Here is a 451,365-nt window from a genome sequence, read left to right on the forward strand (position 1 = left end):
TCATGAACAGCATCGGGGTTCTCGACCCGAACGTGGACGTGGCCAAGTCCGCCGACACCTCGCTGCTCAAGTGACCACGGACACCTCCCCTGCTCAAGTGGCCTTCCCGTCCTAGGAGTTCGCTCATGCCCGTCGAGTTCATCAGCGCCGTCCACACCGACTCCGGGGCTTCTGGTCCCGCCGCGTCGAGCCGTACCGGCTTCGACGTCGACCATCTGCGCAAGTACGCCCGCGCGTTGGACGACGGCGGCTTCGACCACACCCTGGTCGCCTACCACTCGGCCTCGCCCGACGCCTTCCAGGTCGCCCAGTTCGTCGCCACCCACACCGAGCGCGTCCGCCCGATCCTCGCGCACCGCCCCGGCGTCATCTTCCCCACGCACGCGGCCCGCGCCCTGGCGACGCTGGATCAGATCAGCAACGGCCGGCTGACGCTGCACATCATCTCCGGCGGCAGCGACGAGGAGCAGCGCCGGGAGGGCGACTACCTCAACAAGGCCGAGCGGTACGAGCGTTCGGACGAGTACATCCAGATCCTGCGCAAGGTGTGGGAGGCCGAGGGGCCCGTCTCGCACGAGGGCAAGTACTTCACGTTCGAGGGCTACCACTCCGACGTGAAGCCGGTGAACGGCCTCGTCCCGATCTCGGTCGGCGGCTCCTCGCAGGACGCGTACCGGGTGGGTGGTCAGCAGGGCGACATCTTCGGGCTGTGGGGCGAGCCGTTGAAGGAGACGGCCGAGCAGATCGCCGCCGTCAACGCGGTCGCGGATGCCGCCGGGCGCCCGCATCCCCGTATCTGGGTGTCGTTCCGCCCGATCATCGCGCCCACCGAGGAACTCGCCTGGGAGAAGGCCCACCGCACCCTCGGCGTCCTCAAGGACCAGGCGAGGAACACCGAGTTGCTCCGCCACTACCGCACCACCGGCCGCCCCGCGAACGTCGGCTCGCAGCGCCTGCTCGACATCGCCGAGCGCGGCGAGGTCCAGGACCGCTGCCTGTGGACCGCGCCCGCCGTCGCCACGAATGCCGCAGGCGCGTCAACTGCCCTTGTGGGTACGCCCGAGACGGTCGCGCAGGCACTGCTCGACTACGTCGACATCGGCTGCGACCTGCTGTCGATCCGCGGCTACGACCCGCTCAACGACGCGATCGACTACGCCCGGCACGTCCTGCCGCTGGTCCGCCAGGAACTCGCCCACCGCGCGACGACCTCGCAAGCCGCCTGACCCGTCCCCCTCCCTGATTGCGAACTCCCCCATGGAGACCCCGTGTTGTTCCGCCGTTCCCTGCGCGCGTCCGCCGCCGCCCTCGCCCTGCTGCTCCCCTTCGCCGCCGCCTGCGGAGGCAGCGCGAAGGCCGAGTCCTCGTCCGACGTCTCCTCCGTGACCCTGCGGGTCGGCGACACCGGCTGGAAGGTCGGCCAGGCCGTCCTCAAGTACGCCCACCTCGACGACACCCCGTACAAGGTGAAGTGGAGCCTGTTCCAGGGCGGCGACCAGCAACTCCAGGCCGTCCGCGCCGGAGCACTGGACCTGGCCTCCTCCAGCGAGATCCCGCCCCTCTTCTCGGCGGCCGACGGCAACCCCAACTTCAAGGTCGTCGCCGTCCAGCGCGGCACCACCCTGAACCAGGAAGTCATCGTCCCCAAGGGCTCCAAGGTCACCGACATCGCCGGCCTGAAGGGCAAGAAGGTCGGCTACGTCCAGAACACCACCGCCCACTACTTCCTCTACGAGCTGCTGAAGCGGGCCGGGTTGACCTGGTCGGACATCGACGCCAAGCCGCTGCTCCCCAACGACGGCCTCGCGGCCCTGAACGGCGGCTCCATCGACGCCTTCGCCTCCTACGGCACGTCGGTCATCACCGCCCACCAGCAGGGCGCGACGACGGTCGGCTCCGGCGCGGACATCCTCTCCGGCAACTTCCTCTGGTCCGCCCGCGACAGCGTCCTCAAGAGCCCCGCCCAACGGGCCGCCGCCGCCGACCTGATCGCCCGGATCTCCAAGGCCTACGCCTACGTCCGCGACGGCCACGAGGACGGCTTCGCGAAGGTCACCGCCGACGCCACCCACCAGCCCGTGGCCCAGGCCAAGTCGGACCTGCTCGCCGCGCAGAAGCAACGGCCCACGCAGGCCCGCACGGTCGGCGCCGACACGATCGCCTCCCAGCAGAAGGTGGCCGACGCCTTCACCGAACTCGGCGCGCTCAAGAAGCACTTGGACGTGAAGTCCTTCTGGACCACCGCACTCAACTCCGACCTGAAGAAGGCCCTGTGACCGCCCGCATCGCCGAACTGGCCGCCGGCTACGACCAGTCGGGCGCCTTCCCCGCCGAGTCCCTCCGCATCGTCCACGAGACAGGCCTCCTCACCGCGACCATCGGCGAGTCCTACGGCGGCCGGGGCGCCCGGGTCGAGGAGAGCGCGCGCATCCTCCACCGGATCGGACAGGGCGACCCGTCGGTGGCCCTGATCGCGGCGATGACCCTCAACACGCATGCCCGGCAGGCCGTACAGCCGCACTGGCCCGAGGAGTTGTACGCGCGGATCGTCAAGGAGTCCTTCGAACGCCCAGTACTCGTCAACCACGCTCGCGTGGAACCCGAGTTGGGCTCCCCCGCCCGCGGCGGACTCCCCTCCACCCTCGCCCGGCGCACCCCGGACGGCTGGTCGCTGAGCGGCACCAAGCGCTTCGTGACCGGCGCGGAGGGCCTGGACTGGTTCCTGGTGTGGGCCACCACCGACGAACCGGAGCCGCGCGTCGGCACGTTCCTGGTGCCGGGCGGCTCCGCCGGGATCGACATCACCGGCCGCTGGGACCAGTTGGGGCTGCGGGCCAGCGGCAGCCACGACGTGACGTTCCGGGACGTGGAGATCCCGTACGAGCACGTCATCGGCATCGGCCCGTACGGCGCGTCCGCCGAGCAGGACAACCGGGCGGGCGCCTCCCTTCATCTCCCCCTCGCCGCCCTCTACTTGGGGGTGGCCCGGGCGGCCCAGTCCTTCTTCCACACGTTCGCCCACGCACGCGTGCCCGCCAACCTCGGTCATCCGGTGGCCCGTACGGAACGCTTCCGCAGGACCGCCGGGGAGATCGAGGTGCTGCTGACCGCCGCCGAGCAACTGGTGTTCGGCGGGGCCGCCCGGGTGGACTCCGCCGACTCCTCGTACACCCCCGAACAGGCCCTGGGGGCAAGGGTGTTGGCCGACCGGCACGGCGTACGGGCCGTAGAGCTCGCCGTACGGCTGCTCGGCAATCCCGGGCTCGCGCGCGGGAATCCGCTGGAGCGGCACTTCCGGGACATCCAGTGCGCGCCCGTGCACGCACCCCAGGAGGACATCTCCCTGCTCGCGATCGGAACGAAGGCGTTGAATCCGTGAAGGCACGCACAGTGAAGGTACGGAACCCGTGACCACAGCTCCCCCCACCACGCCCACCGCCGCCGCCCGGCTGCTCGGTCTGCTCGCCCGGGATCTGCCGCCCGACCAACTGGCCACGGATCCGCGCACGTTGGGCGGGTACACCACGGACCGTTCGGGCACTCGCCCTGACGGTGTCCCGCTCGCTGTCGTGCACGCGCGGCGTACCGAGGACGTGACCGTCACGCTCCGGCACGCGAACGCGCTGCGCGTTCCGGTGGTGCCGCGCGGCGCGGGCACCGGCCTGTCGGGCGGGGCGTCGGCCGGTGAGGGCGTGCTCGTGCTGGACCTGTCCGGGATGAACCGCATTCTCGAACTGTCGGCCGACGACCAGCTCGCGGTGGTCGAACCGGGCGTGATCACCGCCGAGTTGGACCGGGCCGCGGCTGAGCACGGGCTGCGGTACGCGCCCGATCCGGCGAGTGCGGCGATCTCCACGATCGGCGGGAACATCGCGACCAACGCGGGCGGGCTGCGGTGCGCTAAGTACGGGGTGACGCGGGACAGCGTGCTCGGTCTGGAGGCCGTCCTCGCCGACGGGACGGTGGTCACGACCGGCCGCCGTACCGTCAAAGGGGTCACCGGTTACGACCTCACCGCGCTGCTGACCGGCTCCGAGGGCACCCTCGCCGTGATCACCTCGGCGACGTTGCGGCTGCGTCCGGTGCCGGTCGCGACCGCGACGCTGGCCGCCTACTTCGACTCGTTCGAGGCCGCGGCCGAGGCGTCGTACGCGATCGGGCGGGCCGGGGTCGTGCCGGCGCTCGCGGAGCTGCTCGACGGGCCGGTGCTGCGGGCCGTCGACCCGGTGTTGGGCGAGCGCGGGTCGGCGTTGCTGCTGGTGCAGTGCGACGGGGCGGGGGCGGCCATCGAGGCGGATCAGGTCGCGCGGGTGCTGGCGCCGACGGCCACGAGCGTGGAGGCCACCGCGGACCCGGTCGAGGCGGAGGCCCTGCTCGCGGCCCGCCGGCTCGCCCTGCCCGCGCTGGAGCGGCTGGGCCGGCCGCTGATCGAGGACATCGCCGTGCCGCGATCCCGGCTCGCGGAGGCGGTCCGCGAGATCCGCGCCATCTCGGACCGCCACGACGTGCCGGTCTACACGCTCGCGCATGCCGCCGACGGCAACCTCCATCCGATCATCGTGGTCGATCCGGTCCTGGACCGGCTGCCGGACGCGGCCTGGGAGGCGGCCGGCGAGATCTTCGCCCTGGCGCTGCGACTGGGCGGAACGCTGACCGGCGAACACGGCGTGGGCGTGCTGAAGCGGCAGTGGGTGGCGGACGAACTCGGGCCCACCGCCCACGCGTTGCAGCGCCGGCTGAAGGAGGCGTTCGATCCGCGGGGCATCCTCAACCCCGGCAAGACCCTCTGAGGCACCACCGATCGCATACCGCCGAACGGGTGAGGCCGAGTGATCCGGGGGTGGTGCGGGAGCACGTGCGGTTGGCATGTGCCTCGACCGCCGTCCGAAGTCATCACTCGTCGTGACCGACAACGGGTAGCTCTACGCACGGAATGTGACGGACGCAGCCGTCCCGTCAACGGACGCAGGCGTCCCGTCACCCGTGCGACAGGAGAGAAGGCACCATGTCGGTCGACACCGGTACCGCGCCCGAGGCGGGCGCCGAGGAGCGGGAACAGCAGAGCCTCGGTACCGCCGCGGCACGCACTCTGGCGACCACGACCAAGTCCGAACCCCAGATGCAGGGCATCAGTTCACGCTGGCTGACCCGCTTGCTGCCGTGGGTGAACGTGCCCGGCGGCACCTACCGCGTCAACCGCCGGCTGTCCTACACGCGGGGCGACGGACGGGTGACGTTCGTGCAGACCGGCGCACAAGTGCGGGTCGTTCCCGCCGAGTTGAGCGAACTCCCGCTGCTGCGCGGCTTCGCGGACGCCGACGCGCTCGGCGCGCTGGCCGAGCGTTTCGAGCAACGGGAGTTCGCACCGGGCCAGTTGCTCGTGGAGGCGGGCCGCCCCGCCGACCAGGTGTTCCTCATCGCGCACGGCAAGGTGGAGCAGCTCGGGGAGGGTCCCTACGGCGACGAGGCGGTCACCGGTCTACTCGCCGACGGCGACACCTTCGGCGGCCAGGTGCTCGCCGACCCCGACGGCAGCTGGGAGTTCACGGCCCGCGCGGCGACGGCCACGACTGTGCTGGCGCTGCCGCACTCGGCGTACCAGGCCGTCGCGGAACGGCACCCGGAGCTGAGTGCGCACGTCGCGTCGGTCGGCTCGGACGAGCACGGCCCGGTCAACCCGTTCGGCGAGGCGGCGATCGCCCTCAGCGCCGGACATGTCGGCGAGCCGGATCTGCCGGGCACGTTCGTGGACTACGACCTCGCCCCGCGCGAGTACGAACTCAGCGTCGCCCAGACCGTGTTGAAGGTGCACAGCCGCGTCACCGACCTCTACAACCAGCCGATGAACCAGACGCAGCAGCAACTCCGGCTCACCGTCGAGGCGTTGCGCGAGCGGCAGGAGAACGAGCTGGTCAACAACCGGGACTTCGGCCTGCTGCACAACGCCGACTACGACCAGCGGATCTCCACCCACTCCGGACCGCCGACCCCCGACGACCTCGACGAACTCCTCAGCATGCGGCGCGACACCCGCTACCTGTTCGCCCATCCGCGGGCGATCGCCGCGTTCGGCCGCGAGTGCAACAAGCGGGGCGTCTACTTCAGCGGCATCGACGTCGGCGGCCACGCTCTGCCCGCCTGGCGCGGAGTGCCGCTGCTGCCGTGCGGCAAGATCCCGGTCAGCGCGTCCCGTACGTCGTCGATCATCGCGATGCGCACCGGCGAGGACGACCAGGGCGTGATCGGGCTCCACCAGACGGGCATCCCGGACGAGATCGAACCGGGCCTCAACGTACGGTTCATGGGCATCAACGAGCAGGCGATCATCTCCTACCTGGTGAGCACCTACTTCTCGGCTGCCGTCCTGGTGCCGGACGCGATCGGCATCCTGGAGAACGTCGAGGTCTCCCGCCGGGACGGCAACTGATCGAGGTGCAGGGCTAGTTCAGGAACGCGTCCAGCCCTGCCGCGTCCGGCGCCGTAGCCGGGCCCGACACGGTGACGGCCAGAGCGGCGCCCGCATTGGCCCGGTGAGCGGCGGCCACCGGGTCAACGCCCTGCGCGAGGGCCGCCATGAACACCCCGGTGTGTGCGTCGCCGGCGCCGTTGAGATCGACGGCGTCGACGGCGAACCCGGGGACGGCGACGAGGCGTTCACCCTGGCGCAGGAGACATCCGTCGGGGCCGGTACGGACGAGCACCGAGCCGCGCCCCAAGCGGGATTGGAGCACGCGGGCGGCCCCGGCCGGATCGTCGACCCCCGTGAGCAGCGCGGCCTCGCGAGCATTGCAGCTCCACCAGTCGGAGCGGGCGAGCAGCAACTCCACAGCCTCAGCGGGGATTTCATGGACCAGCGGCCCCGGGTCGGTGACCAGCGTGACCGCCGGGTCCAGTCGGGGCAGGAGGTCGAGCAGGGCGGTGCGGTTGCTGTCGTAGAGCAGGCTGTATCCGGTGACGTACACCAAGTCGCCTGCGCTGGGCCGGAGTTCAACCAGGTCGGCGGGGGTGAGCGTGGCCTCGGCGCCGGGGCTGGTGACGAAGGTGCGCTCACCGTCCGCGTCCACCAGGCAGACCACGAAGCCGGTATCCGGTTGCGGGCGCGGCGCGAGCAGGATGTCGATGCCCTCGGCGTTCAGCGCGGCGCGGGCCCGGTCGCCGAAGGGGCCGGTGCCGTGCGCTCCCGCGTAGGTCACCGCGAGTCCCTGGCGCGCGGCGGCTGTCATGACGTTGAAGCCGCCGCCCGGGGTGTGCTCGGTGCGGGTGGCGAGGACGTCGCCGCCGCGCTCGGGGAGGGCGGGGACATCGAGGACCAGGTCGACGACGACATTGCCGAGGTGCCACAGCCTGGCGCTCACGGCCGGGCCCGGAGTCCGAGCAACGCGGCGGCCGTGGCGTCCAGTTGGAGCTTCGGGTTGACGCGTACGAGCGTTTCCCGCGCGTCGGCCGGGAAGGCGTCCACCCCGTGGCAGGCGCCGCCGACGGCACCCGCGATCGCGGCGATGGTGTCGCAGTCACCGCCGACGGACGCGGCAAGCAGCGCGGCCCGCCAGGGGTCGTCGGGGAAGGCGGCGAGTACGGCGAAGGCGGCGGGCACGGATTCCTGTGTGGCGAGACTCGTCCCGACCAACGCGTAGACCCGCTCGCAGAGTTGGGTCTCGGTCAGACCACGCGCCAGCCCGCTCGCCCAGACGATCCGTTCGGCGACGTCGGCGGCGGCCACCCAGTGTCCGCGCCCTGCCGCCAACCGGGCCGCCGACACGGCCACTTCGACCGCCTCGGGAACCGACGCCCCGTCAACTCCCGCGCTCACAGCGGCGGCCACGGCCGCGGCACCGGCGAGGGCGACCCCGGTGTTGTGGGTCAGGCTGCTGGCCTCGACCACCCGGTCCACCAGCGCGGCCGGGTCGGCGACCGACACCGCGATGCCCACGGGGGCGATCCGCATCGCCGCGCCGTTGGTGGTGCCGTAGCGCCCTACTTCGTCGACCGGAGTGCCCGCGAGGACCAGCTCCACCGCGCGTTTCGTGGACGGCCCGAGGAGGTCGAGCGAGCCGCGGGCCCGCATGTCGTCCTCCCAGGCGACCAGGCGCCGGGCGAGTTCAGCCGGGTCGACGCGGCCCTTGCCGTCGAGGAGCAACTGGGCGAGGAGCAGGGCCTGTTCGCTGTCGTCGGTGACGGCACCGGCCGGCATCCCGGCGGCGAGGGGATGGTCGGAGGCGGCCGGTTGGAAGCCGGTCAGGAACGGGCCGTAGCGAGAGGTGATGTCCGGGCGGGAGAGCATCTGGGTGGGCATGCCGAGGGCGTCTCCGAGGGCGAGCCCGTAGAGGGCTCCGGTGGCGCGGCTCTGGAGGGTCATGGGTGCTTTCCGGGGCAGGGGGCGGCTACTGCTGGGGTGCGGGTCAGCCGAATTCGAGGGTCAGTTGGAAGTGGTCGGGGTCGAGGAGGCTCACGACATGTTCGACGAAGGAGCCGTCGGCCGCCCGGCTGGTCCGCCGCGTGTCGAGGAACCAGTCACCCGGTTCGCGGCGCAGCAGCTCCGCCTCCCGCCCGTCGATCCGCCGCCCGCTCACCCGCTGCTCACCGTGGTCGGCCCGCAGTCCGGCCCGCAGCATGACGTCGGTCAGCGAATCCTGACCGAGCCCGCGGGAGGGCAGCTCGCGCACCCCGGGCACAGGCGGCAGAAAGCTGCGTTCGTACGACACGACGACCGCGTCGGCGGCCAGTTCCCGTATCCGTTCCACACATACGAACTCGGCTGTGTTCAGGGTGAGTTGACGGGCGAGGCGCTCGTCCCGCCGGGCATCCACGGTGAGGGTCCGGACCCGGGTGTCGATGCCCTGGGTGGCCAGTGCGTGGGCCCAGCCGAGGCGGTCGTCGAGGGGGCGGCCGTCGAAGAGGACGTAGGAGCCCTTGCCGGTGCGGGTGGCGATCAGGCCGGCCTCGCTGAGTTCGGCGAGGGCCGCGCGGACGGTCGTACGGCTGACGCCGAAGCGTTGGGCCAGGGCGTGTTCGCCGGGGAGTTGCTCACCGGCGGGGCGGTGGCCGCTGCGGATCTCCTTGGCGAGGACGTCGGTGATGCGCTGGTGTTTGAGCCGGACGCCGGTCATGACGTCTCCCCGACCGCCTCGGCGACGGTGACCACCCGGATCAGGGGCCGGTAGAGGTCCATGACGTGCAGCGCTTTGGCGTGGGAGTCGTCGTCCACACCGGCGCAGGCGTCGGCGACGACCAGTACCTCGACTCCGGCATCGGCTGCGGCGAGTGCCGTGGACAGGACGCAGCAGTCGGTGCTGACGCCGGCGAGGACGAGACGGCCGGTGGGGCCGACGCGTTCGGCGAGTTCCGGGGTCCACTTGCCGAAGGTGGGCGCGTCCACCAAGTGCCTTGCCCGGGCGGCGAATTCGTCGGTCAGTTCCCAGAGCGGGGCGTCCGGGGGCTGGAGGGCGAAGGGCCACTGGTCGTAGTAGGCACGCCAGGCGCCCCCGGGTTTCTCGGGGGCCAGGAAGCGGGTGAACGTGACGCGTTCACCGAAGGACGGCAGCAGTCGTCGTACCCCTGCCGCCGCCTCGGCGAAGCGGGGCGTGGCCCAGGGGCTGTCGGGTTCGGCGAAGACGCGTTGCATGTCGATGACGGCGAGGTGGCCGGGTGCGGTGGTCATACGGCGGGCACCGCCTCCGGGCTCGGGGCCTCGGCTTCCTGCCGCTGGATGCGGGTGCGGCCCAGCGCGAGCGTGCCGAGGAAGCCGAGGGCGAGGGCGACCAGGACGCCGAGGTTGGCGTAGGCCCAGGAGCCGGACTTGCCGCCGAGGCCGAACGGGTCGAGCAGATAGCCCTGCCAGGTCAGCCAGCTGGCGGCCGTGTTGGTGACCAGGCCCCAGCCGATCGCGGTGGCGGCGAGGGTGAGGAGGAGCGGGATGAGTGCCACGTCGCCGTAGCGGCCGGTCGGGCGGAAGAGGTCGCCCTCGTCGTAGTCGCGGCGGCGCAGGGCGAGGTCGGCGAGCATGATGCCGCACCATGCGGCGATGGGGACGCCGAGGGTGGTGAGGAAGCCCATGAACTGGCTGAGGAAGTCGTCGGCGAAGAACACGATGTAGACGGAGCCCGCGATCATCAGGACGCCGTCGACGAGCGCGGCGAGGTAGCGCGGCACCCGGAGACCGGCCGACAGCAGGGCCAGTCCGGAGGAGTAGATGTCGAGGACCGCGCCGCCGACCAGGCCGAGGACGGCCACCACGGCGAACGGGACCAGGAACCACGTGGGCAGGATCGTCGTCAGCGCGCCGATCGGGTCGGCCGCGACCGCCTTGTTGAGCGTGCTGGAGGACCCGGCGAGCAGCAGGCCGAAGACCAGCAGGAGCAGCGGGGCGACGGAGGCGCCGAAGGTGGTCCAGCCGATCACGCCTCTGCCGGACGAACTCCGGGGCAGATAACGGGAGTAGTCGGCGGCGGCGTTGACCCAGCCGAGGCCGAAGCCGGTCATCATGAACACCAGCGCGCCGATGAACTCCTGCGCGGAGCCCGCCGGTACGGCGCTGACCGTGCTCCAGTGGATGTGGTCGGCGACGAGCGCGATGTAGACGATCGTGAGCACGCCGGTGACCACGGTGATGACCGTCTGGAGCCGCATGATCAGGTCGAAGCCCATGACTCCGCCGATGACGGTCAGCGCGCCGACGATGATCAGTGCGACCACCTTGGTCTCGGTGCCGCCGCCCCAGCTGAGCCTGCCGAATACGGTCGCGGTGGCCATGGTCGCGAGCGCGGTGAGCACGGTCTCCCAGCCGACGGTGAGGACCCAGGAGATCACCGACGGCAGCCGGTTGCCGCGCACGCCGTAGGCGGCGCGGCTCAGCACCATCGTCGGCGCGGAGCCGCGCTTGCCCGCGACCGCGATGAAGCCGCACAGCAGGAACGAGAAGACGATCCCGATCACACCGGCGACGAGCGCCTGCCAGAACGAGATCCCGAAGCCGAGCGCGAAGGCGCCGTAGCTCAGTCCGAGGATGGAGACATTCGACCTGTCTTACTAAAGGGGCACTATCAAGCCATGGGAAACGACAGTGCCCCCAGCCCGGGCTGGGGGCACCTCGACCCTGCCCCGTCCGCCTGCCAGCTGGACCTGGGGAAGGGCCGTCTCAGTCGAGTGGCTGCCCCCGTCGGGGGAGCGGGAGCAGCCACTCACCCGCTGTCGGCGCCGTCGGTGAGGCAGCCAGCAGCGGGGGCTTCGGGCCTACTCCGGCCGGAGCACATCGGAGGGGGCAGCCGGGGCGGCCTCGCGTCCGTGGCAGGCGCCGGTGTGGCTGTAGCGCAGGGCGAACATGGTCTCGACGTACGGTCGGAGCCTGCGCGACGTGCGCGAGAGACGACACCCGCATGCGCAGACGACGCCCCCTGATTTGCCGGTGGCCTCGTAGGCGATTTTGTGGGTGAGGGCCAGGCTCCAGCCGTCGTGGCACCACGTGGTGCGGCACGACTCGCAGTCCAGGACGTGCCGCCTCCAGTCCGCGTAGGCGCGCACGTACGTGAGTCGCACCGTCCTGCACTCGGCGCACCCGTAGGGTCGCCAGCCGCCGGCACCGCCGAGCGGCGCGAGGGCGGCCCCCTCGCTGTCGACCTTGCTGCACCACACGCACGCGTCGCCGTGATTCTGCGCTCGGGTCAGATAGGCGGCGCCCGGGATCTCTTGGAGCATCAGCCGCGCCACCTCGCGGTCATACGGCTCGCCGCTGATAAGCAGGACGTCGGCACCCGTCACGACTGTGTCTCCTCGTCGAGCTGGTCCGGGGTGGTGGCGATCAGCCGGTCTACGTGCCCGGGGTCGCACAGGTCACCGGGGAGCGACACGGGCACCGACCAGTAGGGCTCCAGCGTGCGCGGGTCGTGAGCCGTCGAGTCCGGGGGCGGGACGCTGATGTAACTCCCGACGCCGAGACCCACGATCCCCGCCGCGCGCCAGGCCTCGCTTTGGCGCAGCCACAACGCTGCGTTCGGGGGAACCAAGGCGTACCAGCGGGCGGGGCGGCACGGGTCGCAGATGACCGGGCCGCCCTCGAACACCTTGGACATGACCTCGTCGATCGCGCTGAACTCCTGCTGCTCGCCGGCGTGGGCGAGGGCAAGCGCGTGAGGCAGCCGCACGGCGCTGAAAAGGCTCCCGGTCGGCATCACGGCGGACCGACCCGCCTGCCACTGCTGGCGGGTGCCCTCGCGGAGCGCGGGATCGAGGGCGGCCAACAGCCAGTGTTCCGCGCTGCCGGCGACGGCCTGACGGTCGCTCGTGTCGTCGGGGTGTGTAGTCACAACTCACCACCGACGGGGAGCCGCTGCAGGGCCGCCGCGATCAGGCGGGCCACGTTCAGGGGTGTGCACAGCATCGCGGGCGACTGCATGGGTACCGACCAGTACGAGACGCACGCCTCCTTGTCGAACTCCACGAGGTGGACGGGCGGCACGCCGAGGTACGTGCCGCGACCGAGGATCTCCACGCCGAGCGGGCGCCAGTCCTCGGCCGCCTGCTTGTACGACTCGGGCATGCTGGCGGGAACGAGCGCGTAGCAGCGCCGCCCCTGGGGGTCGCAGATGACCGGGCCGCCGTCGAGGACCTCGTCGAGGAAGGCGTCAACCTGCGCCAGGTCGGGCGTTCCCCTCAGGAATGCCGCAGCGCCCACCAGGGCCACCGGCAGCCGGACAGCGGCGAACAGGGTGCCCAACGGCAGCATCGCCAGGGACTGTTCCTGCCACTCCATCCGGGCCCGGTCACGTCGTGGCCCAGGGACCGTCGACAGAAGCCACTGCCCCGTAGAGAGTTGCCGTTCCGTCGCGGGTCGCACGGGCGAGGCCTCGGCGATGTGTGGCGCACCATCCGGTGTCCCCACTTCGGGGACTTCTGTCGCATTCTGTGCACGTTGCCTCTTCACACGGCGATGATGGGCGGGCACGGAGAAGCGGAACTAGGTCGAGCGGTGGCCATGCGTGGCCACGTTGCGGCCATGGCCGGGGACGGGCGCGATGACACTCCAGACTGGACGCATGGGCCGCAACGATGCCTTGAGAGCCGCGCGGCTCCGGGCTGGCTGGCGCACCATTGAACAGGCCGCGGCCAGGCTGACCGAGCACGGGCAACGCCTCCTCGACGATCGCCAGTTCACCGTGTCCGCACGCACCTGGCGACGGTGGGAGGGCGACCGCCCCGGGTGGCCGGCGGAAGAGACCGCGATCGTCATCCATGACGCGCTCGGACGGTGGCCTGAAGATCTCGGATTCACCACCCCGCCCGGCTGGATCCGCCCCGAGCACCACGAAGAGGCTGATGTGAAGCGCCGAGCGTTCGTCTCCGTCACTGCTGCCGCGCTCGTCGCCGGCCCTGTCGCACCGCAGCAGGTCGACCCTGCCTTGATCGACTACTTCCAGAAGCAGTTGGAAGGCCACTACCTGGCTGATATGTACCTCGGCCCTCACGACCTGATCGGCACGGTGTCGGCGCAGTACCAGCTGATCGACAAACTCGTGCGGTCCGCGAAAGGCGAGACGAGGCGGGGCCTGCTCCGTGTCGGTGCCGCGTATGCCGCCCTCGTTGGCTGGCTCTACCAGGACGCCGGCGACATGGACGGGGCCAGCTTCTGGCGGGGCGTCACGCAAGAGATCGCAATGCGATCCCGGGACCCGCACCTGATCGGCTACTCGCTGGTCAACCAGGCGCAGGTGCGCACCGACTTGGGCGACGGCCACGCGGTCATCGACCTGTGTGAGGCGGCCCTCGACGATGCCGGGCGCCTGGTGCCGAAGGTGCGGATCATGGCCATGCAGCAGCAGGCCCACGGCGCGAGCCTCACCGGCGATCGCCATGCGGTCGACCAGCTCATAGACCAGGCCGATGGACTCCTCACCCGGGTCGACGACGACCTGCCGTGGGGCAACGCCTGCCGACGAACACCCGGATATCTCGAAGTCCAGCGCGCCACCTGCTACGGGCGCCTCGGCCTCGGCTCCGAAGCTGTGTCCCTTTGGGAGCAGGTCCTCGACATCGTCCCAACGACTGCCCGCCGGGACCGCGGCGTCTACATGGCCCGGCACGCCACAGCGGCGGCAGGGGCGGGCGAGCCGGATCAAGCCCTGGAGATTGCCCGGCAGGTCGCCGACATCGCGGTAGAGACCCGCTCAGCGCGCATGCGGCGGGAGTTGATGAGTCTTCAGCGTGCGATGCGGCCGTGGCAGGATGCCCCGGTCGGCCAGGACCTCGTCGGAGTCCTGGCGCCCGTGACCGAGGAGAGCTGACGCGTGGCAAACGCACCGGTGCCGCTGACCGAGGACGAGATCGTGATCGCGCTGGATGGCGTGCCGGGGTGGCGCCGCGAGGGGGACGAGATCACCCGCGCGTACGGCATCCGGTATCACGGCGGTGTGGCGATGATCGTGCACGTCGCCGACATCGAGCGGCTCATCGGCCACCATGCGGACATCGATCTGCGGTGGGGGAAGGTTCGGTTCGGGATCACCACCCACGACGCCGGACACAAGCTAACCGCTGCTGACTTCGATCTGGCCCAGCGCATCGACGGCATCGCCCGGGCCCACGGCGCGGAGCCGCTCGACAGCTGACCCGGGCACACGACGATGCCCCCTGCACGGCCCGGTGTGGGCCGTGCAGGGGGCATCGTCGTGTCAGCGGATGAACAGGGCGAGGAGTCCGGCGACGGATCCAGCGATTCCGGTGAGTGCGCCGATCGCGGCGAGGGGCCATCGGTTCCGTTTCAAGGCCTCGACGTCGGTGCGGAGGTCACCAAGGTCTTTCTCGGTGTCCTGGCGCAGCTGCTGCAGGTCTCTCTCGTTGCGGTCGGACCGCTCGACGAGGACGGACAGCGACCCTTTGACCTCGGCGAATCCGGTCGAAACCGTACCGCGGAGCCGCTCCAACTCGACGGCGACCGTGGCCGAGGCCTCCGGGACGGTCACTCCCTGCTCGCCGAGTCGCTGCGGTTGGGCACGGCCCAGGTGAGACCGAGGCCGCCGAGGAACGCACCGACGATGAGCCAGATCTCACCGCCGGTGATCACGCCGTCGGCGGCCGCGGTCGCGACCGTGCCGCCGGCCGCGACGACGCCGGCGGTGACGGCCTTCGCGTACTTGGTGATCTTCATGTGTCAGTCCTTCACTGTGAAGCCGTGGGCCTTGCCCAGGCGGGTCAGGGAGGCCTCGCCCGGGATGCCGTTGGCGTCCGCGCCGCTGTACCCGTAGCGGCGCTGCAGGGCCGCGTACGCGGCCACGGTGAGGCTGCCGAAGTGGCCGTCGGCGTACTTCTTGGCAAGGAGGCCCTCGGCGACGAGAGCGTCCTCGACGGTCTTGACGCCGGCGTACGACACGGGCGTGCCGGCCTTGGCCGGGTCGTACCGCGCGGCCGCGATCACCTTCGACAGGCTGATCGAGGGCTTCGCCGGCGTCGTCGTCTGCCCACTGCCCGCCCAGGCCCGCAGCGCGGTCTCGGACAGGTACGCGATGGACTGGTCGACGCGGGCGGCGCCCGCCGGGTCGGACGTGAACTGCCAGATCAGCGGCGCCCGCCCGCTGGGCTTGGGCTGTGCGGCTGCCTCGGCCTCGGCGTAGGTGTCCACGCGCGCGCCGGGGTAGGCCGGGTACCACAGCGGGACGTCGGCGGGCACGTGCCCGGCGGACAGGTCGGATGCGCTGGTGTAGACGCCGACGCGCTGCCCGGGGAAGGCCTTCTCGACGGCGGCGATCCACGCGGCGGCGTAGGCCTTGATCTGCGCAGCCGTACTCCCGGCGTAGTTGCGGCCGTCGGAGTACCGCTCGAGGTCGAGCCAGTGAGTGAACCCGCTCCCGGCCTTGGCGTACGGCTTGACGGCCGCGACGTAGTTGGCGGCCTCGACGGCCGCGGACTGGTTGGGCCACGCGAAGTGATACGCGCCCGGCACCAGGCCCGCCTTGATGATGCCGCCGATGTGCTTGTCGAACGAGGCATCGCGGGAATGCTGGCCCTCGGACGCTTTGGCGAACGCGAAGGCCAGGCCCGCCTTTTTGAGGGCCGCCCAGTCCTGGGTGCCCTGGTAGGCGGACACGTCCATGCCGCGGCTGGTCGCCATGTCAGTTCCCCTCTCCGGGCCAGGTCCACACCGCTGCGCCCGGCTGCGCGTCGTCGAGGCTCTCGGCGTAGACCAGGGAGGTGCGCCACGCGATGGCGTTCCCGTCGCCCAGGACGCGGGCGTTGATCGTGGTGGCACTCCAGACGCGGGTGATGAGCGCCGGCGCCACGGTGGAGCCGTTGTTGTCCTCCGGGGCGACCGGGACCAGGACGACGTCGCCGACGTCCGGGCCGCCGCTGCCCGTGGGCCGGCCGGTCAGCCCGGCAACGGCAGCCAGGGCGACCGTTCCGGCGGCGTGCGTCCATGCGTGGCGGGTGCGGTCGGCGAGGTCCTCCCAGCTGGGCATGGGGCCGCCGTCGTGGGTGCGTAGGCCGGTGGCCTGGCCGTAGGCGGTGTAGGCGGTCTCGGCGAACTCCTGAGCGTTGGGCATGGCCATAGAGACTCCAGACGTGACAGAGCCCCGGGCCAGGCGGCGCGGGGCGGGCGAGGCGGGGGGCGGGGTCAGGCGGGGGTGACGTCCTTCTGGACCACGTCGACACGGGTGACCAGGGCGCCGGTGAACTCCGGGCGCGCGGCGATCGCCCCGTGGATGGCCTTGACGATTTCGGCGGTGAGACCGGGCGCGAGGGTGTCGATGCTGTCGTCGATGTTGAGGCCGATGATCACGCCCTCGAAAGCGCCGGTGCTGGTGGCGAGGTAGCGCGGGTAGGGCAGTTGGTCGGTCACGGTCACGAGTGGTTTCTCCTCAGACGATGGCGCGGGCGCCTGCGAAGTCGCCGGCGTCGCCGATGTCCTCGACCTCGACGTAACAGACGTGGGTGGTGGTCGCGGCGAGCACGGTGTTGCCCGTGCCGCTGAGGCGGACGTAGGTGCCGACGAGCACCGCGGTGACGTCCGACGTACCGGTGTTGGCGCAGATGTTGGCCAGGTAGAACGGGAAGTTCCCGCCCGCGGTGGGGATCGGGATGCGGAACGAGTCGACGTACACGTCCCCGGACGTGTTGGTCTTGCGGACGCGCACCGTGACTTGGTCGTTGGCCACAGAGGACTGCGCCAGCCCCTTGAAAGTGATCCGGTAGGCGCGGCCGGCGCGGAACGTGATCGATGCGGTGGTCAGCGCCACGGCCTCGGTGCCCGTGTTGTTGGGCGTGTTCGCGGTGATCGAGGTGTAGTTGACGGTGTGGGGGGTGTTGTCGTTGAGCCGGTCGGCGGTTACCCGCATTCCGGAAAGCCAGGTCCCCATCGTCATCTCCTACGGTGCGTAGATGGGCAGGGCCAGGCGGACGTCGTCGCCTGTGGTGTGGGCTTTGGTGATGCCGTTGATGCTGCGGATCACGGTGAACGTCTGGTCAAGCGTCGTGCCGGTGCAGTAGATGACCCGCATGACCTCGCCTCCGACCTCGACGTCGAAGGGGAAGTCGGTGGGGTAGGTCGCGAAGTCGACCCACCGGCGCGCGCCGGTGGTGGTGACCTCGACGTCGGTGTCCGTGGCGTTCAGGTCGGCCCGCAGCTCGCAGCCCTCGGTGCCCCCGCGGGCCTCCCCATCGAGGGCGGCCGCGAGCAGGAAGGTCAGGTCGTCGATGTTGACGACGTCCTCGCCGGAGGCCGACGAGTTGTCCTTCGTGTACGTGAAGGCGACGGACGTCTTGCCGGTGACGTCGACGGTGAGGGGCGTCCAGTCGGTCTCGCCCTGGGCGAGGAGGACCTGTGTGCCGTCGACGGTGACGGTGAGTCGGTCGCCGAGGAATCCGGGGCCCGCGGCCTCGGATGAGGTCCGGTACCAGAACGTGAGCGACACGGCGCCGGCCGGAACGGTGATGGTCGCCACCGAGGTCTGGTTGTTGCTGATCGCCCCGGACCGCAGCGACCAGGCGCCCGAGTTGAAGTGGGCGTTCGTCCGCAGCCACGGCAGCGTGCCGCCGTTGGTGATGGTGACCGCGTAGGTGGTGTCCTCGAAGTTCTCGTAGACGACCGGGAGCGCGGCCGCGCTCGACGCGTTGCGGGTCGTCCAGGGCTCGCCCGGGACGCACACGAACCCGCGTGTCCACTCCTTGGGTCCGCCGGCGTCCTTGATGCCGATGACGATCAGGTCGACGGACCCGGCGCCGTAGTCGTCAGGGATGTTGTCGAGGCGGATGCGGTCGCCGACGTCGACGGCATAGATCTGGTCGATCATCGCGTAGACGCGGGGGTTGGCCAGGTTCAGGACGATCAGGGGCCAGCGCAGCTCGTCGACGGTGGCGAGCTGCACGCGCCGGTACGCCTGCGAGGGCAGCCCGTCGTCGGAGTCCAGCGACAGCTGTGCCGAGGTGTCGACTAGGCCGATCTCCTCGACGGAGTTGGGGCCGGTCTCCAGGGCGTAGATGTACTGGGCCCCGTTGATCCGCTGGACGGTGATCGAGTTGAAGGCGGCCCGGGTGTCGTCCTTGGGGGTGATGTCGTCGATGAGGCCGGCCGCCCAGTCGATGACGAGTGCGGGCTGCTGTCCCCACATGGTGGACACGCCCCGGTAGGCGAGGCCGAGGCCGTCGGGCCGCTCGCCGAGGATTCCCCCGTCCGTGGTCTCGACCTGCCGCAGCAGGTCGAGGAACGCGCCCGCCTTCTGGGCGCCCATGCGCGGCTCATAGGTCAGGTCGAGGGCCGCCGCTCCGGGCACGCCCTGCTCGCGGCACAGACGGTTGAAGCGGGCCCGGGCCCCTTCACTGCCCCAGCCGACCGCGGCCCGGGCGGTGACCGAGTACGCGGCCAGGGAGCTGGCCAGCGTGATGTGGCCCACGGCGGTCTGGCCCAGGCCTGCGCCGGCGGCGACTTGAATGCCGGTGACGCGCCCGAACGTGTTCGCGCTGATGGTGCCGGACGCGGACGAGGCCGGGATGCTGGTGTCGATGCTGGTGATGCCGGTGTAGTTCTCGACGACCAGGCGCCAGTCGACGTCTGCGCCGTCCTGGGTGGCCTCGAGCACGACCGATGCCAGCTGGTTGTTCGTGTTGAAGTCCACCCGGGTCCCCAGCAGTGAGGTACCGGCGGAGTCGGTGACGCGGATGGTGAGGTCGCCGTCCGTCTCCAGCAACAGCTCCCACGTCTGGGCGCTGCCCGTGGTCGTGAGCCGGATCAGCGAGGCCTGCGCGCCGACACCGCCTGAGGGGACGGCGATCCACAGGCGCAGCGACGTCTGCCCGGTGACGGTGTACCGGGCGACGGCCGCGGTGAACGTGGCGCTGGACATGGTCGGCAGCGCGTCCGAACCTGGCAGCGCGGTGTAGCTGCCGAAGGAGGGCGCCCCGGTGATCGTCATCGGTGCCTGGCCCAGGCCGGAGGAGACGACGGTCGAGCCGTTGCTCTCCTCGCACGGCCAGTACGCCACGATCCCTGTGCGGCCGGGGTTGGTCATCTCGCGGAACAGCGGGGAGCGCAGGGCCTTGATGCCCGTGCTGAGCCGCTGCATGATGCCGGCCGGCGCGGTGGCCATGCGCCGCTCGTTACCGGACTTGTCCCGCGAGGGGTTCCAGGCGGGCACCTCGCCCTGGAACAGCCGCTGCCGGTTGGTCAGCGACGAGGCGCCCTGCAGCGTCCATGTCTGCCCCAGCGAGCCGCTCGCCGTCGACGCCCCGACGGTGGCCGTCGACGTGTCCAGGTCGGCGATGCGCGTCCCCGCGTTGTAGAGCCGGAACTTGAACAGGCGGCCGCTGAAACAGGTCAGCCCCGCGACGTTGGCGGCGCCCGCCCACAGCGGCTGAGTGGGGTTGAAGACAGACGTCGTACCCGAGTTGGTGACCGGGGTCCCGACCATGTACCAGTACGCGTCGGGGGCGTCGATCGACTTGGCCATGTAGAAGGTGGTGGTGTTCCCGCCGGCGCCGTTGTTGACGTCCAGGACGATGCGCAGCGCGAACCGCTGCCCGGGCATGGCCGGGATGGGCACGGTGCTGATGGCGTTCTTCGTCGCGGTGCCGTCCTCGGACCACAGGATGAACGGGAAGGAATTGCCGGACAGGCCCACCCGCCACGAGAAGCTGCCCGAGGAGCCGAACCGGCCGGCGAGGCTCTGCCCGCTCGCCGGGTCGTCGAACGCCAGCTCCATCCGCACCTCAAGGTCCCCGCTGATGTTCAGCGAGGTAGCCGAGGGTGTCGAGACGTAGGAGCCGGTGTTGGTCGTCCCCTCCATGAGCAGCCACGGCGATCCGGCCACCACCCCGTAGCGGATGGGGGTGTTGAGTCCCACCTTCCCGTACAGCGCGCTGTTGGGGTTGCGGCGGCTGTACTTGGCGTCGCGGTTGATGAGCGGCACGTTGCCCTGTGCGGGGCCCGCGGAGTCCCGTTCACCGCTGCGGCCGCGGGTGACGGTGACGGCGGCCTCGGTGGACACGTCGCCGATGATCGACGTCCAGGCGCCGTCGACGTAGAGATCGGCCCACAGCGACGGAGGCAGAGAGGGCATCGGGTCACCTCACATTCCTGCGTTGAGGCCTGCGACGTCCCCGCCGAACTCGACGCGGATGCGCTCTTTGAGCCAGTCCAGGAACGGGTCGGAGCCGCCCGCGAGGGTCACGACGACCTGGCCGCTGCCCCCGGCACTGGACCGCATGTTGAGCAGGCCTTGGAGCTTGCTCAGGGGGAGCACGGTTTCCTGTTCGGCGCCTTCACCGATCATGGCCAGGGTCGGCCCGGTGGTGATGCCGCCCTCGGCGAGGTACGGGATCGAGGGCAGCATGCTGATGCTGACACCGGGCAGCCGGTTGGCGCCGCCGATCAGCCGGTTGACGCTGTGGATACCGCCGTTGAGGACGCCGATGAGGCCGTTGAGCGCCGATCGCAGACCGCCCACGATGCCGTCCCACATGCCGGAGAAGAACCCGCGAATCCGGCTGACCCAGCCGCCGATCGTGGACGCGATGCCCTTCCACTGACTGGAGATCCAGCCGGTGATCGCACCCCAGTTCTTGATGATGATCCCCAGCGGCGTGAAGTTGAAGAAGATCGCTTTCACCACGCCGACAGCCCAGTTGAACAGGGCGACGATGTCGTCCCACAGGCCCTTCAGCCAGCCCCACACCGCGGTGAAGATGATGATCGTCCACTTTTTGATCGTGTCCCAGTTGGCGATGATGAGCGCCGCCAGGGCGACGACGGCCACGATGATCAGGGCGATGGGCCAGATGGAGACGAGCCAGGCGGCCGCCATGGTGATGGCGCTGAGGGTCGCGGATGCGGCCATGGCGATCCAGGAGCCGACCCAGGCCGCGGCCGTGGCGATGGCCGAACCAACCGCCGTCGCGGCCGAGGCGACAGTCTCGGCCCCGAACAGGGCGAACGTGCCGATCAGTCCGAACAGCGCGGTCCCGACCTGGGAGACGACGCCGAGCCAGGACCCCATGACGCCGGCGCCGACCTGGGCGCGTTGGGCCTCATTCAGGTCGAGCTGCGCGTTGCTGGCGTCGATCACTGCTTGCTTGCCGTCGGTCTGCGCCTGGGAGTAGTCCGTCGTCGCCTGCTTGCCGTCGATCTTGGCCTGGGTGGCGTCCGCGTCGGCCTGCTGCATGTCGATCTGAGCCTGTTGCGCCTCGAGGGAGTTGGGCCCGAACTCCTTGACGGCGTCGTTGTAGTCCTGCTGGGCCTGCTTCTGGTCGAGCAGGGCCTGCTTGAGGTCGATGCCCGCCTGGGTCCCGTCCAACTGGGCCTGGTTGGCATCGATCTGCGACTGGCGCATGTCGATGTTGGCCTGCTTCACGTCCAACGCCGCCTGGGCAACGTCGTTCTGCGCCCGGGCGAGGTCGTCGGCGCGGCGGGCTCCGGTGTTCCACAGATCGACCGCGCCGTCAACGATGTCGCCCATGCCGGCGAACGCGCCCGCGGCCCCGAGCGCCCCGGCACCGAGCTTGCCCATGCCGCCCGCCAGGCCGCCGGCCTCGCCGTCGGCCTCGCTGAGGTCGCTGCTGGCGTTCCCGGCGGAGTCGCCGAGCTGGTCGATGCTGTCGGCGGCATCGTCGATCGTCGACGACGTGTTGCCCATGTCGGCGGCGATCTCAATCGTCACGTCGGGCATGCTCTTCGCCCCCCATCGACTTGTTGATGCCGCGGATGGTCGCGAGCATGTCCATGGGGCCCTGGCGGTTAATGCCGTAGGCCGGCAGGAAGTCCCGCACCTCGAACTTCCGGCCCTTGCCCCGGTTGGCGTTGGCGATGGTGGACGAGATGGTCGCCGCCTGAATGTCGTGGCGGCGCCTGCCGAGCGGCCCGGTCATCTTCTCGTAGGCCATCCACTCGGTCAGCTCAGCACTGGCCAGCCGCGCGTCGAGATCGGCCACCGTCATCCCGAGGTGTTCCGCTAGTCGGAATCTGAAGAGCCGCTCGGGTCGGCTGCGGAGTTTCCCTCCGCTTCCTTCACGGCGAACCGGCCCATCTTCGACAGCTCTTGGACCTTGGCCGCCAGCCGCTCGATGACCGCGCCCGACTTCTTGCCGAGCTCGCCCGCGAGAATCTCCTTGTTGGAGTACAGCCGCTCGAAGGTGGCGTCGACCATCGACATGCCCACCAGCTTCTCGCGGTACGTCTTGAGCGACTCGACCTTGATCGCCGGATTCTGCCCGTTGGCGACGACGCTCCCAGCCTCGATGTAGCCGCGGTCGGCGGCGGTCAGCTCCATCAGCCGCACCTCCGCGCCCTCGCCCCACTCGGGCACGGGCACGTCCTCCCACTTGCGGTCGACGGCCGAGTTGATCTGAGCCTTTGTCAGCAGTGCCATGATGTGCCCTCCCCTGTTCTCGTCAGCCGGTCGCGGTCAGCGTGGGCTTGCCGGAGACCTTGAAAGTGACCTTGCGTTCCATCTTGTCGTCGTAGGGGAACTCGTCCCCGATGTCGGTGATCAGCCCGGTGAACTCCCACGTGTGCTCGTCGTCCTTGCCCGGCAGGATGACGACCTGGTAGGCCCGCAGGTCGTCCTCCTCGAAGTCGGCGTCGAGGGCCTGGTGCGTGACGTCGCCCGGGTCGTAGTTGATCGTGATCTCAACCTCGCCGCCGTCCTTGAGGCCCTTGACGAACTCGCGGTAGTTGTCCGGCGAGTCGTGGGCGGTGACCTCGATCGCGTCGCGCGACCGGGACGGCCCGGACACGTCCGAGATGTTGGCGACGGCCACGAAGGTGCCGGCACCGTTCGAGTCGCGCTTGAGCTGGGTGCCTTTTGCGTCAAGACCAGCCATGGTCTCCATCCTTCTGTGGATCCGGCCCGCGGGCCGGTCGTTGATCGGGCGCCTACGGGGCGACCTCGGTCCCGATGCGGAACGTCATGGGCACGTGCCGGAGGTCGCCCGGGGGCTCGGGGTCCCGAAGCGTCTGCTGGGACACGAACCGCGTCCACCGGTGGACGTGGCCCACGATGGTCAGCGGTGTGTGGTCCAGGGCCTGGATCACCCGGGCGGCGATCGTCAGACTCTGTGCGAAACCGCGGCTCTGGTCCCAGATATGCAGGGTCTCCAGGACCTCGGAGCCGTACCGGTCGTGAGAGTTGGCGGGGGTCTCCATCGCCTCACCCACGACGATGTACGGGTAGGGCTGCTTCTCCTCGACCCAGTCGAATACACCGGTGATCAGGTCCATGAGCGGGACGTCGGCGAGCAGCGCATCGCGGATGGCGGCCTGGGTGGGCAGTGCGGCCAGGCCCGGGACGGGGGCGCTCACCGCAGCACCTGCCGTACCTCGTCGGTCAGCCGGCCCGCGTAGCGGCCCTTCTCCCGCTGCAGCGCCGGGCCCAGAGTCGGCTGAGGGGGCTGGCTGCGGGTGCCGTGCTCGACGAACAGGGCGTAGTAGTCCTTCTGGTCGAACCAGCCGATCTCGGCGATCAGGCCGTCCTCGCGGTACTTGATGTCGACGTTGTCCTTGAGGTGGTGGGTGTCGCGGCCGCTGGTGTCGACGGGCACGTTGCGCTCGACGTCCTCGGCGATGGCCTCAGCCGACTTCCGTACCCCCTCGGCGAGGGCCTGCGTGATCTCGTCGGGCAGGTCCTCGAGGCGCTTCTTGAGACGCGCTATGCCGTTGACGGTGACGCGCGCCCCTGACTGCCGTGCCATGCCCTCACCTCGACTTCCCCAGGTCGCGGCGGATCACGGCCAGTTCGCCGGCGATGGCGAGCAGGGTGTGCACGACTGCCAGATCGGGCCGCCGCTCGAGGAGCCGTTCGGCTTCGCGCCGGTGCTCGAGGGGATCGCGCGGGAGCGGGGGCATCGGCTGGTCGTCGGCCATCAGGCGGGCAGCTCGAACGGGCGCACGGTGACGGTGGTCACCGCGCTGTAGGTGATGGCCGCGCGGCCGGTCGTCCCCCGGAAGATGCTGGCGAGCGGGATCAGCCCCATCTTGCCCGCGGCGATGGCGTAGGTGGGGTCGGCCACCGCGAGGCCGGACACGGTGCCCGGAGTGGCGAGGGTCACGGTGATGCTGCTGCCGCTGCCGTTGTTGACGTACAGGAACCGGCGGGGGCCGACCTCCGCGGTGTCGCCTCCCGCCCCGGCGGCAGTCGCCTGGGCCGCGAGGTCGAGGATGCCCGTAGCAACCGTGATCTTGGTAGTCGTGAGGTCAGCCATCGGGCTCCCCTTCTCCTTGGATGAGCTGGGCTTGGGCCTTGCGGTAGACGGGTGTGGACGGGGCGACGACGGCCAGGACGCGCCACGTGTCGCCGGTGCCGGCATCCCGCAGCTCGTCGCCGCGGCGTACGTCGGCGGACGGCTGCAGGTAGATGTCGTGGCTGTGGTCGCTGCGCATCTGCTCGGCCACCAGCCGTTCGGAGGCGGACGGCTGGTCGACCTTCGCGGCGACCGGGACGGGCTGCAGGGCGAGCGCGGTCGTCTGGCCGCCGTACCCGTCCGGCGAGGCCACCAGCCGCCACACCTCAAGCGTGCGGTTCAGCAGGTGCGTGATCGGCCCGGTCATCCCTGCGTCCTCGCGCTGTAGGCGCCGACCAGCTTGCGGTCGGAGTTCGACAGCTCCATCCCGATGTCCGTGGCCGTGTTGTAGGTGCGCGACAGGTCGCCCAGGCTCTCCGCGGAGAGGCTGTTCGGGTTGCTCCACGGAGCCACGCACAGCCGCAGCGCGACGCGCATGAGGCTCTTCGGGATCTGGGCGAGGCCGGCGCTGTAGACGACCTCGATGTTGCGGTCGCCCTCGGGCCAGCACGCGCACCGGCGGGTGAGGCGGCCGGACGCGGACCACGTGAAGTCGTGGTCCGCGCCCTCGGCCAGGACCTCGTCGTCGGTGGTGTCGTGCAGCACCGTGACCGAGGCGACCGCGGTCACCGGCCACCGGGGCAGCACCAGCTTGCGCGTGCCGGTGCCGTCGAGGGTGACCGTGTCCGTCGACAGCTCCAGCGACTGGCCGGTCTCCTCCTCGATACAGGCACCGGCCAGGTCGATCAGGAACTCGGCCTGTGCGGTCTCCTCGTCGGTGAACGGCCCCGCATGCCGGACGAAGAGGCGGAACTGCTCGGCCGTGGCGTACGCCATCAGTCGTCGCTCTCCGCCTCACGCCGCGCGAGCTCGGTCGTGATCGCGTCGAGGATCTCGGCCTTCTTGGACGCGTCCCCGAGGTCGATCCCTCGATCGACCGCGTAGGCCTTCAGCTCGTCGACCTTCAGCTTGTCGAGCACGGCACCGGCCTCCGGCTCGCCGGGGTCAGCCGCGCCCGGGTCGGAGTGGTCGGCGTCCGCCAGGTCCTCGTCGGCGAGGACCGCGTAGCCGCCGTCGAGGAGCTCGGCGGCCCGGTCCTCGCTGCACTGCCCGGGCACCTCGTAGGTACGGCCGTTCTCCAGCGTGCCGTCGGGGTGGGCGGACAGGGCTTTCATGGTGATCCGCATGGCGTCCTCTCAGGTGGGGAGCTTGCGCGGCTTGCCGCGCACGACGGTGGCCGAGCACAGCAGCGTCGGCGTGGTGCCGGTCGCCGCGGTGATCGAGACGCGCAGGTAGCGCTTGATGCCGCGGTAGCCGATCTCGACGACCGCGGCCCCGGCGGTCACCGCGGCGGGCTGCCCGCCGTCGAGGTCGCCGGCCGCCACGGCGGTGAAGCTGCTGTTGTCGCTCGACTCCTGCACCTCGAACGTGAAGCTGGGCGTGGTGCCGCCGGCGGCGCCGAGGTCCAGGACGACGGTGGCCGCGTCGAAGCCGGTGAGGTCGACACCGGTGCCGTTCACGGTCGTCGTCCTGGACGCGGGCGCGAGGGACTGCGCCACGTTGATGTGACTCTTCAGATCGGTCCTGCTCATGGAGTTCCTTCCGGAGGTCGTTTCCGTCGGAGAGTGCGGCCGCGGCCGCGGGTCAGGAGGTGGCGGCCTTGAGGCGGATGAACGCTTCGGCCATGACGGGCATGCCGTCGCTCTCCAGCCGGCCGATGAACCCGACCTGGTTGCTCTCGGCGTACAGCTCGACCAGGCGCTGGACCTCCATGGCGAGCGCGTCGACGATCCAGTAGAAGGAGAAGTCCCCGAACATCCCGACGTAGTTGCCGTTGGTGAAGGTGTTCGGGACGAACTCGTTGATCTCGAACGGCGCGTCAAGGATGGTGTCGGGGCGGTCCGCGGCCAGGCCCGGCTGCCACACGTACTGGCCGTTGTCGTCCTTGATCTTGCGGACGATGCGGATCGCGTCGCGGTGGAACAGCCACCGGGCGTTCGCCCAGTACTGCGACTTGAGCGAGTACTTGGCATCGATCAGGCCGTCCCCGGTGAAGCCGGTCGCGCTGCCGGTGGCGACGTCCCGCGAAGTGGGGATGCCGTCGGAGGAGGCGGTGAAAAGACCCAGGGGTTTCTTGTTGCCGTCGCCGGTCATGAACGCCTTCTCCTGCGTCACGCCGAACTTGTACTCCATCCGCTGGCGCACGATCGTCTCGGGGCTGATCGCCGCGCGCCGCAGCAGCGTGCGGGACACCTTGACCCGCTTGGCCACCGGGTTCGGGCGCAGCTCGCGCTTGCCGAACCGCAGGCTGTCGTCCTGGCTGCCGGTCGACAGCTCGGCCGTCCATTCGGCGTCGTTGAGGTCGGTGTCCAGGGTCGGCACGCCGAGAGACTCGGCGGTCGTGATCTGCTGCACCGTGGCCAGCCGGCGGATAGCGACCATGTCATCGACGGCCTGCAGCAGCTGCTGCACGAACTGCTGCGGCGCCATGAGGAAGCCGCCCTCGGGGTCGCTGCCCATGTTCAGGGCGCGGGCCTGCTGCTCGGTCAGCTGGGCGCGGCCGTTGAGGAGGTAGGCGCGGAAGGCCTTGACCTCGGCGTCGTCCTTGCCCTTGCCGCGCTGGTCGTCGGGCAGGTCGTCGACCTTGTCCCGCTCGTCGTCGAGGAGCTTCTCCATACGCTCGATCGTGCTGTCGACCTGGTCGCGCTCGTCCATCAGGGCGTCGAAGGAGGTGTTCTCCTCGCCGGTCATGGCGCGGCCGGCGCCGGTCGCCCCCTCCATGATCGCCCGGGCCTTGGCGCCGAGATCGGTCCGCTTCTGCTTCATCTCGCGGATCTTGAGAGTGGTCATGCTTCCGTCCCCTCGTGGGTGTGGGTGGTGCCGCCCGGGTGCCGGGGGCGGGAGTGGTGGATCAGATGCCTGCGAGACGCAGCAGGCGGGCCGTGTGGGCGTCGGCGGCCGCGCGGGCGTCGTCGTCCCCCTCGTCGGTACCGGCGGCGTCGAGGAGCTCGCTGAGGGCGTCGACGGCGTTCTGCACCAGCGTCTTGTTCTTCTTGGACAGGACCGCGCCCGCGCGCAGCTCGTCGATGCCGAAGGTGCCGAGCTTGTCCATGACGGCCTGGGCGAAGGCGTCGGCGGCGGGGCCTCGCTGGTCGAGGCCGAGCGCGCGCATGACGGCCAGCTGTCCGTCGCGGCCGTCGGAGACGAGGGCGTTGGGGTCCATGGGCAGCGGGACCGCGGAGACCTCGTACAGCTCCCAGGCCTTGACGGTGCCTTCGTCGTCGATGTCGTGAACGTCGAAGCCGATCGAGAACGCGTTGAGGAACTTGTTGCGGTACTTGCGCTCGATCGTGGTGGCGAACTCGTCCTCCTGGTCGAACAGGACGTTCATCAGGAGCTGGTCGCCGTCGACGCGCGTGTCCTCGGCGCGGCCCTTGGGCAGGCCCTCGACGCCCCAGTAGCTATGGCCGTAGCCGATCACGGGGTTCGACTGGAAGCGCTCGAGGTCGACCCCGTCCATGAGCAGGTTGAGGCCGTCGCCCTTGCGGCCCGCCGTGGCGGCGACGATCGGCAGCGGACTGCCCATGGCCTTGTCGGTGTCGCCGGCGTCGTCGGCGGCCCGCTGGACGAAGCCTCTCGTGTAGTGGCGGCCGCGCCGGTCCCTGACCTTCATCGGTTCCTCCCTGGGTCTCGTATCTGCCGGTCACGCGGCGACTGCTGCTGACGGCCGGCGCCCTCGTCGGGGGTGGGGCTCTCGTCGGGGGCGGGGCCGAGGACGAACCGCGCGGGCCCGCGGCCGCAGGGGGTGCCCGTGTGCCACCAGACGCCGGACCGGCCCCGCTCGAGGGGCCCGAGGCATGCCGAGCAGTGGCCGGATTCGATCTGGGGTTTCATGGGACGGGCACCACCTGACAGTCACAGCCCACGTGCACGGGCGGATGGAACGTGTCCCGCTTCGCGGTGAGCTTCTCGCCGTCGGCGTCGCCGTCGATCTCGTCGCCCTTGCCGATGAACGGGTCCTCGATCGGCGTCGTCCGGCCGTCGAGCTTCTTGCAGTACGGGCACGTCTTGGACCCCTGGGTGACCCACTTCAGCGAGCGGACCCCGGCGTCCTTCCAGGTCTCGCGCGAGGCGGCGTTGGACAGCTGGGTTCCCTCCCAGCGGGCGACCTCCTGCGGCCGCTCGTCCTGCCACTTCGTGAACCGGTCGACGATGTCGGCGGCGACCTGGTCGTACTCGGACTCATCCGCGATCTTCCGCAGCTGGCCGAAGCTGGACGAGAGCCGGTAGCCGACGTGCGACTTCACGTAGGCGCGCGTCCACGTGGACAGGTCGACGGCTTCCTCATGCCCGACCTCGTCGGCCGCCTCGGTGGAGACGTCCGCGGCGAACGACGTGAAGAGCGGCAGCCACAGGCCCGTCATCCGCTCCGCGATCGGGCCGTCCTCCGCGTACAGGGTGCGGAGCGCGGCCAGGAACGCGAGGACCGAGCGGCGGCCGCGGCCGCCGTCGGTGTCGTCGTCCTTGGGCGCGGGAAGGTGCTCGTCGACCAGGGCGCCGACCTTCTCCGCTTCCAGGTCGGCGACCTCCTGGTCCGCGTCGGCGATCTTCGACTCCCAGGCGTCGGTGACGTTGGCCCGGGCCTGCCAGGAGCGGCGGCCGCGCAGGGCCCGGGCGAGCCGTGCGACGGCCCGCCCGCGGCCGCCGTCGCTTACGCTGCCGCTGCTGCCGGCGGGGATCATGTTGAGCGGGACGAGGTAGTCGTCACCGCCGTCGATGGCGTTCATGTTCTCCCGCTCGCGGACGTCGTTCGCGGAGAGCCAGCCCCACTGGCGGCCGATCGCGTACGCCGCGTACCGGGCCGCGGTGTCGCCGCGCAGCAGCGCGTCGACGAGGTGCTCGGGGAAGTAGCGGGCCCGCTCCTCGGGCAGCAGCAGCTGCGTGACGATCGCCTGTTCCCAGCGGGTGAGCCAGGACGCCAGCGCCATCGACACGTAGTCGAGCTGCTGGGACTCGATGTTGGAGAACGTCGCCCGGTCGAGGTCGCCGATCATGTGCGGGGGCAGCCGCAGCCACCTCGACATGTCGGTCACCTGCAGCTTGCGGGTCTCCAGGAACTGGTTCGCGTCGTTGGGCAGTCCCACCGACGTCCAGGTGACGCCCTCTTCCATGATCGCCATGAGGCCGGCGCGGTTGATGCCGCGGTGCAAGTTCTCCCAGTCGGCGCGCATGCGTTTGCGGGCCTCGTCCGACACGGTGTCCGGGTGGGTGAGGATGCCGCCCGGGGCGCTGTTGTTGTCGAACGTCTTGGCGCCGTAGTGCTCGGTGGCCAGGCCCAGGCCGATGGAGTTCGCGGCGAGTTCGACGATGGAGTGCCCGCCCAGGCCGTTGTCGCCCACCCCGCCCACGAAAAGCACCTCGCCGGGGGCGAGGTTGGCGTAGATGCCGTTGACGTCGTCGAGGTACTGGTACCAGCGCTCGAAGCGCCCGTTGCCCATGCGGCGGCACTTGACGTGCAGCCGGTCGGGGCGCAGCGGCCACAGCTCCTCGATGACGCCGGTGCGCGGGTGGGTGATGACGTAGGCGGCGCCCCGGCCCCAGTTCATGCAGTGCCCGGTGAGGTTCTCGCGGAACGCGAGGGCGCCCATCATCGGGTTGGGGGCGTCGTGCAGCAGCGGGTACAGGGGGTGGGTGGTGGCGCGGTCCTTGCCCCGGGCGAGGCGCTCGTACATGAGCAGCGGCAGGCCGCCGACGTCCTCGGAGATCACGCGCACGCCGGCGAAGTACGGGGCGTACATCATCGCCGTCTCCTGATCGACGCGGACGCCGGCGCTGTTCTGGATGCCGCCTGTCCACCACTCCTCGACCCACTTCTCGGGGGTGGCGATCCCGGACAGCGGGCCGGAGGTGGCGCGCTCGACGGCCTGCACGGCGGTGCGCAGGATGCCCATCAGCTCTCACCGCCCTTCGCTTTGACGGCCTTGGCGAGCTGCTCGCGCGCGGCCGCGCCCTGTGCGGCGAGCGCTCCGCCGACGGCGACGGTGAGGAGCACCAGGCCCGCCGCGGCGATGCCCAGCCATGGGGCCAGCAGGCCCAGGCCGCTCCCGAGGAGCAGCACTCCGGCCAGGCCGATCACATCCCAGCGGTCCACCGGGCCCCCTTTCAGCCGAGCATTCCGCGGCTCTCGTAGACGCTCTTCTTGGGCAGGCCGCGCATGGAGCCGTCGATCCCGAAGAGCAGGGCGGGGATGCCGTCGATGCGAGTGCCGGTCTTGTCGCGGTCGGGCTTGACCGGCCGCAGCCGGTCGGGGTCGTCCCGCGGACTCTTCTTCTCGACGGTGTCGGCCATCCACCGGGCGACGGGGTTGCCGAAGTGGCGCAGCTCGTCGTCCTTCGACTTCAGCCGGCGCATCAGCTCGGCCATGGGCGGTGTCATCCGCAGGTAGGTGGTGTCCGACTCGACCATGGTCAGCCGGGTCCGCTTGACGATCTCCTGGCGTACGGGCTCGCCGGACCACTTGTCGTAGGTGAGGTCGACGATCCGGAAGAACTTGTGGTCGGTCTCGACGTCGTCGTAGATCGTGTCGTAGTCGATCGTGTCGCCGTCGGTCGCGGTGATCCATCCGTCGCGCACCCACTCGCCGAACTTCCCGCCGGTGTGCTCGTCCAGCGTCGGCACGACCGACTCGGGGACCCAGAAGCGCCACAGCACCTCGCCCCCGGGGAACACCAGCGCGTAGGCGGTGAGGTCGAGCTTGCTCGAGAGGTCCAGCCCGCCCCAGCAGCGTTGCCCCTTGAGCCGGTCGCGGATCCAGTCCGGGGTGGGGGCGATCTCGCCGGCGCGCGCGTTCCACAGGTCCATGGAGATCCACCGCGTCACCTGCGAGACGCGCTGGTTCAGCCGGAACTGGCGGAACCCGTTCTCCTTGGACAGGTCCGTGCGGGCCTCGAGCGCGTCCTCGCGCAGGGCCTGCACGGACAGGAAGCTGCCGAGCGCCGGGTTGGGCCAGAGCCAGTTCGCCTCGTCCCACGGGTCGAGACTGACGGGCAGCTCGGGCCGCGCCGGGAACAGCCGCGCGAGCCGCTCGAGCTCGTCGCCGGTCCTCGGCATCTTCCGCACGAACACGAAGTGGTGCGGGGCCCTGCTCGGATCCTCCATGACCCGGTCGGCCTCGTCGATGAACTCCGCACCGAAGCTGACCTGGTCGGTGGTCTCGGTGGTGATTGCCAGCATGAGCGGCTGGGTGCGCGCACCGGCGCCGGTGACCATCGCTTTCCACAGCGTGTCGTCAGGCTGGCTGAGGACCTCGTCGAGGATGAAACAGTGCGGGCTGTGGCCGAGCTCGTTGTCGGCGTCGGAGGGGATCGCCTCGTAGTGGCTGCCGGTCTTCTCGTCGACCAGGCGCCGGATGTTCTTGATGTGCGTGAGCCGCTTCGCCAGGATCGGCGACTTCCGGACCATCTTGGTCGCGGGCTCGAACACCTTCCCGGCCTGGCGCGTGTTGGCGGCCGCACAGTAGACCTCGGCGGACTCCTCGCCGTCCCCGCACAGCATGTACAACGCGATCCCGGACAGCAGCGCGCTCTTGCCGTTCTTGCGGGCCATGACGACGGTGGCCCGGGTGTAGCGGCGGACGTAGCGGCCCCACTGCACCGACCAGACGACCTCGCCGAACAGCGGCCGGATGATCTCGTGCTCTTGCCAGGGCGCGAGCACGAAGCGGGTGTTGGCCAGCGCGCCGGCGGGGTGGATGAGCAGCTCGGCGAAGAACTTGACGACCTTGTCGGCGCGCGGCTCGCAGTAGTGCGCGCCGCGCTTGGCGCAGGCCTTGCCGTCGAGGGTGTACCCGCACACCCCGCCGCGGCGGGAGGCCGGCCGCCACCGCTTGTGGTGGTCGACCTTGAGGACGCGCCGCCTGGTCGTGCGGCCCGGGCGGGCGGCGGCCTTGCTGCGGGCGGGGCGCCGTGTCGTGGTGGCCGGGGACATGGCACCCTCCCGCAGTTCAGGACAGCAGCCGCTCGGCCCCCATGCCGTCCCCCTCGTTGGGGATCTTGAGGGACGCCCGGTCGCTGGGGGTCAGGCCGAAGCGGGCGCCGTACCGCTGCACCTGGGCGTCCGCTGCGTCGAGGGCGAGGAGCCACGGGTTCTTCGCGCGGCGGCTGCCGGTCAGCTCGCCGTTCTTGTTGAAGACGTCGAGCTCGACGACGGCGCCCTCGTCCTCGACGTGCTCGGCGGCGTCGCGCCGGCGGGCCACCGCGTCGCACCAGGCGGCGAACGCCTCGACGTCCCAGCTCGTCAGCACGCGCTTGGCTTCGAGGTCGGGGGCGTAGGCGTCCCATACCTCGAGGGCCCGGTCGCCGAGCCAGTCGGGCGCGGTCACCTCGCCGGCGGACGGCTGCGGCTCGTCGGTGTTGACGCGGTCCTTGCGGTCGCCGTGCAGCACGCGCAGCGCGGTCGGCTTGCCTGCGGGTCCACGCTTCCCCATGATCACCTCCGGGCCAGATTGCAGTGACGTTCTGTTACGGCGGGCGCCCGGATACGGCGGTTCCCGATACCTGTCAGCGCGAGGGGGGGCTCCCCCCCGCGTTCCGAGGGGCCCCCTCCCCAGAAATCCGGGGCCCCCTCCCCTCACTCTCCGTCAGAACGGTGGGACGTCGTTCCATCCCGCAGGTTGATGCCGACCTGTCTCCTTCGAGTGGCACGGGTGGCACAGGCCTCGGCCGTGACGCGGGTCGTGGTCGTCCCAGCCCCGGTCGACCAGCTCGCGCTTGGACAGCGGCCAGTGGTCGGCGTGCTCGCTCGGCGCACCGCACGGTGAGCCGTGCCCGTGTGTCTCGTCGCCGCACACGCACGCCGGATCGCGGGCGAGGACGCCGGCACGGAAGCGGTCGCGGTGCTCGGCGCCGTAGCCCTGTGCCGTCGAGGAGGGACGTGCACGGCGTGAACGGCCCAGGCACTGGGCGCACTTGGCCGAGCCGCGCACGGGCGTGCCCGGGCATGAGCCGGTCGAGCATGGGCGCGGTGCGCGGGTGGGCATGGCTACTCCCTCGTCCTGCACGTATGCCCAGGTCAGAGCGCTGTGACTGTTGCACATAGGCAACGGTTTGGTGGGCGCACCCGCATGTACCCAGGCGGTCAGCAAATGTCGCACACCGCACGGGAGTGGCAACGCTCTGACCTGCACGTTTACGCAGTGCGCTGCATCGTTGCAGGTCAGCGGCGTTCGGTGCCGATGATGCGGGGGTCGGCGAGCAGATCGGTCAGGCTGGGGCTGCACCCCTGCTCTGACACCCCATCGGGAGTTGCACGTTTGTGCAGGTCAGGGGGTTGCGTCTCGTGTGCGGTGTGCGTGATTTGGCCTCGCGTCCACCATGTACGGACCAGGCGGGCAAACCGTGCAGGGTCACGCGCCATCGGGGTGTGCGGTTCCTTCCCGGGCCGGGCGGCCGCCGCGGTGTTCAGGTCCTCGCGGCGGCCGCCGGTGCCGCCCGGCGCACCTCGGGCGGGTATGGGTGCGGCCCTCGTACCTGGCGGGTACGAGGGCCGCGTGTGGGTGGGTGTGAAGCGTCAGCGCTGGTGCATGTTCATGTCGTCGAGGTGCCAGCTGGTTCTGTTCTTGGTCGACACGGTGCAGACGTAGTTGGAGCGGACCAGGGCGCCGAACCCGTTCTGGCTGTCGACGACCCCGGTGACTGCGAACTTCCAGGGCTTGGCGTTGCTGAGCACCTTGGTCTTGGCGTAGTCGGAGTCCGTGACGCCGGGGAACTGCGCGCTGCCGGGGCTCTTGAGGCGGTTCTTGACGAACTTCTCGCACATGACTTCGGCGTCCGTGTGGGACGGGGTCTTGCTGCCGTTGCCGCCGCATGCGGTGAGGCCGGCGGTGAGCAGCAGTAAGCCGAGAGCGGTGGCGGTGGTGGTGCGCATGGTCCCCCCTGGGATGTGGTTGCTGAGGGGTCATCATGTGCGGCCGGGGCGGTGGCCCGGGCGGGTGTGACGAGACTGTGACGGCCGTGCGGCTACTGGGCGCCGACGAGGCGCAGGGCGCGGCGGCGTGTGGCTTTCTCGGCGCGGGCGATGTCGGGCAGGGCGTAGAGGGGGTGGCCCTGGTCGTCGAGGCCTGCGGGGTCGAGGTGGCCGCGGCTGGCCCATTTGCGTACGGCGGCCGGGGTGACGGTGGCGGGGGTGCCGGTGCCGAACTGGCGCCACTCGGTGGCGTGACGGGCCGCCTGGGCGGTGGTGTAGAGCACGGTCGGCCTCCCCCCGGGATGTGCCGCAGCCCCGGGCCTGGGTGGTCCGGGGCTGCGGTGCGGGCGGGTGGTTTCGGCCCGCGGTTGCCGGGGCGCGAGTCCGGCTGTTCCTGCGCTCGGCGGTTGCCCGCGTCCGTAAATTCCAGGTGGGCACACGTGTGCCACTGGCAGGAGTGTGACGCTGTGTAGGGATCTTTGTCCAGCGGAAACGCGCAGGCCCGCCGCATCGGGGGGACGTGCGGCGGGCCTGTTCGGTGAAGCGCCGACTCGGGCGGCGTGGGTCCAGTGTGGCAGCGGTGGCGCGGTCAGGCGGTGGGCCGGCCGGATTCGGCAGTGTGTTCGAGCAGGTAGGCGGCGGCGTGCTGGTCGTACTCGTCGGGGGTGAGCTGGTGGCCGCAGCCCAGGCAGTGGATGTGCCAGCGGCCGTCGGTGCGGACGAGGGTGCACAGGTCGCAGGCGGGGCAGGGCGCGGCGCGGGGGTGCTGCTGGGGCTGGCTGTGGGTGAGGTGGCGCAGGCGGCGGACGAGGGTGTCGAGGGCGTCGTAGAGGCCTGCGGCGAGGGGCAGGGTGAGGGCGTAGGGGAGGTACGCGGTGAGCCATGCGCACCAGCCGGTGATGCTCTCGCCGTGCCGGGGCCGGGCTTGTTCGCAGGGGCGGGTGTGGGCGGTGCCGTGGGGGTCGCGGTGGGCGGCGGGGTGGTGGTAGGCGATGTGTCCGGCCCAGGCGCCGAGGACGGCGGTGATGGGGGCGGTGCCGTCGTCGTCGGGGCCGTCGGGGTCGTAGCGGCCGGGGCCGAGGAGCGCCAGGACGCGGAGGTCGACGGGCACGGGAGCGACGGCCTGGCCGGTGCCGCCGACGCGTCCTTGAGCGGGCCGTGCCGAGCGGGCGACGAACTCGGAGGCGAGCAGCAGTGCCTGCTCGGGGATCTCGGTGAGCCAGCCGCGCAGCTCGCCGGCGTGCAGCTGGCACAGGTGCTGGCCGTCCGGTGCGGTCCGGGGGCACAGGGGGCACGCGCTCATCGCTGCAAGGCCCGAACGCGAGCGAAGATCTGTTCGATATCGGCGTCGGTGATGCCGGGGTGCTCGCCGAGGGCGTAGCGGAGGCGGACGTCGATCTGCGCGGCGGAGGCGGCCTCAGTCCAGTGGCCGGCCATCTCGCGGGCGCCGTCCGGGTCCAGCTGCGCCTTCAGGGAGCCGCGGGCGACGTTGACGAACGGCTTGCCGGTGTCCGCTCCGGCGACGGCCTCGATGCGCAGGGCGCTGCGTCCGGTCGGCGCGGGCCTGTTCTTGCGGATGTCGAGGACCATGCGCCCGGCGGTGATGGCGTCGATCTTGAGGGAGCGGCGGCACCAGTCGAGGGTCGCGACGTCGGTCTCGGCGTAGGCCGCAGCGGTCATCAGGTCGCGGGCGGTGGTGAGAGTCACCTCGGGAGTGAGGAGTGCTTCGACCTGGCCCCAGCGCAGGAGGCAGGCCGCTTTGCGGGTGGTGGGGTCGATGGTGGAGCGGATCCAGGCAATGTCGTCGGTCATGGGGTGGGGGCTCCGGTGTAGGTGTGGCAGTGGCCGCAGTAGCCGTAGCGCTTGTCCTCGGGGTGGCGGGAGGAGCGGCGGCAGCGGGGGCACAGGAAGGGCAACGGGCCGTAGTGCTCTTCGAGTTGCTCGACGATGTGGGCCTCGGTGCGCCCGCCGACGAGGGCGATCTGCAGGGGTGGCAGGCCGAGTTCGGAGAGGTTGATCTTGATTGGCTCGTCGGCCATGAGGCGGGTCACGTTCTCGCCGGATAGGCCCAGAAGGATGACGGGCCGGCCGAGTGAGTCGCGGAGTGCGGCCTTGATCATGATCGTTCTTTCCGGCCGGGGATGTCCGGCCATGGCTACTGGTTAGTAATACCTGCATGGTCCCGCGTGCCTGCGTTCGCGCGCGCGGAACGCAGGCGCGTGCGCGCGCGAGGCTCAGTCCTTCCGGGGGCGGTAGTGGTCGTAGAGGGCGTTGAGGACGCCGACGAGGGCGAGGAGGAGCACGGTGAGGGTGGCGACGAGGGCGATGGCCCAGGCCCAGTAGGCGTGGACGAGGACGGCGAGGGTGGCGATCGCCTCGACGAGGAGGGTTCCGTTGCTGCTCATCTGCGGGCTCGGCGGGTGCGGAGTTCGGAGGCGGTCTCGCGGGCGAGTGCGCCGGCGCCTATGAGGGCGGTGAGTGCCCAGCCCAGGCCGCCGTGTGTGAGGCAGGCGAGGCCTGCGAGGAGGCAGGTGAGGGCGAGGAGGGCGGTGAAGGCGATCGATGCGCGGCTGGGGGGTGGGCAGGTGCAGCGGCGGGCGGCGGCCGCGGCGAGGGTGGTGACGGTGTAGCCGTAGCTGGTGAGGCTGGCCTCGACGTGTGCGGCGGCCTCGGTGGTGTGGAAGGTGGCGGCGGGGTCGCTGTTGATCCAGTAGTCGTCGAGGGCGGCGGCCATGGCGTCCTGGGGTGTGACGGGCAGGATCGGTTGGTGGGTCACTGGGGTGGCTCCGGGGTGGAAGGTCGCGTATGGGGCGTGGTGCTGCTCGCGTCGGGTCATCGGGGCCGCCAGGGGGTGGGGCGTACGCCGGTGAGGGCGCGGCCGGCGGTGCGTCGTGCTGCTGCTGCGCGTCTGCGCACCCGGGCCCGGGCGACGGGGCAGGAGGCGAAGTGCGGTTTGCGCAGTACCTCGCGCTCCTCGGCGGCGGGCCGGTCGCTGCTGAGCTGGCGCGTCCAGTAGATCGACTCCCGGACGCTCACGGCCTGGTTGCCGGCGGGGTCCTCGGCCGGGTCTATGGCGATGATCCGGCGGTGCTTGGTGGTGAGGGCGTAGAGGACGCTGCGGCCGCAGTCGTCGCAGGTGCCGAAGCCTGTTTTGGTCCGGCGGGTGGGGCTCTCGTACATGGCAGGTCGGGTCTCCGTTCGGGTCAGGCGGTGGCTCTGCAGGTGGCGCAGCGTCCGGTGGGCAGGGGTGTGCGGGCGGGGCGCTGGCACTCGGTGCACTCGTGGCGTGCGCCGGTATGGGGCGGGTGGGCGGCGCGCTGGCGCTCGAGGGCCCGGGCCTGGTCGATCTCGGCGCAGGTCTTGCAGGGCGTGCCGGTGTGGGCGAGGAAGCCCCAGTGGCAGCCGGTCATGCCGCAGCGGGAGCGGACGGGAAGGACGGCGCCCAGCAGCCAGCGGCCTGGGTCGGTGATCGTCTCGGTGGGTGTCCAGGCGCGGAGGCGGGCGACCTGGTCGCGGATCTCGTCGGGCCAGATGCCGGAGTCGAGCTGGGCACCGATCTCGCGGGCGATGCGTCGGGCGGTGTAGGGCGTGCACTGGGCGAGGAGGTCGCGCACGGGCTCCAGGACGGCCCAGACGCGGGGGCTGAGGGTCAGCTCAGGTCCGGCGTACGCGGGGCGCTCCAGGGGGCGCACAGGGGGCGCGGGCCGGAACGTCGCAGCGACCGAAGCGACCGGGCGGCCGGAGTTGTCCACAGGTCCCGCGACCCACTTACGGTCATCTCGCCTACGGCGGAAAGCCCCACCGACCTGCGTGGTTCTCTCGTCAGTCAGTTCTGGGTCTTCCTTAGACGCGAGGGATCCGCCATTCGTGTCCGCACCCGATCCGCCATCTGTGTCCGGTGGGAGGGGCTCGTCGGTGACGAGGTGGAGCGGGTGATCGTGGGTCTCGTACTCGTGGCGGCCGTGGTCCCCGGTGCGCCGGTGGACGGTGATCCAGCCGAGGTCCTCGAGCTCGTCGGTCATACGGCGGGCCGAGCGCTCGCTGACGTCCAGGAGGCCGGCGAGCTCGGCGGCCGTGACGGGCGTCCTGGTCGCCACGGCGTACGCGAGGGCGCAGTACAGGACGAACAGGGGATGCCTCAGCGCCTTGGCTGCGAGGACGGACACGAACGCGAAGCGCTCGCCACGCGCGAGGCCTCGGGTGTGGCGCTCGGCGGTCTCGCCGTCGCCTGCGCCGTCGGTGTGCCGGACGGTCGTCAGCTCGGGGATGCCGTCCGGGCCGGGCGCGGACAGCTCGGCGAGGAACCTCTCTGCGGTGCGCTTGGAGTCGCCCATGTACCCGGCGAGGGTGAGCACGCCGGCGCGGCAGCCGTCCGCACGCTGGGCGAGCGCGGTCACCTGGGCGTGGTACGCGACCGCGCCGGCGGAGTAACGGCCGGTCCCCCACACCCGCTTGGGCACCTTCACCTTCTGCCGGTACCAGGGCGGCTCGGCCTGCCCGCGGACAGCACTACCGGCCCCGCCGCTGCTGCGGCGGGGCTCGGCGGGGCGCGCGGGCTGGTGCACGGTGTCCTAGCTGGTGTCGTCGGGCGGTCCGTCGCCCGAGGGGACGGTGTAGGTGGCGCCACACGGGGCCTGGCGGATGCCGGGGAAGATGTGGCGGTGCATCGAGCCGCAGCCGGTCGGGCCGTCGCAGTGCACGGCGTACTCGGTGCGGCCCTGGGTGCGGATGGGCTCGACCTCGGCGGCCGCGGGGCCGCCGTAGGAGGGCGGGTCGTCGGGCAGCAGCGCTAACTGCGCCTGGTCGCCGCTCACTTGGGCAACTCGCCGGTATGCGGGGGCTCCGTACGGGCGGCCGCGGTCGGCAGGGTGAGGGTGATCGGCCGCGCCATCTGGGTCTGGTGGCCCGGGGCGAGCGGCGGACGGTGGATGTAGCCCTGCCGCTGCAGGTCCCGCAGCGAGAGCTTCACCAGGCGCGGCGTGACGTCGGTCAGACGGGCCAGGGGCTTCAGGTACTGCACGCCGTCCTCGGGCAGGTAGCCCGAGGCGCCGGCGTAGTGGGCCAGGACGAGTGCGACCAGGCGCGCGTCGCGGTAGAGGTCGCCGGACAAGACAGCCTCCTCCCAGCGGTGGCGGTCGTACGGCGCTTCCGGCTCAGGTGCCGCCTCGGGTGCCGGGACGGGGTCCGCGGGCGGGCGGTGGGCGGCGGCGAGGTCGCCGGGGGTGGGTGCCGATCTGGTCTGCATGTGGGTCCTTACGCAAGGGTCAGGAGGAGGGCGGGCAGCGCGGCCGGGCTGTGCCGGTCGCAGCGCCAACCGCACGGATACAGGCGGGCGTAGGTCAGGTCGTGCGGCAGCCGGGGCACATCGCACGCGCCCGGGCGCCGACGTCGACGGCGTCGACGGACAGGGGTGGGCGGCCCGCCCCGACGGGGGCTCAGGGCGGGCCGCCCGGTCATCGGCCAGCCCCGGTGGGCGCGGCGGCCGGGCTCGGCGTCGGCGCTGTGGCGGACGGGGTGCAGCCGAGCACCGCGCACAGCAGCGCCACGGAGAGCAGGAACCACGAGCGGTACACAGCAGCCCACTTTCGGTCGAGTGTTCGATACGGGGGATGGGTCCGGCCGCCCCTTGCTGGGGGTGAGCGGCCGGGCGGCCGGACCCGGCTTTCAGGTGCCGGCCGTCGACGGCTCGGCGGCCGCCGTACGGTCGGCCCGGTACAGGTCCATCGAGCGGATGAGGAACCGCTGCCCGGGCTTCAGGTGTCCGGCCGCCAGGTCCTGCCGGTACTGGTGCGCCAGCGTGACGACCGCCTGGTGCACCAGCGTCTCGGCGGACATGCCGCTCTGCGTCAGCACCGCGAGGTCGCGGCGCAGCGCGCGCCACTGGCTCATGTCCATACCGGCCAGCGGATCGGCCACCCGGCGCGGCAGCTGCGCCACCGGCGCGTCCTGCGGCGCACCGCCCGGCGCGGCCTCCTCAACCTCGACCGAACTGACCTGCGGCGCAGCCGCCGTGTCCGGCTCACCGGGCGGTGCATCGTCCGGCGCGGCCGCGGGCTCGTCCCGCAGGTCGCGGCGCACGGTGTCCTTGCCCACCCCGAGCCGCCTCGCAATGGCGCGCTGGCTCAGGCCCTCGGTTCGCAGCTGGCGCACCAGGGTGCGCCGGTCCGTGCGCGTCACTGCGCACCGCCCGTGGCCGGGGTGACGAGCGTGTAGGTGGGGTTCTCATCGGCGGGCACACAGCCGGGCGGCGGTCCGCACACGCAGTGGCCGTCGATGGCGCCCTGGCCGATCGCGCAGGCGCAGTAGATCGGGCCCAGCGGTCCGTCGATGGTCTCGCCGTAGCAGTTGTCGCACTCGCCGGGCTGCCACTCGTCCTGGTCGCCCGGGCACTCGCAGCCGCACACGCAAGCACCACCGCACGAGCAGCGGCACATGCCCTCGCCGCACGGCTCGTCGACGCCCAGCTCGGCGTCGTCGCCGTAGGTGTCCGCGCTCACCGGGCACCGCCGATGTGGACGGGGCGGCCGTCGCGGACGATGGTCAGCCGCTGCGGTCCGGCCTCGAACCAGGGGGTGTAGAGCGGGTCGTCGGAGTCTTCCGACGCGAAGGCGCCGGTCATGCCATCGGCCACATCGTCGTCGACGGTGGCGGGCAGGTTGTGCGTCAGCAGCGCCATGCCCATCAGCCCGTGCCCGGCGTCGTACACGTGGTACGTCTCGCCGAACGCGACCATCTCGCCGGCGGCCTCGTAGTGGACGTGGACCAGGTCGCCGTGGCGTGCCGGGTACCAGGCCGCGCAGGTGAGCTGGGTGTCGCTCTCCTGCAGCGTGAGAATCTCGCCGACGAAGTCGCGGCGGCGCTTGGCCTCCTCGGCCTGGGCGCGCGGGCTCAACTCCTCCACGGCGTCACCCCACACGGCGCCGGCGATCATCTCGGCCAGGCCCTGGGGCGTACCGGACCAGGTGTTTTTGATGGCGGCCGAGTCGGGGTAGCACTCGGCGACCTGCACGGTCATACAGGCGTGGTCGGCGCCCGGGATGAGGTCGTAGAGCGCGCTCGCGATCAGCGCGGTCCTGCCTGCGGTGCTCCGCATGCTGTGTTCCTTCGGTGTTGGTGACCGGGCCGGGCACGGCGGTTGTCAGGGCACGCCGTGCCAGGCCCGGAGACAGAGGGGTCAGGCGCCGGGGCGGCGCGAGGTGACGGTGAGGTGCTTGGGCGCGGGCCGCGGCCGGCCCAGCTGGACATCACGGGCCTGGGCGCGCGCCGCGCGGATGTGGCGGGCGCGGTGCAGCGCGAACTGCACCTCTCCCGGCTGCCAGTCACGCGTCGGGGGCAGCAGCGGCACGGCCTTCCGCCGGGGCTGCACGACGCGGGCGGGCGGCTGCCGGTCGGCGAGCGTCTCGATGCACCCCGCGACCACGAACAGGACCAGCAACGCCAGCAGCGCACTGATGATCAGGATTACGCCGCTCGTCATCGGCCGTTCTCCTCACGCTCGTCGTAGGCGGTCAGGGCGGCATTCAGGGCGGCGGCCCGCTCCCACCGGCTGGCGGGCTGCTTGTCGCAGTCGCACTCCAGACCGCACAGCACGGCGTGCATGCACCGATCGGCGATCGTGTCGGGGTCGGCCAGGTCGTCGACGGCCAGCTCGGCCAGCTCGTCGCCGCTGCACACCGACCAGCCGGTCAGGTGCGACCACTGCACGGTGAGCCCTGCCGTCCGCACCGCGTCGGGGACCAGGTCGTCGTGACCGGGCATCCACTCCACCCGGACGAACAGGTCCTCCTGGCCGTCGAGCGTCTCCACCCGCACGCCGGTCTCGACCGTGTCGGGCAGGACCTCGATCGCGCACAGCGCGCGGTGCACCGCATCCGCGTACGGCAGCTGCGGCAGGGTGGACTCGCCAGCTGAAGCTGACAGCTGGGCGCCGTCGCTGGTGTCCTTCCCGACCGTGGCGGCCGTACGGGTCTCCTCGATGGCGCTCACGCCGCCGCACCCGCTTCCGGCTGCTCGGCCAGACGCTCGCCGATCCACCGCGCGGCCGCGACCACCGTGCGCAGGGGACTCCCGCCGCGGCCGCGGCCGTCGTTCGCGTGCTGGAAGCGCATCGGGCCGCCGTACCCGTACTCGAACCGAGCACCCGTACCTGCCACCGCGAGCGCCGTCCACACCACACCGCGCCGCTCGCCCGTGCCCTTGGTGATCTGCCCGACCACGACGTCCTTGGTGACGGCCTTGACTCCGAGGCGCGTGACCACGAAGTCGTGGGGCTCCGCCTCGGCGGCACGTCCCAGGTTCAGCCACGGCTCCGCCGGCCACAGCAGCAACCCGCGCGCCTTGCGTGGGGGCAGCCCGTAGCCGAGGTGCTGGGTACTGGTGATCGTCTCGCCGGTGTCCCGGGTGTTCTCACCGCTGACCACCTGGGCCGCGCCGCACGAGAGGCACACGATCCGCACGACCGTGGCGTCGTACGTGGGGCCGTGGTCGCAGTACTCCTTGTCAGCGCACGCGTGCTGCACCACCGGCTCGCCGTGGAAGCCGTGACCGCGGCGGTACTCCCTCTCGATGACGCGCACGGACACGTCCCACGCGGGCCTCTTGCAGCCCCGCCGATGCTCGGGCTTCTCCCAGCCCACATAGGTGTCGAGCGGCCCCCTCACGCCGCACCCCCCGCGAGCTCGTCGACGTCGCCGCGCTCGTCCTCGACGTCGGCCGCGTGCGCTGCGGCCAGCTGCTCGGCGTGAGCGTCGGACGCACCGACCCCGTAGCGCGCGTCGAGGTAGGAGGCCTCGTCGTACGCCTGCTCGCCGGGGTCGACGGCGGCGGCCCGGTCGGCGTCCGCGATCTCGTGTCCGGCCCGCGCGAGGGCGTTGACCACGCACACGTCGCAGCAGTACCAGCGCGGGCCGTCGCCCAGGCTGGCGATCTCCAGACGCAACCAACCGACCAGGTCGGACGCCTCGGCCTCGGCCGCCTCACCGCAGCCCGGCGTCGGGCACGTCGCTCGGATGTCGCGGGCCGGGGCGTCGACCAGGCTCGCGAGGGCGGCCCGGTCGTTGCCGCCCACGACGAGGTCGGCGTGGCCGCCGTACGACGACGTGCACTCGATGACCGCGTCCTGGTTGGCGGCGTGCGCGTCCGGCACAGTGACGCGGCGGGTCCAGGTCAGCGTCATCGGGGGGCTGCCGTCGTGCGGAGTCGTGCCGTACTCGAGGGCCGCCGCGACCTCGGCGACGGGCAGCAGGTGCCACCCCGGGCGGCCCTCGATCAGACGGCTCAGCGCCTTCACCTTCCGGTGAGTATCGGCCATCTCGGCGAGCTGGCGGCCGCGCTCGGCCATCTCCGCCTCGTCCTCGGCGTGCGCCTGCTCGGCGGATGCGTCGGCGATGTCTTGGGCCAGCTGCGGATGGAAGAGCAGGCCAGCGTCGGCCTCGGCCTGCGCCAACTCACGCGGGGTCGTCGCACCGCGGGTCATCGCCGCGGTCATGACGCCGGCAGCGGCCTGGACGGGGTCGGCGTACGAGGCACCAGCCGGTACGGGCTGGACCTGGCCGTACGCGGCGAACGCCACGGCGGCCTGGTCCGGTGTCGCAGCGGGCACGCGCTCGGGGGGCATGGGCCCCGGGGTCTGGGATGCTGTGGTCACGGTCGAGCCACTCCTTCAGTAGGTGCGGGGGTGGGTTGTGCCGAGGGGTCGTGCCGGGGTCCAGCCCGGGGCGGCCCCGATCTCATGTGGTCAGGCGGCCATCGGGCGGGCCGACTGCGGCTGCCCGGGCGACCAGCTGGCCGCGGCCCGGGTGTCCAGCCGCAGCAGCGCCCGCAGGCGGTCGATGTCCTCCGGGGACGGGAGCGGCGCGGAATCGACGACGTCACGGATGTGCGCCTCGCGCTCCTCGCTCGTCACGCCGCGCTCCCTGAGCGCTCGTCGACGAGTTCGGTGTCCTCGACCTGAAGGGCGGTTTTCAGCGCCGCGTAGACCACAGCCGAGGGCTGCGCCTTGCCCTGTTCGATCTTGTAAATGTTGGAGGACGACCGGTCCACGGCGCCCGCGAGAGCCGCGACCGTCAGGCCGCGCGTTTCGCGGATGTGGCGCAGCTTCGCCCCGTTGATCTTCCGACTGAGCATGGCTCCAATCTATTCCACGCTTGTCCAAGCACAAGACCTACTCGTGGGTAAGTTGGAGATAAGTGGAATCTCGTGGAGTCCAGGAGGGCAGACTTGGCAAAGGACGGCTCTGCGTAACCCCAATGACGTGCACCTTTGGAACAGATTGGAACGCGGCCGATGTACTCTCAGCCCATGACGGCTGATGGAGACGCACTCGTGCGCTTGGGCACCTGCGTGGAACGGCGTATTGCCGAGCTCGGGCTTGAGTACGCCGTCGTCTGCAGAGCCGGCGGCTTCTCAGATGAGACGCTGAGCAAAATCCGTAAGGGCGCGATCCGGGCACGCCCGTCCACGTATCGCAAGCTGGAACGTGCTCTGCGATGGGGGCAGGGATCAGTCGAAGAGATCCTCGCGGGCCGCGATCCCGTTCCCCTAGTCGCGGACGAAGGACTGCAGACCGAGGAACTCGAGCTGCCCCAGTCGTCGACGGACTCGGGCTTCTCGCCGAGCGAGGCCCTGCGCCGCGTTGTGCGCGCCTCAGCACGGGAACTCGGCGTGACCGCGGCTGGCGTCGAGGAGGCACTACGCCTCGTGCGCCAAGATCTCGCGGGCGAGCGCGGCTTCTCCGACCTCGTACGCGAGACACGCCTATCAGCCGGGCTGAGCCTTGCCCAGGTAGCCGCCCGCGCAGTCGACCCCGAGAGCCGGGACCACGTCATCGACGCCGGCTGGCTCGACCGCCTGGAGCGGAATGCGCTCGACCCGGCCGAGCATCCGGAGTACCCGCAACTCGACGCTCTCGCCGATGTGTTGAACCTGGACCTCGGCGAAGTCCAGGAGCGGGCAGGCCGCCAGTTCACCGGCGTGCACACGCTCTGGAGTGATGACGGTCAAGTACGCGGCCTGTCCGGCAAGGAGCTGACGGACCCCGAGGACATCGCAAAGGCTCAGCAGCTGATGCGCCTCTACCGCAAGGCCCCCCGGCGGGATGGCTGAAAAAAAGTCGAACGCTCAACTGGCTTGTGAATCAACGCAGTTGGAAGGCCCTTGACAACGCTGCGTGAGTAAAGTGTGGCCAAAAGTGATTGCCCTGTGCATGATGGTGACCCGCCTGCCAGCGGAGTAGATCACCAGATCCGCGCTGCCCCGCCCCCACGCAGCGGCAGCCACGGTCCACAGGGGGAACTCGTGTCCTACACACCGCACATAGAGGTGCGCTACCGGCTCGCGGAGCGGGGCGAGATTCAAAACGGGCGCACCGCCGACGTGAAAGATCTGCCAGGCGGCCAGGCAGAAATCCTCTTCGATCCGGACCACAGCGGGCCGCTCCTGCCCCTGGCGTTCACACAGCTGTGCACTCACCAAATCGTGCACGGGCAGTGGCGGCAGCGCTGGGCCGGCGGCGACCGCGTGAACGGCACCGCGCAGGGGCTCAGGCTGGCAGTGTCGCGATGGGAACGCGTGCCGGGTCACCAGCTGCCATCCGGGCTGGTCCTCTACGCGGTCGAGGAAGCGGGCAGCTGCCTCTGGCTCATCGACGAGGACGAGTGCACGATGCAGCTCCAGAACGACATGAACGATCTTCTCCTGAGGCTGGCAGGCGACGGGCTCTGGATCCAGATCTGGTTCAGGCATCACGGCGCAGCCCTCGACGCCGGAGCCGCTGTGCTCCTGCCGTCCGCCGCGGTGCCAGCACTCGCATAACCTCGGCGCGCTGATGCGCTAGCCGGTGCGGCGATACTCCAGGCGCTCCAGGATGGGCTGGTAACGGCCCCTCCTGGGGCTGGGGTGGACGTACAGCCGACCGAGCAGACCGGGCTGGAGAACGATGCGGGCCACGTCCCGACGCGCGGTGACAGGCGCCTCGTGCCAGGACTCCCAGACGTTCACGCCGGGCCGGATCATGTTCAGGACCGCCGGAGGCAGGCTCAGGCTCCGTTCCCGCGACTCCAGTTGCTGGACCTCCGCCTCTTTCTCTTCCAGCGAGTTGGCAAAAATAAGCGCCTGCGCAACGGTCGCGGCCTTGGCCTGCCGGAACATGTCGCGTTCCGTGCGGGCCTGCGCCAACTGGTTCTGCACGGACCGCAGTTCCTCGTCGTCGCCATCGGACCTCGCCAGCAGCTTGTAGAGGTCCTTGCGCGCGAGGTAGCGCAGGAGCGTGCCGGGCCTGGGCGTCACCGTCTTGTCCTCATTGACCACCTCGCCACCGATGACGAGGTCGTCCACCGGCGCCTTCTGGATACGCAGCCAGCATCCGGTGCACTGGTAGGCGACGTCGTGCTTCACCTTCGTGATTGGGCCGTCGCAGCGGCCGCACCACATGTTCCCGGTCAGCACGTGGGTGGCGCGCCCCGTGCGCGTGGTGCGCCGGTCGGGTGCGTTGAGGATCTGCTGCACAGCCCAGAACCGTGCCACGGGCACAAACCCCGTCCAGATGCCGTCGTAGACCTGGCCGCGGTACAGGCGCAGTCCCGCGTACGCGTGCCGAGTCGCCGACTGCCTCAGGTGCTCACGGGAGAACGGCCGCCCCGACAGGTTGAGATAGCCGGCCTTCTCGAAGCGTCGCTCGATGTCGGTCACGCTGTGCCCCTTCTCCAGGAGCCGGAACAGCTCGCGAAACGGCTCGCTGCGCTCGGGGTTCTCCACCCAGTCCACCAGGTCGCCCGTCGTGGCGTCGTAGACGGGCATGAGGCCGTCCGGGGGAGCCGCATGGGGGTGGCCGATGGTGGCCTGATAGGCAGCAGTGCCGTACGTACGCACGTGGGTTTTGTACGACTCGTACTCCGAGTCCACGGCGTCCTCGAGCAGCGACTTACGGTCGCGCCCGTTGCTGGGGTCGTACATCCGCTCATGGGTGGTGACCCAGATCAGGACCTGTTTCTCTTCCAGCAGGTCGATGAAAGAGGCCCACTCGCCGACCTTCCTGGAGCCGCGGGAGGACTCCCAGAGCATCAGGACGTTGGCACCGAAGCGGCTCTCAAGCCCGGTGGGGCCCGAGGCTATGTCACCCACGAGCTTCTCAAAATCATCGCGACGCTTCTTCGCGTAGCGGGACGCGCTGAGCCCGTCGTCGATGTACGGCTCGCCCTGCAGGCTGATGTCGTTCTCCGCGGCCGCTCTCGCGTTATCGGCTCCCTGCCGTGCGAGGCTGGTGCCTCCCTTGGCGTTGGACAGCCGGCGGTACTCACGGCCGATCAAGGGCCCCGTCTTTTTCATGCCCCCCAGTAAGCCTGCCCTTGTGGCCCTTTAGCAAGACGCTTCGTTCGCTCCAAACCATGGCCAGAACAAGGTTCTTGGGGTGCCTTTGCGTTCGGCGTCGCCGATCACATCGAGGCCGTGTGTCTCGACCTGGAGCTGCCGGGACTGGGAAGTCTGGGAGGAGTCCGTCATCGTCGACCTACCTGTCTAGACGTGTTCAGTCGAGGCTAGGTGCGGGGGTGACGGGCGTCAAGGGGAGGCGTGGGCGTGTCAGTGGCAGTCGCCGTGTCGGCCGAGGGTCTCCACGGGGGTCGCGCCGGGGCGGATCCACTGCGGGACGGGACGGCTGGTCCCGCCCCAGGTGGCGTTCCCGTCGGCGTCCGAGCGCCAGTACCAGCAGGCGTCGCGGCCGGGCGGGTAGCCCTCGGGGTTGTCCTGCCAGGCCTCGCCGCGGCCGTAGGGCGTCATGTCGAGCAGGGCGAGGGAGCCGTTCACGGGCTCGTTGCCGCGGCCCGTCGTGGAGTAGGTGAGGAACACGCGGTCGCCGTCGCGCAGGAAGGCGAGGATGTGCCCCATTCCGCCGCCGATCGGCGCGTCCAGGCCCCGCACCGAGTACCAGGGCTCGGTGTAGCCCATGAACTCGACGTACGGAGCCACCTCGTCCCACGCGCCCGTGGTCAGGACGGCGTACGAGACGCCCCGGGCGTTGAGGTAGACGGCGTCCTTCATGTGCCAGGCCGTGGTGGTGCAGCCCTCGCACTGACCCTGGTGCGGAGCGTGGTCGTGCCACATGTGCTGGTACACCACCAGTTCGTCGCGCCCCTGGAACAGGTCGAGGAACGGGACCGGTCCGTCGGCGCCGACGACCTCGGCCTTCCCGTCGAGCTCGACCATCGGCAGCCGCCGCCGGGCCGCGGCGATCGCGTCCCCCTCACGGGTGTGCGCCTTCTCCCGGATCAGCAGCTCGTCGCGCGCCGCGTTCCAGGTGGCGATGTCCACGACGGGCGGCTTGCCGGGGAGGTCGCTGCTCGCGGTGCCGGGTGTGGTCGTCATGGGGTCCTCCGTGGTGTGTCGTTTCGAAGTTGTCTCGGGCAGCGTCCTACGACGCGCTACGACGCTCACCGGATCAGACTCCCGGGCCGACCGAAACTCATCGCGGCATCTTGCCCTGTCCGGCTGTTCCGCTCACCGGCACAGCACGCGACACGGCACCGGCCCGTCAGCAGGCTGTTCCCATCGGTCGGGGCGTCACGCGTACCGCACCACGGGTGCCGCGCTTCCGCGATCTCGAAGGGGGCCGCCATGGAGTCGTCCGGGACGCGTCAGGGGTACGGCGAGGCCGCTCGCACTCCGCGCGGAGTCCGTCCCCGCGCCCGCGACACGCTGGCCCTGCTGAGCGCGGAGTTCGACGCGGGGCACGACGTGTGGCGCTCGGCCATGGGCACGGTGTGCGTGGCCGGGCCGGAGTCCGCTCGTGCGGTGCTCGGCAACCGGGACGCCGTAGTCGTCGAGGCGTCCGACTTCTACCGGACCCGGCACGGGGACTTCGGACCCCGTGCGGCGCAGATCCGGATCGGGCGCTCGGCCCGTTCCCTGATACGCCGTCATCTGGACGCGCAGCGCGTGGAGTTGCCCGGTCTGGTCGCCGAACTCCTCGCCCCCAGCGCCCGCTGGCCCGACGCCGGGAACCTGCTCGTCCTCCGCCATCTCCGAGACGTCCTGCTGCACCAGAGCGCTCCGCCCCAACTGCACGTCACCGTCGAGCAGATCGTGCGCCGAGCGGTCCTGGCGGGCGCGCGGCGCCGGCACTCGCCGCCGTCCCGACTGCTTTTCCGGCGGCGGGCGTTGAGCGTGCTGCACGCCGACATACGCGCCCGGCAGCGGGAGTTGGCCCGCTCCCCCGATCCACGTGACCTGCTCGACGTCGTCGTGGACGAGAGCGAACCCGGGGCGGATCCGAGGGACCTCGCCGAGGTCTATCTCTCCTTCCTGTTCGCCACCGTCGGCTCGGTCGGCTTCGCGCTCGGCTGGTCGGTGTATCTGCTCGGCACGCATCCCGACTCCCATACGGCGGAGCCGAGTTGGACGGTTCGGGAGGCGCTTCGGCTGTGGCCGGTGGCGTGGTTGTTCGCGCGGACGCCGAGCCATGCGCAGACGCTCGGCGGGGCGGAGGTGACCCCGCGCGACCTCCTCGCCGTCTGCACCTATCTGGTGCACCGGCATCCTGGGTACTGGGAGCGGCCGGACGAGTTCGTGCCGGAGCGCTGGGCGGCGGCGGTGCCGGACGCGGCGTATCTGCCGTTCGGGTACGGGCCGCACACCTGTGCCGGGGCGACCGTCACCATGCGGCTCCTCGAAGATCTCATCGAACTGATCACCCGTGACTGGCAGTTGTCGGTCACCCAGGACGGCGCCGGTCCCCAGGTGGGCCCGGCGCTCGCTCCACCGCGTTTCACCGCGGTGCTGAGCGCCCGCACCGACTGTCCCGGGAGGAGGTGAACGCGCATGCACGCCCTGTACCTCAAGGCGAAGTCCGTCCTCAACATCCGAGGCTCGTACGGACAGTTCTGGTACCTGTACCACCACATCTGACCGGCCCGGCGCGGGGAACCACCGAGCGGCCGGCTCCCCGCGCCCCACGAGGGGACGCTCATCATGACCACCCCGCAGCACCCCGAGGACTTCCTGCACTCCATCCGTACGCGCAGCGCCGCCGAGGACGGGATCTTCTGGGTCGACGACACCCGGCTCGGTGTGTTCGAGCCGGAGGCGGCGCGCCGGGTCAGTGCCACGAACTGGCGCCGGTTCGTCCTGCACGACCGGCTGATCGACATGCTGCTGCGGCGGCGCAGTCCCGAGGTGCGGTGGAGCCGGATCCGTTCCGCCTGGCTCACCCAACTGCACACGCTGGCCACGGCGGAGCAGCACGGCGCCCTGATCGACCGCATGGAGCGGATCATCGACGAGCGGCTCGGCGAGGACGTGGACCTGGTGATGCTCACCCAGGACGTGGCGCTGCGGTCCATGCTGCCGGTCGCGCTGTCCGGTCTCACCTCCGGCGAGGCCGAACTGGTCCGCCGTGACCTGGAGATGAAGCTGCTGCGGCTCGTCTCGCCCGAGCCGGCCGGGACTTGGCATCATCTGCGGTTCATCGTCGTACAGCTGCGATCCGGGCTCGTGGTGCGCCGGGTGCTGCGGCAGCGCGCGCACGGGAAGCGGAAGCGCGAGCTGGATCTCGCCGATCCGTTCGTCGACCTGTTGCCCCAACTCGGCATGGACCGCGCGCTGGACGTCGTCACCACTGTCCTCACCGCGATCGGCGGGCCGCCGGGCACCGCCGCCGCGAGTCTGCTGTACGAGTTCGTCCGGCATCCCGAGTGGCAGGAGCAACTCGCCGGGGAACTGGGTGCCGTGGACCCGGTGGAGTTCCGTACGGCTCCGACGCACGCGGCCCCGGTGACGCACCGGTTCGTGAAGGAGGTGCTGCGGCTGTGGAGCCCGCCGCTGCTGCTGGTCCGGCGCAACCAGTTCCCCTTCGACTTCGGCAAGACCCGGCTGGAGCCCGGTGATTGGTATCTGCTGAGCCCGCATCTCATCCACCGTGACGAGCGGGTGTGGAAACGGCCGGACGTCTTCGACCCGGACCGTTTCCTGCCGGGCGCGCCGCACGGGCCGGCGGACCGTACCTGTTATGTGCCGTTCGGCTGGGCGCCCAAGAAGTGCGTCGGCGCCAATATCGGGACCGTCCAACTGATGGGCCTGTGCCATCTGTTGTGCACCCGGTACCGGCTGACCGTCGACCACCCCGAGAAGCTCACGATGGCGCTGCGCTTCGCGCCGGTCCCGGAGGACTTCCGCGGGCGTCTCGCGCTGCGGTAGCGAAACCTCTGCGGTGTCCGCTCGTTGAGCGTGCGTCTCGGAACTCCCGCGAAATTGTCCGTGATCCGTAACAGGCGGATCCTCCCCCGCCTTTACGCCGTCCTGACGAGTGCACGGAGTCGATCAAACAGGGCAAGGGCAGGGCTGACATGGCACGGCACGGTGGGCGGGGTTGGTACGGGCGGGTACTCGCGGCGGCGGTCGGGGTGACCGCGGTGGCGGCGGCAACGTCGGTGTGGACCGCGCAGGCCGGTGTCGTCGACAGGCAGGGTGCCGGGGCCTCGCGTCCCTCCGCCGGGAGTTCGGGTCCCGCCCGGATCACCACCGTCTCGGAGGAGATCGTGCACGCCTCCGACAAGGGCGCCCACGCCGTCAACATCACCATCGACGACGGCCCGGACCCGACCTGGACACCGCAGGTGCTCCAAGTACTCAAGGAGTACGGGGTGAAGGCCACCTTCTGCATGATCGGACCCGAGGCCGAGGCCCACCCCGACCTGGTCAAGGCGGTCGTGGCGGCCGGGCACCGGCTGTGCGACCACACGGTCTCGCACGACACCACGATGGACAAGAAGTCCGAGGCCTACCAGTCGCAGGAGATCCTGAACGCCGCGAGCATGATCACCAAGGCGTCGGGGGGCGTACGACCGGAGTACTACCGTGCGCCGGGCGGCGCCTTCACGCCGTACAGTCGGCACCTCGCCGCTTCGCAGGGGATGCGCCCGCTGGGCTGGAACGTCGACTCCAAGGACTTCGAACTCCCGGGCACGGACGCCATCATCGCCACCGTCAAGTCCGAACTGCCCAACGGGCCGACCATCCTGTTCCACGACGCCGGCGGCGACCGCTCGGAGACCGTGGCCGCGCTGCGCGAGATCCTGCCGTGGCTGAAGCAGCAGGGTTATTCGTTCGGATTCCCGGTGCGCTGAACAGTGCCGTGCCGAACAGTGCGCCGAATTGGCAAGCGCTGTTTTTCAGGTGACGAGTATGTGTGGGAAATGTGGTAACGGCTCGCGAGGTGGCGGTATTTAACCGTGTCAGTGCCGATTCGCGCTATCGGGGCCTCACCGCGAAGGCTTGCGGCGATTTCAGGCGTGCAGTAACTACGTGACACATGAACCTGTTCAACCGCGCTGCGCCCCTCCGCCGCTCGGCACCCCCCGCCGCCCCGAGACGCCCCGCCGCCCCACCGGCGTACACCTCCTCCGGCCTGCCCGATCCCGATCTCGCGGAACTGACCGGCGAGTGGATGATCGACCCCGCGCACAGCAGGATCGGCTTCTCCGTCCGGCACGCGATGGTGACGACCGTGCGCGGGTCTTTCGCCGAATACAAAAGCCGGCTCTACTTCGACGGCCGCAATCCCGCCCGTTCGCAGGCGGAGATCGTGGTGTCCACCGGAAGCGTCGACACCGGCGTGGAACAACGCGACGCCCACCTGGTCGGCCGTGACTTTCTGGACTCCGCGACCTTCCCGCGGATGCGGTTCGCCAGTACCGCGGTGCAAATGCCGGGCAACGATCTCTACCGCATGCTCGGCGATCTCACCATCAAGGACGTCACCCGTCCCGTGGTCCTCGAACTCACCTACATCGGCCATGTCACCGACCCCTTCGCCGTCGAGCGCGTCGGCTTCGACGGCACCACCACCATCGACCGTTCCGACTGGGGTCTGACCTACAACTCCCGGCTGGCCGAGGGCGGTGCGATGGTGAGCGAGAAAGTGCGGCTCCAGTTCGACATCGCGGCGATCCGCACGATGCCGACCGCCTGACAAAACGTTTGCTCGCCCGGACGCCGTGTCACTGCGTGCCGGGCGAGTCGTGTGTCCGCAGTCGTTCCTGGTCGTTTCCAGTCGTCTCTTGTCGTTTCCGATCGTGCGGTCTCCCTACCGGGTGACGAGACGGCCGCCGACGATCGTGTGCAGCGGGTTCAGGTCGCGCAGGGCGTCGCTCGGGCAGTCGGCGGGATCCCGGTCCCAGACGGTGAGGTCGGCGAGGCGGCCCGGAGCGAGCGTGCCGCGCAGGTCCTGATCGCCGCACAGGCGGGCCGCGTTGACGGTGTGCAGGGTGAGCGCCTCGTCGTAGGAGATGGCGTGTTCGGGGCCCTTGACGCCGATGACGGTCTGGCGGGTGGTCATGCCGTAGACGGAGCGCATCGCGCCGAACTGGCCGACGGGGAAGTCCGATCCGGCGCTGACCTCGGCGCCCAGGTCGATCCAGCCGCGGGCGGGGAAGAGCCGGGCGACGCGTTCCGGGCCCCAGAAGCCCTCCTCCACCTCGGCGGTGTCGTGCAGCAGGGGCTGCTGGATGGTGACGGGGATGCCCAACTCGACGGCACGCGCCTGCTGTTCGGGACCGGCGAGACCGCCGTGCTCCATCACCAGCGTGCCGGCGGGCAGGCCGGGGTTGCGGGCGAGGACGCGCTCGTAGACGTCCAGGAGGGTGCGGACCGCGCGGTCGCCGTAGGCGTGGGTGCCGACTCGCCAGCCGCGCCGGACCACGGCCTCGACGGCCTCGACCAGTGCGTCGGGCTCCCAGATCAGCGTCCCGGAGAAGGAGTGGTCGCAGGCGTACGGCTCCTCGGTGGCGCCGGCTTCGAGGCCGCCGTCGAGCCCGAACTTCACGCCCCACACCCGCAGCCACGGGTCGGAGCCGTCACGCCAGTCCTCCATGACGTCGAGCAGGTCCTCCACCTGGGCCGCGCTGGTCATGCCGAGCGCTGAAATCAGGGCGCGGACACGGGTGTTGAGGGCGCCGGCCTCGCGGGCGGCCAGGAGGACGGCGTAGTCCTCGGGGGCGACCGCGCAGTCGCGGACGGTGCCGATGCCGGTGGCGGCGTACTGCGCGGACGCCAGGCGCAGTCCGTCGATGCGCTGGGCGCGGTCCGGCGCCGGGACCAGGCGCTCCACCAGGCCCAGCGCGTTGTCCACCAGCCGCCCGTTGAGCCGGCCGTCGGCGTCGCGGCCGATGACACCGCCCGGCGGTACGGGGGTGTCCTCGGTGATGCCCGCCAGGCGCAGCGCGTAGCTGTTGACGATGTCGTTGTGGCCGCCGCGCTTGACCAGGACGGGGTGCCGGTCGGTGGCCTGGTCGAGTTCGGCCGCGGTAGGCATCCGGCGCTCGGCGAGGTTGAGTTCCTGCCAGTTGGTGGTGGTGCGGATCCACTCGCCCTCGGGGGTCACCTTGGCCCGCTGCCGGATCAGGTCCAGGAACTCGGGGATGTCGTGCGCCTGGTGGACGGGCACGTCGTGCGCGCCGAGTGCCGCGTAGATCAGGTGGGTGTGGGTGTCGTCGAACGCGGGCAGCACGGTGGCGCCGGGCAGGTCGTGGACCGTCGTGCGCCCGCCCAGGAGGTGGTCGAACCCGTTCGGGTCGGGCGAGAGGGCCACGATGCGGTCGCCCCGCACGGCCAGCGCCCGCTGCGGCGCCTGGCCGGGCACCCGTGTGTGGATCGCGTTCGCCCGGATCACCAGATCTGCTCCGTGATCAGTCATCGTTCTCTCCCACTTCTTCGCGCCATCCGCTGACCAGGTTTTTGTACGGCCGGACTACCGGTTTGCACACATTTGGCAACTGCAAACGCAGGAAGTACGTCACTGTTGAGGATCTGTACGGAGATTGCACGCCAAACGATCAGTGAAGCGAACTACCGGATCACGGCCGCGGCTCCTTCGCCGACCGGCGACACACCGACCCTCATTGACAAGCCGATTCCGTACCGGTTGTCATGAACACATGCCGAAATATCCGGGGCCCCGACCCGACCCATCCCTGGACTCACCGTGGAAGTACGGTCATTGACCGGGCGCCGCGAGCTGCTCGACACCGCCCGGGCCGAGTTGACGAACCGTCACGGAATGCTCCTCTACGGCCCAGCGGGCATCGGCAAGTCCGTGCTGGTGGCCGCCCTCGTGGCGTCCTCGGCCGCTCAAGTCCGGCCGCCCGGAACGGTGTTGCACTGCTCCCCCGCCCAGGAGGACGCCCGACTCCCGTTCGCCGGTCTCGTCGACCTGTTCGCACGGGTGCCGGAGAGCTGCCTGGCGGCCTTGGCAGCTGAGCCCCAAGGGGCTTTGCGGGCAGCCCTGTTGCGCGGCGAGACACCGGACGGCGACCGGGACCGGCTCGCGATCCGCGTCGCCGTTCTCGACGTACTGCGCGCCCTCGCGGCCACCGGCCCCGTACTGCTGGTCCTCGACGGTCTCCAGTGGCTCGACGCGCCGACCGTCGAGGTGCTCGCCTTCGCGGTACGACGTGTCGAGGGCCTCGGCGTACAGGTGATCGCCGCCGAGCGGGTGGCCGAGGGCGAGCAGCCCGAGCGGACGCACTGCTGCCCGCCCGGCACCGCCGAACTGCCCGTGCCACCCCTGACGGACGACGAGGTGACGCAACTCCTCCCCACCGACCTGCCACCGGCGGTGCTGCGGGCCGTGCAGGACACCGCCGCCGGAAACCCTTGGTACGCACGGGAGTTGGGGCGGGCGGCCCCGCGCGACGGAGCGGCCGTCGGTCTCGGCCGGACGCTTCCCGTACCCCGACGCCTGCGCACCCTGCTCCTGGAACAGGTGCGCACACTGCCCGAACCCGCGCGCCGCACCCTCCTCGTCGCGAGCACCGCCGCCCACCCCACGCTCACGCTGCTGCGTGCCGCCGGGCTGCATGACCCCGCCGCCGACCTCGCGCAGGCGGAGCGGCTCGGGGTCGCGACCGCCGACGCCGAGGGGACCGTGCGCTTCCGGCATCCGCTGATCCGGGCCGCCGTGTACGCCGACGCTCCGGAGCACGACCGCCGGGAGGCGCACGCGCTGCTGGCTCGCCCGGTCACCGAACCCGTGGAGCAGGCACGGCACTTGGCGCTCGCCCACCCGTACGAGGACGAGGCCACCGCCCGCACGCTGATGAACGCGGCCGAGTACGCCCGTCGCGACGGCGCGCCCGACGCCGCCTTCGAGTTGGCCGGGCTCGCGGCCCTGCGTACACCCGACGACCGTCCGATGGAGCGTGCCGACCGGCTGTTGGCGGCGGCCGAATACGCCTGTGACGCCGGGCAGTTGGAGGAGGCGGGGCAGGCGGCCGAGACGGTGCTCGCCGGGTCGGGCTCCGCACGGCAGCGGGTGCGGGCGCGGCTGGTCCTGCTGCGCAACGCCGGGCAGGCGTTGAAGGGTGCGCATGCCCTGATCGAGGAGGGGCTCCGGGACGCCGACGGTGATCCTGAGGCCGAGGCGTGGCTGCACCACTGGGCCGCCGTACGGGGCCTGCTGTGCGGGGAGTTGGAGGACGCGGCCCGGCATGCCCGGCGCGCCGCCCGGCAGGCGGCCCTGGTCGGTGACACGGAGACCCGGATCGGGGCGCTCGCCACGCTCGCCAGGGTGCGTTCCCTGGGCGGCGAACCGGTCGCCGCCGACGTCGCGTTGGAGGAGGCGATCGCGCTCGCCGGTGGCGCCGGTGCCGGGCCGGAGAGCTGGGGGCTGATCCGGATGCGGGCGATCCTCGCCCTGGACTCCGACAAGGTCACCGAGGCCCGGGAGCGGGTCACCGAACTCCTCGCGGAGATAGGGGAGTTCGCCGGGGTCGAGGAGGTCATGGCGACCCTGGTCGCGCTCACCCGGATCCAAGTACGCGCCGGGCACTGCCGGGAGGCCCTGGACACCGCCGCGCGCTGCACACGTGCCGTGGCCGAGACCGGCGTACAGGCTGCTCCGGCGCTGTACGCGGCGGCGCTCGCGGCGACCGCTGGCGGGACCGCCGACGAGGCGCGGCGGCTCGCCGAGCAGGCGGTGCGGGCCTCGGAGGCGGACGGCGACCGGCTGTTCCTGCTCCGCGCGTTGGCGGTGCTGGGGCAGGCCGAGTTGCTCGCCGGTGACCCGCGTGGGGCCGCCGCCGCGGTCGAGGCGCTACAACGCGTCAAGGAACTCGGCGCGGCCATGTCCGCCGCCGATCCGCCCCTGCTGCACTGGTACAGCGACCTGGCCGAGGCCCTGGTCGTGCTGGGCGAGACGGACGCGGCCGGTGCCGTGATCGACGAGGCCCGGAAGCGGGTGTCCGCCGACGCGCCCGGCAGCGTTCTGGCGGCGCTGGAACGGGCGGAGGGGCTGCGCGAGGCGGGCCTCGGCCGGGCGAAGGAAGGGGCGGTACGGCTGCGGGCCGCCGTGGACCTGTTGCGTCAACTCCCTTTGCCCGTGGACCTGGTGCGCACGCTGATCGCACTCGGTGCGGTCGAGCGCCGGGCCCGGCACCGGAACGCCGCACGCACCGCGCTCGGCGAGGCATGGGAGACGGCGACGCGCATCGGCGCCGTTCCGCTGGCGGCGCGGGCCGGGGACGAACTGGCTCGGCTGGAGGCCGGTGACCGGGACGGTGAGGGGCGGCCCGAACTCACGCCCACGGAGGCGCGGGTGGCCGAACTGGTCGGCGGCGGAGCGACCAACAGGGAGGTAGCCGCCGAGCTGTTCATCAGCGTCAAGACGGTCGAGGGCACCCTGTCGCGGGTCTACCGCAAGGTCGGCGTCCGCTCGCGCACCGCGCTCGCCCACGCCATGGCGGTCGCCGTCATCGCGTCCGGCGCGGCGACCGTGAGCGTCGGCGACGACGACCAACAGCAGCTCACGACACCGGCGGTGACGATCAGTCAGCCCGGCCGGGTCCGTACCTCCCGGACGCTCGACAACCGCCGCTGACCTGTCATCCGCGGTTCACGTGACATCCGCAGTTAACACGCAACGCAAGGGTTCCCCCGCTTATGCGGGTGGGGTCGATGTTCCTACGGTGAAGCCGTTCCGCTTCCGGGACAGCAACCCCCCACTCCTCGGAGGACCTCAGTGACGTCACGACTGAAACTGGTCGGTCTGGTCGCCGTACCGGCTCTGCTCGCCGCCGCCGTCCCCAGCGCCTACGCCGCCGCCCAGCCGCACACAACTCGCGCCGCCATCGCGGGAGATGTCCTCAAGGGCCTGAACCACGACGCGGCCCGCACCGGCGCCGTCACCGCCGCCAAACACATATCCGTGGCCATCAGCCTCACTCCGAGAAACAACAAGGGCCTCGACACGTTCATCGCCAACGTCAGTAATCCGCGGTCGAGTTCGTACGGCCACTATCTGACGAAGGCCCAGTTCGCGGCCCGGTTCGGCCGGACCGACGCCGAGGTGAAGCAGGTCAAGGAGTACCTGCGCGCCCAGGGTCTCACCGTCGGCAAGATCCACTCGGGGAACCTGCTGGTCGACGCCAGCGGCACCGCCGCGCAGCTGGAGAAGGCGTTCGGCACCAAGCTGTCGACGTGGAAGGACGCCAAGTCGGGCCGCGCGTTCTACGCCAACGAGACCGCGCCGACCCTGCCGACCGGCATCGCCGGCCTGGTCAGCGACGTCACCGGCCTCAACAACCGCGCCCAGCTGCACCACCAGGCCACCAACACCGTCGCCCCGCGCAACGGTCCCGGCGGCGGCTACACCCCGGCGCAGCTCAAGGGCGGCTACAACGTCTCCGGTACGTACACCGGCAGCGGACAGAAGATCGCGCTGCTGGAGTTCGACGGCTTCGCGCAGTCCAACATCACCAAGTACGACACCAACTACAGCCTGGGCTCCCCCACTCCGACCGTGTCGAAGGTGGACGGCGGTTCCGGCGCGCTCGGCGACGGTCAGGTCGAGGTCGAGCTGGACATCGAGGTCCTGCACGCGATCGCCCCCAAGGCGAACGTCACCGTCTTCGAGGGCCCCAACTCCGACGCCGGCGAGGTCGACACCTACCAGGCCATCGTCGACAGCGGCATCCCGACCACCTCGATCAGCTGGGGCGCGTCCGAGAGCCAGCGCACCACCTCCAACATCAACGCCGTGGACGCCGTCTTCAAGGCGGGCGCGGCCGAGGGCCTCGGCTTCTACGCCGCCTCGGGCGACGACGGTTCGGACGACGCGGGCGACGGTACGACCACGGTCGACTACCCGGCCTCCGACCCGTACGTCACCGGCGTCGGCGGCACCAAGCTGACCGTCACCTCCGCCAACGCGTTCAGCAAGGAAGTGGCCTGGTCCGGCGGTGGCGGCGGCAAGTCCTCCGTCTTCAAGATCCCGAGCTGGCAGACCGCCGTCCAGAAGAGCGCCGGTGGCGGCTACCGCCAGGTCCCGGACGTCTCGGCGCACGCCAACCCCAGCCCCGGTGTCTCGATCTACTCGCAGGGCACCTGGACCTCGGTCGGCGGCACCAGCGCCGCCGCGCCCGAGTGGGCCGCGTTCGGCGCGCTCTACAACCAGCAGGCCGCGGCGGCCGGCAAGGCCAACCTCGGCTTCGCCAACCCCGCGCTCTACACGGCGAGCGGCACCGGCTTCCACGACATCACCAGTGGCAGCAACGGCGCGTACTCCGCCGCCACGGGCTGGGACTTCACCACCGGTTGGGGGTCGTACAACGCGGCGACCCTGGCGACGAAGCTGCTCGGCTGATCTACGAAGACTGACGGGCGAAGGCTGACTCACGAAGGCTGACGCACGACTGATGTGAAGCGCGGGCCGGGAATCACTCCCGGCCCGCGCTTCGTCTCACCTGACCTTCGTCTCACCTGAACTTGGCTTTGCCGGGGCCCTCTTCGACGAAGCTCCGCATCCCGCGCTCACGGTCCTCGGTCGCGAACAGCCCCGCGAACCACGTGCGTTCGACGGCGAGCCCGGTCTCGATGTCCGTCTCCAACCCGGTGTCGATCGCTTCCTTCGCGGCGCGGAGTGCGATCGCCGGTCCTTGCGCGAGCTTCGCCGCCCACGCATGCGCCTCGCTGTACACGTCGGCGGCGGGGGCGAGTCGATCGACGAGCCCCAGCGCGAGCGCCTCGTCCGCCTTGACCATCCGACCCGTGAAGATCAGGTCCTTCGCCTTCGAGGGACCGATCAGCCGCGCCAACCGCTGCGTGCCACCAGCCCCCGGAATCAACCCCAGCAGAATCTCCGGCTGACCGAGCTTCGCGTTGTCCGCCGCGATCCGGAAGTCCGCGCACAACGCCAACTCACAACCCCCACCCAGCGCATAACCCGTGATCGCAGCCACCACCGGCTTCGGAATGCGAGCCACCGCCGTGAACGACTCCTGCAACGCCCGCGACCGCACGACCATCCCCGCATGGTCCATCCGCTGCATCTCCTTGATGTCCGCGCCCGCCGCGAACACCTTCTCCCCGCCGTAGACCACCACGGCCCGCACATCGTCGCGACGCGAGGCCTCCTCGGCGAGTGCGCGCAGGCCGTCCTGTGTCTCCGAGTCCAGGGCGTTCATCGGCGGCCGGTCGAGCCGGATCGTGCCGACTCCGTCAGCGACTTCGAAGTGAAGTGTCATGGCCGGCCTCAGCTGTCGTAGTCGACGGCGAGGGTGTCGGACACAGGGAAGGTCTGGCAGGTCAGGACGTAACCGGCGTCGACCTCGGCGGGTTCGAGGGCGTAGTTGCGCCGCATGTCCGCCGTGCCGTCCGTGACCAGCGCGCGGCAGGTGCCGCAGACGCCGCCCTTGCAGGCGAAGGGCAGGTCGGGGCGGGTCTTCTGGGCGCCGTCGAGGATCGAAATGTCCTTGTGCAGGGCGGAGTTGGTGGTGCGGCCGTCGAGCGTAATGCTCACCTGGCTGACGGGGCCGTCGTAGGCCTTGTCGATGTGTTCGTTGGTCCGTACGGGCTCGTCGTCGGCGTAGAACAGCTCCTGGTGGACGCGTTCGACGGGGACGCCGAGCCCGGCGAGGACCTGCTGGGCGTCGCGGACCATGCCGTGCGGGCCGCACAGCCACCAGTGGTCGGCGGTCTCCACGTCGACCAGGGCATCGACGAGGGCGCTGAGCCGGGCGGCGTCCAGGCGGCCGGAGAGGATCTCCGCCTCGCGCGGTTCGCGGGACAGGATGTGCGCCAGCTGGAAACGGCCGGGGTACAGGTCCTTCAGGTCGGCGAGGTCGTCCGCGAACATCACGGTGCCGCTGCGCCGGTTGCCGTAGAAGAGCGTGACGCGAGAGCGGGTGTCGGCGGCGAGGACGGATTCCGCGATGGACAGCATCGGGGTGATTCCGGAGCCCGCGGCGATCAGGACGTGGTGGCCGGGGCTGGTCAGGTCGGGGGTGAAGGCGCCGGTGGGGGCCATCACCTCGACGGTGTCGCCGGGGCGTACGTCGTTGACCAGCCAGGAGGAGAACAGGCCGCCGGGGACGACCCGTACGCCGATGCGCGGGCGCGCTCCCGCCGGGGAGCAGATCGAGTACGAGCGGCGCTCGTCGCGTCCCTCGACCTCGCGGCGGAGCGTGAGCGACTGGCCGGGCCGGTACGCGAACTCCTCGGTAAGGTCCTCGGGAATCTCGAAGCTGATGGCGGCGGCGTCCTCGCACAGCGCCTCGACGGCGGCGACCCGCAGGGCATGAAAGGCCGGGCGCCGACGCGCCGGGCGGGCGGGGGTGGTGGGGGCCGGGGCGGTCACTGGTCCACCGTCCTTTCCGTGAGCGGGTGTTGGGGGCTCGCCATCAGATCTCCTTGACGTACTCGAACGGCTCGCGGCAGGTGCGGCATCGCCACAGGGCTTTGCAGGAGGTCGCGGCGAAGTGTGAGGTCTCCTCGGTGTCCGTCGCCCCGCAGCGGGGGCAGGGCACCGTGCGGCGGGTCGGTGACAGGGTGAGCGTGAGCGGGCCGCGGGGGGCTGCGCCCGGTGGGGCGATGCCGTGTTCGGCGAGCTTGGCGCGGCCGGCCGGGGTGATCCAGTCGGTGGTCCAGGGTGGGTTGAGGACGGTGCGGATCTCCACGCGCGCGTACCCGGCGTCCCGCAGCCGTGCGGCCACCTCGGCGCGCATCTCGGCCATCGCCGGGCAGCCGGAGTAGGTGGGTGTCAGGCTCGCGACGACCGTGCCGTCCTCGGTCACCTCGACCTCGCGCAGGACGCCGAGGTCGGCCAGCGTGAGCATGGGCATCTCGGGGTCGGTCACCTGCGCGGCGACGTTCCGGGCGCGCCGCGCGTCGAGCAGGGTGGTCACCATGTCGCCTCCGGGTGGGCGCGGGCCACGCTCTGGAGTTCGGCCAGCAGCGGGGCCAGGTGGTCGGTGTGGTCGCCGTCGCGGCCGTGGCCGGGGACCGGTGCGGCGTCGGGGAGGGCCAGTCCGGCGGCCTCGGTGACCTGGCGGAGTACCGCCAGGACCTCGGTCCTCAACTCGCCGTCCCCCGCGAAGAGTTCGTCCATGTACGGGGCGATGCCGGCGAACGCGTCGCGCATCCGCCGCTGCGACTCCTCCGTGCCGTCGCCCAGCCGGACGACCCACTCGGCGGAGTACTGGCGGTGGTACGCGAGTTCCTTGACGCCCTTGGCGGCGATGGCGGCGAGCACCGGGTCCGAGGTCGTGGTGGCGAGCCGCTCGAAGAGGGCGAGTCGCCAGGAGGACAGCACCAGCAGCCGGGTGATGGAGAACGCGAAGTCTCCGTTGGGGAGTTCGGCCAGCCGTACGTTGCGGAAGGCGTCGGCGTCGCGGAAGTAGGCGTAGGCGTCCTCGTCGCGCCCGGTGCCGTCGACCTGGCCGGCACGCGCGTAGAGCAGGCGGGTCTGGCCGAGCAGGTCGAGCCCGATGTTGGCCAGTGCCACCTCCTCCTCCAACTCGGGGGCGGCGGTGCACCATTGGGCCAGTCGCTGCGCACTCACCAGCGCGTCGTCGCCAAGTGCCAGGCAGAACGCGGCCAGTTGAGCGGAGTCCGTCCCCTCCGGCACGGTCTGGTCGATGCCGTGCAGCGGGTCCTCGAAGCCGGTGCCGAAGGCCCAGCGGGCGTCGCTGTCGTCGTGCCCCTCGGCCAGGGACAGATAGACGTGGTCGTCACTCATTCCCTGCTCCTAGATGTGGGGGACGTCTTCGGGGATGTCGTAGAACGTCGGGTGGCGGTAGACCTTGTCGGCGCTCGGCGCGAAGAACGGGTCCTTCTCGTCGCGGGTCGAGGCGGCGATGTGCTCCGAGCGCACGACCCAGATCGACACGCCCTCGTTGCGCCGCGTGTAGAGGTCGCGGGCGTGGGTGAGCGCCATGGCGTCGTCGGCGGCGTGCAGCGAGCCGACGTGGACGTGGTTCAGGCCGCGCTTGCCACGGACGAACACCTCGTACAGGGGCCAGTCCTGCGTCATGCCGCCGCTCCTTCGGTTTTCTGCGTACGGGCGGTTTCCTGTGTGCGAGCGGCCTGCTTGGCCGCGTGGGCGGTGGCCGCCTCCCGGACCCAGGCGCCCTCCTCGTGGGCGGCCCGGCGGCGGGAGACCCGCTCGGCGTTGCACGGTCCGTCGCCGCTGATCACGCGCTGCAACTCGGACCAGTCCGGGGTGCCGAAGTCATGGCGACCGCGGTCCTCGTTCCAGCTCAACTCCGGGTCGGGCAGGGTGACTCCGAGCTTCTCCGCCTGCGGCACCGTCATGTCGACGAAGCGCTGACGCAGTTCGTCGTTGCTGTGCCGCTTGATCTTCCAGGCCATGGAACGCGCCGAGTTGGGCGAGTCGTCGTCGGGCGGCCCGAACATCATCAGCGACGGCCACCACCAACGGTCCACCGCGTCCTGGACCATGGCCCGCTGGCCGTCCGTGCCGCGCATCATCGTGAGCAGCAACTCGAAGCCCTGGCGCTGGTGGAAGGACTCCTCCTTGCACACCCGCACCATGGCCCGCGCGTACGGCCCGTACGAACAGCGGCACAGCGGCACCTGGTTGCAGATCGCCGCGCCGTCCACGAACCAGCCGATCACGCCGACGTCGGCGAAGGTCGGCGTCGGGTAGTTGAAGATCGACGAGTACTTCTGCCGGCCCTCGATCAGCGCCTCGGTCAGCTCCGCGCGGTCCGCGCCCAGGGTCTCGGCGGCCGAGTAGAGATACAGTCCGTGTCCGGCCTCGTCCTGCACCTTCGCGAAGAGGATCGCCTTGCGGCGCAGGGAGGGCGCGCGGGTGATCCAGTCGCCCTCCGGCTGCATCCCGATGATCTCGGAGTGCGCGTGCTGCGCGATCTGCCGGATCAGGGTCTTGCGATAGCCGTCGGGCATCCAGTCGCGGGGCTCGATCCGCTGGTCCTTCGCGATCGTGGCATCGAACTGCTCGCCGAGCCGCGTTTCGTCCCAGCCGGCGGCTGACGCCTCCGTGCCTGTGCTGGTCATCGACACACCACCTTCCCTACCGACCATTCGTTCGGTACCTAGTCTGATGGGTTTCCCCCGGCGAGGCAAGACCTGCCGACTGAATGCCTGGTCACCAGCCCTCTCACCGGCCCTCGAACGACGGCTCCGCCCGCGCCAGAAACGCCTCTACGGCGGCCCGGTGGTCCCGCGTCGCCCCCAGCCGCTCCTGCGCCGCCGCCTCCCGCTCCAGCACGCCGACGAGGCTCGCGCCGGGCGCGTCACGCAGCAGCGCCTTGACCTCCGCGTACGCGGCGGTGGGCCCGGCGGCCAGCCGCGTGGCCAGGGCCAGCCCCTCCGCCGTAGCGTCACCGTCCGGTACGACCCGGTGCACCAGCCCCCACCGCAGCGCGTCCTCCGCGCCGAACCGGTCCCCGAGCAGCATCAGCGCGGCGGCCCGCGACGGACCCACCGCCCGCGCCAGCGCACCGCTCAGCCCGCTGTCGGCGGCCAGCCCGATCCCGGTGAACGCGGTGGCGAACCTCGCCCCCTCCGCCGCGACCCGCACATCCGCGCAGAGCGCCAGCCCGAGCCCGGCCCCGACACACGCGCCCTCGACGGCCACGACGACCGGCTGGGTCAGCGCGTGCAGCGCCTCCACGAGCAGGTTGTACTCGTTCCGTACGCAGGCGAAGGCTGCATCGGGCCCGTTCTCCAACGCCCGGGCGTGCTCCCTGAGGTCCTGCCCCACGCAGAAGTGCTTGCCCCGCGCGGTGAGCAGCACGGCACGGACGGCGTCCCCGTCATCGCGCACCTGGCGTACGGCGGCCAACAGCCCACTCCGCAGGGCGACATCGAGCGCGGGCCCGCGCAACTCGATGGTGGCGACACCGGCGTCCAGGCCGTAGCCGACGCCGACGCCGTCCGAACCCTCGCTCACTCCCACGCGTAGAACCCCTGTCCCGTCTTGCGTCCCAGTTCACCGCGGGCAACCTTGTCGCGGAGCAACTGCGGCGGGGCGAAGCGCTCGCCGAGGGTGGAGTGCAGGTACTCGGCGATGGCCAGACGTACGTCGAGACCGACCAGGTCGGTGAGCCGCAACGGTCCCATGGGGTGCTTGTAGCCGAGGCTCATCGCGTCGTCGATCGCCTCCGGCTCGGCGACGCCCTCCTCGACCATCCGGATCGCCTCCAGGCCCAGCGCCAGTCCGAGGCGGCTGCTGGCGAAGCCGGGCGAGTCCTTGACGGTCACGTCCTTCTTGCCGAGGGCGTGCGTCCAGTCGAGAGCGGCGCTGAGGGCGGCGGGCTCGGTGTGCGGAGCGACGACGATCTCTACGAGCGCCGAGGCAGGCACGGGGTTGAAGAAGTGCATGCCCAGGAAACGGCCGGGCCGGGTGAGCACGGAGGCGAGTTCGGTGACCGAGAGGGAGCTGGTGTTGGTGGCCAGGACGGTCGTCGCGCCCACCGCCCGCTCGGCCGCCGCGAGCACGCGGGCCTTGAGCCCGGCGTCCTCGGGGACGGCCTCTACGACAAGGTCGGCGTCGGCAGGCAGCCCGTCGACCGAGTCCGCCATGCTGACGCGGGCGAGCACCTGCTCGGCGGGCTCGCTGAGCAGGCCGCGCTCGGCAGCTCGTTTCAACCCGGTGGCGACCCGGTCCAGCGCGGCGGCCGAGGCAGCCTCGCCGCTCTCCACGACGGTCACGGACGAACCGGCGGCCGCGAAGGACTGCGCGATCCCCGCGCCCATCCGGCCACCGCCGATCACGCCGACAACGGCCGGTGCGGAAACGGGTGTTGGGCTCATACTCGGTTCCTCTTCTCCAAGAAGCGTGTCATCCGGTCCCGCTTGTCCTGCCCCTCGAAGAGCACGGCCTGCGCGAGATCGTCGGCGACCGGGTGGGCACCGGGCGAGTCGACGACGAGCTTGGTGAGCCTCAGGGCCGTAGCCGACGAACGGGCCGTGCGGTCCAGCAGCGCGTGTGCCTCGTCCAGCAGCTTCTCCGCCGGTACGACGTCGATGACCAGCCCGGTCGCCAGGGCCGCCGCCGCGTCGAGGTTCCGCCCGGCGAGCAGCACCTGCTTGGCGACGGACTCGCCGACCAGTTCGGGCAGCCGCCAGCAGGCACCGGCCGCGGCGAGGATGCCGAGTCCGGGCTCCGGGTTGCCGAAGACGGCGTCCGGTCCGGCGATACGGAGGTCGCAGGCGTACGACAGTTCCGCACCGCCGCCCAGCGCCCAGCCGTCCACCGCGGCGAGGGTCGGCATCGGCAGCCGCCGTACCCGCTCGAAGAGCCGGCTGTTGATGCCCTGGAGGGCTTCGTCCCGGCCGCGTGCCAGCAACTCGGCGATGTCGGCGCCGCCCGCGAAGACCCCGCCGTGCCCGGTGAGCAGGAGCAGCTTGGGGTCCTGCTCCAACTGGTCGCAGACTGCGTGCAGTTCGCGGATCATCTGGCCGCTGATGGCGTTGCGGGATTCGGGGCGGTTGAGGGTGACCATGACGCGGTCCTCGCGCTCCTCGACGAGGAGGGTGTCGTAGTCACCGGCGCTCATCTCAGTACTGGGCGCGCTCATACCCGCTCCACGAGCATCGCCACGCCCTGTCCGACCCCGACGCACAGCGTGGCCAGGCCCCGGCTGCCGTTCTCGCGCTCCAGCCTGCCCAGCAGGGTGAGCAGGATGCGGGCGCCGGAGCACCCGAGGGGATGGCCGAGGGCGATGGCGCCACCGTCGGCGTTGACCTTCTCCTCGTCGAGCTTCAGTCGGCGCGTGACCGCGAGAGCCTGCGCGGCGAAGGCCTCGTTCAGTTCTACGGCGTCCAGGTCGCCGATCTCCCAACCGGCGCGGTCAAGGGCCTTCTCGGTGGCGGGCACCGGGCCGAGCCCCATGATGTGCGGCTGCACCCCGGCCGAGGCCGACGTGACGATCCGCGCCCGGGGAGTGAGCCCGTGGCGTCGGACCGCCGCCCCGCTCGCGACCACCAGCGCGGCGGCGCCGTCGGACAGCGGCGAGGAGGAACCGGCGGTGACGATGCCGCCCTCGCGGAAGATGGTGCGCAGGGAGCCGAGCTTCTCCAGCGTGGTGCCGGGGCGCGGGCCCTCGTCCCGTGTCACCTCTCCGCCCTTGACCGCGACCGGCACGATCTCCCGGTCGAAATGGCCCGACTCCTGGGCGGCGACGGCCCGTTGATGGCTGCGCAGCGCGAACGCGTCGGACTCGGCGCGGGTGATGCCGTCGAGCGCGGCGACCTCCTCGGCCGTCTCTCCCATCGTCAGGGTCTGCTGGACGGCGAAGCGCGGGTTGGTGAAGCGCCAGCCGAGCGAGGTGTCGTGCACCTCTCCCGGCTTGGCCCACGGGGTGCCGGGCTTGGCCATCACCCAGGGGGCGCGGGTCATGGACTCCACGCCGCCCGCGACGACCAGGTCCGCCTCTCCGGCGCGGATCGCCTGGGCGGCGGAGGCCACGGCGGTCAGGCCGGAGGCGCAGAGCCGGTTGACGGTGTAACCGGGCACGGTGTGCGGCAGCCCGGCCAGCAGGACGGCCATGCGGGCCACGTCCCGGTTGTCCTCGCCGGCCTGGTTGGCGGCGCCGAGGATCACCTCGTCGACCTCGTGCGCGGGTATTCCGGCGCGCCGGACCGCCTCGCCGACGACCAGTGCGGCGAGGTCGTCGGGTCGTACGGAGGCGAGGGCGCCGCCGTAGCGGCCCTGCGGGGTGCGGGCCCCGTCGATCAGGTAGACCTCGTCGGAGGACAGCTCAGGCATCGGGGGTCTCCTCGGCGGGGGCGGGCCGGCGTGACTGGAGGGTCGCGAAGCGGCCGGTGACGAACGCGGGGTCGGACAGGGTGGCGCCGGCGGCCGGGTTGGCGGCGCTGCCGTGGAAGTCGCTGAACGCGGCGGACTGGTTGACGAAGACGCCGCCGGTGAGGTTCTCGGAGAGGTGCACGCCCGCGTCGAGGGCGGCCAACTCGGCCGCGTCCAGCACCAGTTCGCTGGTGGAGTGGACGGCTGCGGTCAGCGCGCCGTGCGCCCGCACCGTCTCGCGCAGGATCCGCAGGCTGTGCTCGGTGGAGTCGGTGCCGATGACGAACGACACCGGCCCGAACCATTCCCGGGTGTACGTCTCCCGGTCGTCCTCGGCGTCGAGGCGTGCGATCAGCGGCGTACGGACGACGGCCTTCGGGTGCGCGGGGTCTTCGACGGCCGCCGAGGCGCGCACCGTACGGCCGACCGTCGCGGCCTGCTCCAAGCGCTCGCGCACGCCGTCGTTGACGATCGCGCCGAGGGTGCCGGCGGCGCGGGCGGGGTCGCCGAGCAGTCTGTCGAGGGCCGCGCCGAGGTCGGCGGCGAACTCGTCGGCGCTGCGCGGTCCTTGGTCGGTGGTGATGCCGTCGCGCGGGATCAGGAGGTTCTGCGGGGTGGTGCACATCTGGCCGCTGTAGAGGGCCAGCGAGAAGGCGAGGTTGTCGAGCAGGCCGCGGTAGTCGTCGGTGGAGTCGAGGACGACGGTGTTGAGGCCGGCCTTCTCCGTGTGGACGAGGGCCTGGCGGGCGTTGGTCTCCAGCCAGTCGCCGAACTCGGTCGAGCCGGTGAAGTCGATGATCCGGACGTCGGGGTGCAGCGCGAGGACGGCGGCGCTACGGCCCCCGGGCTCCTCGGCGGCGAGGATCACGAGGTTCGGGTCGAAGCCCGCCTCGGCCAGCACCTCGCGGGCGATCCGCACGGTGATCGCAAGGGGGAGGACGGCGCCCGGGTGCGGCTTGACCACGACCGGGTTGCCGGTGACCAGGCTGGCGAACAGGCCCGGGTAGCCGTTCCAGGTCGGGAAGGTGTTGCAGGCGATCAGCAGCGAGACCCCGCGGCCGACCGGGGTGAACTTCTTGTCCAGGACCTGCGGGCCGCCCTTGCGCTGCGGCTTGGTCCAGCGGGCCGTGCCCGGGTGCCGCTTCTGCTCGGCCCAGGCGTACGCGACGGCCTCCAGACCGCGGTCCTGGGCGTGCGGGCCGCCCGCCTGGAACGCCATGACGAAGGCCTGCCCGGTGGTGTGCTGCACGGCGTGCGCGATCTCGAAGCTCGCCGCGTTCAGCCGGGCCAGGATCTCGGCGGCGACTCCGGCCCGGGTGTCGGGGCCCGCGGCGCGCCAGGGCCCGGTGGCGGCCAGGGCGGCGGCCACCGCCGCGTCCGGCGTGACGCGGGGGTAGGAGATGCCCAGCTCGAAGCCGTACGGGGAGGTCTCGCCGGCCGACACGTACCCGTCGCCGGGATGCCCCGCCAGCTCGAAATGGCCGTCGAGCCGCTCCTCGAAGGCGGCTTCGCCGATCTTGGCCGCGTCCTCGCCGTAGACCGACTTGCTGGGCGACTCCGGGTACGGCGTCCAGTGGTCGCGGGTGGCGGTCGCGGTGACCGCCTGTTCCAGCAGGGCGCGGTGGCGGGAGAAGAAGTCGGGCAGCTCGGAGCTGGTCTGGGGCATGCGTTCCACCTCTTGACAGGCAGTGGTGTTGCTGGATTACTTGGCCGTGACGCACGCTAACCGAATGTTCGGTCGGTCCACAAGGTGGTGGAAAATGACGCAGGCCGCTGACACGGCCTCCGGTCCGACGGCGAGGATGTTCGCCGCGGACGAGGCGTCCCGGGCTCTCGGGATGGAGCTCGTCGAGCACGGCGAAGGGACCGCCGTGCTCCGCATGACCGTGACCCCGGCCATGGTCAACGGACACGAGATCGCCCACGGCGGTTATCTGTTCCTGTTCGCGGACTCGGCCTTCGCCTGTGCCTGCAACAGCCACGGCCCGGTGACCGTGGCCGCCGCGGCCGACATCGACTTCGTCGCCCCGGCGCACGAGGGCGACGTCCTGGTGGCGACGGCGACGGAGCGCACCCGGTTCGGCCGCAGCGGCATCTACGACGTGAGCGTGCTGCGCGGCGACCAGGTGATCGCGGAGTTCCGCGGCCGTAGCCGCACGATCAACAGCGCGAAGACGAAGGAGTCTCCATGAGCAGCGACCTGACAGCCCCGGCGGCCCCACCGGCTTCGCCGCCCGTGAGTCCGCGCCTCGGGGAGCCGCTCCCCGACGGGTTGCTGGACGCCGCCGAACGTCTGAGCCGCGAGGAGCTGCGCGAGCACCAACTCGGGCTGCTCCAGGCCACGTTGAGGCACGCCTACGACAACGTGGAGCTGTACCGCCGCAAGTTCGACGAGGCCGGCGTCAAACCCGACGACTGCCGCACCCTCGACGACCTGGCCCGGTTCCCCTTCACCACCAAGGCCGACCTGCGGGACACGTACCCCTTCGGCATGTTCGCCGTCCCCATGGACCAGGTCCGCCGCGTCCACGCCTCCAGCGGCACCACCGGCCGCCCCACGGTCGTCGGCTACACGGAGAACGACCTCTCCATGTGGGCCGACGTCGTCGCCCGCTCGATCCGCGCGGCCGGCGGCCGCCCCGGCCACAAGATCCATGTGTCGTACGGCTACGGGTTGTTCACCGGTGGTCTGGGCGCGCACTACGGCGCCGAGCGCGCGGGCTGCACCGTGATCCCCGCCTCCGGCGGCATGACCGCCCGCCAGGTGCAGATCATCCAGGACTTCAAGCCCGAGATCATCATGGTCACCCCGTCCTACATGCTCACCCTCCTCGACGAGTTCGAGCGCCAGGGCGTCGACCCGCGCACCAGCTCCCTCAAGGTGGGCATCTTCGGCGCCGAGCCGTGGACGGAGGAGATGCGCCGCGAGATCGAGGAGCGCATGGACATCCACGCGGTCGACATCTACGGCCTGTCGGAGGTGATCGGCCCCGGGGTCGCGCAGGAGTGCGTGGAGACCAAGGACGGCCTGCACGTGTGGGAGGACCACTTCTACCCGGAGATCGTCGACCCGGTCTCCGACGAGGTGCTGCCCGACGGCGACAGCGGCGAGCTGGTCTTCACCTCCCTCACCAAGGAGGCGCTGCCGATCATCCGCTACCGCACCCGCGACCTGACCCGGCTCCTCCCCGGCACGGCCCGCCCGGCCTTCCGGCGCATCGAGAAGATCACCGGCCGCTGCGACGACATGATCATCCTGCGCGGGGTGAACGTCTTCCCCAGCCAGATCGAGGAGATCCTGCTCCGCACCCCGGCCGTCGCCCCGCACTTCACGATCCAGCTCAGCCGGCGCGGCCGCATGGACCACATGACGGTCCGCGCCGAGGCCCGCCCCGGTGCCACTCCCGAGCAGCGGGAGGCCGCGGCGGCGGCGATCGGCAAGGGCGTCAAGGACGGCGTGGGCGTGAGCGTGGCGGTGGAGATCGTCGATCCGGAGACCCTGGAGCGCTCGGTGGGCAAGATCCGCCGGGTCAAGGACCTGCGGGACCAGTGACCTCCGGGGCCGTTCCGCCCGGCGCGGTCGCCGACCTTGTCACAATGGCCCGGTGACCAGGACACCTGTGCAGAACCCGGCCGGCCGCCACGGCCGGCCCGCCTACGACCGCGACTCCCTGCTGGAGGTCGCCGTCGTGGTCTTCAACGAACGCGGCTACGACGGCACCGGCATGGAGGAACTGGCCAGACGCCTGGGCCTCAGCAAGTCGAGCATCTACCACCACGTGTCCGGCAAGGAGGAACTCCTCGAACTCGCGGTCAACCGCGCGCTGGACGCGCTGTTCGCCGTGCTGGACGAGGAGGCCGGGGACCGGGAGGGGGCCGGCGGAGCCCCGGACACGACCGTGACCGCCACGGCTCGGATGAAGCGCATCATCCACCGCAGCGTGGAGGTGCTGGCCGCCGAACTGCCGTACGTCACCTTGCTGTTGCGGTTGCACGGCAACAGCGAGGTGGAGCAGCGGGCGCTGGCCCGGCGCCGTGAATTCGACCACCGGGTGGCCGAGTTGATGACCCGGGCGGCGGCCGAGGGCGGCATACGGGCGGACATCGACCCGCACCTCGCCGGCCGGCTGCTGTTCGGCACCGTCAACTCCCTCGTGGAGTGGTACCGGCCCGACCGCGACCTGACCGTGGAGACACTGGCCGACGCCCTGACGACGATCCTCTTCGACGGCCTGCACGGACGAACTGCGAGTTGACGGGACCGAAGGCCCCAACTCCCCTCCCCCACACGCCACATGAAGCACCCCGAGTACGATGATCGGAAGCTTGCCCCGCCCCTCTCTTCCACCCTTCTCACCTGCCGCGATGGAGTTGCCATGACGACCGACCCCAAGCCGTCACCGCAGATCGACACCGGCAAGGCACACCCCGCGCGGGTCTACGACTGGCTGCTGGGCGGCAAGGACAACTACCCGGTCGACGAGGCCGTAGGAGAGAAGCTGCCGCCCGAGGCGAAGGACGCGGCGCGGCAGAACCGTGAGTTCATGCACCGCGCGGCGACCTGGCTCGCCGGGCAGGGCATCGACCAGTTCCTGGACATCGGCACGGGCATCCCGACCGCGCCCAACCTGCACCAGATCGTCCAGCGGACCGTGCCGACGGCGAAGGTCGTCTACACCGACTACGACCCGATCGTCCTGCGGCACGCCGAGGCGCTGCTGATCAGCCACGCCGACGGGGTCACCGATTACATCCAGGCCGACGTGCGCGAGCCCGAGCTCATCGTCGAACACGCCCGCCACGTCCTGGACTTCACCCGCCCGATCGCCCTCTCGCTGATCGCGCTGATGCACTTCATCCCGGACGAGCAGGACGCCCACGGCATCGTCCGCAACCTCGTCGCGACCCTGCCGTCCGGCAGCTACCTGGTCCTGTCGCACGCGGCGTCCGACCTCTACCCCGAACTCTCCGCCCAGGTCACCGCCGAGTACGCCAAGGGCGGCATCAAGCTCGGCTTCCGCACCCGCCCGGAGGTCGCCCGCTTCTTCGACGACCTCGACCTGGTGCCGCCCGGCCTGGTGACGGCGACGGAGTGGAACCCGCCGGCGTCGGAGGAGACTCCGGAAGGCAGCGGGATCTACGCGGCGGTGGCGCGGGTCCGCTAGCGGCGACGGCTCGCAGCCTGCACCGGAGCTTGGTCCGGCCACGCGAACGCGTAGCGCGGATCGCCTCCTCGGCCGAGCCGTACGAAGCGCAGGAGTTCGCGGACGATGCCCGCGTTGCCCATCGCCCAGCCCGTGAACGGTTCGAGGTCGCTCGGGGTGGCCCGGTGTTCGACGTTCGACCAGCGGGCGCCGTCACCGTCCCGGATCGCGCGGGCGGCCAGGTCCGCGACGAGGACGCGGGCGAAGTCGTACGGCTCCTGCGGTTGCTGCTGTTCCTTCTGTTCTAGCTGTTCCTTCTGTTCTAGCTGTTCTCGCTGTTCTCGCTGTTCGGCGATTCGGTCGGAGGCCAGGGCGAGGACGCCCGCGGTGCCGCAGCAGCGGCCGTTGTTGTCCCAGAAACGGGGGCGCAGCCGCTGGGGCAGGCCGGAGTGGGTGACCGTGTGCCAGCAGCGGTCGGCGAGGGCGGACCAGGCGGGGTCGGCCGTGATGTCCCGCAGGAGCCGGAAGGCCTGGGCGTCACCTGCCGGGCCGTGGCACCAGCCGTAGCTGACGGGCTCGACCGCGTCGGGGCGGAACTGCGGGGTGGAGTGCCGGACCAGGAAGCCTTCCGGGCCCGCCTCGTCGCGTGACACGACGTCCGCGGCACCGGCCAGCGCGAGTTCGACCAGGTCCGGGCGGGCGGTGGCTTCGCCGACCCGGGCGAGTCCCACGACGATGCCGAGTGTGCCGTGCGAGATGTGGTGCAGACGCGCCTCGATGCCCGTGCGGTGGGGCCAGTGGACGCCCGCCGGAGTCTGCTCCGCCGTCCGCAGGTACGGCTCCACGGCGAGGACGGCCAGTTCGGGGTCGCCGGTCAGGAGTGCGCCGAGGCCGATCCCCGCGTTGCCGCCCATCAGCTCGAACAGCTCGCCCCAGCGGGTCCCGTCGAAGCGTGACCGTACGAGGTTCAGCGCGCGGTCGGCTGCGGCACCGGCGGCGGCGTCCCCGAGTTCCTCGTGCAGGGTCCGCAGGACGAGGGCCATTCCGGTGCGGCCGAAGTAGAGGGAGTCGTCTTCGACACCGTCGACGGAGTCCGCGAGACCGAGGCCCGCGCGCAGGGCCGCGTCGGCGTAGGAGTCGTCGCCGAAGTGCCGCCACGCTTCCAGGAGCACGGGGACGTTCCCGGCGGTACCGCTGTAGAGGGACGGGTTCGGCTCGTCGTCCGAGGGCTTGCTCGACCAGGCGAGGCCTCCTCCGGAGGTCTCTCGCGCCGCTTCGATCAGCCAGCGCAGCCCGTCCACCGCGAGTTCCTCGACCTCGTCGACCGCCACGACCGTGGCTTCTGGTGCCGTCATGCGCCCACTCTCGCATGATCTTCCGGACCCGCCCAGAGGGCGCCGACTCAGCTGATCCGTCGGCCGAGTTCGCTTCGCCGGCCCCGCGCCCCCGCCCTCAACTCGCGGTATTGGTCTGCCAGGCGACCGCGGCGTCCGTCGCGATGACCATGTTGCCGTCCTCCAGCACCTTGAGCACGGCCCCGGTGGCGCCCTGCGTTTTGCTGCTCCACAGCGCCTGGTGCTGAGCGTCGTAGACCACGAGGTTGCCGTCCGCCTGGAACGCGGCCGTGTTTCCCGCGCCCTGGGTCTGGCTCGCCCAATGCGCCGTTCCGGACGCGTCGTAGAGCACGAGGTTGCCGTCCGTCTGCATGATCAGTTTCGAGCGCACGGTCTGGATGAACTTCCCGACCTCGAACGTGAAGGGAGCCTTCACCACCACGGCGTCGGCCAGGTTCCCCTCACCTGTGCCGGAAGCGGAGGCGGAAGGAGACGCCGTCGCTCCGCTTGCGGACGGGGAGGCCGACACGTGGGCGGCGCGGCCGGCGCTTGCGGACGGTGTGACATGGGCGGACGCCGAGTCCTTGCTCTTCCTGTTGCTGTTGCCCTTGTCGTCAAGGGTGTTGAACAGGAGCAGCCCGGAGCCGGCGACGACGACCAGCGCGGCCACGCCGATGGCGGTCCAGAGCGTGCGACGCCCCAGTTCGCCTCGGGTGCCTGCGCCGTCCGGGGGCGGAGTCGGGCCGGTTCCCATCGGATAGGGGCCGTAGATGTCCGCCACGTGCGGCTGCGTGGGGGTGTCCAGGCCCGGGTTCGGCGCGAGGAGCGTGGCCGCGTGGGCTTCCCGCGCGCCGCCGTCCATGGCGGCCGCCGTCCGCGGGGCTACGGCCGTCATCGCGTCCGAGGCGGTGGTCGACCCACGGCTCCCGTTGTCGCCGACGGTCGCGGCACGTTCCCGATCCGTCAACGAGCCCACGGCGAGCGCCTGTTGGTAGGCGGGGTGGTGGACCAGATCGGCCTCGGCCCGGCAGAGTTCGACGATCTGGTGCGGGGTGGGGCGCAGGGCGGGATCACTCTGCGCGCAGGCCACGATCAGCTCGGCGACGCCCGCGTCCACACCCCGCACATCGATCTCGCCGTGCACCGAACGGTAGGACACGGCCGCGAACGGCCCGTCCCCGTAAGGCGGTCGGCCGGTGACGGCGAAGGCCAACGTGGCCCCGAGGGCGAACACGTCCGCGCCCGGACCGGTCTCGCCGCCGGTGATCGTCTCCGGTGCGATGAACCCGGGGCTGCCCATCGCTCCGCCGACCTGGGTCAGGTTGGAGGTGCCGGTGGTCCTGGCGATACCGAAGTCGATCAGCTGAGGGCCGGTGGCGGAGAGGATGACGTTGTGCGGCTTGAGGTCCCGATGCCAGACACCGCGTACGTGGATGGCGTCCAGCCCCTCGGCGAGGGCGGCCAGCATGACCCGGGCCAGGTCGGCGGGGAGCGGCCCGTTGGCGACGACCGCGGCGTGCAGCGTGGGCCCCGGCACGTACTCGGTGGCCAGCCAGTACGGCGGCGTGTCCAGCTCCGCGTCGATGAGCGACGCCGTGTACGCGCTGCGGACCGTGCCCAGGGTCTCCACCTCGCGGCGGAACCGGCTGAGGGCGTGTTCGTCATGGCGCAGGTGGTCGTTGATCACCTTCACGGCGGTGGGACGGCCACCCGGCGAACGCGCGAGATACACCCTCCCCATCCCGCCCTCGCCGAGTCTGCCGACCAGACGGTAACGACCTATGTGCGACGGGTCGGAGCCATCGAGCGAAAGCACGGGACATGTCCTCCTTGGGTGGAACCGACAGTCACCAGATCCACCGTGAGGTCAACTCGGCTGGGCTCCAACCCCGTTGCCCAGCCGGGGTGCGTGGGTGCGGGGGTGCGACACCAGTCCTCGGACGACACGCCCGGACCGGACCCCGACATAGTAGAGGGAACAGACCCCTGCGCCTCACCCGTCCCACTATTCCCAACTCGACGTCAGTGACCCAGAGTTGCCGTGGTCGCACTGTCGGGATCCGCCCCCTGCCCCGGAACGCTCTGGATGTCCTCGTGCAGATGCACGACGAGCCAGTGGCCGTCGGGGTGCGCGCGTCGCAGGACCGCGGTGTTGCGGGCCAACTCCGAGGGGGCCGCGCGGAAGTCGACCCGTAGCCAGTAGCGGGCCACGGCCAAGTCCCCGAAGACGTCGACGACTTGGTCGTACGCCGTGAGGCCGGTCTCGGCGGGACCGTCGTCCGGCGTGGGGCGGGCGTCCCGGACGCGGTTCAACTCCGTTCTGCCGCTGATGAGTCCGGGGGTCGCCGAGTCCCAGATGGTGGCCTTCGGGTCGAGGAAGGCGTCGATGCGGTCGCGGTCGCCGGCCGTGTAGCCCGCGTACATGCCCGTGATCACCGTCCACACGTCGGCCAGGTCGGCGGGCGCGCCACCCGGGCGGGCACCGCGGTCGGCGGCGGGACGGGCGGAAGGGGGCGGTGGAGCGGGCATGGCGGATCCTTGGGTGAGTGACTGGTGGGATGGGGTGCGGTGTCGAACGGGGAGGCCAGCGGGGTCCAGTGCGCGATCTCGGGGTCGTCGAACAACTCCGTCATCGCGGGGAGGTCGTTCTCGGTCCACTCACGGAGGACCAAGTCCTCGCCGGTCAGCCGCAGTTGTGCGGGGAGGGTTGCGGGGGCGGGGTTCTTGCCGTGGATCATCGCGTCGCTTCCTGTCTCTCACGCCTGTGCCTCCCGCGCCTCCTGCGTCTCCCGTCCCTCCTGTTCGTTCCGGTTCACGGGAGGACGACCAGGTCCCGGGGGGTGCGGTTGAGGCGCTCGCCGCCCGCCTCCGTGCAGATCACGATGTCCTCGATCCGGGCTCCGTACCGGCCGGGCAGGTAGATGCCGGGTTCGACGGAGAAGGCCATGCCCGGGGCGAGCGGGAGCGGGTTGCCAGTCACGATGTAGGGCTCTTCGTGGCTCTCCAGGCCGATGCCGTGTCCGGTGCGGTGGATGAAGTGCGGGCCGTATCCGGCGTCGGTGATGATGTCCCGTCCCACGGCGTCGAGTTGACCGGCCGTGATGCCTGGGCGTACGGCGTCGGTCTGGGCGCGCTGGGCGCCGAGCAGTACGTCGTGCAGCCGACGGAACTCGGCGGGCGGCTCGCCCACCGCGTACACCCGGGTGGAGTCGGAGCAGTAGCCGTCCAGGGTCGTACCGCCGATGTCGACCACCACCGGGTCGCCGGGGCGGATCGTCCGGTCGGAGAGTTCGTGGTGCGGGCTGGCGCTGTTCGGGCCGGAGCCGACGATGACGAAGTCGACGCGGATGTGCCCCTCGGCGATGATCGCGTCCGCGATGTCCCGGCCGACCTCGCGTTCGGTACGTCCGGCTCGCAGCCACTCCCCCATGCGGGCATGCACCCGGTCGATGGCCGCACCGGCCCGGCTCAGCGCGGCCGCCTCCTGCGGGGTCTTGCGCATCCGCAGCTCGTTCAGCACGGCTCCGGCCAACTCCTGGCTGGCGCCTGGAAGTTGGGTGCGGAAGGCGATGGTCTTCTCCGCCCACATCCGGTTGTCGACGCCGACACGGGCGGTACGGGCGGGCAGCCGGGCCGCGACGAGGGCGTAGGGGTCGTCGGTCTCGCCCCAGCCGGTGATCTCGATGCCCAGGTCACCGGCCGGGGATGCCTTGGCGGCGAGTTCCTCCAGGGCCGGCACGAGAAGGAAGGGGTCACTGTCGGCGGGCAGCACCAGACAGGTCAGCCGCTCCAACGGCTTGGCGTCGTAGCCGGTCAGGTAACGCAGGTCCGCGCCGGGCGAGATCAGCAGGGCGTCGAGACCGGCCCGGGCCGTGGCTTGCTGGGCGCGGTGGAGGCGGTCGGCCGGGTACAGGCTCGCGGGCGGTTCGGTGGGGTGGTGGGGGTGGTCGTCGTCGGGCGGCGGGGTGGCGGGCATGGGCTCTCCGTGGGGTTCGGTACGGGGTTCTGTCTGGCGTTCTGTGGGTGAGGTTCCGTGTGTGCGGGAGTGCGGGTCGCCGGTGACACGGGGGTTCTGCGCACGCTGGTGGCAGGCAGGGCGCGGTGATCAAGCGCTGCCGGCGTTGCCGGGGTGGGTCGGTGCCGGGTGCGGGCCATCGCTACAGGCGCGACTCGGTACCACGCCTGAGCCCGCACCGGCCCGGATCGGCATCACCCACCGACCAGCACCAGCCCGGATCATCGCCGTATTCGTATCCGTATCCGGATCAGCCCCGCCCGCGACCCGCCACCGCCCGCACAGCCACCCCACCCCCGCTCACGCCGCGTACAACCGGCACGCGACACCCCCCGCGATCAACTCCGGCTCTTCCCGGTCGCACCCGTCGAAGGCCAGCGGGCAGCGCGGATGGAAGCGGCAGCCGCTCGGCGGGTCGGCGGGGTCGGGGACATCGCCGGGGAGTTCGGCCGGCAGGATTCCCGCCCCGTCCGGCTTCGGTACGGCGGCCAACAGCGCCCGGGTGTAAGGGTGTCGCGGGTCCGCCCACACCTCGGCCGTGGGGCCGGTCTCCACGATCCGGCCCAGGTACATCACGGCGATCCGGTCCGCGATCAGCCGTACGACGGACAGGTCGTGGCTGATGAACAGCAGTCCGGCACCCGACTCGACGGCCAACGACCGCATCAGCGTGGCCACTTGGAGCTGAGCGGAAGCGTCCAGCGCGGAGATCGGTTCGTCGCCGACGAGCAGCCGGGGGCGGGCGGCGAGGGCGCGGGCGATGGCGATGCGCTGGCGTTGGCCGCCGGAGAACTCCTGGGGGTAGCGGTCGGCGGCGCTCGTCGGCAGGCCGACCCGGGTCAACAGGTCCTCCGGGGTGACGAGTTCGGCCGCCGCTTCACCCCGCCCGGCGGCCGTGCGGATGCCGTCGGCGATCTGCGAACCCACCCGGCGCCGGGGGTTGAGGGAGCCGTACGGGTCCTGGAAGACCATCTGAATGCCGGTCAGGGCCAGTTCGCGGCGGCGCACCCGCAACGGGCGTACCGGGGTGCCGTCGTAGGTGATCCGGCCTTCCGCGGGTGCGGTGAGGCCGCAGACCGCGCGGGCCAGCGTCGACTTGCCGCAGCCCGACTCCCCTACCAGGCCCACGACTTCACCGGCCCGCACCTGGAGGCTGACCCCGGCGACGGCCCGGGTGGGGGGTGCGCCCGGCCGGTGGTACTGGACCACGAGGTCGTCGACCGAGAGGAGAGGGGCCGTCGAGCGGGGGGTCGCAAGGGGCGGCGGGCTGGTCGTCATACGGTGCTCCTTCCGGGGAGCGCATCCAAGAGCGTGCGGGTGTAGTCGTGTTGCGGGTCGGTGAGGACCCGGCCGCGTGGACCCGTCTCGACGACCAGGCCGTGGCGCATCACGCTCACCTCGTCGGCGATCGCGGACATCACACCCAGGTCGTGGGTGACCAGCAGGACGGCGAGCCCGAGGTCGTCGCAGAGACCGCGCAGCAGCCTCAACACCCCTGCCTGCACGGTGACATCGAGGGCGGTGGTCGGCTCGTCGGCGATCAGGACCTTCGGTTCGCAGGCCAGCGCGATGGCGATCGCGATGCGCTGGCGCATGCCGCCGGAGAACTGGTGCGGGTAACGGCCCAGCGCCTCTCGGGGGTTGGGGATGCGGACCTGTGTCAGCAGTTCGGCGGCCCGTTCCTTCGCCGCCTTCCGGTTCAGCTTCAGGTGGTGGCGCAGGTGGTCGGTGAGCTGGTGGCCGATGCTGAGCATGGGGTGCAGGCTGGTGGACGGGTCCTGGAACACCATGCTCACCGACTGCCCGCGCAGCGCGGCCAGTTGGCGGGCCGGCAGGGTCAGCAGGTCGGTGCCCTCGAACTCGATCCGCCCGCCGGTGCGCGCTCCCGGCGGCAGCAGGCCGAGCACAGCCAGCCCGGTCATGGTCTTGCCCGAACCACTCTCCCCCGCGAGCCCGTGGATACGGCCGGGTTGGAGCGCGAGGTCGACACCGCCGAGGATGCGGGCGCCGCCCAGGTCGAGGGTCAGACCACTGATCTTCAGTACGTCGACCGTGTCGCCGTCGGTCATGCCACACGCTCCTTCTCCGCGCCGATGGTGCGGGCGGTGCCCGGGTCGAGGGCGTCCCGCAGTGTGTCGCCGAGGAAGTTGAAGGCGAGGACGACGGTGAGGATCGCCAGGCCGGGGAAGACCCCGATCCACCACTTGTCGAACTGCTGGGTCCCGTCCGCCACCATCGCGCCCCACTCGGCGGTCGGCGGTTTCGCGCCGAGCCCCAGGAAGGACAGCCCCGACAGCAGCAGCGTCGCGGTTCCGATGTCGAGGGTGGCCAGGACGAGGAGCGGCCCGAGCACGTTGGGCAGGATGTCGACGCGCATCGAGCGCCAGGCGGAGAAGCCCAACAGCCGTCCGCTGAGCACGAATTCACGGTTTCGCAGGCCCATGACCAGGCCCCGGGTGACGCGTGCGTACGACGGCCAGGAGACGACCAGCACGGCCAGTACCGCGTTCTGCAGGCTGGCGCCGAGCGCGGCGGCGACCACCATCGCCAGGATGACGGTGGGGAAGGCGAACACCAGGTCCGCGATCCGCATCACGGTCTCGTCCACCCACCGTCCGAAGAACCCGGCGCAGGCCCCGAGCACTCCGCCGACCAGCAGCGACATGGTCACCAGCAGCAGAGCGAGCGGGATGGAGACCCGGGCGCCGTACAGCACCCGGCTCAGCACGTCCCGGCCCAGTTCGTCCGTGCCGAACCAGTGTCCGGCTCCGGGGGCGGCCAGCCGGGGCAGGTTCTGCGCGAGCGGGTCGTGCGGGGCGAGCAGCGGGGCGGCGAGGACGATGACCAGCCAGAACAGCGCGACCAGACCGCCCGTCACCGCGAGCGGTCTGCGCCAGGCGGGCGGCAGCCGTCGTAGCAGACCGCGTTTCACCGCACCCTCATGACTGCGTTTCACTGGACCCTCACCCTCGGGTCGATCACGCCGTAGAGGACGTCCACGGCGAGGTTGACGGTCAGGTAGACCAGGCCGACGACCAGGCCGACGCCCATCACGGCAGGGAGGTCGAGGGTGGTCGCGCTGCGGTAGGCGTAGGCGCCGAGGCCTGGCCAGGCGAAGATCGACTCGACCAGGACGGTGCCGGAGAGGAGGGCGCCGAAGGCCAGTCCGGCGACGGTGATGACGGGGACGAGGGCCGCGCGGAGGATGTACTGGAAGAGGACCGTGCGGGCGGGCAGGCCCTTGGCGCGGGCCGCACGGACGTAGTCCTGGTTGAGTACTTCGAGGACGGCCGAGCGGGTGAAGCGGGTGAGGAGGCCGACCGTGTAGGCCGTCAACACCAGTGCGGGGAGGGCGAGATGACCCACCGCGCTCCAGAACACCGGCCATTGTCCTGCCAGTGCCGCGTCGACCGTGTACAGGCCGGTGACGTGCGGCGGGGCTGTCATGCCGGGGTCGAGGCGACCGCTGCCCGGGGCCCAGCCGAGGCGGTAGAAGAAGACGTAGAAGGCGAGCAGGGCCAGCCAGAAGGTCGGTACCGAGACTCCCAACAGGCTTACCACGCGCAGGAGTTGGTCGGCGAGGCGGTCCCGGCGCAGTGCCGCGACGACGCCGAAGGCCACGCCCACGATCAGGGAGATCACGATCGCGGCGCCGGCGAGTTCGAGGGTGGCGGGGACGGCTGTCGACAGGTCGGTGAGGACGGACTGGTGGCTCTGCTGGGACTCACCGAGGTCGCCGTGGAGGAGGTTGCCGAGGTAGGTGACGTACTGGACCGGCAGTGGCTTGTCGAGGCCGTAGTGGTGGCGGAACTGGGCGACGATCGCCGGGTCGCCGATCGCCCGCTGGCCGAGGTTCGCCGCCGCCGGGTCGCCCGGGACCAGGTTGGTGAGGATGAACGTCACCAGGGTCACGCCGAGGGCGAGCAGCGCGGCGGTGGCGGTACGGCGGAGGAGGAAGCGGGCGAGGGGGTGGCGGGCGAGGAGACGGCGGGGGCCGAGGGCCGTCGGACGGCCGGTGCGAAGGCGGTCGCCGCCGCCCGAGCCGCCGCCGGTGCGAAGGCGGTCGCCCGCGACCACGCCGTCGGCGTCCTCGGCGCCCACCCCTTCGTCCCCCGTCCCCTTACTTCGCGCCCAGCGCGGCGACATCGATCGTCCACACGGGGTTGTAGGCGACGCCGGTCACGGACGCGGCGGAGACGGTGTTCCGGCTGGGCTGCATCAGCGGGATGAAGGGGCCGGAGGCGTTCATGCGGGTCTGGATCTGCTCGTAGAGGGTCTTGCGGGTGTCGTCGCCGATCGTCGTCGCCGCCTTGTCGCCGAGTGCGGTGAGGGTGGGGTCGGCGCCGGCCTTCCAGCCCGCGCGCAGGCCGACGAGGTCGCCGGGGAGGAAGGTCAGGTAGTCGCTGGGGTCCGGGTAGTCCGGGCCCCAGTACCAGAGGCCCAACTGCTCCTTTCCGTTGCGGTAGTTGTCGAGTTCGGTGGTGGTCGGCGCGGGGGCGAGCGTGACGGTGATGCCGACCTCCTTCAGCTGGGCCTGGACCCGTTCGGCGAGGGTCTGCAGGGACAGGCCGTCGACGGTCAGGTCACTGGCGTAGCCGAGGGTGACGGAGGGCTTGGCGATACCGCTCGCCTTGAGCGCGGCCTTCGCCCCGGCCAGGTCGCGGCCGACGGCCTCGGAGGCGGGCAGCGCGCCGAGGAAGGTCGACGGGATGATCCCGGCGGGCTGGACGGAGCCGGTGCCGGCCAGCGAGAGCAGGCTCTTGTAGTCGATGCCCTTGCGCACCGCCTCCGCGAACTTCGCGTTGGCCGTCGTACTGCTGACCTTGGTGTTCCGGTTGAGCAGCAGGAAGATCACGTCCGAGGACGCGCCGCTGTCCACCTTGAGTCCGCCGCCGAGCCCGCTGACCTGGTCGGAGGTGAGGTCGAGGGCGATCTGGCTGTCGCCGCGCTGGACGTTCAGCTTCTGGGTGGGGGCCTGGACGTTCCGGATGACGATCTTGTCGTAGGTCGGCTTGTCGGAGCCGGTGTACTTGGGGTTCTTGGTCAGGACGACCTGGGTGTTCGTGTTGAACGAGGTGAGGGTGTACGGCCCGGAGCCCGCCGACGCCGTGTTGAGGTACTTCTCCGCCGCGTCCGTCGCGGTCGCCGAGCCGCCGTGGGCCTGGACCGTCTTCGCGCTGAGGATGCCGAGCGCGGGGTTGGGGAGGATGAAGGGCAGCGCCGGGTTCGCCTTCTTCGAGGTCAGGGTGACCGTGGAGGCGTCCGTCTTGGTGACCGTGACGCCGTCGAGCAGGAACGACGGGTTGCCCTTGAGCGCGATCACCCGGTTCAGCGAGAAGACGACGTCGTCGGCGGTGACCGCACTGCCGTCCGCGAACTTCGCGCCCGTCCGCAGGTGCAGGGTGAGCGTCTTGCCGTCCTTGGACTGCTCGTACGAGGAGGCGAGGCCCGGCACCGGCTTGGTGACGTCGGAGCCCTTGAAGGACAGCAGCGTCTCGTACAGCGCCTTGTCCACGATCTGCCCGGTCGGCTCGAACTCGCGGCCCGGGTCGGCGGTCTTCAGGTTGAACGACGTGTCGACGACCAGGGTCTTGCCGGCCGAGGAACCGGAGGCGCTCGTACCGCCGGAGCAGGCGCTCAGGGCGAGCGCCGCGACCGCGACGAGAGGAAGTGCCACCGGGTAGGACCCGGCACTGAATCTGGGCATGCGTGCCTCCGTGGGCAAGACAGAGCAGGGCGGAGCGGAAGAAGGCCGTGCGGGTGCGGGCGGATGCCGGGAGGGGACCTGGACGATTCGCCGTTAGGGTTGGCTGAAACTAACCAGGACTCTCGGCGGACGGGACCAGCGCGAGACGTAATGCAACGGAGAGGCGCGAACATGGAAGATCTGTCGGCCCCGGAGACCCCGGGCGAGCGCCGCTCTGGACGGATCGGCATCGGTCTTGCCCTGGATTCGGTGCATTTCAAGATCCTCGACGTACTGCGCACCCAGGGCCGTATTTCCGTCGCGGCCCTCGCGGAGCGTGTCGGCGTCTCCCGCGCGAACGCCTACACCCGCCTCGAAGCCCTCCGCGCCGACGGCGTGATCAGCGGCTTCAGCGCCCGCGTCGACCACAACCGGGTCGGGCTGGAGATCTGCGCCCTGATCTTCGTCACGGTCCGCCAGGAGCTGTGGAAACAGTTCCGCACGGCGCTCGCCCAGATGCCGGAGGTGGAGTACTGCGCCGTCACCACCGGCGAGCACGACGCCATGATCCAGATCCGGGTGGCCGACGTCACCGCCGTCCACCGCCTGGTCACCGACCGCCTCTCCACCATCCCCGCGGTCCGCGCGACCGAGACCGTGATCATCCTCGACGAGGTGCTCCGCCGCCCGTACGTCCTGCCTGCCACGTCCCGCTCCACCGAATCGGCTCCCGGCAACCCCCAAGACGCCGCCGGAACAAGCCAGTTCGGGATGACCCGCTTCATCCGGACCGCGGAGGGGCGGGCTGATCTGCAGCGCACGTCCGAGCCGGAGGACTGACGGGGGGCGCGCGCAATTTCCCGTCGGGGATGCGGGGGGCACGGCACTTTCCGTGAGGGGATAGGTGCGGCGCGGCGCTTTCCGTGAGGGATAGGTGCCGCGCGGTGCGGCGCGAGCGGGCGATCGGGCGGGGGCGATCTCCAGGGCCCGAGCCTGCCCCACCGGACTCCGAAGCCCGCCCCGCGCCATGAGACAACGGTGCCCGCCCTACGACCAGACAACGGTGCCCGCCCTGCGACCAGACGCCGACGCCTGCCCTACGACCGGACACCCCAAGGCCCCATTGACATGCCCACGCCCTCCTGCTGGACTAGACCAAATCTGCCGGACGGCCTGATCACGGGCGCCGCCATCGCACGGACACCGACACCGGTGGCACCACTGGCACCACCGGCACCACCACCGGCCCCCACCCGATCAGGCCCTGCCCAGAGCGCTCCTGACCAGAACGCTCGAAACAGGACCGCCGGACCGCCGACCGCGGTCCCGCGGAGGGGAGACCGCATGCGCGCGGGCGCACATCACCACCGCTTAGCCAGCATCCTGACCGTCACACTGCTCAGCGCGACCATGTCCGTCGCCGGTTCACCGGCACACGCGGATCAGCACACCGAGCACAGCCGACCCGACCGGATCGCCCAACAGATCACCGAAGGGCTCCAGTTGGCGCAGAAGGGCGCGGCCGGCCCGGGCGGCCTGAACTTCGATCCATCGCTGGCCCTGCTGCCGACCGAGGCCCAGGGGAAGGTCAACTTCCTTCAGGCAGACGTCGATCGGGGCGCCCGCGGCAAACTCCGGGCAGCACAGCGGAAGTTGGCCGGGCTCGTGGCGGCGACGCCGTACGCCGAGAAGGAAGCCGTCGGCACGCTCGGCGCCAACGACACACTGCCGACCGCCGAGCGCATCGCAGGTTTCGGCACCGGCGACCGTCACAACTCCGCGGTCGCCATCGCAGGGGATCTCGCCGACGACCCCAACATCCCTACGCTGCCTGCCGGTTCGGAGGACAACGGGTCCATCCCGCTGGCCATCGACACCGGTGTGGCCGGGGCGCGACAGGCCGTTAGGACCAGCGGCGTCATCGGCGACGGGCCGCACGGCAGTGCCGGTGACGGTCACGGGGACTTCGACTTCTACAAGGTCTCCGGAGTGCCGAGCGGCGTACCGCTCACCGTGGACGTGGGCGCCCAGGGCGACTTCAACGCGATCGCGCGGCTCTACGACGCAAACGGCAACACGGTGTTCTGGGCCGACGACCCGTCGAGTGGAAACGTTTCCGTGAGCGTGGCGTTGCCCACCACCGGGGTCTACTACCTGATGGTGGCCGGGTCTGGGCCCAACTTCGGTTCGCCCACCGACCCGAGCGACCCCGCCAGCGGCACCGGCGTGGGTTCCGAGGGCGCGTACAGCCTCAAGTTCTCCACCCAGCAGGGCGGGGACCAGGACGTCTACGACGTCGATCTGAAGGCCGGCGACGTCGTCGGGGCCACGGTCACCGGCAGCGGACACCACCTGTCCTTCTACGACGCCGCCGGTACGGAGCTGATGGGCTCGACCCTTGACGCGAGCGGGAGTTACTCCCCGGCGTCACCGCTGCCCGGCGGCGGCAACGCCACGGTCGACCTCGTGGCGCCGCGCGCCGGCCGGTACTACCTGGCCGTGAGCAACGGCGTCGGCGCCTACCGCGCCGAGTTGGAGGCCTACCGGCCGGGAACCGAGGTGGCGCGCAAGGGCACGGTCCAGACGCTGTTCCTCGACTTCGACGGCGCTCGTGTCAACACGTCGATCTTCGGCGCCGGCGGGGCGCAGCACGACCTGTCACCGATGTCGGCGTTCCTGCCCGGCTGGGGGCTCAGCCCAGCCGACGGGAACAAGGTCATCGACGCCGTCGTAGCCTCCGTGAAGGAGAACATCGCCACCGACCTGGCCAAGAAGGGCACCGACCCGCACTTCGCCGTTCGGGTCCTCAACAGCCGTGACAATCCTGACCCGTTCGGCCAACCCAATGTGAGCCGGGTCGTCGTCGGCGGCACCATCGCCGAGTCCGGCATCCCGACCATCGGCATCTCGTCCTCGATCGACCCCGGCAACTACGGCCACGAGGACACCGCCCTCGTCCTGCTCGACCTGCTGAGCGCGGCGGCGCCGAACCCGAACTCGCTCAACACCTACCTGGGACCGCAGAGCGACAAGATCGGCTTCATCGGCCGGGGGCTCGGCAACATCATCACGCACGAGATCGGGCACTTCTCGGGCAACTGGCACACCGACCAGTACGACGACACCACGAACCTGATGGACCAGGGCGGCAACATCGCCCAGATGCTCGGTATCGGGGCGGACGGGATCGGCGGTACGGCGGACGACGTGGACGTCGACTTCACCACCGACTCGTACACCCCGCAGGAGCCGTTCACCGGTTTCGAGGACACCCTGAACACGACCGCCTGGGCGTACAGCCGCGGGCTCGGCTGAGCACCCGTACAAAGGCCTCCTCGCCCGCCCTCCCGTGGGCGGGCGAGGAGGCCGCGCCGCGTTCGGCCCGGGGCATTGTCAGTGGTGGGAGGCAGGATGGCAGTCATGACAACTCCTGCAGCTGTGATCGTGGACGCCGCCGCCTACGCGCAGGCGGTCGAGGACGCGGTGAAGGCGTCGGCCGCCTATTACGCCGCCGGTACCTCCGCGCTGGACGACGACTCCTACGACCGGCTGGTGCGTGGCATCGCCGCGTGGGAGGCCGGGAATCCCGACCAGGTGCTGCCCGACTCGCCCACCGGGAAGGTGGCCGGCGGCGCGGTCGAGGGCGATGTCCCGCACACGGTGGCGATGCTGAGCCTGGACAACGTGTTCTCCCCGGAGGAGTTCACCACCTGGACCGCGTCGGTGGCCCGAAGAATCGACCGCGAGGTCACGCGGTTCAGCGTGGAGCCGAAGCTCGACGGCCTGGCGATCGCCGCCCGCTACACGCGCGGACGCCTCACCCGGCTCATCACCCGCGGCGACGGCACGGCCGGCGAGGACGTCTCCCACGCGATCGGCACCATCGAGGGCCTGCCGCAGGAGCTGGCCGAGCCGGTCACCGTCGAGGTGCGCGGCGAAGTCCTCATGACCACCGCCCAGTTCGAGCACGGAAACGAGGTCCGCACCGCGCACGGCGGCCAGCCCTTCGCCAACCCGCGCGGCGCCTCGGCGGGCACCCTGCGCGCGAAGGAGCGCGCCTATACGGTGCCGATGACGTTCTTCGGCTACGGCCTGCTGCCCCTCCCGGACACCGGGACCGACCTCGCGGCACGGCTGCCCGGGCTCGCGCACAGCGAGCTGATGACCCAGGCCGCGGCCTACGGGGTCAACACCACGGCCACCACCGCCGTGCCCGGCATCACCGCCGGCACCGTGGAGGAGGTGCTGGCCCGGGTCCAGGAGATCGCCGCGCTGCGCGCCCAACTCCCGTTCGGGATCGACGGGATCGTCATCAAGGCCGACCTCGCCGCCGACCAGCAGGCCGCCGGGTCGGGGACGCGGGCCCCGCGCTGGGCGATCGCCTACAAGCTGCCCGCCGTGGAGAAGATCACCCGGCTGCTGGAGGTGGAGTGGAACGTGGGCCGCACCGGCATCATCGCCCCGCGCGCGGTCCTGGAGCCGGTCGAGATCGACGGCGCCACGATCACCTACGCCACCCTCCACAACCCGGGCGACATCACCCGCCGCGACCTGCGGCTGGGCGACCACGTCATGGTGCACCGCGCCGGTGACGTGATCCCCCGCATCGAGGCCCCGGTCGCGCATCTGCGCACCGGCGAGGAACAGCCGATCGTGTTCCCCGAGGTGTGCCCGCGCTGCGGCTCCGGCATCGACACCAGCGAACTGCGCTGGCGCTGCGAACAGGGCCGCAACTGCCATCTGGTCGCCGCCCTCTCCTACGCCACGGGCCGCGACCAGCTCGACATCGAGGGCCTGGGCCACACCCGCGTCGTCCAGCTCGTCGACGCCGGTCTGGTCGCCGATCTCGCCGACCTGTTCGCCCTCACCCGGGAGCAGCTCCTGGGCCTGGAGCGGATGGGCGAGACCAGCACCGACAACCTCCTCGCCGCGATCACCACGGCCAAGGGGCAGCCGCTGTCCCGCGTGCTGTGCGCGCTCGGGGTGCGGGGCACCGGCCGCTCCATGTCCCGCCGTATCGCGCGCTACTTCGCGACCATGGACGAGATCCGGGCCGCCGACGCGGAATCGATGCAGCGGGTCGACGGCATCGGCACGGAGAAGGCCCCCTCGATCGTCGCCGAACTCGTCGAACTCGCCCCGCTCATCGACAGACTGGTCGCCGCCGGGGTCAACATGACGGAGCCCGGCGCGACCCCGCCGGCGCCCATGACGGATGACGCGGGCGCCGACGGCACCGAGGCTGCGGCCACGGCCGACGACGGGCCGCTGGCCGGGATGACGGTGGTCGTCACCGGCGCGATGACCGGCCCCCTGGAGAAGCTCAGCCGCAACCAGATGAACGAACTCGTCGAGCGCGCCGGTGGCCGTTCCTCCTCCAGCGTCTCCAAGAAGACCACCCTGGTCGTGGCCGGCGAGAACGCGGGATCCAAGCGGGCCAAGGCCGAAACCCTCGGCATCCGCCTCGCCACGCCCGACGAGTTCGCGACCCTGATCGCCGACTACCTCAACTGAAGCCTGCCGCACGGAGTGTTCCGCAGTTCACAGTCCCCGACGGGGCATGAGCGGGAACAACTGGGCCGGGTCGCCCGTTCATATGTACGTGGCTGCGGAGGGGACAGTGTCCCCGGGCCTCACCTATAGCCCATGGGGACGATCGTTCGGCTGAAGCCCCATGGAGCCCCTCGCCGAGAGGCGACCGCCCTCCGCACGCCACCATGTACGGCCCCGGCTGGTCTCCCCCGTCCAGCCGGGGCCTTCTTTTCACTCCCAGGTGCGGCCTCGCGCACTCCGCGACCGGGGCAGAATGGACGCCACACAGCCGCTGCGGATGGGGAGTTCATGGACACGCGTACGTTCGACGCGCTGACCGAGTCGATGAAGAGCGCGTACGTCGCGGGTCTCAGCGAGGGCGCCGTGCCCCGCCCGGTCATCATGCCGCTGGTGCGCGGCGAGTTGGTCGGCCTGATCTGGCTGCGCCCGGTCAAGTCCGGCGAGGACGCGCTCACGGCGATCGCGTCGCTGTCGAACATCGCCGCGGCGGCGAACGCCGACGAGATCGTGCTCGCCTGGGAGACCCAGGACGTGGCCACCACCTGTGAACTCCCCGCCGACGGCCCGTCCCCCTGCCTCAACATGGTGCACGCCACGAAGGACGGCCACACGCTCCACCAGTTCCCCTACACCGAGGACCCGTCCGCCGCCGAACCCCGGTGGCGGCCCGCCCCGGCTCCCCAGCCCGACGCCGAACTGGTACCGCCCGTCCAGGCAGCGGTCGACTACGCCTTCACCCCCCTCGAACTGGACCATCCGTCCCCGTTCGGCGTCACGGTCGTCCTGATGGAGGAGGACGGCTACAACCTGCGCCTGACCGAGGCGTTCACCTTCTGAGTCGGCTGCTTCCCCGCCCCCGACCTTCGGCTAATCACCGATTGCCGTTAAAGAAACGACACAGTTCACGGAACAGAGGCTCCGCACGGCCGCCCCGGGCCTACGCTGTGCCCGTGACCAGTGTTGACGTCGCCCCCGGACCCGCCGCCGAGAGCGGACCCGAGCCGCGCACCCAGTCCCTGATGCTGACCTTCTTCGGTGTTCATGTGCTGGGGCGGCCCGTCGCCGTGTCGTCGGGCAGCGTGATCGCCGCTCTCGGGCGGGTGGGGAACACCGAGGAGGCCGTGCGGACCACCCTGAACCGGATGGTCAAGCGCGATCTGCTGGAGCGGCGCCGCCAGGGCCGGAAGACGTACTTCGCGCTGACACCGCACGCCGTGCAGGTGCTGACGGACGGCAGGGACCGTATCTGGCAGACCGGCGCGGTGAACCGGGACTGGGACGGGCGCTGGACGATGGTGGGCTTCTCGCTGCCCGAGGCATGGAGCCGTGAACGGCACGATCTGCGGTCCCGGCTGATCTGGGCGGGCTTCGGCCTGCTGCAGAACGGCCTGTGGGTGGCCCCGGCGCCGGTCGACGTCCGCGAGATGGTCGCGGGGCTCGGCCTGGAGCCGTATCTGCGGGTGTTCCGGGCGGAGGTGGAGTCGCCGACCGACGTCCGCGAGGTGCTGGAGCAGGCCTTCGACGTGCCGGCCATCGGCGCCCGGTACCGCGCGTTCCTGGACCGCTGGGACCGCACCGACCCGCTGCCCGCGGCGACCTCCGGCGACGATCTCGCCGGTCAACTCCTGCTGCACACCGACTGGTTGGATCTCGTACGACGGGATCCGCATCTGCCCGCCGAGCACCTCCCCGGAGACTGGCCCGCCGCGCGGGCGGAGACCGTCTTCCGCGGCCTGGCCAGCCGCTGGGAGCGCCCGGCGGCGCGCGCGGCCGTCCGGCTGCTCGACACCATGACCCTGGACTGATCCACACCCGCGGACCCGCTCGCGTCCGCACCCGGCTCCCGTGCGCCCACGCGCGGATTCACCTGCCTCATTATTGGTCACTCTCTTGACGGCCATGAAAAAAGAGCCCTACATTCGCACCGCTCTCCCCATGCGAACGTCCCGCACGCTCCCCCATCGGTCCGACTCGACTCGCGGAGCCGCCGTCATGTCCCGACCCCGTTTCTCGACCCTCGCCGCCACCTGCGCGACCGCCCTCGCGACCGCCCTGATCGGTCCGGCGACCGGCGCCCAGGCCGCCACCGCCGGGCACTACTCCGGCACGCTGACCGACGGCGCCGCCTGGATCGCGGACACGCCCGAGCAGTGGAACGGCACCCTGCTGCTGTTCAGCCACGGCTTCGGCCCGACCACCGCCGCCGACGCGCCCTCGCCCGCCGCGAGCCAGGCCCTGCTGGACGCCGGTTACGCCCTCGCCGGGTCCTCCTACGACCCCGGCGGCTCCATGTGGGCGCTCGATTCGGCCGAGCGTGACCAGTTCGCCACGCTCACCGCCTTCCGCCGGCAGGTCGGCACACCGACCCGGGTCATCTCGGTGGGCGAGTCGATGGGCGGGCTCATCAACGCGCAGATCGCCCGGGACGGCGCGGGCCGCGTCGACGGTGCGCTCGGCCTGTGCGGCCTGGTCGCGGGCGGTGTCGATCTGGACAACTACCAGCTGGACGCCGAGTACACCCTGGCCACGTTCTTCGACCCCGCCGACGCCGATGACCTGGTGAACCTCGACAGCCTGGCCGACGGTGCCGCCCTCGCCGCCCGGCTCACGACGGCCGTGGAGACGGCGCAGCAGACCCCGGCGGGCCGGGCCCGGATCGCGCTGGCCGCCGCCTATCTCAATCTGGCCGACTGGGCTCCCGGCCAACTGCCGCCCGCGCGCGGCGACTTCGCGGGCCAGGAGCAGCAGCAGTACGCGTGGCTGGCTCAGGGCCTGCTGTCGTTCATCGTCCCGGCGCGCTGGTCGGTGGAGCAGTCCGCCGGCGGCAACACGTCCTGGAACAAGGGCGTCGACTACGCCGGTCTGCTGCGCGGGTCCGCCCACGTCAAGCAGGTCGAGGCGCTCTACCGTGACGCGGGCCTCGACCTGCGTACCGACCTGAACCGGCTCACCCGCGGCGCGGACATCACCGCCGACCCGGCCGCGGTCGCCCACCTGAAGCGGACCTCGACCGCCGGACAGGGACTGGCCGTTCCGCTGCTGGACCTCCACACCACCGCCGACCAACTGGTGCCCGTGGAACAGGAGTCGGCCTTCGCCGGGCGGGTGCGCGCGGCCGGCGACTCCCCACTCCTGCGCCAGGCCTACGTGTCCCGCCAGAGCCACTGCAACTTCACCACCGCCGAAGTGGTCGCCGGTCTGCACGCCGTGGAACACCGGCTGGACACCCGGCACTGGGGCGACGCCACCACGGCCGCCCAACTCCAGCGCAGCGCCGACGAGTTGGGTCTCGACGGCGCCGCCTTCACCGACTACCGGCCGAGCCGGCTGACCGGTACCCGCTGATCCCGCAGCGTTCTCACCCCAGCTCTTCCCGACCCTCCCCGGCCCTCTCCCCGTCCCCAGCCCGCGCGCCCCCAGGAGCCCTCCGTGTCAATGACGACCGAACCCTCCACCAGGACCGCCGCCACCGGTCCCGGTCTGACCACCGGCACCCTGGTCGCCGGTCTCCTCGCCGTCTGCCTCGCCCAGATCGGCCTGGCCATACCGGCCACGCTCAACGGACTGTTCCAGTCCGACCTGCACCCGGTCGGCTCCCAACTCACCTGGATCTCCGACGCGTTCCTGCTCCCGGTCGCCGTACTGGAGCTGACCTTCGGCCTGCTCGGCGACCTCTTCGGCCGCAAGCGGCTGCTGGTCGGCGGCGCCGCGCTGCTGGCCGTGGGCGAGTTGACCAGCGCCACCGCCTCCGGTGTCCACCAACTCTGGGCCGGGCAGGCCCTGGCGGGCCTCGGCGCCGCCGCCCTGTTCCCGACCTCGCTGGCCATCCTGGCCGCCGGCACCACCTCACCCGCGCAGCGCGCCCGGGTCATCGCGATGTGGGCGGCCCTGCTCTCCACCGGCGGATTCCTCGCCCCGCTGCTCGGCGGCGTCACCGCCACCTACGGCTCCTGGCGCTGGTCGTTCGTCGTGGTCACCGCCATCGCCGCGGCGAGCGCCGCCGTCAGCGCCCTGTTCGTGGTCAACTCCAGTGCGCCCGAGGGCCGTTCACTCGACATAGCGGGCCAGGTCACCATCGGTCTGGGCCTGTTCTCTCTGCTCTACGCCATCATCCAGGGCCCGACGGACGGGTGGGCCTCGCCCTCGATCGTCATCGCCTTCGTCCTGGCGGCCGTGTTCCTCGCCGCCTTCGTCCTGGCCGAGAAGCGCGCCAAGTCCCCGCTCCTGCGCCTCGACCTGTTCAGCAACCGTGCCTTCGCGGTGGCCTCGATCGTGGCCGTGGTGGGCATGTTCGCCTTCCTGGGCACCGCCTACTCCGTCAGCATCCGGCTCGGCCCGGTACAGGACCAGGCCCCGATGCGCACGGGCCTGGCGTTCGTCCTCCTCAACGGCATCACGCTGGTGATGCTGCCCCTCACGGAACGGCTGCTGCGTACGGTCGCACCGGGTCTACTGCTGGGCTCGGGGCTGCTGTTGATCGCGGCGGGCGACTACTTGGCGGCCACGCTGCCGATCACCGACACCGCCTTCACCTCGCTGATCGTGCCGCTCGGTCTGGTCGGCCTGGGCTTCTCGGTCACCGTCACCTCGATCACCGCGACGGCCGTCAACACCGTGCCGACCCACCTGGCCGGCATGGCGAGCGCCACCACCAACCTGCTCCGGGACTTCGGCTTCACCCTCGGCCCTGCCGTCATCGGCGCCGTCGCCCTCAGCCGCGCGGCCAGCAGTTTCTCCGACTCCCTGCACGGCTCCGCGCTCCCGGAGGCGCTGAAGGGCGCGGGCACGGCCGTACTGGAAGAAGGCGGTCCGCTCGCGGTGAACGGTGCCTCGGCGGCCTCGCCGAAGCTGGCCGACCTGCATCCGCTCGCCCTGGACGCGCTCGGCCACGGCTACTCGATCGGCTTCGTGGTCTGCGGTACGGCCGCGCTGTGCTCGGCGGTGCTGGCTCTGGTCACGCTGCGCGGCCGGGCTACCTCAGAAGGCGATGCGGGCTCACAGGTCGATGCCGCTTCACGTGACGCTTCCGCGCAGCCGGAGTAGTCCCGAAAGAGCGAACTCCCCACGGATCAGCGGCTCTTGCGGACCCTCGCCGCCGCGCGGGCCTCCGCCGCCTTGCGGGCCTCGGCGGTCTTCCGGGTCTCCTTGCCGGCCCGGCCCGGGCGGGTGCCCATGCCGCGGAAGGGGGCGTTGCCGGTGCTGGTCTTCGTCTCGGTCGGCGGGCGTCTGGCACCGGTGATGGCGGTCAGCTTCTCCTCACCGGAGCGGACCTGGGTGACGGTCGGGCGGATACCGGCGTCGGACATCATCCGGTTCACGTCGCGCCGCTGGTTGGGGGTGACCAGGGTGACCACGCTCCCGGACTCGCCGGCGCGCGCCGTACGCCCGCTGCGGTGCAGGTAGTCCTTGGCGTCGGCGGGCGGGTCGACGTTGACGACGAGGTCGAGGGCCTCGATGTGGATGCCCCGAGCGGCGACGTTGGTGGCCACCAGCACGGTGATCTCGCCGTCCTTGAACTGGCCGAGCGTGTGCGTGCGTTGGGGCTGCGACTTGCCGCTGTGCAGGGCGGACGCGCGGACGCCGCTGGCCCGCAGGTGCCGGGTGAACTGGTCGACGGCGGCCTTGGTGTCGAGGAACATCAGCACCCGGCCGTCCCGCGCGGCGATCTCGGTCGCCGTCGCGTACTTGTCGGCGGCGTGGATGTTCAGCACATGGTGTTCCATCGTCGTGACCGAGCCCGACGCCCGGTCGACCGACGCGTGCACCGGGTCGTGAAGGTGGTCCTTGACCAGCTGGTCGACGTCGCGGTCGAGCGTGGCCGAGAACAGCAGCCGCTGTCCGTCGGCGGGGATCTGCCCCAGGAGTTCCGAGACCTGCGGCAGGAACCCCAGGTCGCACATCTGGTCCGCCTCGTCCAGCACGGTGATCCGCACGTGGTTCAGGAGGCAGTCCCGGCGCGACACCAGGTCGGTCAGCCGCCCCGGCGTCGCGACGACGACCTCGACACCGGTCCGCAGCATTGCCTGCTGCCGGTTGATCGACAGCCCGCCGACCACTGTCCCCAGCCGCACGCCCATCGTCCGCGCGTACGGCTCCAGCGCCTCGCCGACCTGCTGCGCGAGCTCCCGGGTCGGTACCAGGACCAGGGCGAGCGGCCGCTTCGACTCGGCCCGGCGGCCCGCGAGCCGTACGAGCAGTGCGAGCCCGAAGGCCAGCGTCTTGCCGGAACCGGTCCGCGCCCGGCCGAGCACATCGCGCCCGGCCAGCGCGTCGGGCAGGGTCGCCGCCTGGATCGGGAACGGCTCCGTCACCCCGAGGCCGGTCAGCGTCCCGACCAGTTCGGGCGGCAGTCCGAGCGCGCCGAAGGAAGCGGCCGGCGGCTTCGCGTTCATGGGGAACCTTCCTCAGTCCTGTGCCCGCAACGGCACCGGGGCCCGTACCCCTCGGTACGGGCCCCGGCGGCGTCGAAGCGTGTCCCCATTTTACCAGCGCGCCTGCGGCCCGCCCGCCGTAGCGGAGCATGTGCGGGATCGCGGTCGGTGACCGCCTGTCCGCCAGTAGGCTGTGACAGCTGCGCCACCCCACCAACACCCCTTCCCTCAAAGGGACATGGCTTGCAGCAGTCGAGTCGTTCCACTGCGTGAGGATGAAGCAACAGGTGCTGATAGCGGGCCGGTACCGGCTGAACACCACCATCGGACGCGGCGCGATGGGCGAGGTCTGGCAGGCGTACGACGAGATGGGCGGCCGTCCGGTGGCCGTCAAGCTCCTGCACTCCCAGAACTCCGAGCCCACCGCCACCGCCCGCTTCCGTCTGGAGGCCCAGACCGCGGGCCGGCTCAGCCACCCCCATGTGGTCGGCGTCCTCGACTTCGGCGAGCAGGAGGGCCGGCTGTACCTGGTGATGGAGCTGGTCGACGGAGACAGCCTCTCCCACGTGCTCGCCCAGGCGGGCTCCCTGCCGGCCGAGCACGTGGCCCACATCGCCGCCCAGTCGGCCGCGGGGCTCAGCGCGGCGCACGACCAGGGCATCGTGCACCGGGACATCAAGCCCGGCAATCTCCTCCTCGGCGCCGACGGGTCCGTGAAGATCGCCGACTTCGGCATCGCGCACTTCATGAACGACCCGAACGGCGCGCTCACCGCGACCGGCCAGATCGTCGGGACCAGCCTGTACATCGCACCCGAGCGCGCCCTGGGCCAGCCTGCCGGGCCGCCGTCCGACGTCTACTCGCTCGGCTGCGTGCTCTACCAACTCCTCACCGGACAACCGCCGTTCCGCGCCGGCAGCGCCATCGCCGTCCTCCACCACCACCTCGACACGCCCCCCGTACCGCCTCGGGAACTCGGCGTCGGCCTCCCGCCCGCCTTCGAGAACTATCTGCTCGGCCTCCTGGCCAAGCGCCCCGAGGACCGTCCTACGGCGCGCCAGGTGGCCGAGTGGTTCGCGTCCGGCGCATGGAGGGGGCACCCCGAGCCTCTTCCGGCGGCCGCACCGCGCCCCGAGCCGAAACCGAACGTGACCGCCTGGGACGCCCCCGCGAAGCCCCGGCCGAACGCGGCTCCCGGCTCCGGCCCTGGCTCCGTGACCACGTACGCCTTCCCGTCCGCCACCGTCGGCAGCACCGCTCCGGCCCACCGGACCCGGCGCCGGCAGCGCACGGGCGGTCGCGGTGTCGCCGTACGCCGGTCGAAGACGGTGGGCACGGTCGCCGCCGTGCTGGTCTTCCTCGGGGCGCTGCTGATCGGGTTGGCCTGGTTCTCCCCCGACCACAGCTCGGCGGACACGTCGCCGACGGACCCGCCCAGCAGCACGAGCCCCGCCACGCCGTAGGCTCACGCCCCGCGCAGGCGGGCCTCCCAACGGGCGTGCGAGCGGCGGCCGGTCAGGCGCCACAGGACGCGGGCGGGCAGTGGCGCCTTGGTGAGGATCGCCCGCTGTTCTTCGGGGGTGGCCACCGCCATCAACGCGCTGAAGGCGCGCAGCAGATGCTTCTTCTCCAGTTTCGCCAGGCTGATCTCGCCGAGTTCCTCCCACTCGGCGACGGTCAGATATTCGGCGGCAAGCGGGAGGATGATGTTCTCCTCCTCGTCCATGTGCGCGGTCAACACCGTTCCCAGTTCGGCGAGTCGAGCCGCGACCTGCTCGCACAGGGCCGGCCGGGGATCGGCGGCCAGTCCGTCCAGCGTGCCCCGCACCCGCGTGACCAACTCTTCGAGCCGGTGGTGCTGTTCCTCCATACGCGCGATCGCCTCGGCCTGCACGTCCGTCCGCGCCGCGAGCCGGGGCCAGAGGAATTCGTCCTCGCTCACATGGTGGGCTTCCAGGCCCATCAGCATGAACTGCACTGCTTCTACGACCAGTTGGGCCCGAGCGGTGTCGCCGGGCCGCAGTCCGCGCACCAACTCCGGAAGTTCCGCGCAGGATTGGCGGAAGGTGCGATGCACCACCACCATGTCGTGGACATCCGGCTTCGAGGTGACTACGTCAGACATGGTGCTCCCTAGCCCTTGCTCAGCTGGTCGTGGAAACGGTGTGCCAGGTCCGTCAGCTCGTCCGCGTTCCGCGCGGTCTGCTGGAGGTCGATGAGGACCTCGTCGGCGCCGGCCGCGTGGGCCGCGAGCAGGTAGTCCGAGACCTGTACGACCGTTCCGCGGTGCGGGACGGCGTCGCTCGGTGCGGCCTCGGCGGTCACCACGGGGTTCACCCGGACCACGGTGCGCAGGGCGTCGGGGTCACGTCCGTTGGCCTCCGCGGCCTGGCGGATCTGGCTGACGACGTAGGCGAGTTGGGGCACCGGAAGTGCCACGCCGGCCCAGCCGTCCGCGCGCCGGCCGATGCGTTCCAGCGTGGCCGGGGTGAAGCCGCCCAGCAGGACCGGCGGGCGGGGGCGCTGTACGGGGAGCGTCCCGAGGTGCGCGCTCGGGATCGTCCACAGGGCGCCCTTGTGCTCGGCCGACGAACCGGACCAGACGTGGTCGAGGACGTCCAGGATTTCTTCCAGGCGGGCCCCGCGCCCCCGCCACGGGACGCCGATGGCCTCGTACTCGTCGGAGGACCAGCCGAGCCCGAACCCGATGTCGAGCCGTCCCCCGCTGAGGATGTCGACGGATGTCAGTGAACGGGCCAGCAGGAGCGGGGAGTAGAAGGGCGCGTTCAGGGTGCTGGTGCCCAGGCGCAGCCGTCGGGTGGCGTGCGCCAGGAAGGACAGGGTGGCGATGGGGTCCAGGAAGGTGCGGTACTCCTCCGGTACGGGACCGCCGCCGGGGTAGGGGTCGCGGGGCTGTGTCGGGACCAGGGCCCGGTCGCCCACCCACAGGCTGTCGTAGCCGATCGCTTCGACCGCGGCGGCGAATCCGGAGATCGTGGCGGGGTCGGTGAACGATCCGTACTGGGGAGAGCCCAGGCCGATCTTGAGCATGTCTGTCACCTGTTCGAGGAGTTCTGCGGTCCGTTCTCGGCTCACCGTGCGGGACACGGATCGACGCTCGATCAACGGCGCGTGAACGCGGGACCGGCTCGGCGAGCGGACAGCCTCAGCGCTTCGCCGCTTCCCGCCGCAGGCGGTCGCTCACCTCGTACACATGCCGGGCCGCGGCGATGTTCACCTCGGCCCGGTCCGAGCTCAGTGCGGTGAACAGGCGGGCCACTTCCTGGAGGAAGTAGGCGGGGCTGTTCGGGTCGTCCTCCGCGCCGGCGACGGTCTCCGACTCGGCGAAGAACGTGACGGCCTCCGAGATCCGCCCCCGGTCCACCAGGACGACCGACAGCAGCCGGGCCGCCATGAAGAACGTCACCGGGTCCTCGCCGTCGCGCAGCCGCCGGATCGCCTCGCGCAGATCGGTCTCCGCCGCTGTGAGATCACCGCGGATGAAGGCGAGCCAGGCCCGAATGTGCCGGATCTGCGCCTTCAGCGCCGGGTCGTCGCACCGTTCGACCGTCGCCACCGCCTGGTCCGTGATGTGTTCCAGCTCCCGCTGATGCGCGGGCCCGGCGAAGAGCCCGCTCGACGCGATCACCGACAGCGCGGCGACGACGATCGTCGAGGCATCGGGGATGTCGCGCAGCACCCGGGCGAACACCGAGACCAGCAGCGTGTGTTCGGCCAGCAACCAGGTGTGTGCCTCCTCGGCGTCGGCGAACCGCAGTCCGGGCAGCGGCACCGAGAAGAGATGGATGCTGAGCGAACCGGCCCGCTCGGTCGCGCTCATGGCCTGGAGCAGGGTGGCGTGCAGGAACATCGTCAGCCGCACCAGCGCCGCCTCGCGGTCCGCGACGGGGTCCTCGCGATCGGCGCGCCGGGCGGCGAACGCCCGTACCAGATCGTGGAATCGGTAGCGGTCGGCCGAATGCGGTTCGAGCAGCCCGGCCTCCACCAGGTGCTCCAGTTGCTCCTCGGTTTCGTGTTCCGGCTGGTCCAGCAGGACCGCGGCGACGGCGACCGGGAAGTCGGCGGCGTCGAGCAGGGCGCACAGGCGCATCGCGCGGGCCCGGTCGGGGGCGAGTGCCCGGTAGCCGACCTGGAAGGTGGCCTCCACCGACATGTCTCCGGCCCGCAGTTCGTCTAGCCGGCGTTCCTCGGCGCGCAGGCGCTGCAGCTGAGCACCGAGCCCGCGTCCGGGGCGAGCCGCCGTGCGGGCACCGATGATGCGCAGCGCCAACGGCAACTGCCCGCAGGCGTGCACCAGTTCCAGCGCGAGGTCCGGGGCGGCGGCGATCTCGGCGTCGCCGGTGAACCGGCCCAGCATGGCCACCGCCTCCCGCTGATCGGGCACCGGTACCTCGAAACGCGTCGCGCCCGGCGGTACGAGCGACCGGTGCCGGGTCGTGATCAGCGCGGCGTTGCCGGGTGTGCCCGGGAGCAGCGGGGTCACCTGGGCGGTGTCGGACGCGTTGTCCAGCAGCACCAGGATCCGGCGGTCGGCGGTCAGGGTGCGATAGGCGCCGGCGCGGACGGTGGGCGTCGCGGGGATCCCGGCGGCGGGCATGCCGAGCGCGAGGAGGAAGTCGACCAACACGTCCGCGGGGTCGGTGGGTTGGCCGCCGTCGCCCCGCAGGTCCACGTAGAGCTGCCCGTCCGGATAGTCGCCGCGGATGCCGTGGGCGACGCGGAGCGCGAGCGCGGTCTTCCCCACGCCGCCGATCCCGCTGAGCACCGCCAGCGCGACGGCTTCCCCGCTGGGCCGCAACGCGAGCCGGAGCCGCTCCCGCAGCCGCTCCCGACCGACGAAGTCGCCGGGTGCCGGGGGGAGTTGCTGTGGGCGGACGCGGGCCGGGGCCTCCTCGACCCGTGTGGTCGCCGACGGGTCGGCTTCGGGGGCGGCGGCGGAGGCTGTGGCATCGGTCGATGCCGTAGGCGCCGTAGGACCGGTCGGGGCGGTGGCACCGAACGACGGCGCGGTACCGGCGAGTTGCCCCTCGGGACGCGGCTCGACGACGTCGGGCTCGGTGCCGCTGAGGATGCGGGTCTGCAGCTCACGCAGCTCCGGCCCCGGATCCATGCCCAGTTCGGCCACCAGGGTCTCGCGGGCCGAGGCGTAGACCGCCAGGGCCTCCGCCGTCCGCCCGGCGCGGTACAGCGCACGCATCCGCAGCGCGTACAGGTCCTCGCGGAGCGGATGGTCGGCGATCAGGGAGATCAGTTCGGTCGCGACGCGCGCGTGGTCGCCCAGTTCGTCGGCGCAACTCAGCTGCGCCACCTGGGCGTTGAGCCGTAGATCGACGAAGCGTCCGCGGTGTCTGCGGGCGTAGGGGCCGGGTACGCCGGACAGCGGCTCCCCCGACCACAGGGCGAGCGCGGCGTCGAACGCCCGCAGGGCGGGGGCGGTTTGCCGCGCGGCACGCAGTTCCTCGCCGTCGCGGACGAGCCGTTCGAAGCGCAGGGCGTCAACGGCCTGTTCCGGAATGCCGAGTTGGTATCCGCCCTGGGTGGTCTCCAGTCGGGAACGCTCCTCGCCCAGCGAGAGGCGGATACGGTAGACGTACGTCTGCACCGAGCGCACCGCGTTGCCGGGCGGCTCTTCCCACAGGGCGTCGATGAGGTGGTCGAGGCCGCACTGGCGTCCTTCGCCGAGCAGCAGCCGGACCAGAACCGCGCGCTGCAACGGGCTGCCGAGATCCAGCACCTGCCCGCCGCGTCGACCGCTCAATGGCCCCAGCAGCCCGAATTCGTACCCGCCCAACGCCATTGCCACTCGACGGATTCTAGTGGCCGAACAAAACGGAAGGCGTACCGGCGCCGATCGTGACCATGCCCGCCCGGGGATCCGGAAAGCCGAATCCAGGGCGGGCTGTGGTTATGGCCGGCCGTGCTGCTCGTGCTGTACGAGGGGCACGGGTCAGCCGCGGCGCAGCATCATGACGACAGCGACGATGACAATGATGACGACGACGGTACCGAGACCTATGTACACGGCTTTCTCTTTCTCTCGGGGAGCGGCACCCCTGGGTGCCGCAGAAAGCCGAGTACCCCCGACAAGGCCTTTCAGCCCGCTGCGGCACCATGATGGGGAAAGCCCTCGGAAAACGAGCCGGTGCCCCCCGTTCCCCTCAGGTCGTCGGCTCAGGTCATCGGCGGTGCGCGGCGCAGTGGAGGGCGCGCTCCACCGTGGCGGCCATGGCCTGCTGGCCCTGGGCGTTGGGGTGGGCGGGCGCGGCCGGGGCCGGGGCGACCAGGGGCTCGATCCAGCGCTCGCCGACTGGCTTGCACATGTCGTGTCCGACCGTCGGGGTGTAGGTGTCGACGAAGCGCGCGCCGTTCGCCGCCGCCTGGTCCGCGATCATCGCGTTGAGCTTCTTCTCGGTGTCCCGCAGATAGGCGAAGTCACCGGCGGCGAGCGGTACGGCGGAGCTGGTGCAGCCGACCCCGTCGTCCGGGAACAGGTCGGGATAGCCGACCACCAGGACCTTGGCGTACGGAGCCCGCTGCCGTACGGCGTCCAGCGCGGCGGCGATCTTGGGGGCGATGTCGTCGACGCGCTGGGCCAGCCGGTCGGTGCCGTCGCTCGTGAAGAAGGTCTGGCACGGGTTGCCCGTCGGGTCCTTGGCGGCCAGTCCGGCGCAGGTGGCCAGGTTGCTGGAGAAGCCGAGGTCGTTGCCGCCGATGGTCAGGGTGACGACGTCCGTGTCCGCGCCGAGTGCGTCCAGTTGCGGCGCTTGCGAACCCTGGGTTCCGGCCAGGGCGGTTGTCGTCGCACCCGAGCAACTTACGTCGGTCACCTGCCAGCTGTTCGCTGCCGCGAGGAGGGACGGATAGTTCTCGTCGGACCGGGCGCACGTGGCGTCGACCTGGTTCGGGATGCCGGGGCCGGAGGCGTAGGAGTCGCCCAGCGCGACGTAGTTGACGGTGGTGTCCGCGCTGGGTATCTGGGCGGCGCTCGCCGCTGTCGCTCCCGCGGCGGCGAGGGCCATCGCGCAACACGCCACCGTGACGCCTCGCAACACGCTTCGCCGGCCCGGAGTTCCCTTGGTCTGTTCGCTGTTCAAGTCCATCCATTCGTCGGACCCCCGGAGCACTCGTCGAGTCGCTCGGCCAACAGGCGTCAGGCGCGGGGGCGTTGTGCAGGCGTGACGTCAAACGGCCGGCGCGCCAAGGAGGTTCGCTGCTGGGGGTAGTGCCGTATTGGTTGTGGCTGCGCCGGAGGTGGGACTCGGCGTAGGCGTGGGCCCGGAAGGCGAGGGCGGGGTCGTCGGAGAGCTGGATGCCGGTGGTGACACGGGTGGGGTTGAACGCCTGCGTGTTCCAGGCGGCTGGTGCAGTTCGTCGGTGAGGTGGTGGGCGGTACGGGTGGCCGCGTCCGCGGCGGTGAGGTCGGCGCGTCCGGCCTCCGGTTCCCAGCGGTACCGCACGGGCCGCCCGGCGCGACGAGGTCGGTGTCACCGCCGTCGTGCAGGTGGAAGCGGACGGCCATCCCGCGGGTCACCGGGGCGGTGTCGGGCGGGTGCGGATCGCCCGGTCCTCCCACAGTTCGTCGATGAGGGTGTCGCGGTGGACGACCGCTCCCCCGGCGAGCAGCAGCCGGGCGACGATCGCGCGGGAGAGGGCGCCCGGAAGAGCGACGGCACCGCTCGCGTCGGCCAGCTCCAGACGGCCGAGCAGTCGGAGGTGCAGGGCGTCGTCGTTCATGTGTCAGCCTTCATCGGCGGTTCCGATGCCCGAAACCTGGATTCCCCATCTGGATTCCGAGCATGCCCATGACCGTACGAGGCAGGCGGTGGTTACCCGCAAGGGATACTAGTACCCATTGGGTACTGTTGGCGTATGACCAAGACATCGGGCCTCTGCGAAGACCCCAAGAGCGTCTACTCCGCGGCCTGCCCCTGCCGCGACATGCTGGACCTGCTCGCCAACAAGTGGAGCGCCCTCGCGCTGGGCGCCCTGGAGGACGGCCCCCAGCGCTTCGGCGCACTGCGCGCCCGGCTGCAGGGCGTGAGCCCCAAGGTCCTCACCCAGACACTGCGCCGCCTGGAGGACTACGGCCTGGTCGACCGCGAGATCTACGCGGAGGTCCCGCCCCGCGTCGAGTACAGCCTGACCCCGCTCGGCAAGGACGCCTGCGCCCCGCTCTCCCATCTGCGCAGCTGGGTGGAGCAGAACATCGACCGGTTCCCGGAGTCCGCCTGACCTGACGACGCCTGCCCTGACGACACGCGGGGCTCCTCACAGCCGCTCTACCTGGATGGTTTCTTTTGGGAAGCAAGATCCCTTGATGGTTACTACCTCCCGATAGGTACCTTGCGGGTCGTGGCCGCCGGTCCTCGTCGGCCCACCGCACGAGTCGAGGAGATCCATGATGAGCGAGACCCGGAAGCCTGCGACGATGCCCGCCGTCGCGTACCGCAAGAGCCTGCCGATCGACGACGCCGAGAGCCTGGTGGACGTCGAACTGCCCGTGCCCGAGCCGGGTCCGCACGATCTGCTGGTCCAGGTGGAGGCCGTCGCGGTCAATCCCGTGGACTACAAGGTCCGGCAGAGCAACGACCCGGGCGGTGAGCTCAAGGTGCTCGGCTGGGACGCGGCCGGTACGGTCGTCGCGGTCGGTGAGCAGGTGGAGTTGTTCGAGGTCGGCGACGAGGTCTTCTACGCCGGTGCGATCGACCGGCCGGGCGCCAACTCCCGTTTCCACACGGTCGACGAGCGCATCGTCGGCCGTAAGCCCGGCACGCTCTCCTTCGCCGAGGCGGCGGCGCTGCCGCTGACCTCCCTCACCGCCTGGGAGGGGTTGTTCGAACGCCTCGGTCTGCGCGAGGGCGCCGCGGAGGAGACCGGCACGCTGCTGGTGACCGCGGCGGCAGGCGGTGTGGGAGCCATGGTGGCTCAACTGGCCCGGGCCCTCACCGGCTTGACCGTGATCGGCACCGCGTCCCGGCCGGAGACCGTCGCGTTCGCGCGTCGCATGGGCGTGACACATGTCGTCGACCACCATCGTCCGCTGCCGGCGCAGGTGGCCGAGGTGGCGCCCGGCGGGGTCGACCACATCTTCGGCACCGCGGGTACGGACCGGAACCTCGCCGCGTACGCCGACATGCTCAAGCCGTTCGGCGGGCTGGTGGCGATCGACGACTTCGGTTCCGTGGAGATCGGCCTGCTGAAGGCGAAGAGCATCTCCTTCCACTGGGAACTCATGTTCACTCGCTCGCTGTTCAGGACCCCGGACCAGGTGACGCAGCACCACATCCTCGACCGGATCGCCCACCTCGTGGACGAGGGCGCCCTGCAGAGCACGGCCACGCAGGATCTCGGCACGATCAACGCCGCGAACCTCCGCGAGGCGCATCGCATCCTGGAGTCCGGCAGCGCCATCGGCAAGGTGACGCTCACCGGATTCTGAGTCGGCTGTGAACCTCCTTCTTCCCCGCCGCGTTCACAGAGCGGATCCCCGCTTACCGGGCGGATGGAGAACAGGCCTTCTCGTAACCATTGAAAGGTGACGGGCATGCAATTGACGAGGTTCACGCAGGAGCAGAGAATCGGCCATCTGCTCAGCTGGGCACATGAATGGAACGGAACCGGGCGAGGGCGAAGTATGTGGGCGTACTCCCTGAGCCTGGGGGGTTCTCACGCCCTTCTGAACGATTGGGTCAACAACGAACGGCTCATGAATCGCCTTACTCCGGAGGAGAGGAGCGCGGTGGAGGCGGCACGCCGGCGGGCGACTCAACGCGAGACCGCCGCGGAACGGGTGGCTCAGTAGCCAGGGATACTCGTACGTCATTCACCGCATGAGAAAGGGAGCGCCGAGGCTGTCGGCGCTCCCTCTCCGCATTCCGGGCAGGCGTCGCGCTCTTTCAGCGCCGCCGACCGCTCACGAGGTGTACCCCCGCTCGGCCAACGCGGCCCGGAGAGCCCTGAGGGCAAGGTGCGTCCGGGACTTGACCGTGCCCGGCGGTATGCCCAGCGTCTCCGCCGTACGGGCCACCGACTGGTCCAGGAACTCGACGTGGACGAGGATCTCGCGGTGCTGCAACGTCAGGTCCGCCAAGGCCTCGCGCACGATCTTCCTGGTGAGGGCCGGGTCCATGGATTCCGGGCCGGGCATGTCGTTCAGGGCGGTGTCGATCGTCTCCGGCGGCCGGGCCTTGCGGGCGCGGTAGCCGTCGATGACGAGGTTGCGGACGACGGTGACGAGCCACGGCCGTATGCCCTCCGCCGCTGGATCGAGGATGTCGGCGTTCTGCCAGGCGCGCAGGACGGCTTCCTGGACCAGGTCCTGGGCCTGATGGCTGTCGCCCCAGAGCAGTCCGGTGGTCACCCTCAGCAGGAACACACCGTGTTTGTCGTAGACGGCGCGGATGAACGCCTCGTCGCGTGCCCGGTCACGGGTTCCGCCGGTCCGGCCGGGCCGTGCGTCCCGGATTCCTGTGTCGTACCTCATCGCCACGTTCCCCCGATGCGCCGTGGGTCGATGCACGGCGCGCCAATTCGTTGAAAGCTGAACGGGGCAACCTTCGGGGGGACCTCTTGCCGGCGGCTTGATGTGCGCTTGCCCGGCCCGCGTGCGCGAGGACAGGCTCAGGAAAGGTGCGGGAAAGGGCGGCGGCGCCGAGCACGCGGACACGCTCTACGGGCGGGCGCCGGTGAGCCGGGATGCTCAGGAGCCGGCCACCCCCGGGATCTCCGCCAAGGCCGCGCGGACCGCGGCTTCCCGCAGTTCGGGGAGCTTGCCGGACCAGTTGCCCAGCATCTCCTCGGCGGGCAGTGTCCGGGCGGCGGCGAGAGTGGTGCGGAGCCCGTCCACGTCGGCCGCGCACGCCGGGCACTCCCGTACATGGCCGTCGACGCGTACCGCGTCCGCGGGATCGAGGGCCGCCATGGCGTACGCGGCCAGTTCGGGCATGTCCTTCTCGCAGTTCACGTCAGGTCACCGCTGTTCCGGAGTGACGTTGTGGTTGTTGACCCGGAACAGGTTGCGCGGGTCGTAGTGCCTCTTCAGAACCCGCAGCCGCTCCAGGTCGTCGGCGGTGAACACGTCCTCCGCCCGGTCGTCACGGCCCGCGAAGTTCGTGTACGCGAGCCCCGTGGACCAGGGGCTCAGTCGCTCGACCAGCCCGCCGAGCATGGCCATTCCGGCGTCGACGATCTCCGGTGGTCCGACGGTCGCTCCCCACACGTTGAACTCGGCGTCCCGGGCGGCGATGGGGCTCGCCGCGACCGGCCGATCCGTCAGCGCTCCGCCGAGATGCCTGATCTCCAGGGCCGTGAGGAGTCCGCCGGCCGCCAACTGGGCGCTCTCCACCAGGGAGTTGACCGCCTCGGCCGGCAACTCGGTGAGAAGGGTGCCCAGTTCCTCGTACGGGAAGGGATCGGCCGGGTCGGTGTGCACGAGGGCGAAGGCACCGTAGGGATGACGGCCGATCGTGTCGATGACGCCCTCGCCGATGGCCCGGAAGGGAGCGATGAGTTTCTCTGCCTCCTCGTCGGAGCCGAGGTGGGTGACCCGGACGTGGGCGAGGAAGCGGCCGCGCAGCGGTTCGGGAATCGCCGGTACCGACGGGAGGTTGAGCAGCGCCACCGAGCAGGTGAAGGCGTCGGGCGCGTCGCGGACCACCTCGGGGAAGGCGCGGAGCACGGCCTCGGCGTCGTCGGCGGGGAAGTAGATTCCGCCGCCGTAGAAGGAAGTCACGGGGAAGAGCCGGATCTCCAGCGCGGTCACGATCCCGAAGTTGCTGCGTCCGCCGCGCAGGCCCCAGAACAGTTCCGGTTCCAACTCCGGTGTGACGCGGCGCAGTTCACCGTCCGGTGTGACGACCTCGATCGCCACGACGTGGTCGGCGGCCCAGCCGTAGGACCGGCCCAGGAACGGGCTGAGGCCGCCGCCGATGGTGAAGCCCACGACTCCCACCAGCGGGCTGGACCCGTTCAGCGGTGCCAGCCCCTCCGCCTGGGCGGGCTCCACGACGTCCGACCAGATCGCGCCCGCACCCACCCGGGCCATGCCACGCTCGGTGTCGATCTCGACCGTACGCATCGCCCGCGTCGTGACGAGCAGGAAGTCGTCCGCGGCGGGGAACGGCTGATGCCCGGTGGCCATGACCCCGACGGGCAGGTCACGCGCGGCGGCGAACCTCACCGCGGCCCGCACATCGTCGGCGCCGGCCGCGGCGACGACCAGGCAAGGCCCTTGCTGGTAGCGCAAGTTGAAGCCCGCCACCGCTCCCGCGTAGCCCGCGTCGTCCGGGGCGAACACGAATCCCTCGATCCGGTCGGCCAGTTCGGCGACGGTGTCCTCTCCGGGAACGGTCCGCCCCTGGTACTCGGTCATGGTGCTGTGCCTTTCGTCGGAGAACCGGCCCTGTCCGACGGTCACTTGGCACAGCGGGGGACACGGCTCCACGACGCGACGCGAGGCGACACGGCGGCGGCCGCGTCCCGGTGACCAGGTGCCGTCTGGTCGCTGCTACGGCGCGCACCTCGAAGAGGTTCACTGTCCGCGTACGGTCCGTCGCCGGGCCGCTCGCCAAGGTCAGGGGCTCAGCTGAAGGCGGCCAGCACGGAGGGGCTGTCCGCGAGCCAGTCGCACTCCTGGTCCGCCCCACCCGGCCCGTTCGCCCCGTAATGGGCGTCCAGCCTGTCCAGCAGCACGCCCACCGCGTGTCGGGCGAGCGGTTCCAGGAGCCCGGCGTGCGTCTGGCGCCCCCGGTCGATCCAGGCCCGCGCGTCGTCCGCGGCGGTGGGACTCGGCGGACCGAACGTCGCGAGGACAGCCAGACCGACGGCCGCGACCGCTCTGCGGTCGGGCGGGGCTCCCGGACAGCACCAGACACCGTGGAGAATCCGCTCCGCGTCCGCGAAACGGCCGCCCCGGACCGCCAGCACTCCGCGCAGGTTGGCCACGGCCGCCTGGAGGTCGTCCGCGCCCAGTTCGTCCGCGAGCCGGCTCACGTCCGTCAGCCGCTCGTCGGCCGCCGCGAACTCCCGCTCGGTGATGTCCAGGCAGACCAGCCTGAGCAGTACGTACGCCCAGCGGGTACGCGCCCCCACGGCACGCAGGATCCGGGCCGCTTCGGTCCACTGCTCACGAGCCCGGGTCCGCAGGCCGTCACTCTCGTCCGCGTCGCCGCAGAGGGTGAGGGAGAAGACCCGGGCGAAGTCGTCGTCGGCCGCGCGCGACGCCGCCACCGCGATCAGCCCGTGCCGACGGGCCCCCTCGGTGTCCCCGTGCTGCAGGCAGTAGGTCGACCAGTTCGTCTGCAGGACCGCCCGGTCCCAGTGGAACTCCGTGTCCACCACGGCGGCCTCCGCCACGGCGAAGCGCTCCTCCACGTCGTCGTGCCCGTTGAGCAACGCGTGGAGCGTGTCGTAGCAGAGGCCCAGGACGGCGAGGTCGGGGTTCTTCGCGTACTGCCACGCCTCCTTGTGCCTGTCCACATAGGAACTGGCTTCCGTGTGGTGTCCGGCAACGTGATGGAGCCAGGTGAGCCAGGCGATGGTGTAGAAGAGCGCCCACTCGTCCTCCTCCGTGGGCTCCGCGGTCCGCTGTCCGGCTGTCGCGTCGTAGGCCTGCAGACTGCGTTGGAGGCGGTCGATCCCCTCTTCCTCCCGGCCGTTGATGAACCAGAAGTAGCCCAGCCGCGCCTCCAGCAGCAGGGCCTCGGCCTCCCGGGACCTGGCCGTCATCAGGTCCGATGCCGCCCTGATGTTGGCGGACTCCTCGGTGAGGCGCCTGGCCCACTCCCGCTGGTCACGGGAGGAGAGTCCCGCGCTGCCGTCGCGGACGAAGCGCGCGGCCCATGTCATGAGGCGTTCCTCGGCTTCCGGCGCGCGGCCCTCCTCCCGGAGCCGGGTGAGCGCGTACTCGCGGACCGTCTCCAGCATCCGCAGCCGGTTCCCGTCGGGCGTGGAGACCGGGACGAGCAGGGACTTGTCGACCAACTGCCCCAGGACGTGGAGCAGTTCGGCGCTGTCCGCCCCGGGCAGGGGAGTTGCGGCTTCCACGATGTCGAGGGTGCAGCCGCCCACGTACAGGGCGAGTTCCGTGAGCAGCCGCTGTTCGGTGGTGTCGAGGAGGGCGTAGCTCCAGTCGAGGACTGCGCGCAGGGTGCGGTGTCTGGCGGGCGCGGTGCGCTCCCCCTTGATCAGCAGGGTGAAGCGGTTGTCGAGGCGGGCCTCGATCTCACGGACGGTCAGGAGCCGGACGTGCGCGGCGGCGAGTTCCACCGCGAGCGGCAGTCCGTCGAGCCTGCGGCAGAGGCGGCGGATGTCGTGCAGCGCCGCCGCGTCCGGGGCGAAGGACGGGTCGATCATCGCGGCCCGGGTGCCGAACAGGTCCGCGGCCTCCTCGTCCGGCATCGGCGCGAGCGGGTACAGCACCTCGGCCGCGACCTCCAGCGGTGCCCTGCTGGTGGTCAGGACGGTCAGTCCGGGACACCGGCCCAGCAGCGTCGCCACGAGCGGGGCCACGGCGTCGAGCAGGTGCTCGCAGTTGTCGAGGGCGAGGACGGCCGACCGTCCGGCCAGGAACGAGGTGAGCCGCTGGACGTAGTCGTGCGGTGGCTGGTCGGGCCGGACGGAGGTGTCGGACAGGCCGAGCGCGGAGGCGACCACCGCGAGCACGTTCGCCTCGTCGGCCGGGGCCAGATCGACCCACCAGACGCTGCCGCGGGACGGCTGGACCAGCGCGCACATCTCCAGCGCCAGACGGGTCTTGCCGACGCCGCCCGGCCCCAGCACGGTCACCAGCCGCTCCCGGCCGACGACTTCGCACAGCGCGGCCAGCTCCTTGCGCCGGCCGACGAACGGGCCCAGCGGGCGGATCGGGCCGCCTTCGCCGGACACGGGTGCCGGGCGGACGTCCGTGCGCGGGGAGGACGGCCGGTCGGGCAGGGAACCCGGACCCTGGAGAGTCGACTCGTGCCCTTGCGGCGCCGGTTCGCGCCCTTGAAGAGACGGATCGTGCGCTCGACGCGACGGATCGCGCCCCTGGAGGGACGGATCGTGGCGGAGTATCGCGGCGTGCAGGGAGCGCAGTTCCTGCGAGGGAGCGACGCCGAGTTCGGACTTCAGCAGGCGACGTCCCGTGTTGTAGACCTCCAGGGCCTCCGCGAACCGCCCGCAGCGGTAGAGCGCGAGCATGAGACGGGCCCGGGACCGCTCGCGCAGCGGTGCGAGGGACAACTGGGCCTGCAGTTCGGGGACCAGCTCCTTCGCGCGGCCGAGTTCGAGGCCCGCGGTGGCCGCGTCCTCCAGAGCGCCGAGCCGCAGATCCTCAAGGCGGGTCCGCTCGGTCTCGAAGACCCGTCCCTCCAGGCCGTCCAGGGCGCGACCACGCCACATCGACAGCCCCCGCCGTAGCTCGCTCTCGGCCTTCTCGTACTCCGCCGCCGCGAGATGCTCACGCCCGTCCCGGACGGCGGCCTCGAAGTCGGGTACGTCGACCTCGTCCTCCGGTCCCAGGACGATCCGATAGCCGCCGTGGTCGAACAGCAGGCGGGTGTCCTCGCCCCGCGCCGCGAAGGCCGCGCGCAGCTTGGCCATCTGGACCTGGAGCGCGCCGACCGGGTTCTTGGTCGTGCGCTCCTCCCACAGTTCTTCGACGAGGCTGTCGCGCTGTACGACGGCCCCGTGGGCGAGCAGCAGCCGTCCCACGATCGCCCGGGACACGGCGCCGGGCGGGACGACCGCGCCGTCGGCGGTCACCAGCTCCAGGCGGCCGAGCAGTCGAAAGCGCATGCCCGCCATCCTGCCGTGGCCGGCCGAATGCCCCGAAGGGCTCGTCGGCGCGTCGCGGAGCGAGCGTTCCGGGTCGATGTCCCGCGCGGTCCCTCGTCGTGAACCAAGTCGTCGGACGCCCCGTAGCCGTCAACGTCCACCGAACGCCGCGCGGGACCAGGAGCTGAAATGATCCGGAACATCGTCCTCTTCAAGCTCGACGAAGGCCTCACGCGCGAATCCCCCGAAGTCACGGAGGGGTTCGAACTCGTGAAGAGGCTCGACCGGGAGATCCCCGAGATCCGCCAGTGGGCGGTCGGCTGGCACGTCTTCGACGAGACACCCGCCTCCTACGACTTCGCGCTGAACAGCCTCTTCGACGACACCGCCGCCTTCCAGCGCTATTTCAACCACCCCGCGCACCTGGCCGCGATCGCCCACTGGATGCATCACGCTTCGTGGGTGGTCGTCGACATCCACGTCTGAGGCTTGTGACGGTCGTGGCCCGGTGTCGCCGTCAGGTGGCGACGGCCTGGAGCCTCGCGTTGCGCGCGTCGATCGCTTCCTGCGTGGAGGGCACGATGAGTTCGCCGCCGTCCGTGACGCTGTTCTGGGCGAACTCGGCGTAGGGGCGCTGGCGTTGCTCGTACCGCGCGAACGCCACCGTGTGGTCGCCGCCCGCGTCTTCGAGTTCCTCGGCGAGGAAGTGCGCGCCGCTGATGGCCAGTGAGGTGCCGCGGCCGGAGAGCAGCGCCGCGCAGTGCGCGGCGTCGCCGACCAGGACGATACGGCCGCGGTGCCAGGTGGGCAGGTGGATCTGGCTGACCGAGTCGAAGTAGAACTCGGGATCGGCGCGGACCGCGTCGAGCAGCTCCGGGACCTTCCACTCGGTGTGTCCCGCGAAGGCGTCCAGGAGGATCGTCTTCTGGGCATCGAGGTCGCGGTGGTCGTAGTCGAGGAGCCCGGAGCGGAAGAGGAACACCCCGAACGCCTTGTTCCTGTAGCGGGCGACGCTCGCGAGGTGGCCGGGGTAGTTGTACAGCGGGCTGGTCCGGTCGTCGGCCCGGGCTTCGGCGGGCAGGTCGGTGAGGGCGACGTAGAGGCCCAGGTGGCGCAGGTAGTCACGTTCGGGCCCGAAGGTCAGCCTGCGGGTGACCGAGTGCAGGCCGTCGGCGCCCACGACGAGGTCGAAGCGTTCGGCGCGGCCGGAGACGAAGTGGGCGTCGACGCCGTCGCCGTCGCCGGTGAGTGCGTCGACGGAGTCGCCGAAGACGATGTCCGTCGACGCCGGCAGTGCGGCGGCGAGCGTACGTACGAGGTCTTCGCGCGCGATCTCGATGTCGTCCCCGGAATCGCTCATCTCCTCGACCGGCAGACGGGCGGCCACGGAACCGTCGGCATGGACGAACATGCCGTGCTCCGCCATCCGGATGCGCTGCTCACGGAGTTCGGGCAGCACCCCCATCCGGTCGGCGCACTCGATGGCGTCGCCGCGGACGTCGATCGGAGCGCCGGTGACGCGCAGGTGTGCGGCGCGTTCGACGAGGGTCACCCGGTGGTCGCGGTTGCCGAGTTCCAGTGCCGTGGCCAGACCGGCGATGCCGCCGCCGGAGACGAGGATGTTCACGGGGAGTCCTGTCCTGTTCGGTCGATTGCGGGGTACTGCGCGCACGGCTCGCCGCGCAGCTAAAAGCGTCAACCTGTCGCATTAAAGCTAACACGTCAATCTGTTGCGTTAGGCCTTAAGGTGAGGGGGTGACGGCGACCCGAGAGCAGGACACGGACACGGACGACGCGGCCGAGCCGGTGACCACGCGGCGGCCGGGGGGCCGCACGGCCCGTACCCGGGCCCGGATCCTGGAGGCCACGTTGCGTCTCGTCGCCCGGGACGGCATCGCCGCCCTGCGCTACGAGGAGGTCGCCGAGCTGGCCGGCGTGCACAGGACGAGCGTCTACCGCAACTGGCCCGACCGCGAGGAACTCGTGACCGCGGCACTGCTCCAGTACTCGGGCACGGTGGAGCTGGAGGACACCGGGGACCTGCGCCACGACCTGGTCGACTACCTGGTGGCGCTGGCCGGCCTGTTGTCCACGACGACCGGCCGTGCCATGCAGCGCGCCATCCAGGACGCGGGGGAGAACCCCGAGGTCGCCCTGCCCGTCGATCGGATCTTCGAGCAGCGTCTGGCCCGACTCCAGCAGGTCGTGGACCGCGCCGTGGCACGCGGTGAACTGCCGCCGGTCGACGGCTACTTCCTCGCCGAGATGCTGACCGGCCCGGTCCACCTGTACGTCAGCCGGGGCCTGCGTCCCTTCACCCGCGCCGAGGCGGAAAGGATCACGGATGTGGTCCTGGCGGGGCTGCGGCACACGGCCGGATAACCGTCGGGAACAGGGTTCACCTGCCGACGTGTCAGGTCGTGTCACGTCGTGTCAGGTCGTGTCACCTGAGGGAACGCGAAGGGTGCCCGGCAGACAGAGAACCCGCCGGGCACCCACCCTTCCCTGATGACTGCCGCCTACCGCCTCATCGCGACGTCAGACCGGAGATCCGCCACAGCCCGTCACCGGCGCCACCGGCCATGTACGCGTCCCCGGACGCCACCAGCGAGAAGCTGAAGCCGTTGATCCCGACGAGGTTGGTGACGTGGGACTGCACCCCGGTGGCGGCGTTCACCCGCTTCACCTCGTCGCCGACCATGAAGTAGACCAGACCGTCGCCGCCGACCGAGATCGACGTGGGTTCGTAGGTCTCACTGGCCAGCACCCGCGTCGCACCCGTGGCCACGTTCGTCTGCAGAATGCGGCCTTGGCCCATGTCCGCGGTGTAGGCGAGTCCCGCCTTGTCGAACGCGAGGCCGTAGGAGAAGCCGAGCCCCGTGGCCACCACGCGCGACGTCCCGCCGTCCGGGACGGCGACGATCTCTCCGTTGCCGTCGGTGACATAGGTCGTGGTGCCGAAGCGGGCCACGCCGAAGAGCGAGGGCAGGCCGGCGGCCAGGGTACGGCGAGCACCCGTGGCGAGGGTGACCTGCTGGAGCGTGCCGTCGAAGGCGGTGATGTACGCGCTGCCGTCGGCGACGGCCACCCCGCGGAGGTTGCCAAGACCCGTGGTGACCGTGTCGAGCGCTCCGGTGGCCAGGTCGAGCTTGAGCAGATCGCCTCCCGAGTACGCCAGGTACAGCGCGCCCGCGTTGTCGGAGGCGATGGCGACCGGTGAACCGGCCGTCGGCGCGATCCGTACACAGTCCGTGGACGGGCACTTGACGTCACCCGTCGCGGCAACTGCCGGAGCGGCGAGGGTCATTGTGGCCCCCGACGCCAGCAACGCGCCGAGTGCCAGCGCCACGCCGAGCGCTCGCCCACGGCTGGTGAGCGAGCGGGCAGGGTGGTCGAGCGGGAGTCGCGTCGCGGTCCTAGATCTCATCATTGAGTCCATCCGTTCCTGTCCGTCGACGATGGGTACGCGCCCACGGGATCGCCGCGGGCACCGCATTGGCTACGCGCGGGGGTACGGGGAGGTTCACCAAGGGGGTCGGATTCAGGTCCGGACTTCAAAAGACGGGCGGTACCCGGCCCCGAGCAGCACCGCGCCCGCCCGCATCGACCGAAGTGGCGGCCCGATCACCCTGCCGCCAGGCTGACAGCAGACGTGCCATCACGCGCAGACACGCAAACGGACACACAAGGGGACTGGTTCCACATGCAGATCGATCTGACCGGACGCACCGCCCTGGTGACGGGCTCGACGCAGGGCATCGGCGCGGCGATCGCCGCGGGACTCGCGCGCTCCGGCGCCCGGGTCGGGGTGAACGGCCGGGACGAGCAGCGGGTCGCGGAGGGCGTCGCGCGGCTCGCGGCGGAGGTCCCCGGCGCGGACTTCGTCCCCGTGGCCGCCGACGTCGCGAACGCGGAGGGCGCCCAGCGCGTCCTGGAGTCGCTGCCCGAGGTGGACATCCTCGTCAACAACCTGGGCATCTTCGGCTCCGCCGACCCGCTGGAGATCAGCGACGAGGAGTGGCGCCGCTATTTCGAGGTGAACGTGCTGGCCGCGGTACGGCTGACCCGCATGTACCTGCCGGGCATGACGGCGCGCGGCTGGGGCCGGATCCAGTACATCGCGAGCGACTCGGCGGTCGTCATCCCGGCCGAGATGATCCACTACGGCATGTCCAAGACCGCGCTCCTCGCCGTCGGCCGCGGCTTCGCGAAGCAGGCGGCGGGCACGGGGGTGACGGTCAACTCGGTCATCGCCGGCCCCACCCACACCGGCGGCGTCGAGGACTTCGTCTACGAACTCGTCGACCGCGACCTGCCCTGGGACGAGGCCCAGCGCGAGTTCATGCGGAAGCACCGGCCGCAGTCCCTCCTGCAACGGCTCATCGAGCCCGAGGAGATCGCCCACATGGTCGTCTACCTCAGCTCCGACCAGGCCTCGGCCACCACGGGCGGAGCCCTGCGCGTCGACGGCGGATACATCGACTCGATCCTGCCCTAACGCCCTCAACTCATAGTCGCCGCACGCACTTCGTCCCCCAGAACTACGGTGTCCCACCATATGTGCCGCTGACGTGCCCCTTCCTATCCTGAGCCTGCTGCTGATGGGCGGGGCGACCTTCGCGATCGGGCTGCTGCCGACCCACGCGACCGTCGGAGCGGCGGCCCACGACCCCGCCTGCGAAGGACACGGCGAGTGCGACGGACGCCGCGGACGCTCGCACCGCCTGATCCCCACGCGCGGTACCGGCCCTCGTACGCCCCGCGCCGACGAGGGGCACCGGCACACCGGAACCGCCAACCTCCTTAGTCTCAGGGCGAGTTGGATCTCCAGGACGCGTCCCGGTCGATGGCGGCCGCGGCGAGCGCGGCGAAGGAGCCGAGCAGCGCGATCTGCTCCCGCTCGAAGACCCGCGCCCGCCGGTCCGCCGCGAACAGCACCCCGATGACCCGGTGCCCGAGCATCAACGGCACCCCGAGGATCGCCACCAGGCCCTCGTCCCGCACCCCGGAGTCGATGGTCAGGGTGTGCTGCAAGCGGTCGTCCTTGAAGTAGTCGTCGGTGACGTACGGCCGTGCCGTCTGGGCCACGAGTCCGCCGAGTCCCTCCCCCATGCCCAGCCGCAGCTGCTGGAAGCGGGCCGCGACCGATCCCTCGGTCACCCGCAGGTAGGTGTCGCCCCTGGCCGGGTCGTTGAGGCTGAGGTAGGCGATGTCGGTGCCGAGCAGCGACCGGGCACGCTGGACGATCGCCCGCAGTACGGCGTCCAGGTCGCGCAGTCCGGCGAGGTCGTGGGCCGTCTCGAAGAGCGCGGACAGCTCGGCCTCGCGTCGTCGGCGTCCCTCCAGCTCCGAACGCACGCGCAGCGCGAGGGTCTTGGCGTGTTCGAGCCCCGCGATCAGCTCGGCCGCTCTTCCCTCGGCGCGGGCGAGCAGTACGGGCTGCTCGTAGGCGTCGGCGGAGGCGCCCCGGGCCAGCAGTTCGAGGAACGGTGCCTCGGCACTGCTCGGTCGCGCTGCGGCACCGGTGGCGGTGGCGGAGCGCTCGGCGGACTGCACGTGATCGCTGGACATGCTCACAGGATTCCCCATCGCCGGGCCGGCCGGTCAGGCCTGTGGACAACTCGAAAATCGCCTGTGCACGAGGTGCTTCAGTGCGCGGTCCATCCGCCGTCCAGCACCAGCGAGGTTCCGGTGACGAAGAACGCGTGCGGGCCGCACAGATGGGCGACGGCCTCGGCGACCTCCTCCGGCTCGATGAGCCGTTTGACCGCGCTGTCCCGCAGGAGCACCTCGGTCAGGACCCGTTCCTCGGGGATGCCGTGCGCCTGTGCCTGGTCGGTGAGCTGTCGCTCGGCCAAGGAGGTGCGCACATAGGCGGGGTTCACACAGTTCGAGGTGACGCGATGGGGTGCGCCTTCGAGCGCGGCGGTCTTGGAGAGTCCTTCCAGACCGTGCTTGGCGGCCACATACGCGGACTTGAAGGCGGAGGCGCGCAGCCCATGGACGGAGGACACATTGACGATCCGCCCCCAGCCCTGCCCGTACATGTGGGGCAGGGCGCCGCGGATGAGCCGGAAGGGCGCCTCCAGCATCACGGTGAGCACCGTGTGGAAGACGCCGGGCGGGAACTCCTCGATGGGGCGCACCAGTTGCAGCCCCGCGTTGTTCACCAGGACATCCGTACCGACGGCGGCGCGCTCGGCGGCGTCCAGGTCGGTGAGGTCGAGGAGGCTCGCGTGGGTCCCGGGGAGAGCGTTGGGCACGGTCATGGGGCGAGCCCAGACAGCGCCCCCACCCCGCCACATATGGGCCGAGCACAGACTTCAGTCGGAACTCGTAGTGTCAAACCATGTGGGTGCGTCGGCCAGGGTCTGCTTGATCCGGAACAGCTGGTGATCACTGAGCTCGGGCAGCGCGTCCAGCTCGAACCAGCCGACCTCCAGCGACTCGTCGTCGTTCACGGCCGCCTCACCACCGACGGCCCTGCACCGCAGCGTGATGTCCATGAACTGACACGCGTCACCGTTGGGATAGCTGATCGGTCCCCCGGCCTTCACCATGACGACCCGTTCCGCGACGCACTCGACGGCCGTCTCCTCGAACACCTCGCGCACCGCGCAGACCGCGGGCTGCTCACCGGGCTCGGGAATGCCGGAGGGCAGCGCCCACTCGTGGTTGTCCGCCCGCTTGCCCAGCAGGACGCGACCCGCGTCGTCGAAGACAACGGCGCTGACCCCGGGAAGCCACAGCAGTTGATGCCCCGCGGAGGCCCGGATCGTACGGATGAAATCAGGAGTAGCCATGCTCCGACCCTAACGGGACGATCCATGGCCACTCCACGAACTGCCGTGCGCGCGGCGGGCGTACAGCAGGCGTACGGCTACACGTCGCCCGCGCGCCGCCCGCGCACACCGGCGGCGACCGCCCAGCCGAGGCCGGCCGCGGCGATGAGCACCAGGGCCATCTCGGGCAGGATGCCGAGCTTCGTGGCCGGGGTCTCCGAGGAGCGCAGCGGCACCTTCTGGACCAGGGAGTCGGCCACGAACATGCCGGTCTTCTGGGTGATCTTCCCGTCCGGCATGATGATCGCGCTGACGCCGCTGGTCACCGGGACGGTGACGGTCCGGCTGTGCTCGACCGCGCGGACCCGGGACATGGCGAGCTGCTGGTAGGTCATCTCGCTGCGGTCGAAGGTCGCGTTGTTGCTGGGCACGGAGATCAGCTGGGCGCCGTCGGTGACCTCGGAGCGCACGGCCCAGTCGAAGGCGGCCTCGTAGCAGGTGACCAGGCCGATCTTGGCGCCGTTCATGGTGAAGACGCCCGGCTTGGTGCCCCGGCTGAAGTCCTGGCGGACCATGCTGGTCCAGTTCTTGTTGATCGCCCCGAGCAGCGAGCGCATCGGGAGGTACTCGCCGAACGGCTGGATCTGCCGCTTGTCGTAGGTGTCGGTCGGGCCCTTCACCGGGTCCCAGAGGATCTGCTCGTTGTAGAGCTTGCCGCCCCGTTCGACGACACCGCCGACCGAGATGGGCGCGCCGATCGCCTTGGCCGCCGCGTCGATGTCGGTGTACGCCTGGGCGTCGGCGAAGGGGTCGACGTCGGAGGAGTTCTCCGGCCACAGGACGACATCGGGCTTGGCGACCTTGCCCGCCTTGACCTTCGCGGCCAGCCGCAGGGTCTCCTTGACGTGGTAGTCGAGCACGGCCCGCCGCTGGGCGTTGAACTCCAGCCCCGCGCGCGGGACGTTGCCCTGGATGACCGCGACCGTCGTGGTGCCGTCCTCGGCCTTGTCGCTCACCAGGGACCGCGCGGCCACCGCGCCGACCACCGGTACGGCCACGCTCAGCAGGGCCACGGCCGCGGCGGACCGCCGTACGACACGGGTGTTCCGGCTCTCCAGGGCCAGGCGGACGATCTCGTAGAGGCCGAAGCCGCACAGGACGACCGCGAAGCCGAGGACCGGGGTGCCGCCCACCGCGGCGAGCGGCAGGAAGACGCCGTCCGCCTGTCCGAACGCGATCTTGCCCCAGGGGAAGCCGTGGAAGGGGACACGCGCGCGTGCCGCCTCACCGGCGATCCACAGTGCCGCCGCCCACAGCGGCCAGGCGGGCAGCTTCGCGACCGCGGTGATGGCCGCGCCGACCAGCGCGACGAAGATCGCCTCGACCACGACCAGGGCGATCCAGGGTCCGGGGCCGACCTCCACGCCGGTCCACACCAGCAGCGGCAGCAGGAACCCGAGGCCGAAGAGGTAGCCCAGTCCGAGGCCCGCCTTCCAGCTGCGGCCCCGCAGCACCCACCCGAAACAGGCGAACGCGGGCAGCGCCAGCCACCACAGGGTGCGCGGCGGGAAACTGACGTAGAGCAGCACTCCGGAGAGCGCGGCTACGGCGGCCGGGACCAGACGGACGAGGCGGGCGAGTCGCGATCTGGGCGCGGCCTGCGGCTTCAGCTGGTCCGACTCGTCCACGGAAGTTGCGGTGACGGTCACTCCGGGAGTGTACGGCGGTCGGCCTCGGCGTTCACAGCACGGTCCGGATGGCAGCCCGGGGCACTGAGCAGGGCCGCAGCAGCATCGTTCCTGCGCAACTCGTCCACAAATCGGTCATCAGCCGTTACGGTGTGCCGGAGCCCCTGTCGTGCGGTCGGTCCAGGCCAGGACGGCCGGGGCCGGTCACGGGTCGGGGGCGGCCCGGTTCAGGGGGCGCGGGGTGGGTTCCACGGGGACGGCGTCGGCGACCGGTCCGGACGCCGACAGTGAAAGACGAAACGTTTCGGATGCGGCGGGCATCGCGGTGCTCGGTTCGTGTGCCGCGTGGTCGCTGATCACCGCCGCCATGCACGACGGCCGTCCCGAGGGCGTGCTGCTGGCGGTCCTGGCGGTCGCCGCCGGTTACGCGTCGGGGCGGATCTCCGGAGCGCTCGTACCGGTCGCCGCGCCCTGTGTGGGGGCGCTGGCCGGGCTCGGCATGGCGCTGGCCGAACCGCGTCTCACCCCGGGCCCCCAGTTCGCCGTTCCGCTCGGTCACGCCGGTGCGACCGCGGCCCTGCTGACCCTGGCCGTGGGTTCCGCGTGCTGCTCCGCCTGGGCCGCCTCGGCACCGGCCCTGCGGCTCGCGCTGTGGCTGCTGGCGGCCGGGATCACCGTCAGCGCGGCCGTCCTGGGCTCGCTCTCGGGATTCGTCCTGTGCACGGCGGTGCTGCTGTGCTCGCTCGCCGCCGGCCGAATGCGGCGCCGAGGTCTGGGCATCGCGGGCCTGGCTCTGGCCACGGCGCTGGTGACCGGCGTGACCTGGGCCGTCGCCGGAAACGTGCTCCCGGACGGACTGACCGCTTCCCTGGAGGGCCAGTTGACCCCGCACCGGGTCCAGCTGTGGCAGGACGCCCTGCACATGGCCCACCAGGATTCCGCAATCGGGGTGGGCCCCGAACGCTTCGGAGAGCTGAGCGGCGCGGCGGCCGAGGCCCTGCTCCCGGACGGCAAACCGCACTCCGCGCCGCTTCAGCTGGCGGCCGAGCAGGGAATCGTCGGCGTGCTCCTGCTGGCGGCGACCTACGGCTGGGTGCTCCACGCGCTGTGGCGCACCACGCGCTCCACGCCGATCGCGCTCACCGCGGGTGCCGCGCTGACGGGGCTCGCGATCGTCGCCTCGGTCGGCAACGCGCTGAGCTTCACCTCGGTGTCGGTCGGCGCCGGTTTCCTGGCCGGGCTGGCCACGGCCCACCCGCTCGCCGAGGACACCTCACGCACCGCGCCGGACGCACACGCGCGTGGCGACCAGTTGGCCCCGTGACGGACGAGGAACGCGTCAGAGCACCGCGCCGGACTTGGGCGGTGCCAGCCGGTCCGTGATGATCCGTACGGCCGCCTCCGCGTTGTCCACGGTGATCGTGAACGTGTGCCCGTCCCACAGCCGCAGGACGATGCCCTCACCACGCCGTACGACGACGGCGGTGCCCTTCTCGGGCCGCCAGCGGTAGCCCCAGCCGCCCCACTGGCGCGGGGTGACGTGCGGGGCGAACTCGGCGCCCGCGACGCTCGCGAGGGGGATGCGGCGGCGCGGCAGACCGATGTGGCCGCAGCGCACTTCGAGGGACTCCGTGTCCACCTTCAGGCCGACGTGCACGAAGGCGAGCGTGCCGAACAGCATGAGCAGTCCGGCCGCGATGCACCCGACGACGGACATGACGAGCGGGGCGATGCCGGACGTCCAGGTGGAGTCCACGGCCAGCTCGATGCCGAGCGCCATGCAGGCGGCACCGGCGAGCGCCAGCAGCCACTGGAACCGGTTCGTCGCGCGTCCGGTCCAGATCTCGGTCTGCGGGAAGGTTTCGTCGCGGGGATGGTCCCTCATGCCTACGAGACTACTCAGGTTTCGCTGCGCGGGTACGCCGTTGCGGAGGGTGACCGTTTTGTGCGGCGCCACGGTGGACACACAGGGTCCGGTCCGTCGCCGGTGCTCAGTGGGCGGGCGTGACGGCCCGCAGAAGTCGGCCCTCGGCGTAGACCGACGCGGCGGCGGGCAGCGCACCCTCACGGCCGTTCAGGAGCACCGTCACGGTGCCGTCGGGCAGCGCCTCGGGGGCAGGCTTTTCACCGATCCGGCGCAGTGCCTGGGCGGCCACCGCGTCGGCGGAGCCGTGCAGGACGAGCGGCGGGCGGTCGGTGCGCTGCACGGCGGCGCGGATGCGTTCGGCGACCAACTCGTAATGGGTGCAGCCCAGGACGACGGTCGTTACATCGTCGGGGGTCAGCTCGGCGGCAGCGGCGACGGCGGCGTCGATGGCCGCCTCGTCCCCGTGCTCCACGGCCTCGGCCAGTCCCCAGCACGGGATCTCGGTCACCGGTACACCGTCGGCGAAGTCCTTGATGAGGCCGCGCTGGTAAGGGCTGCCGGTGGTGGCGGGCGTCGCCCAGATCGCGAAGGGCGTGCCACCGGCGGCGGCCGGCTTGATCGCCGGGACAGTGCCGATGACCGGGATGCCGGGCTCCAGGTGGTCGCGCAGGACCGTCAGGGCGTGGACGGTCGCGGTGTTGCAGCCGATGATCAGGGCGTCGGGCCGGTGCGCTGCGGCGGCCTCGGCGACGGCCAGCGCGCGCTGGGCGACGTCTTCCGGTGTCCGCGGTCCGTAGGGCATGCCCTCGGGGTCCAGGGAGAGCACGAGATCCGCGTCGGGGCGCACCCGGCGTACCGCCGCGGTGGCCGCCAGAAGGCCGATTCCGGAGTCCATCAGCGCGATCTTCACCCGGCCACGATAGACGATGGCCTCTGTGGATCCGCTGCCGTGGGGCAGACTGCGCCCGTGAGCGCCATCGTGTGGATCGCCGCAGGATCCTTCGCCGCCTGGCTGTGGCTGCTGTTCTGTCAGGGCTTCTTCTGGCGCACCGACATCAGGCTCCCGACCCGTACCGACCCCGACGACTGGCCGTCGGTGTGCGTGGTGGTCCCGGCCCGCGACGAGGCCGCCGTACTGCCCGAGAGTCTGCCGTCGCTCCTCGCCCAGGACTATCCCGGACGGGCGGAGGTCTTCCTTGTCGACGACGGCAGTTCGGACGGCACCGGGGAACTGGCCCGCGAGCTGTCCTCACGGCACGGCGGGCTGCCGCTGACCGTGGACTCCCCCGGCGAACCGCCTGCCGGTTGGACGGGCAAGCTGTGGGCCGTACGGCACGGCATCGGTCTGGCACGCGCGCGTGGCCCCGAGTACCTGCTGCTGACGGACGCGGACATCGCGCACGCCCCGGACAGCCTGCGGGAGTTGGTGGCGGCGGCCCGCAGCGGCGGCTTCGACGCCGTGTCGCTGATGGCCCGGCTGCGCGTGGAGAGCCTGTGGGAGCGGCTCGTGGTGCCGGCGTTCGTCTACTTCTTCGCGCAGCTGTATCCGTTCCGCCGGATCGGCAAGCGGTCGGCGCGGACGGCGGCCGCTGCGGGCGGTTGTGTCCTGCTGCGCGCCGACGCCGCCGAGCGGGCGCGGATCCCGGACGCGATCCGGCAGGCGGTGATCGACGACGTGGCGCTCGCGCGGGCCGTCAAGGGCGGCGGGGGCCACATCTGGCTGGGGCTCGCCGAGCGGGTGGACAGCGTGCGCCCGTATCCGCGGCTGCACGACCTGTGGCGGATGGTCTCGCGCAGCGCGTACGCGCAACTGCGGCACAACCCGCTGCTCCTCCTGGGCACCGTCCTCGGGCTGGCGCTGGTGTATCTCGTGCCCCCGGTGGCCCTGTTCACCGGTCTGGCCGTCGGGAGTACGGCGACCGCGGTCCTCGGGGGTCTCGCGTGGCTGGTGATGACGGGGACGTACGTCCCGATGCTCCGCTACTACGGGCAGCCGCTGTGGCTCGCTCCCCTGCTGCCGTTCACCGCGTTTCTGTACCTCCTGATGACCGTCGATTCCGCGGTGCAGCACTACAGGGGACGCGGTGCGGCCTGGAAGGGCCGCACCTACGCGCGTCCTGACGCCGTCGTCGGCGACGAGAGCTGAAGGCTCACTTGCGACCTGGGGTCCAGTTCATGCCCCACCCGTAGACGCGGTCCACGGTCCGCTGCGGGCTCACCCCGCGGTCGGGGACGAGATAGCGGACCTCGCGCTGGACGACGAGATCGCCCCCGGTGTTGGTGATCAGGGCGAGCGCGCACACCGTGGAGGGCACCGTGCACTCGTCGAGCGAGAAGTCGATCGCGGCGCCGTGCTGCGGCTGCAGGGTGACCGTGGCGTGCAGGTCGGCGAAGGAACGGGCGCCTTCGTAGATGGTCACGAAGACCAGGATGCGCCGGAAGTCCTTGATGTGGTCGAGGTTCACGGTGAGGTTCTCGCCGCTCGCCGACGCGCCGGTGCGGTCGTCGCCGTCGAGGTGGATGTACGGGGGCCGCTGCAGGGAGCCGTACGCGTTGCCGAGGGCCTGGACGACGCCCTTGCGGCCGTCGGCGAGTTCGTACAGGGCGCACAGGTCGAGGTCGAGGTCCGCGTGCATCGCGACCGCCCGGCCGCGCTTGCTGCCCCAGCCCGAGAACTGCTTGCGCACCTCCCAGTTGAGGTTCACGCGCATGGCGCCCGAGGTGCCGCCCTGCTTGGTCAGGGAGACCGAGGGGGCCGCCTTGGTGAGCGTCACCTTGGTGAGCCGCACCGGGGCCGTCGAAGGGGGCGGGCTCACCGGAGGCGCGACCGGAGGAGGAGGCATGGTGACGGGCGGCTGGACCGGCGGCGGCAGGTTCACGGGCGGGCCGGAGGGCGGCGGCATGTGCACCGCCGGTCCGGCCGGCGACGGCATGGTCGCGGCCGGTGCCGTCTGCTGCGGCTCGTCCACGGTGATGCCGAAGTCGGTCGCCAGGCCTCCGAGTCCGCTGTCGTAGCCCTGGCCGACGGCCCGGAACTTCCAGGCGCCCTGGCGGCGGTAGAACTCGCCGAGCACGAAGGCGGTCTCGACCGTCGCGCCCGTGCTGTCGAAGCGGGCGACCGCGGAGTTCTGTACGGCGTCCCGGACCTCGATGTACAGGTCGGGGACCCGGCCGAACGTTCCGCCGTCGGCGGAGGCGGCGAGGACGATGCGGTCGACGGCGGGCTCCACGCGCGCGAGGTCGACGACCAGGCTGTCGGTCACCTTCCCGCCGGCGTTGCCCTTGCCCTCGTGGCGGACCGCGCCGGAGGAGTGCGCCGGCTGGTTGTAGAACACGAAGTCGCCGTCGGAACGGACCTTCCCGTCGACCAGCAGCAGCGCCGAGGCGTCCGCGTCCGGGACGCCGGGTCCGGACCGCCAGCCCAATTCGACGCGCAGTGCCGTCGTCGGCACCGGAACATTCGATCCCTTCGGCATCGACATGTCTGCCCCCATATCACGTGTCACCGTGCCAGGACACGCCCCGGCAGCCCATCGGGTGTCTACCCGCACAACCTATTCCCCGGGGCGGCGAACGCCCATGAGGGGCGCGTCAACATCGTCGGCCAACCGCTGGTAACCGGCCGGGAACTTGGCTTTTACCCGATCCGAACACGGGTCGGTGCCCTTTTTTGGCAAGTTCGCTCGCATTGGGGATCCCGTGCCACCCCCGACACGGAAAACAACCCTCTAATCAGTCTCCCCAACCAGCACATCGTGGGCTTAACTTATGTGCCATGACCTCCCCCCGCTCCACTTATGGCGGCGGCTACTACTCCGCCTCCTTCCCGGACACCCCGATCTACGACTCCCTCGTGGCCGAGCGGGGTACCCCGCAGATCGCCCCGATCCGGGTCCCCGCCGCCTACGACATGCCGGGGAGCAACCTGCCGGCGTTGCCGTCGGCGCTGCCGGCTCTGCCGCCGGGTCCCTCGCAGAACTACGGCTATCCGCAGGCTCAGCAGCCCGCCCCGCTGCAGCAGGCGCCCGCCGCCTACATCCCGCAGCAGGCCCCGCCGCGCGGTTACCCCGGGCAGCAGCAACAGCAGCCGCGCCCGATGGCGGCTCCGGCCGGCTACGAGGCGATGCGTCCGGCGGCTCCCCGCCCGGCCCCGGCTCCGTACCAGCAGGACCCGTACAACAACCAGCAGCAGTACCGCGGTTACTGATCCGCACCCTGCGTTGTCGGTGCCACCTGGCACGATGGAGCGATGGGGAATGCGGAGCTGCGGTCGATCCATATTCACCCGGTCAAGGCGCTCCGGGGCTTCTCGCCCCGGGAGGCTCTCGTGGAGCCTTGGGGGCTGGCCGGGGACCGACGCTGGGTGCTGATCGACGACGGGGGAAAGGTCGTCACGCAACGCGAGCACCCGCGTCTCGCACTGGCCGCCGCCGAGCTTCTGCCCGGCGGCGGTGTTCGTCTGTCCGCGCCCGGCCGTGACCCGCTGACCGTGCCCGTTCCGGAGCCGGTCACCACGGTGGCGATGGAGATCTTCGGTACCAAGGTCGACGCGGTGCCGGGGCCGGACGCCGCGCACATCTGGTGCGGCGACTATCTGGGCTTCCGCGTACGCCTGGTGCACATGGACGATCCCGCGACGCGCAGACCCGTCGACCCGGACTACGCGCTTCCCGGCGAGACGGTCGGTTTCGCCGACGGCTATCCGCTGCTGCTGACCTCCGAGGCCTCCCTCGACGCCCTCAACTCCCTTGTCGCGCAAGGGGATCACCCGGCCGAGGGGCCGCTGCCCATGAACCGGTTCCGGCCCAATGTGGTCGTCGCGGGCACCGCCGCCTGGGCCGAGGACGACTGGTCGGGCGTCACGATCGGCGAGGTCGCCTTCCGGGTCGCGAAGAAGTGCGGGCGCTGCGTCGTGACCACCACCGACCAGGGCACCGCCGAGCGCGGCAAGGAACCGCTGCGCGCCCTGGCCCGGCACCGCCGTATCGGCGGCAAGCTCGTCTTCGGGCAGAACCTGGTGCCCCGCTCGACCGGCACGATCCGCGTCGGTGATCCGGTCCGGATTCTCGCGTAGACGGAGTTCCGCCCAGAGCGCACGAGGTTCCGCCGAAGAGCGCGCGAGGCGGGAACCCTCCCCGTGGGCCCGGTCGTTGAGATCCCGTGAGAAGTTCATGAGAGGCCCGGGGAGAGAGGTGATTTCGCTCTCTCTTTGCCGGGGCTCTTGGGTGAACGGCCACGCCTGGAGTTATCACGGAGCGGGAAGGGGGTGCGGGACGGTGGGAGCAATCAGGGGTGTGTGGCGCTGGCGGCGCAATCCGCTGCGTCGCGCGACCGATCTGGTCGAGGCCTGGCTGGCCCTCGTGGTCCTGCTGCTGGTCCTGGTCGCCGCACCCGTGATCGGTTCGCTCGTCGGTGCGGTCGCGCAGGACAGCCTGCAGCGGTCGGTGCGGGAGCAGCGCGCGGACCGGCACGTCGTGACGGCGACGGTGGTCAAGAAGCTGAAGGGGGCCGAGCTGGACCCCGATCCCGACTCGTCCACCGCGCGGGACATCCGCAGCAAGGTCCTCGCCGACTGGACCGCCCCGGACGGCACCGCCCACCACGGCGCGGTCATGGCGAGCCTCAACACCCCGCACGCGGGCGACCACTTCAGGCTCTGGACGGACCAGCGGGGACACATAGTGGCCCGCCCGCTGGACTCGGCCACGGCGACGACGCACGCCGTGCTCGCCGGGCTCGGCGCGGCACTGCTGACCGCCGGGCTCGTCGACAGCGGCAGACGGTTCGTGCTGTGGCGCATGGTCCGCCGCAGGTACGCCCGTTGGGACCGGGCGTGGGAGCGGGCGGGCCCGGACTGGGGCCGGACCGGCACCGGCAGCTGACAGCCTTCCGGCTCTGGTCAACCCACCGCCCGCCCGCACGCTACGGTGGACCGGCGAAGGCTTCGGCATCAACCCGCGTACCACGAGGTGGGGGCACAGCAGCGCCATGGCACAGGGCACGGTCCAGGTGACGCACACCGGTACATCGAGGTGGCGGCGCCGCACAGGTGAGTACGCGTCGCTCGCCGCCGCCCTGGAGGCCGCGGCCGAGGGCGACGTACTGACCGTCGCTCCCGGCACCTACCGGGAGAACCTCGTCGTCCAGCGGTCGGTGACCCTGCGCGGCCCCGAGGGTTCGCCCGGCTCGGTGCGCATCGCGCCTCTGGACGGCGTGCCGTTGACCGTCCGTGCCTCGGCGATCGTCCAGGACCTGCATGTCGAGGGCCAGGACTCGGCCGCGCCCGCGCTCCTTGTCGAGGACGGCGCACCGGAGTTGACGGACCTTCGGATCGTCACGCGCTCCGCGTCCGGCATCGAGGTCCGCGGCGGTGCCCGCCCCACCGTGCGGCGCTGCACGGTCGACAACCCGGCCGGCATCGGGATCGCCGTACTCGACGGCGGTGGCGGGGTGTTCGAGGAGTGCGAGGTCGTCTCGGCCGGGCAGGCGGGCGTCGCGGTCCGCGGCGGCGGTCACCCGCGTCTGGAGCGCTGCCGTATCCACCACGCGTCGGGGGTGGGTCTGTCGGCGACGGGCGAGAACTCCTCGCTGGAGGCGGTGGGTTGTGAGGTCTACGAGACGCGGGGCAGCGGCGTCCAGATCACCGGCCGGGCCACCGCGCACCTCACCGACTGCGATGTGCACCGTACGGCCGCGGACGGCGTCACGCTCGACACCGACGCGGTGCTGACGCTGGCCGACTGCCGCATCCACGACATCCCTGAGAACGCGGTCGACCTGCGCTCGCGTTCGGTACTGACGCTGACCCGGACGACGGTGCGTCAGTTCGGGCGCAACGGACTGTCGGTGTGGGACCCGGGCACGCGCGTGGACGCCAACCAGTGCGAGATCTTCGACAGCACCGGCGACTATCCGGCGGTGTGGGTCAGCGACGGCGCGACCGCGGTCCTCGACTCCTGCCGCGTGCACGACGTACCGGACGCCCTCTTCGTGCTCGACCGCGGCTCGCGCGCGGACGTCGTCGACAGCGACATCTCCCAAGTGCGCAACACGGCCGTGTCGGTGAGCGACGGCGCCACCGCGCAGCTCGACGACTGCCGGATCCGGGACGCGGCCACGGGCGCGTGGTTCCGTGACCACGGCAGCGGCGGCACTCTCAACAACTGCACCGTGGACGCCACTCAGACCGGCGTGATCGTCACCAAGGGCGCCGACCCCACCATCGAGCGCTGCACGGTCGACTCCCCCGCCGAGGCGGGCTTCTACGTCTCCGCGGGCGGCCGGGGCACCTTCCTGGGCTGCCGCGTGACGGGCAGCGGCGGCTACGGCTTCCATGTGATCGACGGCTGCCGCACGACGCTGAAGAAGTGCCGTACGGAGCGGTGCGCGCGCGGCGGTTACGAGTTCGCGGACGCCGGTCCGGACGCGGGACCCGGCACGGGACCCGTCGTCGAGGACTGCACCAGCGACGAGAGCGGTCTGAAGCCGCCCACCACGCACGAGACGGCCGTGGAGACGGCGAGCCAGTCGACCAGCGTGCTGGGCGCGATCCCCACCCAGCGCGCGGCCGAGCAGGACCCGCTGATCACCGCGACGGACCCGGAGAAGGAGTCCCGCTCCTCCAAGGACGTCCTCGGTGAACTCGACGCGCTGGTCGGCCTGGACAGCGTCAAGCGCGAGGTGCGCGCCCTCACCGACATGATCGAGGTGGGCCGCCGCCGCCAGCAGGCCGGCCTCAAGGCGGCTTCCGTCAAACGGCACTTGGTCTTCACCGGCTCCCCCGGCACCGGCAAGACGACGGTCGCCCGGCTCTACGGCGAGATCCTCGCCTCCCTCGGAGTCCTGGAGAAGGGGCACCTCGTCGAGGTGTCCCGCGTCGACCTGGTCGGCGAGCACATCGGCTCGACCGCGATCCGCACCCAGGAGTCCTTCGACAAGGCGCGCGGCGGAGTCCTGTTCATCGACGAGGCGTACGCCCTCTCTCCGGAGGACTCGGGACGCGACTTCGGTAAAGAAGCCATCGACACGCTCGTGAAGCTGATGGAGGACCACCGGGACGCGGTCGTGGTGATCGTCGCGGGCTACACGGCGGAGATGGAGCGGTTCCTGTCCATCAACCCCGGTGTGGCGTCCCGTTTCTCACGGACCATCACCTTCAGCGACTACAACGCCGAGGAGCTGCTCAGGATCGTCGAGCAGCAGGCCGAGGAGCACGAGTACCGGCTGGCGGAGGGCGCGTCCGAGGGGCTGACGAAGTACTTCACGGCGATCCCCAAGGGCGCCGCGTTCGGCAACGGCCGTACCGCGCGGCAGACCTTCGAGGCGATGGTGGAGCGGCACGCGAGCCGGGTCGCCCAGTTCGAGGAGCCGAGCACGGACGACCTGACCCTGCTCTACGCGGAAGACCTGCCCGAGCTGCCCTGAGGCGGCACCTCGGGCCGCAGCCGGGCCAACAGCCGCTCGCGTTCCTCCGCGAACGCCGGGTCGGCCTGGTAGTCGGAGTGGCCGAGGATCGGCGCGGGCAGCGGATGCCGCGCCGAACGGCCGTACTCCAGTGGGTCCTTGAGGGGTGGTTCGTGGTCCACCTCGGGGCCGCAGTCGCCGGACACGTGCACCGGGCCGCCGATAGGGTCGGTGAGCCGGTACAGATTGCGCCAGCAGTCGACCTCGCGGTGCAGTCGGGTCAGCGCGGCCGGTCCGAAGTGGGCCGGGAACCAGCGGCCGTAGAGGCGCTCCAGGGGTGAGCCGTAGGTCAGGAGGGCTACGCGTTTGCGCTGGGCGGGCTTGAGTTGCCAGGCCGCGGCGGCGGCGAGGACGCTGCCCTGGGAGTGGCCGGAGATGACGAGGCGGCCGCCGGTGGCGCGGGTCCAGGTGGCCATCCGCCAGGTCAGGTCGGGGACCGCGCGCTCGGCGTAGCAGGGCGGGGCGAAGGGGTGGGCGGCGCGCGGCCAGAAGGTGCCGACGTCCCACAGGATGCCGATCGTGCGCCGCGCGGAGGCGTCCTTGTACGCGCGCCTGCCCCAGGTGACGAACAGTATGAAGCCGAGCCCGATCAGCCAGGAGCCGAGGCCCTGCGAGGTCTGGGCGGCACCGTGCACGAAGGCGTGGCCCTCCTCCCCGGCCCGTACCGGTGTCCTGTCGGTGGTGAACGCGCCCACGAGCGCTCCGGCGCCCAGGAGCAGCGTCGCGGTGGAGATGACGGCGACAAGGAGCGGGCCACGGTCGGTGAGCGCGGCCATCGCGCGCGTGCTCGCGATCCGGGCGGTGCGCGCCCGGTCCTGCCGCACGTCCGGGTAGTCGCGCGCCACCGCGGCCAGTTCGCTACGGCGCAGCCGCCAGGTCCGGTGGCCGATTCCGGCGCAGAGGACGAGGACGACTACGAGGAGCGTCGGGATCACGGAGGCCTGCCAGGTGAGCAGGACGGGCGGGCCCGCGATGGACGTCCCGGTGCCGTCCAGCCAGTCGGAGACCCGCTGGGAGACCCCGCCGGACATCACGCCGCCCAGGGCGCAGGCCAGCATCGCGACGGCCGGTCCGCCCAGGCCCCGCATCGCGGAGCGCGGATCGGGACGGGTGCGGTGCAGGAGGTGGGCGACGACGGCGAGGGCGATCACCAACAGGCCCTGGACCAGGGCGATCCCGCCGAAGGCGGTGTCTCCGGGCAGCCGCCCGGACGACTGCCACCCCGGGCGCGACCAGCCGGCGTAGAGGAGGCAGAGGGCGAGCAGCAGGAGTGCGCCCAGCGGCAGGCGGCGTACGAGACGGCGGTCGAGGGCCTGGTCGAGGCGGTTCTCGCTGCGGCCCCGGCGGCACACTACGTAGACCACGACGAACGCGAGGCCGGCGAGTGCGGTCTCCAGGAGTACGCCGAGGCGGGCCAGTGGGTCGGAACCGTCGGGTCCCCGGTCGAAGCGGGCCGCCGAGACGGTGACGGCCGCGGCGACCGTGAGGAGGCCGGCCGCCGTGTGGGCGGCGCGCAGCCGGGCGACCAGGCGGCGGCCGTACCAGAAGCCGGGGCGGCTCAGGGAGCTGCGGTCGGTCTCGTCGTCGGGCTCGGGGCGGCGGTTCATCGGCTGCTGGGACTCGTACTCGCTCCAGGTGCGGCGGGAGAGGTACCAGAGGAGGACGGTGAGCGCGGTCGGTACAAGGGCGGCGAGCGCGAGGCGGCGGCCGGGGCGGCTCCACCAGCTGTCGTGGGACATCGCGGGCGACAGGAAGCCCAGCCAGGTGTGCCCTTCGGCGCACGCGCGCGTGCCGGCGCACTGCCAGGCGGCGAGGTCGAGGGCGACCTCGCAGGCGGCCGCGACGAGCAGCACGGTCAGCGTCAGTCCCGCGAGCCGCACGAGGAGGCCGTAGAAACGGACCGTCCGTTTCCGGTCGCGGGCGGTGGGGCGCATCCAGTGCGCGAGGTTGACGACCATGAACGGCAGCAGCAACAGCCACAACGCGCGCGTGCCGTTGCCGGAGGTGAGGTTGCACCAGACGTAGGCCTCGCGGATCGGTCCGGTGCGCTGGTCGGCGGGCCGGGACTCGGCGTCCACGTCGGCGGCGCGCCGGAAGACGGCGGCCGTGTCGTCGCCGGTGATCCGTACCGTGCGCGGATCGCCGAGCATCTCCTCGGGTGTGGTGCCGCCGACTCCGTGGACCAGGAGTTCCAGGGCGGGTTCGGTCTGATCGGACCGTCCGGCGAGGCTCTTCGGCTCGCTCGTGACGGCGTGTTCCTGTACACGCTCCACTGTTCGCACATCCCCCGTGACGCACTGTCCGTCTGTGTCCGTGTGCACTCCAGGATCGTCCTTTCCGGCGCGTCGCACACGCCCCGTCACCGAATCTCCCCCGATCGATGTGAGACGCGAGGGACGGAGGATGACCGAATGACATGTGCGCGTCGGGACAGGCGGTGGCGCGGTGCTTGCGGGGGCGTGCGAGGATTGGGGCGTCCGCGCACCGCCGCCGGGAAGAATCTCCTGGTCGGGGCGGGCGCGCGGGCAGTCTGACGGGTTGCGGCGAAAGGACCGGAGCGTACGTGAGTGAGAATCAGAACCTCCTCGCGGAGCAGCGGCGCGCCCTGATCCTCGACGAGGTCCGGCGCCGCGGTGGCGTCCGCGTCAACGAACTGACCCGCAAGCTCGGCGTGTCGGACATGACCGTCCGCCGCGATCTCGACGCGCTGGCCCGCCAGGGCGTCCTGGAGAAGGTGCACGGCGGAGCGGTCCCGGTCGTCGAGGCGAGCACGCACGAGCCGGGCTTCGAGGCGAAGTCGGGGCTGGAGCTGACCGCCAAGGAGGACATCGCGCGGGCCGCGGCGGAGTTGGTGGCGCCGGGTACGGCGATCGCGCTCTCGGGCGGTACGACGACGTACGCGCTCGCGCACCATCTCCTTGAGGTCCCCGACCTCACCGTGGTCACCAACTCGGTGCGGGTGGCGGACGTGTTCCACGCGGCGCAGCGGACCTCGGGGCAGCGGCAGGGCGCGGCGACGGTCGTGCTGACCGGTGGAGTGCGCACCCCCTCCGACTCGTTGGTGGGCCCGGTGGCCGACCAGGCGATCGCGGCGCTCCACTTCGACATGCTGTTCCTCGGTGTGCACGGCATATCGATCGAGGCCGGCCTGTCGACGCCGAACCTCGCGGAGGCCGAGACCAACCGGCGGCTCGTGCAGTCCGCGCGGCGGGTCGTGGTCGTCGCCGACCACACCAAGTGGGGGACGGTGGGGCTGAGTTCGTTCGCCGCGCTGGAACAGGTCGACACGTTGGTGACGGACGCGGGGTTGCCGGCCGAGGCGCGCGCCGACATCTCTGAGCATCTGCGGCTCGTGGTCGCGGGCGAAGTCGGTGACGGGGCAGACATCTGATGCCCCGTCAGCTAGGGTGACCCCTTCTCTGACCCCAACTGCCGTTGCGTAGCGGAGGTTTGACCATGGCTCACCGTCTACGTCCGGTGGGGATCGACTTCGTCGAGACCGCGCCCGTACGACTGGTCTTCGCGCGGGAGGTTGCCGCGCCGCCCGACGCCGTGTTCAGTGCGCTCGCCGAGGATGTGGCCGGCTGGAGTGAGTGGTTCTCGGCGGTGACGGCCGCACGGCCGACCGGGGACGGGGCGGGGCGAGAGATTCGGCTGCGAGGTGGGACGCGGTTCGACGAGACCGTGTTGGTGGCCAAGTCGCCGGAGACGTACGCGTATCGGGTCGATGTGACCAATGCGCCGGGGATTCGCGCGTTGGTCGAGGAGTGGCGGTTGACTCCTGTCGAGGGTGGGACTCGGGTTCAGTGGACGTTCGCCGCGGATGGGGCTGCGGTGTTTCGGGGGGTGTTGCGGTTGACGCGGCCCGGGTTGGGGAGGGCGTTCAGGGATGCGGTGACGGCGCTGGATCGGCGGCTGGCCGGCTAGGGGTCCACGGAAGCTGGAAGTTGCCCAACCGGCTTTCATCCAGCTCAGGTTGGCCATACTCCCGTTGCCAGAAGCGAGGTGATCGCCTTGCTGTACGGGGTGATGTCCAAGCCCTGTTCCGTCAGCCACGTGTCCGAGTAGTACTTGTCCAGGTAGCGGTCGCCCGGGTCGCACAACAGGGTTACCACGCTGCCCTGTTGGCCGGTCGCGACCATCTCGGCGATGATTTTGAGGGCGCTCCAGAGGCCGGTGCCGGTGGAGCCGCCCGCCTTGCGGCCGATGGCTTGTTCCAGGGCTCTCACGGCGGCGACGCTGGCCGCGTCGGGGACCTTCATCATGCGGTCGATGGCGCCGGGGACGAAGCTCGGTTCCATACGGGGGCGGCCGATGCCCTCGATGCGGGAGCCGCAGTCGCGGGTGACGTCCGGATCGCCGGTGCTCCAGCCCTCGAAGAAACAGGAGTTCTCCGGGTCGGCGACACAGACCCGGGTGTCGTGCTGCATGTAGTGGACGTAGCGCGCGAGGGTGGCCGAGGTGCCGCCGGTGCCGGCCGTCGCGACGATCCACGTGGGCTCCGGAAAACGCTCCAACTCCAGCTGGCGGAAGATGGATTCGGCGATGTTGTTGTTGCCGCGCCAGTCCGTGGCCCGCTCCGCGTAGGTGAACTGGTCCATGTAGTGGCCGCCGGTCTCCACCGCGAGGGTGGCCGACTCCTCGTACATCTTGCGCGGGTCGTCCACGAAGTGGCACTGCCCGCCGTGGAATTCGATCAGGCGGATCTTCTCCGCGCTGGTCGTGCGCGGCATGACCGCGATGAAGGGCACCCCGATCAGTTTGGCGAAGTACGCCTCGGAGACCGCCGTCGAACCGCTGGACGCCTCGATCACCGGGCGGGCGGGCCGGATCCAGCCATTGCAGAGGCCGTAGAGGAAGAGGGAGCGGGCGAGGCGGTGTTTGAGGCTGCCTGTGGGGTGGGTCGACTCGTCCTTCAGGTACAGGTCGATGCCCCAGCTCTCCGGGAGCGGGAAGCGGAGGAGGTGGGTGTCCGCCGAGCGGTTGGCGTCGGCCTGGACCTTGCGGACGGCTTCTTTCAGCCAGCTCCGGTAGGCGGCGTCGCTGCGGTCGACGTCGAGGGTGGCACCGGTCAGGGCCTGTGGGGTGGTGCTCACGGCGGGGCTCCTTACGCATTGCGCCGACGGCGCCTCGCGCGGCCGACACCTCGATCATAAGCACCTTCCGCACGCTTCTCACCTGCATAAACATGCCTTTGGGCGGCTCAAAGGCGGCCCTGGGGGCAAGGCTTCGGCAGGCTTGCGACACGCTGGCGACGGGTTTGCCACGGCTTTGCGATGCGTCGGCGACGGGGCCCGGGGGCGCACTCACGCGAGTGCTCCGGATACTTACCGTGACCGGGTGGTACGTACTGGTGCTCGACGGCCCAGGCGGGCAGACTGCACCGGAGCGGGACGAACGTCCTGAACGGGGGCGCACACTGGATCACCAGATGTCCTGGACCAAGGGGGCGGGGAAGCATGGCGGAGCCGGAGTTCACGGCCACGGGCGTGCGGATCGGGAAGCGGCTGCGTTCGCTGACCCGGGCCGGACAGGTCCGGATCAACGACGGCAGGCTTGAGTTGCTCACCAGTTACGGCAGCGAGATCGACAGCGCGCCGGTGCAGGCGGTGCGGGCGTCGAAACCCTGGTTCGCTCCTGAGGACCGGGCGCTGGCCGACCTCAACGGCAACAGGTATCTGTTGACCCTCGGCGAACACGACCCCGCGCCCGGACAGCCGGGCCCTCCCGCCGCACGTCGGTTCATCGAGGCCGTGCGCAAGGCGGCGGGGCGGGGCGGCTGAGCCTCACGGCGTGTTCTCCGTGCGGCGGAGTGGCCGTACGGCCCAATGGCCGTGCGGTCGAGCGGTCGAGCGGTCATGCGGTGGAGTGGCCGGTCCGTGCCGTGGCGTGGTTCATCCAGGCCGCGCGACGACTGTTCCGCGCCATTGCCGTGCAGCGGCTGTTCCGCGCCATTGAAGAGCAGTTGCCGGCCGCGAGTTGCGGGACCGCGGCCCCTGAGCCACTCTGGTCTCACGTCACTCTGGGTTTACCGGCGATAACGCTGCGAACCAGCCCGCCGGACACAACAGCAGGCGGCCGTTCTCCGACCACCTCGCTGGATCCGAACTCCGTGTTCTTCCGGACCTCAGTCGGGGAGTCGCAGCCGTGATCCGTCACCCAAGCAGGCACTGCGCGGTGGAGCTCCAAGCTCTGCCGTCGCGGATCGGCCAGGTCCGCAGAATCGTATCTGCGCAATTGCGCTACTGGCATCTGGATCCCCTGATAGACCGGGCCGCGCTCGGTGTCACAGAGCTCCTCACCAACGTCCACCGGCACGCCCAGCCCGACAAGACGTGCATCGTCGAGATCGAGCTGCTGCTGGACCAGCTCATGGTCTCGGTGCGCGACCACGATCCCCGGCTTCCGGTGGTCGGGGACATCGACGAGGTCTCTCCTACGGCCACTTGCGGGCGTGGGCTCGCGATGGTCGCCGCGGTGAGCGAGAACTGGGGTGTGCGACCGGACGGCGAGTCCGGGAAGGTCGTGTGGTTCACGCTGACCGCACCCTCGCCCGCCGCGGCCACGCCGGCTCGTCCGCCGCGCCGTACGGCCGCGGAGAAGCCCGCGCACCGGTTCGTCACCGAGGTCGAGCACCCGGTCGACGCCCACCGGCCCCAACACGCTCCCGCCCGGTCCGCCGTTGCCGGTTGATCGGGCGGTGATTCGTTACGGGTTGCGGGGGGGGCGTTGTTTGGGCGGTTGGGGCGGGGCCGGAGTGGTTGTTCCAGGCACCTCGCCCAGGCCGGTCTTGTACGGCACGACACCCAAAGCCGGCTTCAGACAACGACACACCTGGACCGGTCTCGACAACTCGCCTCACCTGAACCGGTGTTGAGAACGCACCCACACGCGCACCTCCTTTTGGTTCGGTCGCCTACGGGGCGCTGGAAGCCGGTGTTGAGAGCCCCACCGTGCTCGGCGCTGCGCGCCTCCGCGCGCTGGGGCTCTCAACACCGGCGCGCCCCTACGGCTCCCTCTCGGCCGTCGACGTGGGGACAGTGGGACTTGGTGGGCCCGCACCGCTGGCTTGTCTGACGCCGTTCGCTTCTCTACCGGTGTTCGATCACTCGGTGGCGATCGCCCGAAGTACGTCCAGTCGTGCTGCCCGGCGTGCCGGGCGCAGGCCCGCGAGGGCGCCCGCGGCTACGCCCACCAGGGCCACCACCACGAGTTGGACCGGTGGGAGCGCGAAGGCGAAGGCGCTGTCGCTCGCGCCGTCCGAGGCCTTGACCAGGACCCAGCCCAGGAAGGCGCCTAGGGCGAGGCCGCCGAGCGTGCCGAAGGCGGCGACCAGGACCGACTCCCAGCGGACCATCGCCCGGAGTTGGGAACGGGTCTGGCCCACTGCCCTCAACAGGCCCAGTTCGCGGGTGCGTTCGTGGATCGCCAGGGTGAGGGTGTTGGCGATGCCGAGCAGGGCGATCAGGACCGCCAGGGCGAGCAGTGCGTAGACGAGGGTCAGCATCATGTCGATGCCGCCGGCCGAGGACTGCGCGTATTCGTGGCGGGTCTGGACCTGTGGGTTGCCGTAGTGGGTCGCGACCTTCTCGACCGCCGCCTTGCCCTCGGCCGTGCTCACGCCGTTCTTGAAGGAGACGGCGACCAGTGTGTCGGCGTCCTGGGTGCGGTGTGGGGCCCAGGCGGCGCGGGTGATGACGTAGTCGCCGGCGAGTTCGGACTCGCCGTAGACCGCGCGGACGGTGAAGGTCTCCTTCTTGCCGTCGGTGAAGGCGAGTTGGGCTTTGCTGCCGGTGGTGAGGTGTTGGCGGTCGGCCTCTGTTTTGGTGATGGCGATGCCGTCGGTGCCGAGGGTGTTCAGGGAGCCGTGGACCGTGCCCAGGTCGAAGGTGCGGGACAGGGCGGTGGGGTCCGTCACCGTCAACGCCCGTCCCTTGCCGTCCACTTCGGCCACTCCTCGGCCGAGTCCCACTGCCGTGTCCACCTCGGGCAACTTGCCGACGGCTCCGGCGAGTCGGGGGCTCAGGCCGCTGCCGCCCGCGCCGAAGGAGGGGGTGCTGACGGCCACGTCACCGGCGAAGGAGCGGGACACCGTCTGGTCCATCGTCGCTTTCAACGAGGCGCCGAACACGGTGAACAGGGACACCACGGCCACCCCGATCATCAGCGCGCTCGCGGTGGCGGCCGTACGGCGGGGGCTGCGCAGGGCGTTGCGTCGGGCGAGTCCGCCGGTGACGCCGCGCAGGCGGTCGAGGGGGCTGCCCAGGACGCGGACCGCCGTGGAGGAGGCGACCGGGCCCAGGACCACGAAGGCGACCAGGGCCAGTACCGCCCCAAGTCCCGCCAGCAGCAGGGACGGTGAGATCAGCACGCCGGTGAGGGTGGCCCCCATCGCGAAGGCGGCGAGGGCCATTCCGGTCACCGCTCGGACGCGGGACGCGCCTGACTGGTCCACGGCCGTTTCGCGCAGCGCCGCGAGGGGTGCGGTGCGGCCCGCTCGTACCGCCGGCATGAGTGCCGAGCCGAGGCAGACGATGATGCCGACCGCGAGTGGCAGGACCATGGAGAGCGTTTTGATCACCAAGTCGCCCTCGGGGAACGGAAATCCGATGGCCGGGAACAGTGCCTTCAGTCCGGCCGCGATGCCGATGCCGCCCGCGAGGCCGGCGGCCGACGCGGTCACCGCGACGACGCTCGCCTCGGTGACCGTGGCCGCGGTGACCTGGCGGCGCGAGGCACCCAGTGCCCTCAACAGGGCGTTCTCGCGGGTGCGTTGGGCGATGACGATCGCGAAGGTGTTGTGGATGGAGAAGGTCGCGACCAGAAGGGCGATGCCGGAGAACACCAGGAGGAACGTGGTGAAGATGGTGAGGAACTGGGACGAGACCATGTCCGTGTTCTCCTGCGCCGACTTCTGACCCGTGATCGCCTCAACTCCCCTGGGGAGTACGGGAGTCAGGCGGTCGACCAGTGCCTGCTGGCTGACGCCTGGGCCTGCCCGTACCTGGATGGTCGCTGCCTCGCCCGGCTTCGCGGTGAGGTACTTCTCGGCGTCCGCCTGGGTCATGCCGGTGAACGTCACCTGTGCCATGCCGTCCTCGCCGCCGAAGGTCGCGAGGCCTACGATCGTCACCTTGACGGGGTCGGGCGTGCGCAGGGTCGTCGTGTCGCCGATCTTCAGGTGGCCCTTGTCGGCGGCACCCCGGTTGATGACAACCTCGCCCGACCTGGCCGGAGTTCGGCCTTCCGCGAGGCGGTACGGGTTGAGTTCCGGGTCGGTGATCCAGTTGCCGGCGAGGGTGGGCGGGCCCTTGCCGCCGATGTCCTCGCCGTTGGCGCCCACGAGTTGGCCCGCGCCCTGGATGCTGGGGGCGGCGGCCACGACGCCGGGGACCTGCTCGACGGTCTTCACCAGGGCCGTGCTCACCGGTTGCCGAACGCCCTGGCTCTCGCCGGGTGTTGTGATGGCGTCGGCGCTGCGGACCACCACGTCCGTACCGCTCGTCGCGTCGCCGAACATGGTGTCGAAGTCGGCGCGCAGGGTGTCGCCCATGACGAGGGTCCCGGCGAGGAAGGCGACCCCGAGGAACACGGCGAGGAACGTACCGGCGAAGCGCCTTTTGTGCGCCCGCAGGGAGGACATGCTCAGGCGTACGGAGGCGTTCATGACCTCACGTCCTCGAAGGCCTTCAGGCGGTCCAGGACCTTCTCCGCCGTGGGGTCCTGCATCCGGTCCACGAGGCGGCCGTCCGCGAGGAAGACGACCTCGTCGGCGTGGGCGGCGGCGACCGGGTCGTGGGTCACCATCACGACCGTGCGGTCCGTCTGCCGTACGGCACGGCGGAGCAGGCCGAGGACCTCGCCACCGGAGCGGGAGTCGAGGTTGCCGGTCGGCTCGTCGGCGAAGACGACCTCCGGCCGGCCCGCGAACGCCCGTGCCACGGCGACGCGTTGCTGCTGGCCGCCGGAGAGTTCCGAGGGGCGGTGATGGAGGCGGTCGCGCAGGCCGACGACATCGACGAGCGCGTCGATCCACTCCTGGTCACCCCTGGCCCCGGAGAGATCGAGGGGCAGGGTGATGTTCTCCGCGACGGTCAGCGTGGGGATCAGGTTGAACGCCTGGAAGACGAAGCCGACGCGGTCGCGGCGGAGGAGGGTGAGGCGTCGGTCGTCGAGCGAGCCGAGTTCCGTGTCGCCGATGTACGCGGCGCCCGAGCTGAGCGTGTCGAGTCCGGCCGCGCAGTGCATCAGGGTGGATTTCCCGGAGCCCGAGGGGCCCATGATCGCGGTGAAGCGGCCGACGGGGAAGTCGACGCTCACCCCGTCCAGGGCGCGTACGGCGGTGTCGCCGACGCCGTACACCTTGACGGCGTCGACGACCCGCGCGGCCGTGCGGGTGGTGGTCGCGGTGCTCATGCCGCGCCGCCGCCCTTGCCTGCGGTGCGGCCGAACTGCTCGTCCAGGACGGACAGGCGGCGCCAGTACTCGTCCTCGTCGATCTCGCCGGAGGCGAAGCGGCGGCCGAGGACGGCGAGCGGGGAGTCGCCGGTGGGGCGGGTGTCGGCCATCGCGCGCCACGGTCCGCCGCGCCCGATGCCGCGACCGCGCCAGACGGTGCGGCGCAGGACGGTCATCACGCCGACCACCACGGCCGCCCAGATCAGCGGGAAGAACAGGATCCACGGGCCGGGGCCGCCGCCGTTCCAGTTCGCCAGAGTCTGCATGTCGATTCATCTCCAAGAGGTCCGGAGCCCCGGAGGGGGCTTCCTGTGAATCCGGTGATGTCCGGTGATGTACCGAGACTCGCTCCGGGGAGGGGTCCGGGTCGTCGTACGGCCAGCGGCAGTGTGCGTACCTCCCGGGGAGTACGCGGGGTCGTTCCGGCTGCTCCCGCCGTCCGTCGACAACCTCTCGACTTCTGTACCTACTAGTATGTACAGTCCTGCCATGAGCACCCCGGAGCGACTGATCGAGTCCACCCGCGAGCTGCTGTGGGAGCGCGGCTACGTCGGCACCAGCCCCAAGGCGATCCTGGAGCGCGCGGGCGCCGGGCAGGGCAGCATGTACCACCACTTCAAGGGCAAGCCGGAGCTGGCGCTGGCCGCGATCCGGCGGACGGCCGAGGAGTTGCTGGCCACCGCCGAGGGAGTACTCGATGGGCCCGGCACGCCGTACGAGCGGATCGAGGCGTATCTGCGGCGCGAGCGGGATGTGTTGCGCGGGTGTCCGGTCGGGCGGCTGACGATGGATCCGGACGTGATCGCCAGCGCCGAGCTGCGCGAGCCGGTCGACGCGACGCTGGACGCGATCCGTGAGCGGCTCGCCGGGATCGTCGAAGAGGGCAAGGAACAGGGGCAGTTCGGGCCGGAGCTGGACGGCGAGGAGATCGCCGCCACCATCCTCGCGACCGTGCAGGGCGGATATGTGCTGGCTCGCGCGTCCGGGTCGCCGGCCGCCTTCGACGCCGGTGTCCGGGGGCTGCTCTCCCTTCTCTCGCCCATGTCTTCCCGATAGGAGTCCAGGTACGTGCAGATCACGAGGAAGCACCCCGACACGCGGCAGGGCCCGGCCGAGAACTTCACCGGCACGGTGTGGCTCGACGAGATCGCCGCACCCCAACCGCCGTCCCGGATACGGATGTTCAGCGTGCACTTCACGCCGGGCGCGCACACGGCGTGGCACACCCACCCGCACGGCCAGGTGCTGCACGTGACGGAGGGCGAGGGTCTCGTGCAGCGCAAGGGCGGTGCCGTCGAGCCGATCCGCGCGGGCGACACCGTGTGGATCGAACCGGGCGAGTGGCACTGGCACGGCCCCGCACCGCGCACGTTCATGACGCATCTCGCGGTCGTCGAGGCCGCCGAGGACGGCACCACCGCCTGCTGGTACGAGCACGTCGACCCGGCCGACTACCCGGCCTGAGGGGGCACTTGATGCACGCGATGCAGTACGGACTCACCCTTCCCGGCGACTACGACATGGGCATCATCCGGAGCCGGGTCGCCCGGGTCGGGCATCTGCTCGACGACTGGGACGGGCTCGGCTTCAAGGCATATCTCCTGCGTGAGCGCGGGGTGCACGGTTCGCCGGTCAACGAGTACGCGCCGTTCTATCTGTGGAACACGGTCGAGGGCATGAACCGCTTCCTCTGGGGCGGCGCCTTCCAGGGCCTCGTCAACGACTTCGGGCGACCGGAGGTGTCGCAGTGGACCGGCCTCGCCTACGAGGAGGGCGGCGCGGCGGGATCACCGGCGGCCGTCGCGGTGCGGCGGCGCCAACGGATAGCGGAGGGCGAGGAGTTGGCCGCGGTCATGGAGGGCGCGGTGAGTGAGACCCGGCGGCTGGCCGGGGAGGGCGGCGCGGTGCTCGCGGCGGCGGCCGTCGACCCGCACAGCTGGGAGCTGGTCCACTTCTCGCTCTGGGACCACGAGTCGCCGAAGGCGGAGGGGGACGTGTTCCAGGTGCTGCATCTTTCGGCGCCGGGGCGGGACGGGTTGCCTCGGGGGCGGCAGTGGTAAGTGCCCTCGTCCGTACGGTACTTGGGGATGTGGACCCGCGGCTGTTGGGCCTGTGCGACGCGCACGACCATCTCTTCATCCGCAGCCCGCGACTCCCCGGCCAGGAGCTGGGCGACGCCTCGGCCGCGCGGGCCGAGTTGAACGCGTTCCGTTCCGTCGGCGGGGGCAGCGTCGTGCAGTGGACGCCGTACGGGATGGGGCGGCGGGTCGCCGATCTGCCGCTGCTGTCGCGGTCGACGGGGGTGCACGTGGTCTGCGCGACCGGGTTGCACCAAGCGGCGCACTACAGCCCGGAGTTGCTGGAGAGCCTGCGCGGCGGGCTGGCCGAGATCTTCGTCTCCGAGCTGACGGAAGGTGTCGGTCCGTCCGGTGTCCGCGCCGGGCTCATCAAGGTCGCGGGCGGCTTCCACGGCCTCGACGCGCACGCCCGCTGGACGATGACCGCCGCGGCCGAGGCCCACCGCGCGACGGACGCGCCGATCGCCGTCCACCTGGAGCTGGGCACGGGCGCCCTCGACGTACTCGACCTGCTGTGCGGCGAGTTGGGGGTCGAGCCGCACCGGGTGATCCTCGGCCACCTCAACCGCTCCCCCGACCTGGTGGTCCAACGCCAGGCCGCCGACACGGGCGCCTACCTGGCGTTCGACGGCCCGTCCCGCGCCCACCACGCCACGGACTGGCGGATGCCGGACGCGGTCCGGGCCCTGGCCGAGGCCGGGTTCGGCGACCGGCTGCTGCTCGGCGGCGACACGGTGGTCGCCGGGGCGCGCTCGGTGGACGGCGGTCCGGGGATGCCGTATCTGCTGCGGCGGGTGGGGCCGCGGCTCGCGGTGGAACTGGGCGAGGAGTTGGTGGAGCGCGTTTTCAGGGAGAACCCCGCGCGTGCGTTTGCCATGAACTGCCCCTGAGGGAACGGGAGTACGGCCGACCTGCCCTTCGTCCGTATCGACGCCCTGCACGCCGACCCCGCACGCCTCGGACGCGCCACCGTGACCGAGAACGAGTCGGTCGACTGGTCGCTCGGTGACGGTGTCGCGCAGTACGGATGACGCGGCGACCGGGTGGCCCCGGTCCTGGCCGCTCACGCTGCTCGGGGCGGCCGTCGTTCCGGGGCCGCTGCTGTTCGTCGTCGGGCGGTGGCCGGACGCGCCGGCCGTGCAGGCCTGGCGGACCGTACGTCTCGCCATCACCACACCCTGCGCGGCCGACGCCCAGTCCATCAAGGTGCGGGTCTACGGCATCCCGGCCCTGTCCGCCAACACCTGGGGGACGATCACCGCGACCTGGCACGCGAGCCGAACCCTGGGGACGAGTTCCGCCGTGGCCGCGCTCGACGGAGTCACCGCCCAGAAGGTCGCCAAGCCGGTGAACGCCTACCAGGACGCCCTGCCCCTCCCGACCTCGCGCTGAGCCAGGCCGTTGAGCCAGACCGCTGAGCTAGGCGACCGAGATGTCCACGGAGGGACGCAGTTTCGCCGCCGCGGCCAGCGCCTCGTGCATGGGGTGGGTGTCGAAGGCCTCCAACAAAGGCTCATCCGCCGGGAGTTCGGACGCCGGATACGCGATCTGCTCGTAGGCCGCCTGGAAGCGCGGGCCCCAACGGCGGGCGCCGAGGCGGGCGGTGCGGGAGCAGTTGTCGACCATGTAGGCCACGTCCCGTGCGTGCATGTACGGCAGCAGGGAGTCGACCGCCTCGATGACGGACTCGTTGACGATCTCCGACCAGGGGTGGCCGCGCTCGGCGAACTCGTCGACCTGGGCGGTCATCGTCGCCACGAACACCCCGGCCGTGAACGGCTCGACGGGCAGGGCGCGTTCGGCCCGGCGCGCCCGCACCTCCGCCCCCGCCGCCCACATAGGGGAACCGCCGATCCCGCTCATCTCCCGCGCCCCGAGCCGCTGTTCGGCCAGGACGACGCTGCGCAGCTCGGTGCCGTCGGCGACCTCGTCGTAGATCTCGGCGACGATCTCGCGGGCGGGGCCGTAGGTCGCCGAGTACGCGCGGTCGAAGACCTCCCGCCCGGCCGGGTCCAACTCCTCGCGGACGGCACGCAGTCCGGCCTGCGAGATGGTGCGGGCGATCGGGCCGGTGACGTTCTCGCAGGAACGCTCGTACGCGGTCACCGCGTCGTCGCCGGTCAGACGGTAGCGCGTGAAGAGGCTCTCGACGATGCCGTGGACAGCGCCGAGGAGAATGGCGCGTTCGCCGACGATGTCCGAGCGGTACTCGCTCTCCAGGGTGGTGCGGAAGGTGTACGGCGAGCCGAGCGCGACCGACCAGCCGAGCGCGTGGTCGGCGGCCTTGCCGTCGGGGTCGGCGTGGACGGCGTAACTGCTGTTGATTCCCGCGCCGTTGATCTCGGCACCCTGCTCGTAGAGCCGGCGCACGGAGTCGCCCATGCCCTTGGGGCAGACGGCGATGACTCCGTGTCCGGGCGGGAACTCCCCACCGGTGGCCCGGAGATGACCGAGCAGGAAGCCGTGCGAGAGACCGACGGTGGCGCCGGGCTTGAGGGCGGCGAAGATCTCCTCGTGGTGGGCGGCGAGGGCCGCGTCCGCGATCAGCAGGATCACCAGGTCGCTCTCGGCCGTCACCGCGAGCCAGTCGCCGAGCGTGCCGTCCTCCTCGGTGAAACCGTGGGCACGCGCGTCGGCCGCGGAGGCCGAGCCGGGGCGCAGGCCGACGCTCACCCGGATGTCCGTACCGGCGAGGGAGTCGCGCAGGTTGCGGGCCTGGGCGCGCCCCTGCGGGCCCCAGCCGATGACGCCGATGCGGCGGACGCCGGCGAAGGCCCGCGGGAGCAGCGGGAAGAGGTGCCGGCCACCGCGCAGGATGGTCTCCGTGCCGCCGGGCACGTCCATCGTTTCGAGGGCGAAGACGGCGGAGGTGTACGTGGTCGAGGTCATGGTGGAGTTGTAGGCTCCGGGCGAGCGTTGCGGCAAGCGCAACTTACGCACCGGGCTGTTGCGCAAAGCGAAAGGGCCAGTTCACGGCATGCGGGACGACCATCGGGAGCTACGACTTTTCCTGCATCTGGCGCAGACCCTGAACTTCGGGCGGACGAGTCTCGACTGCCATGTCAGTCCGGCGACGCTGACGCGGACCGTTCAGCGGCTGGAGTCCGACCTCGGACACCGGCTCCTCGACCGCGGGCCGCGCGGGGTCTCCCTGACCGCGGAGGGACACCGCTTCCGCGAATACGCCGTCCAGTCACTGGAGTTGTGGCGCGCCTACCGCGAGGAGCACCCCGACCCGGCCGAACTCACCGGCAGACTCGCCCTGTTCGCCACGGTGACCGCCTGCCAGGCCCTGCTGCCCGACCTGTTGGCGCCCTTCCGGGCCGCGCATCCCCAGGTACGGCTCGATCTGCGCACCGGCGACGCGGCGGCGGCGCTGGCCCGTCTCGACGAGGGCGAGGTGGACGTGGCGGTCGCGGGCATCCCGGCACGGCTGCCGGAGCCGCTGGTGAGCCGCACGGTCGCGGTGACCGAACTGGTCCTCGTCACCGCCCGCGACCGCCCCGACCCGGATCTCGACGGCCCGTTCGTCCTCCCGCACCGGGGCCTGGTCCGCGAGGCGGCCGACCGCTGGTTCCGCACCCGGGGCACGACACCCGACGTGGCCTGCGAACCGGACGGCCACGAAGGCCTGTTGACCCTGGTCGCCCTCGGCTGCGGAACGGGCGTGGTACCCCGCATCGTCCTGGAGAACAGCGCCGTACGGGAACGGCTGGCGGTGATCCCTGCGGACCCACCCCCGGAACCGTTCCCGATCGGGCTCTGCGTACGAAGGGCGGACCTGCGCCGCCCCCTGGTGGCAGCCTTGTGGAGCCTAACGGCGCCATAGGGCAAACGCCCTGTGCTGGAGCGCCCCAAAGGGGCGCGGGGAACTGCGCGACCAGCCACAACGGCGCCGCAGCCAACCGACAACGCACGCCGCCTCGATACTCCCAGCGGAGCGCCTAGTCCAGATCAACCGGCCCGTCGTTCTTCTTCTCGTCCTTCTTCGCCTGCAACTGGAGCAGGTTCTTGACCTCGTCGCCGGGCCGACGCCCGTCCGGGTCCGACCCGCTCAGGTTCCCCCGGACCGAGTCCAGGATCGTCAGCCCCTGCGAGACCAGGCCCGCGGCGATCTCGCCGAGGCCGTCCGCGCCATTGAGGACGTTGACGTTGGCCCCCGCGAGACCCCCCGCCGCTTCCTTCACGATCTGCGGAAGCTGGTCGATCAGCATCCGGTCGAGCGCGACGCGGTCGTACGACGCCGCCGCCTCGGCCTGGATCTTCATCCGCTCCGCCTCGGCGATGGCGAGCAGTTTGATCCGCTGGGCCTCGGCCTCGGCCGGCTTGACGATCTCGGCGACCAGCTGCTGCTGCCGCAACTCGGCCTGGCGCTGGGCGAGTTCGGTCTGCGCGGCGAGCACTTCCTGCTGGGCGTGTGCCTGCGCGAGCGGTCCGGCCTGCGCGGCCTGCGCCTGGGCGCGGTCGACCTCGGCCGAATACTCGGCCTTGACGACCGCGGTCTGCCGGGCGTACTCGGCCTGGTTGCGGGCCGCGACCTGCTCCGCCTCGACGGAGGCCTGGGTGGCCTGGGCCTGGGCGATCTGGGCCTGCCGCTGGATGGCCGCCTTGTGCGGTGCGGACATGGCCTCGATGTAGCCGACCTCGCCGTCGTCGATCGACTGGATCTGCAGCGAGTCCACGATCAGGCCGATCTTCGCCATCTCGACCTTTGACGTGTCCAGCACCTCGGCGGCGAGCTTCTGCCGCTCCGTGACGATCTCCTCGACCGTCATCGAGCCGATGATGGACCGCAGGTGACCTGCGAAGATCCGGCCGGTCAGCACCGACATCTGGTCCTGGTCGGAGAGGAACCGCTGGCCCGCGTTGATGATGCTCTCGGTGTCGTTGCCGACCTTGAACGCGATCACGGCGCGGACGTGCAGCGCGATGCCCTGCCGGGTCACACAGGTCTCGGTGACCTCGGCCTCGCACATCGACAGCGTGAGAAAACGGGTCTTGCGGAAAACCGGCAGCACGAACTTTCCGTGCCCCGTCACCACTCGGAACGGCGCGCCCCCCAGTCCCCGCCTGCCACCCGAGATCAGCATCGCCTCATCGGGGGCGGGAACGCGGTAACCGAACATGTCTTGCTCCTCACTCTGCGCCGGCGGGTTCGCCGTCCAGCGCGTCCAATGGATCCGCCCACTCGATGACGTGCACGGCACGTCGTCCACGGGACTCGATCACGAGCACCCTGGCCCCCGTGGGCAGGGGATCATCCGACCAGGCCAGGAATGTCTCGGAGCCGCCCCGGACCCGCACGAGGATCTCGCCGGGGCCCGCGCTTCCCCGGGTCTCGATGATCACCTCTCCCGTGCATCCGATCACGGGCTCGTCCTGCGGCATCACCGGCCGCCTCCATCCTCTGGCCTTAGGTTTCCGACGATAGACCCACTCGGGTCACGGACCCAACGGGCCCACCACACACCTTTTGTACGACGTCTTCCGGGCGACCGCCGGGCGGCACCGGCCGCGGTCAGGACAGGGCGGCCAGCGGGTCGTCGAGGACCGGCTGCCACGCCAACTCGGCCGCCCCGACCAGGCTGTTGTGATCCAGGGTGCAGGCGAGGATCGGCACGCCCCCGCTCTGCCCCCACAGGCTCCTTTCGGCGACGACCGCGCGCAGCCGGTCCGGGTCGGCGTCGAGGAGGGTGCGGTGCAGTCCGCCGAGGATGATCCGGTCGGGGTTGAGGATGTTCACCAGGCCGGCGAGCCCCAGTCCGAGCCGGTCGATCAGGGTCTCGGCGGCCTTCCGGACGGACGGATCGTCGTAGTGGCGACGGATCAGTTCGTTGGACTCCTGAAGCAGGGACACCTCGGGGCCGGGTTCGCGGCCGGCGGCCGTGAGGAAGGCGAGCGGGTCGGCCTCGACGTCGAGGCAGCCGCGGCTGCCGCAGTGACAGGGGCGGCCCTCGGGGTTCACGGTGAGGTGCCCGACCTCCAGCGCGAGACCCGAACTCCCGGTGTGCAGACGCCCGTCGAGCACCAGCGCGCCGCCGACACCCCGGTGTCCGGTCGCCACGCACAGCAGGTCGCGGGCGCCGCGGCCAGCGCCGTGCCGGTGCTCGGCGAGCGCGGCGAGGTTGACGTCGTTGCCCGCGAACGCGGGTCCGGTGAGGCCGGCCGCGCGCACGCACTCGGCGAAGATCCGCCGCACGGGCGCGCCCGCGGGCCAGGCGAGGTGGAGGGGGTTGAGCGCCAGCCCTTCGGGCTCGGCCACGGCGGACGGCACGGCGAGCCCGGCGCCGACGCACCGCCGCCCGGTCTCGCGCAGCAGATCGGCACCGGCCTCGACGACTGACCCCAGTACCTTCGCGGGGTCGGCGTCCACGGCCTCGCAGCCGGGCGCGGTCGCCACGATCTGGCCGCCTAGGCCGACCAGCGCGGCGCGGAAGCCGTCGGCGTGGACCTGGGCGGCGAGGACGACGGGGCCGTCCTCCGCGAGCGCGAGGCGGTGCGAGGGGCGGCCCTGCGAACCGGCCGCCGCGCCGGGCCTGGCGTCGACCCTGATCAGGCCCAGGGCCTCCAGCTCGGCGGCTACCGCGCCGGCCGTCGCCCGGGTCACCCCCAGTTCGGCGGTGAGTACGGCTCGGGTGGGGGCGCGGCCGGTGTGCACGAGCTCCAGCGCGGGGCCGAGCGCTCCGCGGCCCCGGTCCAGTCGCGCCCGTGAGGTGGTCCCATCCCCCGCCGGCCGGGGGTCCGCCTTGCCGCTCATGAGGGCGAGTCTCCCATGATCCGTACAGAGAACCGTTGGGGGTCCCGTTCACAGTGGCGGCCGGTGGGGGCTTGTCGCGCAGTTCCCCGCGCCCCTTCAGGGCGCGTCCCACTCCCCGCGTTCAAAAACCACTCACTCGCAGCGTCACGTTCAGTCTCCCCCTCAGTCCCAACTCCCCCGGCCCCGTACCCTCGTACACCCGTGGCACCCCGTGATGGGCGAGCCTCGACGCACCCCCGAACACAAACAGGTCGCCGCTCCTCAACTCGACATCCGTGTACGGCTTCGTGCGGGTCTCGGTGTTGCCGAAGCGGAACACGCAGGTGTCGCCCAGGCTCAGCGAGACGACCGGCGCCTGCGACTTCTCGTCGCTGTCGCGGTGCATGCCCATGCGGGCGTCGCCGTCGTAGAAATTGATCAGGGCGATGTCGTACGACGCCGTCGGCGTCCCCAGTGTGTCGGTGACCGCCTGCCGGCCCAGGTCGTCGAGCCAGGTCGGGAAGGGTTTCACCGGGGTGCCGTCGCCGTCGGTCGTCGTGCGGGAGTAGGCGTACGGGTACCAGTGCCAGCCGAGGCACACCTGCCGGGCGGTCATGGTGCCGCCGCCGGGGGTGCGGACCGTGCGCAGGCCGGCCGGAGGGCGGGCCCACTCGCGGCAGGCTGTCAGGAGGTCGCGCTGGCGGTCCGGGGAGAGCCAGTCGGGCACGTGCACCGCGCCCGGCGCGATCTCCGCACGAACTCTCGGAAACAGCTCGGCGTCCATGGCCCCATCCTGCCCCGACCGGCCATGAGCCGGCACTCGGTTAGCCTTGGCGCACGATGGACGACCATATCGACCGAATGACGACTCCGTGGGGCGACCGCGCCCTGGCCCGCTTCCCCGAGGACCCGCGCGACCGGCTGCGCGCCTGGGACGCCTCCGACGAATACCTTCTGCGGCAGCTCGCGGAACAGGACACACCGCTGTCCGGCACGGTCGTGATCGTGGGCGACCGCTGGGGCGCCCTCGTCACGGCGCTCGCGGAGCACGGTCCGGTGCAGATCACGGACTCGTTCCTCACCCAGGAGGCGACCAGGGCGAACCTCGCGCGCAACGAGGTCGACCGGGATTCCGTACGACTGCTCACCACCCAGGATCCGCCGCCCGAGCGCGTCGACGTGCTGCTCGTGAGGGTGCCCAAGAGCCTTGCGCTGCTGGAGGACCAGTTGCTGCGGCTGGCGCCCGCGGTGCACGCCGAGACGGTCGTCGTGGGCACGGGCATGGTGAAGGAGATCCACACCTCGACGCTGAAGCTGTTCGAGCGGATCCTCGGCCCGACCCGGACCTCGCTGGCCGAGAAGAAGGCCCGGCTGATCCACTGCACGCCCCGGTCGTCGGCGGCACGTGGCACCAACCCGTGGCCGCACAGTTACGCCCTCCCCGACGGCATCGGTGTTGTCTCGGGGCGGACCGTGGTCAATCACGCGGGTGTGTTCTGCGCCGAGCGCCTCGACATCGGTACGCGTTTCCTCCTCCAGCATCTGCCCTCAAGTCCCGGACTCGGCAAGGTCGTTGACCTCGGGTGCGGCAACGGTGTCGTCGGTACGGCGGTGTCACTGGCCGATCCGGAGGCCGAAGTCCTGTTCGTGGACGAGTCGTTCCAGGCCGTGGCCTCGGCGGAGGCGACGTACAAGGCCAACGGCGCACCCGGACATGCCGAGTTCAGGGTCGGGGACGGGCTGGTCGGGGTCCCGGCCGACAGCGTGGACCTCGTGCTGAACAATCCCCCGTTCCACTCCCACCAGGCGACGACCGACGCGACGGCCTGGCGGATGTTCTCCGGTGCGCGGCGCGCGCTGCGGCCGGGCGGCGAGCTGTGGGTGATCGGCAATCGTCATCTCGCCTACCACGTGAAGCTGAAGCGGCTCTTCGGCAACAGCCAACTGGTGGCCAGCGACGCGAAGTTCGTGGTGCTGAAGGCCGTCAAGCGGTAGCCCCACCGCGTCCGGCGAGCACGCCGATGATCCGGGCCACCGCCTCCACCATCGCCTCCCGTCCCACGCTCAGGTACTTGCGGGAGTCGACCGCCTCGGGGTGTGCGGCGAGGAACGCGCGGATCGCTCCGGTCATCGCCTGGTTGAGGGCCGTGCCCACGTTGACCTTGGTGATACCGCCGGCGACGGCCGCGGTGAGTTCGTCGTCGGGGACTCCTGAGGAGCCGTGCAGGACGAGGGGGACGTCCAGGGTCGCGGTGAGCCGCTTGAGGAGGTCGTGGTCGAGGGTGGCCGTACGGGTGGTCATGGCGTGCGAGCTGCCGACGGCCACGGCGAGTGCGTCCACGCCGGAGTCGGCGACGAAGGCGCGGGCCTGGGCGGGGTCGGTGCGTGCGCCGGGTGCGTGGGCGTCGAGGGGCGGCTCGCCGTTCTTGCCGCCGACCTCTCCCAACTCGGCCTCGATCCACAGCCCTTGCGCGTGTGCCCAGTCGGCGGCGGCGCGGGTCGCGGCGAGGTTCTCGGCGTAGGGCAGGCGGGCCGCGTCGTACATGACGGAGCTGAAACCGGCGGCCTGCGCCTGTCGCAGAAGGCCGTCGCTCTGGACGTGGTCGAGGTGCAACGCCACTGGTACGGCGGCCCGTTCGGCGGCGGCGACGGCCGCGCGGGCGAGCGGGAGGAGGCGGCCGTAGCGGAACTTGACGGCGTTCTCGCTGACTTGGAGGACGACGGGGGCGCCGGTGGACTCGGCGCCGGCGATGACGGCCTCGACGTGTTCCAGCGTGATGATGTTGAAGGCGGCGACCGCGGAGCGGGCGGTGGCGGCGCGGGTGACGAGCTCGCCGGTGGTGACGAGGGGCACGGTCTTTCCTTTCCTGGCCTGGAGTTCCGGGCTTCAGGGGGCGAGGATCACCGAGCGGGTGAGATGGCGCGGGCGGTCGGGGTCCAGGTCGCGGTACGCGGCGACGGCGACCGCGAGGCGCTGGGCGCGGACGAGTTCGGCGAGCGGGTCGAGGCCGCCCTCGATCCACAACCCGCCGGTGGCGCCCACCTGTTGGGCGAGTCCCTCGGGTGCCTCGCCGAGCATCCAGGTGGCGGTGCCGTGGGTGGTGATGCTGATCGGGCCGTGTCGGTACTCCATCGCCGGGTAGGCCTCGGTCCAGGACAGTGAGGCCTCGCGCATCTTCAGCCCGGCCTCGTTGGCGAGCCCGACGGTCCAGCCGCGACCGAGGAAGGTGAACTGCGTGCAGGCGACGAGCTGTTGGGGCAGTCCGGCGGCGAGCGCGGTGCGGGCGTCGGCGACCACCTCGTCGGTGTGCAGGCCCAGGTGGGCGCGGAGCAGGGTGACGGCGGTGGTCGCGAACCGGGTCTGCACGACGGACCGTTCGTCGGCGAAGTCGAGCACGACCAGCTCGTCGGCGGCCGTCATGACCGGCGTGTGCGGGTCGGCGGTGATCGCGGTGGTGCGGGTGCGCCCTCTCAACTCCCGCAGGAGTTCCAGCACTTCGGTGGTGGTGCCGGAGCGGGTGAGGGCGAGGACCCGGTCGTACGTCCGCCCGTGCGGGAACTCCGAGGCGGCGAAGGCGTCGGTCTCACCCTGGCCCGCCTCCTCGCGCAGGGCGGCGATCGCCTGGGCCATGAAGTACGAGGTGCCGCAGCCGACGATCGCGACCCGCTCCCCCGGCGCCGGCAGCGCGTCCCGGTACCGGGACGCCTCCGCCGCGGCGCGTATCCAGCACTCGGGCTGACTGTTCAGCTCGTCCTCGACGTAGGTCATGCCGTACCTCTCCCCGTTGATGCTTGTTCCTGCAAGATATAGCGAGCTTTCGAGCACAATCAAGCATGAGGACCAAGGGAACGTGCGCTAGGGTCGCGGAGAATCGAGGAACGGAGAGTGAGTGCGGATGTCGCGCGACGCCCGCTGGAAGGTGCTGCTGGAGCTGCTCGTCGAGCGCGGCCGGCTGGACGTCGAGGAGGCCGCGGCCGACCTCGCGGTGTCGGCCGCCACGATCCGCCGTGACTTCGACCAGCTGGCCGAGCAGCAGATGCTGGTGCGCACCCGGGGCGGCGCCGTCGTGCACGGGGTGTCGTACGAACTGCCGTTGCGCTACAAGACCGCCCGGCACGCCTCCGAGAAGCAGCGCATCGCGAAGGCGGTCGCCGAACTCGTCGCGCCCGGTGAGGCGGTGGGCCTGACCGGCGGTACGACGACCACGGAGGTGGCCCGCGCCCTGGCCGTGCGCAGCGACCTCACCTCCGGAACGCCCGCGCTGACCATCGTGACCAACGCGCTCAACATCGCCAACGAGCTTGCCGTACGGCCCCAGTTCAAGATCGTGCTGACCGGCGGGGTCGCGCGACCGCAGTCGTACGAACTCGTCGGACCGCTCGCCGACGGGGTGCTCTCGCAGATCACCGTCGATGTGGCGGTGCTCGGCGTGGTCGCCTTCGACGTGACGCACGGTGCGGCGGCCCACGACGAGGCGGAGGCCGCGATCAACCGGCTGCTGTGCGAGCGCGCCGAGCGTGTGATCGTCGCGGCCGACTCCAGCAAGCTCGGGCAGCGGGCGTTCGCCCGGATCTGCTCGGCGCAGGCGGTGAACACGCTGGTGACGGACGCGGGGGTCGGGGCGGACATGGTGCGGCGGTTCGAGGAGGCGGGCGTCGAGGTCGTCGCCGTGTGACGGCGGAGCCGCGCCGGGCCGCCCCGGACACCCGGTCAGTGCTTGGTCAGGACCTCGAAGCGCAGGTGGGTGATGTCCGGCGACTCGCGCGTCCAGAGCCGGCGGAGTTCGACGGGACCGCCGAGGTGGTCGAAGAGCCGCTTGCCCGCGCCCAGCAGCACGGGCACGAGCATGATGTGCACCTCGTCCAACAGGCCGACGTTCAGGGCCTGTTGGGCGGCGGTCGCACCGTGGACGCCGACGTCCCCCTCGCCGGCGATCTCCTTGGCGCGGGCCACCGCGGACTCGATGCCGTCGGTGACGAAGGTGAACACGTCGGGGGCGACGACGTCCGCCGGGTCGGGGGCGCGGTGGGTGAGCACCACACAGGGAACCTTCCCCACCGGCCCTCCGTCGCCCCAGCCGCCCTCGCCTTCGCACACGTCGTAGGAGTGCCGGCCCATGAGGACGGAGCCGACGCCGTCGGCCATCTCGGCGAGGACCCGGGCGTCGGCGTCGTCCATTTCCTGGACCCATCGGTGCAGGCGTTCGCCGCCGACGCCGAGGGGGTTGGCGCGGGTGTCGTCCGGGGCGGTGATGAAGCCGTCCAGGGACATGGACATTCCTGAGATCACTTTGTCAGTCATGTCAGGTAGACCTCCCGCGCCGCCCGAACTCATCGACTGAGCGGTCCGCGGTCCGTCAGCCGAAGACCTTCACAGCCTGGTAGTACGTCCACGCCGTGCTGTCGCAGGTGGTCGCGACGGCGCTGCTGTAGCCGGCACAGACGCGCTTGAGATCGTCGTAGAGGGCGCTGTCGAGCCGCGACTTGTTGGCGCTGAAAGCGTTCGCGGCCTTGTAGTTGCGGTAGCCGAAGTCGTGGCGGGCGCAGGAGGTGGCGAAGGGGAAGCCGAAGGGGTTGTCGGGCGAGGCGGAGCAGTAGTCGGTGGACCAGTCGAACCCGTAGGCGGACCAGGCGGTTCGGTTGGCGCGGGCCGCGGCCCAGAGCTTGTAGCTCGACGCGCTGGTCTGGGTCCAGCCGGAGAGGACCTGGGGCTTGTCGGCGGGGGCCGCGGTGGCGGCTGTCGCGGTGGCGACGACGGCTGCCAGAGCCAGAGTTGAGGCGGCGAGACCGGTGGCGAGTCTGCGGTGCATCCAACACCTCCATGAGACCGCGATCCGCCCGTCGGATCACAGGTTCATGACAAGATGATTTACACGTCGACCACGCCTTCACACCGCATGTGTCCCAATGACCCGTCAACTCTCGGACATGCCGGGAGTTCGGGACATGAACCCCATGCGGGAATCCGGCAGAGGGGGACAGTCAACACCCCTGCTGCCGACCGGAGTTCAGGTTCTCGGGGCAGTCTCAGGACGACGGCGTCAGGGGCAGGTCGTCCGTGAAGGCGTTGACCGGTTGGGCGATGTTCCGGGTGCCGTGGACGTCGAGGGCCGCCGCCGCGGTGCGTGTGCCGAGCGTGCCCTGTGTGTGCCAGGTTCCGGTGACGGCCAGCCAGGTGTTCGCGGGCGGCGCGGGGGTGCCGTGCATGTGGACCTTGACCGTCTGGGCGTCCGCCGCGCAGCAGGTGAAGATGATCCGGGTCAGGTCCCAGCCGCCGCCCGGGACCGGCGTCGCGAAGCCGGTCATCTCGACGCTGCGTCCCTTGATGGCCAGTTCCCTGTCCTGCTGGACCCGGGTGGTGAAGTCCGTGAGGGTCATCGGCAGGGGTGAGGTCGCGGGCAGGGCGGCGAACCCCTTCTGCTTCTTGACGGCCTCACTGCCCGCGTGGGAGGCGGTGTAGGCGCCGAGGGCGGGTGGGGCGTAGAAGAGGAGGCTGAGCGCGGGGAGGAAGAGCAGCCAGGCGATGCGGGGGGCGGTGGAGTGGTCGTGTCCATGGCCGTGCTCGTGGTCGTGGTCGTGGGTCTCCGCGTCGCCCGCGCCGCGGTCGAACATCGCGTGTGCCAGGCCCAGGAGCAGCAGGAGGGCGCCGGAGATGATCAGGAGCGGGCGGAGGCCCTCCTTGACGTAGCGCAGGTAGAGGTCGGTGAAGAGGGCGGTGTGCAGGAGGCCCAGGCCGGTCAGGACCAGGAGCGGTACTTGGGCGGTGCGCTTCACAGCAGGGCGCCTCCGATCAGGACGCTGGCGGCCACGGCCACGACGGTGGTCGCGGTGGAGAAACGCACCGCGAACGCCCGGCCGAAGGTGCCCGCCTGAAGGGCGATCAGCTTGAGGTCGACCATCGGGCCTACGACCATGAAGGCAAGGCGCGCGGTGGGCGAGAAGCCGGTGAGCGAGGCGGCGACGAACGCGTCCGCCTCGGAGCAGACCGCGAGGACCACGGCGAGCCCGGCGAGGAACAGCACGGACAGCCAGGGCGAGCCCGAGAAGGTGTCGAGGACCGAGCGCGGCACGGTCACGTTGAAGGTGGCCGCGGCCATGGCGCCCAGCACGAGGAAGCCGCCCGCGTGCAGGAAGTCGTGCTGGAAGCCGAGCCGGAACTCCGTGAAGCGGCTGTGCCCCGACCGGTGTCCGGTGTGCCGCACGACCGGGCGCAGCCACTCCTCACGCCCCAGCCAGAGCCATAGCCAGCCCATGACGGCGGCGGTGGCGAGCGAGGCGAGGAGCCGGGCCAGCACCATGGCGGGGCTGCCCGGGAAGGCGACGGCGGTGGCGGTCAGCACGATCGGGTTGATCGCGGGCGCCGAGAGCAGGAACGCGAAGGCGGCGGCCGGGGTGACACCCCGGCGGATCAGGCTGTTGGCGACCGGCACGGACGCGCACTCGCAGCCCGGCAGGACCACGCCCGCGATGCCCGCGACGGGCACGGCGAGCGCGGCCCGTTTGGGCAGCACCTTGGTGAACAGGTCAGCCGGGACAAAGGCGTTGATGGCCCCGGACAGGGCGGTGCCCAGGAGGAGGAAGGGCAGTGCCTGCACGGTGATGGCCAGGCAGACGGTCCGCCAGGCGGCCACGGCGGGGTCGTTCAGCCATGGCGTGCCCGACAGCACGAGGACGGCCACCGCGAGGCCGAGCGCGATGACGGCCGCGGGCGGGGGTCTGCGAAAGGTGCGGCGCCGGCGCTCGGGTGGGTGGGTGGCGGCCGGGATCGCCACCTCCGTCACATCAAGCAGCTCATCCGTTTTTGGCATGTTTGCTCCGAATGTCTGATGTTGCGACAGAACATAGTACGGTTCTCGCGTGATCAGCCGACTGTCCGTCAGCATCGTCCGCGCGTGTCTGCGGGACGGGCGGGGCGGAAGTCCGACGGCGGTGCTGGACGAGGCGCCGTTGAGCGACGAGGAGCGGTGCCGGATACCGGTTCTCGCCGGGACGTCGCACGCCGTATTCGTCGCGGTGCGCGGGTCGGCCGTGTCCCTGCGCTTCTTCACCGCCGAAGGCGAACTGCCCGCGTGCGGCCACGGTACGGTCGCCGCCCTGGCCTTCCTCGCGGAGCGTGCCGGAGGTACGGAGTACCGGGGCAGGCTGCGTGCGGCGGGGCGTTCCTTCGCCGGGTGGGCCGTACGGGAGGGGGCGCGGGTGCGTGCCGCCTTCGAGCCCGGTCCCGTCGAGTTGCGTGAGCCGACCGCGGCCGAGTGCGGGCTCGCCCTGCCGGCGCTGGGTGTCGGCAGCGACACGCTCGCGCCCGGTGCCCGGGTCGCCTCGGTCGGGCGGGAGCGGCTGCTGGTACCCGTCGCCTCGCGGTCCGTGCTCGCCGCGCTCGCCCCCGACTTCGGTCAACTCCGGTCGGCCTGCGACCGGTTCGGACTCCTCGGCTGCTACGTCTACTCGGTGCCGACGCGCTCGGGCCGGATCGCGGCGCGCATGTTCGCGCCGTCGATCGGCGTCCCGGAGCACATCGCGAACGCCAACAGCACCGCCTGCCTCGCCGCCGACCTCGCGGAGCGGGGTGTCACCGGGATCGCCGTCGACATGGGCGACTCGCTCGGCAGCCCCGCCACGATCACCGCGACGGCCCGGCCCGGGGCAGCCGTACAGGTGGGCGGCACCGCCGAGGTCGTGGGCGCGGTCTTGCCGTCGTAGCCGACCGGTGTCGGTCTAGCTTGCCCGGACCCTGGCCAGCACCTCGCGGATCAGGTCCGCGCTGATCGTGAAGTGGCCCCGGGCGATCTCCTCGGCGCGCTCGGGTTCGCCCGCGGCGATGGCCTCGTACAGGGCCTTGTGGTCCTCGCCGCCCTGGTGGAAGTGGGTCTCTTCGCCCTTGCCCCAGGGCTCGACGGGGAAGCCGAGGCTGATGCGGGCCAGCAGGTCCTGACTGAGCATGACGATCTGCGGGTTGCCGGTGGCGGCGCGGACGGCCTGGTGGAAGGCGCTGTCCGCGGTGTGCGCGTCGCGCTGGGTGTTCGCGGAGAGGTAGGCGGACAGGGCGTCCCGCATGGGTTCGAGGTCCTTCGCACTGCGGCGTCGGGCCGCCGTCGCCGCGACCATGCCCTCGACCAGGCCGCGCAGGTCGAAGAGTTGCTCGAACTCCTCCCAGCGGGGCAGCAGCGTGTGCCGGACGGCGGCGGCCGTCGACTCGGTCCAGCTGTCGCGGACGTAGGTCCCGCCGTTGCGGCCGCGCCGGATCTCGACGACGCCCACGGCCTGGAGGCGGGCGACCGCCTCGCGGACGGTGGGGCGGCTGACCCGCAGCAGGCCGGTGAGTTCGCGCTCGGCGGGCAGCCGTTCGCCGGGCAGGAAGTCGCCGACGGCGATCGCGGTGAGCAGTCGGTCGGACACCTCGTCGACCGCCGAGGCGACCCGGACCGGGCGCAGCGCGGAGGTCGGGGAGCCGCCGAGGAGGACGCGGTCGAGGACGCGCGAGAACTCGTCCCCCGCTTCGGATGCCTCAGGTACGGATGTCAGCTGTCCTCCCCCTTCGGTGCCGCTTCTGTAAACGCGGGCGGGCCACGTGAACTCGCCGTTACGTCTTGCCCAGCCCCCGCTAAAAGGTCTTGTGCGCTGACCTTTTACCCAATCACCATCACAGCCATCCGTCACTTCCTTTTCCGTTTCCACCCGAGGCCGGTTCGCGTCCGGCCCGTCTGGGAGGCCCTCGCGTGGCGATTCCCGCACCGAATCACACCGGCACCGTCGACTTCAACGGCCATTCGACCTGGTACCGGATCACCGGCGAACCCGGCAGGACCCCCCTGGTCGTCCTGCACGGCGGACCCGGCGCCGGTCACAACTACACCCTCAGCATCGCGGGCATCGCCGAACAGGGCCGCCAAGTGGTGCACTACGACCAGCTCGGCATCGGGCTGTCCACCCATCTGCCCGACGAGGGCGCCGACTTCTGGACCGTCCAGCTCTTCCTCGACGAACTCGACAACCTGCTCAAGGAGTTGGGCATCGCCGATGCTTACCATCTCCTCGGCCAGTCCTGGGGCGGCATGCTCGCCGCCGAGCACGCGGTACGCCGGCCGGCCGGGCTGCGCGGGCTGGTCATCGCCAACTCCCCCGCGTCCATGGAGCTGTGGCTCGCGGCGGCGGCCGAACTGCGCGCCCAACTCCCGCCCGAGGTCCAGCGCACCCTGCTCGCCCACGAGGCGGCCGGTACCACCGACCACCCCGACTACCTCGCCGCCGAGCAGGTCTTCAACGAACGCCATGTGTGCCGACTGGACCCCAACCCGCCCGAGGTGCAGGCGACTTGGGAGAACATCGCGGCCGATCCGACCGTGTACCACACGATGAACGGGCCGAACGAGTTCCATGTCGTCGGCACCATGAAGGACTGGTCCGTGATCGACCGGCTGCATCTGGTCGAGGCACCGACCCTGCTGGTGTCCGGCCGCTACGACGAAGCGACTCCCGAGACCCTGCGCCCGTTCGCCGACCACATCCCCGACGTGCGCTGGCACATGTTCGAGCACTCCAGCCACATGCCGCACGTCGAGGAGGAGGAGCTCTACCTCCGGGTCGTGGGCACCTTCCTCGACTCCACCGACTGAGCCCCTTCGGCCCATCCCCCGGCCCGCCCAACCGCCGTTCCCCCGACGGGAGTTCCCTGGATGTCCCGCAGCACGAGACGAGGCGCGTTCGCCGCCGCCACCGTCGCCCTCGCCCTGACCACCGCCGCCTGTTCGTCCTCCGACAGCGGCTCCTCCGATCCGACCACGTCGACGTCGTCGGCGACGGCCGGCTCCGCCGCGTTCCAGCCGCAGCACAAGGGCGGGACGTTGAAGCTCGTCGCCCACGCGGCCGGCGGCAGCTTCGATCCGCAGGTCAACTACACGCTCCAGTACTGGCAGTTGTACCAGTCGATGTACGACGGGCTGCTGTCGTTCAAGAAGGTCGGCGGCCAGGAGTCATTCACGGTCGTCCCGGACCTGGCCGCAGCGATGCCCAAGGTCACCAACGGCGGCAAGACGTACACCTTCACGCTCCGCAAGGGCATCAGCTTCTCCAACGGCAAGGCACTGACCACGGACGACGTGGTGGCGTCGTTCCAGCGCATCTTCAAGGTCTCCAGCCCCACCGCCGGCACCTTCTACAACGGCATCGTCGGCGCCACCGCCTGCCTGAAGACGCCCGCGTCCTGCACCCTCAAGGGCGGGGTGACCGGCGACGCGAAGGCGAACACGGTCACGATCAACCTGACGGCGGCGGACTCGGAGTTCCCGTACAAGCTGGCCGTCCCGCACGCCAGCATCCTGCCCAAGGACTCGCCGACGAAGGACGCGGGCACGAAGCCGCTGCCGACGACCGGCCCGTACATGGCGGCCTCCTACGACCCGAACCGTGCGCTGGAACTGGTGCGCAACCCGCACTTCAAGGAGTGGTCGCGGGCGGCCGAGCCGCAGGGCTACCCGGACCGGATCGACTACACCTTCGGGCAGACCGTCGAGTCCGAGGTGACCGCCGTCGAGAACGGCCAGGCGGACTGGATGTTCGACCCGCCACCCGCTGACCGGCTGAACGAGATCGGCACCAAGTACGCGTCCCAGGCGCACGTGAACCCGCTGACCGCGTTCTGGTACGCGACGCTGAACGTCAACTCGGCCCCGTTCAACAACAAGTTGGCGCGCCAGGCCATCAACTACGCCGTGGACAGATCGGCCGTGGTGCGGCTCTACGGCGGCACCAACCTCGCCTCCCCCGCGTGCACGATCCTGCCGCCGGGCTTCCCCGGGCACGTCGACTCGTGCGACTACACCAAGGGCGGCGGAAAGACCTGGACGGCCGCCGATCTCGCCAAGGCCAAGGCGCTGGTGAAGAAGTCCGGTACGGCGGGGCAGGAGGTCGGCATCGTCGTGCAGGACGACGACGTCAACAAGTCGATCGGGCAGTACCTGCAGAGCCTGCTCACCCAGCTCGGCTACAAGGCGACGCTCAAGCCGCTGTCCGCGAACATCCAGTTCACCTACATCCAGAACACGAAGAACAAGGTCCAACTCGCCCTGACGTCCTGGTACCAGGACTATCCGGCCGCCTCGGACTTCCTGAACGTGCTGCTGTCCTGCGCCGCGTTCCACCCGGGAAGCGACTCCAGCATCAACATCTCGGGCTTCTGCGACAAGGGCATCGACGCGAAGATGCGGACCGCGCTGAAGACCGCGCAGACCGACCCGACGGCGGCGAACAAGCAGTGGGGCGCCATCGACCAGTCGGTCATGCGGCAGTCGCCGGTCGTCCCCCTCATCAACCCGAAGATCATCGACTTCACGTCGAAGCGGCTGGGCAACTACCAGTTCAGCAAGCAGTTCTACATGCTCGTCGGCCAGACATGGGTCAAGTGAGCACCGCCGCAACCGAGTTGGCCACCGTCGAGGCCCGGCGCCCGCCGGGCCCCTGGCGGACGGCCAGCGCCGACCTGCTGCACAACAGGTCGGCGCTCGCCGCGGCCGTCGTCCTCTTCCTCGTCGTCCTGGCGACCCTCTGCGCACCGCTGTACGCGCACCACATCGCCCACACCGACCCCTTCCAGTCCCATGTCTCCGGCACCACGGTCGTCGACGGGAGGACCGTGCCGGTACTCACCCCGAGCAGCACCGGCCTCGGCCTCGGCGTCACCCCGATCGGCCCGACCTGGGACCCCGCCCACTACTTCCTCGGCGCCGACAACCAGGGCCGCGACGTCATGGCCCGCCTGCTCTACGGCGGCCGGACGAGCCTGTTCATCGGGTTCACGGCGGCGCTGCTCACCTGCGCCCTCGGCACGGTCGTCGGAGTCGTCGCCGGGTACGCGGGCGGTGTCGTCGACGCGGTCATCTCCCGTGTCCTGGACGTCATTTGGGCGTTCCCGGTGTACCTGCTCGCGATCTGCCTCTCGGTCGTCCTGCTCACCGACGGGCTGCACCTCGGACCGCTCACCGTCGACGCCGGGAGTCTCTGGCTGCCCGTCGCGATCATCGCGGCGATCTATGTGCCGTACATCGCGAGGCCGTTGCGCGGTCAGGTGCTGGTGCTGCGGAACAAGGAGTACATCCAGGCGGCCATCGGCTCCGGGGCGCCGACCGTGCGCATCCTGCGCCGCGAGGTACTGCCCAACGTGCTGCCGACGGCGATCGTCTTCGTTCCCCTGATGACCGCACTCGCGATGCTCACCGAGTCCGCGCTGTCCTTCCTGTCCGTCGGGGTCCAGCCACCGGACGCCAGTTGGGGCACGATCATCGAGGACGGACTCGGGCTGCTCTACACCCGGCCCGCCGTGACGATCGCCCCCGGCCTGCTCATCGCGCTGACCACGGCGGCGCTCAACGTCCTCGGCGACGGGGTGCGCGACGCGCTCGACCCGGGCGCCCGGCTGCGCGGAGGGGTGTGAGAGTCATGCTCCGGTTCATCGTCAAACGCTTCGCGTCCGCCCTGCTGGTGATGTTCGCGATCAGCGTGCTGGTCTTCCTGATCTTCTTCGCCACACCGGGAGTTGATCCCGCAGCGCGCATCGCCGGCCGCAACGCCGACCCCGCCACGCTCGCCCAGGTCCGGCACTCCTTCGGCCTCGACCGCCCGATGCCCATCCGCTACTTGCTGATGATGCGGCACCTTCTCATCGACCGTGACCTGGAGTCGTTCGTCAACCGCGGCTCCCGTGTCATACCGCAGATCGTGCAGGCCACTCCGGTGACCCTGTCGCTCGTCATCGGCGCCGCGCTGATCTGGATGACGGCCGGCATCATCATGGGCACGGCAGCGGCGGCCCTGCGCGGCAAGGCGGCCGACCCGGTCATCATGCTCGTCGGCGTGGTCGGGGTCTCGCTGCCGGCCTACTGGCTCGGCGAGGTCGTCAACCTCATCACCCAGAAGCAGCTGCACAGTTCGGTCTTCTCCTGGGTACCGCCACCGGGCTACGTCGACCTCAGCCACGACCCCGGCCAGTGGGCCCTGCACCTCCTCTTCCCCTGGCTCACCCTCGCGCTGCTGTACGCCGGGATCTACGCCCGGCTGCTGCGCGGCGAGGTCGTCAGCGCCCTGAACGAGGACTACGTCCGTACCGCGCGCGCCAAGGGCCTCTCCGAGCGGCGCATCCTGATCCGCCACGCCCTGCGCTGCTCCCTCATCCCGATCGTGTCGCTGTTCGGCCTGGACTTCGGCGCGCTCGTGGGCGGGGCGGCGCTGCTCACCGAGGTCGTCTTCGGCCTCCCCGGCATCGGCAAGCTCACCTTCGACGCCCTGCAGAACCTGGACCTGCCCGTGATCATGGGGACCGTCCTGTACGCGGCGTTCTTCGTGGTCCTCGCCAACGCGCTGGTGGACATCCTGTACGCCCGACTCGACCCGAGGGCCCGCCATGCCTGACCAACCCCTGCTGGACGTACGCGACTTGAGGGTGTCCTTCCGCACCCGCCGGGGCTCCGTCACCGTCGTCGACGGCCTGTCCTTCTCGGTGTCGCCCGGTGAAATCCTGGGCGTGGTGGGCGAGTCGGGCTCCGGCAAGAGTGTTTCGATGCTGGCCGTACTGCGCCTGCTGACCAGTCCGAACGTGACCGTCGAGGGCGAAGTCCGCTTCCGTGGCCGGGACTTGCTCACCCTGCCCGACAAGGAGATGCGGGCGGTACGGGGCCGGGAGATCGCCATGGTCTTCCAGGACCCGATGACCGCGCTGACCCCCGTGTACACCGTGGGCTGGCAGATCGCCGAGCAGATCCGGGCGCACGAGAAGGTGTCCCGCAAAGAGGCGCACGCCCGTGCCGTCAGGCTCCTCTCCGACGTCGGCATCCCCGACGCGGCCTCCCGCGCGAACGCCTACCCGCACGAGTTCTCCGGCGGCATGCGCCAGCGCGCGGTCATCGCGATGGCCCTCTCCTGCGGCCCGGCCCTGCTGATCGCCGACGAGCCGACCACGGCACTGGACGTGACCGTCCAAGCCCAAATCCTCGACCTGATGCGGGAGTTGAACACCCAGGGCTCGGCGGTGGTCCTCATCACGCACGACATGGGCGTCATCTCCCAGATCGCCGACCGGGTCCTGGTCATGTACGGCGGCCGAGCGGCCGAGGAGGGTCCGCGCCTGGCGGTGTTCCACGGACCGCGGCACCCGTACACGTGGGGGCTGCTGGATTCCGTGCCCCGGGTGGGCGGTCCCCGGCTGCGGCGGCTGCCCACCATCGCGGGGATGCCTGTGGCGCCGGGGAGTCTGCCGGAGGGGTGCGCCTTCGCGCCCCGGTGCCGGTTGCGGCACGAACGGTGCGAGGAGCGGCCGGTGTTGAGAGCGGGCCCGGTCCTCGACTCCGGCGCCGACCTCGGTGACACCGCGCACCGCGACGCCTGCTGGCTGCCCGACGACGACCGCGCTTCCCTGCGCCTGACCTCGCGCGCGGCGGCGACGGACGTACCGGACCTGGAACGAGAGGCGACACCGTGAGCGCGTCAACACCGTCGACCGAGGTACTGCTGCGCGCCTCGGAGGTCACCAAGCACTATCCCCTGCGTTCCGACGGGTTCTCCCGGCACCGCGAAGTACTCCGTGCCGTGGACGGTGTGTCGTTGGAGGTGCGGGCCGGTGAGACGCTCGGCATCGTCGGCGAGTCGGGCTGCGGCAAGTCCACGCTGGGGCGCTGTCTGGTCCGGCTCACCGAACTCACCGGCGGCCGGGTCGAGTTCGACGGCCGGGACATCAGCACGCTCTCCACGCGCCGGCTGCGTCCCGTACGACCGGGCATGCAACTGGTCTTCCAGGACCCGCAGGCCTCCCTCAACCCCCGTCGTCGTGCCGGGGACATCGTGGCGGAGCCGCTGCTCGTGCACCGGTACGGCGACGGGGCCGCCGTGCGCCGTCGGGTCGCCGAGCTCTTCGACGTCGTAGGGCTGGCGGCGGCTCATCTGGACCGGTATCCGCACGAGTTCTCGGGCGGGCAGCGGCAACGCATCGGGATCGCGCGGGCGTTGGCGACGAACCCGAAGCTGATCGTCGCCGACGAGCCGGTATCGGCGCTCGATGTGTCCATCCAGGCGCAGGTGTTGAACCTGTTCGCCGATCTGCAGAAGGAGTTCGCGCTCACCTACGTGTTCATCGCGCACGACCTCGGGGTGGTCCGGCATGTGTCGGACCGGATCGCGGTCATGTATCTCGGGGAGATCGTCGAACTCGCCGAGACGGAGGCCCTGTACAAGGAGCCCGCGCATCCGTACACACAGGCGCTGTTGTCTGCCGTACCGGACATCGACGACGGGACGTTCACCGATGAGGCCCCGCGGGAGCGGATCGTGCTCACCGGTGAGGTGCCCAATCCGGTGGACAAGCCGACGGGGTGTCCGTTCCGGACCCGGTGCCCGTACGCGCGTGAGCGCTGTGCGGTGGAGCGGCCCCGGCTGACGACGACGGCCTCCGGGCGCCGGACCGCCTGCCACTTCCCCTTGATCGACTGAGGGTGCGGAGGGCGGACCCGGCATGATGGCCCGTATGCGCATTCGTATCGACGCCGTCGAGCTGCCCGGCCGCACCTTCCCCGCCCCCGCCGACAAGCCCGTCCAGGCGTACGACAACGTCCATGTCGCCGTGCAGCGCCGGGACCGGCCGGCCGAGCTGCTCGATCCGCAGCCGGGCGACGCCGTGTCCGCGAGCTGGAACCTGGAGTGCGCGGCGGAGGTCTCGCCGGACGGCATCGTGGTCACGGGCCCCTATGTGCAGCACCGGATGGGTCTGCGGTTCGTCTATCTGTCATGGGGGACGGTCGACGCGGCCGGTCTCTTCACCATGTTCCGGCGTGCCAAGCTCATGCTCGACTCCGTGCCCGACGACGTCCTGGCCGCCGCCGCGCCCGACGGTCTGCTGGTCGGGCGGCTCGGTCTGACCGACGCGAACGGCGGCCCGCTGTGCGCGCGGGTGGACCCCCCGCGCATCACCTGGACCGCCGCCGCCCGCTAGCTCTCGTAGCTCTCGGTCAGGACGCCGAATCCTTCTTGTTCGTCGCCAGCCGGTACGCCTGGGTCGGGGTCATCGCGACGCCGTTCAGGCTGACCGTCTTGAAGGTGCTGACCTTGGCGCAGGACTTCGACTGGTCGGCGGTCGAGGCCTGGGCGTTGGAGGTGGCCGCCTTGGTGTCGGCGGGGGCCGGCGACGAGCCGGCGCCGGGGTACGTCGTGCCGCTCGGCCAGTCCGTGCCGATCACCAGGGTCAGGCCGGTGCCGGTGCCCTGCTTGAGGTGCGAGGAGGAGAGGCCGATCGCGCTCGCCACCGTCTGGGCCTCGGCCTTCTGGTCGGTGCCGTAGGTGAGCGTGGTCGTGGTCGCGCTGACGGAGGCGTTGCCCGTGGTGGTGTCGGAGCTGAAGCCGCCGTCTATCAAGGACGTGGCGACCGCCGAGGCACGCCCGCTGATGCTGGTGCCGTTCTCCACCGTCACGGCGATCTGCGCGGCGGGTACGGCCACCGCCGTGGCGGTCGCGGTGGCCGCCGAGGACTTCTTCCCGGAGGAGGTGGTCAGCGACTGGTCGTTGGCGATGGTCGCGAACAGGCTCTTCGCCGCCGTCGCGGGCACGACCCGGTCGGCGTTGTTCGGGTCGGCGCCGGTCTGCATCGTGGTGAACGTCATGCGCTTCGTGGGAACCTTGTCCAGGTCCGCGGCGAGCCCGATGAGCTTCTTGACGGTGCCGAGGCCGGTGTCCACGGTGAGCGCCTTGGTGGCGGCGTCGGCCAGGTTGTAGACCGCCGTGGGGTCGGTGAGCGTGCCGGCGCTCTTGAACTTGCGGATCATCGCGCTCAGGAACAGGTGCTGGGAGACGGTACGGCCCAGGTCGCTGCCGTCGCCGAAGCCGTGCCGGGAGCGGACGAACTCCAGCGCCGCGTTGCCCTTGAGCGTGTGGGTGCCCTTGGCGAGCTTCAGGTGCGAGTAGGTGTCGTAGACGTCGGCGTCGACGCACACCGAGACACCGCCGACCGCGTCGGACATCTTCACCACACCGGAGAAGTCCATCTGCACGAAGTGGTCGATGGTGATGCCGGTGAGCGCGTGCACGGTCTTGACCTGGCACTCCTGGCCGTACTGCAGCGCGCTGTTGATCTGGCCGTAGTAACCGGCCGTCGACTGGCTGCTGTCCGGGTCCTTGCAGGCGGGGACCTGGGTCATGGTGTCGCGCGGGATGCTCATCACGGTGGCGTTCGAGCGGTCGGCGGAGATGTGCACCACCATCTCGACGTCCGCGTTGCCGTTCCCCGTCTGCACGCCGGTCGACGAGCAGCCGCCGCCGAGCTTGCAGTCGGTCGCGCTGCTCCGGGCGTCGCTGCCCATCACGAGGAGGTTGATCGGCGTACGGCCGAAGGCGTCGGCCTTCTCCTTGCCGCCCGCGCCGTCGTCGATCGCGATGCTGTTGATGTTGCCGTTCAGGTGCTCGTAGAACCACCAGCCGGCACCCGCGGTCACCATGATCAGCACCGACAGGGATATCGCGCTGATCTTCAACACCCGCTTGCCGCCCGGGCCCTGCTTGACGCGGCGGCGCGAGGCGGCGCGGCCACGTGCGCGGGATCCGCCGCGCGGGGCCTGCCGGGCCGCGGCGCGGGCGGCGGCCCGGCCGCCGGTGGGCAGCGGTTCGTCGGCCTCGCTCGCACGCGGCCTGGGCACGCCTCGTGTGCGGCTGCGCGTGGCGTGTCCCACGGGGCCGTCCCCGAGGTCGGTCATCTGGCACTCCCACGTACGGTCGGGCCGTTCAGGCCGTTCGATGCTGCGGCCAGGGGCGCGCGGCCGTGTCGGGTCGGGCGAGGCAGAGGGTCCGCCTCTCTTGCGTGGTTGCGCAATATAACAATCTCAGATGAGAACCCTGTAGGGCCTTTCTCATTTACGGGATATCCTTTTACGTCAAACTCGGTCAACTGATCGGAATCCGTGCGCTGGTGATGGTCATCGGGGTACCGGTCACGGCGATGAGGTAGAAGCGCGGATGCGACCCGCCCGGCACCCGCCGGACACCGCCGGGCGGCTTCACGTCGTACGTCGCGGAGGCGTGCGGGGCGAGGGTCACGGGCCCGCCGGAGGCGGTCCACCAGTCGGAGGCGCCCTGTCCGAGGCGGCTGGCGAAGTGGGGGGTGAGCCGGGTGCCGGTGATGTTGACGACCCGGACCGCGAGACCGGTGATGTCCAGGTGGCCGGCCCGCTCCGCGAAACTCGGTGTGACGTTCATCCGCAGCGGCGGCGCGCTGACCGCGGCGACCGCCGCGCACACCACGGCGGGCGTGACGAGCGCCACCGCGAGGACGGCCTTGGCCCGGTGGCCGGTGAGATGCGGGATGCGGGGCTGCCACGCCGAGGCGAACGCGGAGGCCGGGACGGTGGCCGCCGCCGCGAGCCACAGCGGGGTCATCATCAGGAAGTAGCCGTCCTGGGACCGGGTGGCCAGGTAGAAGCTCAGCCAGGGCAGCACGGTGATCGCCGGGCCGAGCCGCCGTACGAAGAGCAGCGTGGCGGCGAGCAGGCCGAACAGGAGCAGCTGGCTGCCGTAGGAGTAGTAGTCGAGGTGCCTGCTGCCCGCGGTGAAGTAGTACGAGATCCCCATCAGGCCCTGGCCGTGCAGGATCGCCTTCTGGGTGAGCGGGAGCAGCAGGCCGTGCAGCCAGGTGTGGACGTCCTGGGTGGCGAAGTAGGCGTTGATCGCGGCCCACGTGAGGGCGGCGGTGCCGGTGTAGCGGGCGACCACGCCGAGGGCGGGACGGGCGCCGAGGTCGCCGCGGCGGACGGAGTAGAGGCCGATGAGGAGGAACGGCGTGAGGAACCAGGCGAGTTGCTGGGAGGCGCAGGCCGCGCCGAGGCAGAGGGCCCGGGCCACTCCGGGCAGTCCCAGCCGGCCGCCGGCTCCGGTGTCGGGCCAGCGGACCACCACCGGGATGAGGAGGACCAGGGCGAGGACGGCGGGGTAGCCGGCGTAGGCGTAGGCGGGCAGGAGGCCGAAGCCGAGGCACACGGCGGTGGCGCCGGACCGCCAGGGGGCCGGGAGCAGCCACCAGAGCAGGACGGCGCCCGCGAGCAGCGCGCCGGTGGTGACGAGGGTGGCGGCTGCGGTCGAGTGGACCACGGCGTGGACGGGGGCGGCGAGCAGCGCGGTCAGGGGCGGATAGCCGTAGGTGTAGTCGGCGCCGCCCGACATGGTCTTCGTGATGCCGACCGACGAACGGTCGAACAGCCACGGCCAGGGCTGCCCGTAGATGGGGTGTCCGTGCAGGATCTCGTGGGCGGCCTGCGCGGTGAGCACGCCCTCGTCGGTGCCGGCGTGGTTGAGCCAGTACCCGCACAGCACCAGCACGACGGCGAGTGCCAGGACGCCCGCGTCCACCCGGGTCAGGGCGCGCCGGGTGCGTGCGGTGAGGGCGAGGACGCCCGCGACGAGTATCCCGGCGTAGCAGACGGAGATGATCCCGGCGACGTCCGGACGGGACGTCATCGCCCGCGTCCAGGCGTCACGGGTGCCGATGAACAGGCTGATCGCGGCGATCAGCGTCATCCCCCGGTGCAGCTGCTGCGGCGCCGCCGCCGGCTCGGTCGCGAGCGGCCGGGTCCTCGGCAGCCCCGCCACGGCGGGCGCGTCACGCCACCTCAGGCGGAGACCACCGCCGGCACGGGGACCGTCATCCATGGCGTCCTTCTCCTCGCTCCGTCCCCGTCGGTCGGCAGTTCGCTCCGGGGCAACCTCCACTACACGTCGTAGAGGTGAAAGGAGCCGACGAGGTTCACCGGCGGAAGGAAAGAGCTGGGGAAGAAAGTGCGTACGTACAGGGTGCGTTGACGCGTCGGGCGAGGTGGGGAGACCACCGGATCACTCGGCGCCGGCGGCCCTGGTCCGGCTCCAGGAGGAGTTGGCAGTAGAGGTCCAGGCGCTCGCCCGATGAGCTACGTGAAGGGTGGTCTCGGGGGTTGCCTGGAGGCCGCCGACCACGCCGACATCCGCGTCCCGCACCCCCGCGACCAGCGCCTCCCTGAGCGCCGCGATCCCGGTCGGAGCCGAGGCGGGCGACCGCTGCACCCCGATCGGCACGGCCTCCGTCCAGGAGTGACCGGCGATCAGCACTGCTGCTCGTACTGGAGGCCGTCATACTCCCGGGCGGCGATGTCCTCCCGTGTGCCCACGATCAGGTTCATGGTGAACACGTTGTAGTCGATCGCCTGCCCGGCCAGCTGCGCGAACAGCACGAGTTCGCCGGTGTCCGGGGCCATGTCCCACGGGTCGGAGAACCCGCCGATCTGGACGCAGGCGCCGGGGCGATGTCCGCCGAAGGCCAGGTCGCCGACGGCCTCCTCGAAACCGTCCAGCGCGTCCTGCGCGCCACCGCCACCGCCACCGCCGTTTCCGTCGCCGTTTCCGTCGCCGTCGAGGAACGCGCTGATCTCCGGGCCCCCTTCCCACTCACCGTCGAAGGTCAGTCCGGTCAGGGGATACAGGGTGCGTGGTTCATAGACCCTGGACTGCACGTCCTCACCGGCGAGTTGATACGTCGCGGAGCGCTCCGCGGTGCGTACTCCCGCAGGTATGTGGAGCACCGCGGACGACTCCGGCGGGTACTCGATCTCGGTGAAGAGCAACAGGTGCCCATCGGCGGGCAGTTCGATGTCCAGGACGCCGTGCGGCAGGGCAGCACAGTCGACACTCAGCACCAACGGCTCCCTCCCGTCAGGCCAGTTCACCCCGTCCGGCAGCACGGGAAGCCCGCCCGTCCGTGCGGCCGGGCGGGCGTTCTCCCGATACGCCTCAGGCACGTCGTCGTACGGCACCAGGTAGAGGCACGGCCGCGCCCGGGCCATCAACTCCCTTACGACGGGGGCGGGTACGCCGTATTTGGCGGCCGTCTCAAGGAAGAGCGCCTCGTCGATCGATGTCATGCCCGGGATCGTGCCATGGGCCACTGACATGTCGCGGATCGTCGCAGTAGGCCGACATGGACCGGCTGGACAACCGGCACGGGAGCCTTATGTGTTGGCGGCGCTTCAGCCGATGCGTGTTCCCGCGCCGCCGACGCGGACCCGGGGGTCGCCCGCGCGCAGCGTGACGGTGAGTTCGCCGGGGCGGCCGAGGTCCTCGCCCTGGTGCAGGGTGAGGACGGCGTCCTCGGGGACCAGGCCGAGTTCACGCACGTACGCGCCGAACGCGGCCGCCGCGGCACCGGTCGCCGGGTCCTCGACGACGCCGCCGACGGGGAACGGGTCGCGGACGTGGAAGACGGTGTCCGACTCGCGCCACACCAACTGGACGGTGGTCAGGTCGAGTCGGTGCATCAGGGCTTCGAGGCGGGCGAAGTCGTAGGCGAGGTCAGCGAGTCGGGCGCGGGTCGCCGCCGCGAGGACGAGGTGGCGGGCGCCCGCGAAGGCGATACGGGGCGGGAAGGCGGGGTCGAGATCGGCTTCCGGCCAGCCGAGCGCGGCGAGGGCCTCCGTGAGGTCGGTGTCGGTGATGGCCTTGATGTGCGGTTCGACGCTGGTGAGCGTGGCCCGGAGCGTCCCGCCCTCCTCGACCACCTCCACCGGCACGGTCCCGGCACGTGTCGCGAACACCAACTCCCCGGGGCCCACCCGCTCGGCGAGTGCCACGGCGGTCGCGACGGTGGCGTGCCCGCAGAACGGCACCTCGGCCTTGGGGCTGAAGTACCGGATGGTGTACGCCCGCCCCGCCTCACCGCCGAGGCCCTCCGGAGGCGCGGTCAGGAACGCGGACTCCGAGTATCCGAGGTCGGCGGCGACGGCCAGCATGGCGCTGTCGTCCAGCGCGGTGGCGTCCAGGACGACGCCCGCGGGGTTTCCGCCGGCCGGGTCGCTGGAGAAGGCGGTGTATCGCAGGACCTCGGGGCGTGGCGCACTCGTCGTCATGACCGTGGCAACCGGGGTGGGCCCACGGCCATTCCCGCACGTGAGCCGAGACGGCGCCGGGCGCCCGACCAAGCCTGCCGGTCGGGCGCCCGGGGTGTCCTAGCCGCCGATCACTTCCTGACCACGGACTCCACCCAGCTGATGAAGTTCGTCGTCGAGTCACCGGTGCGCTCGGCCATGGTGTGTCCCTCGGCCCACACGGTGGCGAAGTCGACGTCACGGATGCCGTAGTTCAGCAGGGCCAACTGCACGTTGATCTCGGTCGTGTTGGCCGTGTCGCCCTGCATGATGCCGGTGCGGATGCGCCAGTGCCGGGCCACCTGCGACCGCCGGTAGCCGCCGAACGCGGGCGAGAGGAAGTACAGCGGGTTGTACGCGTCGCCCCGCCAGGCCATGTCCTTGCCGACGCTGTCCTTCTTCGCGAAGTCGCTGTCGTAGGCGGAGGAGCCGTAGGCGGAGTCCCAGTCGGAGTACGTGGCGTACGTCGTCTCGTTCGCCTTGATGACGTCACGCGTGAGCGGCGCGAAGTGCGACGGGACGTTGAGGCCCATGGCGAAGACGCTGTTCTCGCCCTGCCCGCGGGAGTATCCGTCGAACGCGCCGACCGGCTTGTTCGGGGTCTTCTGGCTGGTCACGAAGCCTTCGAGGCCGGACACCGTGGCGGTGTTCGTCGTGGCGTCGTAGGTGACCCAGGTGCTGTCGGTGTTGAGGTGGGCGATGTAGTCGGCGACCGTCTCGTACGTGGTCGAGGTCCCCGTCTGGCCCGATCCGGGCGGGCCGCCCTGGGTCGTGATGGTGTACGGGAAGGTGTTGTCCGACAGGAAGTTGTTCAGCGAGGTGGTGATCACCCCGATCAGGTGGTCGTAGTAACTGCCGGACAGGTAGGTGCCGTTGCCGGACTCGGTCAGCTCCAGACGCCTGCCGTGCGCGTCGCGCAGGCCCAGGCGGTTGAGGTACTTGGGCCAGGCCTTCGCGAGGTCCGCCGAGTAGGCGCTGGTCCACGTGCCGGACGCGCGGGTGCTGGTGGAGGCGAACTGGCCCATGTTCCACTCGTAGGACAGGTTGGCCTCGGCGAGGTCGGTGATCGGGCACCAGGCCATGACGCCGGCGACCGCGTCGCTGAGGGGCCGGCCCTGGGCGTCCTCCATCGCCGCGCCGATCGTGCGCAGGTACGGGTGGAACAGGGGGCTGTCGCCGGAGGTCCCCGCCACGGTGTCCTGGGCGCCGCCGCCGCTCATGCCGAACAGGACGATGTCGTCCGTGCTGCCGGGCAGGACGCTCCGGTTGTACCGGAGGAAGCGGACCGCGGCCTTGAGGTCGGTCACGCCCCAGGGGGCCGCGTCGGAGCGGGTGCTGGTCGAGCTGTCCCGGCCGCGCAGGCCCGGCCACACGTAGACGAGCCCGGCCTCCAGGTACTGCGAGACGCTGGTGTAGCTGTAGGACGTGGCCGGCGCCTGCTGGGCGTAGCCGGGGGTGTTGACCGGGATCACGATCGGCGCCGTGCGTCCCGAGTACTGGCCGACGGTGCCCTTCGGGTCGGCCTTCGCGGTGTACGTGGTCCCGTCGCTGTTCGCGGTGGCCGTCAGATAGGCGCCGGGCACATAGATCGACAGGTTCTCGTAGTCCGTCGCGGCCGGGTTCGCGACGTACACCTTGCCGATCTGGTAGTACACGTCGTTCGTCGAGTCGTACGACCAGGCGGTGGGGTCGAGCTCCAGCGAGTACGCCGAGGACGTGCTCGACGAACTACCCGACGAACTGCCCGACGACGAGGTGGCGGCGAACGCCGTGCCCGCCGTGCCCTCGGCGACTCCGAACGTGGCCAGGGCCGCGACGCCCGTGGCACTGCGGATGACCGTTCTGCGGTTCATGTCCACCCGTGGACCTCCTTGTACAGCGAGTTGCGTGGTCACAGCCGTACTTGGGCACCACCCCGGCGACGCCGTGGGCAAGTCTGGCTGTGCGGCTCATACGAGTCCCAGACTGTAGGCCGGGATCCTGAGCCGGAGCCGGAAATTGTTAACAATTTTGATGATAATTTTGTTAGAAGAAGTCGGCGCGCCGACAATTCGGTCACGGTGAAGCGCTCGAAACCCGCGTGACAGGCCGTGCCCCGCGGGTCGGTGGCGCTGAAGCGGAAGGCGGCCACACCGCAGCCCCGGGCGTCGAAGGCGTTTCCGGTGTACGCGGCGACCCGGGTGCCGTTGACGGCGAGCTCCACCACGTCCCGGTGCACGACGCCCACCCGGTGCACCTGCGCCAACGCGTGTGTCACGGCCAGCCCCAGGGACTGGAGCCGGCCGGAGGGCAGCGGACCGATGGCGGCCACATGCTGCTGAATCGTGAGTCCTTGGACGAACTCGCTGACGATGCAGGGGTGTTGTCCGGAGAGATCGGCGTCGAGGACGCGCGCGGTGGCGAGTTCGCCGACCCGGCTCGCCGCGCCGAACTCCCGGCGTACGCGGGCGAGCGCGACCTCGTCGTACTCCATGCCGGGCAACAGGAACTTCACCAGGACCTGCCGCCCCGTCCGGTCCCGGGCGAGCCACACCACTCCCTGTCCGCCCCGGCCGAGTTCACGCTCACAGACGTATCCGCCCGACAACCGCTTCCGCGGATCCATGCCCCCGCCCCCAGCCCCGCCCCCGGTTCATGGCCGTCTTTCAGCGCATCGGCAACACCGGTCCCCGACAGGCCCCTTGGCCGGTCACGGATGCCCCGCTCCGGCCAACTCCCCGTCTCCGCGGGTCACTTCTCGCCACTGCCCCCAACACCCGCCACAACGCACGCCGTTACGACCTCCGAGCGACAGCGCTTCCCCCCTGCGCACCCACGAACACGGTCGCCTCAAACCGGGTCACCGAAGCCGTCACAACCTCTCCCCGTGATCACCACCCCGTCCACATCAAGGAAGTGCGACGGTGACGACCGGAGACAGGAATCGCACAGGCGAAGGAGTAACTCGCGTTCGCGCAGGCCGAATCGAAGCCGTCCTGCCCCCGCGGACACAAGGGCCGAACCCCCCTCGCCCGGCAGCCACTTCTCACCGGACATCAACGCCCCCCGAATGCCACCCCGCTCCCCTCACACTCGAAAGGCGCCTCACGTGAGCGCTCCCGTCCTTTGCGGAATCCCCGTGCGTCATCTCGCGACAGCCCTGACCGCCTCCGCGTCAGCGCTGGCACTCACCGCGTGCGGCGTCATCGACGGAGTCGGCGGAAGCGAGGGCTCCGCATCGCCGAAGAAGGGCGACGCCATCACGGTGGGACTGCTCCTGCCCGACAAGGACACCGCGCGCTTCGAGGCCTTCGACCACCCCGTCATCACGAAGGAGGTCGCCGCCCTCACCAACGGCAAGGGCAAGGTCGTCTACGCCAACGCCGAGGCGAGCCAGGACAAGCAGAGCCGGCAGTTCCAGCAGATGGTGGACCAGAAGGTCGACGTCATCCTGGTGGACGCCCTGAACTCCAAGGCCATCGCGCCCCAGGTCCAGAAGGCGAAGGACGCCGGCATCCCCGTCATCGCCTACGACCGGCTGGCGGAGGGCCCGATCGACGCGTACGTCTCCCACGACAACGAACTCGTCGGCGAGATCCAGGCCCGCGCCATCATCACGGCGCTCGGCACCAAGGCGGCTTCCAGCGAGATCGTCATGATGAACGGCGATCCCGCGGACACGAACTACGCGAAGTTCAAGGACGGCGCCCTCGGCGAACTCAAGAACAACGTCAAGATCGCCAAGGAGTACAACACCGACAAGTGGTCGCCGGCGGTTGCCGAGGCGAACATGAAGAACGCGATCAAGGCGGTCGGCCTCGACAACATCGCCGCGGTCTACGCCGCCAACGACGGCCTGGCGGGCGCGGTCATCAAGGCGCTGAAGGACGCGGGCGCCGCCAAGATGCCACCGGTGACCGGCCAGGACGCGAACCTGGACGCGGTGCAGCGGATCGTCGCGGGCAAGCAGTACATGACCGCGTACAAGCCGTTCCCGGAAGAGGCCACCCGCGCCGCGGAGATGGCGGTGTACAAGGTCCAGGGCCGCGACATCCAGTTCGACTCCCTGACCCGCGACACGGTCGACAGCCCCACGGAGAAGAAGATCCCCACGATGCTGGTCCCGGTGGTCGCCCTCACGAAGGACAACATCAAGGACACGGTGATCGCGGACGGCATCTACACCGTCAAGGACATCTGCACCCCGGCGTACGCGGCGGCCTGCGCGGCGATCGGGCTGAATTAGCGGCCACGCTCTCCGCGGCTGCGTGGACCTCCATGAACACCGTGCGGCACGGGGCGGGTGACCGACAGCCGCACGGGACAGCCCGCGAGGGCACGGCGGATGACCTGCGCCGACAAGAACCAGACCGACGCCCCTGTCGCACTCGCCCGCACCGCTTCAGTTCCGCGTGCAGTCGAGGCCCCCGGCCCCCTCAAGGCGTGCCACGAAGGCAGCCGCGATACGCGGGCGAGTCGCGGACGGGGCCGGCGGAGCCGTCGCCGACGGGGACATAGCGGGCGTGAACGTTGACACCGCAGGCGGCGCACCGAGCCTTCGAGGCGGGCGAAGTCGCAGGAGAGATCCACAGTCGGGCAGACTCGCGGCCACTCCCTGACGCAGGCGAGGTCGACACCGGCACAGATGGCGGGATCAGCAGCCAGCGAGCCGCCGAAAGGCGTTCCTCGGACCACCGCCTGTTCGACATCAGGGCCAACACCCCCGTGTTCACCGCCCCAGGCCCACCCACCCACTCTCCGCCGCGCCCGCCATGGCCCACACGCACCGGCATCACGCCCCCCTTGCCCCACCCCCTCCACCCCCCTAGCCTGAATTTGTGCCGCAAATAAACAAACCGCGAACGCACAACGCCGTGCCGGGCACCCCCACCGACCTGACCCGCCTCCGGATCACCCTCACCGCGTTCTTCGCCCTGGACGGATTCATCTTCGCCGGCTGGGTCGTCCGCATCCCCGCCATCAAGGAACAGACCGGCGCATCGGCCAGCACCCTCGGCCTCGCCCTCCTCGGCGTCTCCGCCGGTGCCGTCATCACGATGATGCTCACCGGCCGGCTCTGCCACCGCTACGGCAACCACCAAGTCACCGTCGTCTGCGCCGTGTTGCTGTCGCTCAGCGTCTCCCTCCCCCCGCTCACCCACTCGCCGCTCACCCTCGGCCTCGTCCTCCTGGTCTTCGGCGCGGCCTACGGCGGGATCAACGTCGCGTTCAACAGTGCGGCGGTCGACCTGGTCAGGGCGATGCGGCGGCCCATCATGCCCAGCTTCCACGCCGCGTTCAGTCTCGGCGGCATGGTCGGCGCCGGGCTCGGCGGACTGGTCGCCGGGTTCCTGACCCCGACGCAGCACCTGTTCGGCCTGACCGTCATCGGCCTGGTCGTGACCACCGTCGTAGGCCGCAATCTGCTGCGCCTCCAGCCCCCGGCACCTCCCACACCCCCCGAGGACTCCCCCAAGCAGGAGACCACCCCCCGCCGCCTCAACCCCCGTACCCGTGGCCTCGTCTTCACCTTCGGGCTGATCGCCCTCTGCACCGCCTTCGGCGAGGGCGCCCTCGCCGACTGGAGCGCCCTGCACCTGGAGCAGGACCTCGACGCCACCGCCGGTGCCGCCGCCATCGGCTACTCCTGCTTCGCGCTCGCCATGACCGCCGGCCGGCTCACCGGCACCCGGCTCCTCGAACGCCTCGGCCGCACCCGCACCCTCGTGTCCGGCGGCACGACCGCCGCCCTCGGCATGCTGCTCGGCGCGCTCGCGCCCACCCTGTGGGCCGCCGTCCTCGGCTTCGTGATCACCGGGCTCGGTCTCGCCAACCTCTTCCCCGTCGCCGTCGAACGCGCCGGCACCCTCGCCGGCCCCGACGGCGTCGCGATCGCCTCCACCCTCGGCTACGGCGGCATGCTCCTCGGACCGCCCGCCATCGGCTTCATGGCGGACTGGTACTCCCTGCCCGCCGCCCTCACCAGCGTGGCCGTACTCGCCGCCGTCGCGGCCGGAATCGGATTCCTCACCCGGCACGCGGCAGAGGGCTGATTCCACGTCACCGGGCGCAGCGAACAAGCCAACAGGCGGGCCGGTACGTGCAGTTGGGGCCGACGAGGCACACGAGTCGCGCCACGGGGGAATAACGTGGGTGTCCACGGCCGATCTTCGACGGTTCCGTGGTTCTCACCGCCGTACGCACAGGAGCTTCCATGACCGAAGCGGCAGACAACTCCGAGCAGGATCCGCTCGCCAGGTTCGACACCACCGTGCCGCAGTCGGCCCGGATCTGGAACTACTGGCTGGGCGGCAAGGACAACTACGAGGTGGACCGTGCCGCCGGTGACGCGTTCCGCGAGATCTTCCCCGGCATAGAGACCGGCGCCCGTGCCGCCCGGTACTTCCTCGCCCGCGCCGTCCGTCATCTGGCCGCCGAGGAGGGCATCCGGCAGTTCCTGGACATCGGCACCGGGCTGCCCAGTGTGGACAACACCCACGAGATAGCCCAGCGGGTGGTCCCCGAGTGCCGGATCGTCTACGTCGACAACGACCCGCTGGTGCTGGCCCACGCCCGCGCGCTGCTCACCAGCTCCCCGGAAGGCGTCACCAACTACGTCGACGCCGACCTGCGCGACCCGGTCACCATCGTCCGCGAGGCCGGCAAGACCCTCGACTTCGACAAGCCCGTCGCCCTCATGCTGATGGGCATCCTGGGCCACATCGAGGACTACGACGAGGCACGCGCGATCGTACGGCGCCTGGTGGACGCCCTGCCCGCCGGCAGCTATCTCGTGCACTACGACAGCACCGACACCAGCGAGGCCTACGTCGACGCCATCCGCCAGTACAACGAGGGTGGTTCGATCCCGTACATCCTGCGCAGCCCCGAGCAGATCGCGGGCTTCTTCGAGGGCCTTGAACTCCTCGAACCGGGCGTGGCCTCCTGCTCCCGCTGGCGCCCCGACGACAGCGCCTGGGGCCTGCCCGCGGAGGTTCACCAGTACGGCGGGGTCGCCCTCAAGCGCTAGAACCTGACCGGCCGTCAAGCGCCAGGACCCGCCCGCCAGTTCACGTCTCCTGAAGAATGCGATGCAGGATCGTCGGGGTCTCCTCCGGCGATTCCGCCTCCACCACCAGCCGGTTCATGACGTCCCAGTAGCACTCGATCTCGGTCGGCCGGTCGGGGTAGAGGGCGGTGACCCTCTGCTCCAGGTAGACCATGTCGGGCAGCCGGCCCCCGGGCAGCCGCAGGATGGTGACCGGCCCGGCCTCCCCCGCGTGCCCGCCCGCGAGGAACGGCATCACCTGGACGGTGACCTGCGGCAGCCGGCAGATCTCGATGAGATGCCTCAACTGGGCCCGCATCGTGCCGATTCCGCCCACCGGGCGACGCAGCGCCGCCTCGTCGATCACGGCCCAGAGCTGTGCCGCCGGCCGCCGCCGCAGAATCCGCTGCCGGGTCATCCGCAGCTTGACCCGCCGGTCGAGTTCCGCCCCGCCGGCGCCCGCGTGGGCGAGCCGGAGGGAGGCGCGCGCGTAGTCGGCGGTCTGCAGCAGGTGGGGAACGCGCTGCACCTCGAAGCAGCGGACGAGACTCGCCGCCTGTTCGGCCCCGAGGTAGGCCCGCGCCCAGGTGGGCACCACATCGTTGAAGTGCTGCCACCAGGCAGGGGAGTTGGCCTCCTCGGCGAGGGCCAGCAGGGTGGCTCGCTCGGCCTCGTCCGTGACGCCGTAGAGCGTGAGCAGGTCGGCCACGTCACGCGGTTTGAAGCGATGGCGGCCGGCCTCCAGGCGGCTGATCTTGGAGCGGGAGGCGCGGATGGCCTCACCGGCGACCACGCGGGCGATGTGCCGGTCCTCCCGCAGTTCGCGCAACCGAGCGCCCAGCACCAGCCGCGGCACCACGGGGCCGGCCGACAGCCCGTCCAGCGGCGTGGTTAAGACCTCATCGGAACCCATGCGCAAACTCCCTGCGGTGAACTGCCCCTGCACGCCCACAAGTTGTACGTCTGTGACGTGCACGCCCGCGAACGCTGAAGCCAGTCATCCTAGAGGGCGGCGGGGCACGCGATCTTCGACTTGCCGGAATGATCTATACCTTTACAGCCAGGCCGACGCGTAGGCATTTCCTATACGATTTCACGCAGAGCCGGGTCATAGGAGCGGCACAGATACGGGCCGCCGGAGTCATGAACTCCCTGCCCAACAAACAAGTTCATGCCGCAGGCCTTGACGCGCCCGGCATCCTCCCCCACGATCGCCGCATCGATTTCCTATCTGATTCCTATCTGAATCCGCAGGGGTGGGTCATGCGCTTCCCAACCAGATCTGTCCTGCCCGGAGTTGTCGCGGTCGCGCTGCTGGCGACGGGGACAGCGGCCTGTACCTACAAGAACTCGGGTGCGCAGTCCGGCAGTCAGGCCGCGCCGACCGCGCACACGGGCGCCGGCGCCGATCTCGTGGACGGCTCCGGGACCAAGGTCGCCCTCGTGCCCGGCGGCGCCCACCCGTACTTCCAGCCCTGGAAGACCGCGGGCGCCGCCGCGAAGAAGACGTACGGCCTCGGAGCCGTCGCCTTCGACGAGACGGCGGAGTGGGACCAGCAGAAGCAGAACAACCTGCTGTCGACGCTGGCGGCGCGCGGCTACAACGCGTTCGGGGTGTTCGGCGTCTCCCCCACCGACATCAACTCGACGTTCGCGGACCTCAAGTCGCAGGGTTTCCCGGTGGCTTCGCTGGGTTCGTGTCCCGCGGGCACCAAGGACGAGGCCGACTTCTGTCTCTCCACGGACGTCCAACTCGCCGCCTACAAAGCCGCGAAGGCGGCAATCGCGGCCATGGGCGGCAAGGGCACCCTGGTCCACGTCACCGGCAACAACGTCGACGCCAACACCCAGTTGAGGATCAAGGGCGTCGCCCAGGCCGTGAAGGAGTCCGGCGGCAAGGTCAAGCTCCTGCAGACCATCACCGACATCGACACGGACCTGCAGACCGCGCAGAAGGCGGTGTCCGACCTGATGGCGGCGAAGGGCAGTCAGATCACGGGAATTGTCGCTACCGCCTACAACCCGGCCGTCGCCGCGGCCGACGTCGTCAAGTCGTCCGGGTCGAAGGCGAAGGTCATCGCGATCGACGACGACGCCAAGATCCTCAGCGGCATCAAGCAGGGCACGGTCACCGCCACCGTGGTGCAGAACCCGGTCGGCCAGGCCGAGATCGGCATCTGGGCGCTGGCACTGCTCCAGACGAAGCAGTGCACGGTGCGCTCTCCCGGGGTGGAGGTGGACTCGGGTTCGTTCGTCGTCACCAAGGCGAACGTCGCCGGTTACGACACGGCGCGGCAGGCGAAGACCGCCGACCTGAAGAAGCAGTTCGCCGACAAGATCCTCTCCTGCGACTGACGGCCGAGCAGCACCGGTGACCAGACGCTGACGGCCAACTCCCCTAACAGAAAACGGAATTGCTGAAATGAGCAGCAGCATCATCACGGCCGCGACCGCCAGGCTGGCCGACATCGCCGTCGAGCAGAACCGCACCGACGCGGTGCAGTCGTTCGTCAAACAGGAGACGGTCCTGGTCGACCTGGAGACGGCGGACGGCCTCGCGGGAACCGGCTACTCCTACACGATCGGCACCGGCGGCAGCTCCGTACTCGCCCTGCTGCGCGACCACTTGCTGCCCGCGCTCGTCGGACAGGACGCCCGCAACGTCGAGGGGCTCTGGCAACGGCTGTTCGCGCTGACCCGTTCCACCACCACCGGTGCCATCACCTCGCTCGCCCTCGCCGCCGTCGACACCGCCCTGTGGGACGTTCGCTGCAAGCGGGCGGGCGAACCGTTGTGGCGGCTGGCCGGCGGCCACCGCCAGGAGGTGCCGGTCTACGACACCGAGGGCGGCTGGCTCCATCTGAGCGCCGAGGAACTGGTCAAAAGCGCCTTGCGCGCCCAGGAGTTGGGCTGGGCGGGCGTCAAGATCAAGGTGGGCAGGCCGCACCCCGCCGAGGACGCGGAGCGCCTGCGCGCGGTCCGCGAGGCGGTCGGCCCTTCCCTCCACATCATGACCGACGCCAACCAGTCCCAGACGGCGTCCTCCGTGCTCCGGCTCGCGGCGGCGCTGGAGCCGTACGACCCGTACTGGCTGGAGGAGCCGCTGCCCGCGGACGACATCAGCGGGCACGCGCGGCTCGCGGCGGCGACCCGCATCCCCGTCGCCGTAGGCGAGTCGATGTACTCGCTGATGCAGTTCCGCAGCTATCTGGAGGCCGGTGCCGCGTCCGTCGTGCAGGTCGACGCCGCGCGGATCGGCGGCATCACGCCGTGGCTGAAGGTCGCGCACCTGGCGGAGAGCCACAACGTCGCGGTCTGCCCGCACTTCCTGATGGAACTGCACGTCAGCCTCGCCGCCGCCGTACCGAACGGCCAATACGTGGAGTACATACCGCAGTTGAGGGCGGTGACCCGCACGGAGCTGACCATCCGCGACGGCATGGCCGTGGCCCCGGACGTACCCGGCATCGGCATCGACTGGGACCCGGACGCGCTGGACGACCGGAGGGTGGCATGACGACGTCGATCAGCGCGCCGGACACCGTCACGGAGGAGAAGGCGGCAAGTCACCGCATGCCGTTCTGGGTCAACCAGCGGCTCGGTCTCCTGGTCCTCGTCATCGCGCTCAGCGTCCTGTTCGGCGTGCTCCGACCGGCTTTCCTGGACCAGCAGTTGGTGCTGTTCCCGCTCCTGCGCGACATCGCCACCCTGACCGTGGTCGCGCTCGCGCAGCTGGTCGCCCTGTCCGTGGGCCACATGAACCTCGCGGTCGGCCGCATGGCAGCCTTCGGCGCCATGTTCGCGGGCCTCGGCTACGACCGTCTCGGCGTCCCGATGCAGGTGGGGCTGCTGATGTGCCTGGGCGCCGGGGCGGCGATCGGCGCGGTCACCGGCTGGCTCATCGCCCGCACCGGAGTGAGCTCCTTCGTCGTCACCCTGGCCATGGACTTCGCCCTCCTGGGCCTGGTCTCCCTCCTGTACTCATCCCTCACCGACGACGCCGCCTTCACGACCCACCCCTCCGGCATCGACGCCCTGCGCTCCTACTCCCTCGCCGACATCTGCGCGGGCCCCATCTGCGGCTCCCCGGCCGTCCCGCAGATCGCCCAGTTCACGCTCCTCGCGATGCTCGCCCTCGGTTTCCTCTACGGGTGCACGCGCATCGGCCGTGAACTGCTGCTCACCGGCGCCAATCCGGCCGCCGCGGAGCTGTCCGGCATCCCCACCGGGCGCCGGATCCTGCTCGCGCACACGCTGTCGGGGCTGCTGGCCGCGCTGGCCGGGTTCATGGCGGCGGCCGGCACCGGCACGTTCCGCGCCTCCATCGGCGACGACTTCATGCTGCCGTCCTTCCTGGGCGCGGTACTTGGCGGCACCCTGCTCACGGGCGGGGTGGTGTCCGTGCTGGGCACGCTGCTCGGTACCGCCCTGGTCGGTGTGATCCGCAAGGGCCTCGACCTGCTCGGCGTTGGCCTGGAGAGCCTGAACATCTACCTCGGCTGTGTCCTCCTGCTGGCCCTGTCGGCCGACCGGATCCGCACCGTGGTGTCCTATCGCAAGGTGGTGCGTTCGACATGAACCGCTTGAACGTGACGCTGGGCCAAGGGAGTTGGGGCGGCGAGGCGCTGCGCCGGTTCTCGCGTTCCACGGCGGCGATGCTGCTGTGCGTGGTCGTGGTGGGCTATGTGGGGCTGGGCATCGCCTCGTCGGGCTCGTTCTTCGAGGGTCCCTCGGTGCGGGTCTTTCTTCAGTACCTGGCCACTCCCATTCTCATCGGGCTGGCCCAGATGGTGGCGCTGTGCGTGGGTCAACTCAACCTCGCCGTCGGCGCGTTGGGCGGCTTCACCGCCTGCCTGATGGGCGTCCTCATGGCCGACCACGGGGTGCCCGCCGGAGTCGCCGTGATCGTGGGCCTGTTGACGGCGACGGCCATCGGGCTGGCGACCGGTGTCGCCATCGTGGGCACCCGGATCAACGGGTTCATCGTCACCCTCGCCACCATGACGATCCTCCTGGGAGCGCAGTACCGGCTCACCGGCACCCGGACCGTCGACGGCTACTCGCGCACACTGCGCGACTTCGGCACGGCGGCGCCACTGAACATCCCGCTCGTCTTCGTCACCGCGCTCGTCGCGGCGGCGCTGCTGGCCGCGTTCATGTACCGCACCGTCGCGGGCCGACGGCTCCTCGCGGCGGGCGGCAACCCGCTCGCGGCCCGGCTGTCCGGCATCTCCACCGACCGGCAGATCGTCGCCGCGCACACTCTGTCCGGGTTGCTGATCGGCGTGGCCGCCGTGACCGCCACGGCCTCGCTGCCCGGCGTCAACCGCAGCGTCGGCGGCGACTGGCTGCTGCCGAGCTTCGCCGCGCCGATCATCGGGGGCGTGGCCCTCACCGGCGGTTCAATCGCCGTACTGGGCACGGTACTTGCGGCCTTCGTGACCCGGCTGATCGATGCCGCACGAGCCCAGTTCTCGCTGGACCCGAGCTGGGTGAACCTCCTCATCGGCCTGGTCGTGCTCGGCACGGTCGCCGCTGGCCGACTGCACCAGACGCGGCTGGAGAAGTCCGCGACGACCGACGGCGCCGTCCTGCCGCAGACCGGAGGTGCCCAGTGAACGGCACGGTTCTTCTCGAATGCCAGGACCTGGTCAAGGTCTTCCCCGGTGTCAGGGCGCTGGACGGCGTAGGGCTCACGCTGACCGCCGGCAGCGTGCACGCGCTCCTCGGCGAGAACGGCGCCGGCAAGTCGACCCTCATCAAGGTGCTCACCGGCGTCCACTCCCCCGACGGCGGCCGGCTCACCTGGAACGGCCAACAGGTCCATCTGCGCTCGCCGTTGGAGGCGACCCGCACCGGTATCGGTGTCGTCCACCAGGAACGCAACCTGATCCCCGGCTTCTCGGTGGCGGAGAACATCACCCTGCAGAATCCCCCTTCACACCGCGGCCTGGTCGACCGCGAGGCGATGACCGCACCGGCCGTCGCGTGCCTCGCGGAACTCGGCGTCGACCTCGACCCACAGCGGCCGGTGCGTGAACTCTCCGTAGCGCAACAGCAGTTGGTCGAGATAGCCAAGGCCCTCTACACCGAGAGCCGGGTCCTGCTGCTGGACGAACCGACCGCGTCCCTCTCCCCGCAGGAGACGGAACGCCTCTTCGAGGTGATCCGGCGACTGGCCGACCGAGGCGCCTGTGTCGTCTTCGTCAGCCACAAACTGGAGGAGGTCTTCGCGGTCTGCGACACGGTCACCGTGCTGCGCGACGGCAAGTCGGTCCTGGAGTCCTCGCCCCTGTCGGACCACACCCACGACGACATCGTCGGCCTCATGGTGGGCCGCGCCCACGCGGCCCAGGAGATGCGCCCCCGCACGGTCGACCGCTCCGCCACCCCAACTCTCGTACTGGACAAGGTCTCCACGGCCGGCGGACATCGTGACATCAGCCTGGAGGTCCGGCCCGGCGAGATCGTCGGCCTGTACGGACTGGTCGGCGCCGGGCGCAGCGAGCTGGTCAAGGCGGTGCTGGGCCTGGACCGCATCACGGGCGGCGAGGTCCGCGTCCACGGCAGCCCGGTCCGCATCACCTCCCCCCGCCAGGCCCTGCACGAGTTCGGCATCGGGTACGTCACCGAGAACCGCAAGGAGGAGGGCGTCTTCCTTGAGCAGCCCATCGTCCGCAACATCACGGTGACGGTGTGGAAGCGGCTCGCCAAGGCTCTCGGGTTCGTCTCGGCGCGCGAGGAGCGGGACGTGGCGCAGGATCTCGTCGACCGGCTCGGCATCCGCGTCTCGGGGCTCGGGCAGAACGCGGGTGAGCTCTCGGGCGGGAACCAGCAGAAGGTCAGCCTCGCCAAGTGGCTTGCCGCGGATACCAAGTTGCTGGTCATCGACGAGCCGACGGTGGGCGTCGACGTCCACACCAAGCGTGCCTTCCACGAACTGATCTGGGACCTGGCCCGCGACGGCCTGCCCATCCTCCTCATCAGCAGCGACCTCGCGGAGATGGTCACCCTCGCCGACCGCATCGTCGTCATGACGGACCACCGCATCCGCGGCGAACTCGACAACGACCGCGACTACGACCGCATGAGCGGCCGGGTCATCCGCCTGATCCACGACCGCGCCGCGGTGCGCTCGTGAGGCGCGTGGCCCAGGTCATCTCCGTACGCCCGGAAAAGCTGGACGAATACCGGGAGTTGCACCGAAACGTGCCCCAGCCGGTGCTCGACCGCATCCGGCACTGCCACATCTCCAACTACTCGATCCATCTGCTGGGCGACCGCCTGTTCAGCTATTTCGAGTACCACGGCGACGATCTCGCGGCGGACCTGGCCCTGATGGCCGAGGACGAGACCACCCGGCGATGGTGGGAACTGACCGCCCCCTGTCAGGTGCCCGTTCCGGAGGCGGCCCCCGGCGAGTGGTGGGCCACGGCGGAACAGGTGTTCCTGATGGAGTGAGCGGGGGCAGGATCCCAACTCCCCCTTTTACAGCGGCCGTTCAGGAGACGGTCGGCTCGCCGTCCTCGATCTGCCGTTCCAGGCTGCGCGTCAGGTGCTCCGTCATCGCCTCGGCCGCCCGTTCCGGGTTGCGGCGCAGAACGGCACGGACAATCCGCTCGTGCTCGGCGACGGTGGGTCCCCAGGCGCCAACTACCTTGCTGAGCCGGAAGATGTGCAGATGCGCGTGCAGCCGTTCCACCGCGTCCGCCAGCAGCGGCCGGTGCGCGGCCTGTCCGATCGCCTCGTGGAAGCGCTGGTCGAGGGCGGCGAAGTCACGGTAGGACGCGTACCGTTCGTTCGGGCTCGGATGGGCCTGCATCTCCTCGACGATCCGCTCAAGGCTGTCGAGTTGCGCTTCGGTCGCGTTGACGGCGGCCAGCGCGGCTGCCTTCGGCTCCAACAGCAGCCGCATTTCGAAGAGTTCGTCGAGGCCCTGACGGGTGAGCAGCTGCGTGGCCCGGTATCCGGAGAGCGCGCGCTTCACCACCAGACCATCGGACTCCAGCCGGGCGAGCGCCTCCCGTACGGGAGTTGGCGAGACCTTGAGGGTGCGGGCGAGCGCTTCGATGCCGACGCGGGCGCCAGGAGCGATCTCGTGGTCCATGACCATCGCCTTGACGCGCTCGTACACACTGTCCGACAGCGCCTGCCGGACGGGCGGCACGCTCTGCTCGCCGCTCTCACTCTCGCCCTCGTCCGGAACCCCGGCCGCGGAAGGACTGTGCGGCGGCATCCCGGCTCCCTCTCAAGGCACTTGGCGTTCCCGACAGTTTACCCAGGTAGACGGGTCGAAAGGGGCTCCCGCGGAACTTCGCCGTCTGGTTCCGCCCGTCACCCGGCCTCCGTGGCGACCATCGCCGCTCCCCCGCCCTTCTCGGTCATGCCGACGCCCATCCCGACGCACAGCATCGCCACGCCCAGCAGGGGCATGGGCGTCCTGGAGTCGATGGTGCCGAGCACGGCGAACCCGAGTGTGAGGAGAACAGCCCCGGTGATGATGAACGGCTTGACCTTCCCGGTCCGGCTGATCAACCGGCCCGCGACCGTCGAGGCGCCGAGAATCCCGGCCATCACGGGAATCGTCAGCAGGGCCGCCTCGGTCGGACTGTTCCCGCGGCTGAGCTGGAAGTACTGGCTGAGGAACACCGCGGCACCGAACATCGCCGTACCGACGGAGAGGCCGCCGACGATCGCCAGCGCGGTCGTCCGCTGCCTCACGATGTGGAGCGGTACGACGGGTTCGGCGGCCCGCGACGCCACCCACACGGCCGCGCCGATCAGCACCGGCCCGCCGGCCACCATGACCTCGGTCTGCCCCGAGGCCCAGCCGAGCGCGAGACCTCGTGGGTATCTGATATATCGCTGGTATGCGCACTGAATTCAACCCGGCCCAGCTGGAACCGGTCGTGGTCTATCGGCTCCTCACCTCGACCGTCGTTCCACGCCCCATCGCCTGGGTGTCGACGGTCTCCGCCGACGGCGTCGACAATCTCGCCCCGCACTCCTTCTTCACCGTCTCGTGCGTCGCGCCGCCCATCGTGCAGTTCTCCTCGGTCGGTCGTAAGGACTCGCTGCGCAATATCGAGGCCACCGGGCAGTTCGTGGTCAACCTCGCCCCGGAGTCCCTCATCGACGAGGTGAACAAGACCGCCACGGACTTCCCGGAAGGGGTCAGCGAGTTCGACGCCGTGGGAGTCGAGCGCGAGGCCAGCACGCGGGTGAAGGCACCGCGCGTCGCCCGCTCCCCCGTGGCGCTGGAGTGCGAACTGCACAGCACGCTACGGCTGGGCAATTCCACCGTGGTCTTCGGACGGGTGGTCCACCTCGCGATCGACGAGACCGTCCTGCACGACGGCCATCCCGAGGTCACCCGGCTGCGCCCCCTGGCCCGTCTGGGCAAGGACGAGTGGGGCACCCTCGGCGAGGTTGTCGACCTGCGCCGTATCCGGTACGCCGACTGGTCCCAGTCGGACTGAGGCGAACCGGGTCGAGTCGGGTCGAGCTGAGTCGGGCCGGGTCGAGCTGACTCGGGCCGGGTCGAGCTGACTCGGGCCAAGAGGCCGTTCCCTCCTCTCAGTTCAGCCGCCCCCCACGCGGCGACCTCGGGGTCGGCCGGCCCGGCGGATCGCGGCACTTGGGCCGGTGGTTCACCCATATCAGGATTGCCGCCTGCCTCTCGCTGCCAGGCGCAGATCCACTCCCGGCACCGCGTCGACAGGCTCCGGGAGTTCAACAGAAGCCGTTTCTGGACGCGCGGATGGAGGACATCGCCCAGGCGGCGGGGGTGACCCGGGCCACGGTCTACGCCCATTTCCCCGGCAGGGCCGAGATCGTCGACGCGCTGGTGGATCGGGTCTACGGCGTGATGGGCGAGGCGTACGCAGACCTGGCCGCGCTGCCGCGCTGGACCCGGGCAGGCATCCGCACCTGGCTCGACGAGGCCGCGGCCCGCCGGCGCGAGATGGCACCCGTCCGCCGCCGCGATCACGCTGGCCGTCACCGTCCTGCGCAACGCGCTCGCCTCCGCCCGACGTACCGGCCGCCCTCCCTCACCGACGAGCGCACCACCCCTGCGATACGACACACTCGGCCGCATGGACACCGATGCGTTCGTACGGACCCTGGACCGGGAGGGCGGCCTGCTGGCCTCGGCCGCGGAGGCGGCGGGCGTCGACGCCGAGGTGCCGCCCTGTCCGGGGTGGCAGGTGCGGGATCTGCTGCGGCACACGGGGATGGTGCATCGCTGGGCGACCGCGTTCGTCGCCGAGGGGCACCCCGCGTACCACCCCGACGGTGGCCTCCCGGACCTGGACGGCGCCGAGTTGGTGACCTGGTTCCGGGCGGGGCACCGCTCCCTCGTGGACACCCTCTCCGCCGCCCCGCCCGACATGGAGTGCTGGCATTTCCTGCCGGCGCCGTCACCGCTCGCGTTCTGGGCGCGGCGCCAGGCGCACGAGACGACCGTGCACCGGATGGACGCCGAGGCGGCGCGCGGCGGGATGGCCGGCGAGATCGCCCCGGACTTCGCGGCCGACGGCATCGACGAGCTGCTGCGCGGCTTCCACGGTCGCCGCACGAGCAGGGTCCGCAGCGAGGGGCCCCGGGTACTGCGGGTGCGGGCGACGGACGCGGACGACGCGGTGTGGACCATGCGGCTGTCCCAGGAACCGCCCGCCGCCGAGCGGGACGGCATCGGGAGCGCCGACTGCGAACTGGCAGGTCCCGCAGGGCAGTTGTACCGGGCGCTGTGGAACCGGGGGCCGTTCCCGAGCGTGACCGGTGACGTGTCGGTCGCAGGGCTGTGGCGGGAGAAGTCCGCCGTCACCTGGAGCTGACGGATCCAGGACCGAAGGATCCGGGACCGATGGATCCAGGAATGACGGATCTGAAACTGACGACGCGTCAGTCGCTCAGCATCTTCGTCAACACCGCGCGCTGCAACGGGAGTACCTCACCGTGCAGTGTCCGCCCCTTGTCCGTGAGGGTCACGCGGACGCCCCGCCGGTCCTCCGCGCACATGCCGCGCTCGACGAGGCCGTCCTTCTCCAGCCGGGCGATCAGGCGGGACAGGGCGCTCTGACTGAGGTGGACACGCTCGGAGATCTCCTGCACGCGGAACGCGCAGGACTCGGCGGACAGCACGTCCAGAACCTCGAAGTCGCTGCCGCACAGGCCGTGTTGATGCAACGCGCGGTCGAGCTCGCACTGCGTACGGGCATGCAGCGCCAGCATCTCCCGCCACTGGTCCACGAGCACCTGCTCGGCCTTCTTCGCCGCCATGACAGCGCACCGTAGCAGAGAAACGAGTTTGTTGCATCGGAATTAAATGCGTTCGCATTCGATGCATGCGCATGTATTGTCTGCGGCATGACCTCTCCGCTCTCCCCTCCCGCGGCCCCGTCGTCGGCGGTCCGCTGGACCCCACGGCTGTGGGGCACCCTGCTGGTGCTCTGCGCCGCGATGTTCCTGGACGCGCTCGACGTGTCGATGGTCGGCGTCGCGCTGCCCTCCATCGGCTCCGAACTCGACCTCTCCACCTCGACGCTCCAATGGATCGTCAGCGGCTACATCCTGGGATACGGCGGCCTGCTCCTCCTCGGCGGCCGGACCGCCGACCTGCTCGGCCGACGCCAGGTCTTCCTGGTCGCCCTGGGTGTCTTCGCGGTGGCCTCGCTGCTCGGCGGGCTCGTCGACTCGGGCCCGCTGCTGATCGCCAGCCGCTTCATCAAGGGCCTCAGCGCGGCCTTCACCGCACCGGCCGGCCTGTCGATCATCACGACGACCTTCCCCGAGGGCCCGCTGCGCAACCGCGCCCTGTCCATCTACACCACCTGCGCGGCCACCGGCTTCTCGATGGGCCTGGTCCTCTCCGGCCTGCTCACGGAGGCCAGTTGGCGCCTCACCATGCTGCTGCCCGCGCCGATCGCCCTGCTCGCCCTCCTCGCCGGCCTGAAGCTGCTGCCGCGCAGCGAACGCGAGAAGGACCACAACGGCTACGACATCCCGGGCGCCGTCCTCGGTACCGCGTCGATGCTGCTGCTGGTCTTCACCGTCGTACAGGCACCGGAAGTCGGCTGGGCGTCGGCCCGAACTCTCCTGTCGTTCCTGGCGGTTGCCGTCATGCTGACCGTCTTCGTGTACGTCGAGCGGCGCTCCGCGGGGCCGTTGATCCGGCTCGGGGTACTGCGCTCCGGCAACCAGATCCGCGCCCAGCTCGGCGCGATGGCCCTCTTCGGGTCGTACGTCGGCTTCCAGTTCCTGGTCACGCTGTACATGCAACAGCTGCTCGGCTGGTCGGCGTTGCACACGGCGCTCGCCTTCCTGCCGGCCGGTGCGCTGGTCGCGGCGTCCTCGACGAAGATGGGGGCGATCGTCGACCGGTTCGGCACCCAGCGGCTGATCGTGGTGGGCTTCGCGCTGATGGTCGTGGGGTACGCCCTGTTCCTGCGGGTCAGCGTCGACCCGGTGTACGCGTCGGTGATCCTGCCGTCGATGCTGCTGATCGGCGCGGCCTTCGCGCTGGTCTTCCCCTCGCTCAACATCCAGGCCACCAACGGGGTCGACGACCACGAACAGGGCATGGTCTCCGGGCTGTTGAACACCTCGGTGCAGGTGGGCGGCGCGATCTTCCTGGCCGTCGTCACGGCCGTGGTCACCGCGCACGCGCCCGCGCATGCCACCCCGCAGGCGGTGTTGGACAGTTACCGGCCGGGGTTGGTGGTGGTGACGTTCATCGCGCTCGCCGGGTTGCTGATCTCGCTGCCGGGGTTGCGTACGCGCCGGGCCCAACAGTCCATCGTCGTGGCCAAGTCCACGGTGACGGAGGCGGAGGCGGAGCGAGTGGCGCTGCGCGACTAGGAACTCGGCTGGACGGCCAGTGTGTCGTCTGCGGGTCCGATGTGGCTGGTCGCGCAGTTCCCCGCGCCCCTCTGGGGCGCGCCTGAACCTCGCACACGCCCGGCGGAGCCGATTGCTCCGTCGGGCGCGTGCGTGTGAGACTTTCGGGATGACGATGACCGGGGGACGGCGCACGCAGGCCGAGCGGGACGCGATGACCGTGGAGATCGGGTACGCGCTGGTCAGCGCGGCGTTCGTGGCGGCGGTGTTGTTCGGGGCGGTCGCCGGGCCGGCGCTGCTGTTCGAACTGCCGGGCGCTGTCGAGACGTTGCTCGTGCGCGGGGGACTCGTGCTCGTGCCGGTCGTGTTCCTCGTCCGGGTGGCGACCGTGCTGTACCAGTACCGGCAGGAGTCGGGTCAGCCCAGCCAGCCGGGGCGTACCAACCCCGACTCGTAGGCCAGCACGACCAGTTGGGCCCTGTCCCGCGCGCCCAGTTTCACCATCGTGCGGCTGACGTGGGTCTTCGCGGTGAGGGGGCTGACGACCAGGCGGCGGGCGATCTCGTCGTTGGAGAGTCCGATGCCGACCAGGGCCATCACCTCCCGTTCCCGCTCGGTGAGTCGGGTCAGGGCGTCGGCGGTCGCGGGTTCCTTGGAGCGGGCCGCGAACTCGGCGATCAGGCGGCGGGTCACGCCCGGCGACAGCAACGCGTCGCCCTCGACCACCGCCCTTACCGCGCGCAGGAGTTCGTCCGGTTCGGTGTCCTTGACCAGGAAGCCGGAGGCGCCGGAGCGGATCGCCTCGAAGACGTACTCGTCGAGTTCGAAGGTCGTCAGCATGACCACCTTCACGTCCTTGAGGTCACCGTCCCCGGTGATCCGGCGGGTCGCGGCCAGGCCGTCCAGCAGCGGCATGCGGATGTCCATCAGGACGACATCGGGGCGCAGTTCGGCCACCGTGCGCACGGCCTCCTCGCCGTCGGACGCCTCGCCCGCCACCTCGATGTCCGGTTGCGCGTCCAGCAGCGCCTTGAAGCCGGCCCGGACCAGGGCCTGGTCGTCGGCGAGCAGTACCCGGATCACCGGTCGTCCTCCTTCGGCGTGACCTTCAACGGCAGTACGGCGAGCACCCTGAAGCCGCCGTCCGGGCGTGCGCCCGCCTCGATCGTGCCACCGAGCGCGGCGGCCCGCTCCCGCATTCCGGCCAGCCCGTTCCCGCTCCCCCCGGCCTCCGCGCCGGTCGCGGGCCCGTCGTCGTCGATGCGCAGCCGTAGCTCCCGGGGGTCGTGCTCGACACGCACGCGCGCGTGCCGCGAACCGGAATGTCGTACGACATTGGTGAGCGCCTCCTGGACGATGCGGAAGGCGGCGAGGTCGGTGCCGGGCGGGAGGCGGGGCGGTGTTCCGTCGACCGCGACGGTGAGGCCGGCGCTCGCCGCCTGCTGCACCAGTTCGGGCAGCCGGTCGAGGCCGGGGGCCGGGGCGCGCGGGGCGTCGCCCGGGGTGCGCAGGGTGTCGAGGACCTGACGGACCTCACCGAGCGCCTCCTTGCTGGCGGCCTTGATGGTGGTCAGGGCCGTGCGGGCCTGCTCGGGGTCGGAGTCGAGGAGCGCGAGGCCGACGCCCGCCTGGACGTTGATGACGGAGATGCTGTGCGCGAGGACGTCGTGCAGTTCGCGGGCCATCCGCAGCCGTTCCTCGTCGGCGCGGCGCCTGGCCGCCTGGGCGCGTTCGGCCCGTTCCCGGGTCCACTGGTCGCGGCGGGTGCGGGCCAGTTCGGAGACCGCGGCGATGGCCACCACCCAGGTGGCGACGGCCACTTCACCGCCCCAGGGCATCGCGTGGTCGTGCTGCGGGGGCAGCCACCGATACAACCAGTGCGAGATCAGGAGATGCGCCGCCCACAGCAGACCGAGCGCGCTCCAGGCCGCCCAGCGCCGACCGGCGACGACCGCGCTGAAGCAGCCGAGGGCGACGGTCACGAACACCGGGCCGTACGGGTATCCGGCACCGAGGTAGAGCACGGCGGCGCCCACGGTGCCGAAGGCCACCCACACGGGGTACCGGTGACGCCACAGGAGCAGCGCCGACCCGACGATGAGCAGCACGCGCGCGTAGAGGTCGAGCGGGACCCGGTCGGGCTGACTGTGCGAGGCGAAGTTGCTGCCGCCCAGCACAAACACGGTGACCAGCAACGTGGAACGCCACGGCCACCGCGCCGAGCCACCCCACGGCGGTCCGTGCCGCCACCACTGGGGCGGTCCCCCACCGCGTACCCACCGCTCGTCCATACCCGTCACGCTAGACGCCGGTCGGCACCGGGGTCGTCAGCTGAACGGGGTGATCACGCATACTCCCCGGGGAGTACAGCGCCCCTTCAGGGGCGCGGGGAACTGCGCGCCCAGCCCCCACCGGCTCGCAGACAAAAAACTGCACACCCACCGGAGCCCTCACACATCCGCAAGCCCCACCCCAAACGCGAGCCGTCGTACCGCATGACGGAAAAAGGGCTCACGGTCCTCCACCACCCGACGGAACTGGCCGAACAACTCGAAGCTGACCAGCCCATACAGCTCGGCCCAAGCGCTCACAAGGGCCACAGCCACCGCGGGCGGAAGGTCCCCGGCAAAGTCCGCGACCATACGCTCAGCCTCGGGGTGAAGATCCACCGGGAGCGGAGGTTCGGTCAAGGTGCCGGCCTCGTGGGCATCCCGCGCGATCCCGATAAGCAGCAGGGCAACCCGCGCGGCAGACGGAACGGTGGTCTCGGGAGCGACGTACCCGGGGACGGGCGACCCGTAGATCAACGCGTACTCGTGCGGATGCGCAAGCGCCCACCCCCGCACCGCCTCACACACAGCCACCCACCGCCGCAACGGACCCGCATCCACAACCCCGGAGTGCGCAGCCTCCGCGGCCTCCCCGGCGGAGTCGTACGCGTCGATGATGAGAGCGGTCAGCAGCTCGTCACGGCTGGGAAAGTACCGGTACAGCGCGGAGGAGACCATGCCCAACTCGCGCGCCACGGCGCGCAGCGACAGCTTCGAGGCCCCTTCCGCGGCGAGCTGTCTGCGTGCCTCGTCCTTGATGGCCGCGGTGACCTCGATCCTGGCTCGGGCGCGGGCGCCTTGTGTGGTGCTCATACGAGCCAGTGTGGCACGGAATCAGAGCAGCGCACACAAACAAGAGCAGCGAACAGAAAAGAGAGCACCGCTCTTGCAATGGATCGCCAGGCCGATGCACACTGTTCCCGAGAACGAGAGCAGTGCTCACAAAAGCGAGCCACGCTCTCCGAAACCCAGGAGTCGTCATGAGCACACACGTCCAGAAGCCCGGCTGGTTCACCGTGAACGTCTTCAACCGCGCCGTCGCCTGGTTCACCCGCCGCGGCCTCAGCGTCTGGGGTTCACGCGTGCTGGCGGTCCGCGGCCGGAAGAGCGGCGAGTGGCGGACCACCCCGGTGAACCTGCTGACGGTGGACGGAAAGCAGTACCTCGTCGCCCCGCGCGGCCACGTCCAGTGGACGCACAACATGCGCGCGGCGGGCGGCGGCGAGCTGCGGCTCGGCAAGAAGGTGGACGCGTTCACGGCGACCGAGGTCACCGGCGACGACAAGGTGCCGCTGCTGCGCGCCTACCTCAAGCGGTGGAAGGCCGAGGTCGGGGTGTTCTTCGGAGGAGTCGGCCCGGACTCCTCCGACGACGAGCTGCGCCGGATCGCCCCCGACCACCCGGTGTTCCACGTCACGGTCAGGAGCTGACCTCGCCCTCCACGGGCTCCGCGGGCTTCACGGGCTTCACGGGCTCGACCGGTTCCGCGTTCCTGCGGTCGATCGCGGTCAGCGCGCGCTGTGCCATCGGGTGGCTGCGTACGAGTTCGCCCAGCGTTGTCGAGCCCCGGGTGATGTCCATGAAGGCCTTCCAGGCCGGCCGGAAGCCGGTGAGGGCGGCGTGGAACAGACCAGGGCGCTTCTCGAAGATCGCCAGCATGCTCTTGCCGACGCTCATCTCGACGCCGAGCCCCGCCTTGATCGCGAACGCGTAGTTCAGCGCCTGGCGGCGGGTGTCCACCGCGTCGTGCGCCTCGGCGATCCGCACCGCCCACTCCCCCGCGAGCCGCCCCGACCGCAGCGCGAACGAGATGCCCTCACGGGTCCACGGCTCCAGCAGTCCCGCCGCGTCGCCGCACACGAGCACCCGCCCGCGCGACAGGGGCGAGTCGTCCGCCCGGCACCGGGTCAAGTGCCCTGAGGAGATGGCCGGTTCGAAGCCGGCGAGGCCGAGCCGGGCGATGAAGTCCTCCAAGTACCGCTTCGTGGCGGCGCCTTCACCGCGCGCGGAGATCACCCCGACCGTGAGCGTGTCGCCCTTGGGGAAGACCCAGCCATAACTCCCGGGCATGGGGCCCCAGTCGATGAGCACCCGGCCCTTCCAGTCCTCGGCGACCGTCTCCGGCACCGGGATCTCCGCCTCCAGGCCCAGATCCACCTGGTCGGTCTTGACCCCGACGTGCGCCCCTATGCGGCTGGCACTGCCGTCGGCGCCGACCACGGCCCGCGCGAGCACCGTCTCGCCGCCCTGGAGGACGACCGCGACCGTACGCCGGTCCGGCACCGCGGAGCCGTGCTGCTCGACTCGTGTCACTGTGACGCCCGTCCGCAGCTCGGCGCCCGCCTTCTGCGCGTGCTCGACGAGCTGCTGGTCGAACTCCGGCCGGTTGATCAGCCCGAACAGCATCTGCCGGGACCGGCGGGTCCGCGTGAAGCGCCCGTTGTTCGAGAACGTCATGGCGAACACCCGGTCCTTCAACGGCAGTTCGAAGCCGGGCGGGAGGGAGTCGCGGGAGGGTCCGATGATGCCGCCGCCGCATGTCTTGTAGCGGGGCAGCTCGGCTTTCTCCAGCAACAGCACGCGCCGTCCCGCGACCGCCGCCGCATAGGCGGCCGAAGCCCCTGCGGGTCCCGCGCCCACCACGACGACGTCCCACACCCGCTGTTCGTCGTCCGCCGAAGAGTTCTCGCTGCTCACGATGGTCTACTGCTCCCGATCAAGCCGCTGCCGCACCTGTCCCCCGCATCCTACGGCGGACATCGCCACAGACCGCTGTGGGAGGATCGACGGCATCATTCGTACAACGTCGCACCCACAAGGAGCGTGCCCATGTCGTCGCATCCGGTCGCCGAGACCGTCGCCTCGCTGATGCCCACGGCGAGGACGGAGCTCACCGAGCTGGTGGCCTTCCGATCGGTGGCGGACTTCGACCAGTTCCCGAAGAGCGAGAGCGAGGGCGCCGCGAACTGGGTCGCCGACGCGCTGCGCACCGAGGGTTTCCAGGACGTGGCCCTGCTCGACACCCCGGACGGCACCCAGTCGGTCTACGGCTTCCTGCCCGGCCCCGAGGGCGCCAAGACCGTGCTCCTCTACGCCCACTACGACGTGCAGCCTCCGCTGGACGAGGCCGGCTGGACCAGCCCGCCCTTCGAACTGACCGAGCGCGACGGCCGTTGGTACGGGCGCGGTGCCGCCGACTGCAAGGGCGGCGTGATCATGCACCTGCTCGCGCTGCGCGCCCTGAAGGCCAACGGCGGTGTCCCGGTGCACGTCAAGGTGATCGCCGAGGGCTCGGAGGAACAGGGCACCGGCGGGCTTGAGCGGTACGCGGAAGAACACCCCGACCTCCTCGCCGCCGACACGATCGTGATCGGCGACACAGGCAACTTCCGGGTCGGTCTGCCCACGGTCACCTCGACCCTGCGCGGCATGACCATGGTGCGCGTGCAGGTCGACACCCTCGAAGGCAACCTGCACTCCGGCCAGTTCGGCGGCGCCGCACCCGACGCGCTGGCCGCGCTGATCCGCGTACTGGACTCGCTCCGCGGCAAGGACGGCTCGACGACGGTCGACGGACTCGCGGCCCACGCGACCTGGGAGGGGCTGGCCTACGACGAGGAGCAGTTCCGCGAGGACGCGAAGGTGCTGGACGGCGTCGAACTGATCGGTTCCGACACGGTCGCCGACCGCATCTGGGCCCGCCCTGCCGTCACGGTCCTCGGCATCGACTGCCCGCCGGTCGTCGGCGCCACCCCGTCCGTGCAGGCCGGCGCCCGCGCGCTGGTCAGCCTCCGCGTCCCGCCGGGCGTCGACGCGGCCGAGGCGACCAAGCTGCTCCAAGCGCACCTGGAGGCCCACACGCCGTGGGGCGCCCGCGTCCGCACCGAACAGATCGGCCAGGGCCAGCCGTTCAGCGCCGACACGACCAGCCCGGCGTACACGGCGATGGCCGACGCGATGGCGGTCGCCTACCCCGGCCAGGAGATGCAGTACGCGGGCCAGGGCGGCTCCATCCCGCTGTGCAACACCCTCGCGGCGCTCTACCCGCAGGCGGAGATCCTCCTCATCGGCCTCAGCGAGCCGGAGGCCCAGATCCACGCCCTCAACGAGAGTGTTTCCCCTGAGGAGTTGGAGCGACTGTCGGTGGCGGAGGCCCTGTTCCTGCAGAACTACGCGGCCAACTGAGCGGTGACCATGCGGTTCGTCTTCACCGGCCGGGTGATCGAGTGGCGCGGCCCTTCGCCGTACTACTTCGTCCCCGTGCCGGACGAGGAGTCGGCGGACATCCGCGAGGTCGCCGCCCTGGCCTCGTACGGCTGGGGTGTCATCCCGGTCGAGGCCAGGATCGGCGACGTGGTGTTCACCACCTCGCTCTTCCCCAAGGACGGCGGCTATCTGCTGCCGCTCAAGAACGCCGTGCGCAAGCCGCAGGGTCTCGGGGCGGACGACGAGGTGAGTGTGGAAATGACCATCAACCTCCAACTCCCGGTCGGCTGACCGAGGATGGGAGACATGGCTCCCGCCTCCCGTCTCGTCACCCACAGCGACATCGCCACGTCCCTCGCCCTGCTCTCCGACCACGAACTCGCCGAACTGGTCGAGGCCGGCACGCCGTTGGGCACCAGCGTCGGCGGTCGCTCGGCGCTGATCGAGGTGGACGGCAGAAGCGTGTTCGTGAAGCGGATGCCGCTCACCGACGTGGAGCGGCGGCCGGAGAACGTCCGGTCCACGGCCAACGTGTTCGGGGCGCCCGCCTACTGCCACTACGGCATTGGTGCGGTCCCCAACCCCGGTTTCGGCGTCTGGCGCGAGCTGGCCGTCCACGAGATGACGACCAACTGGACGCTGTCCGGCCGCTTTCCGGGCTTTCCTCTGCTGCACCACTGGCGCGTACTGCCCGACACACCACAGCCGCTGCCCGACGAACTCGCCGACGTGGAACGGAACATGGCCTACTGGGGCGGCGGGCGGGAGCACATCGAGGCCCTGCGCACGGCGTCCGCGAGCCTGACCCTGTTCATGGAACACCTGCCGCACACCCTCCACGACTGGCTCTCCGAGCAGTTGCGCAGCGACGACCCCGACACCGCCTGCGCCCTCGTGGAGCGGGGCCTGGAAGCCGTCACCGGCTTCCTTCACGCGCATCAACTCACGCACTTCGACGTCCACTTCAGGAACATCCTCACCGACGGACAGCAGCTCTACCTCGCCGACTACGGCCTCGCCCTCTCCCCGCGTTTCCGACTCGCGGTGGACGAACGCGACTTCTACAACCGCCACCGGCACTACGACCGCGCGTACGCCTTCTCCTACCTGGTGCACTGGCTCGTCGTGGACCTGTACGGCTACGGGCTGGACGAACGCCAGGAGTTCATCCGCGCGTGCGCCGACGGCAAGCGCCCCGAGGGCATCCCCGGGGCCGCCGCCGGACTCATCTCCCGGTACGCCCAACTCGGCGCGACGGTGGGCGACTTCAACCGCCGCGTGCAGGACGAGAGCAGACTGACCCCCTACCCGTCCGCCGAGGAACTCGGCCTCGACTACAGCAACTCCACACTCTCCGCGTAGTGGCAGGCGACCGGGTTGCCCCCGCCCCGGTCCACCAGCGCCGGTATCTCCTCGACGCACGACGTCCGTTCGCTGTCGGTGAGTTGGTTGGCGAACTTGGGGCAGCGGGTGCGGAACCGGCAGCCGCTGGGCGGGCGGACCGGGCTCGGGACGTCGCCCTGGATGGTGATCCGTTTCCGGGCGCGTTCCTTGCGCGGGTCGGGGAGCGGGATGGCGGAGACCAGGGCCTGGGTGTACGGGTGGGCCGGGCGGGCGAACAGCTGCCGGGCCGGGGCGATTTCGACCAGCCGCCCCAGATACATGACGGCCACCCGGCCGGCCACATGGCGCATCACCGACAGGTCGTGGGCGACGAAGAGGAAGGACAGGCTGAGTTCGCTCTGCAGGTCCATCAGGAGGTTGAGGACGCCCGCCTGGATCGACACGTCGAGCGCCGACACCGGCTCGTCGAGGATGATCACCTTCGGGTGCAGGGCCAACGCCCGCGCTATGCCGATGCGTTGGCGCTGTCCGCCGGAGAACTCGTGGGCGAAGCGGTTGCCGTGCTCCGGGTTGAGTCCGACCAGGCGCAGGAGTTCGCTCACCTCACCGGCCGCCCCGGATCCGTACCGGCCGTGGATGCGCAGCGGCTCGGCGACGATCTCGTGGACGGTCATCCGCGGGTCGAGAGAGGCGTACGGGTCCTGGAAGACGATCTGCAACTCTCGGCGCAGCGGGCGCATCTGACGTCTGCTCAGTTCGGTGAGTTCGTGCTCGCCGTAGCGGACCCGGCCCGAGGTGGCGCGTTCCAGGCCGAGGACGGTGCGGGAGATCGTCGTCTTGCCGGAGCCCGACTCCCCCACCAGGCCCAGGGTTTCGTTCTCGTGCAGGTCGAAGGAGACCCCGCACACGGCGTGCACGTCGCCGACGCGGCGGCGGATGACGCCCTTGGACATCACCGGGAAGTGCTTGACCAAGTCCCTTACCTGGAGGACCGGTTCGCCGGTGCCGCCGTGGCCGGGCAGTGGCGGCAGGGGGGTGGCGGTCTGAGCGGGCGCGGTCATACGGCGTCCTCCTCGGGGTCCGTGGTGGAGGCCGCGTCGGCGAAGCGGGCCAGGGCCTCGGTGTCCGCGCCGACCACGTCGAAGACCTGGTCGGCGCCGGTGTCGACGAGTTCGTCGGCGAAGTGGCAGGCGCTGAGGTGGAGGTCGCCGCCGGCTCTGCGCAGGGCGGGTTCATCGGTGTCGCACACGTCCCGGCTCATGGGGCACCGGGGCGAGAAGGGGCAGCCGGGGGGCAGGTTGAGCAGGCTCGGCGGTGAGCCGGTGATGGGGGTGAGCCGTGCCTCCTCGCGGTCCATGCGGGGCAGGGAGCCGAGCAGGCCAAGGGTGTAGGGCATGCGCGGGGTGTAGAAGATGTCCTCGACGGAGCCGGTCTCCACGATCCGGCCCGCGTACATGACCGCGACCCGGTCGGTGTGGCCGGCCACCACACCGAGGTCGTGGGTGATGAGGACGAGCGCCGCCCCGGTCTCGGCGCGGGCGGTCTCCAGAGCTTCGAGGATCTGGGCCTGCACGGTGACGTCGAGGGCGGTGGTCGGCTCGTCGGCGATGATCACGTCCGGGTCGTTGGCCATCGCGATGGCGATGACGACGCGCTGGCGCATGCCGCCCGACATCTCGTGCGGGTAGCTGTCGACGCGGCGCTCGGGGCTGGGGATACCGACCGTGCCGAGCAGTTCGATCGCCCGTCTGCGGGCGTCCTTGTGCTTCATCCCGGGGTTGTGGCGGAGCAGGGTCTCGCTGATCTGATAGCCCACGTTGTAGACGGGGTTGAGGGAGGTCATCGGGTCCTGGAAGATCATCGCGATGCCGCTGCCGCGCAGGTCGGACAGGCGCGCGTCGGACAGGCCGAGCAGTTCGGTGCCCTCGAAGCGGACCGAGCCGCGCACCTTGGCGCCGGTCGGCAGCAGCCCCATCACGGCGAGGGCGGTGACCGACTTCCCGGACCCGGACTCGCCGACGATGCCGAGCGATTCGCCCCGGTCGATCCGGTAGCCGACGCCGCGCACGGCCCGCACCAGCCCGTCCTCGGTGGCGAACTCCACGCTGAGGTCCTCGACTTCGAGCACGGCGGACGTCACGGGGACCTCCCGCACTCCATGACTCGTGGTCGTCACTGTCGCACCCTTTGCTGCCGGGGGTCGAAGGCGTCGCGCAGTCCGTCGCCGATGAAGTTGATGGTCAGCGCGATGGCGATGATGAACGCGCCGGGGATGTAGAAGAGCCAGGGCCGGGTGTCGACCGCCGTCTGCGCCTGCGAGACCAGCAACCCCAGGGAGGTGTCGGGGGGTTGGACACCGAAGCCCAGGAAGGAGAGCGCGGTCTCGGTGAGGATGCCGGTCGCCACCAGGATCGTCGCGTTGACGATGATCGGGCCGAGCGCGTTCGGCAGCAGATGCCGGAAGATGATCCGCGTGTCCGAGGCGCCGAGCGCCCGCGCCGCCTCGATGAACTCCTTCTCGCGAAGTGACAGCACCGAAGAGCGCACCACCCGGGCCACGTACGCCCAGGTGAGTCCGGCGATCACGATGGCGATCCAGTACCAGGAGCCGCCGGTGCGCGAGGAGATGACCAGGGCGATAGCGAACAGGGGCAGCGTCAGCACCAGGTCGGCAATGCGCATCATGACCGCGTCGACGATGCCCTTGTAGAAGCCGGCGACGGCTCCCCAGATCGCGCCGAGCAGCGTGGAGCCGAGCGCGATCATGATGGCGATCTTGAGCGAGGTCTGAGTGCCGCGCATGACCTGGGCGTAGCCGTCGTAGCCCGAGGAGTCGGTGCCGAACGGGTGCTTCAGGGAAGGGGGTTTGGAGTTGTCCTCGGTGTACTTCTGGTACGAGTAGTGCCACAGGTGCGGGCCGATGAACGCCCACAGGATGATCAGCACGAACACGACCAGGCTGACCATCGCGGCCCGGTGCCGCACGAAGCGGCGCAGCACCAGCTGGGTCTGGGTGCGCTGTCGTACGGTGAACTCGTGGTCGCCGCGCGGTAGTTGCGTGCCCGCGGACCCCGGTGCCTCGATGTCAGTCATAGCGGATCCTCGGGTCGAGTACGGCGTAGAGCAGATCGGCGATGAGGTTGAACCCGATGACGACGACGGCGGAGAGCAACAGCCAGGCCATGGTGCGGTAGACGTCGAGCGTGGTCGCCGCCTGGACCAGCATCTCGCCCATGCCGTGCCACTGGAAGATCGTCTCCGTGATCACCGCGCCGCCCAGGATGATCGCGATGTCGAGCGCGGTCACAGTGGCGAGCGGGATGAGGGCGGTGCGCAGCGCGTGCCGGGTCATCACCCTGCCGCGCCGCAGCCCCTTGGCGCGGGCGAGCCGTACGTAGTCGCTGTTGAGGACCTCCAGCATGGAGGCGCGGGTGTAGCGGGTCCAGGACGCGAAGGAGACCAGCGCGAGGGTGATGGTGGGCAGGATGAGGTGGCCCACGTGATCGGTGAACTGGTTCCAGGTGGTGTCGACTTCGAGGTACGGCGACTTCTCGCCGATGGTGCCGAGGAACTGGCTGCCGGTCTTCTGGTTGAACCAGATCCCGGCCTGCTTGAGCAGGACCGCGAACCAGAACACGGGCATGGCGAGGAACAGGAAGCCGAAGAAGGTGATCGTGTAGTCGGCGGCGGAGTACTGGCGGATCGCGCTGAAGACGCCGAACACGACGGCCATGATCAGCGCGAGGATCATCGCGGCGGCGACCAGGGTGATGGTCACCTTGAACCGGGTGAACAGGTCGTGCCCGATGTTCAGGTTGGCCTGCACGGACGGGCCGAAGTCGCCGTGCAGGACGCCGGTGATCCAGTTCCAATAGCGTTCCATCACCGGCTGGTTGGCGTGGATGTGCCGGGCGAAGGCGGCCACCGCCGCTTTGCTGGGCGCGGGTTGCCGTGAGGTGGCGAAGTTGGCCACCGGGTCACCGGAGTTGATGACGACGAGGAACACGACGAACGTCGAGACGATGAGGACGGGGATGGAGACGAGGATGCGGCGCACGGTGTAGGCGAGCATGCGGTCTTCTCTCGGAGGCCGGCGGGTCGGAGATGCCGTCCGGGCCGGGCCCGGCCCCCGGTGTCGCGGGGCCGGGCTCGACGGGCGTGCCGGTGGAGCTGTCAGCCGTAGGACTACTTCTTCAGGCCCCACGTGCCGGTGTTGTAGGCCGGGCCCACATTCGTGGCGTTGTTCCGCATGTTGACGAACCGCGTCTGCACGGCGAGGAACGTCGGCTTCTGGTAGAGCGGCAGGACGTAGGCGTCGTTCACCATGAGCTGGTCGGCCTGGTTGAGGAGCGCGGCGGACTTCGTCGCGTCGGTCTCGCCCACGGCCTGGGAGATCAGGGCGTCGGCCTTCTTGTTGCTGTAGCCGCCGAAGTTGCCGCCACCGCCGGTGAACCAGTTCTGCTGGGCGCCACTGCTCGGGAACGGCGCCGCGACCCAGGCGAAGACGATGATGTCGTACTGGTGCCCGGAGAGGACCGTGCCGAGGTCGGCGGCGCCGATCGGCTTGATGGTGATCTTGATGCCGAGGCTCGCCAGGTTGCTCTGCAGGATCTGGCACTCGCTCTGCCGGATCTGGTTGCCGGTGGTGTAGCGGCAGTTGAAGGGTCCGACGGCCTTGCCGTCCGGTGTCTTCAACGCCGTACCCACACCGGTGAACTTGGCGGCCGTGAGATACGCCTTCGCCTTGGTCAGGTCACCCGATCCCTGGCCGGAGGCGGAGACCACGTCCTTGTAACCGGCCTGCCCGGGAACGAAGTTGTGGTTGCCGAGCGGCTTCACGGCCGGGTCGAACTGGCCGACCGTCTTGGCGATGATGTCCTTGGTGTTGATCGCCGTGAACATCGCCTGCCGCAGCGCCAGGTACTTGCCGATCACCGGGTCGTGCAGGTTGAGGTCGAAGTGCTCCCAGGTCAGCCCGTTGCCGATGGTGTAGGTGACGCCGGGGATGTCCTTGACCTGGTTGACCAGGTCCACCTCGGGCTGCGGGTAGATCGCCTGAACCTCGTTGTTCTTGAGGGCGGTCGGTTCCTGGGTGGCGTCCGAGATGACCTTGAAGATCAGCCGCTGGAGGGTCGCCTTCTTCGCGCCGGTCCACTTGGGGTCGGGCACGTAGGTGGCGTGGTCGTTGTCGACCCACTGCTGCATCTTGTAGGCGCCCGCCGTGGGGTACTTGGTGGGCGGCGTCTTCAGGAAGTACTGCCAGGCCTGCGCCATCTGGGCGGCCGTCATGGCGGCGGCGTCACCGGCCTTGGCGCCGGAGAGCTTCTCGGCGGTGTGGGCCGGATAGAGCGGATAGCCCGCGCCGAACAGGGACTTCCAGTCCGAGTACGGCTTCGTCATCACCATGGTGAAGGTCTTGCCGTTGTCGGAGGGCGTGAGGGACTTGATGCGGTCGTAGCCCGCGGTGCTCTGTGGCAGACAGCCCTTGGTCTGCGTGGAGTCGCTGGCGGGCGGCGGCGGGCAGTCCTTGCCGTTGTTGGTGCGCCAGTAGTAGGTGAAGTCGTCGGCGGTGATGGGCGTGCCGTCGTTCCACGCCGCCTTCGGGTTGATCTTGTAGACGATGGTCTGCGGGCTGACGCTGGTCTGTGTCGCCGAGGTCACCAGGTCGGTGTTGAGGGCGACGGTGAAGTCCGGCTGGGGTATGAACACCTGCGGCAGGACGACCTCCAGGGCCTCCCCGTTCTCGAAGGTGTTGCCGTTGACGTCCTGGACGTTCCACTGCTGGATGTTCTTCTCCAGCACATAGGTGAACGTTCCGCCGGACTTGGTGGTGGCCGAGTTGCAGGTGTTGGCCTTGCCCACGGTGTTGCAGGACGTGAGCCCGGCCGAGCTGGTCTTGCCGGAGCCGCCGCCCCCGCCACTGCTGCTGCAGGCGGTGAGCACCAGGGCGAGCCCGGCGGCGAGTGTGAGGGCCCGGGTGAGGGCCGAGGATGGCGCGCGCATGTTCCTCTCCTTCGACCGGCGAAAGGTCCGGTCCCGTCAAGGCGGCCGGCGGCCGCGAGAGAACTGAGCTGCGCAAAGACGTTAGGGCTCCGATGTACCTTCTTCACGTTCTTGTTCATACCGGGAAGGCGACAATTCACCCTCGCTTTGTTATCGGAATGACCCGCACCCCGCAAAATCGCCAGGTGGTGTCCCCGAAAAGGCAAAGCCACGTCCAACATCGTTGATCAGACCGCAAATTGACGAGTCGTCAGCCGAGCGGTACGCCCGCCTCCAGATAGAGCGCGGCCCCGCGTTCCCGGGCCCGGAGCGCCCACCGCAGCCGCTCGTAGCGGACCGGCGGCAACAGATCGGCGGCCTCCTCCTCGCTGGCGAAGCACCAGCCGCGCAACTCCGGCCCGGGCAAGAGCAGTTGGTCGGCCACGGCGGCGTCCAGCCGGCCGCCGTCGAAGAGCAGGCGCAGGCCGCCGTAGCCCGGCGGTACGGGTGGTTCCCAGTCGACGACGAGCAGGCGGGGGACCTCGTCGAGCACGATGCCGGTCTCCTCGGTGACCTCGCGCATGCCGGCCCGGGCGGGCGCCTCGCCGGATTCGACGACGCCGCCGGGGAACTCCCAGCCGGCCTTGTAGGTGGGGTCGACGAGCAGGACGCGGTCCTGTTCGTCGAAGAGGAGCACTCCGGCCGCGAGGGTCTCGGAGGTGGGCTCCGGGGTCTGCACGATGTCGCACACGGGCACGGCACCGCTGCCGACGGCTCCGGCGATCCGGGCGGCCGTCTCGTAGGGGGTGAGCGCGCTGGTGTCGACGAGATGGGCGTCGGCGGTGAGCCAGGAGCCGAGCGCGGCGCGGTACGACTCGATGTGGTCGTACGCCCACTGCCGGGTCCGGATCTCGCCGTCGGGGAGGTCCGGTGGGACCTCCCGGTCGGCTATTCGCTCGCGCAGGATCGTTTCCGCCGGAGCCAGGAGGACATGCCGGACCGTGACCCGGCGGGCCGCCAGACCGCCGAAGATCTCGTCCCGGTACTCCTGGCGCAGCAGGGTCATCGGGACGACGACGGTCCCGCCCAGTTCGGCGAGCATGGCCGCGGCCGTGTCGATCACGAGCCGCCGCCACATCGGCAGGTCCTGGAAGTCGCCGACCTCCGCGAGGTGCTTGGGCGGGAGCAGATACGGAAGTGCTCCGCCGATGACCTCGGGGTCGAAGAGCGTGCTGTTCGGGATCAGGTCCACCAGTTCTTGTGCGGCGGTCGTCTTCCCCGCACCGAACGCGCCGTTGATCCAGACGACGGTCACAGTTCCCCCTCTTCTGTTGGCCCCCTGAGGCTTGCCCGTTCCACCCTGCCACGGAAACCAGCCGCAGTTGAGAGGGCACATACGACGGCGCCGGTGCCCCCTCCGACGAGGCACCGGCGCCGCACGCTTACGACGGGTATCAGCTGTTCTGTCCCAGGACTCCCTCGTCGGCGGCGAAGCTGCCGTCGCTGACGAGGTGATCCATGGCACCCACGGTGTCCTTGACGTTCAGATCGCCGAGCACGTCGTGGTCGTGGGAGTGCGACGGGGAGATCGCGGCGACGACGAAACCGGTGGCGAGGGAGGCGATGGCCAGCATGCTGCGCTTCTTCATGCCCCGTTCAACTGACGAAGCGCGCCGGGGTCACGCCCGAACCGGCCGCCGGGTGGAACCCGCACCGTCGCGCGCCCGCCGTACCAGGTCCACGGCCGCCTCGGGCCACTGCGGATGGTCGAAGGTGAACCCCTCCGCCAGCAGCCGTCCCGGTACGACCCGGCGGCTCTTCAGAAGGAGTTCGGTGTCCGAGCGCAGCGCGAAGGCGCCCAGTTCCGCCATCCACTGCGTGGCGGGCAGCCCGACGGGGACACCCCGGGCGGCGCGCAGGACGCGCATGAAGGCGCGCTGCGGGAGCGGCCCGGGGGCGGCGAGGTTCACCGGCCCGGCGATGTCGTCCCGGTCGACGAGGAACTCGACCGCGCGGACGAAGTCCTGGTCGTGGATCCAGGAGACGTACTGGGCACCGCCCGCGACCGAACCGCCGAGCCCGAACCGGACCAGCCCTGACAGGACGTCGAAGACACCACCCCGGTCGGGGCTCATCACCATGGCGGCGCGCAGGGCGACCTTGCGGGTGAACGGGGTGTCGGCGCGCTCCTGCTCGCGTTCCCAGTTCTTGGCGATCTCGACGCTGTACGACCAGTAGTCGGGTACGTCCGGTTCGTCGCCGCCGATGACGCCCGTGGCCTCGTCGTTGGGAGCGTCGTAGCGGTGGGCGTAGACGGTGGCGGTGCTCATCTGCAGCCAGACGCGCGGCGGGTGCGCGGCTGCGGCGACGGCCTCGCCGACGACTCGGGTGGAGTGCACGCGCGAGTCCATCATGGCCTTGAGGTTGGCGGGGGTGTAGCGGCAACTGACGCTGCGGCCCGCCAAGTTGATGACGACATCGCTGCCGTCGATCTCCCGGGCCCAGGTGCCCGGGTTCTCGCCGTCCCACCACACCTCGCGGTCGCGCGACGGCCGCCGGGTCAGGACGACGACGTCGTGACCGGCCTCCGTCAGGGCGCGGTCCAGGATCGCGCCCACCTGTCCCGTGCCACCGGGAATGACGATCTTCACCGGGCTCCCCCTTCCGATCGGACTGCTCGGGAGTGAGCCTAGCGCAGAAAGTTGAACGCGTTCAAAACGTGCGCGATGGAAAGTCGAACAATAAATACGCAACTCTTCCAACAGAGTTCGACACGTCCTACCGTAATCGCGCACATGACATGCACAGGAAGTCATCCCATCTTTCGCGAGTCCGGAGGAACGTAACGATGCGTCACCCTCACACCCGCACGACCCGCCGAAGAGTGGTCGGAGCCCTCGCCGCAGGGCTGTTGTGCACGGCCGGCCTCGCCGCGCCCGCCGTCGCCACCCCCGCACAGGACCTCGCCTCCCCCGCCCTGGCCGACGGCCAGGCGCTCACGCCTCCCATGGGTTTCAACAACTGGAACTCCACCAACTGCCGTGCCGAGTTCAACGAGTCGATGGTCGAGGGCATCGCGGACATCTTCGTCAACAAGGGCCTCAAGGCGGCCGGTTACCAGTACGTCAACCTCGACGACTGCTGGGCCCTGCCGAACCGCGACGCCGACGGCAAGCTCGTCCCCGACCCGGTCCGCTTCCCGCACGGCATCAAGGCCGTAGCGGACTACGTGCACTCCAAGGGGCTCAAGCTCGGCATCTACACCAGCGCCGGCACGAAGACGTGCAACGACGCCGGATTCCCGGGCGGCCTGGGCCACGAGTACAGCGACGCGCAGCAGTTCGCCGACTGGGGCGTGGACTACCTCAAGTACGACAACTGCAACAACCAGGGCGTGGACGCCAAGGTGCGCTACACCACGATGCGCGACGCCCTGAAGGCGACCGGCCGCCCGATCGTCTTCAGCATCTGCGAGTGGGGCGAGAACAAGCCCTGGGAGTGGGCCGCGGACGTCGGACATCTGTGGCGCACGACCGGTGACATCAGCGACAACTGGGGCTCGATGCTCTCGATCCTCAAGCAGAACCTGCCACTTGCGCCCTACGCCGGTCCCGGGCACTGGAACGACCCCGACATGCTGGAGGTCGGCAACGGCGGCATGACGGACACCGAGTACCGCTCGCACTTCTCGATGTGGTCGATCATGGCCGCGCCCCTCCTCATCGGCTCGGACCTGCGCACGGCGACCCCCGCGACCTTCGACATCCTCGACAACAAGGAGGTCATCGCGGTCGACCAGGACCCGCTGGGCAAGCAGGGCAACGTTGTCACGTCCGAGGGCGGACGCTGGGTCGTCGCCAAGGAGATGAAGGACGGCAGCCGTACGGTCGCGCTCTTCAACGAGACCGGCAGCGCCCAGCGCATCGCCACGACCGCCGCGGCCGTCGGCCTCCCCGGTGCCCGCGCCTACACCCTGCGCGACCTGTGGCAGCACAAGAGCTACAACACCGCGGGCGCGATCTCCGCGACCGTCCCGGCCCACGGCACGGTCCTCGTACGGGTCTCCGCCGACCGGTACGCGCTCAAGAACCCGTCGGCCGTCGAACTCGGCCTGGGCGGCGCCCCGTTGGTCCAGGCGTCCACCCCGACCCCGCTCACGACGACGGTCACCGACCTCGGCCGTACGACCGCCGAGCACGTCTCCGTGAGCCTGACCGGCCCCTCGGGCTGGAAGATCCGCGCCAAGTCGTCGACGACCGCGAAGGCCGTACGGACCGGCAAGGCGCTGCGCACGAAGTGGACGGTCACCGCTCCCGCCGGGACGCCGACGGGGTCGTACGACCTGACGCTCAAGGCGAGTTACCGCTCGCCGAGCGGTACGCGCGTCAGCAGCACGCTGCCGTTCACCGCGTCCGTGGTGGTGGCACCGCCCGCGGGCACCTCGTCCCTCGGTGACCTTCCGTGGATGTCAACGGCCAATGGATGGGGGCCCGTTGAGCGCAACACCAGCAACGGGGAGAGCGCGGCGGGGGACGGTCATCCGATCACCCTGGGCGGGGTGGTGTACGCCAAGGGGCTTGGTGTGCACGCCGAGAGCGACGTCGAGTACTACACCGGGAAGGCGTGCGAGAAGGTCACCGCGGACGTCGGTGTGGACGACGAGAAGGGCGCCAACGGGACCGTCGCCTTCGAGATCTGGGCGGACGGCACGAAGGTCGCCTCGACCGGCGTCCTCACCAACGCGATGCCCGCCCAGCCGGTCACGGCGGACGTGACCGGCGCCCAGGTGGTCCGACTCGTCGTCACCGACGGCGGCGACGGGATCGACTCGGACCACGCGGACTGGGCGGACGCTCAACTCACGTGCTGAGCAAGGTCGAACAAGGTGGGACTCAGGTACCGAACTGGTGCGTAGGCCGCTGAACGAACGTTTCGGCCGATCCGTTCCTCACACCCCGGCCGCGGTCGTGCTCGTCTGTCCGGCGAGCGCGGCCGCGGCCGCTCCCACCAGCCCGGCGTCCGTGCCCATCTGAGCCGGCGTCACCGTCAGCCGCTGGACGAAGGACAGCGTCGCGTAGTCGCTCAGCGCCTTGCGCAGCGGCGTGAACAGCACGTCGCCCGCCTTGCCGACTCCCCCGCCGATCACGGCGATGTCGATCTCGACGAGGGTCGCGGTCGCCGCGATCCCGGCGGCGAGGGCCTGCGCGGCCCGCTCGAAGGAGGCCACGGCGATCGGGTCACCGGCACGCGCGGCGGCGGCGACGGCCGCGGCCGAGGCATCGCCGTCGGGACCCGGCCGCCAGCCGCCCTCGACCGCCCGCCGGGCGATGTTGGGACCGCTGGCGATCCGCTCGACACAGCCGCGCGAACCGCACGGGCAGGCGTCGCCGTCCAGGTCCACGCTGATGTGGCCGATGTGGCCCGCGTTGCCGGTCGGCCCGGAATGCAGCTGCCCGTTGAGGACGAGGCCGCCGCCGACTCCCGTGGAGACGACCATGCACAGCGCGTTGGCGTGCCCGCGCGCGGCGCCCTGCCAGTGCTCGGCCGCCGTGATCGCCACGCCGTCGCCGATCAGCTCGACAGGCAGGTCACCGGCCGCCGCACGCACCCGCTCGACGAGCGGAAAGTCGCGCCAGCCGGGCACGTTGACCGGGCTCACGGTTCCGGCGGAGGCGTCCACGGGACCCGCGCTGCCGATGCCGAGGGCGCTCGCGCGGGACCACGAGGGTGATGCGGTGAGCTCCGCGAGCACCTCCTCCACGGCTAGCATCACGGTGTCGCCGTCGTCCTGCGAGGGCGTCGGGCGCTGTGCTCGCACCAGGATCTTGCCGTGGCCGTCCACCAGCGCCCCGGCGATCTTGGTGCCGCCGATGTCGAGCGCGGCCACGAGGTCGGTGTGCATCAGTGTCAGATCTCCCCGTCAAACATGAGAACCACCAGAAGGTGAGTTGGGCCGGTCTCGCGGTGGGGGCGCAGGCCGGAGATATCGGTGGACAGTCTCTCTCGCATATGACAACGTTGTCCAGGCTCTATGCTCGACGCCACATCCTCATACAAACCCATGGACCTATGCATTCCCCGTGGACGACAGGACAGGACAGCGCATCGTGCCAGAGACCGCCCGCCGCCCCGACAACCGCTACGGCAACCGTCCCACTATGAAGGACGTGGCCGCACGCGCCGGTGTCGGCCTGAAAACGGTCTCGCGCGTGGTCAACGGCGAACCGGGCGTCACCCCGGACACCGAGCGCCGGGTCCAGGAGGCGATCGACGCCCTCGGCTTCCGCCGCAACGACAGCGCCCGCGTCCTGCGCAAGGGCCGCACGGCCAGCATCGGCCTCGTCCTGGAGGACCTCGCCGACCCGTTCTACGGCCCCCTCAGCCGCGCCGTCGAAGAGGTCGCCCGCGCCCACGGCGCCCTGCTCATCAACGGCTCCAGCGCCGAAGACCCGGACCGCGAGCAGGAGTTGGTGCTCGCGCTGTGCGCCCGGCGCGTGGACGGCCTTGTGGTGATCCCGGCCGGCGACGACCACCGCTACCTGGAACCGGAGATCAAGGCGGGCGTCGCGACCGTGTTCGTGGACCGTCCGGCCGGGAAGATCGACGCGGATGTCGTCCTGTCGGACAGCTACGGCGGCGCGCGTGACGGCGTCACCCACCTCATCTCCCACGGCCACCGGCGCATCGGCTTCATCGGCGACATGCCCCGCATCCACACGGCCGCCGAGCGACTGCGCGGGTACCGGGCCGCCATGGAGGACGCGGGCATACCGGTCGAGGACGCCTGGATGTCCCTCGGCGTGACCGACCCGATCCGGGTGCGCCGGGCCGCCGAGCAGATGCTGACCGGCCCCTCCCCCGTCACCGCGATCTTCGCCGGCAACAACCGTGTGACGGTCACCGTCGTCCGCGTCCTCGCCGAACAGTCCCGCCGGATCGCCCTGGTGGGCTTCGACGACTTCGAACTCGCCGACCTGCTCCAGCCGGGGGTGACCGTCGTCGCGCAGGACGCGGCGGCTCTCGGCCGTACGGCCGCCGACCGCCTCTTCCGGCAACTGGACGGCACGCTCCTCGCCCCGGAACGCATCGAGCTGCCGACCCGGTTGATCACTCGGGGGTCGGGCGAGCTGCCGCCGTCGGATTGAGCGGGGTGGGAACGCCGGAGTGAGCAAGGGTGTGGACGACCGCGTGGACGACGGCGTGGACCGGACCTTGGAGGCGCTGGGGCTGGCTCGGGCGCCGCGCGAGGATCCGTTGGCTTACCCAGGCGCATGGCCGGCCGAGTCCGGACTCCTCGTCGGGGACCGGTTGTTGCCCCTCGACGACCACTCCCCGTACGAGGACCGCACGCCGGTCCTCGCCATCGGCTCCAACGCCTGTCCCGGTCAACTGCGGCACAAGATGGCGGAGTTCGGGATCACGTCTCCCGTCCCGATGGTGAAGGTGCGGGTCACGGGGATCGACGTCGGTGTCTCCGCGCATGTGAGCCGCGTGGGGTACATGTCGGCTTCGCCGGTGAACTCGCCCGGCGTCGTCCGGGAGTTGTTCGTGACGTGGTTCGACACGCGGCAGCTCGCGGTGGTGGACGCGAGTGAGCGCGCGTACGACCGGGCATGGCTGCCCAGCTCCGTTTCCGCTTCCACTTCCGGTCCCAAGTTCCGTTTCGAGCTGGACTCGGGCGAGTTGTTGCGGGGCGCGTACGTCTACGTCAATCGGCACGGCGTCCTGCACGACGGCACGGGCGTACCGCGCCGGCATCCGGGCGAGCGGGCGCTGCTCACCGAACTGCTGCGTGGCTCGGCTGAGTTGAGGGCGTTGTTCGGGCGGACGCCGGAGGAGTTCTGCGAACGGGCGCGCGGGGATCGGGAGTTGTGCGAGCGGGGTACGCGACTGTTCCGGGAGGAGGGGCTGGTGACGGTGTCCGGCCTGGAGCGCCTCGTACGGCCTCAGCAGACCGGCAGCCCCGGGATCGGCTCGTCGTTGTCCCCGCCCTTCAAGTAGACGTCACTGACATAGACGTTGGTGTTGCCGCTGTCGTCGTCCGTCTTGGCCCACCAGACGTTGGTCCACTGGCCGTACGTCTCGCGGCGGCCCAGGTTCTGTTGGCAGAAGAAGTAGTTGGTGCCCGCGCCGAGGACACCGACTTCGGTGCCGGACGCGGTGTAGGACTTGGCGCTGCGCCACACCTGGCAGTTGTACTTGCCGCCGCCGATGGACTGGCACACGGAGGCCGGGCTGGAACTGGGGCTGGCTCCGCCCGTCGTCGGGGCGCTGCCGCCGGTGCTTCCGCCGCCGGAGGACGTGGACTTGCTCGGAACGACGGTGGGATCTTGCTCCGCCGCCGTGCCCTTCCCCTTGCCGGTGTGCTGCCGCGTCGGCGCCTGGGTCCCGTCGTCGCCCTGCCCGGTGGGCTTGGCGTCGGCCGAGGGGTGAGTGTCCTTACGACCGTCGGGCGAGGCGGGGCCGACACCGCCACCAGCACCGGCCGACGGTGAGTCGCTGGGCTGCGAAGTGACCGTGGTGTCCCCGGAGTCGACCATGCGAGTTACGACCACTCCGGCACCGGCGAGGACGGCGGCTACGGCTGCGGCGGCAATCAGGACACGGGTCTTGCGCCTGCTGCGGGGCGCGGTTGGGCTGGTCATGGGCCCGGTGGGCGCGGACGGCTGAGGTACGGAGGCTACGAAGGGGATGGACGGGCCGAAGCCTTGGGGTACGGATGCGGAAGGGGCCGTGGAAGTGGGCGGGAGGGTGCCCGCCGAGGGCCGCTCCGAGGAACCGGGGGCGGGGCCCTGGTCCCCCGATCCGTAAGGTCCTGCCGCGGCAGACCTGTACGTCGATGCCTCAAGTGGCTGCGAGGACCCGGGTGTTGCCCCTCCCGACCCAGGCACGCCTGCCGCACCTGCCTCGTACGCGGGTGCTCCAAGTGGCCCTGCCGATCCTGATGTTTCCTCCCCCGGTCCGGTCAGACCTGCCGCACCCGGCCCGTACGCGGGTGCTCCAAGTGGCCCTGCCGATCTTGATGTTGCCCCTCCCGGACCGGGCACGCCTGCCGCACCCGCCCCGTACGCGGGTGCTCCAAGCGGCCCTGCCGATCCCGATGTTGCCCCTCCCGATCCGGACCACCCCGAAGCATCGGCCCCGGCCGTCTCCGGCCCCGCTTCCTCAGGCGAACCGTCAGCCCTCGCCCCCGGCCCACTGCCTCCGGTCGGCTCGTCGATGCCGAACCCCGCCCCGTACACGGATGCCCCAAGTCGCCCTGCCGACCCCGATGTCGACCCTCCCGGACCGGGCACGCCTGCCGCACCCGCCCCGTACGCGGATGCTCCAAGTCGCCCTACCGACCCCGATGTTGCCCCTCCCGATCCAGACCATCCCGAAGCCTCAACCCCGGCCGTCTCCGGCCCCGCCTCCTCAGACGAACCGCCGGCCCCCACCCCCGGCCCACTGCCTCCAGCCAACCCGTCGACGCCGAACCCCTGCCCCGCCGGAGCCGCATGCTGCACAGCCCCGAGGCCCTGCCCTCTCCCCGTCGACTCAGCGGTATCCGCTCCCGGGACCTCAGCCCCAGCCCCAGCCCCAGGATCGGGATCGGCGTCTGCCAGACCCGCCCCCGAAACCCCAACACCAGCCGCCCGCGCCCCCGTTGACCCCTTCGGCCCCGGAGCCCCCGCTCCCGCCCCCGCACTCCCCCACGACTCCACCGCTCCGAACCCCGACGGCACCGCAGGAACCCCGCCTGCACCCCCAGCCGTCCCCCGCAACACCGCCGTAGGCAGATCCACCCCCGGCGCCCCCGCAACCTCCTCCAACAACCCCCGCGCCACATCCGCCCCGGGCCGCAACTCCGCCCGCTTCTCCATCAGTTGCCGCAGCACAGGCCCAAGTCGCCCCGCCCGCCGGGGTTCCGGCAGAGGCTCGGAGACGATCGCCGTGAGGGTGGAGTACGTGGACGTGCGCCGGAACGGGGACGTGCCCTCGACCGCCGCGTACAGCGTGGCGCCCAGGGCCCAGACGTCGGACGCCGGGCCGGGGTCGGCGCCCTGGGCACGTTCGGGCGCCAAGTAGTCCAGGGAGCCGATGAGTTCACCGCTCCGGGTGAGGTGCGTGGCGGAGCCGTCGCCCGGGTCGTCCATCGTCGCGATGCCGAAGTCCGTGAGGACGACGCGGCCCGCGCGGTCCAACAGGATGTTCCCGGGCTTCACATCGCGGTGCAGGACACCCACGGCGTGCGCCGCGGCCAGCGCCTCCATCACCTTCGCGCCGATCCCGGCCGCCTCGCGCGGGTCGATCGGGCCGCGCTCGCTCAACACGTCGTCCAGGGAGGGGCCGTCGATCAGCTCCATGACGATCAGCGGGCGTCCGTCGACCTCGGCGATGTCGTGCACGGCGACCACACCGGGGTGGCGGACCCGCGCCGCCGCCCGTGCCTCGCGCTGCATCCGCAGGCGCAGGTCGGCCAGTTCGGGTCCGTGGGCGTCGGTGAAGGTACGCAGTTCCTTGACGGCGACCTCACGGCCGAGGACCTCGTCCACGGCCCGCCAGACCACACCCATGCCACCGCGCCCGAGTCTGGCCACGACGCGATAGCGCCCGGCCAGCAACCGGTCGACCCCGTCCACGCGTCCGCTCTCCCCCGAAGGCACCGCCGCTCCGTCCCTGTGGCACATCCTTGAACGCCGTACAGCCTACGGGGCGGCAGTGACAACAGAAGCCGGCGCCAACACCTGTGACAGGTCCGCTACTTGGCGGACGCCGTCAGGTCGCCCCGTCGCGGCGACGCGAAGCCCTCCAGGTCCATCCGGGTCAGCCCGGTCGCCCTGGCCACCTCGGCGATGTCGAGCGCGCCGCAGTCCAGGCCGCGCAGCAGATAGCCGCTGAGGGCCTTGGCGGTGGCGGGCTCGTCCATGACGTCGCCGGCGGCGTGGTTGGCGTAGCGGGCGAGACGCGCGGCGGCCTGTTCGAAGCCCTCGCGGTAGAAGGCGAAGACGGCCGCGTAGCGGGTGGGGATGTGGCCGGGGTGCATGTCCCAGCCCTGGTAGTACGCGCGGGACAACGCCCTCCGGGTGAGGCCGTAGTGCAGGCGCCAGGCGTCGTGGACCTTCGCGGTGGGGCCGACCGGGAGGACGTTCGTCGAGCCGTCCGAGACACGTACGCCCGTACCCGCCGCGGCGACCTGCATGATCGCCTTGGCGTGGTCGGCGGCCGGGTGGTCGCTGGCCTGGTAGGCGGCGGAGACGCCGAGGCAGGCGCTGTAGTCGAAGGTGCCGTAGTGCAGGCCGGTGGCGCGGCCCTCGGCGGCCTGGATCATGCGGGCGACGGTGGCGGTGCCGTCGGTGGCGAGGATGGACTGGCTGGTCTCGATCTGGATCTCGAAGCCGATCCGGCCCGGCTCCAGCCCGCGCGCCTTCTCGAAGGCCTCCAGGAGGCGCACCATCGCGGTGACCTGCTCGGCGTACGTGACCTTGGGGAGCGTGAGGACCAGGCCGTCGGGCAGCCCGCCGGCCTCCATGAGCCCGGTCAGGAAGATGTCGAGGGTGCGGATGCCCCGGTCGCGTACCGGCGCTTCCATGCACTTCATACGAATGCCCATGTACGGCGCCGCCGTGCCGTTCTCGTACGCCTCGGCGATCAGGCGGGCCGCGCGGGCGGCGGCCTCGTCCTCCTCGGCGTCGGGGCGGGGGCCGTAGCCGTCCTCGAAGTCGACGCGCAGGTCCTCGATGGGCTCGCGCTCCAACTTGGCCCGCACGCGCGCGTGGACGGGTTCGGCGAGGTCGTCGGAGAGGCCGAGGACGGCGGCGAAGGAGGCCGCGTCGGGGGCGTGTTCGTCGAGGGCGGCCAGCGCCCGGTCGCCCCAGGCGCGGATCGTGTCGGCGGCGAACACGTCACCGGGGACGTAGACCGTGTGGACGGGCTGGCGGGTGCCGGGGTCGCCGGGGTAGCGGCGCTCCAGTTCGGCGTCGACCGGTGCCAGGGAGGCGCTGATCTCCTCGCTGACCGCGCCCGCGAGGCTCGTCGCCACCTTCTCCTGCTCGCCCTGACCCATGCCCACACCCTCCGGTTTTCCGCTCTACGGAATCAACAATCCGTAGAACGAAGTTATCCATGGAGCTTCCCGCCGGTCAACACCCTGTCCACGCCGTGAACCCGTCGCGTTCACTGCCGTCCCCAGGCCCTCTTCCGCCCGGCGCCTCGCCCCTTCATCCTGACTCCCAAGGGGAGGGGACGCACATGTCGACTGTCAGGACGGTCACCCGTCGCGCGGGGCTGAGCACGCTGGTGGCGGCCGCCATCGCCCTGCCGCTCATCGGAACCGCACGCTCCGCCTCGGCCCGGAAGGAAACCCGCCTCCTGGACGTCATGACGTTCAACCTGCGCTACGCAAGCACCGACGAGCCCAACAGCTGGAAGGTCCGCCGCCCGGTGATGCGCGACCTGCTGCTCCGCGCGGCCCCCGACATCATCGGCACCCAGGAGGGCCTCTACGCGCAGCTCCAGGACATCAAGCGGGACCTCCCGCACTACGACTGGATCGGCGGCGGACGCAAGGGCGGCAGCTTCGACGAGGAGACGGCGATCTTCTACGACACCCGCCGCCTCGCCCCCGTGGAGTACGACCAGTTCTGGCTCTCCGACACGCCCTCGGTGATCGGGTCGAACACCTGGGGCGGCGACCACCCGCGCATCGCCACGTGGATCCGGTTCCGCGATCTCGGGGACAGGGGACGGGAGTTCTACGTCCTCAACACCCATCTGGACAACGCAAGTCAGTACGCGCGCGAGCGTGGCGCCACGCTCATCGCCGAACGCCTCGCCCGCCTGGACAGTTCTCTGCCGCTCGTGGTGACCGGCGACTTCAACACCGCCGCGTACACCACCTCGGTCTACTCCACGATGCTGGGCGCGGGCGCGGGCGCGGGCCTCAGGGACACCTGGGACGCGGCGGCCGCGCGGGGTCAGCTGTACGCCAGCTTCCACGGTTACCGCGCGCTCGTGCCGGAAGGTGCCCGCATCGACTGGATCCTGGTCTCCCCGGGGGTCACCGTGCGCCGGACGGCCCTCAACACCTTCTCCGAGAACAGCCAGTTCCCGAGCGACCATCTGCCCGTGCAGTCCACCATCACCCTGGGATGAACGAAGGCTCCCGCGACCACATGGGTCACGGGAGCCTCGTAGAACCTCAAAGGCATCAGCCCTTGCGGGAGTTGACCTCTTCGGTGAGCTGCGGGACGACGTCGAAGAGGTCGCCGACGACGCCGTAGTCGACGAGGTCGAAGATCGGGGCCTCGGCGTCCTTGTTGACGGCGACGATCGTCTTCGAGGTCTGCATGCCCGCGCGGTGCTGGATCGCGCCGGAGATGCCGTTGGCGATGTAGAGCTGCGGGGAGACGCTCTTGCCGGTCTGGCCGACCTGGTTGGAGTGCGGGTACCAGCCGGCGTCCACAGCGGCGCGGGAGGCGCCGACGGCCGCGCCCAGGGAGTCGGCGAGGGCCTCGATGATCGCGAAGTTGTCCGCGCCGTTCACGCCGCGGCCGCCGGAGACGACGATCGCGGCCTCGGTCAGCTCCGGGCGGCCGGTCGACTCGCGCGGGGTGCGCGCGGTGACCTTGGTGCCGGTGGCCTTGTCCGAGAAGGTGACGGCGAGGGCCTCGACAGTGCCGGCGGCCGGGGCGGCCTCCACAGCGGCCGAGTTGGGCTTCACGGTGATGACCGGGATGCCCTTGGAGACCCGGGTCTTGGTGGTGAAGGAGGCGGCGAACACCGACTGCGTGGCCACGGGACCCTCGTCACCGGCCTCCAGGTCGGTGGCGTCGGTGATGATGCCGGAGCCGATGCGCACGGCCAGCCGGGCGGCGATCTCCTTGCTCTCGGCGGAGGACGGCACCAGGACGGCGGCCGGGGAGACGGCCTCGACGGCGGCCTGCAGGGCGTCGACCTTCGGGACGACGAGGTAGTCGGCGTACTCGGCGGCGTCGTGGGTGAGCACCTTCACGGCGCCGTGCTCGGCGAGCGCGGCGGCGGTGTTCTCGGCACCGGGGCCGAGGGCGACCGCGACGGGCTCGCCGATACGGCGGGCCAGGGTCAGCAGCTCCAGGGTGGGCTTGCGGACGGCGCCGTCCACGTGGTCGACGTAGACGAGAACTTCAGCCATGGGAATGATCTCCTGCGTGCGTGCGAAGTCTGAGGGGCGGTGAGCGAGTTGGGCCGTGAGCCTTGGGGCTCAGATGAACTTCTGGCCCGCGAGGAACTCGGCGAGCTGCTTGCCGCCCTCGCCCTCGTCCTTGACGATCGTGCCGGCGGTGCGCGCGGGGCGCTGGGCCGCGGAGTCGACGGCGGTCCAGGCGCCTTCGAGGCCGACCTCGTCGGTGTCGATCTCCAGGTCGGAGAGGTCCCAGGCCTGAACCGGCTTCTTCTTGGCGGCCATGATGCCCTTGAAGGACGGGTAACGCGCCTCGCCCGACTGGTCGGTGACCGACACGACGGCCGGCAGGGAGGCCTCCAGCTGCTCGCTGGCGGTGTCGCCGTCACGGCGGCCCTTGACGACGCCGTCCGCCACGGAGACCTCGGAGAGCAGCGTGACCTGCGGAACACCCAGGCGCTCGGCCAGCAGGGCGGGAATCACACCGGCGGTGCCGTCGGTGGAGGCCATGCCGGAGACGACCAGGTCGAAGCCGGCCTTCTCGATCGCCTTGGCCAGCACCAGGGAGGTGCCGATGGCGTCGGTGCCGTGCAGGTCGTCGTCCTCGACGTGGATCGCCTTGTCCGCGCCCATGGACAGCGCCTTGCGCAGGGCGTCCTTGGCGTCCTCCGGGCCCACGGTCAGGACGGTGATCTCCACGTCGTCGTCCGAGTTCTCGGAGATCTGCAGCGCCTGCTCGACCGCGTACTCGTCGAGCTCGGAGAGCAGACCGTCCACGTCGTCCCGGTCGACGGTCAGGTCATCGGCGAAGTGCCGGTCGCCAGTGGCGTCGGGCACGTACTTCACAGTGACAACGATCCTCAAGCTCACGCCGGCTCTCCTACTGCATCGTCATTTTCGGCTGCCTACTTCCAGGCAGCATAGGCGCCCTGAACGGCCGTTCCCGGTGGGGGCGACCGGTGCTCCGAGCGAAATATTACTCGCCAGTACGCACTCCTACGCTCCCCCAAGGGGTGCCCGCTAAGCAAGCGCTTTGAACTGTGACCTGTGCAACGCAGCGTAATCGGAACTCGACGCTTCCGCAGGGTGGCCCGTCACCCACCCGGAGTGGCCTCAGTCACGCAGCCCGTTGAAGCGCCCCTGGTGGTAGAGGAGCGGGCGGCCGGTGCCCGCGTGGTCGCCGAGGACGACCTCGGCCAGGACGATGCGGTGGTCCCCCGCGGGCACGCGCGCGACGACCCGGCACACCAGCCAGGCGAGCACGCCGTCGAGGACCGGAACACCCTCGGGACCCTCGCGCCAGACGGTGGGCGCCCCGAACCGGTCGGCGCCGCTGCGGGCGAAGGTGGCGGCCAACTGCTCCTGGTGGTCGCCGAGTACGTGCACGCCGACATGGTCGGCCCCGGATATCGCGGGCCAGCTGGACGCTCCGGTGCTGATCCCGAAGGACAGCATCGGGGGCTGTGCGGAGACGGAGCTGAGCGAGGTGGCGGTGAAGCCGACCGGGCCGTTCTCACCGCGCGCGGTGATCACCGCCACACCGGCCGCGTGCTGCCGGAAGACGGAACGCAGCAGGTCGGGAGAGGCATGTTGAGGAGTACGGGTGCCGAGGTCGGGCGTGGCCGTCATGGACGTGTCCTTCTGCGGAGGGGACGAACTGGGTCCGTGGCTGCTCAACAGCCCGGACAGCGCGCGCTCGCGGTGCGGGCCAGGTCGACGTGCACCCGCCCGTAGAGAAGGAGTTCCGAAGGCATACGGTCAGGTTGACGATAGGTGGTGCGCGCAGTCAAGTACGTTCCGGCATATGGGAGATGACTCACCGATGTCCTCACCAATGGCGTCACGACCGTCAGACCGCCTCCCCCAGAGCCGCGATGACATCCGCCTTGCGGGGGAGGCCGGTGGCACGCCGTACGACCCGCCCGTCGGCGTCGAGGACCAGCACGGTGGGGGTCTTCAGGATGTCGAGTTCGCGTACGAGGTCCAGATGGTCCTCGGCGTCGATCTCGATGTGGCTCACGCCGGGGACCATGCCGGCCACCTCGCCCAGCACCCGGCGGGTGGCCCGGCAGGGCGCGCAGAAGGCGCTGGAGAACTGCACCAGGGTCGCCTTCTCGCCGAGGTCACCGCCCAGCTCGGCGGCACCGAGCCGTTTTCCACCGTCGCGCCCACGCACGCGTACTCTCCCGCTCCGCCGCCGATGCAGCACTCCGTAGGCGCTCGCCGCCGCGAGCACCACCACGCACACCACAAGTCCGGTCATCGAATTCTCCAGCGTTCACGAGACTGCAAAGATTCCCGGCACCACGAATCCTTTCCGTTGCGGAATCCTTGATTCATGGACATCGACGTAAGAGGACCGCGCTTCGGGGCGGCCCTGACGACCGTAGTACTGGCGGTCGTGCTGATCACCGGCAGCTTCTGGCTGCTGGCCTGGCAGACCCTGGCGTTCGCGCTGGGCGCGGCGGGCGGCGTGGGCCGTTCGCCGTACGGCTGGCTGTTCCGGAAGGCCGTGCGGCCCCGGATCGGGCCGCCCACCGAGTTCGAGTCGCCGGAGCCGCCGCGGTTCGCACAGGGGGTCGGTCTGGTCTTCGCCGGGGTGGGACTGGTCGGTTTCGGCCTGGGTCCCGACTGGCTCGGACTCGCGGCGACCGGGGCCGCGCTCGCCGCCGCGTTCCTCAATGCCGCGTTCGGGTACTGCCTGGGGTGCGAGATGTACCTGCTCGTGCGTCGAGTGACGGTACGCGCACAGTAAAGGCCGCTTAAAAGGCCGAGGTGGATCAAGCGATCGAAGTGACGAGGATCTCGCCGTTGTGCGGCACGAGGACTGGCCACTCGTTCGTTCTTGGGGCACGATCTGCGCAATGCCGTAAACCTACGGCTGCGTAGCTTTCCCGCCCGGAGAACCCCTTCCAGGCAGAGAGAAGGGTCCACCCCGTCCATGGCTGAGCTTGTCTACCGCCCCGTCATCGGTCTCGCCCAAACGCTCTTCAAGGCCTGGGACCTCAAGATCGACTGCAAGGGGTCGGAGAACATTCCGCGCTCGGGCGGCGCCGTGCTGGTCAGCAACCACATCAGCTACCTGGACTTCATCTTCGACGGTCTGGCCGCCCTGCCGCAGAAGCGCCTGGTGCGCTTCATGGCGAAGGAGTCGGTGTTCCGGCACAAGATCTCCGGTCCGCTGATGCGCGGCATGAAGCACATCCCGGTGGACCGCAAGCAGGGCGAGACGGCCTACCAGCACGCGCTGGAGTCGCTGCGGTCGGGCGAGATCGTCGGCGTCTTCCCCGAGGCGACGATCTCCCAGTCGTTCACCCTGAAGAGCTTCAAGTCGGGTGCCGCGCGCATGGCCCAGGAGGCCGGCGTCCCGCTGATCCCGATGGCGCTGTGGGGCACCCAGCGCCTGTGGACCAAGGGCCACCCGAAGAACTTCAAGCGCAGCCACACCCCGATCACCATCCGGGTCGGCGAGCCGGTGGAGGCTCCTCAGGACCAGTACGCGGGCGCGATCACCCGCCGCCTGCGCGAGCGCATCCAGGAACTCCTCGAAGCCGCCCAACGCGCTTATCCGGTACGGCCCAACGGCCCGGACGACACCTGGTGGATGCCGGCCCATCTCGGCGGCACGGCACCCACTCCCGAAGAGGTCAAGGCGGCCGAGGCTCGCTGAATCGTCACGCCGGGGCGTGGACGGTGATCCGCGCCCCGGGGCTGGACTTCTCCAGCAGCTCGGCGAGTTCGGCACCGGCGGCCTCGACGTCGGCCACCGGCATCGGCGCCAGACTTTCCAACAGGAAGACGGCGGCGGTCGTTTCCTCCGTGAGCCTGGTGCGCGGCCCCTGCCGCCAGTTCCACCGACGGCACGTGACGCCGGCCGCGTCCCGCCACACCACCTCGCCCGCGTCGGGATGCTCGACGACCTCCTCGCCGCCCGCGACGGTCACGAACTCCTCGTCCCCGGCGGCCCGTTGAAGGGTCATAGCGCCCTGGATGCGGTCGGTGTCCTCACCGCCCACGGGGATCAAGTGGGCCACGCTGATGGCGTTGTAGAGGTCGACCAGCACATTGATCCGGGGCAGCCCGGCATCCGAGAGCGCCCTCTTGGCCAGCGCCTCCGCCGAGTTGCGCGTGCGCGACGGCTTCGACCCGAACGCCGTGTACACCTCGCGCCAGGCCACCATGTGCGGGTCCTCGTGCGGGGCGCGCCCGTCCAGCCGTAGCGCGAGACGGCGGGCCGCGTCGTCGAGGAGCGCCGAACTCGCTTCGGTACTGGGCCCGTTGACCAGTCCGGTCGCCTCGATGGCCACGTGGGTGAACCCGGGGGCGAGGGCGCGAACTTCGTCGGACACGGTCAGGGTGAGGGTCATGGGCTGCCTCAGAGTGCGGTCGGGAGTGTCTGCCACAGGTGCGACCGGTCGGGGGCGGCCTTGAGGGCGCTCAGCACGACCGGGTGTGGTTCAGCGTACAGGACCGGATAGTCCAGCTCATTGAACTCGGGATCGGGTACGAAGGCCAGCCGCTCTCCGTCGAGGGAGAACTGCGCGTCCACACCAGGCTTGTTGCCGCGCGGGTCCTGCCGGTGCCAGGCCCCGTTGAACCGCACGGCGACCAGCCCGTGCACCACGTCGAACTTCTGGTAGCAGAACGCAGTGGGAATGTCCTCGGCCCGCAGCAGCGCGGCCAGCGCGTGCGCCTTGGCGTAGCAGATGCCGGTGCCCTGCTCCAGGACGTCGGAGGCCCGCCAGGTGACGCGCGGATCGCCGGAGTCCTGCGAGTGGGGAATGCCGTCCCGCACGAACTCGAACGCCAGGCGTGCATAGCCATACGAGTCGGCGGCACTTCTGGCCAGCCGCGCGGCCGTCTCCCGTACGAGGGGGTGCTCATGGTCAATGGCCTCGTCGGCGGCCAAGTACGCGGACAGGTCAGAGGTGTTCTGGATCAGCTCCATGGCCGCAGAGCATAGGAAAGCGATCACCCGAGAGTCAATGACTTTTCAAGTGATCGCATATCTATGCACAACACCATCCGACTCCGAGCCGGCAGGCCTAACGGGCCATCTCCTCCTTGAGCGCCGCCAGGAACGCGTCCACGTCGTCCTCGGTCGTGTCGAAGCCGCACATCCAGCGGACGTCTCCGGCGGCCTCGTCCCAGAAGTAGAAGCGGAAGCGCTTCTGCAGGCGCTCGCTCACGTCGTGCGGAAGGCGGGCGAAGACGCCGTTGGCCTGCACCGGGTAGAGGATCTCCACGCCGTGCACCGCGCGCACGCCCTCGGCGAGGCGCTGGGCCATCTCGTTGGCGTGGCGGGCGTTGCGCAGCCACAGGTCCTTGGCGAGCAGCGCCTCCAACTGCACGGAGACGAAGCGCATCTTGGAGGCGAGCTGCATGGACAGCTTGCGCAGGTGCTTCATGTGGCTGACGGCGTCCTGGTTGATGACGACGACCGCCTCGCCGAAGATCGCGCCGTTCTTCGTCCCGCCCAGGGAGAGGATGTCGACGCCGACCGCGTTGGTGAACGTCCGCATGGGGACGTCGAGTGAGGCCGCCGCGTTGGCTATCCGGGAGCCGTCGAGGTGGACCTTCATGCCGTGCGCGTGGGCATGGTCGCAGATCGCGCGGATCTCGTCGGGCGTGTAGAGCGTGCCGAGTTCGGTGCTCTGGGTGATCGAGACGACCTGCGGCATCGCGCGGTGCTCGTCGTCCCAGCCGTAGGCCTGCTGGTCGATCAGTTCGGGGGTGAGCTTGCCGTCGGGGGTGGGGACCGTGAGGAGTTTCAGGCCGCCCATGCGTTCGGGGGCGCCGCCCTCGTCGACGTTGATGTGCGCGCTCTCGGCGCAGATGACCGCGCCCCAGCGGTCGGTGACCGCCTGGAGGGCGACGACGTTCGCGCCGGTGCCGTTGAAGACCGGGAAGGCCTCCGCCGTGGCGCCGAAGTGGCTGCGGATGATGCCCTGGAGGTTCTCCGTGTAGTCGTCCTCGCCGTAGGCCACCTGGTGGCCGCCGTTGGCGAGGGCGAGGGCGGCGAGCACCTCGGGGTGGGCGCCGGCGTAGTTGTCGCTGGCGAAGCCGCGGATCTCCGGGTCGTGGTGGCGACGGGCGTCGGTCTTCGGAGGGTTCACGGCTTCTCGGTCAGCCACAGACGGTTTCCGTTCACTTCGGTGGCGGGCTTGTCCCAGACGCCGGCGATGGCCTCGGCGAGGTCCTTGACGTCGGTGAAGCCCGCGAACTTCGCGTTGGGTCGCTCGGCGCGCATCGCGTCGTGCACGAGCGCCTTCACCACCATGACGGCGGCCGCGGAGCTGGGCCCGTCCTCGCCGCCGGCCTTGCGGTAGCCGTCGGCCATGGCGAGCGTCCAGGCCTCGGCGGCGGCCTTGGAGGCGGAGTACGCCGCGTTGCCGGCGGTGGGCTTGCTCGCGCCCGCCGCGCTGATCAGCAGATAGCGTCCGCGGTCGCTGCGCTCCAGGCCGTCGTAGAAGGCCAGGGAGGTGTGCTGGACGGTGCGGATGAGGAGCTTCTCCAGCAGGTCCCAGTCGGCGAGGTCGGTGTCGGCGAAGGACGCGCTGCCGCGCCAGCCGCCGACGAGGTGGACCAGGCCGTCGACGCGGCCGAAGTCCTTCTCGATGTGCTCGGCCCAGTCACGGGTCGCCTGCGGGTCGAGCAGGTCGACCGTGTCCCCTACGACGGTCGCGCCGCCGTGCGCGTAGCGGGCCGCGTCCACGGCCTCCGCCAGGCGTTCGGGATGCGCGTCCGCGCCGACGACGGTCGCGCCGGCCTCGGCCAGCCGCAGCAGCACGGCACGCCCTGCGGGCCCGCCCGCTCCGGCCACCGCGATCACCGCGCCGTTGAGCGCCCCGTTCCCCATGGTCCTCGCCTCCTGAGCCACTTCGGTCGTACGGTCGCTCACGCGGCGATCCGCTCGGCGGTCTCCGCCGTGATGCCCCGGGTCGACGCGATCACGTTCTTGAGCTTCTTGGAGAGTGCCTCATAGAACATGCTCAGCGGAAACTCGTCCGGAAGCACGTCATCCACGAGTTTCCGCGGCGGCAGGCTCAGGTCGAGGGCGTCCGGGCCCTTGGCCCAGCGGGAGCCCGGGTGCGGGGCGAGGTAGGTCGCGACCAGCTCGTAGGCCTTGAACCAGTGGACGAGCTTGGGGCGGTCGATGCCCGCGCGGTAGAGGTCCTCGATCTCGGCGCACAGCTGGTTGGTGACCTCGGGGGCGCGCTGCCAGTCGATGTGCAGCTTGTTGTCGGTCCAGCGGACGACGTCGTGCTTGTGCAGGTAGGCGAAGAGGAGCTGGCCGCCGAGCCCGTCGTAGTTGCGGACGCGCTCGCCGGTGACCGGGAAGCGGAACATGCGGTCGCAGAGGACCGCGTACTGCACGTCACGGGCCTGCGGGACGCCGTCGGCCTCCAGCTTCACGGCCTCCTTGAAGGCGGTGAGGTCGCAGCGCAGTTCTTCGAGGCCGTACATCCAGAACGGCTGGCGCTGCTTGATCATGAACGGGTCGAAGGGCAGGTCGCCGTGGCTGTGGGTGCGGTCGTGGACCATGTCCCACAGGACGAAGGCCTCTTCGCAGCGCTGCTGGTCGTCGACCATCGTGGCGACGTCCTCGGGCAGTCGCATGCCCAGGATGTCCACGGCGGCCTCGGTGACCCGGCGGAAGCGGGCGGCCTCGCGGTCGCAGAAGATGCCGCCCCAGGAGAACCGTTCCGGCGCCTGCCGTACGGCGATGGTCTCCGGGAAGAGCACGGCCGAGTTGGTGTCGTAGCCTGACGTGAAGTCCTCGAAGGTGATGCCGCAGAACAGCGGGTTGTCGTAGCGGGTCGCCTCCAGCTCGGCCAGCCAGTCGGGCCAGACCATGCGCAGGACGACCGCTTCGAAATTGCGGTCCGGGTTGCCGTTCTGCGTGTACATCGGGAAGACGACCAGGTGCTGGAGTCCGTCCCGGCGGTTCGCGGCGGGCTGGAAGGCCAGCAGCGAGTCCAGGAAGTCGGGCACCTGGAAGCCGTCGTCGGCCCACTGCCCGAGATCCCTGACGAGTGCGGCGTGGTAGGCCGCGTCGTGCGGGAGCAGCGGGGAGAGCTCCTCGACGGCGCCCGTCACGCGGCGCACGGCGGACTCGGCCTCCGTGCGGCCCGGGGCACCCTCGGCGTCGAAGTCGATCGAGCCGTCCTTCGACTGCCATGGCCGGATCCGCTCCACGGCGTCCTTGAGCACGGGCCATGCCGGATGCTCCACCACCCTGGTCACGGGAGGAAGCCGCTCCTCAAAACCCACCTGCACAAGAATTTCCGTCATGTCCCATCCTCCACGGGAGAACCTCGCGTATGGACACCGTATGCGTTCGGGGTTTCTCCTAGCAAGGCAAGGCTCCGCAAATTATCCTGCACCCCCCATCTGTCACCGCTCTTTTTCCTGCCGGACACAAAGAAGGCGATTACTTCCGCCGTGGCGGGGTAAGCGGCTCGGCGCCTGCCACCAAGGGCCACCGGGGGCCGGTTTCGGTCAACGGCCACCGGACTCGCCCACGGCCGAGTGACGACGCCGGGAAGTACGCCCCAGGTACACCCCGGCCGTCACCCCCAATCCCCCGTGTAAGCGCGGGTACATCGCCGGGCCCGGCCGTTAGGCTGCGGCTCTGCCGCGTGGACGCCGGTGTCCGGCCGCGCCCACGCGCGCGTGCCGAGCCGCCGCGACGGAAGCGAGTTGAACCTTGAACTTCCTTACCATCGGTCACCGCGGAGTCATGGGTCTCGAACCCGAGAACACTCTCCGTTCCTTCGTCGCCGCCGAGCAGGCCGGCCTCGATGTCATCGAACTCGATCTGCATCTGAGCAAGGACGGCGCCCTCGTCGTCATGCACGACGCCGACGTGGACCGTACGACCGACGGGACCGGCTCGATCGCCGAGCGGACCCTCGGCGAGCTGCGCACCCTGGACGCGGGCCGCGGCGAGCGCGTGCCCGTCTTCGAAGAGGTACTGGACGCGGTCAGGTCGCCGGTCCAGGCCGAGATCAAGGACCTGGCGGCGGCGCGGGCGCTGGCCGAGGTCATGCACCGCCGGAACCTGGTCGAGCGGGTCGAGGTGTCCTCGTTCCACGACGAGGCGATCGCCGAGATCGCCCGCCTGGTGCCCGGCGTACGGACCGCGCTGATCGCCAGCCGCTTCGGCCCCGACGTGGTGGAACGCGCCACCGAGGCCGGTGCCGAGACGGTCTGCCTCAACATCCGTCGGCTGACCCTGGAGGTCGTCGAGGCGGCCCGCAAGGCGGACCTGAAGATCATCGGCTGGGTGGTGAACACACAGGACCAGCTGCGGCTCGTACGGGCCCTGGGGCTGGACGGCGCGACGACCGACTACCCCGAGATCAAACGCACGGGCCGCTTCACGGCGTAGCGGACCGAACAGCCGTAAGAACTAAGCGAGTTCCTTGACCAGCAGCTCGAACTGCAGGTCGTCGCGCTGCGGAATGCCGAACCGCTCGTCGCCGTACGGGAACGGGGTCATCCGGCCCGTACGGCGATAGCCGCGGCGCTCGTACCAGGCGATGAGGTCGTTCCGTACGGAGATCACGGTCATGTGCATCTCCCGCACGCCCCAGGTCTCCCGGGCCGTGCGCTCCGCCTCCGCGATGATCACCTTGCCGAGACCGGCGCCCTGGAGCTGCGGGCTGACGGCGAACATCCCGAAGTAGGCGTGCGCGCCCCGGTGTTCGAGCTGGCAGCAGGCGACCACCCGGCCCTCGCGCTCGACGACGAGCAGCCGGCTGTCGGGCGACTTGATGACCGCGAGCACGCCCTGGGGATCGGTCCGCTGCCCTTCGAGGATGTCCGCCTCCGTGGTCCAGCCTGCCCGGCTGTCGTCCCCCCGGTAGGCCGACTCGATCAGCACGACGAGGGCGTCCGCATCGGCGTCGGTGGCGTCGCGGAAGGTCAGTCCGGTGGCGGCGGTGTCCATGGTGCACAACTCCGATCAAGGCGCGGCTCAGGCAGAGACGAGAGTAACGCGACCCCGGAGACTAGGCTCCGGCCGCATGGTCCACGTACTGAGCAGCCGCATCCTGCTGCGCCCCACCGATCCCGAACGTTCCCGCGCCTTCTACGGCGAGCAACTGGGCCTGCCCGTCTACCGCGAGTTCGGCACGGGCGTCGAACGCGGAACCGTCTACTTCCTCGGCGGCGGCTTCCTGGAGGTCTCCGGCCGCTCCGACACCCCGCCCTCCCCCGCCGTACAGCTGTGGCTACAGGTCGCGGACGCGGGCGCCGCGCACGAGGAGCTGCGGGCGAAGGGCGTCGAGATCGTGCGGGCGCCGGTGCGGGAACCCTGGGGCCTGGTGGAGATGTGGATCGCGGATCCGGACGGGACACGGATCGTGCTGGTGGAGGTACCGGCCGACCATCCGCTGAGGTACCGCCCGGGGATGTAGGTCTACGACGGCTGCGGCGCCCTCTCCGTGCCGGATGGCCGGGGTCGCGGCCCGGGCTTAGCGTGCTGGGAGGGGAGCTTTCTGCGGAAGGAACGCCATGAAGCTCGACAGGCCGGTGACCGGTGGGCCCTGCTGGACCGAGCTCGGGACCAGTGATCTGGAGGCGGCCAAGCGGTTCTACTCGGACGTGTTCGGCTGGCGCCCGGAGACCGATCCCCGGCCGGAGGCGGGCGGTTACACGGTCGCGCACATCGGGGACGCGGCGGTCGCCGCGCTGACACCGCTGTTCCAGGAGTCGCAGCCGGTGGCGTGGAACGTGTCGTTCGCGGTCGCGGACTCCGACGCGACGGCGGAGCAGGTACGGGCCGCGGGCGGAACCCTGCTGATGGAACCGGTCGACGTGTTCGACATCGGCCGCTTCGCGGTCGCCCTCGACCCGGGCGGCGCCGCGTTCCAGATGTGGCAGGCGCGGACCTTCCCCGGCGCCGGGCTGTTCAACGCGCCCGGCGCGCTGGGCTGGGTGGAACTGCTGACACGGGCGCCGGAGCGGGCCGAGAGCTTCTACACGACCGTATTCGGCTGGACCGTCCGTCCCTCGGCGCACTACCCGCAATGGGGCATCGACGGCGCCGACTTCGGCGGCATGATGACGATGGACGCGAAGTTCCCACCGGAGGTGCCGCCGCACTGGCTGCCGTACTTCGCGGTGGCCGACGTCGACGCCACCGCCGCAACGGCTACGGAGGCGGGCGGCACGGTCCTCATGGAGCCCACGTCCATCGCCGACGTGCGGCGGATCGCGGTGCTTCGCGATCCGCAGGGGGCGATGTTCGGGGTGTACGCGGCGGGCGACGAGGAGCACTGAGCCACCCGCCCGCGTCCCGTCCTCAGGCCAGTCGCGTCACCGTCACCGTGTCGATCACCGGTGCGTACGCGGAGCGTTGGCCGTACTGGTTCCTGGAGTGGCCGTCGTGGTCCGGGAGTTCGTCCGCCGTGAAGGTGAGGGTGTTGGTGCCCTCGGCGAGAGTGACGGGGACGGCGAGGTCGTGGAAGTTGTTGAAGTGAAAGGTGGTGGGGAACAACACGCGCTGTGGGGCCGACCCGTTGATCGAGATATCGGCGTGGCGGCAGACCGGGTCCGGGTTGTAGTGGGTGGCCGGTGCCTGCTCGCCGTTGGAGTAACGGATCGTCAGCGCGTGACGGCCGGCCCGCTCCGCCGTCACGGTGAGCGTGAGCGCGTTCGCGGTGCCGCCGCCGATGCCGTCGACCGCCTTGCCGCCCGTGGCGAACGTGTGGGCGCCGGTGACCCGGGCGCTGCCGGTCGTGGTGCCTTCCTCGGCCGGGTGCGTCGAGGTGGGGAGGAGTCCCTGGGAAGGGCCTACCTGGAGGCGGTCCAGGACCAGTTGGTCCGAGGTGGCGGTGACGGTGACCTTGTTGATGCCCGATGCGAGGAACAGGGGAACGGAGGATCGTTGAGCAATCCCCACGTTCTCTCCGTTGATCGTCAACTCGCCCTCCCCGGAGCCGATCCGATCGACGGTCACAGTCGCCTCCCCGTCCTCCGCCGCGTGCACCCAGAAGGTGGCGGTGCCGCCCCGGGGCAGTACGGCGACACCGGGACCCGACGCTCCGACCCGCGCGTAGTCGACGCGAGCCCCGCCACCCAGCACCGCGAACTCCGCGTCGTACAGCGCGGGTGCGGCCACCTGGTCGTCGCGCAGGGCGAGGTCGAGCCGGTCGACGACCGCGTCACCCCGTGTGACGCCGAGGTCATGGTCCTGCGCGGCGAGGGTGATCGAGTGCGCGCCGGCGGTCAGTTCGACCCGGGTGTCGGTGTGGCCCCACACCGCCCACTTGTAGCCGAGCGGCAACCGGAGTTCCTGCGGATGCCCGCCGTCGACCAGGAGGAAGACATTGGTGGGCCCCTGCTCCCGCACCGCGTCGGCCAGGTTGTACGAGTTGGCGAAGACGCTCACGTCGTACGTCCCGTCCTGCGGGACCTCCACGGAGAAGACGAGCACGCCGTCGGAACCGGTGCGGAGTCCGCCCACGTGGTAGCCGGTCGAGCCCGCGAACTTGTCGACGTCGGACGGGGACCCCTCGGGCCCGTTCAGCGAGTGGCCGTCACCGATGTAGGCCGCGTCCTCCGCCTGGTACGAGCGCCGCCAGCCGACCGAAGGCGGCAGCGCTACGGCTCCGTTGCCGCCCGGGGACAGGGTCACCTGGTACGCCGACATCGCCTCCAGTTCCGTCAGACGCAGCGTCACATTGCCGTCCACGACGGGCAGTTCACGATCAGTGAGCCTCAACGGCTGCGCGGACGCGCCGACTTGGCCGGTCCAGGGGATCTCAAGCAGCCGCACATGGACGGTCCTACCGAAGACCTCGGGGTCGACGTGCTCGAACACGACGTCCGCCGACCCGCCCGCGCCGCCGAGCAGTACCCGCGCCTGCCGCTTGGCGCGGTCGAGCGCGGCGACGCCCTGGAGCGTGTACTGGGCGTTGGGGTGGGGTGCCGTGACCTGGACGGTGTGTCCCGTGAACTGCCCGTAGGCGTTGAACAACCACCACTGGCCGTTCCCCTTGTTGGCCTCCACCACCGAGTCGTTGAGGTTGCCGTCGATGTTCCAGTACGCCATGTCGGCGTCGACCTTGGACTCCTCGATCGCGGCGATCCACTGGATCATCTGGCCCGGGACGGACAAGTGGTAGTTGTGGGCGTACTCGTTGAGGTTGACGGGGAGTGGGCCGATGCCCAACTCCCGTTCCAGCGCACGGTACTTGGCGACGCTCGTACGGATCTCGTCGGGCGAGGACAGCTCGTGCCAGGTGATGACGTCGGGCAGTACGTCCTCGGCCTTGGCGAACTCCAGGAAGCCCCTGATCTCGTCGTACAGGAGGCAGGTGTTGGGGCCGGCGATGCGGGCGCCCGGGTCGAGTTCCCTGATGAGGCGGTGGATGTCCCGCCAGGCGGTGAAGTAGGGGCCCGGTTCGGTGCGCCAGGAGACCTGGTCGTAGCTCCACTCCCCCGTGCCGAACATGTTGCCCTCGGGCTCGTTGAACGGGACGTACACGACATGGGACTTGTACGCGCCGAGCGTCAGCACCTGGTCGACCTGGCGGCGGACGCGGGCCGTGAAGTCGGTGAGGCGTTCGGCTCCGGTGTCGCCGGGCCATTCGTAGGGAAAGCCGCGGTAGATGTCGGTCATGTAGACGTAGACGTCCTGGCCGCCGGCCTCGACGAAGGTGCGGAGGATCTCCAGGGCGTCGGCGCCCGGGTGCTGGGTGCCGTCCTGGGCCTTGGTGGAGACCGTGCGGACGTACATGCCCTCGACGGCGTTGCGGCTGGGGACACCGTCGCCGTACAGGCCGTAGAGCGTGCCGCTCGCGCCTCCGTGGAAGGGGCCTGTATCGGTGCCGAGGTCGACGGTGAGCATCTCGGGGGTGGAGGCTTCGGCTGCCACGGCATCAATCCCTTGTTCGACATGTCGTACGTCAGTCGGCTTCCCGAACCGGCTTGATCGAACGTAGGGAGATCACGCGACTCGCGTCAACGGTCCGTCGGCGCCCGCGTACGGCGGCTCAGACGCGCAGCATGCCCAGCCGGCCTTCCAGCTGGGCCAGCAACTCGCCGAGCAGGGAGGCGAGTTCGCCCTGTCCGGGGGTGTCCAGGCCGGCGAGCACGGTCGTCTCGTAGGCGAGCTGCTCGGGCAGGATCGCGTCGACGAGGTCGCGGCCGGTGTCCGTGAGGCGGACGTGGGCGACCCGGCGGTCCCGGGTGTCGCCGCGGCGCTCGACCAGCCCGCGTTCGGTCAGCAGCTTGAGGCGTTTGGTGACGGCGGCGCCCGAGGAGAAGGTCTCCCGGGTCAGCTCGCTCGGCGTCAGCTCGTGCCCGGTTCGGCGGAGCGCGCCGAGCAGGTCGAACTCGGGGCGGCTGAGCCCGGCCCGGCGCAGCGGCGCGTCCTCGGCCTGCTGGAGCAGGGCGGCGCACCGGTTGATCCGGCCGATGATCTCCATCGGGCCGGTGTCGAGGTCGGGGTGCACGGCCTGCCACTGCCCGACCACGGCGGCGACGGTGTCGCGCCGGATCGCACTCGCAGGAGTCGGGCGGACCGCGCCGTCCCCGTCAACCGGCCGTCCGTTCATTGCCGTCATCCCCGTACGCCCTCCGTCTTTCCGCCCGTGCGCCGATCCCCGGTCGGCCAGGAGTGCGACTCCCGGCGTCGTACCGTCGCGGCGAGCGTACGGTGTCCGGACTGTTCGGCGAGCACGACCCGCTCCTGCGGCAGGGCGCGCTGCCACCACTCGCCGGACGCGGCGTCGACGGTGGCCCGCAGTTCGACGAGCGCGGCGGCGAGCGCACGGTGCGCGGAATCCAGGCTCCCGCGCGCGGGAGCCTGCTCCGTCAGCAGTCGCGCGGCCCGCTCCCGGGCGCGTTCCACCGCGCTCAGCGCCTCCTCGATACGGTCGGTCGCGCGCCGATTGGTGACGACGGCCGCGGCGACGAGGCCGACCAGTGCTCCGACGAGGGTGTCGACGACCCGCTCGGCGATCAGCTCCCCGGGCTGCTGCGTCCGCGCGAACTCCGTGATGAGCAGCGCCATCGGGGTCACGCAGACGCTGCCGAGCCAGTAGTTGCGGCCGATCAGCGCCTCGGCCCCGAAGTTGAAGGCGAGGCAGCAGAGAACGAGGGCCGCGGGGTGCGCGTGGGCGAGCGGGGCGACGACGGCGAAGACGAGCACCCCGGCGAGGTTCCCGACGACCCGTTGCACGCCCCGGCCCCAGGTGAGCGTGATGTTGGCCTGGTAGAGGGAGGCCGCGGTGACGAGGGCCCAGTAGGGGCGGCCGACACCGAGGGCGAGGGACACGTATCCGGCGAGCGCACAGCCGAGCGCCGTACGCAGCACGAGCGGGGTCAGCGGACCGAGCCTGGTCCACAACGGGCTTACGGGGGCAGCCAGTTCGGCGTCCACACCGAGCAGTTCGGCTGCGGCGTCTGCCGGGACGTCGGTCTGCGGGACCGGTCCCCTGCCGCGCAGTTCGCGGGCCCAGGTGCGCAGCCGCTCCGGGTCGGCGTCGGCGGGCGCGGCGAGGGCGACCTCGGCACGGACGAGGAGGCGTTCGAGGGCGCGCCGGGGTGGGGTGCGGGTGCCGGTGGCGAGGAGGGACTGCCAGGCGGCGTGGACGGCGGCCGCGGCGGCGGCACGCGCGCGTGCGTCACCGTCTCCGGTGCCGTGCGCGGCGGCGTACGTGGCGGTGGCGTTCAGCGCCTGGGCGGTGGCGCGGCGCTCGGGGCCGTAGGGGCGGACGAGTGCGGGGGCCATGCCGACGAGCCATGCCCAGGCGCCCGCGGCGGCGGCCAGCGCGAGATGGCCGGGGACCTGGCCGAGCGTCTGCGGGGCGAAGAGCGAGGCGGAGCTGATGAAGGTGAGGACCACGTTGCCGGGCGGGCCGATCCGGGTCGCGTCGCACAGGCCCTTCTGTACGGCGGCCAGGGCGGCGCCGACCGTGACCAGCACGACGGCGTTGGTGGTGAGCGAGGCCGTGACGAGCGCGACGGCGAGACCGGCGATCATGCCGAGCACCACCCAGACCAATGCGCGGGCCCGGGCGGCGTACGGCTTGTTGTGGGCGTAGAGCGCGCACAGGGAGCCGGCCATCGTGTACATCGCCAGGTCGAGGCGGCCGAGGGCCAGCAGGGTCAGGTTGGGCGGGGCGACCGAGGCGACCGCGCTGAGCGCGGGCTTGAACCAGATGTCGGACGGCCGGCCGAGGCGCAGCACGCCGGTGAGCGGGAGACGTCGGACGCGTGGGGTGGGGGCGGGGGTCGCACTGCTCATGGCAAACAAGTTTAGCAGGTGTTTTACTCGTGAACGATTTCCTTCGAGCACGCGTACGGGGCGCCACTGACCTGCCGCGCTCCGTCGAGTGCTCCCCGTGTACACCGTTGCGCTTGATTGCGCCCCGTGCGGCACGGGCATCCTGTGACCGAACGTCGACGGAGAGCGAGATCCGAGGCGAAACGGGGGACGCGCGTGCATGGTGGACCGGCTTCGCCCGGCTGGCTGTTGGTCGCGCTGTGCGCGGCGACCGGGGCCTACTGCCTGCTGCGGATGCGCAGCCCCGTCGAGGAACAGCGCCGGGCCGCGGGCGGCGAGGCGCTGATGGGCTTCGGCATGGCGGCGATGGCCGTACCCGCCGCGGTGTTCACGCCACCCTCCTGGGCGTGGCCCGCCTACGCGGCGGTGTTCGGTGCGGCGGCGTTGCGCGCCCTGTGGTCGGCGCGCAGGAGCCCGCACCATGTGCACCACCTGCTGGGCACCGCGGCCATGGTCTACATGGCGCTCGCGATGGCCGCCTCGCCCGCGCACCACCACGAGCACGGCGACTCCGGAGTCCCGCTCGTGACAGGCGCGTTGCTCCTCTACTTCGTGGGATACGTGCTGCTGTCGGGCATCCGGCTGGTGCCCGTCGCCGGCGCGGTCACCGGCGCGGGGGTCGGTGGCGGGAGCGTCGGTTGGGGCGACCGGCCGGAGCTGGCACGGGCGTGCCGGCTGTCGATGGGGATCGGCATGGTCGCGATGCTGCTGACGCTCTAGGCAGGACCGGCACGGCGGTACGAAATCGTGGTCTGCGTCACTTTGCCTTAACAAGCCGTACCCCTGATCACCGCGGCGCTCATAGGGTGCTCCCATGATGGTCCCCGCGGCACTGTTGCTGCTCGGCGCCTTGGCCGCCGTTGTCGCCCCACGGCTGCTCGCCCGGGCCGACTGGCCGGACCATGAGCCGGTGCTCGCGCTGTGGGTGTGGCAGTGCGTGGTGGCGGCCGTCCTCCTGTGCTGCGCCCTGTCGATGACGCTCAGCGCCGCCGCCGCGTGGCAGGCGGTGCGCGGGCACGTGTTCGCCAACGCCCCGCACGCGGTCGTGGACGCCTATCCCCTGGTGACGACCGGGCCTTGGGCTGCGACAACTGCGGTGACCCTCGCGTGCGGTGGTGCGTGGACCGCGGCGATGCTGGTCCGTGAGGTCGTACGGGCCCGGGCGCGACGTCGGCTACGTCGGGCCGAACTCCTCGTGCGCGCACCGGTGTTGCCTGGCGAGGAGCCTGGTGCCGAGCCGCTGGTCATCCTGGAGGGGGAGCGGCCGGACGCATGGTGGATGGCCGGTACCGCGCCCCAACTGGTCATCACCACGGCCGCGTTGAGGCGCCTCAAGGGACGGCAGCTGGACTCGCTGCTCGCGCACGAGCAAGGGCACGCGCAGGCCCGGCACGACTGGCTGCTGCACTGCTCGGGCGCGCTCGCGAACGGGTTTCCGCAGGTGCCGGTGTTCGCCGCGTTCCGGGACGAGATGCACCGGCTGGTCGAACTCGCCGCCGACGACATGGCATCCCGCCGTTTCGGCCGCCTCACGACCGCCCTCGCCCTGGTCGAACTCAACGAGGACCGCGGGGTGTTCGGGCCGTGCCCCACTCCGCACGCCCATGTCCCGCACCGGGTGAACCGGCTCCTCACTCCCCCGGACCGCCTCACGGCGATGCGCCGCCTGGGCTGGACCGCGACGGCGGCACTGGTGCCGGTGGTGCCGGTACTGGTGGCCTTCGTGCCGGGGTTGCGGGCTCTGGGCTAAGGAGGACCGGGGGGTGTGCTCCCTGAGCGGGATTGGCTCCGCCCACCACCGGTCGGCGAGGATCGTTCCATGCACTACCCGCCCCGCCCGACGCTCCGACAGACCGGCATCACCCTCGCCCTGTGCTCCGCCCTGCTCCTCACGCTCGTCGCGGTGAAGTGGCGTCCGCTGATCGACGTCGACGAGCGGATCGCCCGGACCACACATAGCTGGGCGGTCGAGAACCACGGCCTGACACACACGTTCCGCATCCTGACGGACTGGGTCTGGGACCCGCTGACCCTGCGCCTCGTGTGTGCGGCCGCCATGGTGTGGCTGGTGTGGCGCCGTTCGGCATGGTGGACGGCGCTATGGCTGGCGGCCACATGTGCGCTGGGCACCCTGTTCCAACAGACCCTGAAGGCACTGGTCGACCGCCCCCGCCCGGTATGGCCCGACCCCGTCGACTCGGCCCACTACGCCGCCTTCCCCTCGGGCCACGCCATGACCGCCACGGTGGTCTGCGGCCTGCTGCTGTGGCTGCTCCACGACTACGGCACCGGACGCGCTGTATGGCGTACGGCCATGGTCTTGGCCGTGATCTCCGTTACGGGTGTGGGCCTCACCCGTGTGTGGCTGGGCGTGCACTGGCCGTCGGATGTGGTGGGCGGGTGGGTGCTGGGGGCGTTCGTGGTGGCGGCTGCTGTGGGGGCGCAGCAACGGTGGCGGGTGTGAGCGCGGCCGGGCGGCGGCATCGCTATGTCGGACCGGCGGAGTTGCTGACCGCCGTGCGGCCGGGTGCGGAGGGCCGGGTCATACGGTCGGCCGGGGATCTGAACGCCTGGCTGGCCGGGCAGGAGACGGCCGAGTTGGCCGAACCCTTCACTTTCGTGGTCGATCTGGAAACACGGCTGCGGCTGGCGCCGCGTCGGAGTGAGCACGTGGCGTGTGCCGGGGGCGCCGATGTGCTGGGCGCGGGAGAGATGGACTTCGGGCGCGCGGCGGGACTCTGGGTCGTCCGGGAGGTCAGCAACCTGTCCACCGGTTACTGTCCGCACCTCGACTCATGGGATGCGGTGGCACGCGCACTCGACCAGGCCGGTATCGGCCGTCCCCCGGGCTTCACTCACGCCGTCGTGTTCCGGCGCTGCGTGTCCTGCCGGGAGATCAACATCGTGCGCGAGGGCGATTTCGTCTGCGTGTTCTGCGGAAGCGATCTTCCCGCCGCATGGAATGTCGCTGCGTAAGATCACCGCATGAATGCCGTCCTCTTCGACTTCTCCGGAACCCTCTTCCGTATCGAGTCCACCGAGTCCTGGCTGCGTGCCGTGTTGCGTGACACCGGAATCGCCTTGCCGGAACCGGAGTTGGTCGAGGCGGCGCGGGCGCTGGAGGCGGCCGGGGCGATGCCGGGTGGGGCGCAGCCGGAGCGACTGCCCGAGGAGTTCGCGGAGGTGTGGGCGATCCGGGACGAGAGTTCTGAACTGCACCGGGCCGCGTACACCGGCGTCTCGCGCCAAGTCCCGCTCCCCGAACCGGCGTTGCACGACGCGCTGTACGACCGGCACATGACGCCGGCCGCGTGGACTCCGTACCCGGACACCGAAGACGTGCTGCGCACCCTGCACGAGCGTGGGATCGGCGTGGGTGTGGTCAGCAACATCGGTTGGGATCTGCGGCCGGTGTTCCGCGGGCACGGGCTCGACCCGTATGTGGACGCGTACGTCCTGTCGTACGAACACGGCATCCAGAAGCCGGACCCACGGCTGTTCACCGTCGCCATCGAGGCCCTCGGCGTCGACCCGAAGGACGTGCTGATGGTCGGCGACGACCGGCGGGCGGACGGCGGGGCGGCGGCCCTCGGGTGCGGGGTGCACTTCGTGGACCACCGGTTGGTGACGGAGCGGCCGGACGGTCTGCGACCGGTAATCGAGCTGGCCGGGCGGGGACAGGGCAGGCCCCGGGGCTGACCCGGGCAGTACGCGAAAGCAGCGTCCACGCAATCGTCAATTACAGGTTGACGATGAGGGATCGTCAATTTAAAGTTGACGCATGAGCCCACTCGACATCAGCCTCGCCGATCTGATCGCCCGTCTCGACGAGGAACTCCCCGGCACCGACGAACTGGCCCGCGTCAGCGAAGCGCGGCTGCGGGCCCAGACCCTGTCCGACCTCGGTGACCAGCTCATCGACCACTACGTCAGCAAGGCCAAGCAGGTCGGTGCGTCGTGGACCGAGATCGGCGACGCCATCGGGGTGTCCAAGCAGGCCGCCCAGCAACGCCACGCACCCGGCCCTTTCGAGCGGTACACCAACCTGAACCGGCACAGCATCGTGCTCGCACAGGAGGCCGCCCGAACGCACAGGCACGACTCCATCGGCACCGAACACCTCCTGCTCGGCCTGCTCGGCGAACCCCGGGGCCTGGCGTACGAGGTACTGGTGGCGAAGGCCGAGTCGAAGCAGCGCGTCCGCGACGCGATCGAGGAAGCGCTGCCGCCGGCCGGCGAGAAGGTGCTGCGGGGTCACATCGCGTTCCGGCCGGAGAGCAAGGAGGCCATCGGGCAGGCCCGCGGCGCCGCAGTCGACCTCGGCCACGACTGGGTCGGCACGGAACACGCGCTGCTGGGCCTGATCCGCGTGGAGGAGAGCCCGGCCGCGCAGATCCTGCGCGACCTCGGCTTCACCTCGGACGAACTGCACGAGACGGTCCGGGCCGAGATCGCCAACAGGCTTGCCGCGCGCGGCAATTAGCGACGAAACGCCCCGTGACCGCGGAGCACCGGGCCGCCGCGACCACCTCACCCGTCACCTCACGTCACCCCTGATACCCCTCCACCTCGGACTCCGGCCGTACCCGCGCCTCGTCCGGGTTCTCCCCGAACTCCACCTTCGCGCGGCGCTGGCGCAACAAGTCCCAGCACTGGTCGAGTTCGCGTTCCAGTTGCCCGAGGCGCTGATGCTCCGTGGCGCTGTCGATCGCACCGGACGCGACGGCCTCCCGGAGCTTGCGCTCGTCGTCGACCATCTCGTTGATCCGCGCGAAGATCTGCTGGTCCTGCTCCATGCCCGTGCGCCTCCTCGGCTCGACACCCGTGCCCACTCTAGGGACGGATCACGTGCCGTGCGACAGATGTGCGAGAAGGCGGCGCCGGACGCCGGTTCAAAAGTCGCCCAAGGAAACCATTGGGGTGAAAAGGAGCCGCCCGCCTGAGACGATCCCCCGCGTCGCCCCAGACGGACGGCAGCATGCGCCAGGCCCCCTCGACGGGAGACCCGGACGTCCTGAGTATAGTTGGCTGATAGCCAGTCAACGCAGGAGTTACAGCATGTCCCCGCGAAGCGCATCGGTCAATGAAGAGTTGCGCAGGCGTTCCCGGGAACGGCTCCTGTACGCGGCCGTGGAGCTGGTCGGCGAGCACGGCTACGAGGCCACGACCTTGGGCGACATCGCGGACCGGGCCGGCTCGGCGCGCGGACTGGTGTCGTACTACTTCCCGGGAAAGCGCCACCTCGTGCAGTCCGCCGTGCACCGTCTGATGCACCGCACGCTGGAGGAGGCCCTGGAGCGCGAGCCCCGGACCGACGACGGCCGGGAGCGGATGGCGCGGGCCATCGACGCGATCCTGGGCCTCGCACACGACCGGCCCGTGCTGATGCGCCAGCACATGGCCGGACTCCTCCAGGGCGAGGGCTTCGTGCAGTGCCCGGAGCAGCGACGCCTGTCCGAACTGCTCGGGCAGACGATCGCGCGGTACGGCTCGGGGAACGTCCCCTCCGACTACCCCATGCTGCGCGCGCTGCTCATGGGCGCGGTCTACTCGGCGCTCGTGCCCGGGGTACCGATGCCGATCCCGGTGCTGCGCACCGAGTTGTTCGAACGGTACGGACTCGACTGGGAGTTGGGGATCCCGCCGGAGTCCGCCGCGCGGGCCGGAGCGCCCGACCCGGACCTCTCACGGTTCTTCGCGACGGATGACAGATCCGCGCTCCCGCCCATTTCCCCACCCCCGCCCGGGAGTTCGGCCGACGACCGGCCGACCGAGCCCTCCGACGCGTAACCGCCCTGCTCAGCGCCGAGCATGACGGGGCGTCAGGAATCCTGCGTCCCGTGCCTGCGAGATGAGCCGGAGAGACCGGCGCCGACTGTGCCCGGTCGCGCACATCACCGCGAGGACGGGATCAACTCCCTCCTCCTGCGCGGCCCGGTACTCCTGGGCGATCTGCCACCGCCCCTCGATGCCACGCGGCCAGGCCGGCCGGGCCCTGCGCGCTCCGCCCGACTCCGCCCACTCCTCCCCCTCCGCGGGCACCGGTTCCAGCCCGCACGCCTCGAAGAGCGGCCCCTCAAGCCAGTCGGCCAGCACCGTCAAGTCGTCGAGGGACAGGGCAGGTTGGGCCCGTACGTCCTCGACGGAGACGGCCTGCTCGCACACCACGGCGAGCGCGTCGACCCGGGCACCGTCGGGGAAGGCGAGCCGGACATGGAACCACGAGGTGGCGCCGTCGTGCTCCTGCACTTCCCACGCGGGCCACACGGACACCGCCCCGTCCGACGGAGAGCGATCAGAAAGATTAACGAAGGATGCTTCTAGCACATACGCAACGTAACCGCATGATCACATTCCATACGAACGGACACGCGCGCCCCCAGCGCGTACGGGTGCGTTCGGCACCCTGTCAGCGGAGCACCGGTAGTGCGATCCTGGACGTGTCAGTGGTCTGGCGAATGTGCGTTCTCCTGTGTGCCTGACGGGTGAGGAGTTCCGCCGTGCTGCGTGTCGCCGTCGTCGGCTCCGGACCGAGCGGGGTCTACACCGCCCAGAGTCTGGTCCAGTTGGAGCCCGGAGTGCTGGTCGACGTCCTGGACCGGCTGCCATGCCCGTACGGTCTGGTGCGCTACGGCGTGGCACCGGACCACGAGAAGATCAAGTCGCTGCAGAACAATCTGCGGGCCGTCCTGGAGCACGGACGGGTGCGGTTCCTCGGCGGGGTGCTCGTGGGGCCCGGCGGACTGTCGGCCGCCCGTCTGCGGGAGTTGTACGACGCGGTCGTGTACTGCGTGGGTGCCGCCACCGACCGCCACCTGGGGATTCCCGGTGAGGAGCTGCCGGGCAGCTGGTCGGCGACCGAGTTCGTGTCCTGGTACAGCGCCCACCCGGACTCCACCGCCGACGGTTTCGTGCTCGGCGCGCGCTCGGCCGTGGTCATCGGCGTGGGCAATGTCGCGGTGGACGTCACGCGGATACTGGCGCGCGGCGCGGCCGAGCTGAGCCGTACCGACATCCCGCAGGCAGCGCTCACCGCACTGGCGGCGAGCGGGGTCACGGACGTCCACATGGTCGGCCGGCGCGGCCCGTCACAGGCCCGCTTCACCACCAAGGAGCTGCGCGAACTGGGCGGCCTCCCGGACACCGAAGTGACCGTGGATCCGTCCGAGTTGGCGCTCGACCCGGACTGTCTCGACCTCTCCGCCCTGCCCGGCGCCCAGCGCCGCAACGTAGAGGCACTGCGCAGCTGGGCCGCGCTCCCGCCCCGGGGCGCCCCGCGCCGTATCCACCTCCGCTTCTTCCTCCGTCCCGTCCAACTCCTCGCCGACGCGGGGCGCGTGGGCTCGGTCCGCTTCGAACGCACCGCGCCGGACGGGCGGGGCGGAGTGGTCGGCACGGGTCAATTCGAGGAGATCGAGGCGCAGTTGGTGCTGCGCTCGGTGGGTTATCGCGGGGTGCCGCTGGACGGGCTGCCGTTCGACGCCGAGCTCGGCACCGTGCCGCACCGGGCGGGCCGTGTCGTACGCGAAGGGCGGACCGTGCCCGGTGAGTACGTGGCCGGCTGGATCAAGCGGGGCCCGACCGGCGTCATCGGCACCAACCGCCCGGACGCCAAGGAGACGGTGACGTCCCTGCTCGCGGACGCCTCCACGGCCGTAGCGAAGGAGTTCTCCGAAGATCCCCTCGCCGTGCTGCGCGCGGAGGGGATCGAGCCGGTCGAGTGGGGCGGGTGGGAGGCCATCGAGCGGGCCGAGGCGGAGTTGGGGGCCTCGCTCGGGCGGGGTGGTGTGGTCAAACTGCCGGACTGGGAGGCCCTGCTGGCGGCGGTACGCGGGACGCACACCTAGCGGTATGTGGGGCGGCACCCATAGCAGCTGGGCAAGACACATGGCGGCAACAGCCCAGAAATCAACAAACTGTTCAAGGCGCCTACGGTCTCGAACTGTTCGCACATTCCTCCCCTCTCCGCCGCTCAGGAGTGCCCATGGCCACGACCACACCCGTGCATCCCGTCGACGAGGTCCCACCCGTACGGCAACTGGCCGCCTTCGGGCTCCAGCACGTGCTCGCGATGTACGCGGGCGCGGTCGCGGTGCCGCTGATCGTGGGCGGGGCGATGAAGCTGTCGGCCGCCGATCTGGCGTATCTGATCACCGCGGACCTGCTGGTGTGCGGGATAGCCACGCTCATCCAGTGCATAGGTTTCTGGCGGTTCGGCGTGCGGCTGCCGATCATGCAGGGCTGTACGTTCGCCGCGGTGTCACCGATGGTGCTGATCGGCACGACGGGCGGCGGACTGCCCGCGATCTACGGCTCCGTGATCATCGCGGGACTCGCCATCGCGCTCCTGGCCCCCGTCTTCGGCAGGCTGCTGCGCTTCTTCCCGCCGCTGGTCACCGGCACGGTGATCCTGATCATCGGTCTGTCGCTGCTGCCTGCGGCGGGCAACTGGGCGGCGGGCGGGCAGGGTTCGAAGGAATTCGGTGAACCCAAGAACATCGCGCTCGCCGCGTTCGTCCTCGCGGTCGTCCTCGGTGTGCAGCGGTTCGCGCCGGCGTTCCTGAGCCGGATCGCGGTGCTGATCGGCATGGCCGTGGGGCTGGTGGCCGCGGTCGTGTTCGGGTTCACGGACTTCAGCGGGGTCGGGGACGCCGACTGGGTCGGCATCAGCACCCCGTTCCACTTCGGTACGCCCACCTTCCACGCCTCGGCGATCGTGTCGATGCTGGTGGTGGCGCTGGTGACGATGACCGAGACGACCGGTGACCTGATCGCGGTGGGCGAGATGACCGACCGCAGGATCGAGCCGCGTTCGCTCGCCGACGGCCTGCGCGCCGACGGCCTCTCCACCGTCCTCGGCGGCATCTTCAACACCTTCCCGTACACGGCGTACGCCCAGAACGTCGGCCTCGTCGGGATGACCCGGGTCCGCAGCCGCTGGGTCGTCGCGGTCGCCGGTGGCATCCTCGTCGTCCTCGGCCTGCTGCCCAAGCTGGGCGCGGTCGTCGCGGCGATACCGGCGCCGGTGCTCGGCGGCGCGGGTCTGGTCATGTTCGGGACGGTCGCCGCGAGCGGTCTGCGCACCCTGACCCAGGTCGACTTCAAGGACAACCACAACCTCACCGTCGTCGCCGTCTCGGTGGCCGTGGGCGTGCTCCCGGTCGGGGTGCCGACGATCTACGCGCAGTTCCCGGACTGGTTCCAGACGGTGATGAACAGCGGCATCAGCGCGGGCTGCCTGACGGCGATCGTGCTGAACCTGCTCTTCAACCACCTTCCGGCAAAGGGGAGTTCACCCGCCACCAGCACCGCGGCTCCCGCCGGCGCTGTCGCGGAGGAGCCGGTCGTCTAGGGTCCGTCCGTCCGGCGAATCCGGCCGCGGACGCGGGGCGTGGCCCGCACTCCCCCCGCTCACCGGCGCTGATCAGCGCAGCAGTCCGGCGGGAACCGTCGCGGCCAGCACCCCGTACCCCGCCGGATTGAGATGCAGCCAGTCGCCGACCTGGAGGGACGGGAGCAGGCGACGCGGGTCGGCGGGATCGCGTACGGCACGGTCGAAGTCGAGCACCGCGTCGAAGCAACCGGCCGTGCGGATCCAGGAGTTGACCGCCCGGCGGGCGGACTCGCGTTCGCCCGCCGGGTCGTCGTAGGTGTTGCCGCCGAAGGGGAGCAGGGTCGCGCCGTAGACGCGGATGCCCTGGGCGTGGGCGCGAACGACGATCTGGCCGTAGGCGGCCAACAGGTCTTCCGTGACCCGGCGTTGGGCGGCGGGGGTCGCGTCGGCGGTGCCGATGTCGTTGACGCCCTCGAAGACGATGAGGCGGGTGACTCCGCTGCGGGAGAGGACGTCGCGGTCGAGGCGGGCGAGGACGTTGGGGCCGAGTCCGTCGTTGAGGACGCGGTTGCCTCCGGCGGCCTGGTTCAGGATTGCTACGCCGGCGGTGGCGGGGTGAGCGCGGAGGCGGTCGTAGAGCTGGTCGGGCCAGCGGTCGTTGGCGTTGGTCGTGGAGCCCCGGCCATCGGTGAGCGAGTCGCCCAGGATCGCTACGGCCGTGGTGGCGCGCGGGGCCAGCACCTCGACGTCGCTCAGCAGATACCAGTGGTCGACCGGGGTCGCCCCGGGCAGCAGGTCCTGGTCCTCGGTGTGGTCTCCGGTGCGGAGGTACGACGTCGTGCGCGAGCCCGGGTGCGAGGTGAGCGCGAGCGAGGGCTGGCCCGTCGCCAGGTAGGTCGTCACGGTCAGGACGGACGCTGAAGGCAGGTCCAAGTCCACTGGGTCGGAGACCAGTTGGGCACCGACGGGGACGGTCGCCGATCTGCGTCCGGCGAAGGTGACCGGCCTGCTGCTGCCGGGCACGATCGCGCTCGCTCCCGCCCTGCCGTCCTGCGGGCGCGCCAGTGTCACGGCACCGAGCGGGAGCGGGGTGTCGCCATAGGCGTTGGAGAAGCGCAGGCGCAGCTTCCGGCCTCCGGTGGTGATGCGGAGTGTCTGGCGCAGGGTGGTGTCGACGAGGACCGAGCTGGTCCCGGTGAACGGCGCGGGTGGCAGGTTGGCGGGCTCGGTGAGCTGGGGCATCGCCGTCCAGGTGTTCACCCAGTGTGCGGCGGGAGGGGCCGAACTTCCCTCGGCGCGGGCTGGGTTGGTGGCGACCACGGCCGACAGTGCTGTTGCTGTCGTGGCGACGATCGCGGTCCGTCTCGTGGGCTGCACAGAACCCGCCTTCCTCTGCCGGGAGTTGGGGACGAGGGTGCGCACCGGAGGTGACGGGCACGCACCCTGGACGGGGTCAACCGACCGTGCAGGCGGTCCCGTTGAGCGTGTAGGCCGTCGGCGGCGCGCTGTTGCCGGTGTGGTTCGCCTGGTAGCCGATGGTCACGCTCGCGTTGGGCGCGATCGTGCCGTCGTACGAGGCGTTGGTGGCCGTCACCGTGCCGGAGGTGGGGGTGTACGTGGCGCCCCAGCCGTTGGTGATGGCCTGTCCGGTGGGCAGGATGAAGCCCAACTGCCAGCCGTTGACGGCATTTGTACCGGTGTTGGCGATGGTCACGGAGGCGGTGAGGCCGGTGTTCCAGGCGCTGGTCGTGACGGTCACCTTGCAGGGACCGGTCGAGGGCGGGGGTGTGGTGCCGCCGCCGCTCAGGCCGAAGAAGGTGAGGACGCGGGCGCCCATGCCGTAGGCGTAGAGGTTGTGGGTGACGCCCTGGAGGCTGATCGCCTCGACGGGGGCCTGGTCACCGGTGGCGCCGTAGCGGGTGCGGGTCCAGCCGGTCGCCGGGGAGTCGGTGGCGGCCGGGGTCTGGCTGACGCCCAGCACGTTGGTCCACTGTTTGATCTCCTCGCCGAAGTTGGGGTAGCGCAGCGTGTCGTCCGCTGTGCCGTGCCACAGCTGCATGCGGGGACGCGGGCCGGTGTAGCCGGGGTCGGCGCCCCGGACCAAGTCGCCCCATTGCTGCGGGGTTTGGATGACCGTGCCGTTCGCGCACGCGGTGTTCCACTCGGAGCCGTCGGTGGTCGCGAAGCAGCCGAACGGCACGCCGGCGAAGGCGGCGCCCGCCGCGAACACGTCGGGGTAGTCGCCGAGCAGGACGTTCGTCATCATCGCGCCGGAGGAGATGCCCAGGGCGTAGACGCGGGAGCTGTCGGCGGAGTAGGTGGAGGTCACCCAGTCGACCATGGACTTGATGCCGACCGGGTCGCTGCCGCCGTCGCGGTGCAGGGCCTGGGGCGAGGAGACGTCGAAGCACTTGCTGGCGCGGGCGACCGACGGGTAGACGACGATGAACCCCAACTGCTCGGCCAGCGAGGCGTATTCGGTGCCGGAGTACATCGCCGGGCCCGATCCCCCGCAGTAGTGCACGGCCACGACGACCGCCGGGTGCGCGGTGACGGTGGCCGGGACGTACACGTACATCTGCAGGTTGCTGGGGTTGACGCCGAAGCCGGTGACCTCGGTGAGGGTGGCGGTGGGGACGGCCTCGGTGCGGGCGGCGGCCGGGGGTGCCAGGAGAGTCAGGGCCGCGAGTAAGGGCACCAGCGCTCCGAAGAGGGCGACGAGTACCGAACGCGGCGGTTTTCCGGAGCACTTGAGGGTGTCGGCGGCTGTGGGGCGCACGTCATCGTCCCTTCCTGATCGCGGCTCGTGCGGCATCTTTCGGGGCGAACAATCGGCATCGTGGCATGGACACGGATGCCATGGAAGCGCTCCCACGCTTCGAATAGTTTCTGCACAGGCGTTGACTAGAAAGCGCTTGCACCCTACGTTCCGTTCAGAAGTGTGACCGCGCGGTCCTTCATGGCGTACATCGTTCACGTAGATGATCACCCCACTTCCCCGGAAGGGACGCACCCGCATGCGTACTCGCCCCCCACGTACACATCCACGACGATCAGTTCTGGCGGCGGTCGCCCTCGCCGCGACAGCCGTGCTCACGATCCCCCAGTCCGCCTCCGCGGCCGATGCCTCGCCGGTCGGTTTCGGTGCCGGGACGACCGGTGGCGGCAGCGCCTCGGCGGTCACGGTGTCGACGCCGGACGCCTTCAAGTCGGCTGTCACCGGCAGCAGTTCGAAGGTGGTCAAGGTCAACGGCCTGATCTCGCTGAGCGGTCAGGTCGACATCGGGTCCAACACGACGGTCCTGGGCGTCGGTTCGGCGTCCGGGTTCACCGGTGGCGGGCTGCGCCTGAAGAAGGTCACGAACGTCGTCGTCCGCAACCTGAACATCAGCAAGCCGGTCGCGCCCGCCGACGGCATCACCGTGCAGGCGTCGACGAAGGTGTGGATCGACCACAACGCCTTCTCGTCCGACCTCGACCACGGCAAGGACTACTACGACGGCCTGCTCGACATCACGCACGCCTCCGACTACGTCACCGTCTCCTGGAACACCTTCAAGAACCACTACAAGGGCTCGCTCGTCGGCCACAGCGACAACAACGCGAGCGAGGACACCGGGCATCTGCGGGTGACGTACCACCACAACTGGTTCGACCAGGTCAACTCCCGTATCCCCAGCCTGCGTTTCGGCACCGGGCACTTCTACGACAACTACGTCGTCGGCGCCGAGACGGCCGTGCACTCGCGCATGGGCGCCCAGATGTTCGTCCAGAACAACGTCTTCCGGGACACGGAGGTCGCCGTCACGACGAACCGGGACAGCGACGTGGACGGCTACGCCAACCTCAGCGGAAACGACCTCGGTGGAGCCGCCACGGAGATCTCGCAGGTCGGCACGTTCACCAGCCCGCCGTACAGCTACACCGCCGAGCCCGCCTCGACCGTCGTCGCCTCGGTGACCGCGGGCGCGGGCACCGGAAAGCTCTGACCACTCCCCCACCTCGGAGAAGGAATCGGGACATGACTTCTTCCGTACGACCGCGCGTACTGACCGGCGCACTGACCGCCTTCGGCCTCTCCATTGGCATGGTCATGGCATCCGGCACGCTCTCGCCGGCCAGTGCCGCCACCTGGCCCACCGCGAGCGGCAGCCAGGCGGTGACCTCGACGATCTCGGTCTCGGGCACCAAGGACTACGGGATGCTGCGCCTGTACGGCAGCGGCGACCTGGGCACGGGCAGCCAGGACGAGGACCAGGGACCCATCCTGGAGCTGGCCGCCGGTGCCGTCGTCAAGAACGTCATCATCGGCTCGCCCGCCGCCGACGGCATCCACTGCCTGGGCAGTTGCACATTGCAGAACGTCTGGTGGGAGGACGTCGGTGAGGACGCTGCCACCTTCCTGGGCTCCTCGTCGTCCAACGTGTACACCGTCTCCGGCGGTGGCGCGAAGCAGGCCAGCGACAAGGTGTTCCAGTTCAACGGCGCCGGGACGCTCAACGTCTCCAACTTCGCGGCGCAGACCTTCGGTACGTTCGTCCGCTCGTGCGGCAACTGCAAGACGCAGTACAAGCGCACGATCAACCTCAACACCATCGAGGCGACCTACAAGGGCAGCCGGATCGTCGGCATCAACACCAACTACGGTGACAGCGCGACCCTGAAGGCCATCACGATCGTCGGGGACACCAGCAAGAAGATGATCCCCTGCCAGAAGTACATCGGGAACAACACGGGCGCGGAGCCGACGACCAACGGCACGGGTGCGGACGGGACTTATTGCAAGTACGCGTCGTCTGACATCACGTACAAGTGAGCCCCCCACGGTGACGGCGGCCGTACGGAGTGTCCCCGCACGGCGCTTCGCACGGCCGCTCCGGCACGAACTCAGCCCGGCAGCGCGGCCGTTGACCGCATGCCGAGCCACTGCTCGGCGTCCCACGCCTCGAACCGCTCCACCTCGGTGAAGCCGAGTTTCGCCGCGAGCCGCATCGAACGGGCGTTGGCGGTCTGGGTGGTGAGCACCACGGGCTCGCCGGGAAGGACGCCGTCGAGCCAGTCGAGTGCCGCCGCGCACGCCTCGGCGGCGTATCCGAATCCCCACGCCCGCGGCAGGAACAGGTAGCCGAGATCGACCTTCCCATCAGCGGAGGGGCGGATGTGCCCGGTTGCCCTCCTGAGCAGGATCAGGCCGATCATCGACCCGTCGAGTTCGACGACGAGGCTCCCGGGCCGGTGCTCGGGCACCTCGGGCGTCTTGCGCTCAAGTTCGTCACGCGGGTGGGGACCGCCGAGGTAGGTGTGCACCTCTGCGGAGGCGAGCAGTTCGATGAACGTAGCTCGGTCCCGCGCCTCCGACCCACGGAGCACGAGTCGTCCGGTTCCGATCGGCTCGGGCGGCCAGTCCGCGAGTCCCAGATCTTCCATCCGCGCACGCTAACAGACCGTCAAACCGACCTGGCGAAGCGGCCTATGCCGGGTTCCCCAGCGTGGTCGCGATCAACTCCCGCCGACGGCGCGTGTATTCGGTGCGCAGAGCCGCGCCCGGCCAGTCGGCGGGCAGGAGTTCGGTGGGCAGGACCGGGTCCGCGAGCAAGTGCCGCACGGCGGCGGCGAGTACGGTGAAGCGGCCGGCCGGGTGGTCCGCGGTGGCGGCGATCCGGTCGAGCAGCGCCTCGGCCGTCTTCGCCCAGGCCTCAAGTGGCCATAGGTCAGCCGCCAGTTCGCGGGCGGGTTCCTCGGGGCGGGTGGTGAAGTGCCGGGCGACCGCGCCGAGTTCGTCCGGTCGGGGTCGTAGGAGATTGGCCGGGCGGAGCCAGACTCCCTCACGGAGTTCCGCGAGCCGAAGGGCGGTCAACTTGCCGCGCAGGTCGGCGCGTTCAGCGGGGCCGCGGCCGGTCGCGGTGACGACGGCCATCTCCCAGTCGCCGTCCCAGGGACGGGTCTCGGGGTGTACGGCGGCGTCCTGGCGGCGCTGGCGTTCCAGCAGGCGGTCGCTGAGCCGGTAGACCGCGTCCGTGGTCCGCAGGTCTCCGGCGGCCACCATCCGGCTGAGCGCGGCCCGCAGCGTGGAGCCGGCGACCCCGAGCGGTTCCACGGCGCGCAGCAGATCCCGTACAGGCAGCTCGGGCGGGTGCGTGCCCAGCAGCAGGCTGAGGACGACCGACCGCGCGGACAGCGGGCGCAGGTCCACCTCGCCGGGCCCTTCTGACACGTTCATCCGCATGGCCTCGTACTCTACGTGGCGATTCTCTTGTTACATCATTGATGCGGTCGCGGAGATAGTGCAACACTGATGCCATGGCCCAGACACTCGCGCACATACCGCCGCAGCCGCGGAACGCCACGCACGACGTCACCAACCAGCCCCCGCCCCTGACCCCGTACGACGCCTCCGAGGACGCGGCCCTGCTGGAGGGGCTGCGCCGGGAGGGTGCCGGCTGGGCCGAGGAGGACGTACGGCGGCTCGGTCGGGCGGCGGGCAGCGAGGAGGCGCAGGAGTGGGGTGAGCAGGCGAACCGGCATGAACCGGAGCTGCGCACGCACGACCGCTACGGCAACCGGATCGACGAGGTCGAGTTCCACCCGAGCTGGCACCGGCTGATGGGCGTCGCCGTCGCCGAGGGGCTGGCCGGAGCGCCCTGGGCGGACGAACGCCCCGGCGCCCATGTGGCCCGTACCGCACGGGGGTTGGTGTGGGGACACACCGATGCCGGGCACGGCTGCCCGACGTCGATGACGTACGCCGCCGTCCCCGCCCTGCGCGCCACGCCCGAACTCGCCGCGATCTACGAACCGTTGCTGACCAGCCGGGTGTACGACCCGGTCCTGCGCGTCCCGACCGAGAAGCGTGGGCTGCTGGCCGGGATGGGGATGACCGAGAAGCAGGGCGGCTCCGACGTCCGCACCAACACCACGACGGCCACCCCCACCGCCGAACCCGGCGTGTACACCCTGCGCGGGCACAAGTGGTTCACGTCGGCGCCGATGTGCGACGTGTTCCTCGTGCTGGCTCAGGCGCCTGACGGACTGTCATGCTTCCTGGTGCCGCGTGTGCTGCCCGACGGCAGCCGCAACACGTTCCGTATCCAGCGACTGAAGGACAAGCTGGGCAACCGGTCCAACGCGTCCTCGGAGCCCGAGTTCGACGGGACCGTCGCCTGGCTGGTCGGGCCCGAGGGGCGTGGCGTCAAAACCATCATCGAGATGGTCAACTGCACCCGCCTGGACTGCGTGATGATGTCGGCAACTCTCATGCGCAAGACGCTCGTCGAGGCGGGTCACCATGTGCGGCACCGGTCCGCGTTCGGCGCCCGACTGCTCGAACAGCCCCTGATGCGGAACGTGTTGGCCGACCTTGCGCTGGAGTCGGAGGCCGCCACGACGCTCACGCTACGGCTGGCGGGCGCGGCCGACCGTGCGGTGCGCGGGGACGGCGCCGAGTCGGCGTTCCGCCGGATCGCCACCGCCGTCGGCAAGTACTGGGTCACCAAGCGCGGCCCGGCCTTCACGGCGGAGGCCCTGGAATGCCTCGGCGGCAACGGCTACGTCGAGGACTCGGGCATGCCCCGCCACTACCGCGAGGCGCCTCTCCTCTCCATCTGGGAGGGCTCCGGGAACGTCAACGCCCTTGACGTACTACGGGCGTTGAGCCGCGACGCCGGCCCGGCGGAGGCGCTGTTCTCCGAACTCGCCCTGGCGCAGGGCTCGGACGCGCGCCTGGACGCGGCCGTCAGCCGGTTGAAGAGCGGGTTGCGCGAGGCCACCGAGACGGGGGCCCGCCGTCTCGTCGAGCAGATGGCGCTGACCCTCCAGGCCTCCCTCCTGGTACGACACGCCCCGGCCGCGGTCGCCGACGCCTTCTGCGCGACCCGGCTGGCCGGCGACTGGGGGCACACCTTCGGCACCCTCCCCGACTCCGCCGACCTCGACACGATCCTCGCCCGCGCCCTGCCCGAAGAAGACTGACCCTCGGTTACCCCCCGATTCCGCTTCGTTGTCAGTGGCGTGGTGCAGACTCGCGATCAGTTGGCACTGCGCCTGGGGAGGACAACGTGTTCACGGGGATCGACGAGGTCGGCTGGGCCTCACTGCGGCATGCGTACGGCAGTGCGGAGGACGTGCCCGGACTGCTCCGGGGACTGGCCTCCACGGACCCCGCCGAGCGGGCGAGCGCGCTCGACGGGATGTACGGCGCGGTGCACCACCAGGGGATCGCGTACGACTCGACGCTCGCCTGCGTTCCGTTTCTGCTCGCGCTCGCCGCCTGCGAAGAGGTCGCGGACCGGGGCGGGTTGGTGGAACTTCTGGTCAGCATCGGACAGGGGCACCCACCGGAGGGGGAGGTGGTGGATACGGGTGACGGGCGCGGGTCGGCCGATGCCGCCGTCCGCGCGGGTGCCGAGGTCTTCGTCGCCCTCCTCGGGGACCGGGACTCCGGCGTGCGCCGCGCGGCGCCCGAAGCGCTCGTCCGGTTTCTCGGCCAACCCGCGCGCGTGCTGGGCCTGTTGCGCCGGCGGATCGCCGTCGAGCGCGACGACCGGGTCCTGCTCGCCCTCACCGAGAGCGTCGGCCTGTTCGTACGCCGGCACCCGGACCAGGCCCCCGAGGCGCTGGACATCCTGCTGATGCTCGGCACGCCGCCGTACGACCCCGGTCTACGGCTCGCATCGCTCGGCCAACTCGCGGGCTGCGCACCCGATCTGCTCCCCGCCGACCTGGTCCCGACCGTCGTCGAACTGCTCGGGGAGCGGTCCGAGCAGCGCCGGTCGGGCCGCGCGACACCGACCGAGAGCGACCACCCGGACCCGGACACGCTCGCCGGACGGTTACGGCGGCTGCGGCCCTCGGACGAGGAGGGCGCACTGCTGTTGCGTACGCTGCACACCGCGCTCGGCGGGCGGGTGGGCGACCGGATCGCCCTGCTGGAAGGGCAGCTGACCAGCCCGGACCCGGCCGACCGGTGCAACGGGGTGTGGATGTCGGCGGGGTTGTTCCGCGAGTGGCGGGCCGACTACACGGTGCCCGTCCAGCTGATCGGTGAGCAACTGGACGCGGGGGCACATCCGTTGCTCGGCGCGGCGGTGTCGGACCGGTTGCGCGATGCCGCGGTGTCGGTCCTGGGCGATCTCTTCCACCTGGCCGCGCCCGCCGGCGATCACCTCCACGCGCTGGTGACCTCCCGGCCCGACCTGTGGGTGCACCGCTGGGAACGCCGGGCGTCGACCCTGGGCGGCCCGCTCAAGTCCCTTGCCCGCAGCGGCGATCCACGGGCGACACCAGTACTGGCCCAGGTCCTCGCGCAGCCGGCCGTACCCGACGACCTGGGCCGCGTGATCGTCCACCTCGGCCGCACCGCCGCACCGCTCGCCCCGGCGTTGCGACACCGGCTCGGTCAGGTCCCCCTCGACTCCCCCGAGACCTACGACCGTGCCGTACCGCTGCTGTCGGCGCTGACCGCGCTCGCCGATCGGGAGGCCGTGCCGGAGGTGTTGCGGCTGTTGGGCGGGATGGCGGACGGGGTGCGGTCGAGGCGCCGGGTCGTGGAGTCGGCGGTACGGGCGATCGATGTGTTCGGGGGTGGCGCGGAGGGGGTTGTACCGGTGCTGCGGAGGCTGTTGGAGTCCGAGTGCGCCGGTGTCGCCGCGGGTGCCCTGTGGTCGGTGGAGGGGGATGTCTCGGCCGTACTGCCCGTGCTCATACGGGAGTTGGCGGAACCGGACCCGCAACGGCGCCGGGCTGCCGCGCAGGCGCTGGCCCGGCTGGGGTCGGCCGCGCGGGCCGCGGCGCCCGGGTTGGCGCGGCTGATCGAGGCGGAGTGCGTGTGGGAGCGGACGGCGGGGGCGTGCGCGCTGTGGCGGGTCAGCGGGGAGGTGGAGGGGGTACTTCCGGTGCTGCGTTCGGCCTGGGTGGAGCATCCGGTTGTGCGGGGCGCTGTTGCCGCGTGTCTGGTCGACATGGAGGTGGCCGGGTCACCTCTGCACGACCTGGTGGAGGCGGAACTCACCGCTCCGCGACGGCATTTGGTGCGGTCGGGCGGGCACGGAGGCCTGGACATTCTGGAGGACGAGCGGCTGTTGGAGGTGTGCCGGGAGGTGCGGGCGGCTTGAGATCGGGTGGGTCTGTCCGGTGGGCACGGCGAGGGCCCCCGGCTGCGATCCGCAGGCCAGGGGCTCGGCGACGCCGCGGTGCCGGGCGTTCAGCCCGTCTTGCGGCCCCACAGGGGGCCGAAGCGGGCCCACTCCTCGTCCCACTGGTCCATGCGTCGGCGTTCCAGCCGGACGCGCAGGGCCCGGGCGCCGACGAAGGGGACGGCCGCCGCGCCCACTCCCAGGAGGGTGCCGATCAGTACGGCCCGCAGCTTGGCCTGCGAGGCGCTGGCGGGCTTGGTGACCAGGTGGCCCTGCGGGTCGGTCCAGACGGTCACCGGAGTGCCTATCGCGCTTCCGGAGGGGACGCGTATCTGGCCGGTGTGCGAGGAGCCGTTAACGGCCGTCCAGCGGACCTTCGCCCAGACCGGTTCGCCGCTCGTCCTGCTGGAGTTCGCCGGGGCGGGGCCCGGCGCGTCCTGGACCACCAGGGCCACCACGGGTTTCCAGTCGACGCGTTCCTGGGCCAGTTCGTGTTCGACGGACTGGGTCGCCGTCAGACCGGCGAGCACACCGGCGAGGACGGTGATCAGCCAGGCGCCGAGCACGATCCACGATTCCACCGCATCGGCACGACGCTTGAGCGGATTCCGCCGCCACCGCCACAGCCACACCTTCGGACCTCGGAACGCCATCGAAGGCATCCTCCTCATGAACGCACTGACATGCCGAACCGCCCTCCCATACGGGAGACGTCTCCTCGATGCTCACGACGAGTACCCCGACTCGACGTTCCCATGGCTGCCCGGACTCCCGCAGGCGCTTCACGGAAAGGCCTCGCACATCCGACCCGCGGACCGGTATTGGCCTCCTGAGCTGCGGTGACGCCAGTTCCAGGGGTGACTGTCAGTGGTCGGGTGCAGACTTGGTGGTGATGGGGGCGAAGTCGCCAAAAACGCAGCGGGGGTGATCGGCATGACAGAGGCTCTGCACACGGCGGGCACGCGAAAAGGCCTGTTCATCGGGTACAGGCGGGGCGAGGACTGGGAGCCCGACGAGAGTCCGAACTTCACGGCGCAGGCACTGTATTCGGTCGCCGTCGACACTCGCGGGCCGACACCGGAACTGAGGGCGGGAGTTTACGGGAGGTCAACTCCCGGCAGGGCGGGCTGCGTTCAGATGCGGCGCCGGTTCGGTCGTTCCCGGTCGGGCTTCGCGCACCGGTTGATCGCCGGTCCCTGTACGGCAGTAGGGTGACGCCCGTGGCACCACGACCGTTGCATGAGATCGTCGAACCGGGCTGGGCGAAAGCCCTGGAACCCGTGACCGGAAGCGTCGCCGAGATGGGGGACTTCCTGCGCGCGGAGATCGCCGCGGGGCGCACCTATCTACCGGCCGGACCGAATGTCCTCCGAGCCTTCCAACAGCCCTTCGACGACGTCCGCGTCCTGATCGTCGGACAGGACCCCTACCCGACTCCGGGGCATGCGGTGGGGCTGTCGTTCTCGGTGGCCCCCGAGGTACGTCCGCTGCCGCCGAGCCTGCTCAACATCTACCGGGAGCTGAACACGGATCTGGGGCTGCCCCAGCCGTCCAACGGCGATCTGACCCCGTGGAGCCAGCAGGGGGTGCTGCTGCTCAACAGGGCGCTCACCACCGCCCCGCGCAGTCCGGCCGCCCATCGCGGCAAGGGCTGGGAAGAGGTCACCGAGCAGGCGATACGGGCGCTGGCGGCGCGCGGCAAGCCGTTGGTGTCGATCCTGTGGGGCCGTGACGCCCGCAACCTCCGGCCTCTCCTCGGCGACCTGCCCTCGGTGGAGTCCTCGCATCCGTCCCCGATGTCGGCCGACCGCGGCTTCTTCGGCTCCCGCCCCTTCAGCCGCGCCAACGACCTGCTGGTCCGGCAGGGAGGTCAACCGGTGGACTGGCGTCTGCCGTGACGGTTCCGGGGGACGGTTCACCGGATGCCGTGGGCAGATTCCTCGCCGTGGACTCGGGAGGCTCTGGGCTCCGTGTCGTCGTGGGCGAGGTCGGTAGTGGCCGGAGATCCGGCCCGCTCTCCTCCGGGGAACCCCTTCGGACCGGTGCGCGCGGGATCGATCCCGGGCATTTCATGGAGCAACTGGTCCCCATGGTCCGGGCGTTGGCCGAAAAGCCCGAGGTGTTCGAGGTGGGCACGGCCGTCATCGGGGCCGCCGGGCTCGCCACCCTCGGGGACGGGTTGCGGGACGAGTTGCCGGGCGCGTTGGCGCGGGAGTTCGGGGTGCGGACGGTCGCGCTCGCCGCTGATGCCGTCACCGCTTATGTGGGTGCCCTCGGGGCACGGCCCGGTGCCGTGATCGCCGCCGGGACCGGACTCATCGCCATCGGCACCGATCTCACCGGGTGGCGAAGAGCCGACGGCTGGGGGCATCTGCTCGGTGACTGCGGTGGCGGGGCCTGGATCGGGCGGGCCGGGCTGGAGGCGGCGCTGCGTGCGTACGACGGGCGGGACGGTGGTTCCACGGCGTTGTTGAGCTGTGCCGAGGAGCAGTTCGGGGCGATGGCGGGGTTGCCGGGCCAGCTGTATCCGCGGTCGGATCGACCCGCCGTACTCGCGGCCTTCGCGCCCCGTGTCGCCGAGTGCGCGCCGGACGACCCGGTGGCGGCCGGCATCCTGCGCGCGGCGGCCGGACACATGGCCGAGTCCGCCGTCGCGGTCTGCCCGGTCACCGGCGAGCCCCAAGTCGCGCTCACCGGTGGGCTGTTCAAGATGGGCGAGCCTCTCCTCGTACCGCTGCACGCGGAGTTGGCGAAGCGGCTGCCGCATGCACGGGTGGTTCCGGCGGAGGGTGATCCGCTGGACGGTGCCGTGCGGATCGCGCGTGATCTTGCCGCGGGCGCGCTCGCGCTGCCGCGTGACGACGTGATGTTGTCCGTGGTGAGCCCAAAGGGACAAGGTGATCGCTTCTGATCCGTACGTAACTCATCAGACAAAACAGGACGGATACCGCTCACCTGCACCCTCCCCGAACAGGGGAGCCCAGGAAGCCAGTAACATGCCTCGCCATGAGCTCCCCCACTGGGCCCGCGTCCGGCCTGCCAGTACGAATGCCGCGACCTCGCCAGCCCGGGCGGCACCGCCGACCCGAGCAACTGGCGGCTCCCGAGGGCGCGCCCGCGCTGGTTCTGGCCGTGCCGGGCACGCCCAGCGCCGCCACGCGCAGCCTCGCCGAGGAGGTCGTGAGCATCGCGCGCTCCGAGCTGCCCGGTCTCGACGGCCGTATCGGTTATCTCGACGGGGACGACTCCGAGTTCCCCACGCTGACGTCCGTGCTCGCGCACGCCGCTGAAGAGCGCACCGCCCGCTTCGAGCAGGCCAGGGCCGCCGGTGCCGACGTCAAGGAGCCCGACGGGCCGGTGGCCGTCGTCGTGCCGCTGCTCGCCGGTCCGGACAGCGCGCTGCTGCGTCAGGTCCGCCAGGCCGTCATGGACAGCCGTGTCGCGGCCGACCTGACCGATGTGCTGGGCCCGCATCCGCTGCTCGCCGAGGCGCTGCACGTGCGGCTGTCCGAGGCGGGTCTGGCCCGTGCCGACCGCGCCCGGCTGTTCACCGTGGCCACCGCCGCGGACGGCATCGTCCTCGCGTCCGTGGGCGGCGAGGAGGCCGTGCAGGCGGCCGGGATCACCGGCATGCTGCTCGCCGCGCGGCTCGCCGTGCCGGTGATGGCTGCGGCTCTGGACCAGGAAGGCTCGATCGCGGCGATCGCGGAGCAGTTGCGCGGATCCGGCTCTCAGCACCTGGCGCTGGCGCCGTATCTGATCGGTCCCGAGATCGACCCGGGTCTGCTGGAGGCGGCTGCCGCCGAGGCCGGCTGTGCCTCCGCCGAGGCGCTCGGTCCGTACCCGGCGATCGGCAAGCTCGCGCTCGCCAAGTACACGATGGCGCTGGGTATCGCCCCGCCGCAGCCGCAGGGCGCTCCGGTTCGCTGATCGACCCCCGCACGCGTACGCCGTAGCGCCGAAAGGGCCCCTCCTCACGCGGGAGCGGGCCCTTCGGCATGCGGTGAGGACGACAGCGGGTCAGTCGAAGACCACGCAGGACGCGGCGGTCACCTTGATCGAGCCGCCGCGGCGCGGAACGCCCGTGGCGGGGTCGACGGTGAACCAAGTCACGTCTCCGGAGCGCTCGTTCGCGACGTACAGGTGACCGCCGGCCTCGGTGAGCGCGCGCGGCCAGTGGCCTTCGCAGGGCACCGTGCCGACCAGCCGCAGCCCGTCGCCCTCGACGGCGAGCACGGACAGCACGTCCTCGCCGCGGGTCGCCGTCCAGACGAAGCGGCCGTCCGGCGAGGTCACGATGCCCGAGGGGTAGGCGGCGTCGCCGTCCGGCGGGCCGGGCAGGACCGGCACCTCGGTCAGCGGCTTCAGTGAGCCGCTCTCGGCGTCCCAGCGGCAGACGGTGACGGTCGGCGTGAGTTCGTTGAGGACGTAGGCGTGGGCGCCGTCGGGGTGGAAGGCCAGGTGGCGGGGGCCCGAGCCGGGTCGGAGCGCGATCTCGCGGTGCAGTACGGGACGTCCGTCCTCCAGCGTGCACACCCGCACGGAGTCGGTCCCGAGGTCGACGCTCACCGCCCAACGGCCGCTCGGATCGGGCTGGATCTGGTGGGCATGCGGGCCCTGCTGGCGCTGCTGGTGCGGGCCTGAGCCGGTGTGCCGGAGCTGTCCGGAGGGACGGTTCGCCAGGGTGCCGTCCCTCCGGACCGGCACGGCGGTGACGCTGCCGGAGCCGTAGTCGGCGGTCAGGACGTGCCCCGCGAACAGGCTCAGGTACGTCGGCCCCGCGCCGCCCACGCGCACCGGCGAACCGAGCGGTTCGGGCTTGGCGCCGTTCACGCGGTACGCGGCCACCGCGCCCTCGGCCGTCTCACTGACGGCGTAGAGCGTGTCCCCGTCGGGCGCCAGGGCCAGGTACGAGGGGTCGGGGACGCCGTTGACACTGCTCAGGACGGTCAGCGCGCCGCTGTCCGCGTCCACGGCCGCCGTGACGACACCCGGGCCGCCCGCCGCCGTGAACGACCCGATGAAGGCCCGCCGCCCCCGCCTGTCGCCGTCTGCCACCGCTGTCCCCTCTCGGTCAGTGCTCCGGTCCGTACGCCTGTCAGCGCACCCGATCCGCGCGCCGGTTGCGTGCTGTCGGGGTGACGGTAGCAGTCGATCATGACCGGTCTAGACCAAATCCCGGAGCTTTCTCCGCCCGGCCGTACCGGTCTCGCCCCCCCTACCGGCTCAAGCTCCGACGAGCCGTGAACCGGACCGTGCGCGCAGAGGCTCCGCCAGTTCCGCGAGGGCGCGTTCCACGCCGTGGAGGTGGGCCAGCGCGGGCTCGACGGGTGGCCGGGCCGCAGTGGCCGTGAGGTGTGACGCGTCGCCGTCGGTGAGCGCCTCGACCGCGGTCTCCACGCGCCAACAGGCGGCGGCCAGGCGGGCATCGTGCGAGGCCTCCGGGTCGGCGGCCACCGCGACGAGGCCGCGGATCTCGCGGGCGCAGTCGTCGAGCAGGGTGACGACCCGGCGGGCACGGCGCTTGCGGCCGAGCGCGGGGTTCAGCGGGTGCACGAGGGGGGCGACGGACAGCCGTACCCGGCCCAGGAGTTGCTCCAGTTCGGCGACGCGTCCGGCGGGGTCGGCCGTGGCGGAACCGGCGAGGCGGGCGGCGGCCTCGGCGGTGCAGGTGTGGACGCAGCGCAGGGCGCGTTGGATCCAGGCGTCGGTGGTGGTGTGGGTGGTCACCGGGAGGACGAGGAGGACGGCCAGTACGGCACCGAGCGCGCCGACGCCGGTCTCCGCGAACCGCAGCGCCAGCAGGCCAGGGTTAAGGACGCCGAGGAGGCCGTAGAGCAGCTCTGCCATCAAGGTCACCGAGAGCATCATCCAGGTGTAGGAGACGGCGGCCGAGTAGAAGATGCCGAAGACGCAGGCGGCGACCAGGATCGCGGTGGGGACGGGGGCGCCGTGGACCGGTACGGCGACGAGCAGGCCCAGGGCGATGCCGAGGACCGTGCCGAGGACGCGGCGGAAGCCACGGACCACGGTCTCGCCGCGCGAGGCGGTGTTCACGAAGATCCACCAGGTGGCGCCGACGGCCCAGTACCAGCGTTGCCCGGACACCAACTGGCCCACCACGAGGGCGAATCCGGCACCGGCGGTCGCCTGGACGGCTTGCCGCGTGGTCACACGGGCCAGGCCCCGAGCGACAGTTGGGGCGGGTACGGCGGTCGGGGGCAGTCGGCGTTCGTAGCACCAGAAGCCGAAGCGGACCGTCGCCGCGGTGAGCACGGAGAGGCCAACTGCCGCGTAGAGCAAGGGTAGTTGGTCCGTGGTCGCGTGCAGGAACTGGGCCACGAAGAAGGTCATGAACGCGAAGACGCCGAGGCTGTGGCCGCGCGGTCCCCAGCGGCGCGCGTAGACGCCGGCGCCGACCACCGCGAGGAAGGTGAGGTCGCGGGCGACGGCGTGGTCGTGCAGTCCGGCCGCGGCGGCGAGCACCGGCAGGCCCACGCAGGGCAGCAGCGCGGTGGTGACGGCCTGCCCGTGCACCGTGGCGTCCGTCACCGTGAACAGGGCGAGCAGCGCGGCCAGACCACCCGTGACGGCACCCGCGAGGGACTGCCCGGTCAGCCCGCAGACGACGACCGCGAGGCCGATGCCGAGGACGGCCCGAGCGGCGAACCGCAGCCGCACGCGCCCCGGGTCCGGAGCCACGAACACCCTTTTCAGCACTGCTGCCCGCCCCCTGCGCATACCCCTGGACGCCGGTGGACACCGGCATGAAAAAGGCGCCGCGGAGGTCCGCAGCGCCATCGACATGACCATGAGAGCATCATCGGGGCGAGTGGCTCAAGTGGCCCCCGATCCACTGGTCCATTGGCCCGGTCGCAGTTCACTGGGCCATTGGTACAGTCATGCCTCATGAGCGTGGACGAACTCGACACCCGGATCCTCAGGCTGCTTCTGGAGCAGCCGCGTACCAGCGTGCGCGAGTACGCCCGGCTGCTCGGCGTCGCGCGCGGCACGCTCCAGGCGCGGCTCGACCGGTTGGAGCGGGACGGGGTGATCACCGGTTCGGGCCCCTCCCTCTCCCCCGCCGCGCTCGGGCACCCGGTGCTCGCGTTCGTGCACATCGAGGTCACGCAGGGGCATCTCGACGAGGTCGGGGACGCGCTGGCCGCCGTACCGGAGATCGTCGAGGCGTTCTCGATCACCGGTGGCGGCGATCTGCTGACCCGGGTCGTCGCGCGGGACAACGGCCATCTGGAGGACGTGATCCAGCAGCTGATCAGCCTGCCGGGAGTGGTCCGCACCCGGACCGAGATGGTGTTGCGCGAGCGCGTCCCGCACCGCCTGCTGCCGCTGGTGGAGTCGATCGGCCGCGCGGCCGGCACATGACCCTTGACATCCTCAACCCATGAGCAACCTCAGCGGCCTCTCGGTCATCTTCGATCTCGACGGAACACTCGTGGACAGCGAGCCGAACTACTACGAAGCCACCCGGCAGACCCTCGCCGAGCACGGCGTCCCGGACTTCACCTGGACCCAGCACGAGCGCTTCGTCGGCATCAGCACCCAGGAGACCCTCGTCCTCCTGAAGGAGCGCTACGGCCTGAAGCCGCCGGTGGAGGAGCTGCTCGCGGAGACCAACCGCCGTTATCTGGCGCTGGCCCGGGCCGCCACGCGCGTGTACCCGGAGATGCGGAAGTTCGTGGAGCTGCTGGCGGCCGAGGGGGTGCCGATGGCGGTGGCGTCCGGGTCATCGCCGGAGGCCATCGAGGCGATCCTGACCGGCACCGGGCTCGACGCGTCGTTGCGGACCGCGGTCTCGGCGGACGAGGTGGCCCGGGGCAAGCCCGCGCCGGACGTCTTCCTGGAGGCCGCGCGCCGACTGGGCGCGGTTCCGGCCGACTGTGTGGTCCTGGAAGACGCGGCTCCGGGCGCGGCGGCGGCACACGCGGCCGGGATGCGCTGCATCGCGATCCCGTACGTGGCCGCGCAGGCCGACGCCCCCGAGTTCGCGACGGCGGGGTTGCTACTGCGGGGCGGGCAGGCCGAGTTCAGTGCGCAGGGGGCGTACGACTGGCTCGCCGAGGACTGACCGGTCCGCTTCAGGACACCCCCAGCACGATCTTGTCGCGGTCGCGGTGGATCGGTGCCGCCGAGCCGGTCAGCGGGACGCCCGAGCCGCCGTTGCGCAGGGCGACGATCTCCGCCGCGATGGACAGGGCCGTCTCCTCGGGCGTACGGCCGCCCAGGTCGAGACCGATCGGAGAGCGCAGCCGGGCCAACTCCCGCTCGCTGACGCCGACTTCCCGGAGCCGACGGTTACGGTCCTCGTGGGTTCGGCGTGAGCCCATGGCTCCGACGAAGGCGACGGGCAGCCTCAGGGCCGCTCCGAGGAGCGGTATGTCGAACTTGGCGTCGTGGGTGAGTACGCACAGGACCGTGCGCTCGTCCGTAGCCGTGTGCTGGAGGTAGCGGTGCGGCCAGTCGACCACGATCTCGTCGGCGTCCGGGAACCGGCTCCGGGTGGCGAAGACGGGCCGGGCGTCGCACACGGTCACCCGATAGCCCAGGAACTTGCCGGCCCGCACCAGCGCCGCCGCGAAGTCGACGGCACCGAAGACGATCATGCGGGGTGCGGGCACGCTGGACTCGACGAAGAGGGTCAGACCACCGGGGCAGTGCGAGCCGTCCGCCGAGATCTCCACCACCCCGGTGCGGCCGACGTCCAACAGCGCGCGGGCCTGCGCCGCGGCGGTCCGCGCCAGCTGGGGGCGTCCGTCGAGACCGCTCTCGTACGAACCGTCCGGGCGGACCAGCAGTGCGCGGCCGAGCAGTTCGGCCGGACCCCGGACGACCCGGGCGAGGGCGACCGCCTCTCCCCGGGCCGCCGCCGCCAGCCCGGCGCTGAACAGCGGATCGCCCGGGTGGACCGGCGTGACCAGGACGTCGATCACCCCTCCGCAGGTCAGGCCGACGGCGAAGGCGTCCTCGTCGCTGTGGCCGAAGCGTTCGCGGACCGGCTCGCCGTCCTGGAGTGCCCGCACGCACAGGTCGTAGACCGCGCCCTCGACGCAGCCGCCGGAGACCGAGCCGATCACCGTGCCGTCGGTGTCGACGGCGAGCGCGGCGCCGGGTGGGCGCGGTGCGCTGCCGCCCACGGCGACGACGGTCGCGACGGCGAAGTCCCGGCCGTCCCGCATCCAGCGGTCCAACTCCTCGGCGATGTCAAGCACTTGGCGCCCTGCCCGCGGTCAGGACCCGGTCGGGGCGGATCGGCAGGGCACGGTGGCGGACGCCGGTGGCGTGCCGGACGGCGTTGGCTATCGCCGCGGCGGTCCCTACGACCCCTATCTCGCCGATGCCCTTGATGCCGACCGGGTCGTCCGGGTCGGGGTCGTCGACCCAGTCCGCCTCGATGGCCGGTACGTCGGCGTTGGCGGAGAAGTGGTAGTTGGCGAGGTCCGGTCCGACCTGGGCGCCGGACGCCGTGTCGCGGACCGCCTCCTCGTGCAGGGCCATGGAGAGGCCCCAGATCATCCCGCCGACGAACTGACCGCGCGCGGTCAGCGGGTTGACGATGCGTCCGGCGGCGAAGATGCCGAGCAGCCGTCGTACCCGGACCTCACCGCTGGCGACGTCCACGGCGACCTCGGCGAACTGCGCCCCGAAGGAGTGCCGTTCCTTCTTGGCGAGCGCGGCGACGGCCTGGGCGGTGTCGCTTCGCGCGGTGATGCCGTCGGGCGGGATGTCGCCGCCCAGGGCCAGTTGCTCCCGCAGGTCGGCCGCCGCCCGCATCACCGCCCAGGCCCAGGAGCGGGTGCCCATCGAGCCTCCCGCGAACATCGCGGCTCCGAGGTCGCTGTCCCCGATGTGCACCCGGACCCGGGCCGGCTCCGTCTCCAGCGACTCCGCGGCGACCAGGGTCAGCGCGGTGCGGGCGCCGGTGCCGATGTCCGTCGCGTTGATCCGCACGGTGTAGGTGCCGTCCGCCTCCGCGGTGACGGCCGCCGTGGACGGCCCGACCCCGACGTGGAAGGTGGACGCGGCCATGCCGGTGCCGAGCAGCCAGCGCCCGTCGCGGCGCACGCCGGGGCGGGGGTCGCGGTCGGCCCAGCCGAAGCGCCGGGCGCCCTCGTCGAAGCAGGCGAGCAGGTTGCGGCTGCTGAAGGGGAGTCCGGAGACGGGCCCCACCGCGGGTTCGTTGCGGACGCGCAGGGCGATCGGGTCGAGTCCGCACTTCTCGGCGAGTTCGTCGAGCGCGGACTCCAGCGCGAAGGAGCCCGGCGCCTCCCCCGGGGCGCGCATGAAGGTGGGGGTCGGCAGGTCGAGCCGTACGACCCGGAAGGCGGTGCGGTGAGCGTCGGCGTCGTACAGCGGGCGTCCGAACGCGGCGCTCGGTTCGACGAATTCGTGCACGGTCGAGGTGAGGCTGAGTGCCTGGTGGTCGAGGGCGCGCAGCCGGCCGTCGGGGTCGGCGCCGAGCCTGACACGCTGGGTGGTGGGGCTGCGGTAGCCGACCAGGGAGAACATCTGACGGCGCGTCAACACCACGCGGACCGGGCGCTGGAGAACGGTCGCGGCCATCGCGGCGGCCACCTGGTGCGGCCGTACCCCCTTGGATCCGAAGCCGCCGCCGACGTGTTCGGACCGCACCCGCACGGCGGCCGGGTCGAGGGAGAAGAGTTTCGCGAGTTCGCCGGCCACCCACACGGTGCTCTGGTTGGAGTCGACGACGTCGAGCCGTCCGGCCTCCCAACGGGCCGTCGCGGCATGGGGTTCCAGGGGGCTGTGGTGCTCCTCGGGTGTCGTGTACTCCTCGTCGACGACCACGGCGGACCGGGCGAGGGCGTCCTCCACGTCGCCCTTCACCACCTCGGCCGGTCCCGCGGGCGAGCCCGCGGGCAGGTAGGCGTCGGGGTGCCCGGCGTAGAACGCGATGTCGTGCGGCTCCTCGTCGCAGTCGACCACCAGCGCCTCGGCGGCCTCCCTGGCCTGCTCGGACGTCTCGGCGACGACCAGCGCCACCGGCCAGCCCACGTAGGGGACTTGGTCGTGCTGGAAGAGTCCGAGGGCCGGGTCCGGCGGGCCCACGACACTCATGTAGTCGGTGGTGACACGCGGTGCGTTCGCGTGGTGCAGGACGGCGAGGACTCCGGGCATCGCAAGCACCGGATCGGCGTGGACGGTGCGGATGCGGCCGCGGGCTACGGTGGACAACACCAGCCAGCCGTGGGCGAGTTCGGCGAAGGGGAAGTCGCCCGCGTAGCGGGCCGCGCCGGTGACCTTGTCCCGTCCCTCGACGCGGGTGTGGGCGGTGCCGAAGGCACCCGTCGACCGGACGGCCTGAGTCGTGGTGGTCATCGAGCGGTCTCCTCGGCGAGTTCGGTCAGTACGGCCACGACGAGATTGCGCAGCAGGGTGACCTTGTAGGCGTTGTCCGACAGCGGCTCGGCGGCGGCCAGTTCGGCGTCGGCGGCAGCCATGAACGCCTCTGCGCTCGCCGGTCCCCCGGTCAGCACCCGCTCGGCCCGCCGCGCCCGCCACGGCCGTGACGCCACCGCCCCGAAGGCGAGCCGTACCTCGCGCACGACACCGTCGCGCACGTCGAGGGCAGCGGCGATCGAGCCGATGGCGAACGCGAAGGAGGCACGCTCGCGCACCTTCCGGTAGCGGGAGTTGGCGGCGACCGGGGCGGATGGCAACGTGACCCCGGTGATCAGCGCGCCCGGCGGCAGCGCGGTCTCGCGGTGCGGGGTGTCGCCCACGGGCAGATAGAGGTCTGTCAGCGCCAACTCCCCCGGCCCGGCGGCGGTTTCGTACGACACGACCGCGTCGAAGGCCGCCAGCGCCACCGCCATGTCGGAGGGGTGGGTGGCCACGCAGTGCTCGGAGGCGCCGAGGATCGCGTGGTTGCGGTGCTCGCCCTTCAGCGCGGGGCAACCACTGCCGGGGGCCCGCTTGTTGCAGGGCTGGGTCACGTCGGTGAAGTAGGCGCAGCGGGTGCGCTGGAGCAGATTTCCGCCGACCGTGGCCATGTTGCGCAACTGGCCGGAGGCGGCGGCCAGCACCGCTTGGGTCAACGCCGGGTAACGGAGCCGCACTTCGGGATGCGCGGCGAGGTCGCTGTTGGTGACGGTGGCGCCGATGCGCAGGCCGCCGTCCGGTGTCGTCTCGACGCGGTCCAGGGGCAGTTCGCGTACGTCGACGAGCCGCGTGGGACGCTCCACGCCGGCCTTCATCAGGTCGACGAGATTGGTGCCGCCGCCGAGGAAACGGGCGTCGGGCTCGGCGTCGAGCAGCGCGACCGCGCCGGAGACGTCGAGCACCCGCCGGTACTCGAACTCCCTCATGCCACGGCCTCCTTGACGTCGTCCTGCTTCTCCTCGGCCGGCGGTGCTTCCGTCCGCCGCGCCTCGGCGGCCCGGGCGACCGCCTGGACGATCGACACATACGCGCCGCACCGGCACAGGTTGCCGCTCATCCGCTCCCGGATCTCCTCGGCGGTGAGGGGTGGCGGCCCCGCCTCGGGCCGTACGTCGGCGGTGACGGCGCTGGGCCAGCCCGCCGCGTGCTCCTCGATCACCGCGAGGGCCGAACAGATCTGGCCCGGAGTGCAGTAACCGCACTGGTAACCGTCCAGGTCGAGGAACGCCTGCTGCACGGGATGCAGCCGGCCGCCGTCGGCCACGCCTTCGATGGTGGTGACGGCGCGCCCCTCGGCGGCCACCGCCAACTGGAGGCAGGAGACGACCCGGCGGCCGTCGAGCAGCACCGTGCAGGCCCCGCACTGCCCCTGGTCGCAGCCCTTCTTCGTGCCGGTGAGGTCGAGGTGTTCGCGCAGGGCGTCGAGCAGGGTGGTGCGGTGATCGACGGGCAGCGTGTGCTTCTCTCCGTTGATGTTCAGGGTGATGACGCTGGACGTCGATGGGGCCATGATCAGCCTTCTCTCGCGGGTGGGGGCGCGTCGAAGTCGGACGAGAGATCCGTGAGCCCACGGGTCGCGCGAAAATGTCGGTCGGTGACCGGTCCGGCCGTTCGCGCGGCCCGGTCTGCCGGTAGAGTGAGCTCTAAGCGGACAGCTGTCCGCTACCCAGGAACCTAACGGACAGCTGTCCGCTTAACAAGGTCGGCTCTGCCGTATTTCCCCGAAGGAGGAGGAGTGCGCGAGGAGTTGGGCACGCCCCAGCGCTCGGACGCCCAGCGGAACCGCGAGCGCATCCTCGAAGTCGCGCTCGCCGAGCTGACGCTCGCGGCGGACGTCCCGCTGAGCGCGATCGCCAGGAAGGCCGGCGTCGGACAGGGCACGTTCTACCGCAACTTCCCCAACCGCGAAGCGCTCCTGCTGGAGATCTACCGCCACGAGATGCAGCAGGTCGCCGACGCGGCGGCCCCGCTGCTGGAGACGAGCGCGCCGGACCGGGCGCTGCGGGAGTGGATGGACCGCCTCGCCCGGTTCGCCAGGGCCAAGGTCGGTCTGGCCGGCGCACTGCGGCAGGCGGCCGGAGCGTCCGGCACCCCGGCCAAGCCTGGACACGGCGCGGTGACCGAGGCCGTCGCGCTGCTCCTGCGGGCGAACGACGAGGCCGGCACCATCCGCCCGGGCGTCACCCCCGACGACTTCTTTCTCGCCATCGCGGGCCTGTGGCAGATCGAACCGCACGGCGACTGGCAGGGGCGCGCCGGACGGCTCCTGGACCTGGTCATGGACGGACTGCGGGCGGGAGCGCCCGGGCGCTGACCCGCGTCCCTCACCGCACCCTCCGCGGGAAACCCGAATGCGCCCGCTTGTTCGGTTCTGGGACCATGCGGGAATGATCGACCGTCTCGAACCACTGGTCCTCCGGCACACGTTCCGCGTCCCCCTCCCCACGGGTCCCTCAGGTGAAGCCACAGGCTCTGTGCGCGAAGGCGCCACCGCTGCGCGGCAGTTCGACGCCGTGCTGCTCTCCGTGGGCTTCAAGCTCTCCCCGGACCTGCTGGCCCGGCTGTCGGGGCTGCCCGAGGAGACGGTCGTGCGTATCGCCGGACGTACTCTGCGGACCGTGCGCGAGCTGGTCGGCGATCACGTGCAGCACAACGCCTACTTCATCGACTTCCCGGCCAACGTGCCCGACACCGTGGACTTCTGGATGTCGTGTGTCGCCGAGGCGCTCTTCGACAAGGAGACCCCGGCCTCCACGCTCAAGCAGTTGCGGACCGGCGTGGTGAACCTCCTCGACCTGCCGACGTACGGCAGGTATCAGCACACGTACGCCGAACTGCTCGCCGCGCAGGACGAGTTGATCGCGGCGGCGGGCGACCGGCTCACGGTGCTGCACGCGGGCGGCGACCTGGCCGACGAACTCACCGCTCTCTACCTGGCGTTGGCGAGCAGCACCACACCCCTGAGCGACGAGCACCGGCCTGATCTGCGGGCGCTGGCCGAGCGGTGTGTCGACGGGCCGCAGCCCGAGGCGATCCCGGTCCGGGAGAACCGCGCGATCATCAACGAGGCCCGCCTGAAGGCGGGTTCGGAGCTGCTGCTGGACACGGTCACCGATGTGCTGCGGCTGGCCTGCGCCTTGTCGGACGGCGATGTGACGCTGGTGGAGCCGACCCGTTTCCGTTCGCTGTCCCGTCCGGTGCGGCGGGCGCTGCTCGCCGGGCTGGACTCCGTGATCGCCGCGTCCCCCGCCAAGCTCGCCGACGTGCACGCGCACCGGGAGGAGTGGAAGCGGCTCGGGGAGCGGCTGCACCCGCACGAGTACCCGCGATGGCCGCACGCGGCCGACGTGTTCGCGGTCGCGCGAGGAGAGCTGAAGGCACGGTCGCTCGACGGCCGGGTCGAGGAACTCCTCGGGGAGGCAGACCTGTTGGGCGCGGTGGAGCTGCTGAAGTCCGCGCCGGGCAAGCTGTTCCGCGCGCTGGACCGGCTGCTGCGCACGGCGCTCACGCAGGAGGAGCGTGACGCCGTGGTGGCCGCCGCCGAGCACGTTGCGCCCCGGGTGTCGGGCCGGGTCGTGCTGTCGGTGCGCGAGCATCTGCACAACCGGGCCCGGGACACCGGGGAGTTGCGGGTCTTCGTGAACCGGCGCGGCCGGGCCTGGGTGACCGACGACGAGCGGTCGGTCGTAGGACCGGCGGAGCGGGAGCGGCTGATCGCCGCGCTCGACGGCGAGACGCGGCGTCGACTGCCTTCTCCGGAGCGGCTGTTGGTCGATCCGGAGGTGCTGGACGTGGCGTTGCCGTTGAGCGGGAAGGCGACGGCGGCCGGGCTCGGCGTGCTGCCGCGCGGGTCCTTGTCGGCGGTCGAGGGCGAGTTGCTGCGCTTCTTCGTGTACTGGAAGGAGAGCGAGCAGCGCACCGACTTCGACCTGTCGGCGCTGATGCTGAACGCCGACTACTCGACGAACACGTGGCTGTCGTACACCTCGCTCACCGAGGTCGAGGGCGAGCACTCCGGTGACATCGTCGAAGCACCGGACGGGGCCTCGGAGTTCATCAACCTGCGGCTGGGCGCCGTGCGCGGGACGTTCGTCGTCCCGCAGGTCAACATCTTCGCGGGCGAGGGCTTCGAGGAGGTCGAGGAGTCGTTCTTCGGGTTCATGCTGCGTGAAGGCGAGCAGCAGGGGCGGCCGTTCGAGCCGCGTACCGTGCGGATGAAGTCGGAGCTGCGCGGTGCGGGGCGGGTCGCGCTGCCGCTGGTGTTCCTGCGCGGGGAGGACGGCACCTGGCGGGCGAAGTGGCTGCACCTGTATCTCAAGGGCAGCCCGTCGGCGAACCGGGTCGAGGAGAACCGCGTGACGGTGGCCAACCTGCTGCGCGGCATCGTCGAGCGCGAGCAGCTCACCGTGCGCCATCTCGTCGGCCTGATGAGCGGAAACGCGACGCAGGTGACCCTGTGGGACGGCGAGACGGTCCCGGACGGGCCGGTCACCTTCATCGGTATGAGCCGCCCGGCCGAGCTGCCCGCCGGATCTCTTGTCATCACTCTCGAAAATCTGCGCGACCTGATCCCCGCCTGACTGCTAACGTCGACCCCGGCGAGGCCATGGACGGGCTTCCTTCTCAACTACTCCTTGAAATCAGTCCGTCCGCTTTCCTCGCCCTCGACGTTCCGTGAGGGGTGCCCCAGGGCGCCCCTCACGTTCTTTTTCCGCCAAAACCTCACTTCACAGACTTGTGGGACAATCCTCTATGCGCGGACGAAAGGCCACTTCAGTGAGTGGAACGAACGACGGGTCCGACTACGACAGCCTTCGGCTCGACCGCACCGGTCAGGCCGAGGCCTTCGACGCCATCGGGGACCGGTACGACGAGGCCTTCCCGCACAAGGAAGGCCAGGTCGGCGCCGGTGACTGGCTGATCGGGTCCCTCGATCCGGGCGCCCGCGTGCTGGACATCGGCGCCGGCACGGGTGTGCCGACCGCCCGGCAGCTGGCCGACGCGGGTTTCGAGGTCGTCGGCGTGGACCTGTCCGCCCGGATGGTGGCGCTGGCCGGCGAGTACGTCCCCACTGCCACGTTCCACCAGCTCGACCTCGCGGACCTGCGCCCGGGCGGGCCCCGTGACCTGGGCCGGTTCGACGGCGTCGCCGCGTTCTTCTCCCTGCTGATGCTCCCGCGCGCGGAGATCCCGCTCGCCCTGCGCACGATCCACCACATGTTGCGTCCGGGCGGGCTGTTCGCCCTGTCGATGGTGGAGGCCCATGTGGACAACTTCGCGATCCCGTTCCTCGGCCACACGATCAGGGTCTCCGGCTATCTCCTCGAAGACCTGCACAAGATCCTCGACACGGCCGGCTTCGAGATCGTGAAGGAGACCTCCTACACCTACGCCCCGGCGACCGCCGACGTCCCGCCGGAGGAACAGGTCTTCCTCTGCTGCCGACGGCGCGACTGAGGCCGTAGGACCGACCCGGCGGCCGCTGCCGTACCAGTGACGGGACGAAGCGTGTGACGGAGCATCCCAGCCCCCGAGAAGGCCCCGCCGGAACCGCCCGGCGAGGCGCTTCGGCGAGCGGCCCGGCGCCCGTCGTACCGCTCGGGCGGACGCCCGTGCGGCAGATGGACCGGCTCCAGTACCTCGATGTCGCCACCCGGCGGATCGCCCGCGGGATGGACCTGGACGAGACGCTGCGGGAACTGCGGTGGGCGGCGGTGCCCGCCTTCGCCGACGCGATCGTGATCCACCTGCACGATCCGCTGCCGGTCGGGGACGAGAAGTCGGCCGCGCCCGTCGTCCTGCGCCTGCACAGCATCGACCGGGCGCCGGAGGCCAGGTCAGCGCTGCTGATGCCGCACGCCGAGTACGCGAGCGTGGCCGAGCGCGTGCAGCCGGTGCTCGCCGGACGGCTCGCGAAGCTGCTCCTGGCCGGGCGGCCGGCCTTCGGCGACGCCTCGGGCATCCACCCTGCCGTGGCCGAACTGCTCGGCCCCGCGGCGAGCGCGCACGGCACCCTTCCGCCGGGCCGCCGACTGATCATCGCGCCGCTGCACGGCCGCCATCACGTCATGGGCACCGTCGTCCTGCTGCGCCGCCCCGACCGCTCCGCGTTCACCGCCGACGACCTGCTCGTCGCCTCCCAGCTCGCCACCCACACCGCCATCGGCGTCCAGAAGGCGGTGATGTACGGCCACGAGGCGTCCGTCGCGGACACCCTCCAGCACACCATGCTCCCGTCCTCGCTGCCCGAGCCGACCGGCATCCGGCTCGCCAGCCGCTATCTGCCCGCCTCGAAGACCGCGCAGGTCGGCGGCGACTGGTACGACGCGATCCCGCTGCCCGGCAGCCGGGTCGCGCTGATCGTCGGGGACGTCATGGGCCACTCCATGACCTCCGCCGCGATCATGGGCCAGCTGCGCACGATCGTGCAGACCCTCGCCGGCCTCGACCTGCCCCCGCACGAGGTCCTCCACCACCTCGACGAACAGGCCCAGCGCCTCGGCAGCGACCACATAGCGACCTGCCTGTACGCGATCTACGACCCGATCTCGCACCGCCTGCTCATGGCCAACGCCGGCCACCCGCCCGCCGTGCTGCTGCGCCCGAACGGCCACGCCGAGGTCCTCCAGGTCCCGCCGGGCGCCCCGATCGGGGTCGGCGGCGTCGTCTTCGAGTCCGTGGAGATGCCCGCGCCCACCGGCACGACCCTGGTCCTGTACACCGACGGTCTGGTCGAGTCCCGCGACACCGACGTGGGGACGGGCGTCGAGGCCCTGCGCACCCACCTCCAGTCCACCCCGCACCGCCACCGCCTCTCCTCGCTGGAGCGGCTGTGCGACCGCATCCTCACCGCGCTGGCGCCGGGCCCCCGCGACGACGACATCGCGCTGCTCACCGCCCGCTTCGACGGCTTCCCGCCGGACAGCGTGGGCTACTGGCACCTCGACCCCCACCCGCTCACCGCGGGCCAGGCCCGTCGGCTGACCCGCCGGGTGCTGCGCCGCTGGGGCCTGGACGCCCTGCTCGACACCACGGAGCTCCTGGTCAGCGAGGTCGTCACGAACGCCGTGCGGTACGCCTCCCGGCCCATCTCCCTACGACTGCTGCGCACCGACGTGCTGCGCTGCGAGGTGACCGACGACTCGCCCCAGGTGCCCCGCATGCGGCAGGCCGCGCCGGGCGACGAGGGTGGCCGCGGCCTGTTCCTGGTCGACCGGCTCGCGCAGCGTTGGGGGGCGACGCGGCTGAGCACGGGGAAGGTCGTGTGGTTCGAGCAGCAGATCCCGAAGGGCCAGTGACTTCAAGGGCCAGTGATTTCACGGACGTTGATGCTCAGACCGGCCCAACTCCCGTGCCGCCCTTGAGGCGTTCGAGGTCGGAGGGGCGAACCTGTATGACGATGACGGCGATCAGCGCGGCGGCGACGGTGAAGATCGCGGCCATCACGAACGCGGCCGAGACCCCGGCGGTGAGGACGTGATCGCCCCAGGTGCCCGGTAGTTGGCCGGTGCGCTGGAAGCGGATGCGTTCGGCCGGGGTCGCCTGGGCGAGGAACGCGGGGATCCGGTCCTTCGCCTCGTTGCGGCTGGCCGTGCCGAACATCGTGACCAGGATGGACAGTCCGAGCGAACCGCCCACCTGCTGCGTGACGTTGAGCAGTCCGGAAGCCGCGCCGGTCTCCTGGACGGACACGTCGGAGAGCGCCATCAGAGTCAGCGAGACGAACTCCATGCCCATGCCGAGGCTGAACACCAGCATCGGGCCGAGCACGCTGCCGAGGTAGGTGGAGTCGACGTCCGTCAGCGTCAGCCAGGACAGGCCGCCCGCCGCGAGGATCGCGCCCACCACCATGAACGGCTTGGGACCGTAGATCGGCAGGAACCGTGAGGCCAGGCCCGCGCCGACCGCGATGACGGCACTGACCGGCAGGAAGGCGAAGCCGGCCATGAGCGGGCTGAAGCCCAGCACGTCCTGCACGAAGAGGGTGAGGAAGAAGAACATCCCGAAGATCGCCGCGGAGAGGCAGAGCATGATGCCGTACGTCCCGGCGCGGTTGCGGTCGCGGAACATGTGCAGCGGGGTGATCGGCTGCCGGGAGCGCCGTTCGACCAGCACGAACAGGGCGAGGACGACCACGGCCGCGCCGAACGAGGCCAGGGTGAGCCAGTCCCGCCAGCCCTCCTGCGCGGCCCGGATGAAGCCGTAGACGAGGAACACCACGCCCACGGTGGAGGTCAGCGCGCCGGTGATGTCGAAGTGGCCGGGGTGGCGTTCGGACTCCTTGATCCAGCGCGGGGTGGCGAGGACGATGAGCAGTCCGATCGGGACGTTGACGAAGAGCACCCAGCGCCAGTTCAGCCACTCGACGAGGATCCCGCCCATCAGCAGTCCGATCGCGCCGCCGCCTGCCGAGACACCGGCGAAGACCCCGAACGCCCGGTTGCGTTCCGGGCCTTCGCGGAACGTCGTGCTGATCAGGGCGAGCGAGGTCGGCGAGGCGATGGCACCGCCGACGCCCTGGAGGGCGCGCGCGGCGAGGAGTTCTCCGGAGTTCTGCGACAACCCGCCCAGCAGGGAGGCGAGTACGAAGAGCAGCACCCCGAACACGAACACCCGCCGCCGCCCGAGGATGTCCCCGGCCCGCCCGCCGAGCAGCAGCAGACCGCCGAAGGTGAGGGTGTACGCGTTGACGACCCAGGCCAGGCTGGTCGTGGAGAACCCCAGCGAGCTCTGGATGTGCGGAAGCGCGATGTTCACGATGGTGATGTCGAGGACCACCATCAGCTGACAGGACGCGATGACCAGCAGCGCCATCGTGCTGCCGCCACCGCCGGTGTCCCGGGTGGTGGTCTGCGCTGCGGAGGCTTGCTGAGGACTGCTGCTCATGGCGGATCGCACTCACGAGAGGCCGGCGAACGGCTCCGTCCACCGGATACCCACCGTTCGACGGTACGCCCGCCCCCTGCTCCCCACCACTCGATCATCACAGGCCCAGGCGCTAGGTTCACACATGACAGGACATGGGGAGAAACCATTGGTGACCGAGGTCGTCGCAGCCGGACGGACGCTGCCCTACGGCGATGTCGTCGCCGTCGCCCACCAGGGCACCCAAGTCCCCCTGGCGGACGGGGTGTTGCGGCGCCGGGCACGTTGGGGCGGGGGCCGGAGTTCCTCTATCGCACGATCCGCATCCTGGGGTCCGACGACGTCCGCAGCACACTGAACGCCTTGGCGGGAGAAGCGACATGACCAACGTCGACGTACACCAGCATCTGTGGACCCCTTCGCTGGTGACGGCTCTGCGCGCCCGCCGCGAACCGCCGTTCCTGGACGGCTGGACGCTGTTCCTCGACGGCGAACCGCCCTTCGAGATACCGGCCGCCGACCACGACATCGCCCGCCGCGCGGAACTCGCCGCCGCCGACGGCCTCGGCCGGGTGCTCATCTCGCTGTCCGCCCCGATCGGCGTCGAGTGGCTGCCCGAGGCGGAAGCACGGCCACTCCTCGACGCGTATCACGACGGCGCGGCCGCGCTGCCGGACCCTTTCGGGGCGTGGGCCGCGGCCTGCGTACGGGACATCGACGCCGACACGACCGCCAAAGACCTCGACCGGGGCTTCGCCGGCCTGCAACTCCCCGCCAACTCCCTTGCCGACGCGGCCGGTTACGCCCGCTGCGCACCGCTCCTCGAACTCCTCGAAGAACGCGACCTCCCGCTCTTCGTCCACCCGGGGCCCGCGGTCGGCTCCTCGGCGGACCCCGCCTGGTGGCCCGCGATGGTCCCGTACGTCCAGCAGATGCACGCCAGTTGGTACGCCTTCCGCGCCTTCGGCCGCCCCCGCCATCCACGCCTCCGCGTGTGCTTCGCCCTGCTGGCCGGACTCGCCCCGCTCCACGGCGAACGCCTGTCGGCCCGTGGCGGGCAGCAACAGGAGGGTGACCAGGGCGTGTTCGTCGAGACGTCGTCCTACGGCCCGACCGCCGTCGAGGCGATCGTGCGCGCGCTCGGCGTCGACGCCGTCGTCCAGGGCTCGGACCGGCCCTACGCGGAGCCGCCCCGCCACCCGGGGTACGGGTTGGGCGGGGCGGCTGCCTACGCCTTTCGTATCGCCAATCCGAGACGGCTCCTCACCGGGGAGGGGTGACGGTCCGTCAATTCGCCGCGTTCATCAGGTCGAGCGCGCTCTGCTGCCGGGCCGCGTCGGTGGAGTCCAGCGGTCCGGCCCAGTGCAGCCCGTACGCGTCGAGGGAGTTGCGGTCGTTCGCGTAGGCCGTGTCCGCCTGACGTTTGATGTAGGCGGTGTAAGGGCGGTCGGACAGGCGGGAGTTGAAGGCACCCAGGCCCCGGACGTACGCACCCTTGAAGGTCGGGCCGTCGCCCCCGCAGCCGCTCGTCTCGCACGGTTCCCGCAGGATTCCACCGGAGTTGAGCGCCGTCGACGTGGTCGAGGCGTCACCGATCTGACGGCCGGTCGTCAGCAGACCGGCGTCCCCGGTCGCCCGGTACAGCTCCGACAGGCCGCCGAGCAGCACGCCCTGGTTGTACGACCACGTGGTGTCGCCGTTGTTGCCGCAGGTCGCCAGGTTGATACCGTCGTTCACCAGGTGGGAGCCGTTGATCATGCCGGTGCCCTTGAACCACGACCACTCGGCGTTCGCCCGGCCGAGATACGTCGTGTCGCCCGAGATGCGGTTGTGCAGAGCGGCGTTCAGCTCCAGGTAGAGGGAGTTGGCGATGGCGTTCTTGTAGGTCTTCGCCGTGCTCCACCACACACCACCGCCGCACGTGTTGTCCCAGTACCGCGCCATGTAATCGGCGTCCGCGCGGGCGGTGTTGAGATAGCGGGAGTCACCGGTGAGGTCGTACGCGTCGACCCAGGCCAGCCCCCACCAGCCCGTGTCGTCGATGTAGTCGTTGGTGAAGTTGCCGCCCTGGGCGGAGAGGTTGCGGTCGTAGGTGTTGGCGATCGCGTACTTGTAGCTGCCCATGCCGGTGACGCGGGCGTTGTCGATGAGGGCGGTCAGGGCGTTGGCCGAGTTCCACCAGCCGGTGGTGTCGAACAGGCCGGTGCCCAGGTTGTACGACTGCATCAGTGCCGTGGCGGCGGCAGTCGGTCGGCTGCCCGCGTTCCACGTCGTGCGGGCCCACGCCGTACAGGCGATCTCGGCCCGGTCCCCCGCCTTGCCGCAGGCGCGCAGCGCGCCCACGCCGAGGGCGTTCCAGTCGTCGACGTTGTACATCAGGGTGCGCCAACCCCCTTGTCCCGCGGGGACGGTGGTGTCGCCGAGCTTGCTGCCCGAACTCCAGGTGCGGCCGCCGTCGAAGGAGCGGTCGAGCCAGACCTCGTCGCCGGGGCTGCCGTTGGTGATCGAGGCCCAGCCCATCGCGTCGGTGTCGTCGAAGTGCAGTGCGATGTTGCGGAAGTAGATGCTCGCGCCCACCGGCTGTCGGTCACCCGGGGAGAGGGCCGGGTCGCGGGCGTCGCAGTACTTGTTGCAGATCGACGCCTGGGCGGCGGCGGTCGCGACGCCGGTGGACACCGGCATGAACAGGGCCAGGGCGGCGATCAGGCCGGTCCCAACTCTCCTGACGCGTCGTGCTGTTGAGGTCATGCCGGCTCCATCGAGGTGGGGGGAGTACGGGAGGTCAGCCCAGGCGCCACTGCTGGTTGGCGCCGCCGTTGCAGGACCAGAGTTCCAGCGCGGTGCCGTTGACGTTTCCGGCGGCCTGGTCGCCCCCGGTGACGTCGAGGCAGAGGCCCGACTGGGTGCCGGTGATCGTGCCGTTGGGGTTGACGCTCCACTTCTGGTTGGCGCCGCCGTTGCAGCCGTAGAGCTGGACCTTGGTGCCGTTGCTGGTCTGGTTGTTGTAGGCGTCCAGGCACTGGGTGCCGCCGTAGAGCCGGAGTTCACCGGCCGCGGTGATGGTCACAGCCTGGTTGGTGCCGCCGCCGCAGTCCCAGATCTCGATCTTGGTGCCGGGGGTGGTCTCGCCGTTGTAGGCGTCGAGGCAGCGGTTGGAGGAGGCGCCGATCAGCGGGTGGGTGGTGCCGACGCTGGTGCCGCTGCCGACGGAGACCCGGTACATGACCGAGCCGTGGCCGGGGACGCTCGCCGAGATGGAGCCGCTGGTGCTGCTGACGACGTGCGACCACAGGTTGTTGAGCTGGTACGAGGACGCCGAGGGGAGTCCGGCCGCGCTCGCGGAGGTGGTGATGGTGGCGGCGGAGGAGTTCTCGTTGAAGAGGACCACCGACACATCGCCGTTGGCGAGGGGCTTGGAAAGGACGTGCAGGCCACCGGAGTTGGAGATCTCGGTGCCCTGCTTGCCCAGGGAGTCCTGGTCCACGGCGATGACGTCCTTGTTGCCGTAGAGGGAGAGCGTGGCGGCGGTCGCCTTGCGCAGGTCGGTGCCGGCGATCAGCGGTGCGGCCATCTCCGACCAGAGACTGAAGTGGGAGCGGTCCTCGGTGAACGACATGCCGTTGCCGACCTCCAGCATGTCGGGGTCGTTCCAGGCGCCCGGCTTGGCGTACGCGGCGAGCTTGACGTTGGCCTTGTAAATGGACACCACCGTCGAGAAGTTGACGTTGATGTCGTCGGTCGTGCGCCAGCTGTTTCCGACGCCCGCACCCCAGGTCCACACGTCGGCGAGGCCCCAGTTGCAGAGGCTGTAGACGATCGGGCGGCCGGTGTTGGCGAGGGCGTCGCGCATCGCGGTGTAGCGCTGCTGGTCGGGCACGTTCTGGTGGTTGCAGTTGTCGTACTTCAGGTAGTCGACGCCCCACGCGGCGAAGCTGTTGGCGTCGGTCTGCTCATGGCCGAGGCTGCCGGGGTAGCCCGCGCAGGTGGCGGTGCCGGCGCTCTCGTAGATGCCGAGCTTGAGGCCCTTGCTGTGCACGTAGGCGGCGGTGCCGCTGATGCCGTTCGGGAACTTGACCGGATCCGGGACGAGTTGGCCGGCCGAGTTGCGGGCCGAGGTCATCCAGCAGTCGTCGATGTTGACGTACTGGTACCCGGCGCCCTTCAGCCCGGAGGAGACGAGGTAGTCGGCGGTCTGCTCGACCAGTTGCTCGGTCACGTTGCAGCCGAAGGCGTTCCAGTCGTTCCAGCCCATCGGGGGCGTCTTCGCGAGGCCGTTGTCGAGGGCCTGCGCGGGCGGCGCGGCGCGCAGCACCAGCAGGGCCGGGACGAGGGCCAGCAGCAGCACCATCGTGAGGGCGGTGCTCAGACGTCTCTTGAAGGGGGACGGGACGGTCATGTCGAGGTCTCCTGATTCGCCGTGTGGGGCCGGTCGAACTCACCTTTGGAAACGTAACCATCGTGAAGGTTCCATCAGCGGAGCTGCATCGTCAATGGTCCGGACCAAAATGTCCCGGGCGTGAACTACCCGTGTCGTCAGATGCGTTGACGACCTCCTGAGTCGATGACAACGTTTCCATCATCGGTATCCGTCCCGAACCCACCCGCACCCACCCGCACCCATCGACTCATGACTTGGAGGCCTCCATGTCGCTGCGTCCCTCCCGGCGCGTGATGCTCGGTTCCGGCCTGGCCGCCCTGACGGCGACGGCCGCCACACCCGCCTTCGCGGCCGAACGCCCAAGCTCCGCAAGGGCGTTGTCCCGCGCCAAGGCCGCGTACTCCGCGCTGAGAAGACACTTCGACGCGACCGACGGCTCCGGGCTGGTCCGCGAGCAGATCCCGGCGGCGGCCGGCGACAACCCGTACTCGTACGAATGGCCCTTCTCGCAGGTGCACATCGCCGCGCTCGATCTCACCGTCGTGGACCCGGAGTTCGAGCCGGAGCTGGCGCGGCGCGCGGCGGCGCAGGAGCACCACTGGAACGCGGGCGGCGGGACGACCAAGCTGCCCGGTTACGCCTCCTACCCGGTCGCGCCGTACGGGGCGGGCGGGGACATGTTCTACGACGACAACGAATGGGTCGGGCTGGCGAAGGTCCAGCGGTATCTGCAGACCGGGGACGCCGCCGCGCTGGCCCGCGCCAAGGAGATCTTCGCTCTGGTCAAGTCCGGTTGGGACACCGACAGCAGCCATGCCGCGCCCGGCGGGGTCTTCTGGACGCAGGCCGACTGGAGCCACGACCGCAACACCGTGTCGAACATGCCGGGCGCCCAACTCGCCCTGCGCCTGCACCAGATCACCGGCGAGGGCGACTACCTGGACTGGGCGAAGCGCTTCTACGACTGGACGAACACACATCTCCAGAGCCCAACCGGCCTGTACTGGGACCACCTTGACCTACAGGGGACGACCGAGAAGACCGTCTGGTCCTACAACCAGGGCGTGCCCGTCGGCGTCGCCGTGCTGCTGTACGAGGCCACCCGCGACCGCGCCTACCTGCGCCAGGCGGAGCGGGTTGCCGCCGCCGCGTACGCCTACTACGTCGCGCAGGGGCGGCTGTTCACGCAGCCGGTGTTCTTCAACTCGATCTTCTTCAAGAACCTGCTGCTCCTGGAGTCGGTGACCGGGAAGGACACCTACCACCGGGCGATGGCCGACTACGCCGACCAGGTGTGGGACACCATGCGCGATCCCGCCACCGGCCTCGTGCACTTCGACACGGCCGGTGGCACCCAGGCGATCCAGCAGGCCGCGCTCGTGCAGCTCTACGCCGTGCTCGCCTGGCCGCGCGCCAAGTGGCGGACGCTGTACTGACGTTACGGGTGCCCGATCTCCCCGGTGCCGCGTGCGATCAGCTGCACCGGGAGGACGGTCCGGTGGGACGGACTGTCGTCGCCGTCGATGCGGTCCAGCAGGATGTGGGCGGCGCGGCGGCCGAGTTCCTCGGTGTCGGAGGTGACGACGGTGACCGGGGTGGGGAGCATGTCGGCGAGCTTGAAGTCGTCGAACCCCACGACGGCGACGGAGACTTGGAGGTCACGGCAGGCGCGCAGGACGCCCTCGGTGAGGAATCCCGTGGTGGAGAAGACCGCGGTGGGCGGGTTCGCCGAGGTGAGCAGGGCGCGGGTGGCGTACTCGGCCTCCTCGGTGGTGCCGCGGCGCAGGGTGACGACCAGCTTGTTGTCCGGCTCGATGCCGCTGCGGCGCAGCGCCTTGCGGTAGCCGCGCAGCCGTCGGCCGGTGCTGTAGTACGAGGGCGCGACGAGGATCGCGATACGGCGGTGGCCCTGGTCGACGAGGTGCTGGGTGGCCTTGTGTCCGCCGTCCTCGTTGTCGACCAGCACGACATCGGCCTCGGCGCCGGTGGCCGGCCGGTCCACGAAGACGATGGGCACGTGGTCGTGGCCGTTGATCTCGTTGAGGAAGGCGTGGTCGCCCTGGTCGGGGACGATGATGAGCCCGGCGACCCGGCGGCCGATCAGCTCGCCGACGGCCCGGCGCTCGACCTCGGGGTCCTCGTCGGCGGTGCTCAACAGGACTGCGTAGCCAGCCTCGTTGGCGACTTCCACGGCGGCCTTGGCGAGGGAGGCGTAGAACGGGTTGGTGAGGTCGCCGAGGAGCAGCCCGATGGTCATGGAGTTCTGGCCGGGACGCAGGGAGCGCGCGATCTCGTTGCGCTGGTAGCCGATCGCGGTGATCGCCGCGTTCACGCGCTCGGCCGTCTCCTCGCGGACCGTGCCGATGCCGTTGACGACGCGGGAGACGGTGACGACGGCGACTCCGGCCCGCTCCGCGACATCGCGCATCGTGGGCCTGGTGTTCTGGCGGTGCGGGGGACGACTGCTCACGTGAGTTGAAGACCAACCTTCCATCGCGTACCGGGGCCGGGACCGCCCTCAGGATACGTATCGGGTCCCGGCCCGCCGCTCGGCCCGGGACGCTAACCGTTGTTCTTGATCACATCGTTGATCTTGTCGGTCATCGTCTGGAGGTCGGAGAGCGGCTTCTTGCCGTTGAGGATGTCCGGCCAGTAGGCGGTGATCAAGTCATTTGACTGGCTGGCCCACTGGGTGGTGAAGCGCACGCCGATGGTGGTCGGGGTGTTCAGTCCCGCCTTGACGGTGGCCGCTACGGTCGTCTGCCCGGCCTTGTCGAGGGCGCCGAAGTAGGCGTTCTGGGCGGAGAGATAGGCCGGGGCCGCGACCGGGGAGTCGGGCAGCACCTTGGTCCACACCGTGGAGTCGAGGTACTTGAGGACCTTGAAGGTGGCGTCCGCGTTCTGGGTGTAGGACGGGGTGCAGATGCCCACGGCGTCGTAGAGGGTGGCGGGCTTGGTCACCTGGGGCAGGGGCGCGAAGCCGTACTTGATCTTCGGCTTGTCGGTGAGGAAGCCGGCGGCCAGCCACTGGCCGCTCCACAACATCGGGATCTGTCCGGCGGCGAACAGGCCCTGCTGGTTGCTGATGTCGTAGCCGGGAGGCGCGATGGCACCGCTCTTGATGCCCGCCACGACCTTGCTGACGCCTTCGGTGTAGGTCGGGTCGATGGTCGTCCTGGTGGGCTGGTGCACGTTGTCCGCGAAGGGCTTCCCGCCCGCGGACAGGGCGTACGTGCTGAGGGAGAACGGCCCGTCCGTGGAGGTCAGGGCGTCGGCGACCAGGCCGTACTTGGCGCCCTTCGCGTGCAGTTTCGCGGCCGCGGCGAACATCTGGTCCCAGGTCCAGCCCGCGGCGGGCACGGTGATTCCGGCGGCCTTGAAGGCGTCGATGTCGTACCAGATGCCGTAGGTGTTCAGCAGGGAGGGGACGCCGCCTATCTTGCCGTCGGCGGTCTTCCAGTTCTTCATGGTGGACGAGACGAAGCTGCTCGCGCCGAAGTCGCTGGAACCGGAGAGCCGCGAGGCCCAGTCGGTGAGGAGGCCCTGACTGGTGTACTGCTGCTCGGTGTCGTTGCCGCACCAGAACAGGTCGGGCAGCTTCTTGGCCTGGGTCAGGGCCGCGAGCTTGTCGCTGTAGTTTCCGTTCGGGGTGTCGACGCGCTTGACCGTGATGTTCGGGTCGTGGAAACCGGTCAGGGCCTGGTCGATGGCCTTGTTGGTGGCAGCGGACTCCCAGGTCATGAGGGTGACCGTGGCCTTGCCGTCCGACTGCTTCCCGGACGAGCCGCCGCAGGCCGCCGTCGCGAGCAGTCCCCCCGCCGACAGCAACACTCCGGCGCAACGGATCCATCGTTTCATCGTGGCCTCCTGATACCTGGCTGGCATACGGCTCGTAGGTGGGTCGGGGTCCAAATCGGCGCCGGTCAGCGCTGGTTGACGGTGCCCAGGGCGCTCAAGCCCTGGATGAAGTAGCGCTGGGCGACGAAGAACACGATCAGCGGCGGAAGCATGTAGAGCAGGTTCGTGGCCATGTAGAGGTTCCAGTCCGGGGTCTGGCCGGCGAACTGGGTGACGAAGGAGGCCATGCCCACGCTCAGCGGCCACTTCTGGGACGAGTACAGGTAGATCAGCGGGTTGAGGTAGTCGTTCCAGGACATCTGGAAGGCCAGGATTGACATCGTTATCCAGGCGGGCTTCGTGATCGGCAGCATCACGCTGAAGAAGATCCGGACGTGCCCCGCGCCGTCGACCTTGGCCGCCTCGTCGATGGAGTGCGGGATCGACAGGAAGTACTGCCGGGCCAGGAAGATGAAGAGCGGATTGCCGCCGAGGAAGGCCGGGACGATCAGTGGCAGCCAGGTGTCATACCAGCCGATGTCCTTGAAGAGCTGGAACAGCGGGATGATGCCGATCACCGGGGGCAGCAGCATGCTGCCGACGAAGACGTAGAACCACACCTTCCGGCCGGGGAAGCGCAGCCGGGCCAGCGCGTAGCCCGCCATCATCGAGGTCATCACCCCGCCGATCACCGAAAGCCCGGTGATGACAAGGGAGTTGAGCAGCAGGCGCGGGAAGTGGATGACCTTCGGGCCGTCGATGAAGTTCTTGAAGTGGAACTCGTGCGGCAGCAGTTTCGGCGGGACCTCGAAGACCGCCGAGGGGCCCTTCAGCGCGACGGTGAGCATCCACAGGATGGGCAGGATCATCACCGAGCTGATCAGCAGCGCGGTCGCGTACCAGGATGCTTTGCGTACGGCTCTGCGGGGCGGCTTCGTCGGTGGGGCGGCCGGTGTCGGCGCGGTCGTCGGCGCCCCGGTGACGTCAGGAGACGTGGTCACTGTAGGTCCAAATCGACGAGAAGCGGGCGGTGGCGGCGATCACGACGACGATGACGAGGAAGAGCACCCACACCTGGGCGGAGGCGTAGCCGAACTGGGAGACCTGCCCGAGCCGGGGGAAGCCGTTGTCGTAGATCGACAGCATCAGGGTCCTGGTGCTGAACCCGGGGCCGCCCTGGTTGTCCGGCGAGAGGATCTTCGGCTGGTTGAACGCCTGGAGGGCCGTCACCATCTGCAGGACCACCTGGAGGATCATGATCGGGCTGATCAGCGGCAGGGTGATCCGGAAGAACACCGTGCGGGGCCCGGCGCCGTCGAGCCTGGCCGCCTCGTACAGCTCGGTGGGGACGGCCTGGAGCGCGGCGAGGAAGATGATCATCGTGGAGCCGACGCTCCACAGCATGACGATCACGATCGACGGCATCGCCGAGTCGTCCCCCGACAGCCACTCGCTGGTGGGAAGGTGGAGCCAGCTCAACACCTGGTTGGCCAGGCCGACTTGGGGGTTGAACACGAACTTCCAGAGCGTGATCGTGGCGACCACGGGCAGTACGACCGGCAGATAGCACAGGGTGCGCAGCAGGCCGACGCCCCGCATCCGCTGGTTGCAGAACACCGCCAGGGCCAGCCCGATCGCCAATGACAACGGCACGTACAGCACGACGAGCAGCAGCGTGGCGCGCACCGAGGGCCAGAAGGACGGGTCGGTGGTGAACATGCGGTGGAAGTTGTCCAGGCCGACGAACTTCGGGTCCGTCAGTCCGTTGTACGTCGTCAGCGCGAAGTACGCGGACCGGAACAGCGGGTAGACGACGAACGCCGTGAAGCCGATGAGCGCGGGTGCCAGGAACACGTATGCGGCCAGGGTGTCCGAGGACCTCTTGGGTGGTCGTCGCCAGGGTCGTCCGAGACGCCCCGGACTCCCCCGGCCGGGCGGCCGGTCGACGGGCGGTACGGCGGTTCGCGTCTCTTGGTGCGGAGCGGCTGTCACACGCGCTCACCTTCTTCCTCCGAGGAGTTGACGATCACTCGGATCGCGCGGACCCGACCGTCTGGTGGTCGTCGGCCCACTCAAGGTAACGTTTCCATTCCCTGGCGATCACACCGTGGCGCACGCCACATGAGGGAGTCAAGAGGCGCGATGGTAACGTTTCCCGGATCAACATCCGGAACAGTGTGGGCAGTTCCGGAGTCGCTGAGCACGCTCGGGCGGCGGCTGGCCGGTGAGTTGCGGGGTGGTCCGGCGGGGGAGATCGTCGAGCGGTGCCTGACCAACACGTGGGTTACGTCGATGAGTTGGGGGGCTTCGGCGAGCGGGGTGTCGGGGGGTCTGTCGGACGGTTTCTCGGGGGGTGCGGCAGGTGGGCCGTCAGGTGGGCCGGCGAGCGGTCTGCCGGACGGGGTGTCGAGTGGTCCGGCGGGTGGATTGCCGGACGGTCCGGCGCGTGGGTTGGCGAGCGATCTGCCGGGCGGCGTGGCGGGGGGATTGCGGGGGCGTTCGGCGCGCGGGGGGCCGGGCGGGGTGTCGGGCGGTGCGGTGCACGGGACGGCGGCCGGGATGTCGGGAGGCCCGGCGCATGGGTTGTCAGACGGGATGTCGGACAGTGCGGCGAACGGATTGGCGGGCGGGATGTCCGACGGTTCGGCGCACGGGTTGACGGCCAGGGTGTCGGACGCGCCGTTGGAGGTGTTCGTGAAGACCGGCGACATTCCGGCGATGTGGCTGCGGGACAGTACGGCGCAGGTCCGTCCCTACCTCGCCGTGGCCACGGACCCGGAGGTCGGTGACGTCCTGGCCGCCGTCTCGCGCCGCCAGATCCGCTGCGTTCTCCTGGACCCGTACGCCAACGCCTTCAACGACGGCCCCACCGGCGCGCACGGCGAACCCGGCGATCTGCCCACGCCGGGTGACTGGGTGTGGGAGCGCAAGTACGAACTCGACTCCCTCTGCGCGCCGTTGCAGCTCGCGTACGCGCTCCGCCGGGCGACGGGCCGCGAGGACCATCTCGACGAGGCGTTCCACCGCGCCGCCTGGCTGATCGTACGGCTGTGGCGGGCCGAGCAGTCCCACGCGCACTGGCCCTACCGGTTCGTCCGGCCGTCCGGCCCCTTCGCCGGCGACAGCCTGCCCTTCAACGGCCGTGGTGCGCGGGTCGGTTGGACCGGGATGACGTGGTCGGGCTTCCGCCCGAGCGACGACGCGTGCGTCCACGGCTACCTGATCCCGGCCAACGCGCTGGCGTCGACGAGCCTGCACGGACTCGCGGAGCTGGCGGCTGCGGTCCTCGACGACACCGAACTCGCCCATGAATGCTGGCGGTTGGCCGACGAGATCGACGCCGGGATCCTGGCGCACGGGGTAGTCGAGGCAGACGGCGCCTCCGTCCTCGCCTACGAGGTCGACGGCCTCGGCGCGGCCCTACTCGGCGACGACGCGAACCTCCCGAGCCTGCTGAGCCTGCCTTTGAGCGGCTGGTGCGCCCCCGAGGACCCGCTGTACCGGGCCACTCGGCGCTTCGCGCTCTCCGAAGCGAACCCCTCCTATTTCAGCGGGAGTTACGCGTCCGGAATCGGCAGCACGCACACACCGGACCGGCACATCTGGCCGTTGGCCATCGCCACCGCCGGCCTGACCGGCAGCGCGGACGAGGCGGCTCGGGCCCTGGAGATGCTGGCCGCCACCACCGCCGGTACCGGTCTGATGCACGAGAGTTTCCATGTCGACGCGCCGGGCCGGTTCACGCGGGACTGGTTCGGCTGGGCTAACGCGATGTTCTGCGAGCTTGCGCTGGAGGTGTGCGGGGGTGGGGTGCGGCATTTCTTTCCGGTGCATCCGCGGGCGTTGCCTGGTGGGTCGGGGGCGGGGGGCGGGGCGGCGTGACGCTGCGGCAGTCACCGGGGCTGGTGATCGGGCGTCGACCGAGCCCGCACAAAAGAGCACGCCCGGGCTACGAACTCCCCCTGCCACGCGACCTGTTCCGGCTCGGCTTCACCCCCTGAGCCTCGGCACCACCGCGCCCAACCGAACCAACAACGATCGTCGAGTACGCCGACGGGCATCCCGTGCGCCCGTACCGCGTGATCGACGACGACTGGACCAGGGTGGCGGTTCCACGGTCGGTGGGCCCTGGGACACCAGGCTGCCGGGCGTGTTCGAGGACATGGCGGAGGTGGCCGCCCGGGTCGCGGAGATCGGCGCTCGGCCCGGGCTGTGGTTCCGGCCGTTGTTGTCGCGGACCGAGACCGGCGCCGTCCGGCCCGGCGTGCTCAGGGACTCCGGTTTCCCGCTCGATCCCTCGCTGGACGTGGCGCTCGACGCGATCGCCGAGGACATGACCCGGTTCCGGAACTGGGGGTACTCGGGTACGGCCCTGTTCGTGTCGGTGGATCCCGCCGTCCGCACGGACCGTACGGACGGCGATCTCGTGGCGGCCGTACGGCTCGCGTTGGACGGCGGGACACCCGGTGGTGTCGAGCCGCTCGGCAGGCTCTCCACCACCGCTCCACGTCGCTGGCGGTGCGGCCCCGAGACCCTCGTCCACGACTGGGCCGAACCGTGGGGAGCGACTCCCCTGGCCGTCTGACCTCAGGGAGTGATGGTCAGGCTGCCGTAGTCCGAGAGGTTGGTGAGGTTGACCTGGCTCAGGGTGGTCGCGCCGGTGGTGCTTCCGGGCATCACGATGTGGCTCAGTGCGACGCCTGAAATGGGCGCTCCGGGAAGGCCGTTGACGCGTGCGGCGGTCGTACCGGCGTTGCGGACACGGACGTTGGAGATTGTGACGCCGGTGACCGGGCCGATGCCCGCCGTGCTGCCGGTCATCAGGGCGAGCCAGGTCCGGTTCCCGTCGTTGCTGAAGCTGAGCCGCTCGATGTCGATGTCGTCGAACTTGAGGTTGGTCGCGCTCGCCGTGCCGTACTTGTGGTGGACGCCGATGCCGACGGCCGCGTCGTAGACGACGACGTGCTGGAAGGTGACCTTGTTCTGCGACTCGTAGACGCCCTGGCCGACCTTGACGCCGTAGCAATAGGTCCAGGAGACAAGGTCGTTGAAGGTGACGTTGTCCAGCGGGCGGGCGGTGCCGGGGACGCTCTTGTAGATGTCGGCGACGTCGGGCCAGGTCTTGGTGCTGAACGGGTCGTCGAGGCCGATGCCGATCGCGTGGTCGACGGTGACGTTCGTGGACTCCATGACGTCGATGCCGTCGTTCTCGCCCATGTCGAACCTGTTGAACATCTTGATGTCGCGGAAGGTCATGTCCGAGGAGCGCAGCGGGATGATCGCCCAACTGCTGGACTCCCGGAAGGTGATGCCGTCGACGGTGAAGCCGCTCGTGTAGATCGGGGCGAGCAGGTTCACGCCGAGGTTGGAGGGCGCGAGCGCGGCCTGGCCGTTGCCGTCGATGATGCCGCGGCCGTAGATCTTGATGTTCGTCGAGGAGTACCGGGTGGAGATGAACCAGGTGAGGTCACGGCCCTGCGAGGTCTTGTGTCCGGTCACCACATAGTGGCCGGCCTCGCCCGTGTAGCGGAGGACCGCGCCGGGCGCGAGGTAGAACGCGAGGTTGCTGCGCAGGTACAGGTTGCCGAGGGTGTAGACGCCGGCCGGGACGTACACGATGCCCTGCGTGCCGTTCGCGGAGCCGTACGCGGCGGCGTCATCGAGGGCGTTCTGGAAGGCGGTTGTGGTGTAGGCGCCGGTGTTCGGCTGGGCCGAGTAGGGCGCGCTCCGCACGTTGAAGATGCCGGTGCCGCTGGTCGCCGGGCGGTTGGTCTCGGCGGGGTCGGCGGCGATGACCAGGTTGGGGCGGCCGTCGAGCTTGACGATCAGGTACTCGTCGTTCTGGACGGTGAAGGTGAGGGTCGGGCCGCTGACGGTCCCCGTGATGCCCAGCTTCTGCGGGCTGATGCTGTACGCGCCGATGTCCGTGTTGTTGAGCTTGCTCACGGAGAGGGTGGCGGTGCCCGTACCGAGGGCGAGTTGGGCGATGTCGTAGCCGGTGTACTTGGTGACCGGAACGGACGTGCCGTTGACGGTCAACTTGTAGTCGGTGGACGCCGGGTAGATGGACGGGACCGGGTACGCCGACACCGCGCCCGCCGCGGCCTGTGCGGACTGCGGGGCGCCGAGGAGCGCCGCGACGCCGAGCAGGAGGGCGGTCAACACGAGGGCCAGGGGGCGCAGTACGCGGTTCTCGGTTCCGCCGGCCGCGGTCAACAGCCGTCTGTCGGCCGCGATCAACGGCCGGCTCATCGACGATCTCATCCGGGGTCCTCCTGTAGTCACATCGGTGGGGGCACGTAAGAAGAGATGGAAACGTTGCCAGTGACATGACCACACTAATGGTCTGGACCGCAGACGCCTATGTGCTGTGCCGGGTCGGCGTCACTCCCTTGTCACCTCAGGACGAACCTCCGTCGCTCGGGACTCAACTCCCGCAAACAGAAAGGCGATCCCTCGGTCCGCTCCCGAATCGCTGCCATATTCGAGAACCACTTCGGAGGTGGCTGTGACGCTAGAGGCGACGACATCCCTGACGGCAGTGACACCCGCGGCGGACGGCACCGCCGGACGCATCGGCGATCTGGAACACCGTCGGGCGCGGGCAGTTGCCACGGCCGCGCCGAGAAGACAGGGCGCGCTCGGTGCGCGGGAGCGCATCGAACGGCTGCTGGACGCGGGCTCGTTCGCCGAGACCGGCGCCTTCGTGCGGGCCCGGGCGGTCGGCGACGGTGCCCAACGCCCTTACGGCGACGGGGTCGTGACCGGGTACGGCACGGTCGACGGACGGCCGGTCTGCGTGTTCGCGCAGGACTCCACGGTCTTCGGCGGCAGCATGGGCGAGGCCTTCGGCGAGAAGACCGTGGCCCTCATGGAACTCGCCCTGAAGACCGGCTGCCCGGTCGTCGGCCTCAACGACTCCGGCGGCGCCCGCATCCAGGAGGGCGTCAACTCCCTCGCTCTCTACGCCGAGTTGGTGCGCCGGAACGTGAAGGCGTCCGGGGTGATCCCGCAGATCTCCGTCGTCCTGGGCCCGTGTGCGGGCGGTGCCGCGTACTCCCCCGCGATCACCGACTTCACCGTGATGGTGGACGGCGCCTCGCACATGTTCGTCACCGGGCCCGACGTCATCGAGGCGGTCACCGGTGAACGCACCACCGCCGAGGAGCTGGGCGGCGCCCGCACCAGCAACTCCGTGAACGGCAACGCCCACTTCCTGGCCGCCGACGAGGGCGACGCGCTCGACACCGTACGCGACCTGCTGTCGTACCTTCCCGCCAACAACCTGGAGCGGCCACCCGAGTACGCGCCCGGTTCCGTCGCCGACGGGGCGCCGCTCGACGCGGTCGTGCCCGACCGGCTCGGCCAGGCCTACGACATGCGGGACATCCTGCACGCGGTCGTCGACGACGGTGAACTCCTGCACGTACAGGAGCTGTTCGCGCCGAACATCATCTGCGCGCTGGCCCGGGTGGAGGGGGCTAGTGTCGGGGTCGTCGCCAACCAGCCGCTGCACTCGGCCGGTGTCCTCGACATCGACGCCTCCGAGAAGGCCGCGCGGTTCGTACGGTTCTGCGACGCGTTCGGTATCCCGCTGCTGACCTTCGCCGACGTCCCCGGCTACCTCTCCGGCGTCCGCCAGGAGCGGGGCGGCATCATCCGGCGCGGCGCCAAACTCCTCTACGCGTACGCCGAGGCGACCGTCCCGAAGGTCACCGTGGTGGTGCGCAAGGCGTACGGCGGCGGGTACGCGGTGATGGGTTCCAAGCATCTCGGCGCCGACCTCAACCTCGCCTGGCCCACGGCCCGTATCGCCGTCATGGGCGCGGAGGGTGCCGTGGGCGTCCTGCACCGGCGCCAACTCGCCGCCGCCGCCGACCCCGAGGCGCTGCGGGCCGACCTGGTCGCCGCGTACGAGTCGACGCACGGGACGCCGTACCTCGCCGCCGAGCGCGGGTACGTCGACGACGTGATCGCCCCGCGCGACACCCGCGTCCATGTCAGCCGTGCCCTGCGCGCACTGCGTGGCAAGCGTGCCCCGATGCCGGAGCGGCGGCACGGCAACATCCCGCTCTGACCGCCCTGTTCACCTCGTTCGCTCGTCAGCCGACACCGCGATGTTCCGCGATGTGAGGAGTCACGCCCGATGGACAGCCGCCGCCCCCCGCTCGCGCCCGCGTACCGGACTCTGCCCGAGTACGTACGGCACTGGGCCGAACTCACCCCGAACCGCCGGGCGTTCACATTCGTCGACCACCCGGCACCCAACTCCCGTGGTGTGCACCGCACTCTGACCTGGCAGCGGCTGGATCTGCGGGTACGGGCACTGGCCGCCCGGATCGCCGAACACGCCGAACCCGGTTCGCGGATCGCCCTGTTGTGCCCGCAGGGGACGGACTACATCACCGGTTTTCTGGCCGCGCTGACGGCCGGGATGGTCGCCGTTCCGCTGTATCCGCCCGGTCTGCCGGGGCAGGGCGACCGGCTGGTCGGGGTGTTGGGGGACGCGCGCCCGTCGGTGGTGGTGACCACCGGGCGCGCCCTGCCCGAAGTGACGGACTTCTGCGAGCGCGCACAGGTGACGGTCCTCGCGGCGGACCAGGTCCCGGACTCCGCCGCCCTCAACTGGCAGGCACCGGAACCGGATTCGGCCGCGACCGCCTATCTCCAGTACACCTCCGGCTCCACGCGCGCTCCGGCCGGCGTGGAGATCACGCACGCGAACGTCGTCGCCAACGCCCGCCAGGCGCTTGCCGCTTACGGTGCCGACGCGCATCCGATGACGTGCGTGGGCTGGCTGCCGCTCTACCACGACATGGGGCTCGTGCTGAGCGTCGCGGCCCCGGTCGTTCGCGGCCTGCTGTCGGTGCTCATGGACCCGGCCGCGTTCCTGCACGAACCGGCGCGCTGGCTACGGCTGTTGGCCGCGCATCCGCAGGCGCTGAGTGCCGCGCCCAACTTCGCCTACGACTACTGCGCCTCCGCCGTCACCGGGGCACAGAAGGAGGGGCTGCGGCTGGACGGGGTCGCCGCGCTGATCAACGGCAGCGAACCCGTCCGGCCCGGCACCGCCGACCGCTTCCAGGCCGCGTTCGCCGAGCAGGGTCTCGCGGCGGAGGTGCACTGTCCGTCGTACGGGCTCGCCGAGGCCACCGTCTTCGTCAGCGCCGCCCGGCCCGGCCGCCCGCTCGGCCGGTTCGCCCTCGACCGTGACGCGCTCGCCGCCGGAAAGGCCCTGCCCGCACGGCCCGAGGACCCGCGAGCCGTGCTACTGGCCGCCTGCGGAACGCCAGTTGGGCAACGGGTGCGCATCGTCGATCCGGTCGCCCATGCCGTACTGGCCGAGGGGGAGGTCGGGGAGATCTGGGTGCAGGGCCCCAATGTGGGGCGCGGCTACTGGAACAACGCGGCGCAGACCGAGCGGGTCTTCGGCGCCGTGCTCGGCGAGGAGGCGCCGGGCAGCTGGCTGCGCACCGGCGACCTCGGGACCGTGCTGGAGGAGCAGTTGATCGTCACCGGCCGGCTCAAGGACCTCATCGTCGTCGACGGCCGCAACCACTATCCGCAGGACGTGGAGGCCACCGCCCAGGACGCGCATCACGCCGTACGACGCGACCGGCTCGCCGCGTTCGGCGTGCCGGGCGGCGCGGGCGAGCGCGTGGTGGTCGTCGCCGAGCACGCGCGCACGACCAGCCTCGCCGACATCGACGTACCGGCCCTGACGCGTGCCGTACGCGCGGCCGTCTCCGCCCGGCACGGGCTGCGGCTCGCCGACGTCGTCCTCGTCGCACCCGGCACGGTCCCCCGCACCACCAGCGGCAAGGTGTCCCGGGCCCTGACCCGCACCCGCTATCTGGAGGGCGCCTACACGGCGGAGACCGCGGTATGACGGCCGCCGACACGAGAGCGCTGCTGCGCCGCCGGATCGCGGAACGGGCCGCCGAGTGGAACAACACCCCTGTCGACGACGTCCCGTTGGACCGCCCCCTGGCCGACCTCGGCATGTCCTCGCGGGACGCGGTCGTGCTGGCGGGCGAGTTGTCCTCGCTGACGGGCCACGAGCTGCCGGCGACCCTGCTGTGGGAGGCGCCGACCGTGGACGCGCTGGTGGAGCGGGTATGCGGTACGGCCACGCGAACTGCCGTACCGGAGGCCCCTGTTGCTGTGGCGCCGGGCGAGCCGGTGGCGGTCATCGGGGTCGGCTGCCGACTGCCCGGCGGGGTGCGCGGACCGGCCGACTACTGGCAACTGCTGCTCGACGGCGTCGACGCGATCAGACGTGTCCCCGAGGACAGATGGGCCGACTTCACGGCGTTCCCGCCTCCCGAAACACCGTTGCACGGCGGCTACTTGGACGACATCGCCGGGTTCGACGCCGACTTCTTCCGCATCACTCCGCGCGAGGCCGCGGTGATGGACCCCCAGCAACGCATCCTCCTGGAGGTCGTCCGCGAGACCCTCGACCATGCCGCCGTGCCCGCAACTTCCTTGGCGGGTACGGCGACCGGTATCTACGTCGGCGTCTCGGCCCCGGAGTACGGACAGCTCACCGGCGCCGACGCGAACGCCGTCGACCCGTGGGCCCCGGCGGGCGCGGCACTGAGCGTGACGTCGGGCCGACTGGCGTACGTGCTGGACACCCGCGGCCCCAACTTGGCGGTGGACACGGCCTGTTCGTCCTCCCTCGTCGCCGTTCACCAGGCCTGCGTCAGCCTGCGCACCGGCGAGACCGACACGGCGATCGCCGCCGGGGTCAACGTCCTCCTCTCCCCCGTCGTCGGCGTCGCCTTCGAACGAGCGGGTGCCCTCGCCCCGGACGGCCGCTGCAAGCCCTTCTCCTCGCTGGCCGACGGCATCGGACGCGGTGAGGGCTGCGCGGCGGTGCTGCTGAAGCGGCTGTCCGACGCGGAACGGGACGGCGACCGTGTCCTCGCGGTGATCCGCGCGACCGCCGTCAACTCCGACGGCCGTTCCAACGGCCTGCTCGCCCCCAACCCGGCTGCCCAGCAAGCCCTGTTGACCACCGCGTACGCACGGGCCGGACTCACCCCGGCCCACATCGACTACGTCGAGGCGCACGGCACCGGCACTCCGCTCGGCGACCCGATCGAGGCGGGCGCGCTCGGTGCGGTACTGGGCGCCGGCCGTGACCCCGAACAGCCGCTGCTGCTCGGCTCGGTGAAGGGGAACCTCGGCCACCTGGAATCCGCGGCCGGCATCACCGGCCTGGTGAAGACGGTCCTCGCCCTCCACCACGACCTGGTCCCGCCCTCACTGCACGGCGACTCCCTCGACGACGCACGGCTGCGTGTGGTCACCGAGCCCGAACCATGGCCCCGCTACGGAGGTACGGCCACCGCAGGCATCTCGGGTTTCGGGTTCGGCGGCACCAACGCCCATGCCGTACTGGAGGAATGGCGGCCCGCGCTGCCCCCGTTGGATGAGTCCGCCGCGCGCCTCCATCTCCTCTCCGACGTCGACACCGAGCGGGTCCGCGACACGGCGTCCCGTCTCGCCGCGTGGCTCGGTACGCCCGAAGGGAGCGCCGCCCGTCCCGCCGATGTGGCGCGCACGCTCGCCGGACGGGTGGGGCGCGGGCCTGTTCGCGCTGCGGTCGTCGCGCGTGACGGTGGCGAACTGGCTGATGCGCTGGGCGCGTTGGCCCAGGAAGGCAGCCCGGATGCGCGCGTGGTGACCGGTGACCGTGATCTCGTAGGGCGAGGTCCGGTCTGGGTGTTCTCCGGATACGGCAGCCAGTGGACCGGCATGGGGCGCCAACTGTTCCTGGAGGAACCGGCCTTCGCCGCCGCCGTGGAGAAGCTCGACGCGCAGGTGGCTGACGTGTTCGGCTTCTCCCTCCACGAGCACCTGGTCTCCGCCGGGGAACTCGACCGCCTGGACGTCGCTCAACCCGTCCTGTTCGGCGTCCAGTTGGCACTCGCCGAGTTGTGGCGGTCGTACGGTGTCGAGCCGGTCGCCGTGATCGGCCACTCCCTGGGCGAGGTGGCCGCCGCCGTCTGCGCGGGGGCGCTGGACGTGGCGGACGCGGCCCGGGTCGTCGCCGTACGGGCGCGGCTGCTGGGGCAGCTGCACGGGGGCGCGATGGCCGTCGTAGACCTGGATGACGGCGAACTGACCTCCTTGGAGCGGGACTTCCCGGGTGTGCACGTCGCCGTCCATTCCTCGCCTCGGCAGAAGGTCGTCACCGGTGACGAGATGGCGGTCGCCCGGCTGGTGCGTCGGCTGGAGGAACGGGGGCGTGCCGCCCGGGTCATGCGGGTCGTCGGCGCCGGGCACTCGCCTCAGGTGGACCAGCTGTTGCCGGAACTGACCGAGGCCCTCGCGGACGTCAAGGGGCGATCGCCACGCATCCCCGTCTACTCCACCGTCCTCGAAGACCCGCGCGGCGTCTGCGAGTTCGACGCCGGTCACTGGGCCGCCAACCTGCGTCGCCCGGTACGCCTGGACCGGGCCCTCGCCGCCGCCTCGGACGGACACACCGCCTTCGTGGAGATCTCGCCGCATCCGGTCCTGGCCAGATCCATCGCCGACAACGTGCCCGGTGCCCTCACCGTCGGCACACTGCGCCGCGATGCGAGCGGATCCGCCGCGTTTCTCAGGGAGTTGGGGTCCTTGTACGCGGCGGGACTGAACCTGCCCCTGCCGCCCGGCCGGGTCATCGATCTCCCCGCACCGCGCTGGCGGCACGTCAGGTACTGGTGGACCGACGGCCGAACTCCCGTCCTAGCGCCCGCCGCACAGCGTTGGAGCGAGCCGAGCCCAACAGCCGTAGAAGACTCGGTGACCGCCCGTGTCAGCCATCACATCGCCGCCGTCACCGGCCACCCGGCTGCCCGTATCACCCCCACCACGGCACTGACCGACCTCGGCCTGGACTCCCTCATGGCCGTCCGCATCCGTACCGCCCTGCAACGCGACTTCGGTGTCGAGCTGCACCTGCGTGAGCTGTTCGACGCCGCCACGGTCGCCGAAGTGGCGGACCGGATAGGTCAGTTGACCGACGCGCCGCCCCATCTCGCGCCGCTCTTCCTCTTCCACGCCGCCGGTGGGACCACCGACGTCTACCGCGCACTCACCGAACGCCTCGGCGAGGACCGGCCGGTGCACGGACTGGACCGGATCGAGGACGCCCACACCGTTTCCGAGAAGGCCCGCCGCTACGCCGAGGCGATCACTGCCGCTCATCCCAACGGGCCCTGTGTGCTTGCCGGTTGGTCCTTCGGCGGCTTTGTGGCGCAGGAGACGGCGCGCCAACTCACCGCCGCCGGGCGGGACGTCGAGCTCGTCGTGCTCGTCGACTCCGTACGGCCCCTCCCCCAGCCGGACCGCACCCCCGCCGACCGCATCCGGGCACACCTCACGGGCTTCGCCCGGCACATCGCCGACACGCACGGGGTCCAACTCCCCCTGCCCTACGACGAACTCGTGGCGTTGGACGACGACCACGAGCGCATCGACCTCGTGCTGCGCACCCTGCGCGGGGTCGTGAACGTGCCGCCCGCCGCGCTGGAGCACCAGCGTGCCTCGTACCTGGATCTGCGGATCGGCGAGGCGCATCAACCGGGCCCGTACGAGGGGCGGGTGGTGCTGTACCGGGCCACCGAACCGGCTCCGCACACCGTGCGTGACCCGGCGTACGAACGGGACGACGACGCGCTCGGCTGGGACGAGGTGTGCCCGTTTCTGACGGTCGTGCCGGTGGCGGGGCACCACCTGTCGCTGCTCGACCCGCCGTACGTCGACGAGATCGCCGCCCATCTGCGGCGGGTGCTCGCCTCTCCGGAGGGACCCGCCGAACCAGCCTGAGGAGCCGCCATGCCGCACCACCACCCCCACGGGATGTCCCGACGCGCTGTCACAAGGGCCACCGCGGCCACGGGACTTGCCCTCCTTTTCGGTGCCACGGCCGCCGTGGGCCGGGCCCGGGCCGCGACGCAGATCTCTGCGCGCACGTTCGACGTGTCCGTGTCGTCGCCCGCGCTGGGCCGCACCGCGCCGGTGCGGCTGATCCTGCCGTCGGACTTCGACGCGCGGCCCGGGCGGACGTATCCCGTGCTGTATCTGCTGCACGGGGCGCACGACGACTACACGTCCTGGACGCGGGAGACGGACATCGAGGCGTTCACCGCGGGCCGCGACCTGATCGTGGCGATGCCGGACGCCGGACCGACCGGCATCCCGAGCGCGTGGCGGGACGGTCCCGACTACGAGACCTTCCAACTCACGGAGGTTCCGGCGCTGTTGGCACGCGACTACCGGGCGTCCGGTGTGCGGGCCGTCGCCGGGGTGTCCACCGGGGGCTACGGTGCGATGGCGCACGCGGCCCGTCACCCGGGCGCGTTCACCGCCGCCGCGTCGTACAGCGGCATCCTCGACACCACCGCTCCCGGGGTGCCCTCGCTGGTGGACGCCATCGTGGCCCGCGAGAATCTGGCACCCAGCTCCCTCTGGGGCAATCCCCTTCTGGACCTGCCGACTTGGCAGGCCTTCAATCCGCGCGCGCGGGCCGGCGGACTGCGCGGGACACCCTTGTACGTGTCCAACGGCAGTGGTGTGGCCGGGGGTTCGGGCGACTGGCTGCCCGAGGTGCTGGAGAGTCTGCTGTGGCCCTCCGCACACAGTTTCACCGGTTTTCTCGCCCTGCTCGGCATTCCGGTGACCACGCACTTCTATTCGGGAGGAGGCCACAGCTGGGCTTACTGGAAAGGGGAGTTCACCACCTCGTGGCCGATGCTCGCCGGTGCGCTGGGGCTACCGGAGTGATGTCGGTGCAGCCGGGGCACGGAACGGAGCGCAGGGGACGACCGTCCAACACGGGACGTCCCCCTCGTCCCACGGGCAACAGTCCGTGGGCGAGCCGCCTCCGGGGGAAAGGAGTGTCCGTCGTGGCTGTCCCCACCCCGCGCGGAGTACCCACCGAGCCCGGAACCGCGCTGGTTCCGCCCGACCTGGCCGACCTGCTGCGCGCCCAACTCGCCGCCGTCTCCGCCGAGGTGGAGGACGTGGTGCGCAGACATGTCCCCGAGTACACGCGGCCGGCCGACGGGACCTATCGCGAGAACCTCAGGTCCGGGGTGGTGCAGGCGCTCACGCTGTTCGTCGACCACATCGCGGACCCGCACGGCCAGAACGCCGCGATGGCGGCGGCGTACTACGCGGAACTCGGGCGCGGCGAGGCCCTGGAGGGCCGCAGCCTGGAGGCGCTTCAGTCGGCGATCCGCGTGGGCGGGCTGCACGCGTGGCGGCTGATGGGCCGTACGGCGGAGGAACTCGGCCTGGATTCGGCGGTGGTGGCCGCGTTGGGCGAGCTGGCGTTCCGGACCGTGCACGAGGTCGCGGAGGCGGCCGCCGCCGGGTACGCGGAGGCGCAGTCGCGCAGCACGGACGAGGTGGAGCGGCGGCGCCGACGGCTGCTCGAACTCCTGCTGGGCGAGGGGCCGGTGGGCCCGGAGGCCTTGCAGGACCTGGCGCACGGCGCGCGGTGGCGAGTGCCTTCGCGGGTCGCCGTCATCGCGCTGGCGGGCCCCGCTGACCCGCGCGCGGAGGACCGGCCACCGGCGATGCCGGGCGCGCTGGCCGACATGGAGTCACGGCCGCCGCGCGTCCTGGTGCCGGACCCGGAGGGCTACGGCCGGTTCGGCGGGCGGTCGTTCGTCCTCGGCCTGGGCGGCCGTCCGGCGGCGATCGGTCCTACGGTCCCGGTCGTCGAGGCCGCGCGGTCGTTGCACTGGGCCACGCGGGCGCTGGGGCTGATGGGCCGCGGGGTGCTGCCCCGGCAGGGCGTGGTGCTGTGTGCCGACCATCTGTCGACGCTGTTGCTGCACAGCGACGAACCGCTGCTCGCCCAGCTGGAGTTGCGGGCCCTGGCACCGCTCGACGCCGCTTCCGAGGGCCAACGCCCGCGGCTGGCCGAGACGTTGCTCGCCTGGCTGCTCAGCGGCAGCAACGTCCCTGATGTCGCCGCCCGGCTCCACATCCACCCGCAGACGGTCCGCTATCGCCTGCGCCAGTTGGAGAAACTCTTCGGTGCGTCGCTGCACGATCCCGGCACCCGGCTGGATCTGATCCTCGCGCTGCGTTCGGCGGATTTGCGGGAGGGCGACCGCGAATCACGAGGCGGTGACCGAGACTCACGAGGCGACAAAAACAGCGAGAGTTTCTGAATTCCCGTCCATAACACCGGTAACGGGAACGCGAATACCTTCGGGACAGTCCTTTCCACAGGCGCCGCAAGCGCCCCACCCTCAAAGGATTCCCATGCGTATTCGCTTATGCCTCGCCGCGCTCTCGCTGGTCGGCGGGGCCGGGCTCGCCACCCTCTCCGCACCCACCGCATCGGCCGCCACCTGCTCGGACCTCGACGTCGTGGCGGCTCGCGGCACCTTCGAGCCGGGCACACTCGGCCTGATCGTCGGCGACCCGGTGTTCTCCGCGCTCCAGAAGAAAATCACCGGAAAGACTCTCTCCAGCTATGCGGTGAACTATCCCGCCGACCTTTCCCTGACGTCCGCCGCGACGGGAAACCTCGATGTGGTGAATCACGTCAACGCACAAGCGGCGGCCTGCCCCCAACAGCGTTTCATTCTCGTCGGCTATTCGCAGGGCGCGAACGTCGTCGACAACTCCATCGGAATCAGCAGCGCCGGCGCGGTGGTCGGCAGCCCGATCGTGGCGACCATCCCCGCAGTGGTGGAGCCGAAGGTCGCTGCCGTGCTGCTGTTCGGCAACCCGATCCGGGCCCTCGGCAAGAGCGTCACGGGCACCTATCAGAGCCGCACCATCGACTTCTGCGCCAACGGTGACCCCATCTGCCAGAACGGCGGAACCGACGTCCTCGCCCACCTCGGCTACACCTCCGACGCGGACGCGGCGGCCACGTTCGCGGCGGGCAAGGTCTGAGCCGTAGCGACGCTGTAGAGCACGACAACACGGTAGGGCCCGGGAGTTGATCCTCCTGGGCCCTAGTGGTTCGCGGGGAGAGCTACTTGGGCGACAGGGCGAACGCGGCGAGGTTGCTGGAGACGACCTCGGGACGGCCGTTGTTCTGGACGGGTGCCGCGGTCATCACGTCGAGGTGCTGGTAGCCGGGGGCGATCACGGGGTGCAGGCCGGCCGGGATGTGACCGGCGAGCAGGCCGTCGCCCGCGAGGACGGTGAGCGTCGGGTTGGCGGTCAACCCGCCCGGGTGCACGAGGAGTTGCTTCACCTGCGGCGAGGTGGCCAGCTCGATGTCGGTGACCAGCTTGGTCGGGAAGTACTGCTCGGTGAAGTCCAGCGGCTGCTCCCCCATGCTGCGGGCCAGTTCGTGGATGTCGGTGACCTCCTTGGAGGCGTTGGTGAAGGGGGTGCCGTCGGCCGACCGGTACCCGGGGTCGTCGGCGGCGCCGACACGGTCGTAATTGCGCCAGGTGTAGAGCGGCCCGTGCGGCTGGGCGGGAATCGCCTTGTACTCGACGCCGACGAGCTGCGACTGGTCCGAACTCCCGTTGGCGACCGGGAAGTTCTTGTCGACGATCGGGCCGCCGTCGAAGAAGCCGACGCTGCTCTGCAGGAACGCGAGGGGCACGGAGTTGTCGTCCATGAGCGACCCGAGCACGGCGTCGTTGGTGAGCCGGAAGTCCTTCACGGCAGGTGAGCCGGTGAGGAACGTGGCGGCGTCCTTGGAGAACAGGAAGCGGTTCGTGGCCTCGATGTTGACGTTGGAGGGGAGGTAGGACGGCAGGTCCGCCTCGCCGTCCGGGTTCTTTACGGCGCCCAGGCCGGCGATGGCGAGCAGGGTCATCGTCTCGGGGTTGAGCAGCACGGGTGCGGACAGCGAGCGGGACAGTACGCCGCTGTCGAGGCCGGCCTGTACGACGGCGTAACCGAGCCCGATGTCAGGCAAGTTGGTGTCGTCCGGGATGCTGCCGCTGAGGTCCGTCAGGTCGGTGGAGATCGTCGTGTCGAGGGCGAAGTACCCGGCGCACTGGTTCTGCCCGGCGTCCGCCGTGGTCGCGGGGTTGCCGTCGAAGTCGGCCGCCGCGAAGTACCCGGTGATGACACCGCCGAGGGAGTGCCCGCCGCACAGGACCTTCCTCTTGCGCAGCCCCTGGTCGGGCAACTCGGCGACGAGCAGGTCGTATTCGTCGCGCACGGTCTGTTCGATGCCGAGCTTGGCCATCCAGCCGAGCTGGTCGTTGCCGACGAACCCGGCGAAGGTCCGGCCGCCGACGGACTTGCCCCGGTAGTAGTAGTCGACGGCCGTGTGCTGGTCGCCGGAGGCGATACCGGTCGGATCCTCAAGGCAGTTGGAGCGCCGGTCCAGGGCCCAGAACTCGATGTGCCGTCCCTGCGCGGCGGCTTGGGCGACCGTGTCGCGGGCGACGCTGTCGAAGGCCCCGGCCCCTTCCAGGATGCCGGGCTGGGCCACGAGGATCCGGTCGGCGTCGGCCGACGCGCTCGGGCCGTCGGCGGAACGGTAGCGCAGATACGACAGCCAGTCGCACGCGGCCGGACGGGCGCCGAACGACTGCGGCAACGGCACTTTGACCCGCACCAGCGACTCGGCCACACCGTCGGCGGGATGCGTCGACGCCACCGGGATCTCGGTGCGGGCGCTCTCTCCCTGGGCCTGCGGAGCGGCGGCGGTGAGCGCGCCCGCGGTCAGCAACACCGCGAGCGCGGCACCGCGCCACGTACGTCCTGTGCTCGCGGCTCCGCGCCGCGAACTTCCTTTGCTGCGACTCGTGTTCATGGCCGGACCGTAGGACGGCCGGGACCACGGGATCAGGCGGTGCTCACAAGAACGCAGCGCACGCCTGTGTCCTTGTCACCTGCTCGCAGAGAACCTCTCAGCGGACCTCGCGAAGAACCTCGCGGCGAACGGGAGGGTCAGGCGTCCTTGATCGTCGCGGTGACGGGCGTGCCGGTCTCGACGGTACGGCTGACGGTGCACAGCCGGTCGTGCGAGACGGTGACCGCCCGCGGCAGGATCGCGCGGGCCCGGTCCCCGGCCTCCCCCTCCGGGAAGGTCACGGCGAAGGTGACCGCGAGGTCGGTCATGCGGTTGCCGAGGTCGTCGCTGACCTTGTTGCCGGTCACGGTGACGGTGAACCCGTCCGGCTCCGTGTGCCGGGTGGTGGCCACGTCGACGTCGGCCGCGGTGCAGCCTCCGATCGCGGCGAGCAGCAGCTCGACCGGGGTGAACTCGGTGCCGCCGCCGACGGCGGTACCGAAGTCGATGGTGCCGCCGCGGGCGTTGGTCGCGGTGAAGCGGCCGGGGGCGGTGCGGTCGACGGTGACTTGGCGCAGGGGGTTGTCGCTCATGGGGAGATCCTCGCAGAGCGCGCTGCCGAAGACCTCGACCGGTGCGGGCAGGTTGTGCACGTGCTGCCCGCACCGGCTGGCTCAGGAGACCTGCGAGGCGTCGACCAGGACGACCCGGTGGTTGTACTGGATCGTGTAGTACTTGGCGGCGCCGGTGACGTAGGTGTCACCCGAGACGAAGAAGTCGTCGGCGCTGACCGGGGGTTGGGTGGCGACGTAGGCCTGGCCCGCCGGGAAGCCGTAGACGGTCAGGGGCTTCTGGGTGGACGGGGACAGGCCGGACGGGTACTCCGACGCCTGCGGGTAGCCGGAGCCGTAGAGGGTCGCGGCCTGGTCGCCGGAGTGGAGGATCGTGGCGCCCGGCGCGGCGCAGGTGTTGACGCCGTGGGGGTTGTAGAACCACACCTTCGCGCCGCTGAACCAGATGGCGGTCCAGTCGCCGTCGACGTCGGCGACCACGAACTGCTGGCCGGCCTGGACGGTGCTGCCCCAGTCGTGGATCGAGTCGGTGCCCGCGCTCGCGCCGGGGTGGATGGCCGGGTCGGCGAACAGCGGCGCGTCCGCACTCGGACTGGTGCGCACCGGAAGGAGGTTGGAGGGTGCGGTGCTCTCGGTGCACGCGGTGGTGGCGCCCGTGGGGTCGTCGGCGGGGCAGACCTGGACGGTCTGCTGGTTGGTCGCGAACCTGGGGCTGATGGTGACCGCCGAGCCCACCCTCGGGGCGTGCCGGGCGGCGCTCTGCGCGTGGACCGCCCTCGACGGGGCGACCATGTTCATGAACGCCGTCCAGTCCCAGTACGGACCGGGGTCCCAGTGCATGCCGGCCACGTAACTGTCCTGCGGGCCGGGCACGTTGTCGTGGCCGATGATGTGCTCGTGGTCGAGCGGGATGTCGAACTTCGCGGCGAGGTACTTCACCAGGTCGGCCGTCGCCTGGTACTGCGCCTGCGAGTACCAGGTGGCACCGTGCGCGGCGTAGCCCTCGTGCTCGATGCCGATCGAGTGCATGTTGAACCAGTAGTTGCCGGCGTGGAACGCGATGTCCTTGGTGTGCGCCATCTGCGTGACGGCCGCGTCCGAGGCCCGCATGACGTAGTGCGCCGAGTCGCCGGAGCCCGCCGTCTGGAAGGTCTTGATCGCGTTGTCGTAGGACGACTCGGTGTCGTGCAGGACGATGTACTTGATCTGCACGCCGTCGCCCGGGCGGCCCGCGACCTGCCCGTTGGAGGCGGCCGCGGCGAGGAAGGTGCAGTCGACCGTGGCGGGGCACTCGGTGTCGGTGGCCGTCGCGGCGGTCTTCAGCTTCAGTTCGGACAGCTGCTGGGTCTCGGGCTGAATCGCTCGCCGCGCCGCGAGTTCGACGTGCTGTCCGTCGACGGTCGTCCGCGAGGCACCCGAGGACACGGTCTTGAAGACGCGGTCGGCGAAGAGCTGCGCGGCCTTCTTGTCGGAGGACTGGCTGTACTTGGCCACCGCGCCGTACCAGTCGGCCGGGTCGGTGGAGCTCTTGCCCGTCAACTCCCGCTGGTACGAGGCGAGTAGGGCGGCACCGGCGCGGATGTTCTCGCGGTCGTCGGTGCGCAGTCTCGTCGCCGGGGTGTCGGTGAGCTTCGCCGCCGCGTCGAGGGTGTGCAGGGCCGGGTCCGACGTCAGCTCGGCGAGGTCACCGCGGCCCGCGGCACCCGCCGCGCCCCCGGACACCATCTTGGCGGTGACGTCCGTCAGGTTCATCGGGCCGTATCCGCCCGAGGTGTTGTAGTGCCCGTCGTGGTCGTCCCACTGCGACTCCTGGTACGACACGGCCAGGAGCACGGGCAGTGGTACGCCGAACTCCTTCGCCGCGTCGGCGAAGGAGGACTGCCGGTCGGCGCCCGGGGGCTGGGCGGCCTGCGCCGTGGACGGCAGTACGGCGAAACAGCCTGCGGCCACGGCGCCGCCGGCCAGGATCCCGGCCAGCACCTTCCGGGGTGATCTTCTACGTGAGGATTGCTGCAAGGATCTTTCCCTTGTATGTAGTGCCCTGAGGCGGACGTGCGGGGTGACGCCTGCCCGAACCACTGTGCGGAAGCCTCCAGCATCACCCACCGGATGTCACAACTCCCGCAGCGGGAACGCGAGTCGGCGATTCCCTCAGTGGTCCCACTGGTCACGACGCCATCCGGTGCGGCCCGGTTGCCTCAGCCGAGGAACGACACCCGCCCCGTCACTCGTCGTTCACCCAGCGCATGAGCCGTTGCAGGGGATAGAAGCCGTCGTGGGACAGGCCCGGTGGCATCCCGCCCGCCTTGCCGAGGGACACGACGCGCTGCACGCCGGCGCAGGCGAGGGCATCGCGCAGTTCCGCCTTGCGGGTGTCCGGATATACGCCGACCGTCTGGGTGGCGACTCCGGCGTACGCGACCGCTTCCCTCAGCTCGGCCACCGGGACGACGTCGACGATCTTTCCGTCGGGGTGGAAGTCGACCGGTTCGGGCGAGCGGATGACCAGGCCCCGGCCGTCGTAGCCGCCCCACACCCGGTAGTCGGGTGTCATGGACCGCAGCACGTCGATCTCCTCGCGGAGTTCCGCGGTGACCCGCGGGCCGTCGGCCGAGCTGAACTCCCTTGCCACGCCCAGTCGTTCGCACAGCAGATCGGCGTAGCGGTCGGCGTCCGCCCAGGAGCCCTCGACGAACTGGAAGCGGCTGGCCACGCAGGCCTGTTGGTTGAAGAAGGTGGCGTCGGTGGCGCCCGCGTCGGCGGCTCGGGCAAGGGACTCGGGGGACTCGAACGCCTCGCGGCCGATGAGCGAGATGGAGGTCTTGGGGTCGAAGGAGACGAGTTCGAAGCCCGGGCCGACGTAGCGCAGTGCGCCGCGGATCGTGGACTCGCCGCCCCAGGCGACCAGCTTGTCGAAGAACTGCGGGCGGAACAGCACGCTCTCCACCGTCTCGTCGCCGCCGCGCCAGTACACCGCGGAGAACGAGCGGACCACGGGGTGGCCGGGGGCCACCGCCGCCATCGTGCGCAGGATCGCGGTCGCGGTGAACAGGTCGTTCGAGGGCAGTTTCAGCAGGTTGACGCCCTTGGTGAGGGCGCCGCGCACGACGGACATCGCGGCGACGCCGGGTGCGTTGCCGGCGATGATGTGCACCAGGCGCGGCGGGAACGCGCGGGTGGCGGCGGTCCGGTTGTCGGGCAGGCGCACCTCGCGCCAGCCGTCGAGGACATCCGCTCCGCCGAGTTCGTGGTCGATCTGGGCGTACAGGCCGGGTCGTTGGAAGCTGCGCCACAGAAGGGCGTAGGCGCGTTCGAGGATCTCGGCGGGCAGCGGGCTGACCGGGATCATGCGGTCCAGGGCCTCGGCGAGCAGTCCCTCGCGGTCCGCCTTGAGGGCCTCGCCGGTCTCCACGAGGAGGTCGACGATCTCCGCGACGGGCACCTGGAAGGCGGGGCCGGGTTCGGTGCGGGGCCGGACGAGGCGGTCCAGGTCGAGTGCCGGTGCGGTGAAGGCCGAGCCGGAGCGGCCGTACGCGACGGGTGAGCCGTGGTCGACCTCGCCGCGCACCACGTGCACGACCTCGGTGTCGGTCGTGGTGCTCATCAGTGGATCATCCCCCGCACATAGGAGTCGAGTGTCGCGGCGCAGGTGATCTTGTCCTCGCCGCCGAGGTCGCCGTAGCGCCGGATGTCCGGCAGGACGGTCGGTCCCGTACGGCCGCAGTCGCAGGGCGAGAAGTCGACGAGGACCCGGTCGCCGCTGATCAGGCCGCCCCAGCGGCCCTCCAGCGATACGTCCAGGAAGGCGAACCGGCCCTCCACCACGCCCTGTTCGGTGTTGAGCAGCTTCTCGCCCGGCTCGTCGAGGACCAGCGGGATCACCCATGGCGGCACGTGGTAGTTGCCCTGCTCGCAGGCGAGGCAGGAGCCCTGGAGTTCCGTCATGCCGTAGCTGCGCACGCGCCGTACGCCGTCGTAGAAGGCGGCGAACTGCTGCTGGTAGTCGTCGGGCAGGACCCCGTTCTTGTTGCCGCCGCCGCTGAGGACGAGCGTGTCGGGGTGGAGGCTCCCGTCGGGTACGCCCTGGGCCCGCAGGGCCTGGATCAGGGTGAACTGCTGGTTGTTCATCCCGGCGATCAGCAGCGGCTCGGTCCGGTGTGCGGCGATGTCGTCGACGATCTGCGCGACGGCCGCGCCGAGTTCCTCCTCGCGGGCTCCGGACGCGGCCTCGAAGGAGCTGATCTCCCGCGGGGTCGCGGTGCCTTCCGCCATCCGGCGGCGCAGCAGGGCGCTGCTCATCAACTCCGAGACCCGCATGGGGTCTTCGGTGAGCAGCCGGGTCTCGCCGGGCCGGACGAAGACGTCCGCGTGCCAGCGGTAGCCGTCGATGGAGCGCATCGGACCGCTCGCCGGTGCCAGGAGATAGCCGCGGCGGGTCCGCTCGGGCGGCAGCGGGTCGGGCCAGCAGGTGAGGTTCTCCAGGATGTCGTGCAGGAAACTCAGGTCGCTCGCGGCGCAGTTGAGGAAGGAGACCTTTCCCGAGGTGCCGCTGGTGATGTACGGGCGATGGCCGGCGGCGGTGACGCGGTCGGTCCACTCGTCGATGTCGGTCACGCCCTCCACGTCGACGTCTCCCGGCTCGACCACCGACACCGTCGAGTACCAGCGCAGCAGCCGGTCCCACCGGCCGCCGGTGATGAGGGAGAGGGGGTACGACTTGTAGCTGGTGTGGGAGAACAGCAGGGGGACGAGGTCGTCGGGGCTCTCGATCCCGTGGACGCCGCTCTCCTCCGCCCGGGTGCGCAGCAGCGGGATGCGCTCGCGGTGCGCGGCGAAGGCCTCGCGCGCCGCGTCGAGCTGCAACTCCCGTAGTTCCCGGGCGGGTTGGTCGAATGTGTCACCGGACCGGACGAGGGCCCGGATCTGCTCACGTGCGCTGGGCACGGCAACCACCTCCATCAGTCATGAGGACGGGTTCTTGGCGAGATAGGAGGACTCGATGGCGTCGAGGTCCCCGCGGAGTTCCTTCGGGGTGCCGGCCATGACGACGCGGCCCCGGCGCAGGACGTAGACGCGGTCGGCGATGTCGAGCACCTTGCGCACGTGCTGTTCGACCAGCAGTGCGCCGAGGCCCTGGTCGGCCGCCTCACGGACGGCGCGCAGGAGCCGGTCGACGACCAACGGGGCGAGGCCCAGGGAGAGTTCGTCGGCCAGGAGGAGACGAGGGGTACGGCACAGGGCGCGCGCCAGCGACAGCATCTGCTGCTCGCCGCCGGACAGCATGCCCGCGCCGGTCTTCAGGCGTTTCTCCAGTTCGGGGAAGAGGGCGACGGCCCGGTCGGGCGGCACGCGCCCGACCCGTAGGTTGTCGGTGGTGTCGAGGCGGGAGAAGACCGCGCGTTCGCCGACGTAGGCGAGGCCCTCGCGGGCGCGGCGGTGCAGGGGCGCGTGGCCGGGGGTGCCCAGCCAGCGGATCTCGCCGCTCATCGGGGTCAGGTCGCCGGACAGCGCCCTGAGGGTGGTGGTCTTGCCCGCGCCGTTGGGGCCGAGCAGGGCGACGACCTCGCCCGGCCGGACCTCCAGGTCGAGGTCGCTCACGACGGGTCGGCTGCCGTATCCGGCGGACAGGGCGCGGGTCGCTATCAGGGGCACATCTGTGTCGTGCACGAGGTCTCTCCTCAACCGGAGTCGGCCGGAAAACGAAGTCGACCGGAAACCGAAGTCGACCGGATACGGCGGCCGGCCGGACCGAAGCGGGCTCAGCCGTGCGACGCGCCCGTCAGCACCTTGCGGACGTCGACGAAGGTCGACCCGGCCTTGGCCCACTCGATCTTCCCGTCGCGGATGGTCAGTTCGGTCGCGGTCGTGTTGTGGATGCGGTCCAGACCCTTGATCGGCAGGGCCGTCGACGCCTTCCAGTTCAGGGGCGGGGTCAGGCCTCCGGTGTCGATGCCGGAGGTGGTGTTCAGCTCCTTCACCAGCGCCTCGGCGGAGATCGTCGGCAGCTTCTTGGCGGCCTCGGTGAAGACCTTGAAGGCGACCCAGGTCGTGGCGTTGGCGCCGTTGGTGGTGTCGATGTCCTTGCCCTTGGCCGCCGCGACGAAGTCCTTCCAGACGGCGTCGGAGGTCGGCGGGTAGTAGCCGGTGATCGCGGCGCCCTCCAGCGGGCTGCCGCTGCCTCCGGTGCTCGCTGCCAGTTGCGGGGTGAGGTTGCCGACCACGCTGGCGAGCTTGGTCTTGTCGCCGGACTGGACGTACGACTTCACGAACAGGTCCGAGGCGGTGCCCAGGATGACGCTCACACAGTCGCTGCCCTTGGTCGCGGCGACCTGCGGGGCGAGGTCGGTGGCGGTGAGCGGCACCTTGAGATCCTTGGGTGCCGCCCCTCCGGCGGAGGTCACGCCGAGGGTGAGGAACTGCGAGACGACGGCCGCGGCGGCCACGTCGTACCGTACGCCGGTGATCTTCTTGCAGCCCTGCTCCACCAGCTGGCGGCCGTGGGCGGCGAACACCACCGGGGTGCCGCCGTTGACCGGGAAGGACAGCGGGTTGGAGAACTCCGCCGCCGAGACGCCGGTCCCGCCGATGTACGGGATGCCGGCCTTCTGCAGGATGGGCATGTAACGGTCGCCGGCGAGGCTGTAGGAGCCGACGACCGCGGCGACCTTGTCGGCGACGGCCTGCTGGGCGCACTTCTCGGCCTCGTCGGGGTCGCCCTTCTCGTTGCAGAACTCGACCTTGAGGGGTCCGCCCTTGATCCCGCCGTTGGCGTTGATCCACTTCTCGTAGGCCGTGGCGGTGAGGTGGATCCCGGGCTGGGCGCTGCCCTGGGTGTTCTCCGGCGCCCAGACCATCACCTTGACCGGGGTGCCCTTGAGCGAGGAGGTCTCGGCCGAACTGCTTGCCGCCTCTCCCCCGCACCCTGCGGCGAGCAGGGCTCCGGTCACCGCGAGAGCGCTCGCTGCGGCTGTTCTGCGTCGGCGTGAGTCGTTCATGGTCCCTCCGGGGCTCGCGCCCAAAGTGGGCGACGTCGAGATGCCGAACAGCATGGGGCGCATTTTTGGGTTAGTGAAGTACTCTCGGCACAATTATTTAAATGAATACACTGTCTCGTCCCGTGTCTGGGAGGTTCCTCGGATGGACGACGTCCTGCGTTTCGCCCTGCTCGGCCTGGGTCTCGGCGCCCTCTACGCGCTCACCGCGCACGGCATCGTGCTGGTCTACCGGGGCTCCGGCGTCCTGAACTTCGCGCACGGCGCGATCGGGATGGCCGGTGCCTACGTCCAGTGGGAGCTGGCCGTCAACCACGGCGTGCCGTACTGGCCCGCCACCGCGTGCGGCGTGCTCACCTCCGCCGTACTGGGCGTGCTCACCCACCTGTTGGTGATCCGCCCGCTGCGCAGGGCGTCCACCCTGGCCCGGCTGGTCGGCACCCTCGCGGTGTTCATCGTCCTCACCGCGATCGCCGTCAAACGCTACGGCGACAGCCTGCAGCTGGTCCCGGGCAAGCTGCCCACCCGGCTGCTGACGATCGCCGGGGCCACGGTCTCCGAGGACCGCGTCTGGCTGCTCGGGATCGCGCTCGCCGTGACCGCGGTGCTCCATCTCCTCTACAAGCGCACCCTGTTCGGGCTGGGCACCACAGCGGTCGCGGAGAACGAGAGCATCGCCGCCTCGCTCGGCTGGTCCCCGGACCTGATCGCCGCCGGCAACTGGGCACTGGGCTCCGCGCTCGCGGGGCTGACGGCCATCCTGATCGTGCCGGTGATCGGCCTGTCGGTGACCGGGCTGACCACGCTGCTGCTGAGCGCGCTGGCCGCCGCCCTGGTCGGCAGGTTCTCGTCGTTCCCGATCACCCTGGCGGGCGGGCTGGTCATCGGTGTCGCGCAGTCCGAACTGACGCGCTTCGGCTCCGGAGTCACCGGCCTCGCCTCGTCGGTGCCGTTCCTCTTCATCGCCCTGGTGCTGGTCGCGCGGGGCCGGGCGCTGCCGCTGCGCGGCACCTTCCTCGACCGGCTCCCGGCACTGGGCACCGGCAGGGTCCGTCCCGTCCCCCTCGCGCTGGCCGTCTTGATCGGGCTGGTCCTGGTGAGCCTGTCGACACCGCTGTGGGCCGACGCGATCACCAGCACCCTGGTGCTCTCCCTGATCATCCTGTCGATCATCGTGGTCACCGGTTACGCGGGACAGGTGTCGCTCGCGGCCTACGCCCTCGCCGGGACCGGCGCCTTCATCGCCGGGCACGCGGCGGCGGACTGGGGCTGGCCCTTCGAACTCGCCTTGCTGGCAGGTGTGTTGGGGACCGTCCCGATCGGCCTGCTGTTCGCGTTGCCGGCCGTGCGTACCCGCGGGGTCAACCTCGCGATCATCACGCTCGGACTCGGCACCACGCTGGAGGCGATGGTCTTCCAGAACACCGACCTGTCGACGACACCCGGCAGCGACGGCATCGCGGTGGGCAGGCAGACACTCTTCGGCATCAGCATCTCCGGGGTCGACCATCCGCAGCGCTACGCCGCCGTGGTGCTGGTGCTGTTCGTCGCCGCCACGCTCGTGGTCGCCAACGTCCGGCGCGGCAGGACCGGCCGTCGCCTCATCGCCGTACGGGCCAACGAGCGGGCCGCCGCCGCCCTGGGCATCGACGTCCGTGCCGCCAAGCTCTACGCCTTCGGCCTGTCCTCGGCCGTCGCCGCGCTCGCCGGGGTCCTCACCGGCTTCCGCTCCACCTCGGTCGTCTTCTCCGACTTCGCGAGCTTCGACTCCGTCACCGCCCTCGGGCTCGCCGTCATCGGCGGTGTCGGCTTCCTCGTCGGCCCGTTGTTCGGCGCCACGTTCGGCGCGGGCACGGTCGGCGCCCGGTTCGGGGACCTGGTGGTGCCCGGGCTGAGCGAGTGGATGCCGTTGATCGGCGGGATCATCCTGGTGCTGACCCTGGTGGGCAACCAGGACGGCATCGGGAGGGAACTCGGCAGGCAGACGCGGGGACTTGAGCGAAAGCTGCGCCCGCAGCGTGCTGCTATGACGCCCGAGAAGGAAGCGGCTCCCCTGCCGGATGTCCCCCGCGCCGCACCCCTCCCCCTGCACGTACGCGACCTCACCGTCCGCTACGGCGGTGTCGTCGCCGTCGACGGGCTCTCCCTGGACGTCGAACCGGGCCGGGTGGTGGGTCTCATCGGCCCCAACGGCGCCGGCAAGACCTCCGCCATCGACGCCGTCACCGGCTTCACCCGGGCCGCGGCCGGCAGCGTCCGCCTCGGCGAGCGGGACGTGACCCGGGTGCCGGTGCACCGGCGGGCCGGTGCCGGGCTGAGCCGGTCCTTCCAGTCACTGGAGCTGTTCGAGGACATGACGGTGCTGGACAACCTCTACGCCGCCTGCGAGCGACCGGGCCGCTGGACCTGGCTCACCGACCTGGTCCGCCCCGGCAGCCGCCCGCTGCCCGCCCAAGTGCTCGTCGCGGTACGGGAGTTCGGGCTCCAGGACAGTCTGGACCGGCCGGTGGGAGACCTGTCGTACGGCGAACGGCGGTTGCTGGCGATCGCGCGGGCGGTGGCGACCTCGCCGTCGGTGCTGCTGCTGGACGAACCGGCGGCGGGGCTGTCCGACGACGAGACACGGGAGTTGGCCCGGCTGGTGCGGCGGCTCGCCGAGGACTGGGGCATGGGGGTGCTGCTCGTCGAGCACGACGTCGACATGGTGATGAGCGTGTGCGACCAGGTCGTCGTCCTCGACTTCGGCCGCCGGATCTGCGCCGGCACCCCGGACGAGGTGCGCCGCGATCCGGCGGTCAGGGCGGCCTACTTGGGCGACCTGGAGCCGGAGACGACGGCCTGAGCGCAGCCGCCCGGGCCGAGGCGATGGCGTCCGCCTCGGCCGAGCCGGCTATCTCCCCCGCCGCGCGGGTTCGGACGGCGAGCGGGCGTGACGCGAGCGGCCCGCGGGCTTTCGCGCCGTGGGCCGGTCGAAGGCGATCCGGTGAACGAAGTGGCCGACGCCGACGCGCGGTTGACGGACCGGGTTCGTACGCCGGCGTTCGGAGGTGCGCCCCCTACGGGACTGCGTCACGCCTCGCGCAGGTCCGCCACGTAGGGCGCGTGGGACAGCAGCCCGCCGTCCACGCGCAGGGTGTGCCCGGTGATGAAGGCGGACTCGTCGGAGGCGAGGAACACGACCGCCGACGCGACGTCCTCGGGCCGCCCGAGGCGTGGAGTGAGGTGATGGCGGAGCATCTTCTCGCGGATCGCCCCGTGCGCCGAGCCGGAGCTGGCCGGCGTGACGATGAACCCGGGGGCGATGGCGTTGCAGCGCACGCCCTGCTTGCCGTACTGGGTGGCGACGTACTGCGTGAGGTTGATGAGGGCGGCCTTCGAGGCGCCGTACGCGGGGTTGCGCAGGTCGCCCGCGAGACCGGCGCCGGACGAGGTGTTGATGATCGAACCGGCGCCGCGGGCGATCATGTGCGGGACCGCGGCCTGGATCGCGACCATGGTGCCGCGCAGGTTGATCCGCATCGTGTCGTCCCAGACCGCCGGGTCGGCCTCCAGGACGGCGAGGTCCTTGCGGGCGGCCAGGTGGGTGGCCGCCGCGTTGTTGTGCAGGACGTCGAGGCCGCCGTAGGTGTCGACCGCCGTGGCCACCATGGCCCGTACGGAGTCGATGTCGCCCAGGTCGACCGGGACCGCCGTGGCGGATCCGCCGGCTGCCCGGATCTCCTCCGTGACCGCCTTGGCTCCGTCGAGGTTCAGATCGGCCACGACCGTGTGGGCGCCCTCGGCCGCCACGCGGCGGGCGGTGGCGGCACCGATGCCGGACGCGGCGCCGGTCACGATCGCGATCCTGTCGTCGAGTCGTCCCATGACTCAACCACCTTTCTCAGTCGGTGAGTTCGCTGCCGACGACGGAGACGAAGGAGACGCATTCGCCGGGGCCGCCGCCGAGGTTGTGGGTGAGGGCGAGCGAGCGCCCCTCGGCGAGGGTGCGGACCGTCCGCTCGGGCGGTGCCTCGCCGCGCAGTTGGAGCCAGGCCTCGAACATCATGCGCAGCCCGGAGGCGCCGATGGGGTGGCCGAAGGCCTTCAGGCCGCCGTCCGGGTTGACCGGCAGCGAGCCGTCGAGGTCGAAGGCGCCGCTGGTGACGTCCTTCCATGCCTGTCCTCGTTCGGAGAAGCCCAGGTCCTCCATCAGCACCAACTCCGTCGGTGTGAAGCAGTCGTGGACCTCGGCGAGCGCGAGTTCGGCGCGCGGGTCGGTGATGCCGGCCTGCCGGTAGGCCTCCTTGGCCGAGACGACGACCTCGGGGAAGGTGGTGAAGTCGTAGTCGGGGTCGAGGAGTCCGTCCGCGGGTCCCGCGACGAAGGACAGGGCCTTCACGAAGATCGGCTTGTCGGTGTACCGGTAGGCGTCCTCGGCGCGTACGACGATCGCCGCCGCCGAACCGTCGGAGACCCCCGAGCAGTCGAACACGCCCAGCATGCCCGCGACGATCGGCGCCGACCGGATGCGCTCCAGCGGCACCTCCTTGCGGAACTGGGCGCGCGGGTTGCGGGCGCCGTTCATGTGGTTCTTCCAGGCGATGCGGGTGATGACGTCCTTCAACTCCTCTTCCACCAGGCCGTACTTGGCGGCATAGGCGGGGGCGAGGAGGGAGAAGTTCGCCGGGGCGGTGATCTCACCGCGGCTGTCGTCGCCCGCGCCCGGCATCGTGGTGCCCGAGAGCCCGGACATGCCGGAGTCCTTGAGCTTCTCCACGCCGACCGCCATCGCCACGTCGTAGGCGCCCGAGGCGACCGCGTAACAGGCGTTGCGCAGCGCCTCGGAACCGGTCGCGCACATGTTCTCCAGGCGGGTGACCGGCTTGTACGGCAGGTGCAGGGGGCGGCTGAGGGTCAGTCCGGAGACTCCGGAGGCCTGGGTGCCGAGCCAGAACGCGTCGATGTCGTCGAGCGTGATGCCGGCCGAGGTGACCGCCTCGCCCACGGCGTCCACCAGCAGGTCGTCCGCCGAGCGGTTCCAGTGTTCGCCGAAGGGCGTGCACCCCATGCCGACGATCGCGACCCGGTCCCGGATTCCGTGCGAGCTCATGCGCCTGTCCCCTCGGTCTCGCCGGTGCGTACCGGGCGGGCCTTCCAGAAGTAGTTGTGGACGCCGGCGGCGGTGACCGTGCGCCGGAAGGTCATCTCGACCCGGGCGCCGATGACGGCGTCGGCCTCGGTGGCGTCGGTGAGCTGGCAGCGGAAGCGGCCGCCGCCGTCGTAGTCGACGACCACGACGAGCATCGGCGGGCTCGGTGTGTGGGCCAGCCGGTCCACGGTGAACGTGGCGACCGTGCCCCGCACCTGTTCCATCGGCTCGTCGGTCATGGCGTCGACGCTCCGGCAGGACACGCACACCCGGTCCGGCGGCAGATGCCGGGTCCCGCACTTCTCGCAACGGGAGGCGACGAAGCCGTACTTCCAGCTGTTTCGGCGGTGCGCGGGCGGCGCGTAGGGCGGCTCGGGGTCGGGCCTGCGGGGCGGCTCGCGGTCGAGGAGGCCACGCCAGGAGAGGTAGGTGGCGTACGGCATGGGGGCGCTGCCCGCACCGATCTGCGCGGCGACCGGGCGGGCGGCGCGGTGTGCGGGCAGGGCGTCGGTGGTGCGCAGGAGCAGGACTCCGGCGCCGTCGCCGAGGACGACGAGCGCGATGATCCGGCCGGGTTCGGCCCGGTCGAGGACGTCGGCGAGGAGCAGGCCGGGCTGGGCGGTACCGGCGTTGCCGATCGCCGCGGTGAGGTCGGCGGTCGCCGCCTCGGGACGTACGCCTGAGGTACGACGCACCGTGGCGCACGCGCGCGCGTGCAGGCCGGAAACGATGAGGTGGTCGACGGCGCCGCGGTCCAGCCCCGCCTGGTCGAGGGCGGCGCTGAGCGCCTTGTCCGCGAGGGAGGCGTAGATCTCCTCGGCGAAGCGCTCCTCCCAGACGCGGGAGGCGGGCGCGCCGGGCAGCCGCCAGCGGTCGAGGATCTCGTCGCTGACCGTGTCGTGGGCGAGCAGCTCCGCGATCACGGGGGCTCCGTTGCGGTGCCCGCCGAAGGCGAAGGCCGCAGCGCCGTCGCCGCCCGCGCTCTCCTCGGCGCCGCCGGGCAGGCCGGTGCGCAGGTCGGAGAGGACCGCGAGGGTCGGCACCGGGGAGCGGGCGGCGGTGACCAGCGCGCCGAGGCCGGAGCGGACGGAGCCCGCCATGTCGACGGCGAGGACGTGCGGGTCGAGGCCGAGCGCCGCGTGGACGGCGGTCGCGTTGGTCTTGTCGAGGTAGGCGGGCGCGGCGGTGGCGAGGAACAACTGGCCGATGCGGGTGCGCAGTCCGTCCCGGGCCAGCGCGGACCGGGCCGCCTCGACGGCCATCGAGGTGGTGTCCTCGTCGTAGCCCGCGACCGCGCGCGTGCCCCGGGACGGGGGCGTCCCGAGGGTGGCCGCGATGTCGGCCCGGGCGAGGCGGTGGTACGGCACGTAGGCGCCGTATGCGATCAGTCCGGCCATCAGCGGCCTCCATTGGCGTCGATTGCGGGCGTCCGTTCGAAGACGGCGGCCAGGCCCTGGCCGCCGCCGAGGCACATGGTCTCCAGGCCGAACCGGGCCTGGCGGCGGTCGAGTTCGCGGAGCAGGGTGGCGAGGATGCGGCCGCCGGTGGCGCCGACGGGGTGGCCCAGCGAGATGCCGGAGCCGTTGACGTTGAACCGCTCGAAGTCGGCCTCGGTCAGGGCCCATTCGCGGGTGCAGGCGAGCACTTGGGCGGCGAAGGCCTCGTTGAGTTCGAGCAGGTCGATGTCGGCGAGTTTCAGCCCGGCGCGGTCAAGTGCCTTGGCCGTGGCGGGTACCGGGCCGATGCCCATCGTCTCCGGGGGGACGCCCACGACGGCCCAGGAGACCAGGCGGGCCAGGGGGCGCAGGCCGAGTTCGGCGGCGCGCTCGGGGTGGGTGACGATACAGAGGGCGGCGCCGTCGTTCTGTCCGCTGGCGTTCCCGGCGGTCACGGTCGCTTCCGTGTCCTGCCGTCCCAGTACGGGGCGCAGGCTCGCGAGTTTCGCCAACGTCGAGTCGGGGCGCGGGTGTTCGTCGGTGTCGACGACCGTCTCACCCTTCCTGGTCCGCACGGTGACGGGCACGATCTCGTCGGTGAAGCGGCCCTCCCGCTGGGCGGCGACCGCCTTCTCGTGGGAGCGCAGGGCGAGTTGGTCCTGCTCCTCGCGGGAGATGGCGTACTCGCGTCGCAGGTTCTCGGCGGTTTCCAACATGCCGCCGGGAACAGGGTGGTTGACGCCTCCGGAGGTGACCCGGCCGCGGGCCAGCCGGTCGTGCAGGGTGGTGCCGGCGCCGCGCACGCCGAAGCGGACGCCGGTGGTGTAGAACTCGGCCTGGCTCATCGACTCGACGCCGCCGGCCAGGACGAGGTCGCTCGCGCCGGTCTGCACCTGCATCGCCGCCGTGATGATCGCCTGCAGTCCGGAGCCGCAGCGCCGGTCGATCTGGAGTCCCGGCACCTCCACCGGCAGGCCCGCGTCCAGGGCGGCCACGCGGCCGATGGCCGGGGCCTCGCCGTTGGGGTAGCACTGGCCCAGCAGCACGTCGTCGACGGCGGCGGGCGGAATACCGGTGCGGTCCAGTACGGCGCGTACGACGGCGGCGGCCAGCTCGGTCGCCGGCACGTCGCGGAAGACGCCTCCGTAGCCACCGACGGGGGTACGCACGGGTTCGCAGATCACCGCGTCACGCAGGAGGGCGGGCATCGGCCATGCCTTTCATGAGGGGTCACATGTACCGGCCGCCGGTCACCTCGACCACGGCTCCGGTGACGTAGCTCGCCATGTCGGAGGCGAGGAAGAGGACGACCTGGGCGACCTCGGCGGGTTCGCCCGCGCGGCCCAGGGGGATCTCGGCGAGCTTCGCGTCCCAGGCGGCCGGCGGCATCGCCTCGGTCATGGCGGTGCGGATCAGACCGGGCTGTACGGCGTTGACGCGGATGCCGGCCTTGGCGAGTTCCTTGGCGGAGGCCTTGGTGAGGCCGATGAGTCCGGCCTTGGCGGCGCTGTAGTTCGTCTGGCCGAAGTTGCCGACCTTGCCGGCGATGGAGGAGATGTTGACGATGCTGCCGCCGCCTCCGTGCGCGCGCATCGCCTCGGCGGCGTACCGCGTGCCGTTCCAGGCGCCGGTCAGGTGGACGTCGACGACCGCGCGGAAGTCGGACGCGGCCATCTTGCGCAGGGTCGCGTCGCGGGTGATCCCGGCGTTGTTGACCATGACGCCGACCGGTCCGAAGGTGTCGGCGCAGTGGGCGACCAGGGCGGCGACCTCGTCCTCGTCGGTGACGTCGCAGCGCAGCGAGGCGGCGGCCACCCCGTTCTTGGCGAGGCGTTCGGCGGCTTCCGTCGCGGCGTCCTCGTTGATGTCGCCGAGGACGACGGACGCGCCCGCGGCGCCGAGCACAGCGGCGATCTCGAAGCCGATGCCCTGCGCGCCGCCGGTGATCACCGCGTTGCGGCCGTCCAGCAGTCCCATGTCAGCCCGCTCCCGACTCGACGCTATTCCACTTAAATAGATAACCTATTATGCTGAAACAATCAATACAGCGATCGGCTGGGCGAGCGGGGCCGGGCGAGGAGAGCACACGGGTGGACATCAGCTATCCCGCGGAGACCGAGACGTTCCGCACCGAGGTCAAGGAGTTCCTCGCCGAGGAGCTGCCGCCGGACTGGAAGGGCATCGGCGCCCTGGACGAGGAGGCGGCCTGGTCCTTCGCCCGCGACTGGCGGCGCCTGCTCGCCGAGCACCGCTATCTCTCCCTCGCCTGGCCCGAGCGGTACGGCGGCCGTGGCCTGTCCAAGCTCCACCAGGTGGTCCTGATGGAGGAACTGGCCCTGGCCGGTGTGCCGTTCGGGCTGCCGCAGGACACCTTCGGCGTGAAGATGCTGGCGAACACACTGCTGCGCTGGGGTACGGACGAGCAGCGCGGCCACTTCCTGCCGCGCATCCTCAGCGGCGCGGACACCTGGTGCCAGGGCTACTCGGAGCCCGACGCGGGCTCGGACCTGGCCTCACTCACGACGCGCGCCGTCCGCGAGGGCGAGGAGTGGGTGATCGACGGCCAGAAGGTGTGGACGTCCGGCGCCCACCACAGCGACTGGATCTTCGTCCTGGCCCGCACGGACCGCGACGCCTCCAAGCACCGCGGCATCTCCTTCCTCCTCGTCCCGCTGGACCAACCCGGCGTCGAGGTACGGCCGTTCCGCATGATGAGCGGCCAACTCCACTTCAACGAGGTCTTCTTCAACGGCGCCCGCACCCGCGCCGATCTCGTCGTGGGCGGCGTCGACAACGGCTGGACAGTTGCCCAGAGCCTGTTGGGCGTGGAGCGCGGGGAGGAGGCGGCCACCAACCCGATCCTGTTCCGGGCCGAGGTGGAACGCCTGGTGCGGCTGGCCCGCCTGTACGGCAGGGACCAGGACCCGGTCATCCGGCAGCGGATCGCCTGGTGCTGGTCCAAGGTCGAGATCATGCGCTACCTCGGCTACCGCATCCTCACCGGCTGGCTCAAGGGCGCGGAGCCGGGCCCCGAGACGTCGATCGCCAAGCTGTACTGGAGCGAGTACCACACCAAGGTCACCGACCTGGCGATGGACATCATGGGCCTGCACGCCCAAGTGCCGGTCGGCCGACCGCCGTTGCGCACCTACCGCACCGACGACCCGGGCGCCGCGAACTCCTCGGCGTCCTGGTCGACGACATACCTGATCGCCCGCTCCGGGACGATCTACGCGGGCACCTCGCAGGTGCAGCGGAACATCCTCGCGGAGAAGGTGCTGGGGCTGCCGCGCGAGCCGCGGGCGACGGCCGGTTAGGGCCGGTTCGGCGGCGGACCGGGTCGCGGTGAACCAGGGCTGCCGCCGTGTCGGCCGGCCCGATGCGGGCCTCGTCGAGAGATCGATGACGACGACGCCATGGAACAGGTTGTCGTCGAGGTCGCTGCCCCTGCCGTACCGGTCGGGCATCCGCCGGTCGACGGCGGCGTCCTCGCGACGACCCGGCCGAGCCGAACGTGACGTGGATCGGCACCGTCCGAGGGAGACGAGTCCGGCCGGGCGGATTCCGCCTCCGCACAGCCGGCCTCGACCGACCCCGGCTCCGCCTTCGCGGTAGCCGTCCCTCAGCCCCGCCGACTCACTCGCGCGTCTCGAACGTCCCAAGCCCGGGGACCGGACGCGGCCCGGTCCCCGGGCGCCAGCCCGCGTCCAGCTTGCGCAGGCCCACGCCGTCCGGGGCCCAGATGTGGCAGCTGTTCAGCACCCCGGCCGTGGCCCGCGGCCCGTTCACGGGCTCGCCGGCGTCACGGCGTCGCGCGTTGGCCGACATGGCCGCCTGCACCACGGCGGGGCCGAGCACCCGGGCCAGTTCGTAGAGGTGGGAGCAGCCCAGGACGCCGCGGAACCGCTCCTGGATCGCCCGGTTGTATCCGGCGGCGACGCCGAGGCCGATCAGGCCGTCGAAGACCGGGGTGATGAACGGGCATTCGGCGTGCGGAAAGGTCAGCATGTCCGCGTCGGCGGCCACTATGGTCATGTCCGCGAGACGGACCCGCACCGCCAGCACCATCCGGTGGATGTCGGCCGTCTCGGGCTCGGCCCACGGCCGCTCGTCACGCAGTTCCGCCTCGACCGAGATCTCCTCGCCGCCGGGCTCCTCGTACGCGGTGACGGTGACAGTGCGGCGGTGCAGCGGGAGTTCGGCGCGGCTCACGACGAGGCCTCCGCCGGCTCCGGCGCGGTCTCCCCCAGCCCGGCGAACTCCGGCGGCCGGCGTTCGATGAAGCTGCGCACGCCCTCGCGGTAGTCGGGGGCGCGTTTCGCCGTGGCCAGCAGCGCGGCGGCGGTGCCACGGCTCTCGGTGAAGCTTCTCGACTGGTCGTCGACGAGCTGCCGTTTGATGAGGGACATCGCGTACGGGCTGGCCGAGCGGGCGAGTTCCGTGGCGTACGCGAGGGCCGCCGGCAGCAGTTCCTCCGGCTCGACGAGACGGTTGACCAGGCCCATCGCGTGCGCCTCCGTTCCGGTGATCCGGCGTGAGGACAGCAGCAGGTCGCTCGCGTTCCCGTAGCCGACGAGCCGGGGCAGGAGCCACGAGACGCCGTCCTCGGCCACCAGGCCGCGCGCGCTGAACGCGGCGGCGAACTTGGCGGCCGGCACGGCGAACCGCACGTCGCACATGAGCGCCTGGTTGAAGCCGATGCCGGCGCAGGCGCCGTTGACGGCGGCCACCAGGGGCTTGGGGAACGACATGGGCCGGGTGCGTGGCGGCAGCCGGTCGGCCGGCCACGGGCGCGCGCCGGAGGACGCGGCATCCAGGACGCTCATGTCCATGCCGGGGCAGAAGCTGCGTCCCGCGCCGGTGAGGACGACGGCCCGGACCGCCGGGTCCGCCTCGGCACGGTCGAACAGCTCGTTGTAGAGCAGCTCCATCTCCAGCGTCCAGGCGTTGTGCCGCTCGGGCCGGTTCAGGGTGAGCAGCATGACTCCGTCGCCGGTCAGCTCGCTGAGGATCACCGGGGCCGCATGCTCGTTCATCGAGGTCACTCCCAGAGCCCGCGTTGGCTTTATAGCTAGATGAATCATCTATATACCCAACTGCCTCCCGGACGCCAGATCGGGCCTCGCGAGGAGAAGATCACTCAACCCTTGACCTGGTACCCTCGATGCACTAAGACGATTCATTTTGCTATATGGAGGAGCCCGCCGTGGCCGAGGCAGCCCGCGCAGAAACGCCGATCGTGCCCGTCCCCACGCGCGCCCGCGTCGGACGCCAGGTGCGTGTCCCGAAGACCGCCGAGCTGGTCGCCGCGGAGCTGCGCCGCCAGATCGTACGGGGCGAGCTGAAGCCCGGCGACGCCCTGCCGCCGGAGTCGGGGCTGATGGAGCAGTTCGGCATCTCGCGGCCGACGCTGCGCGAGGCGTTCCGCGTCCTGGAATCGGAGTCGCTGATCACGGTACGGCGCGGTGCGCACGGCGGCGCCCGGGTGAGCGCGCCGGACTCCGATGTCGCGGCCCGCTTCGCCGGTCTGATCCTCGAATACCGCGGCGCCACCCTGGGCGACGTCTATCGCGCCGCGGCCGTCATCGAGCCGCCGTGCGTGCGCCAACTGGCCGCCAAGCACACGGTGGACGACATCAAGCGACTGCGCGACGCGGTGGCCGCCGAGAAGACCGTCCTGGACGACCCGCTGGGCCTGGTCGAGGCCCAGGACACCTTCCACGCCCTGCTGGTCGAACTGACCGGGAACCAGACGCTGATCCTCCTGTGCGGCATGCTGCGCAACATCATCGACCGGGCCAACGCCTCGTACACCGCGGCCGCCACCGACGCGGCGACCCAGAAGGCACAGGCCCTCAAGGGACACCGCGCCCATGTGCGGCTGGTCGGCCTGATCGAGTCCGGCAAGGCGGACGAGGCCGAGAAGCTGTGGCAGCGCCACATCAGCGGCGCCGACGACGTGGTGAACGCGGCCGGCCCCAAGACGGTGCTCGAACTCATCGACTGACCGGGCGGACCGAGGATCACCGAGCCGTTCCCACCTCACCCCTTGCGTCTCCGAAACAGTTAGATAATTATAGGAGGCGTACTGAATAGATCTGGGGTCCGGAGGCGACGGCCATGGCCGAACAGCGCAAGCCCATCTTCGACTGCGACCAGCACATGTACGAGGAACGGGACTCCTTCACCCGCTACCTCCCGAAAGAGTTCCTCGGCCAGGCGGTCGCCCCGGTGACGCTCGCGGACGGCCGCGAGGTCATCCTCGCCGGGGACCGGATCGTGGTCTGCCTGGAACCGGAGTTCGGGCAGGTCTACCGCCCCGGCTCGCTCAAGGAGATGCTCAAGGCGATGGCCTCGGGCAACCCCGACGAGACGTACCAGTTCGAGCCGATGCACGAGTCCTACCAGAACCGCGAGGCCCGGCTGCGCGTCATGGACGAGCAGGGCCTGGACCAGACGATCATCTACCCGGGCGGCTGGGCACTGGTCGCCGAGGAGTACGTGCAGGGCGTCGAACCGCTCTACGCCAACTACCACTCGTTCAACCGCTACATGAACGAGGTGTGGGGCTTCAACCACCAGGACCGTATCTACGCCCCCGCCCTCCTGTCGCTGCGCGACCTGGACAGCGCGGTCAAGGAACTGGAGTACGTCCTGGAGCAGGGCGCCCGGTTCATCATGCTGCCGACCGGGCCGCAGTACGGCCGCTCACCGGGCGACCCGTACTTCGACCCGTTCTGGAAACTGGTCAACGAGGCCAAGGCCAGCGTCTGTTACCACATCAGCGAGTTCTACTACAACTCGAACGTCGCCCCCGCCTGGGGCCACGACGCGAGCCCGATCCACTTCCGGATGTCCGCGTGGCAGTGGATGAACACCTACGGCCAGCGCCCGATCGAGGAGACGCTGTCCGCGCTGATCTTCGACAACCTCTTCGGGCGCTTCCCCGACATCAACGTCCTGGTCTCCGAGTTCGGCGCCGAGTGGGTGCCGCACTTCGTCCGGCACATGGACAAGAGCCGCGGCATGGGCCGCAACGGCCCCTGGATCGGCGGCCAGTTGGCGGAGCGGCCCAGTCAGGTGTTCCGCAAGCACATCCGTGTGGTGCCCTATCCGGAGGACGACATCCCGAGCCTGGTCAAGCGGCTCGGCTACCACGAGTCGATCGTGATGGGCTCGGACTTCCCGCACGCGGAGGGCATCGCCAACCCGGCCGACTACCGCAAACTCCTCGCGGAACTCGACGAGTCGGTCCAGGACGACATCATGTACAACAACGCTCAGCAGCTGATCAGCCGCTGAGCCCCGGAACGCCCCCGCCTGGCGGCGGACCAGGTCATCGGACCAGGTCCGCCGCCAGGTTCGCGATGTTGGTGAGCAGCGCCGTGCCGCGCCGGGAGTGGTCATAGCCGGCGAGCGGGTAGCCGTTGCTCAGACAGGCGAAGGACAGACCCGACTCCGGGTCCATGAAGCCGAGTTGGTAGGCGGCGCCCGCGCTGCCGAAGAGCGACGGCGAGCCGGTGCACGGGAGTTGACTGCCGGCGTCCGGCCCGGCCACCGTCACGAACAGGCCCATGCTGGTACGTCGGCTGCCGCCGCCCCCGTAGATCTGCTCCCCGTACGGGAGTTGGGTCAGCCGGATCCGGGTGCCCTCCGTCACCGCCTCCGGCTTCCACAGGCCCGAGTGCTCCAGCGCCTGGAAGTACAGGGCGACATCGGCGGCGGTGGCGACCAGGGCGTGGCTCGGCTCGCCGGCCGCCAGGACGCGGGGGTCGGAGAGGTACCACGGTCCCCAGGGGTCGGGTTCCTGGGTGTCGTCGGTGCGGTCGGTGGCGGTCATCGGGGCGACGGTGCCGGGCTGTTGGTCGACGGGGACGCCGAGTTCGATCGAGGTGAGGCCCAGCGGCCGGGCGATCCGCTCGTGGAGGTAGTCGGCGAAGGGCAGCCCCGTGCGCCGCTCGACGATCTCGGCGATCAGCCAGGCGGCGGCGGTGAGATGGAACTGGAAGCGGGTGCCGGGCGGGGTGTCGAGCCGCCAGCGCCCGAAGGCGGCGAGCCGTTGGTCGCGATCCAGCATCTTCGGGTAGCCGAGGGGCGCGAAGGGGAAGCCGGCGGTGTGGGTGAGCACCTGCTCGACGGTCACCGTCTCCTTCCCGTTCGGTGCGAACTCCGGGATGATCGCGGCGACTTGCTCGTCCAGCCGCAGGAGTCCCTCGCCGAGCAGCTTCCACACGACGCCCGCGACGATCGACCGCCCGACGGACTGCAGGACGTATCGAGTGCTCGGGCCGGCGTCCCCCCAGGTCTCGAAGGCCACCAGGCGACCGCCCCGAGCCACCGCGACCTGCGCGGACGGCAACGGCCCGTGCTCGACCTCCATGCGGATCCGGCGCAGCAGGACGTCCAGCCGGTGCGGGTCCACGCCCACGCTCTCCGGGTCGACGACGGAGTGGTCAGTCATGTGCTCCTCCTTGGCCGGGTTCGCGCAGCAGGCGCCGTACGACCTTGCCGTTGGCGTTGCGCGGCAGGTCGTCCACGAACCACCAGCGGACGGGGACCTTGAATCCGGAGAGCCGGGTGCGGGCGTGCGCCCGGAGCGTGGCCGGTTCGGGTGGGACGTCGGGGTCGGCGGGCACGACGAAGGCGACGACGGTCTGGCCGAGCCGTTCGTCGGGTGCGCCCGTCACCGCGACGTCCGCGACGCCGGGGTGCGCGGCCAGGACGGTCTCGACCTCCAGCGGGTGGACGTTCTCGCCGCCCCGGATGATCATGTCGCTGCCGCGGCCGTACAGGTAGAGGTAGCCGTCCTCGGCCACGCGGCCCAAGTCGCCGCTGTGCAGCCAGCCTTCGGCGTCGACCCGGAAGAAGTGGCCGGCGTGGGCGTGGATCTCGCCGATGCCGTCCGGTCCGGTGTCGCGTACCCGCAACTCGACGCCCGGCGCGGGTCGTCCCACAGACCGGAGAAGCTCGGTTCGCCCGGCGACCGCCTCCCGATGGTCCTCGGGGGTGAGCACGCTGATGGGCGAACCCTCGGTCTGCCCGAACATGTTGAGCATGCGGACGCCGGGCATCGCCTCGTACGTCCGCCGCAGGGTGCCGGGGCGGACGGGTGCACCACCGTACTGGAGGACCCGCAGCGTCTCGTGGTGCGCCTGTCCGGCCGCCAGCAGGGTCTCCAGCATCGCCGGGACCATGCTCGTGTGGGTGGCGCCGAGCTCGCGCAGCAGGGCCCAGCCCTCGACGGTGAAGCGGGGCAGCCCGGTGATCAGCGCGCCCGCCGCGAGGGCGACGGCGATGTTGCCGAGGCCGGCGATGTGGTGGAAGGGGGCGCTGCCCCCGTAGAAGCTGTCCGGATCGAGCGCGCAGAGGCGGCCGTTGACGCGGGCGCGGGCGGCCAGGCGGCGTTGGGTCATGCGGACGGGTTTGGGGAGGCCTGTCGTGCCGGAGGTGTGCAGGACGGCGGCGAGGTCGTCCGGCTCGGCGGTCAACGGCCTTGTGCTCGGGCGGAGTTCGGGGACGACGACGGCGCGGCGGCCGGACAGCTTGGCGACCTGATCGCCGAGTTCGGCGAACTCGGGTTGCGCGATGAGGAGTTGGGCTCCGGACGCCTCGACGACGGCCGCGATCTCGTACGGCGTCATCCGGACACCGAGCGGGGCGAGCGGGTGGGCGGACCCGGCGCCGCCGATCACCAGCGCGAGGGCGTCGGCGGAGGTGGCGGCGAGGGCGGGCACCGGGGCACCGGGGGCGAGGCCGAGGGTGTCCAGCCAGTCGGCGGCGCCCGCAGCCCGGTCGAGGAGTTCGCGTCCGGTCCAGGTGAGGTCCCCGAACCGGACGGCGGGACGGGAGTGGTCGTAGGCGGCGCCGACCGTCGCCGTCCAGGTCAACTCCTGTTCGCCGCCCACCGGTTCAGGGCTCCAGGCGGGCCGTCGCGGTGCCGGTGACCACCTCGGCGCCGTCCTGGGTGACGGTGCGCAGCGAGAAGCGGGCGACCGGACCGGCCGGCGTGTCCTCGACCGACTCGACGGTCGCCGTGGCGGTGAGGGTGTCACCGGGCCACACCTGTGCCTTGAAGCGCACCCCGAAGGCCAGCAGCGACTCGACGCCGACCCAGTCGGTCAGCACCCGTCCCGTCATGCCCATCGTGAGCATGCCGTGGGCGAAGACGCCGGGGTAGCCCGCGACCTCGGTGGCGAACCGCTCGTCGGTGTGCAGCGGGTTGAAGTCGCCGGACGCGCCCGCGTATTGGACGATCCGGGTGCGCTTGAGGTCGGCGACCAGCACGCTCTCGCGGGTCTCACCGGCCTTCACGTCGTCCGCGCTCAGGGTCATCGGGCGTCCTTCCGGGTCGCGGGGCCTTCGGGCACGACCGCCACGGTGCGGGCGCTGACGACGGGTTCGCCCTCGGCGTCCCGGTACTCGGTGACGCGCTCGCTGAACAGCAGCCGGCCGGTGCGGCCCTGCTTCTCCCAGCTGCGTCCGGCGACGGTGGTGGCGTACAGGGTCTCCCCCGCGCGCACCGGCCGGTGGTACTCGAAGTGCTGCTCGGCGTGCAGCCCGCCACCGCCCTCGGGCATCACACCGGGCTCGGCGCCGGACCCGAACCACGCCTCGCCCGGCTTGGGCCGCAGCCGGTATTCGGGATCGTGGTGGGCGCTCGCCATGGTGAAGGTGGGCGGAGCGAGCGCGCTCTCGCCGACGTAGTCCGGGTTCTCGTCACCGATGGCCCGGGCGAACATCAGGATGTGCCCGGCCTCGACGGGGAACGGCTGCCCTGTCATCTTCCTTCTCCTCGGTCAGTACGGCGGGAACGCGTCTGTCAGTACGGCAGGAACGCGTCGCGGGTGGCCTCGTCCGGGTCGAAGTCCGGGGGCAGTCCCTCGAACTTGGGCTCCCGCTTCTCCACGAAACTGGCGACCCCTTCGCGGAAGTCCGGCGAGCCCGCGAAGAACTCCATGGCGGAGTAGGAGCGGGCGAGCGCTTCGGTGAAGGGCCGGTCGAGGTCGCCGTAGACCTGGTGACGTACGACGGCCATGGCGCGCGGTGAGCAGTTGCGGGCGATGTCACGGGCGTAGGCGCGGGCGGCGTCGAGCAGGTCCTCGGGCTCCACGACCCGGCTGACGAGGCCGAGTTGCTTCGCCTCGTCGGCGTCGAAGACGCGGCCGGACAGGAGGAGGTCGAGGGCGTTCTCCAGGCCGATGACGCGGGGCAGCACGTAGGGGAGGTTGTACTCGCCGGCGAGGCCGCGGCGGGTGAAGGCGGTGGTGAAGCGTGCCCCGCGGGCGGCGAAGCGCACGTCGCAGATCAGGGCCTGGACCAGGCCGATGCCCGCACAGGCGCCGTTGACGGCCGCGATGAGCGGCTTGGGCATGTTCCGCCTGCTGTACATGGGCACGCGGGCCTGGAGGTTGAGGGACTGGCCCGGCTGCGCGTTCTGTTCCAGCCGCTGGACGTCCATGCCGGGGCAGAAGGCGCGGCCGGCGCCGGTGACGATCACGACGCGGACGGCGGGGTCGTGGGCGGCCTCGTCCAGGAGGGCGAAGAAGCGCCGCTCCATCGGGAGGCTCCAGGCGTTCTTGCGCTCGGGCCGGTTGAGGGTGACGGTGGCGACGCCGTTCTCGTCGACCTCGTACAGCACCAGGTCCCGGTCGGGTTCGTCCGGCATCGCGTCACTCCTCGGTCGGCGGTTCGACGGCGTCGATGGGTTGGATGGCTTGGATGGGTTCGCCGACGCCGGGCCGTTCCCCGGAGATGGTCACCACGACCTGCCCCCGGGCGCAGACGATCCCGTCGGTCATCACGTCGACGTCGGCGAAGTGCAGCTTGCGGCCCCGGCGGACGCAGCGGGCGTAGGCGACGGCCTCCCGGCCGCGGGCGGGCGCGAGGTACTGCACCGACATCGAGACGGTGCTGAGCCGACTGCCCTTCTGGAAGTCGTGCCCGGCGATCACGGCGCCCGCGCCCGCGGTGTCGATGAGCGCGGAGAGCACTCCGCCGTGGAACACGCCTTCGTGGGCGGTGAGTTGCTCGGCGTAGGGAAGGACGACCTCGACGCCGTCGGGGTCCCAGCGGACCATGCGCAGACGACAGAGGCGGTTGAACGCGACGCCGCGCTCCCAGCGGGCCCGGAACCACTCGCGGCGTTCGCGCTGTTCCTGGTCGGTGAGGGGTCTCGCCGCGACGGTCATCCGCACGCCCTCCGGTCTCGGCCGGTCAGCCGATCCATATAGTTACATGAATTGGATAGTTGAAGCAATCACACGAGGCACAGCCAGAGCGCCAGATGTATTATTTATATAACTCATTCGATGTCCGTGAACAGAGGGAGACCTCGATGCCGTCGACCGCCCTGGCCGGGATCCGCGTCCTCGACCTGTCCCGCGTCCTCGCGGCCCCGCTGGCCACCCAGATGCTGGCCGACCTCGGCGCGGAGGTCATCAAGGTCGAGCGGCCCGGCACCGGCGACGACTCACGGACGTACGGTCCGCCGTTCGCCCCCGGCACGGACACCGCGGCCTTCTACCTCTCCTGCAACCGCAACAAGCGGTCCGTGACGGTCAATCACGCCACCACCGAGGGGCAGGAGTTGATCCGCTCGCTCGCCGCCCGCTCGGACGTCCTGGTCGAGAACTTCCGCGCGGGGACGCTGGCGAAGTACGGCCTCGACCACGAGAACCTGCTGGCACTCAACCCGCGCCTCGTCTACCTGTCGGTCACCGGCTTCGGCCAGACCGGCCCGTACGCCGGGCGCCCCGGCTACGACGGGATCTTCCAGGCCATGTCCGGGATGATGAGCGCCTCCGGCCACCCCGAGGAGCCGATGAAGGTCGGGGTCAGCATGGTCGACATCCTCACCGGCCTGTACGCCTCGACGGCCGTCCTGGCGGCGCTGCGGCACCGGGACGCCACCGGCGAGGGCCAGTTCATCGACCTCTCCCTGCTGGACTGCGGGCTGGCCTCGCTGTCGCACTTCGCGATGAACTACCTGGTCTCCGGCGAGGTTCCGCGCCGGCGCGGCAACGGCGGCTACGGCGGAATCCCCTCCCAGGCCTTCCACTGCGCGGACAGGCCGCTGTTCCTCGTCGCCGGGAACGACAAGCAGTTCGCCGCGTTCTGCGCGGCCGCCGAGCGCACCGACCTGCTCCAGGATCCGCGGTTCGCCACGACCTCCGCCCGGATCACCCATCGCGAGGAGATCCTGCCGGTCCTCGCAGCGATCATGCGCACCCGGAGCCGGGACGAATGGCTGGCCCTCCTGGACGAACACGACGTGCCGGCGGGCCCGTTCAACGAGATGCCCGAGGTCTTCGCCGATCCCCAGATCCGGCACCGGGGGATGCTCGTCGAGGTCGAGGACCCGGTGTCGGGCCCGCTGCCGCTGCTCGCCAACCCCATCCGGCTCTCGGTGACCCCGGTCGAGGGCTACGCCCCGCCGCCCGCGCTGGGTGAGCACACGGCCGAAGTCCTGTGCGGGCTGGCCGGGGTGACGGAGGATCAGCTCGCGGGACTGCGCGCGCGGGGCGTCGTCTAGGTATGACGTCTCATGAGGTCGGCGCCATGGCCTCGATCGGTTCCGCCAGCCGCTCGTACAGGCTGAACCCCGGAGTGGCCCAAGAATTTGCCACGGAAATGGACCACACTCCTGGGCTGCTTCGCTCCTAAGGTCGGAGACATGACGCCCTGCGCAGAGCCGGACGGGCTGTCCATCCCTGCGAGATTTCCACCGAAGAGACAGCTGATCGAGCTGATCGAGGAGGTGATTCCCTTGACTTCCTCCCCCTCCTGAAGAAGGGGGATTCCTACGGCTCGCGCCGTAGGGGTTCCTGTTTCAACGCCGACTGCCCGCCAGGAGAACTCCCTTGAGGTCTTACACCAGCTCCACAGGCAGAGACGGCCAGCCCGGCCGCCTTGATGTTGCGGGCCGCGTTGATGTCGCGGTCATGCACGGCGCCGCAGTCGCACGTCCACGCGCGGACGTTCAACGGCATCTTCGCCGCGACCGCCCCGCAGGCCCCGCACAGCTTCGAGCTGGGGAACCAGCGGTCGATCACGACGAGTTCGCGCCCGTACCAGGCGCACTTGTACTCCAACATCGAGCGCAGTTCCGTCCACGAAGCGTCACTGATGGCGCGGGCCAGCTTGTGGTTCTTGAGCAGGTTGCGGACGGTGAGGTCCTCGATCACGACCGTTTGGTTCTCACGGACGAGACGAGTCGACAGCTTGTGCAGGTGGTCGCGGCGCCGGTCGGCGATCCGCGCATGCACGCGGGCGACCCTGCGGCGGGCCTTCTCCCGGTTCGCCGAGCCCTTCGCCTTCCGGGACAACTCCCGCTGCGCCTTCGCGAGACGAGCACGGTCGCGCCGCTCGTGCCGGGGATTGGTGACCTTCTCCCCGGTGGACAGGGTCACGAGCGACGTGATGCCCGCATCGATACCGACCGCGTTCGTCGTGGCCGGAGCCGGGGTAATGCGGTCGTCGCACAGCAGCGACACGAACCAGCGGCCCGCACCGTCACGGGACACGGTCACCGTGGTCGGCTCGCTGCCCTCCGGGAGCGGACGCGACCAGCGGATGTCCAGAGAACCGGCCACCTTCGCCAACGTCAGACGGCCCTCGCGCCACGTGAAGGCGCTCCGCGTGTACTCGGCCGACGCCCGCGACTTCTTCCTCGACTTGAAACGCGGATACTTCGCCCGCTGGGCGAAGAAGTTCCCGAACGCCGTCTGGAGGTGGCGCAACGCCTGCTGGAGCGGAACCGAGGACACCTCCGCCAGGAAGGCCAGCTCCCCGGTCTTCTTCCACTGAGTCAGCGCTGCCGACGACTGAACGTAGGAAACACGGCGCTGCTCGCCGTACCAGGCCCGGGTGCGCTCCTCCAGCGCCTTGTTGTAGACGAGACGGACACAGCCGAACGTACGCGACAACTCCGCCGCCTGCCCGTCCGTGGGGTAAAAGCGGTACCTGAACGCCCGCTTAACCTGCTCCGCCATACCTCACACTCTATCAACTCCCGTGTGAGAGGCGGGTATCGGACGGTGGGCGCCGGTCCGCCCCAGCGGCGAACCGACTCCTCCTGCCCTGCTCCGCAGGAGCTTCGTTTCCTACCCCGGCCTGAAGGCCGGGGTATCCACGAAGGAAGGCCCCGATGAAAGCGATCGTGGTGACGGACCAGGCCGCGGGAACGGCCGGGATGACTCTGGTGGAGCGACCCGAGCCGCGGGCGGCGATCAACGATGTCGTCGTTCGGATCCACGCGTCGGGATTCGTCCCGACCGAGATGGAGTGGCCATCGACCTGGACCGATCGCGCCGGCCGTGACAGGACACCGTCGATCCCCGGCCATGAGCTGGCGGGAGTGGTCGCCGCCCTCGGCTACGGCACGACGGGGCTGTCGGTCGGGCAGCGGGTGTTCGGCCTCGCCGACTGGCACCGTGACGGCACCCTGGCGGAGTTTGTGGCGATCGAGGCACGCAACCTCGCACCGCTTCCCGGCGACGTCGACTTCGCGGTGGGCGCGTCGCTGCCGATCTCAGGACTGACCGCGTGGCAGGGGCTGTTCCAGCACGGCCGCCTTCAGGCCGGCCAGACCGTCCTCGCCCATGGTGCGGCCGGGGCGGTCGGGACGATGGTGACCCAGCTGGCACGTGAGGCCGGCGCCTACGTCATCGGCACCGGACGTGCCGCGGACCGGGAGAAGGCACTCGACTTCGGCGCGCAGGAGTTCGTCGACCTTGAGAACGACGCGCTGGAAGACGTCGGCGGCGTCGATCTGGTCTTCGATGTCATCGGCGGCGACATCCAGAAGCGGTCCGCCGACCTGGTCAAGGACGGCGGAACGCTGGTGTCCGTCGTCGGCCCGGTCGAGGCGCGGCCCGCTGCCGGCCTGGCGGTGGACTTCGTCGTCGAGGCCGATCGTGCCGGACTGGGGGAGATCGTGCGGCGGGTGCGGGACGGACGGCTCCGGACGAACATCGACGACGTCTCGCCCCTCGACGATGCCGTCACCGCTCTCAATCCGACCGAGCGACGCAAGGGAAAGACGATCATCCGCGTTCGTCCGTGAGGACACGGGGACACGGGGACACGGGGACACGGGGACAGCGACCGGCCCTCCCCTCCCCTCCTCGGGAACCCCGACTTGCTTGCGGTCGGTGTGTGCGTCTCGGACGTCACCCGATGAGGGTCCGGCCGCCCTCCAACATCAGCGTGGCGCCGGTCAGATACGCCATGTCGTCGCTCACCAGCGCGGCCACCGCCCGGCCGATGTCCGCCTCCGGGGCGCCGAGCCGGCCGAGCGGGATCTCGCGGGCGAGTTCCTCCGCCTTGCGCGGATGCGCGGCCAGATAGTCCTCCGCCGCCGGACTGAGCGCGGCCGGACAGACGACGTTCACACGGATCCCGTACGGCCCCCACTCCCGCGCGGCGACCCGGCTCAGGCCGCGGATCGCCTCCTTGGCCATGGCGTACGCCGCGAAGGTCGCCTCACCCTGCACGGCGGCCGAGGAACCCAGGTTGACGACACTGCCGCGGCTCTCCCTCAGATGGGGCAGGGCCGCCTGCATCGCGTGGAAGACGGCCAACGGCCCACTGCGGTAGGTGAGTTCGACATCGTCGTACGACGTCTTCTCCAGCCGTCGCTGCACCGACGACTGGGCGTTGTTCACGAGTACGTCGAGGCCGCCGAACCGCCGTACCGTCTCGGCCACCATCCGGTCGACGTCGTCCCGCTCCCCCACGTCCCCGACCACGGTGTACGCCCGCCCGCCGCGCTCGGCGATCTCCCCGGCGGTGTCCTTCAGCTTGGTCTCGGTACGGCCGGTGATGACCACGGCCGCGCCCTCGGCGGCGAGCGCCAGGGCGATGCCGCGGCCCACGCCCTGTCCCCCGCCGGTGACCAGAGCCGTCCTGCCTGCCAGCCGTGCCATCACGTCTCCTTCCAGAAGGCCGTCCAGGTGGGGAAGGCGTCGGGAAGTGCCGGTTCGCCCGCGCCCTCCCAGCCCTTGAATCCGACCGCCTGCGGGCGGTCGGTCACGTCGGCCGCGTACCAGTGCTGTTCGCGGCGCCGGGAGAAGTACCAGTCGCCGTCCACGCGCGCGTAGTCGTCGAAGTAGCAGATCGCCATCACGATCCACCGGTCCCCCACCTCGTGCTCGGCACGGCAGTAGACCGCGCCGGTCGCGGTGTCGCGGCCGGTGAACTCGACGCGGTGGCCGCAGATCTGGTGCACCGACCGGTGGAATCCGCGTACGAGCGGCTCGATGTGCTGCCGCAGGACCTGGCGTCCCCGGCCGTGGCGTCCCATGTCCACGTCGGGGCGGAAGCAGCCGACCCAGGCGTCGAGGTCGCGGGAGTCCACGGCCAGGGCGTAGCGGATGGGCAGTTGCTGGATGGCCTGGTGGGACTCGACGCGGTCGAGGCGGTCCTCGGTCGAGGTCATGGCCGCGGCTCCCTCGGCAGACCGAGGACCAACTCGCCGATGATGTTGCGCTGGATCTCACTCGAACCGCCGTAGATCGTCTCCGCGAGGGAGAGCAGGAACGAGCGCTGCCGGGTGTCGAGTTCGTAGTCCTCGCCGACGATCTGTCCGGCGGGTCCGGCCAACTCCATGGCCAGGTGGCCGAGTTGCTGGTGTCGAGTCGAGGCGTAGAGCTTCGCCGTGGTGGCCTGCGCGCCCGGGGTGCGGCCCGCGGTCAGTTCGGCGATGGTGCGCAGGTTGGTGGTGCGCATGATGCGTACGGAGATCCAGGCGTCCACGATCCGGCGGCGGAGCATGGGGTCGTCGAGGGCGCCGCGTGCGCGGGCCAGGTCGATCAGTGCCTCGGCCTCCCGCTCGAAGCCGAGTTGCTGGGGCAGCAGGGTGGTGCCGCGTTCGATGCCGAGGGTGGCCATCGCCGTGCGCCAGCCCTGACCGACCTCCCCTACGGCCATGTCCGCGCCGGTACGCGCGTCGGAGAGGAACACCTCGGCGAACTCGTCCTGGCCTGCGAGGTTGCGGATGGGGCGGATCTCCACGCCTGGCTGGTCGGTCGGGAGGAGCAGCAGTGTCAGGCCCTTGTGGCGCCGGGAGGCGGGGTCGGTGCGGGTGAGGACGTAGAGCCAGTCGGCGTGGATGCCGAACGACGTCCACACCTTCTGCCCGTTGACCACCCACTGGTCGCCGTCGCGCTCGGCGCGGGTACGGACGGATGCCAGGTCGGAGCCCGCCCCCGGTTCGCTGAAGCCCTGCCCCCACAGTTCCTCGACGGCGAGGATCGGCGGCAGGAAGCGCTTCCTCTGGGCCTCGTCGCCCCTCGCGAGGAGCAGCGGGCCGAGCAGGTCGAGGGCGTTGACGGTGGCACGGTAGGGGGCGTTCGCGCGGGCGTACTCGTACTCGAAGACGATCTCCTCGATCAGTCCGAGGCCGCGTCCGCCGTACTCCTTCGGCCAGCCCACACCCAGCCAGTTCCCGGCCGACAGCTCACGGTCCCAGGCGAGACGTACGTCCCAGGCGGCGCCGTCGGTGGGGCCGCCCACCCCCCGGTGCGCGGCGAACTCCCCCACGAGGTGGTCCGCGAACCAGTCCCGCAGTTCGTCGCGGAAGTCGCGTACGGCGGGCCCGAAGTCCACTTCCATGTCTGCCTCTCCTGGGTGTCAGATGCCGAGCCGGGCGGCGAGCAGCTCCCGGTGGTGGGCGGGCGTGCCGAGCAGCACCTCGGAGCTCTTGGCCCGCTTCAGGTAGAGGTGCGCGGGGTGTTCCCAGGTGAAGCCGATGCCGCCGTGGACCTGGATGGTGTCGCCGGCGACCTTGGTGAAGGCCTCCGAGCAGAACGCCTGGGCGAGGGCCGCCGCCACGGCGATCTCCGTCTCGTCACCGGCGTCCAGCGCCCACAGTCCGGCGTACGCGGCCGAGCGGGCGGACTCGATCTCGACGAGCATGTCGGCGCACTTGTGCTTGATGCCCTGGAACGAGCCGATGGGACGGCCGTACTGCTCGCGGATCTTGGCGTACGCGACCGACGCGTCCAGGGCGGCGGCGGCCCCGCCGACCTGTTCGGCGGCGAGTAGCACGGACGCTGTCGCCAGGGCGCGTTCGAGGCCGGGCCAGGCCGCGCCCTCGGTGCCCAGCAGGCGGGCCGGGGTGTCCGTGAAGACCACCCTGGCCTGCTTGCGCGTCTGGTCGAGGGTGGGCAGGGGGGTGCGGGTGAGGCCCGCAGCGTCGGCGGCCTCGACCGCGAAGAGGCTGATGCCGGCGGGGGTGCGGGCGGCGACCAGCAGCAGGTCGGCGACGTGTCCGTCGGGGACGTAGGTCTTCACGCCCGTGAGCCGCCAACTGCCCGCTTCCTCACGGGCGGTGAGGCGGATGCCCGGCTCGTCCCAGCGGCCGCTGTCCTCCGTGAGGGCGAGCGTGGCCACCGTCTCGCCGGCGGTGATGCCGGGGAGCAGCTCGGCGCGGGCTGCCTCGTCGTCGCAGCGCAGCAGCGCCTCGGCGGCCAGGGCGACGGTGGCGAAGTACGGGGCGCACAGCAGGGCGCGGCCCGTCTCCTCGAAGACGACGCCGAGGTCGACGTAGCCGAAGCCGGAGCCGCCGTACTCCTCCGGTACGGCGAGTCCCTGCAGGCCGATCTCCGTGGCCATCCGCCGCCAGATCCACGGGTCGTGTCCCTGCGGGTCGGCGGCCAGCCGGCGCACGTCGGCCTCGGTGGCGTGCCGGGTGAGGAACGACCGTACGACCGTGCGCAGTTCGTCCTGTTCCTCGCTGAAGGTGAGATCCATGCCGAGCTTCCCGTCCTCGGTGCGCCCGTGGGCCGGACGCTTGCCGCCCGCCTCTCGATACAGTTAGATAATTATAGTATCCGCACTGAATACACCAGGAGTGCGACGTGACCGATCCCTACGCCCCGCTCACGAGCCTGACCTTCGAGCGGCCCGCGCCCGGTGTGCTGCGCATCGTGCTGGACGCGCCGAACCTCAACGCCGTGGATCCGCGCATGCACGGTGAGTTGGCCGACGTCTGGCCGGTCGTCGACCGGGACGAGGAGACCCGCGCGGTGCTGGTCCAGGGGGCCGGCAAGGCCTTCTCGGCCGGCGGGACCTTCGACTCCATCGCAGCCATGACCGAGGACTACGCCGTGCGCGCCCGGGTGATGCGGGAGGCGCGGGACATGGTCTACGGGGTGATCAACTGCTCGAAGCCGGTGGTCTCCGCGATCCACGGCCCGGCGGTCGGTGCGGGGCTGGTCATCGGCATGCTGGCGGACATCTCGATCGCCGGCCGCAGGGCGAAGATCGTCGACGGGCACACGCGGCTCGGGGTGGCGGCCGGCGACCACGCGGCGATCTGCTGGCCGCTGCTGTGCGGGATGGCCAAGGCCAAGTACTACCTCCTGACCTGCGAGGCGCTGACCGGCGAGGAGGCCGAGCGGATCGGCCTGGTGTCGAAGTGCGTGGACGACGAGGACGTGCACGCCGAGGGGCTGCGGGTGGCGACCCTGCTGGCCGCCGGGCCCGCCAGCGCGCTGAGCTGGACCAAGCGGTCCCTCAACCACTGGTACCGCACGGCCCAGCCGCTCTTCGAGGCCTCGCTGGGGCTGGAGTTCTTCGGGTTCGGCGGGCACGAGGTCGTCGAGGGACTCGCCGCCCACCGCGAGAAGCGCGCCCCGGACTTCGAGGGCGTGGGCGGCAAGCACCCGATCGACCTGTGACCCACGGACGCACGAGGAGCCCGCGATGACGGCAGAGCCCACCACCGCCACCGAAATCCCCCCGCTGGTAAGGGGGTTGACCTACGAGGAGATGCCGGTCGGGCAGGTGTTCCGTACCGCCCGCCGCACGGTCACCGAGACCGACCTGGTCAACTTCGTCACCTGGGGCGGCTTCAACGAGCCGCTCTTCTGGGACGCCTCGCACGCGGCCGACGGCGGCTACAGCGGACGGCTGGTGCCGGGCGCGCTGACGTACTGCGTCGCCGAGGGACTCGTCCTGCAGACGAACGTGCTGCACGGCACGGGCCTGGCCTTCCTGCACATGGAACTGACCGTGCGGGGACCGGTGTACGTCGGCGACACGCTGTACGCCGTCGTGGAGACCACAGACTGCCGGCCGTCCAGCAAGCCCGGCCGGGGCGTGGTGACGAGCCGGATCACCGTACGCAACCAGCGGGACGAGGACGTGCTCGTGTACACGCCGGTACGGCTGATCCGGGGCCGGGACTACGAGGCTCCGACCCGCTGATCCCGGGGGCCGGGCGGAACCAGGGTCAGCCCGGCCGCCGGACCCGGACCTTCGGGGCCCGCGAAAGCTCCCGCCCGCAGCCAGTCCGAGGGCATCGGCGGGCGCCGCGGGGGCTCGTGATCAGGGACGGCCATCGCGTAGAGGCGGGTGTAGCGGAACTTCGCCTCCAGGTTGTCGAGCACCGACCAGTACTCGTAGCCGCAGACCTCCACACCGCGCTCGATCACCCGGCCCAGCCAGGACAGCCGGGCGCGCAGCAGGGCCCGGCGGCGGGCGTCGTCGCTGTGGCCGGTCTCGTCGACGAGGTCCAGGTCGCCCATGCCGTTGTCGACGACGGACAGCGGCGGCAGCAGTTCGCCGTAGAGGTCGTGGAGGTCCGCGACGGCGTCGGCCAGGCCCTCGGGGAGGAGGGGCCAGCCGTACGCCGTCGTCTCCACGTCGTCGAAGGGGACGATCGCGAAGCCCAGGCCAACCAGGAGGCGGTTGACCTCGTTGAGCCTGCTCTGGCACTTGTCGGCGGGCAGGGCGCGGGCGAGGTTCTCCGGTGCGGTGACGCGGAACGGGGTGTGCCAGGACATGCCGAGCAGGTCCTGCGGGGTGGCGATGACGTCCAGGTCCCCGGGGCGCACGCAGCCGGTGTCCTCGATCGGTGAGACATCGTCCTCGGTCACCATGTGCTCGGCGAGCAGCAGGGGGTCGAGGAAGAGGCGGTTGGTCCAGCTCAGCAGGCGATCCAGGGCGAGCCGGTCGAAGGGGTCCTCGGTGGCCGCGTAGCCGCCGACGAGAGTGACCGTGGTCCCGATCCGGCCGCTCACGCCGGCGGCCCGGAGAGCGCGGGTCGCGAGTCCGTTGGCGAGCAGGATGTGGTGGACCGCGGGCAGGCCCGCGCGGCCGATGCCCCGGCCCGGCGTGTACATCCCGGCCACGTGGTCGGCGAGGGTGGGCCCGGCCAGGTCGGTGGACGTGATCCAGCGGGTGACGCGGTCGCCGTAGCGGCGGCCCAGCTCGGCGGCGTAGGCGGCGAAGTGCTCGGCGGTGTCGCGCTCCAGCCAGCCCCCGGAGTCCTCCAGCCAGGCCGGCAGCGACCGGTCGAACAGGGTGAGGCAGGGGCGCACGCCGAGTGCGAGCAGGGAGTCGAGTTCGCGGTCGCAGCGGTCCAGGGCCGCGTGGTCCCAGCTGCCGGGGCCGTCGGGCTGGAGCAGCGGCCATCCGGCGACCATGCGGTGGGTGTCGGGTGTGACGCCGACCAGCTGCCGGATGTCGTCGGTCCACTGCCCGAAGTGCCCCGCGCGTTCCGGCGGGGGCGGCGGTGGGGCCGCGAGGGCGTCCGCGGTGGCGACTCCCCAGTCGACACCGTGGAAAGACTCCTGCAGGAAACCATCGCTCATGGTCACCGTCCCGGGCGGAATAGCTAACGCATTCAACTGAATGCCCGCCGTCCGGACGCTAACACTTCGGGGAAACGACGACAATGTTTCGGACAGATCTCATCGGCCCGTCAAAGCGCCGGGGCGGGGTCGGCCCGTGTCCAGGGCGGGGGCGGCGGGCCGCCGGGCCGTGCCCGTGATCGACGCGTCGAGGCCGCGGGAGAGCGTGGCCCGCAGGGCCGAGCGGTCGACGATCCGCAGGCCGGCGATGCCGTGCACGCGCAGTCGGACGCCTACGAGGTCGCGCCCGGCAAGGCCTGCCGGGCGGGTCCCGACTGCGTGGTGACCCCGGCGGCCGTGGTCCCGGCCCGCGCCGATGATCTCCTGGCCGTCGCGGGCGGTGGGACCGGGGAGGGTTTCGGCCATGATCCGGTCGGCGATCGGGGTGGTCCCGAAAGTCCTGGCGCATGCGGCGGAAGAGGGCGGCCCCGATGCGGCGGACCTGCTCGGAACCGTGGCGGTCCGGCGTGGCCGTGAGGGGTCTTTCCGAGGCGGCCGAGCCGATGTGCAGGCTGCCCTCGGCCGTGGGCGCGGGATATGGCCGAGCCCCCGCCGAGACGCCCAACGACCCGTCCACGCACCGGAATCCGGAAGTGACGGCGTTGTCCCCTGTTCCGGTGACGCCTACTCCCCCATGGGCCGGAACTCCTCCTCCTTCCACCAGGGGTAGACGGCCGGCATGTCCTTGCTGACCCTGCCCGGGAACTCGGGAGGCCGTTTGGCGAGGAAGGACTCGACGCCCTCCACGGGGTCCGGGCCGCCGCCGATCTGGCTCATGATCCGCGAGTCGAGGCGGTGCGCGGCCATCGGGTGCGGCTCGCCGAGCATCCGCCACATCATCTGGCGGGAGAGGGCGACCGAGATCGCCGAGGTGTTCTCGGCGATCTCACGGGCGAGTTCGTACGCCGCGGGCAGCAGTTCCTCCGGCGGGTGGACGGAGCGCACCAGCCCGGCAGACAGGGCTTCGTCGGGGCCGAAGACGCGGCCGGTGGCCACCCATTCCATGGCCCGTTGCATCCCCACGGCCCGGGGCAGGAACCAGCTCGCCGCGGACTCCGGCACGATGCCCCGGCGCGCGAAGACGAAGCCGAACTTCGCCGAGGTCGAGGCCAGCCGGATGTCCATGGGCAGGGTCATGCTGGCCCCGACGCCGGCCGCGGGGCCGTTGACCGCCGCGATGACCGGCTTGGTGCTGGAGAAGATCCGCAGCGCGACCCGGCCGCCGGTGTCCCGGTGCCAGGCCCCCGCCCGGCGATGGTCGAACGACGTCCCCCCGGAGCTGACGTCGGCGCCCGCGCAGAAGCCGCGTCCGGCGCCGGTCACCACGATCACCCGTACGTCGTCGTCGGCGTCGGCCGCGTCCAGGACGTCGAGGAGGTCGCTCATCATCCGCGGGTTGAAGGCGTTCAGCTTCTCCGGGCGGTTGAGCGTGACGGTGAGGATCCGGTCCGCCACCTCGGCCCGCACGGTCTCGTACTCCTGCTCCGGCATGCGCGTCCTCCGTCAGGTTCGTCACTCCACGACCCGGTTCTCATAAAGCTCAATTAGTTATAGCATTCAACTCTACTGACCTACTGAACTGTCCCTGGACGATGGCGGTGGAGATGACGGATCTGGTGGTGACGGCACTCGGGCCGGTCCGGCTGATCGAGCTGAACCGGCCGGACCAGCTCAACGCGATGAGCGAGGAGCTGCACTCCGGCCTCGCATCGGTCTGGGACACGGTCGCCGACGACCCCGAGGCACGGGTGGTCGTACTCACCGGCCGTGGGCGGGCGTTCAGCGCGGGCGGCAACTTCGACATCATGACCCGGGTCCAGCGCGACCCCGTCTTCCGGCAGCGGAACGTCGACGAGGCCCGGCGGATCATCACCGGCCTGGTCCGCTGCCCGCTGCCGGTGATCGCGGCGGTCAACGGGCCCGCGGTGGGCCTCGGTTGCAGCCTGGCCCTGCTGAGCGACCTGGTGCTGATCGCGGACGACGCCTATGTGTCCGACCCGCACGTCCAGGTCGGTCTCGTCGCGGGCGACGGCGGCGCGCTCGTCCTGCCCCTGCTCGTCGGCCCGACCCGCGCGAAGGAACTCCTGTTCCTGGGCGAGCGGGTGAGCGCCGAGGAGGCGGTCAGGATCGGCATCGCCAACCGCGTCGTACCGAAGGACAAGCTCCTGGACGAGGCCATGGACCTGGCGGGACGGCTGGCCGCCCTGCCCGTGCGGGCGCTGCGCGGCACCAAGCAGGCGGTGAACCTGCATCTGGAGCAGGCCATGGCCGCCGTACTGGAACCGGCGCTGCTCGCCGAACGGGACAGCATGCACGACCCGGACCACATCGCCGCGGTGGAGAAGATCATCGCCTCGCGCGGGCGTCGCCGAGCGGGTACGGAGGGCTGAGCACCATGGACTTCGCGTTCAGCGACGAACAGGACCAACTGCGGCGCACGGTACGGGCGTTCCTCGCGGACACCTCGCCCGAGACCGGGACGCGACGGCTGATGGAGACCCCGGAGGGCTTCGACCGGGCGTTGTGGCGCCGGATGGGGACGGAACTCGGTCTGCAGGGGCTGGCCGTGCCCGAGGAGTACGGCGGTGCCGGGTGCGGTCCCGTCGAAGTGGGCGTGGTGATGGAGGAGTTGGGACGGGCGCTGGTGTGCGCGCCCTTCCTCGCCTCGGCCGTACTGGCGACGACCACGCTGCTGCGCTGCGCCGACGAGGACGCCCGCCAGCGTCTGCTGCCGGGGCTCGCCTCCGGCGAACTGGTCGGGACACTGGCCCTGACGGAGGACTCGGCCCGCTGGGACGCGACCGGGGTCCAGCTCAACGCCCGTGAATCGGACGGGTGTTGGCTGCTCGCCGGACACAAGACGTTCGTCCTCGACGGCGCCACCGCCGATGTCGTCCTCACCGTGGCGAGAACCGACGACGGCATGGGCGTGTTCTGGGTGGAAGGCGGCGCGACGGGACTGACCCGCGTCCCTCTGCCCACGATGGACCCCACCCGCCGGCAGGCCCGGCTCGACTACGACGACGTACCGGCGACCCGGCTGCGGACGCACGGCGACGGCTGGGATCTCGTCTCGCAGGTGCTCGACCGGGCCGCGGTGGCGCTCGCCGCCGAGCAGGTCGGAGTGGCCTCCCGCGCGCTGGACATGGCGGTGGAGTACGCCAAGGTACGGCACCAGTTCGGGCGGCCCATCGGCTCCTTCCAGGCCGTGAAGCACCTCCTTGCCGATGTCCTCCTTGAGGTGGAATCGGCGCGTGCCGCCGCGCACTTCGCGCTGCTCGCGGCCGAGAGCGAGGACCCGGAGCTGCCCGCGGTGGCGAGTCTGGCCAAGGCGTTCTGCTCGGACGCCTGTGTGCGGGCGACGGAACAGAACATCCAGGTCCACGGCGGCATCGGCTTCACCTGGGAGCACCCGGCCCACCTGTATCTGAAACGGGCCAAGACGTCACAACTCCTGTTCGGGGACCCGGCGTTCCACCGCGAACTGCTCGCGCGGCACATCGGGCTGGACGCGGTCACAGCGGAGGCAACGGCATGAAGGTCGACGGAAAACTGAGCGTGTGGGGTACCGCGGAGGTCGTGGCGGAGGCCCTCCACCACGAGAAGGCGGGCTACGACGGCCTGTGGGCCTCGGAGTCGCAGCACGACCCGTTCCTGCCGCTGCTGCTCGCGGCCGAGCACACCGACCGGCTGGAGGTGGGCACGGCGATCGCGGTGGCGTTCGCCCGCTCCCCCATGCAACTCGCCTACACCGCTCACGACTTGCAGGCCTACTCCGGCGGTCGCTTCTCGCTGGGCCTGGGCAGTCAGATCAAACCGCACATCGAGCGGCGCTTCTCGATGCCGTGGAGCCGCCCGGCCGCCCGTATGCGGGAGTACGTGAGCGCGCTGCGCGCGATCTGGGCCGCCTGGAACGAGGGCGAGAAGCTCGACTTCCGCGGCGACTTCTACACGCACACGCTCATGTCCCCCTTCTTCTCTCCCCCGCCCGCTCCCGGCGGGGCCCCGAAGGTCTTCGTGGCCGCGGTCGGCGAGGCGATGACCCGGGTGGCCGGCGAAGTCGCCGACGGGCTCCTGGCACACGGCTTCACCACCGAGCGGTACCTGCGGGAAGTCACCCTCCCGACCGTCGAGTCGGGCCTCGACCGCTCCGGTCGCACGCGCGACGACTTCTCCGTCTCCCATCTCCTCCTCACCGCGACCGGCCGCACCGAGGAGGAACTCGCCCGCGCGATCGACGGAACCCGCCGCCAGATCGCCTTCTACGGCAGCACCCCCGCCTATCGCGGCGTCCTGGAGCTGCACGGCTGGGGCGCACTCGGCGACGAGCTGAACGCGCTGTCGAAGTCGTCCCGCGAGGACAAGTGGGAGGCGATGGGCGGCCTCGTCGACGACGAGGTCCTGCACACCTTCGCGGTCGTCGCGGAGCCGGAGCGGGTGGCGGGCGAGATCAGGCGCCGGTACGGGGCACTGGTGGACCGGGTGTCCTTCTACACCGCGTACGAGATCGACGCCGAGGTGTGGGAGCCGATCGTGCGGGAGCTGCACGGGAGTTGACGGTACGTCAGCCGAGCAGGTCCAGGACCGTCGTCATGGACCTGCTCTGCAGCAGGTAGTCCTCGGCCTCCTGGAGGTGGACGCGCCACAGTTCCTCGGCCGCCTCGGTGCGGCGCCCGGCGACCAGTTCGACGAGGGCGCCGTGGGCGCGGAAGCCCCGGCGGTTGGCGCGGATGTTCTCGGGGCTGCCGGCGTCGAGGTCGACGTGGGACCAGTTCGCCTGGTCGATGATGTGCCGGACCATGCCGTTGAGGACGCTCAGCGTCTCGTTGCCGGCGAGTTCGACGACGAGGGCGTGGAACTCCATGTGGGCGCGGATGAAGGCCGAGGGGTCGTCCATGAGCCCCTCGGCCTCGGCGACGGAGGCCCGCAGCCGCTCCAGGTCATGGTCCGTGCGGCGCTGGGCCAGCAGACCGGCGCACGGCGCCTCGATGACCGTACGGGCGTCGTAGACGTCCTTGAGGGTCGTACCGCGGTACTCAAGGACGACTCCCGCGTAGCGGGCGGCGACCGTGCCCTCCGGGATCTGCACCCGTGCCCCGCCCCGGGCTCCCCGGCGGACGCTGATCAGCGACTCCGACTCCAGGACCCGGAACGCCTCGCGCAGGGTCGGCCGGGAGACGGCGAACTCCGCCATCAGGGCCGTCTCGGCGGGCAGCGCCTCGCCCTCGGCCAGTTCCCCGCGCACGATCTTGCGGCGCAGCTGTGCCGCCACCAGCTCGGCCATCTTGGGGACCCGCACCGGCGTGTTCGTCACGGCATCCATCTCCTTCAGTCGCCCGGGACCGGCACGAAGTACGGCAGGGTGATCTCGTCGGTGAGGCGCCGGAAGTCCACGCGCACCCGCATGCCGATGGTCACGTCGTCCGGGTCGCCCGCGTCGACGTGGGACAGCAGGGTGCCACCCTCGTCCAGGTCGATCACGGCGAGCGCGAACGGCGTCTCGAAGCCGGGGCCGGGTGCGCGGTGCACCACGGTCACCGAGTAGACGGTGCCCCGGCCGGCGCTGGGCACGTACCGCCAGCCGGCCGACATGCAGCCGGGGCAGGCGGGTTCGGGCACGAGGAAGCGCAGCCCACAGGCCGGGCAGTGCGGGACGACCAGGTCACCGCGCCGGGCCGCGTCCCAGAACGGCCGGGACAGCGCGGTGGGCACGGGCACGGGGCGGTTCATCGCGTCCTCCCCAGCACGCTCATCTCGTAGTGCTGCGCGCCGGAGCCCGCGTTGCCGACGACCGCCAGCTCCGCGCCCTCGACCTGGTGGACTGCGGTGCCGCGCAACTGCCGTACGGCTTCGACGACTTTGAGTGTCATCTGCTGGGTTCCGTTCCACGCGTACGCCAGGCAGCCGCCGTCGGGATTGACGGGGTGCTTGCCGCCGACGGCGATGGCACCGCAGGCGGCCAGCGGGCCTCCCTCGCCCTCGCCGCACAGCCCGAGGATCTCCAACTGGCGGATGATCTCGAAGGAGTTGGGGTCGTAGAGGGAGAAGACGTCCACGTCCTGGGGGCCGATGCCCGCCATGGCGTAGGCGCGGACGGCCGCGTCCCGGCCGAGCTGGCCGACCTCCCGGTACAGCGCGGGGTTGGCGTACGCGGCCTGGTGGTACTCCATGCCGCCGCCGAGCACGGCGACGGGCGGGTGGGGCAGATCGCGGGCCCGTTCGGCGGTGGTCACCACGAGGGCGGCGCCGCCCTCGCCGACGATGCAGCAGTCCAGCAGGTGGAACGGTGTGGCCACCATGCGGGAGGCGAGCACGTCGTCGGCGGTGTACGGGCCGCGGCCGTACATCATCGCCTCCGGGTTGGTGGTCCCGTTGTTGCGGATCGTGGCGGCGACCTCCGCGAGCTGGCGGGCGGTCGTCCCGTACTGGTGCATGTGCCGGGCCGCCACCAGCGCGAACTGGGCGACGACGTAGCTGCCCCAGACGTCGGCGAACTCCAGCGGTACCCCGGCGCCGACGGGACCCGTGCCGCGCGAGACCAGCTTGCAGCCGCCGACCACGACGGTGTCGGCGAGCCCGGCCCGCACGGCCGAGGCCGCCTTCAGCAGGCCCCGTGAGCCGGCGTTGTCGAGCATCGAGTCGCTGGTCCAGCGCAGGTCCCGGCCGAGCATCCGCGCCCAGGAGCTGCCCTCGCCGGGCACCCCGCCCGGGCCGGGCCAGTCGACCTGGGCGCCGTCGACGTCCGCCGGGGTCAGCCCGGCGTCCTCGATCGCGCCGCGCACCGCTTCGAGGGCGAGGCCCATCGCGTCGCGGTGCGGGAGGGACAGCGCCTGCTCGGTGGCGTGTACGCCGACGACGACGGGTTGGCGGTCGGTCACGGCGTCACCGTCCCGCGCCGAGCTGGTCGCCGCCGGGGTAGCCGCCCCCGCCGAAGCGCTCGTCGAGCATGTCGTAGTCCTTGCCGAAGTCCTTGGTGCGTGGCAGCGCCTCGACGAACTCCACCGTCTTCGGCTTCTTGTACGAGGCGATCCGCGCCCGGCAGTGCTCGATGACGTCCGCGGCCGTGACCGGCTCGGCGTCCGGGTGGAGGACGACGACCGCTTTGACGTCCTGCGCCCAGCGCTCGTTCGGGACGCCGATCACGGCGGCCTCCTTCACCGCCGGGTGCGACTCGACGCAGTTCTCCACCTCGGCCGGGAAGATGTTCTCCGCCGCCGACTTGAGCATGCGGGTCGTGGTGCCGAGGAAGCTGATCGTGCCGTCGGATTCGCGCCGGCCGAGGTCCGTGGTGTGCCACCAGCCGAAGCGGAAACGCTCCTCGTTGATCTCGGGCCGGTTCCAGTAGCCGAGGTGCACCAGGTCGCCACGGACGCAGATTTCACCGGCCCGGCCGACCTCGCACTCCTTGCCGGTGCCGTCCAGGATGCGTACGGCGGTGAAGGGGCCGGGCCGTCCCGCGTTGCCGGTGCCCGTGCCGCCGTAGGCGCCGGTCACGGCGAAGCCGGTCACCTCGGTCTGGCCGTAGCCGCGGCCCTCGCCGCCGCCGTTGCGGGTGAAGCGGCTGGTGTCGGTGGGGACCGTGCCCTGCCACAGCGGGGCGGCGACGCTGGCCCGCAGGTGCGAGAGGTCGTGGCCCGCTTCCCTGTTGAGGGCGACGAGTTGGGCGATCGTCGGGGGCATCAGGTACGCGTGCGTGCACCGCTCCGCCGCCAGCAGCGGGAGCAGCTCCTCGGCGACGACCCGGCGGACGACGACGTTCTTGCCGCCGTGCACGAAGGCCGGGACGCCCCAGAACTGGTAGTTGCCGATGTGGAACATCGGTCCGGCGCCGAGGAAGGCGGTCTCGGTGCCGATGTCCCCCATCCAGGCGGAACTCGCGCCCATGGCGAGGAGGTTGCGGTGCGAGAGCATCGAGCCGGACTGGCGGCCGGAGATCGCCGCGGTGTAGATGACCAGGAGCGCGGAGTCCGGGTCGACGTCGACGGCAGGGTCCTCGGCCGAGCCCGAGGCCAGGAAGGACTCGTAGGAACCGGGTCCCTCGGTGTCGTGCCGCAGCCACAACGCCCGGTGGTCGCTGCCCAGTTCGGCCCGCGCCTTGCCGACCGTGCCGCCGATCTCCTCGTCCTGCCAGACCACGACCTTGGGGTCGAAGTCCTCGACGGCGAACGCCATTTCGGGGGCGGCCCAGCGCCAGTAGCCGGGACAGACCATGGCGCCGATCTTCGCGGCGGCGCCGAGCAGCTCCCAGATGCGGAAGGAGTTCTGCCCGAGCCAGAGGACGCGGTCGCCGGGGCCGACCCCCGCGACCGTGAGGGCCTGGGCGAGGCGGTTGGTGCGTTCGTCCAACTGCGGCCAGGTCAGGCGGACTTCGCCGTCGACGAGGGCGATGCCGTCGGGGAAGGACCTTCGGTGCTCACGGATGATGTCGCCGAACGTCAGGCGGCGGGCGGAATGCATGCTCTTGACTCCAAGGGCTTTCGGAAGGAGGCGGAAGTCGGAAGCGGCCGTGCACTCATCCAGATTAAATAGCTAACCTATTTATCCAAGGTAGTCAATGAGTACACCCGATGTCAGAGCCCCAGTGAGCGCCCGATGATCTCCAGCATGATCTCCGAGGTCCCGCCGAACACCCGCTGCACCCGGCTGTCGCGCCAGATCCGGGCGATCTCGTACTCGTTGACGTAGCCGTAGCCGCCGAAGAGCTGCATGCAGCGGTCGATGACCTGCCAGCATGTCTCCGAGGTCCAGTACTTGGCCGCCGCGGCCTCCTCGGGCGTCAACTCGCCCTGGAACAGGGCCATGATGCAGCCGTCGACGTAGACGCGGGCGGCACCCAGCCTGGCCTTGATGTCGGCGAGGGCGAATCGGTTGGCCTGGAACTCCCCGATCGGCTGCCCGAACGCCGTACGGGTCTTGGCGTAGTCCAGCGCCAGTTCGTAGGCCCGCTCGGCGGCCGCCAGCGAGGAGACGGCGATGGCGAGGCGCTCGGTGGGGAGGTTGCCCATCATGTGGTAGAAACCGCGGTTCTCCTGCCCGATGAGGTTCTCGGCGGGGACGCGGACCTCGTGGAAGAAGAGTTCGGCGGTGTCCTGCGCCTTCATCCCGACCTTGTCCAGCTTGCGCCCGCGCTCGAACCCCTCCGCGTCCCGCTCGACGACGATCAGGCTGATGCCCTTGTGCCCGGCGTCGGGGTCGGTCTTGCAGGCGACGACGACCAGGTCGGCCAGGATGCCGTTGGTGATGAAGGTCTTGGACCCGTCGATCACCCACTCGTCGCCGTCCCGGCGGGCGGTCGTGCGGATGGCCTTGAGGTCGGATCCGGCGGCCGGCTCGGACAGCGCGAGCGCGCAGATCGTCTCGCCGCTGGTCACTCCGGGCAGCCAACGGGCCTTCTGCTCAGGGGTGGTGAGGTGCGTCAGGTAGGGCGGTATGACGTCGTTCTGCAGCCCGAGCCCGATGCCGACCGAGCTGGTGGCCGCCATCTCCTCCGCCATGATGGCGTTGTAGCGGAAGTCCCAGATTCCCTGGCCGCCGTACTCCTCCGGGAACTGCCAGCCGATGAGCCCGGCCTTGCCCGCCGCCGCCCACGCGGCGCGGCTCACCTGTCCGTCCCGCTCCCACTGCTCCGTGTACGGGGCGCATTCCCGCAGGTAGTAGGAGCGGGCGGTCTCCCGGAACTGCTCGTGCTCCTCGGTGAAGATCGTTCGGCGCATGCTCGACTCCGCTCAGGCATCTCGCTTATTTAGCTGAAGTAGTTATACGATAGCGCTGTATCGACAGCCGGGCGAGGGAGGGCGCGTGAGCGTACGGGACAAGGTGGCACTCGTCACCGGAGCGGGCCGCGGCATCGGCGAGTCGATCGCCGACCGACTCGCCGCCCAGGGAGCCGCGGTCGCCGTCTGCGACCTGGACGCGGAGGCGGCCGGCAAGGTCGCGGGCCTGCTCGCGGAGCGGTACGGCGTGCGGGCCACGGGCGTCGGCGCGGACATCTCCGACGGCGCGGCGGTCCGCACAGCCGTGGACCGGGTGACCGCCGAACTCGGGCCGGTGGACGTCCTGGTGAACAACGCGGCCGTCGACGTCATCGGCCGGTTCGTCGACAGCGCCGAGGAGACCTGGGACCGGATCATCGCCGTCAATCTGCGCGGGACGATCACGATGACCCGGGCCGTCCTCGACCCGATGATCGAGCGGGGCGGCGGCCGGATCGTCCACATCGCCTCGGACGCCGGCCGGGTCGGCTCGTCCGGCGAGGTCGTGTACTCCGCGACGAAGGGCGGTGTCATCGCCTTCGGCAAGGCCCTGGCCCGCGAGGTGGCCCGGCACGGCATCACCGTGAACAGCGTCTGCCCCGGGCCCACCGACACCGCGCTGCTCGGGCAGGTCGCCGAGTACAGCCAGAAGATGTACGACGCGACCGTACGGGCGATCCCGCTGCGCCGCGTCGCCCAGCCCGCCGACATCGCCGGTGTGGTGGCCTTCCTCGCGTCCGACGACGCCGCCTACATGACCGGGCAGACGCTCTCGGTCAGCGGCGGACTCACGATGGTCTGAGGTGGACACCGTGCTGCGTGTCGAACTCCGCGACAGAATCGCCGTGTTGACCCTCGACCGGCCGGGGCGGCTCAACGCGATCGGGTCCGAGACCGTCGAACGGCTCGCCAGGGCACTCGACGGCCTGCGCGACAACGACGACGTACGGGCCCTGGTCGTGACCGGGGCGGGCCGGGCCTTCTCGGCCGGGGCCGACATCGGGGAGATCGAGTCGTTCACAACGCCCGGGCAGTTCCGTTCCTTCGTGCAACGGCTGACGGACGCGTACGCACTGCTGGAGGACTTCCCCAAGCCCTCCGTCGCGGCCGTCCACGGGTTCGCCTTCGGGGGCGGTCTGGAACTGGCCGTCGCCTGCGACCTGTTGGTGGCCGAACGCGGCGCCCGGCTCGGGCTGCCGGAGATGAAGCTCGGTGTCCTCCCCGGCGCGGGCGGCACCCAGCGGCTGCCGCGTCTGATCCCGCCCGCGATCGCCAAGCAGATGATCCTCACCGGCGAACCGATCGACGCCGAGCGGGCGCACGCGCTCGGGCTGGTCAACGAACTGGCCGAGCCCGGTGAGGGGTTGAGCACCGCCGAGGCACTGGCCGCACGGCTGACGGCCGGCGCCCCGCTCGCACTCGCGGCGGGCAAGCGGCTGATCGACTACGGCCTCGGGATGGACCTGGAGGCGGCGATCTCGTACGAACGCGAGACCGTCGCGGTGCTGTTCTCCACCGAGGACCGGGCCGAGGGACTGAAGGCCTTCCGGGAGCGCCGACCCGGCGACTTCCAGGGCAAGTAGCGGGCGGACCGACGAGACACCAACAAGCAGGGAGGTGGGCCGTGCGGCCACTGGAGGGCATTTCGGTCGTCGAGCTGGGCATGTGGGTGGCGGCGCCGGCCGCGGCCACCATGCTCGCGGACTGGGGCGCGGACGTGGTGAAGGTGGAGGCGCCGACCGGCGACCCCAACCGCTACACGCTCCGGCACGTCGGCCAGGACATCGACAGCGCGCCCCCGTTCGAGACCGACAACCGCGGCAAGCGAGGGATCGTCCTCGATCTGCGCTCGGAGGACGGAAAGGGCGTACTGGAGCGGCTGTTGGAGCGCGCCGACGTCTTCGTCACCAACCTCCGCCCCGGCGCGCTGGAACGCCTGGGCCTGGCCCCGGACGAGCTGCGCGCCCGCCATCCCCGCCTGGTCGTCGGCACGTTGACCGGTTACGGCTGGACGGGCGCGGAGCGCGACCGGGCCGGGTACGACGTCTCCGCCTTCTGGGCGCGGCCCGGCATCGCCGCCATGCTCAACCCGGCCGGCGAGCCACCACCCGGAATCCGGCCGGGACTTGGTGACCGTACGGCCGCGGCGAACCTGGTGGCGGGCGTGCTCGCCGCGCTGCTGCGCCGCGAACGCACCGGCGAGGGCGGCGTCGTGGACGTGTCGCTGCTCCGCTCCGGCACCTACGCCAACGGGAACGACCTGGCCCTGCAGAACTTCTTCGGCAGGCGCGGCCGTACCCGGCACCGCACCGAGCACGAGTCCCCGCTCTACAACTCCTACCGGGCCGCCGACGACCGCTGGTTCTGGCTGGTCGGTCTGGAGGGCAACCGGCACTGGCCCGGTGTCGTCAAGGCGCTCGGCCGCGCGGACCTGGAGACGGACGAACGGTTCGCGACGGGCAAGCAACGGCGGGCACACGTACGCGAGTTGATCGCCGTGTTCGACGAGGAGTTCGCGAGCCGGCCACTCGACGAATGGGCGCGGCGGTTCGACGCCGAGGGCGTGTGGTGGGCGCCGGTGCAGACCCTCGCCGAGGTGTCGGCCGATCCGCAGGCAGAAGCGATCGGCGCGTTCGTCGAGCAGCCCGGCATGGGTGACGCGCCACCCCTGCGGACCGTGGCAACACCCGTCAGTTTCTGGGGTGTTGACGACAAGCCGCGCAGCGGTGCGCCGACGCTCGGCGAGCACACCGACGACGTACTCCGCGAACTCGACACAACCGGGAGGTAGACAGGTGGGCATCCTCGACGACAAGGTCGCCGTCGTGACGGGCGGTGGCCGGGGTCTTGGCCGGGCGCACTGTCTGGCGCTGGCCGAGGCCGGCGCGACCGTGGTGGTGAACGACCTCGGCTCCGGCGTGCACGGCGAGAGCACCGGCGACTCCCCCGCCGACGAGGTGGTCGCCGAGATCACCAAGCTGGGCGGGCAGGCGGTCGCCAACCACGCGTCGGTGACGGACTGGGCGGCGACCGAGACCATGGTCGCGGACACGGTCGCGGAGTTCGGGCGCCTGGACATCGTCGTGAACAACGCGGGGATCGTGCGCGACCGCATGCTGTTCTCGATGACCGAGGCCGAGTTCGACGCCGTGATCGCGGTCCATCTCAAGGGCACCTTCGCGCTGACCCGGCACGCGTGCGCGTACTGGCGCGAGGCGTCGAAACGGGGTGAGCGCGTCACCGGCCGCGTCATCAACACCACGTCGGGGACAGGCCTGTTCGGCAACCAGGGGCAGTCCAACTACGGTGCCGCGAAGGCCGGAATCGCAGGGCTCACCGTCCTCACCGCCCTGGAGATGCGCAAGTACGGTGTCACCGCGAACGCCATCTCGCCGATCGCGGCCACACGGATGACGGACGGCCTGTCCGTCGGCGAATCGCTGCGGGCCGTCGACGGCTTCGATCCGCGCGACCCCGCCAACGCCTCGGGTGTCGTCGTCTACCTGGCCTCCGACAGCGCGGCCTGGCTGACCGGCCAGGTCCTGCGCATCGAGGGCGACCGGCTGAACAGGTTGCAGGGCTGGACCGTCGCCGCCGTCCACCCCAGCCGGTCGGGCGGGGCCCTCACCTACGACGAACTCGTGGACGCCGTACCGCAGTTGTACGGTGTCGCCCCTGCGGGGCGGGCCACGGGGGTCGGCCAGTGAAGGCGCCGGGCCACGACGTCGCCGCGCTCGTCCTGCGGGCGACGCTCGGCCCGATGCTCTTCGCGCACGGCTGGAACAAGGTCGCGGGGCCGGGCGGGCTCAAGGGCACGACGGGCTGGTTCGAGGCGCTCGGACTACGGCCCGCCGAGGTGCATGCCCGGATGGCCGCCGGGACGGAGATGGCGGCCGGCATGGGGATCACGCTCGGCGCGGCCAATCCCCTCCCGGCGGCGGCGGCCGTCGGCCTGATGACCGTGGCGGCCCGAACCGACCATCGCGGCAAGGGTTTCTTCGTCTTCAAGGGCGGCTGGGAGTACGTCGGTGTCGTGGGCGGCGCGGCCGTCGCACTGGCCGCGCTGGGCCCCGGCAGGTACTCGCTGGACGGAGTGCTGCGCCGCCAACGCACGGGCGCGGGGCTCGCGTTGCTGGCCCTGGGGGTCGGCACGGCGAGCGCCGCCGCGCTGCTGGCCGCGTGCTACCGGCCGGAGCGGAAGCCGGACGAGACAGAAACAGCTGACTGAGATCACTTAGGGCAACAAGGGAGTCGACATGGACGCGGCTGACTTCAGCGCGGTGCTGTCCGAGGTCCGGCGCTTCGTGCGCGAACGCGTCGTGCCGCTGGAGGCGGAGATCGACGAGAAGGACGAGATGCCCGCGGAGATCCGCGAGGCGGCCAAGAAGATGGGCCTGTTCGGCTTCGCGCTGCCCGAGGAGTACGGCGGGCTGGGGCTGTCGATGTACGAGGAGGCCCAGTTGATGTTCGAGCTGGGGTACACCACCCCGTCCCTGCGCTCGATGTTCGGGACCAACAACGGCATCGCCGGGCACGTCCTGATGGTCGGGGGAACGGAAGAGCAGAAGGCGGAGTGGCTGCCGAGGATCGCCTCGGGCGAAGTCCTGGCGTCGTTCGCGCTCACCGAGGCGGAGTCGGGTTCCGATCCCTCGACCCTGACCACCAGGGCTCATCCGGACGGCGACGACTGGGTGATCAACGGCGCGAAGCGGTACATCACCAACGCCCCGCTCGCCGACGTCTTCATGGTCTTCGCCCGCACGGACCCCGATGCCCCGCGCACCCGGGGCATCTCGACCTTCCTGGTCCCGGCCGGCACCCCGGGCCTCACCGTGGCTCCCAAGGACCACAAGATGGGCCAGTTCGGCGCCTGGACCGCGGACGTGTACTTCGACAATGTCCGCGTACCGGCGTCCGCCCTCGTCGGCGGCGAGTCCGGTCTGAACCGGGGCTTCGGCACGGCGATGGGCTGCATCGCGCACGGCCGGGTGCACATCTCGTCCCTGTGCGTGGGCATGGCCGAGCGGCTCGTGGACGAGTCCGTGGAGTACGCCCGCACCCGCCGCCAGTCCGGGAAGCTCATCGGCTCCTTCCAGCTCGTGCAGGGCCTGATCGCCGACTCCATGACCGACTACTACGCCGGCCGCGCCACGGTCCTGGAGGCAGCCCGCGCGTTCGACGCGGGGACGGACACCAAGATCGGCCCGTCCTGCACGAAGTACTTCGCCAGCGAGATGGTGTGGCGGGTCGCGGACCGCGCGGTCCAGGTCCACGGCGGCGCGGGCTACATGCGCGGGGTCGCCGTCGAGCGCTTCTACCGCGACGCCCGACTCTTCCGCATCTACGAGGGCACGAGCCAGATCCAGCAGGTCATCATCGCGAAGGCACTGCTGGGCGAGGCGGCCCGGGGCTGACCGGCACCGACGAGACGAAGGCCCCGGGGCGACCCGGGGCCTTCGTCGTCGTGCGCTCCTCGGCTCAGATCCCGAGCCGGTCCAGCAGCCGCTCGTGGTACACGGCCGGGCCGCCGAACAACAGCTGCGAGGACTTCGCCCGCCGGAAGTACAGATGCGCCGGGTGCTCCCAGGTGAAGCCGATGCCGCCGTGGACCTGGATGTTCTCCATGGCCGCGAACATGTACGCCCGTGAGCAGCACGCGTGCGCCACGGCCGCGGCGACCGGGAACTCCGCGGAGCCCTCGTCGGCCAGCCGTGCCGCCTCCCGCGAGGCGGCCTCGGCCAGTTCCACCTGGACGAGCATGTCCGCGCACTTGTGCTTGACCGCCTGGAAGGAGCCGATCGGCCGGCCGAACTGGTGCCGGGTGCGGGCGTGTTCGGCGCTCGCCTCCAGGCACCTGCGGGCCCCGCCCGACTGTTCGGCGGCGAGGGCGACCGACGCGATGTCCAGCACCTTGGCCATGGTCCGCCCGGCCGCCCCGTCCGCGCCGACGAGCGTGGCGGGCACCGCGTCGAGCGTCAGCCGGGCCATGGCCCGGGTGCCGTCCAGGGTCTCCATCGATACGGCCGCCAGTCCCGAGGAGTCCCGGTCCACGGCGAAGAGCGAGGGGCCGGCGACGGTGCGGGCGACGACAAGGAGCAGATCGGCGGTCGTACCGTCGATGACGAAGGACTTGCGGCCGGTCAGTTTCCAGGCGCCGTCCCCGTCCGGCACGGCGCGTGCGGAGATCAGGGCGAGGTCCCAGGATCCGCTGTCCTCGGCGACCGCGAGGGCGGCCGTCGTCCGGCCGGTCGCGATGCCGGGGAGGTGACGTGCGCAGGCCTCCCGGTCGCCGGCGGCGAGCAGGGTCTGGGTCGCGAGCACGACGGTCGCGAAGAAGGGTGCGCACAGCAGGGCGCGGCCCATCTCCTCCAGTACGACGCCGAGTTCGACGAGGCCGAAGCCGTCACCGCCGTACTCCTCGGGGATCACCAGGCCCGGCAGCCGCAGTTGGTCGGCCGCCTGCGCCCACACCGCCGGGTCGAAGCGCGGCTCGCTCTCCATGAGCTTGCGCACGGCTTCCTCGGGCGACTTGGCTTCCAGGAACTCCCTTACGGACGCCCGCAGTTCGCGCAAGCCGGTCTCGTCGGCGGTCATGACCGCACCTCCTTGGGCAGTCCGAGGACACGTTCCGCGAGGATGTTCTTCATGATCTCCTCGGTGCCGCCGAGAATGCGCAACGCCGGGGTGGCGAGAAGGAGTTCGGACCAGGCGTAGGTGCCCCACTGCCCGGTGTCGGCGATGATCCGGGGTCCGAGCACGTCGGACACGAAGTGTGCGGCGCGGGTGAGGTTCTGGCCGTACATCAGCTTCGAGACGGACATCTCGGGGCCCGGTGTGCCGCCGGCGCGCAGGGTGCGCAGGGCACGGGTGTTGAGGTGCCGGGTGGCGAGGGCGTCCACCAGGAGTTCCGCGAGCCGGGCGCGCAGGGCGCGGTCGTCCCAGGTCCAGGTGGCGCGCATCAGGGCCGAGAGGTGGTCCGGGGACAGCGCGGCGGCCACCGGGCCCACGCCCTCGCTGCCGACGGTCGCGCGCTCGTTCATCAGGGTGGTCAGGGCGACCGTCCAGCCGCCGTCGACCTCGCCGAGCCGGTGGCCGTCGGGGATGCGGACGTCGGTGAGGAAGACCTCGTTGAAGTCGGCGCCGCCGGTCATCTGCCGCAGCGGCCTGACCTCTACGCCGGGGGCGTCCATGGGGACCAAGAAGGCCGTGATCCCTCGGTGCTTGGGCGCGTCCGGGTTCGTGCGGGTGAGGGCGAGGCCGATCTGGCTGTGCTGGGCGACCGAGGTCCACACCTTCTGGCCGTTGAGCACCCAATCGTCGCCCTCCCGGACCGCCCGGGTGGCGACGCTCGCCAGGTCGGAGCCCGCGCCGGGTTCGCTGAACAGCTGGCAGGCGATGGCGTCCCCGCGGTACATCGCGGTCAACCACCGTTCCTTGACGGTAGGTTGGGCGTGGGCGAGGATCGTCGGTCCGATCATGCCGAGGCCGATCACGCTGAGCACCCCGGTGTCGGCGACGTCGTACTCGGACTCGACGGCGTCGTAGAGCAGGTCGTGGACGGGGGTCAGGCCCCGGCCGCCGTACTCCACCGGGCCGGTGATCCAGCCGAAGCCGTGCTCGTAGCGGACGCGCTGCCAGTCGCGGGCCCGCTGTACGTGCTCCCGTTCCGCCTCGGGCGGGAGGCTGCTGAAGTAGGCCATCGAGTCGTCGCCCTCGCCCCAGGTGGGGGCGGTGCGGTCGGGGGCCTTGGCCGCGTGGGCGTCGAGGAAGGCGCGTGCCTCGGCCGCGAAGTCCTGCATGTCGTCTGCCATGTCCGCTGCCCTCAGGTGCTCAGGATCGTAACCGCCGACACGCCCGGCGCGCCGTACAGGTGGGTGTAGCCGACGTGCGGGGTGCCGGGGATCTGTCGGTCTCCCGCCGTGCCGCGCAGCTGGAGGACGATCTCGTGGATCTGGCGCAGTCCGGACGCGCCGATCGGTTCGCCGTTGCCGAGGAGTCCGCCGTCGGTGTTGACCGGAAGTCTGCCGCCGATCTCGGTGGCGCCCTCGGCGATGAGGCGTTCCTGCTCGCCGTCCTTGCAGAGGCCGTTCTCGGCCATGTGGATGACCTCCGATCCGGCGTCGGTGTCCTGGAGCTGGGCGACGTCGACGTCCTCGGGTCCGATGCCCGCGCGTTCGTAGGCCTCCCGCGAGGCGTCCACGGTCGGGCTCGCGACGACCTCGCCCACCGGGAAGGACGGGCTCTGCACCTCGAAGGCGCCGAGCCGGCGGCTGCGCAGGGCGGTGGACCGGATCCGTATCGGTTTCCCGGTGTACTTGTGGGCCTGGTCGGCCCGGCACAGCACGAGGGCCGCCGCTCCCTCGTCCGGGCCGCAGTACATGTACTGGCGGAGGGGGTGGTTGAGCACGGGCGAGGCCAGAATCTCCTCCACGGACAGGGGAGTTCGGCGCCAGGCCTTCTCGTTCCGGGCCGCGTTGCCGAAGTTCTTGGACGCGACGCGTGCCAGGGTCTCGTGGGAGATGCCGTGGTCGTGCATGTAGCGGTTGATCTTCATGCCGAAGAAGTGGGTGGTGAGGAAGAGGCCGGTCTGCCCGTACCAGGAGGGGAGGCCGGCCACGGACGGGTCGGCGGCGAACGCGCCGCGCGGGTGCTTGTCCAGGCCGATCGCGATGGTCAGGTCGTGCTCACCGGTCTCGATCGCGCGGGCGGCCAGCGCCACCGAAGTACCGGCCGTGGCACAGCCGTTGAACACCCCGCGCAGGGGTACGCCGGTCAGGCCGAGCCGGGCGACGATCGCGTCCGGGTTGGCGACCTCGTAGCTGCCGATGCAACCGCCCTGGATCTGCGGCCAGTTGACGCCGGCGTCGGCGAGCGCGAGCCGTACCGCGTCCGCGCCCATGTCCAGTGCGGGCTTTCCGGGGAACCGGCCGAAGGGGTGGAGCCCCACGCCGATGATGACGGCCTCGGTCACGGTGTCTCCTCCTCGGCCGGGGCGAACGCGAACGTCATGACCTCGGTGCCGTCGTCCTGCACGCGGTACGGCACGAGCGTCAGCCGCATCTCCTGCCCGATCCGCAGCTTGTCCGGGTCGGGTTCGGTGAGGCGGGCCTCGACCAGCAGCTCGCCGGGGATTTCGATGTAGCCGACCGCGTACGGCTCGAAGGCCTCGGGGCCGTCGTACGGCGGGGACGGCGGGCGGAAGTCCTGGGTGGTGTACGTCCAGAGCGTCCCGCGGTCCGCCAGGAGCCGTTCCTTGGACTCCGTGCTCGCGCACCGGACGCAGTCCGCGGCGGCGGGGAAGCTCACCAGTCCGCAGGCCGCGCACTCGGAGCCGATGAGCCGCAGGGGCGTGCTCTCGTCGGGTGGCCAGGTGAACAGGCCCTCGGTGACCGGTATTTGAGTGGTCGTCATGTCTTCATGCCCCGTTCCGGTTGCCCAGGGCATCGGCGTTCGGAGCCGCCTTGGCCACCAAGTTGGGGACGACCGAGGTCAGTTCCTCCGGTGTCCAGCGCGACTCCGCGCTCGCGCCGGGTCCGTTGGCCCAGCCTTCGAGGACGGTGACGCGGTTGCCGACGACGCCGAAGACCCGGCCGGTGACCTCGCGGGAGGCGGCCGAGCCGAGCCACACGACGAGCGGTGAGATCGCTTCGGGGGTGAGGTCCTGGGCCTCGGCGGCCTGTCTCATCATCGCGATGTCCTCGGTGAGCCGGGTGAGCGCGGTGGGCGCGATGGCGTTCACCGTCACGCCGTAGCGGGCGAGTTCGGCGGCGGCGATGACGGTGAGGCTCGCGATGCCGGCCTTGGCCGAGCCGTAGTTCGACTGGCCGGGGTTGCCGAAGATGCCGGACGGGGAGGTCGTGTTGATCACCCGGGCGTCGTTGTCGTGACCGGACTTGGCGCGCTCGCGCCAGTACGCGGCGGCGTGGTGGAGGGTGGCGAAGCTGCCCTTGAGGTGGACGGCGATCACGCTGTCCCAGTCCCGCTCGGTCATCGACACGATCATCCGGTCCCGCAGGATGCCGGCGTTGTTGACCAGCACGTCCAGGCCGCCGTAGGTGTCGACGGCCTGCCGGACCAGCCGGCCGGCGCCGTCCCAGGCGGAGATGTCGTCCGTGTTGGCCACCGCCTCGCCGCCGGCCGCGACGATCTCGTCGACCACGGTCTGGGCCGGTCCGGCCGAGGCGCCTCCGCCGTCGCGCGCGCCGCCCAGGTCGTTGACGACGACCTTCGCGCCGTGCGCGGCGAACGCCAGGGCGTGTGCCCGGCCGATCCCGTTGCCGGCTCCGGTGACGACCACGACCCGGCCGTCGACCACTCCTTCGGACATCCTCAACTCCTCGATGACGGTGACTGGTTGGCCTCGGCGAACTGGACCCGCGGGTCCTCGCTGCCGCAGGCGCAGCGGCCGGTGATCACGCGGCCGGGTATGCCGAGCGGGGTCTCGGGAAGCTCCGAGGTGCGCTCGTCCCCCGCCGCCACGGACAGCTGTCCGTCCCGCGCGCCGACCCGCCACTCGGCCGCGTTGACGTGTGCGCCGGCCCGCTCGGGGCACTCCAGCGCGAGGGCCGGTCCCACGGTCGCGATCAGGGCGGCGGACACGCCCACCCCGCGCAGCACCGGTACGGCGGCGGGCCGGGCCAGCACGACCGGCGTCGTCCGGAACATCTCACCGACGTCGGCCGCACCGGCCAGCCCCTCCAGGGTCTCGGCCGACAGGCCGATGACCGCGTGCGGGTCGAGTTCGCGGTGGAAGACCGCGGTCCTGCGGTGGTCCCAGCCCATCGCCTCGGCGATGCCGTAGGTCACCTTCAGGGTGCGCAGGGCACCGATCACCGCGTGGCCCCAGAAGCCCTCGAAACCGGAGGTGGTCAGCAACGCCCGCTGTCCGGCGGCCAGTCCGTGGTCCCGGAAGCGGGCGGTCACCCAGTCGGTGTCGCGGGCGAGTTCCGCCCAGGTCAGTTCCACGTCCCGGATGCCCTCGGAGGCGGGGAAGCGGACGAGGTAGGCGAGTTCGGGCCGGTCGAGGGTGCGGGCCCGGGCGAGGGTGTCGGCGCGGGCCATCAACTCTTCACCACCCGGGGGAACTTGGCGACACTGGTCATGGTCTTCATCAGGTCCTCCTCGGTGCGCATGTCGAGCACCGGCTTGACGCCGGTCCGCTCCCGCACGGCCTCGCCCAGGCGTCCGGCCAGGGCGTCGACGTCGCCGGTGAGACGGGGGTCGTAGCCGACGCGCAGGCGCAGTTCGTCGACCTCGCGTCCGGCGCGGACGATCTGGAAGACGCCGGCCACGGTCTCGGGCTGGTCCTCGACCGCCTGCCAGATGTCGCGCAGGACCACGGAACGCCCCTGGACCAGGGTCTCGTCGCCGCGCCGGCCGGCCACCCACATCCGGGCGTGGGTGCGCCCGCAGCCGCAGCGGTCGCGGGAGAGGCGGACGAGGTCCTCGCTGCGGTAACGGATCAGCGGCGCGGCCCGGTTGTCGAGGTCGGTGGCGACGAGTTCGCCGAGGTCGCCCTCCGCCGCGTCGCGCCAGCCGTGCTCGTCGACCTCGACGCACTCCGCGAAGACGGTGTCCTCCCAGAGATGGAAGCCGTCGTGTTCGCGGCACTCCCAGGCGGTGCCGGTGTCGGCGGCGCTGGTGTACTCATAGACGTCGATGCCCCAGTCCTCGCGGATCCGCTCGCGCATCTTCCGGCTGAGGGGCTGCCCGGCGCAGGAGGCGCCCTTGAGGGAGGAGAACGCCTCCTTGAGATCCGTCGTGTCGGCCAGGTGCTCCAGCTCCACCATCTGCGGATACATCATCTGGAGGTAGGCCGGCCGGTAGGTGCGCAGGGCCTCGACGACCTCGGGCATGTTCCCCATCCAGGTGTCCACCTCGATGACCACCGCACCCAGCGCCTGGAAGCCGGCGTCCATGAGGTTGCGGAAGGTGCCGGGTGGGCTCAGTACCCGGTCCCCGGGCCTGAGCCCGAGTTCCCACAGGTCACGCACCTGAGCGGTGACCAGGGGCGGCGCGCCCTCCCAGATCTCGGCGAAGAACTCCGGGTCGCCGGTGGTGCCCGAGCTGGAGGAGACGGAGGTCAGCTCCTCGGTCGGGACGCAGAGCAGCCCTCCGAAGGGGTCGCCGGTGCGGGCCCGGTGGGCGCGCACCATGTCCTTGGTGATGAACGGGATACGGGCCCGGAAGTCGTCCAGGGTCCGGACGTCGCGCGGGTGCACCCCGTGCTCGTCCCAGAGCGCCCGGTAGAAGGCGGAGTTGGCGTAGGCGTACTCGACGAGTTCCACCACCCGCTCTTCCTGCCGTGCCCGCAGCTGGTCCCGGGCCATGGTCTCCACCTGTGGCTCGAAGTACCTGTCAGCGGTGTCCCTGTCCCCGGCCATGACGCCTCCTCGCGGCTCAGCTGCCCAGATCTTCCAGCTATCAGCGCAATCAGTCAACTAATTCGACTGAATCTCGGTGAACTCTCGCGTTCGCTCGATTCATATAGTTAACTATTAGCACTCATTAGAGCCTCGGGAGGGCGATGTGAAGATCGTTGTCTGCGTGAAGCACGTGCCCGACGCCACGGCGGACCGCACCTTCACCGAGGACGGCACCACCGACCGGGCGTCGGTCGACTCGCTGCTGTCCGAACTCGACGAGTACGCGGTCGAACAGGCCCTGCGGATCGCGGAGTCGGGCCCGGACGTGGAGATCTGCTACCTCACCGTCGGCCCGGACGACGCGAAGGACGCCCTGCGCAAGGCGCTCGCCATGGGCGGCGACTCGGCGGTGCACGTGGCCGACGAGGACATCGAGGGCAGTGACGTGTTCGCCACCTCGCTCGTGCTGGCCGGGGCGATCCAACGGCACGGCTTCGATCTCGTGCTGTGCGGGATGGCCTCGACGGACGGCGGCGCGGGCGTCGTACCGGCGCTGCTCGCGGAACGGCTCGGCGTCCCGGCCGTCACCCACATCGAGGAACTGACCGTCGAGGACGGCACGGTGACCGGCCGGCGCGAGGGCGACACCGCGACCGTGCGAGTGCGGGGCGGCCTGCCGGCCGTCGTGTCGGTCACCGACCGTTCCGGCGACGCCCGTTACCCCTCCTTCAAGGGGATCATGGCCGCGAAGAAGAAGCCCCTGGAGACCCTCGGCCTCGCCGACCTCGGGATCGGCGCCGGGCAGGTCGGCCGTACGGCCGCACGGTCGGCGGTGGACACCGCGACCAGGCGTCCGCCGCGCACCAAGGGAGAACTCGTCTCCGACGACGGGACGGGCGGCATCGGGCTGGCCGCGTTCCTCACCGCCAAGAAGTTCGCCTGACCGGCACGTTCGCCTGACCGACACGTTCGTCCGACCGGCACGTTCGTCCGACCGCCCCAAGGAGCCCAGCACCGTGGCCGAGATCCTCGTACTCGTCGATCACCTGGACGGCGCCGTCCGCAAGCCGACCCTCGAACTCCTCACCCTGGCAAGCCGGTTGGGCGAACCGTCGGCTCTCTTCCTGGGCCCGGGCGCGGACGCCGCGGCCGAGACCCTGGGCCGGTACGGCGCACAGAAGGTCTACGTCGTGGACGCACCCGAGGTCGAGGAACTCCTCGTCACTCCGGCTGTCGACGCGCTCACCCAGATCGCCGACAGCACGGCCCCGGCGGCGATCCTGCTGCCGTCCAGCCCGGACGGCAAGGAGACCGCCGCCCGGGTCGCGCTCCGGCTGGGGTCGGGGCTGATCACGGACGCGGTCGACATCACGGCGGGCGCGGACGGCCGCCCGGTCACCGAGCAGTCCGCGTTCGCGGCGACCTACCAGGTGACGGCACACGTCACCCACGGCGCTCCGGTCATCACGGTGAAGCCGAACGCCACCGCACCCGAACCGGCCCCCGTCACAGCCGAGTTGGAGAAGTGGGACGTGATTTTCGGCCCGGCCGCTGCCGCCGTACAGGTCCTGTCCCGCACACCCCGCGAGCGCGGTGACCGGCCCGAACTGGCCGAGGCCGACATCGTCGTCTCCGGCGGGCGCGGCGTGAACGGCGCCGAGAACTTCGCCGTGATCGAGCGCGTCGCCGACACCCTGGGCGCGGCGGTCGGCGCGTCCCGGGCCGCCGTCGACGCGGGCTGGTACCCGCACAGCCACCAGGTCGGCCAGACCGGCACCCAGGTCTCCCCGCAGCTCTACCTCGCGGCCGGCATCTCCGGGGCGATCCAGCACCGCGCCGGCATGCAGACCTCCAAGACCATCGTCGCCGTCAACAAGGACGCGGACGCCCCCATCTTCGAACTCGCCGACTACGGCGTCGTAGGGGACCTCTTCCAGGTGCTCCCGCAGCTGGTGGAGGAGATCGAGCGGCGGCGGAGCTGATCTCCGGCCCTGCCTGCGATCTCCGGCCTGCCCGCGATCTCCGCCCCCGCCCGGCCTTCCACTGGGCGACCAATACCACTAAAATAGCTAACTGATTGCATCCATTGACCCGAAGGAGCGCCATGACGAAGATCTGGGTCAACTCCGGGGACTCCCATGTGATGGAGCCCGACGACCTGTGGGTCCAGGCGCTGCCGCCACGCCTCGCCGACCGGGCGCCGCGCAGTGAGCGCGGCGACAAGTACGAGGTGCTGTACATCGACGGCGAGCGCATCGACCGCCAGCTCAACGACTTCATGGACGCCATGCGTCCGCCGGGCGCCCGGGACCTCCGGGTCCGGCTGAAGGACCTGGACCAGGAGGGCGTGTGGGGTCAACTGGCCTTTCCCTCCATGGGGTTCTGGCTGGTGTCGATCACCGACCGGGAGCTGGCCCGGGAGACCGTACGGGCCTGGAACGACTGGGCGCACTCCGAGGTGCTCGGAACGCAGAAGCGGATCATCACCCCCGCCTGTGTGTCGACCGCCGACGTCGACGACGCGGTCGCCGAGGTGGAGCGGGTGGCGGAACTGGGCTTCCAGTCGGTGTTCCTGCCGTGCCAGACGCGGCCCGGCGAGGAGTACGCCCTGGACCGCTGGGAGCCGCTGTGGACGGCGGCCGAGCGGGCGGGTCTGGTGCTGGGCTTCCATATCGGCACCGGCGGCGAGAACGTCGTCTTCCGCGGGCCCGGCGGCGCGGTCGTCAACTACATGGAGACGACCTACCCGGGCATGCGGGTCGTGTCCCACATGGTCGCGGGCGGTGCTCTGGACCGGCACCCCGACCTGAAGATCCTGATCGCGGAGGGCGGCGCGGGCTGGGTGCCGGCCATCGGCGACCGGATGGACGAGGCCTACCGCCAGCACGGCATGTTCGTGCGGCCGAAGCTCAGCCGGCTGCCCAGCGAGATCATCAGGCAGCAGGTGTACGCGTCGTTCCAGCACGACAAGAGCTCGGTGGAGATCGTCGAGTCGACGGGCTACCGCAACGTGATGTGGGGCGACGACTACCCGCACCTCGAAGGCACCTACGGCCACACCCAGTCCACCCTGCACGAGCTGTTCGACGGCGTGCCCGCGGACGTCCGTGAACGCGTCACCCGGGGCACCTTCGACGAGCTGTTCCGCCTGCCGGAGCGGACTCCCCAGGAGGCGGCCGTCTGAGCGGCGACACCCCGATGAGCAGTCCGCCGTATCCGGAGGATCTGGAACGACCGGGCCTCGTGCGCACCGGCCGGTCGACGTTCGTCCGGCCCGTCCGCCCGGAGGACGCCGACCGTCTGGTCGCCTTCGTCGGCGGTCTGTCCCGGGCGACCCTGGCCTACCGCTCGCTCGGCCCGGTGGTCCGCGCGCGCGACGACGTCATCCGGCGTGGCGCCCACGTGGACTACCTCAACGAACTGGCGCTGGTCGCCCTGGCCGGTGACGAGATCGCCGGTCTGGTGCGCTACGTCCGCGACCCCGAGGAACCGGAACACGCGGAGGTCACCTTCACCATCCGCGACGACCACCAGAGCGAGGGGTTCGGCAGGCTGCTCCTGGAGCACATCGCAGGCGCCGCCCGCACTCGGGGCATCCGGGTCCTGGAGGCCGACGTCCTCGCCGACAACACCCGCATGATCAACGTGTTCCTCGGCTCCGGCTACCGGGTCGAGTCCGGGCCGCCCGGTCAGATCGTCCACTTCGAGATCGCCGTCGACCCGCAGGCCCAGGCCGTCGCCCGGGCCGAACGCCGCGAGCACACAGCCGTACGACGCTCCCTGCGCCCGCTGCTCGAACCCCGCTCGGTCGCGGTGATCGGCGCGAACCGCAGCCCCCTGACGATCGGCCACGAGATCGTCGCCAACCTGCTGCGGGGCGGTTTCCGCGGCTCCGTGTTCCCGGTCAATCCACGGGCCGAGCGGATCGCCGGCGCACGGGCGTATCCGAACGTCAGGGAGCTTCCCGAGGTGCCGGATCTGGCATTGGTCGCCGTGCGGGCCGAGGCGGTTCCCGAGGTCGTACGAGAGTGTGCCGAGGCCGGCGTCAAGGCCGTGGTCGTGGTCTCAACAGGCTTCGGGGAGACGGGAGTCGAAGGCCGGACGGCCGAGCTGGAGCTGGCCCGCTTCGCCCGTGCCTCCGGGATGCGGCTGGTGGGCCCGAACTGCATGGGCGTGGTCAACACGACGCCCGCGGCCCGGCTGGCCGCGACCTTCTCCCCCGCACTGCCGACGCCGGGCCGGGTCGCGATGTCCAGCCAGTCCGGGCCGCTCGGGCTCGCGGTGCTCGACTTCGCCCGGCGGCTGCGGCTCGGCTTCTCCGGGTTCGTGTCGGTGGGCCACGCCGTGGACGTCTCCACCAACGACCTGCTCCAGTGGTGGGAGGAGGACCCCGAGACCTCGGTGATCCTGCTGCACGTCGAGACCTTCGGCAACCCCCGCCGGTTCGCCCGGGTCGCGCGCAGGGTCGCACCGCGCAAGCCGATCGTCGCGGTGCACCCGGGACACGCGGACGCGGCGGTCGACTCGCTCTTCGCCCAGTCCGGCGTCATCCGTACCCGCAGCCTCCAGGAACTCTTCGACGCCGCGCTCCTGCTCGCGCACCAGCCGCCCCCGCCGGGCAACCGGGTCGCCGTGATCACCAACGCGGGCGGGCCGGCCGCGCTGACCGCCGGGGCGTGCGAGGCGAGCGGACTGCGGGTGCCCGAACTCGGCGAGCGCACGCGGCAATCACTCCGTACGGCCCTTTCGCCGCGCGCGGACGTCACCAACCCGATCGACCTCACGCCCATGGCCACCGCCGCGCACTACCGGCAGGCGCTGGACGCGGTACTGGCCGACGACAGCATCGACGCCGCCGTGGTCCTCTTCATGCCCCCGCTCGCGGACAAGCCCGACGAGGTTGCGGCAGCGATCCTCGACGCGGCCGAGGCCGCGCCCGAGAAGCCGGTGGTGGCCAGTTTCCTCGGTGGCGCGGGCGTCGCCGATCTCCTGCACCGGGGCGAACTCGTCGTACCGACCTATGCGTTCCCCGAGTCCGCCGCGGTCTCGCTCGGTCACGCGGCCGCGTACCAGACCTGGCGCGGAACTCCGGCGGGTGTCATACCGGACCTCGCCGGAGTCCACCCGGACCGGGCCCGCGCACTGGTCGCCGCATGCGCACCCGGCACCGTGCCGGCCCGGACAGCCACCGACCTGCTGGACTCCTACGGCATCTCCGTACGGGACACGGGCTCCCAGGGCCCGGACGCCTTCCTCTCCGTCCGGCCGGACCCGGTCTTCGGCCCGGTGATCGCGTTCGGCCTCACCGGTGACTACGCCGACCTGATGGCCGACGTCGCCCACCGGATCACCCCGCTCAGCGACCGCGACGCCCGGGAGATGATCCGCTCGCTGCGCGCCGCGCCGCTGCTGGACGGCCGGGTGGGCGGCCCGGGTGTGGATCTGACGGCCCTTGAGGAAACCATCCTGCGGATCTCCGCGATGGTCGAGGAGCTGCCCGAGATCGAGTCGATGGACCTGCGTCCGATACGGCTGCTGTCGCCGGGGCACGGAGTCGCCGTGGCCCACGCGACGATCCAACTCACCGACGACACAAGGAGAGGTGGCCCCTCATGAAGGTCGGCATCTACTTCGACATGCGCAACCCCCCGCCCTGGCAGCGGAGTTGGTCACGCGTCTACGGATTCGCCCTGGAGATGTGCGAGGAGGCGGACCAACTCGGCCTCGACTCGGTCTGGTTCTCCGAGCACCACGGCTTCGAGGACGGATACCTCCCGCAGCCGCTCACCATGGCGGCGGCAGCAGCGGCCCGCACGCGCCGAGTCCGGCTGGGCACCGCGGTCATCCCCGCACCTCTGCACGCGGCCCCCGAGATCGCCGAACAGGCCGCGCTCGTCGACATCATCAGCGACGGCCGCCTGGACCTCGGGCTCGGTACCGGCTACCGCGTACCCGAGTACCGGCTGTACGGCGCCGATCTCGCCAAGCGCTACTCCACGACGGACCGGCGGGTGCGGGAGATCCGCGGCCTGTGGTCCGAATCCCTGGTCACCCCCGGCCCGGTCCAGGACCCGCTGCCGATCTGGCTCGGTTACCAGGGCCCGCAGGGCGCGCGCCGGGCGGGACGGCTGGGCACGGGGCTGCTGTCCCTCAACCCGGCGCTGCTGACGCCGTACCGGGAGGGACTGGCCGAGAGCGGCCACGACGTGTCGGCGGCCCGGATGCAGGGCTCGTTCACCACGTTCGTCACCGAGGACCCCGACGGCGACTGGCCGGTGGTGCGCGAACACCTGGCGTACCAGTGGGACAGCTATCGCCGGTACATGGTCGAGGGGACGGACCAGCCCGCCCCCCGCCCCATCGACCCCGAGAAGTGGCGGGAGACGGGGCTCCGGGCGTCCGGTGTCGGTCAGTTCCTCTACGGCACCCCGCAGTACGTCGCCGAGGCCATCAAGGCGTACGTGGCGGGGCTGCCGGTCGAAGGGGTGTTCCTGTGGGCCTCGCTGGCCGGGATGCCCGAGGAGATGGTCGCCCGCCAAGTCCAGCTGATCGCCTGCAAGTTGCGCCCGCTGCTTGCCGATGTCTGACCCGAGGAGTCGCAGCATGTCGATGGGAACCGGTGGGACCGGAGTGTGGGCGGGGTCGGACTTCCAGGAGCCGCCCCGCACCCGGGGCGGGGTGGCGCTGTGCGGTGCCTGCCGTGTCACCGGTTCCTGCCGCCTGGGCGTGGAGCGCGAGCGGCTCGACGAGGATGGCGTGGCGTGCTTCGGACTCGTCTGCCCGCGCTCGCAGGAGGGCGGGCCGAATGTCGCGCACGGCGGCTGGACGGCGGCCGTGCTGGACGACTGCCTGGGTCATCTCCCGCTGCTGCACCGGGTGTTGAGCGTCACGGCGGAGCTGAGCGTGAGCTTCGTGAAGCCCCTGCCGGTGGAACGGCCGTTGGAGGTCCGGGCGTGGGTCGAGCGGCGGGAGGGCCGGCGCTGGTACATCGCGGGCGAGCTGGTGCTGCTGCCGAACCGTGCCGTGCTGGCCCGGGCCTCCGGGATCTGGGTGACCCGGGACCAGGGCCACTTCGCACGGCACGAGGCGTGGCTGGCCGGCCAGGAGTCGGAGGGCGGGGCCGAGGGTCAGTAGGACCGCAGCCCCATGCTGCGGGCGATCCCGTTGCGCTGGATCTGGCTGGTTCCGCCGGAGATCGTGGCCACGATCGACTCCCGGTAGCGGAAGCTCATCACGCTCTCGGTCGAGAAGCCGTGCCCGGCACACACCTGCATCCCGAGCCGGGCAGCCGCCACATACGTCTCCGACCCCTTCAGCTTCGCCATCGAGCCCTCCCGCGTGCACGGCTTGCCCTGGGCGAGCAGCCAGGCCGCGCGGTACGCGAGCAGCCGGGCGGAGTCGATCTCGGTCTGCAGGTCGGCCATGTCATGGGCGAGGGCCTGGAAGTTCCCGATCGGACGGCCGAAGGCGTGCCGGGTGCGGGAGTACTCCAGCATCTCGTCCAACGTGGCCTGCGCGGCACCGAGATACCCCCCGGTGATGATCACCTTCTCCAGCTCGATGTTGGAGAGCATGACCTTCCAGCCCTCGTCGCGCGGGCCGACGAGGTTCTCCTTCGGGACCAGGGCGTCGTTGAAGAAGACCTCGTTGGTGCCGAGGATGTGCCGGGCCAGCGTCGGCGTCCGGCGCACCTCGACGCCGTCCGTCGCGGGGTCGACGAGGAGCAGGCTGATACCGCCGTGCTTGGGCTCGCGGGGCCCGGTCCGCACGTAGGTCGCGATGGTCGTGTCGGGCAGGCCGCCGCCGGTGCACCACGCCTTCTGCCCGCGGACGAGGAACTGGTCGCCGTGGTCCTCGGCGGTGGTACGCAGGGCGGCGGCGTCGGACCCGCTGTCCGGCTCGCTGAGGCCGACGGCGAGCCGGTGGCGCCCCGTCATCACCTGCTCGCGGATGAAGGTTCGCTGGGCCTCGTCGCCCCACCGGAACACGGTGATCCCCGGGATGAGCACGCCGATGTAGCACATGGCGACGTCGAAACTGGCCCGCCCCAACTCCTCGGCGATCAGGACGAGTTCGAGCGGGCCGCCGCCGTCGCCGCCCTCCTCCTCGCTGAACGGGAGGGAGAACCACCCCAGATCCGCCATGCCGCGGAACAGTTCGGGCGGCACGATGCCCTCCTCGTCCCACCGCTTGGCCTTCTCGGCCGGGCACACGTCGGCGACGAACTGCCGTGCCGTCGCGCGCAACAGGTCCTGCTCGTCGGTCAGCCCGAAGTCCACGGCCACTCCTCGGCAACACTAGGCTATTCATCTATCTAATTGTTCTATGTTAGCGGATACAGCGGCCCCGCCGGAATACACCTCCCGGGAGGGTTCAGCAGTGGGCTCGCCGCGGGGCGGTTCGGCGCGTGCCCCACTTCGGTCCGTCGGCGAGGTCACCGGGGTATCCCTGACGCCGGGCCGGAAGAGTCGCTGATCCAACCGGCGAGGATGCCGAGGGCTTGCGCGGAGGGGGCGGGACAACTCCCCGATGAGATCGGCGAGTTGTGGATCGCTGGGGTGGCGTCCGGCGTACAGGCGCAGGATGGCCACGCAGTCACCGGCGACCTGCCCCCAGTCGATGTACAGGCTGCGGGCGGCGGCGAGGAAGACGAAGCGGGCGGAGTCGCGCTCGCGGTGGGGCCGGGCCTGGAAGTCGGTGAACAGGGCGGAACCGAGCCGGTTGGCCGCCAGGACGTCCATGTCCCGCCCCTGGATCACGGCCGGGACACCGAACGACCGCAGCGTGTCCGCCCGGTACACGGCGGGCCGGACACGCTGCGGGACCGGTGGCCGCCGACCACGCACGGGCCACGGTGGGCTGGGCGCGGTCGAAGAGGTGGGCGCGTTCGGTGCCGTCCAGTCGCAGCGCACGGGCGGCGGCCCCCAGGACGGCTTCGGAGACACCCCGGGTACGGCCCCGCTCCAGACGGATGCGGTAGTCGACGCCGACCCCGGCGAGCTGGGCGACTTCCTCACGGCGCAGCTCCTCCTCGGCCGGTCCGATCGGCCAGGAGTTCCGCGTCGCCTACGCCGCGTCCAAGTTCGGCATGGAGGGCTGGATGGAGTCGCCGCGCTAGGACGTCGAGCCGTACGGCATCCGTACGACGGTCGTGGAACCCGGCTTCCTCCGCACCGAGTTGCTCGTGGGCGCGTCCACCACGTGCCCCGAGCCGACCATCGCCGACTACGCCGAGCGCACCAGGGCCGCCATCGCGGCCTGGAAGAGCATGAGCGGCCGACAGCCCGGCGACCCCGTCAAACGCGCCAAGACCCTGCTGACCATCGCCGGTCAGGCCGAGCCGCCCCTGCGTTTCGTCGGCGGCGCGGACGCCGTCGAGAGTGTCGAGGCCAAGTCCGGGGAACTCGTCGCCCGGGCCCGGGGCCTCCCGCCAACTCGGCGGCGATCCGACCTATGACGACGCAGACTTCGCCGCGCAGGAGCCTCGCTCCTTGTCCTCGGCGTCGGCACGCCTGTAGGCACCGTCGACGCCGTCGGCCGGGACCCAACTCCCGCAAACAGAACGGCCATCACCCAGGACCGCTCCCGAATCGCTGCCGAGGAGTTCCCCAAGCAGCTCCGCCGCCCAGAGCCTCGCCCAAGGAACGACAACCGCACCAACCTTCCGGACGGCAGCGCCGACACGAAGCCGCGGTGGCTGCGGCGGTCCGCCGTAGGAGCTCACCCGCGGGGCTAATGTCTGCCGGGTGAGCACAGACGATGCGAACCGGCGCTGGACACGTTCCATGCCGGAGGCCTACGAACGTCACCTGGTGCCGGTCTTCTTCCGGCCCTTCGCCATCGACCTGGCCGCCAGGGCAGCAGCGCTGCGACCTCGCACGGTCCTGGAACTCGCCGCCGGGACCGGGGCGTTGACCTCGGCTCTGCTCACCGCGCTGCCCACGGCCTCGGTGGTGGCCACCGACCTCAACGAAGCGATGGTCACCGCAGGCTCGGCACGGGAACCGCGCGCGGACTGGCGACAGGCGGACGCCCAACACCTGCCCTTCGAGGACGGTGGCTTCGACCTCGTCGTGTGCCAGTTCGGGGTCATGTTCTTCCCCGACAGGCCCGCCGCCTACGCCGAGGTGCGCCGGGTCCTGACCCCGCGGGGGCGGTTCCTGTTCAACAGCTGGGGCCCGCTGGCCTCGCACGGGTTCGGGGCCGCCTTCCAATCCGCCCTGGAACAGTTCATGCCCGACGGAGCACCCCCGTTCCTGAAGGAGGTACCGCACGGCTACTCCGACCCGGCCGTGGTCACCGCGGACCTCACGGCCGCCGGACTGACCCTGGCCACCGCCGAGGAGGTCACGCTGGATGGCGTCGCGGAGTCCGCGGCCTCCGTCGCCACCGGGTTCCTCACCGGCACGCCGGTGCACGCCGCCGTACAGGCCCGCGAAGACGCGCAGGCCCTCCAGGCCGCCGTCACGCAGGAGATGACGGACCAGCTCGGGACTGGCCCCGTGACGGCGCCGATGACCGCGACCGTCTATACAGCGCACCGGTAGACACGGCCCTCCCCCTCCGGTGAGCACAGCCAGGGTGACCGAGCCGGCGCAGGAGGCGTAGCGGCGGACCTGATGTCCGTGGTTGCCCAGCACAAGGCTTGGCGGGCCGACATTGAAACCGTTCAATACCCTCGCGTCCACCTCACTCACCGGCTCCGCCCCGGGCGATCGCGAAGTGGCCCTGTCACGAAAACAGTTGCACGACGATTGACCCCGACCTCACCAGGCTCTACGTTACCCACGCCTCTCCAGTTTGAATCGATTCATGCATTCCGTGCGAGTGAGGAGTCGTAGTGATCAGCAGGAGGAACATGCTCGCGGGCGCGGTCGCCACGGTCGCGGCAGTGACCGTCGACAGCGTGCCGGCGATGGCCGCGCCGACATCCGGACAGGCGCAGGCGGAAACACAGGCACAGCGCGACGGACTGCGCGTCACGGCGCCGACCGTGGAGTACGTCCAGCATCCGCTGGGGATCGATGCCCAACGCCCGCGTCTGAGCTGGCCGTTGGCCTCCGACCGGACGGGGGCGCGGCAGAGCGCCTATCAGATCCGCGTCGCCACCACCGCGTCGCGCCTGTCCCACCCGGACGTCTGGGACAGCGGGAAGGTCACGTCCGGCGAGTCGGTCCTCGTGTCCTACGGAGGTCCCGGACTCAAGCCTCGGACGCGTTACCACTGGTCCGTACGTGTCTGGGACGCCGACGGCCACGTCTCCGGCTGGAGCGCGCCCTCGTGGTGGGAAACCGGGCTGATGGACGCCGGGCAGTGGAGCGCCGACTGGATCTCCGCACCGGCGGGCCTCGTGGACGCACCGTCCTTCGAGGGCGGTTCCTGGGTCTGGTTCCCCGAGGGCGATCCCACCAACAGCGTTCCGGCGGCGACCCGTTGGTTCCGTCGCACCGCCCAACTGCCCGCCGGGATCACGTCGGCCACGCTCGCCATCACCGCCGACAACGTGTACGCCGTCTCCGTGAACGGGGCCGAGGTCGCCCACACCGATCTCGACACGGACAACGAGGACTGGAAACGCCCGGCGGTGATCGACGTACTGGCGCGCGTACGGGCCGGTGACAACGTTATCGCCGTCGCCGCCACCAACGCGACCGAAGGCCCGGCGGGGCTCATCGCGGTGCTTGTCGTCCGGACCGCCGCCGGTGAGCAGAAGGTGTTCACCGACGCCTCCTGGAAAGCCACCGCCCAGGAACCGGCCACCGGATGGCGGGAGTTGGGCTTCGACGACGGGGGCTGGCCGGCGGTCCGGGTGGCAGCGGCCTGGGGCGGCGGACCGTGGGGGCGAGTCGTCCCGGTGTCGTACGCCGTCACCCAACTGCGGCACGAATTCCGGCTGCCGCGCCGGAAAGTGGCCCGCGCGCGCCTGTACACCACGGCGCTCGGCCTGTACGAGAGTCACCTCAACGGCAGCCGGGTGGGCCTCGACCAGCTCGCTCCCGGCTGGACGGACTACCGCACCCGCGTCCAGTACCAGACGTACGACGTCACCGAACTCCTACGGCCCGGCGCCAACGCCATCGGGGCGTATCTGGCACCCGGTTGGTACGCCGGCAACGTGGGCATGTTCGGGCCCGGTCAGTACGGCCAAGTCCCGTCGTTCCTGGCCCAGTTGGAGGTGGAGTACGCGGACGGGACGAGTGAGCGCATCGTGTCGGACGCCGACTGGCGGGCCGCCGCCGGACCGATCGTCGCCGCCGATCTGCTGAACGGCGAGACGTACGACGCGCGCAAGGAGACCCCTGGTTGGGCCTCGCCCGGCTTCGACGACACAGGCTGGCTCGGCGTGCGAGGCATGGGTGGCGTCGGCGACATCGGCCCCGCCCTGATCGTCGCGCAGGTGGACGGTCCCGTGCGGGTGGAGCGGGAGCTGACACCGAAGAGCGTGACCCAACCCAAGCCCGGCGTCTACGTGTTGGACCTCGGCCAGAACATGGTCGGCTCGGTACGGCTGCGCGTGTCGGGCGACGCGGGGACGACCGTCCGGCTCAGACACGCCGAGGTGCTCAACCCCGACGGCACCGTCTACACCGCGAACCTGCGGACCGCGGCGGCGACCGACACGTACACCCTCAAGGGCGGCGGGAAGGAGGAGATCTACGAACCGCGGTTCACCTTCCACGGATTCCGCTATGTCGAGGTGACCGGTTTCCCGGGCACTCCCACCGCCAGGGCCGTCACCGGGCGCGTCATGCATACGTCCGCCCCCTTCACCCTCGACTTCGAGACCGACGTACCGATGCTCAACCAGCTGCACCACAACATCACTTGGGGCCAGCGCGGCAACTTCCTCTCCGTTCCGACCGACACACCCGCACGCGACGAGCGCCTGGGCTGGACGGGAGACATCAACGTCTTCGCGCCCACGGCCGCGTACACGATGGAGTCGGCCCGCTTCCTGTCCAAGTGGCTCGTCGACCTCCGGGACTCCCGGACCGCGGAGGGCGCGTTCACAGACGTGGCACCGATGGTCGGCACGGTCGGCAACGGCACGGCCGGCTGGGGCGACGCGGGGGTCACGGTCCCCTGGTCCCTCTACCAGGCGTACGGCGACCGCCAAGTCCTCGCGGACGCCTGGCCGTCCGTCCAGTCCTGGCTGACGTACCTGGAGAAGAACAGCGACCGGCTGCTGCGCCCGGACCAGGGATACGGCGACTGGCTGAACGTCGACGACGAGACCCCCAAGGACGTCATCGCCACCGCGTACTTCGCGCACAGCGCCGACCTCGCGGCGCGGATGGCCGGCGAACTCGGCACGGACACCGCCCCCTACCTCGATCTCTTCGAACGGATACGAACAGCCTTCCGGAACGCCTACGTCACCTCCGACGGCCGCATCAAGGGCGACACGCAGACGGCGTACGTCCTGGCGCTGTCGATGAACCTGCTCCCGGACGCGTCACGGAAGCCCGCGGCCGACCGTCTCGTCGCCCTGATCGAGGCCAAGGACTGGCACCTGTCGACAGGGTTCCTCGGCACTCCCCGACTGCTGCCCGTCCTGACCGACACGGGCCACACCGACATCGCCTACCGCCTCCTGCAACAGCGCTCGTTCCCCAGTTGGGGCTACCAGATCGACCGGGGCTCCACCACGATGTGGGAACGCTGGGACTCCATCCGGCCCGACGGCAGCTTCCAGGACCCGGGCATGAACTCCTTCAACCACTACGCCTACGGCTCGGTGGGGGAATGGATGTACACGAACATCGCCGGCATCTCGGCGGCCCGGCCCGGCTACCGCGAGACCGTCATCCGCCCCCGCCCCGGCGGAGCCGTCACCACCGCCCGCGCAACATTCACTTCGGTCTACGGCCCGGTCTCCACCAGTTGGCGGCAGCGGTCCGGCCGCTTCACGCTGACCTGCTCGGTGCCGCCCAACACGACCGCCGAGGTGTGGATCCCCGCGTCCACCCCGGACGCGGTGACCCGCACGCACGGGACGTACCTGCGCCAGGAGGACGGCTGCGCGGTGTACCGGGTCGGCTCCGGCACCCACCGCTTCACCACCTGATCCAGGCGGTACGGCTGCCCGGAACGGTCACCGGTCCGGGCAGCCCAACCTGAGGCGGCGCCCGGAGATCGGAGACAGCGTCAAGACCCCGCAAGAAAGGTGAGGCGCACCTTCCGCTCGGGGTTGTCCCTGTTCGTGTCGACCAGACACACCGACTGCCACGTCCCCAACTCCAGCCGCCCGCCCACCACCGGCAGCGTCGCATGCGGCGGTACGAATGCGGGGAGGACGTGGTCGCGGCCGTGCCCGGGGCTGCCGTGGCGGTGCTGCCAGCGGTCGTCGGCCGGGAGGAGGGTGTGCAGGGCGGCGAGGAGGTCGTCGTCGCTGCCGGCGCCCGTCTCCAGGATCGCGACACCCGCGGTGGCGTGGGGGACGAAGAGATTGAGGAGGCCGTCGCGGCCGGCCGCGACCTCCCGGAGGAAGGCCTCGCAGTCTCGGGTCAGGTCCATGACCCGCTCCCTGGAACCGGTGGCGACGTTCAGGACGCGGGTGGTGAAGGCAGCTGACATGCCTCCCATCCTGAACCATCCGTCGGGCTCCACGCGCGAAACCCATCCGTCGGGCCCCTCGCTCGAAACCCGTCCGTCAGGCTCCTCGCCCGATCGTTCGCCCGGTCCTTGATACAAGAGGTCCAGTCTGCGAGACACCGTTGACCGTGGCACGCCATCTGACCTACTTTCGGCCGCATGTTGCGTTCAGTTCTGCTCACCACGCGCGGTCACATCGACCTGCTGCGGGTGGCCTCCGCCGCGTGTTGCCGCGGCTGCTGACGTCTTCTTCGGCCTCACCCCTCCTTTTGCCGCACTCCGCCGTGCCCGTGCGCACCGTCGTGACACGGCGGCGTTGAGGCGTACCCCCCTCCTCACCGGACGCTCTCCCCCACCCGTGGAGCACCCATGAGCATCAGCCACGCACCGCCCGGTTCCTCCGGGCCCGATATTTCCCCCATACCCGCGTCGAAGGCCGAGTCCGGCGATCCCGCTCCCCTCGAACTCGTCCCCCTCGTCCCCACCTCCTCGCGCCGCACCCGCGTCCCCCGCTGGCTGCGCCGCACCACCGGCCCGCTCGTCCTGCTCGCACTGTGGCAACTCCTCAGCAGCACAGGCGTGTTGACCTCCGACGTGCTCGCCTCGCCCGGACGCATCGCCCAGGTCGGCTGGGATCTGGTCGACAGCGGTTCACTGACCTCGGCCATGACCACCTCGCTCCAGCGCGTCGCCATCGGGCTGCTGCTCGGTACCGTCATCGGCACCGGACTCGCCCTGGTCTCCGGTCTGTTCAGGGTCGGCGAGGACTTGGTCGACGCTCCCGTGCAGATGCTGCGGACCGTGCCCTTCGTCGGGCTGATCCCGCTGTTCATCATCTGGTTCGGCATCGGCGAGGCGCCGAAGGTCGCCATCATCACGCTCGGCGTGACCTTCCCGCTCTACCTCAACGTCTACGCCGGAATCCGGGGCGTGGACAGCCAGTTGATCGAGGCCGGGGAGTCCCTCGGGCTGTCGCGCTGGGGGCTCGTACGGCATGTGGTGCTGCCGGGTGCGCTGCCGAACGCGATGACCGGGCTGCGCTACTCCCTCGGCATCGCCTGGCTGGCCCTCGTCTTCGCCGAGCAGATCAACGCGGACGCCGGCATCGGCTTCCTGATGGTGCAGGCCCGGGACTTCCTGCAGACCGACGTCATCGTGGTCTGCCTGATCGTCTACGCCTTCCTCGGCCTGCTGGCCGACTTCCTCGTCCGCACCCTCGAAAGGCTGCTGCTGCAATGGCGACCGACGTTCACGGGCCGGTGACCACCCCTTCGGCGACCCGGTCGCCGCTGACCACACAGGCGGTACGCGTCGAGGGGCTGACCCGCTCCTTCGACGGCCGCGCCGTCATCGACAGGCTTCAACTCGACGTGCGGCAGGGTGAGTTCGTGGCGCTGCTGGGCCGCAGCGGCTGCGGCAAGTCCACGTTGCTGCGCATCCTCGCCGGGCTCGACCGGGACATCGAGGGCACCGTCCTCGTCCCGCGCCGCAAGGCCGTCGCGTTCCAGGCGCCCCGGCTGATGCCGTGGAAGAAGGTGTGGCGCAACGTCCTGCTCGGGCTGCCCGGGAAGCCCGAACGGGCCGTAGCGGAGCGGGCGTTGGCGGAGGTCGGGCTCGGGGATCACTCCGACGCGTGGCCCAAGACGCTGTCCGGTGGTGAGGCGCAGCGGGCCTCGCTGGCCCGTGCCCTGGTGCGTGAACCGGATCTGCTGCTGCTCGACGAGCCGTTCGGCGCGCTCGACGCGCTCACCCGCATCAAGGCCCAGCGGTTGGTGGGCGAACTGTGGCAACGGCGCGGCTGTGCCGTCCTGTTGGTGACCCATGACGTCGAGGAGGCCGTGCTGCTCGCGGACCGGGTCCTGGTGATGGACGACGGGGTCATCGCGCACGAGCAGCGCATCGACCTGGACCGGCCGCGCGACATCACCGACCCGCGATTCGCCGAACTGCGCGCCGGACTCCTGGAACGCCTCGGCGTCGACACCGCCGCCGAAGCCGTCTGAACTCCCCCACGCGTCAACCCAGTTACCGAGAACGGACCCCCATGCGACGAAGTCTCGTCCCCGCCGCCCTGCTTCTCCCCCTCGCCCTCCTGCTCACCGCCTGCGGCGGGAACTCGGCCGCCGAGACCTCGACGGGCACCGACGGCAAGGGCTCACTCACGCTCAACGTCGGTGACCAGAAAGGCGGTTCGGAGGCGGTGCTGCGGGCCGCCGGTGAACTCAAGAACCTGGACTACAAGATCAAGTGGTCCACGTTCACCTCCGGCCCACCGCTTCTGGAAGCCGTCAACGCCAAGGCCGTCGACATCGGCGGTGTCGGCAACACCCCGCCGGTGTTCGCGGCGGGCGCCGACTCGAAGATCAAGGTGGTGGCCGCCTGGCACGGCACGTCCGAGGGCGACGCCGTCCTCGTGCCGAAGGACTCCAAGCTCAGCGAACCGCGGCAGCTCAAGGGCAAGTCCATCGCCGTGGCGCAGGGTTCGTCCGCGCACTTCCAGCTGGTCGCCTCCCTCAAGGCGGCCGGGCTCAGCATCGGCGACGTGAACGTGAAGTACCTCCAACCGGCCGACGCCCTGGCCGCGTTCACCTCCGGCAAGGTCGACGCGTGGGCGGTGTGGGACCCGTACACGTCGCAGGTCCTCCAGGCAAAGCAGGGCCGCGTCCTCACCACCGGCGAGGGCGTGACCAACGGCCTCAGCTTCCAGGTGGCGGCGCCCGGCGCGCTGGCGGACAAGAAGAAGTCCGCCGCCATCAGGGACTACCTCGACCGGCTGCGCCGAGCCCAGACATGGGTGTTCACGCATCAGGAGGAGTGGGCCAAGGTGTGGTCGAAGGACACCGGGCTGCCGTACGAGGTGGCGCTGGCGTCGGTGAAGCGGACCAACTCGACGCGGGTCTCCGTCGCGGTCGACAAGCCGCTCATCGCCTCCGAGCAGCAGATCGCCGACACGTTCACCCAACTCAAGCTGATACCGCGGAAGGTGGACTTCGCCGACTTCGTGGACACGCGCTACAACGAGAACCTGCCGGCCTCGACCTCCGCGCCGAGCACCACGGGAGGTTCGTGACATGAGCGTGCACCTGCACTGGTTCCTGCCGACCGGCGGCGACGGCCGGACGCTCGTCGACCGGCACGCCTACGGGCCCAACCGCGCGGGCACGGTCCGTGGAGTGCGGCCGCCGGACATCGAGTACCTCGTCCAAATCGCCAAGGCCGCCGAGCAGTTGGGCTTCGAGGCGGTGCTGACGCCGACCGGCACCTGGTGCGAGGACGCCTGGCTGACCACCGTGGCGCTGGCCCAGCACACCGAGCGGCTGAAGTTCCTGGTGGCGTTCCGGCCGGGGGTGATCTCGCCGACGCTGGCCGCGCAGATGGCGGCGACCTATCAACGGGTCACCCGAGGGCGGCTGTTGCTCAACGTCGTCACCGGCGGCGACTCGGCCGAGCAGCGCCGGTTCGGTGACCATCTCGGCCACGACCAGCGGTACGCCCGTACGGACGAGTTCCTGTCGGTCGTACGAGGGGTGTGGCGGGGAGAGCCGTACGACTTCGACGGTGTCCACTACCAGGTAGAGGGCGGGCTGACCGCACTGCCGCCCGATCCGGTGCCGCAGGTGTTCTTCGGGGGTTCGTCGGCGGCGGCCGGGCCGGTGGCCGCCCGGCATGCGGACGTGTATCTCACCTGGGGAGAACCGCCGGCACAGGTCAAGGAGAAGATCGACTGGATTCGCGGGCTGGCCGAGCGGGAGGGCCGGGACGTGCGGTTCGGGGTACGGCTGCACACCATCTCGCGGGACTCGTCGGCCGAGGCGTGGGCGACCGCGAACCGGCTGCTCGACGACCTCGACGCGGACACCGTCGCGGCCGCGCAGGCGGCGCTCGGGCGCAGTGAATCGGTGGGCCAGCAGCGGATGTTGGCCCTGCACGGCGGTTCGCGGGACGAGTTGGAGATCCACCCGAACCTGTGGGCGGGGGTCGGTCTCGTCCGGGGTGGCGCGGGCACGGCGCTCGTGGGCAGCCATGCCGAGGTCGCCGATCTGATCGAGGAGTACCACTCGCTGGGCGTCGAGCACTTCGTGCTGTCCGGGTATCCGCATCTGGAGGAGGCGTACTGGTTCGGGGAGGGCGTGATTCCCGAGCTGGCGGCGCGCGGGCTGGTCGAGGGGAGGGCGAAGGCCGGTCTGCCGTTGCTCGTGAGCGGCGGGCGCTGAGCGGGCGGGAAGATCCACGGCCCCGGTGCTGTTCGTACAAACGTGAACAACACGCGTGAGGTCGACGTGGTCGTCATAGGTGCCGGGCAGGCAGGACTGGCCGGCGCCTATCACCTGCGGCGCACCGGTTTCGAGCCGGAGCGCGACTTCGTGGTACTGGACCACGCGCCCGCGCCGGGCGGGGCCTGGCAGTTCCGGTGGCCGTCGTTGACGTACGGCAAGGTGCACGGGATGCACGCGCTGCCCGGCATGGAACTCACGGACGCCGATCCGGCCCGCCCTTCCGCCGAGGTGATCGCCGAGTACTTCGCCGCCTACGAGCGGGCCTTCGACCTGCGGGTGCGGCGGCCGGTGGATGTGAAGGCCGTGCGGGAGGGCGTGGCCGGGCGGCTGCTCGTCGAGACGTCGGACGGTACGTGGTCGACGCGGGCGCTGATCAATGCGACCGGGACGTGGGACCGGCCGTTCTGGCCGCGTTATCCGGGTCAAGAGACGTTCCGGGGGCGGCAGTTGCACACCGCGCAGTATCCGGGGCCCGAGGAGTTCGCCGGGTTGCGGGTGGTCGTGGTGGGCGGGGGCGCGTCCGGTACCCAGCATCTGATGGAGCTCGCCCCGTACGCGGCAGCGACCACGTGGGTGACCCGGCGTCCGCCGGTCTTCCGCGAGGGTCAGTTCACCGAGGACGTGGGCCGGGCGGCCGTCGCACTGGTCGAGGAGCGGGTGCGGCAGGGGCTGCCGCCGAAGAGCGTCGTCTCCGTGACCGGGCTGCCGCTGAACGACGCGATCCGGCAGGCGATCGCGGACGGGGTCCTGGACCGGCAGCCGATGTTCGACCGGATCACACCCGACGGGGTGGACTGGAACGACGGCCGCCATGTGGACGCCGATGTCATCCTCTGGGCAACCGGCTTCCGGGCCGCGATCGACCACCTGTCACCACTGAAGCTGCGCGAGCCGGGTGGGGGCATCCGCGTCGAGGGGACACGCGCGGTCGCCGATCCACGTGTCCACCTCGTCGGCTACGGACCGTCCGCGAGCACCATCGGCGCGAACCGGGCGGGTCTGGCGGCTGTCCGGGACATCCGGCGGTTGCTGGCCGGGGAGCCGGTGGCGGTCTGAGGTTGTTCTGACGGGGTCGCTTCACGGGCGGGGCGGAGGTGCCGCGTCGAGGGCGCGCATGTCGGGCGTAGGCCGGGGGGCCTTTAAGGGGCGCGGGGAACTGCGCGACCAGCCACAGCGAACCCGCACCCGCACCCGCACCCGCACCCGCCAACGAATCACAAGCCACTCACCCCGAGACGCGCACATGAGCCTGACGCCGCGCCGCCCGACCTCGTCCCGCTCGGTTCACTTCGTGGGCGACGCCCTGTTCTTCTGGGCCGCGTTGAACTCGGCCACGTTGCGCTGGTGTTCCTCGTAGGTGGCCGCGAAGCGGGTGTCGCCGGGCTTGACCGTGACGAAGTACAGCCAGTCTCCCGGCGGCGGGTTGATCGCGGCGCGCATCGCGTCCTCGCCCGGGTTGTCGATCGGAGTGGGCGGCAGGCCCATGCGCTGGTAGGAGTTGTAGGGGCTGTCGAGCCGGGTGTCGCTGCCTGTGGTCTTCAACGTGGCGCGGTTGAGCGCGTAGTTGATGGTGGAGTCCATCTGCAACGGCATACCGCGTTCGAGGCGGTTGAAGATGACCCGGGCCACCTTCCCCATGTCGGCCGTGGACGCCGCCTCGGCCTGCACGATGCTCGCGATGGTGACCGCCTGATAGACGTTCATCGCGTTGCGCTGGGCGCCGGCCGCGACCGGGGCGCCGTTGAACTTCTTGTTCGCGGTGTTGACCATGAACGACAGGAGCGACGCGGGCGTCGACTTCTTCTCCAGCGGATACGTCGCCGGGAAGAGATAGCCCTCGGGGTTGCCCTCCGCGTCGTTCGGCAGCTTCAGGCCGGCTTTCGCGATCGACTTCTTCGTGGTCCCGACCGGCAGCGTGAGGACCTTGTCCACGGCTTCGTAGATCTGGCCCGAGCGCCAGCCCTCCGGGATCACCAGCGAGGTGGGGCGCGTGTCCCCCTCGCTCTCCAGGCTCAGCAGCGGCACCGCCACGGCGGTGCCGGCCACGACGGCCCCCGTCGCGATGAGGGCGACCCGGCCCCTGCGGGTCAGTCGAATCGTGCTCCGTGGCGGAGTGTTCATCTGCATGCGGGCACGGTAACCCGCATATCGTCACAAACCCGGCATATCTTCAGCTTGTCGGTTCCAGTTGAGCATCCCGGCTTAGGAGAGCCGCGTAGCGCCCGTCCCGATCGAGCAGTTCCTCGTGCGTGCCCCGCTCCGCGATCTGCCCGGAGTCGAGGACCACTATCTGGTCGGCGCTCCGGATGGTGGACAGCCGGTGCGCGATGGTGAGCGTGGTGCGGTTGGCCGACAGGGCGTCGATGGCGTCCTGGACGGCGGCCTCGGTGCGGTTGTCCAGCGCGCTGGTCGCCTCGTCCAGGATGAGGACCGGCGGGTCGCGCAGGATCGTGCGGGCGATGGCCAGGCGCTGCTTCTCGCCGCCGGAGAACCGGTGGCCGCGCTCGCCGACGACCGTGTCGTACCCGTCGGGCAGGCCCGCGATGTGCTCGTGGATCTGCGCCGCGCGCGCCGCCGTGTACAGCTCCTCGTCGGTGGCGTCGGGCTTGGCGAAGCGGAGGTTCTCGGCGACCGAGGCGTGGAAGAGGTACGTCTCCTGGGAGACGACGCCGACGGCACGCGCGAGCGTGTCGAAGTCCAGGTCGCGGACGTCGACCCCGTCGAGGGTGACCCGGCCGCCCGTCACGTCGTAGAGCCGGGGCACGAGATAGCCGAGGGTCGACTTTCCGGCGCCGGTCGGGCCGACGATCGCGAGGCTGTTGCCCGCGGGGACGGTGATGTCGAGGCCGTCGAGGATCGCGCCGCTCTTGTCGTCGTAGTGGAACTCGACGTCCTCGAAGCGGACTTCGCCCTTGATGGTGTCGAGGTGGACCGGGTTCTCGCGCTCGGTGATGTCGATCGGCAGGTCGAGGTACTCGAAGATGCGGGCGAAGAGCGCCAGCGAGGTCTGGATCTGGACGCCGGTCGACAGCAGGCTGACGGCCGGGCGGAACAGGCCCTGCTGGAGCGAGACGAAGGCGACGATGGTGCCGATCGAGGCGTCCGGGCCACCCAGGTGCAGGGTCATGCCGGCCGTCCAGTAGATGACGGCGGGCATCGCGGCCATGACGATCGAGATGACGGACATGCGCCAGCGCCCGGCCATGTTCGACCGGACTTCGAGGTCGACCAGGCCCTCGGACTCCTCGGAGAAGGAGCGGGTGAGCGAGTCGGAGCGGCCCATCGTGCGGCCGAGCAGGATGCCGCTGACGGACAGCGACTCGGTGACCGTGGCGGCCATCTCGGCCATCTGCCGCTGGCGCTGGGTCGCGATCTTCTTGCGTTCGTTGCCGACGCGGCGGCTGATCCACACGAAGACCGGGAGCAGCAGCAGCGAGACGACGGTCAGCCGCCAGTCCAGGGCGATCATCGCGATGATCGTGGCGACCACGCTGGTGAGGTTCGAGACCAGGGAGGTGGCCGTGGAGGTGACGGTGGCCTGCATGCCGCCGATGTCGTTGGCTATGCGGGACTGGACCTCGCCGGTGCGGGTCCGGGTGAAGAAGGCGAGCGACATGCGCTGCAGGCGGCCGTAGACCGCTGTGCGCAGGTCGTGCATGACGCGCTGGCCGACCGTGGTGGAGATCAGGGTCTGGAGCACGCCGAAGATGCTGGTCAGGACGGCGCTCAGGATCATGCCGAGCGCGAGCAGGCTCAGCAGCCCGGTGCGGTTCTGCGGAATGGCGACGTCCAGCGTCTCCTTCAGCAGGAACGGGGTCGCCACGGTGACCAGGGACGCGGCGCCGACCAGGAGGCCGACGACCGCGAGCCGGGCGCGGTAGGGCTTGAAGAGCTTGAGGATGCGGCGCACCTGCCGGGGTTGGTCGGTCGAGGTGCCGGGGGACGGTGTCCAGTTGATGTCGTCGCGGGGCATGGTCTCCTACGGATGGTGAGGCGATCAGGACTGGTCAAGCGCTCAGAGCTCGTGGAGCGATGAGGCTTGGTGGAGCATAGCTCATTGTTACCTATACTCACAATGAACCAGGTCCTGATATTGTTCCCGTATGACCACCCCCGATTCCGACGGCCTGCTCGCGGAGCAGTTGCTGCGGCTCACCCGCCGGGTGCACCGCATCCAGAAGCGCCATCTGGAGCAGCGCGACCTCGGCATCACCCCCGCCCAGTCCCGGCTGCTGCGCACCCTCGCGCACTTCGACGCCCCGCCGCGCATGGCCGACCTCGCCGAGCGCCTCGAAGTGGTGCCGCGCGCCGTGACGACGCTGGTCGACGGGCTGGAGGCGAGCGGCAAGGTGCGGCGCGTGCCCGATCCGTCCAACCGACGGGTGATCCGGATCGAGATCACGGACGACGGCCGCAAGGCGCTGCAGGAGCTGCGGGGTGCGCGGCGGGGTGCGGCGGACGAGATTCTGGCGCCGCTCACGGATGTGGAGCGCGAGGTGTTGCGGGCGTTGCTGGACACGTTGGTGGATGGGGTGCCTGGTGCGCATGTGGGGCATGAGGGGCACGACGTCCATGGGGTGCACGAGGGGCATGGGGTGCACGAGGGGCATGGGCGCGGGCGGTCCTGCTGACCCGCCGCCCCCTCGGCACCCGCCGACCCGCCGACCCGCCGACCCGCCGACCCGCCGACCCGCCGACCCGCCGACCCGCCGACCCGCTCCAAGGGGTGCCGCCGGCGACCGGGTTCGCGTCACTCCGGCCAGTTCGACGCCTTGATGCGCTCTACGAAGTCGCCGCGCACGAAGCCCGGTACGAAGTGGGCCAGCACGTCCGCCTTGATGTTGCCGAACGTGGTCTCGGGGCGGTCCTTGATGCCCTCGGTGAAGGCGGCGAGGATGCCGTTCTTGAAGTCCGGGCGGGGGTGTGCCGCCACGACGGCCGCGCGCTGCTCGTCGGAGACGGCGTCGTAGCCGATGCCCACGACGTCCAGCCCCACGCCCCGGTTGACCAGGGCGATCTCGGCCGCCATGTGCAGCGGGATCTCCTGCGTGGTGTGCAGGGCGATGCTCGCCCAGACCCGGTCGGCCGGCTCACCGGCGATACCGTGCGCGTGCAGGAACCGGCGGGCCTCGTCGGCGCCGTCGATCTCGAAGCGCTGGTCGGTGCGGCGGAACTTCTCGGTGAGCCCGAGGTCGTGGAACATCGCGGCCACGTAGAGCAGTTCGGGGTCGTAGTCGAGCCCCTGGTCCCGGCCGCGCAGGGCGCCCCACAGGAACACCCGCCGGGAGTGGTCGAACAGCAGCGGCGTCGCCGCCTCGCGCACCAGCTCGGTCGCCTCCCGCACCAGGGCGGTGTCCGGGATCTCCACGCCTGCGATCACTTCACTCATCGTTCTTGCCTCTCCTCGATGCCGCGTGACTCGGTCTCTCGATCTCCTGTGACTCCAGGATCGTCAGCGGCGTACGCTGGGGCCATGTCCTCACAGCCAGGAAAACCACAGATTCGGACATGGCTCCAGACGCGGCTTCAGGCGTGGCTTCCGGCATGACACACCGGGTCGGATTCCTCGTCTTCGACGGCGTGACCATGCTCGACGTCAGCGGCCCCGCCGAGGTGCTGCACCAGTCGGGCCGGCTCGGCCACCCCTACGAACTGGTGCTGGTCTCACCCCACGGCGGCACGGTGACCGCCTCGAACGGGCTGACGCTGACCGGCACGGTGACGGCGGCCGAGGCAGGGCCGGTCGGCACGGTCGTGGTCACGGGAGGCGACCGACTGGCCCAACAGCCCGCCGAGGAAGGGCTGTTGACCGCGACCCGTACCCTGACCGAGCACGCCACCCGGGTCACATCCGTCTGCACGGGCGCCTTCCTCCTCGCCCAACTCGGCCTGCTGGACGGCCGGTCGGCCACGACCCACTGGCGGCACGCCGAGACACTGGCCCGCCGTTACCCCCTCGTGCGCGTCGAGCCGGATGCCATCCACATCCGCGACGGGCACTTCGTCACCTCGGCGGGCATCAGCGCCGGGATCGACCTGGCGCTCGCCCTCGTCGAGGACGATCACGGCGCGGACGTGGCCAGGGACATCGCACGCGAGCTGGTCGTCTTCATGCAACGCCCGGGCGGGCAGTCGCAGTTCTCCGCCGCGACCGCCACCCCACCACCGCGCACGGATCCGCTACGGTCGCTGATCGCCTCGGTGTTGGCGGACCCGGCCGCCGACCACAGCCTCCCCACGATGGCGGCGACCGTGGCCGTCAGTCCACGTCACCTGACACGCCTCTTCCACACCGAACTCGGTACCACGCCCGCCCGTTGGGTCGAACGGGTCCGTCTCGACCGTGCCCGGCATCTCCTCCTCGAAGGCCACAGCGTCACCTCCGCGGCGCATCACAGCGGGCTCGGCACGGATGAGACCCTCCGCCGCGCCTTCGCCCGCCACTTGGACACGACGCCGACGCACTATCGCAGCCGGTTCGCCACTACGCGCGGCCAGTCACCGATGCCATGAGCCGTGACCAACCGGCTTCGGTTCACGCCTGCCCGGCTTCGACTCCCGCCGGTACGGAAGGCCTTGTTGGCGTCGCGGGAGCACGCAGCCCTGTCAGCAACGCGGCCAGGATGCGCGTCAGTTGGGGTTCGACGTCGACCAGCGCATGCGCCAACTCGGGACGGGATTCGTAGAGCGTTCGGAGGCGGGTGCCGGGCGCGGCCATCTGCAACAGCGCCCCGGCCATGCTCGTCGCCGTGGCGATCACATCGATGGCCGAACGCTCGGTGATCGCGAGCATCCGGCACAACTCGGTTGCCAGCGAGGTCACTTCGCTCAGTACGACCGTCTTGAACTCGTACACCGAGTCCAGTGAGACGTTGCGCTCCAGGTTCAACGGCGCCTGAGCCAGCAGGTCGCAGAAGAACGGCCGCGCGACGAGCGTCTGCGCGACGACGGCGGCGACCGCGTCGGAATCGCCGTCGGCGACCTCGCTCAGCCGCGCACGAAGCTCCGCCGACCAGCCCTCCCACCCTTCGGCGGTGAGCGCCAGGAAGATCTGCTCCCGGGTCTCGAAGTACCGCAGCATCGCGGACTTGTGCATGCCCACGGCGGCGGCGATGTCCGTGAGGGTGACCTCGCGCACGCTGCGTTCGGCGCCGAGGGACCGGGCGGCGTCGAGGATCGCCCGCTCGCGCTGCTGTTTGGCCGCCGCGCTGCGGGCGCGCTGGGGACTGGGCGTGCTCATGACCCAGAGCGTAGCGCAACTTGGTTGCATTAATTTAGCGCAACCGGGTTGCACTAATAACGAAACAGTGTTTCGCTAGAGGTATGACACAGACATGGTTCATCACCGGTTCGTCCCGCGGCTTCGGCCGCAACCTCACCGTCGCGGCCCTGGAGGCCGGCGACCAGGTCGTCGCCACGGCACGCAAGCCGGAGCAACTGGACGACCTCGTGGAGAAGTACGGCGACCACGTACTCCCCGTCGCGCTCGACGTCACCGACCGGGCGGCCGCAACGGCGGCTCTACAGGCGGGGGTTGACCGCTTCGGCGGGATCGACGTGGTCGTCAACAACGCCGGGTACGCCAATCTCTCCCCGGTCGAGACGACACCCGAGGACGACTTCCGCCGACAGTTCGACACCAACTTCTGGGGCGTCTACAACGTCTCGACGGCGGCGCTCCCGTTCCTGAAGGCGCGGGGCGCGGGCACGGTCGTACAGTTCTCGTCCATCGGCGGCCGGGTCGGCGGGAACCCCGGGCTCGGGTCGTACCAGGCGGCCAAGTTCGCGGTCGACGGCTTCACGCGCGTGCTCGCGGCCGAGACCGCGCCGTTCGGCATCAGGTACCTCGTCGTGGAACCGGGCGGCTTCGCGACCGACTGGGCCGGTTCGTCGATGCAGATCCCTGACGTGGCGCCGGAGTACGACGAAACCGTCGGCGCGATGATCCGCCTCTTCGACGGTCCGGTGGTCGCCGCGGGCGACCCGAAGCGCGCCGGGGAGATCCTGGTCCGCGTCGTCAAGCAGCCGGACCTCCCCTCCCACCTCCTCCTCGGCGTCATTGCCGTAGAGATGGCGCAGAACTACTCACGCGACCAGATCGCGCAGGCGGCCGCATGGGAGCCGGTGAGCCGCTCGGCCGACTTCGACCAGGACTACCCGGTCGACCTCATAGAAACCGAGGCATAGCAAACCGCCCCACCCGGGCCACCGAAGAACGGGCCGCGACTCCCCCACCGTAGAAACGGAGCAGGAGCCGCAGCCCGCCACGACGAACCGACTCACCCTCAACTGGCCCCGGGCGCAGCCTCCTTGACGCGCTGCGCGGGGATCTCCCCGTCTTCCCGAACGGCTTCTTCCGGCACAGTCTCTTCCTCTACGGTCGCGGTCTCGCCTTCTTCTACGTCCGTGATCTCGCCGTCGAGGACCTTCTTCGCCCGCTCGATGTCGAGGGCGCCCTCCCAGCGGGAGACCGCGAAGACGGCGACGCAGTTGCCGAGGAGGTTGGTGACGACGCGCATCGAGTCCATGATGCGGTCCACGCCGAGGAGCAGGGCGACCGCGCCGGCCGGGATCGCGCCCAGGGAGGAGGCGGTCGCGGACAGGGCGAGGAAGGCCGAACCGGGGATGCCGGCCATGCCCTTGCTGGTGAGCATGAGCACCAGGACGACGGTGATCTGCTGGCCGAGGCTGAGGTCGACGCCGACGGCCTGCGCGATGAACAGGGTGCCGATGGAGAGGTAGAGGGAGGCGCCGTCGAGGTTGAAGGAGTAGCCGGTGGGCAGCACCAGGCCGACCGCGTCGTCCCGGGCGCCGGCTTTGCGCAGCTTCTGCATCACGCGCGGCATGACGGACTCGGTGGAGGCGGTGCCGAGCGCGAGGAGCATCTCCTCGCGGATGTAACGGAGGAACTTCCAGAGGCTGAGCCCGGTGACCATGCGCAGGGCGACGGCGAGTACCACGAGGAAGAGCGCGGCGGCGACGTAGCAGAGGATGATCAGCTTGGCGTAGGTCTTGATCACGCCGAGCCCGTACTGGCCGACCAGGACGGCCATCGCCCCGAAGACCGCGAGTGGGGCGAGCCGCATGACGAAGCCGACGATCGCGAAGATGATCTCCTGGGCCTGCTCGATGGCGGGCAGGACCTGCGGCACCTTGGTGTGGCCGAGGTGAAGCAGCGCGGCGCCCACCAGGCAGGCCAGGATGAGGACTTGGAGCAGGGAGTTCTCGGCGAAGGCGCCGATGAAGCTGGTGGGGAGCGCGTTGACGATGAACTCGGTCGTCGAGGGCAGCGCGGCGCCGCCCGTCTTCGCGTCCACCGCCGAGGTGTTGAGCGTCGACGGGTCGACGTGCATCCCGGATCCGGGCTGGACGACGTTGGCGAGGACCAGCCCGATGATCAGGGCCGCGGTGCTGGCGACCTCGAACCAGATCAGCGCCTTGAGACCGATCCGGCCGAAGGCCTTGAGGTCACCGGCCTTGGCGATGCCGACGACGACCACGCAGAACACGAGCGGCGAGATGATCGTCTTGATGAGCCGGGTGAATCCGTCGCCGAGGGGCTGGAGGTCCGTGGCCACGTCGGGCCACAGCTTCCCGACGAGGATGCCGAGGACGAGCGCGCAGGCGACCTGCGCGAAGAGTGAGGTACGCAGTATGCGTGCGACGCGTCGCGGCAGGGGCGGGACGGACGGCGGCACGGGCACTCCTTGAGGGGGGACGGTCGTTCGCGGAAGTCGAATGGGGGCAACTTCTGCGATACGGAAAGCGGCTTCCGACTGGATACTTTGAAGCCGTTGTTGATCGTCCGGAAAACCTCCGTGTGACGGCCGTGTAAATCACACACCTGGGTGACACATCGCACGCACGACGCCTCAGCAGCCGCTGCGGTCCTCGGTGAGCACCCCCTGCGCGGTCGCCAGCGAACGGTCGTAGCAGCCCCCCGAGCCGTACAGCCGGTAGCGCTCACTCGACGTCCCGACCGCGTGCCGCTGGTCGCGGGGCACGTTCAGCGTGTAGGTCGCGTCCCCGGTGTAGGTGTCGTCGAGCCGCGACCACCCGGTCCGCCGCCCGTCCCGCGTGTCGACGACCGCCGCCCGGTCGCCCAGCGTGAGTACGGTCCGCAGCCGGTCGTCCGTCCCGATCGTCGTCGCGCCGTTCATCGTGTACGTCCGGTGCGTGGCCGTCGTCCGGGCCGGTCCACGGCCGTCCACGGTCACCGACTCGTCGTCCGTCCAGGTCGCGTCGAGCCCGTCCATGTTCTCGCCGTCGGTCCAGCGGTGTACGGAGGTGTTCGCGAGCGTCCGGTCGACGGTGGTCCGCACCCGGCCGTGCGAGGTGTCGACGTACCCGGCCGTGGTCAGCCGATGGCCCGCGTCGGTGTCCACGCGCTCCTCCGAACCGGGCGTGTACGTCGAGGAGTTGGCAAGCTCGCCCGCCCGGTCGAGGGTGAGTTTTCCGGTGACGTGGGCGCGCTGCGCGTCCTGCCAGACGAGCACGTTCACCGGCGCGCTCCACCCGCTCTGCCCCTCGGGCACGCCCACGACGGAGACGTCGATGTGGTGCGGGCGGCCGTCGTTGAGCAGCCCGGCGAAGGGGGTGAGGTCGTATTCGATCGGCTTGACGTCGAAGGCGCGCGGGCCGGGAATGACGTACCAGAGGAAGGGGTCGGACCAGCCGCCGGTCCACACGTTCGGGAACGGGGCGGCGATTCCGGCGAGTTGACCGTCGACCTTGATCTGCACCTCGCGGTAGGGGCCCTTGTCGGCCTGGCAGGAGTACGGCGCCGAGTCGGGCACCGCGAGATACCAGAACTCCTCGCAGCCACCGCCGGAACCGGTCGCGTAGACCTCGGCGACGATGCGTTCGGTGTTGCGCGGGGTGGTGAGGGTCGAGTCGGCGGCGGGGGTGAGGACGCGGTCGGGGGTCTGCGCCGCCGCGGGTCTGCCCTCGTAGAACGTGAGGGTGGCCTTGACGCCGATGACGCCGGTGTACGTGTCGTCGACGACGTTGCCGATGAGCATCTCAACGTCCTGCGTGCTGCGGAAGGTGGCGCTGTAGCGCGTGACGTCCTTCTCTACGGACCAGGCGATGCCGTCGGGCGAGGGCTCCGGCGTGGAGGTGCGGAGGATCTCGACTCCGCCGACGTGCAGATAGCCGAGTCGGTCGTACTGCCGGCCCTTGACCGTGCCGTCGAGGCGGAGGACGACCTTGCTCCAGTGGTCGCCGCAGGCTTTGGGCGGTGTGTAAGTGCCCTGGTACGGGGTGAAGTCGCGGAACTCGGTGTCGGCGAGGGTGACTTGGCAGGACTTCGTCGCGGGCTTGGCGATGGGCGGGGCCACGGTGAGGGGGTCGTGCCAGTCGGTGCCGAACTCGGCGGGGACGTCGGCGGCTTGGGCCTTCATAGCGACCGACTGGGTCTCCGTGTCGGCCACTTGGGCCTTCGTGCCGACCGCTTGCGTCTTCATGTCGGCGGCTGGGGCGGGGCTCGCGCCGAGGAGGGTGCTCGCCAGGAGGGCCGCTCCGGCGAGCATGGACATGACTATCCGGCTTCTCATGGGCGGTGTTCTACCCCTTGAGGTCCGCCCTGTCCCCCATCAGCACCACGGGATGCCGGGCCGGGTCGAGTCTGCGCAGCAGGTACTCCATCGCCTCCTTGGACAGGCTGACGCAGGCCGACGTACCGCTGCCGTGGTCCAGGTGCAGCCAGATCCCGCCACCCTTGTCCTCGCCCTCGGGCTGCTCGGCGTCGTCGGGCGGGGTGCCGGGGACCCGGTTGTAGTCGATGGCGATGACGTAGTCGAAGTCGTGCCAGTGCGACTCGTCCCAGTCGCGCGGCGCCTCGTACGACTCGTCCTGGGAGTACGGGAGCGCCGTGCCCGGATCGTCGAGCACACCGCCCGCGGCGGTCAGCGTGAACACTCCGACGGGGCTGCGTTTGTCGCCGAGGTGGTGGTCGGTGGTCCAGCCCAGCTTGCCGTTGTGCGCGGGCCAACTGGCGGCCCGGGCCCAGGTGTTGCCGTGCTTGGTGAACAGGACGGCGGTGGAGTCCGGGGAGTCCTTGCCGTTGCCGTAGACCGTGAGGACCTGGCGCGTGTCGGTGGGGATGGCGCGCTGGAGCCGGTCGCCGACGTCCGGGATGCGGGTCGGGTCGGGGGCGGAGGTGGTGACGGCCGGCCTCGGGTGGGTCGCCCGGGCGCCGGGTCTCCCTTCCGTGCCGCCGGGGTGTCCGGAGTGCGGGCTTCCGCACGCGGACAGGGTCGTCATCGTCAGGAGGGAACCGAGAGCCGCCATCGCGACCGTCGCACGTCGTGTGCCGCCACTCTGCATCGGGCCATGGTCACATCGCATTCGGTGGCATTGCGTGAGGTCACGGACATCTCGCCCCTGATGGGTGAACGCCGGTTCTGACCCCCGGCGGGGAAAACCGCTTGCTTCCGACCACGCTGCGACGCGAACCTTTCACGGTTTGTTGCCGCGTTCCGCTCGCGGTCCGTCGCCGCGCTCCGCGGTTCCCTCCTCCCCCTTCCCGCCTGAACAAGAGCCACTGGGACGTCATGCAGATTCAAGACCTTCCGTATCCCGACCCGGGTGTGCCGGACGCGCGCTCGGGGCCCCGATTCCTGTGGTGGCTCGGCCGGAATCAGCTCGGTGGCCAGTTCAAGGCCCTGGCCTGGGGGCTGCTGCACTTCGTGTCCGTCTCCGCGCTGCCCTTCTGTGTGGGGTTCGCCGTGCAGGCCGTGGTCGACCGCTCCGGGAGTCGGCTGGCCCAGTCCGGCGGGCTGATGGTGCTGTGCGGGGCGGGCATCGCCGTGGGCGACACCTTCCTGCACCGGGCCGCCGTCACCAACTGGATCACGGCCGCCGCCCGCGTCCAGCAACTGCTGGCCCGCCAGGCGTCCCACCTCGGCTCGGCGCTGACCCGGCGGGTGGCCGCCGGTGAGGTGGTGGCCGTGTCGACGGGTGACGTCGAGAAGATCGGCTGGTTCGTGGAGGCGCTGTCCCGCTTCCTGGCCGCCGCGCTGACGCTCGTCATCGTGTGCGTCGGGCTGTTCGTGTACCAGCCCGCGCTCGGTGTCGTCGTCGCCGTGGGCGTGCCCGTGCTGGCGGTCTCGGTGCTGCCGTTGCTGCCCCGGGCCACCCGGCGCGCCGACGTGCAGCGCGAGAAGGCGGGCCGCGCCACCGAACTCGCCTCCGACACCGTCGCCGGACTGCGGGTGCTGCGCGGCATCGGCGGCGAGGACCTGTTCCTCGACCGCTACCGCCGTGCCTCCCAGGAGGTGCGCCACGCGGCCGTGCGCAGTGCCCGGATGTGGGCGGTCATCTCCGCGATCCAGGTGCTGATGCCGGGTCTGCTGCTGATCGCCATCGTCTGGCACGGCGTGCAGTTGGCCCGCCAGGGCCGGATCACGGTGGGCGAACTGGTCACCGTCTACAGCGCGGTGATGATCATGACCTACCCGCTCCGGCACTTCGAGGAGATCGCCATGGCGTACTCCTTCTCCCGGCCCTCGGCCAAACGCGCCGCGCGTGTGCTGTCCCTGGAGCGGGTCACCGACACCGGGGGGACGCGTGCGGCCGAGGTGCCCGCCGGGGATCTGTACGACCCGGACACCGGTCTGCTCGCGCCCTCCGGCCGGCTCACCGCCGTGGTGTGCGGCGACCCGGACGCGGCCGGGCGGCTGGCGGAACGGCTCGGCGGACACCCCGCCGAGGCGGGCACCTCCGTGCTCCTGGACGGCGTACCGCTCGACGACCTCCCCCTCGACTCGGCGCGCACCGCCGTCCTCGTCCAGGACAAGGACCCGGTACTGCTGTCCGGTTCTCTGCGCGAACTGCTCGACGTGCCCGCCTCGGGTGCGGTCGGCGCGGCGGAGGCGCTGGCCGCCGCGCAGTGCGGAGACGTGCTGGTGGCGCTCACGCAGGGCTCGCTCGACACCGAGGACCCGATGGACGCCCGCATCACGGAACGCGGACGCTCCCTCTCCGGCGGCCAGCGCCAACGGCTCGCCCTGGCACGGTCGTTGATCACGGACCCGGAGGTCCTCGTGCTGGACGAGCCGACCTCCGCCGTCGACTCCCACACCGAGGCCCGGATCGCCGACGGCGTACGGGAGTTGAGGACCGGCCGGACCACGGTGGTGTTCACCTCCTCGCCCCTGCTCCTGGACCACGCGGACCGGGTCGTGCTGGTGCACGAGGGCGCGGTCGTGGCGGTCGGCACCCACCGCGACCTGCTCCGGAGCGAGGCCCGGTACCGGGCGGTGGTCACGCGGGAGACCGAGGAGGAGTCCGCGTCGCTGAATGAACAGGCCTCCCTGCGGGGCGAGTTGAAGCAGGACGAGGCTCCTCTCCGAGGCGCCTTGGACGACGACGATGCCTCCTTGCGAGGTGCCATGGACGACGAAGCCGCTCTGCGGAGCGCACTGGAAGAAATCGAGGAGAGCGCATGATCGGCGTGGCGCCCCCGGCCTACGACCCGGCGGCCCCGACCACGGCCAACACCCTGCCGGTCGGCGCCCCCGCGACCGTACGCGCGTACGTGTCCGAACTGTTCCACCGGCATCGCCGTGCCTTCCTCCTTCTCGTCACCGTGAACACGGTCGCCGTGATCGCCTCGATGGTGGGCCCCTATCTGCTCGGCGATCTCGTCGAGCGGGTGTCGGAGGGAGCGCGGGAGCTCCATCTCGGCCTGACCATCGGGGTGTTCGTGGTCGCGCTCGCCGTGCAGGCCCTGTTCACCCGGCAGGTGCGGTTGCGGGGCGCGATGCTCGGCGAGCGGATGCTGGCCGACCTGCGCGAGGACTTCCTCGTCCGGTCGGTCGGGCTGCCGCCGGGTGTCCTGGAACGGGCGGGCACCGGCGACCTCCTGTCCCGCATCACCACCGACATCGACCGGCTCGCCAACGCGATGCGGGAAGCCGTGCCGCAACTCGCGATCGGCGTGGTGTGGGTGGTGCTGCTGATCGGCGGTCTCGTCGTCACCGTGCCGCCGCTCGCGCCCGCCGTGCTGATCGCGGTACCAGTGCTGGTGATCGGCTGCCGCTGGTACTTCAAGCGGGCACCGTCCGGCTACCGCTCCGAGGCCGCCGGGTACGCCGCCGTGGCCGCGGCCCTCGCCGAGACCGTGGACGCCGGCCGCACCGTCGAGGCCCACCGCCTCGGCGACCGGCGCATCGCCCTCTCCGAGCGCCGCGTCAAGGAGTGGACCGCCTGGGAGAACTACACGCTCTGGCTGCGGTCGGTGCTCTTCCCGGTCATCAGCGTCACCCATGTCACGGTGCTCTGCTCGGTCCTGATGCTCGGCGGAGTGTTCGTCCTGCGGGGCTGGATCGAGGTGGGCGAACTGACGACGGGCGCCCTCATCGCGCAGATGCTCGTCGACCCGGTGAACCTGATCCTTCGCTGGTACGACGAGCTCCAGGTCGCCCAGGTCTCGCTGGCCCGGCTGGTCGGTGTCCGTGACATCGAGCCCGACGCCGGGGACGCCGCGCTGTCCCCCGAGGGCCGGGACGTGCACGCGGACCGGGTGCACTTCGGCTACCGCGAGGGCGTCGACGTGCTGCGCAAGGTGTCCCTGGAGGTTGCGCCCGGCACCCGGCTGGCCCTGGTCGGCCCCTCGGGCGCGGGCAAGTCCACCCTGGGCAGGCTGCTCGCCGGCATCTACGCGCCCCGGGACGGCCGGATCACCCTCGGCGGCGCCGAACTTTCCCGGATGACCGCGGAACACGTCCGCTCCCATGTGGCCCTCGTCAACCAGGAGCACCACGTCTTCGTGGGCTCCCTGCGCGACAACCTCCTGCTCGCCCGGACCGACGCGGGGGACGCCGAGTTGTGGGCGGCGCTGGGCGCGGTCGACGCGGACGGGTGGGCGCGGGCACTGGACGACGGCCTGGACACCGAGGTCGGCTCGGGCGGGCTCGCGCTCACCCCGGCCCAGGCCCAGCAGATCGCGCTGGCCCGGCTGGTGCTGGCCGACCCGCACACGCTGGTCCTGGACGAGGCGACCTCGCTCCTCGACCCGCGGGCGGCCCGGCACCTCGAACGGTCCCTGGCGCGTGTCCTCGACGGCCGCACGGTCGTCGCGATCGCGCACCGTCTGCACACCGCCCATGACGCGGACGTCATCGCCGTCGTGGAGAACGGGCGGATCAGCGAGTTGGGGAGCCATGACGAGTTGGTGGCGGCGGAGGGGGCGTACGCGGCGTTGTGGCGGTCGTGGCACGGGTAGCTCCGCCGGTTGAGCGGTGACTGGGGTGCGGGTCGGTGAAGGGCTGGCCGGGGAGGGGCTGGTCGGGGAGGGTGTGACCGACCTGCCGGCCGGTGAGTGCCTGCGGGTCTGTGGGGGCTGGTCGCGCCCACGCGGTGGAGCCGCACATGTCACAGCCCCGCGCCCCTTTCGGGGCGCCTTGTCGCGGCGGAACCGGACGCTTGCCGTTGCGCCCGGGGGAAAAGGGGTGGAAGGCTGGGGAGTGGCACCGGTTCGGGGAGTGCCCGGGGACCATGTGGTTCGTGCCGGGCGCCGACTGTGCCCCGCACAGCGGCGACCCGCCGCCGACCGCGGTGAGAACGGGCCGGTCCCCTTCACCTGGAGGTACCCGTGAACAGCGCCGACGGATGGGGAGACGACGTCTACCAGCCCGACGGATCCGAGGTGCAGGACGACGCGGGTCTGCTCGACGCGGAGGACACCTTGATGGCCGACGGCGTCGAGGACCCCCTCGACCGCGGCTGGTCCCCGCCGGACCGCCCCTGGGCGGTGGAACGCGACGACGTGACGGCCGCCGAGCGCGAGCACGGCGAGACGCTCGACCAGCGCCTCGCCGAGGAGGTCCCGGATCTCGCCGTGTCCGACGACGACGGCCTCGGCGACTCCGAGGACACCGACGGCGAACTGCGCGACATCGAGGTCGGTGACGTCCGCTCCGGTCGGCTCGTGGCACCCGACGAAGGAGCACACGAGGACGAGGAGAGCGGCCTGATCGCCACGGACGTGGGCATCGACGGTGCCGCCGCCTCCGCCGAGGAGGCCGCGATGCACATCGTCGACGAGGACGAGGACTCCCTCTACGGCTGACCTCGCCGCCCCTTCGCCGTCCACCGCACCACCGTCGCAGGAGGAGCAGCCATGCAGCAGGACAAGCAGCCCGACTACCACCCCGTGGTCTTCCGGGACCGCGCCGCCGGATACGCGTTCCTGACCCGGTCCACCGCGACCAGCGACCGGACCATCGAGTGGGACGACGGCGAGACCTACCCGGTCGTGGACGTGGAGATCTCCTCGGAGAGCCACCCCTTCTACACCGGCAAGGCACGGACGGTGGACACGGAGGGCCGCATCGCCCAGTTCGAGCGGCGCTACGGCGGCGGCGAGGCGGGCCAGGGTTCCGACGGGGCGTGAGCCGGCGCGGGGATGGGCACGCGCACCCGCGCCGGAACCGAGGCCGGGCCTCAGATCACGTTGAGTGCCGCCGCGCAGCCCACTCCCCCGAGGAGTATGAACACCGGCATCAGCACCTTGAGCTCGACCCAGCTGCCCGCGCGGAACCGCATCACCTTCGGCGGCCCGATCGGGTACCAGCGCTTGCGGCCCAACGGGATGGGCCACAGGATCGGGCAGCCGGAGACGGTCAGCGCGTCCCCGATGTCGTGCACCAGCGCGCCCAGCACGACCGGCAGTCCCAGCCACAGGTACTGGTGCTGCTCGGTGAACAGCCAGTTCGAGCCGTTGCCGGGCTTGTCCAGCACGCCGGCGAGGATCCACGCGCTGGTCGCCGCCAGCAGCCACACCAGGATGTCGCTGCTGGAGCCGCGGGCCGCCCGCCACAGCAGGCCTTCGATGGCCAGCACCATGTGCACGAAGAGGATCGCCAGCACCCCCCAGCGGCCGCCCAAGATCGCCGCGGCCGAACTCCCCGCCCCGATCAGGACCGCCCACAGCCAGGTGTGGGTGAGGGTGCGGTGCCCGCCGGAGCGGCGCGGGTCGCCCTGCTTCCTGGTCCCCTTGTACGCGGCGTAGGAGAGCTTGTCGACGATCTCGCACAGGCCCCGGGAGACGGGTCCGAAGGCCCGGGAAATCGTGGCCGCCTTGTGGTCGAGGTCCGGGGCGAGCGCGGCGCCGGCACAGATCAGGGCGCCCACGAGGATCACCGGCCAGGGCATCGGGTGTCCGGCCGCTGCGGCCGCGGCTCCGACGCCGAGCCAGGCCGCCGCTCCCGACAGTGAGTGTGCTGGTCCCATCATGGCCGTTCCCCGCCCCATTCCTCTTACGCCGCCGGTCAGTTGCTCGGGCGCCCTGACACTCTGTCGGCGACACAGCGTAGCGGTAGCGATCTTCGTCCCCGCAGCCGATTCCCCCATCGGCCACGGCGCCAGGCAAGATGGGGTCGTGACCCTCATCGACCAGTTGCCGCCGACCGCAGATCCCGACGCCCTCTACGAAGCCTTCGAGTCGTGGACGAAGGAACGCGGTCTCACGCTCTACCCCCATCAGGAGGAGGCGCTGATCGAGGTGGTCTCCGGTGCGAACGTGATCGTGTCGACGCCCACCGGCTCCGGCAAGAGCATGATCGCCGCCGGTGCGCACTTCGCCGCGCTGGCCCGGGACGAGGTCACCTTCTACACCGCCCCGATCAAGGCCCTGGTCTCGGAGAAGTTCTTCGAGCTGTGCAAGATGTTCGGCACCGAGAACGTCGGCATGCTGACCGGCGACGCGTCGGTCAACTCCGACGCCCCGATCATCTGCTGCACCGCGGAGGTCCTCGCGTCGATCGCGCTGCGGGACGGCAAGCACGCGGACGTCGGCCAGGTCGTCATGGACGAGTTCCACTTCTACGCGGAGGCGGACCGCGGCTGGGCCTGGCAGATCCCGATCCTGGAACTGCCCCAGGCGCAGTTCATCCTGATGTCGGCCACGCTCGGCGACGTCGCGATGTTCGAGAAGGACCTCACCCGACGCACCGGGCGCCCCACGTCGGTGGTCCGCTCGGCGACCCGGCCGGTGCCGCTGTCCTACGAGTACAGGCTGACCCCGCTCACCGAGACGCTGACCGAGCTGCTGGAGACCAGGCAGGCGCCGGTCTACATCGTGCACTTCACCCAGGCGCAGGCCGTGGAGCGGGCGCAGGCGCTGATGAGCATCAACATGTGCTCGCGCGAGGAGAAGGACCAGATCGCCGAGCTGATCGGCAACTTCCGCTTCACCACCAAGTTCGGCCGCAACCTGTCCCGTTACGTACGGCACGGCATCGGCGTGCACCACGCCGGCATGCTGCCCAAGTACCGGCGCCTGGTGGAAAAGCTCGCGCAGGCGGGCCTGTTGAAGGTCATCTGCGGCACGGACACCCTCGGGGTGGGCGTCAACGTGCCCATCCGCACAGTGCTGTTCACGGCGCTGGCCAAGTACGACGGCATCCGGGTGCGCACCCTGCGCGCCCGTGAGTTCCACCAGATCGCCGGACGCGCCGGACGCGCCGGCTTCGACACGGCGGGGCTCGTGGTCGCGCAGGCCCCCGAGCACGTCGTCGAGAACGAGAAGGCCCTCGCCAAGGCGGGCGACGACCCGAAGAAGCGCCGGAAGGTCGTCCGCAAGAAAGCGCCCGAGGGCTTCGTCGGCTGGTCGGACACCACCTTCGAGAAGCTCATCACCTCCGACCCGGAACCGTTGACCTCCCGCTTCCGGGTCACACACACCATGCTGCTGTCGGTGATCGCCCGTCCCGGCAACGCCTTCGACGCGATGCGGCATCTCCTGGAGGACAACCACGAGCCGCGCAAGCAGCAGTTGCGGCACATCCGGCGCGCGATCGCCATCTACCGCTCGCTCCTGGACGGCGGCATCGTCGAGAAGCTCGACACCCCGGACGCCGAGGGCCGCATCGTGCGCCTCACGGTCGACCTGCAGCAGGACTTCGCCCTCAACCAGCCGCTGTCGACCTTCGCGCTCGCCGCGTTCGAGCTGCTGGACCCCGAATCGCCGTCCTACGCGCTGGACATGGTGTCCGTGGTCGAGTCCACGCTGGACGACCCGCGGCAGATCCTGGCCGCCCAGCAGAACAAGGCGCGTGGCGAGGCCGTGGCCGCGATGAAGGCGGACGGCGTCGAGTACGAGGACCGCATGGAGCGCCTCCAGGACGTCAGCTACCCCAAGCCGCTGGAGGAGTTGCTCTTCCACGCGTACAACACGTACCGCAAGAGCCACCCGTGGGTCGGCGACCACCCGCTGTCCCCGAAGTCCGTGATCCGTGACATGTACGAACGGGCCATGTCCTTCACGGAGTTGACCTCGTACTACGAGCTGGCCCGCACCGAGGGCATCGTGCTGCGCTACCTCGCCGGCGCCTTCAAGGCCCTCGACCACACCGTCCCGGACGACCTCAAGTCCGAGGACCTGCAGGATCTGATCGCCTGGCTCGGCGAGATGGTGCGCCAGGTCGACTCCAGCCTGCTGGACGAGTGGGAGCAGCTCGCCAACCCGGCGGAGATGACCGCCGAGGAGGCCCAGGAGAAGGCCGACCAGGTCAAGCCGGTCACCGCGAACGCGCGCGCCTTCCGGGTCCTGGTGCGCAACGCGATGTTCCGCCGCGTCGAACTCGCCGCCCTCGACCATGTCGACGAGCTGGGCGAATTGGACGCCGAGTCTGGCTGGGACGCGGACGCCTGGGGCGAGGCCATGGACAAGTACTGGGACGAGTACGAAGACCTCGGTACCGGCCCCGACGCCCGCGGGCCCAAGCTCCTGCTCATCGAGGAGGAGCCCCAGCACAACCTGTGGCGCGTTCGGCAGATTTTCGCCGACCCGAACGGCGATCATGACTGGGGCATCAGCGCGGAGATCGATCTCGCGGCCTCCGACACGGAGGGCCGTGCGGTCGTCCGTGTCACCGACGTCGGCCAGCTGTGAGCACAGGAGAATCCCACCCATGACGAACCCGGCAGAGCGGCTCGTCGACCTGCTCGACCTGGAGCAGATCGAGGTCAACATCTTCCGTGGCCGCAGCCCGCACGAGTCCCTGCAGCGGGTCTTCGGCGGCCAGGTCGCGGGCCAGGCGCTGGTCGCCGCGGGGCGCACCACGGAGGGCGACCGGCCCGTGCACTCGCTGCACGCGTACTTCCTGCGCCCGGGTCGGCCGGGCGTGCCGATCGTGTACCAGGTCGAGCGGGTGCGGGACGGGCGGTCGTTCACCACCCGTCGGGTCACCGGCGTGCAGCAGGGCCGCACGATCTTCAATCTGACCGCCTCCTTTCACAAGCCTGAGCAAGGTCCCTTCGAGCACCAGCTGCCGGCCCGCGAGGTCCCGGACCCGGAGTCCCTGCCGACAGTGTCGGAGGAGGTCCGGGCCCATCTGGGCGTGCTGCCCGAGCAGTTGGAGCGGATGGCACGCCGTCAGCCCTTCGACATCCGGTACGCGGACGGGCTGCGCTGGAGCGCCGAGGAGATCAAGGACGCCGAGCCGCGCAGCGCGGTGTGGATGCGCGCGGTCGGGCCGCTCGGCGACGATCCGCTGGTGCACACCTGCGCGCTGACGTACGCCAGCGACATGACGCTCCTGGACGCCGTCCGCATCCCCGTCGAACCCCTGTGGGGACCGCGGAACTTCGACATGGCGTCGCTGGACCACGCGATGTGGTTCCACCGGCCGTTCCGCGCGGACGAGTGGTTCCTGTACGACCAGGAGTCCCCGATCGCGACGGGCGGCCGCGGACTCGCCCGCGGGCGCATCTACGACCTGGAGGGACGCCTGCTCGTCTCGGTCGTCCAGGAAGGGCTGTTCAGAGCGCTGTAGCTGGTGGACGTGCTGCGCTGTGGCTCACGCGCTTCTGCGGCGCAGCCAGCCCAACATGCCGCGTGATCGCCCGGGTTCCGGCGCAGGCTCGGCCGGATGCTCGCCCGGGGACTGCGGTGGTCCGACGGGTTCGGCAGTCGGCGGTGCTCCAGCCGGTTCGACGATCGACCGTGGTGCAGCCGGTTCGGCGGTCGGCCGTGGTGCGGCTCGTCCGACGGCCGATTGTGGCGCGGTCGGTTCGGAGTTCGGTCGTGGTGCGGGGCGGTGGCCGCGTGCCTCGTCCAGCACCTGGGCCAGATCCGCTCGCAGCCAGCTGATCTCGTCCGGGTCCTCCGCCGTCATGATCCGCTCGGCGAGGTGGGCAGCGGGCGAGCCCGGAGCCCCGGAGGCGGGCGGGTCGGGCCGGAAGCGGTTCAAGTAGGCGCGCTCGTACGGGTCCTGCACGATTTCCGCGACCTGGACGGGGTCGAGCAGCGCGGCCAGGGCTCCGGCGCGCTCCCACGGGCCGTCGGCCTGGCGGAGCAGGAACCCGAGATGCCGTCCACGCCAGTTGCGGGGCCGTAGGTCCAGGCCTTCTCGCAGTTGGTCCCTCATTCCCTCGGGCGTACGGCCGTTCAGCAGGGCGGTGTGGTTCCTGTCGGCCGCGAACTGCCGTAGTTCTTCGGCGAGATAGAGCCAGACGACGGCCCGATAGCGGTTCAGATAGAACGTCACCGGCACCACCAGTCCCAGCCGGGCGAGGCGGGTGAACCTGGTGGAGGTGACCTGCATGAGGGTCGCGCCGTCCGTGGTGCCCACGGTCCTGACGCTTTCCAGGAGTGTTTCGGGGAATCCGTCCGCCGAGCGCAGTCGGTCGATCTCGGCGTGGGCGACGCGTCGGCCGCCACCCCCTTCGTCGGGCGCGGTGCGGATGCGTCCGAGATGTACGGCGAGGTCGAACTCGCCTCGCTTGAGCCCCAGTTCCCGTGCCGCGCGACTCGGCGTGCACGAGAGGTCGGACGGTTTGGTGATGGTGTTTCCTGCCATGGTCGATCTCCCCCGCGGAGTTCAATTCTCACGCTGTGTGCGCTTGCGATGAACAAACCGTAACCGGTCCGGCGGATCTCGTGGCAGGCCTGTGGATAACTCTGCGGAGGTCGAAGAAGTCGCAGGTCAGAGGTCTGTGACGGGGGTCCGCTCGGGCTGGCGGGCGTCCACGCCGAGGTGCTCGCCGACGCGGTTGACGAGGAGGGTCATCTCGTAGGCGATCTGGCCGATGTCCGCGTCCGCGCCGCTGAGGACGCACAGACAACTGCCGCTGCCCGCGGCGGTGACGAACAGGACGGCGTCGTCGAACTCGATCATCGTCTGCCGCACGCCGCCCGCGCCGAAGTGGCGCCCCGAGCCCTTGGCCAGGCTGTGCAGTCCGGACGAGACGGCGGCGAGGTGTTCGGCGTCCTCGCGGCGCAGGCCCGTGCTCGCGCCGGTCACCAGTCCGTCGTTGGACAGGACCAGGGCGTGGCGTACGTGCTCGACACGCTCGGTCAGATCGTCCAGCAGCCAGCTCAGTCCCTGGTTCTGTGCCATGTTCCGGCCTCCCCGTATCGCCTCTCCCCCTGGCCGGAGGATCTCTCGCCAGCCTTCCCCACCGCTGTCGCCCGGGCAAGGAGGATGGGGGCATGGCACAGAAGATGACTGACGAGGAATGGCGGGCGTTCGTCTCGCACGGCACGCGCACCGGCAAGCTGTCGACCGTTCGCGCCGATGGGAGCCCACATGTGGCGCCGATCTGGTTCCTGCTGGACGGAGACGATGTGGTGTTCAACACCGCGAAGGAAACGGTAAAAGGGCGCAATCTAGCCCGTGACGGGCGAGTCGCCCTGTGTGTGGACGACGATCGGCCGCCGTTCGACTTCGTGGTGCTGCAGGGGCGCGCCCACCTGTCGGAGGATCCGGTCGAACTTCGCCACTGGGCCGCCCGGATCGGGGCCCGCTACATGGGCGAGGAACGCGCCGAGGAGTTCGGCGCCCGCAACGGGGTGCCGGGCGAACTCCTCGTGCGCGTCACGGTCGAGAAGGTCCTGGCGCAGAAGCGCATCGCGGACTGAGGACCGTTGCCGGCGTCAGCCCACCGAGTCGAGCAGCCGGGCGGTGTGCATCCGCCCGGCGTACTCGACGAGCCGGATCAGCACCTCCTTCCCGGAGTCGCGGTCACGGGCGTCGCAGAGGACCACGGGAGTTCCCTGGTCGAGGTCCAACGCGCGGGAGACGTCACGGGCGCCGTAACTACGGGAGCCCGTGAAGCAGTTGACAGCCACCACGAACGGGATGTGCCGGTGCTCGAAGTAGTCGACCGCGGGGAAGCAGTCCTCAAGTCGCCGGGTGTCCGCGAGGACCACGGCCCCCAGGGCGCCCTGCGACAGTTCGTCCCACAGGAACCAGAAGCGGTCCTGGCCCGGAGTGCCGAACAGGTAGAGGGAGAGGCCGGACCTGATGGTGATGCGGCCGAAGTCCATGGCGACGGTCGTCGTGACCTTCTGGTCCACACCGTCGGTGTCGTCCACCAACTGGCCGGCCTCGCTGAGCAGTTCCTCGGTGCGCAGCGGCCTGATCTCGCTGACCGCGCCCACCATGGTGGTCTTGCCCACGCCGAATCCGCCGGCGACCAGGATCTTCAACGCCAGGGCGGTCGTCTCGCCGTCCTCGGCGTCGGACTGCTCGGAGACCATCGATCACTTCTCTCGGGAGTGCCGGCAACGCTCGACGTCCGTAGGCGTGCATCGTGGCAAGTGCGGCCTTCCCCCCGGGGGGTTGGACCGCTATTTGCCCGATGTGACCGCCTCGCACCCGTTCGGTGAGCGAAAGGGTGCGCAAGTCGGTGTCGTACGCGTTCGAGTGGTTCTGAAGTTTCGTCACAGTGCCCGTAGACCTTCGATCACCTCGCGCAGGATCCGTTCGTCGGGCAGCTGCGCGGGCGGCACCGGACGGCTGACGGTGACGCAGCCGAGCTCCAGGAGGTCGCCCAGGAGCACCCGGACCACCCCCAGCGGAAGGTCCGCTCCGGCGGCGAGTTCGGCGACGGACTGCGTTTCGGGGCGGCACAGGTCGATGAGGGCCCGGTGTTCCGGTCCCAGCCCGGTGTCGTCGTCGAAGCCGGGCGCGCCCGTGTCCAGCGTGACGAGTGCGATCAGGTCGAAACGCACCCCCGTAGGGCCTGATTTGGTACGCCCGCCCGTCATCGCGTAGGGGCGGACGAGAGGCCCGGCTTCCTGGTCGTACCACTGGCTGCCCGGCTCGCGCTGGGCACCGGTCGTGTCCTCGGTCATCGGAGCGCGTCGCCCTCTCGCCTCATCCGGCTGCGGGCGGCCGCGCACCGACGCGCGGCGGCGTGTAGAGGTGCTCGCCGACGCGCTTGACCAGCCGCGCCATCTCGTACGCCACGAGGCCTATGTCGGCCGTGACGGCGGTGAGGACGGCGAGGCAGGAACCGTCTCCGGCGGCGGCCACGAACAGGAACCCGTCGTCCATCTCCACCATGGTCTGCCGTACTCCGCCGGCTCCGAAGTGCCGCCCCGCGCCCTTGGCCAGGCTGTGGAATCCGGAGGCGACCGCGGCGAGGTGTTCGGCGTCCTCCCGCTTGAGATCGGTCGACGCGCCGACGGCGAGGCCGTCGTTGGACAGCACCACGACATGCCGTACTTCGCTCACGCGCAGCACCAAGTCGTCCAGCAGCCAGTCGAGTTCGCCGGACCGCTGGGCGGCCCTCATGCTCGGGTCCTGGATCACGCGGGGTCTCCTTCGCTGCTGTCGCTGCCCGCTGCGGGGCCTGGGGTGGCACCGCGGCCCGGTTGTCTGCCGCCGCCGCGCGTCCAGCCCTCGCGGTAGGCCGACATCCGGTCCCGTACGACCTCCGGGGTGCGGTGGTCGTCGCGTGGGGCGGCCGACGCCTGTTCCCGTTCCGCGGTGGGCTGTTCGCGGAGCTGGGGGGCGAGGTGCGCCTGCCGTACGCGGCGTGGGAGGTCGTCGTTCTCGTCGGTCCCTTCGGTGTCCTCGGGGGGACGGTGCAGTCGCAAGGTGGTGACTCCGGGGGGCGGGGTGTCGTTCGCCGGCTCCGCGGCGGCCCGTGTGGAGACCGCCAGGGCGGGCCGGTCGGCCGAGGCCGGGACGGACTCCTGGTGCTGGGGCGCGGCGGGTACGCGCGCGTACTCGCGTTCCACGGCCCGCTCCCCGTCCTCGACCGCCGCGCGCGGGGCACGTTCCGCCGCGCCGCCGTGCAGCAGCGCTGTCGGCAGCAGGACGACCGCAGTCGTTCCGCCGTAGGGCGAGGTCCGCAGGTGCACCTTGATGCCGTGGCGGGCGGCGAGCCGGCTGACCACGAAGAGGCCGAGCCGGTCGCTGTCGAAGAGGTCGAGGGCCTCGGACTGTTCGATGCGGCGGTTGGCGTCGCCCAGGGACTCCGCGCCCATGCCGAGGCCTCGGTCCTCGACCTCTACGGCGTAGCCGTTGCCGACGGGTTCGCCGGTGACCCGCACGCGCGTGTGCGGTGGCGAGAACTGGGCCGCGTTCTCCACGATCTCGGCGAGCAGGTGCGTGAGGTCGGCGACGGCGGTGCCGACGACGGCCGCCTCGGGGAGTTGCCGTACCTCCACGCGCGCGTAGTCCTCGACCTCGGAGACGGCCGCCCGGACGACGTTGGTCAGCGAGACCGGCATGCGCCAGGCCCGGCCGGGTGCCGCTCCGGAGAGGATGATCAGGCTCTCGGCGTGCCGTCGCATACGGGTGGTGAGGTGGTCGAGGCGGAACAGGTCGCTCAGTTCGTTCGGGTCCTCGGAGCGGCGTTCCATGCTGTCCAGAAGGTTGAGTTGACGGTGCACCAGGACCTGGCTGCGACGCGCGAGGTTGACGAAGACCCCGGAGATGCCGCTGGCGAGTTCGGCGCGTTCGACGGCGGCCCGCAGAGCCGCGCGGTGCACGGTGCTCAGGGCCTCGACGACCTGTCCGATCTCGTCCTCCGCGGGCGAACCGGGTGGGGCCTCCGCCTTGATGTCGATCTCCTCCCCCGCGCGCAGTCTCCGCATGGCCTCGGGGAGTTTGTGGCGGGCGATGCTCAGGGCGTCGTTGCGCAGACTCACGAGTTCGACGACGAGGCCGCGTCCGATGCGCACCGAGATGACGAGCGACGCGATGACGGCGGCGAGTCCGAGCAGGACCGCGGCACCGGCGGAGGTGAGCAGCCCGCGAGTGAAGGGATCGGCGCGATCGGCCACCCCGCCGCCCGCGTCCGACTCGATGATGCGCATGCCGTCCTGCACGCGTGCGTGCGCGTTGTTCCAGGTGGTCTCCGGAGCCGCGGCGATCGCCCTGGTGCCCGAGTTGGTGGCGAGGACCTTGTCCTCGACGGTGCCGACCGCGGCGTAGTCGCTGGTGTCGGCGAGCTGCTGCCAGGCGGCGCGTTCGGAGCCGCGCAGGTCCTCGACGGCGGAGTCGGTGAGGGTGCGTCGGGTGTCGACGGCGCCGGTGAACAGCCTCAGCCGCTCCCCGTCGAGCCTGCCGTCGAGACGGGCGCCGGCGAGCATCACGTCCTCCTGGGACAGTGATTCCCCGGCCCGGGAGAATTCGAGGAGCACGCGCGCGTCGGATCCGAGGTCGGCGTCCTGGATTCCGGTGAGCGCACCGCCCACGGCGAAGGCCGTCGCGATGGTCTTCGTGTACTGCCCGTAGGTCTCGTCCCACCCCGCGCGGTGCGCGAGCACGTCGGTCCGCAGTGAGCGCAGTTGCTCGGCTCCGGTGACGAAGGTCTTCAGGCGCCGGGCGACTCCGGCGGGCAGTTCCTCGCCGTCGGCAACGGTGTTGTCGTCGCCGAGCCGCAACCGGGCGACCGCCCGGTCCGTGCTCGCCGCCAGCTTCTTCAGATCCCCGCTCTGCTCGGCGTCGGGGTCGGTCGCGTAGCGCACGGCGGCCGACCGCTCGGCCTGCAACGCCGCGACGGCCGCTGCTACGGGGCTGCGCACCGCGGAGTCCACGCGCTGCAACTGCCGTAGCCGGGAGACGTCCTGGGCGGTGCTGACAGTGGCGTACGCCCACAGCGCGAGCAGGGAGACGACCGGCACCATCAGCAGGCAGACGATCTTGGCTCGCACGGTACGGGGACGCATCCGCCATCGTCCCGCGCGCGGGGGTATGTCCTCCGACGGGGCGTCCAGGGGGTCGTCGAAGAGTTCGTCGGCGGGTGGTCCGGCGTGCGCGCGACGACCGCGCACGGGCGGCGCCTCGGCGCCGGCTCTCGGGGTCCTACGGGGGGTACGCATGGCCTCCTCGCTCGGAAGTGGTTCTCAGGGGCGTGCTGCGCGGGCCGGGCTAGCGGGCGACGCTCTCGACCGGCCGCTGGGCCGAGGCGGTGGCCTCGCGTTCCCCCGTGGTCGGCGACAGCGCGACGAACGCCGAGGTCAGGAACAGGTAGGACCCGAGGCCCACGGCGAGGGGGAAGATGAACTGCATCGCCGTGGCGCCGGGAAGGACCGCCCCTGAGGGCGTGACATGCACGCGCACCGCGAACATGCCGGTGTAGTGCATGCTGCTGACGGCCGCTCCCATGACGAGGGAGGCGGCGGTGACGGCCACGGGCGACTTGATGTTGAGGGCCGCCCACAGGGCCGCGGTCGCCGCGACGACGGCGATGAGCACGGAGAGTGCGACGAGCATCGGGTCGTAGCTCACGTCTCCGTGCAACCGCATCGCCGCCATGCCCAGGTAGTGCATGCTCGCGACGCCCAGTCCGGTGGTGAGGCCGCCGAGGACGAGCGCGCGGCCCCGGTCGCGGCCGTAGCCGACCGCGAAGACGCCCGCACAGACGACGACCATGGCGACGAGGAGGCTGAGCATGGTCAGGGGGACGTCGTAGCGGATGTCGGTGCCGCTGACGCCGAAGCCGAGCATGGCCACGAAGTGCATGGTCCAGATGCCGGTGCCGAGCGCGGAGGCCGCGGTGATGAGCCAGTTGCGGCGCGACCGGCCGGTCGCGCCGAGCGCGCGGACGGTGCAGCGCAGCCCGAGTGCGGAGCCCATGCAGGCCATCACGTATGACAGCGCGGGGGTCAGCCAGCCGAAGGTGGCGTGGTCCAGGTGTCCCATGACCAGGGGACGCTAGTAGGGGCATGGGTGCACAAAGGGGGCGCATTTCGAAAGGTGTTGCAATCTGACGCGGAGAGGTACCTGAACGACCGCGTCACGCTCGAACATGTGCGCCGAAGCGTCATCCGTGTCGGTGAGGGATCATGCGGAACATGAGCGACGACCACACGCATGTCCAGGAGTTCTTCGGTGCGCGCGCCGCCGACTGGGACAGCCGCTTCCCCGACGACGGCCCCGTCTACGCCGCCGCGGTCGCCGAACTCGGGCTGCGTGCGGGAGACCGGGTGCTCGACGCGGGCTGCGGGACCGGGCGCGCGCTGCCGCCGCTCCGTGGGGCCGTGGGACGGTCCGGAGTGGTGCTCGGCGCCGACCTGACCCCGGCCATGCTGGAGGCCGCCGTACGGGCCGGACGGGGCCACGACGGGCTCCTGCTGCTCGCCGACGTCGCCGCGCTGCCGGTGCGGTCGGAGTCGCTCGACGCCGTGTTCGCGGCGGGCCTGATCGCTCATCTGCCCCAACCTGAGGAGAATCTACGGGAGTTGGCGCGCGTGGTGCGCCCCGGCGGCACGCTGGCCCTCTTCCACCCGATCGGCCGGGCAGCACTCGCGGCGCGTCAGGGGCGCCAGATCACACCGGACGACCTGCGCGCGGAGCCCAACCTCCGCCCGCTGCTGGCCGGTTCGGGGTGGCGCATGACGTCGTACGCCGACGAGGACGCCCGTTTCCTGACGCTGGCCGTGCGCGAGAGCTGAGCCCGCGCGCGGGTCACACGTTTCCCGCGACCGTCGCCGCGAAGGGCTTCGGGGTCGTGCGCAAGACGGGGTCGGATCCGCACCGTAGTCCCGCAGCGGGCCGAACTGGCATAGCTGCGGGCCACGTTGGAGTCACTCGACGGCTGACCCGTCTCCGTGCGGAGCGCTGGATGCGCGCTTCACCGCACCGGCCCCCTTCTGCCGCCACAACTCCAACTCTACGTTGGGTAGCACTAGATGAACGGTCAGCGACAGGGAATCACGCAGGGGAAGGTGGTCAGCATGTTCGACAGGCCCCGTAAGACCTTCGCCAGATTTCTCACCTCCACGCGCGCGGAGCCGAGCAGCGGCCCGCAACGGCGCCCGCACAATCTCTTCGAGGCCGCCGCCGTGTACGTGTCGGCCCGCGCCGAGGACGACCAGGACCGGATCGACGAGGCCGCGGGCTGGGTGTCGCCGGAGGCGCTGTCCTTCGGGGTGAGCGAGCTGGCGTGCCGGGCCGTCGTCGCGCTCGCCAGGGAGCGTGACGAGTCGCCAAGGACGGTGGCTCGTGCGCTTCTTGGGCTCCCCGCGGCCTGACAGTTCGGGTCACCGGAGGTCATTTCGCCCTGTCCAGCCGGAAAACTGCAGCTCCGGGTGTACTTGGGAGTCGTGACAAGCGGCTTCCGCGCACACTAGGGTGCGCGCGATTGGACGAATGATGGGGAGGCTGGGATGGCCGACACGGATGAAGAGGCCGTCGCCGCCGAGGACGATGCGCTCTATGTGCTCACGGCGGTGCTGCTGACGCCGGCGAAGTTCCCGAGTGTGCTGGGCGACGACTACCCGGAGGCCTGTGCGGCGCTCGGTATGGCGCCGCTCGCCGACGGGTACGGCCTGGTTCTCGGCCAGGACGGCGACGGGTCGCGGTGGACGGTCGTCATCGACGATGTATCGCTGGTCGCGGTCGCCATCGCGTCCTGGGACTGCGGCATGGAGTACGACCTGTCGCCGAGCGAGCGCACGGTGGTCGCCGCCTTGCCGGGCTGGCCGCTCGCGGTCGCCGTGGCGGCTCCCAACGTGCCCGCGCCGCACGATCCGGACCCCGACCTCGTGGACCGGCCACCGCTGACTCCTCCGGACACCACCACCTGGGGTCCGGCACAGCGACGGCTGGGTGCCGACGAAATCGCGCTGCAATGGGCCTTGTGGCGCGAGCAGATCGACGACTCGACCTTCTCGACGCAGGAGGCGCAGGAGGCGCAGCACGGGGCCAGTGACGCGTCGAAGACGCACGAGGCCGCCTCGGACGTCACCCGCGATTCCGCCGCCTCCGACGCCGCCACCTCCGACGCCGCGACCGACGCGGACGGAACACCGTCGGACGGCAACACCTCGGACGGAACCTCTGCGAGCGGCACCGGGGAAGGCCCGCAGGCGGGCCACAGCGGGGTCCGTCGGGTGCTGACGGAGGTCCGCGCGTACGTCGACTCCCCGCCGCCCCTCGGCCGCGTCAGATCGTCCTTCGCACCGGGCGACGCACGCACGCTCCGCGCCGACGGCCCCGGTTGGTCGCTGGTGGCCCGAACCGACGACATAGCGTTCGTCCTCCTCGACGACGAGCCCGGCGAGGTCCTACCGGTCGGCCGGGGCCCCGAGCTGCCCGGCCTCCTGGAAGCGCTCGACAAGCTGGCCGTACGGCCGAGTTGAGCCCTTGGGCGCGGATACGGGCGGCCTTGGGCCCGGGAGCCCGGACGCTCGGGTCACGCTCGATCGACCGGGTCGACGAGGAAGGCTCGGTTCGTGGACGGTGCTCGGCAGCGCACCGTCCGCAGGGCCGCTATCGGCAGTCCCGCGAACGGCGCTGTGCTGTGCTCTGCTCCTGTACGCCGGGCCGGAACACAGTCGGGCATCCGTGCCGTCAGCGGCCGATCTCCTTGCCCGCCGCGCGGCGCAGCCGACGCCGCTGCGAGGGGTCCAGCGTGAGATATGCGGCCGTCGGCACTCCCACGACGATCAGGAATGAGACCCACCAGGGCAGCCAGATCAACAGGATCAGCCCGACCGCCACACCTCCTACGGCGATCTTCGCGTTCTTCGACATATGTCGCCTCCTCCGCGGCCGGAGCCGCACTCTGTTCTGAAAACGGGTCCGCGCTCCTCACAGTTCCGGATCGCGACCCTGAGACATCCCTGAGGCGCTTCCCCTACTGGTATCCGGGCCGTCGGCTGTTCCGTCACTCCGTCCACTCCATGCGCAGCGGCTCCCCCACCTCGTGGAGGTGGCGCAGGGCCTGCCGGTAGGAGTCGACGAGCCCCGTCTCCACGTAGGGGATACCCACATCCTGACAGTGGGCGCGCACCAGGGGTTGTGCGAGCCGCAGATTGGGTCGCGGCATGCTCGGGAAGAGGTGGTGTTCGATCTGGTAGTTGAGGCCGCCGAGGAACCAGTCGGTCAGGACGCCGCCGCGGATGTTCCGCGAGGTGAGGACCTGACGGCGGAGATGGCCCCACCGTTCGCCGTTCGGGTCCGGCATCTCCATGCCCTTGTGGTTGGGCGCGAAGGCCAGGCCGAGGTGCAGGCCGAACAGGGCCTGGTGCAGCGCGGCGAACGCGAGTGCCTTCCCCGGGGACATCGAGATGAGCAACAGCGTCGCGTAGGCCACGACATGGCTCACCAGAAGAGCGCCTTCGACGACCCGCTCGCGACGGGGCTGGCGCCTCAGATCCTGGAAACCGTGGACCTTGAGAGCGATGCCTTCGAGGAGCGTGAGCGGGAAGAACAGCCATGCCTGGTTGCGGGTGAGCCAGCGCCGGAATCCTGAGCGGTACTTGGCCTGCTCTCCGGTGAAGACGAGGATGTCGGCGACAACGTCCGGGTCCTTGTCGATGTGATTGGGGTTGGCGTGGTGGCGGTTGTGCTTGTCGTTCCACCAGGAGAAGCTCATCCCCAGCAGCAGGTTGCCGTGGATCAGGCCGATGACGCGGTTGACGGCCTTGCCGCCGGCGATCTGGGAGTGGCCCGCATCGTGGCCTATGAAGGCCGTGCGGCCACCGAACACGGCGAGCAGCGGGGCCAGGAGCAGCGTCAGCCAGGAGTCGCCGATCAGGACGATGCCGGTGACGATGCCGCCCACCGCGAGGGCGTTGGCGGCGACGCAGCGCGCGTACCAGGCATACCGCCGCTCCAGTAGACCTCTGCCCTTGACCGTGCGCAGGAGGGGCGCGAACTCGCTTCCTGGGGGCGCCGCGACGGCATCCCCCGGATCGTGCGCGCCGATGACTGCGGTGGTCTGGGACATGTCCGGTCTCCGGCTCTCTCAGGCAACGGGCTGACCTGAGCAAACGTACGAATCGGTGACCGGTCGCGACCATGGCGGAACCCCCCGTGTCCGTACGGGGGTCAGCCGGGTCCTCGCAGGGGGGTTGACGACACCCTCACCGCCCCGGCCCCCAGGGATTGAGCCTGCGGAGAAGTACCCGGAAATAGGCAATGGCAAGGAGTTCGTCCACTCCTTGCCATACCCAACGTATAGCGCGACTGGGGGCTTGCGGCAAGGCCCGGAACGTCCCGCAAAATGGCCGACCGAGGCCGGGGCCTGCGGAAACGAAAGATCGCGAAGTTCAGTTCCACGGAGCGGCCGACCGGAAACGAATCTCCTTGGATGGGCGTTCTGATGATTGACGTGATCGTGGTCGGCGGCGGACCGACCGGCTTGATGCTGGCCTGCGAGTTGCGGCTGCACGGCGTGCAGGTGGTCGTGCTGGAGAAGCTGGCCGAGCCGACCGGGGAGTCCCGCGGGCAGGGTCTGCACGCGCGCAGTGTCGAGATCATGGACCAGCGCGGCCTCCTCGACCGGTTCCTCGCGGTCAGTGAGAAGTTCCAGGTGGGCGGTCTCTTCGGAGGCATCGTCAAACCGTGGCCGGACCGATTGGACACGGCCCACCCGTACGGCGTCGCCACCCCGCAACCGGTCACCGAGCGCCTGCTCGAAGAGCGCGCCGTCGAACTCGGCACCGAGATCCGGCGCGGCCACGAGGTGATCGGGTTGAGTCCGGCCGAGGACGGGGTGACCGTCGAGTTGGCGGACGGGTCGCAGTTGCGCTCGCGCTACGTCGTCGGATGCGACGGCGGCCGCAGCACGGTACGCAAGGTGCTCGGCGTCGGTTTCCCCGGCGAACCCGCGACGGTCGAGACGCTGCTGGGCGAGATGGAGGTGGCGGAGGATCCGGCGACCATTGCCGCCGCCGTCGAGGAAGTCCGCAAGACCCAACTGCGGTTCGGCGTCAGCCCCGGCGAGAACGGCGTGTACCGCGTCGTCGTGCCCGCCGACGGCGTTGCCGAGGACCGTGCCACCGCACCGACCCTCGACGATTTCAAGCAGCAGCTACGGGCCGTCGCGGGCACCGACTTCGGCGTGCACTCGCCGCGCTGGCTGTCCCGGTTCGGCGACGCGACCCGGCAGGCCGAGCGCTACCGGGTCGGCCGGGTCCTGCTGGCCGGCGACGCGGCACACATCCACCCGCCGACCGGCGGGCAGGGGCTCAACCTGGGTGTGCAGGACGCGTTCAACCTCGGCTGGAAGGTGGCGGCCGAGGTCAACGGCTGGGCTCCGGAAGGGTTGTTGGACAGCTACCACACCGAACGACACCCCGTAGGTGCCCGAGTCATCGCCAACACGCGCGCGCAGATCACGCTCCTGGGGACCGATCCCGGTCCGACCGCACTACGGGAACTGCTCTCGACACTGATGGACTTCGAGGAGGTGAACCGGTACGTGACCGAGATGATCACAGCGGTCGGGATCCGCTACGACTTCGGCGAGGGCCACGAACTCCTCGGCCGACGACTGCGGGACGTGAAGCTGAAGCAGGGACGCCTCTACGAGTTGATGCGCACCGGCCGAGGTCTCCTGCTCGACCAGACCGGCCGGCTCTCGGTCGCGGGTTGGGCGGATCGCGTCGACTACGTAGTCGACGTCAGCGAGGAACTGGATGCACCCGCGGTGCTTCTGCGGCCGGACGGCCACGTGGCGTGGGTTGGCGACGGCCAGGAGGATCTGTTCAGCCGACTGCCCAGGTGGTTCGGCGCGCCCCACTAGAGGCTCTCCCCGCCTCCTGTGCTCAGGACGCCGGGAACGCCCAGCCTCCCGGGTAGAACGGTTCCCTGTCCGCGTGGAACGCCGCCGTCGCTCGGGCCAGGGCTCAGGCCCGCAGTTCCTCGACACCAGCGCGGCGATGGTACGGAGCCGCTCAGCGGCGGCTCGCTCGTGGACCAACGGCTCGTCGGACAGGCCGCTGCCGCAACCGCACATGGTGATCGGATTTCCGGCCGCCCCGTCGCGAATGCCGAGCCCGCCCGACAAGCGGCCGACACCCCGGATTCACCTCACCGTCGAGCATCGTTCCTCACGACACCCAACTCTGGCCGCTGTCAGCCAACTTGTCCTCAGGAGGCCCGATGTCCCCGCACGACCTCGTCCGACGCCGCGTCCGTCGTCCCGTCGCGGTGGGTGTTCCGCTCGCCGTGGTGGCCGCCCTGGTGGCCGCCGGTACGGCCGTAGGAGCCCCCGCGAAGGCCGAGGCCGCCCATGTCACGCGGACGGCGACGCTGGGCGACATCCCGCTCGGCGCGTTCAGCAACGCGCTGTTGCCCGGGACGGTGGACAACGACCGGGGAGTGAACCTAGGCGGCATCGGCAGCGACATCTACCCGGCCGGCCGCAAGGGCGAGTACTGGACGGTCACCGACCGCGGGCCCAACGGCCAGATCAAGGTCAGCGGGACGAAGCGCCGTACGTTCCCCGTGCCCGGTTTCGACCCGGCGATCGTGAAGATCCGTGTCTCCGGGGACAAGGTGAAGGTCCTGGACGCCCTCCCGATCACCACGTCCTCCGGGAAGGCCGTCACCGGGCTGTCGAACCAACAGGGACGCGACGAGGCGCCGTACTCCTACGACGCTCAGACGCCGCTGTCGTACAACCCGAACGGGCTGGACACGGAGGGCATCGTGCGGGCCGGGGACGGGTCCTTCTGGCTCGTCGACGAGTACGGGCCCTCCCTGGTGCACGTCTCCGCGCGCGGGAAAGTGCTCACGCGGTACGTGCCCAAGGGGCTGCATCTGACCGGGGCCGACTACCCGGTGGTGGAGGCGCTGCCGGCCGTCCTGCTGCACCGGAAGATCAACCGCGGCTTCGAAGGGCTCGCTCAACTGCCCGGCGGCGACCTGGTGATGGCCCTGCAGAGCCCGCTGTCGCTGCCGGACGGGGATGCCGGGGACGCGTCGCTCAACACCCGTCTGTTGCGCTTCTCCACGAAGAAGAAGGCGGTCACGGCGGAGTACGCGTACCGCTTCGACCCGGTGAACGTGGTCGACCCCAGCGAGGACGACACCTCCGAACTCAAGATCTCCTCGGTGGTCGCCGTGGGCGACGACCGGCTCCTGGTCGAGGAACGCACCGACAAGGCGGCCCGGCTGCAGTTGGTGAAGCTGAGCCGGAAGTCGAACATTCTCGGCGGTCGCTACGACGACGACACGACGTCCCCGTCGTTGGAGCAGCTCGACGACCCGGCCGCCGCGGGTGTCCCGGTGCTGGCCAAGAAGCTGGTCGTCGACCTGGGGACCGTCTCCGGGGTGCCGCAGAAGATCGAGGGCGTCGCGCGCGTGGATCACGACACCCTCGTCCTCGTGAATGACAACGACTTCGGGATGACGGACGGCGCGGGCGCGTTCGACGCGCAGGGGCGGTTGGTCGACAGCGGTATCAAGACGACCGTGGTGTACCTGAAGCTGCCGCACGGCATCTGAGTGTCCGTCGGCTCCTGAGGCGGCTAGCCGAACAGGGACGGGAGCAGGGACTCGATGTCGCTGGGAACCTCGCTCGGCAATTCCGAGGGGAAGTTCGACGGAAGCGCGGTCGGGAGCGTCGTCGGGAGCTTGGTCGGCAGGCTGGTGGGGAGCTTTGTCGGGAGGGTGAGGGACGGGCTGCGGCTCGTGCTCGAACTGGTCGCTGCGGGCGTCTTCTTGTCCGGTGAGTCATGTCCCCCGCGAGCCATCAGCACGATGACGGCGACGGCTCCGGCAGCCACGACCACGGCGAGCAGGATGAACAGCGGCCGGGGGCGCCTGCGGGGAGGCGGCCCATAATCCCCGTCCCCGTAGTCCCCTCCCGGAGGGTGTCCGAAGTCTCCAGGAGGTGGCGGTCCGAAACCGCCTCCCGGAGGCGGTGCGGCGCCTGGAGGTCCGGGCGGTCGAGGCGGTACGGGCGGCATGGCCATACCGCCAAGAGTCGCCGCGTGAAGGTCATGGCGCGACCCCCGCGCGGTGGTTGATACGGGCTCATGCCATGGATCGCATGATTCCGGAGCATTCCGCGCGGGGGTCGGTCACGATCGGCACCTCACGGACACCAACGGGCCCGTGAGTGACGCACGCGTGCGTGCCGTCAGCCGCGTGCTCCCAGGAGGTGGTCCATGGCGAGCTGGTCGAGCTGCTCGAAGGCCATCCCGCGCTGGGCGGCCGCCTCGATGTCGAAGTCCTCGAAGGCCGAGCGGTCCGCGAGCAGCGACTTGAGGCCGTCCGCCGCGGTCTGCTGCGCCAGTTCGTCCAGACGCGAGGCGCGCAGCGCCTCCTGGACCACCGGGTCTCCGCGGAACGCGGCCGAACGCTCCTTGAGGATCAGGTAGTTGCGCATGCAGCCGGCCGCCGACGCCCACACGCCGTCGAGGTCCTCGGTGCGCGGCGGCTTGAAGTCGAAGTGCTTCGGGCCGGCGTAACCGGCGCTCTCCAGGAGGTCGACCAGCCAGAAGGCGGCACGCAGGTCGCCGTTGCCGAAGCGCAGGTCCTGGTCGTACTTGATGCCGGACTGGCCGTTGAGGTCGATGTGGAAGAGCTTGCCCGCCCACAGGGCCTGGGCGATGCCGTGCGGGAAGTTGAGCCCGGCCATCTGCTCGTGGCCGACCTCGGGGTTGACGCCGTAGAGCTCCGGGCGCTCCAGGCGCTCGATGAACGCCAGGGCGTGGCCGACGGTGGGGAGGAGGATGTCGCCGCGGGGCTCGTTCGGCTTGGGCTCGATCGCGAACTTGATGCTGTAGCCCTGGTCGGTGACGTACTCGCCGAGGAGGTCGAAGGCCTCCTTCATGCGGTCGAGGGCGACGCGTACGTCCTTGGCGGCGCCGGACTCGGCGCCCTCGCGGCCGCCCCAGGCGACGTAGGTCTCGGCGCCCAGTTCGACCGCGAGGTCGATGTTGCGGATCGTCTTGCGCAGGGCGTAGCGGCGCACGTCGCGGTCGTTGGCGGTGAACGCGCCGTCCTTGAAGACGGGGTGCGTGAAGAGGTTCGTGGTCGCCATCGGCACCTTCATGCCGGTCGCGTCGAGAGCCTCGCGGAAGCGCTTGATGTGCGCCTCGCGCTCGGTGTCCGAGGACCCGAAGGGGATCAGGTCGTCGTCGTGGAAGGTCACACCGTGGGCGCCGAGCTCGGACAGGCGCTGCACCGTCTCGACCGGGTCGAGGGCACGGCGGGTGGCGTCGCCGAACGGGTCCCTTCCCTGCCAGCCGACGGTCCAAAGGCCGAAGGTGAACCTGTCCTCGGGGGTGGGCTGGTAGTTCATGACGCGGCTCCTTGTTGCTTCGCTGCGACTATTTCGTCATGGCGGTTTACAAATTAGTATGCACACGCAGCTCTGGGAAGGGACAAGGTGTCCCTGAAGGAGTGGGGTACGGGTCACCGCACCCCGGAAAGCCTTGAAAACACCAGGTCAGAGCCCGCAGAGCCGCGGAAAAAAGGGAGAGCCCGATGTCAGCAGCCGAGGGTCCGCTCGTCGTCGGCGTGGACACGTCCACCCAGTCCACGAAGGCGCTGGTCGTCAATGTGTCCACCGGACGGATCGTCGCGAGCGGCCAGGCGCCGCACACCGTCACCTCGGGGGCGGGCCGCGAGAGCGACCCCCGCCAGTGGTGGGACGCCCTGTGCGAGGCCCTGCGCCAGTGCGGGGACGCGGCCCACGAGGCGGCGGCCGTGTCGATCGGCGGCCAGCAGCACGGCCTGGTCACCCTGGACGCCCAGGGCGAGCCGGTACGTCCCGCCCTGCTGTGGAACGACGTGCGTTCGGCGCCGCAGGCCCGCCGCCTGATCGAGGAACTGGGCGGTCCGAAGGCCTGGGCGGAGCGCACCGGCAGTGTGCCCGGAGCCTCCTTCACGGTCACGAAGTGGGCCTGGCTCGCCGAGCACGAACCGGAGGCGGTGCGCGCCACGGCGGCCGTACGACTCCCCCACGACTACCTCACCGAGCGGCTCACCGGGCAGGGCACCACGGACCGGGGCGATGCCTCCGGCACCGGCTGGTGGGCCTCGGGGACCGAGTCGTACGACGAGGAGATCCTGCGGCACGTCGGGCTCGACCCGGCGCTGCTGCCCCGGGTGGTGCGGCCGGGCGAGGTGGCAGGGACGGTGCGCGACTGCCACGATCTGCCGTTCTCCAAGGGCACGTTGGTCGCGCCGGGCACCGGTGACAACGCGGCCGCCGCGCTGGGTCTCGGGCTACGCCCTGGAGTCCCCGTGCTCAGCCTCGGCACCTCGGGCACCGTGTACGCGGTGTCGAAGCACCGCCCCGCCGACCCGTCCGGCACGGTCGCGGGCTTCGCCGACGCGCACGGCGACTGGCTGCCCCTGGCCTGCACCCTGAACTGCACCCTCGCCGTGGACCGGGTCGCCGCGCTGCTGGGCCTTGACCGGGAAGCCGTGGAACCTGGTACTTCGGTCACCCTCCTGCCCTACCTGGACGGCGAGCGCACCCCGAACCTCCCCAACGCCTCGGGCCTGCTGATGGGCCTGCGTCACGACACCACCGGCGGCCAGCTCCTCCAGGCCGCCTACGACGGTGCCGTGCACGCCCTGCTGGGCGCGCTCGACCTGGTCCTCGACGAGGACGCGGACCGCACCACTCCGCTGCTGCTGATCGGCGGCGGCGCCCGGGGCACGGCCTGGCAGGAGACCGTACGGCGGCTGTCGGGGCGTCCGGTGCAGGTGCCCGAGGCGAAGGAACTCGTCGCACTCGGCGCCGCCGCGCAGGCCGCGGGCCTGCTGACCGGCGAGGACCCGGCCGCGGTGGCCCGGCGCTGGAACACGGCGGCCGGGCCGGTGCTGGACGCCGTGGAGCGCGACGAGGCGACGCTGGCCAGGATCTCCGGGGTACTCTCCGACGCGGCTCCGCTGCTCGAACGGGGGCCGGACGCCCGTTGACGCACACCGACCGAGGACTGACGGAGGCATGACCGCACCGCTGCACGAGGCGCACCCCGCCGGGTCCGGGCGTGCCCTGCCCGACACCCAGCAGGGCATGCGCCGGCGCAACCTCGCGCGCGTGATGCACACGGTCAGCGCCGAGGGCCCGCTCTCGCGCGCGGCCGTGGCCTCGCGCATCGGACTGACCCGTGCGGCGGTGTCGACGCTGGTGGACGAGCTGATCCGGTCGGGGCTCCTCGAAGAGCTGGGCCCCGAGCGGCCCGGCCGGGTGGGCCGGCCCGGATCGGCGCTCGCCGTCAGCGGACGCGGTCCGGCCGGGATCGGCGCGGAGATCGGCGTCGACCATCTCGCGGTCTGCGCGGTCGATCTGCGCGGCGAGATACGGGCCCGTGCCGTACGGCACGGCGTGAACCGCGGCCGCTCCCCCGAACCCGTGCTCGCCGAACTCACCGCGCTGGTACGGCAGATCGTCGCCGAGGCGGACGCGGAGGGCCTGTGGCCGGCCGGGCTCGCGGTCGCCGTGCCCGGTCTGGTCGCACGCGACGGCCGTACGGTCGTCCGCGCCCCGAATCTCGACTGGCACGACACGGATCTCGGCGCCCTGCTGCCCGCCGAACTGCCGCCCACTGTGGACAACGAGGCCAACTTCGGCGGGCTCGCCGAACTCTGGCTGGGCGAGACCACTCCGCGCGATTTTCTTCATGTGTCAGCCGAGATCGGCATCGGCGCCGCGGTCGTGGTGGACGGGGGGCTGCTGCGCGGAACCCGGGGATTCGCGGGCGAGTTGGGGCATGTCCCGGTGCGTCCGGACGGGCCGGAGTGCGCGTGCGGCGGGCGCGGCTGCCTCGAACAGTACGCGGGTGAGGAGGCGGTGCTGCGGGCTGCGGGGCTGAAGCCCGGCGCGGACCGGGTCGGTCTGCTCGCGACCCGCGCCGCCGACGGCGACGAGGCGGTACGACGTGCCCTGCACGACGCCGGTACGGCGCTCGGCATCGCGCTGACCGGCGCGGTCAACCTCCTCGATCCGCAGCTGGTGGTGCTGGGCGGCGCGCTGTCCGGTCTCGCGCCCTGGCTACTGCCGTCACTGGAGGCCGAGTTGGCGCGGCGCACGGCGGGGCCCGCCTGTCCGGTGTCGGTGTCGCGGCTGGGGCCCGAGGGCCCGCTGCTGGGGGCCGCGCACTCGGTGGTGCGGGCCGTCCTCGACGACCCGGCGGCAGTGGCCGAACGGACCGGGGGAATCGTGGCCGGACGAGCTGGGGACAACATGGCCGAAAAGGCCTGAAAAACGGCCGAGTTCACCCGTCCGAGTGATCGGGTTATCCACAGTTCCGCCGTCGTCCACGGAAGCACGGCACGCCCTACTGCCCAACCCGCAACCGCCGTACCGTGATTCACGCGAGGCGCAGCCGTCGTGTCGTGACGACGGTGTGCGAGTGCTGGTCCGGATGCGGGTGGACGACGGGGGATTCACGTGTCGGGGGAGACAGTTCAGGAGCTGCGGCGGGATGCCGTCGGGCTGCGTGAGGTCCTGTTCCAAAGTGTCACGGCGATGGCGCCGGCCGCCGCGGTCGCCGCGTCGATCCCGTCGGGCGCGGCCTTCGCGGGCGGAAGTCTGCCGCTGTCGGTGCTGATCGCGCTGGTGGCCTGCCTCTTCACCGCGTCCTGCGTCGCCGAGCTGGCCCGCGAACTCCCCGCCGCCGGCTCGGTGGCCACCTACGCGGCACAAGGACTGCATCCGGCCGTCGGTTTCCTGGTCGGCTGGGGGTACGTCTTCGTGGAGGCGCTGATCCCACCCCTCCTGCTCCTCCAACTCGGCTTCACCACGGCGGGCACACTGCACCAGGAGTGGCCCTCGTACCCGGAAAACCTGTGGTGGCCATGGGCACTCGCGGGCGCCGCGATCATCGCGGCGGCGGGCTGGTTCGGGGTGCGCGCCTCTGCCCGCTTCGGCACGGTGCTCGGAGTCTTCGAGATCCTCGTCTTCCTGGTGTTCGCCGTCTGGCTGATCGGCAAGGCCGGTAGCGCCAACACGCTGTCGGTGTTCGGCACTTCGCACACCGGCAAGGACTACTCCGGTCTCGGCGGGGTCTTCGCCGGCTCGGTCTACACGGTGCTCGCGTTCGCCGGGTTCGAGGCCGCGGCACCGCTCGCCGAGGAGACACGGAACCCACGTCGGACGATGCACCGCGCGGTGCTCGGCGCGGCCCTAGGGATCGGCCTGTTCTACGTGCTGACGACCTACGCCATGACGGTGTACTTCGGGCCGGACCGCTTCAGCGGATTCGGAGCCTCCGGTGCCGCGTCCTGGGAGGGGGTGGCCCGCGCGTCGTTCGGACTGTTCTGGGTGCTGGTGTTCCTCGCCGTGGTCAACTCGACGATCGCCAACGCCAACGCGTGCGCCACCGTCTCGACCCGCACCGCCTTCGCCCTGGCCCGCATCCGGCTACTCCCCCGCGTCCTGGCCACCCTGCACCCACGCCACCGCTCCCCCGTCGCCGGCATCGCCGTGCAGACCGTCGTCGCGGTGGGAGCCGTACTGGGCCTCGGTCTCGGCTACGACCCGGTGACCGCGTTCCTCCTCCTGGCCACGGTGATCGTCACGGTCGTCATCGGCGTCTACATCGTCGTGAACCTGGCCTGCGCGGGCTACTTCCTGCGCCGCAGGCGCGAGTTGCTCAAGCCACTACGGCACCTGCTGGTCCCCCTCCTCGGGATCGTCGCGTTCGTCCCCGCCCTGCTCACCGCTGCGGGCATCCCCGCCTTCGACTTCGTGACCGAACTGACCGCTCCCGTGTCCTACGCCGGACCGGTCGTCGGCATCTGGATGGCGGCCGGGGTCGTAGTCCTGCTCGTTCTGCTACGACGGCACCCCGAGCGAATAGCCGATACCGCCCGTGTCCATCTCGACGAACCCGTCTCCACCGGTCATCCGCAGAACGGAGCAGTACAGCCTTGACTTCCTCCCCCTCCTGAAGGAGGGGGATTCCTACGGCTCGCGCTGTAGGGGTTCCTGTTTCAACGCCGACTGCCCGCCAGGAGAACTCCCTTGAGGTCTTACACCAGCTCCACAGGCCGAGACGGCCAGCCCGGCCGCCAGGATGTTGCGGGCCGCGTTGATGTCGCGGTCATGCACGGCGCCGCAGTCGCACGTCCACGCGCAGACGTTCAGCGGCATCGTCGCCGCGACCGCGCCGCAGGCCCCGCACAGCTTCGAGCTGGGGAACCAGCGGTCGATCACGACGAGTTCGCGCCCGTACCAGACGCACTTGTACTCCAGCATGGAGCGCAGTTCCGTCCACGACGCGTCCGAGATGGCGCGCGCCAACGTGCCGTTCTTGAGCAGGTTGCGGACGGTGAGGTCCTCGATCACGACCGTTTGGTTCTCACGGACGAGACGGCTGGTGAGCTTGTGCAGGTGGTCGCGGCGCCGGTCGGCGATCCGCGCATGCACGCGGGCGACCCTGCGGCGGGCCTTCTCCCGGTTCGCCGAGCCCTTCGCCTTCCGGGACAACTCCCGCTGCGCCTTCGCAAGACGGGCGCGGTCACAGCGCTCGTGCCGGGGGTTGGTCACCTTCTCGCCGGTAGACAGGGTCACGAGGGACGTGATGCCGGCGTCGATGCCGACCGCATTCGTCGTGGCCGGAGCCGGAGCAATGCTGTCGTCGCACAGCAGCGACACGAACCAGCGGCCCGCACTGTCACGGGACACAGTCACCGTCGTCGGTACCGAACCCTCCGGAAGGGCACGCGACCAGCGGATGTCCAGCACACCGGCCATCTTCGCCAACGTCAGACGGCCCTCGCGCCACGTGAAAGCGGAGCGGGTGTACTCGGCCGACGCCCGCGACTTCTTCCTCGACTTGAAACGCGGGTACTTCGCCCGCTGGGCGAAGAAGTTCCCGAACGCTGTCTGGAGGTGGCGCAGCGCCTGCTGGAGCGGGACCGAGGACACCTCCGCCAGGAACGCGAACTCCTCGGTCTTCTTCCACTGGGTCAGCGCGGCCGACGACTGGACGTAGGAGATGCGGTGCTGCTCGCTGTACCAGGCCCGGGTGCGCTCTTCCAGCGCCTTGTTGTAGACCAGGCGGACGCAGCCGAACGTACGCGACAACTCCGCCACCTGCCCGTCCGTGGGGTAACAGCGGTACTTGAACGCCCGCTTGACCTGCCGCGCCATACCTCACATTCAATCAGCTCCCGTTTGAGCGACGAGTGTCGGCCGGCAGCCGGTGGACGCCGGTCCGCCCTGCTGCGCAGGAGCTTCGCTTCCTCCCCCGGCCGAAGCCGAGGGTATCCACGAAGGAGAGCCCCGATGAACGACCCCCGGATCCTGACGGTGCGGCCCGAACCGGGCGAGTACGCCTGGACGTTCGGCGGCGCCCCGCCCGTGGCGCGCATCGCGCCCGGCACCGTCCTCGACCTGTACACGGAGGATTGTTTCGCCGGACGGGTGCGGTCCGAGAGGGATCTGGTGTCCGAGGTGTGCGAGTTCCCGTTCCTGAACCCGCAGACCGGTCCCTTCCATGTGGAGGGCGCGGAGCCGGGCGACACGGTCGCCGTGCACTTCGTGTCGATCGAACCGGCCCGGGACTGGGCCGCCTCGACCACGGTTCCCCTCTTCGGCGCGCTCACCTCGACCCACACCACGGCGACGCTGCAGCCGCCGCTCCCGGAGACCGTCTGGATCTGGCAGTTGGACCGGACCCGGCGTACGGCGCTGTTCCGCGCGCGGGACAGCGACATCGAGATCGAGCTGCCCCTCGACCCGATGCACGGCACGGTGGGTGTGGCCCCCGCCAACCTGGAGGTGCGTTCGGCGCTGGTGCCGGACGCGCACGGCGGGAACATGGACACGCCCGAGATGCGGGCCGGGGTCACCTGCTACCTCGGCGTGAACGTGGAGGGCGCGCTGCTCAGCCTCGGTGACGGGCACGCCCGGCAGGGCGAGGGCGAGACCTGCGGGGTCGCCGTCGAGTGCGCGATGAACACCGTGGTGATCGTGGAACTGCTCAAGGGGGTCGCCACGCCCTGGCCGCGCATCGAGTCGGACACGCACATCATCTCGACGGGTTCGGCCCGCCCGTTGGAGGACGCGTTCCGGATCTCCCAGCTCGACCTGGTGCGTTGGCTGGTGCGCGACTACGGGTTCAGTGAACTGGACGCCTATCAATTCGCAACCCAGGCGGTCGAATCACCGTTGGCCAACGTGTGCGACACCAACTACACCTGTGTGGCGAAGATCCGGAAGGAGTGGCTGCCCGCGCGCGAGACGCATCGCGGACTGCACGCGCGGCTGCGTGAGACCGCGGCGGCACTCCAGCACTGAGCACGCCGCTCACTCCGGACGCCCCTAAGACCTCGAAAACCCCCAAGACCTCTGAGAGGCAACCCGCAGTGGACCGTTCAACACCGCTTCCGAGCAGGCGGCGCATCCTCAAGGGTGCCGCGCTGGCCGCCGTACCGTATGCGTTACTTCCCGACGCGGAGGCCGGTGCGCAGACTCAGGCCGTCGACTATCCGGCGGCCGAGTGGCAGCCGGCGAGCACCTCCAACTACACGGTGTCCAAACGCCCCAGCACCTATCCCGTCGACTACGTGATCATCCACGTCACGCAGGAGACGTATCCCAGCACCCTGTCCATCTTCCAGAATCCGCAGAAGAAGGTATCCGCGCACTATCTCGTACGGTCGGCCGACGGGCATGTGGCGCAGTGTGTGCGGGAGGCCGACATCGCCTGGCACGCGGGGAACTGGGACTACAACACGCGCAGTGTCGGTATCGAGCACGAGGGCTGGGTGGATCAACCCCAGTGGTTCACCGACGCGTTGTACGAGCAGTCGGCCAAGCTGACGTCGGCGCTCTGCACGAAGTACGGGCTCCCGAAGGACCGGGCGCACATCATCGGGCACTACGAGGTGCCGGGTACGGACCACACCGATCCGGGGCCGAACTGGGATTGGACGCGCTACATAAGGCTGGTCAATCTCGGCTGAGCCGGGGTGGATCAGAGCCGGTTCCGGCCCGGAACCAGGCCTCTTCCGAGAGCGTCGCGGTTCGTTCGGGGCGTACCTGGTCGAAACGGTTGTCCGGATCCGTCTGCGGAGTAACGATGTCCGCATCCGTTGCGGCGCCGTGTCGCTGTCGTGTCATCGCCGTATCGCCGCTGTACCACTGCCGCACCGCCGTCGTATCGACTTCAGGGGAGGCCGAGTTGACCGATCCATGGGTGGCCCTGGAGCCGGGGGCCGACCCTGCCGAGCGGGTGCGGGTGCTGCGCCGGGCGCACGAGACGTTCGCCGTGGCGGGTACGGTGCCGCAGCCGGTGCGGTCGGTGGTGGCCGATTCCTGGCGGCGTTCCGCGCGGGCCGGTGTCGGTCCCGAGGGCACGGCGAGTGTGGAGCTGACGGACGGTGACCTGGGTGTCTACCGCGCGGAGCATCCGCTGGCGCGGGTGATGCCGCTGATACGGGAGTTGGTGGGCACGTTCGCGGCGGACGGCGAGCATCTGCTGGCGGTGTGCGACGCACAGGGCAGGTTGTTGTGGGTCGAGGGTGATCCGGCGACCCGGCGGAAGGCCGGCCGGATGAACTTCGTGCCGGGTGCGCGCTGGGCGGAGAGCGCGGTCGGGACGAACGCGCCGGGTACGGCGGTCGCCGTGGACCGCCCGGTGCAGGTGTTCGCGGCCGAGCACTTCATCCGGCGGGTGCAGCCGTGGACGTGTGCGGCGGCTCCGGTGCACGATCCGCGTACGGGGCGGGTACTCGGTGCCGTGGACATCACCGGCGGAAACGGGCTGGCGCATCCGCACAGCCTGGGCTTCGTGCAGGCGGTGGCGCGGGCCGCCGAATCCCAACTGGCCCTGCTCGCACCGGAACAGACGTATGTCGACGGGCCCGAGCTGACGGCGCTGGGCCGGGACGAGGCCCAACTGTGTGTCCACGGCCGCAAGATGAGGCTGAGCCGCCGGCACAGCGAGATCCTGGTGCTGCTGGCCCGGCATCCCGAGGGGCTGACCGGCGACGAGTTGCTGTGCGCGCTGTACGAGGACGAGTCGGTGCCGCCGGTGACGTTGCGGGCCGAACTGGCGCGGCTGCGGCGGCTGTTGGGGCCGGGCCTGCTCGCCTCGCGTCCGTACCGGCTCACGTCACCGGTCGAGTCCGATGTGGCGATCGTAGAGCGGCGGCTGGAAGGGGGTGCGGTCATGGGGGCGGCGACGGCGTACACGGGTCCGTTGCTGCCCGGTTCGCAGGCACCGGCGGTGGTCCGGCTCAGGACCCGCCTCGCCGACGGCCTCCGGACGGCGCTGATCGCCCGCCGCGACCCCGACCTGCTGGCGGACTGGGCGCACGCGCCGTGGGGCGAGGACGACCTCGACGTGTGGCGGGCGCTCGCGGCGATACGGCCGACGGCACCGGTGCGTTCGCGACTCGCCACGCTGGAGTCCGAGCTGACGGCACCGGCGGGGTGGTCACGGCAGGCGGGCCGCTGACGTAACTCACGCTCGACGCAAGCCACTTGCCGCCCATCCCGCCCTCCGGCTCTCGGCACACCTCCCGGCTTCCGCCCTCCGGCTCCTCGTTTCCGGCTCCCACCCTCCACCTTCCGGCTTCCGGTCTCGGCCCTCCGGCACCCCGCACCCAGCACCCAGCACCCAGCACCCAGCACCCAGCCCACCTTCCAGCTTCCGCCCTCCGGCTCCTGGTTCGCGACTTCCACCTCGCACCTTCCACCTCGCGGCTCGCGGCCCGCCTTCTGGCTTCCGGCACCGGGCTCCCGGCTCCCCGCCCGCCTTCCGCCTTCCGGCTTCCACCCCCGGCACCGGGCACCCGCACCCCAAACACCCCGGCACCCCAACACCCGCGCAACCTACATGCAACGTCCCGCCCCCTAGCCTCGCGCCGAAAGCTGCCCAACGGCGGGCAGCGCTGTTCCGGGAGGCAGACCAGGATGACCCGTTACACGGCACCCGGCACCGAGGGCGCGATCGTCTCCTACCAGGCGCGCTACGACCACTTCATCGGCGGCGAGTACGTGCCGCCGGCTCGCGGGCAGTACTTCGAGAACCCGTCACCGGTGAACGGGCAGCCGTTCACGGAGATCGCGCGCGGCACCGCGGAGGACGTGGAGCGGGCGCTGGACGCGGCGCACGCGGCGGCACCGGGGTGGGGCCGGACGTCGGTGACCGAGCGTTCCGACATCCTGCTGAAGATCGCCGACCGGATGGAGGCGAACCTGGAGCCGCTCGCGGTCGCGGAGAGCTGGGAGAACGGCAAGCCGGTCCGCGAGACACTCGCCGCCGACATCCCGCTCGCCATCGACCACTTCCGCTACTTCGCGGGGGCGATCCGCGCGCAGGAGGGTTCGCTGGGCGAGGTCGACGACGACACGGTGGCGTACCACTTCCATGAGCCGCTCGGGGTCGTCGCGCAGATCATCCCGTGGAACTTCCCCATCCTGATGGCGACTTGGAAGCTGGCGCCGGCGCTCGCGGCGGGCAACGCGGTCGTCATCAAGCCGGCCGAACAGACCCCGGCGTCCATCCACTACTGGATGAGTCTGATCGCGGACCTGTTGCCGCCGGGCGTGGTGAACATCGTCAACGGCTTCGGCGTCGAGGCGGGCAAGCCGCTCGCGTCCAGCCCGCGGGTGGCGAAGGTCGCCTTCACCGGCGAGACCACGACGGGGCGGCTGATCATGCAGTACGCCTCGGAGAACATCAAGCCGGTCACGCTGGAACTCGGCGGCAAGTCGCCGAACATCTTCTTCGACGACGTGTCGTCGGCGAACGACGACTTCCTCGACAAGGCGCTCGAAGGCTTCACGATGTTCGCGCTCAACCAGGGCGAGGTGTGCACCTGCCCCTCCCGGGCGATCATCCAGCGCGGCCACTACGCCGACTTCCTCCAGGCGGCCGTCGCCCGCACCGAGTTGATCAAGCCGGGCCACCCGCTCGACACGGACACGATGATCGGCGCGCAGGCGTCCAACGACCAGTTGGAGAAGATCCTCTCCTACCTGGACATCGGCCGGCAGGAGGGCGCGAAGATCCTCACGGGCGGCGAACGCCTCGACTACGACGGCGAGTTGAAGGGCGGCTACTACGTCCAGCCGACGATCTTCGAGGGCGACAACCGGATGCGGATCTTCCAGGAGGAGATCTTCGGGCCGGTGGTGTCGGTGACGTCGTTCGACGACTTCGACGACGCGATCAAGGTCGCGAACGACACGCTGTACGGCCTCGGGGCGGGCGTGTGGACCCGGGACATCAACACGGCGTACCGCGCGGGCCGGGCGATCCAGGCGGGCCGGGTGTGGACGAACTGCTACCACGCGTACCCCGCGCACGCGGCGTTCGGCGGCTACAAGCAGTCCGGCATCGGTCGCGAGAACCACAAGATGATGCTGGACCACTACCAGCAGACCAAGAACCTCCTCGTGTCGTATTCGCCGAAGAAGCTGGGCTTCTTCTAGACCTGAATCGAGAGGATCTGTCTCCGACGCCACCGAGGCCCATGTACAAGCTGCAAGACGTTGGGCCCGCCAGGGGCGCAGCAGGTCGCGAAGGTGCTGGGCGAGCCCTTCGACCGTGGTCGAAAGGTGTGACCGGAGTGCGGTGACCGCTCCGGACTCGGACGAACGGACTCAGCCTGTGAACCGAGGGGGAGCACATACGCAAGGAAAATCGGCCGGGCAGGGGCACGAAGGCCAGGAGGGCGGGCGCTCTGCTGGCCGCCACGGCGCTCACCGTGGGAGTCGCGGTGGCGACCGCGCCCTCCGCGGCTGCCGCCAACCCGTGTTGGAACGACGGCTCCACGAAGTGGTGGTGCAACAACGTCTCCGGCGCACGGGTGTACGGCACGGTCGGGGACAACCACATCTACCCGGACCCGAACACCGTCGTCGGCTACATGCACTCCAACCCGAGCTGGTTCTTCTGCAAGGAGGACAACCAGGCATGGGTGGGCGGGCCGCACTCCACACGCTGGGAGATGACGGTCGCGGACAACGGCCGGCTCGGCTTCATGAAGGACACGGCGATCTCCAGCGAGACGGACCCGCTCCCCGACTGCATCCAGTGATCACCAGGGCCCGCCGACCTGACGGTGGGCGGGCCCTCGCGCGCGCTCTCCGCGCTCCCCAGACGCATCAGATACGTCGGCGCTGCCCGTGTGCTGAATCGCCCACGGCGTGCCCGGCCAAGGCCTCAGCAGACGGGGACGTCGGGCAGTTTGTTGTCCGGGTAGTTGATGTAGATGTTGGTGATGTAGCCGCCGTACAGGGGGAGATAGGCCCACCAGTCGTTCGTGTACTGCCCGACGGTGACCTCCTCGCCCTGCTTCTGGCAGCCGATCAGCGCGTCGGCCCCGGCGGGCAGCCGGGTGAGCGCCTGCGAGCCGGTGGTCGTGGCGGCGCGCACTTGGACGTGGGATCCCCATGTGTCCTACCACGAGCCGGAGCGCGGGACGGCGCCGGGGACCTTCAGTGAACGTACCAGCGTGTCGAGGGCGCTGTACGCGGCGCCGAACGGGGTGCCCTGCGGGTGCAGGGTGAAGACGGCGACGATCGAACGGTCACCCGCGCCCACGGTTCCCGTGGTGTGCAGTGCGGGCCGGGCGAAGTCGACCCCCGTGGCCGGCGCGGACGGGACCCGTCGGCCGGCGGCCGAGGCCGTCGGATCGGCGCAGTCGCTGCTTTCGCCGAAGCCGGACCAGCCCTGTTTGACCGCCCACGGCTGCTGGAACGACGCAGGGATGCCGAACCGCTGGTCGAAACCGTCGTCGCCGCACCGGGTGGAGGCGCGCAGGTCACCCATGACGATGTCCCGCAGGGCGGCGGGTGCGCTGTCCAGGATCCAGCGGTAGATCCGGACGGTGTCGGCCGCCGACAGGGCCGTGTAGCCCCAGTAGCCCGGGTAGTCCGCCGACGGGCCCGCGGTGTCCGTCAGCCCCAGGCGGGGGATCATCCGGTCGATGATCGCCGAGCCGCCGTCCTGGGTCCAGTAGAAGTCCGCCGCGGAGTCGTCGCTGGAGCGCAGCATGCTGTCGACGCGGGCCCGGTCGTCCGACGGCAGGCCGTAGTCGGGGCCGCGGTCCCACAGGTGGTCCAGAGCGATCAGAAGCTTCACCACCGAGGCGGAACGGAACTGCGTATGGGCGTTGGACTGCTCGGTGAACGTCCCGGTCCGGCGGTCGTACACAGCGATTCCGGCAGTGACGCCCGGCGGTACGTTCACCGAGGCCGTGCGCGTGGGGGTGGGTGAGGGTGTCTGGGCGCGGGCGGGTGCCGCCGTGGCGAACAGGGCGGCCATCAGGACCAACCAGGCCGCCACGAGGGCGAATCCGCCTCGCGATCCCTGCGAAGAGAAGGGTGACATGAACGACTCCCCGGCGAGGACGGGGCCGAAGAGGAACACGTCGAGGCCGGCCACCGTTGGAGGGGCCGGCCACGACACGTGTGTCAGCAGTTGCGGACGGACCAGACGGGGCTCCAGTCCTGGTCACCCACCTGCGGCGGGGAGAAGGCGCGCAGCACGTTCCCGTTGGCGTCGTAGAGGTAGGAAGTGACCGACCCGGTCTGCTTGTTGAGGTAGTAGCCGTTGCCGGACCAGTTGGACAGGGAGTACCGGTTGCAGGTGTAGAGGTAGAAGATCTTCCACTTGGACACGGTCGGATCCCACACTTCGAGGCAGAGGTTCCCCGGGCCGCAGGTGAACGTCTGGTCGTCCGTGCGGTAGCTGACGGTGGTGGCCGGAGAGATCGTCGGGGAGACGGCGGCCGCGGCCTGTGCATGGCTACTGGTACGAGGGCCGGAGGCGGTTGCCGCCTGTGCCGGACCGGTGGCGAGGACGGCCATCAGCATGCAGAACACCGTGCCGATGATGCCGAGCAGCGAGCGCTTCGCGCGCATGGATGAGACCTCCGTGGAGACGGCAGCGGGTCATCTGGGACAGCGGCACGGAACGTGCCCTGACGGCGACGATCGCCGATCGCGCGAGCCCGGCGGAAGCCCTTCGAACCTCCTCGAAAGGCCGCTGTCACCGTGGTCCGGCCGCACATGATGGCCGTGTGCGACCCGGACACGGCCGTCGGACCGGGACAACCACGACACGGGCATGCGCGAACACCTCCATGCCGGACGGAGGACTGCCCAACCGTGCCTACCAAGCGCTCACTTGTCGGACTGTGCGCCGCCCTCGCGACGGGGGCGGCCCTCCTCACCACCGGAACCGCGCAGGCCGCCCCGGCCTCGCACGGCACCTCCCCCGGTCACGTCATGACCATGCCCGCAGCGCCGAAGACGGCCTGCCCCGCGCCGCTCCTGGCCGCGGCCCCCTCCACTTCTCCGGCCGTCCGCACGGCCTACGCCGGTGCCGGCGGGGGCATGTACTGCCAGAGCGGCTACTTCTGCGCCTCGGTCTGGGACCCGACGGCCGGCAAGTTCAAGATCTTCTTCTACTCCTGCAACCGCTACACCCTCTCCAACTGGATCGACTGGGCCGAGGCCCAGAACAGCCAGACCGGAGGTGCCGTCGCCGGTCTCTACGGCTCCGGAGGCGGCCTGCTCCAGACCGTCCCGGCCGACAACGCGGTCTACGCCGTCAACTGGTCACCGGTGTACTCGATCCGCGACTGCTGAGCCGGACGGCCTCTGCGGCCCGGCGCACTGGGCAGGCTCAGGGACCACAGGCCGGATCGGTCTCCGTCCGTCGTCCGGTGTCCGCGCCCGGCAGCCGGTGGCCCATGGACGTCACCGAGTGCCGTACGGACTGGCCCTCCCGGTGGCTCGCCACCAGTCCTCCGTCCCGCAGGACGGCGAGCTGGTGGCTGGCACTGGGCAGGGCGATGCCCACGGCCCGCGCCACTTCGAACGTGGTGCGGGTACGGCCACCTGCCACCTGAACCAGCACGGTGGCCCGGGTACGACCCAGCAGCCGCTCCAGTCCGCCACCGTCGGGGGCCACCGTGTCCAACGGCCGTGGGGTGACCGCATGGACGAGGACCGGCGTAGTCCACCTCCAGCACGGGGGATGCCATCGGGCGAGCGGCAGGCTCTCCAGCAGAGCGCGGACACCGCCGTCCAGGAGGGTGCGGGCCCGCAGGTCGACCTCGTCCTGCACGGCCCTGCGAACCTGCCCCCACCGCGGTTCGAGCAGCGCCTTGGAGGCGACCTCCAACGCCCTGACCAGCGATCCCATACCGCGATCTCCCGGCCTGCCGAGCGCCGTCGTCCACACCTGGAGAGGGCGGGCGCCGGCGAGGACGCCCGACTCCCGCCGCAGACGGCGGAGGGGCGTCGCGCGTACCTACGCGAGGGCCGCGGGCAGACCCTCTTCCGGAACGGACGGGGTGAGGAAGTCGGGGATGTAGCCGACGGCCGGGACGAGCGTCCCCAGCCGGCAGGCGGCGCAGACGAGCTCCCACAGCGGATCGGGACGCCGGGCCAGACGGATGGGGACGAGTGGCAAGCGCACTTTGGTTGGCTGCGCTGTCGCCACCGGCAGACCCGACCGCTCACGCCGACGAAGAGGGACCGGCATTGTCCTGTCCCGCAACCGCCGTGGCTGAAAAGGTGTCTCTCAACGCAATGGTCCAGCCGCCTCGGGAATCGGTCAGGTACGGCGGCAGCCGTCTGGGGGATGACGTGAGCACATGGGTGGTGCCCGGATACACCGAGTCTCTTGAGCTCGGGTCTGGTGCGAGCGGTCGCGTCGTGCTGGCCGTGCACGCGGACACCGGCGTACGGGTCGCGGTGAAGTACCTCAGCGAGTCCCTGCGCACGCGGCCCGGTTTCGTGCACGATTTCCGGGCGGAGGCGCGCCTGCTCGGCGGACTGCACAGCCTGTACGTGACTGGCCTGTACGAGTACGTGGAGAGCCCGCAGGGCGCCGCCATCGTCATGGAACTGGTGGACGGTGTCTCGTTGCGGACGCTGCTGACCCGTCAGGGGCCACTCGATCCCGAAGCCGCGCTCGTCCTTCTCAAGGGATCGCTGCTCGGTCTCGCCGACGCACACCGCGTCGGCGTCGTCCACCGCGACTACAAGCCGGAGAACGTCCTGGTCGAGACGGACGGATCGTCCAAGCTCGTCGACTTCGGTATCGCGGTGGACGCGGGCACCAGCGCGGGTGTGGCCGGAACCCCGTCCTACATGGCCCCCGAGCAGTGGACCGGCGCCCCCGCCTCCTGCGCCGCGGACGTGTACGCGGCCACGGCCACCTTCTTCGAGTGCCTGACGGGACACAGACCGTACTCGGGTGACAACATCGCCGAACTGGCCCTCCAGCACGTCGACGCCCCCGTCCCCGTGGACGAGGTCCCCGCAGCGGTGCGTGAGCTGGTCCGTCGCGGTCTGGCCAAGGAACCGGACCAACGGCCGGCACAGGCCGAGGCGTTCGTGACGGAACTGGAGACGATCGCCGGCGCCGTGTACGGGGCCGATTGGGAGGCACGGGGCCGCGCCCGGCTCGCCGCCTTGGTGGCCCTTCTGGCGCTGCTGCTGCCCTCGGCCCGCTCCCCCCGATCCACCACGGACACCGCGCGTACGATCCTGAGGCAGGCTCCACGGCACGACTGGGCCCGGTCATGGCGGCCCGGCCGAGCCGGCATGCTCGTCTCGGCTGCCGCCGTAGTCCTGGGCCTCCTGCTCACCTACGGAATGCGGCAGGCTTCGGCGGGCGCCGCCGAGCCGACCGTCGATGCCCTGGCCACCACCACGGCCCGGGTCGGCACCGGAGCGGCGCCGCCCACCGCCCCGCCCACGGTGCCCACTCCGTCAGGCGACCTGTCGCCGACACCCGGTGTCTCCCCCTCGGGCCCGTCGGCCACCCCGACCGGTCAACCCTCCGCCAACGCCTCCGCCACCGGCTCACCCACACAGGCGACGACGCCCAGCGAGGCGACCACGTCCACGCCGGCGACACCGACGACCGCCTCTTCCACCCCGCCTGTCGCTCCCGCCGTCAAGAACGTCGCGGTATCGGCCTTCAGCCAGACGGGCCCCACGACCTCCACCGCGACCATCACCGTCACCACTGACGGCAGCGGGCCGATCTCCGTCAGCGTCTCGTGGTTCACGGAAGAGGCGAGCGGAGGGGCCGGCTCCCCCGACGGTGCGTCCCAGACCTTCGAGCGCAGCGGAGCCACCCAGTACACGATCACCGTCGACCACACCTTCCAGAACGACGGCTGCTACTGGACGGTCCAGGCCACGACCACTCCGGCGCCGGCTTCCGGCGGCGCCTCGCAGCAGATCCTGACCAGGCGGTGTGAGATCCGATGACCGCTCAGAGCGACAACGCGCCCACGCCGGCGGTGAACGGTGAAGAGCCCACGTGGGCGCTCGCACCCGCCGACGCGCACAGCACCACACTCCGTCTCGGGCCCACCGAAGGCCACGTCCTCGACGACCGGACCTCCGGCCCCGACAGCGAGTACAGCGCCACCGTGCTGGCCAGCCACTGGATCCAGCGCCCCGAAACGGACGACACCCTCGTCGAGCCGGTCCCGGCGAGCGCTTCCCCGACCCGGCCCGACCGCGTCGAGGGCAGCGTGCTGCGATTCGGGCCCGGCGTGACGGCCGCCGTCGCGCACCGCACCGTCCAGACGCTTTCCGCGACGTCGTCGGCTCCCGCGCCCTCCGTTCGGAGGCTGCGCAGGAACACTCTGCCGACGCTGCTGGTGGTAGCTGTCCTCGTCTTCCTGGCCTGGCAGCGCTTCGGGCAGTCCGTGGCGGTCACCCAGGTCGCTGTCACGGCGAGTCCGACGGTTCTGGGATGCGACGGCACCGCGGACATCGTCGGTCTGGTCACCACCAACGGCCGTCCCGGCAGCCTCTCCTACCGATGGGTCCGAAGCGACGGCACAGCGTCCGACGTTCTGCACGAGGTGATGGTCCGGGGGGAGCGACACGCGCTCCTGCACCTTCGATGGACCTACCGGGGACCGGGCCACCGCGCGGCACGGGCGGAACTGCGCATCCTGTCTCCCGGTCACCGGGCGACCACCGCCCACTTCTCGTACGACTGTCCCTGACGGCCGACCGAGATCGTCGAGTTCGGCCAGGTACACGTGTCCGCTGACGGCGGTCCGGGCGGCCGGGCGCCGGATCTGGTCGACGAAGTCGGGCAGGTGCCAGGCCACCAGGTGTGTCCGGCGCGGCCGGGGTCAGCGGGTTCGCGACTGGCCGGATCGACAGTGACCGGATCGACAGTGACCGGTGAATGCGTCGGTTCGGTCAGCGGAGCGAGTCGTTCGAGGCCGGGTCGGCCGTGGCGTCGGCATGGAGTGCGATGTCCGCCAAGGCGATGCGGACGTTCGCGCTCCGGACCTGGTGGGGCAGGGTGAGCGCGTCGGCCAGCCAACCGAGCCCGCAGATGCCGAGGGTGCACAGGTGCAGCAGCCCACGGCCGGTCCTGCCGAGATAGAAGTGGTGCATGCCGAACAGGCCGAAGAAGAACCACCACAGGTACGCCGCCAGGACCGACTTCGGAACACGCGGCCCGCGGTCCTGTCGTTGCGGCGACTCGTGGCGAACGGGCGCCACGCCCGGGTGGTGAGGAACCGACCCCGTCCGCTCCACCCGAGCCGCACTGGCGGGCGCGGGGGCGGGGGCGGGGGCGGCGGGGACAGATTCGCGGGACGGCGCGCCCTCGATGGACACGCGCGGCAGGGTCCGCTCCAGCCAGGCGGGCAGCCACCAGTTCGCCCGTCCCAGCAGGTGCATCAGTGACGGGACCAGCACGGTGCGCAGGACGAAGGCGTCGATGGCGACGGCCGCGGCCAGTCCCACCCCGTACTCGGCGATGACCCGCTCGCCGCCGAAGACGAAGGCGATGAAGACACAGATCATGATCAGGGCGGCGGCGTTGATCAGCCGACCGGTCTCGGCCTGGCCGATCCGGATGGCGCGGTGGTTGTCGCGGGTGTGCTCCCACTCCTCGTGCATCCGGCTGACGAGGAAGACCTGGTAGTCCATCGAGAGGCCGAAGAGGATGGCCAGCATGATCACCGGGAGTTGGGCCTCCACCGGCCCGGCCTTCCCCAGGCCGAGGAGTTCGGAGCCCCATCCCCACTGGAACACGGCGACCACGACTCCGAAGGACGCGGCCGAGGCGAGCAGGTTCATCAGCGCGGCGGTCAGTGGCACCAGGACGCTGCGGAAGGCCAGCATCAGCAGCAGGCAGCCGAGTACGACGATCACTCCGAGGAACAGCGGCAGCTTGCCCGTCAGCAGGTCGGCGAGGTCGTCCGAGGCGGCCGTGGTGCCGCCGACGTAGACCGTCAGGCCGCTCCCCCGCTCGGCGGTGGGGACAACCTCCTTACGCAGGTGGGCAATCAGGGTGCTGGTGGACTCGTCCTGCGGTGCGCCGGTCGGCGCCACGTCGATGACGGACAGTCCGGTCGCCGCGGTGACCCGGCCGGCCGTCGCCGACGCCACTCCGGGAGTACGGCGTACGGCCTCGACCAGTCTGTTCAGGGCCGGCCTGTCGCTGGGCGCGTCCAGTTGCGCGACCAGCACCAGCGGGCCGTTGGAGCCGGGGCCGAACCCCTGGGCGAGCAGGTCGTACGCGGCCCGGGTGGTCGTGCCCTTCGGGTCGTTCCCCGCGTCCGAGGTGCCCAGGCGCAGTGACAGCGCGGGCAGCGAGAGGACGGTGACCATGAGGAGCGCGGTCAGGGCGAACAGGGTCTTGCGTCGCTCGACCTGTTCGGCCCAGCGGCCTCCGGAGCGTTCCGTTCCGAGCGGCCGCGCACCGGCCCTGGGGTTGCATGTGGACAGGGCCCGCCGCTGACGCCTGGTCAGTAGCCTGCTGCCGAAGAGGCCCAGGAGGGCCGGCAGCAGGGTCACCGACGCGGGAACCGTGGCCAGTACGGCCGTCGCGGCGCTGATCCCCATCGCGCTGAGGGGGCCGATCCGCAGGACGAGCAGACCGAGGAGGGCGGTGACGACGGTGAGTCCGGCGAAGACCACCGCCCGTCCGGAGGTGTCCAGTGCGTGTACCGCTGCCTGCTCGGGCGTCAGGCCTCGTTGCAGGCCGGTCCGACAACGGGTGACGATGAACAGGGCGTAGTCGATGCCGACGCCGAGGCCGATCAGGGCGGCGACGGTCGGGGCGTCGCTGCCCAGGGTCATCACATGCGAGGTCAGCCCGACGGCGAGCAGCCCGGCACCGAGAGCGGCGACCGCGACCAACAAGGGCAGGAGCATGCCCAGTAGTGAGCCGAAGGCGACGAAGAGGATGATGCCGGCGGCGAGCAGCCCGATGGCCTCGGTGCCCTGTCCCCCGCCCTCTGCCACGAGGCTGATGGCCTGACCGCCGAGTTCCACCCGCAGATCACCGTCACGCACGGCCCGGGCGGTGTCGATGACCCGGGTGACGTCGGCGGCCGGTATCCGCTCGGCCTGCGCGTCGAACGTCACCGTCGCGTAGCCGGTCCGGCCGTCCTTACTGATCCGGGCCGCTCCGTCGGGGCCGTACATGCTGCTGACCGAAGTGACCGAGGGCAGTGCCGCGACCCGGTCCAGCATCGAGGTGACCTTCCGCCGGACAGCGGGGTCGCGGACCGACCCGTCGTGGCGCACGTGCACCACGATCTGGTCGCTGTCCCCGGCCTGTCGGGGCTCGGACGTCTGGAGCCGAGCCTGTGCCTTGGACGATTCCAGTCCCGGCAGGCTGAACGCGTCGGAGTAGCTGGTGCCGAGCGTCGCGTACGGAACGGCGAGCGCGACCAGCAGGGTGGCCCAGATCCCGACGACGAGGAGGCGGTGCCGGAAGCACCATCTGACCAGTGCGGACATGGCTGAGCAACTTCCTTTGATGTGTCGGGAGTTGAGGAGATCGGGAAGCGGGACGGAACGGTTTCTACGTCCATCAGCCGGTCGACGTGGAAGGGGCCGTGGTGGGAATCGGCTTGCCGAGCATGGTGCAGATCGCGGCGTTCAGCAGGGCCTCGGTGGCTGCGGCGGGCTTGGGTGCCGCGATGCCGAAGATGGTCGGGACATGGACCGAGACGGTGCGTCGGCCCGTGTCGTCGGTGTAGTCCCAACTGGAGTAGCCAGGAGCCTGACCGTCGTGGCCCCAGACCGCGCCACAGGGCGTGAACTTCCGCTCCAGGCCGAGTCCGTAGCGGTTCGGATTGCCGTTCTCCTCCGCGACGGTGGTCTTCATCTCCTTGAGCTGGGCGGGCGGCAGGAGCTTGCCGGACAGCAGCGCGGTGTCGAAGCGGGCCCAGTCCTGTGCGGAGGAGACCATGCTCCCGGCCGCCCACTCCGTGTTCTCGTTGATCCAGGTGGCGTCGACGTGACCGGCGGGGCGGGCAGGGCCGACGAACACAGTCCCTGCGGGGATGCCAGGCCAGAGCACCGGGCCCAGGTGGGCGGGGTCGGGTTCGTAGCCGTGGGTGAGCCGGGGGCTCTTCGTCGTGTCGGAGCCGTTGACCAGGTAGGTGTTCCTCAGATGCAGCGGCTCGGCGATCCGTTCCTGGACCAGATCGCTCAGGCTGTGTCCGGTGGCCTTCTCGGCGACGAGGCCGAGCGCGATGTAACCGGTGTTGCTGTAGGAGTACTTCGTACCGGGCGGGAACAGCGGGTCGTGCCGGACACCCGCGGCGATCAGCTCCTCGGGGGTCCACTGCCGGTCGTCCTGACCCGTGAACGTCTTCAGGACATCGGCGTCGTCCGGGATGATGTTGTACAGGCCGCTGGTGTGGTTGAGCAGCATCCGCAGGGTGATCGCGGAGCCGTTCGGGATGAGGCCGGGCAGCCATTTCTCGACCGGGTCGGTCAGTTTGAGCCGGTGTTCGGCGACCAGTTGGAGAACGAGGGTGGCAACCATCGTCTTCGTGTTGGAGCCCATCCGGAACTCGTCGCTCGCGGTCAGCGTGTGGTCGGCCCTGGCCCAGGACGCCTGACGGGCGATCGTGGTCGCCCGCCCGTGGCTGTTGTCGACGCGCACGAGAACGCCGGGGGCCCCGGCGCCGACGACCTGCTGGGCGAGCATTGCCAGTTGGGCCTCCTGAGCGTCCGTCACGCCGGACCGTCCGGTCGAGGTGCGGGCGGTGTCCTGCGTCGCGTCGGCCGCCGTGCAGGCCGTGACCGTGCACGTCAGTGCCGCAGCCAGGGCCAGCGTCAGGCAGACCTGCCGAGCGGAGCGCGGGCAGGGGGTGTTCCGGGGCATGAGGTGTCCTCCTCGATACGGGGCATGGGTTGCCGGGGCGGCCGGGGAGCGGATCCCTGAGGGGACTGCCGCGCCGACGCCTTCCGACAGCTCCAGGCTTCCGGCGACGCGGACGAAGAACACTGGTGCTGGGCCCCGGCGATGGTGGAGGTATCCCCAGTGCGCGGACCCAAGTCGGCGGGTCATCATCAACTTCCGGCGCATGATGAACTGCCGCCCCGTCACGGTGACTTGCCGTCGGCCGTCCGTTCGACGCGGTACCGATGCACGACGATGGAGCGTGATGACCCATACCGGCGAGCAGCAAGTCCCGGTCGGCGCAGGGAAGTTGGTGGAACGTCCCGCGCTCGGCGTCGGCTGGAGGGCCGCTCTCACCCTGCGAGTGGGCCTGCTGGGCTGGTCGTTCGTCCTGCTGCTCGGTTCGGTCCTGGGTTTTGGCCTGCTCACCCTCTGGACCACCTCGCTGACGGTCGTCGCGTTCTGGGTCGGTATCCCGCTGACGCTGCTCTCGACCGTCCTGGTGCGCTGGTTCGCCGACCTGCACCGCCGGTGGGCCGCCGACCGACTCGGTGAACCGGTGGCCCGGCCCTACTCGCCCACCCCGGAAGGCAGTTGGCCGGTACAGCTGTGGGCCGTCCTGCGCGATCCGGCGACCTGGCGGGACTGGGCCTGGCTGGCGGTCAACTCGGTCACCGGGTGGTTCACCTGCGGGCTGTCGTTCCTGCTCTTCCTCTGCGGCGTCTTCTACCTCAGCTATCCGCTGGTGTTCGCGCTGACCCCTCCTGCGGTGTTCCGGACACCGCTGGGCAACGGCTTCCGTCTGCACGGCGTCGGGGAGTCGTTCGCCATGGTCCCCTTCGGCCCGGTGTTCCTTCTGATCTGGTACACCACCGCCGTACGGCTGGCGAACCTCAACGCCCTGGTGATCCACTCCCTGCTCGGGCCCACCGCGCAGGCACAACTACGGGCGCGTGTGGCTCAGTTGGCCGCCTCGCGGGCCGAGACCGTCGACACCCGGGCGGACGAACTGCGCCGGATCGAACGGGACCTGCACGACGGGGCACAGGCCCGGCTGGTGTCACTGGGCATGAGCCTGGGGCTGGCCGAACAGCTCCTGCCCCAAGATCCGCAGGCCGTCGCGGAGTTGCTGGCCGAGGCCCGTGCGTCGACCGCCGGTGCCCTGGCCGAACTACGGGACCTGGTACGCGGCATCCATCCCCCGGTGCTCGCGGACCGTGGCCTCGACGGAGCCCTGAAAGCCCTGGCGCTGGCGAACCCGATATCCACGACGGTGGTCACCAGCCTGCCCGGACGGCTGCCCGCGCCGGTCGAGTCCGCGGCCTACTTCGCCGTCGCCGAGGCGCTGACCAACGCCATCAAGCACGCCCAGGCCCAACGCATCGAGATCGGCGTGGAGTTCACGCCCCTCCCCGGCACGACGGCGGGACTGCTGACCATGTGGGTGTACGACGACGGCCGCGGCGGTGCCGCCCTCGACGCCGGCACCGGTCTGCGGGGCGTCGCACGCCGCCTGTCGGCCTTCGACGGCACGCTGACCGCCGACAGTCCGCCCGGCGGACCCACCGAGATAAGGATGTCGCTGCCATGCGCATCGTCCTAGCCGAAGATCTCGCCCTGCTCCGCGAGGGCCTGATCAGGATCTTCCGGGCCAACGGCTTCGAGGTCGTCGCCGCCGTCGACAACGGCCCTTCCCTGATGCGGGCGTTGACCACCCACCGGCCCGATGTAGCGGTCGTCGACGTGCGACTGCCCCCGACCTTCACCGACGAGGGGCTGCGCGCCGTGATCGACGCTCGCAAGCTCATCCCCGCCCTGCCCGTCGTGGTGCTCTCGCAGTACGTCGAGCAGCTGTACGCAAGGGAGTTGATGTCAGACCGCGCCGGGGCCGTGGGCTATCTGCTGAAGGACCGGGTCATGGCCGTCGACCAGTTCGTCGCCAACGTCCGGCAGGTCGCCGCCGGCAGCACGGTCATGGACCCCGACGTGGTCGCCGCCCTCCTCACCCACCGCTCCACAGACCCCCTCCTGCTGGAACTGACCCCGCGCGAGCACGAGGTCCTCTCCCTGATGGCCCAGGGCCGCACAAACGCGGCCATCGCCGGCCGGATGTACGTCAGCGAGAAGACCGTCAGCAAACACAGCGCCAACACCTTCACCAAACTCGGCCTCGAACCCTCCGACGACGACAACCGCCGGATCCTGGCAGTACTCGCCTACCTGGAGGGCTGAACCGCTCGCTGTGGCATAGGTGGCGAACAAGTCATCTCCATTTCCATGAAGGGCTCGTCCGCGATCTCCTGACTGCCACGGTCCTTGGCGATTGCGCGCATGGCCTGGGGGGTCTTCACCTCAAAGAGGGCAGAGGTCCGCAGACAACCAGGGGGAAGGTACCCCGGGTGCGTGGAGCACGCAGGATCGGACAAAGCGGTGCTCTGTGGTCTACGACCGTCCCCTCACCCGTGGGGAACATCCTCCGAACTCTGGCGGCCGGAGCCCGGTCGCCGAAATCGAGGAATCCGCTGTGCCCCGGCCTTGATGTGACGGAAGATCCCCGTATGACTCAACATCAGAGCGACCCGGCGTCGGCGACCGGCGCGGCCGACTCCTACCTGGCGGGGCTTCGTGAACGGCTTGCCGCCGACGGGTCGGTGGTGACCGGGACCACCTGGCGCGACCGCCCGGTGATGATAGGCAGCCGGTCGGACCGCAAGGCGCGGTGGTTCGGCACCAAGGCGGAACTGTTCGTCCTCGCCGCCTCGGTCCCCCAGGTCGACCAGGCCTTGCTGACCGAGTACACCGGGTGGGCGCTGGACTACGCGAAGAACCTGCGGGGCGGACTGTCCGGCGCCCGCAACGCCGCGCTGATCCTGCCCGCACTGGTCACCGGCACCGCCCAGCCCGACGCGCGGACTTGGGCCGCCAAGGACGCCCGGGTCCTCGGAACGTCACTGATCGGGAGGCCCATCACCGTGGAGACGTCGGGATCGGGAGTCACCCGGGTCACCATGTACCGGGGCGGGAGCAGGTACGGCGGGATGTTCACGGGGCACGTCCTGGAGAAGGCCGCACTGTACTTCCCCCAGTGACTCCCTCAGTAGCTTCTTAACTGCCCAACTCCCTTGGTAGCCCTGCTTGGTTGACGGGGCATCGTAGTTCCGCTTGGTTGACGGGGCATCAGGCAGGGGCAGGGACGGACGGCGGGAGTCCGCCCCTCACGCTCACCTCGTCAGCCGATGGGCTCCGGCATCGGCCGGACGTCGTAGGAGAGGCCGATGACGTTCCCGCCCGCCGGGTCGGCCAGTTCGACGCGCCAGCTGTCGGCGAACTGGTCGACACCCGCGGCCATGGGGATGGTCCCGGAGATCAGGACGGTTCCGGGGATCAGGTCGCCGCGCGAACGCAGCACGTCGACCCAGTAGCCCGGGGTGAGGAGTTCGGCCAGCGTCCCGGTCTGGATCTCCGTCTCCGCGCCGGCGTGGCCGACCCACGCGCGCAGCGTGATCTCGTCGATACGGGACTCCACATCGGCCAGTCGCCAGGCGCGGCGCGCGAGGACGTCCGGGCCGGCGTTCTTGCTCCACGCCACCCCGTGCACCTCCAGCTCGCGGTCGGTGTGATCGCACGCGGCGGTCAGCAGCAGCTCCCCGCCCTCCGCGACGACCAGCGCCCACTCCGCCTCGCCGGACGTGCGCCCGTGCTGGACCGCGACCCGCTCCGTCTGCTGGGCGAGGTACGGCGAGACGGGATAGAGCGCCGGCGTCACGGACGGACCCGGCACACCCAGCTCGGCGAGTTCCGCGACGTGCGCGGCGACATCGTCCTGACTGCGCCCGGCGTACCCGGCGTTGAGGACCTGGACGACATCGACCTCGCGCGTCGATCCGTCGGGCAGTTCGAAGGTCAGCACGGACATGAGGGCACTCCCAGGGATCGGGGAACAGGGAACCGACCACGGGAAACGGGGATCGGAGAGCCGAGAGCGGCCCCCCGGAACCTGGTTTCTCCGCGGTTGACTTCCGGCGCGGGGCTTGCGCATACGACCTGTATACAAGAAGTATGCCGGAAGGTCGATGTCTCCGAGCAAGGATGGGCACCATGCACGACACCCCGAAGAGCGGCACCGACGCTCCGAAGAGCGACGCCGGCGCCCCGCGGAGCGACACCGCCGCCTCGGCGAAACGCTCCGGCGTCCGCCGCGCCTTCGTCGCCAGCCTCACCGGCACCGCCCTGGAGTGGTACGACTTCGCCGTCTACTCCGCCGCCGCGGCCCTCGTCTTCGGGGACCTCTTCTTCCCCTCCGAGGACCCGCTCACCGGCACCCTCCTCGCGTTCTCCACCTACGCGGTCGGCTACCTCTCCCGCCCCCTCGGCGGCTTCGTCTTCGGCCGCCTCGGCGATGTGATCGGCCGCAAGAAGGTGCTGATCGCCACCCTCGTCCTGATCGGCGTGGCCACCTTCGCCATCGGCCTGCTGCCCGCCTACGGCACGATCGGCGTGGCCGCGCCCATCGCCCTGGTCGTGCTGCGCTTCGCCCAGGGTGTCGGCGTCGGCGGCGAGTGGGGCGGCGCGGTGCTGCTGTCCAGCGAGTTCGGCGACTCCCGCCGCCGGGGCTTCTACGCCTCCGCCGCACAGGTGGGCCCGCCCGCCGGCAACCTCCTCGCCAACGGTGTGCTGGCCGCCCTCGGCGCCCTGCTGACCGAGGCGCAGTTCGAGTCGTGGGGCTGGCGGGTGGCGTTCCTGCTGTCCGGCGTCCTGGTCGGTTTCGGACTGTGGATCCGCGCCAAGCTGGAGGAGACCCCGGTCTTCAAGGCGATGGAGGCCGAACAGTCCCGCCCCCAGACCCCGATCCGCGAGGTCTTCACCACCCAGCCCCGCGCCCTGACCGCCGCGATCCTGTGCCGGGTCGGACCGGACGTCCTCTACGCGATGTTCACCGTCTTCGTCCTGACCTACGCCACCCAGGAACTCGACGTGTCGCGCGGCTCCGCCCTCGCCGCCGTCCTCATCGGCTCCTCGGTCCAGGTCTTCCTGATGCCCCTGGCCGGCGCTCTCTCCGACCACGTCAACCGCCGCCTGCTGTACGGCATTTCAGCGGTCGCCGCCGCGGTGTGGCCGTTCGTCTTCTTCCCGATGGCCGCAGGCGGTTCCTGGCTGCCGCTCGCCGCCGGAGTCCTGGTCGCCCTGGTGATCCACTGCTGCCTCTACGGCCCGCAGGCCGCATTCATCGCCGAACAGTTCTCACCCCGCCTGCGCTACACCGGTTCCTCCTTGGCCTACACCCTGGCCGGCATCATCGGCGGTGCCATCGCCCCGCTCCTCTTCACCACCCTGCTGAGCGCCTACGACAGCTGGGTACCGCTGGCCCTCTACATCGCCCTCGCCTCCGCGATCTCCCTGGTGGGCGTCATGCTGGGCCGCAACCCCGAGGCCGCCGTCGACGAGGACGAACAGCTCGCCGCACCGAGGACCCCGGTCACGGCAGACCTCCACTGACCACACTCACACCACCCCGCCCCAGACAAGGAGGCACCGCCCCATGCGGATCGCCCTCAGCCAGCTCACCACCGGCCCCGACCCGGAAAAGAACCTGCGCCTCATCGAGGAGTGGACGCGCCGCGCCGCCGACGCCGGAGCCCGCGTCGTCGTCTTCCCGGAGGCGTCGATGGCCTGCTTCGGCACCCCGCTGACCCCGCTCGCCGAGCCCCTCGACGGCCCGTGGGCCGACGGCGTCCGCGAGATCGCCCGCACGACCGGCACGCTCGTCGTCGCCGGCATGTTCACCCCGGCCGACGAGGGCCGGGTGACCAACACCCTGTTGGCGACCGGCCCCGGCGTCGAGGAGTCGTACGACAAGATCCATCTCTACGACGCCTTCGGCTTCCGTGAGTCCGAGAGCGTGGCCCCGGGTTCACGCCCCGCCGTGATCGACGTGGACGGTGTCCGGCTGGGCCTGGCGACCTGCTACGACGTCCGCTTCCCGGAGCTGTTCCGGGCGCATGCCGATGCCGGGGCGGTGGGCACCCTGCTGGCGGCCTCCTGGGGTGCGGGCCCCGGAAAGCTCGAACAGTGGGAACTGCTGGTGCGGGCCCGCGCGTTGGACGCCACCGTCTGGGTCGCCGCCGTCGGCCAGGCCGATCCCGGCACCGGTCCTGGCCCGGTGCCGACCGGCAACGGGCACAGCCTGGTGGTGGGCCCCGACGGGACCGTACAGGCGTCGCTCGGCGCCGATCCGGAGCTGCTCGTGACGGACCTGGACGTCGACGAGGTCAGTGCGGTCCGCGAGAAGACGTCCGTACTGGCGAACCGGCGGCCGGAGGTGTGGCGATGAGCGGCCCCGAGTTGGAATTCCACCGGCCGGACGGGCCCTGGACTGCCCCGGCCGGCGCCGGACCCGGTGTCGAGGAGTGCGTGCTGGCCGAGGACCCCGAGAGTGGTCGGCGCACCGCGCTCGTGCGGTGGGCGCCGGGTACGGACTCCTCGGCCGCGGGCGTGGCCCTGCACGACGTGTGGGAGGAGGTCTATCTCGTCGAGGGAGCGATGCACGACCTGACGCTGGACCGCACCTTCACGGCGGGCATGTACGCCTGCCGTCCTCCGGGCATGCCGCACGGGCCGTGGACCTCGGCGGACGGCGTGACGATGCTCGTGATCACGTATCCCTGACTCCCGCGGAGCGGCCTCAGCCGTCGAGGAGCACCTTGAGGGTCGACCGCAGGTGGTGGTCGATGGCCGCGCACGCCGCCTGCGCGTCACCGGCGGCGAGGGCGTCGACGATGGCCTCGTGCTCGTCGAGCACGGCCTTCTGCCGGCCCTGCCGGTTGAAGACGGCGACCACTCCGGCGCGGACCTGGCGGCTGCGCAGACCGTCGTAGTGCCGGTCCAGAAGGGTGTTTCCCACGGCCGCCACGAGGGACGCGTGGAAGCGGTGGTCCACGGCGATGAACTCGTGGGTCTCCTCGGCGCCGGTGAGCGCGCGCTGCTGTTCCAGCAGGGAGCGGAGTTCCTCCAGGGGCACCCGCTCGGCGGCGACCAGCCGCTCGGCCGCGTACCGCTCGACCAGGCCGCGCAGCTCCATCAGCTCCCGGACCTCGCGCCCCGTCAGAGGGGCCACCCGGGCACCGCGCTTGGGCACGAGTTCGACCAGGTCCTCCGCGGCGAGCATCAGCAGCGCCTCGCGGATGGGGGTGCGGGAGACACCGATACGATCGGCCAGCTCCTGCTCCGACAGGAAGGCCCCCTGCATCTCGGGGTCCGTCAGCACCGTGTCCTTGAGATACGCGTAGGCCTTCTCCCGACCGGACGCCACGGCAACCCCCAGACATCGCATACAATTTGTATACCGACGCTACCACGCGCGTTCCCGCCCGAGAGAGCCGTACGGCGTCGGCCCGCACCCCGCCTCCGGGGGCCGGCGCCGACGCACGAGCTCGGCTCAGTGGATAGAGTTCGACGGACTGGACTCCGATCAGAGCCCTTTGACGTAACGGCCTGGTGTTCGGCACACGGCCACACCAGGCAGAGGGTGCAATACACCGAAAGTGACAGAATTGACCATGAGCAACGTCTACTTCGACATCACCATCGACGGCGCCCCCGCCGGCCGCATCGTCTTCAACCTCTTCGACGAGGTCGTCCCGAAGACCGCCCGCAACTTCCGCGAGCTGGCCACCGGGCAGAACGGTTACGGCTACGCCGGTTCCGGCTTCCACCGCGTCATCCCGCAGTTCATGCTGCAGGGCGGTGACTTCACCAACCACAACGGCACCGGTGGCAAGAGCATCTACGGTGAGAAGTTCGCGGACGAGAACTTCGACCTGAAGCACGACCGCCCGTACCTGCTGTCGATGGCGAACGCCGGCCGCAACACCAACGGCTCGCAGTTCTTCGTCACCACGGTCGTCACCTCGTGGCTCGACGGCAAGCACGTCGTCTTCGGCGAGGCCGTCGAGGGCACGGAGATCATCGACAAGATCGAGTCCCTGGGCTCGCAGTCGGGCGCCACGAAGGCCAAGATCGAGATCGCGGCGTCGGGCGTCGTCGAGGGCTGATCCAGCCCCGTACACGGTCGTGGCCGCGGGCCCCGGTGATGATGTCTCGTCGCCGGGGCCCGCGGCATGTCCGGGGCGGGAGCGCGGGGCAGACGCCACGCAGGCGCCGGTGTATGCCCTCAGTGCGGTGGGAGATGTCCAGGCCGGCGAGGAAGAACGTCGCGATCATCATCTGGTTGACCGGGACGGGCAGTTGGCCGCAGGGGCCGCCTTCCAGGTAATCCTCGCGCAGGGTACGGGAGTTGAGGTACGACTCGTCGGCCAGCGCGGCGCGCAGATAGCGGGCGGTGACCGCGCACGCGTAGTCGACCATGTCGGCGATCGCCTGCTCGCGCCCCCGGTACGCCTCGACGGCGATGGTCTCGCGCCACAACTCGGCGCTGTTGGCGGCACGGGAGCGCTCGACCTCGCGCAGCAGCCGCGACGGGCTCGCCAGACAGGCGACCAGGAGATAGGTCTCGCCCCGCGCGTCGGTGAAGTGGGCTAAGGCGCGGCCGTGTTGGGGCGCGAGGTCCTGGACGCTCCCGGGGATGTCGTAGGCGAGTTGGGGGATCGCCAGCAGCTGCGTGCCGTCGAGCTCGAAGGACTCCACGGCACGCGCCCCGGATGTGGGCAGCGCGCCTACCTCCGTCAGGCGGGGTGCGTGGGTGGCGGACATGTGGTTCCTCGATTCGGGGTACGGCAGCAGGTCGGTGTACGGCGGCGGGGGCGCGGCGCGACTCGGTCAGCGCGGCGGGTCGGACTGAAGCCAGCCGTCTGCTGTCACAGGCGAGGCAGGTCGGGCTGGAGCAGGCCGTGCGCCGCGAGCCGGGTCAGCGCCTCGACCGCCGCGTCGCCCTCCGCCTCGTTCTCCGGCGGGGCCACGAGCCGGCAGAAGCGGAATCCGGGACCGGAGCGGAATCCGGGCAGGGACGGGCGCTCCGCGGCGTACTACGCCGGTACCTCGCCACCGGTCGCGTCCTCGTGCCGCGCCCCAGGGCTGACGAGACCCGTCTCGTACGCGACGACG

424 protein-coding genes and 7 pseudogenes (2 of these 431 running past the window's edge) are annotated in these 451,365 nt (G+C 70.8%); 183 read left to right on the plus strand and 248 right to left on the minus strand.

Annotation, left to right across the window (positions count from 1 at the left end; genetic code table 11):
• From OG407_RS07090 to OG407_RS07115, 6 genes are all read left to right on the plus strand, one after another.
• Positions 1 to 74: the 3' end of an ABC transporter substrate-binding protein gene (locus OG407_RS07090; protein ID WP_405856078.1), read on the plus strand. The gene continues 895 nt to the left of window position 1, outside the view; only the last 74 of its 969 coding nucleotides appear in the window; its start codon lies beyond the left edge, outside the window; its stop codon occupies positions 72 to 74.
• A 51-nt stretch (positions 75 to 125) separates the two neighbouring features.
• On the plus strand, positions 126 to 1,226 hold the full coding sequence (locus OG407_RS07095) for an LLM class flavin-dependent oxidoreductase (RefSeq protein WP_405856080.1): 1,101 nt from the start codon (positions 126 to 128) through the stop codon (positions 1,224 to 1,226).
• A 42-nt stretch (positions 1,227 to 1,268) separates the two neighbouring features.
• Entirely contained in the window at positions 1,269 to 2,276 is a 1,008-nt protein-coding gene (locus OG407_RS07100) for an ABC transporter substrate-binding protein (protein WP_405856081.1), read from the plus strand.
• Complete coding sequence (locus OG407_RS07105) at positions 2,273 to 3,379, plus strand: acyl-CoA dehydrogenase family protein (RefSeq protein ID WP_405856083.1); 1,107 nt, start codon at positions 2,273 to 2,275, stop codon at positions 3,377 to 3,379. The genes OG407_RS07100 and OG407_RS07105 overlap by 4 nt, the downstream gene beginning before the upstream one ends.
• 28 nt (positions 3,380 to 3,407) lie before the next feature.
• A complete protein-coding gene (locus tag OG407_RS07110) occupies positions 3,408 to 4,790 on the plus strand; it encodes an FAD-binding oxidoreductase (protein ID WP_405856085.1) in 1,383 nt (460 codons plus the stop codon).
• Between the two features lie 215 nt (positions 4,791 to 5,005).
• On the plus strand, positions 5,006 to 6,427 hold the full coding sequence (locus tag OG407_RS07115; protein WP_405856087.1) for a family 2B encapsulin nanocompartment shell protein: 1,422 nt from the start codon (positions 5,006 to 5,008) through the stop codon (positions 6,425 to 6,427).
• 13 nt (positions 6,428 to 6,440) lie between these two features.
• Here the strand turns inward: OG407_RS07115 and OG407_RS07120 are convergent, their stop codons facing one another.
• The 8 genes and pseudogenes from OG407_RS07120 to OG407_RS07155 all read right to left on the minus strand — a co-directional run bounded on the left by OG407_RS07120 (position 6,441) and on the right by OG407_RS07155 (position 12,745).
• A complete protein-coding gene (locus OG407_RS07120) occupies positions 6,441 to 7,355 on the minus strand; it encodes a PfkB family carbohydrate kinase (protein WP_405856089.1) in 915 nt (304 codons plus the stop codon).
• A complete protein-coding gene (locus tag OG407_RS07125; protein ID WP_405856091.1) occupies positions 7,352 to 8,356 on the minus strand; it encodes an ADP-ribosylglycohydrolase family protein in 1,005 nt (334 codons plus the stop codon). Before OG407_RS07125 ends, OG407_RS07120 begins: the two co-directional genes overlap by 4 nt.
• Before the next feature lie 43 nt (positions 8,357 to 8,399).
• A complete protein-coding gene (locus tag OG407_RS07130) occupies positions 8,400 to 9,107 on the minus strand; it encodes a GntR family transcriptional regulator (RefSeq protein WP_327406047.1) in 708 nt (235 codons plus the stop codon).
• On the minus strand, positions 9,104 to 9,658 hold the full coding sequence (locus tag OG407_RS07135; RefSeq protein ID WP_405856093.1) for a cysteine hydrolase family protein: 555 nt from the start codon (positions 9,656 to 9,658) through the stop codon (positions 9,104 to 9,106). The genes OG407_RS07130 and OG407_RS07135 overlap by 4 nt, the downstream gene beginning before the upstream one ends.
• Positions 9,655 to 11,016, minus strand: a pseudogene (locus OG407_RS07140) (purine-cytosine permease family protein); the annotation flags it as partial. The gene OG407_RS07135 and the pseudogene OG407_RS07140, both read right to left, overlap by 4 nt.
• A gap of 213 nt (positions 11,017 to 11,229) precedes the next feature.
• Positions 11,230 to 11,691, minus strand: coding sequence for a hypothetical protein (locus OG407_RS07145; protein WP_405856095.1), 462 nt, complete (start codon positions 11,689 to 11,691; stop codon positions 11,230 to 11,232).
• Between the two features lie 59 nt (positions 11,692 to 11,750).
• Entirely contained in the window at positions 11,751 to 12,299 is a 549-nt protein-coding gene (locus tag OG407_RS07150) for a hypothetical protein (RefSeq protein WP_405856096.1), read from the minus strand.
• Positions 12,296 to 12,745, minus strand: a complete 450-nt coding sequence (locus OG407_RS07155; protein WP_405856098.1) for a hypothetical protein — start codon at positions 12,743 to 12,745, stop codon at positions 12,296 to 12,298. The genes OG407_RS07150 and OG407_RS07155 overlap by 4 nt, the downstream gene beginning before the upstream one ends.
• Positions 12,746 to 13,028: 283 nt before the next feature.
• On the opposite strand from OG407_RS07155, the gene OG407_RS07160 reads away from it, so the two are divergent.
• Both OG407_RS07160 and OG407_RS07165 read left to right on the plus strand, forming a co-directional pair.
• Positions 13,029 to 14,273 carry a Twin-arginine translocation pathway signal gene (locus OG407_RS07160; protein WP_405856100.1) on the plus strand — a complete coding sequence of 415 codons (1,245 nt, stop codon included), beginning with the start codon at positions 13,029 to 13,031 and terminating at the stop codon, positions 14,271 to 14,273.
• A 3-nt stretch (positions 14,274 to 14,276) separates the two neighbouring features.
• Entirely contained in the window at positions 14,277 to 14,597 is a 321-nt protein-coding gene (locus tag OG407_RS07165) for a 4a-hydroxytetrahydrobiopterin dehydratase (protein ID WP_405856102.1), read from the plus strand.
• A gap of 63 nt (positions 14,598 to 14,660) precedes the next feature.
• Here OG407_RS07165 and OG407_RS07170 read toward each other — a convergent pair whose 3' ends face one another.
• The 46 genes from OG407_RS07170 to OG407_RS07395 form a co-directional block, all read right to left on the minus strand.
• Entirely contained in the window at positions 14,661 to 14,951 is a 291-nt protein-coding gene (locus OG407_RS07170; RefSeq protein WP_405856104.1) for a hypothetical protein, read from the minus strand.
• Positions 14,948 to 15,136 carry a hypothetical protein gene (locus tag OG407_RS07175; protein WP_405856106.1) on the minus strand — a complete coding sequence of 63 codons (189 nt, stop codon included), beginning with the start codon at positions 15,134 to 15,136 and terminating at the stop codon, positions 14,948 to 14,950. The genes OG407_RS07170 and OG407_RS07175 overlap by 4 nt, the downstream gene beginning before the upstream one ends.
• A 3-nt stretch (positions 15,137 to 15,139) precedes the next feature.
• Positions 15,140 to 16,096 (minus strand): GH25 family lysozyme, encoded by a 957-nt coding sequence (locus OG407_RS07180; RefSeq protein WP_405856108.1) that lies wholly within the window; start codon positions 16,094 to 16,096, stop codon positions 15,140 to 15,142.
• A gap of 1 nt (position 16,097) precedes the next feature.
• Complete coding sequence (locus tag OG407_RS07185; protein ID WP_405856110.1) at positions 16,098 to 16,526, minus strand: hypothetical protein; 429 nt, start codon at positions 16,524 to 16,526, stop codon at positions 16,098 to 16,100.
• 71 nt (positions 16,527 to 16,597) lie between these two features.
• Entirely contained in the window at positions 16,598 to 16,828 is a 231-nt protein-coding gene (locus tag OG407_RS07190; RefSeq protein WP_405856112.1) for a hypothetical protein, read from the minus strand.
• Between the two features lie 13 nt (positions 16,829 to 16,841).
• A complete protein-coding gene (locus OG407_RS07195; protein ID WP_405856114.1) occupies positions 16,842 to 17,339 on the minus strand; it encodes a hypothetical protein in 498 nt (165 codons plus the stop codon).
• 9 nt (positions 17,340 to 17,348) lie between these two features.
• Entirely contained in the window at positions 17,349 to 20,534 is a 3,186-nt protein-coding gene (locus tag OG407_RS07200; RefSeq protein WP_405856116.1) for a hypothetical protein, read from the minus strand.
• A 9-nt stretch (positions 20,535 to 20,543) separates the two neighbouring features.
• Complete coding sequence (locus tag OG407_RS07205; protein ID WP_405856118.1) at positions 20,544 to 22,130, minus strand: hypothetical protein; 1,587 nt, start codon at positions 22,128 to 22,130, stop codon at positions 20,544 to 20,546.
• Entirely contained in the window at positions 22,120 to 22,407 is a 288-nt protein-coding gene (locus OG407_RS07210; RefSeq protein WP_402026777.1) for a DUF4035 domain-containing protein, read from the minus strand. The genes OG407_RS07205 and OG407_RS07210 overlap by 11 nt, the downstream gene beginning before the upstream one ends.
• A 14-nt stretch (positions 22,408 to 22,421) precedes the next feature.
• Positions 22,422 to 22,838 (minus strand): hypothetical protein, encoded by a 417-nt coding sequence (locus tag OG407_RS07215; protein WP_405856120.1) that lies wholly within the window; start codon positions 22,836 to 22,838, stop codon positions 22,422 to 22,424.
• A 22-nt stretch (positions 22,839 to 22,860) separates the two neighbouring features.
• Positions 22,861 to 23,292 (minus strand): phage tail tube protein, encoded by a 432-nt coding sequence (locus OG407_RS07220; RefSeq protein WP_402026775.1) that lies wholly within the window; start codon positions 23,290 to 23,292, stop codon positions 22,861 to 22,863.
• A gap of 52 nt (positions 23,293 to 23,344) precedes the next feature.
• The gene (locus OG407_RS07225; protein ID WP_405856122.1) at positions 23,345 to 23,770 is read right to left on the minus strand and encodes a DUF3168 domain-containing protein; all 426 of its coding nucleotides are present in this window, start codon (positions 23,768 to 23,770) and stop codon (positions 23,345 to 23,347) included.
• A complete protein-coding gene (locus OG407_RS07230) occupies positions 23,767 to 24,159 on the minus strand; it encodes an HK97-gp10 family putative phage morphogenesis protein (protein ID WP_405856124.1) in 393 nt (130 codons plus the stop codon). The genes OG407_RS07225 and OG407_RS07230 overlap by 4 nt, the downstream gene beginning before the upstream one ends.
• Before the next feature lie 4 nt (positions 24,160 to 24,163).
• Positions 24,164 to 24,331: a hypothetical protein gene (locus OG407_RS07235; RefSeq protein ID WP_405856126.1), complete on the minus strand. Its 168-nt coding sequence runs from the start codon at positions 24,329 to 24,331 to the stop codon at positions 24,164 to 24,166.
• Complete coding sequence (locus OG407_RS07240) at positions 24,331 to 24,669, minus strand: hypothetical protein (protein WP_402026772.1); 339 nt, start codon at positions 24,667 to 24,669, stop codon at positions 24,331 to 24,333. Before OG407_RS07240 ends, OG407_RS07235 begins: the two co-directional genes overlap by 1 nt.
• Entirely contained in the window at positions 24,662 to 25,015 is a 354-nt protein-coding gene (locus tag OG407_RS07245; RefSeq protein WP_402026771.1) for a head-tail adaptor protein, read from the minus strand. The genes OG407_RS07240 and OG407_RS07245 overlap by 8 nt, the downstream gene beginning before the upstream one ends.
• Positions 25,012 to 25,584, minus strand: coding sequence for a hypothetical protein (locus tag OG407_RS07250; RefSeq protein ID WP_405856128.1), 573 nt, complete (start codon positions 25,582 to 25,584; stop codon positions 25,012 to 25,014). Before OG407_RS07250 ends, OG407_RS07245 begins: the two co-directional genes overlap by 4 nt.
• Complete coding sequence (locus OG407_RS07255; RefSeq protein WP_405856130.1) at positions 25,584 to 25,934, minus strand: hypothetical protein; 351 nt, start codon at positions 25,932 to 25,934, stop codon at positions 25,584 to 25,586. Before OG407_RS07255 ends, OG407_RS07250 begins: the two co-directional genes overlap by 1 nt.
• Positions 25,935 to 25,943: 9 nt before the next feature.
• On the minus strand, positions 25,944 to 26,339 hold the full coding sequence (locus tag OG407_RS07260; RefSeq protein WP_401326633.1) for a Bbp16 family capsid cement protein: 396 nt from the start codon (positions 26,337 to 26,339) through the stop codon (positions 25,944 to 25,946).
• Between the two features lie 52 nt (positions 26,340 to 26,391).
• Complete coding sequence (locus OG407_RS07265; RefSeq protein WP_405856132.1) at positions 26,392 to 27,597, minus strand: phage major capsid protein; 1,206 nt, start codon at positions 27,595 to 27,597, stop codon at positions 26,392 to 26,394.
• A gap of 61 nt (positions 27,598 to 27,658) precedes the next feature.
• Positions 27,659 to 28,420 carry a hypothetical protein gene (locus tag OG407_RS07270; protein ID WP_405856134.1) on the minus strand — a complete coding sequence of 254 codons (762 nt, stop codon included), beginning with the start codon at positions 28,418 to 28,420 and terminating at the stop codon, positions 27,659 to 27,661.
• A 217-nt stretch (positions 28,421 to 28,637) separates the two neighbouring features.
• Positions 28,638 to 30,698: a phage portal protein gene (locus OG407_RS07275; protein WP_405856135.1), complete on the minus strand. Its 2,061-nt coding sequence runs from the start codon at positions 30,696 to 30,698 to the stop codon at positions 28,638 to 28,640.
• Positions 30,698 to 30,898, minus strand: a complete 201-nt coding sequence (locus OG407_RS07280) for a hypothetical protein (RefSeq protein ID WP_405856136.1) — start codon at positions 30,896 to 30,898, stop codon at positions 30,698 to 30,700. The genes OG407_RS07275 and OG407_RS07280 overlap by 1 nt, the downstream gene beginning before the upstream one ends.
• Positions 30,899 to 30,909: 11 nt before the next feature.
• Positions 30,910 to 32,733 (minus strand): terminase large subunit, encoded by a 1,824-nt coding sequence (locus tag OG407_RS07285; protein WP_405856138.1) that lies wholly within the window; start codon positions 32,731 to 32,733, stop codon positions 30,910 to 30,912.
• A gap of 16 nt (positions 32,734 to 32,749) precedes the next feature.
• Positions 32,750 to 33,232 (minus strand): phage terminase small subunit P27 family, encoded by a 483-nt coding sequence (locus OG407_RS07290; protein WP_405856140.1) that lies wholly within the window; start codon positions 33,230 to 33,232, stop codon positions 32,750 to 32,752.
• A 153-nt stretch (positions 33,233 to 33,385) separates the two neighbouring features.
• Entirely contained in the window at positions 33,386 to 33,784 is a 399-nt protein-coding gene (locus OG407_RS07295; RefSeq protein ID WP_405856142.1) for a holin, read from the minus strand.
• Positions 33,785 to 34,314: 530 nt separating this feature from the next.
• Positions 34,315 to 34,671 carry a hypothetical protein gene (locus OG407_RS07300; RefSeq protein WP_405856144.1) on the minus strand — a complete coding sequence of 119 codons (357 nt, stop codon included), beginning with the start codon at positions 34,669 to 34,671 and terminating at the stop codon, positions 34,315 to 34,317.
• Between the two features lie 92 nt (positions 34,672 to 34,763).
• Positions 34,764 to 34,994, minus strand: a complete 231-nt coding sequence (locus tag OG407_RS07305) for a MerR family transcriptional regulator (RefSeq protein ID WP_401326657.1) — start codon at positions 34,992 to 34,994, stop codon at positions 34,764 to 34,766.
• Between the two features lie 305 nt (positions 34,995 to 35,299).
• A complete protein-coding gene (locus tag OG407_RS07310; protein WP_405856146.1) occupies positions 35,300 to 36,013 on the minus strand; it encodes a hypothetical protein in 714 nt (237 codons plus the stop codon).
• On the minus strand, positions 36,010 to 36,522 hold the full coding sequence (locus tag OG407_RS07315; protein ID WP_405856148.1) for a hypothetical protein: 513 nt from the start codon (positions 36,520 to 36,522) through the stop codon (positions 36,010 to 36,012). The genes OG407_RS07310 and OG407_RS07315 overlap by 4 nt, the downstream gene beginning before the upstream one ends.
• Entirely contained in the window at positions 36,519 to 36,830 is a 312-nt protein-coding gene (locus OG407_RS07320; RefSeq protein ID WP_405856150.1) for a hypothetical protein, read from the minus strand. Before OG407_RS07320 ends, OG407_RS07315 begins: the two co-directional genes overlap by 4 nt.
• Before the next feature lie 114 nt (positions 36,831 to 36,944).
• The gene (locus OG407_RS07325; protein ID WP_405856152.1) at positions 36,945 to 37,115 is read right to left on the minus strand and encodes a hypothetical protein; all 171 of its coding nucleotides are present in this window, start codon (positions 37,113 to 37,115) and stop codon (positions 36,945 to 36,947) included.
• Positions 37,112 to 37,486 carry a hypothetical protein gene (locus OG407_RS07330; RefSeq protein WP_405856153.1) on the minus strand — a complete coding sequence of 125 codons (375 nt, stop codon included), beginning with the start codon at positions 37,484 to 37,486 and terminating at the stop codon, positions 37,112 to 37,114. The genes OG407_RS07325 and OG407_RS07330 overlap by 4 nt, the downstream gene beginning before the upstream one ends.
• A 56-nt stretch (positions 37,487 to 37,542) precedes the next feature.
• Positions 37,543 to 37,890, minus strand: a complete 348-nt coding sequence (locus OG407_RS07335; RefSeq protein WP_405856155.1) for a hypothetical protein — start codon at positions 37,888 to 37,890, stop codon at positions 37,543 to 37,545.
• A gap of 23 nt (positions 37,891 to 37,913) precedes the next feature.
• Entirely contained in the window at positions 37,914 to 39,275 is a 1,362-nt protein-coding gene (locus tag OG407_RS07340; RefSeq protein ID WP_405856157.1) for a hypothetical protein, read from the minus strand.
• Between the two features lie 6 nt (positions 39,276 to 39,281).
• Positions 39,282 to 39,524, minus strand: a complete 243-nt coding sequence (locus OG407_RS07345; RefSeq protein ID WP_405856159.1) for a hypothetical protein — start codon at positions 39,522 to 39,524, stop codon at positions 39,282 to 39,284.
• Positions 39,521 to 39,955, minus strand: coding sequence for a hypothetical protein (locus OG407_RS07350; RefSeq protein ID WP_405856161.1), 435 nt, complete (start codon positions 39,953 to 39,955; stop codon positions 39,521 to 39,523). Before OG407_RS07350 ends, OG407_RS07345 begins: the two co-directional genes overlap by 4 nt.
• Before the next feature lie 419 nt (positions 39,956 to 40,374).
• The gene (locus OG407_RS07355; RefSeq protein WP_405856163.1) at positions 40,375 to 40,887 is read right to left on the minus strand and encodes a hypothetical protein; all 513 of its coding nucleotides are present in this window, start codon (positions 40,885 to 40,887) and stop codon (positions 40,375 to 40,377) included.
• The gene (locus OG407_RS07360) at positions 40,884 to 41,207 is read right to left on the minus strand and encodes a hypothetical protein (RefSeq protein WP_405856165.1); all 324 of its coding nucleotides are present in this window, start codon (positions 41,205 to 41,207) and stop codon (positions 40,884 to 40,886) included. Before OG407_RS07360 ends, OG407_RS07355 begins: the two co-directional genes overlap by 4 nt.
• Positions 41,204 to 41,803 carry a hypothetical protein gene (locus OG407_RS07365; protein WP_405856167.1) on the minus strand — a complete coding sequence of 200 codons (600 nt, stop codon included), beginning with the start codon at positions 41,801 to 41,803 and terminating at the stop codon, positions 41,204 to 41,206. The genes OG407_RS07360 and OG407_RS07365 overlap by 4 nt, the downstream gene beginning before the upstream one ends.
• An 81-nt stretch (positions 41,804 to 41,884) precedes the next feature.
• Positions 41,885 to 42,187: a hypothetical protein gene (locus OG407_RS07370; RefSeq protein ID WP_405856169.1), complete on the minus strand. Its 303-nt coding sequence runs from the start codon at positions 42,185 to 42,187 to the stop codon at positions 41,885 to 41,887.
• On the minus strand, positions 42,184 to 42,696 hold the full coding sequence (locus OG407_RS07375; protein ID WP_405856171.1) for a hypothetical protein: 513 nt from the start codon (positions 42,694 to 42,696) through the stop codon (positions 42,184 to 42,186). Before OG407_RS07375 ends, OG407_RS07370 begins: the two co-directional genes overlap by 4 nt.
• Positions 42,693 to 43,370, minus strand: coding sequence for a hypothetical protein (locus OG407_RS07380; RefSeq protein WP_405856173.1), 678 nt, complete (start codon positions 43,368 to 43,370; stop codon positions 42,693 to 42,695). Before OG407_RS07380 ends, OG407_RS07375 begins: the two co-directional genes overlap by 4 nt.
• On the minus strand, positions 43,367 to 44,356 hold the full coding sequence (locus tag OG407_RS07385) for a hypothetical protein (protein ID WP_405856174.1): 990 nt from the start codon (positions 44,354 to 44,356) through the stop codon (positions 43,367 to 43,369). Before OG407_RS07385 ends, OG407_RS07380 begins: the two co-directional genes overlap by 4 nt.
• Before the next feature lie 90 nt (positions 44,357 to 44,446).
• Entirely contained in the window at positions 44,447 to 44,614 is a 168-nt protein-coding gene (locus OG407_RS07390; protein WP_405856176.1) for a hypothetical protein, read from the minus strand.
• Complete coding sequence (locus OG407_RS07395) at positions 44,611 to 44,835, minus strand: helix-turn-helix domain-containing protein (RefSeq protein ID WP_405856178.1); 225 nt, start codon at positions 44,833 to 44,835, stop codon at positions 44,611 to 44,613. Before OG407_RS07395 ends, OG407_RS07390 begins: the two co-directional genes overlap by 4 nt.
• 174 nt (positions 44,836 to 45,009) lie before the next feature.
• Here OG407_RS07395 and OG407_RS07400 point away from each other — a divergent pair, with 174 nt between their 5' ends.
• Together OG407_RS07400 and OG407_RS07405 are read left to right on the plus strand one after the other, a co-directional pair.
• Positions 45,010 to 45,813: a hypothetical protein gene (locus tag OG407_RS07400; RefSeq protein ID WP_405856180.1), complete on the plus strand. Its 804-nt coding sequence runs from the start codon at positions 45,010 to 45,012 to the stop codon at positions 45,811 to 45,813.
• Between the two features lie 192 nt (positions 45,814 to 46,005).
• Entirely contained in the window at positions 46,006 to 46,521 is a 516-nt protein-coding gene (locus tag OG407_RS07405) for a hypothetical protein (RefSeq protein ID WP_405856182.1), read from the plus strand.
• Between the two features lie 18 nt (positions 46,522 to 46,539).
• On the opposite strand, the gene OG407_RS07410 is transcribed toward OG407_RS07405, so the two are convergent.
• The gene (locus tag OG407_RS07410) at positions 46,540 to 48,033 is read right to left on the minus strand and encodes a recombinase family protein (RefSeq protein ID WP_405856184.1); all 1,494 of its coding nucleotides are present in this window, start codon (positions 48,031 to 48,033) and stop codon (positions 46,540 to 46,542) included.
• Between the two features lie 252 nt (positions 48,034 to 48,285).
• Positions 48,286 to 49,068 carry a DUF899 family protein gene (locus tag OG407_RS07415; protein WP_405856186.1) on the minus strand — a complete coding sequence of 261 codons (783 nt, stop codon included), beginning with the start codon at positions 49,066 to 49,068 and terminating at the stop codon, positions 48,286 to 48,288.
• A 249-nt stretch (positions 49,069 to 49,317) separates the two neighbouring features.
• Here OG407_RS07415 and OG407_RS07420 point away from each other — a divergent pair, with 249 nt between their 5' ends.
• The 4 genes from OG407_RS07420 (at position 49,318) to OG407_RS07435 (ending at position 53,668) form a co-directional block, all read left to right on the plus strand.
• Entirely contained in the window at positions 49,318 to 50,514 is a 1,197-nt protein-coding gene (locus OG407_RS07420) for a cytochrome P450 (RefSeq protein ID WP_405856188.1), read from the plus strand.
• A gap of 156 nt (positions 50,515 to 50,670) precedes the next feature.
• On the plus strand, positions 50,671 to 51,894 hold the full coding sequence (locus tag OG407_RS07425) for a cytochrome P450 (RefSeq protein WP_405856190.1): 1,224 nt from the start codon (positions 50,671 to 50,673) through the stop codon (positions 51,892 to 51,894).
• Between the two features lie 149 nt (positions 51,895 to 52,043).
• Positions 52,044 to 52,823, plus strand: a complete 780-nt coding sequence (locus tag OG407_RS07430) for a polysaccharide deacetylase family protein (protein ID WP_405856192.1) — start codon at positions 52,044 to 52,046, stop codon at positions 52,821 to 52,823.
• Positions 52,824 to 53,008: 185 nt separating this feature from the next.
• Entirely contained in the window at positions 53,009 to 53,668 is a 660-nt protein-coding gene (locus OG407_RS07435) for a YceI family protein (protein WP_405856194.1), read from the plus strand.
• 114 nt (positions 53,669 to 53,782) lie between these two features.
• Here the strand turns inward: OG407_RS07435 and OG407_RS07440 are convergent, their stop codons facing one another.
• The gene (locus OG407_RS07440) at positions 53,783 to 55,390 is read right to left on the minus strand and encodes an amidohydrolase (protein ID WP_405856196.1); all 1,608 of its coding nucleotides are present in this window, start codon (positions 55,388 to 55,390) and stop codon (positions 53,783 to 53,785) included.
• Between the two features lie 303 nt (positions 55,391 to 55,693).
• Between OG407_RS07440 and OG407_RS07445 the strand changes: the two genes are divergently transcribed.
• Together OG407_RS07445 and OG407_RS07450 are read left to right on the plus strand one after the other, a co-directional pair.
• Entirely contained in the window at positions 55,694 to 58,570 is a 2,877-nt protein-coding gene (locus OG407_RS07445) for an AAA family ATPase (RefSeq protein ID WP_405856198.1), read from the plus strand.
• A gap of 141 nt (positions 58,571 to 58,711) precedes the next feature.
• Entirely contained in the window at positions 58,712 to 60,334 is a 1,623-nt protein-coding gene (locus tag OG407_RS07450; protein ID WP_405856200.1) for a protease pro-enzyme activation domain-containing protein, read from the plus strand.
• Positions 60,335 to 60,446: 112 nt separating this feature from the next.
• On the opposite strand, the gene OG407_RS07455 is transcribed toward OG407_RS07450, so the two are convergent.
• From OG407_RS07455 to paaN, 11 genes are all read right to left on the minus strand, one after another.
• The gene (locus OG407_RS07455; RefSeq protein WP_405856202.1) at positions 60,447 to 61,214 is read right to left on the minus strand and encodes an enoyl-CoA hydratase/isomerase family protein; all 768 of its coding nucleotides are present in this window, start codon (positions 61,212 to 61,214) and stop codon (positions 60,447 to 60,449) included.
• Positions 61,215 to 61,222: 8 nt separating this feature from the next.
• Positions 61,223 to 62,326: a 1,2-phenylacetyl-CoA epoxidase subunit PaaE gene (gene paaE, locus OG407_RS07460; protein ID WP_405856204.1), complete on the minus strand. Its 1,104-nt coding sequence runs from the start codon at positions 62,324 to 62,326 to the stop codon at positions 61,223 to 61,225.
• A gap of 43 nt (positions 62,327 to 62,369) precedes the next feature.
• Positions 62,370 to 62,876: a 1,2-phenylacetyl-CoA epoxidase subunit PaaD gene (paaD, locus tag OG407_RS07465; protein WP_405856206.1), complete on the minus strand. Its 507-nt coding sequence runs from the start codon at positions 62,874 to 62,876 to the stop codon at positions 62,370 to 62,372.
• A complete protein-coding gene (gene paaC, locus OG407_RS07470) occupies positions 62,870 to 63,706 on the minus strand; it encodes a 1,2-phenylacetyl-CoA epoxidase subunit PaaC (protein ID WP_405856208.1) in 837 nt (278 codons plus the stop codon). Before paaC ends, paaD begins: the two co-directional genes overlap by 7 nt.
• A gap of 9 nt (positions 63,707 to 63,715) precedes the next feature.
• Positions 63,716 to 64,000, minus strand: coding sequence for a 1,2-phenylacetyl-CoA epoxidase subunit PaaB (paaB, locus tag OG407_RS07475; RefSeq protein WP_033278572.1), 285 nt, complete (start codon positions 63,998 to 64,000; stop codon positions 63,716 to 63,718).
• A complete protein-coding gene (paaA, locus tag OG407_RS07480; protein ID WP_405856210.1) occupies positions 63,997 to 65,007 on the minus strand; it encodes a 1,2-phenylacetyl-CoA epoxidase subunit PaaA in 1,011 nt (336 codons plus the stop codon). Before paaA ends, paaB begins: the two co-directional genes overlap by 4 nt.
• Before the next feature lie 103 nt (positions 65,008 to 65,110).
• Positions 65,111 to 65,911 (minus strand): enoyl-CoA hydratase/isomerase family protein, encoded by an 801-nt coding sequence (locus OG407_RS07485; RefSeq protein ID WP_405856212.1) that lies wholly within the window; start codon positions 65,909 to 65,911, stop codon positions 65,111 to 65,113.
• Positions 65,902 to 66,768, minus strand: coding sequence for a 3-hydroxyacyl-CoA dehydrogenase family protein (locus tag OG407_RS07490; protein ID WP_405856214.1), 867 nt, complete (start codon positions 66,766 to 66,768; stop codon positions 65,902 to 65,904). The genes OG407_RS07485 and OG407_RS07490 overlap by 10 nt, the downstream gene beginning before the upstream one ends.
• Positions 66,765 to 67,535 carry an enoyl-CoA hydratase/isomerase family protein gene (locus OG407_RS07495; protein ID WP_405856216.1) on the minus strand — a complete coding sequence of 257 codons (771 nt, stop codon included), beginning with the start codon at positions 67,533 to 67,535 and terminating at the stop codon, positions 66,765 to 66,767. The genes OG407_RS07490 and OG407_RS07495 overlap by 4 nt, the downstream gene beginning before the upstream one ends.
• Positions 67,532 to 68,725, minus strand: coding sequence for a thiolase family protein (locus OG407_RS07500; protein ID WP_405856218.1), 1,194 nt, complete (start codon positions 68,723 to 68,725; stop codon positions 67,532 to 67,534). The genes OG407_RS07495 and OG407_RS07500 overlap by 4 nt, the downstream gene beginning before the upstream one ends.
• Entirely contained in the window at positions 68,718 to 70,430 is a 1,713-nt protein-coding gene (gene paaN / locus OG407_RS07505) for a phenylacetic acid degradation protein PaaN (protein ID WP_405856220.1), read from the minus strand. Before paaN ends, OG407_RS07500 begins: the two co-directional genes overlap by 8 nt.
• A gap of 94 nt (positions 70,431 to 70,524) precedes the next feature.
• Here paaN and paaI point away from each other — a divergent pair, with 94 nt between their 5' ends.
• The 4 genes from paaI to OG407_RS07525 all read left to right on the plus strand — a co-directional run bounded on the left by paaI (position 70,525) and on the right by OG407_RS07525 (position 73,929).
• Positions 70,525 to 70,956, plus strand: coding sequence for a hydroxyphenylacetyl-CoA thioesterase PaaI (gene paaI / locus OG407_RS07510; protein WP_405856222.1), 432 nt, complete (start codon positions 70,525 to 70,527; stop codon positions 70,954 to 70,956).
• Positions 70,953 to 72,317, plus strand: a complete 1,365-nt coding sequence (gene paaK, locus OG407_RS07515) for a phenylacetate--CoA ligase PaaK (protein ID WP_405856224.1) — start codon at positions 70,953 to 70,955, stop codon at positions 72,315 to 72,317. Before paaI ends, paaK begins: the two co-directional genes overlap by 4 nt.
• Positions 72,318 to 72,369: 52 nt before the next feature.
• Complete coding sequence (locus tag OG407_RS07520) at positions 72,370 to 73,020, plus strand: TetR/AcrR family transcriptional regulator (protein WP_405856226.1); 651 nt, start codon at positions 72,370 to 72,372, stop codon at positions 73,018 to 73,020.
• Between the two features lie 120 nt (positions 73,021 to 73,140).
• Entirely contained in the window at positions 73,141 to 73,929 is a 789-nt protein-coding gene (locus tag OG407_RS07525; RefSeq protein WP_365605616.1) for an SAM-dependent methyltransferase, read from the plus strand.
• Here OG407_RS07525 and OG407_RS07530 read toward each other — a convergent pair.
• The 10 genes from OG407_RS07530 to OG407_RS07575 all read right to left on the minus strand — a co-directional run bounded on the left by OG407_RS07530 (position 73,926) and on the right by OG407_RS07575 (position 84,964).
• On the minus strand, positions 73,926 to 75,263 hold the full coding sequence (locus OG407_RS07530; protein ID WP_405856228.1) for a lanthionine synthetase LanC family protein: 1,338 nt from the start codon (positions 75,261 to 75,263) through the stop codon (positions 73,926 to 73,928). The genes OG407_RS07525 and OG407_RS07530 overlap by 4 nt on opposite strands.
• Before the next feature lie 97 nt (positions 75,264 to 75,360).
• Complete coding sequence (locus OG407_RS07535) at positions 75,361 to 77,058, minus strand: protein kinase domain-containing protein (protein ID WP_405856230.1); 1,698 nt, start codon at positions 77,056 to 77,058, stop codon at positions 75,361 to 75,363.
• A 206-nt stretch (positions 77,059 to 77,264) separates the two neighbouring features.
• Complete coding sequence (locus tag OG407_RS07540; protein ID WP_405856232.1) at positions 77,265 to 77,771, minus strand: DUF4440 domain-containing protein; 507 nt, start codon at positions 77,769 to 77,771, stop codon at positions 77,265 to 77,267.
• Positions 77,675 to 77,980 (minus strand): GNAT family N-acetyltransferase, encoded by a 306-nt coding sequence (locus OG407_RS07545; protein ID WP_405856234.1) that lies wholly within the window; start codon positions 77,978 to 77,980, stop codon positions 77,675 to 77,677. The genes OG407_RS07540 and OG407_RS07545 overlap by 97 nt, the downstream gene beginning before the upstream one ends.
• Positions 77,981 to 78,054: 74 nt before the next feature.
• Positions 78,055 to 79,218 carry a M24 family metallopeptidase gene (locus tag OG407_RS07550; protein WP_405856236.1) on the minus strand — a complete coding sequence of 388 codons (1,164 nt, stop codon included), beginning with the start codon at positions 79,216 to 79,218 and terminating at the stop codon, positions 78,055 to 78,057.
• Positions 79,219 to 79,557: 339 nt separating this feature from the next.
• The gene (locus OG407_RS07555; protein WP_405856238.1) at positions 79,558 to 80,535 is read right to left on the minus strand and encodes an oligopeptide/dipeptide ABC transporter ATP-binding protein; all 978 of its coding nucleotides are present in this window, start codon (positions 80,533 to 80,535) and stop codon (positions 79,558 to 79,560) included.
• Complete coding sequence (locus tag OG407_RS07560; RefSeq protein ID WP_405856240.1) at positions 80,532 to 81,326, minus strand: ABC transporter ATP-binding protein; 795 nt, start codon at positions 81,324 to 81,326, stop codon at positions 80,532 to 80,534. Before OG407_RS07560 ends, OG407_RS07555 begins: the two co-directional genes overlap by 4 nt.
• On the minus strand, positions 81,323 to 82,213 hold the full coding sequence (locus OG407_RS07565) for an ABC transporter permease (protein WP_405856242.1): 891 nt from the start codon (positions 82,211 to 82,213) through the stop codon (positions 81,323 to 81,325). The genes OG407_RS07560 and OG407_RS07565 overlap by 4 nt, the downstream gene beginning before the upstream one ends.
• Complete coding sequence (locus tag OG407_RS07570; protein WP_405856244.1) at positions 82,210 to 83,358, minus strand: ABC transporter permease; 1,149 nt, start codon at positions 83,356 to 83,358, stop codon at positions 82,210 to 82,212. Before OG407_RS07570 ends, OG407_RS07565 begins: the two co-directional genes overlap by 4 nt.
• 19 nt (positions 83,359 to 83,377) lie before the next feature.
• Positions 83,378 to 84,964, minus strand: coding sequence for an ABC transporter substrate-binding protein (locus OG407_RS07575; protein ID WP_405856246.1), 1,587 nt, complete (start codon positions 84,962 to 84,964; stop codon positions 83,378 to 83,380).
• Positions 84,965 to 85,135: 171 nt separating this feature from the next.
• Here OG407_RS07575 and OG407_RS07580 point away from each other — a divergent pair, with 171 nt between their 5' ends.
• The 7 genes from OG407_RS07580 to OG407_RS07610 all read left to right on the plus strand — a co-directional run bounded on the left by OG407_RS07580 (position 85,136) and on the right by OG407_RS07610 (position 95,539).
• On the plus strand, positions 85,136 to 85,783 hold the full coding sequence (locus OG407_RS07580) for an Lrp/AsnC family transcriptional regulator (RefSeq protein ID WP_405856248.1): 648 nt from the start codon (positions 85,136 to 85,138) through the stop codon (positions 85,781 to 85,783).
• A 504-nt stretch (positions 85,784 to 86,287) separates the two neighbouring features.
• Positions 86,288 to 88,258 carry a PPC domain-containing protein gene (locus OG407_RS07585; protein ID WP_405856250.1) on the plus strand — a complete coding sequence of 657 codons (1,971 nt, stop codon included), beginning with the start codon at positions 86,288 to 86,290 and terminating at the stop codon, positions 88,256 to 88,258.
• A 96-nt stretch (positions 88,259 to 88,354) separates the two neighbouring features.
• The gene (gene ligA / locus OG407_RS07590) at positions 88,355 to 90,457 is read left to right on the plus strand and encodes an NAD-dependent DNA ligase LigA (RefSeq protein WP_405856252.1); all 2,103 of its coding nucleotides are present in this window, start codon (positions 88,355 to 88,357) and stop codon (positions 90,455 to 90,457) included.
• Between the two features lie 327 nt (positions 90,458 to 90,784).
• Entirely contained in the window at positions 90,785 to 91,333 is a 549-nt protein-coding gene (locus OG407_RS07595) for a hypothetical protein (RefSeq protein WP_405856254.1), read from the plus strand.
• Positions 91,334 to 91,440: 107 nt separating this feature from the next.
• Positions 91,441 to 92,301, plus strand: coding sequence for a PaaX family transcriptional regulator C-terminal domain-containing protein (locus OG407_RS07600; protein WP_403603106.1), 861 nt, complete (start codon positions 91,441 to 91,443; stop codon positions 92,299 to 92,301).
• A gap of 187 nt (positions 92,302 to 92,488) precedes the next feature.
• Positions 92,489 to 93,841 (plus strand): alpha/beta hydrolase, encoded by a 1,353-nt coding sequence (locus OG407_RS07605; RefSeq protein WP_405856256.1) that lies wholly within the window; start codon positions 92,489 to 92,491, stop codon positions 93,839 to 93,841.
• Between the two features lie 90 nt (positions 93,842 to 93,931).
• Complete coding sequence (locus OG407_RS07610; RefSeq protein WP_405856258.1) at positions 93,932 to 95,539, plus strand: MFS transporter; 1,608 nt, start codon at positions 93,932 to 93,934, stop codon at positions 95,537 to 95,539.
• 26 nt (positions 95,540 to 95,565) lie between these two features.
• Here OG407_RS07610 and OG407_RS07615 read toward each other — a convergent pair whose 3' ends face one another.
• Positions 95,566 to 96,888, minus strand: coding sequence for a DEAD/DEAH box helicase (locus OG407_RS07615; RefSeq protein ID WP_405856260.1), 1,323 nt, complete (start codon positions 96,886 to 96,888; stop codon positions 95,566 to 95,568).
• Positions 96,889 to 97,142: 254 nt separating this feature from the next.
• On the opposite strand from OG407_RS07615, the gene OG407_RS07620 reads away from it, so the two are divergent.
• On the plus strand, positions 97,143 to 98,330 hold the full coding sequence (locus OG407_RS07620; RefSeq protein ID WP_405856261.1) for a serine/threonine-protein kinase: 1,188 nt from the start codon (positions 97,143 to 97,145) through the stop codon (positions 98,328 to 98,330).
• A gap of 2 nt (positions 98,331 to 98,332) precedes the next feature.
• Here OG407_RS07620 and OG407_RS07625 read toward each other — a convergent pair whose 3' ends face one another.
• From OG407_RS07625 to OG407_RS07645, 5 genes are all read right to left on the minus strand, one after another.
• Positions 98,333 to 98,992 carry a hemerythrin domain-containing protein gene (locus OG407_RS07625; RefSeq protein ID WP_405856263.1) on the minus strand — a complete coding sequence of 220 codons (660 nt, stop codon included), beginning with the start codon at positions 98,990 to 98,992 and terminating at the stop codon, positions 98,333 to 98,335.
• Between the two features lie 8 nt (positions 98,993 to 99,000).
• Positions 99,001 to 99,918 (minus strand): TIGR03619 family F420-dependent LLM class oxidoreductase, encoded by a 918-nt coding sequence (locus tag OG407_RS07630; RefSeq protein ID WP_405868317.1) that lies wholly within the window; start codon positions 99,916 to 99,918, stop codon positions 99,001 to 99,003.
• Between the two features lie 115 nt (positions 99,919 to 100,033).
• A complete protein-coding gene (locus OG407_RS07635) occupies positions 100,034 to 102,685 on the minus strand; it encodes a BTAD domain-containing putative transcriptional regulator (protein ID WP_405868319.1) in 2,652 nt (883 codons plus the stop codon).
• Between the two features lie 379 nt (positions 102,686 to 103,064).
• Complete coding sequence (locus OG407_RS07640; RefSeq protein WP_405856265.1) at positions 103,065 to 103,988, minus strand: SGNH/GDSL hydrolase family protein; 924 nt, start codon at positions 103,986 to 103,988, stop codon at positions 103,065 to 103,067.
• 427 nt (positions 103,989 to 104,415) lie between these two features.
• On the minus strand, positions 104,416 to 104,622 hold the full coding sequence (locus tag OG407_RS07645; protein ID WP_405856267.1) for a hypothetical protein: 207 nt from the start codon (positions 104,620 to 104,622) through the stop codon (positions 104,416 to 104,418).
• 204 nt (positions 104,623 to 104,826) lie between these two features.
• On the opposite strand from OG407_RS07645, the gene OG407_RS07650 reads away from it, so the two are divergent.
• On the plus strand, positions 104,827 to 105,120 hold the full coding sequence (locus OG407_RS07650; RefSeq protein WP_405868321.1) for a winged helix-turn-helix transcriptional regulator: 294 nt from the start codon (positions 104,827 to 104,829) through the stop codon (positions 105,118 to 105,120).
• 196 nt (positions 105,121 to 105,316) lie between these two features.
• Positions 105,317 to 106,327, plus strand: a complete 1,011-nt coding sequence (locus OG407_RS07655; protein ID WP_405868323.1) for a zinc-binding alcohol dehydrogenase family protein — start codon at positions 105,317 to 105,319, stop codon at positions 106,325 to 106,327.
• Positions 106,328 to 106,801: 474 nt separating this feature from the next.
• On the opposite strand, the gene OG407_RS07660 is transcribed toward OG407_RS07655, so the two are convergent.
• The 4 genes from OG407_RS07660 to OG407_RS07675 form a co-directional block, all read right to left on the minus strand.
• Entirely contained in the window at positions 106,802 to 107,371 is a 570-nt protein-coding gene (locus OG407_RS07660) for a sigma-70 family RNA polymerase sigma factor (protein WP_405856269.1), read from the minus strand.
• Between the two features lie 216 nt (positions 107,372 to 107,587).
• Positions 107,588 to 107,851, minus strand: coding sequence for an anti-sigma factor family protein (locus tag OG407_RS07665; protein WP_405856271.1), 264 nt, complete (start codon positions 107,849 to 107,851; stop codon positions 107,588 to 107,590).
• A 6-nt stretch (positions 107,852 to 107,857) separates the two neighbouring features.
• Positions 107,858 to 109,258 carry an FAD-binding oxidoreductase gene (locus OG407_RS07670; RefSeq protein WP_405856273.1) on the minus strand — a complete coding sequence of 467 codons (1,401 nt, stop codon included), beginning with the start codon at positions 109,256 to 109,258 and terminating at the stop codon, positions 107,858 to 107,860.
• 209 nt (positions 109,259 to 109,467) lie between these two features.
• Positions 109,468 to 112,665 carry an AfsR/SARP family transcriptional regulator gene (locus OG407_RS07675; RefSeq protein WP_405856275.1) on the minus strand — a complete coding sequence of 1,066 codons (3,198 nt, stop codon included), beginning with the start codon at positions 112,663 to 112,665 and terminating at the stop codon, positions 109,468 to 109,470.
• Between the two features lie 168 nt (positions 112,666 to 112,833).
• On the opposite strand from OG407_RS07675, the gene OG407_RS07680 reads away from it, so the two are divergent.
• Positions 112,834 to 113,130 (plus strand): Dabb family protein, encoded by a 297-nt coding sequence (locus tag OG407_RS07680; protein WP_405856277.1) that lies wholly within the window; start codon positions 112,834 to 112,836, stop codon positions 113,128 to 113,130.
• A gap of 31 nt (positions 113,131 to 113,161) precedes the next feature.
• Here OG407_RS07680 and OG407_RS07685 read toward each other — a convergent pair whose 3' ends face one another.
• Positions 113,162 to 114,271, minus strand: coding sequence for an FAD-dependent monooxygenase (locus OG407_RS07685; protein WP_405856279.1), 1,110 nt, complete (start codon positions 114,269 to 114,271; stop codon positions 113,162 to 113,164).
• A 128-nt stretch (positions 114,272 to 114,399) separates the two neighbouring features.
• Between OG407_RS07685 and OG407_RS07690 the strand changes: the two genes are divergently transcribed.
• Entirely contained in the window at positions 114,400 to 115,026 is a 627-nt protein-coding gene (locus OG407_RS07690; protein WP_405856281.1) for a TetR/AcrR family transcriptional regulator, read from the plus strand.
• Positions 115,027 to 115,171: 145 nt separating this feature from the next.
• Here the strand turns inward: OG407_RS07690 and OG407_RS07695 are convergent, their stop codons facing one another.
• Positions 115,172 to 116,083 carry a hypothetical protein gene (locus OG407_RS07695; RefSeq protein ID WP_405856283.1) on the minus strand — a complete coding sequence of 304 codons (912 nt, stop codon included), beginning with the start codon at positions 116,081 to 116,083 and terminating at the stop codon, positions 115,172 to 115,174.
• A gap of 264 nt (positions 116,084 to 116,347) precedes the next feature.
• Here OG407_RS07695 and OG407_RS07700 point away from each other — a divergent pair, with 264 nt between their 5' ends.
• The gene (locus OG407_RS07700) at positions 116,348 to 117,142 is read left to right on the plus strand and encodes an SDR family NAD(P)-dependent oxidoreductase (RefSeq protein WP_405856285.1); all 795 of its coding nucleotides are present in this window, start codon (positions 116,348 to 116,350) and stop codon (positions 117,140 to 117,142) included.
• Between the two features lie 344 nt (positions 117,143 to 117,486).
• Here the strand turns inward: OG407_RS07700 and OG407_RS07705 are convergent.
• From OG407_RS07705 to lnt, 4 genes and pseudogenes are all read right to left on the minus strand, one after another.
• Positions 117,487 to 118,215 (minus strand): annotated as a pseudogene (locus OG407_RS07705) (GAF domain-containing protein); the annotation flags it as partial.
• A 77-nt stretch (positions 118,216 to 118,292) separates the two neighbouring features.
• Positions 118,293 to 118,913: an SDR family oxidoreductase gene (locus OG407_RS07710; protein WP_405856287.1), complete on the minus strand. Its 621-nt coding sequence runs from the start codon at positions 118,911 to 118,913 to the stop codon at positions 118,293 to 118,295.
• Positions 118,914 to 118,967: 54 nt separating this feature from the next.
• The gene (locus OG407_RS07715; protein ID WP_405856289.1) at positions 118,968 to 119,447 is read right to left on the minus strand and encodes an NUDIX hydrolase; all 480 of its coding nucleotides are present in this window, start codon (positions 119,445 to 119,447) and stop codon (positions 118,968 to 118,970) included.
• Positions 119,448 to 119,524: 77 nt separating this feature from the next.
• Positions 119,525 to 121,135 (minus strand): apolipoprotein N-acyltransferase, encoded by a 1,611-nt coding sequence (gene lnt / locus OG407_RS07720; protein ID WP_405856291.1) that lies wholly within the window; start codon positions 121,133 to 121,135, stop codon positions 119,525 to 119,527.
• A 220-nt stretch (positions 121,136 to 121,355) separates the two neighbouring features.
• Here lnt and OG407_RS07725 point away from each other — a divergent pair, with 220 nt between their 5' ends.
• Complete coding sequence (locus OG407_RS07725) at positions 121,356 to 122,438, plus strand: O-antigen ligase family protein (protein WP_405856293.1); 1,083 nt, start codon at positions 121,356 to 121,358, stop codon at positions 122,436 to 122,438.
• A 15-nt stretch (positions 122,439 to 122,453) separates the two neighbouring features.
• Here the strand turns inward: OG407_RS07725 and OG407_RS07730 are convergent, their stop codons facing one another.
• Together OG407_RS07730 and OG407_RS07735 are read right to left on the minus strand one after the other, a co-directional pair.
• Entirely contained in the window at positions 122,454 to 122,999 is a 546-nt protein-coding gene (locus tag OG407_RS07730; RefSeq protein ID WP_393038869.1) for a hypothetical protein, read from the minus strand.
• Positions 123,000 to 123,105: 106 nt separating this feature from the next.
• Complete coding sequence (locus OG407_RS07735) at positions 123,106 to 123,891, minus strand: glutamate racemase (RefSeq protein ID WP_405856295.1); 786 nt, start codon at positions 123,889 to 123,891, stop codon at positions 123,106 to 123,108.
• Between the two features lie 57 nt (positions 123,892 to 123,948).
• Here OG407_RS07735 and OG407_RS07740 point away from each other — a divergent pair, with 57 nt between their 5' ends.
• Positions 123,949 to 125,127, plus strand: coding sequence for a glycosyltransferase (locus tag OG407_RS07740; RefSeq protein ID WP_405856297.1), 1,179 nt, complete (start codon positions 123,949 to 123,951; stop codon positions 125,125 to 125,127).
• Positions 125,128 to 125,131: 4 nt separating this feature from the next.
• Here the strand turns inward: OG407_RS07740 and OG407_RS07745 are convergent, their stop codons facing one another.
• A complete protein-coding gene (locus OG407_RS07745) occupies positions 125,132 to 126,457 on the minus strand; it encodes a TerD family protein (protein WP_405868325.1) in 1,326 nt (441 codons plus the stop codon).
• A 299-nt stretch (positions 126,458 to 126,756) separates the two neighbouring features.
• Between OG407_RS07745 and OG407_RS07750 the strand changes: the two genes are divergently transcribed.
• From OG407_RS07750 to OG407_RS07765, 4 genes are all read left to right on the plus strand, one after another.
• Positions 126,757 to 127,188 carry a DUF6643 family protein gene (locus OG407_RS07750; protein ID WP_405856299.1) on the plus strand — a complete coding sequence of 144 codons (432 nt, stop codon included), beginning with the start codon at positions 126,757 to 126,759 and terminating at the stop codon, positions 127,186 to 127,188.
• Positions 127,189 to 127,230: 42 nt separating this feature from the next.
• The gene (locus tag OG407_RS07755) at positions 127,231 to 128,055 is read left to right on the plus strand and encodes an MOSC domain-containing protein (RefSeq protein ID WP_405856301.1); all 825 of its coding nucleotides are present in this window, start codon (positions 127,231 to 127,233) and stop codon (positions 128,053 to 128,055) included.
• 202 nt (positions 128,056 to 128,257) lie between these two features.
• Positions 128,258 to 128,863, plus strand: coding sequence for a hypothetical protein (locus OG407_RS07760; protein ID WP_405856303.1), 606 nt, complete (start codon positions 128,258 to 128,260; stop codon positions 128,861 to 128,863).
• Positions 128,864 to 128,969: 106 nt separating this feature from the next.
• Positions 128,970 to 131,405, plus strand: a complete 2,436-nt coding sequence (locus tag OG407_RS07765) for a right-handed parallel beta-helix repeat-containing protein (RefSeq protein ID WP_405856305.1) — start codon at positions 128,970 to 128,972, stop codon at positions 131,403 to 131,405.
• Here the strand turns inward: OG407_RS07765 and OG407_RS07770 are convergent.
• A complete protein-coding gene (locus OG407_RS07770; protein WP_405856307.1) occupies positions 131,375 to 133,717 on the minus strand; it encodes a hypothetical protein in 2,343 nt (780 codons plus the stop codon). The two genes, OG407_RS07765 and OG407_RS07770, sit on opposite strands and share 31 nt — an antisense overlap.
• 290 nt (positions 133,718 to 134,007) lie before the next feature.
• On the opposite strand from OG407_RS07770, the gene OG407_RS07775 reads away from it, so the two are divergent.
• Both OG407_RS07775 and OG407_RS07780 read left to right on the plus strand, forming a co-directional pair.
• On the plus strand, positions 134,008 to 134,835 hold the full coding sequence (locus OG407_RS07775; protein ID WP_366495134.1) for a DeoR/GlpR family DNA-binding transcription regulator: 828 nt from the start codon (positions 134,008 to 134,010) through the stop codon (positions 134,833 to 134,835).
• A 65-nt stretch (positions 134,836 to 134,900) separates the two neighbouring features.
• Positions 134,901 to 135,371 (plus strand): SRPBCC family protein, encoded by a 471-nt coding sequence (locus tag OG407_RS07780; RefSeq protein ID WP_405856309.1) that lies wholly within the window; start codon positions 134,901 to 134,903, stop codon positions 135,369 to 135,371.
• A 44-nt stretch (positions 135,372 to 135,415) separates the two neighbouring features.
• Here the strand turns inward: OG407_RS07780 and OG407_RS07785 are convergent, their stop codons facing one another.
• The gene (locus tag OG407_RS07785; RefSeq protein ID WP_405856311.1) at positions 135,416 to 136,540 is read right to left on the minus strand and encodes a PLP-dependent cysteine synthase family protein; all 1,125 of its coding nucleotides are present in this window, start codon (positions 136,538 to 136,540) and stop codon (positions 135,416 to 135,418) included.
• A 363-nt stretch (positions 136,541 to 136,903) separates the two neighbouring features.
• On the opposite strand from OG407_RS07785, the gene OG407_RS07790 reads away from it, so the two are divergent.
• Together OG407_RS07790 and OG407_RS07795 are read left to right on the plus strand one after the other, a co-directional pair.
• Complete coding sequence (locus OG407_RS07790; RefSeq protein WP_019058105.1) at positions 136,904 to 137,227, plus strand: hypothetical protein; 324 nt, start codon at positions 136,904 to 136,906, stop codon at positions 137,225 to 137,227.
• A gap of 364 nt (positions 137,228 to 137,591) precedes the next feature.
• Complete coding sequence (locus OG407_RS07795) at positions 137,592 to 138,137, plus strand: ATP-binding protein (protein WP_405856313.1); 546 nt, start codon at positions 137,592 to 137,594, stop codon at positions 138,135 to 138,137.
• Between the two features lie 412 nt (positions 138,138 to 138,549).
• On the opposite strand, the gene OG407_RS07800 is transcribed toward OG407_RS07795, so the two are convergent.
• The 3 genes from OG407_RS07800 to OG407_RS07810 are packed head-to-tail and all read right to left on the minus strand — an operon-like array spanning position 138,550 to position 142,168.
• Entirely contained in the window at positions 138,550 to 141,111 is a 2,562-nt protein-coding gene (locus tag OG407_RS07800; RefSeq protein ID WP_405856315.1) for an ABC transporter permease, read from the minus strand.
• Positions 141,108 to 141,860 (minus strand): ABC transporter ATP-binding protein, encoded by a 753-nt coding sequence (locus OG407_RS07805; RefSeq protein ID WP_405856317.1) that lies wholly within the window; start codon positions 141,858 to 141,860, stop codon positions 141,108 to 141,110. Before OG407_RS07805 ends, OG407_RS07800 begins: the two co-directional genes overlap by 4 nt.
• Positions 141,857 to 142,168, minus strand: coding sequence for an SHOCT domain-containing protein (locus OG407_RS07810; protein WP_405856319.1), 312 nt, complete (start codon positions 142,166 to 142,168; stop codon positions 141,857 to 141,859). The genes OG407_RS07805 and OG407_RS07810 overlap by 4 nt, the downstream gene beginning before the upstream one ends.
• Before the next feature lie 223 nt (positions 142,169 to 142,391).
• On the opposite strand from OG407_RS07810, the gene OG407_RS07815 reads away from it, so the two are divergent.
• The 5 genes from OG407_RS07815 to OG407_RS07835 all read left to right on the plus strand — a co-directional run bounded on the left by OG407_RS07815 (position 142,392) and on the right by OG407_RS07835 (position 145,372).
• The gene (locus OG407_RS07815) at positions 142,392 to 142,958 is read left to right on the plus strand and encodes a TetR/AcrR family transcriptional regulator (RefSeq protein ID WP_405856321.1); all 567 of its coding nucleotides are present in this window, start codon (positions 142,392 to 142,394) and stop codon (positions 142,956 to 142,958) included.
• A gap of 12 nt (positions 142,959 to 142,970) precedes the next feature.
• Entirely contained in the window at positions 142,971 to 143,366 is a 396-nt protein-coding gene (locus tag OG407_RS07820; protein ID WP_405856323.1) for a cupin domain-containing protein, read from the plus strand.
• An 11-nt stretch (positions 143,367 to 143,377) separates the two neighbouring features.
• Complete coding sequence (locus OG407_RS07825; RefSeq protein ID WP_405856325.1) at positions 143,378 to 143,962, plus strand: DUF4865 family protein; 585 nt, start codon at positions 143,378 to 143,380, stop codon at positions 143,960 to 143,962.
• A complete protein-coding gene (locus tag OG407_RS07830) occupies positions 143,956 to 144,870 on the plus strand; it encodes a phosphotriesterase (RefSeq protein WP_405856327.1) in 915 nt (304 codons plus the stop codon). Before OG407_RS07825 ends, OG407_RS07830 begins: the two co-directional genes overlap by 7 nt.
• A 121-nt stretch (positions 144,871 to 144,991) precedes the next feature.
• Positions 144,992 to 145,372, plus strand: a complete 381-nt coding sequence (locus OG407_RS07835) for a hypothetical protein (RefSeq protein ID WP_405856329.1) — start codon at positions 144,992 to 144,994, stop codon at positions 145,370 to 145,372.
• 27 nt (positions 145,373 to 145,399) lie between these two features.
• Here OG407_RS07835 and OG407_RS07840 read toward each other — a convergent pair whose 3' ends face one another.
• Complete coding sequence (locus OG407_RS07840; RefSeq protein ID WP_405856331.1) at positions 145,400 to 146,869, minus strand: ketol-acid reductoisomerase; 1,470 nt, start codon at positions 146,867 to 146,869, stop codon at positions 145,400 to 145,402.
• 88 nt (positions 146,870 to 146,957) lie between these two features.
• Here OG407_RS07840 and ilvY point away from each other — a divergent pair, with 88 nt between their 5' ends.
• Positions 146,958 to 147,809, plus strand: a complete 852-nt coding sequence (gene ilvY, locus OG407_RS07845; protein WP_405856333.1) for an HTH-type transcriptional activator IlvY — start codon at positions 146,958 to 146,960, stop codon at positions 147,807 to 147,809.
• Positions 147,810 to 147,924: 115 nt separating this feature from the next.
• Here the strand turns inward: ilvY and OG407_RS07850 are convergent, their stop codons facing one another.
• The 4 genes from OG407_RS07850 to OG407_RS07865 all read right to left on the minus strand — a co-directional run bounded on the left by OG407_RS07850 (position 147,925) and on the right by OG407_RS07865 (position 151,500).
• Complete coding sequence (locus OG407_RS07850; RefSeq protein ID WP_366495149.1) at positions 147,925 to 149,106, minus strand: SPFH domain-containing protein; 1,182 nt, start codon at positions 149,104 to 149,106, stop codon at positions 147,925 to 147,927.
• Positions 149,107 to 149,116: 10 nt separating this feature from the next.
• Positions 149,117 to 149,368, minus strand: coding sequence for a hypothetical protein (locus tag OG407_RS07855; RefSeq protein WP_033278775.1), 252 nt, complete (start codon positions 149,366 to 149,368; stop codon positions 149,117 to 149,119).
• 130 nt (positions 149,369 to 149,498) lie between these two features.
• Positions 149,499 to 150,737 carry an ROK family protein gene (locus OG407_RS07860; protein ID WP_405856335.1) on the minus strand — a complete coding sequence of 413 codons (1,239 nt, stop codon included), beginning with the start codon at positions 150,735 to 150,737 and terminating at the stop codon, positions 149,499 to 149,501.
• A gap of 121 nt (positions 150,738 to 150,858) precedes the next feature.
• The gene (locus OG407_RS07865; protein ID WP_405856337.1) at positions 150,859 to 151,500 is read right to left on the minus strand and encodes an alpha-ketoglutarate-dependent dioxygenase AlkB family protein; all 642 of its coding nucleotides are present in this window, start codon (positions 151,498 to 151,500) and stop codon (positions 150,859 to 150,861) included.
• Positions 151,501 to 151,577: 77 nt separating this feature from the next.
• On the opposite strand from OG407_RS07865, the gene OG407_RS07870 reads away from it, so the two are divergent.
• The gene (locus OG407_RS07870; protein ID WP_405868327.1) at positions 151,578 to 152,711 is read left to right on the plus strand and encodes a methyltransferase; all 1,134 of its coding nucleotides are present in this window, start codon (positions 151,578 to 151,580) and stop codon (positions 152,709 to 152,711) included.
• Here the strand turns inward: OG407_RS07870 and OG407_RS07875 are convergent.
• On the minus strand, positions 152,701 to 153,570 hold the full coding sequence (locus OG407_RS07875; protein ID WP_405856339.1) for a ketose-bisphosphate aldolase: 870 nt from the start codon (positions 153,568 to 153,570) through the stop codon (positions 152,701 to 152,703). The two genes, OG407_RS07870 and OG407_RS07875, sit on opposite strands and share 11 nt — an antisense overlap.
• 33 nt (positions 153,571 to 153,603) lie before the next feature.
• A complete protein-coding gene (locus OG407_RS07880; protein ID WP_405856341.1) occupies positions 153,604 to 154,485 on the minus strand; it encodes an SIS domain-containing protein in 882 nt (293 codons plus the stop codon).
• A gap of 127 nt (positions 154,486 to 154,612) precedes the next feature.
• Here OG407_RS07880 and OG407_RS07885 point away from each other — a divergent pair, with 127 nt between their 5' ends.
• Positions 154,613 to 155,392, plus strand: a complete 780-nt coding sequence (locus OG407_RS07885; protein WP_405856343.1) for a DeoR/GlpR family DNA-binding transcription regulator — start codon at positions 154,613 to 154,615, stop codon at positions 155,390 to 155,392.
• A gap of 35 nt (positions 155,393 to 155,427) precedes the next feature.
• On the opposite strand, the gene OG407_RS07890 is transcribed toward OG407_RS07885, so the two are convergent.
• The 4 genes from OG407_RS07890 to OG407_RS07905 form a co-directional block, all read right to left on the minus strand.
• Entirely contained in the window at positions 155,428 to 156,018 is a 591-nt protein-coding gene (locus OG407_RS07890; RefSeq protein WP_405856345.1) for a dihydrofolate reductase family protein, read from the minus strand.
• A 55-nt stretch (positions 156,019 to 156,073) separates the two neighbouring features.
• Positions 156,074 to 156,526, minus strand: a complete 453-nt coding sequence (locus OG407_RS07895; protein ID WP_405856347.1) for a phospholipase — start codon at positions 156,524 to 156,526, stop codon at positions 156,074 to 156,076.
• Between the two features lie 217 nt (positions 156,527 to 156,743).
• A complete protein-coding gene (locus tag OG407_RS07900) occupies positions 156,744 to 157,490 on the minus strand; it encodes a TIGR03943 family putative permease subunit (protein ID WP_405856349.1) in 747 nt (248 codons plus the stop codon).
• Positions 157,487 to 158,524 carry a permease gene (locus OG407_RS07905; RefSeq protein WP_405856351.1) on the minus strand — a complete coding sequence of 346 codons (1,038 nt, stop codon included), beginning with the start codon at positions 158,522 to 158,524 and terminating at the stop codon, positions 157,487 to 157,489. The genes OG407_RS07900 and OG407_RS07905 overlap by 4 nt, the downstream gene beginning before the upstream one ends.
• Before the next feature lie 49 nt (positions 158,525 to 158,573).
• Here OG407_RS07905 and OG407_RS07910 point away from each other — a divergent pair, with 49 nt between their 5' ends.
• Complete coding sequence (locus tag OG407_RS07910) at positions 158,574 to 159,416, plus strand: PhzF family phenazine biosynthesis protein (protein WP_405856353.1); 843 nt, start codon at positions 158,574 to 158,576, stop codon at positions 159,414 to 159,416.
• A gap of 15 nt (positions 159,417 to 159,431) precedes the next feature.
• Here the strand turns inward: OG407_RS07910 and OG407_RS07915 are convergent, their stop codons facing one another.
• Positions 159,432 to 160,112, minus strand: a complete 681-nt coding sequence (locus OG407_RS07915) for a FadR/GntR family transcriptional regulator (protein ID WP_405856354.1) — start codon at positions 160,110 to 160,112, stop codon at positions 159,432 to 159,434.
• A 320-nt stretch (positions 160,113 to 160,432) separates the two neighbouring features.
• Here OG407_RS07915 and OG407_RS07920 point away from each other — a divergent pair, with 320 nt between their 5' ends.
• From OG407_RS07920 to OG407_RS07950, 7 genes are read left to right on the plus strand one after another with little or no spacing between them, the layout of a single operon-like run.
• Positions 160,433 to 161,329 carry a proline iminopeptidase-family hydrolase gene (locus tag OG407_RS07920; RefSeq protein ID WP_405856356.1) on the plus strand — a complete coding sequence of 299 codons (897 nt, stop codon included), beginning with the start codon at positions 160,433 to 160,435 and terminating at the stop codon, positions 161,327 to 161,329.
• A gap of 60 nt (positions 161,330 to 161,389) precedes the next feature.
• A complete protein-coding gene (locus OG407_RS07925; protein WP_405856358.1) occupies positions 161,390 to 163,117 on the plus strand; it encodes an ABC transporter substrate-binding protein in 1,728 nt (575 codons plus the stop codon).
• Complete coding sequence (locus OG407_RS07930) at positions 163,105 to 164,142, plus strand: ABC transporter permease (protein ID WP_405856360.1); 1,038 nt, start codon at positions 163,105 to 163,107, stop codon at positions 164,140 to 164,142. The genes OG407_RS07925 and OG407_RS07930 overlap by 13 nt, the downstream gene beginning before the upstream one ends.
• Positions 164,143 to 164,147: 5 nt before the next feature.
• Positions 164,148 to 165,116: an ABC transporter permease gene (locus OG407_RS07935; RefSeq protein WP_365306728.1), complete on the plus strand. Its 969-nt coding sequence runs from the start codon at positions 164,148 to 164,150 to the stop codon at positions 165,114 to 165,116.
• Complete coding sequence (locus tag OG407_RS07940) at positions 165,109 to 166,182, plus strand: ABC transporter ATP-binding protein (RefSeq protein ID WP_405856362.1); 1,074 nt, start codon at positions 165,109 to 165,111, stop codon at positions 166,180 to 166,182. Before OG407_RS07935 ends, OG407_RS07940 begins: the two co-directional genes overlap by 8 nt.
• Entirely contained in the window at positions 166,179 to 167,186 is a 1,008-nt protein-coding gene (locus OG407_RS07945) for an ABC transporter ATP-binding protein (protein ID WP_405856364.1), read from the plus strand. Before OG407_RS07940 ends, OG407_RS07945 begins: the two co-directional genes overlap by 4 nt.
• Before the next feature lie 34 nt (positions 167,187 to 167,220).
• On the plus strand, positions 167,221 to 167,685 hold the full coding sequence (locus OG407_RS07950; protein ID WP_405856366.1) for a DUF5990 family protein: 465 nt from the start codon (positions 167,221 to 167,223) through the stop codon (positions 167,683 to 167,685).
• Between the two features lie 16 nt (positions 167,686 to 167,701).
• Here OG407_RS07950 and OG407_RS07955 read toward each other — a convergent pair whose 3' ends face one another.
• The 7 genes from OG407_RS07955 to OG407_RS07985 all read right to left on the minus strand — a co-directional run bounded on the left by OG407_RS07955 (position 167,702) and on the right by OG407_RS07985 (position 176,225).
• A complete protein-coding gene (locus tag OG407_RS07955) occupies positions 167,702 to 169,435 on the minus strand; it encodes an LCP family protein (RefSeq protein WP_403601916.1) in 1,734 nt (577 codons plus the stop codon).
• Between the two features lie 187 nt (positions 169,436 to 169,622).
• Positions 169,623 to 171,380, minus strand: coding sequence for a hypothetical protein (locus OG407_RS07960; RefSeq protein ID WP_405856368.1), 1,758 nt, complete (start codon positions 171,378 to 171,380; stop codon positions 169,623 to 169,625).
• 180 nt (positions 171,381 to 171,560) lie between these two features.
• Positions 171,561 to 171,812, minus strand: a complete 252-nt coding sequence (locus OG407_RS07965; protein ID WP_405856370.1) for a hypothetical protein — start codon at positions 171,810 to 171,812, stop codon at positions 171,561 to 171,563.
• The gene (locus tag OG407_RS07970) at positions 171,806 to 172,621 is read right to left on the minus strand and encodes a DUF1963 domain-containing protein (RefSeq protein ID WP_405856372.1); all 816 of its coding nucleotides are present in this window, start codon (positions 172,619 to 172,621) and stop codon (positions 171,806 to 171,808) included. Before OG407_RS07970 ends, OG407_RS07965 begins: the two co-directional genes overlap by 7 nt.
• Before the next feature lie 105 nt (positions 172,622 to 172,726).
• Positions 172,727 to 173,602 carry a PhzF family phenazine biosynthesis protein gene (locus tag OG407_RS07975; protein WP_405856374.1) on the minus strand — a complete coding sequence of 292 codons (876 nt, stop codon included), beginning with the start codon at positions 173,600 to 173,602 and terminating at the stop codon, positions 172,727 to 172,729.
• A gap of 110 nt (positions 173,603 to 173,712) precedes the next feature.
• Positions 173,713 to 175,473 (minus strand): esterase, encoded by a 1,761-nt coding sequence (locus OG407_RS07980; RefSeq protein ID WP_405856376.1) that lies wholly within the window; start codon positions 175,471 to 175,473, stop codon positions 173,713 to 173,715.
• 38 nt (positions 175,474 to 175,511) lie between these two features.
• Positions 175,512 to 176,225: a protein kinase domain-containing protein gene (locus OG407_RS07985; protein WP_405856378.1), complete on the minus strand. Its 714-nt coding sequence runs from the start codon at positions 176,223 to 176,225 to the stop codon at positions 175,512 to 175,514.
• A 513-nt stretch (positions 176,226 to 176,738) separates the two neighbouring features.
• Between OG407_RS07985 and OG407_RS07990 the strand changes: the two genes are divergently transcribed.
• From OG407_RS07990 to OG407_RS08000, 3 genes are all read left to right on the plus strand, one after another.
• Complete coding sequence (locus tag OG407_RS07990; protein ID WP_405856380.1) at positions 176,739 to 177,845, plus strand: sugar ABC transporter substrate-binding protein; 1,107 nt, start codon at positions 176,739 to 176,741, stop codon at positions 177,843 to 177,845.
• 628 nt (positions 177,846 to 178,473) lie between these two features.
• Positions 178,474 to 179,652 carry an MFS transporter gene (locus OG407_RS07995; protein ID WP_405856382.1) on the plus strand — a complete coding sequence of 393 codons (1,179 nt, stop codon included), beginning with the start codon at positions 178,474 to 178,476 and terminating at the stop codon, positions 179,650 to 179,652.
• 161 nt (positions 179,653 to 179,813) lie between these two features.
• Positions 179,814 to 180,629, plus strand: a complete 816-nt coding sequence (locus tag OG407_RS08000; protein WP_405856384.1) for an SAM-dependent methyltransferase — start codon at positions 179,814 to 179,816, stop codon at positions 180,627 to 180,629.
• Positions 180,630 to 180,669: 40 nt separating this feature from the next.
• Here OG407_RS08000 and OG407_RS08005 read toward each other — a convergent pair whose 3' ends face one another.
• Positions 180,670 to 181,560 (minus strand): helix-turn-helix domain-containing protein, encoded by an 891-nt coding sequence (locus OG407_RS08005; RefSeq protein WP_405856386.1) that lies wholly within the window; start codon positions 181,558 to 181,560, stop codon positions 180,670 to 180,672.
• A gap of 350 nt (positions 181,561 to 181,910) precedes the next feature.
• Here OG407_RS08005 and OG407_RS08010 point away from each other — a divergent pair, with 350 nt between their 5' ends.
• From OG407_RS08010 to OG407_RS08035, 6 genes are all read left to right on the plus strand, one after another.
• Entirely contained in the window at positions 181,911 to 183,002 is a 1,092-nt protein-coding gene (locus OG407_RS08010) for a sugar ABC transporter substrate-binding protein (protein ID WP_405856388.1), read from the plus strand.
• A gap of 67 nt (positions 183,003 to 183,069) precedes the next feature.
• Complete coding sequence (locus OG407_RS08015) at positions 183,070 to 184,164, plus strand: mandelate racemase/muconate lactonizing enzyme family protein (protein WP_405856390.1); 1,095 nt, start codon at positions 183,070 to 183,072, stop codon at positions 184,162 to 184,164.
• The gene (locus OG407_RS08020) at positions 184,161 to 185,225 is read left to right on the plus strand and encodes an ABC transporter permease (RefSeq protein WP_405856392.1); all 1,065 of its coding nucleotides are present in this window, start codon (positions 184,161 to 184,163) and stop codon (positions 185,223 to 185,225) included. The genes OG407_RS08015 and OG407_RS08020 overlap by 4 nt, the downstream gene beginning before the upstream one ends.
• On the plus strand, positions 185,222 to 186,265 hold the full coding sequence (locus OG407_RS08025; protein ID WP_405856394.1) for an ABC transporter permease: 1,044 nt from the start codon (positions 185,222 to 185,224) through the stop codon (positions 186,263 to 186,265). The genes OG407_RS08020 and OG407_RS08025 overlap by 4 nt, the downstream gene beginning before the upstream one ends.
• The gene (locus OG407_RS08030; protein ID WP_405856396.1) at positions 186,262 to 187,788 is read left to right on the plus strand and encodes a sugar ABC transporter ATP-binding protein; all 1,527 of its coding nucleotides are present in this window, start codon (positions 186,262 to 186,264) and stop codon (positions 187,786 to 187,788) included. Before OG407_RS08025 ends, OG407_RS08030 begins: the two co-directional genes overlap by 4 nt.
• Entirely contained in the window at positions 187,785 to 188,108 is a 324-nt protein-coding gene (locus tag OG407_RS08035) for an L-rhamnose mutarotase (protein ID WP_405856398.1), read from the plus strand. Before OG407_RS08030 ends, OG407_RS08035 begins: the two co-directional genes overlap by 4 nt.
• A gap of 40 nt (positions 188,109 to 188,148) precedes the next feature.
• Here OG407_RS08035 and OG407_RS08040 read toward each other — a convergent pair whose 3' ends face one another.
• Together OG407_RS08040 and OG407_RS08045 are read right to left on the minus strand one after the other, a co-directional pair.
• Positions 188,149 to 188,883: a GntR family transcriptional regulator gene (locus OG407_RS08040; protein ID WP_405856400.1), complete on the minus strand. Its 735-nt coding sequence runs from the start codon at positions 188,881 to 188,883 to the stop codon at positions 188,149 to 188,151.
• A gap of 143 nt (positions 188,884 to 189,026) precedes the next feature.
• A pseudogene (locus OG407_RS08045) lies at positions 189,027 to 189,476 on the minus strand (MFS transporter); the annotation flags it as partial.
• A gap of 41 nt (positions 189,477 to 189,517) precedes the next feature.
• On the opposite strand from OG407_RS08045, the gene OG407_RS08050 reads away from it, so the two are divergent.
• Both OG407_RS08050 and OG407_RS08055 read left to right on the plus strand, forming a co-directional pair.
• Positions 189,518 to 190,126 carry a flavin reductase family protein gene (locus OG407_RS08050; RefSeq protein ID WP_403601873.1) on the plus strand — a complete coding sequence of 203 codons (609 nt, stop codon included), beginning with the start codon at positions 189,518 to 189,520 and terminating at the stop codon, positions 190,124 to 190,126.
• A gap of 618 nt (positions 190,127 to 190,744) precedes the next feature.
• On the plus strand, positions 190,745 to 191,485 hold the full coding sequence (locus OG407_RS08055; protein WP_405856402.1) for a maleylpyruvate isomerase family mycothiol-dependent enzyme: 741 nt from the start codon (positions 190,745 to 190,747) through the stop codon (positions 191,483 to 191,485).
• 67 nt (positions 191,486 to 191,552) lie between these two features.
• On the opposite strand, the gene OG407_RS08060 is transcribed toward OG407_RS08055, so the two are convergent.
• A complete protein-coding gene (locus OG407_RS08060) occupies positions 191,553 to 191,930 on the minus strand; it encodes a MarR family winged helix-turn-helix transcriptional regulator (protein ID WP_405856404.1) in 378 nt (125 codons plus the stop codon).
• An 87-nt stretch (positions 191,931 to 192,017) separates the two neighbouring features.
• Between OG407_RS08060 and OG407_RS08065 the strand changes: the two genes are divergently transcribed.
• Both OG407_RS08065 and OG407_RS08070 read left to right on the plus strand, forming a co-directional pair.
• Complete coding sequence (locus tag OG407_RS08065) at positions 192,018 to 193,508, plus strand: MFS transporter (protein WP_405856406.1); 1,491 nt, start codon at positions 192,018 to 192,020, stop codon at positions 193,506 to 193,508.
• 148 nt (positions 193,509 to 193,656) lie between these two features.
• The gene (locus tag OG407_RS08070) at positions 193,657 to 193,944 is read left to right on the plus strand and encodes a DUF6332 family protein (protein WP_405856408.1); all 288 of its coding nucleotides are present in this window, start codon (positions 193,657 to 193,659) and stop codon (positions 193,942 to 193,944) included.
• Here the strand turns inward: OG407_RS08070 and OG407_RS08075 are convergent.
• The 3 genes from OG407_RS08075 to OG407_RS08085 form a co-directional block, all read right to left on the minus strand.
• The gene (locus tag OG407_RS08075) at positions 193,905 to 194,570 is read right to left on the minus strand and encodes a response regulator (RefSeq protein WP_405856410.1); all 666 of its coding nucleotides are present in this window, start codon (positions 194,568 to 194,570) and stop codon (positions 193,905 to 193,907) included. The genes OG407_RS08070 and OG407_RS08075 overlap by 40 nt on opposite strands.
• Positions 194,567 to 195,778, minus strand: coding sequence for a sensor histidine kinase (locus OG407_RS08080; RefSeq protein ID WP_405856412.1), 1,212 nt, complete (start codon positions 195,776 to 195,778; stop codon positions 194,567 to 194,569). Before OG407_RS08080 ends, OG407_RS08075 begins: the two co-directional genes overlap by 4 nt.
• A gap of 159 nt (positions 195,779 to 195,937) precedes the next feature.
• Positions 195,938 to 196,630: a TetR/AcrR family transcriptional regulator gene (locus OG407_RS08085; RefSeq protein WP_405856414.1), complete on the minus strand. Its 693-nt coding sequence runs from the start codon at positions 196,628 to 196,630 to the stop codon at positions 195,938 to 195,940.
• 167 nt (positions 196,631 to 196,797) lie between these two features.
• Here OG407_RS08085 and OG407_RS08090 point away from each other — a divergent pair, with 167 nt between their 5' ends.
• Positions 196,798 to 197,247 (plus strand): nitroreductase family deazaflavin-dependent oxidoreductase, encoded by a 450-nt coding sequence (locus OG407_RS08090; protein ID WP_405856416.1) that lies wholly within the window; start codon positions 196,798 to 196,800, stop codon positions 197,245 to 197,247.
• Here the strand turns inward: OG407_RS08090 and OG407_RS08095 are convergent.
• Positions 197,237 to 198,514, minus strand: coding sequence for a geranylgeranyl reductase family protein (locus tag OG407_RS08095; protein ID WP_405856418.1), 1,278 nt, complete (start codon positions 198,512 to 198,514; stop codon positions 197,237 to 197,239). The two genes, OG407_RS08090 and OG407_RS08095, sit on opposite strands and share 11 nt — an antisense overlap.
• A 132-nt stretch (positions 198,515 to 198,646) precedes the next feature.
• Here OG407_RS08095 and OG407_RS08100 point away from each other — a divergent pair, with 132 nt between their 5' ends.
• From OG407_RS08100 to OG407_RS08110, 3 genes are read left to right on the plus strand one after another with little or no spacing between them, the layout of a single operon-like run.
• Positions 198,647 to 200,002 carry a dipeptidase gene (locus tag OG407_RS08100; protein WP_405856420.1) on the plus strand — a complete coding sequence of 452 codons (1,356 nt, stop codon included), beginning with the start codon at positions 198,647 to 198,649 and terminating at the stop codon, positions 200,000 to 200,002.
• 9 nt (positions 200,003 to 200,011) lie between these two features.
• Positions 200,012 to 200,314: a DUF1905 domain-containing protein gene (locus OG407_RS08105; protein WP_405856422.1), complete on the plus strand. Its 303-nt coding sequence runs from the start codon at positions 200,012 to 200,014 to the stop codon at positions 200,312 to 200,314.
• Between the two features lie 15 nt (positions 200,315 to 200,329).
• Entirely contained in the window at positions 200,330 to 201,385 is a 1,056-nt protein-coding gene (locus tag OG407_RS08110; RefSeq protein WP_405856424.1) for a protein kinase family protein, read from the plus strand.
• Here OG407_RS08110 and OG407_RS08115 read toward each other — a convergent pair.
• From OG407_RS08115 to OG407_RS08150, 8 genes are all read right to left on the minus strand, one after another.
• Positions 201,358 to 202,428: an ABC transporter ATP-binding protein gene (locus tag OG407_RS08115; RefSeq protein ID WP_405856426.1), complete on the minus strand. Its 1,071-nt coding sequence runs from the start codon at positions 202,426 to 202,428 to the stop codon at positions 201,358 to 201,360. The genes OG407_RS08110 and OG407_RS08115 overlap by 28 nt on opposite strands.
• Positions 202,425 to 203,522, minus strand: a complete 1,098-nt coding sequence (locus OG407_RS08120) for an ABC transporter ATP-binding protein (protein WP_405868329.1) — start codon at positions 203,520 to 203,522, stop codon at positions 202,425 to 202,427. The genes OG407_RS08115 and OG407_RS08120 overlap by 4 nt, the downstream gene beginning before the upstream one ends.
• Before the next feature lie 17 nt (positions 203,523 to 203,539).
• Positions 203,540 to 204,460, minus strand: a complete 921-nt coding sequence (locus tag OG407_RS08125; protein WP_328684993.1) for an ABC transporter permease — start codon at positions 204,458 to 204,460, stop codon at positions 203,540 to 203,542.
• The gene (locus tag OG407_RS08130) at positions 204,453 to 205,439 is read right to left on the minus strand and encodes an ABC transporter permease (protein ID WP_403601837.1); all 987 of its coding nucleotides are present in this window, start codon (positions 205,437 to 205,439) and stop codon (positions 204,453 to 204,455) included. The genes OG407_RS08125 and OG407_RS08130 overlap by 8 nt, the downstream gene beginning before the upstream one ends.
• A 113-nt stretch (positions 205,440 to 205,552) precedes the next feature.
• The gene (locus tag OG407_RS08135; RefSeq protein WP_405856429.1) at positions 205,553 to 207,370 is read right to left on the minus strand and encodes an ABC transporter family substrate-binding protein; all 1,818 of its coding nucleotides are present in this window, start codon (positions 207,368 to 207,370) and stop codon (positions 205,553 to 205,555) included.
• Between the two features lie 250 nt (positions 207,371 to 207,620).
• Positions 207,621 to 208,664 (minus strand): NUDIX domain-containing protein, encoded by a 1,044-nt coding sequence (locus OG407_RS08140; protein ID WP_405856431.1) that lies wholly within the window; start codon positions 208,662 to 208,664, stop codon positions 207,621 to 207,623.
• Positions 208,665 to 208,803: 139 nt separating this feature from the next.
• Positions 208,804 to 208,998: a hypothetical protein gene (locus OG407_RS08145; RefSeq protein WP_019065142.1), complete on the minus strand. Its 195-nt coding sequence runs from the start codon at positions 208,996 to 208,998 to the stop codon at positions 208,804 to 208,806.
• A 30-nt stretch (positions 208,999 to 209,028) separates the two neighbouring features.
• Positions 209,029 to 210,000: a TIGR01777 family oxidoreductase gene (locus OG407_RS08150; protein WP_405856433.1), complete on the minus strand. Its 972-nt coding sequence runs from the start codon at positions 209,998 to 210,000 to the stop codon at positions 209,029 to 209,031.
• Positions 210,001 to 210,197: 197 nt separating this feature from the next.
• Here OG407_RS08150 and OG407_RS08155 point away from each other — a divergent pair, with 197 nt between their 5' ends.
• Positions 210,198 to 212,219: an NPCBM/NEW2 domain-containing protein gene (locus OG407_RS08155; protein WP_405856435.1), complete on the plus strand. Its 2,022-nt coding sequence runs from the start codon at positions 210,198 to 210,200 to the stop codon at positions 212,217 to 212,219.
• A gap of 78 nt (positions 212,220 to 212,297) precedes the next feature.
• Here the strand turns inward: OG407_RS08155 and OG407_RS08160 are convergent, their stop codons facing one another.
• A complete protein-coding gene (locus tag OG407_RS08160) occupies positions 212,298 to 213,251 on the minus strand; it encodes an ROK family protein (RefSeq protein WP_405856437.1) in 954 nt (317 codons plus the stop codon).
• A gap of 178 nt (positions 213,252 to 213,429) precedes the next feature.
• Here OG407_RS08160 and OG407_RS08165 point away from each other — a divergent pair, with 178 nt between their 5' ends.
• Both OG407_RS08165 and OG407_RS08170 read left to right on the plus strand, forming a co-directional pair.
• A complete protein-coding gene (locus OG407_RS08165) occupies positions 213,430 to 214,494 on the plus strand; it encodes a LacI family DNA-binding transcriptional regulator (protein ID WP_405856439.1) in 1,065 nt (354 codons plus the stop codon).
• Positions 214,495 to 214,513: 19 nt separating this feature from the next.
• A complete protein-coding gene (locus tag OG407_RS08170; protein WP_405856441.1) occupies positions 214,514 to 215,350 on the plus strand; it encodes a hypothetical protein in 837 nt (278 codons plus the stop codon).
• A 1,430-nt stretch (positions 215,351 to 216,780) separates the two neighbouring features.
• Here the strand turns inward: OG407_RS08170 and OG407_RS08175 are convergent.
• Positions 216,781 to 217,995: pseudogene (locus tag OG407_RS08175) on the minus strand (serine/threonine-protein kinase); the annotation flags it as partial.
• A gap of 95 nt (positions 217,996 to 218,090) precedes the next feature.
• The gene (locus OG407_RS08180; RefSeq protein WP_405856443.1) at positions 218,091 to 219,395 is read right to left on the minus strand and encodes a DUF6986 family protein; all 1,305 of its coding nucleotides are present in this window, start codon (positions 219,393 to 219,395) and stop codon (positions 218,091 to 218,093) included.
• Positions 219,396 to 219,580: 185 nt separating this feature from the next.
• Between OG407_RS08180 and OG407_RS08185 the strand changes: the two genes are divergently transcribed.
• A complete protein-coding gene (locus OG407_RS08185) occupies positions 219,581 to 220,483 on the plus strand; it encodes an endonuclease/exonuclease/phosphatase family protein (RefSeq protein WP_405856445.1) in 903 nt (300 codons plus the stop codon).
• 55 nt (positions 220,484 to 220,538) lie between these two features.
• Here the strand turns inward: OG407_RS08185 and OG407_RS08190 are convergent, their stop codons facing one another.
• From OG407_RS08190 to OG407_RS08205, 4 genes are all read right to left on the minus strand, one after another.
• On the minus strand, positions 220,539 to 221,501 hold the full coding sequence (locus tag OG407_RS08190) for an electron transfer flavoprotein subunit alpha/FixB family protein (protein WP_403601810.1): 963 nt from the start codon (positions 221,499 to 221,501) through the stop codon (positions 220,539 to 220,541).
• Positions 221,502 to 221,570: 69 nt separating this feature from the next.
• Positions 221,571 to 222,359 carry an electron transfer flavoprotein subunit beta/FixA family protein gene (locus OG407_RS08195; protein ID WP_266868343.1) on the minus strand — a complete coding sequence of 263 codons (789 nt, stop codon included), beginning with the start codon at positions 222,357 to 222,359 and terminating at the stop codon, positions 221,571 to 221,573.
• Between the two features lie 243 nt (positions 222,360 to 222,602).
• Positions 222,603 to 223,118 (minus strand): flavin reductase family protein, encoded by a 516-nt coding sequence (locus OG407_RS08200; RefSeq protein WP_405856448.1) that lies wholly within the window; start codon positions 223,116 to 223,118, stop codon positions 222,603 to 222,605.
• Positions 223,119 to 223,338: 220 nt separating this feature from the next.
• The gene (locus tag OG407_RS08205) at positions 223,339 to 223,752 is read right to left on the minus strand and encodes a thioredoxin family protein (protein WP_262062821.1); all 414 of its coding nucleotides are present in this window, start codon (positions 223,750 to 223,752) and stop codon (positions 223,339 to 223,341) included.
• A gap of 75 nt (positions 223,753 to 223,827) precedes the next feature.
• On the opposite strand from OG407_RS08205, the gene OG407_RS08210 reads away from it, so the two are divergent.
• Together OG407_RS08210 and OG407_RS08215 are read left to right on the plus strand one after the other, a co-directional pair.
• Entirely contained in the window at positions 223,828 to 224,244 is a 417-nt protein-coding gene (locus tag OG407_RS08210) for a DUF4395 domain-containing protein (RefSeq protein ID WP_327405868.1), read from the plus strand.
• A 186-nt stretch (positions 224,245 to 224,430) separates the two neighbouring features.
• Positions 224,431 to 225,159: a 1-acyl-sn-glycerol-3-phosphate acyltransferase gene (locus OG407_RS08215; protein ID WP_033278392.1), complete on the plus strand. Its 729-nt coding sequence runs from the start codon at positions 224,431 to 224,433 to the stop codon at positions 225,157 to 225,159.
• Positions 225,160 to 225,163: 4 nt separating this feature from the next.
• Here OG407_RS08215 and OG407_RS08220 read toward each other — a convergent pair whose 3' ends face one another.
• The 5 genes from OG407_RS08220 to OG407_RS08240 form a co-directional block, all read right to left on the minus strand.
• Positions 225,164 to 225,856: a B3/4 domain-containing protein gene (locus OG407_RS08220; protein WP_405856451.1), complete on the minus strand. Its 693-nt coding sequence runs from the start codon at positions 225,854 to 225,856 to the stop codon at positions 225,164 to 225,166.
• An 8-nt stretch (positions 225,857 to 225,864) separates the two neighbouring features.
• On the minus strand, positions 225,865 to 226,437 hold the full coding sequence (locus tag OG407_RS08225) for a transglutaminase domain-containing protein (protein ID WP_405856453.1): 573 nt from the start codon (positions 226,435 to 226,437) through the stop codon (positions 225,865 to 225,867).
• Positions 226,438 to 226,534: 97 nt separating this feature from the next.
• A complete protein-coding gene (locus OG407_RS08230; protein ID WP_405856455.1) occupies positions 226,535 to 227,605 on the minus strand; it encodes a threonine aldolase family protein in 1,071 nt (356 codons plus the stop codon).
• A complete protein-coding gene (locus OG407_RS08235) occupies positions 227,602 to 228,348 on the minus strand; it encodes an SDR family oxidoreductase (RefSeq protein ID WP_318021570.1) in 747 nt (248 codons plus the stop codon). The genes OG407_RS08230 and OG407_RS08235 overlap by 4 nt, the downstream gene beginning before the upstream one ends.
• Positions 228,349 to 228,386: 38 nt before the next feature.
• Complete coding sequence (locus OG407_RS08240; RefSeq protein ID WP_405856457.1) at positions 228,387 to 229,784, minus strand: DUF6421 family protein; 1,398 nt, start codon at positions 229,782 to 229,784, stop codon at positions 228,387 to 228,389.
• 415 nt (positions 229,785 to 230,199) lie between these two features.
• Here OG407_RS08240 and OG407_RS08245 point away from each other — a divergent pair, with 415 nt between their 5' ends.
• Complete coding sequence (locus tag OG407_RS08245) at positions 230,200 to 230,883, plus strand: glycerophosphodiester phosphodiesterase (protein ID WP_405856459.1); 684 nt, start codon at positions 230,200 to 230,202, stop codon at positions 230,881 to 230,883.
• 21 nt (positions 230,884 to 230,904) lie between these two features.
• Here OG407_RS08245 and OG407_RS08250 read toward each other — a convergent pair whose 3' ends face one another.
• A complete protein-coding gene (locus tag OG407_RS08250) occupies positions 230,905 to 231,444 on the minus strand; it encodes a GNAT family N-acetyltransferase (protein ID WP_405856461.1) in 540 nt (179 codons plus the stop codon).
• A gap of 76 nt (positions 231,445 to 231,520) precedes the next feature.
• Between OG407_RS08250 and OG407_RS08255 the strand changes: the two genes are divergently transcribed.
• Both OG407_RS08255 and OG407_RS08260 read left to right on the plus strand, forming a co-directional pair.
• A complete protein-coding gene (locus tag OG407_RS08255; RefSeq protein ID WP_405856463.1) occupies positions 231,521 to 231,913 on the plus strand; it encodes a VOC family protein in 393 nt (130 codons plus the stop codon).
• A gap of 97 nt (positions 231,914 to 232,010) precedes the next feature.
• Positions 232,011 to 232,778, plus strand: a complete 768-nt coding sequence (locus OG407_RS08260; protein ID WP_405856465.1) for a VOC family protein — start codon at positions 232,011 to 232,013, stop codon at positions 232,776 to 232,778.
• A gap of 22 nt (positions 232,779 to 232,800) precedes the next feature.
• Here the strand turns inward: OG407_RS08260 and OG407_RS08265 are convergent, their stop codons facing one another.
• The 3 genes from OG407_RS08265 to OG407_RS08275 all read right to left on the minus strand — a co-directional run bounded on the left by OG407_RS08265 (position 232,801) and on the right by OG407_RS08275 (position 237,753).
• The gene (locus OG407_RS08265; protein ID WP_405856467.1) at positions 232,801 to 235,377 is read right to left on the minus strand and encodes a cellulosome protein; all 2,577 of its coding nucleotides are present in this window, start codon (positions 235,375 to 235,377) and stop codon (positions 232,801 to 232,803) included.
• Between the two features lie 118 nt (positions 235,378 to 235,495).
• Complete coding sequence (locus tag OG407_RS08270) at positions 235,496 to 236,068, minus strand: MarR family winged helix-turn-helix transcriptional regulator (RefSeq protein ID WP_405856469.1); 573 nt, start codon at positions 236,066 to 236,068, stop codon at positions 235,496 to 235,498.
• Entirely contained in the window at positions 236,065 to 237,753 is a 1,689-nt protein-coding gene (locus OG407_RS08275; protein ID WP_405856471.1) for an FUSC family protein, read from the minus strand. The genes OG407_RS08270 and OG407_RS08275 overlap by 4 nt, the downstream gene beginning before the upstream one ends.
• 195 nt (positions 237,754 to 237,948) lie before the next feature.
• Between OG407_RS08275 and OG407_RS08280 the strand changes: the two genes are divergently transcribed.
• The 6 genes from OG407_RS08280 (at position 237,949) to OG407_RS08305 (ending at position 242,275) form a co-directional block, all read left to right on the plus strand.
• The gene (locus OG407_RS08280) at positions 237,949 to 238,512 is read left to right on the plus strand and encodes a DUF5134 domain-containing protein (protein ID WP_405856473.1); all 564 of its coding nucleotides are present in this window, start codon (positions 237,949 to 237,951) and stop codon (positions 238,510 to 238,512) included.
• A 94-nt stretch (positions 238,513 to 238,606) separates the two neighbouring features.
• The gene (locus OG407_RS08285) at positions 238,607 to 239,542 is read left to right on the plus strand and encodes a M56 family metallopeptidase (RefSeq protein ID WP_327405856.1); all 936 of its coding nucleotides are present in this window, start codon (positions 238,607 to 238,609) and stop codon (positions 239,540 to 239,542) included.
• A 69-nt stretch (positions 239,543 to 239,611) separates the two neighbouring features.
• Complete coding sequence (locus OG407_RS08290; protein WP_405856475.1) at positions 239,612 to 240,256, plus strand: phosphatase PAP2 family protein; 645 nt, start codon at positions 239,612 to 239,614, stop codon at positions 240,254 to 240,256.
• Positions 240,244 to 240,768: a hypothetical protein gene (locus tag OG407_RS08295; protein ID WP_405856477.1), complete on the plus strand. Its 525-nt coding sequence runs from the start codon at positions 240,244 to 240,246 to the stop codon at positions 240,766 to 240,768. Before OG407_RS08290 ends, OG407_RS08295 begins: the two co-directional genes overlap by 13 nt.
• Positions 240,769 to 240,777: 9 nt before the next feature.
• Positions 240,778 to 241,491 (plus strand): HAD family hydrolase, encoded by a 714-nt coding sequence (locus tag OG407_RS08300; RefSeq protein WP_405856479.1) that lies wholly within the window; start codon positions 240,778 to 240,780, stop codon positions 241,489 to 241,491.
• Between the two features lie 82 nt (positions 241,492 to 241,573).
• The gene (locus tag OG407_RS08305) at positions 241,574 to 242,275 is read left to right on the plus strand and encodes a Clp protease N-terminal domain-containing protein (protein WP_405856481.1); all 702 of its coding nucleotides are present in this window, start codon (positions 241,574 to 241,576) and stop codon (positions 242,273 to 242,275) included.
• 64 nt (positions 242,276 to 242,339) lie between these two features.
• Here the strand turns inward: OG407_RS08305 and OG407_RS08310 are convergent, their stop codons facing one another.
• Positions 242,340 to 242,588: a DUF2630 family protein gene (locus tag OG407_RS08310; RefSeq protein ID WP_033278377.1), complete on the minus strand. Its 249-nt coding sequence runs from the start codon at positions 242,586 to 242,588 to the stop codon at positions 242,340 to 242,342.
• A 262-nt stretch (positions 242,589 to 242,850) separates the two neighbouring features.
• On the opposite strand from OG407_RS08310, the gene OG407_RS08315 reads away from it, so the two are divergent.
• Positions 242,851 to 243,582: a TetR/AcrR family transcriptional regulator gene (locus OG407_RS08315; RefSeq protein ID WP_405856483.1), complete on the plus strand. Its 732-nt coding sequence runs from the start codon at positions 242,851 to 242,853 to the stop codon at positions 243,580 to 243,582.
• 9 nt (positions 243,583 to 243,591) lie between these two features.
• Here the strand turns inward: OG407_RS08315 and OG407_RS08320 are convergent, their stop codons facing one another.
• Positions 243,592 to 244,065, minus strand: coding sequence for a DUF6214 family protein (locus OG407_RS08320; protein WP_405856485.1), 474 nt, complete (start codon positions 244,063 to 244,065; stop codon positions 243,592 to 243,594).
• A gap of 227 nt (positions 244,066 to 244,292) precedes the next feature.
• Between OG407_RS08320 and OG407_RS08325 the strand changes: the two genes are divergently transcribed.
• The gene (locus OG407_RS08325) at positions 244,293 to 245,639 is read left to right on the plus strand and encodes an FAD-dependent oxidoreductase (protein WP_405856487.1); all 1,347 of its coding nucleotides are present in this window, start codon (positions 244,293 to 244,295) and stop codon (positions 245,637 to 245,639) included.
• A gap of 137 nt (positions 245,640 to 245,776) precedes the next feature.
• Positions 245,777 to 247,144 (plus strand): nucleobase:cation symporter-2 family protein, encoded by a 1,368-nt coding sequence (locus tag OG407_RS08330; protein WP_405856489.1) that lies wholly within the window; start codon positions 245,777 to 245,779, stop codon positions 247,142 to 247,144.
• A gap of 72 nt (positions 247,145 to 247,216) precedes the next feature.
• On the opposite strand, the gene OG407_RS08335 is transcribed toward OG407_RS08330, so the two are convergent.
• Positions 247,217 to 248,503 (minus strand): SGNH/GDSL hydrolase family protein, encoded by a 1,287-nt coding sequence (locus tag OG407_RS08335; protein ID WP_405856491.1) that lies wholly within the window; start codon positions 248,501 to 248,503, stop codon positions 247,217 to 247,219.
• Positions 248,504 to 248,579: 76 nt separating this feature from the next.
• Entirely contained in the window at positions 248,580 to 249,905 is a 1,326-nt protein-coding gene (locus tag OG407_RS08340; RefSeq protein WP_405856493.1) for a PHB depolymerase family esterase, read from the minus strand.
• A 238-nt stretch (positions 249,906 to 250,143) separates the two neighbouring features.
• Between OG407_RS08340 and OG407_RS08345 the strand changes: the two genes are divergently transcribed.
• Positions 250,144 to 251,115 (plus strand): polysaccharide lyase family 1 protein, encoded by a 972-nt coding sequence (locus tag OG407_RS08345; protein ID WP_405856495.1) that lies wholly within the window; start codon positions 250,144 to 250,146, stop codon positions 251,113 to 251,115.
• 32 nt (positions 251,116 to 251,147) lie between these two features.
• On the plus strand, positions 251,148 to 251,942 hold the full coding sequence (locus OG407_RS08350; protein ID WP_405856497.1) for a pectate lyase: 795 nt from the start codon (positions 251,148 to 251,150) through the stop codon (positions 251,940 to 251,942).
• Between the two features lie 71 nt (positions 251,943 to 252,013).
• Here OG407_RS08350 and OG407_RS08355 read toward each other — a convergent pair whose 3' ends face one another.
• Positions 252,014 to 252,553 carry a GNAT family N-acetyltransferase gene (locus OG407_RS08355; RefSeq protein ID WP_405856499.1) on the minus strand — a complete coding sequence of 180 codons (540 nt, stop codon included), beginning with the start codon at positions 252,551 to 252,553 and terminating at the stop codon, positions 252,014 to 252,016.
• 43 nt (positions 252,554 to 252,596) lie between these two features.
• Positions 252,597 to 253,352 carry a PaaX family transcriptional regulator C-terminal domain-containing protein gene (locus OG407_RS08360; protein ID WP_405856501.1) on the minus strand — a complete coding sequence of 252 codons (756 nt, stop codon included), beginning with the start codon at positions 253,350 to 253,352 and terminating at the stop codon, positions 252,597 to 252,599.
• Positions 253,353 to 253,426: 74 nt separating this feature from the next.
• Between OG407_RS08360 and OG407_RS08365 the strand changes: the two genes are divergently transcribed.
• Positions 253,427 to 255,094 carry an acyl-CoA dehydrogenase family protein gene (locus OG407_RS08365; protein ID WP_405856503.1) on the plus strand — a complete coding sequence of 556 codons (1,668 nt, stop codon included), beginning with the start codon at positions 253,427 to 253,429 and terminating at the stop codon, positions 255,092 to 255,094.
• Positions 255,095 to 255,180: 86 nt separating this feature from the next.
• On the plus strand, positions 255,181 to 257,235 hold the full coding sequence (locus OG407_RS08370; RefSeq protein WP_405856504.1) for a HEAT repeat domain-containing protein: 2,055 nt from the start codon (positions 255,181 to 255,183) through the stop codon (positions 257,233 to 257,235).
• Between the two features lie 89 nt (positions 257,236 to 257,324).
• Here the strand turns inward: OG407_RS08370 and OG407_RS08375 are convergent, their stop codons facing one another.
• Positions 257,325 to 257,909 carry a hypothetical protein gene (locus OG407_RS08375; protein WP_405856506.1) on the minus strand — a complete coding sequence of 195 codons (585 nt, stop codon included), beginning with the start codon at positions 257,907 to 257,909 and terminating at the stop codon, positions 257,325 to 257,327.
• Positions 257,910 to 258,189: 280 nt separating this feature from the next.
• Between OG407_RS08375 and OG407_RS08380 the strand changes: the two are divergent.
• From OG407_RS08380 to OG407_RS08395, 4 genes and pseudogenes are all read left to right on the plus strand, one after another.
• Positions 258,190 to 258,351: pseudogene (locus tag OG407_RS08380) on the plus strand (exo-alpha-sialidase); the annotation flags it as partial.
• Positions 258,352 to 258,476: 125 nt separating this feature from the next.
• Positions 258,477 to 259,154 carry a uracil-DNA glycosylase gene (locus tag OG407_RS08385; protein ID WP_405856508.1) on the plus strand — a complete coding sequence of 226 codons (678 nt, stop codon included), beginning with the start codon at positions 258,477 to 258,479 and terminating at the stop codon, positions 259,152 to 259,154.
• Complete coding sequence (locus tag OG407_RS08390) at positions 259,151 to 260,167, plus strand: N-acetylglucosamine kinase (protein ID WP_405856510.1); 1,017 nt, start codon at positions 259,151 to 259,153, stop codon at positions 260,165 to 260,167. Before OG407_RS08385 ends, OG407_RS08390 begins: the two co-directional genes overlap by 4 nt.
• 95 nt (positions 260,168 to 260,262) lie before the next feature.
• Positions 260,263 to 261,186: a sirohydrochlorin chelatase gene (locus OG407_RS08395; protein ID WP_405856512.1), complete on the plus strand. Its 924-nt coding sequence runs from the start codon at positions 260,263 to 260,265 to the stop codon at positions 261,184 to 261,186.
• A gap of 90 nt (positions 261,187 to 261,276) precedes the next feature.
• Here the strand turns inward: OG407_RS08395 and OG407_RS08400 are convergent, their stop codons facing one another.
• Together OG407_RS08400 and OG407_RS08405 are read right to left on the minus strand one after the other, a co-directional pair.
• Positions 261,277 to 262,314 carry a lactonase family protein gene (locus OG407_RS08400; RefSeq protein WP_405856514.1) on the minus strand — a complete coding sequence of 346 codons (1,038 nt, stop codon included), beginning with the start codon at positions 262,312 to 262,314 and terminating at the stop codon, positions 261,277 to 261,279.
• Positions 262,315 to 262,482: 168 nt separating this feature from the next.
• The gene (locus OG407_RS08405) at positions 262,483 to 263,976 is read right to left on the minus strand and encodes an FUSC family protein (protein WP_405856516.1); all 1,494 of its coding nucleotides are present in this window, start codon (positions 263,974 to 263,976) and stop codon (positions 262,483 to 262,485) included.
• Between the two features lie 189 nt (positions 263,977 to 264,165).
• On the opposite strand from OG407_RS08405, the gene OG407_RS08410 reads away from it, so the two are divergent.
• Positions 264,166 to 264,642 (plus strand): Lrp/AsnC family transcriptional regulator, encoded by a 477-nt coding sequence (locus OG407_RS08410; RefSeq protein WP_405856518.1) that lies wholly within the window; start codon positions 264,166 to 264,168, stop codon positions 264,640 to 264,642.
• A 19-nt stretch (positions 264,643 to 264,661) separates the two neighbouring features.
• Positions 264,662 to 265,345 carry an HAD family hydrolase gene (locus OG407_RS08415; protein ID WP_405856520.1) on the plus strand — a complete coding sequence of 228 codons (684 nt, stop codon included), beginning with the start codon at positions 264,662 to 264,664 and terminating at the stop codon, positions 265,343 to 265,345.
• A 10-nt stretch (positions 265,346 to 265,355) separates the two neighbouring features.
• Here the strand turns inward: OG407_RS08415 and OG407_RS08420 are convergent, their stop codons facing one another.
• From OG407_RS08420 to OG407_RS08435, 4 genes are read right to left on the minus strand one after another with little or no spacing between them, the layout of a single operon-like run.
• Entirely contained in the window at positions 265,356 to 266,486 is a 1,131-nt protein-coding gene (locus OG407_RS08420; protein ID WP_405856522.1) for an XdhC family protein, read from the minus strand.
• Positions 266,479 to 268,614 (minus strand): xanthine dehydrogenase family protein molybdopterin-binding subunit, encoded by a 2,136-nt coding sequence (locus tag OG407_RS08425; RefSeq protein WP_405856524.1) that lies wholly within the window; start codon positions 268,612 to 268,614, stop codon positions 266,479 to 266,481. The genes OG407_RS08420 and OG407_RS08425 overlap by 8 nt, the downstream gene beginning before the upstream one ends.
• On the minus strand, positions 268,611 to 269,603 hold the full coding sequence (locus tag OG407_RS08430; RefSeq protein WP_405856525.1) for an FAD binding domain-containing protein: 993 nt from the start codon (positions 269,601 to 269,603) through the stop codon (positions 268,611 to 268,613). The genes OG407_RS08425 and OG407_RS08430 overlap by 4 nt, the downstream gene beginning before the upstream one ends.
• The gene (locus OG407_RS08435) at positions 269,600 to 270,187 is read right to left on the minus strand and encodes a 2Fe-2S iron-sulfur cluster-binding protein (protein ID WP_405856527.1); all 588 of its coding nucleotides are present in this window, start codon (positions 270,185 to 270,187) and stop codon (positions 269,600 to 269,602) included. Before OG407_RS08435 ends, OG407_RS08430 begins: the two co-directional genes overlap by 4 nt.
• Before the next feature lie 225 nt (positions 270,188 to 270,412).
• Between OG407_RS08435 and OG407_RS08440 the strand changes: the two genes are divergently transcribed.
• The 4 genes from OG407_RS08440 to OG407_RS08455 all read left to right on the plus strand — a co-directional run bounded on the left by OG407_RS08440 (position 270,413) and on the right by OG407_RS08455 (position 275,975).
• Complete coding sequence (locus OG407_RS08440; RefSeq protein ID WP_365308859.1) at positions 270,413 to 270,991, plus strand: TetR/AcrR family transcriptional regulator; 579 nt, start codon at positions 270,413 to 270,415, stop codon at positions 270,989 to 270,991.
• A 73-nt stretch (positions 270,992 to 271,064) separates the two neighbouring features.
• Positions 271,065 to 273,257 (plus strand): hypothetical protein, encoded by a 2,193-nt coding sequence (locus OG407_RS08445; RefSeq protein WP_405856529.1) that lies wholly within the window; start codon positions 271,065 to 271,067, stop codon positions 273,255 to 273,257.
• A gap of 172 nt (positions 273,258 to 273,429) precedes the next feature.
• Entirely contained in the window at positions 273,430 to 274,134 is a 705-nt protein-coding gene (locus tag OG407_RS08450; protein ID WP_405856530.1) for a class I SAM-dependent DNA methyltransferase, read from the plus strand.
• Between the two features lie 164 nt (positions 274,135 to 274,298).
• Positions 274,299 to 275,975 carry a SpoIIE family protein phosphatase gene (locus tag OG407_RS08455; RefSeq protein ID WP_405868331.1) on the plus strand — a complete coding sequence of 559 codons (1,677 nt, stop codon included), beginning with the start codon at positions 274,299 to 274,301 and terminating at the stop codon, positions 275,973 to 275,975.
• Between the two features lie 34 nt (positions 275,976 to 276,009).
• On the opposite strand, the gene OG407_RS08460 is transcribed toward OG407_RS08455, so the two are convergent.
• Entirely contained in the window at positions 276,010 to 277,491 is a 1,482-nt protein-coding gene (locus tag OG407_RS08460; protein ID WP_405868332.1) for an MFS transporter, read from the minus strand.
• Positions 277,492 to 277,922: 431 nt separating this feature from the next.
• Here OG407_RS08460 and OG407_RS08465 point away from each other — a divergent pair, with 431 nt between their 5' ends.
• Positions 277,923 to 278,822, plus strand: coding sequence for an amidohydrolase family protein (locus OG407_RS08465; RefSeq protein WP_405856532.1), 900 nt, complete (start codon positions 277,923 to 277,925; stop codon positions 278,820 to 278,822).
• Positions 278,823 to 278,829: 7 nt separating this feature from the next.
• Here the strand turns inward: OG407_RS08465 and OG407_RS08470 are convergent, their stop codons facing one another.
• Both OG407_RS08470 and OG407_RS08475 read right to left on the minus strand, forming a co-directional pair.
• On the minus strand, positions 278,830 to 280,290 hold the full coding sequence (locus tag OG407_RS08470) for a glycoside hydrolase family 76 protein (RefSeq protein ID WP_405856534.1): 1,461 nt from the start codon (positions 280,288 to 280,290) through the stop codon (positions 278,830 to 278,832).
• A 34-nt stretch (positions 280,291 to 280,324) separates the two neighbouring features.
• Entirely contained in the window at positions 280,325 to 281,938 is a 1,614-nt protein-coding gene (locus OG407_RS08475; RefSeq protein ID WP_405856536.1) for a glycoside hydrolase family 27 protein, read from the minus strand.
• A gap of 248 nt (positions 281,939 to 282,186) precedes the next feature.
• On the opposite strand from OG407_RS08475, the gene OG407_RS08480 reads away from it, so the two are divergent.
• A complete protein-coding gene (locus OG407_RS08480; RefSeq protein ID WP_405856537.1) occupies positions 282,187 to 283,356 on the plus strand; it encodes a glycoside hydrolase family 76 protein in 1,170 nt (389 codons plus the stop codon).
• Positions 283,357 to 283,358: 2 nt separating this feature from the next.
• Here the strand turns inward: OG407_RS08480 and OG407_RS08485 are convergent, their stop codons facing one another.
• From OG407_RS08485 to OG407_RS08500, 4 genes are all read right to left on the minus strand, one after another.
• Positions 283,359 to 284,390 carry a LacI family DNA-binding transcriptional regulator gene (locus tag OG407_RS08485; protein ID WP_405856539.1) on the minus strand — a complete coding sequence of 344 codons (1,032 nt, stop codon included), beginning with the start codon at positions 284,388 to 284,390 and terminating at the stop codon, positions 283,359 to 283,361.
• Between the two features lie 92 nt (positions 284,391 to 284,482).
• Positions 284,483 to 285,778: an ABC transporter substrate-binding protein gene (locus OG407_RS08490; RefSeq protein WP_405856541.1), complete on the minus strand. Its 1,296-nt coding sequence runs from the start codon at positions 285,776 to 285,778 to the stop codon at positions 284,483 to 284,485.
• 65 nt (positions 285,779 to 285,843) lie between these two features.
• Positions 285,844 to 286,758 carry a carbohydrate ABC transporter permease gene (locus OG407_RS08495; RefSeq protein ID WP_405856543.1) on the minus strand — a complete coding sequence of 305 codons (915 nt, stop codon included), beginning with the start codon at positions 286,756 to 286,758 and terminating at the stop codon, positions 285,844 to 285,846.
• Positions 286,742 to 287,611: a carbohydrate ABC transporter permease gene (locus tag OG407_RS08500; RefSeq protein WP_405856545.1), complete on the minus strand. Its 870-nt coding sequence runs from the start codon at positions 287,609 to 287,611 to the stop codon at positions 286,742 to 286,744. The genes OG407_RS08495 and OG407_RS08500 overlap by 17 nt, the downstream gene beginning before the upstream one ends.
• A gap of 777 nt (positions 287,612 to 288,388) precedes the next feature.
• Here OG407_RS08500 and OG407_RS08505 point away from each other — a divergent pair.
• Complete coding sequence (locus OG407_RS08505; RefSeq protein ID WP_405856547.1) at positions 288,389 to 289,639, plus strand: glycoside hydrolase family 125 protein; 1,251 nt, start codon at positions 288,389 to 288,391, stop codon at positions 289,637 to 289,639.
• A 268-nt stretch (positions 289,640 to 289,907) separates the two neighbouring features.
• Positions 289,908 to 290,342 carry a hypothetical protein gene (locus OG407_RS08510; RefSeq protein WP_405856549.1) on the plus strand — a complete coding sequence of 145 codons (435 nt, stop codon included), beginning with the start codon at positions 289,908 to 289,910 and terminating at the stop codon, positions 290,340 to 290,342.
• 2 nt (positions 290,343 to 290,344) lie between these two features.
• Here OG407_RS08510 and OG407_RS08515 read toward each other — a convergent pair whose 3' ends face one another.
• The gene (locus tag OG407_RS08515) at positions 290,345 to 292,021 is read right to left on the minus strand and encodes a glycosyl hydrolase family 28 protein (protein WP_405856551.1); all 1,677 of its coding nucleotides are present in this window, start codon (positions 292,019 to 292,021) and stop codon (positions 290,345 to 290,347) included.
• A gap of 238 nt (positions 292,022 to 292,259) precedes the next feature.
• On the opposite strand from OG407_RS08515, the gene OG407_RS08520 reads away from it, so the two are divergent.
• From OG407_RS08520 to OG407_RS08545, 6 genes are all read left to right on the plus strand, one after another.
• Positions 292,260 to 293,834, plus strand: a complete 1,575-nt coding sequence (locus OG407_RS08520; RefSeq protein WP_405856553.1) for an acyl-CoA carboxylase subunit beta — start codon at positions 292,260 to 292,262, stop codon at positions 293,832 to 293,834.
• Between the two features lie 69 nt (positions 293,835 to 293,903).
• Entirely contained in the window at positions 293,904 to 295,646 is a 1,743-nt protein-coding gene (locus tag OG407_RS08525; RefSeq protein WP_405856555.1) for a fatty acyl-AMP ligase, read from the plus strand.
• Positions 295,643 to 299,584: an acyltransferase domain-containing protein gene (locus OG407_RS08530; RefSeq protein WP_405856557.1), complete on the plus strand. Its 3,942-nt coding sequence runs from the start codon at positions 295,643 to 295,645 to the stop codon at positions 299,582 to 299,584. Before OG407_RS08525 ends, OG407_RS08530 begins: the two co-directional genes overlap by 4 nt.
• Positions 299,585 to 299,593: 9 nt before the next feature.
• Complete coding sequence (locus OG407_RS08535) at positions 299,594 to 300,541, plus strand: alpha/beta hydrolase (RefSeq protein WP_405856559.1); 948 nt, start codon at positions 299,594 to 299,596, stop codon at positions 300,539 to 300,541.
• 122 nt (positions 300,542 to 300,663) lie between these two features.
• Positions 300,664 to 301,941 carry a PucR family transcriptional regulator gene (locus OG407_RS08540; protein ID WP_405856561.1) on the plus strand — a complete coding sequence of 426 codons (1,278 nt, stop codon included), beginning with the start codon at positions 300,664 to 300,666 and terminating at the stop codon, positions 301,939 to 301,941.
• A 94-nt stretch (positions 301,942 to 302,035) separates the two neighbouring features.
• The gene (locus OG407_RS08545) at positions 302,036 to 302,677 is read left to right on the plus strand and encodes a cutinase family protein (RefSeq protein ID WP_405856563.1); all 642 of its coding nucleotides are present in this window, start codon (positions 302,036 to 302,038) and stop codon (positions 302,675 to 302,677) included.
• 82 nt (positions 302,678 to 302,759) lie between these two features.
• On the opposite strand, the gene OG407_RS08550 is transcribed toward OG407_RS08545, so the two are convergent.
• The 7 genes from OG407_RS08550 to OG407_RS08580 form a co-directional block, all read right to left on the minus strand.
• Positions 302,760 to 304,430 carry a hypothetical protein gene (locus tag OG407_RS08550; RefSeq protein ID WP_405868333.1) on the minus strand — a complete coding sequence of 557 codons (1,671 nt, stop codon included), beginning with the start codon at positions 304,428 to 304,430 and terminating at the stop codon, positions 302,760 to 302,762.
• A gap of 218 nt (positions 304,431 to 304,648) precedes the next feature.
• Complete coding sequence (locus OG407_RS08555; RefSeq protein WP_403593228.1) at positions 304,649 to 305,083, minus strand: OsmC family protein; 435 nt, start codon at positions 305,081 to 305,083, stop codon at positions 304,649 to 304,651.
• Positions 305,084 to 305,164: 81 nt separating this feature from the next.
• Entirely contained in the window at positions 305,165 to 307,078 is a 1,914-nt protein-coding gene (locus OG407_RS08560; RefSeq protein WP_405856566.1) for an N-acetylmuramoyl-L-alanine amidase, read from the minus strand.
• Positions 307,079 to 307,286: 208 nt separating this feature from the next.
• A complete protein-coding gene (locus OG407_RS08565) occupies positions 307,287 to 308,666 on the minus strand; it encodes an acyl-CoA reductase (RefSeq protein WP_405856568.1) in 1,380 nt (459 codons plus the stop codon).
• Complete coding sequence (locus OG407_RS08570) at positions 308,666 to 310,006, minus strand: hypothetical protein (RefSeq protein WP_405856570.1); 1,341 nt, start codon at positions 310,004 to 310,006, stop codon at positions 308,666 to 308,668. The genes OG407_RS08565 and OG407_RS08570 overlap by 1 nt, the downstream gene beginning before the upstream one ends.
• An 18-nt stretch (positions 310,007 to 310,024) precedes the next feature.
• Positions 310,025 to 310,729 carry an ABC transporter ATP-binding protein gene (locus OG407_RS08575; protein WP_403593241.1) on the minus strand — a complete coding sequence of 235 codons (705 nt, stop codon included), beginning with the start codon at positions 310,727 to 310,729 and terminating at the stop codon, positions 310,025 to 310,027.
• A 92-nt stretch (positions 310,730 to 310,821) separates the two neighbouring features.
• Entirely contained in the window at positions 310,822 to 312,057 is a 1,236-nt protein-coding gene (locus tag OG407_RS08580) for an ABC transporter substrate-binding protein (protein ID WP_405856572.1), read from the minus strand.
• Between the two features lie 142 nt (positions 312,058 to 312,199).
• On the opposite strand from OG407_RS08580, the gene OG407_RS08585 reads away from it, so the two are divergent.
• Positions 312,200 to 314,896 (plus strand): ABC transporter permease subunit, encoded by a 2,697-nt coding sequence (locus OG407_RS08585; RefSeq protein WP_405856574.1) that lies wholly within the window; start codon positions 312,200 to 312,202, stop codon positions 314,894 to 314,896.
• A 227-nt stretch (positions 314,897 to 315,123) separates the two neighbouring features.
• Here OG407_RS08585 and OG407_RS08590 read toward each other — a convergent pair whose 3' ends face one another.
• From OG407_RS08590 to fabG, 5 genes are read right to left on the minus strand one after another with little or no spacing between them, the layout of a single operon-like run.
• Entirely contained in the window at positions 315,124 to 315,918 is a 795-nt protein-coding gene (locus OG407_RS08590; RefSeq protein ID WP_405856576.1) for an SDR family NAD(P)-dependent oxidoreductase, read from the minus strand.
• A gap of 16 nt (positions 315,919 to 315,934) precedes the next feature.
• A complete protein-coding gene (locus OG407_RS08595) occupies positions 315,935 to 317,143 on the minus strand; it encodes an acetyl-CoA acetyltransferase (RefSeq protein ID WP_405856578.1) in 1,209 nt (402 codons plus the stop codon).
• A complete protein-coding gene (locus tag OG407_RS08600; RefSeq protein WP_405856580.1) occupies positions 317,140 to 318,579 on the minus strand; it encodes an OB-fold domain-containing protein in 1,440 nt (479 codons plus the stop codon). Before OG407_RS08600 ends, OG407_RS08595 begins: the two co-directional genes overlap by 4 nt.
• Positions 318,579 to 319,826 (minus strand): acetyl-CoA C-acetyltransferase, encoded by a 1,248-nt coding sequence (locus OG407_RS08605; protein WP_405856582.1) that lies wholly within the window; start codon positions 319,824 to 319,826, stop codon positions 318,579 to 318,581. Before OG407_RS08605 ends, OG407_RS08600 begins: the two co-directional genes overlap by 1 nt.
• Positions 319,827 to 319,848: 22 nt before the next feature.
• Positions 319,849 to 320,595, minus strand: a complete 747-nt coding sequence (gene fabG, locus OG407_RS08610; RefSeq protein ID WP_405856584.1) for a 3-oxoacyl-ACP reductase FabG — start codon at positions 320,593 to 320,595, stop codon at positions 319,849 to 319,851.
• Positions 320,596 to 320,708: 113 nt separating this feature from the next.
• Between fabG and OG407_RS08615 the strand changes: the two genes are divergently transcribed.
• Positions 320,709 to 321,935, plus strand: a complete 1,227-nt coding sequence (locus OG407_RS08615; RefSeq protein WP_405856586.1) for an acyl-CoA dehydrogenase family protein — start codon at positions 320,709 to 320,711, stop codon at positions 321,933 to 321,935.
• A 319-nt stretch (positions 321,936 to 322,254) separates the two neighbouring features.
• Here OG407_RS08615 and OG407_RS08620 read toward each other — a convergent pair whose 3' ends face one another.
• Both OG407_RS08620 and OG407_RS08625 read right to left on the minus strand, forming a co-directional pair.
• Positions 322,255 to 322,830, minus strand: a complete 576-nt coding sequence (locus OG407_RS08620; RefSeq protein WP_405856588.1) for a DUF2889 domain-containing protein — start codon at positions 322,828 to 322,830, stop codon at positions 322,255 to 322,257.
• Complete coding sequence (locus OG407_RS08625) at positions 322,827 to 323,654, minus strand: enoyl-CoA hydratase-related protein (RefSeq protein ID WP_405856590.1); 828 nt, start codon at positions 323,652 to 323,654, stop codon at positions 322,827 to 322,829. Before OG407_RS08625 ends, OG407_RS08620 begins: the two co-directional genes overlap by 4 nt.
• Before the next feature lie 170 nt (positions 323,655 to 323,824).
• On the opposite strand from OG407_RS08625, the gene OG407_RS08630 reads away from it, so the two are divergent.
• Together OG407_RS08630 and OG407_RS08635 are read left to right on the plus strand one after the other, a co-directional pair.
• Positions 323,825 to 324,625 carry a FadR/GntR family transcriptional regulator gene (locus OG407_RS08630; protein WP_405856592.1) on the plus strand — a complete coding sequence of 267 codons (801 nt, stop codon included), beginning with the start codon at positions 323,825 to 323,827 and terminating at the stop codon, positions 324,623 to 324,625.
• Between the two features lie 113 nt (positions 324,626 to 324,738).
• On the plus strand, positions 324,739 to 325,920 hold the full coding sequence (locus OG407_RS08635; protein ID WP_405856594.1) for an amidohydrolase family protein: 1,182 nt from the start codon (positions 324,739 to 324,741) through the stop codon (positions 325,918 to 325,920).
• A 34-nt stretch (positions 325,921 to 325,954) separates the two neighbouring features.
• On the opposite strand, the gene OG407_RS08640 is transcribed toward OG407_RS08635, so the two are convergent.
• From OG407_RS08640 to OG407_RS08665, 6 genes are read right to left on the minus strand one after another with little or no spacing between them, the layout of a single operon-like run.
• Positions 325,955 to 327,079 carry a serine hydrolase domain-containing protein gene (locus tag OG407_RS08640; RefSeq protein ID WP_405856596.1) on the minus strand — a complete coding sequence of 375 codons (1,125 nt, stop codon included), beginning with the start codon at positions 327,077 to 327,079 and terminating at the stop codon, positions 325,955 to 325,957.
• The gene (locus OG407_RS08645; RefSeq protein WP_405856598.1) at positions 327,072 to 328,523 is read right to left on the minus strand and encodes a class I adenylate-forming enzyme family protein; all 1,452 of its coding nucleotides are present in this window, start codon (positions 328,521 to 328,523) and stop codon (positions 327,072 to 327,074) included. Before OG407_RS08645 ends, OG407_RS08640 begins: the two co-directional genes overlap by 8 nt.
• A gap of 4 nt (positions 328,524 to 328,527) precedes the next feature.
• Complete coding sequence (locus OG407_RS08650) at positions 328,528 to 328,950, minus strand: MaoC/PaaZ C-terminal domain-containing protein (RefSeq protein WP_405856600.1); 423 nt, start codon at positions 328,948 to 328,950, stop codon at positions 328,528 to 328,530.
• The gene (locus tag OG407_RS08655) at positions 328,947 to 329,399 is read right to left on the minus strand and encodes a MaoC family dehydratase N-terminal domain-containing protein (RefSeq protein ID WP_405856602.1); all 453 of its coding nucleotides are present in this window, start codon (positions 329,397 to 329,399) and stop codon (positions 328,947 to 328,949) included. Before OG407_RS08655 ends, OG407_RS08650 begins: the two co-directional genes overlap by 4 nt.
• 38 nt (positions 329,400 to 329,437) lie before the next feature.
• Complete coding sequence (locus OG407_RS08660) at positions 329,438 to 330,283, minus strand: enoyl-CoA hydratase-related protein (protein WP_405856604.1); 846 nt, start codon at positions 330,281 to 330,283, stop codon at positions 329,438 to 329,440.
• Positions 330,284 to 330,287: 4 nt separating this feature from the next.
• Positions 330,288 to 330,806: a PaaI family thioesterase gene (locus tag OG407_RS08665; RefSeq protein WP_405856606.1), complete on the minus strand. Its 519-nt coding sequence runs from the start codon at positions 330,804 to 330,806 to the stop codon at positions 330,288 to 330,290.
• Positions 330,807 to 330,952: 146 nt separating this feature from the next.
• Between OG407_RS08665 and OG407_RS08670 the strand changes: the two genes are divergently transcribed.
• Positions 330,953 to 332,149, plus strand: a complete 1,197-nt coding sequence (locus OG407_RS08670) for a CaiB/BaiF CoA transferase family protein (protein WP_405856608.1) — start codon at positions 330,953 to 330,955, stop codon at positions 332,147 to 332,149.
• 268 nt (positions 332,150 to 332,417) lie between these two features.
• Here OG407_RS08670 and OG407_RS08675 read toward each other — a convergent pair whose 3' ends face one another.
• The gene (locus OG407_RS08675; protein ID WP_405856610.1) at positions 332,418 to 333,608 is read right to left on the minus strand and encodes an RNA-guided endonuclease InsQ/TnpB family protein; all 1,191 of its coding nucleotides are present in this window, start codon (positions 333,606 to 333,608) and stop codon (positions 332,418 to 332,420) included.
• A 155-nt stretch (positions 333,609 to 333,763) separates the two neighbouring features.
• On the opposite strand from OG407_RS08675, the gene OG407_RS08680 reads away from it, so the two are divergent.
• Complete coding sequence (locus tag OG407_RS08680) at positions 333,764 to 334,681, plus strand: NADP-dependent oxidoreductase (protein ID WP_405856612.1); 918 nt, start codon at positions 333,764 to 333,766, stop codon at positions 334,679 to 334,681.
• A gap of 106 nt (positions 334,682 to 334,787) precedes the next feature.
• Here OG407_RS08680 and OG407_RS08685 read toward each other — a convergent pair whose 3' ends face one another.
• Genes OG407_RS08685 through OG407_RS08700 form a run of 4 tightly spaced genes read right to left on the minus strand, consistent with a single transcriptional unit; the run spans position 334,788 to position 338,370 of the window.
• A complete protein-coding gene (locus tag OG407_RS08685) occupies positions 334,788 to 335,543 on the minus strand; it encodes an SDR family NAD(P)-dependent oxidoreductase (RefSeq protein ID WP_405856614.1) in 756 nt (251 codons plus the stop codon).
• Positions 335,543 to 336,055 (minus strand): nuclear transport factor 2 family protein, encoded by a 513-nt coding sequence (locus OG407_RS08690; protein ID WP_405856616.1) that lies wholly within the window; start codon positions 336,053 to 336,055, stop codon positions 335,543 to 335,545. Before OG407_RS08690 ends, OG407_RS08685 begins: the two co-directional genes overlap by 1 nt.
• A complete protein-coding gene (locus tag OG407_RS08695) occupies positions 336,052 to 337,230 on the minus strand; it encodes an acyl-CoA dehydrogenase family protein (protein WP_405856617.1) in 1,179 nt (392 codons plus the stop codon). Before OG407_RS08695 ends, OG407_RS08690 begins: the two co-directional genes overlap by 4 nt.
• A gap of 18 nt (positions 337,231 to 337,248) precedes the next feature.
• A complete protein-coding gene (locus tag OG407_RS08700) occupies positions 337,249 to 338,370 on the minus strand; it encodes an acyl-CoA dehydrogenase family protein (RefSeq protein WP_405856619.1) in 1,122 nt (373 codons plus the stop codon).
• Positions 338,371 to 338,477: 107 nt separating this feature from the next.
• Here OG407_RS08700 and OG407_RS08705 point away from each other — a divergent pair, with 107 nt between their 5' ends.
• Both OG407_RS08705 and OG407_RS08710 read left to right on the plus strand, forming a co-directional pair.
• Positions 338,478 to 339,299, plus strand: a complete 822-nt coding sequence (locus OG407_RS08705; RefSeq protein WP_405856621.1) for an enoyl-CoA hydratase/isomerase family protein — start codon at positions 338,478 to 338,480, stop codon at positions 339,297 to 339,299.
• A gap of 25 nt (positions 339,300 to 339,324) precedes the next feature.
• Positions 339,325 to 339,828, plus strand: coding sequence for a MaoC family dehydratase (locus OG407_RS08710; protein ID WP_405856623.1), 504 nt, complete (start codon positions 339,325 to 339,327; stop codon positions 339,826 to 339,828).
• Here OG407_RS08710 and OG407_RS08715 read toward each other — a convergent pair.
• The 3 genes from OG407_RS08715 to OG407_RS08725 form a co-directional block, all read right to left on the minus strand.
• The gene (locus OG407_RS08715) at positions 339,807 to 341,216 is read right to left on the minus strand and encodes a family 1 glycosylhydrolase (protein WP_405856625.1); all 1,410 of its coding nucleotides are present in this window, start codon (positions 341,214 to 341,216) and stop codon (positions 339,807 to 339,809) included. The genes OG407_RS08710 and OG407_RS08715 overlap by 22 nt on opposite strands.
• 99 nt (positions 341,217 to 341,315) lie before the next feature.
• Positions 341,316 to 341,621 carry a GMC oxidoreductase gene (locus OG407_RS08720; RefSeq protein ID WP_405856627.1) on the minus strand — a complete coding sequence of 102 codons (306 nt, stop codon included), beginning with the start codon at positions 341,619 to 341,621 and terminating at the stop codon, positions 341,316 to 341,318.
• 258 nt (positions 341,622 to 341,879) lie between these two features.
• Positions 341,880 to 342,746 carry a crotonase/enoyl-CoA hydratase family protein gene (locus OG407_RS08725; RefSeq protein WP_405856628.1) on the minus strand — a complete coding sequence of 289 codons (867 nt, stop codon included), beginning with the start codon at positions 342,744 to 342,746 and terminating at the stop codon, positions 341,880 to 341,882.
• 113 nt (positions 342,747 to 342,859) lie between these two features.
• Between OG407_RS08725 and OG407_RS08730 the strand changes: the two genes are divergently transcribed.
• From OG407_RS08730 to OG407_RS08740, 3 genes are read left to right on the plus strand one after another with little or no spacing between them, the layout of a single operon-like run.
• Positions 342,860 to 343,645 carry an enoyl-CoA hydratase/isomerase family protein gene (locus OG407_RS08730; RefSeq protein ID WP_405856630.1) on the plus strand — a complete coding sequence of 262 codons (786 nt, stop codon included), beginning with the start codon at positions 342,860 to 342,862 and terminating at the stop codon, positions 343,643 to 343,645.
• Positions 343,646 to 343,650: 5 nt separating this feature from the next.
• Positions 343,651 to 344,793 carry an acyl-CoA dehydrogenase family protein gene (locus tag OG407_RS08735; protein WP_405856632.1) on the plus strand — a complete coding sequence of 381 codons (1,143 nt, stop codon included), beginning with the start codon at positions 343,651 to 343,653 and terminating at the stop codon, positions 344,791 to 344,793.
• Positions 344,790 to 345,812 (plus strand): LLM class F420-dependent oxidoreductase, encoded by a 1,023-nt coding sequence (locus OG407_RS08740; protein WP_405856634.1) that lies wholly within the window; start codon positions 344,790 to 344,792, stop codon positions 345,810 to 345,812. The genes OG407_RS08735 and OG407_RS08740 overlap by 4 nt, the downstream gene beginning before the upstream one ends.
• 7 nt (positions 345,813 to 345,819) lie before the next feature.
• On the opposite strand, the gene OG407_RS08745 is transcribed toward OG407_RS08740, so the two are convergent.
• The 5 genes from OG407_RS08745 to OG407_RS08765 all read right to left on the minus strand — a co-directional run bounded on the left by OG407_RS08745 (position 345,820) and on the right by OG407_RS08765 (position 350,968).
• A complete protein-coding gene (locus tag OG407_RS08745; RefSeq protein WP_405856636.1) occupies positions 345,820 to 346,578 on the minus strand; it encodes a FadR/GntR family transcriptional regulator in 759 nt (252 codons plus the stop codon).
• Between the two features lie 5 nt (positions 346,579 to 346,583).
• Positions 346,584 to 346,985 carry a Zn-ribbon domain-containing OB-fold protein gene (locus OG407_RS08750; protein WP_405856637.1) on the minus strand — a complete coding sequence of 134 codons (402 nt, stop codon included), beginning with the start codon at positions 346,983 to 346,985 and terminating at the stop codon, positions 346,584 to 346,586.
• A complete protein-coding gene (locus tag OG407_RS08755; protein WP_405856639.1) occupies positions 346,982 to 348,133 on the minus strand; it encodes a thiolase family protein in 1,152 nt (383 codons plus the stop codon). Before OG407_RS08755 ends, OG407_RS08750 begins: the two co-directional genes overlap by 4 nt.
• Before the next feature lie 4 nt (positions 348,134 to 348,137).
• The gene (locus tag OG407_RS08760; RefSeq protein ID WP_405856641.1) at positions 348,138 to 349,712 is read right to left on the minus strand and encodes an AMP-binding protein; all 1,575 of its coding nucleotides are present in this window, start codon (positions 349,710 to 349,712) and stop codon (positions 348,138 to 348,140) included.
• 113 nt (positions 349,713 to 349,825) lie between these two features.
• A complete protein-coding gene (locus tag OG407_RS08765; protein ID WP_405856643.1) occupies positions 349,826 to 350,968 on the minus strand; it encodes an acyl-CoA dehydrogenase family protein in 1,143 nt (380 codons plus the stop codon).
• An 85-nt stretch (positions 350,969 to 351,053) separates the two neighbouring features.
• Here OG407_RS08765 and OG407_RS08770 point away from each other — a divergent pair, with 85 nt between their 5' ends.
• The 6 genes from OG407_RS08770 to OG407_RS08795 are packed head-to-tail and all read left to right on the plus strand — an operon-like array spanning position 351,054 to position 356,421.
• Positions 351,054 to 351,809: an SDR family NAD(P)-dependent oxidoreductase gene (locus OG407_RS08770; protein ID WP_405856644.1), complete on the plus strand. Its 756-nt coding sequence runs from the start codon at positions 351,054 to 351,056 to the stop codon at positions 351,807 to 351,809.
• A 1-nt stretch (position 351,810) separates the two neighbouring features.
• Entirely contained in the window at positions 351,811 to 352,590 is a 780-nt protein-coding gene (locus OG407_RS08775) for an enoyl-CoA hydratase/isomerase family protein (RefSeq protein ID WP_405856646.1), read from the plus strand.
• 41 nt (positions 352,591 to 352,631) lie between these two features.
• Entirely contained in the window at positions 352,632 to 353,798 is a 1,167-nt protein-coding gene (locus OG407_RS08780; RefSeq protein ID WP_405856648.1) for a CaiB/BaiF CoA transferase family protein, read from the plus strand.
• Between the two features lie 4 nt (positions 353,799 to 353,802).
• Positions 353,803 to 354,714 (plus strand): SDR family NAD(P)-dependent oxidoreductase, encoded by a 912-nt coding sequence (locus OG407_RS08785; protein ID WP_405856650.1) that lies wholly within the window; start codon positions 353,803 to 353,805, stop codon positions 354,712 to 354,714.
• Positions 354,711 to 355,235: a DoxX family protein gene (locus tag OG407_RS08790; RefSeq protein WP_405856652.1), complete on the plus strand. Its 525-nt coding sequence runs from the start codon at positions 354,711 to 354,713 to the stop codon at positions 355,233 to 355,235. The genes OG407_RS08785 and OG407_RS08790 overlap by 4 nt, the downstream gene beginning before the upstream one ends.
• A 28-nt stretch (positions 355,236 to 355,263) precedes the next feature.
• Complete coding sequence (locus OG407_RS08795) at positions 355,264 to 356,421, plus strand: acyl-CoA dehydrogenase family protein (protein ID WP_405856654.1); 1,158 nt, start codon at positions 355,264 to 355,266, stop codon at positions 356,419 to 356,421.
• Between the two features lie 64 nt (positions 356,422 to 356,485).
• Here OG407_RS08795 and OG407_RS08800 read toward each other — a convergent pair whose 3' ends face one another.
• From OG407_RS08800 to OG407_RS08830, 7 genes are read right to left on the minus strand one after another with little or no spacing between them, the layout of a single operon-like run.
• Entirely contained in the window at positions 356,486 to 357,601 is a 1,116-nt protein-coding gene (locus OG407_RS08800) for an acyl-CoA dehydrogenase family protein (protein WP_405856656.1), read from the minus strand.
• Positions 357,598 to 358,818, minus strand: coding sequence for an acyl-CoA dehydrogenase family protein (locus OG407_RS08805; protein ID WP_405856658.1), 1,221 nt, complete (start codon positions 358,816 to 358,818; stop codon positions 357,598 to 357,600). Before OG407_RS08805 ends, OG407_RS08800 begins: the two co-directional genes overlap by 4 nt.
• Positions 358,819 to 358,829: 11 nt before the next feature.
• The gene (locus tag OG407_RS08810) at positions 358,830 to 359,978 is read right to left on the minus strand and encodes a thiolase family protein (protein ID WP_405856660.1); all 1,149 of its coding nucleotides are present in this window, start codon (positions 359,976 to 359,978) and stop codon (positions 358,830 to 358,832) included.
• On the minus strand, positions 359,975 to 360,418 hold the full coding sequence (locus tag OG407_RS08815; RefSeq protein ID WP_405856662.1) for a Zn-ribbon domain-containing OB-fold protein: 444 nt from the start codon (positions 360,416 to 360,418) through the stop codon (positions 359,975 to 359,977). Before OG407_RS08815 ends, OG407_RS08810 begins: the two co-directional genes overlap by 4 nt.
• Before the next feature lie 4 nt (positions 360,419 to 360,422).
• Entirely contained in the window at positions 360,423 to 361,334 is a 912-nt protein-coding gene (locus tag OG407_RS08820; RefSeq protein ID WP_405856664.1) for an SDR family oxidoreductase, read from the minus strand.
• Between the two features lie 2 nt (positions 361,335 to 361,336).
• Positions 361,337 to 362,068, minus strand: a complete 732-nt coding sequence (locus OG407_RS08825; RefSeq protein ID WP_405856666.1) for a hypothetical protein — start codon at positions 362,066 to 362,068, stop codon at positions 361,337 to 361,339.
• On the minus strand, positions 362,068 to 363,390 hold the full coding sequence (locus OG407_RS08830) for a phenylacetate--CoA ligase family protein (RefSeq protein ID WP_405856668.1): 1,323 nt from the start codon (positions 363,388 to 363,390) through the stop codon (positions 362,068 to 362,070). Before OG407_RS08830 ends, OG407_RS08825 begins: the two co-directional genes overlap by 1 nt.
• A 163-nt stretch (positions 363,391 to 363,553) precedes the next feature.
• Between OG407_RS08830 and OG407_RS08835 the strand changes: the two genes are divergently transcribed.
• The 6 genes from OG407_RS08835 to OG407_RS08860 all read left to right on the plus strand — a co-directional run bounded on the left by OG407_RS08835 (position 363,554) and on the right by OG407_RS08860 (position 370,506).
• The gene (locus OG407_RS08835; RefSeq protein ID WP_405856670.1) at positions 363,554 to 364,315 is read left to right on the plus strand and encodes an electron transfer flavoprotein subunit beta/FixA family protein; all 762 of its coding nucleotides are present in this window, start codon (positions 363,554 to 363,556) and stop codon (positions 364,313 to 364,315) included.
• Positions 364,316 to 364,388: 73 nt separating this feature from the next.
• Entirely contained in the window at positions 364,389 to 365,354 is a 966-nt protein-coding gene (locus tag OG407_RS08840) for an electron transfer flavoprotein subunit alpha/FixB family protein (protein WP_405856672.1), read from the plus strand.
• A gap of 122 nt (positions 365,355 to 365,476) precedes the next feature.
• Positions 365,477 to 366,556 carry an amidohydrolase family protein gene (locus OG407_RS08845; RefSeq protein WP_405856674.1) on the plus strand — a complete coding sequence of 360 codons (1,080 nt, stop codon included), beginning with the start codon at positions 365,477 to 365,479 and terminating at the stop codon, positions 366,554 to 366,556.
• 14 nt (positions 366,557 to 366,570) lie between these two features.
• On the plus strand, positions 366,571 to 368,988 hold the full coding sequence (locus tag OG407_RS08850) for a GNAT family N-acetyltransferase (protein ID WP_405856676.1): 2,418 nt from the start codon (positions 366,571 to 366,573) through the stop codon (positions 368,986 to 368,988).
• Positions 368,985 to 369,959 (plus strand): LLM class flavin-dependent oxidoreductase, encoded by a 975-nt coding sequence (locus OG407_RS08855; RefSeq protein ID WP_405856678.1) that lies wholly within the window; start codon positions 368,985 to 368,987, stop codon positions 369,957 to 369,959. Before OG407_RS08850 ends, OG407_RS08855 begins: the two co-directional genes overlap by 4 nt.
• 16 nt (positions 369,960 to 369,975) lie before the next feature.
• Positions 369,976 to 370,506: a PaaI family thioesterase gene (locus OG407_RS08860; RefSeq protein ID WP_405856680.1), complete on the plus strand. Its 531-nt coding sequence runs from the start codon at positions 369,976 to 369,978 to the stop codon at positions 370,504 to 370,506.
• Here OG407_RS08860 and OG407_RS08865 read toward each other — a convergent pair.
• From OG407_RS08865 to OG407_RS08875, 3 genes and pseudogenes are all read right to left on the minus strand, one after another.
• Positions 370,500 to 371,651, minus strand: a complete 1,152-nt coding sequence (locus OG407_RS08865) for an acyl-CoA dehydrogenase family protein (RefSeq protein ID WP_329347744.1) — start codon at positions 371,649 to 371,651, stop codon at positions 370,500 to 370,502. The two genes, OG407_RS08860 and OG407_RS08865, sit on opposite strands and share 7 nt — an antisense overlap.
• Positions 371,652 to 371,678: 27 nt before the next feature.
• Entirely contained in the window at positions 371,679 to 372,173 is a 495-nt protein-coding gene (locus tag OG407_RS08870; RefSeq protein ID WP_405856682.1) for a hypothetical protein, read from the minus strand.
• Between the two features lie 133 nt (positions 372,174 to 372,306).
• Positions 372,307 to 372,417, minus strand: a pseudogene (locus OG407_RS08875) (hypothetical protein); the annotation flags it as partial.
• 106 nt (positions 372,418 to 372,523) lie between these two features.
• On the opposite strand from OG407_RS08875, the gene OG407_RS08880 reads away from it, so the two are divergent.
• The 3 genes from OG407_RS08880 (at position 372,524) to OG407_RS08890 (ending at position 377,440) form a co-directional block, all read left to right on the plus strand.
• A complete protein-coding gene (locus OG407_RS08880) occupies positions 372,524 to 372,829 on the plus strand; it encodes a short-chain dehydrogenase/reductase SDR (protein ID WP_405856684.1) in 306 nt (101 codons plus the stop codon).
• Between the two features lie 328 nt (positions 372,830 to 373,157).
• Complete coding sequence (locus OG407_RS08885; protein ID WP_405868335.1) at positions 373,158 to 373,919, plus strand: class I SAM-dependent methyltransferase; 762 nt, start codon at positions 373,158 to 373,160, stop codon at positions 373,917 to 373,919.
• Between the two features lie 293 nt (positions 373,920 to 374,212).
• A complete protein-coding gene (locus tag OG407_RS08890; protein ID WP_405856686.1) occupies positions 374,213 to 377,440 on the plus strand; it encodes an alpha-L-rhamnosidase in 3,228 nt (1,075 codons plus the stop codon).
• An 80-nt stretch (positions 377,441 to 377,520) separates the two neighbouring features.
• Here OG407_RS08890 and OG407_RS08895 read toward each other — a convergent pair whose 3' ends face one another.
• Positions 377,521 to 377,949, minus strand: coding sequence for a YjbQ family protein (locus OG407_RS08895; protein ID WP_403593408.1), 429 nt, complete (start codon positions 377,947 to 377,949; stop codon positions 377,521 to 377,523).
• Positions 377,950 to 378,126: 177 nt separating this feature from the next.
• Between OG407_RS08895 and OG407_RS08900 the strand changes: the two genes are divergently transcribed.
• The 6 genes from OG407_RS08900 (at position 378,127) to OG407_RS08925 (ending at position 383,300) form a co-directional block, all read left to right on the plus strand.
• A complete protein-coding gene (locus OG407_RS08900) occupies positions 378,127 to 378,210 on the plus strand; it encodes a putative leader peptide (protein WP_315986669.1) in 84 nt (27 codons plus the stop codon).
• Positions 378,211 to 378,336: 126 nt separating this feature from the next.
• Positions 378,337 to 379,230 (plus strand): ABC transporter permease, encoded by an 894-nt coding sequence (locus OG407_RS08905; protein ID WP_405856687.1) that lies wholly within the window; start codon positions 378,337 to 378,339, stop codon positions 379,228 to 379,230.
• On the plus strand, positions 379,203 to 379,970 hold the full coding sequence (locus OG407_RS08910; RefSeq protein WP_405856689.1) for an ABC transporter ATP-binding protein: 768 nt from the start codon (positions 379,203 to 379,205) through the stop codon (positions 379,968 to 379,970). Before OG407_RS08905 ends, OG407_RS08910 begins: the two co-directional genes overlap by 28 nt.
• Before the next feature lie 41 nt (positions 379,971 to 380,011).
• On the plus strand, positions 380,012 to 381,037 hold the full coding sequence (locus tag OG407_RS08915) for an ABC transporter substrate-binding protein (RefSeq protein WP_405856691.1): 1,026 nt from the start codon (positions 380,012 to 380,014) through the stop codon (positions 381,035 to 381,037).
• 1 nt (position 381,038) lies between these two features.
• Complete coding sequence (locus tag OG407_RS08920) at positions 381,039 to 382,181, plus strand: LLM class flavin-dependent oxidoreductase (protein ID WP_405856692.1); 1,143 nt, start codon at positions 381,039 to 381,041, stop codon at positions 382,179 to 382,181.
• A gap of 42 nt (positions 382,182 to 382,223) precedes the next feature.
• Positions 382,224 to 383,300 carry an NAD(P)-binding domain-containing protein gene (locus OG407_RS08925; RefSeq protein ID WP_405856693.1) on the plus strand — a complete coding sequence of 359 codons (1,077 nt, stop codon included), beginning with the start codon at positions 382,224 to 382,226 and terminating at the stop codon, positions 383,298 to 383,300.
• Positions 383,301 to 383,528: 228 nt separating this feature from the next.
• Here the strand turns inward: OG407_RS08925 and mltG are convergent, their stop codons facing one another.
• On the minus strand, positions 383,529 to 384,371 hold the full coding sequence (mltG, locus tag OG407_RS08930; RefSeq protein WP_405856694.1) for an endolytic transglycosylase MltG: 843 nt from the start codon (positions 384,369 to 384,371) through the stop codon (positions 383,529 to 383,531).
• Between the two features lie 43 nt (positions 384,372 to 384,414).
• Positions 384,415 to 386,217: an ABC transporter ATP-binding protein gene (locus OG407_RS08935; protein WP_405856695.1), complete on the minus strand. Its 1,803-nt coding sequence runs from the start codon at positions 386,215 to 386,217 to the stop codon at positions 384,415 to 384,417.
• A gap of 130 nt (positions 386,218 to 386,347) precedes the next feature.
• Between OG407_RS08935 and OG407_RS08940 the strand changes: the two genes are divergently transcribed.
• On the plus strand, positions 386,348 to 386,875 hold the full coding sequence (locus OG407_RS08940) for a MarR family winged helix-turn-helix transcriptional regulator (RefSeq protein ID WP_405856696.1): 528 nt from the start codon (positions 386,348 to 386,350) through the stop codon (positions 386,873 to 386,875).
• Positions 386,876 to 386,994: 119 nt separating this feature from the next.
• On the opposite strand, the gene OG407_RS08945 is transcribed toward OG407_RS08940, so the two are convergent.
• Positions 386,995 to 387,633: an HD domain-containing protein gene (locus tag OG407_RS08945; RefSeq protein WP_405856697.1), complete on the minus strand. Its 639-nt coding sequence runs from the start codon at positions 387,631 to 387,633 to the stop codon at positions 386,995 to 386,997.
• Between the two features lie 119 nt (positions 387,634 to 387,752).
• Here OG407_RS08945 and OG407_RS08950 point away from each other — a divergent pair, with 119 nt between their 5' ends.
• Complete coding sequence (locus OG407_RS08950; protein WP_405856698.1) at positions 387,753 to 388,757, plus strand: GlxA family transcriptional regulator; 1,005 nt, start codon at positions 387,753 to 387,755, stop codon at positions 388,755 to 388,757.
• Positions 388,758 to 388,779: 22 nt separating this feature from the next.
• On the opposite strand, the gene OG407_RS08955 is transcribed toward OG407_RS08950, so the two are convergent.
• Positions 388,780 to 389,484, minus strand: coding sequence for a TetR family transcriptional regulator (locus OG407_RS08955; protein WP_405856700.1), 705 nt, complete (start codon positions 389,482 to 389,484; stop codon positions 388,780 to 388,782).
• Positions 389,485 to 389,567: 83 nt separating this feature from the next.
• Between OG407_RS08955 and OG407_RS08960 the strand changes: the two genes are divergently transcribed.
• The gene (locus tag OG407_RS08960) at positions 389,568 to 390,431 is read left to right on the plus strand and encodes an SDR family NAD(P)-dependent oxidoreductase (protein WP_405856702.1); all 864 of its coding nucleotides are present in this window, start codon (positions 389,568 to 389,570) and stop codon (positions 390,429 to 390,431) included.
• A gap of 98 nt (positions 390,432 to 390,529) precedes the next feature.
• Here the strand turns inward: OG407_RS08960 and OG407_RS08965 are convergent, their stop codons facing one another.
• The 3 genes from OG407_RS08965 to OG407_RS08975 form a co-directional block, all read right to left on the minus strand.
• The gene (locus OG407_RS08965) at positions 390,530 to 391,942 is read right to left on the minus strand and encodes a cation:dicarboxylate symporter family transporter (protein WP_405856703.1); all 1,413 of its coding nucleotides are present in this window, start codon (positions 391,940 to 391,942) and stop codon (positions 390,530 to 390,532) included.
• A 174-nt stretch (positions 391,943 to 392,116) separates the two neighbouring features.
• Complete coding sequence (locus OG407_RS08970; RefSeq protein ID WP_405856705.1) at positions 392,117 to 393,799, minus strand: peptide-N4-asparagine amidase; 1,683 nt, start codon at positions 393,797 to 393,799, stop codon at positions 392,117 to 392,119.
• Positions 393,800 to 393,809: 10 nt separating this feature from the next.
• A complete protein-coding gene (locus OG407_RS08975) occupies positions 393,810 to 394,571 on the minus strand; it encodes a L,D-transpeptidase family protein (RefSeq protein ID WP_405856707.1) in 762 nt (253 codons plus the stop codon).
• A gap of 227 nt (positions 394,572 to 394,798) precedes the next feature.
• On the opposite strand from OG407_RS08975, the gene OG407_RS08980 reads away from it, so the two are divergent.
• The 4 genes from OG407_RS08980 (at position 394,799) to OG407_RS08995 (ending at position 399,642) form a co-directional block, all read left to right on the plus strand.
• Positions 394,799 to 396,694: an ABC transporter ATP-binding protein gene (locus OG407_RS08980; protein ID WP_405856708.1), complete on the plus strand. Its 1,896-nt coding sequence runs from the start codon at positions 394,799 to 394,801 to the stop codon at positions 396,692 to 396,694.
• Positions 396,691 to 398,472: an ABC transporter ATP-binding protein gene (locus tag OG407_RS08985; protein WP_405856710.1), complete on the plus strand. Its 1,782-nt coding sequence runs from the start codon at positions 396,691 to 396,693 to the stop codon at positions 398,470 to 398,472. Before OG407_RS08980 ends, OG407_RS08985 begins: the two co-directional genes overlap by 4 nt.
• A gap of 369 nt (positions 398,473 to 398,841) precedes the next feature.
• Positions 398,842 to 399,318: a DUF5709 domain-containing protein gene (locus OG407_RS08990; RefSeq protein WP_403593456.1), complete on the plus strand. Its 477-nt coding sequence runs from the start codon at positions 398,842 to 398,844 to the stop codon at positions 399,316 to 399,318.
• Between the two features lie 51 nt (positions 399,319 to 399,369).
• Positions 399,370 to 399,642 carry a type B 50S ribosomal protein L31 gene (locus OG407_RS08995; RefSeq protein ID WP_327405785.1) on the plus strand — a complete coding sequence of 91 codons (273 nt, stop codon included), beginning with the start codon at positions 399,370 to 399,372 and terminating at the stop codon, positions 399,640 to 399,642.
• A gap of 50 nt (positions 399,643 to 399,692) precedes the next feature.
• Here the strand turns inward: OG407_RS08995 and OG407_RS09000 are convergent, their stop codons facing one another.
• Positions 399,693 to 400,484, minus strand: coding sequence for a metal-dependent hydrolase (locus OG407_RS09000; RefSeq protein ID WP_405856713.1), 792 nt, complete (start codon positions 400,482 to 400,484; stop codon positions 399,693 to 399,695).
• A gap of 145 nt (positions 400,485 to 400,629) precedes the next feature.
• Here OG407_RS09000 and OG407_RS09005 point away from each other — a divergent pair, with 145 nt between their 5' ends.
• A complete protein-coding gene (locus OG407_RS09005; RefSeq protein WP_405856715.1) occupies positions 400,630 to 403,143 on the plus strand; it encodes a DUF3516 domain-containing protein in 2,514 nt (837 codons plus the stop codon).
• 19 nt (positions 403,144 to 403,162) lie between these two features.
• The gene (locus OG407_RS09010) at positions 403,163 to 404,026 is read left to right on the plus strand and encodes an acyl-CoA thioesterase II (protein ID WP_327405782.1); all 864 of its coding nucleotides are present in this window, start codon (positions 403,163 to 403,165) and stop codon (positions 404,024 to 404,026) included.
• A gap of 24 nt (positions 404,027 to 404,050) precedes the next feature.
• On the opposite strand, the gene OG407_RS09015 is transcribed toward OG407_RS09010, so the two are convergent.
• A complete protein-coding gene (locus OG407_RS09015) occupies positions 404,051 to 405,052 on the minus strand; it encodes a DUF6397 family protein (RefSeq protein ID WP_405856717.1) in 1,002 nt (333 codons plus the stop codon).
• Positions 405,053 to 405,178: 126 nt separating this feature from the next.
• Positions 405,179 to 405,592, minus strand: a complete 414-nt coding sequence (locus OG407_RS09020) for a roadblock/LC7 domain-containing protein (protein ID WP_019062680.1) — start codon at positions 405,590 to 405,592, stop codon at positions 405,179 to 405,181.
• A 92-nt stretch (positions 405,593 to 405,684) separates the two neighbouring features.
• Here OG407_RS09020 and OG407_RS09025 point away from each other — a divergent pair, with 92 nt between their 5' ends.
• Positions 405,685 to 406,113 carry a PPOX class F420-dependent oxidoreductase gene (locus tag OG407_RS09025; protein WP_365610110.1) on the plus strand — a complete coding sequence of 143 codons (429 nt, stop codon included), beginning with the start codon at positions 405,685 to 405,687 and terminating at the stop codon, positions 406,111 to 406,113.
• A 15-nt stretch (positions 406,114 to 406,128) separates the two neighbouring features.
• On the opposite strand, the gene OG407_RS09030 is transcribed toward OG407_RS09025, so the two are convergent.
• The 5 genes from OG407_RS09030 to OG407_RS09050 all read right to left on the minus strand — a co-directional run bounded on the left by OG407_RS09030 (position 406,129) and on the right by OG407_RS09050 (position 411,136).
• On the minus strand, positions 406,129 to 406,734 hold the full coding sequence (locus OG407_RS09030; protein ID WP_403593473.1) for a GTP-binding protein: 606 nt from the start codon (positions 406,732 to 406,734) through the stop codon (positions 406,129 to 406,131).
• Positions 406,735 to 406,917: 183 nt separating this feature from the next.
• Positions 406,918 to 407,331 (minus strand): DUF742 domain-containing protein, encoded by a 414-nt coding sequence (locus tag OG407_RS09035; RefSeq protein ID WP_365308909.1) that lies wholly within the window; start codon positions 407,329 to 407,331, stop codon positions 406,918 to 406,920.
• A gap of 22 nt (positions 407,332 to 407,353) precedes the next feature.
• Complete coding sequence (locus OG407_RS09040) at positions 407,354 to 407,791, minus strand: roadblock/LC7 domain-containing protein (RefSeq protein ID WP_019062684.1); 438 nt, start codon at positions 407,789 to 407,791, stop codon at positions 407,354 to 407,356.
• Positions 407,788 to 410,313, minus strand: a complete 2,526-nt coding sequence (locus OG407_RS09045) for a nitrate- and nitrite sensing domain-containing protein (RefSeq protein ID WP_405856720.1) — start codon at positions 410,311 to 410,313, stop codon at positions 407,788 to 407,790. Before OG407_RS09045 ends, OG407_RS09040 begins: the two co-directional genes overlap by 4 nt.
• Positions 410,314 to 410,362: 49 nt before the next feature.
• Positions 410,363 to 411,136, minus strand: a complete 774-nt coding sequence (locus OG407_RS09050; protein WP_405856722.1) for an MHYT domain-containing protein — start codon at positions 411,134 to 411,136, stop codon at positions 410,363 to 410,365.
• Positions 411,137 to 411,288: 152 nt separating this feature from the next.
• Between OG407_RS09050 and OG407_RS09055 the strand changes: the two genes are divergently transcribed.
• From OG407_RS09055 to OG407_RS09065, 3 genes are all read left to right on the plus strand, one after another.
• The gene (locus OG407_RS09055) at positions 411,289 to 411,888 is read left to right on the plus strand and encodes a class I SAM-dependent methyltransferase (protein ID WP_405856724.1); all 600 of its coding nucleotides are present in this window, start codon (positions 411,289 to 411,291) and stop codon (positions 411,886 to 411,888) included.
• 282 nt (positions 411,889 to 412,170) lie between these two features.
• Positions 412,171 to 412,467 carry a hypothetical protein gene (locus OG407_RS09060; protein WP_328684887.1) on the plus strand — a complete coding sequence of 99 codons (297 nt, stop codon included), beginning with the start codon at positions 412,171 to 412,173 and terminating at the stop codon, positions 412,465 to 412,467.
• A gap of 135 nt (positions 412,468 to 412,602) precedes the next feature.
• Positions 412,603 to 413,577 carry a hypothetical protein gene (locus tag OG407_RS09065; RefSeq protein WP_405856726.1) on the plus strand — a complete coding sequence of 325 codons (975 nt, stop codon included), beginning with the start codon at positions 412,603 to 412,605 and terminating at the stop codon, positions 413,575 to 413,577.
• A 211-nt stretch (positions 413,578 to 413,788) separates the two neighbouring features.
• Here OG407_RS09065 and OG407_RS09070 read toward each other — a convergent pair whose 3' ends face one another.
• Both OG407_RS09070 and OG407_RS09075 read right to left on the minus strand, forming a co-directional pair.
• Positions 413,789 to 413,971: an NfeD family protein gene (locus tag OG407_RS09070; RefSeq protein ID WP_405856728.1), complete on the minus strand. Its 183-nt coding sequence runs from the start codon at positions 413,969 to 413,971 to the stop codon at positions 413,789 to 413,791.
• Positions 413,972 to 414,104: 133 nt separating this feature from the next.
• A complete protein-coding gene (locus tag OG407_RS09075) occupies positions 414,105 to 415,169 on the minus strand; it encodes a fatty acid desaturase family protein (RefSeq protein ID WP_405856730.1) in 1,065 nt (354 codons plus the stop codon).
• Between the two features lie 375 nt (positions 415,170 to 415,544).
• On the opposite strand from OG407_RS09075, the gene rox reads away from it, so the two are divergent.
• Together rox and OG407_RS09085 are read left to right on the plus strand one after the other, a co-directional pair.
• Positions 415,545 to 416,969, plus strand: a complete 1,425-nt coding sequence (rox, locus tag OG407_RS09080; protein WP_405868337.1) for a rifampin monooxygenase — start codon at positions 415,545 to 415,547, stop codon at positions 416,967 to 416,969.
• Positions 416,970 to 417,328: 359 nt separating this feature from the next.
• Entirely contained in the window at positions 417,329 to 418,675 is a 1,347-nt protein-coding gene (locus OG407_RS09085; protein WP_405856732.1) for an esterase-like activity of phytase family protein, read from the plus strand.
• 23 nt (positions 418,676 to 418,698) lie between these two features.
• Here the strand turns inward: OG407_RS09085 and OG407_RS09090 are convergent, their stop codons facing one another.
• Both OG407_RS09090 and xylA read right to left on the minus strand, forming a co-directional pair.
• Entirely contained in the window at positions 418,699 to 418,962 is a 264-nt protein-coding gene (locus tag OG407_RS09090) for a hypothetical protein (RefSeq protein WP_405856734.1), read from the minus strand.
• A 350-nt stretch (positions 418,963 to 419,312) separates the two neighbouring features.
• Positions 419,313 to 420,479: a xylose isomerase gene (gene xylA, locus OG407_RS09095; protein WP_328684880.1), complete on the minus strand. Its 1,167-nt coding sequence runs from the start codon at positions 420,477 to 420,479 to the stop codon at positions 419,313 to 419,315.
• 185 nt (positions 420,480 to 420,664) lie between these two features.
• Here xylA and xylB point away from each other — a divergent pair, with 185 nt between their 5' ends.
• The 3 genes from xylB to OG407_RS09110 all read left to right on the plus strand — a co-directional run bounded on the left by xylB (position 420,665) and on the right by OG407_RS09110 (position 425,069).
• Positions 420,665 to 422,110, plus strand: a complete 1,446-nt coding sequence (gene xylB, locus OG407_RS09100) for a xylulokinase (RefSeq protein ID WP_405856736.1) — start codon at positions 420,665 to 420,667, stop codon at positions 422,108 to 422,110.
• Positions 422,111 to 422,138: 28 nt separating this feature from the next.
• Complete coding sequence (locus tag OG407_RS09105) at positions 422,139 to 423,395, plus strand: ROK family protein (protein ID WP_405856738.1); 1,257 nt, start codon at positions 422,139 to 422,141, stop codon at positions 423,393 to 423,395.
• A gap of 189 nt (positions 423,396 to 423,584) precedes the next feature.
• A complete protein-coding gene (locus tag OG407_RS09110; protein WP_405856740.1) occupies positions 423,585 to 425,069 on the plus strand; it encodes an APC family permease in 1,485 nt (494 codons plus the stop codon).
• A gap of 30 nt (positions 425,070 to 425,099) precedes the next feature.
• Here OG407_RS09110 and OG407_RS09115 read toward each other — a convergent pair whose 3' ends face one another.
• The gene (locus OG407_RS09115) at positions 425,100 to 426,290 is read right to left on the minus strand and encodes an RNA-guided endonuclease InsQ/TnpB family protein (RefSeq protein ID WP_405856742.1); all 1,191 of its coding nucleotides are present in this window, start codon (positions 426,288 to 426,290) and stop codon (positions 425,100 to 425,102) included.
• Positions 426,291 to 426,425: 135 nt separating this feature from the next.
• On the opposite strand from OG407_RS09115, the gene OG407_RS09120 reads away from it, so the two are divergent.
• The 5 genes from OG407_RS09120 to OG407_RS09140 all read left to right on the plus strand — a co-directional run bounded on the left by OG407_RS09120 (position 426,426) and on the right by OG407_RS09140 (position 432,193).
• Positions 426,426 to 427,439, plus strand: a complete 1,014-nt coding sequence (locus OG407_RS09120) for an acetamidase/formamidase family protein (protein WP_405856744.1) — start codon at positions 426,426 to 426,428, stop codon at positions 427,437 to 427,439.
• A gap of 68 nt (positions 427,440 to 427,507) precedes the next feature.
• A complete protein-coding gene (locus tag OG407_RS09125) occupies positions 427,508 to 428,107 on the plus strand; it encodes an N-acetylmuramoyl-L-alanine amidase (protein ID WP_405856746.1) in 600 nt (199 codons plus the stop codon).
• Between the two features lie 218 nt (positions 428,108 to 428,325).
• Complete coding sequence (locus OG407_RS09130; RefSeq protein WP_405868339.1) at positions 428,326 to 429,603, plus strand: GAF domain-containing protein; 1,278 nt, start codon at positions 428,326 to 428,328, stop codon at positions 429,601 to 429,603.
• A gap of 458 nt (positions 429,604 to 430,061) precedes the next feature.
• Positions 430,062 to 431,585 (plus strand): aldehyde dehydrogenase family protein, encoded by a 1,524-nt coding sequence (locus tag OG407_RS09135; protein ID WP_328684874.1) that lies wholly within the window; start codon positions 430,062 to 430,064, stop codon positions 431,583 to 431,585.
• Between the two features lie 287 nt (positions 431,586 to 431,872).
• Complete coding sequence (locus tag OG407_RS09140; RefSeq protein ID WP_405856748.1) at positions 431,873 to 432,193, plus strand: hypothetical protein; 321 nt, start codon at positions 431,873 to 431,875, stop codon at positions 432,191 to 432,193.
• A 125-nt stretch (positions 432,194 to 432,318) separates the two neighbouring features.
• On the opposite strand, the pseudogene OG407_RS09145 reads toward OG407_RS09140, so the two are convergent.
• A pseudogene (locus OG407_RS09145) lies at positions 432,319 to 433,488 on the minus strand (hypothetical protein).
• Between the two features lie 83 nt (positions 433,489 to 433,571).
• A complete protein-coding gene (locus OG407_RS09150) occupies positions 433,572 to 434,021 on the minus strand; it encodes a hypothetical protein (protein ID WP_405856750.1) in 450 nt (149 codons plus the stop codon).
• 246 nt (positions 434,022 to 434,267) lie between these two features.
• On the opposite strand from OG407_RS09150, the gene OG407_RS09155 reads away from it, so the two are divergent.
• Positions 434,268 to 434,750, plus strand: a complete 483-nt coding sequence (locus tag OG407_RS09155) for a hypothetical protein (RefSeq protein WP_405856751.1) — start codon at positions 434,268 to 434,270, stop codon at positions 434,748 to 434,750.
• 37 nt (positions 434,751 to 434,787) lie between these two features.
• Here OG407_RS09155 and OG407_RS09160 read toward each other — a convergent pair whose 3' ends face one another.
• On the minus strand, positions 434,788 to 435,309 hold the full coding sequence (locus tag OG407_RS09160) for an ArsR/SmtB family transcription factor (protein ID WP_405856753.1): 522 nt from the start codon (positions 435,307 to 435,309) through the stop codon (positions 434,788 to 434,790).
• A 108-nt stretch (positions 435,310 to 435,417) separates the two neighbouring features.
• Positions 435,418 to 435,579, minus strand: coding sequence for a hypothetical protein (locus OG407_RS09165; protein WP_405856755.1), 162 nt, complete (start codon positions 435,577 to 435,579; stop codon positions 435,418 to 435,420).
• Between the two features lie 176 nt (positions 435,580 to 435,755).
• On the opposite strand from OG407_RS09165, the gene OG407_RS09170 reads away from it, so the two are divergent.
• Together OG407_RS09170 and OG407_RS09175 are read left to right on the plus strand one after the other, a co-directional pair.
• Positions 435,756 to 437,393 carry a serine/threonine-protein kinase gene (locus OG407_RS09170; protein ID WP_405856757.1) on the plus strand — a complete coding sequence of 546 codons (1,638 nt, stop codon included), beginning with the start codon at positions 435,756 to 435,758 and terminating at the stop codon, positions 437,391 to 437,393.
• Positions 437,390 to 438,145 (plus strand): hypothetical protein, encoded by a 756-nt coding sequence (locus OG407_RS09175; protein ID WP_405856759.1) that lies wholly within the window; start codon positions 437,390 to 437,392, stop codon positions 438,143 to 438,145. Before OG407_RS09170 ends, OG407_RS09175 begins: the two co-directional genes overlap by 4 nt.
• A 202-nt stretch (positions 438,146 to 438,347) precedes the next feature.
• Here OG407_RS09175 and OG407_RS09180 read toward each other — a convergent pair whose 3' ends face one another.
• Together OG407_RS09180 and OG407_RS09185 are read right to left on the minus strand one after the other, a co-directional pair.
• A complete protein-coding gene (locus tag OG407_RS09180; RefSeq protein WP_405856761.1) occupies positions 438,348 to 440,909 on the minus strand; it encodes an MMPL family transporter in 2,562 nt (853 codons plus the stop codon).
• Positions 440,910 to 440,982: 73 nt separating this feature from the next.
• Positions 440,983 to 442,287 (minus strand): serine hydrolase domain-containing protein, encoded by a 1,305-nt coding sequence (locus tag OG407_RS09185; RefSeq protein WP_405856763.1) that lies wholly within the window; start codon positions 442,285 to 442,287, stop codon positions 440,983 to 440,985.
• A 283-nt stretch (positions 442,288 to 442,570) separates the two neighbouring features.
• Between OG407_RS09185 and OG407_RS09190 the strand changes: the two genes are divergently transcribed.
• From OG407_RS09190 to OG407_RS09200, 3 genes are all read left to right on the plus strand, one after another.
• Positions 442,571 to 443,908, plus strand: a complete 1,338-nt coding sequence (locus OG407_RS09190; protein ID WP_405856765.1) for a sensor histidine kinase — start codon at positions 442,571 to 442,573, stop codon at positions 443,906 to 443,908.
• The gene (locus tag OG407_RS09195; protein WP_405856767.1) at positions 443,893 to 444,537 is read left to right on the plus strand and encodes a LuxR C-terminal-related transcriptional regulator; all 645 of its coding nucleotides are present in this window, start codon (positions 443,893 to 443,895) and stop codon (positions 444,535 to 444,537) included. The genes OG407_RS09190 and OG407_RS09195 overlap by 16 nt, the downstream gene beginning before the upstream one ends.
• A gap of 326 nt (positions 444,538 to 444,863) precedes the next feature.
• Positions 444,864 to 445,394 (plus strand): hypothetical protein, encoded by a 531-nt coding sequence (locus OG407_RS09200; protein WP_405856768.1) that lies wholly within the window; start codon positions 444,864 to 444,866, stop codon positions 445,392 to 445,394.
• 140 nt (positions 445,395 to 445,534) lie between these two features.
• Here OG407_RS09200 and OG407_RS09205 read toward each other — a convergent pair whose 3' ends face one another.
• Positions 445,535 to 446,221 (minus strand): DUF2848 domain-containing protein, encoded by a 687-nt coding sequence (locus tag OG407_RS09205; RefSeq protein ID WP_405856770.1) that lies wholly within the window; start codon positions 446,219 to 446,221, stop codon positions 445,535 to 445,537.
• Positions 446,222 to 446,403: 182 nt separating this feature from the next.
• Here OG407_RS09205 and OG407_RS09210 point away from each other — a divergent pair, with 182 nt between their 5' ends.
• From OG407_RS09210 to OG407_RS09220, 3 genes are read left to right on the plus strand one after another with little or no spacing between them, the layout of a single operon-like run.
• Entirely contained in the window at positions 446,404 to 447,801 is a 1,398-nt protein-coding gene (locus tag OG407_RS09210) for an MFS transporter (protein ID WP_405856772.1), read from the plus strand.
• Positions 447,802 to 447,844: 43 nt separating this feature from the next.
• Complete coding sequence (locus tag OG407_RS09215; protein WP_405856773.1) at positions 447,845 to 448,636, plus strand: carbon-nitrogen hydrolase family protein; 792 nt, start codon at positions 447,845 to 447,847, stop codon at positions 448,634 to 448,636.
• The gene (locus OG407_RS09220) at positions 448,633 to 448,971 is read left to right on the plus strand and encodes a cupin domain-containing protein (RefSeq protein WP_328684823.1); all 339 of its coding nucleotides are present in this window, start codon (positions 448,633 to 448,635) and stop codon (positions 448,969 to 448,971) included. Before OG407_RS09215 ends, OG407_RS09220 begins: the two co-directional genes overlap by 4 nt.
• Positions 448,972 to 448,987: 16 nt before the next feature.
• Here the strand turns inward: OG407_RS09220 and OG407_RS09225 are convergent, their stop codons facing one another.
• Positions 448,988 to 449,614 (minus strand): GntR family transcriptional regulator, encoded by a 627-nt coding sequence (locus tag OG407_RS09225; RefSeq protein WP_405856775.1) that lies wholly within the window; start codon positions 449,612 to 449,614, stop codon positions 448,988 to 448,990.
• A 247-nt stretch (positions 449,615 to 449,861) separates the two neighbouring features.
• On the opposite strand from OG407_RS09225, the gene OG407_RS09230 reads away from it, so the two are divergent.
• Entirely contained in the window at positions 449,862 to 450,356 is a 495-nt protein-coding gene (locus OG407_RS09230; RefSeq protein WP_405856777.1) for a peptidylprolyl isomerase, read from the plus strand.
• On the opposite strand, the gene OG407_RS09235 is transcribed toward OG407_RS09230, so the two are convergent.
• Positions 450,268 to 451,014, minus strand: coding sequence for a DUF5624 domain-containing protein (locus OG407_RS09235; protein ID WP_405856779.1), 747 nt, complete (start codon positions 451,012 to 451,014; stop codon positions 450,268 to 450,270). The two genes, OG407_RS09230 and OG407_RS09235, sit on opposite strands and share 89 nt — an antisense overlap.
• A 272-nt stretch (positions 451,015 to 451,286) precedes the next feature.
• Positions 451,287 to 451,365, minus strand: partial view of a response regulator gene (locus OG407_RS09240; protein ID WP_405856781.1) — the end only. It continues 629 nt past the right edge of the window; only the last 79 of its 708 coding nucleotides appear in the window; its start codon lies off the right edge, out of view; the stop codon is at positions 451,287 to 451,289.

It is taken from the genome of Streptomyces sp. NBC_01515, from assembly GCF_045040345.1.
GTDB lineage: Bacteria > Actinomycetota > Actinomycetes > Streptomycetales > Streptomycetaceae > Streptomyces.

What these genes read in the sequence shown, in the direction of transcription:
- OG407_RS07095 (WP_405856080.1), top strand. Translation starts at nt 126, where the DNA reads ATGCCCGTCGAGTTCATCAGCGCCGTCCACACCGACTCCGGGGCTTCT.
- OG407_RS07115 (WP_405856087.1), top strand. Translation starts at nt 5,006, where the DNA reads ATGTCGGTCGACACCGGTACCGCGCCCGAGGCGGGCGCCGAGGAGCGG.
- OG407_RS07125 (WP_405856091.1), bottom strand. Translation starts at nt 8,356, where the DNA reads ATGACCCTCCAGAGCCGCGCCACCGGAGCCCTCTACGGGCTCGCCCTC.
- OG407_RS07130 (WP_327406047.1), bottom strand. Translation starts at nt 9,107, where the DNA reads ATGACCGGCGTCCGGCTCAAACACCAGCGCATCACCGACGTCCTCGCC.
- OG407_RS07135 (WP_405856093.1), bottom strand. Translation starts at nt 9,658, where the DNA reads ATGACCACCGCACCCGGCCACCTCGCCGTCATCGACATGCAACGCGTC.
- OG407_RS07145 (WP_405856095.1), bottom strand. Translation starts at nt 11,691, where the DNA reads ATGCTCCAAGAGATCCCGGGCGCCGCCTATCTGACCCGAGCGCAGAAT.
- OG407_RS07155 (WP_405856098.1), bottom strand. Translation starts at nt 12,745, where the DNA reads ATGGAGTGGCAGGAACAGTCCCTGGCGATGCTGCCGTTGGGCACCCTG.
- OG407_RS07160 (WP_405856100.1), top strand. Translation starts at nt 13,029, where the DNA reads ATGGGCCGCAACGATGCCTTGAGAGCCGCGCGGCTCCGGGCTGGCTGG.
- OG407_RS07175 (WP_405856106.1), bottom strand. Translation starts at nt 15,136, where the DNA reads ATGAAGATCACCAAGTACGCGAAGGCCGTCACCGCCGGCGTCGTCGCG.
- OG407_RS07180 (WP_405856108.1), bottom strand. Translation starts at nt 16,096, where the DNA reads ATGGCGACCAGCCGCGGCATGGACGTGTCCGCCTACCAGGGCACCCAG.
- OG407_RS07185 (WP_405856110.1), bottom strand. Translation starts at nt 16,526, where the DNA reads ATGCCCAACGCTCAGGAGTTCGCCGAGACCGCCTACACCGCCTACGGC.
- OG407_RS07195 (WP_405856114.1), bottom strand. Translation starts at nt 17,339, where the DNA reads ATGGGGACCTGGCTTTCCGGAATGCGGGTAACCGCCGACCGGCTCAAC.
- OG407_RS07200 (WP_405856116.1), bottom strand. Translation starts at nt 20,534, where the DNA reads ATGCCCTCTCTGCCTCCGTCGCTGTGGGCCGATCTCTACGTCGACGGC.
- OG407_RS07210 (WP_402026777.1), bottom strand. Translation starts at nt 22,407, where the DNA reads ATGACGGTGGCCGATCTCGACGCGCGGCTGGCCAGTGCTGAGCTGACC.
- OG407_RS07215 (WP_405856120.1), bottom strand. Translation starts at nt 22,838, where the DNA reads ATGGCACTGCTGACAAAGGCTCAGATCAACTCGGCCGTCGACCGCAAG.
- OG407_RS07220 (WP_402026775.1), bottom strand. Translation starts at nt 23,292, where the DNA reads ATGGCTGGTCTTGACGCAAAAGGCACCCAGCTCAAGCGCGACTCGAAC.
- OG407_RS07230 (WP_405856124.1), bottom strand. Translation starts at nt 24,159, where the DNA reads ATGGCACGGCAGTCAGGGGCGCGCGTCACCGTCAACGGCATAGCGCGT.
- OG407_RS07235 (WP_405856126.1), bottom strand. Translation starts at nt 24,331, where the DNA reads ATGGCCGACGACCAGCCGATGCCCCCGCTCCCGCGCGATCCCCTCGAG.
- OG407_RS07240 (WP_402026772.1), bottom strand. Translation starts at nt 24,669, where the DNA reads ATGGCTGACCTCACGACTACCAAGATCACGGTTGCTACGGGCATCCTC.
- OG407_RS07245 (WP_402026771.1), bottom strand. Translation starts at nt 25,015, where the DNA reads ATGACCGGGCCGATCACGCACCTGCTGAACCGCACGCTTGAGGTGTGG.
- OG407_RS07250 (WP_405856128.1), bottom strand. Translation starts at nt 25,584, where the DNA reads ATGGCGTACGCCACGGCCGAGCAGTTCCGCCTCTTCGTCCGGCATGCG.
- OG407_RS07255 (WP_405856130.1), bottom strand. Translation starts at nt 25,934, where the DNA reads ATGCGGATCACCATGAAAGCCCTGTCCGCCCACCCCGACGGCACGCTG.
- OG407_RS07260 (WP_401326633.1), bottom strand. Translation starts at nt 26,339, where the DNA reads ATGAGCAGGACCGATCTGAAGAGTCACATCAACGTGGCGCAGTCCCTC.
- OG407_RS07265 (WP_405856132.1), bottom strand. Translation starts at nt 27,597, where the DNA reads ATGACCACTCTCAAGATCCGCGAGATGAAGCAGAAGCGGACCGATCTC.
- OG407_RS07270 (WP_405856134.1), bottom strand. Translation starts at nt 28,420, where the DNA reads ATGAAGGTCAGGGACCGGCGCGGCCGCCACTACACGAGAGGCTTCGTC.
- OG407_RS07275 (WP_405856135.1), bottom strand. Translation starts at nt 30,698, where the DNA reads ATGGGCATCCTGCGCACCGCCGTGCAGGCCGTCGAGCGCGCCACCTCC.
- OG407_RS07285 (WP_405856138.1), bottom strand. Translation starts at nt 32,733, where the DNA reads ATGTCCCCGGCCACCACGACACGGCGCCCCGCCCGCAGCAAGGCCGCC.
- OG407_RS07290 (WP_405856140.1), bottom strand. Translation starts at nt 33,232, where the DNA reads ATGGGGAAGCGTGGACCCGCAGGCAAGCCGACCGCGCTGCGCGTGCTG.
- OG407_RS07295 (WP_405856142.1), bottom strand. Translation starts at nt 33,784, where the DNA reads ATGCCCACCCGCGCACCGCGCCCATGCTCGACCGGCTCATGCCCGGGC.
- OG407_RS07300 (WP_405856144.1), bottom strand. Translation starts at nt 34,671, where the DNA reads ATGCGCACCACCACCGCCACCGCTCTCGGCTTACTGCTGCTCACCGCC.
- OG407_RS07310 (WP_405856146.1), bottom strand. Translation starts at nt 36,013, where the DNA reads ATGAGCGCGTGCCCCCTGTGCCCCCGGACCGCACCGGACGGCCAGCAC.
- OG407_RS07315 (WP_405856148.1), bottom strand. Translation starts at nt 36,522, where the DNA reads ATGACCGACGACATTGCCTGGATCCGCTCCACCATCGACCCCACCACC.
- OG407_RS07320 (WP_405856150.1), bottom strand. Translation starts at nt 36,830, where the DNA reads ATGATCAAGGCCGCACTCCGCGACTCACTCGGCCGGCCCGTCATCCTT.
- OG407_RS07325 (WP_405856152.1), bottom strand. Translation starts at nt 37,115, where the DNA reads ATGAGCAGCAACGGAACCCTCCTCGTCGAGGCGATCGCCACCCTCGCC.
- OG407_RS07335 (WP_405856155.1), bottom strand. Translation starts at nt 37,890, where the DNA reads ATGTACGAGAGCCCCACCCGCCGGACCAAAACAGGCTTCGGCACCTGC.
- OG407_RS07350 (WP_405856161.1), bottom strand. Translation starts at nt 39,955, where the DNA reads ATGCAGACCAGATCGGCACCCACCCCCGGCGACCTCGCCGCCGCCCAC.
- OG407_RS07365 (WP_405856167.1), bottom strand. Translation starts at nt 41,803, where the DNA reads ATGCGGAGCACCGCAGGCAGGACCGCGCTGATCGCGAGCGCGCTCTAC.
- OG407_RS07370 (WP_405856169.1), bottom strand. Translation starts at nt 42,187, where the DNA reads ATGACGAGCGGCGTAATCCTGATCATCAGTGCGCTGCTGGCGTTGCTG.
- OG407_RS07395 (WP_405856178.1), bottom strand. Translation starts at nt 44,835, where the DNA reads ATGCTCAGTCGGAAGATCAACGGGGCGAAGCTGCGCCACATCCGCGAA.
- OG407_RS07400 (WP_405856180.1), top strand. Translation starts at nt 45,010, where the DNA reads ATGACGGCTGATGGAGACGCACTCGTGCGCTTGGGCACCTGCGTGGAA.
- OG407_RS07410 (WP_405856184.1), bottom strand. Translation starts at nt 48,033, where the DNA reads ATGAAAAAGACGGGGCCCTTGATCGGCCGTGAGTACCGCCGGCTGTCC.
- OG407_RS07415 (WP_405856186.1), bottom strand. Translation starts at nt 49,068, where the DNA reads ATGACGACCACACCCGGCACCGCGAGCAGCGACCTCCCCGGCAAGCCG.
- OG407_RS07420 (WP_405856188.1), top strand. Translation starts at nt 49,318, where the DNA reads ATGGAGTCGTCCGGGACGCGTCAGGGGTACGGCGAGGCCGCTCGCACT.
- OG407_RS07425 (WP_405856190.1), top strand. Translation starts at nt 50,671, where the DNA reads ATGACCACCCCGCAGCACCCCGAGGACTTCCTGCACTCCATCCGTACG.
- OG407_RS07430 (WP_405856192.1), top strand. Translation starts at nt 52,044, where the DNA reads ATGGCACGGCACGGTGGGCGGGGTTGGTACGGGCGGGTACTCGCGGCG.
- OG407_RS07435 (WP_405856194.1), top strand. Translation starts at nt 53,009, where the DNA reads ATGAACCTGTTCAACCGCGCTGCGCCCCTCCGCCGCTCGGCACCCCCC.
- OG407_RS07440 (WP_405856196.1), bottom strand. Translation starts at nt 55,390, where the DNA reads ATGACTGATCACGGAGCAGATCTGGTGATCCGGGCGAACGCGATCCAC.
- OG407_RS07455 (WP_405856202.1), bottom strand. Translation starts at nt 61,214, where the DNA reads ATGACACTTCACTTCGAAGTCGCTGACGGAGTCGGCACGATCCGGCTC.
- paaD (WP_405856206.1), bottom strand. Translation starts at nt 62,876, where the DNA reads ATGGTGACCACCCTGCTCGACGCGCGGCGCGCCCGGAACGTCGCCGCG.
- paaC (WP_405856208.1), bottom strand. Translation starts at nt 63,706, where the DNA reads ATGAGTGACGACCACGTCTATCTGTCCCTGGCCGAGGGGCACGACGAC.
- paaB (WP_033278572.1), bottom strand. Translation starts at nt 64,000, where the DNA reads ATGACGCAGGACTGGCCCCTGTACGAGGTGTTCGTCCGTGGCAAGCGC.
- paaA (WP_405856210.1), bottom strand. Translation starts at nt 65,007, where the DNA reads ATGACCAGCACAGGCACGGAGGCGTCAGCCGCCGGCTGGGACGAAACG.
- OG407_RS07490 (WP_405856214.1), bottom strand. Translation starts at nt 66,768, where the DNA reads ATGAGCCCAACACCCGTTTCCGCACCGGCCGTTGTCGGCGTGATCGGC.
- OG407_RS07495 (WP_405856216.1), bottom strand. Translation starts at nt 67,535, where the DNA reads ATGAGCGCGCCCAGTACTGAGATGAGCGCCGGTGACTACGACACCCTC.
- OG407_RS07500 (WP_405856218.1), bottom strand. Translation starts at nt 68,725, where the DNA reads ATGCCTGAGCTGTCCTCCGACGAGGTCTACCTGATCGACGGGGCCCGC.
- paaN (WP_405856220.1), bottom strand. Translation starts at nt 70,430, where the DNA reads ATGCCCCAGACCAGCTCCGAGCTGCCCGACTTCTTCTCCCGCCACCGC.
- paaI (WP_405856222.1), top strand. Translation starts at nt 70,525, where the DNA reads ATGACGCAGGCCGCTGACACGGCCTCCGGTCCGACGGCGAGGATGTTC.
- paaK (WP_405856224.1), top strand. Translation starts at nt 70,953, where the DNA reads ATGAGCAGCGACCTGACAGCCCCGGCGGCCCCACCGGCTTCGCCGCCC.
- OG407_RS07525 (WP_365605616.1), top strand. Translation starts at nt 73,141, where the DNA reads ATGACGACCGACCCCAAGCCGTCACCGCAGATCGACACCGGCAAGGCA.
- OG407_RS07530 (WP_405856228.1), bottom strand. Translation starts at nt 75,263, where the DNA reads ATGACGGCACCAGAAGCCACGGTCGTGGCGGTCGACGAGGTCGAGGAA.
- OG407_RS07540 (WP_405856232.1), bottom strand. Translation starts at nt 77,771, where the DNA reads ATGCCCGCTCCACCGCCCCCTTCCGCCCGTCCCGCCGCCGACCGCGGT.
- OG407_RS07545 (WP_405856234.1), bottom strand. Translation starts at nt 77,980, where the DNA reads ATGATCCACGGCAAGAACCCCGCCCCCGCAACCCTCCCCGCACAACTG.
- OG407_RS07550 (WP_405856236.1), bottom strand. Translation starts at nt 79,218, where the DNA reads ATGCCCGCCACCCCGCCGCCCGACGACGACCACCCCCACCACCCCACC.
- OG407_RS07555 (WP_405856238.1), bottom strand. Translation starts at nt 80,535, where the DNA reads ATGACGACCAGCCCGCCGCCCCTTGCGACCCCCCGCTCGACGGCCCCT.
- OG407_RS07560 (WP_405856240.1), bottom strand. Translation starts at nt 81,326, where the DNA reads ATGACCGACGGCGACACGGTCGACGTACTGAAGATCAGTGGTCTGACC.
- OG407_RS07575 (WP_405856246.1), bottom strand. Translation starts at nt 84,964, where the DNA reads ATGCCCAGATTCAGTGCCGGGTCCTACCCGGTGGCACTTCCTCTCGTC.
- OG407_RS07580 (WP_405856248.1), top strand. Translation starts at nt 85,136, where the DNA reads ATGGAAGATCTGTCGGCCCCGGAGACCCCGGGCGAGCGCCGCTCTGGA.
- OG407_RS07585 (WP_405856250.1), top strand. Translation starts at nt 86,288, where the DNA reads ATGCGCGCGGGCGCACATCACCACCGCTTAGCCAGCATCCTGACCGTC.
- ligA (WP_405856252.1), top strand. Translation starts at nt 88,355, where the DNA reads ATGGCAGTCATGACAACTCCTGCAGCTGTGATCGTGGACGCCGCCGCC.
- OG407_RS07595 (WP_405856254.1), top strand. Translation starts at nt 90,785, where the DNA reads ATGGACACGCGTACGTTCGACGCGCTGACCGAGTCGATGAAGAGCGCG.
- OG407_RS07605 (WP_405856256.1), top strand. Translation starts at nt 92,489, where the DNA reads ATGTCCCGACCCCGTTTCTCGACCCTCGCCGCCACCTGCGCGACCGCC.
- OG407_RS07610 (WP_405856258.1), top strand. Translation starts at nt 93,932, where the DNA reads ATGACGACCGAACCCTCCACCAGGACCGCCGCCACCGGTCCCGGTCTG.
- OG407_RS07615 (WP_405856260.1), bottom strand. Translation starts at nt 96,888, where the DNA reads ATGAACGCGAAGCCGCCGGCCGCTTCCTTCGGCGCGCTCGGACTGCCG.
- OG407_RS07620 (WP_405856261.1), top strand. Translation starts at nt 97,143, where the DNA reads ATGAAGCAACAGGTGCTGATAGCGGGCCGGTACCGGCTGAACACCACC.
- OG407_RS07625 (WP_405856263.1), bottom strand. Translation starts at nt 98,992, where the DNA reads ATGTCTGACGTAGTCACCTCGAAGCCGGATGTCCACGACATGGTGGTG.
- OG407_RS07630 (WP_405868317.1), bottom strand. Translation starts at nt 99,918, where the DNA reads ATGCTCAAGATCGGCCTGGGCTCTCCCCAGTACGGATCGTTCACCGAC.
- OG407_RS07635 (WP_405868319.1), bottom strand. Translation starts at nt 102,685, where the DNA reads ATGGCGTTGGGCGGGTACGAATTCGGGCTGCTGGGGCCATTGAGCGGT.
- OG407_RS07640 (WP_405856265.1), bottom strand. Translation starts at nt 103,988, where the DNA reads ATGGACTTGAACAGCGAACAGACCAAGGGAACTCCGGGCCGGCGAAGC.
- OG407_RS07645 (WP_405856267.1), bottom strand. Translation starts at nt 104,622, where the DNA reads ATGAACGACGACGCCCTGCACCTCCGACTGCTCGGCCGTCTGGAGCTG.
- OG407_RS07650 (WP_405868321.1), top strand. Translation starts at nt 104,827, where the DNA reads ATGCTGGACCTGCTCGCCAACAAGTGGAGCGCCCTCGCGCTGGGCGCC.
- OG407_RS07655 (WP_405868323.1), top strand. Translation starts at nt 105,317, where the DNA reads ATGCCCGCCGTCGCGTACCGCAAGAGCCTGCCGATCGACGACGCCGAG.
- OG407_RS07660 (WP_405856269.1), bottom strand. Translation starts at nt 107,371, where the DNA reads ATGAGGTACGACACAGGAATCCGGGACGCACGGCCCGGCCGGACCGGC.
- OG407_RS07670 (WP_405856273.1), bottom strand. Translation starts at nt 109,258, where the DNA reads ATGACCGAGTACCAGGGGCGGACCGTTCCCGGAGAGGACACCGTCGCC.
- OG407_RS07675 (WP_405856275.1), bottom strand. Translation starts at nt 112,665, where the DNA reads ATGCGCTTTCGACTGCTCGGCCGCCTGGAGCTGGTGACCGCCGACGGC.
- OG407_RS07680 (WP_405856277.1), top strand. Translation starts at nt 112,834, where the DNA reads ATGATCCGGAACATCGTCCTCTTCAAGCTCGACGAAGGCCTCACGCGC.
- OG407_RS07695 (WP_405856283.1), bottom strand. Translation starts at nt 116,083, where the DNA reads ATGGACTCAATGATGAGATCTAGGACCGCGACGCGACTCCCGCTCGAC.
- OG407_RS07700 (WP_405856285.1), top strand. Translation starts at nt 116,348, where the DNA reads ATGCAGATCGATCTGACCGGACGCACCGCCCTGGTGACGGGCTCGACG.
- OG407_RS07710 (WP_405856287.1), bottom strand. Translation starts at nt 118,913, where the DNA reads ATGACCGTGCCCAACGCTCTCCCCGGGACCCACGCGAGCCTCCTCGAC.
- OG407_RS07715 (WP_405856289.1), bottom strand. Translation starts at nt 119,447, where the DNA reads ATGGCTACTCCTGATTTCATCCGTACGATCCGGGCCTCCGCGGGGCAT.
- OG407_RS07730 (WP_393038869.1), bottom strand. Translation starts at nt 122,999, where the DNA reads ATGAGGGACCATCCCCGCGACGAAACCTTCCCGCAGACCGAGATCTGG.
- OG407_RS07745 (WP_405868325.1), bottom strand. Translation starts at nt 126,457, where the DNA reads ATGCCGAAGGGATCGAATGTTCCGGTGCCGACGACGGCACTGCGCGTC.
- OG407_RS07750 (WP_405856299.1), top strand. Translation starts at nt 126,757, where the DNA reads ATGACCTCCCCCCGCTCCACTTATGGCGGCGGCTACTACTCCGCCTCC.
- OG407_RS07755 (WP_405856301.1), top strand. Translation starts at nt 127,231, where the DNA reads ATGGGGAATGCGGAGCTGCGGTCGATCCATATTCACCCGGTCAAGGCG.
- OG407_RS07765 (WP_405856305.1), top strand. Translation starts at nt 128,970, where the DNA reads ATGGCACAGGGCACGGTCCAGGTGACGCACACCGGTACATCGAGGTGG.
- OG407_RS07780 (WP_405856309.1), top strand. Translation starts at nt 134,901, where the DNA reads ATGGCTCACCGTCTACGTCCGGTGGGGATCGACTTCGTCGAGACCGCG.
- OG407_RS07790 (WP_019058105.1), top strand. Translation starts at nt 136,904, where the DNA reads ATGGCGGAGCCGGAGTTCACGGCCACGGGCGTGCGGATCGGGAAGCGG.
- OG407_RS07800 (WP_405856315.1), bottom strand. Translation starts at nt 141,111, where the DNA reads ATGAACGCCTCCGTACGCCTGAGCATGTCCTCCCTGCGGGCGCACAAA.
- OG407_RS07805 (WP_405856317.1), bottom strand. Translation starts at nt 141,860, where the DNA reads ATGAGCACCGCGACCACCACCCGCACGGCCGCGCGGGTCGTCGACGCC.
- OG407_RS07810 (WP_405856319.1), bottom strand. Translation starts at nt 142,168, where the DNA reads ATGCAGACTCTGGCGAACTGGAACGGCGGCGGCCCCGGCCCGTGGATC.
- OG407_RS07815 (WP_405856321.1), top strand. Translation starts at nt 142,392, where the DNA reads ATGAGCACCCCGGAGCGACTGATCGAGTCCACCCGCGAGCTGCTGTGG.
- OG407_RS07825 (WP_405856325.1), top strand. Translation starts at nt 143,378, where the DNA reads ATGCACGCGATGCAGTACGGACTCACCCTTCCCGGCGACTACGACATG.
- OG407_RS07840 (WP_405856331.1), bottom strand. Translation starts at nt 146,869, where the DNA reads ATGACCTCGACCACGTACACCTCCGCCGTCTTCGCCCTCGAAACGATG.
- ilvY (WP_405856333.1), top strand. Translation starts at nt 146,958, where the DNA reads ATGCGGGACGACCATCGGGAGCTACGACTTTTCCTGCATCTGGCGCAG.
- OG407_RS07850 (WP_366495149.1), bottom strand. Translation starts at nt 149,106, where the DNA reads ATGTTCGGTTACCGCGTTCCCGCCCCCGATGAGGCGATGCTGATCTCG.
- OG407_RS07855 (WP_033278775.1), bottom strand. Translation starts at nt 149,368, where the DNA reads ATGCCGCAGGACGAGCCCGTGATCGGATGCACGGGAGAGGTGATCATC.
- OG407_RS07860 (WP_405856335.1), bottom strand. Translation starts at nt 150,737, where the DNA reads ATGAGCGGCAAGGCGGACCCCCGGCCGGCGGGGGATGGGACCACCTCA.
- OG407_RS07865 (WP_405856337.1), bottom strand. Translation starts at nt 151,500, where the DNA reads ATGGACGCCGAGCTGTTTCCGAGAGTTCGTGCGGAGATCGCGCCGGGC.
- OG407_RS07870 (WP_405868327.1), top strand. Translation starts at nt 151,578, where the DNA reads ATGACGACTCCGTGGGGCGACCGCGCCCTGGCCCGCTTCCCCGAGGAC.
- OG407_RS07880 (WP_405856341.1), bottom strand. Translation starts at nt 154,485, where the DNA reads ATGACCTACGTCGAGGACGAGCTGAACAGTCAGCCCGAGTGCTGGATA.
- OG407_RS07885 (WP_405856343.1), top strand. Translation starts at nt 154,613, where the DNA reads ATGTCGCGCGACGCCCGCTGGAAGGTGCTGCTGGAGCTGCTCGTCGAG.
- OG407_RS07890 (WP_405856345.1), bottom strand. Translation starts at nt 156,018, where the DNA reads ATGACTGACAAAGTGATCTCAGGAATGTCCATGTCCCTGGACGGCTTC.
- OG407_RS07895 (WP_405856347.1), bottom strand. Translation starts at nt 156,526, where the DNA reads ATGCACCGCAGACTCGCCACCGGTCTCGCCGCCTCAACTCTGGCTCTG.
- OG407_RS07905 (WP_405856351.1), bottom strand. Translation starts at nt 158,524, where the DNA reads ATGCCAAAAACGGATGAGCTGCTTGATGTGACGGAGGTGGCGATCCCG.
- OG407_RS07925 (WP_405856358.1), top strand. Translation starts at nt 161,390, where the DNA reads ATGTCCCGCAGCACGAGACGAGGCGCGTTCGCCGCCGCCACCGTCGCC.
- OG407_RS07930 (WP_405856360.1), top strand. Translation starts at nt 163,105, where the DNA reads ATGGGTCAAGTGAGCACCGCCGCAACCGAGTTGGCCACCGTCGAGGCC.
- OG407_RS07935 (WP_365306728.1), top strand. Translation starts at nt 164,148, where the DNA reads ATGCTCCGGTTCATCGTCAAACGCTTCGCGTCCGCCCTGCTGGTGATG.
- OG407_RS07940 (WP_405856362.1), top strand. Translation starts at nt 165,109, where the DNA reads ATGCCTGACCAACCCCTGCTGGACGTACGCGACTTGAGGGTGTCCTTC.
- OG407_RS07950 (WP_405856366.1), top strand. Translation starts at nt 167,221, where the DNA reads ATGCGCATTCGTATCGACGCCGTCGAGCTGCCCGGCCGCACCTTCCCC.
- OG407_RS07955 (WP_403601916.1), bottom strand. Translation starts at nt 169,435, where the DNA reads ATGACCGACCTCGGGGACGGCCCCGTGGGACACGCCACGCGCAGCCGC.
- OG407_RS07960 (WP_405856368.1), bottom strand. Translation starts at nt 171,380, where the DNA reads ATGGATGACGGTCCCCGTGCCGGCGGTGGTCTCCGCCTGAGGTGGCGT.
- OG407_RS07970 (WP_405856372.1), bottom strand. Translation starts at nt 172,621, where the DNA reads ATGACATCGATCGACGAGGCGCTCTTCCTTGAGACGGCCGCCAAATAC.
- OG407_RS07975 (WP_405856374.1), bottom strand. Translation starts at nt 173,602, where the DNA reads ATGACGACGAGTGCGCCACGCCCCGAGGTCCTGCGATACACCGCCTTC.
- OG407_RS07980 (WP_405856376.1), bottom strand. Translation starts at nt 175,473, where the DNA reads ATGAACCGCAGAACGGTCATCCGCAGTGCCACGGGCGTCGCGGCCCTG.
- OG407_RS07985 (WP_405856378.1), bottom strand. Translation starts at nt 176,225, where the DNA reads ATGGATCCGCGGAAGCGGTTGTCGGGCGGATACGTCTGTGAGCGTGAA.
- OG407_RS08000 (WP_405856384.1), top strand. Translation starts at nt 179,814, where the DNA reads ATGACCGAAGCGGCAGACAACTCCGAGCAGGATCCGCTCGCCAGGTTC.
- OG407_RS08005 (WP_405856386.1), bottom strand. Translation starts at nt 181,560, where the DNA reads ATGGGTTCCGATGAGGTCTTAACCACGCCGCTGGACGGGCTGTCGGCC.
- OG407_RS08010 (WP_405856388.1), top strand. Translation starts at nt 181,911, where the DNA reads ATGCGCTTCCCAACCAGATCTGTCCTGCCCGGAGTTGTCGCGGTCGCG.
- OG407_RS08015 (WP_405856390.1), top strand. Translation starts at nt 183,070, where the DNA reads ATGAGCAGCAGCATCATCACGGCCGCGACCGCCAGGCTGGCCGACATC.
- OG407_RS08020 (WP_405856392.1), top strand. Translation starts at nt 184,161, where the DNA reads ATGACGACGTCGATCAGCGCGCCGGACACCGTCACGGAGGAGAAGGCG.
- OG407_RS08025 (WP_405856394.1), top strand. Translation starts at nt 185,222, where the DNA reads ATGAACCGCTTGAACGTGACGCTGGGCCAAGGGAGTTGGGGCGGCGAG.
- OG407_RS08040 (WP_405856400.1), bottom strand. Translation starts at nt 188,883, where the DNA reads ATGCCGCCGCACAGTCCTTCCGCGGCCGGGGTTCCGGACGAGGGCGAG.
- OG407_RS08050 (WP_403601873.1), top strand. Translation starts at nt 189,518, where the DNA reads ATGCGCACTGAATTCAACCCGGCCCAGCTGGAACCGGTCGTGGTCTAT.
- OG407_RS08055 (WP_405856402.1), top strand. Translation starts at nt 190,745, where the DNA reads ATGGACACCGATGCGTTCGTACGGACCCTGGACCGGGAGGGCGGCCTG.
- OG407_RS08060 (WP_405856404.1), bottom strand. Translation starts at nt 191,930, where the DNA reads ATGGCGGCGAAGAAGGCCGAGCAGGTGCTCGTGGACCAGTGGCGGGAG.
- OG407_RS08065 (WP_405856406.1), top strand. Translation starts at nt 192,018, where the DNA reads ATGACCTCTCCGCTCTCCCCTCCCGCGGCCCCGTCGTCGGCGGTCCGC.
- OG407_RS08070 (WP_405856408.1), top strand. Translation starts at nt 193,657, where the DNA reads ATGACGATGACCGGGGGACGGCGCACGCAGGCCGAGCGGGACGCGATG.
- OG407_RS08080 (WP_405856412.1), bottom strand. Translation starts at nt 195,778, where the DNA reads ATGGACGAGCGGTGGGTACGCGGTGGGGGACCGCCCCAGTGGTGGCGG.
- OG407_RS08085 (WP_405856414.1), bottom strand. Translation starts at nt 196,630, where the DNA reads ATGAGCACCACACAAGGCGCCCGCGCCCGAGCCAGGATCGAGGTCACC.
- OG407_RS08090 (WP_405856416.1), top strand. Translation starts at nt 196,798, where the DNA reads ATGAGCACACACGTCCAGAAGCCCGGCTGGTTCACCGTGAACGTCTTC.
- OG407_RS08100 (WP_405856420.1), top strand. Translation starts at nt 198,647, where the DNA reads ATGTCGTCGCATCCGGTCGCCGAGACCGTCGCCTCGCTGATGCCCACG.
- OG407_RS08105 (WP_405856422.1), top strand. Translation starts at nt 200,012, where the DNA reads ATGCGGTTCGTCTTCACCGGCCGGGTGATCGAGTGGCGCGGCCCTTCG.
- OG407_RS08110 (WP_405856424.1), top strand. Translation starts at nt 200,330, where the DNA reads ATGGCTCCCGCCTCCCGTCTCGTCACCCACAGCGACATCGCCACGTCC.
- OG407_RS08115 (WP_405856426.1), bottom strand. Translation starts at nt 202,428, where the DNA reads ATGACCGCGCCCGCTCAGACCGCCACCCCCCTGCCGCCACTGCCCGGC.
- OG407_RS08125 (WP_328684993.1), bottom strand. Translation starts at nt 204,460, where the DNA reads ATGACTGACATCGAGGCACCGGGGTCCGCGGGCACGCAACTACCGCGC.
- OG407_RS08130 (WP_403601837.1), bottom strand. Translation starts at nt 205,439, where the DNA reads ATGCTCGCCTACACCGTGCGCCGCATCCTCGTCTCCATCCCCGTCCTC.
- OG407_RS08135 (WP_405856429.1), bottom strand. Translation starts at nt 207,370, where the DNA reads ATGCGCGCGCCATCCTCGGCCCTCACCCGGGCCCTCACACTCGCCGCC.
- OG407_RS08145 (WP_019065142.1), bottom strand. Translation starts at nt 208,998, where the DNA reads ATGAAGAAGCGCAGCATGCTGGCCATCGCCTCCCTCGCCACCGGTTTC.
- OG407_RS08155 (WP_405856435.1), top strand. Translation starts at nt 210,198, where the DNA reads ATGCGTCACCCTCACACCCGCACGACCCGCCGAAGAGTGGTCGGAGCC.
- OG407_RS08160 (WP_405856437.1), bottom strand. Translation starts at nt 213,251, where the DNA reads ATGCACACCGACCTCGTGGCCGCGCTCGACATCGGCGGCACCAAGATC.
- OG407_RS08180 (WP_405856443.1), bottom strand. Translation starts at nt 219,395, where the DNA reads ATGGGTCAGGGCGAGCAGGAGAAGGTGGCGACGAGCCTCGCGGGCGCG.
- OG407_RS08185 (WP_405856445.1), top strand. Translation starts at nt 219,581, where the DNA reads ATGTCGACTGTCAGGACGGTCACCCGTCGCGCGGGGCTGAGCACGCTG.
- OG407_RS08190 (WP_403601810.1), bottom strand. Translation starts at nt 221,501, where the DNA reads ATGGCTGAAGTTCTCGTCTACGTCGACCACGTGGACGGCGCCGTCCGC.
- OG407_RS08200 (WP_405856448.1), bottom strand. Translation starts at nt 223,118, where the DNA reads ATGACGGCCACGCCCGACCTCGGCACCCGTACTCCTCAACATGCCTCT.
- OG407_RS08205 (WP_262062821.1), bottom strand. Translation starts at nt 223,752, where the DNA reads ATGACCGGACTTGTGGTGTGCGTGGTGGTGCTCGCGGCGGCGAGCGCC.
- OG407_RS08210 (WP_327405868.1), top strand. Translation starts at nt 223,828, where the DNA reads ATGGACATCGACGTAAGAGGACCGCGCTTCGGGGCGGCCCTGACGACC.
- OG407_RS08215 (WP_033278392.1), top strand. Translation starts at nt 224,431, where the DNA reads ATGGCTGAGCTTGTCTACCGCCCCGTCATCGGTCTCGCCCAAACGCTC.
- OG407_RS08220 (WP_405856451.1), bottom strand. Translation starts at nt 225,856, where the DNA reads ATGACCCTCACCCTGACCGTGTCCGACGAAGTTCGCGCCCTCGCCCCC.
- OG407_RS08225 (WP_405856453.1), bottom strand. Translation starts at nt 226,437, where the DNA reads ATGGAGCTGATCCAGAACACCTCTGACCTGTCCGCGTACTTGGCCGCC.
- OG407_RS08235 (WP_318021570.1), bottom strand. Translation starts at nt 228,348, where the DNA reads ATGGGGAACGGGGCGCTCAACGGCGCGGTGATCGCGGTGGCCGGAGCG.
- OG407_RS08240 (WP_405856457.1), bottom strand. Translation starts at nt 229,784, where the DNA reads ATGACGGAAATTCTTGTGCAGGTGGGTTTTGAGGAGCGGCTTCCTCCC.
- OG407_RS08250 (WP_405856461.1), bottom strand. Translation starts at nt 231,444, where the DNA reads ATGGACACCGCCGCCACCGGACTGACCTTCCGCGACGCCACCGACGCC.
- OG407_RS08255 (WP_405856463.1), top strand. Translation starts at nt 231,521, where the DNA reads ATGGTCCACGTACTGAGCAGCCGCATCCTGCTGCGCCCCACCGATCCC.
- OG407_RS08260 (WP_405856465.1), top strand. Translation starts at nt 232,011, where the DNA reads ATGAAGCTCGACAGGCCGGTGACCGGTGGGCCCTGCTGGACCGAGCTC.
- OG407_RS08270 (WP_405856469.1), bottom strand. Translation starts at nt 236,068, where the DNA reads ATGACGGCAATGAACGGACGGCCGGTTGACGGGGACGGCGCGGTCCGC.
- OG407_RS08275 (WP_405856471.1), bottom strand. Translation starts at nt 237,753, where the DNA reads ATGAGCAGTGCGACCCCCGCCCCCACCCCACGCGTCCGACGTCTCCCG.
- OG407_RS08285 (WP_327405856.1), top strand. Translation starts at nt 238,607, where the DNA reads ATGATGGTCCCCGCGGCACTGTTGCTGCTCGGCGCCTTGGCCGCCGTT.
- OG407_RS08290 (WP_405856475.1), top strand. Translation starts at nt 239,612, where the DNA reads ATGCACTACCCGCCCCGCCCGACGCTCCGACAGACCGGCATCACCCTC.
- OG407_RS08300 (WP_405856479.1), top strand. Translation starts at nt 240,778, where the DNA reads ATGAATGCCGTCCTCTTCGACTTCTCCGGAACCCTCTTCCGTATCGAG.
- OG407_RS08305 (WP_405856481.1), top strand. Translation starts at nt 241,574, where the DNA reads ATGAGCCCACTCGACATCAGCCTCGCCGATCTGATCGCCCGTCTCGAC.
- OG407_RS08310 (WP_033278377.1), bottom strand. Translation starts at nt 242,588, where the DNA reads ATGGAGCAGGACCAGCAGATCTTCGCGCGGATCAACGAGATGGTCGAC.
- OG407_RS08315 (WP_405856483.1), top strand. Translation starts at nt 242,851, where the DNA reads ATGTCCCCGCGAAGCGCATCGGTCAATGAAGAGTTGCGCAGGCGTTCC.
- OG407_RS08330 (WP_405856489.1), top strand. Translation starts at nt 245,777, where the DNA reads ATGGCCACGACCACACCCGTGCATCCCGTCGACGAGGTCCCACCCGTA.
- OG407_RS08345 (WP_405856495.1), top strand. Translation starts at nt 250,144, where the DNA reads ATGCGTACTCGCCCCCCACGTACACATCCACGACGATCAGTTCTGGCG.
- OG407_RS08350 (WP_405856497.1), top strand. Translation starts at nt 251,148, where the DNA reads ATGACTTCTTCCGTACGACCGCGCGTACTGACCGGCGCACTGACCGCC.
- OG407_RS08355 (WP_405856499.1), bottom strand. Translation starts at nt 252,553, where the DNA reads ATGGAAGATCTGGGACTCGCGGACTGGCCGCCCGAGCCGATCGGAACC.
- OG407_RS08360 (WP_405856501.1), bottom strand. Translation starts at nt 253,352, where the DNA reads ATGCGGATGAACGTGTCAGAAGGGCCCGGCGAGGTGGACCTGCGCCCG.
- OG407_RS08365 (WP_405856503.1), top strand. Translation starts at nt 253,427, where the DNA reads ATGGCCCAGACACTCGCGCACATACCGCCGCAGCCGCGGAACGCCACG.
- OG407_RS08375 (WP_405856506.1), bottom strand. Translation starts at nt 257,909, where the DNA reads ATGGCGTTCCGAGGTCCGAAGGTGTGGCTGTGGCGGTGGCGGCGGAAT.
- OG407_RS08395 (WP_405856512.1), top strand. Translation starts at nt 260,263, where the DNA reads ATGAGCTCCCCCACTGGGCCCGCGTCCGGCCTGCCAGTACGAATGCCG.
- OG407_RS08410 (WP_405856518.1), top strand. Translation starts at nt 264,166, where the DNA reads ATGAGCGTGGACGAACTCGACACCCGGATCCTCAGGCTGCTTCTGGAG.
- OG407_RS08415 (WP_405856520.1), top strand. Translation starts at nt 264,662, where the DNA reads ATGAGCAACCTCAGCGGCCTCTCGGTCATCTTCGATCTCGACGGAACA.
- OG407_RS08425 (WP_405856524.1), bottom strand. Translation starts at nt 268,614, where the DNA reads ATGACCACCACGACTCAGGCCGTCCGGTCGACGGGTGCCTTCGGCACC.
- OG407_RS08430 (WP_405856525.1), bottom strand. Translation starts at nt 269,603, where the DNA reads ATGAGGGAGTTCGAGTACCGGCGGGTGCTCGACGTCTCCGGCGCGGTC.
- OG407_RS08435 (WP_405856527.1), bottom strand. Translation starts at nt 270,187, where the DNA reads ATGGCCCCATCGACGTCCAGCGTCATCACCCTGAACATCAACGGAGAG.
- OG407_RS08445 (WP_405856529.1), top strand. Translation starts at nt 271,065, where the DNA reads ATGATCGACCGTCTCGAACCACTGGTCCTCCGGCACACGTTCCGCGTC.
- OG407_RS08450 (WP_405856530.1), top strand. Translation starts at nt 273,430, where the DNA reads ATGCGCGGACGAAAGGCCACTTCAGTGAGTGGAACGAACGACGGGTCC.
- OG407_RS08455 (WP_405868331.1), top strand. Translation starts at nt 274,299, where the DNA reads ATGGACCGGCTCCAGTACCTCGATGTCGCCACCCGGCGGATCGCCCGC.
- OG407_RS08460 (WP_405868332.1), bottom strand. Translation starts at nt 277,491, where the DNA reads ATGGCGCTGCTGGTCATCGCGTCCTGTCAGCTGATGGTGGTCCTCGAC.
- OG407_RS08465 (WP_405856532.1), top strand. Translation starts at nt 277,923, where the DNA reads ATGACCAACGTCGACGTACACCAGCATCTGTGGACCCCTTCGCTGGTG.
- OG407_RS08470 (WP_405856534.1), bottom strand. Translation starts at nt 280,290, where the DNA reads ATGACCTCAACAGCACGACGCGTCAGGAGAGTTGGGACCGGCCTGATC.
- OG407_RS08475 (WP_405856536.1), bottom strand. Translation starts at nt 281,938, where the DNA reads ATGACCGTCCCGTCCCCCTTCAAGAGACGTCTGAGCACCGCCCTCACG.
- OG407_RS08480 (WP_405856537.1), top strand. Translation starts at nt 282,187, where the DNA reads ATGTCGCTGCGTCCCTCCCGGCGCGTGATGCTCGGTTCCGGCCTGGCC.
- OG407_RS08490 (WP_405856541.1), bottom strand. Translation starts at nt 285,778, where the DNA reads ATGAAACGATGGATCCGTTGCGCCGGAGTGTTGCTGTCGGCGGGGGGA.
- OG407_RS08505 (WP_405856547.1), top strand. Translation starts at nt 288,389, where the DNA reads ATGTCCGACGGTTCGGCGCACGGGTTGACGGCCAGGGTGTCGGACGCG.
- OG407_RS08515 (WP_405856551.1), bottom strand. Translation starts at nt 292,021, where the DNA reads ATGAGATCGTCGATGAGCCGGCCGTTGATCGCGGCCGACAGACGGCTG.
- OG407_RS08525 (WP_405856555.1), top strand. Translation starts at nt 293,904, where the DNA reads ATGGACAGCCGCCGCCCCCCGCTCGCGCCCGCGTACCGGACTCTGCCC.
- OG407_RS08530 (WP_405856557.1), top strand. Translation starts at nt 295,643, where the DNA reads ATGACGGCCGCCGACACGAGAGCGCTGCTGCGCCGCCGGATCGCGGAA.
- OG407_RS08535 (WP_405856559.1), top strand. Translation starts at nt 299,594, where the DNA reads ATGCCGCACCACCACCCCCACGGGATGTCCCGACGCGCTGTCACAAGG.
- OG407_RS08545 (WP_405856563.1), top strand. Translation starts at nt 302,036, where the DNA reads ATGCGTATTCGCTTATGCCTCGCCGCGCTCTCGCTGGTCGGCGGGGCC.
- OG407_RS08555 (WP_403593228.1), bottom strand. Translation starts at nt 305,083, where the DNA reads ATGAGCGACAACCCCCTGCGCCAAGTCACCGTCGACCGCACCGCCCCC.
- OG407_RS08565 (WP_405856568.1), bottom strand. Translation starts at nt 308,666, where the DNA reads ATGAGCACCACGACCGACACCGAGGTCGTGCACGTGGTGCGCGGCGAG.
- OG407_RS08580 (WP_405856572.1), bottom strand. Translation starts at nt 312,057, where the DNA reads ATGAACGACTCACGCCGACGCAGAACAGCCGCAGCGAGCGCTCTCGCG.
- OG407_RS08585 (WP_405856574.1), top strand. Translation starts at nt 312,200, where the DNA reads ATGGACGACGTCCTGCGTTTCGCCCTGCTCGGCCTGGGTCTCGGCGCC.
- OG407_RS08590 (WP_405856576.1), bottom strand. Translation starts at nt 315,918, where the DNA reads ATGGGACGACTCGACGACAGGATCGCGATCGTGACCGGCGCCGCGTCC.
- OG407_RS08595 (WP_405856578.1), bottom strand. Translation starts at nt 317,143, where the DNA reads ATGAGCTCGCACGGAATCCGGGACCGGGTCGCGATCGTCGGCATGGGG.
- OG407_RS08600 (WP_405856580.1), bottom strand. Translation starts at nt 318,579, where the DNA reads ATGGCCGGACTGATCGCATACGGCGCCTACGTGCCGTACCACCGCCTC.
- OG407_RS08605 (WP_405856582.1), bottom strand. Translation starts at nt 319,826, where the DNA reads ATGCCCGCCCTCCTGCGTGACGCGGTGATCTGCGAACCCGTGCGTACC.
- fabG (WP_405856584.1), bottom strand. Translation starts at nt 320,595, where the DNA reads ATGGGACTGCTGGACGGCCGCAACGCGGTGATCACCGGCGGCGCGCAG.
- OG407_RS08625 (WP_405856590.1), bottom strand. Translation starts at nt 323,654, where the DNA reads ATGAACGAGCATGCGGCCCCGGTGATCCTCAGCGAGCTGACCGGCGAC.
- OG407_RS08635 (WP_405856594.1), top strand. Translation starts at nt 324,739, where the DNA reads ATGGCCGAACAGCGCAAGCCCATCTTCGACTGCGACCAGCACATGTAC.
- OG407_RS08640 (WP_405856596.1), bottom strand. Translation starts at nt 327,079, where the DNA reads ATGACTGACCACTCCGTCGTCGACCCGGAGAGCGTGGGCGTGGACCCG.
- OG407_RS08650 (WP_405856600.1), bottom strand. Translation starts at nt 328,950, where the DNA reads ATGACCCTGAGCGCGGACGACGTGAAGGCCGGTGAGACCCGCGAGAGC.
- OG407_RS08655 (WP_405856602.1), bottom strand. Translation starts at nt 329,399, where the DNA reads ATGACAGGGCAGCCGTTCCCCGTCGAGGCCGGGCACATCCTGATGTTC.
- OG407_RS08660 (WP_405856604.1), bottom strand. Translation starts at nt 330,283, where the DNA reads ATGCCGGACGAACCCGACCGGGACCTGGTGCTGTACGAGGTCGACGAG.
- OG407_RS08665 (WP_405856606.1), bottom strand. Translation starts at nt 330,806, where the DNA reads ATGACCGTCGCGGCGAGACCCCTCACCGACCAGGAACAGCGCGAACGC.
- OG407_RS08670 (WP_405856608.1), top strand. Translation starts at nt 330,953, where the DNA reads ATGCCGTCGACCGCCCTGGCCGGGATCCGCGTCCTCGACCTGTCCCGC.
- OG407_RS08675 (WP_405856610.1), bottom strand. Translation starts at nt 333,608, where the DNA reads ATGGCGGAGCAGGTTAAGCGGGCGTTCAGGTACCGCTTTTACCCCACG.
- OG407_RS08680 (WP_405856612.1), top strand. Translation starts at nt 333,764, where the DNA reads ATGAAAGCGATCGTGGTGACGGACCAGGCCGCGGGAACGGCCGGGATG.
- OG407_RS08685 (WP_405856614.1), bottom strand. Translation starts at nt 335,543, where the DNA reads ATGGCACGGCTGGCAGGCAGGACGGCTCTGGTCACCGGCGGGGGACAG.
- OG407_RS08690 (WP_405856616.1), bottom strand. Translation starts at nt 336,055, where the DNA reads ATGACCTCGACCGAGGACCGCCTCGACCGCGTCGAGTCCCACCAGGCC.
- OG407_RS08695 (WP_405856617.1), bottom strand. Translation starts at nt 337,230, where the DNA reads ATGGAAGTGGACTTCGGGCCCGCCGTACGCGACTTCCGCGACGAACTG.
- OG407_RS08700 (WP_405856619.1), bottom strand. Translation starts at nt 338,370, where the DNA reads ATGGATCTCACCTTCAGCGAGGAACAGGACGAACTGCGCACGGTCGTA.
- OG407_RS08710 (WP_405856623.1), top strand. Translation starts at nt 339,325, where the DNA reads ATGACGGCAGAGCCCACCACCGCCACCGAAATCCCCCCGCTGGTAAGG.
- OG407_RS08715 (WP_405856625.1), bottom strand. Translation starts at nt 341,216, where the DNA reads ATGAGCGATGGTTTCCTGCAGGAGTCTTTCCACGGTGTCGACTGGGGA.
- OG407_RS08720 (WP_405856627.1), bottom strand. Translation starts at nt 341,621, where the DNA reads ATGGCCGAAACCCTCCCCGGTCCCACCGCCCGCGACGGCCAGGAGATC.
- OG407_RS08725 (WP_405856628.1), bottom strand. Translation starts at nt 342,746, where the DNA reads ATGCCGGAGCAGGAGTACGAGACCGTGCGGGCCGAGGTGGCGGACCGG.
- OG407_RS08730 (WP_405856630.1), top strand. Translation starts at nt 342,860, where the DNA reads ATGACGGATCTGGTGGTGACGGCACTCGGGCCGGTCCGGCTGATCGAG.
- OG407_RS08735 (WP_405856632.1), top strand. Translation starts at nt 343,651, where the DNA reads ATGGACTTCGCGTTCAGCGACGAACAGGACCAACTGCGGCGCACGGTA.
- OG407_RS08740 (WP_405856634.1), top strand. Translation starts at nt 344,790, where the DNA reads ATGAAGGTCGACGGAAAACTGAGCGTGTGGGGTACCGCGGAGGTCGTG.
- OG407_RS08745 (WP_405856636.1), bottom strand. Translation starts at nt 346,578, where the DNA reads ATGGATGCCGTGACGAACACGCCGGTGCGGGTCCCCAAGATGGCCGAG.
- OG407_RS08750 (WP_405856637.1), bottom strand. Translation starts at nt 346,985, where the DNA reads ATGAACCGCCCCGTGCCCGTGCCCACCGCGCTGTCCCGGCCGTTCTGG.
- OG407_RS08760 (WP_405856641.1), bottom strand. Translation starts at nt 349,712, where the DNA reads ATGCATTCCGCCCGCCGCCTGACGTTCGGCGACATCATCCGTGAGCAC.
- OG407_RS08765 (WP_405856643.1), bottom strand. Translation starts at nt 350,968, where the DNA reads ATGCGCCGAACGATCTTCACCGAGGAGCACGAGCAGTTCCGGGAGACC.
- OG407_RS08795 (WP_405856654.1), top strand. Translation starts at nt 355,264, where the DNA reads ATGGACGCGGCTGACTTCAGCGCGGTGCTGTCCGAGGTCCGGCGCTTC.
- OG407_RS08800 (WP_405856656.1), bottom strand. Translation starts at nt 357,601, where the DNA reads ATGACCGCCGACGAGACCGGCTTGCGCGAACTGCGGGCGTCCGTAAGG.
- OG407_RS08805 (WP_405856658.1), bottom strand. Translation starts at nt 358,818, where the DNA reads ATGGCAGACGACATGCAGGACTTCGCGGCCGAGGCACGCGCCTTCCTC.
- OG407_RS08815 (WP_405856662.1), bottom strand. Translation starts at nt 360,418, where the DNA reads ATGACGACCACTCAAATACCGGTCACCGAGGGCCTGTTCACCTGGCCA.
- OG407_RS08820 (WP_405856664.1), bottom strand. Translation starts at nt 361,334, where the DNA reads ATGTCCGAAGGAGTGGTCGACGGCCGGGTCGTGGTCGTCACCGGAGCC.
- OG407_RS08825 (WP_405856666.1), bottom strand. Translation starts at nt 362,068, where the DNA reads ATGGCCCGCGCCGACACCCTCGCCCGGGCCCGCACCCTCGACCGGCCC.
- OG407_RS08830 (WP_405856668.1), bottom strand. Translation starts at nt 363,390, where the DNA reads ATGGCCGGGGACAGGGACACCGCTGACAGGTACTTCGAGCCACAGGTG.
- OG407_RS08845 (WP_405856674.1), top strand. Translation starts at nt 365,477, where the DNA reads ATGACGAAGATCTGGGTCAACTCCGGGGACTCCCATGTGATGGAGCCC.
- OG407_RS08850 (WP_405856676.1), top strand. Translation starts at nt 366,571, where the DNA reads ATGAGCAGTCCGCCGTATCCGGAGGATCTGGAACGACCGGGCCTCGTG.
- OG407_RS08855 (WP_405856678.1), top strand. Translation starts at nt 368,985, where the DNA reads ATGAAGGTCGGCATCTACTTCGACATGCGCAACCCCCCGCCCTGGCAG.
- OG407_RS08860 (WP_405856680.1), top strand. Translation starts at nt 369,976, where the DNA reads ATGTCGATGGGAACCGGTGGGACCGGAGTGTGGGCGGGGTCGGACTTC.
- OG407_RS08885 (WP_405868335.1), top strand. Translation starts at nt 373,158, where the DNA reads ATGCCGGAGGCCTACGAACGTCACCTGGTGCCGGTCTTCTTCCGGCCC.
- OG407_RS08895 (WP_403593408.1), bottom strand. Translation starts at nt 377,949, where the DNA reads ATGTCAGCTGCCTTCACCACCCGCGTCCTGAACGTCGCCACCGGTTCC.
- OG407_RS08900 (WP_315986669.1), top strand. Translation starts at nt 378,127, where the DNA reads ATGTTGCGTTCAGTTCTGCTCACCACGCGCGGTCACATCGACCTGCTG.
- OG407_RS08905 (WP_405856687.1), top strand. Translation starts at nt 378,337, where the DNA reads ATGAGCATCAGCCACGCACCGCCCGGTTCCTCCGGGCCCGATATTTCC.
- OG407_RS08910 (WP_405856689.1), top strand. Translation starts at nt 379,203, where the DNA reads ATGGCGACCGACGTTCACGGGCCGGTGACCACCCCTTCGGCGACCCGG.
- OG407_RS08915 (WP_405856691.1), top strand. Translation starts at nt 380,012, where the DNA reads ATGCGACGAAGTCTCGTCCCCGCCGCCCTGCTTCTCCCCCTCGCCCTC.
- OG407_RS08920 (WP_405856692.1), top strand. Translation starts at nt 381,039, where the DNA reads ATGAGCGTGCACCTGCACTGGTTCCTGCCGACCGGCGGCGACGGCCGG.
- mltG (WP_405856694.1), bottom strand. Translation starts at nt 384,371, where the DNA reads ATGCAGATGAACACTCCGCCACGGAGCACGATTCGACTGACCCGCAGG.
- OG407_RS08935 (WP_405856695.1), bottom strand. Translation starts at nt 386,217, where the DNA reads ATGCCCCGCGACGACATCAACTGGACACCGTCCCCCGGCACCTCGACC.
- OG407_RS08940 (WP_405856696.1), top strand. Translation starts at nt 386,348, where the DNA reads ATGACCACCCCCGATTCCGACGGCCTGCTCGCGGAGCAGTTGCTGCGG.
- OG407_RS08945 (WP_405856697.1), bottom strand. Translation starts at nt 387,633, where the DNA reads ATGAGTGAAGTGATCGCAGGCGTGGAGATCCCGGACACCGCCCTGGTG.
- OG407_RS08950 (WP_405856698.1), top strand. Translation starts at nt 387,753, where the DNA reads ATGGCTCCAGACGCGGCTTCAGGCGTGGCTTCCGGCATGACACACCGG.
- OG407_RS08955 (WP_405856700.1), bottom strand. Translation starts at nt 389,484, where the DNA reads ATGAGCACGCCCAGTCCCCAGCGCGCCCGCAGCGCGGCGGCCAAACAG.
- OG407_RS08960 (WP_405856702.1), top strand. Translation starts at nt 389,568, where the DNA reads ATGACACAGACATGGTTCATCACCGGTTCGTCCCGCGGCTTCGGCCGC.
- OG407_RS08970 (WP_405856705.1), bottom strand. Translation starts at nt 393,799, where the DNA reads ATGAGAAGCCGGATAGTCATGTCCATGCTCGCCGGAGCGGCCCTCCTG.
- OG407_RS08975 (WP_405856707.1), bottom strand. Translation starts at nt 394,571, where the DNA reads ATGCAGAGTGGCGGCACACGACGTGCGACGGTCGCGATGGCGGCTCTC.
- OG407_RS08980 (WP_405856708.1), top strand. Translation starts at nt 394,799, where the DNA reads ATGCAGATTCAAGACCTTCCGTATCCCGACCCGGGTGTGCCGGACGCG.
- OG407_RS08985 (WP_405856710.1), top strand. Translation starts at nt 396,691, where the DNA reads ATGATCGGCGTGGCGCCCCCGGCCTACGACCCGGCGGCCCCGACCACG.
- OG407_RS08995 (WP_327405785.1), top strand. Translation starts at nt 399,370, where the DNA reads ATGCAGCAGGACAAGCAGCCCGACTACCACCCCGTGGTCTTCCGGGAC.
- OG407_RS09000 (WP_405856713.1), bottom strand. Translation starts at nt 400,484, where the DNA reads ATGATGGGACCAGCACACTCACTGTCGGGAGCGGCGGCCTGGCTCGGC.
- OG407_RS09010 (WP_327405782.1), top strand. Translation starts at nt 403,163, where the DNA reads ATGACGAACCCGGCAGAGCGGCTCGTCGACCTGCTCGACCTGGAGCAG.
- OG407_RS09015 (WP_405856717.1), bottom strand. Translation starts at nt 405,052, where the DNA reads ATGGCAGGAAACACCATCACCAAACCGTCCGACCTCTCGTGCACGCCG.
- OG407_RS09020 (WP_019062680.1), bottom strand. Translation starts at nt 405,592, where the DNA reads ATGGCACAGAACCAGGGACTGAGCTGGCTGCTGGACGATCTGACCGAG.
- OG407_RS09025 (WP_365610110.1), top strand. Translation starts at nt 405,685, where the DNA reads ATGGCACAGAAGATGACTGACGAGGAATGGCGGGCGTTCGTCTCGCAC.
- OG407_RS09030 (WP_403593473.1), bottom strand. Translation starts at nt 406,734, where the DNA reads ATGGTCTCCGAGCAGTCCGACGCCGAGGACGGCGAGACGACCGCCCTG.
- OG407_RS09035 (WP_365308909.1), bottom strand. Translation starts at nt 407,331, where the DNA reads ATGACCGAGGACACGACCGGTGCCCAGCGCGAGCCGGGCAGCCAGTGG.
- OG407_RS09045 (WP_405856720.1), bottom strand. Translation starts at nt 410,313, where the DNA reads ATGCGTACCCCCCGTAGGACCCCGAGAGCCGGCGCCGAGGCGCCGCCC.
- OG407_RS09050 (WP_405856722.1), bottom strand. Translation starts at nt 411,136, where the DNA reads ATGGGACACCTGGACCACGCCACCTTCGGCTGGCTGACCCCCGCGCTG.
- OG407_RS09055 (WP_405856724.1), top strand. Translation starts at nt 411,289, where the DNA reads ATGAGCGACGACCACACGCATGTCCAGGAGTTCTTCGGTGCGCGCGCC.
- OG407_RS09060 (WP_328684887.1), top strand. Translation starts at nt 412,171, where the DNA reads ATGTTCGACAGGCCCCGTAAGACCTTCGCCAGATTTCTCACCTCCACG.
- OG407_RS09065 (WP_405856726.1), top strand. Translation starts at nt 412,603, where the DNA reads ATGGCCGACACGGATGAAGAGGCCGTCGCCGCCGAGGACGATGCGCTC.
- OG407_RS09070 (WP_405856728.1), bottom strand. Translation starts at nt 413,971, where the DNA reads ATGTCGAAGAACGCGAAGATCGCCGTAGGAGGTGTGGCGGTCGGGCTG.
- OG407_RS09075 (WP_405856730.1), bottom strand. Translation starts at nt 415,169, where the DNA reads ATGTCCCAGACCACCGCAGTCATCGGCGCGCACGATCCGGGGGATGCC.
- rox (WP_405868337.1), top strand. Translation starts at nt 415,545, where the DNA reads ATGATTGACGTGATCGTGGTCGGCGGCGGACCGACCGGCTTGATGCTG.
- OG407_RS09085 (WP_405856732.1), top strand. Translation starts at nt 417,329, where the DNA reads ATGTCCCCGCACGACCTCGTCCGACGCCGCGTCCGTCGTCCCGTCGCG.
- xylA (WP_328684880.1), bottom strand. Translation starts at nt 420,479, where the DNA reads ATGAACTACCAGCCCACCCCCGAGGACAGGTTCACCTTCGGCCTTTGG.
- xylB (WP_405856736.1), top strand. Translation starts at nt 420,665, where the DNA reads ATGTCAGCAGCCGAGGGTCCGCTCGTCGTCGGCGTGGACACGTCCACC.
- OG407_RS09105 (WP_405856738.1), top strand. Translation starts at nt 422,139, where the DNA reads ATGACCGCACCGCTGCACGAGGCGCACCCCGCCGGGTCCGGGCGTGCC.
- OG407_RS09115 (WP_405856742.1), bottom strand. Translation starts at nt 426,290, where the DNA reads ATGGCGCGGCAGGTCAAGCGGGCGTTCAAGTACCGCTGTTACCCCACG.
- OG407_RS09120 (WP_405856744.1), top strand. Translation starts at nt 426,426, where the DNA reads ATGAACGACCCCCGGATCCTGACGGTGCGGCCCGAACCGGGCGAGTAC.
- OG407_RS09135 (WP_328684874.1), top strand. Translation starts at nt 430,062, where the DNA reads ATGACCCGTTACACGGCACCCGGCACCGAGGGCGCGATCGTCTCCTAC.
- OG407_RS09150 (WP_405856750.1), bottom strand. Translation starts at nt 434,021, where the DNA reads ATGCGCGCGAAGCGCTCGCTGCTCGGCATCATCGGCACGGTGTTCTGC.
- OG407_RS09160 (WP_405856753.1), bottom strand. Translation starts at nt 435,309, where the DNA reads ATGGGATCGCTGGTCAGGGCGTTGGAGGTCGCCTCCAAGGCGCTGCTC.
- OG407_RS09175 (WP_405856759.1), top strand. Translation starts at nt 437,390, where the DNA reads ATGACCGCTCAGAGCGACAACGCGCCCACGCCGGCGGTGAACGGTGAA.
- OG407_RS09180 (WP_405856761.1), bottom strand. Translation starts at nt 440,909, where the DNA reads ATGTCCGCACTGGTCAGATGGTGCTTCCGGCACCGCCTCCTCGTCGTC.
- OG407_RS09185 (WP_405856763.1), bottom strand. Translation starts at nt 442,287, where the DNA reads ATGCCCCGGAACACCCCCTGCCCGCGCTCCGCTCGGCAGGTCTGCCTG.
- OG407_RS09190 (WP_405856765.1), top strand. Translation starts at nt 442,571, where the DNA reads ATGACCCATACCGGCGAGCAGCAAGTCCCGGTCGGCGCAGGGAAGTTG.
- OG407_RS09195 (WP_405856767.1), top strand. Translation starts at nt 443,893, where the DNA reads ATGCGCATCGTCCTAGCCGAAGATCTCGCCCTGCTCCGCGAGGGCCTG.
- OG407_RS09200 (WP_405856768.1), top strand. Translation starts at nt 444,864, where the DNA reads ATGACTCAACATCAGAGCGACCCGGCGTCGGCGACCGGCGCGGCCGAC.
- OG407_RS09205 (WP_405856770.1), bottom strand. Translation starts at nt 446,221, where the DNA reads ATGTCCGTGCTGACCTTCGAACTGCCCGACGGATCGACGCGCGAGGTC.
- OG407_RS09210 (WP_405856772.1), top strand. Translation starts at nt 446,404, where the DNA reads ATGCACGACACCCCGAAGAGCGGCACCGACGCTCCGAAGAGCGACGCC.
- OG407_RS09215 (WP_405856773.1), top strand. Translation starts at nt 447,845, where the DNA reads ATGCGGATCGCCCTCAGCCAGCTCACCACCGGCCCCGACCCGGAAAAG.
- OG407_RS09220 (WP_328684823.1), top strand. Translation starts at nt 448,633, where the DNA reads ATGAGCGGCCCCGAGTTGGAATTCCACCGGCCGGACGGGCCCTGGACT.
- OG407_RS09230 (WP_405856777.1), top strand. Translation starts at nt 449,862, where the DNA reads ATGAGCAACGTCTACTTCGACATCACCATCGACGGCGCCCCCGCCGGC.
- OG407_RS09235 (WP_405856779.1), bottom strand. Translation starts at nt 451,014, where the DNA reads ATGTCCGCCACCCACGCACCCCGCCTGACGGAGGTAGGCGCGCTGCCC.